At 67.4% G+C, this 459,051-nt stretch carries 381 protein-coding genes, 8 tRNA genes and 4 pseudogenes (1 of these 393 only partly in view); 182 read left to right on the top strand and 211 right to left on the bottom strand.

The window, feature by feature from the left end; translation table 11 throughout:
* The 6 genes from ACS5PK_RS01965 to ACS5PK_RS01940 form a co-directional block, all read right to left on the bottom strand.
* Positions 1-1,653: the 5' portion of an MFS transporter gene (locus tag ACS5PK_RS01965; protein ID WP_439438592.1), read on the bottom strand. Its footprint begins 30 nt before the window's first position; only the first 1,653 of its 1,683 coding nucleotides appear in the window; the start codon lies at positions 1,651-1,653; its stop codon lies off the left edge, out of view.
* 276 nt (positions 1,654-1,929) lie between these two features.
* Positions 1,930-2,577 (bottom strand): 2-hydroxychromene-2-carboxylate isomerase, encoded by a 648-nt coding sequence (locus ACS5PK_RS01960; protein WP_439438591.1) that lies wholly within the window; start codon positions 2,575-2,577, stop codon positions 1,930-1,932.
* 33 nt (positions 2,578-2,610) lie between these two features.
* Complete coding sequence (locus ACS5PK_RS01955) at positions 2,611-2,850, bottom strand: DUF1289 domain-containing protein (protein ID WP_439438590.1); 240 nt, start codon at positions 2,848-2,850, stop codon at positions 2,611-2,613.
* The gene (locus ACS5PK_RS01950) at positions 2,847-3,407 is read right to left on the bottom strand and encodes a YbaK/EbsC family protein (protein ID WP_439438589.1); all 561 of its coding nucleotides are present in this window, start codon (positions 3,405-3,407) and stop codon (positions 2,847-2,849) included. Before ACS5PK_RS01950 ends, ACS5PK_RS01955 begins: the two co-directional genes overlap by 4 nt.
* 67 nt (positions 3,408-3,474) lie before the next feature.
* Positions 3,475-3,960, bottom strand: coding sequence for a hypothetical protein (locus ACS5PK_RS01945; protein WP_439438588.1), 486 nt, complete (start codon positions 3,958-3,960; stop codon positions 3,475-3,477).
* 92 nt (positions 3,961-4,052) lie between these two features.
* Complete coding sequence (locus ACS5PK_RS01940; protein ID WP_439438587.1) at positions 4,053-4,577, bottom strand: META domain-containing protein; 525 nt, start codon at positions 4,575-4,577, stop codon at positions 4,053-4,055.
* 250 nt (positions 4,578-4,827) lie between these two features.
* On the opposite strand from ACS5PK_RS01940, the gene ACS5PK_RS01935 reads away from it, so the two are divergent.
* The 21 genes from ACS5PK_RS01935 (at position 4,828) to ACS5PK_RS01835 (ending at position 32,214) form a co-directional block, all read left to right on the top strand.
* Entirely contained in the window at positions 4,828-5,529 is a 702-nt protein-coding gene (locus ACS5PK_RS01935) for a hypothetical protein (RefSeq protein ID WP_439438586.1), read from the top strand.
* On the top strand, positions 5,526-6,194 hold the full coding sequence (locus ACS5PK_RS01930; RefSeq protein ID WP_439438585.1) for a response regulator: 669 nt from the start codon (positions 5,526-5,528) through the stop codon (positions 6,192-6,194). Before ACS5PK_RS01935 ends, ACS5PK_RS01930 begins: the two co-directional genes overlap by 4 nt.
* Positions 6,195-6,431: 237 nt before the next feature.
* Positions 6,432-7,013: a DUF4255 domain-containing protein gene (locus ACS5PK_RS01925; protein WP_439438584.1), complete on the top strand. Its 582-nt coding sequence runs from the start codon at positions 6,432-6,434 to the stop codon at positions 7,011-7,013.
* Positions 7,010-7,729: a hypothetical protein gene (locus ACS5PK_RS01920; RefSeq protein ID WP_439438583.1), complete on the top strand. Its 720-nt coding sequence runs from the start codon at positions 7,010-7,012 to the stop codon at positions 7,727-7,729. The genes ACS5PK_RS01925 and ACS5PK_RS01920 overlap by 4 nt, the downstream gene beginning before the upstream one ends.
* 9 nt (positions 7,730-7,738) lie before the next feature.
* Positions 7,739-9,352 carry a phage tail sheath family protein gene (locus ACS5PK_RS01915; RefSeq protein ID WP_439438582.1) on the top strand — a complete coding sequence of 538 codons (1,614 nt, stop codon included), beginning with the start codon at positions 7,739-7,741 and terminating at the stop codon, positions 9,350-9,352.
* 76 nt (positions 9,353-9,428) lie between these two features.
* Positions 9,429-9,887: a phage tail protein gene (locus tag ACS5PK_RS01910; RefSeq protein ID WP_439438581.1), complete on the top strand. Its 459-nt coding sequence runs from the start codon at positions 9,429-9,431 to the stop codon at positions 9,885-9,887.
* Positions 9,888-9,894: 7 nt separating this feature from the next.
* Positions 9,895-10,410 carry a phage tail protein gene (locus tag ACS5PK_RS01905; RefSeq protein ID WP_439438580.1) on the top strand — a complete coding sequence of 172 codons (516 nt, stop codon included), beginning with the start codon at positions 9,895-9,897 and terminating at the stop codon, positions 10,408-10,410.
* Complete coding sequence (locus ACS5PK_RS01900; protein WP_439438579.1) at positions 10,407-10,601, top strand: DUF5908 family protein; 195 nt, start codon at positions 10,407-10,409, stop codon at positions 10,599-10,601. The genes ACS5PK_RS01905 and ACS5PK_RS01900 overlap by 4 nt, the downstream gene beginning before the upstream one ends.
* Before the next feature lie 2 nt (positions 10,602-10,603).
* On the top strand, positions 10,604-11,272 hold the full coding sequence (locus ACS5PK_RS01895; protein ID WP_439438578.1) for a CIS tube protein: 669 nt from the start codon (positions 10,604-10,606) through the stop codon (positions 11,270-11,272).
* 3 nt (positions 11,273-11,275) lie between these two features.
* Positions 11,276-13,063: a type VI secretion system tip protein VgrG gene (gene vgrG, locus ACS5PK_RS01890; RefSeq protein ID WP_439438577.1), complete on the top strand. Its 1,788-nt coding sequence runs from the start codon at positions 11,276-11,278 to the stop codon at positions 13,061-13,063.
* Positions 13,064-13,073: 10 nt separating this feature from the next.
* Positions 13,074-13,373, top strand: a complete 300-nt coding sequence (locus ACS5PK_RS01885) for a PAAR domain-containing protein (RefSeq protein WP_439438576.1) — start codon at positions 13,074-13,076, stop codon at positions 13,371-13,373.
* Positions 13,374-13,502: 129 nt separating this feature from the next.
* Positions 13,503-13,910 carry a GPW/gp25 family protein gene (locus ACS5PK_RS01880; protein ID WP_439438575.1) on the top strand — a complete coding sequence of 136 codons (408 nt, stop codon included), beginning with the start codon at positions 13,503-13,505 and terminating at the stop codon, positions 13,908-13,910.
* 15 nt (positions 13,911-13,925) lie between these two features.
* Entirely contained in the window at positions 13,926-17,858 is a 3,933-nt protein-coding gene (locus ACS5PK_RS01875) for a baseplate J/gp47 family protein (RefSeq protein WP_439438574.1), read from the top strand.
* Positions 17,855-18,646 (top strand): hypothetical protein, encoded by a 792-nt coding sequence (locus tag ACS5PK_RS01870; RefSeq protein ID WP_439438573.1) that lies wholly within the window; start codon positions 17,855-17,857, stop codon positions 18,644-18,646. The genes ACS5PK_RS01875 and ACS5PK_RS01870 overlap by 4 nt, the downstream gene beginning before the upstream one ends.
* Entirely contained in the window at positions 18,643-21,153 is a 2,511-nt protein-coding gene (locus tag ACS5PK_RS01865; RefSeq protein ID WP_439438572.1) for a hypothetical protein, read from the top strand. The genes ACS5PK_RS01870 and ACS5PK_RS01865 overlap by 4 nt, the downstream gene beginning before the upstream one ends.
* The gene (locus tag ACS5PK_RS01860; protein ID WP_439438571.1) at positions 21,150-23,585 is read left to right on the top strand and encodes a contractile injection system tape measure protein; all 2,436 of its coding nucleotides are present in this window, start codon (positions 21,150-21,152) and stop codon (positions 23,583-23,585) included. Before ACS5PK_RS01865 ends, ACS5PK_RS01860 begins: the two co-directional genes overlap by 4 nt.
* Positions 23,569-24,912, top strand: a complete 1,344-nt coding sequence (locus ACS5PK_RS01855) for an ATP-binding protein (RefSeq protein WP_439438570.1) — start codon at positions 23,569-23,571, stop codon at positions 24,910-24,912. Before ACS5PK_RS01860 ends, ACS5PK_RS01855 begins: the two co-directional genes overlap by 17 nt.
* A complete protein-coding gene (locus tag ACS5PK_RS01850; protein WP_439438569.1) occupies positions 24,909-27,605 on the top strand; it encodes a hypothetical protein in 2,697 nt (898 codons plus the stop codon). The genes ACS5PK_RS01855 and ACS5PK_RS01850 overlap by 4 nt, the downstream gene beginning before the upstream one ends.
* Positions 27,602-27,931, top strand: coding sequence for a hypothetical protein (locus tag ACS5PK_RS01845; RefSeq protein ID WP_439438568.1), 330 nt, complete (start codon positions 27,602-27,604; stop codon positions 27,929-27,931). The genes ACS5PK_RS01850 and ACS5PK_RS01845 overlap by 4 nt, the downstream gene beginning before the upstream one ends.
* A 63-nt stretch (positions 27,932-27,994) precedes the next feature.
* Entirely contained in the window at positions 27,995-31,300 is a 3,306-nt protein-coding gene (locus ACS5PK_RS01840) for an eCIS core domain-containing protein (RefSeq protein ID WP_439438567.1), read from the top strand.
* Positions 31,297-32,214 carry a hypothetical protein gene (locus ACS5PK_RS01835; protein ID WP_439438566.1) on the top strand — a complete coding sequence of 306 codons (918 nt, stop codon included), beginning with the start codon at positions 31,297-31,299 and terminating at the stop codon, positions 32,212-32,214. Before ACS5PK_RS01840 ends, ACS5PK_RS01835 begins: the two co-directional genes overlap by 4 nt.
* On the opposite strand, the gene ACS5PK_RS01830 is transcribed toward ACS5PK_RS01835, so the two are convergent.
* Positions 32,204-33,586, bottom strand: coding sequence for a methyl-accepting chemotaxis protein (locus ACS5PK_RS01830; protein ID WP_439438565.1), 1,383 nt, complete (start codon positions 33,584-33,586; stop codon positions 32,204-32,206). The genes ACS5PK_RS01835 and ACS5PK_RS01830 overlap by 11 nt on opposite strands.
* 251 nt (positions 33,587-33,837) lie before the next feature.
* Between ACS5PK_RS01830 and ACS5PK_RS01825 the strand changes: the two genes are divergently transcribed.
* From ACS5PK_RS01825 to ACS5PK_RS01805, 5 genes are all read left to right on the top strand, one after another.
* Positions 33,838-34,725, top strand: a complete 888-nt coding sequence (locus ACS5PK_RS01825; RefSeq protein WP_439438564.1) for a DUF2272 domain-containing protein — start codon at positions 33,838-33,840, stop codon at positions 34,723-34,725.
* Between the two features lie 9 nt (positions 34,726-34,734).
* Positions 34,735-35,346, top strand: coding sequence for a hypothetical protein (locus ACS5PK_RS01820; RefSeq protein WP_439438563.1), 612 nt, complete (start codon positions 34,735-34,737; stop codon positions 35,344-35,346).
* Positions 35,347-35,420: 74 nt separating this feature from the next.
* Complete coding sequence (locus ACS5PK_RS01815) at positions 35,421-36,905, top strand: eCIS core domain-containing protein (protein WP_439438562.1); 1,485 nt, start codon at positions 35,421-35,423, stop codon at positions 36,903-36,905.
* Positions 36,906-37,092: 187 nt separating this feature from the next.
* Positions 37,093-37,680: a LysE family translocator gene (locus ACS5PK_RS01810; protein ID WP_439438561.1), complete on the top strand. Its 588-nt coding sequence runs from the start codon at positions 37,093-37,095 to the stop codon at positions 37,678-37,680.
* A gap of 9 nt (positions 37,681-37,689) precedes the next feature.
* Entirely contained in the window at positions 37,690-39,129 is a 1,440-nt protein-coding gene (locus tag ACS5PK_RS01805) for a PLP-dependent aminotransferase family protein (RefSeq protein ID WP_439438560.1), read from the top strand.
* 13 nt (positions 39,130-39,142) lie between these two features.
* Here ACS5PK_RS01805 and ACS5PK_RS01800 read toward each other — a convergent pair whose 3' ends face one another.
* The 3 genes from ACS5PK_RS01800 to ACS5PK_RS01790 all read right to left on the bottom strand — a co-directional run bounded on the left by ACS5PK_RS01800 (position 39,143) and on the right by ACS5PK_RS01790 (position 41,684).
* Positions 39,143-39,841: a riboflavin synthase subunit alpha gene (locus tag ACS5PK_RS01800; RefSeq protein ID WP_439438559.1), complete on the bottom strand. Its 699-nt coding sequence runs from the start codon at positions 39,839-39,841 to the stop codon at positions 39,143-39,145.
* Between the two features lie 73 nt (positions 39,842-39,914).
* Positions 39,915-41,117, bottom strand: coding sequence for an ammonium transporter (locus ACS5PK_RS01795; protein ID WP_439438558.1), 1,203 nt, complete (start codon positions 41,115-41,117; stop codon positions 39,915-39,917).
* A gap of 213 nt (positions 41,118-41,330) precedes the next feature.
* Positions 41,331-41,684 carry an ArsC family reductase gene (locus ACS5PK_RS01790; RefSeq protein WP_439438557.1) on the bottom strand — a complete coding sequence of 118 codons (354 nt, stop codon included), beginning with the start codon at positions 41,682-41,684 and terminating at the stop codon, positions 41,331-41,333.
* A gap of 64 nt (positions 41,685-41,748) precedes the next feature.
* Between ACS5PK_RS01790 and aat the strand changes: the two genes are divergently transcribed.
* From aat to ACS5PK_RS01775, 3 genes are read left to right on the top strand one after another with little or no spacing between them, the layout of a single operon-like run.
* Positions 41,749-42,534: a leucyl/phenylalanyl-tRNA--protein transferase gene (aat, locus tag ACS5PK_RS01785; RefSeq protein ID WP_439438556.1), complete on the top strand. Its 786-nt coding sequence runs from the start codon at positions 41,749-41,751 to the stop codon at positions 42,532-42,534.
* Positions 42,535-42,548: 14 nt separating this feature from the next.
* Positions 42,549-43,286, top strand: a complete 738-nt coding sequence (locus ACS5PK_RS01780; RefSeq protein ID WP_439438555.1) for an arginyltransferase — start codon at positions 42,549-42,551, stop codon at positions 43,284-43,286.
* A gap of 52 nt (positions 43,287-43,338) precedes the next feature.
* Positions 43,339-43,860, top strand: a complete 522-nt coding sequence (locus tag ACS5PK_RS01775) for a nuclear transport factor 2 family protein (protein ID WP_439438554.1) — start codon at positions 43,339-43,341, stop codon at positions 43,858-43,860.
* A 207-nt stretch (positions 43,861-44,067) separates the two neighbouring features.
* On the opposite strand, the gene ACS5PK_RS01770 is transcribed toward ACS5PK_RS01775, so the two are convergent.
* A complete protein-coding gene (locus ACS5PK_RS01770) occupies positions 44,068-45,207 on the bottom strand; it encodes a hypothetical protein (protein ID WP_439438553.1) in 1,140 nt (379 codons plus the stop codon).
* Between the two features lie 25 nt (positions 45,208-45,232).
* Positions 45,233-47,716, bottom strand: a complete 2,484-nt coding sequence (locus ACS5PK_RS01765; RefSeq protein WP_439438552.1) for a BamA/TamA family outer membrane protein — start codon at positions 47,714-47,716, stop codon at positions 45,233-45,235.
* Positions 47,717-47,978: 262 nt separating this feature from the next.
* Here ACS5PK_RS01765 and ACS5PK_RS01760 point away from each other — a divergent pair, with 262 nt between their 5' ends.
* Both ACS5PK_RS01760 and ACS5PK_RS01755 read left to right on the top strand, forming a co-directional pair.
* Positions 47,979-48,881: a peptidoglycan-binding domain-containing protein gene (locus tag ACS5PK_RS01760; RefSeq protein ID WP_439438551.1), complete on the top strand. Its 903-nt coding sequence runs from the start codon at positions 47,979-47,981 to the stop codon at positions 48,879-48,881.
* 41 nt (positions 48,882-48,922) lie between these two features.
* A complete protein-coding gene (locus ACS5PK_RS01755; protein WP_439438550.1) occupies positions 48,923-50,029 on the top strand; it encodes a lipase family protein in 1,107 nt (368 codons plus the stop codon).
* Positions 50,030-50,472: 443 nt separating this feature from the next.
* Here the strand turns inward: ACS5PK_RS01755 and ACS5PK_RS01750 are convergent, their stop codons facing one another.
* Complete coding sequence (locus ACS5PK_RS01750) at positions 50,473-50,790, bottom strand: hypothetical protein (RefSeq protein ID WP_439438549.1); 318 nt, start codon at positions 50,788-50,790, stop codon at positions 50,473-50,475.
* Positions 50,791-51,065: 275 nt separating this feature from the next.
* On the opposite strand from ACS5PK_RS01750, the gene ACS5PK_RS01745 reads away from it, so the two are divergent.
* The 3 genes from ACS5PK_RS01745 to ACS5PK_RS01735 all read left to right on the top strand — a co-directional run bounded on the left by ACS5PK_RS01745 (position 51,066) and on the right by ACS5PK_RS01735 (position 58,175).
* A complete protein-coding gene (locus tag ACS5PK_RS01745; RefSeq protein WP_439438548.1) occupies positions 51,066-52,796 on the top strand; it encodes a glycoside hydrolase family 19 protein in 1,731 nt (576 codons plus the stop codon).
* Between the two features lie 126 nt (positions 52,797-52,922).
* On the top strand, positions 52,923-56,060 hold the full coding sequence (locus ACS5PK_RS01740; RefSeq protein WP_439438547.1) for a chitinase C-terminal domain-containing protein: 3,138 nt from the start codon (positions 52,923-52,925) through the stop codon (positions 56,058-56,060).
* A gap of 90 nt (positions 56,061-56,150) precedes the next feature.
* On the top strand, positions 56,151-58,175 hold the full coding sequence (locus ACS5PK_RS01735; protein ID WP_439438546.1) for a glycosyl hydrolase family 18 protein: 2,025 nt from the start codon (positions 56,151-56,153) through the stop codon (positions 58,173-58,175).
* A gap of 285 nt (positions 58,176-58,460) precedes the next feature.
* On the opposite strand, the gene ACS5PK_RS01730 is transcribed toward ACS5PK_RS01735, so the two are convergent.
* Positions 58,461-59,612 carry an NAD(P)/FAD-dependent oxidoreductase gene (locus ACS5PK_RS01730; protein ID WP_439438545.1) on the bottom strand — a complete coding sequence of 384 codons (1,152 nt, stop codon included), beginning with the start codon at positions 59,610-59,612 and terminating at the stop codon, positions 58,461-58,463.
* Between the two features lie 382 nt (positions 59,613-59,994).
* On the opposite strand from ACS5PK_RS01730, the gene ACS5PK_RS01725 reads away from it, so the two are divergent.
* Positions 59,995-60,942 carry a response regulator gene (locus ACS5PK_RS01725; protein WP_439438544.1) on the top strand — a complete coding sequence of 316 codons (948 nt, stop codon included), beginning with the start codon at positions 59,995-59,997 and terminating at the stop codon, positions 60,940-60,942.
* A 12-nt stretch (positions 60,943-60,954) separates the two neighbouring features.
* On the opposite strand, the gene ACS5PK_RS01720 is transcribed toward ACS5PK_RS01725, so the two are convergent.
* From ACS5PK_RS01720 to ACS5PK_RS01680, 9 genes are all read right to left on the bottom strand, one after another.
* Positions 60,955-61,767 (bottom strand): DUF4743 domain-containing protein, encoded by an 813-nt coding sequence (locus ACS5PK_RS01720; protein WP_439438543.1) that lies wholly within the window; start codon positions 61,765-61,767, stop codon positions 60,955-60,957.
* 355 nt (positions 61,768-62,122) lie between these two features.
* Positions 62,123-62,338, bottom strand: a complete 216-nt coding sequence (locus tag ACS5PK_RS01715; protein WP_439438542.1) for a hypothetical protein — start codon at positions 62,336-62,338, stop codon at positions 62,123-62,125.
* A 65-nt stretch (positions 62,339-62,403) separates the two neighbouring features.
* Positions 62,404-62,478 (bottom strand) — tRNA-Val (locus tag ACS5PK_RS01710).
* 126 nt (positions 62,479-62,604) lie between these two features.
* A tRNA-Val gene (locus ACS5PK_RS01705) sits at positions 62,605-62,679 on the bottom strand.
* Between the two features lie 199 nt (positions 62,680-62,878).
* A complete protein-coding gene (gene dnaQ / locus ACS5PK_RS01700) occupies positions 62,879-63,607 on the bottom strand; it encodes a DNA polymerase III subunit epsilon (protein WP_439438541.1) in 729 nt (242 codons plus the stop codon).
* Positions 63,608-63,625: 18 nt separating this feature from the next.
* Positions 63,626-64,429 (bottom strand): prolipoprotein diacylglyceryl transferase, encoded by an 804-nt coding sequence (lgt, locus tag ACS5PK_RS01695; protein WP_439438540.1) that lies wholly within the window; start codon positions 64,427-64,429, stop codon positions 63,626-63,628.
* A gap of 107 nt (positions 64,430-64,536) precedes the next feature.
* A complete protein-coding gene (locus ACS5PK_RS01690; protein WP_439438539.1) occupies positions 64,537-65,601 on the bottom strand; it encodes a tetratricopeptide repeat protein in 1,065 nt (354 codons plus the stop codon).
* 71 nt (positions 65,602-65,672) lie between these two features.
* The gene (locus ACS5PK_RS01685) at positions 65,673-66,671 is read right to left on the bottom strand and encodes a tetratricopeptide repeat protein (protein ID WP_439438538.1); all 999 of its coding nucleotides are present in this window, start codon (positions 66,669-66,671) and stop codon (positions 65,673-65,675) included.
* Between the two features lie 149 nt (positions 66,672-66,820).
* Complete coding sequence (locus ACS5PK_RS01680; protein ID WP_439438537.1) at positions 66,821-67,714, bottom strand: LysR family transcriptional regulator; 894 nt, start codon at positions 67,712-67,714, stop codon at positions 66,821-66,823.
* Between the two features lie 117 nt (positions 67,715-67,831).
* Here ACS5PK_RS01680 and ilvD point away from each other — a divergent pair, with 117 nt between their 5' ends.
* Complete coding sequence (gene ilvD, locus ACS5PK_RS01675; protein ID WP_439438536.1) at positions 67,832-69,511, top strand: dihydroxy-acid dehydratase; 1,680 nt, start codon at positions 67,832-67,834, stop codon at positions 69,509-69,511.
* Between the two features lie 220 nt (positions 69,512-69,731).
* On the opposite strand, the gene ACS5PK_RS01670 is transcribed toward ilvD, so the two are convergent.
* Complete coding sequence (locus tag ACS5PK_RS01670; RefSeq protein WP_439438535.1) at positions 69,732-69,977, bottom strand: TIGR04438 family Trp-rich protein; 246 nt, start codon at positions 69,975-69,977, stop codon at positions 69,732-69,734.
* Between the two features lie 163 nt (positions 69,978-70,140).
* On the opposite strand from ACS5PK_RS01670, the gene ACS5PK_RS01665 reads away from it, so the two are divergent.
* Complete coding sequence (locus ACS5PK_RS01665) at positions 70,141-70,446, top strand: c-type cytochrome (protein WP_439438534.1); 306 nt, start codon at positions 70,141-70,143, stop codon at positions 70,444-70,446.
* A gap of 687 nt (positions 70,447-71,133) precedes the next feature.
* On the opposite strand, the gene acs is transcribed toward ACS5PK_RS01665, so the two are convergent.
* A complete protein-coding gene (gene acs / locus ACS5PK_RS01660; protein WP_439438533.1) occupies positions 71,134-73,101 on the bottom strand; it encodes an acetate--CoA ligase in 1,968 nt (655 codons plus the stop codon).
* Between the two features lie 240 nt (positions 73,102-73,341).
* On the opposite strand from acs, the gene ACS5PK_RS01655 reads away from it, so the two are divergent.
* The 4 genes from ACS5PK_RS01655 (at position 73,342) to ACS5PK_RS01640 (ending at position 78,851) form a co-directional block, all read left to right on the top strand.
* On the top strand, positions 73,342-73,971 hold the full coding sequence (locus ACS5PK_RS01655; protein ID WP_439438532.1) for a TIGR00645 family protein: 630 nt from the start codon (positions 73,342-73,344) through the stop codon (positions 73,969-73,971).
* Between the two features lie 300 nt (positions 73,972-74,271).
* The gene (locus ACS5PK_RS01650; RefSeq protein ID WP_439438531.1) at positions 74,272-75,825 is read left to right on the top strand and encodes a M4 family metallopeptidase; all 1,554 of its coding nucleotides are present in this window, start codon (positions 74,272-74,274) and stop codon (positions 75,823-75,825) included.
* A 131-nt stretch (positions 75,826-75,956) separates the two neighbouring features.
* Positions 75,957-77,498 carry a fumarate hydratase gene (locus ACS5PK_RS01645; protein ID WP_439438530.1) on the top strand — a complete coding sequence of 514 codons (1,542 nt, stop codon included), beginning with the start codon at positions 75,957-75,959 and terminating at the stop codon, positions 77,496-77,498.
* 213 nt (positions 77,499-77,711) lie between these two features.
* Positions 77,712-78,851 (top strand): branched-chain amino acid ABC transporter substrate-binding protein, encoded by a 1,140-nt coding sequence (locus ACS5PK_RS01640; protein WP_439438529.1) that lies wholly within the window; start codon positions 77,712-77,714, stop codon positions 78,849-78,851.
* A gap of 79 nt (positions 78,852-78,930) precedes the next feature.
* Here the strand turns inward: ACS5PK_RS01640 and ACS5PK_RS01635 are convergent, their stop codons facing one another.
* Complete coding sequence (locus tag ACS5PK_RS01635) at positions 78,931-80,199, bottom strand: mechanosensitive ion channel family protein (RefSeq protein ID WP_439438528.1); 1,269 nt, start codon at positions 80,197-80,199, stop codon at positions 78,931-78,933.
* Positions 80,200-80,368: 169 nt separating this feature from the next.
* On the bottom strand, positions 80,369-81,304 hold the full coding sequence (locus tag ACS5PK_RS01630) for a histone deacetylase family protein (RefSeq protein ID WP_439438527.1): 936 nt from the start codon (positions 81,302-81,304) through the stop codon (positions 80,369-80,371).
* Positions 81,305-81,377: 73 nt separating this feature from the next.
* Here ACS5PK_RS01630 and ACS5PK_RS01625 point away from each other — a divergent pair, with 73 nt between their 5' ends.
* The 9 genes from ACS5PK_RS01625 (at position 81,378) to ACS5PK_RS01585 (ending at position 91,906) form a co-directional block, all read left to right on the top strand.
* Complete coding sequence (locus ACS5PK_RS01625) at positions 81,378-82,316, top strand: AAA family ATPase (protein ID WP_439438526.1); 939 nt, start codon at positions 81,378-81,380, stop codon at positions 82,314-82,316.
* A 6-nt stretch (positions 82,317-82,322) separates the two neighbouring features.
* A complete protein-coding gene (locus ACS5PK_RS01620; protein ID WP_439438525.1) occupies positions 82,323-83,348 on the top strand; it encodes a DUF58 domain-containing protein in 1,026 nt (341 codons plus the stop codon).
* Positions 83,345-85,426: a transglutaminaseTgpA domain-containing protein gene (locus ACS5PK_RS01615; RefSeq protein WP_439438524.1), complete on the top strand. Its 2,082-nt coding sequence runs from the start codon at positions 83,345-83,347 to the stop codon at positions 85,424-85,426. The genes ACS5PK_RS01620 and ACS5PK_RS01615 overlap by 4 nt, the downstream gene beginning before the upstream one ends.
* A gap of 180 nt (positions 85,427-85,606) precedes the next feature.
* The gene (locus ACS5PK_RS01610; RefSeq protein WP_439438523.1) at positions 85,607-86,002 is read left to right on the top strand and encodes a hypothetical protein; all 396 of its coding nucleotides are present in this window, start codon (positions 85,607-85,609) and stop codon (positions 86,000-86,002) included.
* Positions 86,003-86,142: 140 nt separating this feature from the next.
* Entirely contained in the window at positions 86,143-87,498 is a 1,356-nt protein-coding gene (locus ACS5PK_RS01605; RefSeq protein ID WP_439438522.1) for a Gfo/Idh/MocA family protein, read from the top strand.
* 105 nt (positions 87,499-87,603) lie between these two features.
* Positions 87,604-88,413, top strand: a complete 810-nt coding sequence (locus ACS5PK_RS01600) for a hypothetical protein (RefSeq protein ID WP_439438521.1) — start codon at positions 87,604-87,606, stop codon at positions 88,411-88,413.
* 135 nt (positions 88,414-88,548) lie between these two features.
* On the top strand, positions 88,549-89,208 hold the full coding sequence (locus tag ACS5PK_RS01595) for a hypothetical protein (protein ID WP_439438520.1): 660 nt from the start codon (positions 88,549-88,551) through the stop codon (positions 89,206-89,208).
* Between the two features lie 233 nt (positions 89,209-89,441).
* Positions 89,442-90,644 carry a lytic murein transglycosylase B gene (gene mltB, locus ACS5PK_RS01590; protein ID WP_439438694.1) on the top strand — a complete coding sequence of 401 codons (1,203 nt, stop codon included), beginning with the start codon at positions 89,442-89,444 and terminating at the stop codon, positions 90,642-90,644.
* Positions 90,645-90,736: 92 nt separating this feature from the next.
* Entirely contained in the window at positions 90,737-91,906 is a 1,170-nt protein-coding gene (locus tag ACS5PK_RS01585; RefSeq protein WP_439438519.1) for a diguanylate cyclase, read from the top strand.
* A gap of 24 nt (positions 91,907-91,930) precedes the next feature.
* Here ACS5PK_RS01585 and ACS5PK_RS01580 read toward each other — a convergent pair whose 3' ends face one another.
* Positions 91,931-94,336, bottom strand: coding sequence for a DNA internalization-related competence protein ComEC/Rec2 (locus ACS5PK_RS01580; protein ID WP_439438518.1), 2,406 nt, complete (start codon positions 94,334-94,336; stop codon positions 91,931-91,933).
* Between the two features lie 67 nt (positions 94,337-94,403).
* Here ACS5PK_RS01580 and ACS5PK_RS01575 point away from each other — a divergent pair, with 67 nt between their 5' ends.
* The 3 genes from ACS5PK_RS01575 to ubiM all read left to right on the top strand — a co-directional run bounded on the left by ACS5PK_RS01575 (position 94,404) and on the right by ubiM (position 96,822).
* Positions 94,404-94,871 carry a RidA family protein gene (locus ACS5PK_RS01575; RefSeq protein WP_439438517.1) on the top strand — a complete coding sequence of 156 codons (468 nt, stop codon included), beginning with the start codon at positions 94,404-94,406 and terminating at the stop codon, positions 94,869-94,871.
* Positions 94,871-95,386 carry a disulfide bond formation protein B gene (locus tag ACS5PK_RS01570; protein WP_439438516.1) on the top strand — a complete coding sequence of 172 codons (516 nt, stop codon included), beginning with the start codon at positions 94,871-94,873 and terminating at the stop codon, positions 95,384-95,386. The genes ACS5PK_RS01575 and ACS5PK_RS01570 overlap by 1 nt, the downstream gene beginning before the upstream one ends.
* Positions 95,387-95,580: 194 nt before the next feature.
* Complete coding sequence (gene ubiM / locus ACS5PK_RS01565) at positions 95,581-96,822, top strand: 5-demethoxyubiquinol-8 5-hydroxylase UbiM (protein ID WP_439438515.1); 1,242 nt, start codon at positions 95,581-95,583, stop codon at positions 96,820-96,822.
* Positions 96,823-97,059: 237 nt separating this feature from the next.
* On the opposite strand, the gene ACS5PK_RS01560 is transcribed toward ubiM, so the two are convergent.
* From ACS5PK_RS01560 to ACS5PK_RS01535, 6 genes are all read right to left on the bottom strand, one after another.
* Entirely contained in the window at positions 97,060-97,299 is a 240-nt protein-coding gene (locus tag ACS5PK_RS01560) for a hypothetical protein (RefSeq protein ID WP_439438514.1), read from the bottom strand.
* A 58-nt stretch (positions 97,300-97,357) separates the two neighbouring features.
* Positions 97,358-99,256 (bottom strand): gamma-glutamyltransferase family protein, encoded by a 1,899-nt coding sequence (locus tag ACS5PK_RS01555; protein WP_439438513.1) that lies wholly within the window; start codon positions 99,254-99,256, stop codon positions 97,358-97,360.
* 60 nt (positions 99,257-99,316) lie between these two features.
* On the bottom strand, positions 99,317-100,705 hold the full coding sequence (locus ACS5PK_RS01550; RefSeq protein WP_439438512.1) for a DUF1501 domain-containing protein: 1,389 nt from the start codon (positions 100,703-100,705) through the stop codon (positions 99,317-99,319).
* 11 nt (positions 100,706-100,716) lie between these two features.
* Complete coding sequence (locus tag ACS5PK_RS01545; RefSeq protein ID WP_439438511.1) at positions 100,717-102,480, bottom strand: DUF1800 domain-containing protein; 1,764 nt, start codon at positions 102,478-102,480, stop codon at positions 100,717-100,719.
* 287 nt (positions 102,481-102,767) lie between these two features.
* Positions 102,768-103,406: a CoA transferase subunit B gene (locus ACS5PK_RS01540; RefSeq protein ID WP_439438510.1), complete on the bottom strand. Its 639-nt coding sequence runs from the start codon at positions 103,404-103,406 to the stop codon at positions 102,768-102,770.
* A gap of 10 nt (positions 103,407-103,416) precedes the next feature.
* Positions 103,417-104,115: a CoA transferase subunit A gene (locus ACS5PK_RS01535; protein ID WP_439438509.1), complete on the bottom strand. Its 699-nt coding sequence runs from the start codon at positions 104,113-104,115 to the stop codon at positions 103,417-103,419.
* Between the two features lie 116 nt (positions 104,116-104,231).
* On the opposite strand from ACS5PK_RS01535, the gene ACS5PK_RS01530 reads away from it, so the two are divergent.
* Entirely contained in the window at positions 104,232-104,633 is a 402-nt protein-coding gene (locus ACS5PK_RS01530; RefSeq protein WP_439438508.1) for a PaaI family thioesterase, read from the top strand.
* A 10-nt stretch (positions 104,634-104,643) separates the two neighbouring features.
* Complete coding sequence (locus tag ACS5PK_RS01525) at positions 104,644-105,198, top strand: LuxR C-terminal-related transcriptional regulator (protein WP_439438507.1); 555 nt, start codon at positions 104,644-104,646, stop codon at positions 105,196-105,198.
* Between the two features lie 21 nt (positions 105,199-105,219).
* Here ACS5PK_RS01525 and ACS5PK_RS01520 read toward each other — a convergent pair whose 3' ends face one another.
* Positions 105,220-105,468, bottom strand: a complete 249-nt coding sequence (locus ACS5PK_RS01520) for a DUF2789 family protein (RefSeq protein WP_439438693.1) — start codon at positions 105,466-105,468, stop codon at positions 105,220-105,222.
* 93 nt (positions 105,469-105,561) lie between these two features.
* On the bottom strand, positions 105,562-105,900 hold the full coding sequence (locus tag ACS5PK_RS01515) for a hypothetical protein (protein WP_439438506.1): 339 nt from the start codon (positions 105,898-105,900) through the stop codon (positions 105,562-105,564).
* A gap of 85 nt (positions 105,901-105,985) precedes the next feature.
* Here ACS5PK_RS01515 and ACS5PK_RS01510 point away from each other — a divergent pair, with 85 nt between their 5' ends.
* Both ACS5PK_RS01510 and ACS5PK_RS01505 read left to right on the top strand, forming a co-directional pair.
* On the top strand, positions 105,986-106,924 hold the full coding sequence (locus tag ACS5PK_RS01510; protein ID WP_439438505.1) for a CBS domain-containing protein: 939 nt from the start codon (positions 105,986-105,988) through the stop codon (positions 106,922-106,924).
* The gene (locus tag ACS5PK_RS01505) at positions 106,851-107,558 is read left to right on the top strand and encodes a hemerythrin domain-containing protein (protein WP_439438692.1); all 708 of its coding nucleotides are present in this window, start codon (positions 106,851-106,853) and stop codon (positions 107,556-107,558) included. The genes ACS5PK_RS01510 and ACS5PK_RS01505 overlap by 74 nt, the downstream gene beginning before the upstream one ends.
* A 52-nt stretch (positions 107,559-107,610) precedes the next feature.
* Here the strand turns inward: ACS5PK_RS01505 and ACS5PK_RS01500 are convergent, their stop codons facing one another.
* A complete protein-coding gene (locus ACS5PK_RS01500) occupies positions 107,611-108,078 on the bottom strand; it encodes a hypothetical protein (protein ID WP_439438504.1) in 468 nt (155 codons plus the stop codon).
* Positions 108,079-108,274: 196 nt separating this feature from the next.
* Here ACS5PK_RS01500 and glf point away from each other — a divergent pair, with 196 nt between their 5' ends.
* On the top strand, positions 108,275-109,435 hold the full coding sequence (gene glf, locus ACS5PK_RS01495) for a UDP-galactopyranose mutase (RefSeq protein WP_439438503.1): 1,161 nt from the start codon (positions 108,275-108,277) through the stop codon (positions 109,433-109,435).
* Positions 109,436-109,594: 159 nt separating this feature from the next.
* Here glf and ACS5PK_RS01490 read toward each other — a convergent pair whose 3' ends face one another.
* Positions 109,595-110,482 (bottom strand): YihY/virulence factor BrkB family protein, encoded by an 888-nt coding sequence (locus ACS5PK_RS01490; protein WP_439438502.1) that lies wholly within the window; start codon positions 110,480-110,482, stop codon positions 109,595-109,597.
* Between the two features lie 95 nt (positions 110,483-110,577).
* Here ACS5PK_RS01490 and ACS5PK_RS01485 point away from each other — a divergent pair, with 95 nt between their 5' ends.
* On the top strand, positions 110,578-110,850 hold the full coding sequence (locus tag ACS5PK_RS01485; protein ID WP_439438691.1) for a GlsB/YeaQ/YmgE family stress response membrane protein: 273 nt from the start codon (positions 110,578-110,580) through the stop codon (positions 110,848-110,850).
* Positions 110,851-110,919: 69 nt separating this feature from the next.
* Here ACS5PK_RS01485 and ACS5PK_RS01480 read toward each other — a convergent pair.
* Positions 110,920-111,711, bottom strand: a pseudogene (locus ACS5PK_RS01480) (hypothetical protein); the annotation flags it as partial.
* A 217-nt stretch (positions 111,712-111,928) separates the two neighbouring features.
* Between ACS5PK_RS01480 and ACS5PK_RS01475 the strand changes: the two are divergent.
* From ACS5PK_RS01475 to ACS5PK_RS01465, 3 genes are all read left to right on the top strand, one after another.
* Positions 111,929-112,270 (top strand): carbamoyltransferase C-terminal domain-containing protein, encoded by a 342-nt coding sequence (locus ACS5PK_RS01475; RefSeq protein ID WP_439438501.1) that lies wholly within the window; start codon positions 111,929-111,931, stop codon positions 112,268-112,270.
* A 69-nt stretch (positions 112,271-112,339) separates the two neighbouring features.
* Complete coding sequence (locus ACS5PK_RS01470) at positions 112,340-112,504, top strand: hypothetical protein (protein WP_439438500.1); 165 nt, start codon at positions 112,340-112,342, stop codon at positions 112,502-112,504.
* A gap of 234 nt (positions 112,505-112,738) precedes the next feature.
* Positions 112,739-113,314: an OmpA family protein gene (locus ACS5PK_RS01465; protein ID WP_439438499.1), complete on the top strand. Its 576-nt coding sequence runs from the start codon at positions 112,739-112,741 to the stop codon at positions 113,312-113,314.
* 13 nt (positions 113,315-113,327) lie between these two features.
* Here ACS5PK_RS01465 and ACS5PK_RS01460 read toward each other — a convergent pair whose 3' ends face one another.
* Positions 113,328-113,513, bottom strand: a complete 186-nt coding sequence (locus tag ACS5PK_RS01460; protein ID WP_439438498.1) for a DUF6496 domain-containing protein — start codon at positions 113,511-113,513, stop codon at positions 113,328-113,330.
* A 334-nt stretch (positions 113,514-113,847) separates the two neighbouring features.
* Between ACS5PK_RS01460 and ACS5PK_RS01455 the strand changes: the two genes are divergently transcribed.
* Both ACS5PK_RS01455 and ACS5PK_RS01450 read left to right on the top strand, forming a co-directional pair.
* Positions 113,848-116,253 carry a catalase gene (locus tag ACS5PK_RS01455; RefSeq protein ID WP_439438497.1) on the top strand — a complete coding sequence of 802 codons (2,406 nt, stop codon included), beginning with the start codon at positions 113,848-113,850 and terminating at the stop codon, positions 116,251-116,253.
* Positions 116,246-117,082, top strand: coding sequence for a DUF2334 domain-containing protein (locus ACS5PK_RS01450; protein ID WP_439438496.1), 837 nt, complete (start codon positions 116,246-116,248; stop codon positions 117,080-117,082). The genes ACS5PK_RS01455 and ACS5PK_RS01450 overlap by 8 nt, the downstream gene beginning before the upstream one ends.
* Before the next feature lie 3 nt (positions 117,083-117,085).
* Here the strand turns inward: ACS5PK_RS01450 and ACS5PK_RS01445 are convergent, their stop codons facing one another.
* From ACS5PK_RS01445 to ACS5PK_RS01435, 3 genes are all read right to left on the bottom strand, one after another.
* Positions 117,086-117,682, bottom strand: coding sequence for a phosphatase PAP2 family protein (locus ACS5PK_RS01445; RefSeq protein WP_439438495.1), 597 nt, complete (start codon positions 117,680-117,682; stop codon positions 117,086-117,088).
* Positions 117,683-117,684: 2 nt separating this feature from the next.
* Positions 117,685-118,842, bottom strand: coding sequence for a glycosyltransferase family 4 protein (locus tag ACS5PK_RS01440; RefSeq protein WP_439438494.1), 1,158 nt, complete (start codon positions 118,840-118,842; stop codon positions 117,685-117,687).
* Between the two features lie 76 nt (positions 118,843-118,918).
* Positions 118,919-119,953 (bottom strand): SDR family oxidoreductase, encoded by a 1,035-nt coding sequence (locus ACS5PK_RS01435; RefSeq protein WP_439438493.1) that lies wholly within the window; start codon positions 119,951-119,953, stop codon positions 118,919-118,921.
* Positions 119,954-120,567: 614 nt separating this feature from the next.
* Between ACS5PK_RS01435 and ACS5PK_RS01430 the strand changes: the two genes are divergently transcribed.
* The 4 genes from ACS5PK_RS01430 to ACS5PK_RS01415 all read left to right on the top strand — a co-directional run bounded on the left by ACS5PK_RS01430 (position 120,568) and on the right by ACS5PK_RS01415 (position 124,004).
* Positions 120,568-121,431: a DUF4142 domain-containing protein gene (locus tag ACS5PK_RS01430; RefSeq protein WP_439438492.1), complete on the top strand. Its 864-nt coding sequence runs from the start codon at positions 120,568-120,570 to the stop codon at positions 121,429-121,431.
* A 20-nt stretch (positions 121,432-121,451) separates the two neighbouring features.
* Positions 121,452-121,964 carry a CBS domain-containing protein gene (locus tag ACS5PK_RS01425; RefSeq protein WP_439438491.1) on the top strand — a complete coding sequence of 171 codons (513 nt, stop codon included), beginning with the start codon at positions 121,452-121,454 and terminating at the stop codon, positions 121,962-121,964.
* Positions 121,965-122,056: 92 nt separating this feature from the next.
* Positions 122,057-122,911 (top strand): PRC-barrel domain-containing protein, encoded by an 855-nt coding sequence (locus ACS5PK_RS01420; RefSeq protein WP_439438490.1) that lies wholly within the window; start codon positions 122,057-122,059, stop codon positions 122,909-122,911.
* Positions 122,912-123,629: 718 nt separating this feature from the next.
* Complete coding sequence (locus ACS5PK_RS01415) at positions 123,630-124,004, top strand: hypothetical protein (RefSeq protein WP_439438489.1); 375 nt, start codon at positions 123,630-123,632, stop codon at positions 124,002-124,004.
* Positions 124,005-124,095: 91 nt separating this feature from the next.
* On the opposite strand, the gene rpoN is transcribed toward ACS5PK_RS01415, so the two are convergent.
* Complete coding sequence (gene rpoN, locus ACS5PK_RS01410; RefSeq protein ID WP_439438488.1) at positions 124,096-125,544, bottom strand: RNA polymerase factor sigma-54; 1,449 nt, start codon at positions 125,542-125,544, stop codon at positions 124,096-124,098.
* Positions 125,545-125,991: 447 nt separating this feature from the next.
* Here rpoN and ACS5PK_RS01405 point away from each other — a divergent pair, with 447 nt between their 5' ends.
* From ACS5PK_RS01405 to ACS5PK_RS01390, 4 genes are all read left to right on the top strand, one after another.
* Positions 125,992-126,309, top strand: a complete 318-nt coding sequence (locus ACS5PK_RS01405) for a BON domain-containing protein (protein ID WP_439438487.1) — start codon at positions 125,992-125,994, stop codon at positions 126,307-126,309.
* Positions 126,310-126,372: 63 nt separating this feature from the next.
* Positions 126,373-127,482: an AI-2E family transporter gene (locus ACS5PK_RS01400; RefSeq protein ID WP_439438486.1), complete on the top strand. Its 1,110-nt coding sequence runs from the start codon at positions 126,373-126,375 to the stop codon at positions 127,480-127,482.
* A gap of 35 nt (positions 127,483-127,517) precedes the next feature.
* Positions 127,518-129,851, top strand: coding sequence for an ATP-binding protein (locus ACS5PK_RS01395; RefSeq protein WP_439438485.1), 2,334 nt, complete (start codon positions 127,518-127,520; stop codon positions 129,849-129,851).
* A gap of 108 nt (positions 129,852-129,959) precedes the next feature.
* The gene (locus tag ACS5PK_RS01390) at positions 129,960-130,421 is read left to right on the top strand and encodes a ferritin-like domain-containing protein (protein ID WP_439438484.1); all 462 of its coding nucleotides are present in this window, start codon (positions 129,960-129,962) and stop codon (positions 130,419-130,421) included.
* Positions 130,422-130,508: 87 nt separating this feature from the next.
* Here the strand turns inward: ACS5PK_RS01390 and ACS5PK_RS01385 are convergent, their stop codons facing one another.
* The 4 genes from ACS5PK_RS01385 to ACS5PK_RS01370 form a co-directional block, all read right to left on the bottom strand.
* Positions 130,509-131,009, bottom strand: a complete 501-nt coding sequence (locus ACS5PK_RS01385) for a DUF421 domain-containing protein (protein ID WP_439438483.1) — start codon at positions 131,007-131,009, stop codon at positions 130,509-130,511.
* Positions 131,010-131,110: 101 nt separating this feature from the next.
* Complete coding sequence (locus ACS5PK_RS01380; protein WP_439438482.1) at positions 131,111-131,653, bottom strand: hypothetical protein; 543 nt, start codon at positions 131,651-131,653, stop codon at positions 131,111-131,113.
* A complete protein-coding gene (locus ACS5PK_RS01375; RefSeq protein WP_439438481.1) occupies positions 131,650-132,156 on the bottom strand; it encodes a hypothetical protein in 507 nt (168 codons plus the stop codon). Before ACS5PK_RS01375 ends, ACS5PK_RS01380 begins: the two co-directional genes overlap by 4 nt.
* Complete coding sequence (locus ACS5PK_RS01370) at positions 132,153-132,494, bottom strand: DUF883 family protein (RefSeq protein WP_439438480.1); 342 nt, start codon at positions 132,492-132,494, stop codon at positions 132,153-132,155. Before ACS5PK_RS01370 ends, ACS5PK_RS01375 begins: the two co-directional genes overlap by 4 nt.
* A 696-nt stretch (positions 132,495-133,190) precedes the next feature.
* Between ACS5PK_RS01370 and ACS5PK_RS01365 the strand changes: the two genes are divergently transcribed.
* From ACS5PK_RS01365 to ACS5PK_RS01355, 3 genes are all read left to right on the top strand, one after another.
* Positions 133,191-133,823, top strand: a complete 633-nt coding sequence (locus ACS5PK_RS01365) for an SDR family oxidoreductase (protein ID WP_439438479.1) — start codon at positions 133,191-133,193, stop codon at positions 133,821-133,823.
* On the top strand, positions 133,814-134,461 hold the full coding sequence (locus tag ACS5PK_RS01360) for a D-glycero-alpha-D-manno-heptose-1,7-bisphosphate 7-phosphatase (RefSeq protein WP_439438478.1): 648 nt from the start codon (positions 133,814-133,816) through the stop codon (positions 134,459-134,461). The genes ACS5PK_RS01365 and ACS5PK_RS01360 overlap by 10 nt, the downstream gene beginning before the upstream one ends.
* A gap of 488 nt (positions 134,462-134,949) precedes the next feature.
* Positions 134,950-136,167 carry a glycosyltransferase gene (locus tag ACS5PK_RS01355; RefSeq protein WP_439438477.1) on the top strand — a complete coding sequence of 406 codons (1,218 nt, stop codon included), beginning with the start codon at positions 134,950-134,952 and terminating at the stop codon, positions 136,165-136,167.
* Here the strand turns inward: ACS5PK_RS01355 and ACS5PK_RS01350 are convergent.
* Positions 136,107-137,738: a sigma-54-dependent transcriptional regulator gene (locus ACS5PK_RS01350; protein ID WP_439438476.1), complete on the bottom strand. Its 1,632-nt coding sequence runs from the start codon at positions 137,736-137,738 to the stop codon at positions 136,107-136,109. The genes ACS5PK_RS01355 and ACS5PK_RS01350 overlap by 61 nt on opposite strands.
* 727 nt (positions 137,739-138,465) lie before the next feature.
* Between ACS5PK_RS01350 and ACS5PK_RS01345 the strand changes: the two genes are divergently transcribed.
* The 5 genes from ACS5PK_RS01345 to ACS5PK_RS01325 all read left to right on the top strand — a co-directional run bounded on the left by ACS5PK_RS01345 (position 138,466) and on the right by ACS5PK_RS01325 (position 145,953).
* Positions 138,466-141,255 (top strand): ATP-binding protein, encoded by a 2,790-nt coding sequence (locus ACS5PK_RS01345; RefSeq protein ID WP_439438475.1) that lies wholly within the window; start codon positions 138,466-138,468, stop codon positions 141,253-141,255.
* A gap of 232 nt (positions 141,256-141,487) precedes the next feature.
* Positions 141,488-141,946, top strand: a complete 459-nt coding sequence (locus tag ACS5PK_RS01340) for an adenylyltransferase/cytidyltransferase family protein (RefSeq protein WP_439438474.1) — start codon at positions 141,488-141,490, stop codon at positions 141,944-141,946.
* Positions 141,943-142,872 carry a bifunctional heptose 7-phosphate kinase/heptose 1-phosphate adenyltransferase gene (locus ACS5PK_RS01335; RefSeq protein ID WP_439438473.1) on the top strand — a complete coding sequence of 310 codons (930 nt, stop codon included), beginning with the start codon at positions 141,943-141,945 and terminating at the stop codon, positions 142,870-142,872. The genes ACS5PK_RS01340 and ACS5PK_RS01335 overlap by 4 nt, the downstream gene beginning before the upstream one ends.
* On the top strand, positions 142,869-143,510 hold the full coding sequence (locus ACS5PK_RS01330) for a D-sedoheptulose-7-phosphate isomerase (RefSeq protein ID WP_439438472.1): 642 nt from the start codon (positions 142,869-142,871) through the stop codon (positions 143,508-143,510). Before ACS5PK_RS01335 ends, ACS5PK_RS01330 begins: the two co-directional genes overlap by 4 nt.
* A gap of 28 nt (positions 143,511-143,538) precedes the next feature.
* Positions 143,539-145,953: a hypothetical protein gene (locus ACS5PK_RS01325; protein ID WP_439438471.1), complete on the top strand. Its 2,415-nt coding sequence runs from the start codon at positions 143,539-143,541 to the stop codon at positions 145,951-145,953.
* On the opposite strand, the pseudogene ACS5PK_RS01320 reads toward ACS5PK_RS01325, so the two are convergent.
* The 7 genes and pseudogenes from ACS5PK_RS01320 to ACS5PK_RS01290 form a co-directional block, all read right to left on the bottom strand.
* A pseudogene (locus tag ACS5PK_RS01320) lies at positions 145,887-146,919 on the bottom strand (UDP-glucuronic acid decarboxylase family protein). The gene ACS5PK_RS01325 and the pseudogene ACS5PK_RS01320 sit on opposite strands and share 67 nt — an antisense overlap.
* Before the next feature lie 14 nt (positions 146,920-146,933).
* Positions 146,934-147,885: pseudogene (locus tag ACS5PK_RS01315) on the bottom strand (glycosyltransferase).
* Between the two features lie 124 nt (positions 147,886-148,009).
* Positions 148,010-148,714: pseudogene (locus ACS5PK_RS01310) on the bottom strand (glycosyltransferase family 9 protein); the annotation flags it as partial.
* Between the two features lie 266 nt (positions 148,715-148,980).
* Positions 148,981-149,985 carry a glycosyltransferase family 2 protein gene (locus ACS5PK_RS01305; RefSeq protein ID WP_439438690.1) on the bottom strand — a complete coding sequence of 335 codons (1,005 nt, stop codon included), beginning with the start codon at positions 149,983-149,985 and terminating at the stop codon, positions 148,981-148,983.
* A complete protein-coding gene (locus tag ACS5PK_RS01300; protein WP_439438470.1) occupies positions 149,985-151,106 on the bottom strand; it encodes a glycosyltransferase family 9 protein in 1,122 nt (373 codons plus the stop codon). Before ACS5PK_RS01300 ends, ACS5PK_RS01305 begins: the two co-directional genes overlap by 1 nt.
* Positions 151,103-151,762, bottom strand: a complete 660-nt coding sequence (locus ACS5PK_RS01295) for a hypothetical protein (RefSeq protein WP_439438469.1) — start codon at positions 151,760-151,762, stop codon at positions 151,103-151,105. Before ACS5PK_RS01295 ends, ACS5PK_RS01300 begins: the two co-directional genes overlap by 4 nt.
* Positions 151,759-153,123 carry a glycosyltransferase gene (locus ACS5PK_RS01290; RefSeq protein ID WP_439438468.1) on the bottom strand — a complete coding sequence of 455 codons (1,365 nt, stop codon included), beginning with the start codon at positions 153,121-153,123 and terminating at the stop codon, positions 151,759-151,761. Before ACS5PK_RS01290 ends, ACS5PK_RS01295 begins: the two co-directional genes overlap by 4 nt.
* A 418-nt stretch (positions 153,124-153,541) precedes the next feature.
* Here ACS5PK_RS01290 and ACS5PK_RS01285 point away from each other — a divergent pair, with 418 nt between their 5' ends.
* Positions 153,542-154,300 carry a hypothetical protein gene (locus ACS5PK_RS01285; RefSeq protein WP_439438467.1) on the top strand — a complete coding sequence of 253 codons (759 nt, stop codon included), beginning with the start codon at positions 153,542-153,544 and terminating at the stop codon, positions 154,298-154,300.
* A 157-nt stretch (positions 154,301-154,457) separates the two neighbouring features.
* Here the strand turns inward: ACS5PK_RS01285 and ACS5PK_RS01280 are convergent, their stop codons facing one another.
* From ACS5PK_RS01280 to ACS5PK_RS01255, 6 genes are all read right to left on the bottom strand, one after another.
* Positions 154,458-155,312, bottom strand: coding sequence for an OmpA family protein (locus tag ACS5PK_RS01280; protein ID WP_439438466.1), 855 nt, complete (start codon positions 155,310-155,312; stop codon positions 154,458-154,460).
* A 44-nt stretch (positions 155,313-155,356) separates the two neighbouring features.
* Positions 155,357-155,758, bottom strand: a complete 402-nt coding sequence (locus ACS5PK_RS01275) for a DUF4398 domain-containing protein (protein WP_439438465.1) — start codon at positions 155,756-155,758, stop codon at positions 155,357-155,359.
* A gap of 99 nt (positions 155,759-155,857) precedes the next feature.
* Positions 155,858-157,054, bottom strand: coding sequence for a glycosyltransferase (locus ACS5PK_RS01270; protein ID WP_439438464.1), 1,197 nt, complete (start codon positions 157,052-157,054; stop codon positions 155,858-155,860).
* A gap of 12 nt (positions 157,055-157,066) precedes the next feature.
* A complete protein-coding gene (locus ACS5PK_RS01265; RefSeq protein ID WP_439438463.1) occupies positions 157,067-158,074 on the bottom strand; it encodes an amidohydrolase family protein in 1,008 nt (335 codons plus the stop codon).
* A gap of 11 nt (positions 158,075-158,085) precedes the next feature.
* Positions 158,086-159,318 carry a glycosyltransferase gene (locus tag ACS5PK_RS01260; protein ID WP_439438462.1) on the bottom strand — a complete coding sequence of 411 codons (1,233 nt, stop codon included), beginning with the start codon at positions 159,316-159,318 and terminating at the stop codon, positions 158,086-158,088.
* A 167-nt stretch (positions 159,319-159,485) separates the two neighbouring features.
* Positions 159,486-160,367: a hypothetical protein gene (locus tag ACS5PK_RS01255; protein ID WP_439438461.1), complete on the bottom strand. Its 882-nt coding sequence runs from the start codon at positions 160,365-160,367 to the stop codon at positions 159,486-159,488.
* Positions 160,368-160,827: 460 nt separating this feature from the next.
* On the opposite strand from ACS5PK_RS01255, the gene ACS5PK_RS01250 reads away from it, so the two are divergent.
* From ACS5PK_RS01250 to ACS5PK_RS01235, 4 genes are all read left to right on the top strand, one after another.
* Positions 160,828-161,193: an HU family DNA-binding protein gene (locus tag ACS5PK_RS01250; RefSeq protein WP_183104100.1), complete on the top strand. Its 366-nt coding sequence runs from the start codon at positions 160,828-160,830 to the stop codon at positions 161,191-161,193.
* Positions 161,194-161,404: 211 nt separating this feature from the next.
* The gene (locus tag ACS5PK_RS01245; RefSeq protein ID WP_439438689.1) at positions 161,405-163,270 is read left to right on the top strand and encodes a B12-binding domain-containing radical SAM protein; all 1,866 of its coding nucleotides are present in this window, start codon (positions 161,405-161,407) and stop codon (positions 163,268-163,270) included.
* Between the two features lie 9 nt (positions 163,271-163,279).
* The gene (locus ACS5PK_RS01240) at positions 163,280-163,696 is read left to right on the top strand and encodes a hypothetical protein (protein WP_439438460.1); all 417 of its coding nucleotides are present in this window, start codon (positions 163,280-163,282) and stop codon (positions 163,694-163,696) included.
* A gap of 119 nt (positions 163,697-163,815) precedes the next feature.
* On the top strand, positions 163,816-164,841 hold the full coding sequence (locus tag ACS5PK_RS01235) for a thioredoxin family protein (protein ID WP_439438459.1): 1,026 nt from the start codon (positions 163,816-163,818) through the stop codon (positions 164,839-164,841).
* A 75-nt stretch (positions 164,842-164,916) separates the two neighbouring features.
* On the opposite strand, the gene ACS5PK_RS01230 is transcribed toward ACS5PK_RS01235, so the two are convergent.
* A complete protein-coding gene (locus ACS5PK_RS01230; protein ID WP_439438458.1) occupies positions 164,917-167,067 on the bottom strand; it encodes an alpha-amylase family glycosyl hydrolase in 2,151 nt (716 codons plus the stop codon).
* Positions 167,068-167,424: 357 nt separating this feature from the next.
* Here ACS5PK_RS01230 and ACS5PK_RS01225 point away from each other — a divergent pair, with 357 nt between their 5' ends.
* Entirely contained in the window at positions 167,425-168,687 is a 1,263-nt protein-coding gene (locus ACS5PK_RS01225; protein ID WP_439438457.1) for a prolyl oligopeptidase family serine peptidase, read from the top strand.
* 71 nt (positions 168,688-168,758) lie between these two features.
* On the opposite strand, the gene ACS5PK_RS01220 is transcribed toward ACS5PK_RS01225, so the two are convergent.
* From ACS5PK_RS01220 to ACS5PK_RS01160, 13 genes are all read right to left on the bottom strand, one after another.
* On the bottom strand, positions 168,759-169,892 hold the full coding sequence (locus ACS5PK_RS01220) for a PLP-dependent cysteine synthase family protein (RefSeq protein WP_439438456.1): 1,134 nt from the start codon (positions 169,890-169,892) through the stop codon (positions 168,759-168,761).
* Positions 169,893-169,964: 72 nt separating this feature from the next.
* Positions 169,965-171,221 (bottom strand): EAL domain-containing response regulator, encoded by a 1,257-nt coding sequence (locus ACS5PK_RS01215; RefSeq protein WP_439438455.1) that lies wholly within the window; start codon positions 171,219-171,221, stop codon positions 169,965-169,967.
* Positions 171,222-171,258: 37 nt separating this feature from the next.
* The gene (locus ACS5PK_RS01210) at positions 171,259-172,338 is read right to left on the bottom strand and encodes a protein-glutamate methylesterase/protein-glutamine glutaminase (protein WP_439438454.1); all 1,080 of its coding nucleotides are present in this window, start codon (positions 172,336-172,338) and stop codon (positions 171,259-171,261) included.
* A gap of 15 nt (positions 172,339-172,353) precedes the next feature.
* Positions 172,354-172,875, bottom strand: a complete 522-nt coding sequence (locus ACS5PK_RS01205) for a chemotaxis protein CheD (RefSeq protein ID WP_439438453.1) — start codon at positions 172,873-172,875, stop codon at positions 172,354-172,356.
* Positions 172,876-172,885: 10 nt separating this feature from the next.
* Positions 172,886-173,686 (bottom strand): CheR family methyltransferase, encoded by an 801-nt coding sequence (locus tag ACS5PK_RS01200; protein WP_439438452.1) that lies wholly within the window; start codon positions 173,684-173,686, stop codon positions 172,886-172,888.
* A 17-nt stretch (positions 173,687-173,703) separates the two neighbouring features.
* Positions 173,704-174,246, bottom strand: coding sequence for a chemotaxis protein CheW (locus tag ACS5PK_RS01195; protein WP_439438451.1), 543 nt, complete (start codon positions 174,244-174,246; stop codon positions 173,704-173,706).
* A 16-nt stretch (positions 174,247-174,262) separates the two neighbouring features.
* Positions 174,263-175,963, bottom strand: coding sequence for a methyl-accepting chemotaxis protein (locus ACS5PK_RS01190; protein ID WP_439438450.1), 1,701 nt, complete (start codon positions 175,961-175,963; stop codon positions 174,263-174,265).
* Between the two features lie 30 nt (positions 175,964-175,993).
* The gene (locus tag ACS5PK_RS01185) at positions 175,994-178,171 is read right to left on the bottom strand and encodes a chemotaxis protein CheA (protein WP_439438449.1); all 2,178 of its coding nucleotides are present in this window, start codon (positions 178,169-178,171) and stop codon (positions 175,994-175,996) included.
* Between the two features lie 4 nt (positions 178,172-178,175).
* A complete protein-coding gene (locus tag ACS5PK_RS01180) occupies positions 178,176-178,490 on the bottom strand; it encodes an STAS domain-containing protein (protein WP_439438448.1) in 315 nt (104 codons plus the stop codon).
* Positions 178,487-178,855: a response regulator gene (locus ACS5PK_RS01175; protein WP_439438447.1), complete on the bottom strand. Its 369-nt coding sequence runs from the start codon at positions 178,853-178,855 to the stop codon at positions 178,487-178,489. Before ACS5PK_RS01175 ends, ACS5PK_RS01180 begins: the two co-directional genes overlap by 4 nt.
* Before the next feature lie 11 nt (positions 178,856-178,866).
* Positions 178,867-180,027, bottom strand: a complete 1,161-nt coding sequence (locus ACS5PK_RS01170; RefSeq protein ID WP_439438446.1) for a methyl-accepting chemotaxis protein — start codon at positions 180,025-180,027, stop codon at positions 178,867-178,869.
* A gap of 321 nt (positions 180,028-180,348) precedes the next feature.
* Entirely contained in the window at positions 180,349-180,978 is a 630-nt protein-coding gene (locus ACS5PK_RS01165; protein ID WP_439438445.1) for a YceH family protein, read from the bottom strand.
* Between the two features lie 3 nt (positions 180,979-180,981).
* Entirely contained in the window at positions 180,982-181,764 is a 783-nt protein-coding gene (locus ACS5PK_RS01160; RefSeq protein WP_439438444.1) for an SDR family oxidoreductase, read from the bottom strand.
* 271 nt (positions 181,765-182,035) lie between these two features.
* Here ACS5PK_RS01160 and ACS5PK_RS01155 point away from each other — a divergent pair, with 271 nt between their 5' ends.
* On the top strand, positions 182,036-183,721 hold the full coding sequence (locus ACS5PK_RS01155) for an electron transfer flavoprotein-ubiquinone oxidoreductase (RefSeq protein WP_439438443.1): 1,686 nt from the start codon (positions 182,036-182,038) through the stop codon (positions 183,719-183,721).
* 213 nt (positions 183,722-183,934) lie between these two features.
* Here the strand turns inward: ACS5PK_RS01155 and ACS5PK_RS01150 are convergent, their stop codons facing one another.
* Together ACS5PK_RS01150 and ACS5PK_RS01145 are read right to left on the bottom strand one after the other, a co-directional pair.
* A complete protein-coding gene (locus ACS5PK_RS01150; RefSeq protein WP_439438442.1) occupies positions 183,935-184,531 on the bottom strand; it encodes a GNAT family N-acetyltransferase in 597 nt (198 codons plus the stop codon).
* 38 nt (positions 184,532-184,569) lie between these two features.
* Entirely contained in the window at positions 184,570-185,187 is a 618-nt protein-coding gene (locus tag ACS5PK_RS01145; protein ID WP_439438441.1) for an FMN-binding negative transcriptional regulator, read from the bottom strand.
* A gap of 99 nt (positions 185,188-185,286) precedes the next feature.
* Here ACS5PK_RS01145 and ACS5PK_RS01140 point away from each other — a divergent pair, with 99 nt between their 5' ends.
* Positions 185,287-186,792 (top strand): PLP-dependent aminotransferase family protein, encoded by a 1,506-nt coding sequence (locus ACS5PK_RS01140; RefSeq protein WP_439438440.1) that lies wholly within the window; start codon positions 185,287-185,289, stop codon positions 186,790-186,792.
* A gap of 320 nt (positions 186,793-187,112) precedes the next feature.
* The gene (locus ACS5PK_RS01135) at positions 187,113-188,312 is read left to right on the top strand and encodes a sensor domain-containing phosphodiesterase (protein WP_439438439.1); all 1,200 of its coding nucleotides are present in this window, start codon (positions 187,113-187,115) and stop codon (positions 188,310-188,312) included.
* Positions 188,313-188,375: 63 nt separating this feature from the next.
* Here ACS5PK_RS01135 and map read toward each other — a convergent pair whose 3' ends face one another.
* From map to cysS, 7 genes are all read right to left on the bottom strand, one after another.
* Positions 188,376-189,170 (bottom strand): type I methionyl aminopeptidase, encoded by a 795-nt coding sequence (gene map, locus ACS5PK_RS01130; protein ID WP_439438438.1) that lies wholly within the window; start codon positions 189,168-189,170, stop codon positions 188,376-188,378.
* A 229-nt stretch (positions 189,171-189,399) separates the two neighbouring features.
* A tRNA-Ser gene (locus ACS5PK_RS01125) sits at positions 189,400-189,492 on the bottom strand.
* A 72-nt stretch (positions 189,493-189,564) separates the two neighbouring features.
* Positions 189,565-190,833 carry an aspartate kinase gene (locus tag ACS5PK_RS01120; protein WP_439438437.1) on the bottom strand — a complete coding sequence of 423 codons (1,269 nt, stop codon included), beginning with the start codon at positions 190,831-190,833 and terminating at the stop codon, positions 189,565-189,567.
* A 124-nt stretch (positions 190,834-190,957) separates the two neighbouring features.
* Positions 190,958-192,292, bottom strand: coding sequence for a tRNA lysidine(34) synthetase TilS (gene tilS, locus ACS5PK_RS01115; protein WP_439438436.1), 1,335 nt, complete (start codon positions 192,290-192,292; stop codon positions 190,958-190,960).
* Between the two features lie 28 nt (positions 192,293-192,320).
* Positions 192,321-193,292 carry an acetyl-CoA carboxylase carboxyltransferase subunit alpha gene (locus tag ACS5PK_RS01110; RefSeq protein ID WP_439438435.1) on the bottom strand — a complete coding sequence of 324 codons (972 nt, stop codon included), beginning with the start codon at positions 193,290-193,292 and terminating at the stop codon, positions 192,321-192,323.
* Between the two features lie 120 nt (positions 193,293-193,412).
* Positions 193,413-194,066, bottom strand: coding sequence for a DNA-3-methyladenine glycosylase family protein (locus ACS5PK_RS01105; RefSeq protein ID WP_439438434.1), 654 nt, complete (start codon positions 194,064-194,066; stop codon positions 193,413-193,415).
* On the bottom strand, positions 194,066-195,439 hold the full coding sequence (gene cysS, locus ACS5PK_RS01100; RefSeq protein WP_439438433.1) for a cysteine--tRNA ligase: 1,374 nt from the start codon (positions 195,437-195,439) through the stop codon (positions 194,066-194,068). The genes ACS5PK_RS01105 and cysS overlap by 1 nt, the downstream gene beginning before the upstream one ends.
* A gap of 126 nt (positions 195,440-195,565) precedes the next feature.
* On the opposite strand from cysS, the gene ACS5PK_RS01095 reads away from it, so the two are divergent.
* The 5 genes from ACS5PK_RS01095 (at position 195,566) to ACS5PK_RS01075 (ending at position 198,899) form a co-directional block, all read left to right on the top strand.
* Positions 195,566-196,111: a tetratricopeptide repeat protein gene (locus tag ACS5PK_RS01095; protein ID WP_439438432.1), complete on the top strand. Its 546-nt coding sequence runs from the start codon at positions 195,566-195,568 to the stop codon at positions 196,109-196,111.
* An 80-nt stretch (positions 196,112-196,191) separates the two neighbouring features.
* Positions 196,192-196,779, top strand: coding sequence for a peptidylprolyl isomerase (locus ACS5PK_RS01090; RefSeq protein ID WP_439438431.1), 588 nt, complete (start codon positions 196,192-196,194; stop codon positions 196,777-196,779).
* Entirely contained in the window at positions 196,776-197,282 is a 507-nt protein-coding gene (locus ACS5PK_RS01085) for a peptidylprolyl isomerase (RefSeq protein WP_439438430.1), read from the top strand. The genes ACS5PK_RS01090 and ACS5PK_RS01085 overlap by 4 nt, the downstream gene beginning before the upstream one ends.
* Positions 197,263-198,078, top strand: coding sequence for a UDP-2,3-diacylglucosamine diphosphatase (locus ACS5PK_RS01080; RefSeq protein ID WP_439438688.1), 816 nt, complete (start codon positions 197,263-197,265; stop codon positions 198,076-198,078). Before ACS5PK_RS01085 ends, ACS5PK_RS01080 begins: the two co-directional genes overlap by 20 nt.
* A 2-nt stretch (positions 198,079-198,080) precedes the next feature.
* Positions 198,081-198,899: a zinc-dependent peptidase gene (locus ACS5PK_RS01075; protein ID WP_439438429.1), complete on the top strand. Its 819-nt coding sequence runs from the start codon at positions 198,081-198,083 to the stop codon at positions 198,897-198,899.
* Between the two features lie 186 nt (positions 198,900-199,085).
* Here ACS5PK_RS01075 and ACS5PK_RS01070 read toward each other — a convergent pair whose 3' ends face one another.
* Positions 199,086-199,331, bottom strand: coding sequence for a hypothetical protein (locus ACS5PK_RS01070; RefSeq protein ID WP_439438428.1), 246 nt, complete (start codon positions 199,329-199,331; stop codon positions 199,086-199,088).
* A 2-nt stretch (positions 199,332-199,333) separates the two neighbouring features.
* Complete coding sequence (locus tag ACS5PK_RS01065; RefSeq protein WP_439438427.1) at positions 199,334-199,654, bottom strand: hypothetical protein; 321 nt, start codon at positions 199,652-199,654, stop codon at positions 199,334-199,336.
* A gap of 118 nt (positions 199,655-199,772) precedes the next feature.
* Between ACS5PK_RS01065 and ACS5PK_RS01060 the strand changes: the two genes are divergently transcribed.
* Positions 199,773-200,441, top strand: a complete 669-nt coding sequence (locus tag ACS5PK_RS01060; RefSeq protein ID WP_439438426.1) for an XRE family transcriptional regulator — start codon at positions 199,773-199,775, stop codon at positions 200,439-200,441.
* Between the two features lie 99 nt (positions 200,442-200,540).
* Here the strand turns inward: ACS5PK_RS01060 and clpA are convergent, their stop codons facing one another.
* Complete coding sequence (gene clpA, locus ACS5PK_RS01055) at positions 200,541-202,874, bottom strand: ATP-dependent Clp protease ATP-binding subunit ClpA (protein WP_439438425.1); 2,334 nt, start codon at positions 202,872-202,874, stop codon at positions 200,541-200,543.
* Positions 202,871-203,239, bottom strand: coding sequence for an ATP-dependent Clp protease adapter ClpS (gene clpS, locus ACS5PK_RS01050; RefSeq protein ID WP_269633306.1), 369 nt, complete (start codon positions 203,237-203,239; stop codon positions 202,871-202,873). The genes clpA and clpS overlap by 4 nt, the downstream gene beginning before the upstream one ends.
* 235 nt (positions 203,240-203,474) lie before the next feature.
* Here clpS and ACS5PK_RS01045 point away from each other — a divergent pair, with 235 nt between their 5' ends.
* The gene (locus ACS5PK_RS01045; RefSeq protein WP_183104138.1) at positions 203,475-203,699 is read left to right on the top strand and encodes a cold-shock protein; all 225 of its coding nucleotides are present in this window, start codon (positions 203,475-203,477) and stop codon (positions 203,697-203,699) included.
* A 348-nt stretch (positions 203,700-204,047) separates the two neighbouring features.
* On the opposite strand, the gene icd is transcribed toward ACS5PK_RS01045, so the two are convergent.
* The 3 genes from icd to hemN all read right to left on the bottom strand — a co-directional run bounded on the left by icd (position 204,048) and on the right by hemN (position 207,765).
* Positions 204,048-205,301 carry an NADP-dependent isocitrate dehydrogenase gene (gene icd / locus ACS5PK_RS01040; RefSeq protein WP_439438424.1) on the bottom strand — a complete coding sequence of 418 codons (1,254 nt, stop codon included), beginning with the start codon at positions 205,299-205,301 and terminating at the stop codon, positions 204,048-204,050.
* A 240-nt stretch (positions 205,302-205,541) separates the two neighbouring features.
* Positions 205,542-206,261, bottom strand: coding sequence for an urease accessory protein UreH domain-containing protein (locus ACS5PK_RS01035; RefSeq protein WP_439438423.1), 720 nt, complete (start codon positions 206,259-206,261; stop codon positions 205,542-205,544).
* Between the two features lie 94 nt (positions 206,262-206,355).
* A complete protein-coding gene (gene hemN, locus ACS5PK_RS01030) occupies positions 206,356-207,765 on the bottom strand; it encodes an oxygen-independent coproporphyrinogen III oxidase (RefSeq protein WP_439438422.1) in 1,410 nt (469 codons plus the stop codon).
* Positions 207,766-207,943: 178 nt separating this feature from the next.
* Between hemN and fnr the strand changes: the two genes are divergently transcribed.
* Entirely contained in the window at positions 207,944-208,681 is a 738-nt protein-coding gene (fnr, locus tag ACS5PK_RS01025; protein WP_439438421.1) for a fumarate/nitrate reduction transcriptional regulator Fnr, read from the top strand.
* A 137-nt stretch (positions 208,682-208,818) separates the two neighbouring features.
* On the opposite strand, the gene ACS5PK_RS01020 is transcribed toward fnr, so the two are convergent.
* The 13 genes from ACS5PK_RS01020 to xseA form a co-directional block, all read right to left on the bottom strand.
* Positions 208,819-209,106 (bottom strand): hypothetical protein, encoded by a 288-nt coding sequence (locus ACS5PK_RS01020; protein WP_439438420.1) that lies wholly within the window; start codon positions 209,104-209,106, stop codon positions 208,819-208,821.
* Between the two features lie 31 nt (positions 209,107-209,137).
* On the bottom strand, positions 209,138-209,404 hold the full coding sequence (locus tag ACS5PK_RS01015; RefSeq protein WP_439438419.1) for a hypothetical protein: 267 nt from the start codon (positions 209,402-209,404) through the stop codon (positions 209,138-209,140).
* Positions 209,405-209,413: 9 nt separating this feature from the next.
* Entirely contained in the window at positions 209,414-210,877 is a 1,464-nt protein-coding gene (ccoG, locus tag ACS5PK_RS01010; protein WP_439438418.1) for a cytochrome c oxidase accessory protein CcoG, read from the bottom strand.
* 27 nt (positions 210,878-210,904) lie between these two features.
* The gene (gene ccoP / locus ACS5PK_RS01005) at positions 210,905-211,819 is read right to left on the bottom strand and encodes a cytochrome-c oxidase, cbb3-type subunit III (RefSeq protein WP_439438417.1); all 915 of its coding nucleotides are present in this window, start codon (positions 211,817-211,819) and stop codon (positions 210,905-210,907) included.
* Positions 211,812-211,991 carry a cbb3-type cytochrome oxidase subunit 3 gene (locus tag ACS5PK_RS01000; RefSeq protein WP_439438416.1) on the bottom strand — a complete coding sequence of 60 codons (180 nt, stop codon included), beginning with the start codon at positions 211,989-211,991 and terminating at the stop codon, positions 211,812-211,814. The genes ccoP and ACS5PK_RS01000 overlap by 8 nt, the downstream gene beginning before the upstream one ends.
* Positions 211,992-212,002: 11 nt before the next feature.
* Positions 212,003-212,629, bottom strand: coding sequence for a cytochrome-c oxidase, cbb3-type subunit II (gene ccoO / locus ACS5PK_RS00995; RefSeq protein WP_439438415.1), 627 nt, complete (start codon positions 212,627-212,629; stop codon positions 212,003-212,005).
* An 18-nt stretch (positions 212,630-212,647) separates the two neighbouring features.
* A complete protein-coding gene (ccoN, locus tag ACS5PK_RS00990) occupies positions 212,648-214,087 on the bottom strand; it encodes a cytochrome-c oxidase, cbb3-type subunit I (protein WP_439438414.1) in 1,440 nt (479 codons plus the stop codon).
* 37 nt (positions 214,088-214,124) lie between these two features.
* Positions 214,125-214,307 (bottom strand): cbb3-type cytochrome oxidase assembly protein CcoS, encoded by a 183-nt coding sequence (gene ccoS / locus ACS5PK_RS00985; protein WP_285983825.1) that lies wholly within the window; start codon positions 214,305-214,307, stop codon positions 214,125-214,127.
* Positions 214,308-214,331: 24 nt separating this feature from the next.
* A complete protein-coding gene (locus ACS5PK_RS00980; RefSeq protein WP_439438413.1) occupies positions 214,332-216,626 on the bottom strand; it encodes a heavy metal translocating P-type ATPase in 2,295 nt (764 codons plus the stop codon).
* Between the two features lie 189 nt (positions 216,627-216,815).
* A complete protein-coding gene (locus ACS5PK_RS00975) occupies positions 216,816-218,267 on the bottom strand; it encodes a sensor histidine kinase (protein ID WP_439438412.1) in 1,452 nt (483 codons plus the stop codon).
* Positions 218,254-218,949, bottom strand: a complete 696-nt coding sequence (locus tag ACS5PK_RS00970) for a response regulator (RefSeq protein WP_439438411.1) — start codon at positions 218,947-218,949, stop codon at positions 218,254-218,256. The genes ACS5PK_RS00975 and ACS5PK_RS00970 overlap by 14 nt, the downstream gene beginning before the upstream one ends.
* A gap of 111 nt (positions 218,950-219,060) precedes the next feature.
* Entirely contained in the window at positions 219,061-219,642 is a 582-nt protein-coding gene (locus ACS5PK_RS00965; protein ID WP_439438410.1) for a superoxide dismutase, read from the bottom strand.
* Positions 219,643-219,808: 166 nt separating this feature from the next.
* The gene (gene xseA / locus ACS5PK_RS00960) at positions 219,809-221,158 is read right to left on the bottom strand and encodes an exodeoxyribonuclease VII large subunit (RefSeq protein ID WP_439438409.1); all 1,350 of its coding nucleotides are present in this window, start codon (positions 221,156-221,158) and stop codon (positions 219,809-219,811) included.
* 388 nt (positions 221,159-221,546) lie between these two features.
* Here xseA and ACS5PK_RS00955 point away from each other — a divergent pair, with 388 nt between their 5' ends.
* From ACS5PK_RS00955 to ACS5PK_RS00925, 7 genes are all read left to right on the top strand, one after another.
* Entirely contained in the window at positions 221,547-222,176 is a 630-nt protein-coding gene (locus tag ACS5PK_RS00955; RefSeq protein ID WP_439438408.1) for a MotA/TolQ/ExbB proton channel family protein, read from the top strand.
* Positions 222,173-222,604: an ExbD/TolR family protein gene (locus tag ACS5PK_RS00950; protein WP_439438407.1), complete on the top strand. Its 432-nt coding sequence runs from the start codon at positions 222,173-222,175 to the stop codon at positions 222,602-222,604. The genes ACS5PK_RS00955 and ACS5PK_RS00950 overlap by 4 nt, the downstream gene beginning before the upstream one ends.
* A 36-nt stretch (positions 222,605-222,640) precedes the next feature.
* Complete coding sequence (gene lpxK, locus ACS5PK_RS00945; RefSeq protein ID WP_439438406.1) at positions 222,641-223,672, top strand: tetraacyldisaccharide 4'-kinase; 1,032 nt, start codon at positions 222,641-222,643, stop codon at positions 223,670-223,672.
* Positions 223,673-223,674: 2 nt separating this feature from the next.
* Positions 223,675-223,884 (top strand): Trm112 family protein, encoded by a 210-nt coding sequence (locus tag ACS5PK_RS00940; RefSeq protein WP_439438405.1) that lies wholly within the window; start codon positions 223,675-223,677, stop codon positions 223,882-223,884.
* Positions 223,881-224,645: a 3-deoxy-manno-octulosonate cytidylyltransferase gene (gene kdsB, locus ACS5PK_RS00935; RefSeq protein ID WP_439438404.1), complete on the top strand. Its 765-nt coding sequence runs from the start codon at positions 223,881-223,883 to the stop codon at positions 224,643-224,645. The genes ACS5PK_RS00940 and kdsB overlap by 4 nt, the downstream gene beginning before the upstream one ends.
* 214 nt (positions 224,646-224,859) lie before the next feature.
* The gene (gene adk, locus ACS5PK_RS00930) at positions 224,860-225,516 is read left to right on the top strand and encodes an adenylate kinase (RefSeq protein WP_439438403.1); all 657 of its coding nucleotides are present in this window, start codon (positions 224,860-224,862) and stop codon (positions 225,514-225,516) included.
* 100 nt (positions 225,517-225,616) lie between these two features.
* Positions 225,617-226,375, top strand: a complete 759-nt coding sequence (locus ACS5PK_RS00925; RefSeq protein ID WP_269633279.1) for a 3-hydroxyacyl-CoA dehydrogenase — start codon at positions 225,617-225,619, stop codon at positions 226,373-226,375.
* Between the two features lie 137 nt (positions 226,376-226,512).
* Here ACS5PK_RS00925 and ACS5PK_RS00920 read toward each other — a convergent pair whose 3' ends face one another.
* The 5 genes from ACS5PK_RS00920 to ACS5PK_RS00900 form a co-directional block, all read right to left on the bottom strand.
* The gene (locus tag ACS5PK_RS00920) at positions 226,513-227,766 is read right to left on the bottom strand and encodes a hypothetical protein (RefSeq protein ID WP_439438402.1); all 1,254 of its coding nucleotides are present in this window, start codon (positions 227,764-227,766) and stop codon (positions 226,513-226,515) included.
* 70 nt (positions 227,767-227,836) lie between these two features.
* A complete protein-coding gene (locus tag ACS5PK_RS00915) occupies positions 227,837-228,271 on the bottom strand; it encodes an ExbD/TolR family protein (RefSeq protein WP_439438401.1) in 435 nt (144 codons plus the stop codon).
* Positions 228,272-228,285: 14 nt separating this feature from the next.
* Complete coding sequence (locus ACS5PK_RS00910; RefSeq protein ID WP_183104210.1) at positions 228,286-228,714, bottom strand: ExbD/TolR family protein; 429 nt, start codon at positions 228,712-228,714, stop codon at positions 228,286-228,288.
* 24 nt (positions 228,715-228,738) lie between these two features.
* Positions 228,739-229,419: a MotA/TolQ/ExbB proton channel family protein gene (locus ACS5PK_RS00905; protein ID WP_439438400.1), complete on the bottom strand. Its 681-nt coding sequence runs from the start codon at positions 229,417-229,419 to the stop codon at positions 228,739-228,741.
* Positions 229,420-229,673: 254 nt separating this feature from the next.
* Positions 229,674-230,315: an ABC transporter substrate-binding protein gene (locus ACS5PK_RS00900; protein ID WP_269633273.1), complete on the bottom strand. Its 642-nt coding sequence runs from the start codon at positions 230,313-230,315 to the stop codon at positions 229,674-229,676.
* Between the two features lie 757 nt (positions 230,316-231,072).
* Between ACS5PK_RS00900 and ACS5PK_RS00895 the strand changes: the two genes are divergently transcribed.
* Positions 231,073-234,123 carry a TonB-dependent receptor gene (locus tag ACS5PK_RS00895; protein ID WP_439438399.1) on the top strand — a complete coding sequence of 1,017 codons (3,051 nt, stop codon included), beginning with the start codon at positions 231,073-231,075 and terminating at the stop codon, positions 234,121-234,123.
* Between the two features lie 381 nt (positions 234,124-234,504).
* On the opposite strand, the gene ACS5PK_RS00890 is transcribed toward ACS5PK_RS00895, so the two are convergent.
* Both ACS5PK_RS00890 and tadA read right to left on the bottom strand, forming a co-directional pair.
* On the bottom strand, positions 234,505-235,413 hold the full coding sequence (locus tag ACS5PK_RS00890; protein ID WP_439438398.1) for an LD-carboxypeptidase: 909 nt from the start codon (positions 235,411-235,413) through the stop codon (positions 234,505-234,507).
* Positions 235,410-235,958 (bottom strand): tRNA adenosine(34) deaminase TadA, encoded by a 549-nt coding sequence (tadA, locus tag ACS5PK_RS00885; RefSeq protein ID WP_439438397.1) that lies wholly within the window; start codon positions 235,956-235,958, stop codon positions 235,410-235,412. Before tadA ends, ACS5PK_RS00890 begins: the two co-directional genes overlap by 4 nt.
* Before the next feature lie 431 nt (positions 235,959-236,389).
* Here tadA and ACS5PK_RS00880 point away from each other — a divergent pair, with 431 nt between their 5' ends.
* Positions 236,390-237,292: a DUF72 domain-containing protein gene (locus ACS5PK_RS00880; RefSeq protein WP_439438396.1), complete on the top strand. Its 903-nt coding sequence runs from the start codon at positions 236,390-236,392 to the stop codon at positions 237,290-237,292.
* Between the two features lie 5 nt (positions 237,293-237,297).
* On the opposite strand, the gene ACS5PK_RS00875 is transcribed toward ACS5PK_RS00880, so the two are convergent.
* From ACS5PK_RS00875 to guaB, 12 genes are all read right to left on the bottom strand, one after another.
* Entirely contained in the window at positions 237,298-237,546 is a 249-nt protein-coding gene (locus ACS5PK_RS00875) for a hypothetical protein (RefSeq protein WP_439438395.1), read from the bottom strand.
* 104 nt (positions 237,547-237,650) lie between these two features.
* Positions 237,651-238,457, bottom strand: a complete 807-nt coding sequence (locus tag ACS5PK_RS00870; protein WP_439438394.1) for a FadR/GntR family transcriptional regulator — start codon at positions 238,455-238,457, stop codon at positions 237,651-237,653.
* Positions 238,458-238,531: 74 nt separating this feature from the next.
* The gene (locus ACS5PK_RS00865) at positions 238,532-239,581 is read right to left on the bottom strand and encodes an NAD(P)-dependent alcohol dehydrogenase (RefSeq protein ID WP_439438393.1); all 1,050 of its coding nucleotides are present in this window, start codon (positions 239,579-239,581) and stop codon (positions 238,532-238,534) included.
* Positions 239,582-239,711: 130 nt separating this feature from the next.
* Positions 239,712-240,959, bottom strand: coding sequence for an ABC transporter substrate-binding protein (locus ACS5PK_RS00860; RefSeq protein ID WP_439438392.1), 1,248 nt, complete (start codon positions 240,957-240,959; stop codon positions 239,712-239,714).
* A gap of 64 nt (positions 240,960-241,023) precedes the next feature.
* Positions 241,024-241,419: a RidA family protein gene (locus tag ACS5PK_RS00855; RefSeq protein WP_439438391.1), complete on the bottom strand. Its 396-nt coding sequence runs from the start codon at positions 241,417-241,419 to the stop codon at positions 241,024-241,026.
* A gap of 28 nt (positions 241,420-241,447) precedes the next feature.
* Positions 241,448-242,245: an ABC transporter ATP-binding protein gene (locus ACS5PK_RS00850; protein ID WP_439438390.1), complete on the bottom strand. Its 798-nt coding sequence runs from the start codon at positions 242,243-242,245 to the stop codon at positions 241,448-241,450.
* On the bottom strand, positions 242,242-242,973 hold the full coding sequence (locus tag ACS5PK_RS00845) for an ABC transporter ATP-binding protein (protein WP_439438389.1): 732 nt from the start codon (positions 242,971-242,973) through the stop codon (positions 242,242-242,244). Before ACS5PK_RS00845 ends, ACS5PK_RS00850 begins: the two co-directional genes overlap by 4 nt.
* Complete coding sequence (locus ACS5PK_RS00840; RefSeq protein ID WP_439438388.1) at positions 242,970-243,917, bottom strand: branched-chain amino acid ABC transporter permease; 948 nt, start codon at positions 243,915-243,917, stop codon at positions 242,970-242,972. Before ACS5PK_RS00840 ends, ACS5PK_RS00845 begins: the two co-directional genes overlap by 4 nt.
* Before the next feature lie 23 nt (positions 243,918-243,940).
* Positions 243,941-244,798, bottom strand: coding sequence for a branched-chain amino acid ABC transporter permease (locus ACS5PK_RS00835; RefSeq protein ID WP_439438387.1), 858 nt, complete (start codon positions 244,796-244,798; stop codon positions 243,941-243,943).
* Positions 244,799-245,655: 857 nt separating this feature from the next.
* Positions 245,656-247,260, bottom strand: a complete 1,605-nt coding sequence (guaA, locus tag ACS5PK_RS00830; protein ID WP_439438386.1) for a glutamine-hydrolyzing GMP synthase — start codon at positions 247,258-247,260, stop codon at positions 245,656-245,658.
* 12 nt (positions 247,261-247,272) lie between these two features.
* The gene (locus ACS5PK_RS00825; RefSeq protein WP_439438385.1) at positions 247,273-248,541 is read right to left on the bottom strand and encodes an MFS transporter; all 1,269 of its coding nucleotides are present in this window, start codon (positions 248,539-248,541) and stop codon (positions 247,273-247,275) included.
* A gap of 83 nt (positions 248,542-248,624) precedes the next feature.
* Complete coding sequence (gene guaB, locus ACS5PK_RS00820) at positions 248,625-250,097, bottom strand: IMP dehydrogenase (RefSeq protein ID WP_439438384.1); 1,473 nt, start codon at positions 250,095-250,097, stop codon at positions 248,625-248,627.
* Between the two features lie 257 nt (positions 250,098-250,354).
* On the opposite strand from guaB, the gene ACS5PK_RS00815 reads away from it, so the two are divergent.
* Positions 250,355-250,885 (top strand): DUF4124 domain-containing protein, encoded by a 531-nt coding sequence (locus ACS5PK_RS00815; RefSeq protein WP_439438383.1) that lies wholly within the window; start codon positions 250,355-250,357, stop codon positions 250,883-250,885.
* An 18-nt stretch (positions 250,886-250,903) separates the two neighbouring features.
* Here ACS5PK_RS00815 and ACS5PK_RS00810 read toward each other — a convergent pair whose 3' ends face one another.
* A complete protein-coding gene (locus ACS5PK_RS00810; RefSeq protein WP_439438382.1) occupies positions 250,904-251,257 on the bottom strand; it encodes an RnfH family protein in 354 nt (117 codons plus the stop codon).
* The gene (locus tag ACS5PK_RS00805) at positions 251,244-251,699 is read right to left on the bottom strand and encodes a type II toxin-antitoxin system RatA family toxin (RefSeq protein WP_439438381.1); all 456 of its coding nucleotides are present in this window, start codon (positions 251,697-251,699) and stop codon (positions 251,244-251,246) included. Before ACS5PK_RS00805 ends, ACS5PK_RS00810 begins: the two co-directional genes overlap by 14 nt.
* Before the next feature lie 46 nt (positions 251,700-251,745).
* Between ACS5PK_RS00805 and smpB the strand changes: the two genes are divergently transcribed.
* Together smpB and ACS5PK_RS00795 are read left to right on the top strand one after the other, a co-directional pair.
* Entirely contained in the window at positions 251,746-252,210 is a 465-nt protein-coding gene (gene smpB / locus ACS5PK_RS00800) for an SsrA-binding protein SmpB (protein WP_439438380.1), read from the top strand.
* Positions 252,211-252,277: 67 nt separating this feature from the next.
* Positions 252,278-253,369: an adenosine deaminase gene (locus ACS5PK_RS00795; RefSeq protein WP_439438379.1), complete on the top strand. Its 1,092-nt coding sequence runs from the start codon at positions 252,278-252,280 to the stop codon at positions 253,367-253,369.
* On the opposite strand, the gene ACS5PK_RS00790 is transcribed toward ACS5PK_RS00795, so the two are convergent.
* From ACS5PK_RS00790 to ACS5PK_RS00775, 4 genes are all read right to left on the bottom strand, one after another.
* Positions 253,353-254,555 carry a PLP-dependent transferase gene (locus tag ACS5PK_RS00790; protein WP_439438378.1) on the bottom strand — a complete coding sequence of 401 codons (1,203 nt, stop codon included), beginning with the start codon at positions 254,553-254,555 and terminating at the stop codon, positions 253,353-253,355. The genes ACS5PK_RS00795 and ACS5PK_RS00790 overlap by 17 nt on opposite strands.
* 100 nt (positions 254,556-254,655) lie before the next feature.
* Positions 254,656-256,056, bottom strand: a complete 1,401-nt coding sequence (gene rimO / locus ACS5PK_RS00785; RefSeq protein WP_439438377.1) for a 30S ribosomal protein S12 methylthiotransferase RimO — start codon at positions 256,054-256,056, stop codon at positions 254,656-254,658.
* A 118-nt stretch (positions 256,057-256,174) separates the two neighbouring features.
* Positions 256,175-256,753: a polyhydroxyalkanoate synthesis repressor PhaR gene (gene phaR, locus ACS5PK_RS00780; protein WP_439438376.1), complete on the bottom strand. Its 579-nt coding sequence runs from the start codon at positions 256,751-256,753 to the stop codon at positions 256,175-256,177.
* A gap of 144 nt (positions 256,754-256,897) precedes the next feature.
* Positions 256,898-257,701, bottom strand: coding sequence for a S1C family serine protease (locus ACS5PK_RS00775; protein ID WP_439438375.1), 804 nt, complete (start codon positions 257,699-257,701; stop codon positions 256,898-256,900).
* A 254-nt stretch (positions 257,702-257,955) separates the two neighbouring features.
* On the opposite strand from ACS5PK_RS00775, the gene ACS5PK_RS00770 reads away from it, so the two are divergent.
* Genes ACS5PK_RS00770 through ACS5PK_RS00760 form a run of 3 tightly spaced genes read left to right on the top strand, consistent with a single transcriptional unit; the run spans position 257,956 to position 260,457 of the window.
* Positions 257,956-258,687, top strand: coding sequence for a hypothetical protein (locus tag ACS5PK_RS00770; RefSeq protein ID WP_439438374.1), 732 nt, complete (start codon positions 257,956-257,958; stop codon positions 258,685-258,687).
* Positions 258,684-259,856, top strand: coding sequence for a M48 family metalloprotease (locus tag ACS5PK_RS00765; protein WP_439438373.1), 1,173 nt, complete (start codon positions 258,684-258,686; stop codon positions 259,854-259,856). The genes ACS5PK_RS00770 and ACS5PK_RS00765 overlap by 4 nt, the downstream gene beginning before the upstream one ends.
* A gap of 1 nt (position 259,857) precedes the next feature.
* Entirely contained in the window at positions 259,858-260,457 is a 600-nt protein-coding gene (locus tag ACS5PK_RS00760; RefSeq protein ID WP_439438372.1) for a hypothetical protein, read from the top strand.
* A 318-nt stretch (positions 260,458-260,775) separates the two neighbouring features.
* Here the strand turns inward: ACS5PK_RS00760 and ACS5PK_RS00755 are convergent.
* From ACS5PK_RS00755 to ACS5PK_RS00745, 3 genes are all read right to left on the bottom strand, one after another.
* Positions 260,776-260,852, bottom strand: a tRNA-Val gene (locus ACS5PK_RS00755).
* A 123-nt stretch (positions 260,853-260,975) separates the two neighbouring features.
* Positions 260,976-263,246 (bottom strand): RelA/SpoT family protein, encoded by a 2,271-nt coding sequence (locus ACS5PK_RS00750; protein WP_439438371.1) that lies wholly within the window; start codon positions 263,244-263,246, stop codon positions 260,976-260,978.
* Entirely contained in the window at positions 263,243-264,121 is an 879-nt protein-coding gene (locus tag ACS5PK_RS00745) for an alpha/beta fold hydrolase (protein WP_439438370.1), read from the bottom strand. Before ACS5PK_RS00745 ends, ACS5PK_RS00750 begins: the two co-directional genes overlap by 4 nt.
* A 133-nt stretch (positions 264,122-264,254) precedes the next feature.
* Here ACS5PK_RS00745 and ACS5PK_RS00740 point away from each other — a divergent pair, with 133 nt between their 5' ends.
* Complete coding sequence (locus ACS5PK_RS00740; RefSeq protein WP_439438369.1) at positions 264,255-265,025, top strand: 3-hydroxybutyrate dehydrogenase; 771 nt, start codon at positions 264,255-264,257, stop codon at positions 265,023-265,025.
* A 44-nt stretch (positions 265,026-265,069) separates the two neighbouring features.
* Here ACS5PK_RS00740 and ACS5PK_RS00735 read toward each other — a convergent pair whose 3' ends face one another.
* Positions 265,070-265,801 (bottom strand): SIMPL domain-containing protein, encoded by a 732-nt coding sequence (locus ACS5PK_RS00735; protein ID WP_439438368.1) that lies wholly within the window; start codon positions 265,799-265,801, stop codon positions 265,070-265,072.
* Between the two features lie 205 nt (positions 265,802-266,006).
* On the opposite strand from ACS5PK_RS00735, the gene ompR reads away from it, so the two are divergent.
* Both ompR and ACS5PK_RS00725 read left to right on the top strand, forming a co-directional pair.
* Positions 266,007-266,735, top strand: coding sequence for an osmolarity response regulator transcription factor OmpR (gene ompR / locus ACS5PK_RS00730; protein ID WP_183104246.1), 729 nt, complete (start codon positions 266,007-266,009; stop codon positions 266,733-266,735).
* A 74-nt stretch (positions 266,736-266,809) separates the two neighbouring features.
* Positions 266,810-268,138: an ATP-binding protein gene (locus ACS5PK_RS00725; RefSeq protein WP_439438367.1), complete on the top strand. Its 1,329-nt coding sequence runs from the start codon at positions 266,810-266,812 to the stop codon at positions 268,136-268,138.
* Positions 268,139-268,150: 12 nt separating this feature from the next.
* Here the strand turns inward: ACS5PK_RS00725 and ispF are convergent, their stop codons facing one another.
* Genes ispF through ispD form a run of 3 tightly spaced genes read right to left on the bottom strand, consistent with a single transcriptional unit; the run spans position 268,151 to position 269,749 of the window.
* Positions 268,151-268,645, bottom strand: coding sequence for a 2-C-methyl-D-erythritol 2,4-cyclodiphosphate synthase (ispF, locus tag ACS5PK_RS00720; protein ID WP_439438366.1), 495 nt, complete (start codon positions 268,643-268,645; stop codon positions 268,151-268,153).
* A 10-nt stretch (positions 268,646-268,655) separates the two neighbouring features.
* Positions 268,656-269,036: a hypothetical protein gene (locus ACS5PK_RS00715; RefSeq protein ID WP_439438365.1), complete on the bottom strand. Its 381-nt coding sequence runs from the start codon at positions 269,034-269,036 to the stop codon at positions 268,656-268,658.
* Positions 269,033-269,749 carry a 2-C-methyl-D-erythritol 4-phosphate cytidylyltransferase gene (gene ispD, locus ACS5PK_RS00710; RefSeq protein WP_439438364.1) on the bottom strand — a complete coding sequence of 239 codons (717 nt, stop codon included), beginning with the start codon at positions 269,747-269,749 and terminating at the stop codon, positions 269,033-269,035. Before ispD ends, ACS5PK_RS00715 begins: the two co-directional genes overlap by 4 nt.
* Positions 269,750-269,947: 198 nt before the next feature.
* On the opposite strand from ispD, the gene ACS5PK_RS00705 reads away from it, so the two are divergent.
* Both ACS5PK_RS00705 and ACS5PK_RS00700 read left to right on the top strand, forming a co-directional pair.
* Positions 269,948-271,270 carry an NTP/NDP exchange transporter gene (locus ACS5PK_RS00705; RefSeq protein ID WP_439438363.1) on the top strand — a complete coding sequence of 441 codons (1,323 nt, stop codon included), beginning with the start codon at positions 269,948-269,950 and terminating at the stop codon, positions 271,268-271,270.
* 35 nt (positions 271,271-271,305) lie between these two features.
* A complete protein-coding gene (locus ACS5PK_RS00700; protein WP_439438362.1) occupies positions 271,306-272,427 on the top strand; it encodes a hypothetical protein in 1,122 nt (373 codons plus the stop codon).
* A 71-nt stretch (positions 272,428-272,498) separates the two neighbouring features.
* Here the strand turns inward: ACS5PK_RS00700 and clpB are convergent, their stop codons facing one another.
* Positions 272,499-275,102 (bottom strand): ATP-dependent chaperone ClpB, encoded by a 2,604-nt coding sequence (gene clpB, locus ACS5PK_RS00695; RefSeq protein WP_439438361.1) that lies wholly within the window; start codon positions 275,100-275,102, stop codon positions 272,499-272,501.
* Positions 275,103-275,199: 97 nt separating this feature from the next.
* Here clpB and ACS5PK_RS00690 point away from each other — a divergent pair, with 97 nt between their 5' ends.
* Entirely contained in the window at positions 275,200-275,742 is a 543-nt protein-coding gene (locus ACS5PK_RS00690; protein ID WP_439438360.1) for a DUF1993 family protein, read from the top strand.
* Positions 275,743-275,748: 6 nt separating this feature from the next.
* Here the strand turns inward: ACS5PK_RS00690 and crcB are convergent, their stop codons facing one another.
* From crcB to ACS5PK_RS00675, 3 genes are read right to left on the bottom strand one after another with little or no spacing between them, the layout of a single operon-like run.
* The gene (gene crcB / locus ACS5PK_RS00685) at positions 275,749-276,129 is read right to left on the bottom strand and encodes a fluoride efflux transporter CrcB (RefSeq protein ID WP_439438359.1); all 381 of its coding nucleotides are present in this window, start codon (positions 276,127-276,129) and stop codon (positions 275,749-275,751) included.
* On the bottom strand, positions 276,126-276,626 hold the full coding sequence (locus tag ACS5PK_RS00680) for a molybdenum cofactor biosynthesis protein MoaE (protein ID WP_439438358.1): 501 nt from the start codon (positions 276,624-276,626) through the stop codon (positions 276,126-276,128). Before ACS5PK_RS00680 ends, crcB begins: the two co-directional genes overlap by 4 nt.
* On the bottom strand, positions 276,583-277,338 hold the full coding sequence (locus ACS5PK_RS00675) for a Crp/Fnr family transcriptional regulator (RefSeq protein ID WP_439438357.1): 756 nt from the start codon (positions 277,336-277,338) through the stop codon (positions 276,583-276,585). Before ACS5PK_RS00675 ends, ACS5PK_RS00680 begins: the two co-directional genes overlap by 44 nt.
* Positions 277,339-277,433: 95 nt before the next feature.
* Here ACS5PK_RS00675 and ACS5PK_RS00670 point away from each other — a divergent pair, with 95 nt between their 5' ends.
* Positions 277,434-277,979: a DUF962 domain-containing protein gene (locus tag ACS5PK_RS00670; RefSeq protein WP_439438356.1), complete on the top strand. Its 546-nt coding sequence runs from the start codon at positions 277,434-277,436 to the stop codon at positions 277,977-277,979.
* A 3-nt stretch (positions 277,980-277,982) separates the two neighbouring features.
* Here ACS5PK_RS00670 and ACS5PK_RS00665 read toward each other — a convergent pair whose 3' ends face one another.
* The 30 genes from ACS5PK_RS00665 to ACS5PK_RS00520 form a co-directional block, all read right to left on the bottom strand.
* Positions 277,983-278,564, bottom strand: a complete 582-nt coding sequence (locus ACS5PK_RS00665; protein ID WP_439438355.1) for a nitroreductase family protein — start codon at positions 278,562-278,564, stop codon at positions 277,983-277,985.
* 4 nt (positions 278,565-278,568) lie between these two features.
* Positions 278,569-279,663 (bottom strand): iron-sulfur cluster carrier protein ApbC, encoded by a 1,095-nt coding sequence (gene apbC / locus ACS5PK_RS00660; protein WP_439438354.1) that lies wholly within the window; start codon positions 279,661-279,663, stop codon positions 278,569-278,571.
* A gap of 94 nt (positions 279,664-279,757) precedes the next feature.
* The gene (locus ACS5PK_RS00655) at positions 279,758-280,372 is read right to left on the bottom strand and encodes a LysE family translocator (RefSeq protein ID WP_439438353.1); all 615 of its coding nucleotides are present in this window, start codon (positions 280,370-280,372) and stop codon (positions 279,758-279,760) included.
* 42 nt (positions 280,373-280,414) lie between these two features.
* On the bottom strand, positions 280,415-282,004 hold the full coding sequence (locus ACS5PK_RS00650; RefSeq protein WP_439438352.1) for a glycosyltransferase family 39 protein: 1,590 nt from the start codon (positions 282,002-282,004) through the stop codon (positions 280,415-280,417).
* A gap of 168 nt (positions 282,005-282,172) precedes the next feature.
* On the bottom strand, positions 282,173-283,342 hold the full coding sequence (locus ACS5PK_RS00645) for an HlyD family efflux transporter periplasmic adaptor subunit (RefSeq protein ID WP_439438351.1): 1,170 nt from the start codon (positions 283,340-283,342) through the stop codon (positions 282,173-282,175).
* Positions 283,339-285,561, bottom strand: coding sequence for an ATP-binding cassette domain-containing protein (locus tag ACS5PK_RS00640; protein ID WP_439438350.1), 2,223 nt, complete (start codon positions 285,559-285,561; stop codon positions 283,339-283,341). Before ACS5PK_RS00640 ends, ACS5PK_RS00645 begins: the two co-directional genes overlap by 4 nt.
* A gap of 32 nt (positions 285,562-285,593) precedes the next feature.
* Positions 285,594-286,958 (bottom strand): TolC family protein, encoded by a 1,365-nt coding sequence (locus ACS5PK_RS00635; RefSeq protein ID WP_439438349.1) that lies wholly within the window; start codon positions 286,956-286,958, stop codon positions 285,594-285,596.
* A gap of 49 nt (positions 286,959-287,007) precedes the next feature.
* Positions 287,008-290,292, bottom strand: a complete 3,285-nt coding sequence (locus tag ACS5PK_RS00630) for a hypothetical protein (protein ID WP_439438348.1) — start codon at positions 290,290-290,292, stop codon at positions 287,008-287,010.
* 112 nt (positions 290,293-290,404) lie between these two features.
* Positions 290,405-291,259 (bottom strand): efflux RND transporter periplasmic adaptor subunit, encoded by an 855-nt coding sequence (locus ACS5PK_RS00625; RefSeq protein WP_439438347.1) that lies wholly within the window; start codon positions 291,257-291,259, stop codon positions 290,405-290,407.
* The gene (locus tag ACS5PK_RS00620; protein WP_439438346.1) at positions 291,256-293,286 is read right to left on the bottom strand and encodes a DEAD/DEAH box helicase; all 2,031 of its coding nucleotides are present in this window, start codon (positions 293,284-293,286) and stop codon (positions 291,256-291,258) included. The genes ACS5PK_RS00625 and ACS5PK_RS00620 overlap by 4 nt, the downstream gene beginning before the upstream one ends.
* Positions 293,286-295,481, bottom strand: a complete 2,196-nt coding sequence (locus ACS5PK_RS00615) for a site-2 protease family protein (RefSeq protein WP_439438345.1) — start codon at positions 295,479-295,481, stop codon at positions 293,286-293,288. The genes ACS5PK_RS00620 and ACS5PK_RS00615 overlap by 1 nt, the downstream gene beginning before the upstream one ends.
* Positions 295,482-295,484: 3 nt before the next feature.
* A complete protein-coding gene (locus ACS5PK_RS00610) occupies positions 295,485-297,326 on the bottom strand; it encodes an efflux RND transporter periplasmic adaptor subunit (protein WP_439438344.1) in 1,842 nt (613 codons plus the stop codon).
* Positions 297,323-298,810 (bottom strand): TolC family protein, encoded by a 1,488-nt coding sequence (locus ACS5PK_RS00605; protein WP_439438343.1) that lies wholly within the window; start codon positions 298,808-298,810, stop codon positions 297,323-297,325. Before ACS5PK_RS00605 ends, ACS5PK_RS00610 begins: the two co-directional genes overlap by 4 nt.
* 257 nt (positions 298,811-299,067) lie before the next feature.
* Positions 299,068-332,046 carry a VCBS domain-containing protein gene (locus ACS5PK_RS00600; protein WP_439438342.1) on the bottom strand — a complete coding sequence of 10,993 codons (32,979 nt, stop codon included), beginning with the start codon at positions 332,044-332,046 and terminating at the stop codon, positions 299,068-299,070.
* Positions 332,047-332,711: 665 nt separating this feature from the next.
* Positions 332,712-332,787: transfer RNA gene (locus ACS5PK_RS00595), tRNA-Lys, on the bottom strand.
* A 39-nt stretch (positions 332,788-332,826) separates the two neighbouring features.
* A tRNA-Lys gene (locus tag ACS5PK_RS00590) sits at positions 332,827-332,902 on the bottom strand.
* Between the two features lie 21 nt (positions 332,903-332,923).
* Positions 332,924-332,999: transfer RNA gene (locus tag ACS5PK_RS00585), tRNA-Lys, on the bottom strand.
* A gap of 81 nt (positions 333,000-333,080) precedes the next feature.
* Entirely contained in the window at positions 333,081-333,896 is an 816-nt protein-coding gene (locus tag ACS5PK_RS00580) for a tRNA threonylcarbamoyladenosine dehydratase (RefSeq protein ID WP_439438687.1), read from the bottom strand.
* An 87-nt stretch (positions 333,897-333,983) separates the two neighbouring features.
* Entirely contained in the window at positions 333,984-334,772 is a 789-nt protein-coding gene (gene ybgF / locus ACS5PK_RS00575) for a tol-pal system protein YbgF (protein ID WP_439438341.1), read from the bottom strand.
* 1 nt (position 334,773) lies between these two features.
* The gene (gene pal / locus ACS5PK_RS00570) at positions 334,774-335,301 is read right to left on the bottom strand and encodes a peptidoglycan-associated lipoprotein Pal (protein WP_439438340.1); all 528 of its coding nucleotides are present in this window, start codon (positions 335,299-335,301) and stop codon (positions 334,774-334,776) included.
* A 201-nt stretch (positions 335,302-335,502) separates the two neighbouring features.
* A complete protein-coding gene (gene tolB / locus ACS5PK_RS00565; RefSeq protein ID WP_439438339.1) occupies positions 335,503-336,819 on the bottom strand; it encodes a Tol-Pal system beta propeller repeat protein TolB in 1,317 nt (438 codons plus the stop codon).
* Between the two features lie 108 nt (positions 336,820-336,927).
* Positions 336,928-338,409, bottom strand: a complete 1,482-nt coding sequence (gene rng, locus ACS5PK_RS00560; RefSeq protein ID WP_439438338.1) for a ribonuclease G — start codon at positions 338,407-338,409, stop codon at positions 336,928-336,930.
* A 128-nt stretch (positions 338,410-338,537) separates the two neighbouring features.
* Complete coding sequence (locus tag ACS5PK_RS00555) at positions 338,538-339,140, bottom strand: Maf family protein (RefSeq protein ID WP_439438337.1); 603 nt, start codon at positions 339,138-339,140, stop codon at positions 338,538-338,540.
* Positions 339,141-339,147: 7 nt separating this feature from the next.
* Entirely contained in the window at positions 339,148-339,615 is a 468-nt protein-coding gene (gene rlmH, locus ACS5PK_RS00550) for a 23S rRNA (pseudouridine(1915)-N(3))-methyltransferase RlmH (protein ID WP_439438336.1), read from the bottom strand.
* Positions 339,616-339,618: 3 nt separating this feature from the next.
* Positions 339,619-340,419, bottom strand: coding sequence for a ribosome silencing factor (rsfS, locus tag ACS5PK_RS00545; RefSeq protein ID WP_439438335.1), 801 nt, complete (start codon positions 340,417-340,419; stop codon positions 339,619-339,621).
* Positions 340,420-341,049, bottom strand: coding sequence for a nicotinate (nicotinamide) nucleotide adenylyltransferase (nadD, locus tag ACS5PK_RS00540; protein ID WP_439438334.1), 630 nt, complete (start codon positions 341,047-341,049; stop codon positions 340,420-340,422).
* Positions 341,046-341,981, bottom strand: a complete 936-nt coding sequence (gene hemF / locus ACS5PK_RS00535; RefSeq protein WP_439438333.1) for an oxygen-dependent coproporphyrinogen oxidase — start codon at positions 341,979-341,981, stop codon at positions 341,046-341,048. Before hemF ends, nadD begins: the two co-directional genes overlap by 4 nt.
* On the bottom strand, positions 341,978-342,658 hold the full coding sequence (locus ACS5PK_RS00530; RefSeq protein WP_439438332.1) for a 1-acyl-sn-glycerol-3-phosphate acyltransferase: 681 nt from the start codon (positions 342,656-342,658) through the stop codon (positions 341,978-341,980). The genes hemF and ACS5PK_RS00530 overlap by 4 nt, the downstream gene beginning before the upstream one ends.
* A gap of 10 nt (positions 342,659-342,668) precedes the next feature.
* Positions 342,669-343,949 carry a phosphoribosylamine--glycine ligase gene (purD, locus tag ACS5PK_RS00525; RefSeq protein WP_439438331.1) on the bottom strand — a complete coding sequence of 427 codons (1,281 nt, stop codon included), beginning with the start codon at positions 343,947-343,949 and terminating at the stop codon, positions 342,669-342,671.
* A complete protein-coding gene (locus ACS5PK_RS00520; RefSeq protein WP_439438330.1) occupies positions 343,946-344,671 on the bottom strand; it encodes a YebC/PmpR family DNA-binding transcriptional regulator in 726 nt (241 codons plus the stop codon). The genes purD and ACS5PK_RS00520 overlap by 4 nt, the downstream gene beginning before the upstream one ends.
* Positions 344,672-344,804: 133 nt before the next feature.
* Here ACS5PK_RS00520 and ACS5PK_RS00515 point away from each other — a divergent pair, with 133 nt between their 5' ends.
* From ACS5PK_RS00515 to ACS5PK_RS00495, 5 genes are all read left to right on the top strand, one after another.
* On the top strand, positions 344,805-346,391 hold the full coding sequence (locus ACS5PK_RS00515) for a helicase HerA-like domain-containing protein (RefSeq protein ID WP_439438329.1): 1,587 nt from the start codon (positions 344,805-344,807) through the stop codon (positions 346,389-346,391).
* 150 nt (positions 346,392-346,541) lie between these two features.
* The gene (locus ACS5PK_RS00510) at positions 346,542-347,048 is read left to right on the top strand and encodes a DUF6622 family protein (RefSeq protein ID WP_439438328.1); all 507 of its coding nucleotides are present in this window, start codon (positions 346,542-346,544) and stop codon (positions 347,046-347,048) included.
* Positions 347,049-347,072: 24 nt separating this feature from the next.
* Positions 347,073-348,209, top strand: a complete 1,137-nt coding sequence (locus tag ACS5PK_RS00505; RefSeq protein WP_439438327.1) for a sensor histidine kinase — start codon at positions 347,073-347,075, stop codon at positions 348,207-348,209.
* The gene (locus tag ACS5PK_RS00500; protein WP_439438326.1) at positions 348,206-349,009 is read left to right on the top strand and encodes a LytR/AlgR family response regulator transcription factor; all 804 of its coding nucleotides are present in this window, start codon (positions 348,206-348,208) and stop codon (positions 349,007-349,009) included. The genes ACS5PK_RS00505 and ACS5PK_RS00500 overlap by 4 nt, the downstream gene beginning before the upstream one ends.
* Positions 349,010-349,099: 90 nt before the next feature.
* Positions 349,100-350,905, top strand: coding sequence for a glutamine--tRNA ligase/YqeY domain fusion protein (locus ACS5PK_RS00495; protein WP_439438325.1), 1,806 nt, complete (start codon positions 349,100-349,102; stop codon positions 350,903-350,905).
* A 145-nt stretch (positions 350,906-351,050) separates the two neighbouring features.
* Here ACS5PK_RS00495 and ACS5PK_RS00490 read toward each other — a convergent pair whose 3' ends face one another.
* The 7 genes from ACS5PK_RS00490 to ACS5PK_RS00460 form a co-directional block, all read right to left on the bottom strand.
* The gene (locus tag ACS5PK_RS00490; protein WP_439438324.1) at positions 351,051-351,281 is read right to left on the bottom strand and encodes a hypothetical protein; all 231 of its coding nucleotides are present in this window, start codon (positions 351,279-351,281) and stop codon (positions 351,051-351,053) included.
* Positions 351,282-351,469: 188 nt separating this feature from the next.
* Entirely contained in the window at positions 351,470-353,737 is a 2,268-nt protein-coding gene (locus tag ACS5PK_RS00485; RefSeq protein ID WP_439438323.1) for an alpha/beta fold hydrolase, read from the bottom strand.
* A 93-nt stretch (positions 353,738-353,830) separates the two neighbouring features.
* On the bottom strand, positions 353,831-354,757 hold the full coding sequence (locus ACS5PK_RS00480; protein WP_439438686.1) for a tRNA dihydrouridine synthase: 927 nt from the start codon (positions 354,755-354,757) through the stop codon (positions 353,831-353,833).
* A gap of 14 nt (positions 354,758-354,771) precedes the next feature.
* The gene (locus tag ACS5PK_RS00475) at positions 354,772-355,296 is read right to left on the bottom strand and encodes a YgjP-like metallopeptidase domain-containing protein (protein ID WP_439438322.1); all 525 of its coding nucleotides are present in this window, start codon (positions 355,294-355,296) and stop codon (positions 354,772-354,774) included.
* Positions 355,297-355,429: 133 nt separating this feature from the next.
* Positions 355,430-356,524 carry a hypothetical protein gene (locus ACS5PK_RS00470; protein WP_439438321.1) on the bottom strand — a complete coding sequence of 365 codons (1,095 nt, stop codon included), beginning with the start codon at positions 356,522-356,524 and terminating at the stop codon, positions 355,430-355,432.
* Positions 356,525-356,585: 61 nt separating this feature from the next.
* Positions 356,586-357,515, bottom strand: a complete 930-nt coding sequence (locus tag ACS5PK_RS00465; protein WP_439438320.1) for a response regulator — start codon at positions 357,513-357,515, stop codon at positions 356,586-356,588.
* Positions 357,508-358,026: a hypothetical protein gene (locus ACS5PK_RS00460; protein ID WP_439438319.1), complete on the bottom strand. Its 519-nt coding sequence runs from the start codon at positions 358,024-358,026 to the stop codon at positions 357,508-357,510. Before ACS5PK_RS00460 ends, ACS5PK_RS00465 begins: the two co-directional genes overlap by 8 nt.
* A gap of 103 nt (positions 358,027-358,129) precedes the next feature.
* Between ACS5PK_RS00460 and ACS5PK_RS00455 the strand changes: the two genes are divergently transcribed.
* Positions 358,130-358,435: a 2Fe-2S iron-sulfur cluster-binding protein gene (locus tag ACS5PK_RS00455; RefSeq protein WP_439438318.1), complete on the top strand. Its 306-nt coding sequence runs from the start codon at positions 358,130-358,132 to the stop codon at positions 358,433-358,435.
* Positions 358,436-358,597: 162 nt separating this feature from the next.
* Positions 358,598-359,188: a 1-acyl-sn-glycerol-3-phosphate acyltransferase gene (locus ACS5PK_RS00450; RefSeq protein WP_439438317.1), complete on the top strand. Its 591-nt coding sequence runs from the start codon at positions 358,598-358,600 to the stop codon at positions 359,186-359,188.
* A gap of 67 nt (positions 359,189-359,255) precedes the next feature.
* Here the strand turns inward: ACS5PK_RS00450 and minE are convergent, their stop codons facing one another.
* Genes minE through minC form a run of 3 tightly spaced genes read right to left on the bottom strand, consistent with a single transcriptional unit; the run spans position 359,256 to position 361,264 of the window.
* Complete coding sequence (gene minE / locus ACS5PK_RS00445; RefSeq protein WP_183105219.1) at positions 359,256-359,516, bottom strand: cell division topological specificity factor MinE; 261 nt, start codon at positions 359,514-359,516, stop codon at positions 359,256-359,258.
* A 13-nt stretch (positions 359,517-359,529) separates the two neighbouring features.
* Positions 359,530-360,345 carry a septum site-determining protein MinD gene (gene minD, locus ACS5PK_RS00440; RefSeq protein WP_439438316.1) on the bottom strand — a complete coding sequence of 272 codons (816 nt, stop codon included), beginning with the start codon at positions 360,343-360,345 and terminating at the stop codon, positions 359,530-359,532.
* Between the two features lie 55 nt (positions 360,346-360,400).
* Complete coding sequence (gene minC / locus ACS5PK_RS00435; protein WP_439438315.1) at positions 360,401-361,264, bottom strand: septum site-determining protein MinC; 864 nt, start codon at positions 361,262-361,264, stop codon at positions 360,401-360,403.
* A gap of 1,093 nt (positions 361,265-362,357) precedes the next feature.
* Between minC and ACS5PK_RS00430 the strand changes: the two genes are divergently transcribed.
* The 5 genes from ACS5PK_RS00430 to ACS5PK_RS00410 all read left to right on the top strand — a co-directional run bounded on the left by ACS5PK_RS00430 (position 362,358) and on the right by ACS5PK_RS00410 (position 367,783).
* Positions 362,358-362,546: a hypothetical protein gene (locus ACS5PK_RS00430; protein ID WP_439438314.1), complete on the top strand. Its 189-nt coding sequence runs from the start codon at positions 362,358-362,360 to the stop codon at positions 362,544-362,546.
* An 86-nt stretch (positions 362,547-362,632) separates the two neighbouring features.
* A complete protein-coding gene (metG, locus tag ACS5PK_RS00425) occupies positions 362,633-364,678 on the top strand; it encodes a methionine--tRNA ligase (RefSeq protein ID WP_439438313.1) in 2,046 nt (681 codons plus the stop codon).
* Between the two features lie 209 nt (positions 364,679-364,887).
* On the top strand, positions 364,888-366,597 hold the full coding sequence (locus ACS5PK_RS00420) for a SulP family inorganic anion transporter (RefSeq protein ID WP_439438312.1): 1,710 nt from the start codon (positions 364,888-364,890) through the stop codon (positions 366,595-366,597).
* Between the two features lie 66 nt (positions 366,598-366,663).
* The gene (locus tag ACS5PK_RS00415) at positions 366,664-366,867 is read left to right on the top strand and encodes a DUF3460 family protein (protein ID WP_439438311.1); all 204 of its coding nucleotides are present in this window, start codon (positions 366,664-366,666) and stop codon (positions 366,865-366,867) included.
* 46 nt (positions 366,868-366,913) lie between these two features.
* The gene (locus tag ACS5PK_RS00410; RefSeq protein ID WP_439438310.1) at positions 366,914-367,783 is read left to right on the top strand and encodes a segregation and condensation protein A; all 870 of its coding nucleotides are present in this window, start codon (positions 366,914-366,916) and stop codon (positions 367,781-367,783) included.
* A 62-nt stretch (positions 367,784-367,845) separates the two neighbouring features.
* Here the strand turns inward: ACS5PK_RS00410 and ACS5PK_RS00405 are convergent, their stop codons facing one another.
* Both ACS5PK_RS00405 and ACS5PK_RS00400 read right to left on the bottom strand, forming a co-directional pair.
* Positions 367,846-368,586, bottom strand: a complete 741-nt coding sequence (locus tag ACS5PK_RS00405; RefSeq protein ID WP_439438309.1) for a response regulator — start codon at positions 368,584-368,586, stop codon at positions 367,846-367,848.
* A 148-nt stretch (positions 368,587-368,734) separates the two neighbouring features.
* Positions 368,735-369,376, bottom strand: a complete 642-nt coding sequence (locus ACS5PK_RS00400; protein ID WP_439438308.1) for a nucleotide-binding protein — start codon at positions 369,374-369,376, stop codon at positions 368,735-368,737.
* A 106-nt stretch (positions 369,377-369,482) separates the two neighbouring features.
* Between ACS5PK_RS00400 and ACS5PK_RS00395 the strand changes: the two genes are divergently transcribed.
* From ACS5PK_RS00395 to ACS5PK_RS00385, 3 genes are read left to right on the top strand one after another with little or no spacing between them, the layout of a single operon-like run.
* Positions 369,483-370,094, top strand: coding sequence for an NAD(P)H-dependent oxidoreductase (locus ACS5PK_RS00395; RefSeq protein WP_439438307.1), 612 nt, complete (start codon positions 369,483-369,485; stop codon positions 370,092-370,094).
* Complete coding sequence (gene kefC / locus ACS5PK_RS00390) at positions 370,091-371,935, top strand: glutathione-regulated potassium-efflux system protein KefC (RefSeq protein WP_439438306.1); 1,845 nt, start codon at positions 370,091-370,093, stop codon at positions 371,933-371,935. Before ACS5PK_RS00395 ends, kefC begins: the two co-directional genes overlap by 4 nt.
* 43 nt (positions 371,936-371,978) lie before the next feature.
* Positions 371,979-372,410, top strand: coding sequence for a DUF1841 family protein (locus ACS5PK_RS00385; RefSeq protein ID WP_439438305.1), 432 nt, complete (start codon positions 371,979-371,981; stop codon positions 372,408-372,410).
* 65 nt (positions 372,411-372,475) lie between these two features.
* Here ACS5PK_RS00385 and ACS5PK_RS00380 read toward each other — a convergent pair whose 3' ends face one another.
* The 3 genes from ACS5PK_RS00380 to flgA all read right to left on the bottom strand — a co-directional run bounded on the left by ACS5PK_RS00380 (position 372,476) and on the right by flgA (position 374,143).
* On the bottom strand, positions 372,476-372,877 hold the full coding sequence (locus ACS5PK_RS00380; RefSeq protein WP_439438304.1) for a hypothetical protein: 402 nt from the start codon (positions 372,875-372,877) through the stop codon (positions 372,476-372,478).
* Between the two features lie 50 nt (positions 372,878-372,927).
* Positions 372,928-373,260, bottom strand: coding sequence for a flagellar biosynthesis anti-sigma factor FlgM (flgM, locus tag ACS5PK_RS00375; protein ID WP_439438303.1), 333 nt, complete (start codon positions 373,258-373,260; stop codon positions 372,928-372,930).
* A gap of 145 nt (positions 373,261-373,405) precedes the next feature.
* Positions 373,406-374,143 (bottom strand): flagellar basal body P-ring formation chaperone FlgA, encoded by a 738-nt coding sequence (gene flgA / locus ACS5PK_RS00370; RefSeq protein ID WP_439438302.1) that lies wholly within the window; start codon positions 374,141-374,143, stop codon positions 373,406-373,408.
* Between the two features lie 191 nt (positions 374,144-374,334).
* Here flgA and flgB point away from each other — a divergent pair, with 191 nt between their 5' ends.
* The 14 genes from flgB to ACS5PK_RS00300 all read left to right on the top strand — a co-directional run bounded on the left by flgB (position 374,335) and on the right by ACS5PK_RS00300 (position 391,057).
* Positions 374,335-374,748, top strand: coding sequence for a flagellar basal body rod protein FlgB (flgB, locus tag ACS5PK_RS00365; protein ID WP_439438301.1), 414 nt, complete (start codon positions 374,335-374,337; stop codon positions 374,746-374,748).
* A 35-nt stretch (positions 374,749-374,783) separates the two neighbouring features.
* On the top strand, positions 374,784-375,200 hold the full coding sequence (flgC, locus tag ACS5PK_RS00360) for a flagellar basal body rod protein FlgC (protein WP_439438300.1): 417 nt from the start codon (positions 374,784-374,786) through the stop codon (positions 375,198-375,200).
* Positions 375,201-375,217: 17 nt separating this feature from the next.
* A complete protein-coding gene (locus ACS5PK_RS00355; protein ID WP_439438299.1) occupies positions 375,218-375,880 on the top strand; it encodes a flagellar hook assembly protein FlgD in 663 nt (220 codons plus the stop codon).
* 33 nt (positions 375,881-375,913) lie between these two features.
* Positions 375,914-377,245, top strand: a complete 1,332-nt coding sequence (gene flgE / locus ACS5PK_RS00350; RefSeq protein ID WP_439438298.1) for a flagellar hook protein FlgE — start codon at positions 375,914-375,916, stop codon at positions 377,243-377,245.
* A 127-nt stretch (positions 377,246-377,372) separates the two neighbouring features.
* On the top strand, positions 377,373-378,107 hold the full coding sequence (gene flgF, locus ACS5PK_RS00345; RefSeq protein ID WP_439438297.1) for a flagellar basal-body rod protein FlgF: 735 nt from the start codon (positions 377,373-377,375) through the stop codon (positions 378,105-378,107).
* A gap of 33 nt (positions 378,108-378,140) precedes the next feature.
* Positions 378,141-378,923 (top strand): flagellar basal-body rod protein FlgG, encoded by a 783-nt coding sequence (gene flgG, locus ACS5PK_RS00340; RefSeq protein WP_439438296.1) that lies wholly within the window; start codon positions 378,141-378,143, stop codon positions 378,921-378,923.
* Positions 378,924-379,007: 84 nt separating this feature from the next.
* On the top strand, positions 379,008-379,688 hold the full coding sequence (locus ACS5PK_RS00335; RefSeq protein WP_439438295.1) for a flagellar basal body L-ring protein FlgH: 681 nt from the start codon (positions 379,008-379,010) through the stop codon (positions 379,686-379,688).
* Positions 379,689-379,730: 42 nt separating this feature from the next.
* Positions 379,731-380,837: a flagellar basal body P-ring protein FlgI gene (locus tag ACS5PK_RS00330; protein ID WP_439438294.1), complete on the top strand. Its 1,107-nt coding sequence runs from the start codon at positions 379,731-379,733 to the stop codon at positions 380,835-380,837.
* A gap of 168 nt (positions 380,838-381,005) precedes the next feature.
* Complete coding sequence (gene flgJ / locus ACS5PK_RS00325; protein ID WP_439438293.1) at positions 381,006-381,866, top strand: flagellar assembly peptidoglycan hydrolase FlgJ; 861 nt, start codon at positions 381,006-381,008, stop codon at positions 381,864-381,866.
* Between the two features lie 42 nt (positions 381,867-381,908).
* Positions 381,909-383,909 carry a flagellar hook-associated protein FlgK gene (gene flgK / locus ACS5PK_RS00320; protein WP_439438292.1) on the top strand — a complete coding sequence of 667 codons (2,001 nt, stop codon included), beginning with the start codon at positions 381,909-381,911 and terminating at the stop codon, positions 383,907-383,909.
* Between the two features lie 35 nt (positions 383,910-383,944).
* Positions 383,945-385,156: a flagellar hook-associated protein FlgL gene (gene flgL / locus ACS5PK_RS00315; protein ID WP_439438291.1), complete on the top strand. Its 1,212-nt coding sequence runs from the start codon at positions 383,945-383,947 to the stop codon at positions 385,154-385,156.
* A 19-nt stretch (positions 385,157-385,175) separates the two neighbouring features.
* Positions 385,176-386,363 carry an EAL and HDOD domain-containing protein gene (locus ACS5PK_RS00310; RefSeq protein WP_439438290.1) on the top strand — a complete coding sequence of 396 codons (1,188 nt, stop codon included), beginning with the start codon at positions 385,176-385,178 and terminating at the stop codon, positions 386,361-386,363.
* Positions 386,364-386,474: 111 nt separating this feature from the next.
* Positions 386,475-390,188, top strand: coding sequence for a PAS domain S-box protein (locus tag ACS5PK_RS00305; protein WP_439438289.1), 3,714 nt, complete (start codon positions 386,475-386,477; stop codon positions 390,186-390,188).
* Between the two features lie 257 nt (positions 390,189-390,445).
* Positions 390,446-391,057, top strand: coding sequence for a response regulator (locus tag ACS5PK_RS00300; protein WP_439438288.1), 612 nt, complete (start codon positions 390,446-390,448; stop codon positions 391,055-391,057).
* Between the two features lie 27 nt (positions 391,058-391,084).
* Here ACS5PK_RS00300 and ACS5PK_RS00295 read toward each other — a convergent pair whose 3' ends face one another.
* Positions 391,085-392,440: a sensor histidine kinase gene (locus tag ACS5PK_RS00295; RefSeq protein WP_439438287.1), complete on the bottom strand. Its 1,356-nt coding sequence runs from the start codon at positions 392,438-392,440 to the stop codon at positions 391,085-391,087.
* A gap of 249 nt (positions 392,441-392,689) precedes the next feature.
* Between ACS5PK_RS00295 and ACS5PK_RS00290 the strand changes: the two genes are divergently transcribed.
* From ACS5PK_RS00290 to ACS5PK_RS00280, 3 genes are read left to right on the top strand one after another with little or no spacing between them, the layout of a single operon-like run.
* Positions 392,690-395,128, top strand: coding sequence for an ATP-binding protein (locus tag ACS5PK_RS00290; RefSeq protein WP_439438286.1), 2,439 nt, complete (start codon positions 392,690-392,692; stop codon positions 395,126-395,128).
* Positions 395,125-397,374 (top strand): putative bifunctional diguanylate cyclase/phosphodiesterase, encoded by a 2,250-nt coding sequence (locus tag ACS5PK_RS00285; RefSeq protein ID WP_439438285.1) that lies wholly within the window; start codon positions 395,125-395,127, stop codon positions 397,372-397,374. The genes ACS5PK_RS00290 and ACS5PK_RS00285 overlap by 4 nt, the downstream gene beginning before the upstream one ends.
* Positions 397,375-397,389: 15 nt before the next feature.
* Complete coding sequence (locus tag ACS5PK_RS00280; protein WP_439438284.1) at positions 397,390-399,264, top strand: diguanylate cyclase domain-containing protein; 1,875 nt, start codon at positions 397,390-397,392, stop codon at positions 399,262-399,264.
* Between the two features lie 21 nt (positions 399,265-399,285).
* On the opposite strand, the gene ACS5PK_RS00275 is transcribed toward ACS5PK_RS00280, so the two are convergent.
* The 14 genes from ACS5PK_RS00275 to ACS5PK_RS00210 all read right to left on the bottom strand — a co-directional run bounded on the left by ACS5PK_RS00275 (position 399,286) and on the right by ACS5PK_RS00210 (position 413,231).
* Positions 399,286-400,644: a methyl-accepting chemotaxis protein gene (locus ACS5PK_RS00275; protein WP_439438283.1), complete on the bottom strand. Its 1,359-nt coding sequence runs from the start codon at positions 400,642-400,644 to the stop codon at positions 399,286-399,288.
* A 44-nt stretch (positions 400,645-400,688) separates the two neighbouring features.
* Positions 400,689-401,402, bottom strand: coding sequence for an RNA polymerase sigma factor FliA (locus ACS5PK_RS00270; RefSeq protein WP_439438282.1), 714 nt, complete (start codon positions 401,400-401,402; stop codon positions 400,689-400,691).
* Positions 401,403-401,419: 17 nt separating this feature from the next.
* Positions 401,420-402,229 carry a MinD/ParA family ATP-binding protein gene (locus tag ACS5PK_RS00265; RefSeq protein WP_439438281.1) on the bottom strand — a complete coding sequence of 270 codons (810 nt, stop codon included), beginning with the start codon at positions 402,227-402,229 and terminating at the stop codon, positions 401,420-401,422.
* 37 nt (positions 402,230-402,266) lie between these two features.
* Positions 402,267-403,895, bottom strand: a complete 1,629-nt coding sequence (gene flhF / locus ACS5PK_RS00260) for a flagellar biosynthesis protein FlhF (protein ID WP_439438280.1) — start codon at positions 403,893-403,895, stop codon at positions 402,267-402,269.
* A 46-nt stretch (positions 403,896-403,941) separates the two neighbouring features.
* Positions 403,942-406,032, bottom strand: coding sequence for a flagellar biosynthesis protein FlhA (gene flhA, locus ACS5PK_RS00255; RefSeq protein WP_439438279.1), 2,091 nt, complete (start codon positions 406,030-406,032; stop codon positions 403,942-403,944).
* Complete coding sequence (gene flhB / locus ACS5PK_RS00250) at positions 406,029-407,207, bottom strand: flagellar biosynthesis protein FlhB (RefSeq protein WP_439438278.1); 1,179 nt, start codon at positions 407,205-407,207, stop codon at positions 406,029-406,031. Before flhB ends, flhA begins: the two co-directional genes overlap by 4 nt.
* A gap of 322 nt (positions 407,208-407,529) precedes the next feature.
* On the bottom strand, positions 407,530-408,165 hold the full coding sequence (locus ACS5PK_RS00245) for a protein phosphatase CheZ (RefSeq protein ID WP_439438277.1): 636 nt from the start codon (positions 408,163-408,165) through the stop codon (positions 407,530-407,532).
* A gap of 11 nt (positions 408,166-408,176) precedes the next feature.
* Complete coding sequence (gene cheY, locus ACS5PK_RS00240) at positions 408,177-408,569, bottom strand: chemotaxis response regulator CheY (protein WP_439438276.1); 393 nt, start codon at positions 408,567-408,569, stop codon at positions 408,177-408,179.
* Between the two features lie 104 nt (positions 408,570-408,673).
* A complete protein-coding gene (gene motB / locus ACS5PK_RS00235) occupies positions 408,674-409,600 on the bottom strand; it encodes a flagellar motor protein MotB (protein WP_269633794.1) in 927 nt (308 codons plus the stop codon).
* Positions 409,601-409,645: 45 nt separating this feature from the next.
* On the bottom strand, positions 409,646-410,506 hold the full coding sequence (gene motA / locus ACS5PK_RS00230; protein ID WP_269633793.1) for a flagellar motor stator protein MotA: 861 nt from the start codon (positions 410,504-410,506) through the stop codon (positions 409,646-409,648).
* 121 nt (positions 410,507-410,627) lie between these two features.
* On the bottom strand, positions 410,628-411,422 hold the full coding sequence (locus tag ACS5PK_RS00225; RefSeq protein WP_439438275.1) for a class I SAM-dependent methyltransferase: 795 nt from the start codon (positions 411,420-411,422) through the stop codon (positions 410,628-410,630).
* A 17-nt stretch (positions 411,423-411,439) separates the two neighbouring features.
* A complete protein-coding gene (gene flhC, locus ACS5PK_RS00220) occupies positions 411,440-411,976 on the bottom strand; it encodes a flagellar transcriptional regulator FlhC (protein ID WP_439438274.1) in 537 nt (178 codons plus the stop codon).
* A gap of 208 nt (positions 411,977-412,184) precedes the next feature.
* A complete protein-coding gene (gene flhD / locus ACS5PK_RS00215; RefSeq protein WP_439438273.1) occupies positions 412,185-412,508 on the bottom strand; it encodes a flagellar transcriptional regulator FlhD in 324 nt (107 codons plus the stop codon).
* 231 nt (positions 412,509-412,739) lie between these two features.
* Positions 412,740-413,231: a hypothetical protein gene (locus tag ACS5PK_RS00210; RefSeq protein WP_439438272.1), complete on the bottom strand. Its 492-nt coding sequence runs from the start codon at positions 413,229-413,231 to the stop codon at positions 412,740-412,742.
* Between the two features lie 715 nt (positions 413,232-413,946).
* Here ACS5PK_RS00210 and ACS5PK_RS00205 point away from each other — a divergent pair.
* The 7 genes from ACS5PK_RS00205 (at position 413,947) to ACS5PK_RS00175 (ending at position 420,690) form a co-directional block, all read left to right on the top strand.
* A complete protein-coding gene (locus tag ACS5PK_RS00205) occupies positions 413,947-414,855 on the top strand; it encodes a flagellin N-terminal helical domain-containing protein (protein ID WP_439438271.1) in 909 nt (302 codons plus the stop codon).
* A gap of 349 nt (positions 414,856-415,204) precedes the next feature.
* The gene (locus ACS5PK_RS00200; RefSeq protein WP_439438270.1) at positions 415,205-416,119 is read left to right on the top strand and encodes a flagellin N-terminal helical domain-containing protein; all 915 of its coding nucleotides are present in this window, start codon (positions 415,205-415,207) and stop codon (positions 416,117-416,119) included.
* A gap of 307 nt (positions 416,120-416,426) precedes the next feature.
* Complete coding sequence (locus ACS5PK_RS00195; RefSeq protein WP_439438269.1) at positions 416,427-417,341, top strand: flagellin N-terminal helical domain-containing protein; 915 nt, start codon at positions 416,427-416,429, stop codon at positions 417,339-417,341.
* Between the two features lie 152 nt (positions 417,342-417,493).
* Positions 417,494-418,897 (top strand): flagellar filament capping protein FliD, encoded by a 1,404-nt coding sequence (fliD, locus tag ACS5PK_RS00190; protein ID WP_439438268.1) that lies wholly within the window; start codon positions 417,494-417,496, stop codon positions 418,895-418,897.
* A gap of 174 nt (positions 418,898-419,071) precedes the next feature.
* Entirely contained in the window at positions 419,072-419,503 is a 432-nt protein-coding gene (gene fliS, locus ACS5PK_RS00185) for a flagellar export chaperone FliS (protein WP_439438267.1), read from the top strand.
* Positions 419,504-419,557: 54 nt separating this feature from the next.
* Entirely contained in the window at positions 419,558-419,857 is a 300-nt protein-coding gene (locus tag ACS5PK_RS00180; protein WP_183105270.1) for a flagellar protein FliT, read from the top strand.
* 20 nt (positions 419,858-419,877) lie between these two features.
* On the top strand, positions 419,878-420,690 hold the full coding sequence (locus ACS5PK_RS00175; protein WP_439438266.1) for a flagellar brake protein: 813 nt from the start codon (positions 419,878-419,880) through the stop codon (positions 420,688-420,690).
* Positions 420,691-420,724: 34 nt separating this feature from the next.
* On the opposite strand, the gene fliE is transcribed toward ACS5PK_RS00175, so the two are convergent.
* Positions 420,725-421,048: a flagellar hook-basal body complex protein FliE gene (fliE, locus tag ACS5PK_RS00170; protein WP_439438265.1), complete on the bottom strand. Its 324-nt coding sequence runs from the start codon at positions 421,046-421,048 to the stop codon at positions 420,725-420,727.
* A gap of 224 nt (positions 421,049-421,272) precedes the next feature.
* On the opposite strand from fliE, the gene fliF reads away from it, so the two are divergent.
* The 13 genes from fliF to fliR all read left to right on the top strand — a co-directional run bounded on the left by fliF (position 421,273) and on the right by fliR (position 432,863).
* Complete coding sequence (gene fliF / locus ACS5PK_RS00165) at positions 421,273-422,973, top strand: flagellar basal-body MS-ring/collar protein FliF (protein ID WP_439438264.1); 1,701 nt, start codon at positions 421,273-421,275, stop codon at positions 422,971-422,973.
* 180 nt (positions 422,974-423,153) lie between these two features.
* Positions 423,154-424,149, top strand: coding sequence for a flagellar motor switch protein FliG (fliG, locus tag ACS5PK_RS00160; protein ID WP_439438263.1), 996 nt, complete (start codon positions 423,154-423,156; stop codon positions 424,147-424,149).
* Between the two features lie 41 nt (positions 424,150-424,190).
* Positions 424,191-424,973, top strand: a complete 783-nt coding sequence (locus ACS5PK_RS00155; RefSeq protein WP_439438262.1) for a FliH/SctL family protein — start codon at positions 424,191-424,193, stop codon at positions 424,971-424,973.
* The gene (fliI, locus tag ACS5PK_RS00150; protein ID WP_439438261.1) at positions 424,970-426,406 is read left to right on the top strand and encodes a flagellar protein export ATPase FliI; all 1,437 of its coding nucleotides are present in this window, start codon (positions 424,970-424,972) and stop codon (positions 426,404-426,406) included. The genes ACS5PK_RS00155 and fliI overlap by 4 nt, the downstream gene beginning before the upstream one ends.
* 34 nt (positions 426,407-426,440) lie before the next feature.
* Positions 426,441-426,914: a flagellar export protein FliJ gene (gene fliJ, locus ACS5PK_RS00145; protein WP_439438260.1), complete on the top strand. Its 474-nt coding sequence runs from the start codon at positions 426,441-426,443 to the stop codon at positions 426,912-426,914.
* Positions 426,915-426,960: 46 nt separating this feature from the next.
* Complete coding sequence (locus tag ACS5PK_RS00140; protein ID WP_439438259.1) at positions 426,961-428,361, top strand: flagellar hook-length control protein FliK; 1,401 nt, start codon at positions 426,961-426,963, stop codon at positions 428,359-428,361.
* A gap of 142 nt (positions 428,362-428,503) precedes the next feature.
* On the top strand, positions 428,504-429,103 hold the full coding sequence (locus tag ACS5PK_RS00135; RefSeq protein ID WP_439438258.1) for a flagellar basal body-associated FliL family protein: 600 nt from the start codon (positions 428,504-428,506) through the stop codon (positions 429,101-429,103).
* A 24-nt stretch (positions 429,104-429,127) separates the two neighbouring features.
* Positions 429,128-430,132, top strand: coding sequence for a flagellar motor switch protein FliM (gene fliM, locus ACS5PK_RS00130; RefSeq protein ID WP_269633776.1), 1,005 nt, complete (start codon positions 429,128-429,130; stop codon positions 430,130-430,132).
* Positions 430,133-430,142: 10 nt separating this feature from the next.
* Positions 430,143-430,562, top strand: coding sequence for a flagellar motor switch protein FliN (fliN, locus tag ACS5PK_RS00125; RefSeq protein ID WP_439438257.1), 420 nt, complete (start codon positions 430,143-430,145; stop codon positions 430,560-430,562).
* Positions 430,563-430,683: 121 nt separating this feature from the next.
* Positions 430,684-431,031, top strand: a complete 348-nt coding sequence (locus ACS5PK_RS00120) for a FliO/MopB family protein (RefSeq protein ID WP_439438256.1) — start codon at positions 430,684-430,686, stop codon at positions 431,029-431,031.
* The gene (fliP, locus tag ACS5PK_RS00115) at positions 431,021-431,800 is read left to right on the top strand and encodes a flagellar type III secretion system pore protein FliP (protein WP_439438255.1); all 780 of its coding nucleotides are present in this window, start codon (positions 431,021-431,023) and stop codon (positions 431,798-431,800) included. Before ACS5PK_RS00120 ends, fliP begins: the two co-directional genes overlap by 11 nt.
* 13 nt (positions 431,801-431,813) lie before the next feature.
* Complete coding sequence (fliQ, locus tag ACS5PK_RS00110) at positions 431,814-432,083, top strand: flagellar biosynthesis protein FliQ (protein ID WP_183105284.1); 270 nt, start codon at positions 431,814-431,816, stop codon at positions 432,081-432,083.
* A gap of 15 nt (positions 432,084-432,098) precedes the next feature.
* Positions 432,099-432,863, top strand: a complete 765-nt coding sequence (gene fliR / locus ACS5PK_RS00105; RefSeq protein ID WP_439438254.1) for a flagellar biosynthetic protein FliR — start codon at positions 432,099-432,101, stop codon at positions 432,861-432,863.
* A 42-nt stretch (positions 432,864-432,905) separates the two neighbouring features.
* On the opposite strand, the gene ACS5PK_RS00100 is transcribed toward fliR, so the two are convergent.
* The 5 genes from ACS5PK_RS00100 to ACS5PK_RS00080 are packed head-to-tail and all read right to left on the bottom strand — an operon-like array spanning position 432,906 to position 438,649.
* Entirely contained in the window at positions 432,906-433,433 is a 528-nt protein-coding gene (locus ACS5PK_RS00100; protein WP_439438253.1) for a YfiR family protein, read from the bottom strand.
* Positions 433,433-435,472: a TonB-dependent receptor plug domain-containing protein gene (locus ACS5PK_RS00095; protein ID WP_439438252.1), complete on the bottom strand. Its 2,040-nt coding sequence runs from the start codon at positions 435,470-435,472 to the stop codon at positions 433,433-433,435. The genes ACS5PK_RS00100 and ACS5PK_RS00095 overlap by 1 nt, the downstream gene beginning before the upstream one ends.
* Positions 435,462-436,802: a diguanylate cyclase domain-containing protein gene (locus ACS5PK_RS00090; RefSeq protein ID WP_439438251.1), complete on the bottom strand. Its 1,341-nt coding sequence runs from the start codon at positions 436,800-436,802 to the stop codon at positions 435,462-435,464. The genes ACS5PK_RS00095 and ACS5PK_RS00090 overlap by 11 nt, the downstream gene beginning before the upstream one ends.
* 48 nt (positions 436,803-436,850) lie before the next feature.
* The gene (locus ACS5PK_RS00085; RefSeq protein WP_439438250.1) at positions 436,851-437,498 is read right to left on the bottom strand and encodes a response regulator; all 648 of its coding nucleotides are present in this window, start codon (positions 437,496-437,498) and stop codon (positions 436,851-436,853) included.
* Positions 437,495-438,649, bottom strand: coding sequence for a response regulator (locus ACS5PK_RS00080; protein WP_439438249.1), 1,155 nt, complete (start codon positions 438,647-438,649; stop codon positions 437,495-437,497). Before ACS5PK_RS00080 ends, ACS5PK_RS00085 begins: the two co-directional genes overlap by 4 nt.
* Before the next feature lie 366 nt (positions 438,650-439,015).
* Between ACS5PK_RS00080 and ACS5PK_RS00075 the strand changes: the two genes are divergently transcribed.
* The 7 genes from ACS5PK_RS00075 to ACS5PK_RS00045 all read left to right on the top strand — a co-directional run bounded on the left by ACS5PK_RS00075 (position 439,016) and on the right by ACS5PK_RS00045 (position 448,820).
* The gene (locus ACS5PK_RS00075) at positions 439,016-439,399 is read left to right on the top strand and encodes a hypothetical protein (protein ID WP_439438248.1); all 384 of its coding nucleotides are present in this window, start codon (positions 439,016-439,018) and stop codon (positions 439,397-439,399) included.
* A 49-nt stretch (positions 439,400-439,448) separates the two neighbouring features.
* On the top strand, positions 439,449-439,811 hold the full coding sequence (locus ACS5PK_RS00070) for a response regulator (protein WP_183105291.1): 363 nt from the start codon (positions 439,449-439,451) through the stop codon (positions 439,809-439,811).
* A 27-nt stretch (positions 439,812-439,838) separates the two neighbouring features.
* Complete coding sequence (locus ACS5PK_RS00065) at positions 439,839-441,977, top strand: chemotaxis protein CheA (RefSeq protein ID WP_439438247.1); 2,139 nt, start codon at positions 439,839-439,841, stop codon at positions 441,975-441,977.
* A 42-nt stretch (positions 441,978-442,019) separates the two neighbouring features.
* Positions 442,020-443,801 (top strand): methyl-accepting chemotaxis protein, encoded by a 1,782-nt coding sequence (locus ACS5PK_RS00060; protein WP_439438246.1) that lies wholly within the window; start codon positions 442,020-442,022, stop codon positions 443,799-443,801.
* A gap of 48 nt (positions 443,802-443,849) precedes the next feature.
* Positions 443,850-444,380 carry a chemotaxis protein CheW gene (locus ACS5PK_RS00055; protein ID WP_183105294.1) on the top strand — a complete coding sequence of 177 codons (531 nt, stop codon included), beginning with the start codon at positions 443,850-443,852 and terminating at the stop codon, positions 444,378-444,380.
* Between the two features lie 94 nt (positions 444,381-444,474).
* A complete protein-coding gene (locus tag ACS5PK_RS00050) occupies positions 444,475-446,625 on the top strand; it encodes a methyl-accepting chemotaxis protein (RefSeq protein ID WP_439438245.1) in 2,151 nt (716 codons plus the stop codon).
* Between the two features lie 173 nt (positions 446,626-446,798).
* Positions 446,799-448,820 (top strand): methyl-accepting chemotaxis protein, encoded by a 2,022-nt coding sequence (locus ACS5PK_RS00045; RefSeq protein WP_439438244.1) that lies wholly within the window; start codon positions 446,799-446,801, stop codon positions 448,818-448,820.
* An 85-nt stretch (positions 448,821-448,905) separates the two neighbouring features.
* On the opposite strand, the gene ACS5PK_RS00040 is transcribed toward ACS5PK_RS00045, so the two are convergent.
* A complete protein-coding gene (locus ACS5PK_RS00040) occupies positions 448,906-451,470 on the bottom strand; it encodes an ABC transporter permease (protein WP_439438243.1) in 2,565 nt (854 codons plus the stop codon).
* 92 nt (positions 451,471-451,562) lie between these two features.
* Between ACS5PK_RS00040 and ACS5PK_RS00035 the strand changes: the two genes are divergently transcribed.
* Positions 451,563-452,417, top strand: a complete 855-nt coding sequence (locus tag ACS5PK_RS00035; RefSeq protein WP_439438242.1) for a dioxygenase family protein — start codon at positions 451,563-451,565, stop codon at positions 452,415-452,417.
* 65 nt (positions 452,418-452,482) lie between these two features.
* Positions 452,483-452,556, top strand: a tRNA-Gly gene (locus tag ACS5PK_RS00030).
* Positions 452,557-452,621: 65 nt separating this feature from the next.
* Here the strand turns inward: ACS5PK_RS00030 and ACS5PK_RS00025 are convergent.
* Complete coding sequence (locus tag ACS5PK_RS00025; protein ID WP_439438241.1) at positions 452,622-454,112, bottom strand: NAD-dependent succinate-semialdehyde dehydrogenase; 1,491 nt, start codon at positions 454,110-454,112, stop codon at positions 452,622-452,624.
* A 164-nt stretch (positions 454,113-454,276) separates the two neighbouring features.
* Between ACS5PK_RS00025 and alaS the strand changes: the two genes are divergently transcribed.
* Entirely contained in the window at positions 454,277-456,904 is a 2,628-nt protein-coding gene (alaS, locus tag ACS5PK_RS00020; protein WP_439438240.1) for an alanine--tRNA ligase, read from the top strand.
* 142 nt (positions 456,905-457,046) lie between these two features.
* On the top strand, positions 457,047-457,610 hold the full coding sequence (locus tag ACS5PK_RS00015; RefSeq protein ID WP_439438239.1) for a UPF0149 family protein: 564 nt from the start codon (positions 457,047-457,049) through the stop codon (positions 457,608-457,610).
* 44 nt (positions 457,611-457,654) lie between these two features.
* Here the strand turns inward: ACS5PK_RS00015 and ACS5PK_RS00010 are convergent, their stop codons facing one another.
* Both ACS5PK_RS00010 and ACS5PK_RS00005 read right to left on the bottom strand, forming a co-directional pair.
* Positions 457,655-458,140, bottom strand: a complete 486-nt coding sequence (locus tag ACS5PK_RS00010) for an SET domain-containing protein (protein ID WP_439438238.1) — start codon at positions 458,138-458,140, stop codon at positions 457,655-457,657.
* 107 nt (positions 458,141-458,247) lie between these two features.
* Entirely contained in the window at positions 458,248-458,511 is a 264-nt protein-coding gene (locus ACS5PK_RS00005) for a hypothetical protein (RefSeq protein ID WP_439438237.1), read from the bottom strand.
* Between the last annotated feature and the right edge of the window lie 540 nt (positions 458,512-459,051).

The following is a 459,051-nucleotide window of genomic DNA, read 5'->3' as shown; positions in this document are numbered from 1 at the left end:
GGTCTCGCGGACGAAGAGCATGCCAATCACGAAGCTCATCGCGGCCACACCGATGGGATACCAGAGGCCGTGATAGATGTTGCCGTTCTGCGCCACCATCGCGAAGGTGATGGAGGGCAGCAGGCCGCCGAACCAGCCGTTGCCGATGTGGTAGGGCAGGCTCATGGAGGTGTAGCGAATGCGGGTCGGGAACATCTCCACCAGCATGGCGGCGATCGGGCCGTAGACCATGGTCACGTAGATCACCAGGACGGACAGGATGGCCACGACCAGCGGCTTGTTGACCTTGGCCGGATCCGCCTTGGCCGGGTAGCCGGCGGCCTTCAGCGCTTCCGCCAATTCCTTCTTGAAGGCGGCAATGCCCTTGGTGCTGGCCTCGTCGAACTTGTGCTCGGTGGCCTTGGTGGCGTTCAGGGAATTGACCACCGTCTCGCCCACCTTGACCTGAGCCACGGTGCCGGCCGGACCGGGGATGGTCTCGTAGCTGGCGGCCGACTGCGCCAGGGCGCGCTTGGCGATGTCGCAGGAGCTGGTGAAGTCCACCTCGCGGGCCACCGGACTGCCCTGGAAGGAGCAGCTGGCAGGGTCAACGGTCAGCGTGATCTTGGCCGAGGCCTGAGCCTTGGCCAGATCCGGGTTGGCGGCATCGGTCAGGGCCTTGAACAGCGGGAAGTAGGTCACGATGGCCAGCAGCAGGCCCGCCATGATGATGGGCTTGCGGCCGATCTTGTCGGACAGCGTGCCAAAAACCACGAAGAAGGGCGTGCCGATGATCAAGGACACGGCGACCAGGATGTTGGCAGTGGCCGAGTCCACTTTCAGCACGCTGGTCAGGAAGAACAGGGCGTAGAACTGGCCCGAGTACCACACCACGCCCTGCCCGGCCACGAGGCCGAACAGCGCCAGCAGCACGATCTTCAGGTTCTTCCACTGGCCGAAGGACTCGGACAGCGGGGCCTTGGAGGTCTTGCCCTCGGCCTTCATCTTCTGGAAGGCCGGCGATTCATTCATCGACAGACGAATCCAGACGCTGATGGCCAGCAGCAGGATGGACACGATGAAAGGCACGCGCCAGCCCCACTCGGCAAAGGCCGCTTCGCCGATGGCGGTGCGGGTGCCCAGGATCACCATCAGCGACAGGAACAGGCCCAGGGTCGCCGTGGTCTGGATCCAAGAGGTGTAGGCGCCTCGGCGGCCTTGCGGCGCATGTTCAGCCACGTAGGTGGCCGCCCCACCGTACTCGCCACCCAGGGCCAGGCCCTGCAGCATGCGCAGGCCGATCAGGATGACCGGCGCAGCCGCGCCGATGGACGCGTAGCTGGGCAGCACGCCGACGATGAAGGTCGACAGGCCCATGATCAGGATGGTGACCAGGAAGGTGTACTTGCGGCCGATCATGTCACCCAGGCGACCGAACACCAGCGCGCCGAAGGGACGCACGATGAAGCCTGCCGCAAAGGCCAGCAAGGAGGCGATGAAGGCCGCGGACGGGTCCAGGCCCGAGAAGAACTGCTTGGCAATGATGGCTGCCAGCGAACCGTAGAGGTAGAAGTCGTACCACTCGAACACCGTGCCGAGCGAAGAGGCGAAGATGACCTTCTTCTCTTCAGCCGTCATCGGCGTACTGGTCGACACTGCGGAAGCAGTCGCCATGTTTTGTCTCCTGGATCTTGCGTCTGAGGTTCACCACCCCGGTGAGCCTTGGGGCGACTGTGAGCCCTTCCTCTGACCTCGATCTGACGCGAGCCTGAACGGTGGCTGACGAAACCCGTTGCAACCCGGAGGCGGAATTTCACATGGAGAAATTGACGCAGCCCGCTCGGGTAAGCCCGAGGGTGCCGTGCAAGATGGGGTCAGGTCTTGCCCACCCGGACCGAGCGGCGGCAGGCCCGCTGAACGCCTGGCGCGGCGGCAGCCGCTTCCAGGCCGTCAGCTGCCCGGACGCGCCTGGCCAACCGGCAGGCGCGCCGCCTGCTCCCACGCCCCGCCCTGGAACCAGGGATCACCGCGCAGCCAGGCGGACAGCAGCGGCAGCCCATCCAGGCCCCAGAACATCTCCCCCTCCACACAGACGGTGGGCACACCGAACATTCCGGCGGCCACGGCCTTGTCGGTGGCCTGACGCAGGCGCGCCTTGACTTCGTCGGAGTCCGGTGCGACAGGCGGCGCCAGCAAAGCGTGCAGGACTTGCAGGCGCTGCGGATCCAAGGGGTCGCCGCCGCCCTCCCAGACATGGCGAAACACCTGCTCCACCACCCAGCGCGAGGGGGTCTGTCCGGGCGCCGCCGCGGCCCAGCACAGACGCAGCAAGGCCAGGGGATTGAAGGGATGATGCAGCGGCAGCTGCAGAGGCAGGCCCAGGCGGTGCGCCTCCCAGAGCACCTGGCGATAGGTCCAGCTGCGCTTGGCCGGGATCTCGGCCGGCCCCTTGTGGCCATGGGCCTTGAGGAGGCCGGCGAAGAGCACGGGCACGTAGTCCACGACCACGTTGAGCCCCTCCAGGGCCTCGGGCAGGCGGGCGAAGGCCAGAGCCGCATACGGCGAGATGGGATCGAAATAGAAGCGCAGATGGCGCATGCCGGACTCCTGGATCAGTCCCCCGCCGGGGTCTCAGACACTGGGTTCCGCCGCGGTGAAGATGCCCTGCTCCACCAGTTGCTGGCGGCGGTCAGGCAGGCGGGCGAGGATCTCCAGCCGCGTGGCGTCGTCCGCCTTGGACCAGATGGTGATCTCGGGGATGGTGCGGGCGCAGCCCTCGCACCAGCCGGTGGGCTGGTGGATGCGGCAGACATTGCTGCAGGGCGAGGCCACGCGGGGCGCGGGTGGCGGCGTCAGGGGCAGCGCGCTCATTGCACCACCTCGATCACGGCGGCATCCGTCAGCTGCTGCAGTTGCTGGGGCGTCATGGGGAAGACGCCATTGGGGTGACCTGCCGCCGCCCAGATGCAGTCGAAACGGAACAGCGAGGCATCCATGAAGAGCTGCGGCATCGGCAGGCCGGACGCCGGGGCGAAGCCCAGGGGGGAGACACCACCAATGGAAAAACCGGTGCGCGACTTGACAAACTCGGCATCGGCGCGGCCCAGCGGCCCTGTGTGGGCCTGGAGCTTCTTCTCGTCCACCCGGCCATCGCCGGCGGCGATCACCAGCACGGCGGACTCGTCCGCGCGAAGCCGGAAGACCACGCTCTTGGCGATCTGGCCCAGGCTGACGCCCAGGGCGTCGGCCGCTTCCTGGGAGGTTCGGGCCGCCACATCCAGCCAGCGCGGCGGATGCTCATGGCCCCGCTGCAGGAGCAGCTGGCGCACACGCTCGAAGCCTTCATGCGAAGGCGCTGCGTCAGGGGACGGCACTTCTGGCTGGGCGGCCGGCTGTGCCGGGGGCTGGGTCGACAGGATCTCGCTCATCCTGCCATTGTGTCAGCACTCGTCCGATGTCGCGGCCAGCCGGGCCGCGCCCCTGGGGGCAGGTCCGTCAATCGCGGCGGCCGCGCTGGGGTGCGTAGTGGTCGTCGTCACGGTCCCAGTTGCGGTCTCGACCATGACCATGGCCATGGCCGTGTCCCCTGTCATGCCCGTGGCCACGGCCGTGGGCGTGTTCCCAGCCGCGATGATCGTGCCAGTTCCGCACCCAGCGATCCTCGATGAACAGCACCGGCTGGCCGCAGGCGCCGTAGCCGCCGCAGTAGCGGCCCCAGTCGCGCACATGGTGAGGCGGTGCGTAGAGGTAAATGGGCGTCGGCGCACGGTAGACGCGACGCGGGCGCTGAATCCATACGGGCTCGGCATAGACCACGTCCGGGCGGTACTGCGGGCCGATGTCGATGCGGCCATAGACGCCGGGCTGCATCAGGCTCAGAGAGATACCCACCTCAGCGGCCTGGGCCGACGGGGCCAGCGCCAAAGAGGCCGGCAGGATCGCGAGAGCGCAAAGGCGGGCAAAGAGTCGTGCGAGCAGCATGGGAACCTCCAATCTGCTCCCCCAACGCCCAGGCCACCCACCCGGTAGACAGCCCTTCACAAGCGCTTACAAGGCTTGCAGCTTCTTTGAACTCAGTCGCGCACCAGCGTCACCAGCACCTGCTGCTGCCAGTTCAGCAGCATCAGGGTGCGGTCGTCGATGTGCCAGCGCTGCACCTGGCCCAGGGTCTCTATCAGGGATCGCTCCTGAGCCACGCCCTGGGGGCAGCTCATCATGGTCGTGACCACACGTTTGAACGCGATGCGCTGCCCCTCCAGCGTGAAGCTGCCCATCAGCCGGTTGCATCCGCCGCTGCCGGACAGGCGCAAGTGCGCTGGATCCAGTTCCAGATGAGGCGCCCGCGCCCCACCCGCCGCCGGACCCAGCGGCGCTCCCAGCAACTCCTTCACGCGCCAGCGCACGCCCAGCAGTCCCTGCTGAAGGGCCAGTTGGGCACCGGACGCCGCTGAGGCCGGCGAGCGCGCCGCAAGCGGGGCTTCGGGCTCCAGGCGTTCGGCCGCGCGCACTGGGCAGGCGCCCAGGACCAGCCCCACACCAAGAAGGGCTGACAAGGAGGCCGCCAGGCCTCGGCGACCGGAGGATTGATTGGAGGACATGGGGCCATGTTAGCGGCCCTTCAGGATCGCCTGCGGCGCACACACAGGTGCAATCTGGTGGCCCACGAACCCAGCCACCATACTGATGCCGGAACTCCCCTAACTTGCGAGCTTTTACAGCTTGACCCTCGTTGAAACCAGCACCTAATCTGCTGCGGCAAATGGCATGCCTGGGCGCCGAGTTGCCCAGACGCCCTCCAGGCCGGCCAGTCCTTCTTCCCGCAACTCCACGGCAATGAGGTCCTCCCCCATGAACAGCCCCCGCAAGGGTCACGCCGGTCACTCCATTCACGAGGCCGACCTGGTGCCCTGGCGCCCGGCCTCGGCCACCCCGCCCTTGCAACTGGTGCGTGTCCTGCATGATGAGCTGTGCCAGTTGCTGTCGCTGGGTCTGGTGCACCTGGCGCAGGCGCGCCGCGAAGTCCCCGAGACGGAAACCCTGCACAAGGCCGAGGCTCGCATGCTGGACGCACTGCAGTCCTGCCGCCGCCTCATCGAGCAGTTGCGAAAGCCGGCGGCCACGCCTGCGGTCGCCGATTTCGCCGACCTGGCCGCCGGCCTGCATCGCAGCGTGCAGGCCCTGGCTGACCAGCATCAGCAGCAGCTGGGCTTCAGCGCCTTGGGGCATACCGAGCAGTTGCCGCCCGGTACGGTGCAAACCTTGCTGACGGCCAGCCAGGGCCTGCTGATCAACGCCTGCCAGCATGGCCGGCCCTCATCAGCCCGGTTGTGCCTGGTGGGAGGCCATCGCCAGCTGCGCATCAGCGTTACGAATACCGCCGCGCGCAGTGCAGTGATCAGCGATCAGCTGGAGGCGGTCGGCAGCGGTGGTCAAGGCCTGAGCCTGGTCCGCGAGCAGCTCGCCACCATCGACGCCCAGTTGCTCTGGCAGCGCCACAAGGACCGTGTCCATGCCGCCATCCTCTGGCCGGCCCGCAGGAGTGCCGCATGAACGCCATACGCCTCGTCATCGCCGATGATCACAAGCTCGTCCGCGAGGGCCTGGTGGCCCTGCTGGAACGCGAGCCCGACATCTGCGTGCTGGCCCAGGCCCGCGACGGCATGGAGCTGATGCGCCACTGCCGCGACCTGCAGCCCGACGTCGCCCTGGTCGACCTGTGCATGCCAGGCCTGAACGGCCTGGAGGCCATCCAGCACATGCGAAAGGAGGCCTGGAGTCCCCGTTGCATCGCACTGTCGGTGCAGGCGGACGTCCTGCAGGTGCGGCAGGTGCTGGATGCGGGCGCCCGCGGCTATCTGCTCAAGCACAACTCCTACGAGGAGTTGGCCCGTGGCGTGCGCAATGTGATGCTCGGCCAGGTCTTCGTCAGCGGCGAGCTGATGGGCGCCCTGCTGCAGCCGCAGGCCACGCCCGCACGCGACAGCCATCGCCTCACCCCACGCGAGCGCCAGATGGTGCAACTGCTGTCCGAGGGCTACAGCGCTCAGGAAATCGCCTGCAAGCTGCATCTGAGTGCCAAGACCGTGGCCACCCACCGCGAGAACGTCTTCGCCAAGCTGCAGATCCACGGCATCGCCGAGCTCACCCGCTTCGCGCTGCGCGAGGGCATCAGCAGCCTGGACGTGCACCGCAGCCGCCAGAGCCCGGGCCACTGAGCGCCCCCGCTACCTGACCGGGCGGCCGAGCCCTGATGGCCGCCCTCCCTCAAGCGTCGTCATCGACCCTCTCGCCCGCTTCAAGGCGGTCGGCGGGCGGGCGCCCGCGCGTGCGCTGGCTCGATCTCGGCAGCGGCCCTAGCTGTCTCAGCAATTGACCTAGACAGATTCCGCGCCCTGCCGATGGTCTGTGAACCCTGCGACACCTAGGCTAGCGATCAGTCCCTGTGACACGCCATGATCGACGCCGCACTGATCCAGATCGCCAGCCAGCTCAACGTCCACCTGCGCCATCGCTTTCAGGTGAACGAGGATCTGGCCGTGCTCTCCAACCTGCTGGAGCAGAACGGCAGCCTGGTGCCGCTGATCGCCAACAAGCTGGTGCTCTTCCTTGTCGGTGTCGAGCAGGACGCCTACGCCCACCGGGCCATAGGCATGGGCCTCAACGCCCAGGGCCAGTTGCGCGGCGCCGAGCCCGTCTACCTCAACCTGCTGATGATGTGCGCTGCCAATTTCAGCGGCAGCAACTATCCGGAAGCATTGAAGTTCCTGTCCGGGGCCATCCATTTTTTCCACGAGCGCCCGGTGCTGGACCACCAGAACACGCCAGGGCTGGACCCGCGCCTGGACAAGCTGGTGCTCAACATCGAGAACCTCAGCAGCGCCGAGATGCACAGCCTCTGGGGCATCCACAGCGGCCGCTACCTCCCCTCGGTGCTCTATCGCATCCGCATGGTGAGCATCGCTGGCCAGCAAGTCCAGGGCCGCGAGGCGCCCATTGCGCAGCTCGACCCGCGAGCCATCCGAGGTCTGTCATGACAGCGCGCCTGTTGAGCTGGCAGCCCATCCTCGTGCTGCGCCTGCACCACGGCTATTTCGCCGATGGCCGTCCGCGCCGCCTGCGCCTGCAGGCCAGCCGCGAGACGGCTGCCTTCATCGCGCGGCACCAGCTGATCGAGCGCAGCGATGGTTGTGAGCTGTGGCTGCATGCACCGGCAGACAGGCTGGACACGCTCTGGTCCGAACGCCTGCAGGCCGACGGCAGCCCACGCCAGCTGCAGTGGCAGCTGGAGGCGACCGACCCCGACTACCTGCTCTACACCGACCGCCGCGCCCCGCGCCAGGTGTGCGCGTCCTTCCTCGATACGCACGCTGCCGACGCCCAGGCCTGGCTGGGGTGTGCGCCGCCCGACCTTGCGGTCGAGCTGAAGCCACGGCTGTGCATCTGGAAGTACCTGCTGATGGGCCATTGGGACGCCGAAAAGCCCGCCCTGGAGATTCCCGGGCATCCCGATGCTTTCCGCCGCGACGAGGACGAGCTGCTCCCCGATGGCCGTGTGGCCTGGGTCTTCCGCTCGCGCCGCCGCTGGCCCCTGGGAGCCCAAGGCCCCCAGCAACTGGTGTTGAAGGACCTGGCCGGACGCCGAGAACGCGTCCTGCAGGCCCGACTGCCCCTGGCCGCCCCACGCGGCCTGATCCTCGAGAAGCGCCATGGTCGCACGCGGCCAGTGAGCGAGATCTTTGTTCACCCCTAGGAGAGCCCTATGGCCGTTATGAAGACGCCAGGCGTTTACATCGTCGAGAAGAACGCCTTTCCCAACTCTGTGGTCGAAGTCGCGACTGCGGTTCCGGCCTTTGTGGGCCACACGGAGTTTGCGGACAACCGCAACAAGCCCCTGGCCCTCACGCCGTGGCGCATCAGCTCCATGGCCGAGTACCACCAGTTCTTCGGCGGCCCGCCCAAGCCCGTCTTCAAGCTCGAGGAAGCAGCCGACCAACCCGACTTCGTGGCCCAGACCGTCGCTGACGACCCGTCCAGCAAGAAGGGCTATCGCATGACCCAGCTCGACGGCCCGGACGGCGGCGGCTACAGCCTCTACCAGTCCCTGCGCCACTTCTACCAGAACGGTGGCGGCCCCTGCTACATCGTCTCGGTGGGCAACTACAAGCAGGATCTGGACCCGGACCGCTTCAAGCTGGGCATCGACGAGCTGCTCAAGGAGCAGGAGCCCACCATGCTGCTGGTGCCTGAGGCCGTCAAGCTCAAGGAAGAGCAGTGCACGGACTTGCAGCAGGCCATGCTGCAGCACTGCGGCAACCGCATGCGCAACCGCATCGCCATCCTGGACGTCTACAACGGCCACAAGGCGCTGAACGACGACAACCCGGTGGGCAAGTTCCGCGACAACCTGGGCATCAACTTCCTGGACTTCGCGGCGGCCTACTATCCCTGGCTCAACACCACCGTGGTGGGCGAGAAGGACCTGAGCTTCGAGAACCTCTCGGACGACAGCATCGACCTGCTCAAGAACCTGATTCGCGCCGAGCTGCGCATCCCGACCCCCTTGCCCGATGGCGTGAGCGCACAGACCCGAGCGCTCAGCGACGCCATCGACGAGATCAATGGCGACTTCGCCAAGATGGTCAGCGATGAAGCCGCCAAGCGTCCCAACGCCAAGCCCCTGACCCCCGACGAGCTGGCCGCCGGCATCCTGGCCCGCAAGGCCCTGCTGAACAAGACCCTGAGTCGCCACAGCTCGGTCTTCAACACGGTGCTGACCGAGTCCCGCCGCCACCTCAACGTCATGCCGCCCAGCAGTGCCATGGCCGGCGTCTACACCATGGTGGACAACACCCGCGGCGTGTGGAAGGCCCCTGCCAACGTGAGCCTGGCCGGCGTCATCTCGCCCACGGTGAGCATCTCCGCCGAGCAGCAGGAGGACCTCAACGTCACCGCACAGGGCAAGTCCATCAACGCCATCCGCAGCTTCATCGGCGAGGGCGTGCTGGTCTGGGGTGCCCGCACCCTGGACGGCAACAGCCTGGACTGGCGCTACATCAACGTGCGCCGCACCATGATCATGCTGGAAGAGTCCTGCCGCCTGGCGGCCAAGGCCCTCGTGTTCGAGCCCAACACGGCCAATACCTGGGTGACCATCAAGAGCATGATCAGCAACTTCCTCACGAGCGTGTGGAAGCGCGGCGGCCTGATGGGCGCCGTACCCGAGGACGCCTTCAGCGTCCACGTGGGCCTGGGCGAGACCATGACGCCCGACGACGTGCTGGAAGGCATCCTGCGCGTCACCGTGCTGGTGGCCATGGTGCGCCCCGCCGAGTTCATCGAGATCACCTTCCAACAGCAGATGCCCAAGTCCTGAGCGGGACGGCACTGAACTGGCTGCAGGGTGGCGCTAGCCCCCTGCCCCCAAAGGCAACAAGCAATGGAGCAAAGAAATGGCTGATGACGGTTCCAAGCAATCCACCAATGTGTGGCCCTTGCCCAAGTTCTATTTCCAGGTGAAGTGGGATTCTGCCGTGCTGTCCTTCGAGGAAGTCTCGGGGCTGGACGTGGAGGCCCAGCCCATCGAGTACAGGCATGGCGACAGCCCCGTGTTCTCGGCGATCAAGATGCCGGGCATCAAGAAGTACGGCAACGTGACCATGAAGAAGGGCGTGTTCAAGTCGGACAACAAGTTCTGGGAGTGGTTCAACCAGATCAAGATGAACACCATCAAGCGCGTGCCCGTCACGATCAGCCTGCTGGATGAGGAAGGCAAGCCAACCATGGTGTGGACCCTCACCAATGCCTGGCCCAGCAAGATCACGGGCACGGACCTCAAGTCAGAGGGCAACGAGGTGGCGGTCGAGACCATCGAGATCGTCCACGAAGGTCTCACCATCGCCAACGCCTGAGCACGACATGGCAGCGGACCTCCCCGCCTGGATGCAAGGCTCGCCGTCCTTCATGGCGGACACCCCGCCGGCCGAAATGCCGGTGGCCTTTGCCTTCCGGGTGGGCTTCTCCCGCTCCGGCAGCAGCGCCAGCCCGGTCATGACCTCCTTCCAGGAAGTCTCCGGGCTGGAGCACAGCCTGGAGACCGAGGACGTGGTCGACGGCGGCGAGAACCGCTTCGTGCTGCAACTGCCCAAGCAGGCCAAAGCGCGGCGCCTGCAGCTCAAGCGCGGCCTGGTCGACCGAGGGTCGCCCTTCGTGCGCTGGTGCAAGGACTGCCTTGAGCCCGGACTGTCCGTCCCGCTGGTCCTGCAGGACGTGCAGATACAGCTGATGGACGCTGATCTCAACCCGCTGATGGTCTGGACTTGCAACCGCGCCTATCCCTTGCGCTGGACCATCAACGCCTTCGAATCGCAGCGCAATGAGGTGGCCATCGAGGAAATCGAGCTGGCCTACCAGAGCCTGGTGACACCCGCATGAGCCTGGAAGTCCGTCAACTGGTGCTGAAAGCCACGGTGGCCGAGGACGGCGAGGACGCCGACGACAACCCGTCTGGCACGCGCCCGGGCGCCGACGCCTCCGCGCTGGATGCCGAGCAGCTCAAGCAGGAAATCCTGGCAGCCTGCCGCCAGTGGTTCCAGGAAGCCTTGCGCCAGCAACGGGAGCGCTGATCATGAGCAAGCAGCCCCTGACCATCACACAGCTGGTGCCCAACAGCGATCCACCCACGCCGGACACCGGCAAGCGCTTCAAGGTGCAGATCAATCCGGCCGACTTCACCCACTCGCGCGAGATCCGCTACAACAAGCGCCGCACGCAGGGGCAGAACCGCAACCGCATGCGCTTCAGCGCCGTAGAGCCCGATACCATCAGCTTCAGCCTGGTGCTGGACGGCACCGGCGCCGTGGGCGGCGACGGGCCGACGGTAGAGGTGGTCACCCAGCTGGAGCAGCTCTGCCGCATCGTCTACAACTACGACAGCAGCGCACACGAGCCCAACCATGTGCAGGTGGCCTGGGGCACCCTGATCTTCAACGGCCGGCTGCAGTCCCTCAGCACCCAGTTCACCCTGTTCAAGCCCAGCGGCGCCCCCTTGCGCGCCCACTGCGAGCTGAGCTTCATGGGTTTCGCGAGCAACTCTCAGGCCAATCTGGAGGCCAACCGTTCCTCGCCCGATCTCAGCCACAGCGTGCTGGTCGTGGAGGGCGACACCCTGCCGCTGCTGTGCCTGCGCATCTACGGCGACGCCCGCTACTACCCCGAGGTGGCTGCCTTCAATGGCTTGCGTGAATTCCGCAGGCTGCCGGCCGGCCTGCGCCTGCACTTCCCCCCGCTGAGCTGAGCCATGCCGCAGTCCCCCGCCCTCAACAGCGACGGCCCTGTCAGGGTCACCGTGTCCTGCGACGGCCAGCCTCAGACCGTCCTCCCACTCATTTCGCTCACCGTGCGTCATGCGCTCAACAGCGTGTCCTGGGCCCGACTGGTGCTCCAGGACGGCGACATGCCGCAGGGCACCGCACCGCTCAGCGAGGGCGAGCTCTTCAAGCCCGGGGCACTGATCAGCATCAGCGTGGGCTACGGCGACGAGGAACAAGTTCTCTTCAGCGGCCTGCTGGTGCGCCACGGCTTCCGCATCTTTGGCGAGAACGACAGCCGCCTGGAGCTGGAATGCCGGCACCCCGCCTGCAAGATGACGCTGGGCCGGCGCAGCGCGCACTACGTTGACCAGACCGACAGCGCCATCATCCAGCACCTCGTCGAAGCCCACGGCCTCAGCGCCGAGGTGGACAGCACCACGGCCCAGCACAAAATGCTGGCCCAGCACTACTGCAGCGACTGGGACTTCATGCTGGCCCGCGCCGAGCTGATGGGACTGGTGCTGCAATGCGAGGACGGCAAGCTGGTCATCAAGGCCCCCGCGCTGAGCGCCGCCCCGGTGCTGCACGTGACCTGGGGCGCCGACCTGATCGACTTCAGCGCCGACATCGACGCGCGCAGCCAGTGGACCGCCGTGCAGGCCTCCAGCTGGAGCCTGGAGAGCCAAGCCCTGCTGCAGGGCAGCAGCGCAAGCCCGGGCAGCGACGCCGGCCAGGGCAATCTGGACGGAGCCACCCTTGCGGGCGTGGCCTCACCCGCCACCTACGCCATGCAGAGCTGCGCGCCGCAGACCAAGGACGTGTTGGATGCCTGGGCCAAGTCCACCCAGCTCAAGGCCACGCTGGCACGCCACCGCGGCCAGCTGAGCTTCCAGGGCAGTGCGCTGGCAAGACCTGGCACAGTGCTGCAGCTGCAGGGCGTGGGCGCCCGCTTCAACGGCAAGTGCTATCTCAGCGCCGTACAGCATGAAATCAGCGACGGCAACTGGGTCAGCCACGCCGAGTTCGGCATGCCGCCGGACTGGCAGATGCAGCGCCAGGACATCAAGGCCCCCGCCAACGCCGGCCTGCTGCCAGGGGTGCGAGGCCTGCATGTCGGCAAGGTCGTCAAGCTCGACGCCGACCCCGAGGGCCAGCAACGCATCCAGATCTCCCTGCCCGCGCTGATGGCCGACACGCCCACCATCTGGGCCCGACTGGCCCAGTTCCATGCGTCCAACGGCTTCGGCAGCTTCTTCCTGCCCGAGGTGGACGACGAGGTCATCGTGGGCTTCTTCAACGACGACCCCTCGCACCCCGTGGTGCTGGGCAGCCTCTACTCCAGCAGCCGCATGCCACCTTACGAGCTGGCCGCCGAGAACAACACCAAGGCCGTGGTCACCCGCTACAAGCACCGCCTGATCTTCGACGAGGAGAAGAAGTCCATCACCGTCGAAACCCCCGAGAACAACACCCTCATCCTCGACGACGAAGGCAAGAAGTGCGTGCTGAAGGACCAGAACGGCAACAGCATCACCCTGGACCAGAACGGCATCACCCTGGACAGCATCAAGGACATCAAGATGACGGCCCAGGCCAATATCCAGGGCGATGCGACCGCCAAGATCAGCTGGAGCGCCACGGCAGACTACAGCGCCAAGGGCCTGAACGTCAGCGCCGAGGCCCAGGTGGGCTTCAGCGCCAAGGGCGCCGCCAGCGCCGAACTCTCTGCCTCCGGCCAGACCACCGTCAAGGGTGCGCTGGTCATGATCAATTGAGAGACCCGCCATGCCGCCCGCCGCCCGCCTCACCGACCTCCACACCTGCCCCATGCAGACCCCCGGCCTGCCGCCCATCCCGCATGTCGGCGGCCCCGTCATCGGGCCGGGCGTGCCCACAGTGCTGATCGGCAGCCTTCCGGCCGCTGTGGTCGGCGACAACGCCGTCTGCGTAGGCCCGCCGGACACCATCGTGATGGGCTCCACGACCGTGCTGATCAGCTCCAAGCCCGCGGCCCGCCTCGGTGATCCCACGGCCCATGGCGGCAGCATCGTGCTGGGACTCCCTACCGTCCTGATCGGAGGCTGAGATGGACCACCCCGTACCGGCTTCGCCCGCACCTTCCAGGGCGCGTTCCCGTACGACCGGCAGTACCGGGGTGCCGGCTGCTGCTTGCTTGCGTGAGTGCCCTGCGAAGGTTGGTGCAGGGAGTACCCCATGAGCATCCTCGGACGAGGCTGGAGCTTCCCGCCACGCTTCGACGCCGACCAGCGCCTCGTGCTGTGCGAGGACGTGCCGGACATCGAGGAAAGCCTGCGCATTCTCTTTGGCACGCGGCGTGGCGAGCGGGTCATGCAGCACGCCTACGGCACCCTGCTGCACCAGTTCGTCTTCGAGCAAGCGACCGAGCAGACCTTGAACGAGCTGTGCAGCATGCTGCGCTTGGCCATCATGTATTTCGAGCCCCGCATCGAAGTCGAGACCCTGCAGGCCCGTGTCTCGCAAGAGGACTGGGCGCGCATCGAGGTCGACCTGGCCTATCGCGTTCGCAGCACCAACACCCGGCACAACATGGTCTATCCGCTTTACCTGGACCAGGCTAGCCATCCGGTGCAGGCCGGCTGAGCAAGGAATCCCTGCATGTACACCGGCTCGCAACAGGACACCCGCCTCAGCCCCGCGCTGCTGCCCGGCCACTTCCGCCCGGACGAACTGAGCCTGGCTCAACGCCTGCGCCAGCTGTTGCAATGGGCCAGGCAGCTGGACTTCGTCACCCTGCGCGGCATGCCGCAGGGCCGCTGGTCGGACCTGCTGGAGCAGGACCTCAGCCTGCTGCTGGCCGAGCTCTCAGCCCTGCCTGTGGCGCAGTGGCAGGCCCAAGCCCAGCAGCTCGACACCCTGCCCCTCGCCCAGCAGCGCCGCCAGTGCCTGGCCCTGGCCCAGGCGCTCAATCGCTGGCACAGCCGCCTGCTGGCCTGCCTGGACGAACCCGGCGTCCCGGCGGACGATCCCCTGCACGCCGTGGCCCGACTGCTGCAGGATCGCCTGTCCGGCGTACTGGCCCCGCAGCTGCGCGGCCTGCTGATGCCCGAGGAGACCAGCCGCTCCTGGCATCCGCACTGGGGGCTGCAGCTGTCACAGGGCGATACGCCCCCACGCCCCGCCGGCCTGCGCGAACACCGGCTGCTGTGGCTGTCGATGTGCCGTGTGCTGGCCGGCCTGCAGTCTGCGGCGCAGAAGTCCTTGCCAGGCAGCCTGCGCAGTCAGCGGCACGAGCCCTCCATCGGCCTGCTGCTGGCCCAGACCCAGCTGCTGCAGCGCAGCCGCGAGCCCCTGGACTGCTTCAACGAGCGCCTGACGCAGCACTATTACGCCCAGCGCCTTGGCCTGGGCCGCGAAGCCGAGGTCCCAGCCCTGGTGCACCTGCTGCTGGAACGCCAGCCCCACGCCAGACGCCCCGTACAGTTGCCCGCCGGCAGCCGTTTCGTCGCCAGCCAGGACGGTGTCAGCCGCAGCGTGGAGTCCCTGCACGAGTTGTGGCTGAGCCCGCTGAAGGTGAGCCATCTGCTGAGCCTGTACCAGCCCCGCGACCCCGACATCTCGCCGGAACGGGACTATGGCTATGCCACCAACACCCTGTCCTGGCAGGGTGAATCGCCTGCCGCGGACAGTCTCGCGGACGTCGACCCCAAGGCGCGCCCCCCCCTGGGCGGCGGAGGCGACAGCACCCCTGCCCGCCAGGGCCTGGCCCTGGCCAGCCCGCTGCTGCAGCTGTGCGAGGGCCAGCGCCGTGTGCAACTGCACGTCCACCTGCGGGTGCCCGACGGCTTTGCCGATGGCGGACCGCTGCCCAGCGCCGCGGCCTGCCGGCTGCTGGCCCAGCGCGAACGCCAGGAAGGCTGGCATCCACCCGGCGACGCGCCGGAAGCCGGCCAGTGGCAGCAATTGCTGCAGCGCCTCGAACAGGAATGCCCCTCCCTGCAGGGCGCGCCCTGGTTGCAGTACCTGCTGGTCCGCTGTCTGCATGCGCAGCACCCGGAGACGCTCACCCCCTGGCTGGGCCGGCTCTTCGCGGTGTGGCTCTGCGCAACGACGGCCGAGCTGTCGATGGACGCGCTGACCCTGCTGCGACGTCATGCCGAACAGGTGCTGGTCGACTACGTGCCAGAACCGGGCCAGCGGGTGGACGTGGACGATCCGCTGTCCCTGCTCTACTCGGATGCCCCGCTGGAGCGCTCCCTGGTCTTTGATCGGGTGTTCCGAGGGGCCTGGTCCGCCTCGTTGAGCTGCGCCGAGGGCTGGCTGACGGTGGAGGAAGTCTTCGCCATCCACGGTTCCCTGTCCCACTGCGCACCGGGCGCACGAGCACCCCGGACGCCTCGCCAGGGCGATCAGCAGGGGCAGGGCCGTGCGCCCAGTTCGGCGGGCTTCCTGCTGTGCCTCCAACTGGGTTCGGACCAGGCGGCCATCTGTGCCGCGCGACCCGCCGTGCACGGCAGTGACTGGCCCGCCCTGCCAGTGCTGCAGCTGCGGCTGCAGAGCCGCTCACGCCTCTTTGCCAGCAGCCTACTGCAGCAACTGTCCATGGACACCCTGCAGCTCGAGGTGCAGGTACAGGGACTGCGTGCCCTCGAGCTGCACAACCAGCTGGGCCGCCTGGACCCCAGCAAGCCCTTCCTGCCCTTCGGCCCCCTGCCCGAACCCGGTTCCTATCTGATGTTCAGCCATCCAGAGCTGGCCCAGAAGCCCCTGCAGTCCCTCCAGTTGCATCTGCATTGGCAGGGTCTGCCCCGGCGTTCCTGGGACGAGCACTACGCCGGCTACCCGGACTCGCCCTGGAGCAGCCAGGCCCTGCGCCTGCAGGCCTCAGTGCTGGCCGATGGCCAGTGGCGCGAGACACCCGACGAGGGCCTGCCGCTGTTCGGCGAGGCACCACGCAACAGGCCGCTCGCCGACCAGACCCTCGACTTCGACGGCACGCCGCTGCTGCGGCTGCACCGCCCCGCAGCCAGCCATGCGCGCGAGTACAGCCTGCTGACGCGCTGCGGCTACTTCCGCCTCAGTCTCTCGGGTTCGCCGCATGCCTTCGGCCACGCCGACTACCCCCCATTGCTCACCGCCACGCTGACGCTCAACAGCAAGCTCAAGCAGGCCGCCCCCCTGCCCCAGGTGCCCTACACGCCCACACTGGCCGCGGTGGAAGCGGACTACGTCGCAAGGCAGCGCATCCCGGCCCGCAGCGGCGAGCCCATGGCCGATGGCACCGAGCTGCGCTACCTCTGCCCCTTCGGCACCCAGGTCCTGCATGCGCTGCCGCAGTCCGATCCGCGGACGGTGCTGCAGCGCTGGCCGGCCACGGGCCAGCTGATGATAGGTCTGCAGGGCGAGCCGCCGCAGGGCACCCTGAGCCTGCTGTTCAAGCTGCGCTCCGAGTCGGCGCGCGAGCCGCTGGGGCGCCCCTTGCCACGCCTGCGCTGGCAGGCCTGGTGCGGCGACGGCTGGCTGGACCTGGAAGCCCACCGCGTGCTGCTGGATGGCACCGAGGGCCTCCTGCGCACCGGCGTGATACTGCTGGACCTCCCGTCCGGCATGAGCGCCGACTGCCCCAGCCTGCCGCCCGGCCCCTTCTGGCTGCGCCTGCTGGGAGATGAACGTCTGCCACTGCTGGCGGGCCTGCAGGGCGTCTGGACCAATGGCGTGCTGGCCCGGCTTCAGGGCCCGGCCCTGCCGCGCCCCCTGGCCCCGCTGTCCGTGCGAGCAGCCCAGGAGGCCGTGCCAGGTCTTGCCGCCGTTCGCCAGCCCTGGCCCTCCTTTGCCGAGCGTGCGGCCGAGACACAGCAGGCCTGGATCACCCGCATCGCCGAACGCCTGCGCCACAGGGGTCGCGCAGCCATGCCCTGGGACTACGAGCGCCTCGTGCTGCAGCACTACCCCGAAGTGCAACGCGTCAAGTGCATCCCGCGCAGCGACCCGCGCGGCGATGGCCGGCTGACCGTGGTGGTCGTGCCGGCCCTGCCCGCCGGCGTCGCGCCCGATGGGGCCGAAGCCCCCAAGCTCGACGCCGCGACCCTGGCACGGATCCAGCGCTGGCTGCAGTCACGCATGCCGCCCGGGCAGCCTCTGCTCGTGCGCAATGCCACCTACGAACGCCTGCAGGTGCGTTGCAGCCTGCGGCTCAAGCCCGGCGAGCCGGCAGGCGAGCGCCTGCGTCAGATCAATGATGCCCTGCGCGCCTACCTCTCGCCCTGGCGCGAAGGCGGGCCCACCATGCATTTCGACTGGCAGTTGCAGGTTGACGAGGTCGAGGCCCTGCTGCGTGCCCAGCCCGGCGTCGCGCAGATCGGGCAGGCCTCGCTGCTGCACATCATCCGCGACGACCAGGGTCACTACACCCTGCGCGACACCGCCGTCGGAAGCCGGCTCATCAGGCCCTCCAGGCCCTGGAGCTTGGCACTGCCCACGCGGGGCCATCTCCTTGAACTCAGCGATCACCCCAGCCCCCACGCGCCCGCCAGCGGGATCGCCAAGCTCACCCTGGGTGGCAGCTTCATCATCGGGCAGGACTCAGCATGACGTGCAGAAACCGTGAGACGCTGAAGAACTACTTCCGCGAAGGGCAGCTGCCCACGCAGGAGCATTTCGCCGACCTCATCGACTCCATGCTGAACATGGCGGATGAGGGCTTTCGCAAGACCGTTGCCAACGGCGAGGAAATCTATGCCCCCGTCGGCCACGATGCGCTGATCAGCTTCTACCGCGACCAGATGCCCGAGCAAGCCCTGTGGCGGGCCGCGCTGCACACGCAGCGCAACCAGCTGCTGATCCAGAGCCCCGGGGTGGCGAAGGACCCGCTGCTGAGCCTGGACCTCCAGCAGCGCGTGGGCATAGGCACGGCCGACCCCTCAGACAGGCTGGACGTGCAGGGCCATGTGGCAGCCCACGGCCGGCGCGGCAACCTGCCCCTGCCCGGACCCGTGCTCGCCAATGGCCGCTGGCAAGACCTGACCCCCGAACTGCAGGGCTGCCAGGGCTTCGAGCTGATGGCAGGCGCCGGGCAGCCAGGCAGCGGCCACTTCAGTCTCATGCACGCCATCGCGCTGAGCACCTACAACCCCGGTCGAGGCCTGCTGGGATGGCTGCAGCGCCAGCGCGGCATTCGCACCACCCAGGCCTGGTGGGGGCGCCGCTGCGACCGATTGCAGCTGCGCTGGCATGGCAGCGAGGGCCGCAAGGCGAGCTACAAGCTGCAGATCCGCACCGCCTGCAACTTCGGTGACGAGCTGCGCATCCAGGTCCATCTGAGCCAGCTCTGGTTCGACCCCCACATGCAGGGAAGCCAAGCCCCGGGAGGCCAACCATGAAGGGCGCGGGCCCACGGCTCGGCAGCATCGCGCGCCATCGTGGCGAGAGCCCCGACCCGCTGGGCTTCGACGCCCTGCGCGCGCTGGGCGTGGACTGGGCACAGCAGGCCTCGGGCGAGCTCTGGACGGACTACAACCTTCACGACCCCGGCGTGAGCCTGCTGGAGGCCCTGTGCTACGCCATCACCGAGGACGTCTTCGCCGCACGCCAGAGCGTGCCCACGCTGCTGGGACTCCGGCCCCAGGACGACGATGCGGCGTGGGAACGCTTCGGTCTGTCCCGGCGCGATCGCCAGGAGCCCTGCCGCCCGCTGAGTGAGCGCGACTGGCAGCTGTGGCTGCGCCAGCAACTGCCCCAGGCCCGCCAGCTGCAGATCCGCGCACAGCAGGACCAGGCGGGTCGATTCCAGGGCCTGTGGACCCTGAGGCTGCAGGAGCGCGGCGAGGCGGACCAGGAGCAGTCGGGCCTGCTCCAGCAAGCCCTGAAAGCCTTCTGGGGCCGGCGCAATCTGGCCGAGGACCTCGCCCATCCGCCACAGGCCCTGCAGGCCCGCTGGGTCTCGCTGCGCGGGCTGCGCATCGCCATCACGGGCGAGCGTGAACTGCCGGAACTGCTGGGCGAAGTGCTGCAGCGCTGCGACGATGGGATCTCCAGCCGCATCCCGGACAGTCCCGAGCAGGACCTGCTGCCGCTGGGTGGCGAGTTCAGCGACGGTCCGCTGGGCCGCACCGCCCACGCTGAGGAGCTGCAATGGCTGGAGTCCCGCCATCCCGTGCTGCATCCCGCCGACCTGGCCCGCCAGCTCGGCGGCGTGCCGGGGCTGGCAAGCGTGGAGGACCTGCGGCTGGACCTCTCCGAGCAAGACCAGGCGCTGGCTGATGCCACTTTGCTGCCTCACGGTGGGCTGCAGCGCTGGGGCATGGACTGGGCCCTGCGCCTGCGCTGGCCCGAGCAGCCCTCGGACCTGCAAGGCTGGACGGTACTGAAGGACGGTGCGCCCATGCGTCTGGAGCTGGGCCCGCTGCTGGCCGACCTGCAGGAATGGCGGCGGGTGATGTACATGCGCCGCGCTGGCAGCGGTGGCTCGGCGGTGACGCAGGCTCATCTGAAGCCCTGGCAGGGATTCCCCGCCCAGGAAGAGCTGCCGCCCCTGCCCATCCGGCGCGAGGACCACCTGCCCGCCACCGCGGTGTTGCCTGCACTCTACGAGCAGGCCTTGCAGGCCGGCGCGAGCCAGGAGCCCGGCCTGCGTGCGCAATGGACGGGCTACCGCGCCTTGCTGGAACAGGGCCTGCTGCAGGTGCAGGTGCAAAGGGAGCAGATGCCTCGCCTCTATGCCCTGGACCAGACGGACTCGCGCAGCTACTGGCCGGGCCTGCCCGGCGAGGCCCAACTGCCCGGCGTCGAGTCCCTGCTGCAGACGCCGCCCAGCCAGTTGCCCCCGGGCGCCTGGATCGACGACGACCCTCTGGAGCGGCGCCACCGCCTGCTGGACTACCAGCTGGCCCTGCATGGCGAAGTGCTGGACCACAGCATGCTGCAGGGTCTGCCCTGCTATTTCTCGCCAGCGGCCTGGGGCCAGCACCTGCTGAAGCTCAAGCGCAGCTTCGCCCAGCGTCTGCCGCGTCTGACGCAGGAGCGCCATGCCGCCGCCGACTACAGCCGTCCCCTCCTGGACGAAGCCGACAACACCCCGCCTCTGCAGGAGCGCCTGGCCTTGCAGCTGGGCATGATGGCGGGTCACAGCCGCCTGCTGGGCAGCACACTCGCCGCCCTGGAGGCGCAGCAGTCCGGCAGCAGCACCCGGCTCGCGCTCTCCGACGAACAGCTGCGCTCCCTGCAAGCCGTGCTGGAATCGCAGTCGCGCGCGCGGCCGCTGGAGGGGCCGCCCCTGGAGCAGCGCTTGCATCAGCTGGCCCCCCTGCTGCGCCGCCTCGGCGCAGACACCGCCTGCCTGCTCGCGGCGCTGGCGCCCCAGCGCTTCGTCCAGGCTGGAGAGCACGGCCCTTTGCTGTTGCTGGACGACAGCGGCCGTGCCGCCTGGCGCCTGGCCGCCGCCCTCAGCCGGGAGCAGGCGCGCGGCCTGGCCCACGCCCTGCACGAGTTGTCCTGCCTGGTCCAGCTGCATGGCGAGGGCCTGCACTTGGTTGAGCCGCTGCTGCTGCGCCCCTGCGCCGAAGGCCGGACCCCGGCCTGCCCGCTGCCTGACGACGGCGTGCAGCTCTACCTGGTCTGCAGCGGCTGGACGGCCCGTGCCCGCGACGAGCGCTTCCGCGAACTGACGCTGGCCCTGCTGCGACGCGAGGCGCCAGCCCATCTGCGCTGCGGCCTTCTGTGGCTGGACGCCGACGCCTTGCGCGAGTTCGAGGAACGCTGGCAGCACTGGCTGGGCCTGCGCCGTCGCTACTGCCTGGCCTTGCTGAGTGGTCAGGCGGCGCCCAGCCTGTGCCAGTCCCTGGACCAGGCGGCCGAGCAGCTGCGGCAGTTTCTGGAGGGGCAGTCATGAGCGCCCACGTGATCGAAACCCTCAGCCTTGAGCTGCGACATCCGCATGGCCGTTTCGCAACGCAGAGCCACGGGCTGCATGAGCGCCTGATGCGCTTTCTGCGCAGCGAGGGTCTGCGGCAAATTGAGCGGCTGTTCGACGAGCTGGCACCACGGCTGCCCGAACCGTCGCTGGACCGCCTGGTGCTGGACCTGGGCCGGCTGCATTCAGATCAGGACGAGCGGGAGTGGAGCGAGCGCCTGCGTCTGGCCTTGGAAGCGGCCCTGCTGCCCGGGGCTCGCCAAGCAGCCGGGCAGCCGCCCGCAGCCGCCACACAACCGCTGCAGCACTTCCTGGCCTACCTGGAGCGCGGTCACCTGCCGTGGCAGCTGACGAGCACGCCCCAGGGCTCCTTGTCACGCTGGCTGGCCTGGCTGGTCCAGCAGCAGGGGCCGCAGCTCTGGCGGTCGCTGGAGCGACACCCTGCCGGCCCTGTCCTGCTGCAGCGCTTGCGCCAGATCAGTCCGCACGAAGGTCTGCAGGCCCTGCTGGCCCAGCGCGATCCCGGCCTGGGGCGGCAGATGGCGGCGCTGGACGAGCACGCCCTGCTGCCGCTGCAGGCCAGCGGCCGGCTCAGCGCCTACGAGCGCCAGCGCCTGCAGCAGGTGCTGCGCGCCCAGGCCCTGGACCTGCTCTGGGAGGCGCGCGGCCGCCCCCTGGGCGATGCCAGGCGCCGCCGCCTGCTGCAGGCCCTGCAGGCCGAGCTGGGCCGTGCGCTGGGATCAGCTTGGCAAGCACGGCTTCAGCCCTTGGCCCCGCCGTCCGACGAGCCTGGGCTGCTGCAGGACCTGCTGCGCGGACATGCCCCGCCACCGGATGGGCAAGACCTGACCCCGGACGACACGCCTGGCACGTCACCGGGCCGGGTCTGGGAAGCCAGTCTGCTGCGGTTGCGCCCCCTGCTCGATGGTGGGCGGCCGCTGAGCCAGGCGCAGCGATCGCGCCTGCTGCAGCAACTGCGGGTGCTGGCCAGCCACCACGCGCAGGCCCTGGGCCAGCGACTGAAACTGTGGATGCAGGATGCTCCGGCGCGACGGCGCTGGGCCCTGGCCCTGGATCCCGCCAGCTTCGGCGGCCTGCTGGGCTGCCTGGGACCCGCGTCCGTGAGAGCCCCCGAAACCCTGCCACTGCCCCAGGCATCGCCGGCCGTGCACTGGGCCGAGTCCCTGCGCCAGGCCGCCCTGCGCCTGCAGCGCCGCGCCTTGCCGGGCCTGCAGCCGGGCCTGTCACGGCTGCAGAGCCTGCTGATGGAAGCCTGCCTCGACGCCCTGGCCCGCGGCGAGCGCCTGCCCGACACCCATGCCGGCTGGCAGCGTTTCTGGGAGGCTGCCTGGCGGCGCTGGGAGCGGCCGGATCGACTCCCTCAGCGCCGCGCCCCCCGGCCCGACAGTTCCACGGCGGCCATGGTCCAGGATCCGTGGCTACCGCCAGCCCCGCCCAGGACCGAAGCCCGCGCCGGCCCTGAGACCCCGCCCAGCGCCACCCTGGACCGCGCCCTTCAGGGCCTGGCACGGCAGTGCGAGCAGGGCCGCTGGCAATGGCCCCAGCGCCTGCGTCTGGCACGCCTGCTCAGCAGCGAACAGGCCTGCGCCCGTTGGGTTCGTCTGTTCGACGAATCACGGCGCTGGCAGATGCTTCGCGCCCAGTTCGGCGCTGCCACCCAGGGCCTGCAACAGCGCGCCGGACGCCTGCTGCGCTGGCTGGGCCAGGCCATGCAGGAGCCCGCAGCCGCGCTGGCGGAACACTGGCGGCGCCTGTGCCGCGTGCTCTTCCTGGAAGCCAGGGCACCCGAGGCAGAGACGCTGCGGCAGGCCTATCAGCAGCTCAGGCCGCCCACGCCGACGGCAGCTGCGCGGCCGGCGGTCTCCGAGCGCGAGCCCATCTGGGTGGACGACGCCGGTCAGGTCCTGCTCGCGGCCTACGCGGAACGGCTTTTCAAGCATCTGGAACTGCTGGACCAGGGCCGCTTCCGCGACGAGAGCGCGCGTGCCGTGGCCGTGCAGTGCCTGCAGCGCCTGTGCCATGGCGAGCAGCCGCGCGAAGAATGCGACAGCGTGCTCTCCCGCCTGCTCTGCGGCGCCAGCCCATCGACCGTCCTGCCCGCCACGCCCCCACTGCCGCCGCAGACGCTCGCCCTGCTGGAGCAGATGCTGCAGGCCGTGATCTCGCACTGGAAGGCTCTGGGCAATACCTCGGTGGCCGGTCTGCGGGAGGCCTTTCTGCAGCGGCAGGGCCGCCTGATGAGGGAGAAGCCGCGGGCCGATGCCCCGCCCGCATGGCGGCTGCGCGTGGAGAAGCGCGGCCTGGACGTGCTGCTGGACCGACTGCCCTGGAGCTTCTCGACGATCCGTCTTCCCTGGATGGAAGGAGTGCTGCATGTGGAATGGCGTTGAGACCCCGCACAGCCTGGCGCTGATGCAGGAGCTGGACTGGCTGGGGCGCGTGCTGAACCTGCGCCTCGAACAGCATTTCCAACAGCGCCAGGAGGGACTGGAAGCGGCCGAGCCGCCGCCCGCACCGCCAGCGGGCAGCGAGCTGGGTCGCTGGGTGGACGAGATGCGGCTGGGGATGGAGGAGCGCCTGCTGCTGGCCCTGGCGCTGGTGCCGCATCTGCGCCCCGCGGCCCTGGATCTGCTCTTCATGCGCAACGAGAACCTGGAACGCGGCTTCACCGAGTTCGGTGGCATCAAGGCGCAGGCGCACGGCGGCTTCCTGCCCACAGGCGAGACGGCCGCCTTTCTGATCGCCGGCGAGTCGCTACCCAGGCGCGTGGCGCTGCAGGAGCTCTTTGACCCGCGCCATCCGCTGGTCCAGCGCGGCTTCGTGCAGCTTGATCTGCCGCCGGCCGGTGAACCGCGCCTCAGCGGCACGCTGCAGCTCAGCAACGAAGCCTTGCAACTGCTCAGCAGCGGGCATGCCGACCGGCCCGACTACAGCATCCAGTTCCCCGCCAAGCGCATCGAGTCGCCGCTGGACTGGAACGATCTGGTGCTGCCCCCCGAGGTCATGGACGAGGTGGATCAGCTCTGCGCCTGGATGCAGCAGGGCCAGGTCCTGATGCAGGACTGGGGCCTGGCACGGGCCCTCAAGCCCGGCTACCGCGCCCTCTTCCACGGCCCGCCAGGTACGGGCAAGACGCTGACCGCCACGCTGATCGGCCAGCGCACGGGTGCGGATGTCTATCGCATCGACCTCTCCATGGTGGTCTCCAAGTACATCGGCGAGACCGAGAAGAACCTGGCCCGCGTCTTCGACCAGGCCGCGACGCGGCGCTGGATTCTCTTCTTCGACGAGGCCGACGCGCTGTTCGGCAAGCGCGGCGCCGTCAGCAATGCCAACGACCACCACGCCAACCAGGAGATCGCCTACCTCCTGCAGCGCGTGGAGGACTTCCCGGGCGTGGTCATCCTCGCCAGCAACTTGCGCAGCAACCTGGACGAGGCCTTCTCGCGCCGCTTTCAATCGATGATCTATTTCCCCATGCCCGATGCCGATGCCCGACTGCGCCTGTGGCAGGGCATGCTGGCCGCGCAACACCTGGCCCCCGAGGTGGACCTGATCGCGCTGGCGCAGCGCTATGAGCTCGCCGGAGGCGCCATTGCCAACGTCATCCGCCACGCAGCGCTCAGCGCGCTGCGCGACGGTCGCCAGCAGATCCGCCTGCTGGAGCTGCGCACCGGCCTGGCCAAGGAGCTGCGCAAGGAAGGGAGGACCCTATGAGCCGCCACGTGCCCCATGCCCCTGCGCACGCATCGCGCCCGCTTGCCTGGCGGCGCCAGGGGGCGGGCCGGGCTCTGCTGCTGGCGCTGGCGCTGCTGCCGGCTGGGCTGACGGTCTGGAGTGCAGGCGCCGGAGCGGGCACCGCGTCCTCAGCGGCCTCAGCGTCCTCAGCGGCCAGCAGTACCCAGCCCACAGCGGCAAAGCCTGGCGCCGCGAACGTGGCGATACCGGCCGGTCCTGCGCCCTCCACCGCCGTGTCAGGCCCGGCCACCACCACGGCCCCCGCGGCGGAGAGCCGGCCGGTGGCGGCTCAGCCCTCGGTCTCCAGCATCCAACTGCCGGCCCTCGCTCAATGCAGCGCAGCACCGCGCCCGGCCTGTGTCGATCCGGACCCGCTGAGCCTGGAGCGCCGTCCCGAGTCCCTGCCCAATGGCGTGGTCGGCGTTCGCTACCAGCGCGGGATCCGCGCCGAGGGAGGCCAGCCGCCCTATGTCTTCAAGCTTGCCGAAGGCAGCCTGCCGGATGGCCTCCGGCTGGACCCGGGCGGGCTGCTGGATGAGGTTCCCACCAAGGCCGGGCTCTACCGCTTCCGGCTGAGTGTGGCGGATGGCGCAGGCCGGGTGGCCAGCCAGTCCTACCTGCTGCGCATCCTTCCCGTGCGCAAGCCCGAAGCACCAGCCTCAGGCGCCAGCAGCCCCAGCCCCAGCCCCGCGCCGCGCCTCAGCAAGCTGGACCTGCGCGAGTTAGGCAAGAACGGCGGCCGTACGCCCACGGCCATCGTCTACCAGTTGCAGCCTGCGCAGCTGGACGCACTGGCTCCCCTGACCAAGCCGCCGGAACCGGCCGATCCCGCAGCCAGCGCGGCCGGCAGCGAGCCATCGGCCACGGAGCCTGCCTTGCCCACGCCGCCGCCCCCCCTTGGCATGCCCTGGAGCGAAGACCAGCAAAAGCAGCTGCAGCAATGGCTGGAACCGCTGATGGGCGTCGAGTACCCCAGCCGCCATCTCTTCCTGGCCGCTGTCGATGCCCTCGCCTGCGCGCAGACGCGCCAGTTGGTGACGGCAGAAGCCCAGCGCCTGAAGCAGCAGGCCCCGAGCAGTCAGGAGTTGGCCGCCGCCTGTCCTCCCCAGCAGGCCGCGGCCGGTGCCAGCGCGCCACCCGGTACGAAGGCGGCCAAGGCCGCGGCCGGGGCGGCATCGGCCGCCAGCGCCGCCAGCACGGCCGGCGGCGGCCTTCCTGCTTCAGCCAGCCATCTGGGCTGGCGCGAGCTTCCCGCCTGGCTGCTGCCGCAGGCCCTGCGCCCCTGGCTGGCGGACGCGGCTGCCCGCGAGCGCGACCTCACCCCCGCCCAAGCCCTGCAATGGACGGCCACCCCCGATTGCCATTGCGCGAATGCGCGCGCGCGGCAGATGATCTATGCGATCGCGCCGAACTGGCTGGCCCCCAACCCGCCCCAGGGCATGGACTTCAGCCTGATCCACCGCATCACGCCTTTCGCGCTGCCCTTCAGCCAGGACCTGGGCGTGGATCGCCCCGAGTCCTGGACCCCGGCCCAGATTGCCTTCATCGAGACAGCCCGCCGCTTCGACACCCGCGTTGACTTCGGCATCTATCGACGCGACTGGCGCTTCCTGGCCACTGAGCCGGCGCTGGCCCGGGAGTCGCTGCTGGAGCGATTCAGCACCCAGATTCCCCGCCATGCGCGCGAGCTGCTGGACATGCCCCTGCCTGGCTGGCAGGCGCGGGCCAAGGCTGCGCTGCCGGGCTTCGGTGAGGTGCAGCGCATGGGCGACGGACTGACCGTCTATTTCGACCAATTGCCGGATCCGGCCAAGGACAAGGTGCTGGCCGAGCGCTTCGCCGAGTTCTATCCGCGCTTCATCCGCGGGCTGGGCGCTGCGCTGGCTGAGAACCGCAGCCGCCGCTATGCCATCAACCTGATGCTCAACGACGTCCAGCTGAAGCAGGCGGGGCCCTTCGAGGTCGCGCGGCTCTTCGAGCTGCTCAAGGCGGTCGAAGACCCTGAGATGGCGGACGGCCGCATCGTCGAAACCAACGCCGACTACAAGCGCAACAGCAATGTGCAGCTGCGCTTCCTCGTCCTGCTCTCGGAGCCCAGCAGCGACAGCAAGAAGCAGCTGCGAAGCACCATCGAGGCCAGCCCCGCGCTCAAGGGCGGTGACCGGCGCATCTTCCTGCGCAGCGTCGTGCCCGTGCTCGTGCTGCCCCAACTCGACACGCAGCAGTACCAGGACGACCTGGTCTATGTGCAGGACAACTTCGACGGCATCGGCTTCTGGCCCTCTCCTCTGGCCGACAGCCTGATCAAGCCCCAACAGCGCGAGACGCTGCGCCGGGTCTTCGTCGGCGACCCCGGGCTGGGCATCAGCGATGCCATCTGCGGCTTCGTCTGCCCCAACCGCTGGCTGCTGCGGCTGGTCTTTGACCTGCTGATCCTGGCCGGGATCCTGACCTGGGTGGCCTTCCAGTGGAATTGCGAATGGCGCGCGAAGTACGGTCGCCTCGCCCTGCTGGCCGGCATTCCGCCGGTGGTGCTGGGCGCCGGCCTGCTCGAGTGCGACCCGGTGCTGGCCGGCATACGCAACAGCAATGCGCAGTTGCTGACCCTCATTGCGATTCCCGTCATCGCGGCGCTGGTGGCGCTGCTCAAGAGAAAGGTGGAGAAGCCATGAAATCGAACGAGCGAACCCTGGCGCCGGTGGCGCCGCTGCAGCGCCAGGCGGCAGCCCATGCGGGAGCCGGCGCAGCGGCGGACACTCCACGCCAGCTGGCGCAAGGCGCGCAGATTGCACAGCTCATGGACGGCGAGCGCAAGGCCAGCGGGCATGCCCTCGGCCCCTCGCACTCGAAGACGGGGCCCACGGGCAAGACACGATCTCACAAGCCCGGCAAGGGCCGCACGGAGAAGCCGAGCATCAGCGCTGCGAAGAACAACAAACGCCGACGTCAGATGCAGAACAACGTGTCCAACTCCATCGCCAAAGACAAGCAAAAGTGACGAGCTGGCCTGACACGGCCCTTGACGCAGACCGGGACAAGGCAACTTGAAGGGGACCCGTTGATGTCATCCGCACCCATTCATGTCCAGCGGACGGTGACAGCCGAAGCCGAGCGCAGCGCCGCCTCCTCGTGCGACGGCGGACCGGCCCGTGGTGACGCAGGCAGCCCGCCGTCCTGGCAGCAGAGCCCTCGCCAGTTGCAGCAGGGTGCCCTGCTGGCGCAACTGCGATCAGCGTCGACGCCCGCAGCCGAGACCCAGGCGGTGCACTCGGCAAGCGGTGACTCGACACGCGGGGGGCTGCCGGAGGGGCTGCGCCGCGGCATCGAGTCGCTGTCGGGCATCGACATGTCCGGTGTGCGCGTCCATCGCAACTCCAGCAAGCCCGCGGCGCTGCAGGCCCATGCCTTTGCACAGGGCCAGGACATCCACCTCGGTCCGGGCCAGGAAACGCATCTGCCGCACGAGGCCTGGCATGTGGTGCAGCAGGCACAGGGGCGGGTGCGGCCAACGGTGCAGATGAAGGGCGGCGTTCCGGTCAACGACGACAGCGGCCTGGAGCGAGAGGCCGACGTGATGGGCGCGAGGGCCCTGCAGATGAAGGTCATGCCTGATGGCGGCCCGCATGCTGCCGGATCGACCGAAGGCTGGTCCGGAGGGCCTGTCAGGCAGCTTCGCACCTACAAGGCATTGAGCGACACCCAGCAGACGCAGATTGACGCGGTGGCCGACGACATCAGCCGGATGAAGGGCGAATCCTTCGAGGACAGGCTGGGCCAGGTCGCCAGCGCGCACGGGACGGCAAATGCCGTTGGCAACGCCATACTGGGCCACCTGGCCGTCGCCAACCCGGCTCACGCGCTCGCGATCAACGCCCAACTGGGACAAGCTGCGCCTGCCAAGGCGGCCTTCATCGCGGCCGGAGTCAACACGCCAGACGGTGCCAACGTCGCGGCCGCGCGGACCGAGCAATGGGCCCAGAGCAATGCCCCCGGCGGCCATGCGACCGAGCCCGTCGTCCAGGGGGGCACCGTTCGCGAGGACACCCACTACGCCACCCAGGCCCGAGCCGCCAAGGTGAATGTCCGTGGCGGAGGATCCTCGCCCGCCTCCCACATCTTCTCGGCAGCGGCCGCGGCAGCTGCCAATGTGGCCGATGCCAAGGTGCTGGCCTTCTGCCTGCTGGCGCCGCCGCGTGCCCACTCTTTCCACGAGGTCATGCTGGCCGCCCAGGACGCCGGCCTGCCCTACGTACCGGGGCCCAACGGCTACCGCCAGATTGCCCCGCTGACCCAGGCGGACCTCGGCCTGCACTTTCCGGACTTCTTCCGGAGCCCCAAGATGCTGATCCAGCTGGCGCACTGGTTCTTCAACGACAACGCCGCAGAGCGCCTGGCCGCGCAGCCGCACTTTCCTGCCGATGTCCTGGCACACATGCAGGCGATCGAGCCGAACTTCAGACGGGCGCACAGCGATGGGGCGCTGGCACCGGGCCTCGCCGCAGGCCTGGCTCGCAACCTGCTCGACGGCATTCCCGGACCAGAGCTCACGACGCTGAGCAACTTCATCACCGCCAACACCGTCAATGGCATCGCCAGCTGGGCCCTGATGCAGCTGGACCCGGCCTATCTGGCGGTCCGCAACGCAGCGGGCGCACGGATTGCCGAACTGGTGTTCGGCCACCTGTTCCACGCTGCCCACCCCTTGGCAGTCGGCACACCGTCATTCCTCTCCCGTGCGCAGGACTCGGTCAGCGAGCGCCCAGCTGGCCCGCACGTCAATGTCTTCACTGCGGGGGAGCAGCAGGCTACTGTGCTGACGACGCAGCACAATGTGGCGACCTACGGGAACCATGACCGGGGCGTCGACATGGATGCGACGCGGATGGGCATACTGAACTCAGGGATCACCCACGACGAGGCCACCGCGATCCACGAATACACCGGCAACGGCTTTGGCGGGTGGCACGCGCTGATGGGCGCTTCCAACACCACGCCGCAGCAGCAGCTGGCCCTTCTGGTCACCGACATGGCACGCACCCGATCCGTGGACGCAGCGCACGCTGCCAAGGGCGGCCTGCAGCGCCTCCCCGTCTATGGCGGCCCTGCGTTTCGAGGCACCAACGGCCACCCATTCCAGACGGTGGCGAATCGCGACGCGGCCCTGCAGATCTTCTCCGTCGGGAATGTCGTCAATTCGGAAGTTCAACTGGGCGGCGGCTTCCTGAGTGCGGCCAAGAAGGTCGGCGACTCCTTCATCCAAGCCCAGGACTACGCCTTCGTGATCGACGGCATCAAGACCGGCCACGACATCCAGCTTCTGTCCCAGCACGGGAATGAGCGCGAGATCCTGTTCGAGCCAGCGGCCCGCTTCGTGGTCACCCGCGTCGAGGACAGGCTGACGCCGACCCCCGTCGGCCCGCCCAACCCCGCACACGCCTACAACGGCGGCAATCTCTGGATCTACCTGCACGAGATCGGCAGCCAGAAAAGCGCACCGGAACGCGCCGCGCGGGACCATGACTTCACGACGGCCTACGAGCGCGAGCGGGAGGGTCGTCGCCTTGTCGACAAGCCGATGTACGACGCCGCAGAAATGGCGTTCGACAACGAGACAGCGCCCCTCAAGGATCCTGCGAACCGCTTTGCCAACAACTGGGCGACGGCTGGGCAAGTCGCCCAGTCGGAAATATTCGATGACTGGAGCCAGGCCGACCAGCACATGCGGGGGCGTCTGGGTCACGCCTTGACGCTGGCCGACTTCACGACCATGCATGGCTTCGCGGGCGCACACCTGACCGTCCACGCCGGCCTGCTGCGCGGTGCCGGGCAGGACGTGCTGGCCTCAGGCGGTCTCGATCAGCATGGTGCGATCGCCCCTGGCCAGCACTTCTCGGCGCTGAGCGATGCAGAGTTCGATGAGTACAGCCGCAATCCCGCGGTCCGGTTGCTCCATGCCCACGACATTGGACTTCCGATTCCGCCGCACCTGGCAGGCAAGACCATGCTCGCGCAAATCCATTACACGCCTGGCGCTGAGGTTGCCGCCGGCATGCAGAGCTTTCTGACGTGGTACACACCCAAGTTCACCTCGATCGCTGCCATCGGTGATGCCAACCGGCGCCGCGACCAGGCCATCAAGTTCGCTGCCAACGCACAGAAGAAATTCGTCTCCCTGCATCCGTTTCATGACGGGAACGGCCGGATGAGCCGGCTGGTCATGGACCACGCCTTGGGTTCCTTCCAGATCGCGCCGGCCCTGCTCGCCGACACCAATGCCGACACCACCACGCCAGACGCCCAATGGGAGACTGCGGTCGACCAGGGCGTCCAGGCCACTGAAACCCTCCATCGGGATTACATGGGATGAGCCAGACACCGACCGAAGCACCGTCCCTCGACGAGCTGCGCGAGCTGATGCGGCGGGACTGGCGCTCGCTCTTCCCTTGGCGACACACGCTGGGCGTCCACATCCACACCGTGCTGAGGGAGTGGCCGGAGGCTGTCTTCATCGAAGCCTATGCGGCCTTCGGCCTCGCCCGGGAGGTGCCGCCCTCGGTGGCCGGGCGGCTGTTCCGGGACTTCTACCTCGAGGCGCCGCCGTCACCGGCGCAGCCTGCGGTCGCCATGGACATCGCCATCGGCTGGCTCCGGCGCGCAGACCCAGCGCCATTGCGAGCACTGCTCCAGGTCCGGAACGCGGCCATGGACCGGGATGAGCTGCTCCAGGCCTGGTATGACGTCAGCACCCTGTGCGGCAGGGTGGCGACGGTGCCCGCGCTCAGCGACGGCACGCACGCCTGGCATGCGGGGCTTGAGCCGAATCCGATCCTGGTCGCCGGGGGGGCTCCCATTCACTGCATCAACGCGGCCGAGGTAGGCGCAGCCCTGCTGGCCCAGCTCGAGGGTCCACTCGACCTGGCCAGCCACGGCGTCGCTGTGAAGCAGTCATGGCAGGCCCTGGCCGCCGGCCGACTCCCCGATGCGGCCGTGGACCCGACCGCCGCCCTGCTGGGCCACCACACCGACCAGGCGGTGGCGACAGCGCAGGGACGGCTGCGCCTGGCTCCCGGCGAGGCGCCGACGGCCGCGGCAGCCCTGGCCGCCGCCTGTCAGATCATGGATGAAGCGGACAAGCGCCAGCAGCACCTCCTCGCCGGACTTCGCTCGCCTTCACGGCCCCGTCGGCGCCTGTCTTTCCAGCTGCTGCGCACTGCAGGGCTGATGGACCCTGCTGGCCAGAGCCATTACGACGACCAGATGCCCTGGCCTCTCACACCCTGAAGACCCCCACCTGCCGCACCAGCTCGTCCGCCTGAGACTGCAGGCTGCTGGCCGCCGCGGCCATCTGCTCGACCAGGGCCGCATTCTGCTGCGTGGCCTGGTCCATGTGATGCACGGCCTCACCCACCTGCGTGACGCCGTTGGCCTGCTCGGCGCTGGCGGCGGAGATCTCGGCCACGATGTCACTGACGCGCTGGATGGCCCCCACGACCTCGCCCATGGTGCCGCCGGCCTGGTCGACCAGGGCCGTGCCCTTCTCCACCCGCTCCATGCTGGCGCCGATCAGCGCCTTGATCTCGCGGGCCGCTTCGGCGCTGCGCTGGGCCAGGTTGCGCACTTCCCCCGCCACCACCGCGAAGCCGCGCCCCTGCTCGCCGGCACGGGCAGCTTCGACCGCCGCATTCAGGGCGAGGATATTGGTCTGGAAGGCAATGCCGTCAATGACGCCGATGATGTCCCCGATCTTGCGCGAGGCCTCGTGGATGCCGCGCATGGTGTCCACCACCTCGCCCACCACGACGCCACCGTCGCGAGCCACCTCGGAGGCCTGCTGCGCCAGCTGCTTGGCCTGGTGGGCGTTGTCGGCGTTGTGCCGCACGGTGGAGCCCAATTCCTCCATGCTGGAGGCGGTTTCCTCCAGGGAGGCGGCCTGCTGCTCGGTGCGGGCCGAGAGGTCATGGTTGCCCGAGGCGATTTCCTTGGAGGCATTGGCCACCGACTCCGCTCCGCCGCGCACCTGCCCGACCAGGGTGGCGAGCTTGGCCTGCATGCGCTCCAGGGACTCCAGCAGGGCACCCAGCTCATCCTGCGCATGTGCGCCCACGGCGCCTGTCAGGTCGCCATCGGCAATGCTCTCGGCCAGGGCCGAGGCCCTGCGAAGCGGCGTGATGATGGCCGCCAGCAGCCGCAGGGCCACGATCAGGCCCACCACGATGCCCAGCGCCAACACGCTCCAGTTCAAGGTCACCGCACGGTTCAGGGCGGCCTGGAGTTGACCGCTGTCCGCGATCTGCAACTGCACGAGGCCGCCTGCCAGCTGCCCCACTGCCGCCTGATGGGTCTCAGGACTGCCACCTTGCGACGACATGGCAGCGTCCAACAACTGCCGTTCCTCGCGGGCATCGACCAGGCTCTTGAGCTTGCTCACCGGCTCCGCGTCCAGCGCAGGCGGGCTTGACTTCGTCGCCACAGCCAGCCTCACCTGCGTCTCCCAGGCCTGCGCCAAAGAGAGGCGGAAGGCGCGGGCGTCCAGCCGGCTGTTGTAGAACTGGATCTGGCTCAGCTGATACTGCCCGACCAGGGCCACCAAGGCCAGCAGGCCCAGCATCACGCCAAAGCCTGATGTCAGCCTTTTCTTGAGCGTCCACTGCATCACGAACTCCCGCCCGGTCCCAGTCCGGGGTCTGCACCAAGGCTATCAAGTCCGGCTGCCCGTGCAAGCCGCCACGGGTGCCGCGTTGCCAAACCGCCTCAGCCAGGTCGGCGGCCGTGAATGTTTCGCGCCTTTTCGGTAGGTCATTTCGGCATTCCTCGCAGCCGAAATCCGCTTTTGACCGATAGGCGTCCTGGGCTGACGCGCGCCACACTGCGGATCTCGCTGCCGTCGCCTCAAGCGGAGCCCCCATGCGTGCCCATGTCCCGCGATCTGCCCTTCGTGCATCCCTTGCCACGCCCCTGCTGGCGCTGCTGGCCTTCTTGCAGGGCTGTGCAAGCGTGGTGCCGGCGCCGGCAAGCCCGCCTCGGCCCGCAGCGCCGTCCCTGCCGGCCATGGAGTCCATCGACCGCAGCGAGGGCGGCGGGCTGGGTGGCCGTGCGGCTTCCGTGCCGGACTGGACCGAGCGCATCACCCAGATCGCGAGACAGGAATGGACGCTGTGGGGCCAGGTGCGCTGGAAGCTGCAGAGCGACGAGCTGGAGCGCCCGCGCGGGCAGACCAGCCCCACCGAGGCCGAGCCTGCCTTCACCAGCCGGGTGATGCACTACTGGTTCGCCATCGGGCAGGCGGAGGGCCAGCAAGGGCTGCTCTACCCGGACGGTTCCCTGCTGCCCTGGTCCGCCGCCTTCATCTCCTACCTCGCCAAGACCACTGGCCTGAGCGCGCAGCAGTTCCCGCCCAGCGCCGCGCACTGGAGCTACATACGCGCAAGCCTCGAACAGCCCCGGCGCAGCAGCTTCGAGATGCTGGACGCCAGCTCGGAACGCCCGCGCCTCGGAGACCTGATCTGCGCGCCTCGCGACGCCGCCGTCCAGCGCTTCGCCAGCTTTGCGCAGCTGCAGCGCCTGACACGCCAGGAACGCGAACGCCTGTGGCCCTTCCACTGCGACCTGGTGGTCGAGGTGCAGGCCGACCGCGTCGGCGCCATTGGCGGCAATGTGCACGAGCGGGTGGTCTGGACCGATGCCGCCCTCGATGCCCAGGGCCATCTCCTGGCGCAGCCGCAACGCCCCTGGCTGCTGCTGCTGAGGCGATCCGACCCTGCGGGCGCCGGCATGGCGCGCGCGCGACCCTGAGGTGGACGCATGGACGAAGACTTGCAGGCGGCCCCCTCTGGGGCTCATCTGGGCGCCCTGCTCATGCGCTGGCGCAGCCTGGTGGGCATCGCCTCTGGCATCAGTGTGATTGTGGGTGCGGTGATTTCGGTGGGCCAGTTCCGCGAGTTCGTGGACAACTCGGTCAAGGGCGATATGTCGCGCCGGCTGGCTGCACTGAGCCACGTGAAAGAGTTCTTCGCCGAGGATGCCCGCATGGCACGCAGGGCCCACCGCTTCCTGGCCACCCACTGGCTGCAGATCAAGCCGCACCTGCAGGAGAAGATCCGCGAGGCCGGCAGCGGCGAGGCCTTCTACCTCTCGGAGGAGATGGCCGACTATGCTGCCGTTCACTACCACTATGAGCAGCTCGGCGCTCTGGTGAAGCTGGGCTACATCGAGTTCCCCCTGGTCTACGAGATCATCGCCTTCCCGGACGACTACATGGACCGCATCGACCCGCTGCGTCAGGCCCTGGCCGCCCACTGGAAGGGTCCGGAAAAGCCGCTGAACGACCTGGGGGCCAACATCCAGTGGCTGCGTGCCTGCTATGAGTACAGCCGGCGGCTGCCGCCAGGCAAGGAGCCGACCTGCCCGGGGTGACGGCCCTGCGAGGCTCACCAGCCGTCGACCCAGGCTCCCGCCAGCCCCTCTTCAACCCAAGTGCAAGGTGTCCCATGTCCCGTGATGTTTCGCGCCAAAGCCCCGCCGCCGGGTCCCGTCAGACACGGCAGACGCCCGCTGCCCACGGCACGGCCTCGTCGCACGCCCTGGCGGCCCGCAAGCCGCCCCTGGGCTCCGGCAGCCCTCGACAGCTGGAGCAGAGCCGGCAAATGACCCAGCTGCGGGAGGCAGCGCCCACCCCGCCGTCCCCGTCGTCCCCGCCGGGTGCGCAAGGGCTGCCGCCGGGCTTGCGAACAGGCATCGAGGCGCTGTCCGGGCTCGACATGTCCGGCGTTCGCGTCCATCGCAATTCGAGCCGTCCGGCGGCGCTGCAGGCCCATGCCTTCGCGCAGGGGCAGGACATCCACCTGGCCCCCTCGCAAGACCAGCACCTGCCCCACGAAGCCTGGCACGTGGTGCAGCAGGCGCAGGGACGGGTGCAGCAGACCCTGCAGCATCAGGGTGTCTCCATCAATGACGAGGCCCCGCTGGAGCGCGAGGCCGATGTGATGGGCGCCCGGGCCGCCGCCATGGCAGCAGGGGTCACAACCCAGGCAGGCCCCCCTTTGCAGGCGCAGTCTGCCCTCACGCCAGCCAGACGCGATGCACCGGTTCAACGACTGCGCATAGGCCAGTTTGACAGCGAGAGGCCCGAACATCGCGAGTACATCCTCGAGTATCTGGACTCCCTCGGCATCGACGGCCTGCTGAGAATCGCCAATGCCCTGCACGTGGAGCAAGGCGTCACGGCAAACTACTACATCCAGTTCATCCAGGGCCGCCTTTCACAGCTGAAGCTGAAGGAGGCCACCGACTACGACAGCATCAATGTCTCCATCCTGATCTCCATTGATGGCGTTCCCTTCTACAGCACGCGGACCTACAAGGCAGGAGACGGCGGGAGCGCTGTCTTTTCCATGCCGCCGCAAAGCCATCAAAACCGTGAAGAGAAGGAATACATCATCTCAGCGAAGGATGCCGAGGCCCAGGCGGCCGATGAAGCCTGGCGCGAGATCAATCGCAAGTTTCCCGCGCGTCGCCACTACGGGGGCGGCGTCAACATCGTGACCTTCACCGTCATCGGCAACTACGGCCCCTGCGATGGCTGCAAGGACCGGATAGAGTTGCTTCGCTCGATGACGGCCAAGCGCATCGAGTCCGTCGTCGGCGCGCAGGGCATCCCGGTGACCGTCGAGCGTGTGTACCAGGAGGATGTGAAGCACAAGCATCGCGGCAATCGGGACCACATCCCCACCACCTACGGTCATCTCAGCGACGCCAGGGTGCCCATCTTCGGCTTCACCCACACCGGCCCCTTGCCTGAGCCGACGCTGGACATGTCCAAGCCCCTGGACGAGGCCTTCAGCTACGGTGGCAACACGCAGTCCTACCCCATGAGCAGCTACACCTTGCCCAAGGCGCCCGAATGGCCTCCCAGCCAGGCCCCGAGGCACGACAGGTTCCACAGGGGGAGCTCCGACGACCTGGACATGTGGTGAGCCCTGACCACAGCTGCGTTGGACGCCTGTCGCCGGAGTGCCCTTGAGGACGGCGGGGCGCGGGAAGCGGGCAGCAGCCTGTACCGCTGCCGGGCCTGATACAGCGCCGACGCAGCCGCACTCGCTTGTGCCTTGGCCTGACCACGTCCCGGTCCTAGTCTTGAGGCCCGCTTTGTGCATCGCCACCATGACCGACCTGCTTCCCCTGATGAGCTACTGCCTGCTGATGTCCGGCACGCCCGGCCCCAACAACGTCATGCTCACCACCTCCGGCGCCAACTTTGGCTACCGGGCCACGCTGCCTCAGATCCTGGGCATCCTGCTGGGCGGCTTTGTGCTGACCCTGGCCTGCTGCCTCGGCCTGGGACAGCTGTTCCTCGCCTGGCCGGTGGCACAGCAGGTGCTGCGCATCGGCGGAGCCCTGTATCTGCTGTTTCTGGCCTGGCGGCTCAGCGGCGCCACCATGGCGCAGGCGCGGGCGCTGCCCCGGCCGCTGGGCTTCACGCACGGAGCGCTATTCCAGTTCATCAATCCCAAGAACTGGCTCAAGGCTGTGACTCTGGCCTCGGTCTTCATGCCCTCTGGACTGCCGCCGCTGCAGGCGGCGCTGCTGGTAGCATTGCTCAGCAGCCTGATGGGCTTCCCCGCCATCTCGATGTGGGCATTGTTTGGCGTGGCCATCCGCCGTCTGCTGGAGAAGCCCGCGGTGCATCGCGGCTTCAATCTGTGCATGGCGGCCGCATTGGCTGCGCTTGCCCTGAACTTTCTCCGCTAAGCTCGCCGCGTGATCCCGCTTGACCGCCACGCCACCCAGCCCCTGGCCGACCAGATCGAGACCGGCCTGGCCGGCCTGATCGAACGCCGCCAATTGCCGCCCGGCGCCCGCCTGCCGTCCATCCGCGCCCTGGCCACCCAGCTGGCCGTGAGCCCCAACACCGTGGTGCTGGCCTACGACCGCCTGGCCTCGGCAGGGCGCATCGAGTCGCGCGGCACGGCCGGCTACTTCGTCTGCGAGCCACCGGCCATGGAACGCGACGAGGCCTGGCTGGAAGCCGGCGAAGCGCAGGAAGGCGTCTGGCTCGCCCAGCAGGCCAATGACCAGCGCCCTGGCGTGCTGCTGGCCAGCAGCGGCGCCCTGCCGCCGGCCTGGCTGGAAGACGCAGTCCCCGCGGCCGCCGTGCAGCGCGGCTTGGCACGAAGCAGCGCCGGCATGGCCTCGCGCTGCCCGCCGCAGGGACTGCCCGAGCTGCGCGAGCGCATCGCCCTGCTTCTGCGTGGCCAAGGGCTGGCGGTGGACGCCGGCCGGCTCATGACCTGCTACGGCGGCACCCATGCCATCGACCTGATCTGCCGCAGCTTTCTGCGCGCCGGGGACACCGTGCTGGTCGAGGATCCGGGCTACTTCCTCATGTTTGACCGGCTGCGCCAGGAGGGCGTTCAGGCCATCGCCATCCGCCGCCGGCCTGATGGCCTGGACCTGGACCAGATGGAAGCTGCCTGCCGTGAACACCGCCCACGCCTGCTCTTCCTGCAGCCGGCCCTGCACAGTCCCACGGGATGGAGCAGCAGCCCCGCCAATCTCTACCGCCTGCTGGTGCTGGCGCGCCAGCATGGCCTGCTGATCGCCGAGGACGATGTCCACGGGCATTTCCACCCCGGCCACCCCAGCCGTCTTGCCGCGCTGGCTGGGCTGGAGGGCGTGATCTACTACTCCAGCTTCTGCAAGGTGCTGAGTCCGGCCCTGCGCATGGGCTATGTCGCCGCGGAGCCCGCCCTGCTCAAACCCCTGCTGCGGGCCAAGATCTGCTCCGTGCTCAGCAGCGCCGCGCTGAACGAGTACGTGCTGCTGGAAGTACTGATGGCCGGACGCCTGCGCAAGCACCTGGACCGCCTGCAGCGCCGCCTCCAGCAGGCCCGCCTTCAGTGCAGCCGGCAGTTGGAGCAGGCCGGCATGCAGCTGGACCATCCAGCCGAGGGAGGCCTCTTCCTGTGGGCCTCCGTGCCCGAGGGGGTGGATGTGGACGAGCTGGTGCAGGACGCCTGGCGCAACAAGATCCTGCTGGTGCCAGGCGCCACCTTCTCGGCGCTGAGAACGCCGGACCCGCACATCCGCTTCAACGTGGCCTTCAGCCAGCAGACACGGCTGGGCGATTACCTGCGCAGCCGCCTCGGAGCCCTCAGCGGTGTGCAGGCGCTGCTGCAGCGCGCGGCGCAGCGCCCTTGAACTGCGACGGGCATCAGCCCTTCAGGACGTCAGGCAAGACCTGACCATTTTCCGCCAGCCACTGCTCCAGATGCGGCAGCAGCGGGCCCAGGCGTTCGTCCACCGCCGCACGGACCGTGTCCACCAGGACCTGGGTCTGGCGCTCGATCTCGATGTGCAGGGCCGCGCCCACGCCCTTCTCGCCGAAAGTGGTCATGCGCAGGGTCTCGGGGATGAGCCAGACCTCGAACCAGCCCGAGCCATCGCGCTCGCGCCCGGCCTCGGCCACGGTGAGGCTGGCACCGTTCACCGCGATATAGCCCTTGGCGAAGATGTAGCGCATCCAGGGCGCAGGCACGCCGATGCGGAGCACATGGTTGTTCTCGGGTTGCCGGATGGATTGCACCGTGGCCATGAAGTCCACATGGCCGGAGAGCGGATGGCCGCCGATCTCGGCGCCGTCCCTGGCCGCCCTCTCCACATTGATGCGGCTGCCGACCTGCAAGGCGCCCAGCGTGGTGAGATTCAGGCTCTGCTGCATGACGTCGAAGTCCGCACGGTCACCCGCATGCAATGCAACGACGGTGAGACAGACGCCATCCGAGGCCACGCTGGCCCCAATCTCCAGGCCCTGGCAGAAGCCGGGCGGGAACTGCAGGGTGAAGCTGCGCAGACCGGGACGGTCGCTGAGGGCGGCCACCTGGGCCACGCCTTGAACAATGCCTGTGAACATGGCGGACGCTCGAAATGCCACCACCGCCCGCAGGCGGTGGTGAGGTGTCATGACGGATCAAGAGGCGCTGAGCTTACCAGCTGACCTCGCGGTCCGGCGTGGCGCCGATCTTGTGGATGGAGAGATCGGCGCCCTCGAATTCCTCTTCCTGGCTCAGGCGCAGGCCGACGAAGCGCTTGAGCAGGCCATACACCACGAAGCCCCCGGCCAGGGCCCAGGCCACGCCCAGCAGCGTGCCCAGCAGTTGAGACCAGAAGCTCACGCCGCCGATACCGCCCCCCGCCTGGGTGCCGAAGATGCCGCAGGCAATGCCGCCCCAGGCACCGCACAGGCCATGCAGAGGCCAGACGCCCAGCACGTCATCGATCTTCCAGCGGTTCTGGGTCAGGGTGAACATCTTCACGAAGATGAAGCCGGCCACGCCGCCGGTGACCAGGGCGCCATGCGGGTGCATGACGTCCGAGCCCGCGCACACGGCCACCAGGCCGGCCAGGGGTCCGTTGTAGGCGAAGCCGGGGTCGTTGCGGCCCATCAGCACGGCCACCAGGGTGCCGCCCACCATGGCCATCAGGGAGTTGACGGCAACCAGCCCGGAGATCTTGTCCAGGGTCTGGGCACTCATCACGTTGAAGCCGAACCAGCCCACCGCCAGCACCCAGGCGCCCAGCGCCAGGAAGGGAATGCTGGAGGGCGGGTGCGCGCTGATGGCGCCGTCCTTGCGGTAGCGGTTCATACGCGGACCCAGCAGCAGCACGGCCGCCAAGCCAATCCAGCCGCCTACGGCGTGCACGACCACGGAACCGGCGAAGTCATGGAACTCTGCGCCGAAGTGCGCCTTCAGCCAGGCCTGCACGCCCAGGCCCTGGTTCCACGCCACGCCCTCAAAGGCCGGGTAGACCAGGCCCACGATGACGGCCGTGGCCATCAGTTGAGGACCGAAGCGCGCACGCTCGGCGATGCCGCCGGAGACGATGGCGGGAATCGCCGCCGCGAAGGTCAGCAGGAAGAAGAACTTGACCAGCTCATAGCCGTTCTTTGCAGCCAGGGCCTCCGCGCCGGTAAAGAAATGCACCCCATAGGCCACCGTGTAGCCCAGCAGGAAGTAGGCGACGGTGGACACGGCGAAGTCCACCAGGATCTTGACCAGGGCATTGACCTGGTTCTTCTTTCGCACTGTGCCCAGTTCCAGGAAGGCAAAGCCTGCGTGCATGGCCAGCACCATGATGGCGCCGAGCAGGATGAAAAGCGCGTCAGCGCTTTGCTTGATGGACTCCATGGGCCTCCTTGGGGCGAAACGAATGCATTCAGAGGAGCAGGACCGCACCAGCGCGGCCCGTCGCGCACCAGCATCGCAAGAACAGTGCCCAGCTTGGGGCATGGTTTGCGGGCCACGCGAGCACCATTCGAGTGCAACACCTCCCTTGCAGTGCCCCAGCTTGGCGCACGTTCGTGCGGCGCGCACCAAGTCCGGCCATGGTTCAGCCTTGCTTCAGCCGTGCTGCAAGGCCTCGAACTGCTCCGGCTTGAAGCCCAGGCTCAGGCGGCCGTCACCCCAGTCCACCAACGGGCGCTTGATCACGCTGGGCTGGGCCCGCATCAATGCGGCGGCGGCGGCGGCGTCCACCACAGCCGCCCGCACGGCCTCGTCCAGCTTGCGCCAGGTGGTGCCGCTGCGGTTGAGCAGGAGCTCCCAGCCCAGGGCGGCCTGCCACTGCGGCAGCAGGGCCTCAGGCACACCAGCCTTCTTGTAGTCGTGGAATTCGTAGGACAGCCCCTGCGCGTCCAGCCAGTTGCGGGCCTTCTTGACGGTGTCGCAGTTGGCAATGCCGTAAACCTTGATCATCTGATCCTCTCTTGAACGTATGGCGAGTCCGGGCCGTCTGCAGGGCTGCGGCTACCATGCGCCCATGATCCCTTGGCTGGCCCCCGATTCCCTGGATTTTCCCCCGGTCTCGCAGGCCCTGGGCCCGAGTTCCGAAGCACCGGGCCTGCTCGCCGCTGGCGGCGACCTCTCCTGCGAGCGCCTCAAGGCTGCCTACGCCCAGGGCATCTTCCCCTGGTACGGCCGCGGCCAGCCCATCCTGTGGTGGAGTCCGGACCCACGCATGGTGCTGCAGACCCGGCACTTCAAGCTTTCCCGTTCCCTGCGCAAGACCCTGCAGCGCTTCCGCCAGACACCCGGCTGCGAGATCCGGGTGGACAGCGCCACGGCCGAGGTCCTGCGCGCCTGCGCCAGCAGCCCGCGCGAGGGCCAGAGCGGCACCTGGATACTCCCCGAGATGCAGGCCGCCTACCTGACCCTGGCTCGCGAGGGTGTGGTGCACAGCATCGAGACCTGGATGGACGGCGAGTTGGCGGGCGGGCTCTATGGCGTGAACATCGGCCGCATGTTCTTCGGCGAGTCCATGTTCATGCGCCGGACCGATGCCTCCAAGATCGCCCTGGCCGCCCTGGTCTGCCTATGCCGGCGGCATGACATCCCCTGGATCGACTGCCAGCAGAACACCCGCCACCTGGCCTCCCTGGGCGCCTTCGAGGTGCCCCGTGAGGCCTTCGAGGCCCATCTCCGGGCCAAGGTCGTTGAAGAGCCGCCTCTCGATTGGACCTATCATGCAGGCCTCTGGGACCTGCTGGATCTGCCGGCTCTGCCAGCTGCTCAGGACTCCCCCTCACCCCAACCGACTGACCCTTAGCCCCTGCCGCCACCGTGACGCATCCCAAGGAACTTCCGCTGGCCGAGCTGCAGTTCTATGCGACGGCGCCTTACCCCTGCAGCTACCTACCGCAGCGCCTGGCGCGCTCGCAGGTGGCCACACCCAGCCATCTCATCCACGCGGACGCCTACTCCGGCCTCGTGGAAGCCGGTTTCCGCCGCAGCGGCATGTTCACCTACCGGCCCTTTTGCGAGGGCTGCCAGGCCTGCGTACCCATGCGCATCCCGGTGGCGGACTTCAAGCCCTCGCGCAGCCAGCGCCGCGCCTGGCAGCAGCACCAGGGCCTGCAGGCCCGCGTGATGCGCCTGGGCTTCTCCGAAGAGCATTACCAGCTCTACCTGCGCTACCAGGCCGGCCGCCACAGCGGCGGCGGCATGGATCACGACAGCGTGGACCAGTACACCCAGTTCCTGCTTCAATCCCGCATCAACTCCCGCCTGGTGGAGTTCCGCGAGCCCCGGCCGGATGGCAGCGCGGTGCTCAAGATGGTGTCCATCCTGGACATCCTCACCGACGGCCTTTCCGCGGTCTACACCTTCTACGAGCCCGAGCCCGGGACCAGCTACGGCAGCTACAACGTGCTGTGGCAGATCGAGCAGGCGCGGCAGTTGCAGCTGTCCCACCTCTACCTCGGCTACTGGATCGCCGAAAGCCCCAAGATGGCCTACAAGGCGAGGTTCCTGCCGCATGAGTTGCTGGAGCAGGGGAAGTGGAAGCGGGTGGAGCGATAGCCTCCCGCAGCATGCGCAGCCCCCACCGGGCCACACGACAGGAGCCACACCCATGACAGCCTGGGCTCAGATGTGCCACCTCGCGCTCATTGCCTTGGTTTGGACTGCAGGCGCGTCGGCGGCATGGGCCCAAGCCATGCCCGAGGGCAGCGACGGCCTGCGCGCCGGCCCGCTCTTCGACGAACTGGCGCGCCTGGACAGTCTCTTGTTCGAGGCCTCCTTCGTGAGCTGTGATGCCGCCAAGGCCAACGCCCTCTTCGCCGAGGACGTCGAGTTCTATCACGACAAGGACGGCCTCTCCACGGGCGAACAGGTGCGCGAGAACACCCGCCGGCTCACTACCGCCTGCCCGGCCAGGCAAGGTGTGGTCCGGACCCTGATACCTGGCACGCTGCGGGTGTACCCGATCCAGGGCTATGGCGCCATGCAGGTCGGCGCCCACCGTTTCGATGAGCGGGGCGCGCCCACGAGCACCGTGGCGCAGTTCGTCAGCCTCTGGCGCCAGCAGGATGGACAGTGGCGCCTGGCGCGGGTGGTGAGCTTTGATCATCGGACCGTGCCCGCCCGGCCCTAGGCGGGCGACGGCCCTGCGAGCTCCGGAAGCAGAGGGGCGGGTCGTTTTGACCAGCGCCTGCCCGGACCACGTGATGCCGGACCGTGCTGATCGTCATGCGCAGACGCTTTCCCGAGGATGCCGATAGGCGCGACGTTGCGCGTCTCACCAGGCGAGCCGTCGCGAGTCGACGGCCCCCCTGACGGCGCAGACCGTGATCGGCGCTCGTCACCAAGAGATGCCAATGAAGGCCGACACCACCTTGCCGGCATCGCCGCCGCTTTCCACCTTCACCCCGACGATGCCGTCGAGTTTGGCCGTCGAGTACTGGGCGGTCACATCCAGGGCGTAGGACTTGCCATCACGGGTGTACTTGACCATGAACTTCGTCTTGTCGCCTTCAAAGGCCAGCACCGTGGCCAGCTTGACAACGCTTTCCCCCGTACCACTTGTCGACTTTCGATAGGAAAAATCCCAATCGACCCGGCCGCTCTTGAACTTGGCGCTGACCTTGCCGCCAATTTCGAGCACCTGGGACCTTTCCGCCGCATTGGTGATCTTGCCGACGGCCAGCTTCAAGGTGCCCTCCACCTTGTCGAACAGGAAAGTGGTCGCGATCTCGATCTGGGTGGAGCGCAGCCCGGCTTCCTTGACGTCGGCGATCCTGAATCGCAGTGTGAGGTCCCGGCCGACTTCCAGTGTTCCCGCAAACTGCAGCGAACGTTGCTTGCCGTTCTTGAAGTACACCATCGCCAGATGGTTCTTCTTCGGGTCGACCTGGACCTCGGAAGGCAACACCAGGGCCTTGCCGTCGATCTGCAGGCCGGGGTCGGCCAGCGCGAAGCTCAGGATGACCTTCTTGTCCTCGCCATCCTGGCGCTTCCAGCCGCCCGAGAAGATCAGGCTGCTGGGGTACAGCTTCATGTCTCCGTCCACGAACTGGAAGTTGAAGCGCGACTGCGTGTCCGAGATGTACCCGTCGATCACGGAGCGCTGGTCGTTGATCAAGACAACCAGGTTGCCCTGCCCATCCAGCCCATACTGGCAGCTCAGCTTGAAGCTGAACATCATGTCGCCGTCTGGATCGACGCACAGTACGTTGTTGTCCAGGCTGAAGGTAGGAATGCCCTCCTGGCTGGCCTTCAGCGTGGCGATCACCTGGCCGGCCTGGGAGATCTCGAGCTGATTCTTGGTGTTGAAGGACCAGCCTACCTCGACTGTGTCCGTGCCTGCATCGGTATAGGAGATCAGGATTTTGTTCCCCGTGCCAGTGGCCCATCCGCCGATCAGGTTCTCTCCCTCGTAAACGTGCCCATCGGTGTCCAGCTTCAGCGTCTTGGCTCCCACCTTCAGGTCAAAACTGCCCATCGTCATCTCCTGGTGTCAAGTTGGATCAAAGCTTTTGCAGGTACACGAGGCCGAACTGCAGCCTCAGGCCCTGTTCGCCGGCAGGCACGCTGCCCACGGGCCGGGCTGCGTCGAGCCGCAGCGTGATGCCTTCGTCATAGCGAAATCGCAAGCCCAGGCCCGCGGCATAGCGACGGCCATCGGACTGGGTCGGCGACCCCTGGACCTCGCCCAGGTCGGCAAAGACCGCGAGCGCCAGCTTGCGACGAATGAGCCGGGCCAGTTCCTGGTCCGACGGCATCCAGGGTGCAGGGCGCGAATACTCCAGCTGCGCGCTGTACACACGCCGCCCCGTGATGGAGTCTTCCCGGTAGCCGCGGACGCTGTCCGGCCCGCCGAACGGCAGGTATTCGGCCAAGGGGGGCTCCCCGGCGATCCGCCCCCACTTCAAGCGGATCGTGGCCCTGTCGAGCGCGCCCAGCATCGTCTGGGCCACCGCTTCGGCCGTGTAGCGCTGATAGCGCCTGCCATCGGCTCGCCCGTGAGCAAGCCCTGCCACGATCTCGCCCCGCCAGCCGGCCGGCGTCCAGGGCCGTGACTGCGCAAGGACGAGGTTCAGGTCCAGCAGCGACGCGGTGGTGGTCAGGTCGCTGGCCGCCTTGAGGGTGATGCGGCTGCGCGATGCGCCGAAGTCGGCCTGCGCAAAGCCACCATGGTCTCGGAACAGATCCAGGCGTCCGCGCAGCTCGACGCCCTGTCTGCGCTCATCCGGCGCGCCAGTCTGCACCGCCCGCTCGGGCGCGAACTGGCTGAAGACCTTGCCACTCAGCTGCAAGCGGCGGGACAGCCAGGGGAACCCCACGAAGTCGCGGGTGTAGGAGGCCTGTCCCGAGGTCTTGCTCTGCTCGCCCAATTCGACCTGGAAGCTGTCACCCGGCAGCAAGCCGTCATGGGCGTATTGCGCCGTGAGCTTGGGCGGCCTACCCGAGGGCCAGGCAGCGCCGAACCGCAGATGGTTCTTCAGCACCCGGAGTTCGCGAGCCACCGGCTCCGGTTCCAGATCCCCCGCCCTGAGATTGCGTGCCTCCGCATGCGGGGCACAGCCTGACCGCCCCTCGTCAGCCGCGCAATCGGTAATGGGCGGGTCCCGGGGCGTCTGGCAGGAGCGAAGGCCAGGCAGCACTTCGCCAGGCGCCTGCGCCTGGCTGGATTCCAGCCGCAACACTGCCCGGTGCAGCATCGGGGAGGGCCTGCGCCCGCGCCTTTCGCCCAGCTCGGGCCCGCGAACGCCATTGAACTCTGCCAGGCTGGCATTCAGTCCATAGGCCTGCAGCCGCTGCACACGATCGGCCAGTTGGTCGCGACCGAAGGACTGATGAGCAACGCTCAAGGAACTGCCGTCAAGGCCTGGCATGGAATCGTCCAGTGGCAACTGCACGGCAGGCTCCTCCCCAGGGGGCCTCCAGTAGGCCTGGGTCGCACACAGGTACCTTTCCTTGGCCTGCAGAACGCGATCGTAGTCAGCGCTTGGCAACAGCAGATAGAGGCCCTTCATGATCTCCAAGGGGCTCCCCTGCAGGTAAATGGTCTGAAGGTAGGGGGCCGGCTCCAGCAGGATGCGGCCGCCGCCAACGAAGCCCGATGCCGCGGCCTCTTGCGGGTTCGCCGCCGGCGTCCACACAGGACGTTCCACGCGCAGATTGCTCTGCTCCGGATTGGCGACCGACCAGGCGCCCAGTGCCGCCGCGTTCCGATGATCACGCTCCGTCAACACCGACGAAACAGCCATGCCCCGGGCGTCCAGGTAGTCCGCCATGGGCTCGGCCACCGCGTCGCGGTACCAGAGCTTGCATTGCCGTCGGTCGGCGATGTCCTGCAATTCGTCGAGCAAGGGCAGCCACTGGGCGACGTTGGCCGTGGCGGTCACGCGGGGACGCAGGTGAGGGGGAGCCAGCACGTACTTGAGCCGTCCCATTGACCTTGGCAGAGGCAGCAGCGGCCCCTCCGCCAGCGTCTTGTTGTCTTCGTGAAGGTCGGCCATCAGGCCGTCCATATCCATGCTGTTCAGCATCATGGTCGGGTGTTTCGCCGCCATCCGGGTTCGCCATGCCTCCAGCAGCATCGCGGCGGCGTCGATGGGCCAGGTCTCTCCGGCCCACAACTTCCTGGTTTCCTCGTCCGTGCTCGCGAGCTGCTCCAGCTGGCGAGCGCGCTCCGGGCTCTTTGTGGAGCGCGTGATCTCTTCGAGGACCTTGCCGCGACGTGCAAACTGGGCCTGCACATAAGCCAACAGCTCTTGGACAAGCGAGGCTTCGGTCCGCCCGCAGAATTCGCCCGAGAAGGCCACTCTCGTCCGTGGGTCCGGCCATTCAAGGGCGGCAGAACCGGCGACGGGGCCGATGCGTCCATCGCGCAGTTCCAGCTGGACACTGAACACCGGTGCCTTCACCGGACCGCTGAGGGCCGTGGCAGGGCTTGCAGCAGCACTCGGCGGCAGGGGATCGGCCTGGCCAGGAGGCGGGGTCATCATCAACCCGGACATGACCAGAAGCCAGGGCAGGCCACGACCCCATGGCCGTTTCACATGCGCCCCAGGGCTGGCATCCAGAGGTGAGTGGCAGCCCTGCATGCTCATGCACAACTCTGTCGTTATTGAAACGCGCCTTTATAGCGGAGCCTTGGGCGCACTGCATCCACAAAATTCACTAGGCGAGTCACTCCCCGCACTTGCCGGCCGCCAGGCCGCTCAGCATCATGCGCGGAGTTCAGACAGCCGCAGGATGGGATGTTGCATGGGCCTGCAAGCAATCGCCAACGGAACCACAGCCGCCATCGCCACCTCCGCCATCGGTGGCGACCACCCGCTGGCCACGGAAGTCCAGCAAAGGCTGATCGCAGCCGGCTTGATCGAGCCGCCGGCAGATGGCGACTTCGGCCCGGTGTCCCAATGGGCCCTGGACGAGTTCCTGCGCAAGATCGGTTCGCCTGGCAAGGGGCAGCTCGATGCGGCGATGGCCCAGGCCCTGCTGGATCCATCGGTCGGCGCGCTGTTTCCGATCAAGCCAACGACCACCTTGGCGGGTCGCATCGCCGGGGCCCTGCTGTCGAAGCGCTGGTGGATCACGCGCCATCCGGATTGCGTCAACATTGTCTACATCGAAGGATTGAACCCAGACGGCACGCCCAATGCCGATGAGGCCAACGTCTTCAATGATCTCCGCGTCGTGCTGCGCATCAACACTTCGGGCGAACCGGAGATCGCTGGTGCCTGGGAGGGCACCACCGGACCCGGCTATTACTACGTCAAGCTCCAGAAGCTGGACCCACAGGGCGCGGCCCGGATCGCCCTGGGCCAGTTCAAGAGCTGGTCGGTCGGCATGCACCCCAGAGGCACCCCGGCCATCGCCCATGAAGCCCTGGTGCAGGTCAAGGAGATCACCGTCTATCGTGACCTGAATGAAGATTTCAGGCGCGAGGACGACCGCCAGTTCACCGGCCTGTTCGGCATCAATCAGCATTCGGGCTACAACCGGCCGGTCGATGACATCGGCAACGCGAGCGCCGGTTGCCTGGTCGGCCGGACAAAGAGCGGGCATCAGGCCTTCATGGCACTGGTGAAAGCAGACCCCCGCTATCTCGCCAATCGAGGCTTCAGGTTCATGACCACGGTGATCACTGCCGCCGATCTCGGCTGAGCGCTCGCCTGGTTGCCGCCCCACCCCACCCATCGCACGCCATGCCGCCCCTGCCCTACGACGACACGCCACAGGCCCTGTTCCATCCGGAGCAGGCCCATCCCCCTCTGTTCAGTGCGGATCACCAACCCAAGGACGAGCTGACGCTGGCCCTGGAAGCCGCTCGCCTGGCCTACTTCCGATTCGAGAGCTTGACGACCGACAAGGAGCTGCTGGAAGCGTCTCTGAGAAGCGTCGGCTTTGACGAGTTCGCGTATTTCAACGACGCCCTGCCCTCCTGGACGACCCTGCTGCAAGCCGGCGGCCCCCTGCAGCTGCCCGACCTCAATCGGTCGGCGTTGAGGCAGCTGCTGCCCAAGTCGTTCAAGCTCCCGGACCTGGGTCTCAGCGCCCTGATAGACGGCCAGCCGGGCGCGCTCACTGACTTGATCCAAGAGCCGCTGATCAACTCGGCGGCGCTGTGCCTGTCCCAGATGGCCTCCTTATCGCGCCATACCCACACGCAGGGCTTCGCCGCCTACCGAAGGAAGGACAAGCTGGCGCTGCTTGCATTTCGCGGCACGCAGGCTGATGCGCCCTCAGATCTGCTGCTTGACGCCATGTTCCTGCCATTGAAGGCTGAGGGGTGGACGGGGCATATCCACCATGGCTTCGCGCAAGGGGCCACGGCCGTTTTCCCGGCGGTGGAGCGCTGGCTGGCCACACATGCCGACCGTTCCCGGCTGCTGCTGTGCGGCCACAGCCTGGGTGCAGCCATCGCGACCCTCGTGGCGGTCCGTTTTCCCGGTCCGGCCACACGGCTGATCACCATGGGTTCGCCCCGGGTGGGCGACAGCGCCTTCGCAAGCGCCTTCGCAAGCGCCTTCGCAACCTCCGGCGTGTCCGCCACCCGCGTTGTCAACGCACTGGACGTGATCACCCGGATTCCGCCCTCCGACTTCATTCTTGCCTACCGGCATGTGGGCGATGTCGTTTGCATCGATTCTGACGGCCAGCGGGTCGACCACCCGACCCCAGCCCAGGCCGACGGCAACTGTGATCTGGCGCACCTTGAAGACTACAGGGCCGCTGTAGGCCCCAGGCTCCCGCGCCCACTGAGCGACCACGCGCCGATCAACTACCTGCGAGCCTTCTGGCCCACGGCCTGATGACATCGGCGATGCGCCTGCGCTCCTTGGAGGGGCGTGGGGACGTCACGCTGCCGGCCGCGATCAGCGTCCGCTGGACGCCTGCCTGAACCGGCGATCCGGATTTCGCTGTAACGGCTGCTGGCGCAAGTAAGGATGCACCCCGGCCCATGGCAATCATGGAGAGCCGTCTGCGCATCGACCGTTTCTCATGGTCGGCTGGATGGGCCTCAAGCCACCGTCTGCGCGGACGGCAAGCAAGGCACAGGAAGGGGGAGCGGATCACGCACCAGCACGTGCGCAGGGGAAGGGCGAGGCCCGACCCTGCGCTCGGGCTCAGGTGCTGAGCCCTTCCCCATCAGCATGTCGCACACCGGCTCCCGGCGCGCTCCGGGAAGCCGCAGACCTGGACATGCCCGCGCGGATTGCACCAAGCGCCGAATGGGGCTGTGGTGCAGCAGGCATCAGGTCCGCCAGAGCCAATCACTCATGTGCATGGACCGGTGCCGCCGATAGACGATGACGCTCGCGATGAGAAATACCAGCGCACTGCGCGCGGCTGGATGCAGCGATGCAGACAGCTGCAGCAGCGAATGCCCGAAGCACCAGGGATCGAACGCCAGGCCGATGGCGACATAGAGACCGGACGCATCGCTGGTGGAGGAGATGGGCATACGAGCTTCAATGGTCGCGTCAGCGCCGGAATGCCGGGTCCGCCAGAGGCGCGCAAGCGCGAGGCGCATGCACTCCGCGTAAACACTGAGAACCTTCTCTCGCAGCATGGCTGGTCGCAGACCACCGGCATCCGCCCCTGGGCGATCCGCGCATCTGGTCTCGTATTGGTCATCAACCTTACACGGGGTTACCGTGGTACTAGGTGTTTGTATCAATGTTTTTGCATAAAGTGGTATCTAAAGTGCATACCACTACAAGACTACTGGTGGTACTGGTCTGGTAGCTGCGGACGGGGCGTGTTGTTGAGCGCCACGTCTTCCTCGGGCGCAAGAGACGCCCAGCGCAAGATCAGCAGCGCACGTTGAACGCAGGAGACCCGTTCATGTTTGCAAGCGCAGTACCTCATGGCTTCAAGGCCATGGCATCCCCATCCCGCGGCCCGGTCCGCGCCACGTCCTTCCTGAGGACAACGCTCGCGGCACTGCCCCTCATCGTGGCGGCCGGCCATGCCCAGGCCCTCAGCTGCACGGGCATCGCCGTGTGGAACAGCGCCACGGCCTACACCTCGGGCCAGCAGGTGCAGGAGTCAGGCAAGGCCTACAGCGCCAACTGGTGGACCCAGGGCCAGTCCCCCGCCGCCAATTCCGGCGCCTGGGCGGTCTGGAAGTTGCTGGGCAGTTGTGACGGCGGTGGCGGCGGGACCGATCCTGGCAACAAGCCCCCCATCGCAGCCTTCAGCAGCAGCGTGGACCGCCTGAACCTCTCGCTGGACGCCAGCACGTCCACCGACCCAGACGGGCAGATCAGCAGCTACCAATGGAGCTTCGGCGACGGCAGCAGCGCCAGTGGCGCCAAGGTCACGCATGCCTACGCGGCCTCGGGCACCTATGCCGTCAGCCTCACGGTGACTGACAACAAGGGCGCGACCGGCGCCAAGTCGCAATCCTTCACCCTGGCCGTGGTGGTCAAGGATCCGGCCACGGGCAAGTACATCCTGAAGCAGTCCGACGTGCGGGCTACCGAAGCCCGACTGACAGACACCGCCCTCTTCCGCGCCGTCAAGGCCTCCATCGCCACGCGGGACAACAGCACGGTGGCCGCGGTGGCCCCGGGGCTGGCCAGCAACCCCGAGAACGTCAAGCGGGTCGAGCGGCTCCTGCCGGCCAGCCGCTGGGAGTTTCTCTTTCCCCTGCGCGACAAGTCCTACACCTATACCGGGCTGCTGCAGGCCATCGCCAAGTTCTCGGGCGTGTGCATGTCCTACACGGACGGTCGCGACTCGGACGCCATCTGCCGCAAGACCCTGGCCACCATGTTCGCCCACTTCACGCAGGAGACGGGCGCGCATGACCCCAACAGCCCGACGCCGCAGTGGCGCCAGGCCCTGTACTTCGTGCGCGAAGCGGGCTGCAGCGAATCGACCTACGGCTGCCCCTACAACAACGAGTGCACCCCAAGCACCTGGCAAGGCCAGACCTGGCCCTGCGGCAAGGACGCCCAGGGGCGCTACAAACAGTACTTCGGCCGCGGCGCCAAGCAGCTCTCGTACAACTACAACTACGGCCCCTTCTCCGACGCCATGTTCGGTGACGTGAAGGTCCTGCTCAACAACCCCGAGCAGGTGGCCGACACCTGGCTGAACCTGGCCTCGGCCGTGTTCTTCTACGTCTACCCCGCGTCGCCCAAGCCCAGCATGCTGCATGTGGTGGACGGCACCTGGAAGCCCAATGCGGTCGACACGGCCGCCGGCATCAAGCCCGGCTTCGGCGCCACCACCAACATCATCAACGGCGGCATCGAATGCGGCCAGGGCTACGAGAAGCCGCAATCCGTCAACCGCATCGCCTACTACCGTGAGCATGCGGCGGCCCTGGGCGTGCCCATCCCCTCCACCGAGGAGTTGGGTTGCGCCAACCAGAAGTCCTTTGCCGTCGGCGGTGCCGGCGCCCTGGACATCTACTGGGACCAGGACTGGTCCTATCACGCGGAAATGCCCGAGGGCAAGGCCTTCGCCTGCAAGCTGGTGGGCTACCAGACCGCGTACTTCTCCCTGAAGGCCGGGGACTACCAGCGCTGCGTCGAGAAGTACTTCGACGTCATCGTGAAGCCCTGAGCACCCAAGAAAAAACAGTCCCCGGGATCCTCTCTCCCTGACCTTTCCTCCCGACTGCCGGACCCTGGCCTCGCGCCTGTGGTCCTGGCTTCGTGCATCCCTTTCACGAACCCTCAAGGAACCGCCATGCATCAACGCACGGTACTGGCGCTGCTGATCGGCAGCAGCGTCCTCCCCGCCTTCGCCTACAACTGCACCGGTGTGCAGACCTGGAGCTCCAGCGCCGTCTACACAGGCGGCGCCGTGGTCCAGCAGAGCAACCAGGCCTACCAGGCCAAGTGGTGGACCCAGAACGAAAGCCCCGCGCTCAAGTCCGGCCAATGGGACGTCTGGAAGCAGCTCGGCGCCTGCGACGGCTCCGTCAACCAGCCACCAGTGGCCAGCTTCAGCGCAAGCAGCAGCGGCCTGGTGCTAAGCGTCAACGGCAGCGGCTCGACCGACCCTGACGGCAGCATCGCCAGTTACGCCTGGACCTTCGGCGACGGCAGCAGCGCCAGCGGCGCCACCGCCAGCCGGACCTATGCCGCCGCCGGCACCTACACCGTCACCCTCACCGTGACGGACAACAAGGGCGCCACCAGCAGCAAGAGCCAGTCCGTCACCGTCACCAGCGGCACCGTCAACCAGCCGCCCGTGGCCAGCTTCACCAGCAGCGCCAGCGGCCTCGTGCTGAGCGTCAACGGCAGCGGCTCGACCGACCCCGACGGCAGCATCGCCAGCTACGCCTGGACCTTTGGCGACGGCGGCAGCGCCACCGGCGCCACTGCCAGCCGGACCTACGCCGCGGCCGGCACCTACACCGTCACCCTCACCGTGACCGACAACAAGGGCGCCACCAGCAGCAAGAGCCAGTCCGTCACCGTCACCAGCGGCACCGTCAACAAGCCGCCTGTCGTGTCCCTGAGCGCGCCCACGGACGGCAGCAGCGCCACGGACGGCGCGGTGCTGACCGTCTCCGCCACCGCCTCCGACCCGGACGGCAGCGTGGCCAAGGTGGCCTTCTACGACAACGGCGTGCTGATCGCCGAGGACACGACGGCGCCCTTCAGCATCAGCTGGACGGCTCGCACCGGCGTGCATGACCTCAGCGCCCGCGCCACCGACGACAAGGGCGCCACCGCCAACAGCAGCGCCGCCCGCGTCACGGTCAGCGGCACGTCCACCGGGGACGAGAAGTGCCGCCCGGAAGGCCTCTACACCACGCCCGGCACCGCGCCGGCCTACTGCAAGGTCTATGACGACCAGGGTCGCGAGCTGATGGGCGCCGACAAGCCGCGCCGCATCATCGGCTACTTCACCAGCTGGCGCACCGGCAAGGACGGCACGCCCGCCTACCTGGCCAGCAACATCCCCTGGGGCCAGCTGACCCACATCAACTACGCCTTCGCCCACGTCGACGGCGCCAACAAGCTCTCGGTGGGCAACACCGCCGACCCCAACAACGCGGCCACCGGCATGACCTGGCCCGGCGTGGCGGGCGCCGAGATGGACAGCACGCTGTCCTACAAGGGCCACTTCAACCTGCTCAGCAAGTTCAAGAAGCAGTACCCCAAGGTCAAGACCCTGGTTTCCGTGGGCGGCTGGGCCGAGACCGGCGGCTACTTCGACGACACCGGCAAGCGCGTGGCCAGCGGTGGCTTCTACACCATGACCACCAATGCCGACGGCAGTGCCAACACAGCGGGCATCAATACCTTCGCCGATTCCGCCGTGGCCTTCCTGCGCCAGTACGGCTTCGATGGCGTGGACATCGACTACGAATACGCCACCAGCATGAAGGACGCCGGCAATCCGGATGACTTCACCATCAGCAACGCCCGGCGAGCCTCGCTGATGAAGAACTACGTGACGCTGATGCAGACCCTGCGCGCCAAGCTCGACGCCGCCGGCCAGCAGGACGCCCGCCACTACATGCTCACCGTCGCGGCACCGGCCTCGGGCTATCTGCTGCGCGGCATGGAAACGTACCAGGTCACCAAGTACCTGGACTACGTCAACATCATGAGCTACGACCTGCACGGCGCCTGGAACCAGTTCGTGGGCCCCAATGCGGCGCTGTACGACGACGGCAAGGACTCGGAACTGGTGGCCTGGAGCTACTACACCGCCTCTCAGTACGGCCGCATCGGCTACCTGAACACAGACTGGGCCTACCACTACTTCCGCGGCGCCATGCCGGCGGGCCGCATCAACATCGGCGTGCCTTACTACACGCGCGGCTGGAAGGACGTGACGGGCGGCACCAACGGCCTGTGGGGCACGGCAGCCCAGGCCGACCAGACCAAGTGCCCCCCCGGCACGGGCGGCGGCACGGTGCAGAAGTGCGGTGCGGGCGCCATCGGCCTGGACAACCTCTGGCATGACCTGGACGTGGCCAGCAAGGAAGTGCCGGCCGGCTCCAACCCGCTGTGGCACACCATGAACCTGGCGGCCGGCAAGAGCGGCAGCTACATCGGCGCCTATGGCCTGAACCCGGCCACCAACCCGCAGGACCAGTTCGTGGGCACCTACACCCGCTACTACGACGGCACGCTCGTCGCACCCTGGCTGTGGAACCCCACCAAGAAGGTCTTCCTGTCCATCGAGGACGAGCAGTCCCTGGGCGTCAAAGCCCAGTACGTGGCGGACCGCGGCATTGGCGGCGTGATGTTCTGGGAGCTGGCCGGCGACTATGCCTACGACAACGCCAAGGCCGAGTACGGCATGGGCAGCACGCTCACGAACCTGCTCTACAACAAGTTCAAGACCGCCGCCCCCTATGGCAACCGCCTGACCAGCGCGACCATGCCCGCCGAGGCCATCGATGTGCAGTTCAGCATCGGCGGCTTCGCCCTGGGTGATGCCAACTACCCCATCAACCCCACGCTCACCATCACCAACAAGAGCAGCCAGACCCTGCCCGGCGGCACGGACTTCAGCTTCGACATCCCCACGGCCATTCCGGCCTCGCTGACGGACCAGAGCGGCTTTGGCCTCAAGGTCGTCAGCAACGGCTCCAATGCCGCGGGCAACAACGTCGGCGGCCTGAAGAACGACTTCCATCGCGCGGCCTTCAAGCTGCCCAGTTGGCAGACCCTGGCTCCCGGCGCCAGCGTGGCCATCAAGCTGAACTACTACCTGCCCATGCCCACGCCCAGCAACTGGATCGTGAGCTTCGGCGGCAAGAGCTATGTCCTGCAGCAGGAAGCACGGCGCGGCGCCACCAATGTCACGCTCAATGCCCTGAAGGCCGCCGTCAGCCGCGGCCGGGCCCAACAGCCCTGACCGGGGCACCCCAGGGATCCTGAAGTCCGGGCCCGCCACCCCTCCTTTCGGCGGCGGGCCCTCCCCTCGACCTCTCTCTCTTCAATGCTCATGAAACACTCGCTCAAACTCATCGCCCTGGCAGCCGGCCTCGCCACCGGCAGCGCCCAGGCCTATAACTGCACCGGCGTTCAGACCTGGAGCTCCAGCGCCGTCTACACGGGCGGCGCCGTGGTCCAGCAAAACAGCCAGGCCTACCAGGCCAAGTGGTGGACTCAGAACGAGAGCCCCGCGCTCAAGTCCGGCCAGTGGGACGTCTGGAAGCAGCTCGGTGCCTGCGACGGCGGCAACACCGACACCACGGCGCCCACCGTGCCCTCCAGCCTGGCCGCCAGCGGCATCACCGCCAGCAGCATCACGCTGAGCTGGGCCGCCTCCACCGACGCCGGCAGCGGCGTCGCAGGCTATGACGTCTACCGCAACGGCACGCTGGTGAGCTCGCCCACCGGCACCAGCTATGTGGACAGCGGCCTGGCCGCCAACACCAGCTACAGCTACACCGTCCGCGCCCGTGACAAGGCCGGCAACGCCTCCGCCCAGAGCGGCGCCCTGAGCGCCAAGACCAGCAGCGCCGGCACCTGCACGACCACGCCGGCCACGCCCACGGGCCTCACCGCGCCATCCAAGTCCAGCACCGGCGTGAACCTGAGCTGGAACTCGGTGCCTGCCGGCGCCAACTGCACGGTGCAGTACCGCGTGCTGCAGGGCTCGGCACAGGCTGCCCAGGGCCCCGCCACCACCGCCAGCGTCAATGGCCTGACCCCTGACACCGACTACAGCTTCAGCGTGCAGGCCGTCAGCGAAGCCGGCGCCTCGCCCGCCTCGCCCGCCCTCAACGTGCGCACCGACAAGGCCACCGTCGGCGGCAAGAACGTGCTGGGCTACTTCGCGCAGTGGGGCATCTACGACCGCAAGTACTTCGTCAAGAACATCGAGACCAGCGGCTCCGCGCCCCTGCTCACGCACATCAACTACGCCTTCGGCAATGTGCGCAACAACAAGTGCGAGGTCGGCGTCACCGTCCCCGTGAACGAGCAGACCGGCGTGGGTGGCGATGCCTTCGCGGACTACACCAAGTCCTTCGACGCCGCGACCAGCATCGACGGCAAGGCCGACGCCTGGGACGCCCCGCTGCGCGGCAACTGGGGCCAGCTCAAGAAGCTCAAGGCCAAGTACCCGAAGCTGAAGGTGCTGATCTCGCTGGGCGGCTGGACCTACTCGCGTGGCTTCTCCGAGGCTGCCAAGCCCGAGAACCGCGCCGCCTTCGTCAAGAGCTGCGTGGACGCCTACATCAAGGGCAACCTGCCCTCGGTGGAGTACGCCGGTGGCCAGGGGGCAGCAGCCGGCCTGTTCGACGGTATCGACATCGACTGGGAGTACCCGGCCGCCTGTGGCCTGGCCTGTGGCAAGCCCGAGGACACGGCGAACTTCACCGGCCTGCTGGCCGAGTTCCGCAAGCAGCTCGATGCCATCCGCCCGGGCCTGCTGCTGTCCATTGCCGCACCTGCCGGGGTGGACAAGATCCGCGTGATCGAGCCGGACAAGTTCCACCCCTACGTGGACTTCATCAACGTCATGACGTATGACTTCCACGGCGGCTGGGAAGACACCACCGGCTTCCACTCGCCCCTCTATGCCAACAGCAGCGATCCGGCCACGGGTGACGTGAAGTCCTACAACACCGACGCCGCCCTGCAGGCCTTCCTGAACAAGGGCGTACCGGCCAGCAAGCTGCAGATCGGCATCGGCTTCTATGGCCGGGGCTGGACGGGTGTCGCCAACGTCAACAATGGCCTCTACCAGAAAGGCACCGCTGCCCCGGGCAAGTACGAGAAGGGCATCGAGGACTACAAGATCCTCAAGGCCCTCGGCTACCCGAGCTTCGTCGACCCGCAAAGCCGCGCCCAGTGGATCTACAACGGCACGACCTTCTGGAGCTTCGACACCCCGGCGCAGATCACCGAGAAGATGAGCTACGCCAAGAACAAGGGACTGGGCGGTGCCTTCTTCTGGGAGTTCAACGGTGACGACAGCCAGGCGACGCTGTTGAAGGCGATCAGCAACGGATTGAAGTGAGCCCCTCGCCCAGACTCGCCCCGCTGAACGCGGGCGAGTCTGGGCGGTCCCCCGAGGGGACAGCACAGCGGGCGGCCTTGAGCCGCCCACTGTGCTTTTGGGGCCGGCTTGGGAGCGGCCCAGCGCTCGGCCCCGAAGTCAGAAGACCCCTCGCACAGGATCGCCCAGCTGAACGCGGGCGATCCTGTGCTGTCCCCCGGGGGGACCGCACAGCAGATGAGCTTGAGCCGCCCACTGTGCTTTTGGGGCCGGCTTGAGAGCGGCCCAGCGCTCGGCCCAGACGCCCTAAATTGGGACCGTTGAATCAAGCGCCAGGCATTGCACGACCTCCTCGGCCAGGGCCAGGCAACTGGTCAGGCCGGGGGATTCGATGCCCAGAAGATGCACGAGGCCCGCCCGGCCATGTCGGGCGGGCCCTTCTATTTGGAAGTCCGCCTCGGCGCTGCCTGGGCGATGCAGCTTGGGCCGCACGCCGCTGTAGGCCGGCTGCAGCGCACCGTCCGGCAGGCCGGGCCAGTAGCGGCGGATATCAGCCTCGAAGCCCTGCATGCGCGAGGGCTCAACGGCGTAGTCCAGGGACTCGGGCCTGGCGTCCTCGGGCAGCCACTGCACATCCGGTCCGAAGCGTGCCTGCCCGCCCAGGTCCAGGGTCAGGTGAACACCCAGGCCGCCCTCCTCGGGCATGGGATAGATCAGCCGAGAGAACGGAGCGCGCCCCTGCAGGCTGAAATAGCTGCCCTTGCAGAAGGCCGTACCGAGTCCCGGAGGCAGGCCCGTGCTGGCCTCGGCCAGAGCCGTGGCCCACAGGCCTGCCGCGTTGACCAGCACACGGCAGCCCAGCTCGGACACTTCACCGTCCGCCGAGCGCACTCGAAGCACATGCAACCCCTGTGGCGTCGCATGCCAGCCCAGTACGCGGGTGCAGAGCGAGACCTGACCCCCTCCTGCCTCCAGATCGGCTTGCAGCGCCAGCATCAGGGTGTGGCTGTCCACGATGCCGGTCGAGGGTGACAGCAAGGCGGCATCCGCCATCAGGGCCGGCTCCAAGGCCTGCGCCTCGGGCCCGCTGAGCCAGCGCAGATCGTCAACACCGTTGACGCGAGCCTGTACCGCCAGGGCCTCCAGCGCCGCGCGCTGGGCGGGCGCCGTGGCTACCAACAGCTTGCCGCAGCGGTGGTGTGGCACCTGGCGGGCCTCGCAGAAGTCGTAGAGCAACTGCCGGCCTCGCAAGCAGCAGCGGGCCTTGAGCGATCCTGTCGGGTAGTAGAGGCCCGCATGGATCACCTCGGAATTGCGGGAGCTGATGCCCTGCCCGATGGCCGTGTCCTGCTCCAGGACCAGGGTCTCCAGCCCTTCGCGGACCAAGCTGCGGGCAACGGCCAAGCCCACCACGCCGGCACCGATCACCAGGGCTTCCACGGTTTCCACGGTTTCCATCCCGCCATTGTGCCCGGCCAGGGCCGCCGACTATTTCACGCAGAGCCTCAAATGCTGGGACGGCCGGGTGTTTTTCCCCTCATGCGGCGCTTGTCACCTGCAAGACACTTTGCCCCATGGCAGCGACCCGTCTGATCTTGACAGGCCGCCGCCCAGCCAGCCGGACCAGCCAAGGTCATCCAGGCCGCCCCCGAGGGCGCCCCGCCGACACGGCCCTCTCGAGCCGTGCAGCCAAGGGCGAAAGGAGGCCTGGATCGCAGAGCGGACACCAGTCCCGCCGCTGGCGCCAGGGAGACCGTCGGACGCGTCCATGCCTGCATGGGCCCGGACCACCTGAGGGTGCCCTGTTGCCGGAGCCAGGAATCAGATGAATGAAAAGAACATGAGTGAGGAATCCCGCCGCGTGCTGATCGTTGACGACAGCCGTGCCATCCAGGCCATCATCCGGCGCATTCTGCAGGAGGGTCGCGAACTGGGCCGCCTGCAGATCCAGACCGCCAGCGACGGCGCCGAGGCCCTTGAGCGCATGCAGGATTTCAAGCCGGACCTCGTGGTCTCGGACTGGCACATGCCGGGCGTCTCGGGCATCGAGATGCTGCAGACCCTGCGCCAGATCGGCCAGGGCCATGTGCCCGTTGGCTTCGTCACGACCGAGACCAATGCCCAGTGCCTCAACCAGGCCCGCAGCAACGGGGCCGCCTTCGTGGTGCACAAGCCTTTCGACGAGACCACGCTACGCCGCGTGGTGCATGACTCCCTCTATGGCCAGTCTGCCCTGCGCGAGCAGACCCCGTCGCGCAAGACTGCAGAGGTGGTCGAGCCTGAGGCCGTGCTGCCCGGCGCCCTGCAGTCCCTGGGCCTGGCCCAGCAGCAGCTGCACGCCCTGCTGTGCACCCGCAGCTTCGATCTGCTCAAGTCCGGCGGCCTCCATGACTTCGAACAGTACCCGCTGCTGGTGGGTCTCTACGGCTGCACCGGCCGCAAGACGGCTTATGCCGTCGGCCTGCTGGACGCCACCGCCGTGGCCATGGTGGGCGGCATGGCCCTGGCCTTGAGCAAGCAGGACATCGTCAAGGCCATACAGACCCGCCAGCCCAGCCCCCGCATGGTGGAGGAAGCCGGCCGCTACCTGCGCAGCATGGCCGCCGTGCTGCACAAGCCGGGCGCCGGCAGCGAGGCCCAGTTGGGCAGCGCCCGGCTGGCGCCCCAGCCCTTCGAGAAGCTGCTGCAGGTGTTGCAGCAGCCCAGTGCACGCACGGACCTGAGCCTCACCCTGCCCTTGCTGGGCAAGGAGGCAGGTACCGGACACCTGTGCTTCCTGCTGGTCTGAGGACCGCTGCGTTCAGCCCGGGATCGTCGAGGCCAGCCAGAACGCTGTCACCGCCGCCGCATCAGGGCTGAAATCCTGTGTGGCAAGACGGCGGGCCAGGGCCTCGGGCGCCAGTCGTTCGAAGGCCGTGACCTCGCCGTCCTGGTTGCTGGGAATGAAGCCTGCCGGCAGTTGCAGCTCGAACACATGCAGCCACTCGTCGTGCCACCCCTCGGGTTCGACACGGGCCGTGCGCAGCCGCCCCATCAGGCGCAGCGGCGCGCACAAGGAGGCCGGCACCCCGGCCTCCTCCCACAGCTCGCGGCGGGCGCATTCGAGCAGGTCCTCGCCAGCCGGCAGCCCGCCGGCGGCGAGATTGTCCAGACGCCCGGGATCGGTGGCCTTGCGCAGGGAACGGCGGCCGCACCAGAGCGAGCCGGCCTCGTCCACGCCATTGACGTGGACCGCCTGGCTGGTGAGGCCGAAGAAGCGGTAGGCAGCACGTTCCAGCTCGAAGAAGACCGGGCCGTCTGCGGGCCCCTGAGCACTCTCGGGGCCAGGCAACTGGCAGCGGTAGCGCTCCCCGCGCCATCCCCGTATCCAGCCGGCCTCGTGCAGGCGCTGAGCCAACTCGGCGAGCCAGTGGCTTCGCGCCTGGGCATGAGGGGCGCCACTGCGAATGGTCCAGGTACGCGCACCCGCAAGCGCTTCGCCCAGACCCCAATCCGACAGCAGTTGCTGATGGCGCGGGGCCAGCCAGCCCAGGGCCTGGCCATCAAGCGCAAAACGCCACCAGTCGGCGGGCGGCAGTGTGGGGTCCACTGTCGAAGCGGGGACTGATTCCACGGCGGGGCTCCTGATCTGAGGTCCATCAAAGGGTCGCAGCATGCCATAGCGCAGGCAGGCCAGTCCGGAGTGCGCAAGGACTGCGCCACAGCCCACAGCCCGAGCGCCAGTCCGCCACCCTCAACCCTCAACCCTCAACCCTCAACCCTCACCCCTTAACAACCCTCAAGCCAAGCCGCCCCTACCTCGCTCCACCCGATCCCGGCGCCGACACGGTCCCCAAGCACAGGTCTTCCGGGCAGTGGGTTCCTGCACGTGCCCATCGCGTGCCACGGTGCTGCAAAAGGCCGGGTAGCGGGCGATCCCGATGGCGCAGATGAAAGGGGGGCCTCGCAGCGGGACGAAGGATGCGGAGTCATTGGACCCGCCCACCCGCTGCGTAGCAGCAGTAGCAGTAGCAGTAGCAGTAGCAGTAGCAGTAGCAGTAGCAGTAGCAGTAGCAGTAGCAGTAGCAGTAGCAGTAGCAGTAGCAGTAGCAGTAGCAGTAGCAGTAGCAGTAGCAGTAGCAGCAGTAGCAGTAGCAGCAGTAGCGGCGGCGGCGGCGGCTCGGTCGAACCAGCAACGCTAGCAAGAGCCGCCCCTCCCCGAAGCGACCAAAGAAAAACCCCGCAAGCCTTGCGACTTGCGGGGTGATCTTGGTGGGCGGTGCAGGGTTCGAACCTGCGACCCCTGCCGTGTGAAGGCAGTGCTCTACCGCTGAGCTAACCGCCCGGTATGCGTGCGACCGCAGCGAGCTGTACAGATTGACCAGGGCGCTCCGATGCGATCGCCGGAGCTGTTGCGACCTGAGCCTGCAGCATAGACGCTGACGTCAACTGCCGGCCTGGGCGCTTGTTCTGGTGGGCGGTGCAGGGTTCGAACCTGCGACCCCTGCCGTGTGAAGGCAGTGCTCTACCGCTGAGCTAACCGCCCGATCAATCTGTTCAATGCCACGTCTCTTGAATCAAGTCTCCTGACTCACTCGACGTGCCGCTGTCAGTCAAATCCTGTTGCCGCCCCGGTGATTTCTTCATCACCCTGCGTCAACAAAATTTGTTAACCGGGAAGCCCACGATTATGCCACGAGTTTTTCAGCTCACACAAGAAAATACTGAAAAACTTCTGCTGGACCTCAGGCGGCAGGCGCAGCCTCGGCTGACTGCCAGATGCGCTTGCCGCCGCTTGCCTTGTCCAGCTCCGCGAGGACGGCCTCATGGGCTGCCAGTTCCTCGGCCGTCGCTTGCAGGACGGGCAGCACGAAACGGCTGTAATCCACGGGCGCCACGCGCGCGTCGCCGCCCTCCTGGCCCGAACTGCTGCCAGCGTCGTCCATCAACAAGGCATCCTGGCCACGGGTCAGCCGGATGTAGACCTCGGCCAGCAGCTCCGAGTCCAGCAAGGCGCCGTGGAAGGTCCGGTTGGAGTTGTCCACCTCCAGGCGCTTGCACAGCGCATCCAGGGAGTTGGCCTTGCCGGGGAACATGTCCCGAGCCATCAGCAAAGTGTCCCGGACGCCGCCGACGAAGTCCGTCACCAGGGGCTTTCCCAGGCGCTTGAGCTCGGCGTTCATGAAGCCAATGTCGAAGGCCGCGTTGTGGATGACCAGCTCGGCGCCGTGGAGGAACTCGATGATCTGGTCCACCACCTGCGCAAACTTGGGCTTGTCGGCCAGAAACTCGACGGTCAGGCCGTGCACGCGCACCGCCTCCTCGTCGATGTCGCGCTCGGGGTTGAGGTAGAGGTGCAGGTTGTTGCCGGTCAGTTGCCGGTTCACCATCTCCACGCAGCCGATCTCGATGATGCGGTCGCCGGCTTCGGCGCGCAGGCCGGTGGTTTCGGTGTCGAAGAAGATTTGTCGCATGGCGGCCAGTTCGTGATCTCAGGTCTTGCTGCCGCGCCGCCCCGCCCAGGCCCAGAGCCCCAGGCCGGCCAGGATCATTGGCACGCACAGCCATTGTCCGCGACTGAGGCCCAGCGCCTGCAGGCCCAGATAGGCATCCGGTTCGCGGAAGAACTCGATCACGAAACGCTGCAGGCCATACAGAAAGAGGAAGGCGCCCGAGACCTGGCCCGTCAGGCGCGGCTTGCGGGCATAGAGCCACAACAGGACGAAGAGCACCACGCCCTCGCCAAAGGCCTGGTAGAGCTGCGAGGGGTGGCGCGGCTCCGCAGTGGGCGCCTGCGGGAACACCATGGCCCAGGGGAGACTGGGATCGGCCGGCCGGCCCCACAGCTCGCCGTTGATGAAGTTGGCAATGCGCACCAGGCCGAAGCTGAAGCCCACGCAGGGCGCCACCAGATCCGTCACCTCAAAGAAGCGCCAGCCGCGGCGCCAGGCGAACACCGCCAGCGCCAGCGCCACGCCCAGCAGCCCGCCGTGAAAGGCCATGCCGCCCGTCCAGACCTTGAAGATCTCGACCGGATGGGCCAGGTAGTACTCGGGCTTGTAGAAGAACACAAAGCCCAGCCGCCCCCCCAGCACCACGCCGAGCACGCCGTAGAACAAGAGGTCATCGAGATGCAGCGTCGTCCAGGGCTGGGTGACCAGGCCCGGCTGGCGGATGCGCCAACGTGCCAGCAGCATGAAGACGACAAAGCCGGCCAGGTAGGCCAGGCCATACCAATGCACGGCCAAGGGGCCGAGCCGGATGGCAATGGGATCGAACTGGGGATGCACCCACATGGCGAGGTCCTCGGGGTCCTGGATTGGTCAGGCGCGCATCATAGTGGCCCCCAACGGCCCGGCTCGCCATCGCTTGCGCCCTGCCCTCGCCGGTGCCACTCAAGAACTCAGCCCGGCGAAGCCTCCAGAGCGGCCAGCGAGCGCCGGACTTCCTGCTCGTTGCGCAGGTGAAGATGGCTGCCGCCCAGGTATCGTTCGTAGGCAGCGCGGGCCTGCGCCTTGTCGCCCAGGCTTTCATAGGCATTGCCCAGGCGCTGATCCAGGGGCAGCAACTCTGCGCCCTCCAGCTTGCGGGCGCGCTGGACCCAGTCGATGGCCTCCTCGAAACGCCCCTGGTCCTGCGCCAGGCGGGCCATCAGGTAGGGCCCGGTCGCCTGGCGGGGCTGCTCCCGCATCAACTGCTCGTAAAGCCTGCGAGCGCGGTCCCATTGGTGGTCCTTGACGAAATGCCGGCCCAGTTGGCCGTAGGCCGCGCGAGCGTCGAAGGCCAGGCGAGGATCCGTGCCGGTACGCAAGGCCCTGAGTTCGCGTTCGGCGTCGCCCCAGTCTTCGTCGCCCAGGGCAATGAAGATGCGCAGCATGCGCGCCTGCTCCGGATTGACCTTGCGCCAGTCCCGCTCCAGGCTGCGGGCCTTGCCCTGGCTGCCGCCGGCAAGCAGGGGCACGGCGAGGTAGTACTGCGCCAGGGCGCTGCGGATCTCGTAGCTGCGCGGGTCCAGCTCGAAGGCCCGCTGCAGATGCTGGCGGATGCGGGCGCTGAGGCTCAGCGCCTTCAGCGCCCCGCCGCGCACGGCCTGCACGCTGAGCACGGAACCCAGCACGTAGTGGCAGGGCGCGAAGTCCGGCTGACGCTCGACACAGGCCTGCATCTGGCGCAGCGAAGGCTCCAGCGCCTCCGGCCGGCCCCACTCGAGACCAGCCAGCGCCAGCGCCATCTGCCCCTGGAGGTCCTGGGCGTCGGCACTGAGGCGCGCCTGCGCGGCGCGCTCCAGCTCCAGGGCCTGCCCCGCGGCGAAGAGAGTCTGCAGGACGGAATCAGACAGGACGGCAGCCTGACTGGGGCCTGGCAGGCCCAGCCCCAGGGACAGTAGCAGCCCCAGCGCCGTCAACAGGCGACGCGGTACCGGCCCTGACGAGGGCTTGCTGGGCGTGGAGAGGGCAGAACGCAACATGGCCGACATGCTAAGGCCAGCAGCGCCATCCCTGTGGCAGGCCGGACCTTCACCTGCTCCTTGCCGGGTCATCAACCCAACTCGGCGATGCGCTTGCGCGCGTCCTCGGCCAGACGTTTGCTGGGAGTCCTGCCGCCCAGGTAGCGTTCCAGGGCGGCCTTGGCCTGGGCCTTGTCGCCCTTGGCCTGCAGCATCAGGCCCAGGCGGTAGTCGATGGGCAGGTCCCGGGCCCCCTCCAGCGTGCGGGCCAGCTCGAAGGCACGGGCCGATTCCTCCCAGCGTTGTTCCGCTGCAGCCACGCGCGCCAGGCCGAAGGGTCCCAGTGCGGCCTGCGGCTGCTCCTTGATCAACTGCTCGAACCAGATGCGCGCCTTGGGCAACTGCTTGTCCTGCAAATAGCTCAGGCCCAGGCCGGCCCAGCCCTGCACCCAGGCCTTGTTGAGCGCGGCCTCCTTGCCGGGCCGGTAGGCCTTGAGTTCGCGCTCGGCACCCGCCGTGTCGCCGTCGCTTTGCAGCAGCCGGGCACGCAGCAGGTGGGCCATGGCCGGCTGGCTGTCTCGGACCTCGTCGACCAGGGCGCGGGCCTTGGCGGTCGAACCGCCCGCGATGCCTGGGGCCATCAGGTAAAACTGCTGCAGCGCCTCGCGCGCTTCGAAAGACTGAGGCTCGAGTTCCAGCGCCTTCTGGAAGGACTCCTTGATGCGGCCGGTCAGCGTCATGGCCTTCATCATGCCGCCCGCCATGGCCTGGGTGCCCAGGACCTGGCCGAGAACGAAGTGGCAGACAAACTCACGTGGCTGCCGCTCGACGCATTGCTGCAAGGCCTTGGCATGGCCTTCGAGCCGCGCACTGTCCGCGTCCTGCAGGCTCAGCAGGACCGTGGCCGCCAGCCCCTGGGCATCGTGGGCGTCCGCCTTGAGCCGCGCACGGGCCAAGGATTGCAGCTCCTCGTCATGGTCTGCATCCAGGGCCTGCTGGAGGGCAGGATCCTTGAAGACAGCGGCATGGGTCAGGCCAGCGCTCAGCAGCGCCGCCAGAAGAATCATCGGGCGCAGGGCATTGCGGTGCATGGAGCATCTCCTCTCGTGGTTCGTCGGCGTTCAACGGCGGCGCAGGCTCACCGTTGACCGAAGGGGCTGCCCACGACGGCAGGCGCACGCCTGCGGGGCGCTGCTCGCCCGAACGCGCATTCTGCGGTGTCGGCCGGCATGACTTCCGGTCATTTCGACTCGGGATTTGCCCGCAAGGCCTGCCGCACATGGGCCACGAAACCGGCCACCACCGGCGCAGCCGGCGCCTGCCAGATCAAGCGTGTCTCGCAGCGCGGCAGCCCAGACATGCGCAGCGCCCGGTAGCTCACGCCCGCGCGCTGCAGGGCCATCACGGAGCGCGGCACCCAGGCCACGCCCATGCCCGAGGACACCAGGTTGACGATGGTCTGCATCTGGATGGCCTCCTGCGCTACCTCCACTCGCCGGCCCTGGGCCGCATAGAAGGCCAGCACCGCGTCATGCAGCGAAGGCGCGATCTCGCGCGGAAAGATGATCAGCGGAGCCTCCAGCAGGACCTTGGCCGCCAGAGCGCCAACCCCCTCGGCATGCGCCAGCACCATGGGTTCCTCGGACAGGCGCAGGGTCTCGAAACCCGCGGGGGCGGCGCCCGGCGCATGGATCACGAAGCCGGCATCCAGTTCATCCCGCTCGAAGGCCTCCAGCTGCACGTCCAGCGTGGCCTCTCGCAATTGCAGCGCCACCTCGGGAAAGCGCTCACGGAACTGCCGCAGCCACTGCGGCATCTCCCCATAGCCTACGGTGGAGACAAAGCCCAGCCGCAGACGGCCGCTGATGCCTGCCGCAGCCGAACGCGCCGTGGCGGGCAGCGCCTCTGCCTGGGCGAGCAGCGCCTCGGCCTGCGGCAGCAGCGCAGCACCGGCGGCGCTGAGCCGAACGCTGCGACGGCTGCGCTCGAACAGCGTCACGCCCAGGGCCTGCTCCAGCTTCTGCATGGCCAGACTCAGCGGCGGCTGGGTCATGTGAAGGCGCTGGGCAGCGCGGCCGAAGTGCAGCTCACGGGCCAGGACGCAGAACTGGCGCCAGGTACGGAGTTCGATCATTGATACATCCCACAAATCAATTCATGGCTGGATATATATTGGACACGATATCCCTCCATGCTGATACTGGCGCCAGCCTCGGCCGCCCTGCGGCCTCCCCACACCGGAGACTTCCCAATGAGCTACAACCGCCGTTCCAAGAACATCACTGAAGGCGTGGCCCGCGCGCCCAACCGCTCCATGTACTACGGCCTGGGCTACAAGGAGGAGGACTTCGGCAAGCCCATGATCGGCGTGGCCAACGGTCATTCCACCATCACCCCCTGCAACAGCGGCTTGCAGCGTCTGGCCGATGCCGCCGTCGAGGGACTGAAAGCCGCGGGCGCCAATCCTCAGATCTTCGGCACGCCCACCATCAGCGACGGCATGGCCATGGGCACCGAAGGCATGAAGTACAGCCTGGTCTCGCGCGAGGTCATCTCCGACTGCGTCGAGACCTGCGTGGGCGGCCAGTGGATGGACGGCGTGATCGTCATCGGCGGCTGCGACAAGAACATGCCCGGCGGCATGATGGGCATGCTGCGCGCCAACGTGCCTTCGCTGTACGTCTACGGCGGCACCATCCTGCCCGGCAAGTACAAGGGCCAGGACCTCAACATCGTCAGCGTCTTCGAAGCCGTGGGCCAGTTCTCGGCCGGCAAGATGGACGAGCGCGACTTCTGCGAGATCGAGAAACGCGCCATCCCCGGCAGCGGTTCCTGCGGCGGCATGTACACCGCCAACACCATGAGTTCCTCCTTCGAGGCGCTGGGCATGAGCCTGCCCTACTCCTCCACCATGGCCAATGTCGAGGACGAGGTCGTGGAGAACGTCAAGAAGGCGGCAGCCCTCCTGGTGGAGGCGGTCAAGAAGGACCTGAAGCCGCGCGACATCGTCACCAAGAAGGCCATCGAGAACGCCGTGGCCGTCATCCTGGCCACAGGCGGCTCGACCAATGCAGTGCTGCACTACCTGGCCATCGCCCACGCCGCCGAGGTGGACTGGACCATCGACGACTTCGAACGCATGCGCAAGAAGGTGCCCGTGCTGTGCAATCTCAAGCCCAGCGGCCAGTATCTGGCCATCGACCTGCACCGCGCGGGGGGCATTCCCGCCGTGATGAAGGAGCTGCTCAAGCACGGCATGATCCATGGCGGCGCCATGACCATCACCGGCAAGACCGTCGCCGAGAATCTGGCGGATGTGCCGGACCTCTCCCCTGCGCAGGACGTGATCCGCCCTGTCAGCAATCCGCTCTATGCCGAAGGCCATCTGGCCATCCTGAAGGGCAATCTCTCGCCCGAGGGCGCCGTGGCCAAGATCACCGGCCTCAAGAACCCGGTCATCACCGGCCCGGCCCGCGTCTTCGACGATGAGCAGTCCGCGCTGGCTGCCATCATGGCCGGCCAGATCCGGGCTGGCGACGTGATGGTGCTGCGCTACCTGGGCCCCAAGGGCGGCCCAGGCATGCCCGAGATGCTCGCCCCCACAGGTGCCCTCATCGGCCAAGGCCTGGGAGAAAGCGTGGGCCTGATCACCGACGGTCGCTTTTCCGGGGGCACCTGGGGCATGGTGGTCGGCCACGTGGCGCCCGAGGCCTATGAAGGCGGCACCATCGCCCTGGTTCAGGAGGGCGACAGCATCACCATTGACGCCCATCAGTTGCTGCTACAGCTGCATGTGAGTGACGAGGAGCTGGCTCGCCGACGTGCAGGCTGGACCCAGCCAGCGCCGCGCTACACCCGAGGCGTGCTGGCCAAATTCGCCCGCAGTGCGGCTAGCGCCAGTGCCGGCGCGGTGCTGGACAAATTCGACTGACCGCTACAGCGCCCTGGTCCCCGCAAGGGGCCCGCATGGTCAGAGGCCCTGCCGGACGCGAAGCCGGCAGGGCCTCTGAGCTTGATGACGGAGAAAGCCTCTGCCCGCGCCAAAGGCCAAGGCATGGCGCTGCATTCACGACGGCGCCGCGCGCCGGAAGCTGCCGAGGTGCAGTCCAAGGCGCATGCCAGGGGCGACGGCCCACCGGCCCCGGGAATGTTCAGTGCCGTTGCCCGGGCTTGTCGCGGCCCAGTGCTTCCATGGCGCGTTGGCGGCGCTTGCGCTGGCGCTCTTCCAACCGGTCCATGGCCTTGCGCTGCGTGTAGCCGCTGCCATCTGCCCAGACCCACCAGACCACCGCCAGCGCAAAGGGGCTCAGCACGGCGATCCAGCTCCAGCCGGCCACGAAGCCGACATCGCCGATCTTCAGCAAGATCAGCAGCACGCCCAGACCAACAAACCACATGGACGGATTCCTTTCTTTGTCTTTGACCCCACACAAGACGGACACACCTGCTGCGTGGGACGGCGCCCCGTAGAATGAGTTGCGCCGGTTCTGGTCTCACTGTAGAGCAGTTTGAGGCCAGGGCCATGCCCCCAATCCCTGCCGCTTGTTTCGAGAGGAACCCATGAAGTCCAAGCTGATCGCTGTCGCTGCCCTGGCCGCCGTCTTCACCGCCCCCGCCTTTGCCAATCAGGAGCTGGCCCAGAAGAAGAACTGCATGACCTGCCATGCCATTGACAAGAAGGTCGTGGGGCCGGCCTACAAGGAAGTGGCCGCCAAGTACGCCAAGGACAAGGACGCCGTGAAGAAGCTGTCCGAGAAGATCATCAAGGGCGGCTCCGGCGCATGGGGCCCCGTGCCCATGCCCGCCAATGCCGTCACCCCCGCTGAGGCCGAGACGCTGGCCAAGTGGGTCCTCACGGTGAAGTGATCCCCCCCTACGCGCTTCGCGCGCCCCCCCAGGGGGGCACTCACGACGGACCGGCGGAGCCGGATCCGCGTGAGTCGCTCTTGGCGAAAAGGCCCGGCTGCTGCGCAGCGGGCCTTTTCTTTTTTCGGGGGCGGGTGGCTTGTTGGGTGGTGTATGCCGCTCCTGTACAGGGACCACGTCCACGTCCACGTCCAAGTCCACGTCCACACACCAGGGCGGCTGGGTCTCGCGAGCGCAGCGTGGTGCGCACTTTCGTGTGACGGCATCGGCAAAGTACCTTGTTGTCTCGCTCGGTCTCAGCCCCGCCCGTGGCCGGGCGCCTTGTGGGGTGCCGAGGAGCGCAGGGGTCTGGAGCTGCGCGCGTGAGCGCGCTTCCATGTCTGACTGGGCGCGTTTGTCTGAGCGCAATGAGCGCAGCGAATGGAGCGAGTTACGCGCCCGCTCCGGACGCCGAGCACCACAGGGGAGCCGGCCTGCAGGGCCGGCCGCCCCACACGAAGCCCGGCCGCGGGCGGGGCTGAGGCCGGGCCGCTCCGCCCTTGGCATGCCGTACGCCCCAAGCGGCAAGCGGCAAGCGGCAAGCGGCAAGCGGCAAGCGGCAGGCAGCAGCCAAGCAACCAGCCACAACAGCACAGCACCAAAGACAAAGGGCCCGCGACTGCGGGCCCTTGCGCAAAGCGACCATGCTCAGTTGGTCTGGGCCAGCTGATCCAGGATGGCTGGGTTCTCCAGCGTGCTGGTGTCCTGCGTGACGGCCTCGCCCTTGGCGACCGAGCGCAGCAGGCGGCGCATGATCTTGCCGGAGCGGGTCTTGGGCAGGTTGTCACCGAAGCGAATGTCCTTGGGCTTGGCGATAGGGCCGATCTCCTTGGCCACCCAGTTACGCAGCTCGTTGGCGATCTTCTTGGCTTCCTCGCCTGTGGGACGCGGACGCTTCAGCACCACGAAGGCGCAGATGGCCTCGCCCGTGGTCTCGTCGGGGCGGCCCACGACCGCAGCCTCGGCCACCAGCTCGGTGCAGCTCACGAGCGCCGACTCAATCTCCATCGTGCCCATGCGGTGGCCCGAGACGTTCAGCACGTCGTCGATGCGGCCGGTGATGGTGAAGTAGCCGGTCTTGGCGTCACGAATGGCGCCGTCACCCGCCAGGTAGTAGCCCTTGAGCTCGGACGGGTAGTAGCTCTTCACGAAGCGGTCCGCGTCGCCCCAGATGGTGCGGATCATGGAGGGCCAGGGCTTCTTGACCACCAGGATGCCGCCCTGGCCGTTGGGCACGTCATTGCCCAGCTCGTCCACGATGGCGGCCTGGATGCCCGGGAAGGGCAAGGTGCAGGAGCCCGGCACCAGGGGCGTGACGCCCGGCAGCGGCGTGATCATGTGGCCGCCGGTCTCGGTCTGCCAGAAGGTGTCCACGATGGGGCAGCGGCCGCCGCCCACATGCTGGTGGTACCACTCCCAGGCTGCCGGGTTGATGGGCTCGCCCACCGAGCCCAGCAGGCGCAGGCTGCTCAGGTCGTACTGCTTGGGGTGCACGGCCTCGTTGGTCTCGGCGGCCTTGATCAGAGAACGGATGGCGGTCGGCGCCGTGTAGAAGATGCTGACCTTGTGCTTCTGGATCATCTGCCAGAAGCGGCCGGCGTCCGGGAAGGTGGGAACGCCCTCGAAGACGATCTCGGTGCCGCCCAGAGCCAGCGGGCCGTAGGTGATGTAGGTGTGGCCGGTGACCCAGCCGATGTCGGCCGTGCACCAGAAGATGTCGTCCGGCTTGAGGTCGAAGGTCCACTTGGTGGTCAGGGCCGCATGCAGCAGATAGCCGCCGCTGCTGTGCTGCACGCCCTTGGGCTTGCCGGTGGAGCCGGAGGTGTAGAGCAGGAACAGCGGATGCTCGGCGCCCACCCACTCGGGCTCGCACTGGGTGGGCTGGCCATCCAGGGCCTCGTGCAGCCACTGGTCGCGGCCAGCCGTCCAGCCGATGGCGCCACCAGTGCGCTGGTAGACGATCACGTCCTTCAGCGTGGGGCAGGCATTGTCGGCCAGGGCCTCGTCGACGATGGACTTCAGGGGCAGGTGCTTGCCGCCGCGCACCTGCTCGTCCGCGGTGATCAGCAGCACGGCGCCGGCATCCTGGATGCGGTCACGCAGGGACTGGGCCGAGAAGCCACCGAACACCACCGAGTGCGTGGCGCCGATGCGCGCGCAGGCCTGCATGGCCGCCACACCCTCGACCGACATGGGCATGTAGATGACCACGCGATCGCCCTTCTTCACGCCGCGCGCCTTCAGCGCATTGGCCAGTTGCGAGACCCGGGCCAGCAGCTCGCTATAGCTCACGCGGGTCACGGCGCCGTCGTCGGCTTCGAAGATCAGGGCGGTCTTGTCACCCAGGCCACGCTCGATATTGCGGTCCAGGCAGTTGTAGGAGACGTTCAGCGTGCCGTCCTCGAACCACTTGAAGAACGGCGCCTGGCTGTCGTCCAGGGTCTTGGTGAAAGGCGTCTTCCAGGTGATCAGCTCGCGGGCCAGGCGGGCCCAGTAGCCGGCGTAGTCGGTCTCGGCCTCCTTGCACAGGGCCTCGTAGGCGGCCATGCCGGACACATGCGCGGCTCGGGCAGCGGCCTCGTTGGGGTGGTAAAGCGTCGTCTCCGTAGTGCTCATGGCTTTGATCTCCTTGGCGGATGCGGGCGCATCCCATCATTTTTTGCGCTGCACCAACTGTGCTTTTCGTCACTGACGACGCGCTGACTCTTATAGAAGTGTTCTCGGGCATTGTGCCGCCCGGCCGGATCCCCGCCTGGCAGCAAGGCGCTTGGGCGCTTGGGCGCTTCACAATGCGCCCGACATCGTCTCACTAGAATCGGCGCCAGTCCCACCTGGAAGTTACCAATGAGTTCCCAAATGAATCGCAAGCTGGGCCCCCTGCCCGCCCTGATGTTCGGCAGCCGCTGGCTGCAACTGCCCCTGTACCTGGGCCTGATCCTGGCGCAGGCGGTCTATGTGTTCCAGTTCTGGACCGAGCTGGTCCATCTGATCGAGGCCGCCTTCGGCCACCAGGAAGCCCTGGTGACGCTGGTGAAGAGCATCGGCTACAAGGCCGCGGCCATCAAGGACACCAGCGGTGCCGTCATTGGCTACGAGCCCATCGCCAAGCTCAACGAAACCATCATCATGCTGGTCGTGCTCGGCCTGATTGACGTGGTGATGATCTCCAACCTGCTGATCATGGTGATCGTGGGCGGCTATGAAACCTTCGTGTCCCGCATGAACCTGGAAGGCCACCCGGACCAGCCCGAGTGGCTCAGCCATGTGAACGCCTCGGTGCTGAAGGTGAAGCTGGCGACGGCCATCATCGGGATCTCGTCCATCCACCTGCTCAAGACCTTCATCAACGCTGACAACTACAGCGAGAAGACCTTGATGTGGCAGACGCTGATCCACATCGCCTTCCTGCTCTCCGCCATGGCCATCGCCTACACGGACAAGCTGCTGGCCAGCGCCCATGGCAGCGGCGAGGCCCAGGGGCACTGAGCCGGTACGCCACTTCCGCCGCATTGCCAGGGGCCCCTCGACGGGCCCCTTTTTCATGCGACAGAGGAACCCTCATCGGCGGCGCCGTGCTGCCTCCCTCTCCTCTGGGAAGCCCCTGGGCACGGGCATCGTGAGCCCGCAGCCGTCACGTCCGGTGACCGGGACACGGGATGGCGAATCGCCCCCACCAGGCGTACAAGCACAGGGCTGCGGCGCGGTCCAGAAGGCCGCGCCAGCAGGCCCTGCGCCGTGCGCTGCTGGCGGCGGCCGCATTCATTGCACTCAACCGGGACGCAAGACATGAAGCACCTCCACCTCCATGCCCTCACCCTGGCCCTGGCCGCACTGGGCATGGCCCAGACGGCCGTCGCCGCCCCTGCGGACGCAGCGGCCCAGGCCCGCTCGCACATCGCTGCCTATCCGGGCCTGTCCCTGCACGGCGAGGGCCAAGCCTACGGGATACGCGACCTGCTCATGGACGCCGACGGCAGCACCCACACCCGCTTCGACCGCAGCTACCGCGGCCTGCGCGTGATCGGCGGCGACCTGGTGGTGCATGCGGACCGCCAGGGCCAGCTCAAGTCCATGTCCCGCACCCTGCAGCATGCGATCCAGCTGCCCGCCACTGCCAGCCTCAAGGCACCGGATGCCACCGCAAGCGCCCTCGCCCAGCATCCCGGCCTCGCCGCCGAGGGTCGTCCTGAACTGGTGGTCTATGCGCGCGGCCAGGCGCCCGCGCTGGCTTACGAGGTACGGCTGAGCGGTCAGCGCGCGGACGGCACGCCCAGCGAGATGCATGTGATCGTCGACGCCATCTCCGGCGTCAGGCTCGACGCCTGGGACGACATCCACACCGGCGCCGCCAACGGCAGCGGCCGTGGCTTCTTCAACGGCACCGTGGCCCTGGTGACCAACACGACATCCAGCGGCTACGAGCTCAAGGACCCCTCGCGCGGCGGCCAGTACACCGTCGACATGGGGAACAAGCAGGGCGGCAGGGGCAGCATCTTCACCGACGCCGACAACAGCTGGGGCGACGGCAGCCTGGCCAACCGCCAGACCGTGGGCGTTGATGCCCAGTACGGCACAGCCGTGACCTGGGACTACTTCAAGAACGTGCATGGCCGCAGCGGCATCGCCAATGACGGCAAGGGCGCCTACAACCGCGTCCACTATGGCCGCAACTACAACAATGCCTTCTGGTCCGACTCCTGCTTCTGCATGACCTACGGCGATGGCGACGGCAGCACCTTCAACCCCTTCGACTCGCTCGACGTGGCGGGCCATGAGATGACCCACGGCGTCACCAGCCGCACCGCCAACCTCACCTACTCCGGCGAGTCCGGCGGCCTCAACGAGGGCACCAGCGACATCTTCGGCACCGCCGTCGAGTTCTACGCCGCCAACGCCAACGACCCGGGCGACTACCTGATCGGCGAAAAGCTCTACAAGAGCGGTGGCAAATCCCTGCGCTCCATGATCCAGCCCAGCAGCGACGGCGCTTCAGCGGATTGCTGGTACAGCACCGTGGGCAGCCTGGACGTGCACTACTCCTCCGGCGTGGCCAACCACTTCTTCTACCTCCTGGCCGAGGGTACGAATGCAGGCAGCCCCAGCAAGACCTGCAAGGCGGGCGACACCCGCGTCGCCACCGGCACGGGCAGCCTCACCGGCATTGGCCGCGCCAAGGCCGAGAAGATCTGGTACCGCGCGCTGACGGTCTACATGACCTCCAGCACCAACTACGCCGGGGCCCGCAGCGCCACGCTCAGCGCCGCGGCCGACCTCTACGGCGCCGGCTCCGCCGAGGCGAACGCCGTGGCCTCGGCCTGGACGGCCGTCGGGCGGCCCTGAGTCTGGCCCGCCGGGCCGAGGGGTGCCGCGGCATCTCCCGGCCCGGGCTGCGGACGGCTGCCAGGCGTCAAAGGCCCGTCAGCCGCCTGCGGGATAATCCCGCCCAGGTTCACGATCCCGCCTCGAAAGCCATGACGACCACCATCCGCTACGCCGACCTCGTCGACAGCGTCGCCGCCGCCCTGCAGTACATCAGCTACTACCACCCGGCCGACTACATCCAGCACCTGGCCCGCGCCTACGAGCGCGAGCAGAGCCCGGCCGCCAAGGATGCCATCGCCCAGATCCTGACCAACTCGCGCATGTGCGCCGAAGGCAAGCGCCCGATCTGCCAGGACACCGGCATCGTCAACGTCTTCCTGAAGATCGGCATGGACGTGCGCTGGGCCGACTTCCCCGGCTCCATCCAGGACGCCGTCGACGAAGGCGTGCGCCGCGCCTACAACCACCCGGACAACAAGCTGCGCGCCTCCGTGCTGTCCGACCCCATCTTCGACCGCAAGAACACCCGGGACAACACGCCGGCCGTGGTCTTCATGGAAGTCGTGCCCGGCAACACCGTCGACGTGACGGTGGCAGCCAAGGGCGGCGGCTCGGAGAACAAGAGCAAGGTCTACATGCTCAACCCCTCCGACAACATCGTCGACTGGGTGCTCAAGACCGTCCCGACCATGGGCGCCGGCTGGTGCCCGCCGGGCATGCTGGGCATTGGCGTCGGCGGCACGGCCGAGAAGGCCGCGCTGCTGGCCAAGGAAGCCCTGATGGACGACATCGACATGTACGAGCTGCTGCAGCGCGGCCCCCAGAACAAGCTGGAGGAGCTGCGCATCGAGCTGTACGAAAAGGTCAATGCCCTGGGCATAGGTGCGCAGGGCCTGGGCGGCCTGACCACCGTGCTGGACGTCAAGATCAAGACCTACCCCACGCACGCGGCCTCCAAGCCCATCGCGATGATCCCCAACTGCGCGGCCACCCGCCACGCCCACTTCGTGCTGGACGGCTCCGGCCCCAGCTACATCGAGCCGCCCAGCCTGGACCTGTGGCCCGACGTGCACTGGGCCCCGGACTACAACAAGAGCAAGCGCGTGGACCTCAACGCGCTGACGCCCGAGGAAGTGGCCAGCTGGAAGCCCGGCCAGACCTTGCTGCTCAACGGCAAGATGCTCACCGGCCGCGACGCCGCGCACAAGCGCATCCAGGACATGCTGGCCAAGGGCGAGAAGCTGCCCGTGGACTTCACCAACCGCGTCATCTACTACGTGGGCCCGGTCGACCCTGTGCGTGATGAGGTCGTGGGCCCCGCCGGCCCCACCACCGCCACCCGCATGGACAAGTTCACCGAGATGATGCTGGCCCAGACCGGCCTGATCGCCATGATCGGCAAGGCCGAGCGCGGCCCCGTCGCCATCGAGGCCATCAAGAAGCACAAGTCAGCCTACCTGATGGCCGTGGGCGGCTCGGCCTACCTGGTCTCCAAGGCCATCAAGGCGGCCAAGGTCGTGGGCTTCGAGGACCTGGGCATGGAAGCCATCTACGAGTTCGACGTCACCGACATGCCGGTAACGGTGGCCGTGGATGCAGGCGGCACGAGCGCCCACCAGACGGGCCCGGCTGAATGGTCGGAAAAGATCGGGCAAGCCAAGATCGGCAAGATCCCGGTCACGGTGGCCTGATCGGGCTGCCCAGGGAAAACCCCGAAGCCCCGGGGTCCCCAGCAAGGCCGTCGCCCCGCGACGGCCTTTTTCATTGGGTTTTCACTGAGCATTCACCGTGTTCAGGGCTGGGAAATCTCAAGCAATTGCTACAGGAAGTCTCATTCGCGCCACCCACAGGCTTGGCGCACGCGCCAGGCTTTCTAGAATGGCGCAGCTTTCTGAAAGGCCCCCATGATTCAACGCAGAAACCTCCTCATCGCCGGCGGCCTCGCCCCCTTCCTGGGTGCCTGCTCGCGCCTGCCGGACACGGTCAAGATCGGTGTGGCTCAGCCGCTGAGCGGCCCCCTGGCTGCCCTGGGCAAGGACATGCTGGCCGGCGTGCAGCTGGCGGTGAAGGAGCTCAACGAGGCCCACTTCTCCGTGAAGAACCAGGCCATCACCCTGGAGGTGGTTTCGCGCGATGACAAGTCCGATGCAGCCACCGGCAAGAAGGTGGCCCAGGAGCTGGTGGACGCCGGCGTCGTGGCTGTGATCGGCAACCTGAACTCGGGCGTCAGCATCGAGTCGGCCCCGGTGTATGCCGCCGCCGGAGTTCCGCAGCTGGCCATCTCCACCAATCCCAAGTACACGCAGCTGGGCCTGGCCACCACCCTGCGCCTGGTCGCCAATGATGACCTCCAGGCCAAGGCCATGGCCAGCTATGCGCTGTCCAACCTGAAGGCCGAGCGCTTCGCCCTGGTCGACGACGGCACGCCCTACGGCAAGGCCCTGATCGCCGGTGTCCAGGCCCTGTTCAAGAAGAAGGGCAAGGACGCCGCCCTGGCAGCCTCGCTGGACGCCAAGACCACCGCCTTTGACGACCTGATCGCCAAGATGGTGGCCGCCAAGGTCGACGGCGTGATCACCACCCTGGCCGACTTCCAGGTCGAGGCCCTGATCAAGGGCATGGCCAAAGCCGGCCTGCGCGATGCCGTGCTGCTGGGCGGGGACACCATCAAGACCAATCTGCTGCCCAAGATGGACATGCCGATCCGCGCTGTCTACTCCACCTCGCCCGTGATCGAGCCCTACGAGTTCAGCGCTGGCCGCAGCTTCGAAACACGCTTCGCCGCGGCCACCAAGCAGGAAGTCGTCTACGGCGCCCACTACGCCTACGACGCCGTCCACTCCATCACCCTGGCCATGATCCGCGCCGGCAGCGCCGCACCTGCCAAGGTGCTGGCCGCCATGAAGGAGCTGGACCTCCACGGCCCCGTGACCGCCAGCCTGCGCTATGACGCGGCGGGCGAGCAGGCCTTCGGCACCATCAGCGTCTACGCCATCGAGAAGGGCCGCTGGGCCTCGGTGATGCGCACGCGTGACTGGGACTGACGCCTCCACGGCTCCACGGCTCCACGGCTCCAATGCAAACGCGACCCGAGGGTCGCGTTTTTCATGGCTGTCTGCAGGGTCAGGTCTTGCCCTGGTGCACCACCCGCTGCGGATAGGGAATTTCCACGCCCAGGCCGCGCAGCGTGCGCAGGATGCTGAGATTGACCTCCGAGCGCACGCCGCCCTGGCCGTTCTCGGGGTCGCCGATCCAGAAGACCAGGGTCAGCTCCAGGCCGTCCGCCGCAAAGTTGCTCAGTTGCACCGTGGGCTCCGGGTCCTTCAGCACGCGCGGCACCTGGGACACGGCTGTCACCAGGGCGGGCATCACCACGTCCAGATCGGCCGCGTAGTCCACCTGCACGACCGTCGTGATCAGGACCTTGGGATCAGCGAGTGAGGAGTTCTCCACCCGCGTGGTGATCAGGGTCTCGTTGGGAACGATGGCCTCGCGGCCGTTGAGGGCGCGAATGACGGTGTAGCGGGTCTTGATGTCAGAGATGCGGCCCTCGAAGTTATCGACCTTGACCATGTCCCCGATGCGCAGCGAGCGTTCAGCCAGGATCACGAAGCCCGACACATAGTTGGCCGCCAGCTTTTGCAGACCGAAGCCCAGGCCCACGCCGATGGCACCGCCCAGCACGCCCAGGGCGGTGAGGTCGATGCCCGCGGCACTCAGAGCCAGCAGCAGGCCGATGAAGAGCAGCACCGCTCGCGTCAGGTTGACGGCGATCTTGCGCAGCGAGAGGTCCGTCGTGGCATTGCGCAGCAGGCGCCCCTCGATCACGGCGGACAGCCACAGGGCCAGCACCATCACGAAGATGGCGGTCAGGCCGCCCTCGATCATGGCCCGCAGCGTGACCTGGCTGTTGCCCATCTTCCAGGAGATGTTCTCCAGCTCCTCCATCACCGCAGGCAGCAGACCGGTGATCCACAGGATGGAGCCGCCCCAGGCCAGCCAGGACACGCTGCGCTCCAGCAGGCCCACCCAGCGCGACTCCGGCATGGCCGCGCGCAGCACGCGGGCCGTCAGGCGGATCACCACCAGGGACACCAGCACCGGGATGATGAGCTTGAACACCGCCGACTTGATCCCCAGCATGGGCAGGGTCCGCCGCGCGGCAAAGGCCGCCACCAGGGCCAGCACCGGGAAGAGCACGCCATCCACCACATGGTTGCCGAACAGCACCGAGGCCGGGCGGTCCTGCACGAAACGCTGCAGCCGCGAGACGACCAGCCAGGACAGCCCCAGGCAGCCCAGCAGCAAGCCCAACTCCATCAGGGCGGAAGTGGTGGCGAAGGAAGCCAGCAGGCGCTGCACCTCCTCGAAATCAAGGGATTGGGTACTCATGCACTTTCTTCGAAAACAACAAGGGCGGCCCGCAGCCGCCCCATATTCTCAAGCACGAGCCATCACCGCAGATCAAGACAAGGATCAAGCGACACCCCGGGGATCCGGCTTGCCGGCACCACGGATGTACCCCCTCGAGGGACTGACGAAGCCGGTAGGGGGTGGGCCCTCAAACTCCGGTGAGCACGCGAAGGTGCGTGCCCACGCTGCGCGCCAGGGCCCCCAGATGGTAGCCGCCCTCCAGCACCGAGACGATGCGCCCCTGGGCATGCCGCGCAGCGATGTCCTTGATGCGCATCGTGATCCATTCATAGTCGGCCTCGACCAGGCCCAGCTGGCCCAGGTCGTCTTCGCGATGGGCATCGAAGCCGGCCGAGATGAAGATCATCTGCGGACGGAAACGCTCCAGCGCCGGCATCCACATGGCCTCGATCATCTCGCGGATCTCGCCGCCCCGCGTGTAGGCAGGGATGGGCACGTTGACCATGTTCTCGCCCTTGGGCACGGCGCCGCTGTAGGGATAGAGCGGATGCTGGAAGATGCCCACCATCAGCACGCGCTCGTCACCGGCGAGGATGTCCTCCGTGCCGTTGCCGTGGTGCACGTCGAAGTCCACCACGGCCACGCGCTGCAAGCCCCGCACGTCCAGGGCATGCCGCGCGGCGATGGCAATGTTGTTGAAGAAGCAGAAGCCCATGCTCTGGTCCCGCGTGGCATGGTGGCCCGGCGGGCGCACGGCGCAGAAGGCGTTCTCGGCCTGGCGGTCCAGCACGAGGTCGGTGGCCCGCACGGCGGCGCCCGCGGCGCGCAGGGCAGCGCTCCAGGTGTAGGGATTGGCGATGGTGTCCGGGTCTATGGCCTTGCACTCGCCGCTGGCGGCCACGGCCTCCAGCACGTCGCGGATCTCGGTCACATAGCCGTGGGTGTGGGCCAGCTCCACGTCCTTCAGCTCGGCCAGGGGGGCATCGTGGCGGGACAGGGCGATGTCCAGGCCGTTGGCAATGAGCCAGTCATCGATGGCATCCAGGCGTTGCGGGCATTCGGGGTGGCCGGCGCCCATGTCGTGGCGGCGGCAGTCGGGGTGACTGAGGAAGGCGGTGGACATCGCAGGCACTGTCTCCAGGAACTCTTTTGTGGCGCAAGCGACATGCGCGCATTTGCGTTATGGTGCATGGCCTATGCAAGACCTATCCCCCGCCAGCATTGCCCGCCGGTTCGAGGCCCTGTCGCTCCAGATTAGCACGATCATCCGCGGCAAGGCCTTACAGATCGAGGATTGCCTGACCTGCCTCATGGCAGGTGGCCATCTGCTCATCGAGGACCTGCCGGGGGTGGGCAAGACCACCCTGGCGCACACCCTGGCCGTCTCGCTGGGCCTGCGCTATTCGCGGGTTCAGTTCACCGCCGACCTGCTGCCCTCCGACCTCCTCGGCGTGAGCCTCTACGAGCGCGAGCGCGGCGGCTGGCAGTTCCATCCCGGCCCGGTCTTCGCGCAGGTGCTGCTGGCCGACGAGATCAACCGCGCCGGCCCCAAGACCCAGAGCGCCTTGCTGGAGGCCATGGAGGAGCACCAGGTCACAGCCGATGGCCAGACTCATGCCCTGCCCCGGCCCTTCTTCGTGATCGCGACCCAGAATCCCAGCGAGCAGCTGGGCACGCATCCGCTGCCGGAGTCGCAGCTGGACCGCTTCCTCATGCGCATCAGCCTGGGCCTGCCGGACCGCGCCGCCGAGCGCGAGATGCTGCTGGGCCAGGACAGCCGCGAGGCTATCCGCCACCTGCAAGCCCTGATGCAACCCGAGGAGCTGCTGGCCATCCAGGCCCGCATTGCGCAGGTCCATGCCTCGCCGGCCCTGCTGGACTATCTGCAGGCCCTGCTGGGCGCCACGCGGTCCGGCCAGTGGTTCAGCGACGGGCTCTCGCCCCGCGCCGGCCTGGCCCTGCTGCGGGCCGCGCGTGCCCGCGCCCTGCTGCGCGGGCGGGACCACGTCACGCCCGACGACCTGCAGGGCATCCTGGCCCAGACCATCGCCCATCGCCTGCGCCCCAGGCCCGGCAGCGGCCGCGGGGCCGTGGAACAGGTGCGGGCGATGCTGGAAGCCGTGCCCCTGCCCTGAACGGCCATGGCCACGCTCGCAAGCCGCTGGCAGCGATGGTGGAGTGCCCGCCATCCACGCGCCGACACCCATCACCTCACCCAGCGCAATCTCTACATCGTGCCCACGCGGCCGGGCCTGTTCTTCTGCGCCACGCTGGCGGTGCTGCTGCTGGCCTCCATCAACGAGCAGCTGAGCCTGGGCTTCGCCCTGAGCTTCCTGCTGGCCGGCGCCGGCCTGGCCTCCATGCTGGCCACGCATGCCAACCTGCGCGGCCTGGACCTGGACCTGCGCCCGCCCGAGGCCGTGGAGGCCGGCAGCGAGGCCCCGCTGCTGCTGCGCCTGCACAATCCGGGCGCGGCGCGCTACGGCATCGCCCTGACCGCAGACCGCCGCGAGTGGCGCCACTTCCTGAAGTCCGACCCCCTGCGGGGCAGTGCCTGGGCCGACGTCCCGGCCCAGGGGCATGCCCAGGTGCAGGTGGCCCTGCCGGCCCTGCCCCGGGGCCTGCATGCCCTGCCCACCCTGCGCCTGGAAACACGCTTTCCACTGGGCCTGTTCCGCGCCTGGAGCTACTGGCGGCCCGCCAGCGCCCTGCTGGTCTATCCCAAGGCGGAAGCGCTGCCCCCCCCGCTGCCGGCCGGTGCAGGGGAAGGCCAGCGCCTGCCGGCCTCGGCCTCGGGCGCGCGCGGCGGTGACGAAGTCCAGGGCCTGCGCCCCTACCAGCGTGGGGACCGCCCGCGGGACATCCACTGGAAGAAGGCTCTGCCCCAAGGGGACGCCCCGCCGCAGTGGTGGGTACGCGAGCGGCAGCCGCCCCAGGGCCAGGCGCTCTGGCTGCGCTGGGAAGACACGGCGGGGATGGATGAGGAAGCCCGCCTGGCCCGCCTCTGCGCCTGGGTGCGTCTGGCCGACGGCCAGGGCCTGCGCTACGGCCTGCAGCTGCCGAGACTGCACCTGGACCTGGACTGCGGCGACGGCCATCTGCAGGCCTGCCTGCGTGCCCTGGCCCTGCATGGCCTGTCCGAGACCCCGCAGGAGCCGCAGCCATGAGCCCGCAGGAAGGCAAGACCTGGCCCTGGCAGCTCCTGCATTGGCGACCTCCGGGTCGAGAAGCGCGGGACACTTTCTTCCTGCTGGGCCTGATCACCGCCACCCTGCTGCCGCATGCGGACCACCTGCCTGCCTGGTGCCTGGCGCTGGCTGGCCTGGTGCTGGGTTGGCGCGCCTGGCTGGCCGCAAGCAACCGCCCCCTGCCGGGTCGCTGGACTGTGGCCGCCATGCTGGGCGTGGCCGTGCTGTCGAGCTGGCTGCAGTTCCGCACCCTGCTGGGCCGCGAGGCGGGCATCGCCCTGCTGGTCCTGCTGATGGGGCTCAAGACCCTGGAGCTGCGGGCCCGGCGCGACGCCTTCGTGGTGTTCTTCCTGGGTTTTTTCCTGGTTCTCACGCATTTCCTCTATTCCCAGTCACTGCTGACGGCACTGTGGACCCTGGCCTGCACCTGGGGGCTGCTGACCGCCCTGGTGTTGGCCCAGATGCCGCTGGGCCAGCCGCACCTGGCGCTGGCGGCTCGGCAGGCGGCGCGCGTGACACTGCTGGGCCTGCCGGTGATGGTGGCCCTCTTCCTGCTTTTTCCTCGCATCGGGCCGCTGTGGGGCATTCCTGCGGACGGCGTCGGCCGCACCGGCTTGTCCGATCGTCTGCAGTTCGGCGCCATGAGCGAGATCGCCAACGACCAGAGCATCGCGATGCGCCTGCGCGTGCTGGAAGGCCAGGCCGACCCCCGCCAGTGGTATTTCCGTGGCCCCGTCCTGAGCGAGTTCGACGGCCAACTCTGGACCGCGACCGACGAACTGCCCGCAGGCGAGCCGGCCCCGGAGAGTGCGCTGCGCCAGGGCGCCCTGACCGCCCCCCGGCTGCGCTACGAGCTGACCCTGGAACCCCTGCGCATCCGCATCCTGCCCATGCTGGAACTGGATCCGGCCCTGGCGGGCGAGACCCTGCAGCTGGACGAGCTGCGGCTGCTGCTGGACCGTGAGCATGTCTGGCGCTCACGGCGTCCCATCAGCGAGCGCCTGCGCTTCCAGCATGCCGCCCACCCGGCCGCCACGACCCTGCCGCAGCAACTGGGCAGCACCGAGCTGGCCGACTACCTCGCCCTGCCTCCCGGACTGAATCCCCGCAGCCAGGCCTTCGCGCGCGCCCTGTCCCAGCGCCCGGCGCTCGCGGCCCTGGCGGCGCACCAGCGGCCCGCAGCCCTGGCGGAGGCCTTGCTGCAGCACTTGCATGAGCAGCCCTTCAGCTACACGCTGTCTCCCGGGCGCTATGGCGAGCAGAGCCCGCACCTGATCGATGAATTCTGGTTCGACCGCCGCCTGGGCTTTTGCGAGCACTTCGCCAGCGCCTTCGTGGTGATGATGCGAGCCATGGGCGTGCCGGCGCGCATCGTCACGGGCTATCAGGGCGCCGACCCCGAGCCACAGGACGGCTTCTGGGTGATCCGCCAGTCCCAGGCCCACGCCTGGGCCGAGTACTGGGAGGCAGGCAAGGGCTGGGTGCGCGTCGACCCCACGGCGGCGGTGGCGCCCAATCGCATCCAGCGTGGCCTGACCCTGGAGCCGCCGCCCGGCCTGGTGGGCAGCATGCTGGGCACGGTCAGCCCCGACCTCTGGCGCCGCCTGCGCAATACCTGGGAGACGCTGGACAACCGCTGGCAGCAATGGGTGCTGGGCTACACGCGCCAGGACCAGTTCCAACTGCTGAGCAAGCTGGGCTTCAACAGCCCGGACTGGACCGCCCTGGGCCAGCTCGCTGCCGGTCTCATCGCCACGGTGCTGGGTCTGGCCCTGGCCTGGAATGCCTGGCAGAGCCGCCCGCATGACGCCTGGACCCGGCAGCGCCTCCAGGTGCAGCGGGACCTGGCCCGGCTGGGCGTGCGGGTGCCGCTGCACCTGAGCTATGCGCACTGGGCAGCAGCCCTGGAGACAGGCCTGGGGCCGGATGCCCAGGCGGCCGCCGCGCTGCTGCGAGGCTGGGATCTCGACCGTTATGGTGCCCGGCCGAACGGTCCGTCGGCCCCCTGGCGCAGCGCCTGGCGACAGGCCCTGCGTCGCATCGGCCGGCGGCGCTGACGGCGCCCCTGCCCTGCCCCACCCTTTCGGGGGAGGGGCAGGGCAAATCCTGGACGGCATCGCCATGACCGCCTGTTACACTGCCGCCCCATTTCAACAACGATCCGGGAGGAATCCTTGAAATTCGCAACAATTAGCGCCGTGATAGGCGCTCTTGTCCTGAGCGGCTGCGCCTCTGTGATGAACGACAGCACGCACCCGATGAAGGTGGAGACCAAGAGCGAAGCCGGCGAGCTGATCACCGGCGCCGACTGCAAGCTGACCAACGACTACGGCAGCCTCAGCGTCAAGTCGGGTGACACCACCCAGATCCGCCGCTCCGGCAAGGACCTGGACATTCTCTGCAAGCACCCCAGCAATCCTGACGCCACGGCGCGCGCCGTCTCGCGTGCGAATTCGGGCATGTACGGCAACATCATCCTGGGTGGCGGCATCGGCGCCCTGATCGACCACAACAAGGGCACGGCGTACACCTACCCGACCTGGGTGCAGCTGCAGTTCGGCAAGAGCCTGGTCTTCGACCGCTCGACCGAGCAGACAGGCCAGCCGGCCCCGCCGGCCGAAGCCAGCAAGTAAGCAGGCCTCAGGCCCGCGCCAGGGCTCCCTTCGGGAGTCTTTTTCATGCCCGGTCTCCGGGATCGACTCGGTGCCCTCGCGGGCCGGCCGCTGTCATCATGCCTGCCGTCCGCCCTCTCTCCGCCGCCGCGCCTCACATCATGCAAAGACGCCAGTTCCTCCAGTCCACCGCAGCCCTGGGTCTTGCCGCAGGCCTGCCCCGCCACGCCCAGGCAGGCCGGGAGCGGCTGCGCCTGGCCATGATTGGCACGGGATTGCGGGGTCAGGTCTTGCTCAAGGAACTGCTGCGCCGCGAGGACGTGGAGCTGGCAGCGCTGTGCGACATCGAGCCCCTGATGCTGCGCAAGGCCCTGGACCAGTGCCAGAAGGCCGGCCGCCCTCAGCCCCAGGTCTTCGGCCAGGACGGTGACACCCAGGCCTATCAGCGCCTGCTGGCCATGAAGGCGCTGGACGGCGTCATCATCGCCACGCCCTGGGAGTGGCACGCGCCCATGGCCATCGCCGCCATGGAGGCCGGCGTGCCGGTGGGCTGCGAGGTCGTGGCCGGCATCAGCCTGCAGGACCACTGGGACGTGCTCGAGACCCAGCTGCGCACCGGCACGCCCTATATGCTGCTGGAAAACGTCTGCTACCGCCGTGACGTGATGGCCGTGCTGCAGATGGTGCGAGCCGGCCTCTTCGGCGAACTGGTGCACCTGCAGGGCGGCTACCAGCACGACCTGCGCGCCGTGAAGTTCAACAGTGGCGACCCGGCCAAACCCTACGGCGGCGGCGTGGAGTTCGGCGCCAAGGGCTGGTCCGAGGCGCGCTGGCGCACCCAGCACTCGGTGCAGCGCAACGGCGAGCTCTACCCCAGTCACGGCATCGGCCCCTGCGCCATGTACGCCAACATCCATCGCGGCAACCGCTTCACCCGCATCAACAGCTTCGCCAGCAAGGCCCGCGGACTGCAGGACTACGTGAACCGCAAGATGAAGGCCCCGGCCGATCACCCCAGCGCCAGCACCCGCTTCCAGCTTGGCGACGTGGTCACCACCACCCTGGCCTGCGAGAACGGCGAGACCATCCTGCTGCAGCACGACACCTCGCTGCCCCGGCCCTACTCGCTGGGTTTCCGCGTGCAGGGCACGGACGGGCTGTGGATGGACGTCAACCATGCCATCCACATCGAAGGCCGCAGCCCGGCGCACCAGTGGGAGGACTTCCAGGCCTACCAGGACCGCTACGAGCACCCCCTGTGGAAGAAGCATGCGTCGCAGGCCGAAGGTGCGGGGCATGGCGGCATGGACTTCTTCGTGGTCCGGGCCTTCGTCGAGGCACTGAAGGCCCAGGCCCCCATGCCCATCGACATCTACGACGCCGTGGCCTGGAGCGCCATCACGCCGCTGTCGGCGCAGTCCATTGCCGAGGGCTTCAAGACCCTGGACTTCCCCGATTTCACCCGGGGCCTGTGGAAATCGCGCAAGCCGATCTTCGCCTTCAACGACGCCTACTGAGGAGGCCGGGCCCGCGTGAACGCCCGCACATAGCGGCGGCAATGGCCGGCGCGGGCTGACCATGACCGATGGCGCACCGGCGGCGCACCGCCACAATCGCCGCGCATGAAGCCCATCGCCCGCACCCAGCTGATCCAGACCCTGCAGGCGGCCCTGGCCGCCCACCCCGACGTCGATGCCGCGTGGGAAGGCGGCAGCGCGGCCTTCAGCTACCGCGACGAGCTCTCGGACATCGACGCCGTGCTGGTCGTTGCCGACGAGGCGGTCGATCCCGTGTTCGCCGCGGTCGAGGCCGCGCTGGGCGCGCTGTCACCCATTGCCCTGCAGCACGAGATGGCTGGCACCAGCGGCTACCGCCAGCGCTTCTACCGCCTGCGCGACTGCAGCGAATTCCTGGTGCTGGACCTGGTGCTGATCCGGCGCAGCGATCCCCTGCTCTTCCGCGAGGTGGAGCTGCACGGTCACGGCCGGCTCTGGCATGACAGGACCGGCGTGCTGCAAGAAGCGCACCTCGACCCCGAACAGGACCAGGCCGCGGCCCGCGCCCGCATTCCGGTCCTGGCGAGCGCCTTCGAGATGTTCCAGCACATCCCCACCAAGGAGCGCCTGCGCGGCCGCGCCGTCGAGGCCCTGCACTTCTACCAGGCCATGACGGTGCGCCCGCTGATGGAGGCCCTGCGCCTGCTGCACTGCCCCGCCCGCCGCGGCTTCGGCCCGCGCTATCTGGCCCGCGACCTGCCGGCCGAGGTCTGCCGGCGCCTGGAACGCCTGAGCTTCGTGCGCGACCTCGAAGACCTGGCCGAGCAGCACGCCCAGGCCCAGGCCTGGTTCCATGAATGCCTGGCCGTGCTGCGCAGCGAGGGGCCGGGGGCCTGGCAGGCGCTGGCAGCAGACGGGCAGGGCCTGCGCGCTTGAAGTCCAGCGAACCCTGATTAGCACCGCCCTCAGTACGGTCCGGCCATCGCCTGCCGCCGGCAGGGACCCACGCACCATTGCCACTAAAATCGCACGCCCCTATTTCAAGACCAAGCTTTCAGAGGAGGACCCATCATGAAGCTCAAGCCCCTGCTGCCCATCGTCGCCTTGTTGGCGCTCGGCGGCTGCGCCACTGTCAACAAGCAGGCCCTGGACCCCGGCGCGGTGGCCAGGCTCAAGGGCCAGACCCTCGTCCAGACCAAGCGCCCGGCCCCTGACTTCGTTGCGATGACGCCCAGCAAGGCGGCCATCGCTCTCGTCGGCCTGGCCCTGGCTGTCTCCGAAGGCAATGCCATGGTGAGCGGCCATGCGATCCAGGACCCGGCGCAGTCCATCGCCGAGGGCCTTGCCAGCGCCCTCAGCAGCGCGCATGGCACCAAGACCGCAGCCGCGCCCCTGACCGTCTCCGCCCAGGACGCCGCCACGCTCGCCAAGGCCGCCGACGGCAGCGCCCAGTACGTGCTGGACGTCCAGACCACGGGCTGGCAGTTCACCTACTTCCCCACGGATTGGACGCACTACCGCGTGCTGTATTGGGCCAAGGCTCGCTTGATCGATACCACCACCAAGACGACGGTGGCGGAAGGCTTCTGCGAGCGCTTCCCCGAGTCGAACACGGGTGCGCCGAGCTACGACGAGCTGACCGGCAACGGCGCTGCACTGCTCAAGAAGGAGCTGGCCATTGCCGCCGAGGACTGCGTCAAGTCCCTCAAGGCTGAAATGCTGGTGCTCTGAGCACCGCCCGCCGCGCACCCGAGCCGCAAGAGGCCGGTCATTCCCCTTGTCAGGGCTGACCGGCCTTCTTTCTCGGAAGATGCTCTGCAGGCGCCTGTTGAGCATGGCCAGAGCACCCCGGCCGGGCTGCCGGCGCCAGGCCCTTGGGGAACGGAGGGCAGACTATCCCGTATGCTCTGTCCCCCTCCGCCGTCAACGCGCCGCCTGCCGCGGCATCGCCCATCTTGCTGACTCTGCCCGCCCTGCCCCAATCGCTCGTCGCCCTGAGCCTCCTGGCCGCCAGCCTGCTGCTGGCAACACCCGTCTGCCGCGCGCAGGCAGCTGAGCGCCCCTCGGCCACGGCCTCCGCAAGTCCGGCGGCTCCCGCGGTCAGCCGAAAGACGCTCGCCGCGGGCCAGCGCGCCAAGCAGACAGCCAAGGCCAAACCCGCCCGCCACACTAAGGGCGGCACCGCCCCCGGCAGTGCCGACGCCAAGGCCCCGGCCCTGGGCCAGACCGCCGCCGTGCTGGAGTTCGCCGCCGAGCACGCGGCCTCGCTGAACAAGACGCCCGAGCAGATCGCCGCCGTGCTGGCCCAGGCCCGCATCCTGCCCAGCGTGCAGCGGCTGATCATGCCCACGCCCGCCGGCACGGCCAAGGACTGGATGGCCTATCGCGACCGCTTCGTCGAACCCCGGCGCCTGCAGGCCGGCCTGGCCTTCTGGGAGGCCAACGCCGAGGCGCTGGCCCGGGCGGAAGAGAGCTACGGCGTGCCCGCCGAGATCGTGTTGGGCATCATCGGCGTGGAGACCTTCTACGGCCGCATCATGGGCGGCTTCCGTATCCTCGACGCCCTGGCCACGCTGAGCTTCGACTTCCCCACCGGCCGCAGCGACCGCAGTCCCTTCTTCCGCAAGGAACTGCACCAGTTCCTGCTGCTGTGCCAGCGCGACGGCCTGGATCCGCTGGCCCTCAAGGGCTCCTACGCCGGTGCCATGGGCCTGGGCCAGTTCATGCCCGGCAGCTGGATGCGTCATGCCGTGGACTTCGACGGTGACGGCCATGCCGACCTCATCAACAGCCCGGCCGATGCCATCGGTTCCGTGGCCAACTTCCTGGCCCAGCACGGCTGGCAGCGCGCCTTGCCCACCGATTACACGGTGACCGCGCCCACCGGCACGGCCGAGCGCGCCCAGCTGCTGGCGCCTGACGTGCGTCCCAGCTTCACCCCTGCCCAGATGCAGGCCCTGGGCGCCCGGCTCTCCGAAGCCGGGCAGGAGCACACCGGCAAGCTGGCCCTGATCGAGCTGCAGATGGGCGACGCCGCCCCGGTCTACGTGGCCGGCACCGACAACTTCTACGTGCTGACCCGCTACAACCAGTCCGCCTACTACGCCATGGCCGTGATCAGCCTGGGGCGCAAGCTGGGGCAGCTGCGGCGCGCAGGCGCCGACTGAGCGGCGCTGGCGGCCTGCCCGCGCGCCGCCGAGGGACCCCGCGCAGACAGCGCGGCTCAAGGCCCTGCTGGCGGAGAAGGCCGGCACGGTCCATGGCCTTGCCGACCTGGCCTTGCCGACCTGGCGCTGCTCGACGAGGACTGCGTCTTCGTGACGGTACCCATCGAGACGTCGAGGGCCGCAAGAGCATCCAGTCCTTCTGCGAGGCCCGCCGGGTGGCCCCTGGCGCGGCTTTGCATTTCGAATACATGCCGGCCGAACGTTCACACTCGCGCCGCCCGGTGCTGCTGATGACCCGGACACTCGGTCATGCCGACGGCCGACTCCAGGGAGCCGCCACGGCCGTCATCGACCTGGACATCGCGCAGCGCTGGCTGGAGGGGGTCCCCACCGACAGCAACGCCGCGATGGCCTTGCTGGATCGCGAGGGCACGTTGCTGGCGCGCAATCCGCCGCTGCCGGCCTCGCGTGCCAGCGACCCCGCGCTCGCAGCAAATCGCGCAGAGCTGGCGCTGCGAGGACATGGCGTCCTCCAGACGGCCGCCACCGAAGATGGCCGGCTGCGAGTGGCAGGCGTGTCACCCGTCGGCCGGCTGCCTTTTGTCGCAGCGGTGGGCTACGACGTAGAGACCGCCTTGCGAGGCTGGCATTACCGGCGCCTGCAGTTCATGGCCGGCTTCCTTGTGCTCAGCGGCCTGTCCTTTCTTGCCCTGCGCATCTACCTGATCACCCTGGCCCAGCGCGAGAAGCTGCGGCTGCAGGCCAGCACGGACCCGCTGACCGGCGCTGCCAACCGACGGGCATTCCAGCGCAGTGGACAGGCGGAGATCTCCCGTGCGCTGCGCCATGGCCATGCGCTGTCGCTCCTGATGGTGGACATCGACAAGTTCAAGCTCGTCAATGACAGCTGGGGGCATCCCACCGGCGATCGGGTGATCCAGGCCTTGGCCAACACGATCCAGTCCCTCTGTCGCAGCCACGACCTTTGCGGCCGGCTGGGCGGCGAGGAATTCGCGATCCTGCTGCCGCAATCGGACCTGGCAGGCGCCGCGGCCCTGGCGGAGCGCCTGCGGGTGGCGGTGGAAGGCATGGCAGACGTCCGTTCCGACAACGGCCAGGAGGTCCGCTTCACCATCAGCCTGGGGGCAAGCACCCTGCATGGGCAGGACGACAGCCTGGATGCGCTGCTGCAGCGCGCCGACCGGGCGCTGTACCAGGCCAAGGAGGCCGGACGCAATCGCGTGGTGCTGGAGCAGGCCTGATCAGGTGCGTCGCCCGCCCAGCGCTCACGGATCTGGCAAATCCGGCTCCTCGCCAGGCGCCGGCTGCGCCACCAGATCGCGCACCTGCCAGTAGCGCGGATCACGCTGGCGCTCGCACGAGGGCCAGACCTCGCCGCTGCGCCAGCGCCAGGCTCCGCAGCCTGCGGTCTGCCAGACGGGGATGCCGGCGGCGCGGTAGCGGGCCAGCACGTCGGGATGCGGATGGCCGAAGCGATTGCGGTAACCCGCCTGCGCCAGGGCCAGACGCGGGGCCACGGCATCCAGGAATGCCTGCGTCGAGGAGGTCCGGCTGCCATGGTGCGGCAGCAGCAGCACCTCGCTGGGCAAAACCTGACCCTGCGCCAGCATCTGCACTTCGTCCGGCGCCTCCACGTCGCCGGTCAGGAGCGCGCTGTGCCCCTGGGCATCGGTGATGCGAAGCACGCAGGAGCGATGGTTGGGGCGGGCGGCGGCCAGGCTTCGAGGCGGCACCAAAGCCGCCGGCCCTGGGTGCAGGACCTCAAAGCGCACACCGTCCCAGACCCATCGCTGGCCGCGCTCGCAAGGCGTGTGCAACAGCCCCTGGAGCAGGGCATGCCCAGGGGGCAGGCTGCTGCGCACGAGCGCAGGCCGCAGCTGGCGCAGCACGGCGGCTGCACCGCCAACATGGTCGAGGTCCGGGTGGCTGAGCATCAGTTGGTCCAGCGGGAGCCAGCCCAGGGCGCGCATCAAGGGCAGCAGCACCCGCTGGCCAGCATCGGCGCCGCTGCCCCAGCGCGGGCCGGCGTCGTAGAGCAGCAGATGGCGCTCGGTGCGCACCAGCACTGCCGCGCCCTGCCCCACATCGGCCGCCAGCAGCTCAAAGCGCCCCGCCGACGGGTGCGGCACCAGCGGCCACAGCAGGCCAGGCAGCAGCGGCAAACCAGCCAGCCGCAGGGACCGCGGCAGGGGCGCCACCAGCAGCGCAGCCCCCACCAAGGCTGCGGCCTGGGCCCAGGCCGGCGCCACCGGGAGGCTGAGCACCGCCATGGGCCAGTTGGCCATCGTCCCCATCATGGACAGCCAGTGGCTCCCCAGCCAGGCCCCGGCCTCCCACAGCAGGGGCAGCACCCCGCCAGCCAGGGCCAGGGGCGTGATCACGAAGCTCACCAGGGGGATGGCTAGCAGATTGGACAGCAGGCCCACCAGGGACAGTTGCTGGAACAGAATGAGCGTCAGCGGCGCCAGCCCCAGGGTCACGATGCCCTGCTCACGCAGGAGGGCGCCCAGGCGTGCACGCCAGCCTTGGCGCGGCACCGCATCGCCTTGGCTCATAAGCAGCGCCACCGCCCCGAAACTGAGCCAGAAGCCCGCCTGGCAGAGTGCCCAGGGGTCCAGCAGGCACACCACCCAGGCAGCGGTCAGCAGGCGCAGCGGCCAGGGCCAGCGCCAGGCTCCCTGCTGCATCCAGACCAGGCCCAGCAGCATCCAGACCGTGCGCTGGGCGGGCACGCCCCAGCCGGCGAAGGCCGCGTAGGCCGTCGCGGCCAGCACGCCCAGCCAGGCGCCAGCCCGGGGAGCGGGGCAGGCCAGGCAAAGGACTTCGCTGCGTCGCCAGAGGGCTGTCGCCAGGGCGGACACGCCCCAGGCGAACATGGTGATGTGCAGTCCGCTGATGGCGACGAGGTGAGCGACGCCGGCATCCCGGCAGACCTGCCAGTCCGGCGCGGGGATGGCGGACTGGTCTCCCACGCTCAGGGCGGTCAGCAGACCCGAGGCCCCCCCATGCCCCAGCCGTGCCTGCAGGCGCTCGCGCCAGGCCTCCCGCCAGTGCGACAGGCAATGCCAGGTCGCGCCAGCCAGGCGCTGCTGAGGCCCTGGGCGGATCTGGGCCCGGGCCTGCAGGCCCTGTTCCAGCATCCACAAGGCCTGGTCAAAGCCATGGGGGTTGGCCAGGCCGGGCGAGCGCTGCAAACGCAGCCGCAGCCGCCAGCGCTCACAGGCGCGCCAGGGCGGCTGGCCGGCCACCGGATAGCCCAGGGCCAGGACCTGCTCAGGCACCCCCGCGGGCAAGACCTGACCCGGGAGCGCCTCCAGGCCGAGCACCAGGCGCCAGCCTGCATTGCCGGCGAAGCCCTGCACGGCCTGCGGCAGGCCCATCACCTCGGCCTGGACCTCAAGCTCCTGCCCTTCCAGCGCCGGCCCCATGCGGGCCTGCAGGCGCTGTTCGGCCCGCAGACAGCCGCTGCCCAGTCCGGCCAGCGTGCCCAGCGCCAGCAGCAGGGCTACCCGGCCGCCGACAGGCAGGCGCCGCAGCAGCAGGGCCGGCGCCAGCAGGCCACACCCAGCCAGCATCAGCCAGGGCCAGGGCGAAGGCGGCAGCTGCGCCAGCTGGTGCAGGCTTGCCAGCCCCAGCAGCCAGCCCAGCATGAAGGCGGTGGGCATGAGCATGGTCAGCGTTTGTGTCGCGGGTGTAGGATGCCGGCCAGTTTTTCACCAATCCCCTCCGAGAGCCGACATGAGCACCCCCAACTCTGTGTATGACCGCCTGAACGCCCTGGGCATCACCCTGCCACCGCTGGCCGTGCCCGTGGCAGCCTATGTGCCCTTCGTGCGTTCCGGCAATCTGCTGTTCCTCTCGGGCCATCTGGCCAAGAAGGACGGCGCCGTGTGGGTGGGCCAGTTGGGCAAGGACGTGGACACCGCCGCCGGCAAGCAGGCCGCGCGCAATGTCGCCATCGACCTGATGGGTACCCTGCACGCGGCTGTGGGCGACCTCCACAAGGTCCGCATCGTCAAGCTCACGAGCCTGGTCAACAGCGCGCCGGACTTCACCGAGCAGCACCTGGTCACCAACGGCTGCTCCGAGTTGCTGGCCGAGGTTTTCGGTGACAACGGCAAGCATGCCCGCAGCGCCTTCGGCGTTGCCCAGAACCCCATGGGCGCCTGCGTGGAGATCGATCTCGTCGCCGAAGTGCTGGCCTGATGTTCCAGCGCCCCTCTCCCTGGCCAGGCCGGGTGCTGGCCCTGATCAGCCTCAGCAGCCTGGCATCCCTGGCCCTGGCCCTGGTGGCCCAGCACTACTTTGACGTGCGGCCCTGCCCCTGGTGCGTGCTGCAACGCGGCGTATTCCTGCTGCTGGGCCTCGCGGCCGGCCTGGGATGGCTGCAGGGCCAGCTCCTGAGCCGCGCCCGGGCGCTGACCGCGTGCAGCCTGCTGCTGGTGGCCGGCCTGGCCCTGGCCGGACTGGCGGCGGCGGTCTGGCAGCACGAGGTGGCAGCGCAGTCGGCCAGTTGCAACATGACCTTCGCCGACCAACTTGTGATGGCCCTGCACTTGGACGAGATCCTGCCCTCGGTCTTCATGGCCACGGCCGGCTGCAACGAGGCCGCGGCCTACAAGCTGCTGGGGCTTCCCTATGAAGTCTGGAGCGGCCTGCTGTACCTGACCCATGCCCTGGCCGCCGCCTGGAGCCTGCGCACCTTGCTGCGACAGCGCTGAAGCTGGCCTCGATGGAGGCATGGGCACTGGCTGTGGTGCCCGCAGGCCTGGCCCCTCGATCAAGCCCCGCCCGCATTCATCCGCGGCCGGGGCTTTTTGTTTGCACCCCTCGCTGATCAGGATCAAGCCGCACACCGGCCCAGCCGGCTACCCTGCTCGCGCCTTCAATGCCGGCCCTCGCGCCCATCCGAATCGTGCAGACCTCGCCTCATACTGATTCCGTCCTGATCATCGGTGCCGGTCCGGCCGGCCTGTCCATGGCCGCGGCGCTGGCTGACATCGGCATCGCCTCCACGGTGCTGGAGCAAGCGCCGCTGGAGACCATCGCTCAGCCCCAGGAGGATGGCCGGGAGATCGCGCTGACCCATCGTGGCGTGGGCGTGCTGCAGCAGCTGGGCGCCTGGCAAGACCTGCCCCCCGAGGCCATCTCGCCGCTCAAGGCCGCCCAGGTCTTCAATGGCCAGGACGCCCGCTTCCTGGGCTTCACGCCCGAGGGCCAGGGGACGGACCGCCTGGGCCATCTGGTGCCCAACCACTGGCTGCGCCAGATCGCCTGGCAGGGCGTGCAAAAGCGCCAGGACCGCATCACCCTGCGCTGCGGCGCCCGCGTGCACAAGCTCAATCTGCTGGCCCAGGGTGGGCGTGCCGCCGAGGTGGTGCTGGCAGACGGCGAGCGCCTCGGCGCCGCGCTGCTGATCGCGGCGGACAGCCGCTTCTCTGCCAGCCGCCGCCTCGCAGGAATCGGCGCCGACATGCTGGACTTCGGCCGCAGCGTCATCCTGTGCCGCATGCATCACGAGCTGCCGCACCAGCACACCGCGCTGGAATGCTTCCACCACGGCCACACCATGGCTTGGCTGCCGCTGCAGGAGCACCTGGCCTCCCTGGTGCTGACCGTCAATGCCGACGAGGCCCAGGGGCTGCTGGACCTGGATGACGGCGCCTTCCTGGACTGGGTGCAGGCCCACAGCCAGCACCGCCTGGGCACCCTGCGCCTGGCCGGGCCGCGTCATTTCTATCCGCTGGTGGCCACCTATGCGCGGCGCTTCGTGGCACGGCGCTTCGCCCTCATCGGCGACGCCGCCGTCGGCATGCACCCGGTCACCGCCCATGGCTACAACTTCGGCCTCTACGGCGTGCAGACCCTGGCCCAGGAGCTGCAAATGGCCCGACGCCACCGCGCCGGCTGCGACCTGGGTGATGCCGTGGCCCTGGAGCGTTTCGAGCGCGAGCACCGCCGCGCCACCCGGCCCATCTACCTGGGCACCAATGCCGTGGTGAAGCTCTTCACCGACGAACGCCCCCTGGCCCGCGCCCTGCGCCAGGGCGTGCTGCAGGGCGCCGCCCATCTGCCTCCGCTCAGGGCCCTGATCAGCCAGCAGCTGACGGGCAAGGGGCCCTCGCTGCTGCGGCAGATCCGGGCGCTGGCGGGTTGAGGGCATCGCAGGACGCAGGACGCAGGCACCAGGCACCAGGCACCAGGCACCAGGCACCAGGCATCAGGCATCAGGCATCAGGCATCAGGCGCTGGACGCAGTCGCAGCTGCCCCGGCGGTTCTGGCAGGCCCAGCAGGCCCAGCGACCCTGACAGTCTCGGGGATCCCGGGATCCCGCCAATAGCAGCAGACTTGGCAGTGCAGGCGGCCCTGGCGCCCCTGGAAGCACTGGAAGCCCTAGTGGTCCGCACCGGCCTGAGGGGCACTGCAGTCCTTGCTGGCCAGCGCCAGTGCCGGCCACAGCCACAGCCACAGCCACAGCCACAGCCACAGCCACAGCCACAGCCACAGCCACAGCCACAGCCACAGCCGCAGCCGCAGCCACACGGAGAGGCCACCGAACAGCGCGCTCGCGCCCAGCGCCGCTACCGTCCATGCGCGCGTCACCGCCTGCAGGACCAGCAACTCGGCCGTCACGCAGCAAACGGCTTGCCGCCACCACAGCCACTGACCCATCGACTCGCGCCGCGAGGTGTCACTCCCCGCGGGCCACCCCTTCACGACGTGGATCTGCCGCGCCGAGCCAGCCCGAGCCCTGCCGCTGCAGGCCATGCAGGCCGCTGGTCATGTCGCGCTGCTGCACGGTGTGGCCGCGGGCCTTCAGTGCCTCCACAGTCTCAGGTGGGAACTGGCCGGCCTCCAGCACGGTGGGACCGTTGAAGCTGGCGAAGTTGGGCAGGGCAAAGGCCTGCTGCAGGTTCAACTGCCAGTCCTGCATGCCGATCAGGCTCTTGGCCACGTAATGGATGATGCCCTGCCCACCCGGGCTGCCCAGGCTCATCATGAGCCGGCCGTCCTGGGGATCAAAGACCAGGCTGGGACTCATGCTGGAGCGCGGACGCTTGCCGGGCTCCACACGGTTGGCCACCGGCCGGCCTTGGGCGTCACGGGGAGCGAGGGAGAAGTCGGTCAGCTCGTTGTTGAGCAGGAAGCCACCGGGTAGTCCCGTGCCGCCGTCGCTCATCAGCCGCGAGCCGAAGACGGCCTCGATGGTGGTGGTCATGGCCACGGCGCGGCCCTCGCGGTCCACCACGCTGATGTGGCTGGTGCCGTACTCGGGCTGGGCGGCCATGGGCGCATAGGCGCTGCGCTGAGGCCCAGGCTGGCCTGCCTGGGCCTGGCCCATGCTGCGCTCACCCACCAGGCTGGCCCGCTGGCGCAGGTACTCGGCCGCCAGGAGGGTCTCCCAGCGGCCGCCAGGGGCCTGGACGAAGTCGGGGTCGGCGATGTACTGGTTGCGATCGGCGAAGGCCAGGCGAGCGATCTCGGTGTAGCGATGCAGCCAGTCGGCGCCTGGCCTGCCCGACTGCAGGGCCTGGGCGGCGGGCACGGGCGGCAGCATGCCCAGCATCTGCATGATGGTCAGGTGGCCGGAGGACGGTGGCGGGAAGCCGCAGATACGCCAGGGCTGGCGGCCCTGCCCGCGCCATTCGGAGCACATGGGTTCGCGCTCCCGGGGACGGTAAGCCTGCAGGTCAGAGAGGCTCAGGCGGCCAGGATTGGCCGGATGGGTGCTGACGCGCCGGACCATGTCCTCGGCAATGCCGCCGCGATAGAAGGCCTCCGCTCCTTCGCGGGCCATGCGGCGGAACACCTCGGCCAAAGCCGGGTTGCGCAGGACATGGCCGCGGGGCCAGGGCCTGCCCTGTGCGTCGTAGAAGTAGCGTGCTGCGACCGGATCCTTGGGCAGGAACTCATCCTCGGCCAGCAGCTTGTGGAAGCGGGCGCTGACGGGAAATCCCTGCTCGCTCAGGCGTATGGCCGGCTCAAAGAGTGTCGCCCACGGCAAGCGCCCCTCGGCCGTATGGGCCTGGGCCAGCATGCGCACCAGACCTGGCGTGCCCACGCTGCGCCCGCCTACCACGGCCTGCATGAAACTCAAGGGCTTGCCGTCAGCTTGCAGGAAGAGGTTCTCGTCGGCCGCCGCAGGGGCGGTCTCGCGCCCGTCAAAGGCGCGCAGGCGCCGGCCATCCCAGTGCATCAGGAAAGCACCGCCGCCAATGCCGCTGCTTTGCGGCTCCACCAGGGTCAGGACCATCTGCACCGCGATGGCGGCGTCCAGGGCATTCCCCCCCCTGCGCAGCATGGCCACGCCAGCGTCCACCGCCAGGGGGTGAGCGGCCGCAACGCCCTCGCGCTGCAACAGCCAGCCGGGCTTGTCTTCCCAGCCGCTTTCGCTTTCGGGCTGGGCCTGCTGGACCGGCTCATTTGGACGGAGCGCCGGCCCTGGCTGGACGGACTGGGCCCCCGGGGCGGTCAGTTGGGCCGGTGCGTGCACGCAGGCGGTCAGGCCTGCCGCAAGACCTGACCCCAGGGCCAGCAGCAGCGCCACGTGGATACGCGTTCGGGCGAGGAGGTGGCGGATTGGGATCATGGCAGGCTCGGGTGTCGGCGATGGCGGCCAGTGTAGGACCGCCACGCCGAGCCGCCATCCTCAAATGAAATAGCCCAGGTCCCTGAGCGTGTAGTTGCCGATCTGGGGCAGCACGGTGGGCAGGTCGGTAGCGCTGACGCCCATCCAGGTGGCCAGCGTGGCGCCCAACTGGTCGACCGAGGTGGTGGGCAGCAGGCGTCCCTGGCCGACGTCGTCCGGGCCATTGACCGAGACCGAGGGCAGTTGCCCCCAGAAGCGGCCGCCCTTGACGGCGCCGCCCATGACGAAGTGGTGGCTGCCCCAGCCATGGTCGGAGCCATCGCCGTTGCTGCTGAGGGTGCGGCCGAAGTCAGAGGCAGTGAAGGTGGTGACCGCGTCGGCGACGCCCAGTTCCACGGTGGCGTCGTGGAAGGCACCCAGGGCGTCGTTCACCGCGGTCAGCAAACCCGGGTGCTGGTTGGGCAGGAAGTCGTGCAGGTCGAAGCCGCCCATGGAAACGAAGAAGACCTGGCGCTTCACGCCCAGGCTGGTGCGCGAGCCGATGAGCTTGGCCACGATCTGCAGCTGCTGGGCCAGGTTGTTGCCGTTGTCAAAGACCGTGTTCAGCGGCGGCAGGGTGTTCAGGGCGCTGGACACAATGGTCTGGGCAGAGATGGAACGCGACACCACGCGGTTGAGCTCCTGCTCCATCCAGTGTGTGCGCGGCGCGGTGATGAGGCTGCGCAGTGCATCGGCACATTGCTGGGAACCGTACAGCGGCTTGGTCACGGCATTGACCGCCACGGCGCCGTTGGTGGCCACCTGGTACTGCACGGCCTGCTGGCCGGCCATGAAGACGGCATTACCCGAGGCGTTGATGCAAGTGAAGGTGGTGTTGCCGTTGCTGCCCAGGAAGCGGTCGCCCATGCGCCCGCCCCAGCCGGTCACAGCGCCCTCGGGGCTGGAGGCCTGCCAGACGCTCTGCTGGTCGTTGTGGGAGAAGAGCTTGGGCGGCAGCGGCACGCTCTGGGCCTTGTACTGGGCCAGGGTGGTGGGCTGGATCAGGGTACCCACGTTGAGCTGGACACCCAGCCGGCCGACGTCGAACAGGCTCTTGAGCCGCCCCAGTTGGGGCGCCAGCGCCATCTGGCGGCCGTCGGGCAAGGCCACGCGCGGCGTCAGCGCGGTGGCGGCCAACTGCTCGCGCGGGGTGGCGATGCTGCCACGGATGGTGGCGTAGGCGTTGTAGCTGGCGCTGTCATAAGGCACCAGGGTGTTGCCGTAGTCGTTGCCGCCGTAGAGGAAGACACAGACCAGAGCCTTGTAGTCATTGCCAGCGGTCTGAGCGGCAGCCTCGCCCAGGGCGGCCAGGTTGAGGGCGAAGGGGGCGGCCGTGCCGGCCAGGCCCAGGGCAGAGGCCCGGCGCAGGAACTCGCGGCGTTGCAGCTGGGGCAGCTTGTTGATGTGCATGGCGTCGCTCCTCACTTCTGGATCAGATACTCGGGACAGGCCATCAGCATGAGGATGGCGGCTCGCACGCGATTGAGGCGCCCGGCGTCGTTGGCCACATTGCTGGCGGCGATGGCACCGACGGCGTTGGCGATGACGGCCTGGGTGTTGGCGCTCACCGTGTCGCCGGCCAGCAGCAGGGCCAGCTGGGCAACGAGCTTGGGCGGGTCCAGGGCCAGGGCGTCAAAGGCCGTGTAGACCGGCCTGAGCTCGCCGATGCCGTTGGCGATCACGCCCTGCATGAAGTTGAGATAGCCCGCCACCGTGCTCTCGTTGAGCAGCTGGAACTCGGGTGCGGTGACCTTGTTGTCGCCCAGCACCGAGTTGGGCGGCACGTAGCCCGGGCGAAAGAAGTTGAAGACCGAGGGACTGCGCAGCGGGCTCTGGCCCAGGCGAGTGGCCGGGTTGCTGAGGTCCCCCACGTTCCAGAGCTCGGTCGGCGAGGTCAGGCCGGCCAGCCGGGCCCACTGCACGAAGCGCTGCACGGGCTCGCGCAGCTTGCCGGTGTCCAGGCCGCTGCCGGGCGACCGCGCTTCGCTGTCCAGCAGGATGGCCTTGAGGACCGACTTCATGTCCCCGCGTTGCCCCTGGCCGTTGTTGTTGAAGACGGTGGCTACGCGTTGCACATAGGCGGGGCTGGGATTGGAGCAGACCAGGCGCTGGATCAGCTGGCGCGAGATGAAGGGCGCGGTGTTGGCATGATTGGCCAGGGTGTCCAGCACCGTCTTCAGCGCGGTCGGGCCGTCGGCGGTCTCGGGGATGCTGACGTTGAGCACCCTCTTGGGACCAGTCGAGAAACGCGCCGGGTTGTTGACCATGGGCTTGCGCATGAAGCTGGGGGTGTCGGCATTGGCGCCGTCGAAGTCCCAGCCGGTCAGCACCTTGGCCAACTCTGTGATCTCGGCCTGTCCGTAGGTCTCCAGGGGCTTGCCACCGTTGAGCTTGAGGCTGCCGTCCAGGTTCAGTTGGTAAAGGCCGATGCTGAAGAGCTGCATGACCTCGCGCGCGTAGTTCTCGTCGGGCACGCGGCCGGTCTTGGTGTTCTCCTTCTGGTTGCCCCGCATATTGAGGTAGACGCCCATGGCGTTGGACAGCGTCACGCCTTCCAGCAGCTCGCGATAGCTGGTGAAGGCCTTGGCCTCCAGCATGTCAAGGTAGGCGGCCATGGCCATGCCGCGCCAAGCCACGGGCACGCCGGCCATGGAAACCACGAAGATCTCGCTGAGCGCCAGCACCACGCGCTGGCGCAAGGCGTCGGGTGAGCTGATCAGCTTGCGCCAGACGGTGTTGTCAACGCCGCGGAAGTCGTTGCGGTAGTCCACGGCGCCATAGCCCTTGGCCATCATCCAGTCGTAGTGGCTCTGGCTGAGAGGCTTGGCAAACTCGGCATCCAGCCAGGCGGCATAGCCCTGAGCCTTGACGCTGGCAATGGCCTCTGGCGTGGCGCAGAAGCCGGCCTGGTTCAGGAAGCGGGCGGCGCTGGCGTCGGTAGGCGGCGCTGGCGGAGGGGGTGGTGCAGGAACGGGGGCTGGCGCTGGCGAAGGTGCAGGTGCAGGTGCAGGTGCAGGTGCAGGACTGGGCGAGGCACTGTCCCCACCCCCACCGCCGCAGGCCGCCAGCGGCAGCAGGGCAGCCAGGGCGCTCATCCCGGGCGCAAGGCTGGGCAGGGCGTCGTCGGCAGCGGGTGATTCAGGGCAGCGGGCAGGCGCGACGTCGGTGAGGTCTGAAACGGTCATGTCGTGCTCCAGGCGGCGTGACGGTAGGTGGAATCCGCGCAGCCTAGGGCATCAGCTTGTCCGGCTTGCGAATTGCTGAACGCAAGACGCAAGCATTCGTTAACGACGCCGCGGCGCAAGACCCATTCCGTTGCCAACGCTGACATAGGCTTGCCCGGCCGACCGCCTTCTTGCGTCTTGACGCAACTTTACGTTTGGGGGGGTACTCGCCAAAGCAGAAGACAGAAAAGCCGACGCAGGGTCGGCTCTTCGCGGGGGACGGGTTCAGGCCCGTGAACGGTGGGGGCTCAGAGCAGCGGCACGCCCGTCTTGCTCTGCACGAACTCGCGCGTGACGCCTTCCGCCAGCTCGACCAGCTTCAGGCCCTCGGGCGTCACGTCCATCACGGCCAGGTCGGTGATGATGCGGTTGACCACCCCCTTGCCGGTCAGCGGCAGGGTGCATTGGGGCAGGATCTTCATGTCCTCGCTGCCGTCCTTCTTGCGGGCCACATGCTCCATCAGCACGATCACGCGCTTCACACCGGCCACCAGGTCCATGGCGCCGCCCATGCCCTTGACCATCTTGCCGGGGATCATCCAGTTGGCCAGGTCGCCCTGCGCCGTCACCTGCATGGCGCCCAGGATGGACAGGTTGATCTTGCCGCCACGGATCATGGCGAAGGAGTCATGACTACCGAAGATGGACGAGCCGGGGATGGTGGTGACGGTCTGCTTGCCTGCGTTGATCAGGTCGGCGTCGACCTCGTCTTCCGTCGGGAAGGGGCCGATGCCCAGCATGCCGTTCTCGCTCTGCAGCCAGACGTCCATGTGGGCCGGCACATGATTGGCCACCAGGGTCGGGATGCCGATGCCGAGGTTCACGTAGAAACCGTCTTGCAGTTCCTGGGCAGCGCGCGCTGCCATCTGGTCTTGGGTCCAGGCCATGGTCGTCTCCTCAGGCTGTACGGGTGGTGCGCTTCTCGATGCGCTTCTCGGGATTCGGGTTGTGCACGATGCGGTGCACATAGATGCCCGGCAGGTGGATGGCGTCCGGGTCCAGCTCGCCGATCTCCACGACCTGCTCGACCTCCACCACCGTGATCTTGCCCGCCATGGCAGCGGCCGGGTTGAAGTTGCGTGCGGTGCGGCGGAAGACCAGGTTGCCGCTCTTGTCCGCGATGTGGGCCTTGACCAACGAGACCTCGGGCGTCAAGGCCCGCTCCATCACATAGGTCTGGCCATCGAATTCGCGCAGCTCCTTGCCCTCGGCCACGATGGTGCCCACGCCGGTGCGGGTAAAGAAGGCCGGGATGCCCGCGCCACCGGCGCGCAGCTTCTCGGCCAGGGTGCCCTGGGGCGTGAACTCCAGCTCCAGCTCGCCGGCCAGGTACTGGCGTTCGAACTCCTTGTTCTCGCCCACATAGCTGGAGATCATCTTCTTGATCTGCCGCGTCTCCAGCAGCTGACCCAGGCCGAAGCCGTCCACGCCGGCGTTGTTGGAGATGACGGTGAGGTTCTTGACGGCGCTGTCACGCAGTGCAGCGATCAGGGCTTCGGGAATGCCGCACAGACCGAAACCGCCCACGGCCAGCAACTGGCCGTCCTTGACGATGCCGTCCAGGGCCGCGGCGGCGCTGGGATAAAGCTTGTTCATCGGGATCTCCTGGTGGAAAGGCGTGCCGCAGCCCGCGGCAACAGCGTCGAAGCGTACTACGTATGCCTTTACGTAGTCGTTACGTAGAATTGACTATCACCCTCCAAGGAAACCCCATGAACCCTGACGCGCTGCAAGCCGCCATTCCCCGGATCTTCGCGCCCTGGATCGTGCAGCTGGGCCTGGAGGTGCAGTCCAGCGAACCCGGTCTGGTGCGCCTGCGCCTGCTCATCAAGCCGGACTTCGTGCACGTGGGTGGCGTCATGTGCGGGCAAACCGCCATGGCGGCTGCAGACACCGCCATGGTGCTGGCCATGATGAGCCAACTGGGCGAGTTCAAGCCCATGACCACGGTGCAGCTGCAGACCAGCTTTCTTCGCCCCTTGAGCGGCGACCATGCCACGGTGCGGGCCCAGGTGCTGCGCAGCGGCAAGAGCCTGGCTTTCGGCAGCATCGACATCCTGGACGAACAGGGCCGCCTTGCCGTGCAGGCCACCACGACTTACGCCCTGCTCTGAGCGGCCAGCCATGACGCTGGACTACCGCATCGCCTTCCATCACGCCCCAGTCGGTCTGGTGTTGTCGGAACGACGGCTCATCCGCGACTGCAACGAGCAGGCCCTGGCCATTTTTGGCGCCACGCGCGAGCAGCTCATCGGCCAGAGCTTTGCCCTGCTCTATCCGAGCCCCGATGAATTCGAGCGCATGGGCGAGCGCATCGCCGCCAGCCTGGATGCCCGCGGCTACTACGCCGACGACCGGGTGATGAAGCGCGTAGGGGGGCCTGGTGTGGGCGAGCTGTTCTGGTGCCATGTGGCTGGACGTGCCCTGCGGCCCGAGGAGCCCCATGCCCAGGGCATCTGGAGCTTCGAGGATCTCTCCGCGCGGCGGCGCATCACAGGCGACCTGACGCCACGTGAACGCGAGATCGCCGCGCTGCTGATCGAGGGTCTGACCAGCAAGCTGATCGGCAAGCGCCTGGAAATCAGCCCACGCACAGTGGACGTCTACCGCGCCCGACTGATGAAGAAGTACCAGGCCGCGACCACGCCAGAGCTGGTGCACAAGCTGCTGCAGGGCTGAGCAGCTGCATCCGGGGAGGCGTCACTCGGTATCGCCGGGTACGTATTCCTGGCGCAGTGCATTGCTGAGCTGGTCCACCAGCTGTGCCCAGTCGGCATTGGCTGACAGCTCCTCGCGCAGCAGGCGGGCCTGGGACGGTGTCCAGAAGGGAGCTTCGTCGATGCGCAGCGTGGGATCCAGGGGTGAGTGCTGCCAGATGAAGTGCCGGATTTCCTCCGGGTGATCGGGCAGTCCCAGCTGGGCGAACAGATCCGAGAAGCGATGGTTCATCAGGTTCACGGGCATTTCCTTCCATGTGCGCCACGGCGCCTTTCCTGCAGCAAGAAGTGCCGACAGAGCCTGCCTCCCGCGCAGTTCCCATCTTCAAGGCATGCCGCATGCCCTGAGCGGGACTGCGCGCTGCTGGGCCCGGACCCCTGGTATCCCCGGCTGCCGCATCACCTGCACCGGCACCGGCACCTGCACCTGCACCGGCACCAGCGCCAGCGCCCCGTGCCGTGCCATGCCGGTCAGCGCCACGGCAGGCAGGCGCCGGGCCAGCGGTGTGTCACCTTGGGCCTCCAGGCAAGGGATGCGGCGCGTCAGCGCAGGGCCGCCCTCTTCGCACAGCGCGATGTCGCAGATCAGGGCGTCGGGCCATGTGCACTGCCCCAGGCGCAGCGTGTACTGGTGCCGCTGGCTAAGCAGGGTGGCATCCGGCATCGCGCCGCAGCAGGGCACCCGTGCCGAAGCGGCCGGCCCGGGAACAAGGCTTGCTGCCCGCGGGCTTCCAGCTTCAGGAGGACCCATGCCCCAAGCCGCCGACATCATGACGACGGATCCCATCACCATCGCGCCCTCCGAGACCCTGCAGCGCGCCGCGCAGCTGATGGACGAGCTCAATGTCGGAGCACTCCCCGTCTGCGAGAACGAGCAGCTGCTGGGCATCATCACCGACAGAGACATCGCCGTGCGCGCCGTGGCCGAGGGGCAGGACCCCAGCACGACCCGCGTCAGCGAGGTGATGAGCAACAAGGTGCGCTCCTGCACCAGCGACGTCGACCTGGGCGAAGTGCTCTCGGAAATGGCGCGCGTGCAGATCCGCCGCCTGATGGTGCTTGACGAGGCGCGGCGTCTGGTGGGCATCATCTCCGTGGGCGACTTCGCCGTGCGGGATCCTGCGGTCCTGGCGTCCACGCTGCGATCGATCTCGCTGCCGGGGCGCCCGGATCGCGGGAGCGCCCTGGCGGCGCCCGAGCGAGAAGGGCCTGACCGTCCCATGAAGGCACCGCCGTCCGGACAGAGGCGGTATGGCCAAGCGGGTACCTGCAGCGGCGACTGCAGCGGCGACTGCAGCGGCGAACGCGGCGGCGATACCCCCGCACAGCACCCACGCGCTGCCGCCGCCGGCTTCAGCGTCGTCAGCAGGGTCTCCGGCCAGGCGCCTTGGGCTTCGAAGCCCACGGCATCGCACTCCGCTATGCACGGCAGGCCTCCATGCCAGCGCTGCGGCGAGAAGCCCCCGCCAGCGTTCGCCCTCCCAGCCGCTCCGGCATGGCGATTGCCCAGGCTGCGCCACCTTGTGTCCAGGAGGCCCTATGCCCACGTCCCCAACCGCATCGACATCCACTGCCCGCAAATCCAGCCGTACCGCCGCCCAGGCGCGCAAGGAGCTGCTTGCCCAGCTCAAGGACGACCACCAGCGCGTCAAGAGGGCCTACAACAAGTACCGGCGGCTGGACGCTGAAGAAGACGCCGAAATCCGGCAGGGGCTCGTCCAGCAGGTCCTGGACGAGCTGTCCGTCCACGCCCGGCTCGAAGAAGAACTGCTCTATCCCGCCGCGAAGAAGCAGCTGGAGGACTGCCGTCAGATCGACGAGGCGGAGGTGGAGCATGAAATGCTGCACCTCCTGATCGACCAGTTGCGCGATCTGGACCCCGAAGCCCCCTCCCACGAGCAGGAACAGCACGCGCGCTTCACCGTGCTGTGCGAATACACCCTTCACCACGTGAAGGAGGAGGAGCGCGAGATGTTTCCGCAATTGATGAAGGCCCGCCTGGACTGGCTGGCCCTCGCCCGTGAAACCGAGGAGCGCCGCACTGAACTGAAGGGCCAGTGGGAGGGCGAGGAGGTCGGCGAGGAGGTCGGCGAGCGCGTGCATGCCTCATCACCGGACGAGAACGACCGCGAAGGTGGCGACGGCACGATGGCGCCTGCCGAGAGCGAGAGCGAGAGCGGGAGCGGGAAAGGCGGGACAAGCAGGGGCGAGGGTGACAGCAGCGAGGACTGCGACGGGCCGGCTGAAGCCGCCGCATCCAGGGCGGGCGGCGGCGCTCGGCGCTCAGGGCCCCGTGCGGCCAGGGGTTCGACGGCCCGCTGAAGCCAGCGCGGCAGCCCGCCTGCATGGCCGGGCTGCCGGACGGTGCGGTGGCTCAGCGGCTGAGCCGCGCCAGCAACATGCCGAAGGCTGCGGCCACCGCCACAGCCGTCACCGGATGTTCGCGCACTGTGCAGCGCAGGCTCTCGGCCCATTCCTCCCCATCCTCACGTACCAGGTCGGCCTGACGACGCAGCGTGCCGCGGGTGGCATTCATGCCACTTTGCAGTCGCTGCAAGCGCGGCACCGCCGCCTCAGCCAGCCGGTCGATGCCCGCATGCAGGCGCTCCACCCAACGATCCAGCGCCTCCGGCCGGTCGCGCCCCTGAGCTTGCGCCTGCGCCGCCGAGCCGTCCCCGGCTTGGGACTGCCGGGGCTCATGCCCGGAACTCAGCAGGTCCTCTCCGACCGAGACACTGGCAGGCGGTGCGCCGGCCACGCCGGAATTGGACGATGGAGACGAAGGGGATGAGAAGGATGAGGATGTCCCCGAAGTCGGGAAATTCGATGCGGTCGATGCCATGGATCACCTCCTGGAGAGGATGGGATGAAAGAAGACTGCAGGCGCCCTGCGCGCTTCGCGCTGCCCGGGGCGGGCCGGCATCGGCAGGCAGCGGCAAGCGCCGTGCCCTCCCTGCCTGGAGGCCCCCGGACAGTTCCACGCCGTGAGCAGCACCTTGCTGGCGCGCGCGCAGGCATCCGCCTTGCCGAAGCGGCCCATGCACAGCTACCGACAGCGCTTTCCCAAGCCCCCCGCCGGCGCAGCGGGTTTTGATTACCTCATCGTGGGGGCCGGCTTCGCGGGCAGCGTGATGGCAGAGCGCCTCGCCAGCCAGGCGGGACAAGGGGTGCTGGTGGTGGACAAGCGGCCGCATGCAGGTGGCAATGCCTGGGATCACTACAACGCCGACGGTCTGCTCGTCCATCCGTATGGGCCGCACATCTTCCACACCAACGCGGCAGACGTCTTCAACTACCTCTCACAGTTCACGCGCTGGCGCCCCTACCAGCATCGGGTGCTGGCCAGCGTCGATGGGCAGTTGCTGCCCATGCCCATCAACCTGGACACCGTGAACCGGCTCTACGGCCTGCAGCTCAGCAGCGAGGAGGTCGAGGCCTTCTTCCAGCAACGAGCCGAGCAGGTGCCCACCGTACGGACCTCCGAGGACGTGGTGGTGTCGCGCATCGGCCGTGAGCTCTACAACAAGTTCTTCCGCGGCTACACCCGCAAGCAGTGGGACCTGGACCCCTCGGAACTGGATGCCAGCGTCACCGCTCGAGTGCCCGTTCGCTGCGGGCGTGACGACCGCTACTTCACCGACACCTACCAGGCCATGCCCCTGCACGGCTACGCCCGTCTCTTCGATGCCCTGCTGAGCCATCCCAACATCCGCCTGATGCTCAACACCGACTACCGCGACATCGTGCACTGCGTGCCCTGGCGCCACATGATCTACACCGGGCCCATCGACAGCTTCTTCGAGCAGTGCTTCGGCGCCCTGCCCTACCGCAGCCTGCGCTTCGAGCACCAAACCCTGCACCTGCCCGCAGGCCGCGAGCACCTGCAGCCTTGCGCCACGGTGAACTACCCCAACGACCACGCCTACACGCGGGTGACCGAGTTCAAGCACCTGACGGGGCAGCTGCATCCGGCCACAGCCGTGGTCTACGAGTATCCGCAGGCCCAGGGCGATCCCTACTATCCGGTGCCTCGTGCCGAGAACACGACCCTGTACCGCCGCTACGAGGCGGAAGCCGCTCAGCTGACGGACGTCACCTTCATCGGCCGCCTGGCCAACTACAAGTACTACAACATGGACCAGGTAGTGGCTCAGGCCCTGAGCCAGTTCAAGCAGCTGAAGCTGCCCGGCTCCTCATGAAGCGCCGCCGGCATCGACAGCAGACCTCAGGCCAGCGCGCGAAGGCCAGGCAGGCGTACGCGCCGCAGCAGGGGCCTCACGGACCCGCCCGGGCAGCGCTGGTGCCGTCGCTGTCAGTGGCTGGCGAGGAAGACCCAGGCGCCGCAATGGACGGCCTGGTCAGCCCTGCGAGCCCGATGTCGGGTGCGGCGCAAACGGCGTCCCCGCCGCCCGACGGCAAATGCCGGCCCGCGTGAACTCGGCCCCGTACAGAAAGATCAGCGCGGCGTAATGGACCCACAACAGCAGCACGACCAACGAGCCCGCCGCGCCGAAGGGAGAAGTCAGGCCGCTGTGGGCGATGTACAGCGCAACCAGGGACTTGCCCAAGGTGAACAGCAGGGCAGCCAGGCCCGCGCCGCCCAGCACATCGCGCCAGCGCAGCGGCACCTGCGGCACCCATCGATAGATCATGCCGAACATGGCGGCGACCAGGGCCCAGCCCAGCGCGAAGTCCAGGCCCTGAGCCAGCAGCAGCCATTCCCCCAGCCAGGGGCCCCAACGCTCGCGCAAGGCTGCCAGCGCCGCGCTGGCCAGCAGCGAAACAATCAGCAGGAAGCCCAGACTCAGCACCAGGCCCAGGGCGCGCAGCCGCGAGCGCAGGATCTGCCACAGTCCACCCCTGGCGCCAGGGTCGATGCGCCAGATCCGGTCCATCGCGTTCTGCAGCTCGCCAAAGACCGAGGTCGCTCCCACCAGCAGGCTCAGCACGCCCAGCACGACACCCAGCAGTCCGGCCCCAGGGCGATCCAGGCTGCGCAGCATGGCGTCCAGCAGCATGGCAATGTCGGGCCCGGCCACGGCACCCAACCGAGCCAGGATGGCCGCACGCGCTGCCGGCGTACCCAGGACCAGTCCGGCCAGCGAGGTCACGATCAGCAGCAGTGGCGTGATCGAGAACAGCGTGTAGAAGGCCAGGGCCGCGCCCATGCTGGGCGCATAGTCTTCCAGCCAGGCGTCCGCGGCACCGGTCAGGTCCTGCCAGAGCGATCGGGCGGCTCGCCACATCAGGGCCTGCCTCCTGGGCCGCTACCGCAACCGATGGCACGGGGATTGCCGGACGGGCTGGCCTGGCCCCTTCGGGCCGTATAGGAGGTTTCTTCATGGTCAATCTCATCGTGCTGCTCGTCATGGGTGGTCTGATCGGCTGGGTGGCCAGCCTGCTGATGCGTACGGATGGACAGCAGGGCATCCTGCTCAACATCGTCGTAGGCATCGTTGGGGCTGCCATTGCCGGCATCTTCATCTCGCCCTTCCTGGGCATACCGACAATCAACCAGGGCGTCTTCAGCGTGGGGGCGCTGCTGGTGTCGCTCCTGGGCGCCGTCATCCTGCTTGCCATCGTCAACCTGCTGCGTCGAGGGCGTGCGCGCTGAAGGCCCCTGAGAGGGAACAGCATGCCGCGGCCCGCGGCCGCGGCGATGTCGGTAGGCCGTCATCATGGGTGTCAGCGACACCCCATGCAGCACGATGGACAAGGCAACGCTGGTCAGCGTTGCCGCCACCAAGGTCTCCGCTGCCGCTCCCCTCAGCCCCAGCTCCAGGGCGAGGCACAGATAGAACAGGGACCCCAGTCCACGAATGCCGAACCAGGCCAGCAGTCCTCGCTGCCCCTGCATCAGCTCCTTCTCCCTCAGCAGGGGCAACACCGACAGGGGCCGCACGAGCAGGACCAGCACCAGCGCGAAGGCCATCGTCCAGGCCGTGAGGTGGATGCTGTGCAAGGCAAGGCCCAGGGCCAGCACCGACACCGCCTCCACCAGCCGTTCAATGCGCGAGCCAAAGGCGTGTAAGCGCTCAGGCAGGGAAAATCCCGCCTGGCCGGACGTCTCCCCGCGCAAGGCTTGCAGCAAGACCAGGCCCGTGCAGAAGACCAGAAGGAAGGTTGACGTCAAGGTCATGCGGGCCAGCCTGCAGGCCATGGCCACGGTGCCTGCGTAGACCAGTTCGTCCCTCACCAGCAGCTCACCCTGCAGCCAGCGCCAGCGCATCAGCCGCCCCACCCCCAACGCATGCAGGCCCAACAGGCCCAAAGCCAGCATGACGGCGGGCGACACGCTGCTATCGTTGAGCGCCCCTTCAGCGGTGAGCGCCAGACGCAGCGCGTCGCGTTCGGTCTCTGAGCGCACCTGCACTTCCGAGGCCAGCAACAGGGCGGCCGGCCATGGCAGGGCCAGCTTCCAGCTGTGCAGATTGGGAGCAACGCGCAGCCTCAGGTCCGCGGCGAACAGCGACATCAGCAAGGCCAGTTCTGCCCCCAGGGCCATGAGGAGCGCATGGCGTGTCCACATGTCCATGGGCGGTGCGCCCAGCAGCAGGCCCGCAAGCCAGCCTGCCCCCAGATCAACCACCGCCGCCGTCAGCGGCAGCCGCCGCAGCAGGCGGTGGAACAACGCCCGTGCCAGCAGCACCGCGCCAAAGAGCAGGGCGCAGGGCAGGCAGGGGTCTCCCTTCATGCTCTTCGTCCACCGCCTGCGGCCCGGGCGGCGCGCGCTCATCCCCTCGGCCTGTCACACCGACCAGACCGCGCGGGTGCAAACGGTGAGCGCCGAGAGCAACTTCCTCTTTCATGCCCTTCTCAAAGCCTTCGGCAGCCGTAGCGGTGTGCCGGTGCTCATCAACACCTCCTTCAACGTGCGCAGCCAGCCCATCGTCTGCAGCCCGCACCCTGCCCTGGAGGCCTTCACCAGCACGCCGCTGGATGCGCTGGTGCTGGGCCGCTTCCTGCTCGTCAAGCCGCCACTGCGGCATTTGCCCCCGCTGGCCGAGGCACCCGGCCGGGACTTGCCGCGCTGAGGGCCCGGCACGGTCCTTGCCCATCGATGACCAGGGGCGCCCGAGCCGGCGCCTGGAGACGAGAACCCCATGAACACGCCAAAGCAACCACGCCGCAGCGCGCAGACCGAAGAGACCTCCCCTGCCGCCGACGCGTCAGAGGACCCTCGCGAGCAGGCCGTCAAGCCTGACCCCCACGCCGACCCTGCGGCCGAAGGTCCTCCGCAAGAGCTGTCGGACGAGGAGAACGCCTAGCCCCCTGCAACGACCTCCCCAAGGGCGCCGCCCGGCGCCCATTTGGCCCGGGCCGCCATGGCCCGGGCCCTTTCTCTCCACAGCTGCCTGTGGCGTCCATCCATGTCATGCGGCCCCGCGAAGGGGCCTGGGAGACCTGCCATGCCTTTTGTTCACCTATCCATGCCCTTGAGCGGCTTCAGAGGCCGCCTGCTCCTGCTTGCAGCGGTCTGTGTCGGCACAGGCTGCGCGTCCATGGACGACAGAGGGCGGCGCACCGCCACTGGCGCCGCTGTCGGAGCGACTGCCGGCGCCGTACTGAGCTCCGTCACGGGCGGCAAGGTCGGCACGGGAGCGATCATCGGTGGTGCGCTGGGCGCGGTAGCCGGCCATGCATGGTCCCGCCGCATGGAAGAGAAGCAGCGCGCGCTGGAACAGGCGAGCGCCGGCACGGGCGTCGAGGTCACTCGCACCGAGGACAACCAACTGCGCCTGCATGTGCCCGGTGATCTTTCCTTCGACACCGGCCGAGCGGATCTTCGCCCGCCCCTGCGCCCGGTACTGGACCAATTCGCCCGCGAGTTCACCAGCGGCATGCACGTCACCATCATCGGCCACAGCGACAACAGCGGCAGCGATGCCCTCAACCAGCCGCTCTCTCTGCAGCGCGCGGAGACCGTGCGCGACTACCTCGCCGCGCGCGGCGTGCCGGCCGCGCAGATGACGGTGGCCGGTCGCGGTTCGCGTGAGCCGCTGGCCAGCAACAGCACGGAGCAGGGTCGCGAGCGCAACCGCCGCGTCGAGATCCTGCTGAGCGAGCGCGCCAGCTGAATCCGCCCGGGATTCAGTCCCGATCCGGGGGATCCGGCACCTTGGCGCCTGCCTTGCGAGCCCGTGACAGGCCAATGGCAATGGCCTGCTTGGGATCCGTGACCGGCTTGCCGCTGCGCCCGCTCTTGAGCTGGCCGCGTTTTTCCTCGTGCAGGGCCTTGGCCACTTCCTGCTGGGCCTTCTTGCCGTACTTCGCCATGGCTCTCTCCGCAGGCGCCCCACGGCGCCTGACCGCCGCGAAGCGGCAAGCGCCATGCCGCAGCACGGGATGCCCTGCACACCGCCGACCGGCGCGGGACCGGTCAACCGAACCTCTTTGAATTGAAGGACCGCCGATGGCCAGCCGAAAATTCCCTCCTCCTGCCGACGATGGCAGCTCCGATCGCCCAGCCGACAGGCCCTCCGCCCGCTCGGCCACCCGATCCCCTTCGCCTGCCGCCGTCACAGGAAATTCAGCGCCCCGGCGCAGCGGCACGGCCAAGGCGTCCCGGTCAGCCGGACCGGCGAGCGCATGGCCGCCAGTTGGCTCCGCAATGAGCACCTTGTCGGGCCCAGCCCGCCTGGACACCAGCCCCGAGGCCGACAGCAGCCTGCAGACCGAGTCCCAGGCCCGGCTGCTGCGCCGTGCGGCGGGGGTCCAGGCCCTTGCCAAGGCCATGCCCGCCAATCGGCTCAAGGCCGCCGAGCATGGCCGCGCCCAAGCCTTCGAACCTGCGGCGGGCGAACAGCTCGCCACGGCAGACGAGGTGGTCACCGCCAGCACCATCACTGAGACCTACGCCTCCCACAAAGTCGGCGATGGTCTGCAGGAGACGGGCTACAACGCCTGCAACGAATCCCTGGATCGCGTGCGCGCCGACGCCACCGGGCAGGCGCTGTCCACCAACCAGGGCGTGCGCATTGCCGACAACCAGAACTCGCTGAAAGCCGGCCTGCGCGGTCCCTCGCTGCTGGAGGACTTCATCCTTCGCGAGAAGCTCACGCACTTCGACCACGAGCGCATTCCCGAACGCGTGGTCCACGCGCGCGGCTCGGGTGCCCACGGCTACTTCGAGTGCTACGACCCGCTGCTGGCGCTGACGCAGGCTGCCCCCTTTGCCGCGGCCGGCAAGCGCACGCCGGTCTTCGTGCGCTTCTCCACCGTGGCTGGGGAGCGTGGCTCGGCGGATACCGTGCGGGACGTGCGCGGCTTTGCCGTCAAGTTCTACACCGAGGACGGCAATTGGGACCTGGTGGGCAACAACATCCCCGTGTTCTTCATCCAGGACGCCATGAAGTTCCCTGACCTGGTCCATGCACTGAAGCCTGAGCCGCACCATGCCATGCCCCAGGCCTCCAGCGCGCACGACACCTTCTGGGACTTCGTCTCGCTGATGCCCGAGTCCACGCACATGCTGATGTGGGTGATGTCGGACCGCGCCATCCCTCGCAGTTACCGCATGATGCAGGGCTTCGGCGTGCACACCTTCCGGCTGGTCAACGCCCAGGGCGAAGCGCGCCTGTGCAAGTTCCACTGGACACCGGTGGCCGGCACCCACTCCCTGCTATGGGACGAGGCCGTGAAGATCGCGGGGGCGGATCCCGACTTCCATCGACGCGACCTCTGGGAAGCCATCGAGGCCGGTCTCCATCCCGAGTGGGAGCTGGGCCTGCAGGTCTTCACCGAGGAAGAAGCGGAGTCCTTCAGCTTCGACGTGCTGGACCCCACCAAGCTCATCCCCGAGGAACTCGTGCCCCTGCAGCCGGTGGGCCGCCTGGTGCTGACGCGCAACCCGGACAACTTCTTCGCCGAGACCGAGCAGGTGGCCTTCTGCACGGCCCACATCATCCCTGGCATCGACTTCACCAGCGACCCGCTGCTGCAGGGTCGTATCCACTCCTACGTCGATACCCAGCTCACCCGTCTGGGCGGTCCGAACTTCCACGAGATCCCCATCAACACGCCGACGACGCAGGTGCACAACAACCAGCGCGACGGCATGCACAGGCAGGTCATCGCACGCGGGCGCGTCGCCTACGAGCCCAACTCACTCGGCGGCGGCTGCCCCTTCCAGGCGGGGCGGGCAGGCTTTGTCAGCTTTCCCGAGCCTGTGCAGGGTGAGAAGCTGCGCGCCAAGCCCGAGCGATTTGCCGAACACCACGCCCAGGCCCGGCTGTTCTGGCGCAGCCAGACTGTGGTGGAGCAGGCGCATCTGGTGGCCGCCTTCCGCTTCGAACTGTCAAGGGTGCAAGTGGGCGCCATACGCTCACGCGTGCTGGCGCAACTGGCCTGTGTGGACGCGCGGCTGGCCGCTGCCGTAGCGGCCGGGCTGGGCATGCCGGTGCCGACACCAGCGCCCTTGCTGCTGCCTGCAGACGGCCCCGCTGGCGCCGACACCGCCGCCTCGGCCGGCCTGTCGCTGATGGCACGCCCGGGAGACGGCAAGCTCGCCGGTCGCCGCGTGGCCCTGCTGAGCCACGAGGGCATGGACATCGCCGGCATGCGCAGCGTCCACGCAGCCTTGTTGGCGGCGGGCGCCGTGCCGCGCTTCATCGGCCGTCGCCTGGGTGCGCTGGAGGCGCGGCTGGACGGCGAAGCCCTGCAGGTCGAGGTGACGCTGGAGGCCGCGCCCTCCGTGCTGTGGGACGCGCTGGTGCTGCCCGACGGTCATCGGGCCGATGGCCGCGGGCTGCCCCTCGAGTGCCAGCCTGAGCTCGTGGACTTCGTACGGGACCAGTTCCGCCACTGCAAGCCCCTGCTGATGCTGGGCGATGCGGCCGAGCTGTTGCGGGCGGCCGGCGTGCCCGAGGCCCTGCTGGACGGCGAGCCGCAGCAGGGCCTCTTCCGCTGCGAGCCCCCCAGCGATCCGGCGCTGCAGATCGACGCTGACTCCGTGGCCAGCTTCATCAACAGCCTGGCACGCCATCGTCACTTCGAACGGGAGAAGCTGGGTGACTGAGACAGCGATCCTGGCTGCCGGTGCCGGCTTGTCAACGCCTGCCCCCGCCTTCATGCCCACCGCCTGCTCGCTGGAGCTGGACCGCGTTGCGCCTCGCCTGCTTGCTGCGGTGATCCATGACGTCGCTCCCTCGACCCTGGCAGACTGCCGAGGCCTGGTGGAGGCGCTGGACGACATAGGCATACACCCCCTCAGCCTGCTGGCGGTGCCTCGCTACCACGGGAGCGCGCGCGATCCCGCCTTTGAGCGCTGGCTGCTCGGCCGCGCCGAGGCGGGCGACGAGTTGGTCCTGCATGGCTACGAGCACCGCGATCCCATGCCCCGTCCGGGTCCGCGACAGCACCTGATGCGGCAGGTCTACACGCAGGGCGAAGGTGAATTCGCGGCCCTGCCCTACCCCGAGGCCCGCCGCCGCCTGACGGCGGGGCGACGTTGGCTGGAGTCCTTGGGCGTGCGGCCCGCCGGCTTCGTGCCTCCGGCCTGGCTGCTGAGCCCCGGCAGCTGGGAGGCCCTGCGCGAGCAGCCTCTGCGCTACACCTGCACCTTGCGCCATGTGGTGTTGCTGCCTCAGGGGCCGACGCTGAGCGCGTTGCCACAGGTCTGGAGCTCCCGCAGCCCATGGCGGCGCATGGCGTCCGCCTGGTGGAACGCCAGCCTGCTGCGGTTTCAGGCCGAACGCCCCCTGCTGCGCCTGGAACTCCATCCGCTGGACAGCTGCCATGCCTCGGCCCGCCGCTCCTGGCAGCGGGTGGCCACGGCAGCGATGAGTCAGCGCCGCCAGCCGGTCAGCCTGCTGCAAGTGGCGCAGCTGCTAGAGAGCACGGCCTGACCCTCAGCCTCCGAACTGCCTCAGCACAAGCAGGCAAAGGCTGCCCCCCATCAGGCCCAGCAAGGCCGCAGCCAGCACGTCACTGGGGTAGTGCAGGCCCAGGACCACGCGGGACAGGCCAATGGCCACGCTCAGAGGCCACATCAACCAGCCCCACCACGGGTTCTGCGCGGACAGCACCAGGCTGAAGGCGACCGCGTGCAGCGTATGGCCGCTGGGAAAGCTGTGCTGGTCGAGCCGCGCCTCCAGGGCTCGCACATCGTCGCAGCACTCGAAAGGCCGCGCGCGAGCAAAGACGGTCTTGAGCACCGCCACCAGTGCAATGTGCAGACCGCCCATGGCCGTGAGCGCCGCCACCAGCAGGAGGCTGGCCGGCGGCCACAGCTGCCAGACGATGAGCCCGCCCCACAGCGGACCGTTGCCGGCCCGGCTGGCCAGCACCATCAAGCGCAGCATCCAGGCATTGCGTGCCGTGGCATGCAGACCGCGCAGACAGGCTTCGTCGCATCGCCTGGGTAGCTCCAGGGCCGTGGCGCCGGTCGCCCAGGCGACCAGGCCCGCGCGTACGCGCTTGCGCGGCGGCAGTGCCTGCGATTCCATGCTCAGACCGCCGGCACCTGCAGCGCCGCAGCAAGGGGCCGCTGCTCGCACAGCTGCATCAGCGCCGACTCGAAGGCTGACAGCACCTCTGGAAAGTGGTGCTGCAGCGCCGTCTGCCGCGCCTGCGTTCGCAGGGTGCTGAAGGCCGCCGGGGGACTGGCAAAGCGCAGCGCGCCGTCAAGAAAGGCGGTGTCGTCACCCGCGGTGGCCAGAAATCCGTTGACGCGCGGCACGATCAGGTCAGCAGCCGCAGCGGTATTGAAGGCCAGCACCGGCAGGCCCGAGGCCATGGCCTCCAGGGTCACGTTGCCGAAGGTGTCAGAAAGACTGGGGAACAGGAAGGCATCGGCACTGGCATAGCAGCGCGAGAGCGCCTCGCCCCGCAGCACGCCCAGGAAGCGTGCCGCCGGGTAGCGCTTCTCCAGCCGTGCCCGCAGCGGACCGTCGCCCACCACGATCATGCGGCTGTCGGGGCGCGCACGGCTCAGCAGGACATGGGCACGCAGGGCCAGCTCTACATTCTTCTCGGCCGCCAGGCGCCCCACATGCAGCAGGACAGGCGCCTTGCCTGCCTGCCATTCGGCGCGCAGGGCCTCGCAACGCCAGGCCGGCGAGAAGCGCTCGGTGTCGACGCCCCGCCCCAGCAACTGCAGGTTTTCGAAGCCTCGTGCCGCCAGATGCCGGTAGGCCGAGCGCGAAGGCACGAAGGTGCGCTGCGTGCGCTTGTGCAGCTGGCGCAAACCGGCCTCGACCAGGGGAGCCAGCAGGCCCAGGCCGTAGTAGCGGCTGTAGAGATGGAAATGGGTCCGGAAGTCGGAGCTGAGGGCCAGGTCCAGCTGCCGTGCCGCACGCACGGCAGCCCAGGCCAGCGGCCCTGGCGTGGCGATGTGCACCAGTTCGATCTGCTGCGCCTGCAGGCGTCGGACCAGGGCGGGCACGGAGGCCAGGCCGAAGCGCAGGTCTGGATAGACGGGGATGGGGCAGCCTGCGCTGAGCCACTCCTGAGCCCCTGCCGGCCCGGGTCGCTCGTGGCGCTGTGCCGGGCGCAGCAGATCAACCAGATGGCCGCGGCCCCGCAGATAGGTGACCACCCGCTCCACCCCGAGGGCAACCCCATTGAGCTCGGGGGGATAGGTTTCAGTGACGTAGGCGATGCGCACAGGACCTCCTCAGGACGGAACGGTCAGGAAACGCTCTGCCCCGGGCAATCGACGCGCCAGCTCACCCTGCATCGAATCAGATGGCCCCGACGCTGCCGGTGACTGGCAGCACCACGCCGGTGATGTAGGAGGAACAAGCGGCCGAGGCCAGGAAGACGTAGGCCGGCGACAGCTCCTCCGGCTGGGCAGGACGCTTCATGTCGCTCTTCTTTCCGAAATCGGGCACCCGATCGGCCGGCATGTCGGATGGATTCAGCGGCGTCCAGACCGGCCCAGGAGCGACGGCATTCACCCGTATGCCCTCGGTCAGCAGGCCCTGCGCCAGAGCCTTGGTGAAGGCGTGCACCGCGCCCTTGCTGGCTGAGTAGTCGATCAGCCGGGGATTTCCGCGCAGGCCGGTGGAGGAGCCGGTGTTGATGATGCAGGCTCCGCGTTTCAGATGCGGCAGCGCGGCCCGTGCCATCTGCAGATAGCCAAAGACATTGGTGCGGAAGGTCCGCTCCAGGTGCGCCTGGTCAATGTCCAGCAGCGAGTCCGAATGCTGCTGGTAGGCGGCGTTGTTGACGAGCACGTCGAGCCGGCCCATCTGGGCGATGCAGACACGCACGGCAGACTCACAGAAGTCGGGGTCCTGGACATCGCCCGCCACCACCAGCGCACGCCGCCCCTCGGCCTCCACCAGTTCAGCGGTGTCGCGGGCATCGTCATGCGAGCTGAGGTGCACGATGCAGACATCGGCCCCCTCCCGCGCAAACAGCACCGCCACGGCACGGCCGATGCCCGAGTCTCCGCCCGTGATCAGGGCGACCTGCCCTTGAAGCTTGCCGCTGCCCCGGTAGTGCTCAGCCATGAAACGAGGCGGCGGGTCCAGCTGCGACTCACGGCCGGACCCGGGCAGGTGCTGGGGCGGCAGCTCGGTGGGCTGCTCGGTGGGGCCAGCCGGCAGGGCCTGGCTGTCGCCCTCGCCGCTACCGACAAGCGACGACTTGGCCGGACGCCGGCCCTGTACCTGCCGGGAACGAGGCTGCTGCGCGGTCAATCGACCGGTCTCCTCATGCGCGTCTGCGGTGGTCAGATGCCCTTGCGGCTGGCTCCCTTGCGCTTGGCTCATGGCTGTGCTCCTCCATGGACTCCTGACGATGCCGGCAGGGCGCCCGCCGGCTGCAAGCCGCGGGGCAAATGGCGATCCGGCCTGAGCGGGACCGCCAATTGCAGGCCCCGCCCAAGGACCGCCTCCGCGGCCCCTGGAGAACGCCATGCCCACCCAGCACGCCCACACCACGCCACCCATCCCGCCGGAGCGGCCGCCCGTCCAGCCGCCGCCTCATGGACCGCAGCGCTCGCCGGACCCACTGCCACCAGGCATTCAGGAGCCCGAGCCCATCGAGATGCCGCCGCCCCTGCGCGAGCCTCCCACCATGCCGACACCAGTAGGCCTGCCCTCGCATGCCCTGCGGCGCCGAGTGCCCAGGCAGCCCCCTGCGCCCTGCTGCAGCAGGATTTACCGAGAGACACCCGGCAAACCGCCAACAGGAGCCGGGCCACATGCCGCGGCGACTCCTGCAGAGAGCAGCCCTGGGAAGCCCTGCTCTCGGGCCTTCTGCCTTCTGCTGGTGCTGCGCGGCCGCCGCGGCCCCCATTGCGCAGGCCTGCACCTCCACGCACGTCGATTGCCCGGCAGCCGCAACCAGCTTCGTATTGAAAGCTGATGGAAGGAGTGAACCCATGAAGCGATCCATTCGAACCCCTGCGATGAGCCAACTGGTGGCCAGCTTCATGGCCGCCATCGGCACTGCGGCCTGGGCACTGGCAGGAAGCGCAGACACACCCAAGGAGCCCGGCACCCGGCCGCACGCCGCCTCAGGCCCTCATTCGGATGGCGCGGACGCCGTCATGCAATCACGGCAGCGCGCCGGCTCAGGCAGCAAGGCCTCCAGGAGCGACCAGCAGTTCCTCACCAAGGCCGCCGCCTCATGCCGCGCCGAAGTCGAGATGGGGCGGCTGGGCCAGATGCGCGCACAGAACCGCGAGGTGAAAGGCTATGCCGAGCGCATGGTCCAGGACCACGCACGTGTCAACGGCGAACTGCAAGCCCTGGGCAGCGCGCGCGGCCTCTCCTGGCCTGACGACAACAGCCAGACGCGGGCCTCTGCACCTGCCTCTGGCACCCGCACGGATGCACGCTCGGGCAGCAAGGGTACGGCTGCAGGCCCGAACACAGGCACCGGCAGTGGCACCAACGCAGGCACGGGCATGGGCACGGGCATGGGCACGGGCACGGGCATGGGAACGGGCATGGACATGGGCACAGCAGGCGGCATGGACAGCTCGCACATGAAGCTGTCGGTTTCGGCCAGGCGCACCATGGAGCGGCTGCAGGGGCTCGGCGGCGCCGAATTCGACCGCGAGTTCATGAAGCAGATGGTGACAGACCACAAGGCTGCGGTGTCCGAGTTCCAGCGCGCCGCATCCGCCGCCAGTGATCCGGAAGTGAGGAGCTTCGCTCAGAAGACGCTCCCCGGGCTGCAAGAGCACCTGCAAATGGCCCGCAGCCTCAACGAGCGCCTGGCCGGCGCCAGCCGTCCCTGAGTCCGGCAGGAGCCTTCATCATGGGCAAGGTATCCGATGTCATGACACGCGGCGTTCGCACCCTCACGCCGGACGACACCCTGTTGCAGGCCGCTCAGGCCATGGAGTCCCTGGACGTGGGGGTCATTCCGGTCTGCGACGGTGAGCGCCTGGTGGGCCTGGTGACCGACCGCGATCTGGTGCTGCGCGGACTCGCGCAAGGCTATCCCGCTGACACCACCCGGCTCGACGGGTTGATCACCCGCCAGGTGCAGTGCTGCCATGAAGACGACGCCCTGGAGGACGTGCTGCAAAAGATGGGCACCTCCACCATCCGGCGCATGCCGGTGCTGGACCATGAACACCGCCTCGTCGGCATGGTCACCTTGGGCGATGTGGCCGCCAAGGCCGACAGCGCGGACAGTGGCAAAGCCGGGCAAGCCCTCTCCGAAATCTCCCAGCCCACTGGCCCGGAACACGCCGGCCAGCCCCGTGCCACGGGAACTACCAGGGGCGGCATCGCCGAGGATCCCTCGCAGCAGGCGAGTTCCTGAGCGGCGGCCGGCCCCTGCGGGCATGAGGCTTGCCTGAAGCCGGTGACCGGCAGCGCTGCTGCCGATCAAACCCCACAACTTCGGAGCACTCCATGCACGACAAATTCCAACGAGCCCATGGCCGTCCGAGCTATCGTCCCCTGTGGGCGACGACCCTGCTCTGTCTGGCCACCCTGACGACCCAGGCCCAGACCACCACCCCTCCCAGCGGCCCCGCTGCCACTCGGCAGGCCACGCAGGCGACGTCGCGGGATGCGCGAGTCAGCCAACTGATAGGCAAGGACGTGCGCAATCCGCAGGGAGAGAAGCTCGGGGAAATCAATGACCTCATCATCGACGTCAACAACGAAGTCATCCACTACGCCATCCTGTCCTTCGGCGGCATGATGGGGCTGGGCGACAAGCTCTTCGCCTACCCGCTCACCGTCTTCCGCCATGCGCTGGACCGCGACGAGCTGGTGCTGGATGTGGACAAGGAACGCCTGCGCAAGGCGCCTGGCTTCGAGCGCAACCGATGGCCGGATTGGGGCTCCACCGACTACAACAGCTCGGTGGAGCGTCACTTCGGTCAAGGCAATCGCATGATGCCCAAGCCCAATGCTCATCTGTTACGTGCCAGCCAGCTGATGGGAAAGAACGTGGACGACAGCAATGGCAAGAACGCCGGGGAGCTCAAGGACCTGGTGGTCTCCATGTCCACCGGCCGTGTGCGGTATGCCGTACTGGACTTCGACCGTTCCTGGAACATGAACGACCGCCTGCTGACCTTGCCCATGAAGTCCTTGCGCTTCCCGGCTGATGCCAAGGCTGACCTCGTGCTGCTGGCAGCGCGCGAACAGCTGGACGTGAAGCAGGGCTTCGAGAAGAAGCAGTGGCCCGACGTGAACGATCCCAACTACCGTCGTCAGGTGGATACCACGCTGGAGCGTCTGGGCGCCGCACGCTGACACGGCACGCTGGACAGGGGGCCTGCGCCCGACCTCAGGCAGGGGCCGCCGGATGCAGCAGTCAGATGCAGCAGTCAGATGCAGCAGTCAGATGCAGCAGTCAGATGCAGCAGCCAGATGCAACAGCCATAAACGCAGCCAGAAGAAGCCGCCAGCGGCAGTCAATGCGAAGGGGCGACCAAGGTCGCCCCTTTTGCCACCCGGCCCCCACTCAAGGCACGGAACTCGCTGAAGATGCTGGCGGCAGCGGGGCCGAGGCCGGGGTGTCGGGCTCCGTCGTGCGAGTCTCCGGGGTCGGTACATCGTTGCGTCGCTCGCAGGCGGACAGGCACAGCAGTGCCGCCGCGCACAGGAGCGCGGCCTTGGTTCTACGTGGCAGAGGGGACAGGTTCATTGCTTACGCTCCTTGCTTGGGTGATGCCGACGTGCGTCAGCGGGGAATGGAGGAGGAACGTCCAGCAAGCGCTGCTCGTCCCGGCGAGACGGGGGTCGCCGGCCTTCCCCCCTTGCACGGTGATCTTCCTCGTCGCCATCGCAGGAAGCGCGTGGGCCGGGCGGCTCGCGCGGCTGGAGCAATTTGGGAACTTGCATGTCGATCTCCTCACTGCACGGCGCCATCGCCGCGCCCCTCTTGAGCAAACCGTGTGCCCTGGGCGCAGGGCTTGCTGCAGGCCAGGGCGGCATGCCCGCCACCACATCCCACCACCGAGGAGCCCTCATGAAGCCAAGCCACTCCCATCCCGACCGGGGCCCCATCGGGTCTGGCCCAGCGCACAAGTCCGGCAAGGCCAGCGGCAAAGCCATCGATATGCGGCACCACGGTCCCGTGGCGCCGGGCTCCTCGCTGCCGCACAAGGACAAAGACCTCACCTTGCCGCATGAGCGCGACGAATCCACCGGCGCCGCCTCCACCGGCCAGTCGGGCAGCGGCACGGCCGGCGAGCGGCAGCGGGAACTCATGGGTCAGGCGGCTGCCGATCTCGCGCAGGGTCTGGTCGATACCGACCTGCGCAGCAGCCCGGGGATCGATGCGCAGAAACGCAGGGAGTTGGTGGACACCCCCCAGCCTGCCTACGGACGGCGCAAGCCCTGAGCGCCGCCCGCCCCATAAGACCCATAAGACCCATAAGACCCATAAGACCCATATGACCCATGAGCCTCATGGCCTCGCCAGGAGCCGCCCCTCAGGCATGCTGCCGCCGCCGCTCCACCGCATCGATCTTCAGCATCTGCCGGTACTTGGTCACCGTGCGCCGCGCCACGACCAGGCCCTGGCGGGCCAGAAGCCGGGTGATGTCCGCATCGGACAGCGGGGACGCCGGGTTCTCCGCATCGATGATGTCCTTGATCAGGCCCCGAATGGCGGTGCCTGAGCAGGCGCTACCGTTGCTGCTGACGATGGCACGAGAAAAAAAGTACTTCAGCTCGTAGACGCCACTGGGCGTGGCGATGAACTTGTTGTTCGTGACCCGCGAAACGGTGGACTCATGGATGCCCACCTCGTCAGCGATCTCCTTGAGTCCCAAGGGCTTCATGGCCATGGCGCCGAATTCCAGGAAATGACGCTGGCGCCGCACGATGGCCGCCGCCACGTCGAGGATGGTGGCAAAGCGCTGGTCGATGTTGCGCAAGGTCCAGCGAGCCTCCTGGAGATGGCTGGCCATCTCGCCGTCGCCCTGCCGGCGGTGGCGCTGGAACAGTTCGGCATAGATCTGGTTCATGCGCACCTTGGGGATCACGGCCGGATTGAGCTGCACGCGCCACTGGCCGCCCACCTTGCTCGTCAGCACATCGGGGACGATGTAGGCCGCCTGGGAGCTGCTGAAGCGCCATCCCGGTCGCGGATCCAGCCGCCGCAGGCGCAAACAGACAGCCTCCGCCTCGGCCGGTGTGACGCCCAACCGTTCGGCCAGCGTCTGCATGTCGCGCGCAGCCAGCAGCTCGATGTGGTCCCGCACAATGCACTCGGCCAGTTGGCGGGTCTGCTCGCAGCTGATGGCGGGCAGCTGCAGCCACAGGCTTTCAGCCACGCTGCGCGCGCCCACACCCAGTGGATCCAAGGCCTGCACGCGCTTCAACGCGATCTGCATCTCGTCCATGTCCGCAGGAGGCTCCAGGCCGCTCAAGGGTGCCAGCTCCTCGAGTGGCGTGCGCAGATAGCCATCCTCGTCGACCGACTCGGCCACGATGCAGGCCAGCACATGATCCCGCTCGGGCAGCTTGAGCACGTTCAGCTGGCTGCGCAGATGCTGATGGAGGCTGCAGGGCACTGGCGTCAGTTCCAGGGCGCTGAATTCGCCGTCCTCCGCGCGCCCGGCGCTGGCACCACCCTCGGCATTCCAGATCTCCCGGTCATCCGGCATCGTTGCCTCGGATGACAGCGGCGTGTCGGCAGCATCCACCACGTCTTGCGCCCTGCCATCCATCTCCGGCTGCGGGCCTGCGGGCGGGTCGCCTTCCTCCAGGCCATCGGCGGCCTCCGCCTGCTCGAGGAAAGGGTTGCGCCCCAGCATGTCGTGCACCATGGCGCTGAAGTCCAGCGACGACATCTGCAGGAGCCGCACCGCGTGCTGCAGACGCGGCGACAGGGCCTGGGTCTGGCGCTGCGTGGTTCGAAGTTCGGTAAAGATCAATTGCCTGCTCCCGTCGAATGAATGAATGAAGCGGCGCCGTGGCCCAGCGGGCGCGCCGCCGCGCCCTTGCTGATGTCCCTGCGTCCTGCCTTTCTCAGGGACTCGCAACTTGCGTGCCGACACAGGGGGAGCATCGCCCCCCCATGACCGCCGGGAGGCCGCATTGCTGGCCATCACTTTCGCCAAGTCACTGACAAATCACGGGGAGCAGCGCGACAGCGCGGCCCGGAAGCACCTTGTAAGCAACCGTACAAAACACCAAACCGGACGCCGGGCGCGCGCATACCGCCCGGCGTCCGCGTGGCCGGCTCAGTCTCGGCAAGTCTTGCTGCAATTTGTCCGGAACTCCGCGTTGGCCCGCTCGCCCGGCCTGCGAGGGCCGGAGCGCCGATTGCCCTGCTTGGCAGCGGGCACCGCCCGCATACCCCGTCACTTCGGAGCAAGCACATGAAGCCTGTCCTCTTTGCCGCGGCTGTGGCCCTTTCCTTTGCAGGGTTGCAGGGTTGCGCTGTCACCAGCGGCCAAAGCTCCGTCGGCCAGTATGTGGACGACGCCACCATCACCACCCGTGTCAAGGCACGCATGGCGGAAGACCCCACGGTCGCTGCCATGCGTATCAATGTCGAGACGCTCAAGGGCACCGTCCAGCTCGCTGGCTTTGCCACCAGTCAGGCGGAGAAGGACCGCGCCGGCTCCATCGCCGCTGGTGTGCCGGACGTGAAGAGCGTGCGCAACAACATCGTCATCAGCCAACCCCAGAAGTAAGCCCGCGCCGGCCCGCAGCAGGATCCACGGGTGCCCCGCGAACGACTGAGGTCCTGGATCGTCATGCGCAACGCATGGGCGATGCAGGGCCTGTTCTTGATCGTTCTGCTCTTCCTGCTGCGGGAAGCCCGGCCCTTGCTGGTGCCGGTCGTGATCGCACTGATGCTGGCCTTTGTGCTGACGCCTTCAGTGCGCTTCCTGCGTCGGCGCGGCATCCCCGAGACCCTGGGTGCGGCCTTGCTGGTGCTTGCTCTGCTGGGTACAGGTGGCACGCTCGCCGCTTTGCTGGCCGAGCCCGCGGCCCAGTGGTGGGATCGCGCCCCCCGGACGCTGGGCACCGTCTTGTCACGCATCGACCGCTGGCGCGCAGAGCTGCCCGGCCTGCGTATCGGCAACGCGCACAGCCGGTCTGCCGGCGCGCAGGAAGCGGCCGAGTCCGTCAAGGCCAAGCTGGCCAGCGAAGGCGTCGCCCTGACCGGATCGCTCCTCACGGAAGGCGCACGCTTCGCCTTGTCAGCGGCGTCGACCGTGCTCCTGCTCTATTTCATCCTCGCTTCCGAGCATTGGCTGCTCTCGCGCTGCCTTGAGGCCTTGCCTCCACGCCCCCTCCTTCGGGCGCTTGTGCTGGGCGGATTGCGTTCGCTGCAACGCGACCTCTCACGCTATGTGCTGACCCTCAGCCTGATCAATCTGGGCGTCGGTGCGGCCACGGCAGTGGCTATGAGCACCCTGAGCCTGCCCAATCCAGGCTTGTGGGGCGTGGCGGCAGCACTGCTCAATTTCATTCCCTACATCGGCCCCTGGGTCACTGCCGGAGCCCTGGTCCTGGCGAGCGCCATGACCGATGCGCAGGGGGCCCGGCTGCTGCTCCCCGCGCTGGCCTTCCTGTCCATCCATGCCGTCGAGAGCAACCTGATCAGTCCCTGGCTGATAGGCAGCCGCCTGGCCATCAATCCGCTGTCGGTATTCCTGTCTGTCCTGCTTTGGGCCTGGCTGTGGGGATTGGCAGGCGCCCTGATTGCCGTGCCCCTGTTGATCAGCCTACGCTGCATTTGTCGCCGCAACCGTAAACTGCGCGTCATTGCCCTGTATCTGTCAGCCAGCAGCCGGCCTTGTGCAAACCTTCGCAGCTTGCTTGCAAACGCTCGACCAGCGCCCAAAGTCCCGGGCTGAATTGGGGCTGCGCCTGCCGTGTTGGATGTCGACCCATGCTGGAACGCAATGAAGTGGAGCACTCGGTAGGTACTCCTGCGCCCACGGGCTGGCAGCGCGTGCGTCACTGGGCGGGCAAGGTGCGTAGGCATGCGCCCCTGGTGTCCATGTCGGTACGCACACGGCTGGTTCTACTGGTGTTGGCCGTGGTGCTGCCAGGTGCCCTGGCAGCCCTGTGGGCGGCCTGGCGGGCCGATGAAGACCGTCTGCTGCGTCATCTACGGGACGATGCCCGCGCCTTGTCCATGGTGGTGGATCGCGAGCTGGCCCAGCGTGCCGCCATCGCGCGGGTACTGGCCCTGGCCCGGACCCTGGACCAGTTGCCGGACATCGAGCCCGTGCAGCTGCAGCTGCTGGAGACCCAGGCGCGACGGGCCATGCAGGGCCTGAATGGCTGGGTGATGCTGAGCACGTCCGACGAAGTACTGTTCAGCACCCGCCTTCCTCCGGCGCTCGGCGAGGATGCGGTGTCCACCAGGCGCCCTCGCTCCCCGTCGGTGCCCCCTCTTGCCAACCGCCCCATGGTGGGCTCGCTGGAGTCCGGGCAGGACGGGACCCCGCCGCATGCATCGCTGGTGCAGCCGGTGGAGCGCCGCGGGCAGGTGCTGGCGAATCTCGAGGTCACCATCCTGCCGCAGGAGCTGCAGCGCATGATCAACCGGCAAGACCTGCCGCAAGACTGGACCGCAGCCGTGCTGGATGGCCGGGGCCGCGTGGTGGCCCGCTCGGCCGGTGGCCCGGCCCTCATCGAGCCCGCAGCCTGGCCTGAGTTGAACGCCCTGATGCAGGCGCACGACGAGGCGCTTTTCCAGGGCCTGAACCCCAGCGGGCAGTCGGTGCTGGCCTACTTCAGCACCTCCTCCCAAGGCTGGAGCTTTCTCATCGCCGCCCCGCGCGAGCGACTGGCCGGCGGCCATCTGCAGACGCTGCTGCCCGTGCTGCTGGGCGCGCTGGTGCTGCTGGCCATGGGCCTGGCGGGCGCACTGTGGCTGAGTCGGCGCATTTCCCGGCCGCTGGACGACCTGACCTCCATGGCGCAGTCCCTGCAGACGGGGAGTCCCCTTCGGCAGCAGCCCACAGGCATCGAGGAGTGGGACTATGTCTCGCGCGCCCTGGTCAATGCCAGTGAGGCCATGCGCCGCTCCCGCGTTGAGCTGGAGCAGCGGGTCAACGAAGCCGTGGAACGCACGCGCGAGACCGAGCAGATCAGCTCACGCAGCCAGCGCATTGCCGCCCTCGGGCGCCTGACCGGCGGCGTGGCCCATGACTTCAACAACCTGCTGGGCGTGATCAGCAACAGCGCCCACCTGATCCAGCGCCATGTGCATACAGAGGCCCTGCAGGTACCGCTGGGCGCCATCCGCCGCTCGGTCGAGGTGGGTAGCCGCCTGACCCAGCATCTGCTGCGCTTTGCCGGGCAGCAGGCCGTCCATCCGCAGTCGCTGGACCTCGCCAGCTCGCTCGACGACCTGCGCGGCCTGCTCGGCACCGTGCTGGGCAAGCGCGTCGAGCTGTCCATGGACCTCCAAAGCGGTGTGCGAATGGTGACGGCGGATCCGGCCGAGCTGGAGCTGGCCCTCATCAATATCGCGCTGAATGCGCGTGACGCCCTGAACGGCAGCGGGCGCGTTCAGTTCAATCTGCGCAATGCGCGCAAGGACGAGCTGGCTGGGCTGGCACCCGGCGACTATGTGGTGATTGAAGTGGCCGACAACGGACCGGGCATCCCGCCCGACATCCTGCCTCGTGTCTTCGAACCCTTTTTCACCAGCAAGCCGGTAGGCCGCGCCACTGGGCTGGGCCTGAGCCAGGTACTTGGCTTCTGTGTGCAGGCCGGGGGCACGGCACGGATCCATTGCCCACCCGGCAGCGGCACGCTGGTCAGCCTGCTGCTGCCGGCGAGCCAGACGCGCGCGTCAGCGGACGCAGGGGCGGAGTCCGGTGCCGCCAGCAGCCTGGCGGGCGTGCGGGTGATGCTGGTCGAGGACAACGAGGAACTCAGCCGCGTCACGGCCACTCTGCTGCGCTCATTCTCCTGCCAGGTGCTGTGCGTCTATGACGCAGACGAGGCTCTGCGACGCTTCGGCACCGGTGCAGGCATCGACGTGGTGCTGTCCGACGTGATGATGCCCGGCCGCATGGACGGCCTCACGCTGGTCAAGGCCTTGCGCGCACTGCGGCCGGAACTGCCAGCTGTGCTGATCAGCGGCTACAGCGAATCCGTCGCCGATGATCCCACGCTGGTCGTGCTGCGCAAGCCTTGCTCCCCTGCCCAGCTCCTGGACGCCCTGCGCCGTGCCATCGCGGCTCAGGCGACCGCCCAGGATTGAGACGCCCCTGGAGTGGCCGCCGGCAGAGGCGGGAACAAGGCTTGCTGCTGCCCTGCTGCGAGCGCCGGCATCCGTCGGCGCCGTGATCCAACTATCGGAGGCGCAGCCATGGACAAGGACGATGTCGTCGACACGCTCAATACCCTGATCGAAACCTGCAAGGACGGTGAACATGGTTTCACCGCCAGCGCCGAGCACGTGCGCAGTGCCAACGTGCGGCAGATCCTTGCGACACGAGCCCTGGAGTGCCGCGAGGCCGCACTGGAGCTCCAGCAGCTGGTGCGCCAGTACGGCGGCAAGGCGGAGGATGAGGGCAGCGTCACCGGCGCAATGCATCGCGGCTGGGTAAGCGTCAAGGGCACGCTGGCCGGCTACAGCGACGTGGCCATGCTGGAGGAGTGCGAGCGCGGCGAGGACGCCGCCTTGGCACGCTATCGCAAGGCCTTGCAGCAAGACCTGCCGGCAGACACGCTGCTGGTGGTGCAAAGGCAGATGAACGGCGTGCAACGCAACCACGAGCAGATTCGGCGCCTGCGTGACGAGGCCCGCGCCAGCGAACACAAGGCTTGAGTGCGTGGGTGCTGCTCCGGGTGGCGCGGCTGGGTGGCGCGGCTGGGTGGTGCGGCCGGGTGGTGCGGCCGTGTCTGCGAACGCGCCTCAGTCGCGAGGGACGACGGTGATGGAGCCGTCGCTCTCCATCCATGCTCGCGCCACCTGTTCCAGCTGGGTGAGTCCCTCACGGTGCAAGGCACTCATCAGCTCGTCCCGCGTGATCAGTTCGCGCCGCAGATTGACCTGCAACACTCTGCCGTCGCGCACCAGCAGCGTGGACGGTGCCTGCAGAAAGCGCTGTAGCCATGCGTTGCGGTAGCCGGCCCAGTCGATGACCCAGTTCCAGACCGCAATGGTGGCCACCAGCACCACCCCGTCCCCCAGCGACCGGTACTCGCCGGCCATGGCGTTCTGCGAGGCATCGGCAATCAGCACCAGCAGCAACACATCCGCCAGACCTATGGAACCGGCATCGCGCCTCAGCACGAAGCGGAACATCAGGAACAGCAGCCAGTACATGACGCTGCCACGCAGCATCAGCTCCAAGGGATGCAGGGAAAAATCGAAGACCGACCTCCAGTCGGGCAAGGGAGGCAGTGAGTTCATGCTGTGTTCATGGCTTGGCAAGACTTGACCCTCTGCCCCTCCGCCCCTCTGATTCGGCGCCCCATGGCAAGGCAGCGGCAGGCCCTGGCCTGCCGCTGCACTCAGTCAGGCGCCTGAGCGCGCGTGGGCTGGGCAGGGACAGGCGGCGCCTGCTCGGCGGTGGCCGCTGAGGGCGGCTTTCGGGCAGCCTGTTTCTTGAGCCGGCCAGCCAGCAAGGCCAGGAGCACGGCCTCACCTGCTTCCAGAACGGCCGGCCGCACCCATTGGTGCATCAGCGGTGTCAGGAGGCTGCGCAACCAGGGCCCCAGCAAAGCCTGTGCGCCTGCCCATGCCTTGCCGGTCAGGGGGCGGGCATGGCCCTGCGGGCCTTGAGACGCGCACGGATCGCCACCGCCAGCATGCCTCTGCTCGCCTCGCCGCAACAGCAGACCCAGCAAGCAGCCGCCTACTGCGCCCAGCCCCAGGGGCCACAGCCAGACACGCGGCGCAAGCACCTGACCGACTTTCTGTTCGACCTCGCTCCAGGACGCCTGCAGCGCACCTCGCCTCTGCTGCATGCGCAGTTCGACCGCGCGGATCTGCTGCTCCAATGCGGGCACTGGCGATGGCGTACCCGGGGAAGTCGACGCCGGATGTGTGCTCATGGCAGGTCCTCGCCCGGGCCCGTCGGCCCCGTCCGTCCTGGCGAAGCAGGCCCGGCCTCCCCCGCTTGCCGGCCCTCATCGCCCGAGGCCGTCATCCCCATCTGCCGCCTCAGGGCCGGCAGGGAGAACAAAGGACGCAGCAGACGTGCCTGCGACAGGCACATGGCCAGCACGCCCGCATTGCCCAGGACCACGACGGCACAGGCCAAGGGCCACATCATGCCGGCGTCTGTCAGAACCACGGCAAGGCCAATCCAGAAGAACAGCCAGGCGGTGAAAAGAGCAGCGACGCCCAGCAGCAGCAGCCACAAGAAGCGCTCCAACAAGCGAAGGCCGCGCTGGAGTTCCAGGGAAAGCAACTCCAGACCGTCGCCCAGCAGTCCTACGAAGCTCAGCACCAGGGTCTGAACGCCGCCCAGCCAGCCCGAAGGCGGACCTTCATCGTGGGCGCTGTCTCGCGAGGGCCCAGGATCGCTGGCCGGCGGCACAGGAGGCTCCCTCACCGCGACAGCCGTGCAATCAGCGCGCCAAGGGCCAGGGCCGCGACGATGGTGGTCAACGGATGCTCCCGCACGCTGCTGCGCAGGCCCTCACGCCATTGGCGGCCCAGCGCCCCCACCTGGTCCGCCCGCTCATGCAAGCGCTCCCCAGCCTCGTCCAGCTGTTCCTGAAGCTTCTGAACCACAGGCGCTGCCTGATGGGCCAGGCGATCGATCGTCACATGGGCGCCGTCCGCAGCGCGGTTGATCATGTCGGGGGCGCCGGAAGCCGTGGCCGCGTGTGCCCCTCCCGTGCTGCCCTCAGCCCTGGCGCCGCCCGCGCCATCGTGCGTTTGATTCATGCCCATCGTGCGTTCCTTTCAGTTGTCAGCAGAAGATGGAGACGGCAGGCCTGCCGGAAATCCGGAAGACGATGCCCTGCCCCCGCGCAACATCCACATGCCTCCCCGCCAGTCTCCGCTTGTCAGGCAGGACGGCGCTGCGGTGCCAGGCAGTTCCCCTCGGCAAGGGCCGCGCCACAGGTCCTCGCCCATGTCCGAGCGGCCTTCAGACCTTCGTGCAGCGGCTTTGACCGGATCGCTTGATCGAAGGTTGCTGCCGCCTTCTTGGCAAGCGGCATTCCCTGCGCCGCGCGGGATGGGGTCTGGCGCGAGTGCGTGCGTGGGGGGCGGCAGGTGTGGCGGCAGACGCGGTAGCAGGTCTGTTGGCAGGTGTGGCGGTATCCAGGGATGCCAGCCACGCGCCAGCCCTCGGGAAATCCTGCCGCAAGCCTTGCCAAGAGGGGAAGCGAGCGGGTGGCACGCAGCGTGCTCGTGGGCCGGTAGGAGCGCTCATGGATACGCAGGAGCTCTTGCGCAGTTCCCTCCCCTCCGCCCCCCAGCACCGCCCCCAGGATCTCAAGCCATGAACCAGGCCGTCTCACAGCACCAGGACCTCTTCCCCGCTGCCAGCACCGACAACGCAAGCGCACTGCCGCCCCTGTCACTGAAAGGCCGTGTCGTGCTGGTCACCGGCGGAGGACGCGGCCTGGGCGCCGCATGGTCCTCGCAGATCTGGACCCGCGCCAGGCCGATGAGCAGGCGGCCTCCCTGGCTGCCGCCGACATTGAGGCGACATCCATGCCTCTGGACGTGAGCGACCCTGAGCGATGTCGGCTGGCGATCGGCCGCATCGAACAGCGCTTCGGCCGCCTGGATGCGCTGGTCAACAATGCGGCCACCGACGTCACCGCGCCGCTGGCCGAGCTCGCGGTGAACGACTGGCTGCGCATCCTGCATACCAATCTGTCTGGCCCCTTCGTGCTCAGCAAGTACGCTGCGGACTGCATGGCAAGGCAGGCGGGCGGAGGGCACATCGTCAACATCGCCTCCACGGCCTCCAAGCGAGCCTGGCCCAATGCCAGCGCTTACCACGCCAGCAAATGGGGGCTGCTCGGTCTGTCCCATGCCCTGCATGCGGAATTGCGGGGGCGGGGCATCCGCGTCTGCGCCATCGTTGCCGGCGGCATGCGCACGCCCTTTCTGCTGGAGCGCTTCCCCGATCTTGACGTCGAGCGTCTGCAGGACCCGGCGCATGTGGCGCGAGCCATCCGCTATGTACTCGAACAGCCCCGAGGCATCAGCATCGCCGAGCTCACCGTGCTGCCCGAACGCGAGACATCGTGGCCCTGAACTCGCACCAGCCGGCCTTGGGGGCACGACAGTGCAGACGCCCCTGGTCGCCCGCCCTGTTCCTCGACAAGGATGGAACGCTGATCGAGAACGTGCACTACAACGTCGACCCCACCCTGCTGCGCTTCATGCCCGGGGCCGGGGCGACGCTGGCCAGGCTCTCGGCCGCGGGGTTCGCGCTGGTGGTGGTCACCAACCAGAGCGGCGTCGGCCGCGGCCTGTTCACGCGGGAGTCCTTCGACAGGCTGGAGCAGGCGCTGTGTCAGCACCTGCGCGAGTCCCACGGCGTAGAGCTCGACGGCGTGCTGATGTGCCCGCACCTGCCCGATGTCATCGGCAACCCCGCCTGCCATTGCCGCAAACCCGCCGCGGGCCTGCTGCTGCAGGCCGCCACGATGCTGAAGCTGGACCTGACGCGGTCCTGGATGGTTGGCGACACCCTGGATGATGTGGAGGCGGGCCACCGCGCGGGCTGCCGCAGCCTGCTCTTCGACAGCGGCGGCGAAACGGTGTGGCGCATGAGCCCGCTGCGGGCGCCCGAGCACCGCGTGAGGCAGTGGTCCGAGCTGGAAGCCCTGCTGCTGCGTCGGAAGGACCCGCCTGCAGCAGAGCTGGCAAGCGCGTTTCAACCTGACTGAGTCCCTGTCGGCGCGGCGCCTGCAGCGAGAACGCAGGCACGGCAGGCCCCATTCGAAGTCCAGCAGTGGGCCGGGCTTGTGCTCGCTGCGCTGCTGACACCAGACCCGTGTGATGGAGGTCTGCTTGCAGCCCCGCCGATCCCGGCCGGTGGCCTGCAGCCCCCCCTGGGGATGGGCGCACATCCAGACATGGACTGGCAGGCCGGTGGAATGGCCAGCGCAAGGATCCTGGCCAGTACTGGCAGCGACCTCGGCACGCGGCCATCCGGCGGGCGATAGCGACAGCGCCCGGGCGAGCCGTCGGGACATAGGCCCGGGCTGTTGCTGAGGGCCCAGCGCAGCGTCATCAGGCCCACCGCGAGCGGAACAGCAGCGGAGCGCGCCATGAAGGCCTCAGGCCGTTGGCGTGCCGGGCACAGGGCTTGCTGACGCGCTGCCATGCAGCAGCCGAGCGCATCTTCGTCTTCGGCTCTTCAAAAAGGATAGACATGGAACCCGACGCACCTCGAGCACCTCATGTGCTGGACGCCGCGATGTTCTGGAGCACGCACCCGACGGGCGGGGTGCGCCGCGTACTCAGCGCCAAGCGCCAGCACCTGTTGGCAGCCGGCTGGCAGCACAGCCTGCTGGTGCCCGAGGGCGAAGGGCTCGGCCTCATTCCCTGCGGCGGCATCAGCCTGCCGCGCTCGGGCGGCTACCGCTTCGTCGTGGATCGCGCCCGTGCCGTTTCGCTGATCACCCAGGCCCGCCCGGATCTGATCGAGGCGGCCGACCCCTATGTGCTGGGCTGGGCCAGCCTGGAAGCCTCACAGCGCCTGGGCGTGCCGGCCGTGGCCTTCTGCCACAGCCACCTCCCTGCCCTGCTGGAGCGCTGGGCGAGTCAGCTGGGCGGGCGCTGGGCCGGGCAGTGGGCACGGGAGCGTGCCCAGCGCTACCTCGTCCGTCTGTACGGGGGGTTTGACCTGGTGCTGGCGCCCAGCCGTTCGCTGGAGCACCAGCTGCGCCACTACGGCCTGGACCAGGTGCAGTACCAGCCGCTGGGCGTGGACTGCGGCATCTTCAGGCCCGCGGCTCGCAAGGGCGGATGGGCGCGCTGGCTGAAGCAGGCGCTGGGATTGCCGCCCGCCACCCGACTGCTGCTGTACTGCGGGCGCTTCGCCCCGGAAAAGCGGCTGCCGCTGCTGGCCCGCGCGGTGCGCGCTCTGGGGCCGGGCCACGTGTTGCTATGCGTGGGCGCAGGCCCCTGCACTCCGCGCGGCTCGCAGCTGCGGGTGCTGCCGCCGGTGTCAGACCCGGCCAGCCTGGCGCGGATGATGGCCAGTTGCGACGCCTTCGTGCATGCCGGCGACCAGGAAACCTTCGGCCTGGCCGCGCTGGAGGCCATGGCCTGCCGGACGCCCGTGGTGCTGAGCAGCCGGGCCGGCCTGGGCGAGCTGGGGGCAGACGTAGCCCTGGCGGTGGACAGCGCCTGCCCAGCCGACTGGGCAGACGCCATGCGCCAAGCCCTGAACGAGCACGAAGCGCCGCGCCTGGATCGCGCGCTGGCCCGAGCCCGCACGCTGGACTGGAGCCGGGTGACCGACATGATGATGCGCCGCTACGCCACACTGCTGAACCCTGCCGAAGCGGCGCAGCGCTGCGTGCCTCAGGAGCGGCCTTCGGGGCAATCCGCCTCGGTGGCAGCGTATTCCTTCAAACGGTTGTAGAGCGTCTTCAGGCTGATGCCCAGCACGGCCGCCGTGCGCTCCTTGTGCTGCTTGTAGTGGGCCAGGGTGGCCAGGATGAAGCGCCGTTCGATCTCGGCCATGGAACAGCCGATCGGCACCAGCAGCACATCCGGCGCGGCGGCAGGTGCTCCCGGCAAAGAGGGGATCGGCGCCAGCAGGCCTGTGGCGCCTGAGCTGCCCAGCGTGCCCGGGCCGCCCTGCCCCCCTGCGCCGCCAGCCTTGCCCGGATTGCCCAAGCTTCCATAAGCAGCCTGCACGCTGGACACTCCGGCCACCGCACCGTCGCCAGCCCGAGAAGCCGAGAACGCGGCCAGGGCACCCTGCAGCGGTGGCGGGGGCTCCTGCACCGTCAGGCAGGCCAGCATGTCCTGGGACTTGTCGGGCGCTGGCGGCAAGTCCGGCGCCGGCAGCCACTGCTCGGTGATGAGCTCGCCGCTGGCCATCACGTAGGCGCGCTGCACGGCGTTGCGCAGCTCGCGGACATTGCCGGGCCAGCGGTAGCGGCACAGGCGGTCCATGGCCGCAGTGCTGAACTGCTTGAACTGCCCCTCCTTGGCAGCAATGGCACGCAGAAAGTGGCTGGCCAGAAGGGGAACGTCGCTGAGCCGGTCCCGCAGCGGCGGCAGTTCGATGGGGAAGACGTTGAGCCGGTACAGCAGATCCTCGCGCAGCTTGCCGGCCTCGACGGCCTGAATCAGCGGCCTGTTGGAGGCCGCGATCACACGCACGTCGGCTTCCAGCGTCTGTGTGGATCCCACGCGCATGTAGCGACCGGTCTCCAGCACGCGCAGCAGCTTGACCTGCAACTCCAGCGGCATTTCCGTCAGTTCATCCAGGAAGAGCGTGCCGCCACTGGCGCGCTCGAAGAAACCCTGGTGCTGATGGTCAGCCCCAGTGAACGCGCCCTTCTCATGGCCAAAAATCTCGCTCTCGATGAGATTGGGCGAGATGGCGCCGCAATTGACAGCAAGAAAGGGCTTCTTGCGGCGGCGGCTGAGGTCATGGACCGTCTGGGCGACCAATTCCTTGCCCGTGCCACTCTCGCCGAGGATGAAGACCGACACGCCCGTGCCCGCCACCCGCGAGATCTGTTCATAGACCGGCAGCATGGCGGGCGCGCGCCCCCACAGGTGCCCGAAATTGCCGTCCTCGGCCAGGTGTGCGTTGAGATCGGCCACCTCGGCCTGCAACACGGCTGGCCGCGTCACGCGAGACAGCACGCCTTGCAGATGCCGCAGATTGATGGGCTTGACCAGATAGTCCGCCGCCCCAAGGCGCAGCGCCTGGATGGAGGTTTCCAGAGAGGCATGGCCGGTAATCAGCACCACTTCGGAGTTGGCCACCAGCTGCGGATCGGTGAAAAGCTCCATGCCATTGCCGTCCGGCAGTTCCAGATCCAGCAGGATGAGGTCGGGCTGCTGGAGGGCGATGTGCCGCCGTGCGTCCCTGAGGCTGCTGGCGACGGATACCGTGAACTGTTCAGCCGCGATCAGTGCCTGCAGCGATTCGACCGAATCGCCATCGTCATCAACGATCAGCGCATGTGCCACGCCATCTCCCTTCTAAGTCCCGTTCATGGGGTCCCTGCCCTGTGCGAGGCGACGCAGGAGGACTGCATGCATCTTGCAACGCCACTGCATGAAATGTCCACAGCCACAATGACCAGTTGCATCAGCTTGTGACATGACCCTTGGCCTGTCGCAGGAACGCCCATTGCCCGCCATGCGCACCGCACGCTAATGGAGAGATCCATGTATTCATCGCGCTTCTCGGGCCTTGGGCCCCGTCAGCTCCGGGGATCCTGCAGTCGCACGAGTCGCTGCATGGATTGGCTCGGTCTGCTCACCATCGGTCTTGTGAGCGTGTGCTGCGTCCAGCGCACGCACCGTCGACGCCGGACTATCCTGCCCTGAGCGCTCTCTGCCGCGGCCAGAGCCGCTGAAGCCGTCTGATCAGCGTGCTCAAGGCCCGCCCCCACCTTCAGATGCACGATTCCCACTGCCCACTGCCCACTTCGCTGCGCGGCCGTGAGCTGGAGCCTGCCGCGCGGATGGCAGCTCGGCCAGGCGATATTCCGCGGAGATCGTCAGCAAGCCTGACGACGCGCGCATCGGCGGTCGAGGCAAGGCCAGGCAGCATGGGGTGCTGAGGCGTTGAATGCGTACACACAGATTCTTCGATGTGCTTCAATAACGCGCCAGGCGCAGGTCCACCGGCGAATCTGCAGGCGGCACCAGGCCTGGACAGCCGATCGAGTACCCATAGGGGCAGATACCCATGCCAACAGCAGGGAGCCCGAGGCGCTGGCAGGCGCACGCCATCGCGCTGGTGATGGCCCTACTTGCCGCCCTCTGCCAGCAGGCCTTCGTCCAGCAGTCCATCTCCTCTCCATCAGCCATCTGGGCTCTCCTGCCCTTGGCCATGCTCTTTTGCGTCCAGTACGGCACGCTGCCGAGCTTCACCTTCCTCTTCAGCGGTCTGGCGCTGTCCTGGCTGGCCACGCCTGCCGGCCCCGAACTGCTGGCCGTTGCTGTGCTGGGCTTGGCGCTGGTGCTGCTGGTGTCGCGCCAGCTGCGGCGCTTGCGGCAATCCCTGCTCAGGGCAGAGACCGCCGAGCATCGGCAGCGCCAGATCGTGGACAAGGCCGGCCTGGGCCTTTTCGAGCTGGATCTGCAGCAGCGCAGCGTCGTGACATCACCGCGCTTCGCGGAGATCCTGCAGCTGCCCTGGTCGCCGACGCCCCAGGGGCTGGACAGCTGGCTGGGCCTGCTGCCCGCGGCCTCCATGGGTCGGCTGGGGGCGTTGTTGGAGAGCCTGGCCAGCGGCCCGCAACGATTCTTCCAGCACGAGATCGGGCTCACGGATGCCGATGGCCTGCCTTACTGGATCCTGCTGTGTGGCCAGGTGAGCATCGATGTCGAGACCCGGCATGCCCGCATCCAGGGCGCAGGCATCGACATCAGTGCCCGCAAGCGCGCCGAGGTCGACCTGCAGGATGCCAAGGCAGCACTGGACGAGCAGCTGCATGACCTGCGCCGCCTGCACGAACTCAGCAGCCAGCTGCTGGCGCCCGGCACCCTGGAAGAGCAGCTGCAGCAGGTGCTGGCCACGGCACTGGAGATCCATCGCAGCGGCAGCGGCCTCATCAGCGTGCTGGACGAGGGCCAGCCTCGCACCGCAGCCCAGATCGGCTTTTGCGACATCCCCGCTGCGGAACTGGACCGCCTCGTCGGCGCGGGCGGCATCTGCAGCATGGCCATGAAGGATCGCACCCGCGTCATGGTGCAGGACATGCAGCACGACCCTCGCTGTCAGTCCATCCAGGACCTGATGGCCGGCCGGCAGCTCCAGGCCGCCCATGCCTTGCCTCTGGTTAACGACCGCGGCGAGCTGATGGGCGCCATGAGCGTCTTTCTGCAGGAGAGCCGGCTGCCCAGCGCCCGCGAGCGTGCCGCCATGGACATGTGCGCCAACAAGGCCGTGCTCTTCATGGAACGCTCGCGCAGCCGTGCCGCACTACAGGCTTCGGAGCTGCGCTTCGAGGCCGTGCTGGATGCCTCGGCCGTCCCCTTCGGCGTGCTGAGCCCGGTGCGTGGCACAGGCGGGCAGTTGGCGGACTTCCGCCTGGACTACCTCAACACGGCAGCCACCCGCGTGCTGCAGGGCAGCCGCGACCAGCTGCTGGGCCAGCCGGTGCAGGCCATCCTGCCTGACGTCTGGCAGCGCAGGCCGGATCTGTTCGCGCATTGCAAGCATGCCCTGCTGCGCCAGGAGACCTGCCAGTTCGACTTCGCGATACCGGCCCCTCCGGGCAGCCGCGATGCGGAGCTTTCCTTTCATTGCATCGCCTCCCCCATCGGGCCCTCCCTGGCTGTCTGGGCGGCCAACGTCAGCGACCGCATGCGCCACGAGCGCCAGCTGCGCGACGCGGACCGTCGCAAGGACGAGTTCATCGCCACCCTGGCCCACGAACTGCGCAACCTGCTCGCGCCCATCCGCCAGGCGGCCCATCTGTCCAGCGCCACGGAAGCCACCGAGGACCAGAAGCGCTGGGGCAATGAGCTGATCGACCGGCAAGTGCGTCACATGGCCCTGCTGCTGGACGACCTGCTGGACATCTCGCGCATCTCTCGCGGAGCCCTGCTCCTGCGCCTGGATCGCGCAGAGCTGAGCAGCATCGTCAACAACGCCGTCGAGGCGGTGCGCCCCCTCGTCGACGCCAAGCGGCACCACCTGGTGGTGGAGCTGCCACGGCAGCCCTTGCGCTTTGATGCCGACGCGCTGCGCCTCTCCCAGGTGGTCGCCAACCTGCTCGGCAATGCAGCCAAGTACACCGAGCCCGGAGGCGAGATCCGGTTGCGCGCGCAAGCGGGCAAGGGCGAGCTGTGCATCGAGGTCAGTGACAACGGCATGGGCATGCCGCCAGAGTCGCTGGGCGATGTCTTCCACATGTACACCCGGCTGAGCAGCGGCGACGAGGGCAAGCCCGGCGGCGGCCTGGGCATAGGCCTGGCGCTGGCGCGTGGCCTCGTCGCCCTGCATGGAGGCAGCATCAGCGCCGACAGCGCGGGTCCGGGCCTCGGCAGCTGCTTCACGGTGCGCATCCCGCTGCTGCACGTGAGCCAGCCGGCCCCACGTGAGCCGGCCGCCGCCCCGACCTCGCCCCTGCCCACCCTGCCCGTGCATGTGTTGATTGCCGACGACAACCAGGAGGCCGCGCAGAGCCTCTCCGCCCTTCTGCAGATGCATGGCCATCGCGTCAGCTGCGCCTATGACGGCGAGCAGGCCGTAGCTGCCTTTCGCGCGGATCCAGCCGACGTCTGCCTGCTGGACATCGGCATGCCGCTGCAGGACGGCAAGGAGGTGGCGCGCGCCATCCGCGCCCTGCCCGCCGGAGAGCGGCCAGTCTTGATCGCCATCACTGGCTGGGGGCAGGAGGCCGACCGCCGCGAGGCCATCGCCGCCGGCTTCGACCACCACCTGACCAAGCCGGTCGATCCGGCGCATGTGCTGCGCCTGATCTCGTCCGTGCCGTTGCAGCAAGGCGCAGAGACCTCCATGTCTTGAGGCCGGTGAGCCCAGGGCAGCCGGCGCGCTGCCGCAGAAATCCTTGCCGCAAGTCCGCGGGGCAGGCTGACCTGCATGGCCGCGCGGCGGTCTACAGGGCGATGCTGCGGCCCTCCTGTGGCGGGCACGCCTTGTGCCCGGGCCCATCATTCGTCCAACTCGGAGACCTTGCATCGTGCAGCACGTCTGGGACAGCTCGAGCAAATGCCTGGCGCCGGCCGCCTTGATAGCCATGGCCCACTGCCTGCCGCGACCGCTGGTATTCACCAACGGTGTCTTCGATCTCCTGCATGTCGGGCATGTGGGCTGCCTGGAACGCGCCCGCCGGCATGGTGCCGGGCTGCTGGTGGCGCTCAATACCGACTCATCGACGCGCCGGCTGGGCAAGCCGGGCCAGCGGCCCGTGCTGCCGCTGGCGCAGCGAGTGCGGCTGATGGCGGCCCTGGGCTGTGTGGACTGGGTCAGCTGGTTCGACGAGACCGGGCCTGCAGCACTGCTGGAGGCCTTGCGGCCCGAGGTCTACGTCAAGGGCGGAGACTACCGGCGAGACCGCCTGCCCGAAGCCCGGCAGGTGGCGCGCTGGGGAGGGCGGGTCGAGATCGAGTCCTATGCAGCGGGCCATTCCACCACCGCCCTGCTGCGGCGCATCCGTGGCGGCGAAGCCGCGCGCCCGCCGGAGAGTGCCCGATGAGCCGGCCCGAGGTGCTGGTTGTGGGCGATTGCATGCGGGACGTCTATCTCGAAGGCGCCGTGCAGCGCATCTCGCCCGAGGCACCGGTACCCGTGCTGCGCATGCAGCGGCGTTCACCGCGTGCGGGGGGTGTCTCCAACGTCGCCCTGAACCTGGCCAGCCTGGGCTGCCCCTGCAGCCTGGCCGGCTCCGTGGGCGAGGATGCCGCAGGCCTGTGTCTGGAGCGGCTGCTGGACCATCCCAACATCGAGAGACACTGGGTGCGCAGCCATCTGTTCCCAGCGACGCAGAAGATACGCATGGTGAGCCAGCGCCAGCAGCTGCTGCGCATGGACATCGAGCAGCCCTTGCCAGCCGAGGTGGCGGAGGCACTGATGTCCCTGGTGAGCCCCCTGCTGCCTCAGTACCGCTACCTGCTGCTGTCGGACTACGGCAAGGGCACGCTCAGTGAAAGCGCGCAGTTGCTGGCGGACGCGCGTCAGGCCGGCTGCCGCACCCTGGTCGACCCCAAGAACCCCGAGCTCGAGGCCTACCGCGGGGCCTGGCTGCTCAAGCCCAATCTGGCCGAACTGCAGGCGGCGCTTGGAGACTGGGCCGATGAGGAGGAGCTTCTCCGCAAGCTGCAAAGCCTCATGGCCCGGCTGGAGCTGGAGCACCTGCTGGTCACGCGCGGTGCCGAGGGCATGACGCTGTATTCCCGTGGCTGGCACAGCCTGCATGTGCCCGCCGAGGCGCGCGAGGTCTACGACGTCAGCGGCGCTGGTGACACCGCCCTGGCCGCCCTCACCTGCTTCCTGGTGCGAGGCAGGACGCTGGAACAGGCCGTGCGCGCGGCCCACCGCGCCGCAGGCATTGTGGTCGGCAAGTTCGGCACCGCCCGCCTGAGCCTCGCGGAGATGGGACTGTTCGAGGAAGGCTGGACATGAATGACGCGCCCTGCCTGCCCGGCCAAGGGCAACTGGACAACCTGGGCGAGCTTTTCACCCGCCTGCTGCAGGCCCACCAGGACCTCTTCCTGAACCTGCACAGGCAGCAGGTTCTGGTGAGCCAGGTCGGCCAACAGCTCAGTGCCGTGCTGAGATCAGGCCACAAGCTGCTGTTCTTCGGCAACGGCGGCTCGGCCGCTGACTGCCAACACCTTGCAGCCGAGCTCAGCGGCCGCTTTCAGCGCGAGCGACGGCCACTGGCGGCACTGGCCCTGACCACCGACAGCTCGGTGCTGACCTGCGTGGCCAACGACTATGGCTACGACGAAGTCTTCGCCCGACAGGTCGCCGCCATGGGCTGCCCAGGAGACTGCGCCATCGGCATCTCGACCTCCGGCAAGTCGCGCAGTGTGCTGCGCGCGCTGGCAGTGGCGCGGGCCGGCGGCCTGCTCACCGTCGGGCTGAGCGGACGGGACGGTGGCTACATGCCCAGCTTCTGCGACCAGTGCATCACCGTGCCACACGAGGACACGGGTCGCATTCAGGAGGCCCACATCTTCATCGGCCACGCCCTATGCGCCCAGATCGAGCACTGCCTGGGCCTCGCTGGCCCCGGGCACGCCTGCGCGACGGGCTGAGCCTGGCCATCATGCAGAAAGACCCGTCTTGAACCCCTGCCCAGGTAGCCCACTGCTGCGTTCGTTCTGGATGGGTGGCTATGAAGGCGCCGACCACGTCAATGCGGACGGCCAGGCCCTGGACATGGTGCGGGCCACAGGCCATCTGGCCCGTATCGACGAGGACTACCGCCGCGCCGCCCGCCTGGGCCTGCTCACGCTGCGCGAGAGCATAGGCTGGCGCCTCAGCGAACGTAGCCGGGGTGTACTGGACCTCAGCCGCGCCGTGCATATCGCTCAGGCGGCTAGGCGGGCCGGCATCCAGCCCTTGTGGACCTTGATGCACTACGGTCTGCCGCCGGACCTCTCCCTGTTCGACGACGCCCTGGTCGAACGTTTTGCACGCTTCGCGGGTGCGGTGGCGCGCACTCTGCGCCCCTTGTGCCCAGGTCCGCGTTTCTACACACCCATCAACGAGATCAGCTTTCTGGCCTGGGCCGCCAGCACGGACGGACTGCTTTGGCGCCCAGGGGGGGCGGCAAACCATGACCCCGAGGGGCAGGGCGAAGCCAGCAGCGAGCGCAGCGGATACCTGATCAAGCGTCGGCTGGTGCGCGCCGCCCTCGCCGGCATGACGGCCATCCGAGCGGAGGACCCGCAGGCGCGCTTTCTGCATGTCGAGCCCCTGGTGCATGTGGCAGCCCCCATCGATCAGGCTGAGCTGGCGCCGCTGGCACAGCAGATCCGTGACTATCAGTGGCAGGCCCTGGACCTGCTGAGCGGCCGCCTGGAACCCGAGCTGGGCGGTCACCCCGAGGCCCTGGACTGGCTGGGCTTCAATCACTATCACAACAGCCAGTGGGAGGCACAGACCGAGCGCCGCCTGCCCTGGCATCTGCGGGACCCGCGCTGCCAGCCACTCTCCTCGCTGCTGCAACAGGCCTGGCAGCGCTACGGCCGCCCCCTGCTCATCGCAGAGACCGGCCATGTGGGCATGGGGCGTGCGGCCTGGCTGCATGAGATGGCCGGCGAGGCCCTGCAGGCCCGAGCCCTGGGCTTGCCGCTGCAGGGCATCTGCCTCTATCCCCTGCTGGACCGCCCGGACTGGCAGGAGCCGGGGCGATGGCATCGCTGCGGGATGTGGCAGCTCAATGGCGACCAGGCCCTGCCACCGGGCCGCACACCGGATTCGCGCATGCCCGTGCAGGCCTATGCCCGCGCCCTGCAGCTCTGGCGGCCCCTGCCCTTGCCACCGACCTCCTGCCGTCGGCGCCTGCTGGTGCTGCTGCCTGTGCGCTGGGAGTCCTTGGATGTCAGCCTGCAGCATCTCCTGCGCCGACTCTCCGGCGAAGCCTCGGGCAGCGGACCGTCCCTGCGGCCCGGCGAGTGCTTCTCTGTGCTGCTGGTCGAGCCCTCCCGCCGGCACGAAGGGCCGCCACGGCTGCACCGTCACCGGCTTGGCCCCGCGGTGGAACTGGTCGTGCGTCACGGCCCGGAGGCTGACGAGGGCTGGGCCAGCGTCTGGCAAGACCTGACCCTGCTGCTGGCGACACTGGAGCCCGCACCGCAGGGCGGCACACTGACCTGGCTGATGCGCTGGCCTCTGGACCGGCCCCTGGAGCCTGCGACCCTGCCGGGCGATGCCCTGGCGCTTCAGCCAGATGAGCAGGCCTTGACACCAGGATGCCCAGGCCTGCCGATGCGTCCGGATCTGCTGCTTTGCGAAGCCCCTCAGCAGGCGGCGCGATGGGCCGAGACGCACACGCGCGTGCTGCGCCTGCCCCTGGGCCTGCCGGCGCCCTGCCTGCGCCCCCCGCCAGCCGCCAGCTACGAGGACCGAGAGGTGAGCGCCCTGCTCGGCCCGTCGCAGGCACCGCGGCTGCTGGTGTTTGCCCGACCCCATCAGCCGCCGGACCCGCCCTGGCTGGAGGCACTCGCGCAACTGCGCCCGCACTGGCAGTTCTTCATGATGGGCAGCCATGCGCCACCCCAAGGCCGCTGGCCTGAGAACTGCCGAGGACTGGGCGAACTGGCGCCGGAGTTGCTGCCCGCGCTGCTGCAGGCCTGCGACGCAGGCCTGGTGCTGGCGCCCACAGGCGAGGCCACGGCCCACCTGTGGCCCGAGCTGCTGTGCCTGGGCGCTGGTGCCCGACTGCCCGTGGTGAGCACACCGCTGGCCGAGCTGGTCCACTTGCCGGCGCAAGCGGGCTTGCGCATCGCGCGGGACGCCGCCTCCATGGCAAGCGAGGTGGACACACTGCTGAGGCAGCCCCGGACCCGCAGTGGGCGCGGGACCATGGCGCGCGAGGCTCGCCGCCAGCGGCAGCTGGAGCAGGATCTGATCCAGGCCTTCATCGAACTGCTGGCCGCCCGCCGGGCGGCACATCGGCCCGCAGCTCAGCAAGCCTCCGGCCCCGCCGACGCACGGGCCGCCCCGGTTGCAAGCCCGGCATGTGATCGCTGAGCCGGCGGCCACAGGACCAGGTGCTGGCGGAAATAGTCAACGGTGCGCTGCAAGCCTTCGTCGAGACCGACCTCTGGCCGCCATCCCAGCCATTGCCGGGCGAGGCTGATGTCGGGTCGGCGCCGGCGCGGGTCATCCTGCGGCAGCGGGTGGTGCACCAGCGACGCGCTGCTGCCCGTCAGCGTCAGCACCCGCTGGGCCAGATCAACCATGCGGCACTCGCAGGGATTGCCCAGGTTCACCGGCCCCCGCCAGCCGGACGCCATGAGGGCACAAAGGCCGCGCACGGTGTCGTCCACGTAGCAGAAGCTGCGCGTTTGCTGGCCGTCGCCATAGATGGTGATGGGCTCGCCGCGCAGCGCCTGCACGATGAAGTTGCAGACCACCCGACCGTCACCGGGCCGCAGGCGCGGGCCGTAGGTGTTGAACAGGCGGGCGATGCTGACGTCGGTGCCGTACTGCTGGGCATAGGCCATGAGCATGGCCTCGGCGCAGCGCTTGCCTTCGTCGTAGCAGGCACGCGGACCGATGGGGTTGACATGGCCCCAGTGATGCTCCTGCTGCGGGTGCTCCAGCGCATCGCCATAGACCTCGCTGGTGGAGGCCTGCAGCAAGCGCGCGCCGCAGCGGCGCGCAAGCTCCAGCAGATGCCAGACGCCCAGCACACTGGACAGTACCGTCTGCACCGGTACGCGCTGGTAATGCGCCGGGCTGGCCGGACAAGCGAGGTTGAAGATGCGGCTCACGCCCTCGGCCTCGAGGTGGCGGGGGATTGCAGACGTCGTGCCGCAGGAAGCGAAAGCGTGGCGCGTCCAGCAGCGGCGCCAGGTGCTGCATGTCGCCGCTGATGAGGTTGTCCAGGGCGAACACTTCGCAGCCTTCTTGCAGCAGGCGCTCACACAGATGACTGCCCACAAAGCCGGCCGCTCCGCAGACCAGCACGCGTTCGCCCCTGCGCAAAGGCATCGGTGGCACGGCGCTCATTCGCACACCGCCTTGAACACCTGCATCCAGTCCGCAACGAAGCGTTCGATGCCGAAGCGCTCGCGCGCCAGCTTCCGGCCAGCGCTGCCCCAGCGTTCTGCCAGGGAGCGATCCGCCAGCAGGGCCTGCATCGCCTCGACCAGACGCTCGGGACGGGTGTCGATGAAGCCGCTCTCGCCACTGCGGATGACGGTGGCCAGCTCCGTCGTCGCCAGCCCCACCACCGGCATGCCCATCAGCAGGGCCTCCACCAGGGCCAGGCCCAGGCTGGTGTAGCGGACGGGATGGAAGAAGAAGCGATGCGCCGCCATCAGACGCGGCAGCTGCAGCTGGCTGATCTCGCCCAGGCCCCCAGGCAGCGCCTCGCTGCCCCTGCCGGCCAGGCTCAGCGGCAGGCGCTGCTGCAGCTGGACATAGAGGTCCGCACCCAGGCGGCGGCCGCGCCGCGCGAGGTGATTGACCACCACGAGGCCGCGCTCCCAGGCGCCGTGCCAGAGCTGATCGTCCAGGGGCTTGACGCCATGCTCGACCACCTGCACGGGGCAGCGCCCGGGATCCCACATCAGCGCGTTGAAAGGCGTGACATGCACCAGCAGGGTATGCGGATCGTCCGCCCAATGCACGGTGTCGGTGGGATGCCGCTGCGGTGGGTCATGTTCCAGCACGATGCGCGGCAATGCCTGCTGGGCCGTGCTCAGCCAGCGCGGACGGGCTTCGTCCCAGGACTGCCGGGATTGGTACAGCACCGCATCGAAGCGCATGCCCGGCAGCGCCTCCACCGGCGCGTTGTGCACATTGTCGCCCCAGGGGAGGAGTCCACAGCGGCCGGTGCACTGCGGGCTGCCGACGGCATCCTTCAGCAGGAAGAAGTCATGCGGGACCTGGGACAGGTTGTAGAGGTAGTTGCACGTGCACGTGCCAGGTGAGGATGCGCAGACGACGCCTCAGGTTCGGTTCCTTCAGCAATGGGCAGCGGGCTGCAGGCCAGTGGCGGCAGCTCGAGCAGGTGCTGCAGGGCCGCAAGCACCTCGTAGACGGTCAGCGCATGCGCACAGCCATGGCCAGTGGGGCAGTCCTGGTGTGCGCAGGGGCGGCAGGGAGCCGGCTTGCTGAGCACGCGGTGCAGGCGCGCGTCCGGCGGCGCCCAGCGCAGCACGTCACCGCCGCTGGATACGATGAGGCTGGGCACGCGCAGCGCTGCGGCGATGTGTGAAACGCCGGTGTCGTTGGCGATGAGGCAGCTCGCCGAGGCGACCAGGGCACCGAGGGTCCAGAGCTTGGTCAGCCCCACCAGATTGAGGCAGGGCGCGTTCATCATCGAAGCCAGTTGCAGGCCCAGGGGCAGCTCCTGGATCGAGCCACTCAGCACAATGCGGTAGCCGGCGTCATGCAGCGCATCCGCCACGGCGGCGAAACGCTGGGCGGGCCAACGCCGCGAAGCAAGCTGGGCGCCGGCATGCAGGCACACGTAGGGCACGCCGTCCGCCAGCGCCGGGCACAGCTGAAGCAGCGCCGCCCTGTCCGTCGGGCGCAGCGGGAATTCCAGGCGCTCGTCGATCACGGGCAACTCCAGATGTCGGCACAGCGACAGCAGCCGCAGGCTCTCGTGCCCCTGCTCGGGCCAGCTGCAAAAGCGCTCCTCCTGCCCGGGCGGGATCCAGCCTCCGGGCGAATGGAAGCCGGCACACAGGCGGGCCCCCACCAGACTGATCAGGCCATTGCTGGCCTCGCCGCTGCCATGCAGCTGAACGGCCAGGTCAAAGTGCTGGCGCTGCATGGCGGCCAGGAAGGCCGGCACCTGCTCCGGCTGCAGGGGCTGCTCGCCCAGACCCGGCCAGCCGGGGAAGCCTATCCATCGATCCAGCGCCTCGATGCGAGGCACGTAGGCCTGTGCCCAGGGCTGCCCCAGCAGGGCAATGTCCGCCTCGGGAAAGCCGGTGCGCAGCGCCCGCAGGGCCGGCCCTGCACAGATGAGATCACCCAGGCCCAGCGCGCGCAGCACCAGGATGCGATGCACGGGCCCCGGCAGCTTCAAGGATTGATTCATAGGAAGAAGACCCGGAAATGCAGAGCGCCCCGCAAGCGCCAGTAGACGGACAGGAAGGGAATCAGCGCCGAGGTCAGCAGCACCTCGCAAACATGGGCCGGATGACGCGCCGTGGGCCGCAGCCGTCGCCAGGCCAGGGCCAACACCAGCGCCAGTGCGGCCGCACCGCACAGCAGGGCCTGCGCCGGCCATCCGCCCAGGAACAGGACCAGGACCAGCAGGCTCAGCAGCACGATCAGGTAGTAGTCCCAGGGCGGCCTGCGGCGCAAGCGCACGCGATACAGCCGTGGGTGCTTGCGGTACAGCAGCGCATCAAAGAACACATTGCGCTGCTGGCGCAGGGCCACGCCCCATCGCTCGGGCCGCACCGGGTGCCAGACCAGAGCCGCATCGCAGCGCCCCACCGGGCCCAGGGCTTCCAGGCGGAACTGAAGGTCGGTGTCCTCTCTCCAGGGCCGCTGGAAACGCTCATCGAAGCCCCCCACCAGGATCAGCGCCGCCCGCCACACAAAGGCGTTGGCAGTGACGAACTCCGCGTGCTCCAGGCCCTGCGTCATCAGTTCGTGGTCGGTCGGGCGCCGCCCGGGCTCGTAAAGGGCGGGTACTCTCACCTGCCCCGCCAGAGCCAGCCAGGGGGCGCGCATGCCCTGCAGGCCCTGGCGCAACCATTGCGGATCGGCCACGGTGTCGTCGTCGGTGAAGGCCACCAGCGGCGCGCGTGCGGCGCGCCATCCGCAGTTGCGGGCCGCGGCAGGCCCACGACCCTGCTCAGGCCGCAGGTAACGCAACGCTGGCGCCCCCGGCAGGACGGCCAGCTGCTGGACGAGCAGCTGCGCGGCCTCCTCCTGCCCATCGTCCACCACCAGGACCTCGTAGCACGCCGACGGCAGGTCCTGGCGCATCAGCGCGTGCAGACAGCGCCCCAGCAAGGCCACGCGCCGGTAGGTCGGCAGGACCACCGACACCAGCAGCGGCAGCTGGCGCATTTCGGGCACCCCCATCATGGCGCAGCCTCGACGAGCAGCTCGCGGGCGGCCTGCACCACCTCCTCCGGCAGCACCCCGGCAAGGCAGCGCTGGTGCCCCTCAGGACAAGTGCTTTGCAGGCAGTCGCGGCAAGGCACCTCGCGGTTGAGCACCCGCGCCGACACCTGCCCGGGCGTGTGCTGGGGGTTGGTCAGGGCATAGAGCGTGACAACGGGCGTGCCCAGGGCGGCAGCCAGGTGCATGGGGCCGCTGTTGTTGGCCACCAGCACGCGGGCACCGGCGATCAGGGCCCCCAGCTCGCCCAGGCTTGGGGGGCCGTCCAGCAGCACGGGGGGCCGGGGCATGGCAGCGCCAAGCTGCTGCAGCAAGCCGCCCTCGCCGGGACCGGCGCAGGCCACCACGGCGGGCCCGCCACCGGCCTCATCAGCGCGCAAGCGCGCAGCCGCGGCAGCAAAGGCCCGTGGGGGATACCGGCGCGACGGTGCGCTGGCCCCCGGGTGCAGCAGCACATAGGGCCGCCCCGTCGGCAGCCCCGCGTCGGCGAGCCGGCCCGCCATGCGCACCGCATCCGCCGCCAGCACCTCGAAGCGCAAGCGCACCTGCGACGTATGCAGCCCCACGCTGGCCACAAGATCGAGCTGGCGCTGCACCTCGTGGCGCATGGCCGGCCCCAGGACATCGGACTCCGGCCTGCGGTCGCTCAGCAGTCCATAGACCTGCTCGCGAGCATGGGCCAGGCACAGGGGAATGCCCGCCAGACGGCACAGGAGGGCTGCCGGCAGGGCGCTCTGGGTGCAGGCGCTGAAGATGATGGCGGCGTCGAAGCGCTCGCGGCGCAGCACCTGCAGCATGGCCTGATCCGCCTCGTCCTGGACGGTGCCTCGCGCGGCCTGCGCATCGGCGCCGGACTTCACCCAGGGTGCGTCGTAGGCCAGCACCCGGTCCAGCCAGGGCAGATGCGGAGCGAGGGCCGCACCGGCTGGCGAGGTGAGCAGGGTCAGCGAGGCCAGCGGCAGGCTCTCACGCACGGCAGCCATCGCGGGCGTGCTCATGAGCACGTCACCCAGGCCATCCAGGCGCAGGAGCAGCACACGGCGTGCTTGGGCCCAGGCGAGGTGCGCGTCCGCTGCGCTCATGCGCCCACCGCACCTGTGTCGCCTTCGCCGACGCGCCGCATCCGCGACGGCAGGGACTGCCCCTCTGCCAGATGACCGTCGCAGCGCAGGACGTAGACCACCGCATCCATCAGCTTCATGGGTACATGCCCGCGCAGCAGCGGCCAGCGGCGCCGCGCCTGCCGGCCGGGCTCCAGTAGGCGAACGCTGCGACAGCCGACACGCCGGCTGGCCGTTCCGAGCGCCTCGTCCCAGCTGAGAAACCAGGCCCGGCGCAGATCCAGGCCATGCGCGGCGGCGGCCTCGCGCAGCACGGCCGGCAATGCGTCGGCATCGGCAATGGCCAGGATGCCGACAGGATGGACATCGGCCTCCAGAGCCAGGCGCTGCAGCAGGCTGCGATTGAAGCCGACCGAGCGGCTGTCCGGCCCGTCCGGTCCACCGGGCATGGCATTGAGCAACACGCCATAGCCGTGCGCCTCCAAGGCGTGGAGCGCCGCCAAGGCGCTGGCTCGCCACTGCACCCGCTCAGGCTCGGCGGCCAGGGCCAGGTTCGGGTCCACCAGCACCGCCTCCGGCATGAAGACGGTCGCCTGCACGGACGCAGGACAGCTTCGGCGCGAGCGCTTGCCGAGCGGGTCGATGCGCTGTTCGAAGGCGGAGGCTGCGTCGTTCACGCCTTGTACCCCCAGGCAGCGACAGGCGCAAAGCCGCCCACGGGGCCCACGGTGCCCACCTCGGGTTTCAGCAACTCCAGGCCCAGAGGACGCCCTTCCTCGGGCTGGCGGCGCTCCACCATCACCCGCCGGTACACGGCCTCCAGCCGCGCCGCCACTTGATCCCAGGTGAACATGCGCCGCACGCGGCCCAGCCCGGCCCGGCCCATGGCGCTGGCCTGCTGCGGATGAGAACGCAGCCAAGCCAGATGCTCCGCCAAGGTGACAGGGTCCTTGGGCGGGACCAGATAGCCGGTGACCCCGTCAACCACGGTGTGCTGAATGCCACCCACAGCGCTACCGATCACCGGCGTCGCGCAGGCCATGCTCTCCAGCGGTGTGATGCCGAAAGGCTCGTACCAAGGCGTGCTCACAAAAACATCCGCCGCCTGGTAGTAGCGCGCCAGTTGCGCTCGGTTGCGTCGGCCGACGAAATGCACACGTTGCTCGACGCCCAGCTCACGCGCCAGGCGGCGCAGGCGGCCGATCTCCGGCGTCAGTCTGTCGTCGGGCAAGCCAGACTCTCCACCCACGACGAGCAGCCGGGCCTGCCGGTGCAGCGCCTGCGCAGGCAGCAGGGCCAGGGCACGGATGACGTTGTCCACGCCCTTGCGCGGCACCAGGCACCCCAGCTGCAGCACGATGAAGTCCTCCGCAGCCAGGCCCAGTTGCTCGCGGGCAGCGTGCATGTCATCGGGCCTGAATTCCTGCAGGTCCACGCCGCAGGGCACCTCGGTGATGCGGCGCGCCGGCACCTCGCAGTGCTCCAGCAGATCCAGTTTGTCCTGAGGGCATTCGGCAATGACGCGGTCCGCCGCATGCGCCACCCGGCGCTCCATGGCCAGGCGCTCGGCGGGAAAGCCATCGGTTGCGGCCTGATGCAGCCGACGCACCGCCCCCAGGGCGTGGAAGGTAACGACCAGCGGCAGGTCCAGGCGTCGCTGCAGCCCCAGGCCCACCAGACCGGACATGAAGAAGTTGGCGTGCACCACGTCACACGGCACCAGGCCGCGCAGGAGTTCCAGGGCCTGGGCCTGGGCCTCGAAGGCCGGCATCCAGGGCAGCAGTTGCTCCTTGGGAACGAAGCACGGCGGGCCCGCGTCCAGATGAAAGACCTGCACCCCGGGGCCCATGGACTGCATGCGAGGCAGCTCCACGCTGTCCCGGCGGGTCAGCACTGCCACGTCATGACCACGACGTGCCAGCGCGCCCGCCACATGGGCAACGTAGACGTTCTGCCCGCCTGAGTCGACGCCGCCAGCCAGGGCCAGGGGCGAAGCGTGTTCGCTGATCAGGACGATGCGTAGGGACCGAGCTGCCATGGCGTCTCCGAGAGGTGGGATGGCCAGCCGAGGCAATCGGAATGCCCGACAGCCTTCGGGAACGCAGGGCCGCGACCAGCCTGCGGCGCCAGCATTTCCAGGCCGCCGCACTTGCCTGCGGGCTCGCGGCGAGGGGACAGCGGGCCCGGCCTCGCTGCCGCAAAACTTGCCGTCACCGTCTCTTGGCGAGCCTTGGGGCATGGCACGACGCTTGCCGACAACAGGCACGCGGCGCGCGGATCGGCCCCCATGGGTCGTCCCTGGCGACAGCTTCCCTCCCGGGGAGCAGTTGTCAGGTGCGCCTCATTGATGGGCATCACTGACGCGCTTCACTGATGCGCTTCACTGATGCGCCTGCCTTCTCCGCCATTCCGGCGTCCGTCTTTCACCCACCATGACCATCAAGAAGGATCTCACGATGCATGTACGACACGGCCTCCAATCCGCTGCCCCCGCGCCGACCAGGAAGTCCTGGCGCGTCGGCCTCTGCCTGGCCTTGAGCAGCAGCTTCCTCGGCACGTCGGCCTTGGCCCAGACGGGCACGGGCTCAGGGGGCGGCAACACCGCCGGCACCGGCACCCTGCGCACCTACAGCCCCCCTGAGCCCGGCCTGGCCCAGCAGGACCAGCACGGCGGCAGCGGCGGCTATGGCAGCAGCTACGCCGGCAGCGACTACTCCTGGATCCCCTACACCCGCCGCGGCTATGTTGGCATCAGCCTGGGCAACTCGGACTATGAAACGCCTTGCGGCCCGGCCCCCCTGAGCTGCGACAACCGAGGCCGCTCCTTCGCCCTCTATACCGGCGGCATGTTCAATGATTTCCTGGGGCTGGAACTCGGCTTCCGGCACTATGGCAAGGTCGATCGCGCCGGGGGCAAGGCCCGGGCCTATGGGGGCAACCTCAGTCTGGTCGGGATGCTGGACCTGGAGAATGTCAGCTTCTACGGCAAGGCCGGCGCCATCTACGGCCACACCAGCATCACGGCCGATCCCCTGTCTGGCGTCATCGTGGGCACGAAGAACGGCTGGGGGCCTTCTGCCACCCTCGGGGTAGGCTTCAACTTCAACCGCAACTTCACCATTTCCCTGGAACGCAGCCGTGACCGATTCAAGCTACCCGGCGGTGGCAGCAGCTATGTGCAGAGCACCAGCCTGGCCTTGAAGTACCGCTTCTGACACGCACTGGCCGCTCTTGCGGTGCTGGCAAGGCGCATCAAGAGCCTCATGCGAAGAGGCCCACGTGAACTGACCCCCAGAAGTTGGACATCCCGTCCAGCCACTGGGGGTCAGTTCACGTGGGCCTCTTTCTCATGGCATGTGCAGAGCGGCGGCGTTAGCGGTAGTTCAGCCGCCCTTTGTCGTCGGAGAACAGGATCTCGACCCGGCGGTTCTGCTGGCGGCCGGCGGCAGTGGCGTTGTCGGCCACCGGGTATTCCTCGCCAAAGGCACGCAGTTCCAGGCGCTGCGGCGCCACGCCGGCCCGGATCAGCGCCTGGCGCACTGATTCAGCGCGACGCTGGGAGAGCCCCTGGTTCATGGCGCTGCTGCCCGTGCTATCGGTGAAGCCTTCGATCAGCAGGCGTCGCTCGGGGTACTGGCGCAGTACCTCGGCCAGACGCTCGATCGAACGGCGCACACCCGGCTGCAGATCTGCACGAGCTGTGGCGAACAGCATGTCCTTGAGCGTGACCATCAGGCCCCGCTGCGTGTTCTGGGCGCTCAGCTCGGTCAAGTCGCGCTGCAACGCCGCGGCACGGTCCTGCGCCTGCGCAGCGGCGCGGCGCGCCTCGTCTTCGCCACTGCGCGCTCTTTGCAGCTCCGCGTCCCGCGACTGCAGGCGCAGGCGATCGCGCTCGGCACCGGACTGCTGTACCTGCAGGTCCGCGTCCCGGCGCGCCGACTGCGCCCGCAAGGTGGAGAGCTGAGTGCTGGCCAGATAGGCCAGGTGCCGGGTCTGCTCCAGATTGCGTTCATCGGTGTAGTAACGCTGTGCCCGCGACAGCATGCCGCGGACCTGGGTCAGCTCGGTAGCGCCGTGGCGCTGCACCATGGGGTCAGCGGACGCTTCGCGGTACTCGCGCTCCGCGGCTTCCAGGGCCGGGTCCTTGTCAGGCAAGGTCTGGCACCCGGTCAGCACTGCCAGGGCGGCCAGCGCGGTCGCGGTAAGAAGGGTCTTGAGTTCGTGCATGGGGAGGACTCCTGCAATCGGGAAAAGGGCTGGGGGCTTGCGCATCAGCGCGAGGCGGCGGGGCTGGCAGGCTGCGCGGTACGGAGCTGCAGTTCCTCGCGCAGCGTCTGCAGGGACTGGTTGACCTCGTCCACCGCGCGCTTTGAGCGCTGCTGTGCGGCACGTGCCCGGGCCAGGTCGGCATCGGCCGCGGCCTCCTCCGCCAGGCGGTGCGCGCGCAGTCGGTCCGTTGGTGCAATCTGCCTGGCGCGCTCCAGCTTGCCCTGTGAGCGCGCCAGCTCGGGCGCCGACAGATCAGACGCTCCCTCGCTGCTGGCAGCGTCAATGGCGCCCTGGGCTGCGGCCAGCGAAGCCGGTGGTCCCTCGGGCGTTGCGCATGCTGCAAGAATCATCAGGCCGGGGATCAGCGATGCGGCACGCAGCCGCCGTGCGTAAGAAGGTGTCATGGCAGTCCTTTGTGTTCTGAGTCCTGGCGCAGGGGCAGTTTTCATGCCCGCCCCTCTTGCCAGGGACCGCGGGTGAAACCGCTTCAAGGACGCAGGGGGTCAGGACGCCCGGCCGACAGCACTGACCTCTTCCAGGCGGTGAGGTCCGTGGACAGGCCGGGCCAGGGTCTGCATCAGCGCTGCGACACGGTCCAGGCTGGGCCTGAGGTCCAGGCGGTCCACCATGTCCTGCCGAGCGGCGGTACCCATGCGCTGGCGCAGATCGGGCTGACCCAGCATCTGGCGCATGCGCTCGGCGATGTCCTCGATGTCTCGCGCAGCGACCAACCAGCCGCTGATGCCGTGCTGCACGATTTCCGGAATGCCGCCCACCCGCGTCGCGATGACGGGCAGGCCACTGGCCATCGCCTCCATCAGTGCCAGCGGCATGGCCTCGGAATGCGAGGCCGACACGAGCAGGTCGAGCTCTCGGTACAGCGCGGGCATGTCGTCCCAGTGCCCAGCCAGCAGCACGCGATGCCCGAGGCCCAGGCGCGCCAGTTCGGCCTCGAGCGGCGCCTTCATCGGGCCTTCGCCCACCATGACGAAGCGCGTGGCGTCGGGCAGACCTTCCTGCATCAGGGAGACGGCGCGCAGAAACTGCTCCGGCCCCTTTTCCGGCGACAGTCTCCCTACAAAGCCGACCAAGAGCGCGTCTTGCGCCAGGTCCAGCCGTGCGCGCAGGCCGCTGCAGGGACGCGGACCGGGGTGGAAGCAGCGGGTGTCGACGCCATTGGGCTCGCAGCTCAGTCGGCGCATGTCGACGCCAATGCCCAGCGCGTGATAGTAGCTGTGGCGGCACACCACGCTCAGATGGCTGCGTACGGCACGATGCACCTCCAGATCCAGCAGCGTGATCTGCCGCCCGTGGATGGTGCTCAGCAGCGGCACGTCACTGAGCCTGGACACCAGGCCCGCCAGCGCGTGCGCATTGGGCAGGTGGGCATGCAGCAGGTCCACGCCCGAGCTTCGCACCAGGGCCTGCACCATCTGGACCACGCTCCAACAAGGGTCCTCTGGCATCGGCACGCAAAACACCTCGGCGCCCAATGCCCGCATGGCGGTGCTGAAGCGGCCCTCGTAGGGGCACAGAAGGCTGACGCGGAAGCGGTCCCGCGGCAGGTGCTCCAGCAGACGCTCGACCCAGCGCTCCATGCCGCCCACGATGGCGTTGCCTACGAACTCCAGCACATGGAGGCGCCGCCCGGCTGCCGCTGCAGCGCCTGGTTTGGCGACGGCGACAGTCTTTCTTTCCATAGGTTTCCTGCTTCAGCAACAACGGGGCATCCAGCCCCAGCCGGAGCGGCCCTGGCGCAGACGCTGGCCGAGCCCCGGTGCTTCCGGTTCAGGCGCTTCCAAGGCAGGCGCCCCAGACTCCCAGGCGGCCTGCCGTGGCGTATCACACGGCGGGCCGTCTTCCTCCATTCCGAGCGGGCCGCCCCTGCGCGCGGGCTCGGCAGCAGGAGCGGCCTCGATCCCGAGCCAGGCCGCTGCGGTGCCCCACCAGATCTGCTCGCGAGCCGGCGCGCTCAGGCCCAGTTCGTCCATCAAGGCCTGCACCCAGTCGCGGCGTTCGCGCAGGTGCGCGCCGCTGCAGGGCAGAAAGCAGTCGCTGCCGAACTGCAGGGCCCCGGGGCCCAGCACCTCCAGCATGCGGGCCAGCACCTCGCGGCGGTAGGGCGGCGGGGGGCCGAAGGAGATGTCCAGCCGGAACTGCGCGCGCTCTGGCGGCACCTCATGGATGCGGTCGATGAGGGCCACCGCCAGGGCCTCGTCCGTCCAGGGCCAGCCCATATGGGCCAGCGCCACCCGCGTGCCGGGGTGGTCGCGCAAGGCCTCGCAATAGACCGGCCTGCAGAAGCGACCGGAGCGACCGTCGATGAAGATGCCGCTGTGAAAGAGCACGGGCAGGCTTAGCGAGGAGGCCACCTCATACACCCCGCGGGCCCGTTCCTCGAAGGGATACCAGCCGGTGGGCACCATCTTGACGCCGCGCAGGCCCAGGCCTTCGACGGCGTGGCGCAGGTCCTGCGCAGCATGGTCGTCGCGAGGGTCCACCACGGCGAAGCCGGTCAGCCGGTCCTCATACCCTCGCACCAGGCGCGCGAGATGGGCATTGGCACGCCGCAGCGAGGCCGCATCGCCCAAGGCATGGCCAGGGCTCAGAAAGGGTGCGAGGAGCACGCCTCGCTCGATGCCGGCCTCGTCCAGGGCGCGCAGCACGCTGGCGCTGTCCTCTCGACCACTGCAGTGCAGGTGGGCGTCGATGATCCTCATGGCGGGGCGCCTCAGCTGCGGCCCGCCCGTGCCGCCAGGGCCCCTGTCTGGGGCAAGGCGGCGGCGTGGTCTTGCGGGGCCGGCCGCAAGCCGCCCTGGAACGCAGACCGCGAGGCCTGGCCTGAAAGCCGCCGCGCCAGCGCCTCTTGCAGCAATTCATGCACCACCTGCGCGCTGCCATCCCAGGAGTAGGAAGCCACCACGTCCATCGCGTGGGTAAGGCGCTGGCGCCGCTGGGCAGGGGTCTCATGCAAGGCCTGCTCGCAGGCGCTGACGAAGGCTTCCGGCGTGCCTGCGATGCGGACCACCGCGCCATAGAGCCGCTCCACGTCCGGGACCCGCGTGCTCACCACGGGCTTCTCGCCGGCCAGGTACTCCAGGGTCTTTGTCGGGCTGATGAAGCGGGTGGACTCGTTCAATGCAAATGGCATCAGGCAGACATCCCAGCCGGCCATCAGGGCAGGGAGCGTCTCGTAGCGCTGGATGCCCAGCCAGTGGATATTGGGCCGCCGGGGCAAGGCATCCGGATCGATCTTGACCACGGGGCCGACCATCACGAACTGCCAGCCGGGGCGCGCATCGGCCAGATGGGCGAGCAGCTGCAGGTCCATGCGCTCGTCAATCACGCCGAAGAAGCCCAACCGAGGTTGGGTGAGGGTCCCTTGCAATTGATCGGCTCGTCGGACAGCAGCCGGGTCCTGCACCGCAGGCTGGAAATGCGCCACATCCACAGCGCTGGGCATGCAATGCACGCGTGGGTGCAGTGCGCGCTTGGCCTCATACAGGGCCGGGCCGCCGGTGAGCACCACCCCTGCCAATGCCATCAGCTCACGCTCACGCGCTGGCAGCTCCGCCGGGGCGCCCTTGAAGGCTGACAGCTCGTCCATGCAGTCATAGACCCACAGCACCGGATCCAGGGCACGGGCCAGAGGCAGGGCCATAGGCGTGTACAGCCAGGCGATGGGCGAACGCAAACCGCGGTCCTGAAGCGCACGGCGCAGCAGCGGGCTCAGCAGCTTGGCCTGCTCGGCATCAAAGCCCCGGGCGGGAAGGCTGGTGCGAGGGGTGAGCACTTCAAGCGAGCGCCCCTGCCAGCCGCTGTCCAGCCGGGCGGGTCCCGCATCATGGATTGGCTCCTCAACAAACAAGACCTGATGGTGCTTGGCCAGACGGGCCATCAGGTGCTGGGGTCGCTGGTAGACGAAGGACCAGCGCAGATGGCTGAAGACAACAAGAGGTGACATGGAGGTCCTGATGCCTGCGCCACGGGACTGGGACGCATGCCGATGACATCCCGCCGAACAGCGCAAGCCTGGGCACTAGGCGGGCGGGCCTTGCTGTGCCGGCCCCGGCCACAAGGGCGGAGCCGACGGGCATTGCAAGGCTTCGCCCGGGCGAGGCTTGATGGGGCTTACTTGGTGCGGCTGCTTGCAACGCCCGTGCTGGACGTGCCGCTGCTGGAGCTACCGGCGCCAGAATGGCTGCCTTCGCTGTTTTCGTCCCCGCTGCCGCTGGCTTGGCTGCTGCCAGCACTGTGGCCGGGGCTGCCGCTGTTGCCGGCTTGCTGCGGCCGTTGGCTGCGCCACTGGCTGAACTCGTCGGAGAACTTCTTGTAGCGGTCCTGGCGCCAGGAGTGGTAGTCGTTGTCCAGGTTGCGCATCTGCTCTTCGCGCCATTGGTGGTAGTCCGGATCGAAGTTCGCGTGCTGGCCGCCTTGCTGCCCGTAGCTGCCTCCCATACCGCCCTGGCCGCCGTAGCTGCCACTCATGCCGCCTTGGTTGCCATAGCCGCTGGGACCAGCGCCCATGCTGCCCTGGGCGCCGAAGCCGCTGTAGCCGCTGCCATAGCCCGTGCCCCCAGAGCCAATGCCACCCAGGTGCTGCCCCTGCATGGACTGCCCATATTGCGGCCCGCCCTGGCCGCCGTAGCCGTTGCCTGCGCCGGGAAGGTTGTGGCCATAGCTGCCGCTGTAGCCACTGCCGTAGGACTGGCCGCCGTGCTCACCGCCATACATGCCCTGGGCCCCGCCCTGATAGCCCCCTTGAGGGCCATACCCGCCCTGGTATCCGCCGTTGTCATGGCCAGCGCCAAACTGCTGCTGGCCCATGCCTCCCTGGCAAGCGCCTTGATAGCCTGCCTGACGGGAGCCTTGGCCGCCGCCCTGGAACTGCTCCTGATTGCGGCCCTCTTGACCCTGGGGTCGGTTGCCCGACCAATCGCCGTAGTTGCTGCCCGTGCGGCTGCGCTGGCCCTGGTCCTCGTGGCGGCCCTGGTTTCGACCCTGCTGGTTCATAGTGCATCCTTTCGCGAATGTTCAGAATTCATCGACCGACCGGGGCCGCGCAAGCAGGCCGGGCCAGGGCAGACATCGCCTGCCGGAACGGCCCTGGACCGCGCTGGGCCCCAGGTCTGCTGCAGCGTGGCAATCCCCATACCCGACAAACGCCGCTCGCAGCAGGCAGTTTTTGCCGCCAGCCGATGCAGCTGACGGGTTGCCGCGCCTCCGTCCCACAGCGGCCGACGGCATGACCGACACCACGACCGACACCACCACCGCCCGCCAGCGCAAGGGCCTTGCACTGGCCACGGACCGTCGGCCGCAAGCCCCGTGGGCATGGGACTTTCCCGCGCCTGGGCCCCCAGAGCCCCCTGCCCTTGGGACTTTTGCGCAATTCCCGGCTTGCAGGCCCCTGTTTATGGGGCACAATCCGCGCCGCCCGAGCCTGTTCGGGCTCAACCAAACAGTCACACGAATGAACAAGACCGAACTGATCGAACACCTGGCTTCCAAGCACGAGCTGACCAAGGCCGAAGCCGGCCGCATCGTCGAAACCCTGCTGGACGCCGTGGTCACCACGGTGAAGAAGGGTGGCACCGTGTCCATCCCCGGCTTTGGCTCCTTCAAGCAACATGCGCGCGCTGCCCGTACCGGCGTGAACCCCAGCACCGGCGAAAAGATCAAGATCGCCGCCGCCAAGCTGCCCAAGTTCACCCCGGGCGCAGGTTTCAAGGCCGCCGTGGATCCCAAGGCTGCCGCCCGCAAGGCTGCCAAGGCTGAAGCCAAGCCGGCTGCCAAGGCTGCCAAGGCCGCCAAGCCTGTTGCCAAGAAGAAGAAGTAATCGCCACGCAGGCCTCCGGCCTGTCTCGTGATTGCCAAGCCCGCTGTGGCGCACCCTGTGCCTAGCGGGCTTTCTCTTTGGGACGCCGCCGGCCCCGCAGCCGCGTACAGTTCACGCACAGGCTTCCCGCCGCCCCTGCCACTCCATCGCATCCTGCCCCGCCATCGTGCCCGCCGTGACCGACCTGCGTGTGCTCGCGCTCATCCCGCCGATGACGCAGCTGAACACGCCCTACCCTTCCACTGCCTACCTGACCGGCTTTCTGCGCTCGCGCGGCCTGCATTGCGAGCAGCGCGACCTGGCACTGGCACTGGTGCTGCAGCTCTTCTCGCAGGGCGGCGTGCAGCAGATGCTCGAGGCCGTGGAGGCGCTGGACCGCCGGCAGCAGACCGCGCAGACGCGCAGCTTCGCCGAGCAGTTCCCCGCCTACAAGGCCACCGTCGAGCGCGCCATCAGCTTCCTGCAGGGCCGCGATCCCACCCTGGCCCACCGCATCAACACCCGCCAGTTCCTGCCCGAGGGCGAGCGCTTCGCAGCCATCGACCACTACCTTGCTGACGAAGGCGAGGACCCGCTGGCCTGGGCCTTCGGCGCCCTGGGCCTGCAGGACCGCGCCCGCCACCTGGCCACGCTGTATCTCAACGACCTGGCCGATGTGCTGCGCGACGCCGTCGACCCCCGCTTCGAGTTCGTGCGCTATGCCGAGAGCCTGGCCACCGCCCAGCCCCATTTCGACCCACTGGCCGAGGCGCTCGCGGCGCCTCCCAACCTGATCGATCGCACCCTGCAAGACCTGACCCTCGCCGCGCTGGACGAGACGCGGCCGGATGTGGTGCTGCTGTCCGTGCCCTTCCCCGGCGCGGTGTATGCGGCCCTGCGCATGGGGCAGGCCATCAAGGCACACAGACCTGGCGTGAAGCTGGTCCTGGGTGGCGGCTTCGTCAACACCGAACTGCGCGAGCTGTCCGAGCCCCGCGTCTTCGACTACGTCGACTTCGTCACGCTGGATGGCGGCGAGCGCCCGTTGCTGGCGCTGCTGGAGCACCTGGCCGGGCAGCGCTCAGCGCAGCGCCTGGTACGCACCTTCGTGCGCGAGGACGGCGAGGTGCGCTGGCACCATCTCGCCGAGCCCGACATCCCCTTCGAGGACGTGGGCACGCCCACCTGGGACGGCCTGCCCATAGACCGCTACCTCTCGCTGCTGGACATGCTCAACCCCATGAACCGGCTGTGGAGCGACGGGCGCTGGAACAAGCTCACCGTGGCCCACGGCTGCTACTGGAAGAAGTGCAGCTTCTGCGATGTCTCGCTGGACTACATCTCCCGCTACGAGAGCGCCACGGCAGCCACTCTGGTCGACCGCATCGAGACCATCGTGAGGGAGACGGGCCAGACAGGCTTCCATTTCGTCGACGAGGCGGCGCCTCCGAAGTCGCTGAAGGCACTTGCGGCCGAGCTGCAGGCCCGCGGCACCGCCATCAGCTGGTGGGGCAATGTGCGCTTCGAGAAGACCTTCACGCCCGAGCTCTGCCAGCAACTGGCGGACAGCGGCTGCATTGCCATCTCCGGCGGCCTGGAGGTGGCTTCGGACCGCCTGCTCAAGCTCATGAACAAGGGCGTGAGCGTGGAGCAGGTGGCGCGCGTCACCAAGGCCTTCGCCGATGCCGGCGTGCTGGTCCATGCCTACCTGATGTACGGCTTTCCCACCCAGACGGTGCAGGACACGGTGGACGCGCTGGAATACGTGCGCCAGCTCTTCGAGAACGGCTGCATCCACAGCGGCTTCTTCCATCGCTTCGCCTGCACGGTGCACTCGCCGGTGGGCCTGAATCCCGAGCAGTTCGGCGTGAAGCTCCTGCCCCTGCCCGAAGGCCGTTTTGCGAAGAACGATGTCGGCTTCATCGATCCCACCGGCACCGACCACGACGCCATGGGCCGCGCGCTGAAGAAGGGCCTCTACAACTTCATGCACGGCATCGGTGTGGACGAGGACGTGCGCCGCTGGTTCGACGTGCGCGTGCCCAAGCCCACCGTCAAGCGCGGCCATCTCGCACGGGCGCTGGCGCAACAGGACTAAGGGCAGCACATGTGGCATCTGAGCCTGGCCTGGCTGTGGGTCATGGCGGGCCTGATCATCGGCCTCTGTCCCTTGCGCAGCGTCCTGTACTCCTGGTGGACGGTCGCCGTCCTGATCCTGGCCCTGCTGCTGTGGCGGCGAGGCCCCTGGCGCGGGCTGCTGCGGCCCAGACGCGGCGTGCGCGTCCTGTGCTGGGCCGGGCACGCCCTGATGCTGGCGGCCACGCTGCTGCTGCTCAGTGCAGGCAGCTCGCTGATGGAAGGTGCGCATGGCTTGGGCTTGGGCCTGCTGGTGGGGCTGCTGCTGCTGCCCCTGCCCTTCATCGGCGCCGCGGCATGGCTGTGCCAGCTCGCCCAGCTGTGGCGCCAGGCGCCCCTGAGCCCCTGTCCTGCACCGCCAGGGGCCGACAGCATTCACAAACGCTGACAAGTCCCTTCGCTGGACAGGCAGGCACTCTCACAGGCCTGTGAAATACTTCGCGCGCGATGGCAGCTGGTGCTCCGGCTGCTCCACAAGTCCATAAGAAGCGCCTCCGGGGAGCTCCCATGTCTTCGACCTCCAGATCCGGCCGGCTGGCCGGCATGTTCTTGGCTGCGCTGATGGCCGGTGCGGGCCAGAGCGCCCACGCTCAGGCGGCCGCCACGCTCACGCCCTTTCCTCGCGCCAGCGAGTACGCTCGGCACATCAATCCGCTGGAGCAGGGCACGCTGCCCATCTCCCCACCCGAGCGCAAGTCCGGTGGCGGCAAGCAGAGCCGCTGGCGCATGAGCTACGAAGGCGCGGTCAGCGTGCTGCAGTACGACCACAAGAACGACGACAGCCCCCTGCTGGTCGCCCGCCACTACGCCGGGCAGCTGAAGGCCCAGGGCTACGAGCTGGTAACAATCTGCGACATGCCCTGCCAGGCACCGGACGGCAGCACCGACAGCTCCATGAGCTGGCGTGACGAGCTGGACATGACCCGCCAGAAGCTGGACCTCTACCGCTTCGGCAATCGTGGCCTCTACTTCATGGCCTACAAGCCCGACGCCATCGCCGCCGTGCGCGTGGGCCAGTTCGGCGAGCGCCCCGTGTCCACGGTCAAGCTGGTGCAGTCCCCGAACCTGGACCTCGGCCCGCTGAAGGCCTGGATCGCCCAGCAGCAGGCGCCAACACCTGCCGCCGCCCTGCCGCCACCGCCCCAGCGCAGCGCGTCCGCAGCGCCCGTGGCAGAGCCGCCGGCCGGCCCGCCGAAGATCGTCGACATCGCCCCCAAGGACCTGGCCAAGTGGCTGGCTGAGCACCCCAAGCAACGCGCGGTGCTGCAAGTCACCAGCTTCGACCCCAACTGCGGCCACTGCGCCCGCGCCAATCCTGTCTATGCCGCGCTGTCCAGCCGACCGGTGCCCGAAGGCACGGTTTTCCTGCGCATGAGCTTCCAGCCCTGGCAGAGCGTGGGCCAGAGCCCGGTGGCCCAGCAGCTGGGCGTGAACGGCCTGCCGACCTATCTCGTGATCGAAGGCGGCCAGCAGACCCGCCGCCGCAATGGCGACTGGGACGAAGCCACGCTGCGCCGTGAGTTGATCGACTGAGACCCGGGCCTGACAGGGAAGGGCCGCCCTCGCGCTTGATGAGGCCAGGGCGGCCGGTTCAGGCACGGTCTCCGCTCAGGGCTGCCAGGGCACCGTTACCGTGGCTGTGCCGGTCGCTGGCGTGGTGAAGCTGTGGTTGGCGCCCCCTTCCCAGGTCACCGCGCTGCCGTTCTTCTTGATGAACTTGAACTGCAGGGTGGTGCTGGCCGGTACGCTGACGTCGTAGTACCAGTTCGGATAGCTGGTGACGACCTGGTTGAAGGCCGGGCCGACGGGTGTGCTGGTGCTCCAGTTGCTCAGCTCGAACTTGTCACCGGTCAGGTAGACGTTCTCGCCCAGGGCCGTCGTCGCGTTGGTGACGATGAAGCGCACCGTGACCTGCGGGCCGCTGAGCAGTTGGTAGCCGGCGTAGGCATTGCTGTCGACGGCGCTGGCGTTGCGCACCTTGACTGCGTAACGGCCGGCCGCGATGGACGGCACCGTGACCTTGATCTGCGTGTCTTCCCAGCTGAGGATGCTGGCCCCCGTCACCGCCGTCGATCCGAAGAACACCGAGCCCTTGGTGGCGCCGAAGCCGCGACCATCGAGGGTCAGCACGTTGCCTGGCTTGCCCATCATGGGGCCGACATGGCCCAGCGTGGGCGAGGTGATGGGCGGAGCGGCCTGCCACACCGCCACGGCACCTGCGCCCAGCACGAAGTTGGGCACGGCGCCGCTGCTGCCCACGCTCATGGCGCCGCCGCCCAGAAGGCCGCCCAGCACGTCGCTGTAGCTGCCCGCCGGCAAGGCCGTCATGAGCCCGCTGATGGTGGTGGCCGTCGAGGCACTGCGGTTGACCGCCACCAGCACCACCTGCGTGCCGAACTTGCGCTCGTAGATGTAGACGTCCGGGCTCAGCCAGCGCTCCTGCTGCGTGCCATAGGCCAGAGCCGCATTGCTCTTGCGCAGGGCGGCCAGCTTCTTGATGGCCTGGTAGGCCGTGGTGCCGGTGCCGAAGCCGCTCATCATGGCGCGGTTGTTCGGGTCGCCATTGCCCGTCATGTACTGCTCGCTGCCGTAGTAGATGGCCGGCACGCCGCGCGAGGTCAAGGTGATGGCCAGGGCCTGCTCCAGCTTGCGCTGCGGGGCGCCGGCCTGGTGGAAGCGGTCCATGTCGTGGTTGTCCACGAAGGTGACCTGGTCGATCACCTGGCCATACTGGCCGGCGGTGTCCACGACAGTCTGATGCAGGTCCTGCATGGTCTTGCTGCCATCGCGAAGCACCTGGCGCACACGCTGGGCGTACTGGAAGTCCAGCAGACTCATGCCGCTGCCGTTGGCAAAGGCGTGGTTGGCCGGGTCGACCTCGTTGACACCCAGGAACCACTCGCCGAAGGTGAACACCGGCTTGTAGCCATGGATGTGAGCCATCCAGCTCTTCTGCCAGCCGAAGGGCATGTGCTTGACAGCATCGACCCGCAGGCCGTCCACGCCCAGGTCCAGCCACCCCTGGATGGCGGACCTGAAGTAGGCATCGACGCTGGCGTTGTTGTGGTTGAGGTCGGCCAGATCGAAGAGGTTGCGGTAGATGCCGTCTTCCAGCGAGGAGAAGGTGGTGCCGCCGTTGTGGTGAAAGAGGCCAGAAGGGTCGCTGCTGTAGCTGGCCATCAGCGTGCCGTTGTTGTAGAGCCGGCCGTTCTCGGCGAAGGCGCTGTTGGCAGGGTCGGCAGGCGAGCTGTGATTGGGCGCAAAGTCGATGATGACCTTGATGCCCGCATTGTGCGCGGCCGTGACCAGCGCCTGGAAATCAGCAATGGAGCCGAAGGCCGCGTTGGGCTTCTTGAAGTCGCGCGCCCAGTAGCCGTGATACGAGGTGCTGTTCGTGCCCGAGTAGTTGATGACGGCGCTGATGTTCTCCACCGGCTGCGAGATCCACAGCGCAGTGACGCCCATGCCGGTGAGGTAGCCGTCGCTGATCTTCTGGGTGATGCCCTTCCAGTCACCGCCGCAGTAGAGCTTGAGCTGGGTGCAGCCGGCGCTGAAGGCCGCGCCGCTGGGGTTGTTGCTGGCGTCACCATCCTTGAAGCGGTCGGTGACGATCTGGTAGACCACGTCGGTGGCGAAGCTCTGCTTGTTGGACACATGCGTGTCCGGACTGGCAGAGGACGCGACGGCCGTCAGCGCAGCCGCGGTGAACAGGCTCAGGCGGAGCCAGGGCCGCAGGCGGCCGGCTTGAGGGGTAGGCATGTCTCTTGTCTCCTGTGTCAGGCCTGTGCCGGCCCGTCCTTGCTCTTGATGGGGGATCCCTCACGCGTCCGGCGCCGCATCGGCCACCGAAACCGTACAAGTAGTATTACTACACAAACAGCAAGGCAAATAGGGATGAACACCAGAAGCCGCCGATGAAACCGGATGGAAACGTGTACACAACCGAGACACACCTGGTTTTTCCAGGAAAATTTGTCAGGGTGGAAATGTATTTTCAGTACACCAAGACGCATCAACACAGGCGGCACGGGCGAGCAGCGCCCCACGCCCTTCAGAGCCTGCGATCCATCAGGCCGCAGCACGGGACAATCGCCCCAAAAACGCAGGGAGCGACCCATGAACCAAGCACAAGACCTGACCCCACCGGCCCACAGGCCGCCCGGGTGCCAGCCCGTGGCCAGACCGGCCCTGGCCACCCTTGCCCTTGTCATGGGCCTGCTGCTGTCGGCCTGCGGCGGCAGTGGCGGCAGTGGTGGCGGCACCGTGCCGGAAAAGCCCCCTGAGCCGCCTGAGCCGCCGGTACTACCCGTCAGCGGCCCAGGCGAGCTGAAATCCGCCACCTCGCTCAAGCTGATCAGCAGTGCGGACATCCAGGCCGCCATCACGGCAGCAGGCCCCAAGGCGCCGGCAGTCACGCCTCGCTATGCGGTGCAGACCTGGCGACTCAACTACCTGACCGTCGACGGCAACGGCACCGCCGTCGAGGCCTCCGCCCTGGTCTGCGTGCCCGTCAAGCCGGCCGGCAGCCGCAGTCCGGTGCTGAGCTACCAGCACGGCACGACCACCAAGGACGCCGAGGCGCCCAGCAACCACGCCACAGCCGACGAGGCCGCCGTGGTCATGGCCTCTGCCGGCTACGTCGTGCTGGCCGCCGACTATGTGGGTTACGGGGCCAGCAAGGGCCGCCCGCACCCCTACCTGCTCTCCACCCCCACCGCTGCCGCGGTGAACGACCTGCTGACCGCCGCGCGCTACTGGCGCTACACCCAGGGCATCAAGGACAACCAGCAGCTCTTCCTGGGCGGCTATTCCGAAGGCGGCTATGCCAGCGTGGCGGCCTTCCGGGCCCTGCAGTCCGGGGCCAGCGTGCACAAGGCCCAGCTGCAGATGACCGTGGCCGGCGCCGGCCCCTATGAGGTGGACCGCGTGCTCGACGAGCTGCTGGCCAAGGTCAAGGCCGAGAACAAGGTATTGGGCCTGCTGCTCAACCCGGGCTTCCTGAAGCTGCTGGGCGATGGCGACCGCCGCAAGGTGCGCGAACTGCTGTTGAGCAAGGCCATCGGCGACGACGCTGATGTGGTCTTTGATCCGACCTTCCTGGACTTGTACCTGGTGGACGACGTCGCCGGTATCGAGGCCCGCAGCAATGTCCATGACTGGAAGCCCGAGCTGCCGCTGTGGCTGTACCACGGTCGAGACGACGCCACCGTGACCTACCGCGCCTCCGCCAACGCCCTGACCGCCATGCAGCAACGCGGCGCCGGCAACCGGGTCAGCCTCAGCGACTGCCCCGCCCAGCCCTCGGGCCACCTGGACTGCGTGCAGCCCTTCTGGAACTTCATGCTGCAGAAGTTCGGCACCGTGGCACGCGATCTGTAGGCGGCATGGGAGCCGGCGCGCCGGCAGCGGTGCCGCGCGAACTGGCGCGCTCGCGACCTCGGACCGCCGCCTCAGCCGGCCTGCAGCTCACCCGCCAACTGCCAGCCTGACAGCAGCGGCGCCGGCCAGGCGCCGGACTCCAGCAGGTCCTGGATCTGCGCGGTCTCACGCTCGCAGTCCAGGCCCTGACCAAGCCGCCAGGCGGGATCGAAGTAGGTGTGGCGGTAGCGTTCGCCGCTGTCGCACAGCAGGGTCACGACCGAGCCCTGCTCGCCCTCTCGGCACATCTGCCGCGCGCAGGCCAGGGCCGCCAGGAGGTTGGTGCCGGTGGAGGGGCCGACCGGCCGGCCCAGGCGCTCGCTGAGCGCCAGCATCGCCGCCACGGACCAGACGTCGGGCAGCTTGACCATGGCATCGATCACGTCAGGCAGGAAGCTGGCCTCCACACGCGGTCGGCCGATGCCCTCGATGCGCGAGCCCTGCTCGATGCGCAGCGCCGGGTCGCGGCTGAGGTAGTGATCGAAGAACACCGAGCGCTCGGCGTCCGCGCCGCAGACCTGAGTCAGGTGCCGCGAGTAGCGCACATAACGCCCCATGGTGGCCAGGGTGCCGCCGGTGCCGGCCGAGCAGACGATCCAGCGCGGCACCGGGTGGCTTTCCTTGCGCATCTGGTCGAAGATGGACTCGGCGATATTGTTGTTGCTGCGCCAGTCGGTGGCCCGTTCTGCGTAGGTGAACTGGTCCATGTAGTGGCCACCCAGTTCGCGGGCCAGGCGCTGGGATTCCACGTAGATCTGCGTGGGGTCCTGCACCAGGTGGCAGCGCCCACCCTGGAACTCGATGGCGCGTATCTTCTCCGTCGACACCGTCGCAGGCATCACCGCGACGAAGGGCAGGCCCAGCAGACGGGCGAAATAGGCCTCGGACACCGCGGTGGAGCCGCTGGAGGACTCCACCACCGTGCTGCCCTCGCGCAGCCAGCCATTGCACAGGGCATACAGAAACAGCGAGCGCGCCAGGCGGTGCTTGAGGCTGCCCGTCGGGTGGCTGGACTCGTCCTTGAGGTAGAGGGCGATGCCCGCAAAGCCCGGCAGGGGCAGAGGGATCAGGTGGGTGTCTGCCGAACGTTGGAAATCGGCTTCGATGCGGGCGATGGCCTGGCGGACCCAGGCATTCGCGGAGGGGGGCGTGGCGGCGGCTTGCATGCGGACACTGTAGCAGCGGCACCTGCGGGTCACGGCGCTTGCGGGTCCGGCCAGGTCAAGGGCCGGTGAGATTCAGGCAGGCGGGCGCGCCAGGGTCCGCAGGCGGGCCCGGCTGCTGCGCACCCAGGCCAGCAGCTCCCCGCCGGGCATGGGCTTGGCGATCAGGTAGCCCTGGGCGGTGTCACAGCCCAGTTCCTGCAGCAGACGCCAGTCGGCCTCCGTCTCAACGCCCTCGCCCACCGTCGTCACGCCCAGCCGGCGCCCCATGTCCAGGGAGCTGATCAGGATGGCGCGGCGGTTGGCCCGCTCGCTGGCCCCATCCACGAAAACGCGGTCGATCTTCAGCTCGGTGAAGGGGCTGCGCGACAGCGTCTGCATGCTGGAGTAGCCGATGCCGTAGTCGTCCATGGAGAGTCCGTAGCCCTTGAGGCCCAGGCGCGCCAGGCCGACCATGGCGGCGCTGCGCATCACCATGGTCTCGGTGACTTCCCAGGTCAGCGAGGACGGCGCCACGTCATGGCCATTCACCAGCTCGGTCAGGCGCCCGATGAAGCCCTGGTCGGCCAGGTCATCCGCAGAGAGGTTCACCGACAGGGTGAGGGCCGGCATGGCGCGCAGCCACTGCACCAGCTGCTTCAGCGACTGCTCCACCATGGCCAGGGTGAAGCGGGCCATCAGCGGGCTGCCTTCGATGCGGCCGATGAAATGCTGCGGCCCCAGCAGACCGCGTTCGGGATGCTGCCAGCGTGCCAGGGCTTCCACGCCCTTGAGCTGGCCGGTGGCCAGGCTCACCTTGGGTTGGAAGTAGGGCACGAACTGCCCACCATCGAGGGCGGCGCGGATGTCCTCCAGGCAGGCCGCGGGTGTGGGACCGGCCGCGGCGGCGGCCACAGGCCGGCCTTTCGCACGCTCCAGCAGGCGCTGAAGGCCCGCGAGGGTGACGGGCTTGGGCAGGGTGCCCAGCAGGCGCGGCACGAAGTCGGCGGCGTCCATGCTCTCGACCGTCTCCAGCAGGCGTGGGTCTCTCGCGCTCATCACGATCAGGTTGTCCACGCGGTAGCGGTCACCCAGCTGGCTGATCAGTTCGATGCCGTCCATGCCGGGCATGTCAATGTCGGTGATCAGCAGCGAGACCGCCTGGCCCGCGGGCAGGCCGTCCAGCAGGTGCAGGGCCTCGAGGCCGTTGGACGCTTCCAGCACGCATGCACAGTGCAGGGACTGGACCAGCTCCACCACATGCTGACGCTGCACCACGCTGTCCTCGACCACGAGGGCACTGTGCAGCAGCCCTCCCGGCGGGGAGGCGCCTGGCCGAAGCTCCGATGACATCTCTAACACCCCTGACCTTGTTATCAAGGCTCCACCTTTATCGGCCGAGCCTGGTTTGTTGTGCAAGTATCTCTCTATCGACCTGGTCCAGCGGCACGATGCGATCGACAGCGCCACGCTTGACGGCTTCCTTGGGCATGCCGTAGACCACGCAGCTCTGCTCGTCCTGCGCCACGGTGTGCGCGCCGGCCTTGTGCATCTCGAGCAGTCCGGCCGCACCGTCGTCCCCCATGCCGGTCATGATGATGCCCAAGGCATTGTTGCCGGCCGCCCGGGCCACGGACCTGAAAAGCACGTCCACCGAGGGCCGGTGCCGATTCACCAGGGGGCCGTCCACGACCTCCACGAAGTACTGCGCTCCCTGCCGCCGCAGCAGCATGTGGCGCCCGCCGGGTGCGATCAGGGCTCGGCCTGGCACCACGCGGTCGTTGTTCTCGGCCTCCTTGACGGCGATCTCGCACAGTTGGTCCAGACGGGCCGCGAAGGCCGCGGTGAACTTCTCCGGCATGTGCTGCACGATCACGATGCCCGGGCACACGCGCGGCAGCCGGGTCAGCACCTCCTCGAGCGCCTGCGTGCCTCCGGTGGAGGTGCCGATGGCCACGACCTGCTCCGTGGTCTGCACCATCGCCGGCGCCTCGCTGGACGGCAGCACGGCGTCGGCGCTCAGCTTGGGCGTGGCCACCAGCGGCGCCCCCCGGCTCGCCAGCCGGGACACATTGGCGCGGGCGGCCGCCTTGACCACGGAGACCAGTTCTGCCGCACTGCTCTTGAGAAAGTTCTTGAGGTCCAGCCTGGGCTTGGTGACGATGCTCACCGCCCCTGCCGCCAGCGCCTCGACGGAGGTCTTGGTGCCCTTCTCCGTCAGGGTCGAGCAGATGACGACGGGCGTGGGCCGCTCGGCCATGATCTTGCGCAGGAAGGTGATGCCGTCCATGCGGGGCATTTCCACGTCCAGCACGATGACATCGGGCCACTCGGTCTTCATGCGCTCCATCGCCAGGATGGGGTCGGAAACGGCATGTGTGACCTGGATGCCGGCCCCCTGCTGCAGCAGGCCGCTGAGCACCTGCCGCACCACCGCGGAGTCGTCGACGATCATCACCTTGATGGCCATGCTGCTCCTCCCTGCCTAGGTGGACGACGAACGCCCGGGCCGCGCGGGACCCACCGTGTCCGCCGCCGGCAGGCGGGCGTGGCGGACCCAGACCTCGCCGCTGCCCACCTTGAAGATGATCTCCCGGTGGCCGGCCTCGTACAGGCTTTCCGACACCACCCGGATGCCCTGATGCGCCAGCATGCGGCGTGCCGCCTCGCCGTTGCGCCATCCCACGGCCCCCAAGGGCCCCTCGCAGGGGAACATCGCACCGCCGCCGAAGAGCTTGGCCTCGCAGTCCTGGGCGGGGGCGCCCAGCATCTTGAGGTCCATCAGCATGAGGGCCAGCGCGTCCTCACCATAGCGCCCGTTGAGTTCCAGGCCGCAGCGCTTGCCTTCGCCGGGCAGCAGGAAATGGGACATGGCCCCCACCCGCAGGCCCGGATGCCACAGCGTGATGGACACGCAGGAGCCCAGCAGGGTGCGGATGCGGCAGCGCGCCCGCCCGGCCGCATGCTCGCCCGGCAGCAGGTAGATCTCGGTGCGGGCGCTGTCCACGGCCTGACTCTCAGGGCTTGCGGTAGACCGAGGGCCGCACGGCCACCAGCGCATCGCTGACGTCGTTGAGCGTTTCGGAATGGCCCACCAGCAGCAGGCCGCCACAACGCAGCTGCCCCGCGAGCCGGGCCACCACCTGCCGCTTGGTCTGCACGTTGAAGTAGATCAACACATTGCGCAGGAAGATGAGGTCGAAGCTGCCCAGGGGCGGCAGGGGCCGGCAGAGATTGAGCTGCTCGAACCGCACCTGCTGGCGCAAGCCCTTCTCCACCAGCATGGTCCCTGCATGCGGTCCCAGGCCCTTGAGGCAATAGCGGCGGCGCAAGGCATCCGGCAGGTGGCTGGCCCGGCTTTCCGGATAGTGGCCCCTGCGGGCCCTGCCCAGCATGCGGGTGCAGATGTCGGTGCCCACCACCTCCCAGCGGCCGGCGCCGAGCTCGTCGTCCAGGACCATGGCGATGCTGTAGGGCTCTTCGCCGCTGGAGCAGGCCGCACTCCACACGCGCAGGGGGCGCCCTTGCTGGCGCGCCTGCTGCGCGCACTCCCGCAACAGCTGAAAATGGGCGGGCTCGCGGAAGAAGTAGGTCTCGTTGGTCGTCAGCAGGTCGATCGCATGCTGGCGCTCCAGCGGTTCCCTGCCGCTGTCCAGCAGCCGCAGGTATTCGCTGAAGCTGCCGAGCTTGTAGTGGCGAAGGCGCTTGTCGAGCCGCCCGGACACCAGAGCCCGCTTGTTGTCACCCAGGGTGATGCCCGCCTCCCGGAAGATGAACTCCTGGAAGCAGGCGAACTCCTGTGTGCTGATCTCCTGCATGCGCCCCGCCCAGGCTCTCAGCTGGCCGGAAGCTGCTTCGTGGCGGCCTCGGCCCCGGCACCCAGGGCGGACAGGTCCACTACGGAAAGCACGGCATCCATGGCCAGCACGATGACGAAGCGGCCCTCCACCTTGCCCATGCCCGCGACGAAATCCGGTGCGATGCGCAGGCCGAAGCTGGGCGCGGGCTCGATGTCCGCGCCGGGAATGTCCTGCACGGCATGCACCGAATCCACCACCACGCCGATCACATGCTGCTCGCCTTCGCTTTCCTGTTCGACGATGACGATGCAGGTCTTCTTGGTGACCGGGCTGGAGGGCCGTCCGAAGCGCTGCGCAAGGTCCATCACCGGCACCACGGCGCCGCGCAGATTGATCACACCGCGGATGGCGGGCGGCATCATGGGCACGTTGGTGATGCCACCGAACTCGATGATCTCCTTGATCGAGAGAATGCCTATGGCGTAGATCTCGTCGCCCAGGGCGAAGGTCAGGTACTGCGCCGTCTCCTGCCGGGGCGGTTCGTGCCGCACGGCGCTGCTGGGAACAATGGCGTTCATCCCGGCCTCCCCTGCTTCAGTACTTTGCGAACTGCGACTCGTCCAGCTCGCCATCGGCAAAGGCAGCCCTGCCCTCGCCTGCGGCCCGCGCCGAGCGCTGTGCCGGCCTGCGCGCCACGGCCGCTGCCGTGCGATGACGCTGCGGCGCGGCGGCCATGCCGCCGTCATGCCGGGTGCGGAAGAAGGCGATGATGCTCTGCAGCTCTTCGGCCTGGCTGCTCATCTCCTCGGCAGTGGCCGCCAGTTCCTCGGAGCTGGCGGCGTTCTGCTGGGTCGTCTGGCTCAGCTGGCCGATGGCGGCATTGATCTGCGACACGCCGGAAGACTGCTCCTCCGAGGCCGCGGTGATCTCCTGCACGAGGTCCGAGGTCTTCTTGATGCTGGGCACGATCTCGTCCAGCAGCTGGCCGGCGCGCTCGGCCAGGTCCACGCTGTTGGAGGCCACCTCGCCGATCTCCTGGGCAGCGACCTGGCTGCGCTCGGCCAGCTTGCGCACCTCGGCCGCCACGACCGCGAAGCCCTTGCCGTGCTCGCCGGCCCGGGCCGCCTCGATGGCCGCGTTCAAAGCCAGCAGGTTGGTCTGGTAGGCGATGTCGTCGATGATGACGATCTTCTTGGCGATCTGCTTCATGGCCGCCACGGTGGCCTTGACCGCATCGCCACCCTCCGCCGCTTCGGTGGCGGCCTTGCTGGCCATGGCGTCCGTGACCTTGGCGTTCTCGGTGTTCTGCGAGATCGAGGCCGTCATCTGCTCCACCGAGGCACTGGTTTCCTCGACCCCGGCCGCCTGCTCGTTGGTGGCCTGAGACAGGGTCTGGGCCGTGGCGCTGACCTGCTCGGCCGCGCCGGTGATGCCGGCCGCGCCGCTGGACACCTCAGAGACCACGTGGCTGAGCTTGTCCACCATGGTCTTCATGGCGGCCAGCAGGCTGGTGGTGTCGCCGGTCTTCAACGCGATGTCCGTGGTCAGGTCGCCGTTGGCCACCTTCTGCACGACTTCCGCCGCATACGCCGGGTCGCCGCCGAGCTGGCGCATGACGGCATTGATGATGAAGAAGCCCAGCACGACGAGGATGATCAGCGACACGGCGGAAGCCGTGTACATCAGCGTCTGCGCCCGGGCCGAGGACTCGGCGGCCTGCTTGGCGGCTGCATCGGCGTAGCCTGCATTCAGGTCGGTCAGCTTGTTGATGCCGGCCTCAGCCGTGCGGAAGTTCTCGCGGTTGGCGTTCAGAGCCTGGTGCAAGGCCGGGAAGAGCTGGGCGCGCTGCTTGGCATCGCCTGCACGCAGGATCTGCTTGGCGATGTCCGAGATCTTGGCATCGCCGGCGCGCCAGGCCTCCCAGTCCTTGACGAACTGCTTCCAGACCTGCGCTTCTTCGGGCTCCTGCGGCAGCGGCTCGTAGATCTTCCAGGCCTTGTCGACGCGCGCCCAGCTGTCCACCTTGCGCTGCAGGTGGCGCTCGAGTTCCTTGAACTCCTCCGGGTAGGCCGCGATGGCATCGATGGCGCGGCTGGCAGAGCGAATCGCAGTCTGAGCCTCGCTGATCACCAGCAGAGCCTGCACCGAGGGCAGGCGGTTGCCGCTGATCTCGGTCAGCATCTCCGAGTCCTTCTTCAGGCCCAGGAAGGCGATCAGGATGACGCTCAGCAAGGCCAGCAGGGCCACCACCAGCAACGTGACGATCTTGGCTTTCAAGGAGACTTTGGCAAACATGGTGTCCCTTTCGTTGGGCACTTCGGCCCCTCAGCCCAGCCGGGCCAAACCTTGTGAAGAGGAAGCGCTGCCCAGCAAGGCCACGACATCCAGGATCAGCGCCACCTCACCGCTGCCCAGGATGGTGGAGCCGCTGATGCAGCGCACCTGGGAAAAGACCCGGCTCAGCGGCTTGATGACGGTCTGGAACTCGCCCAGCAGGGCGTCGACCACGAGGCCGGCCTGCTGACCATTGCTGCGCACGACGACAACGCTCTCGCGGCGTGGCGGGTCGGCGTCGATCTCCAGCGCGTCACGCAGGCGGATCAGCGGGAGCACCTCGCCGCGCAGGTTGCAGAAGTCCTGCCCGGTCTCGGCGCGCAGCTCGATGCATTCCTCGATCATGTCCAGGGGCACGACGAAGACGGCGCCGCCCACATTGATCAGGAAGCCGTCGATGATGGCCAGCGTCAGGGGCAGGCGCACACTAACCGTGGTGCCCACACCTTCCTGGCTGTTGATGCCCACGGTGCCGCGCAGGGCGGTGATGTTGCGCTTGACCACGTCCATGCCCACGCCGCGGCCGGATAGATTGGTGATCTGCTCTGCCGTGGAGAAGCCGGGCTCGAAGATCAGCTGGAAGACTTCCTGATCGCTGAGACGCGCCTCGGGTTCCACCAAGCCACGTTCCACGGCCTTGGCCAGGATGCGGTCCCGGCGCAGGCCGCCGCCGTCGTCGCTGACCTCGATCACGATGCTGCCGGAGTCATGGAAGGCATTGAGCCGCACCAGGCCCTTGGCCGGCTTGCCCCGGGCCAGCCGCATCTCGGCGCTCTCGATGCCGTGGTCCATGGCATTGCGCACCAGGTGCATCAGGGGGTCGCCGATCTTCTCGATCACGGTCTTGTCGAGCTCCGCGTCCTCACCGCTGATCTGCAGTCCTATGTCCTTGTCCAGCTCGCGCGCCACGTCATGCACCACGCGCTGGAAGCGGTTGAAGGTGGCACCGATCTTGACCATGCGCAGCTGCAGGGCCGTGTCCCGGACATCCTGCACCAGGCTCGCCATGCGCGAGGTCGCTTCGCGCAGCTCGGAATGGTCCAGCTGGCGAGCCAGCAAATCGGCGCTGGCGCCCGCGATGATCAACTCGCCGACCAGGTCGATCAGCTGGTCCAGGCGTTCGGCGTCGATGCGGATGGAGCGGCTCTCCGCGCCGCGTGCATCGCCGCCGCCCTTCTGGCGCTCCACCATCTGCTTCTGGCGTGCGAGGGCGGCCTCCACCACGGCGGGCTGCACGACCTCGTTGTCCACCAGGATGTTGCCCAGCAGGGGCGCGGCCTCCACACCGCCCGGCGCCTGGGACTGCAGGGCCAGGGCCCGCTCCAGCTCGCGGGCCGTGACGCTGCCGCAGGCCACCAGGATCTCGCCCAGGCGCAGGTTCGCTTCAGGCAGGTCCTCGATCAGGGCCAGGAAGTCCCCGATGCGGCTGTGGGGCGGCAGGATGCGCAGCTGGCAGTCATCGCGGACGAACTCGAACACGTTCTCGATGGCCGCCTTGTCTGCCACGCTGGAGAAGGCGATCTCGAAGCCCAGGTAGCAGGTCTCGGGATCCATGGCCGGTGCCGCGGGCAGCGCATCCGGCAGCGTGGCGATGCCAACGATGCGCCCCAGCTTGCCCAGGTAGCGCAGGAAAGACAGCGGATCCAGCCCCATTCGAAGAACGTCCGGGCCGAAGCGCAGCGAGATGTGCCAGTGTTCATCGGTGTCGTCGCTCTGCCGGGCGATGCGCTCCACCTGCGCCTCTGGCATGGCGACGGCATGCGGCGGCGGCTGCAGATAGCGCTTGAGCTGCGCCAGCAGCGGGGCGCCCGAGGCTTCGCTGGCCTCGGTGGACGTGAGCTGCCCACCCGCCAGCAGCTCGATCAGGGCGCTGATGTGGTCGCAGCAGGACAGCAGCAGCACCACCAGCTCTTCGTCGATGGCGACGCGCCCATCACGCACCTCGTCCAGCACGCTTTCGGTCACGTGGGTGAAGGCCACGATGTGGTCCAGACCGAAGAGGCCGGACGATCCCTTGATGGTGTGCGCCGCTCGGAAGATGGCATTGACCGCCTCGCCCAGTTGGCCCGGTTCGCTGCCCTGGTCCAGCCCCAGCAGGGCGGACTCCATCTCAGTCAACAGCTCACGGCTCTCGGCAATGAAGGTCTGCAGGGCTGCGTCCAGGTCCATCAGCTCACCTCGCTCCGTCTTGCAGGGGCATGATCAGGGGATCACCGAAGAAGGCAGCCACGTTCAGCAGCTCGAACACCTCCAGCACGGCAGGGCTGTGGCCATGGAGGCGAAGGGGGCGGCCCTGGGCCGTGGCCTCGCGCTTGAGCATCATCAGCAGCTGCAGGCCGGCGGTGTCGAGTTCGGTGACGCCGGCCAGGTCCAGCTCCAGCGTGCCGTCAGCGTCATGCAGGGCCTGTAGCCACTCGGATTTCAGCTCAGCCGCGCGGAAGATGGTCAGCTCGCCTTGCGGATGCAGGCAACGGGCGGTCGCGCTCAAGGCAGCACCAGCTTCTGGACGGCGTTGAGCATCACCTCGGGCCGGAAGGGCTTGACCACCCAGGCCTTGGCGCCGGCGGCCTGGCCCTCGGCCTTCTTGGCCTCGGCGGATTCGGTGGTCAACATGATCACCGGCGTGAAGCGATAGGCGGGCATGGCCTTGACCGCCTTCACGAAGCTGATGCCGTCCATGTTCGGCATGTTCACGTCGCTGATGATGAGGTGGACCTTCTGGCCCTGCAGCTTGCCCAGGGCGTCCTTGCCGTCGCAACCCTCCAGCACCTCGTAGCCTGCGCCACGCAGCGCGATGCCCACCACCTGCCTCAAAGAGGCAGAGTCATCAACCACCATGATGGTCTTGGCCATGTTGTCAGTCCTCAGAAGAAAGTGATCTCGTCAGCCGCGGCAGGCGCCGGCTTGGCCGACTTGCCGGCCTTGTGCAGTTCGCGCTCGTCGGCCATGGCATAGCTGCGCTCCAGCTCGGCCAGGAGACCGGCGGCATCCAGTGGCTGCAGGCCGTCGCCGCGCTCGAAACGCTCCAGCTTCTGCGCCAGCAGCGGCGGCAGGCCTTCCATGTTCTGGCGCACATGCGTCATGACCTGGCTGATGCGGTCCTGGAACTGCAGGTGCACCAGGGCCTCGGCAATCTCGCCCTGCACATAGTCGCGCCCGCTCTTGAGCTCGTTGGAGGACTGGACCAGGGCATCGGTGGCTTCGCGGAACTGGGACAGCACCTGCTCGATCACGGCCTCGGACTGGCGCAGCGAGCGCTCGTCCTCGCCAGCCGACTGCTCGGCAGCCAGGCAGGTCGCCTGGATGGCCTCGCTGACCGCTGCCACGGTGGCCGTCATCAGGCGTCCCGTGTCGCCTGAGCGGCCCGACAAGGTGCGCACTTCCTGGGCCACTACCGCGAAGCTGCGGCCCTGCTCACCGGCCCGCGCAGCCTCAATGGCGGCATTGAGCGCCAGCAGATTGGTCTGCTGCGCGATGCGGGCGACGTCGGCGGCCATGTCCTGGAGCCGCTGGATGTGCTGCTGCAGTTCCCGCACCTTGCCCAGCATGACGGCCTTGCCGCCCATCGCCGACTTCATGGACCCCAGCAAGCCGCCCAGCTCGCGCTCGCCAGCAGCGAACACAGCCACCAGGCCGCGCTCCCCGCAGGTCATGGACTGCGCGCTCATCTCGGTCAGCTGCGTGCTGCGCTGAAGCTCCTGCACGATGGCGCCGAAGCGCTGTGCAAGCCCGGACACGGCGGTCTCCATCTGCGAGCGCGAGGACTCGATGTGCCCGCTCCACACCGGCAGCAGGCGCTCGCCAAGGGCGCGCTCACCGTCGAGGTAGTCCAGGAGCTCCTGCCGGTGCCTGCCGCGCCATTGCCGGTCAAGCTGCCAGGCCCAGCCGGCCAGCCCAAGCGCCACGGCCGCCAGCATCCATGACCACCAGGCTGCGCCCGCGGCGGCAAGCAGGCCGATGAGGGCCAGGGCCATGGCGAGGGCCATCACGCCGGTACGGAGTCTTCCGTCGGTGTTGCTGCTCAATGTTCACCCCCTGATCGTGGCGCACGCCCAGAAGGTCTGCCCCAAAACACTTGCGGGGCAGATCACTATGCCGGAGGAGCCATGTTGTTCAGAACAATGTGCCGGAACGAGTAGAGCACTTTTCGTCTGGCCCCCACAAGCATTTGAGGACACCACCGCGCATTGATGTCAACGTCTTCACAACAATCGCGGCGAGCACCGGAGCCGGTCACGATGCCGACTTGGCCCATGGCCTTGCTGCGACGCAGCAAGGCAGGCCGGCCCCACGGGAAACGATGAGGTCAGCGCTCCGGTTCCGATCAGGTCAAGGCCTGACCCCCGTCAGCCCAGGCCCAGCTCCGCCATGAGGCGCGCCACCTGGGCCTTGAGCAGATCCACCTCGGCGCGCAGGGCCTGCAGCTCCTCGTCGCGCCGCGGCACCTCAGCACTGGCGCTGGAAGCCTGAGCGTCCACCGGCACAGGCCCGGCCAGCAGATGCGCCCAGCGCTGCTCGCGCGCACCGGGCGCCCGCGGCAGCTTCAAGGCCAGTGGCGGCTGGCGCTCGGCCAGTTCGTCAAGAAAGCCTTCCACGGAGGAGATGTCGGCGAAGCGGTGCAGGCGCTCGCTGTTGAGCCGCAGCTCGGCGGCCGTCTGCGGGCCACGCAGCATCAATACGGTCAGCAGGGCCTCGGCCTGCCCCGGCACGCCGTAGACGCGGCGCAGGTTGTGCTCGAAACGCACCACACGGCTGCCGCTGACTTCCTGCACCAGGCTCATGCCCTTGAGCTCGTTGAGGGCCTCCAGCACCTCGGCCTCGCTGAGGTTCATCACCGGCTCGCGCGCGGTCTTCTGGTTGCAACCCTGGGTCAGGGCGTTGAGGGACAGGGGATAGCTGTCCGGCACGGTGTGCTGTTTCTCCACCAGCACAGCCAGCACGCGCGCCTCGGCGGCGCTCAGGTCACGCAAACTCATCGATCACACCCCGAATCCGTCGTCCGCCTGGATCACGGCGCCGTTGATGAAATGGCTCTCATTGGCGCACAGCATCAGCAGGGTGGTGTCGAGGTCCTGGGGATGGCCCACGCGCTTGCGCGGCAGCAGCTCGATGAGCTTTCTGCCCTGCTCGGTACTCCAGTGGTGATGGTTGATCTCGGTGTCGATGTAGCCGGGGCAGATGGCATTGACATTGATACCGAACTTGCCCCATTCCAAGGCCATGGCGCGGGTCATGTGGATGACCGCGGCCTTACTCATGGAGTAGACGCCGATCTGGCTGAGCACGCGCAGGCCGGCCATGGAGGCGATGTTGACGATGCGCCCGCCGGTGAAGGTGCCTGGCGCCGCGCCGCGGGCGCGCGCCAGCATGCGCTTGCCCACCTCCTGCGCGACGAAGAAGGCCCCGCGCACATTGGTGTCCATGACGAAGTCGTAGTCGTTGACGGTGACATCGGTGAGCTTCTGCGTGGTGCTCACGCCGGAGTTGTTGACCAGGATGTCTATGGTGCCCATCTCGGTCTCGGCATGGGCGACGGCAGCCTTGATGGAGTCAAGGTCAGTGACATCCAGGGCCACCACATGGGCATCGCCTCCGGCCCCCTCGATCTCGGCGCGCAGGTCCTTGAGGCGCTCGATGCGCCGCCCGGCCAGCACAACGCCGGCCCCGGCCTTGGCCAGCGTGCGCGCAAACTGCGCCCCCAGGCCGCTGCTGGCCCCCGTCACCAGGGCCACCCGCCCTTCCAGATCAATGCTGTAGCTCATGGCTCATGTCCTTCATGCAATGCCGAGGGATGTTAAGCCCTGCAGGCCCCCCCTGGCGCCTGCCTTGCCAGGAAGGCTGGCGGGCGCACCGCTGCGCCTGACACCATCGGGGACAACACCCGGCTAGAGCATCGTCTCTAGGGGATGGCACCACAAAAATAGCACGATCGTTCTATTTTCAAACCGCCCCAGTAGAATGCGCCGCAATTGTGCCGAAACGGGGCGAGCCCCGTGGACGGCAAAGCCCATTACAAATCCTGAAGGACACCCGATGACCAGCGAAGAACTTCTGGCCCAGTTCGGCCCACGCGAGAACATGGAATACGACGTGGTCGTGGTGGGCGGCGGCCCGGCCGGCCTGTCCACTGCGATCCGCCTGAAGCAGCTGGCCAGCGAGAAGGGTCAGGAGCTCTCGGTGGTCGTGCTGGAAAAAGGCTCGGAGCCGGGTGCGCACATCCTGTCGGGCGCAGTGATGGACCCGCGCGCCATCACCGAGCTCTTCCCGAACTGGAAGGAGCTGGGCGCGCCGCTGAACCAGCCAGTGTCGGGCGACGAGGTGCTGTTTCTGTCGGAAGACGGCGCACGCGGCACACCGCAGTGGCTCATCCCCGACTGCTTCCACAACCACGGCAACTATGTGGTCTCGCTGGGCGCGGTCACCAAGTGGCTGGGCGAGCAGGCCGAGGCCCTCGGCGTGGAGATCTTCCCCGGCTTCGCGGCCGCCGAGATCGTCTACGGTGACGACGGCAGCGTGCGCGGCGTGGCCACCGGCAATGTGGGCGTGGGCCGCAATGGCGAGCCGCACGATGGCTTCCAGCTGGGCATGGAACTGCTGGGCAAGTACACCATCTTCGCCGAGGGCGCCCGCGGCCATCTGGGCAAGCAGCTGATCGCCAAGTACCAGCTGGACGCCGGCAAGGATCCGCAGTCCTACGCCATCGGCATCAAGGAGCTGTGGGAAGTGCCGGCCGCCCAGGCCAAGCCCGGCCTGGTGGTGCACACCGCCGGCTGGCCCGCGGACCACGAGACCTATGGCGGCGGCTTCCTCTACCACCTGGAGGGCAACAAGGTCACGCTGGGCTATGTGGTCGGCCTGGACTACAAGAACCCCTGGCTCTCGCCCTTCGAGGAAATGCAGCGCTGGAAGACCCACCCCAGCATCCGCCCGCACATCGAGGGTGGCAAGCGCATCGGCTACGGCGCCCGCGCCATCACGGCCGGCGGCCTGCTGTCCCTGCCCAAGCAGGTCTTCCCGGGCGGCGCCCTGGTCGGCTGCGATGCCGGCTACCTGAACGCCGCCCGCATCAAGGGCAGCCATGCCGCCATCAAGACCGGCATGCTGGCCGCCGAGGCCGCCTTCGAGGCCGTCAGCGCCGGCCGCCAGCATGACGAGCTGAGCGCCTACCCCGCCGCCTTCGAGAAGAGCTGGCTGCACGAGGAGCTGGACCGCTCGCGCAACTTCAAGCAGTGGTTCAAGAAGGGCAATACCGTCGGCACGCTGATGACGGGCATCGAGCAGTGGCTGCTGCCCAAGCTGGGTTTCAAGAGCCCGCCCTGGACCATCCACCGCGAGCTGCCGGACCACGTCTACCTGCGCCCCGCCGCCGAGTGCGCCAAGATCGACTACCCCAAGCCCGACGGCAAGCTGACCTTCGACCGCCTGTCCTCGGTGTTCATCTCCAACACCAACCACGCGGAAGACCAGCCGGTGCACCTGACGCTCAAGGACGACGCGGTGCCAGTGAAGGTCAACCTCGCCCGCTTCGCCGGCCCCGAAAGCCGCTACTGCCCGGCCGGCGTCTACGAGTTCGTGAAGAACGAGGACAACAGCGAGCGTCTGCAGATCAACGCCCAGAACTGCGTGCACTGCAAGACCTGCGACATCAAAGACCCGACGCAGAACATCGTCTGGATCACGCCGGAAGGTGGTGGCGGGCCGAACTACGCGGGCATGTGATCAAGCCCTGATCCTCAAGCGAAAGCCCGCGACATGCGGGCTTTTCATTGGGCGCGAAGTTGCGGCGAACGGCACTGGATCGCGCGTCGCAGGCAGGCGGGGCATGCGATTGCATCGTGTCCTCCGTCCCGCTTCGCGGGCCTCCCCATTTACCGCCGCAATCGCGCGCCCCAGCCTCCCTGCTCAGGCAGCACCGAGCGCTGCCGAGCCCTTTCAGCTCATGGCGGCGAGCCGCGCCTTCACGGCGGGCCATTCGCTGTCGATGATGGAGAAGTAGACGGTGTCCCGCACCCGGCCAGAGGCGCAGATCATGTGCCGGCGAAAGATGCCCTCCTGCACCGCGCCGATGCGGGCGATCGCGCTGCGCGACTTCTCATTGAGCGCATCCGTCTTGAGCTCGACGCGATGTGCGCCCAGGGTCTCGAAGGCATGGGTGAGCAGCAGGGTCTTGGCCTCGGTGTTGACACCCGTACGCTGGTGGCTGGCGGCCACCCAGGTCCAGCCGATCTCCAGACGCCGGTCCGCTGCCGAGATGTTGCCGAAGCGGGTATTGCCCACGATGCGGCCACTGCAGCGCTCGCGGATCACGAAAGGCAAGGCCTGACCCCGCGCCTGGTCGGCCAGAGCGGCCTCCACATAGGCCCGCATCTCGGCGGGCGTGCTCACGCAGGTGGGGATCCAGCGCCACAGCGCCGGATCCAGGCCCTGCTCGCACAGGCCCTCCACATGGTCCAGGCTCAGGGGTTCGAGCTGCACGAGGCGGCCGGTGAGGGTGACGGGGCGGATGGCCAGGGGGTCAGGTCTTGTCATGGTTTGGGTCGAGGACGTTGGCAAAGGGAGGCGGGACATCACAGGCCCAGCTGGCGCATCCAGCGCGCCATGGCGGGCGACGCGCCCGCCTCGAAATGCCCGATCAGGCGCTGGCGCTCGGCATCCGCGCGGTTCTGGCTGAGCTTGGCCTTGGCCTGGACGGCCTGCACACGCACGCGCAGGCCCACGATGGCGCCAAGCAAGCGCTGCTGGAAATCCTCCGGCAGGCCCAGCCATTGCTGCACATAGGCCGGATCGCGCGGCTGGATCAGGCGCTTGAGCAGCCGGTCCTTGGCCATGGCTTCGTCCACGAACTGCAGCGTGCCCGCAAGCTCCAGGGCCATGTAGTTCCAGGTCGGGACGTTGAGCGGGCTGGCGTAGAGGGACGGCGAGACATAGGCGTCCGGGCCTGTGAAGACCAGGCGCACGGCCTGCCCTTCGACCAGGCTGCCAAGGTGCGGGTTGCCACGGGCCAGATGCCCTTCCAGCCAGGAGTGCCCGCCCTCCTCCACCCAAACCATGGGCAGATGCAGGGCCAGCGGCGGGGCGGCGGGGTCCTGAGCGTCGGCAGCGACCAGCAGGGCCAGAGGATGCTCCTCGACCAGTTGGCGCTGCAGCGCGGCGTCGTCGAGCAGGAAATGCTTGGGGGTGTACATGCGGTGATGGGCAGCGGTCTAAGGCAGGAAAGCTCAGCATAGGATCTGAATTGGTACGATGAAAGATCCAATTCCATGCACATCAATGGGACCAATGTCATGAGCGACACCAGCCGCCCTGCCCTGCCCTTCGACATCGCCGGCATCCGCCTGGACGGCCCGGGGCCCCTGACCCGCCAGTTGGTGGAGCAACTGCGCCAGCGCATGCTGCAGGGGCGTCTGCCCGCTGGTGCGCGCATGCCCACCACGCGCGAGCTGGCGGGCGCGCTGGGCCTGTCCCGAAACACGGTGGTCCGGGCCTACGAGCACTTGCTGGACGAGGGGCTCATCAAGAGCCGCGTCGGGGATGGCAGCTATGTGACACCACCGCTGGCGCAGATGCGGCCCCCAGCGGGCACGACCGACACCTGGCCCGCGCCTGGCGTGCCAGCCAGTACGCCGCAAACCCCACGCTGGGAGGCCCTGCAGCATTTCACCCCATCGCGCACGCCCGCCGGGCCGGTACGGGCCTTCCGGTGGGGAAGCCCGGCCATGGACCTGTTCCCGGCCACGCTGTGGTCTCGGCTGCAGGCCCAGGCCTGGCGCCGACACAACACACGCGAGCTGGCCTACGGCGACCCTGCTGGTCTGCCCGTATTGCGCGAATGGCTGGCCGATTACCTCCGCAGCTCGCGCGGCCTGGCCTGCAACGCCGAGCAGATCCTGATCACCGGCGGTGCTCAGCAGGGCATTGCCCTAGCCGCCATGGCCTTGCTGGGCCCAGGTGACGAGGCCGCCGTGGAATCCCCCGGCTATCGCTCCGCTGCCGCAGCCCTGGCGCTGCAGGCCGCCCGGATCCACCACGTGCCGGTGGACCGCGAGGGCCTGCGGCCCGCTGCGCTGCAGGCCCTGGGAGCGCGCTGCCGGCTGGTCTACGTGACGCCCTCGCACCAGTTCCCCACGGGCGTCGCGATGAGCCTGCAGCGCCGCATGGACCTGCTAGACTGGGCCCACCGGCAGCAGGCCTGGATCGTGGAAGATGACTACGACAGCGAATACCGCCACCAGGGTCAGCCACTGGCACCGCTGGCCAGCCTGGACAATGCCGGCCGCACGCTCTATGTGGGTAGCCTGTCCAAGCTCATGTTCCCCGGGCTGCGCCTGGGCTATCTGGTCGCCCCGCACGGCTGGCTGCCAACCCTGGCCCGGCTGCGCGCCGTGCTGGACCGCCACAGCGCCTGCATGGACCAACAGGTGATGGCCGATTTCATCGCTCAGGGCCATTTCCTGCGCCATGTACGCCGCATGCGCCGGGCCGCACGCGAGCGCCGTGATGCGCTGCTCGGGGCCTGGGCCCGGCATGTTGAGCCCCTGGGCCTGCCGCTTCCCGCGCCCGAAGCCGGCCTGCATGCCTACCTGCCATTGCCGGACGCAGCACTTGAGCGCCGACTGGCCGAAGCCGCCACCGCCGCGCATCTGGAAGTGGGCGCCATGCGGCAGGTGGGCGGCCTGCCTGAGGCTTCAGCGCGGGCGGGCTTGGTCCTGGGCTTTGCTGCCCTGCCGCCAGCCGCCACCAGCCGCGCTGTGCAGGCACTGGCCCAAGCCTGGCGGCGGGCGTTGGACTGAGGGCTCCGGCGGCGCCGACGACCTTCGCCCAACGCGGCCAGCTGGGCGCTCACCATTACAGTTATCACACGGACCAGAAGACACCTACCCTGAAAGCTACGCGCACGATCTGTGCGGATGCCTGTGCGGAAACTTGGGCGGACACCTGCGCGGCCTTCAAGGACTTGCTGGCCAAGGCGCAAGCGTTGTGAGAGCATGAGCCCCAGCACCGCAAAGCGGGCACACCGTACGTCTCCGGCTCGCCGGAGCAACTGCAGTTCTCGGAGGATGCAGTGAAAGATGTACTCACCAGGGCCGCTACGGCCCTTGCGCAGCAATCCTTGTCCTCATCGGGCCTCGCTGCCAGGCCCTCCCTCGAACGCGGGCTCAACGCCATCCGAACGCACCTGGGCATGGAGGTCGCCTTCATCTCGGAGTTCGTCAACGGGAGCCGCGTCTTCAGGCATGTAGACGCTCAGGCAGCGAATGCACCGATCAGGGTCGGCGCATCGGACCCGCTCGAGGACAGCTATTGCCAGCGCGTCGTGGATGGCAGGCTCCCGGAACTGATCACCGATGCCTGCCTGAATGCCGAGGCACTGACGCTCGCTGCCACGCAGGCCTTGCCTGTTGGAGCCCATCTCAGCGTCCCCATCCGGCTGGCGGACGGGCAGCTCTACGGTACCTTCTGCTGCTTCAGCCGCAGTGCAGACCACTCGCTGACCCGCCGGGACCTGGACATGATGCGGGCCTTTGCACAGATGGCCGCCGAGGAGATCCAGGAGGAGCTGACCGCCCGCGAGGCCCGCCGCTTTATCGAAGAACGTATAGACGCCGTCTGCAATGCCCAAGGCCTGACCATGGTCTACCAACCCATCGTGGACGTGTCCAATGCGCGTGTCGGCGGATTTGAATCGCTTGCACGCTTCTCACCACAGCCCGTGCGGCCGCCCGACGTCTGGTTTGCCGAGGCGGCTCACGTGGGGCGGGCTGTCGAGATGGAGACCAAGGCCATCCGCCTGGCCTTGGCCGCGCTTCAGCACTTGCCGCCCGACATCTACGTGACCGTGAACACCTCGCCCGAGACCATCGTCCATGGGCAGTTTGCCTCAATGCTCGAAGGCTATGCGCTGGAGCGCGTCGTCGTGGAGGTCACGGAGCATCAGGTGGTCGAGTGCTACGAGGACCTCGCCGCCGTAATGCTGCCCCTGCAGTCAAAGGGCCTGCGCGTGGCGATTGACGATGCGGGCGCAGGCTACGCAAGCTTCAGGCACATCCTGAACCTGCATCCCAACATCGTGAAGATGGACAGCAGCATCACGCACTGCATCGATGCCGACCGCTCGCGCCGCGCCTTGGCCGCAGCCATGCACGGCTTTGCCGCGGAGACAGGTTGCCACCTCGTGGCGGAAGGGGTCGAGACGATGGCCGAGCTGGAAACCATCCGGCGCCTAGGCATCGGCAAGGCGCAGGGCTATCACCTCGGCCGCCCCATGCCCCTGGAGCAGGCAAAGGGCCTGGTGGGGCGCACAGCCCACTGATGCCGCAGGCATGCGCACGGCGTCCCGGGGACTTTGCCGGGCGCCTTGGCAGGGGCCCGTGCCTCAGGCGATGGGCGGGTAGTGGCCCAGACCGTCCGGCCAGGTGGTCAGGACCTCGAAGCCCGCCTCCGTGACCAGCACCATGTGCTCCCACTGTGCCGAGAGCGAGCGATCCTTGGTGACCACGGTCCAACCGTCACGCATTTCCTTCACATCGCGCCGGCCCGCATTGATCATGGGCTCGATGGTGAAGATCATGCCCGGCTGCAGTTTCAGGCCCTCGCCTGGGCGACCGAAGTGGTTGACGTGCGGAGCGTCATGGTAGACATCACCAATGCCATGGCCGCCGTACTCACGCACCACGCTGTAGCCGTCGCGAAAGGCGATGCTCTGGATGGCGTGGCCGATGTCGCCCAGCGTGGCGCCAGGCTTGACCTGACGGATGCCGGCACAGAGCGCTTCGTAGCAGGTGTTGACCAAGCGGCGAGCCGCCAGCTTGGGCTCGCCGACGAAGAACATGCGGCTGCTGTCCCCGAACCAGCCGTCCTTGATGATGGCCACATCGATGTTGACGATGTCGCCGTTCTTGAGGATCTTGGCCGGCGAGGGAATGCCATGGCAGACCACCTCGTTGACCGAGCTGCAGATGGTCTTGGGGAAGCCGTGGTAGCCGACGTTGGCCGGGATGACCTTGAGCTCGTCGACGATGAAGTCATGACAGATGCGGTCCAGTTCCTCCGTGCTGACGCCGGGCTTCACATGCTCGCCGATCATGGCCAGCACCTGCGCCACCAGGCCGGCGGCCTCGCGGGCCTTGGCGATCTCATCGGCATTGCGGATCTTCACGACCGGATTCATGACGGCAAGCTCCTCACGTGCAGGTCCACCTGCATTTCATGTGCAATTGGAAGGCCCTGGGACGCGGGGCACTCACAGCTGAAGGGCCCCAAAACGAGGCCAACTGGCAAGCCAGACAGACGGGCCCCTGCGATTGGGCAGAAAACCGCAGCCAATCTCAGCACCCCCAGGCAGCAACCCATGAAAAAACCCGCCACAAGCACGCTTGGGCGGGTTTCTCAATACTGTCTGGCGGAGACGGAGGGATTCGAACCCTCGATGCAGGTTTTGCCCACATACTCCCTTAGCAGGGGAGCACCTTCGGCCACTCGGTCACGTCTCCAGCAGAGCCTCGCAGTATAGCAGTGCTTTTTCAGGCTCCGCCACAAATTCCTGAATTTTTATCAGGCGAGCTTCACGCCGACGGCTGGTCCAGATCGAAGGCACGGTGCAGGGCGCGCACGGCCAGCTCCATGTACTTCTCGTCGATGACGACGCTGGTCTTGATCTCGCTGGTGGAGATCATCTGGATATTGATGCCTTCCTCGCTCAGTGAGCGGAACATCTTGGAAGCCACGCCCACGTGTGAGCGCATGCCGATACCCACGATGGACACCTTGCAGATGCGCGGATCACCCAGCACCTTGGCGGCGCCGGTAGCCGGGGCCACGGTCTTCTCCAGCAGCTCCAGCGTGCGCTGGTAGTCATTGCGGTGGACGGTGAAGCTGAAGTCAGTCTTGCCGTCGTGGGAGACGTTCTGGATGATGACGTCGATGTCGATATTGGCTTCCGCCACGGGGCCGAGGATCTGGAAGGCGATGCCGGGCTTGTCCGGCACGCCCAGCAGCGTCACCTTGGCCTCGTCGCGGTTGAAGGCGATGCCCGACACGACGGCTTGTTCCATGTTTTCGTCCTCTTCAAAAGTGATCAGGGTGCCGGACTTGGCTTCCTCGTTGATGTCGATATCCCAGGGCGTGAAGCTGGACAGCACGCGCAGCGGCACCCGGTACTTGCCGGCGAACTCCACCGAGCGGATCTGCAGCACCTTGGAGCCCAGCGAGGCCATCTCCAGCATTTCCTCGAAGCTGATGCTCTTGAGGCGCCGCGCCTCGGGCACCACGCGCGGGTCGGTGGTGTAGACGCCGTCGACGTCGGTATAGATCAGGCACTCGTCGGCCTTCATCGCTGCGGCGATGGCCACGGCCGAGGTGTCCGAACCACCGCGCCCCAGCGTGGTGATGTTGTTGCGCTCGTCAATGCCCTGGAAGCCGGTGATGACCACCACCTTGCCGGCGGCCAAGTCGGCACGCACGCGCTTGTCGTCGATGCTCTCGATGCGGGCCTTGGTGTAGGACGAGTCGGTGGCCACGGGCACCTGCCAGCCGGTGTAGCTGACGGCCTCCAGCCCCTCGGCCTGCAGCGCAATGGCCAACAGACCCACCGAGACCTGCTCGCCTGTCGCGGCAATCATGTCCAGTTCGCGCATCAGTGCCGGGCTGCTGCTGGCGGGCGAGAGCTCCTTGGCCAGACCCAGCAGGCGATTGGTCTCGCCGCTCATGGCCGAAGGCACCACCACCATCTGATGACCGGCACGCGCCCACTTGGCGACGCGCTTGGCCACGTTGCGAATACGGTCGGTCGAGCCCATCGAGGTGCCGCCGTACTTGTGAACGATCAATGCCATGGTTGTGAAATTGCGCGGAGTTGGAGGGGGTTTCTTGCGCCGCGGTCGCAGTGGCCGATTCTACGGTTGGCCTTGGCGAAGCACGAAGCCCCGTCAGGCCGCCAGGCCAGCCTTCAGGCATCCGTCAAGCAGCATCCGGCAGCCATGTCAGGCGCATCAGAGGCCCCTCTCCCTGCCCCCGACACCGCGCGTCCAGGCCCAGTGCTGGCACCCACAGCAAACGCGCCGGCAGGCCGCTTTCCCCAGGAGAATCCACGAAAACCAGCGGCCCGCTGCGCCCCTGGGCAGGTACGCCAGCGGCCTGCCAGGACTTTTTCAAGGACCGCGGCGGCGTGCCTGGTGCGCGCTGGAATTGCTCACTGCCTTCGCGTGGACGCAAGATCACATTGCGCAATAGCGATGATCCTACAAGTTCTGACGAAGGCTCCTGCACCACATCAACCCTGAACCGCCCGCACCACTGCGGGCAGTCATGCAGGCCAGGCTGGCTGAGGTCCATGCGGCAAGCCACCGGCGGGGTCGGCGCTGGCAGAGGCACCGGCAAGGCCAGCAGGGACCCCTTGTGCTTTTGAATGACCAGGCCGCCCGCAGGCCAGGCAGCGCCCGGGACGGCAGCGCCGACTTCATCCAGCAAACGGCTCACCAGACTCGCCGGCGCCGGCCGCCCCAGGCGCGCGCGCAGCCAGTGACGCAGCAGATTGCTCAGGCGCGGTCGAGACAGCAACGTCCAGGCCTTCAGGTCCAAGCCGGACGGCGCCGTCATCCAGGCCCTCAGGTCCTGCCGGGCAATCTCGTCCAGCAGCTCACCGGCCTCCTGAGCCCAGCGCGCCGATTGCGCCAGCGCCGCTTCGCCCTCTGGAAAGCCTGCTTCCAGCACGGGCCACAGCTTCAGACGCAGGCGGTTGCGGGAAAAGCGCGGGTCAGCATTACTCTCGTCCTCGACATGATCGAGGCCCAGCGCCTGCACATAGCGCTCGATGCGCCCGCGCGGCTGGTCCAGCCAAGGGCGCGCCCACACAAGGCCTCCACGGGCCTGCTGCTGCGGCATGGCGGACAGACCGGCCAGCCCCGCCCCGCGCAGGGCCTGCAGCAGCCAGGTCTCGGCCTGGTCCCGCCGGTGGTGAGCCAGCAGCAACAGCGACGCGCCCGCCTCTTCCGCCATGGCCTGCAGGGCCACATGGCGGCCCTCGCGTGCCCAGGCTTCCACGCTATCGCCCGGCCCCGGTGAGCCACTCAGGTGCTGCCAGCGCAGCGCAACCGGCAGTCCCTGGGCCAGCCAAACCTGCGTCTGGTGCTGCAACTGCGCCAGCCAGTCGTCGGCCCGCGGGCTGAGCCCGTGATGCACGTGCAGCCCCAGCACCCGTAAAGCAAAACCCTCATGCGCCAAGGACTGCGCGCAGCGCGCCGTGGCATGCATGAGGGCGGTGGAGTCGCGGCCTCCGCTCCAGGCGACGGCCACACAGGCGCCAAGGGCGCTCGGGTCGGGCTCAGCGGTTCTTGGTGTCGCTGAATCGGCCATAGGCCTGCAAGCGCTCGTAGCGGCGGTCCAGCAACTCCTTGGGCTTGAGGTCGGAGACCTGGCGCAAGGCGTCGGACAGGGCGCGCTTCAGGTTGGAGCACATCTGCTTCGGGTCACGATGGGCGCCCCCCACCGGCTCGTTGACGATCTTGTCGATCAGCCCCAGGGCCTTCAGGCGATGGGCGGTGATGCCCAGCGCCTCGGCAGCATCGGAGGCACGCTCGGATGTTTTCCAGAGAATGGAAGCACAGCCTTCCGGCGAGATCACCGAGTAGGCCGAGAACTGCAGCATCAGCACCTGGTCAGCCACGCCGATGGCCAGCGCACCGCCGGAGCCGCCCTCGCCGATCACTGTGGCGATCACGGGGACTTCCAACTGCGCCATCTCGAAGATGTTGCGGCCGATGGCCTCCGACTGGCCGCGTTCCTCGGCACCGATGCCGGGATAGGCACCCATGGTGTCGATGAAGGTGAAGACCGGCAGACCGAACTTCTCGGCCAGCTTCATCAGGCGCAAGGCCTTGCGGTAGCCCTCGGGGCGCGGCATGCCGAAGTTGCGCAGGGTGCGCTCCTTGGCGTCGGCGCCGCGCTGGTGGCCCACGACCACGCAGGGCTGACCATTGAAGCGGGCAATGCCGCCCACAATGGCGGCGTCATCGGCGAAATGGCGATCGCCGTGGAGTTCCTGGAACTCCGTGAAGACGTCCTTGCAATAGTCCAGGGTCTGAGGGCGCTGGGGATGGCGGGCCACCTGGTAGGTCTGCCAGGGCGCGACGCTGGAGTAGATGTCCTTGGTGAGCTGCTGGCTCTTCTTGGAGAGTCGGTCGATCTCCTCGGAGATGTCGACGGCGGACTCGCTCTGCACGTAGCGCAGCTCTTCGATCTTGGTTTCGAGCTCGGCAATGGGCTGCTCGAATTCGAGGAAATGTTTCTTGCTCATCAGTCGTCCTGATTACAAAAAGCCCGCAGCACCAGCCTGGGCTTGAAACCTGGGCGGCACCTGGGCCGGGACTGCAGGCCTACCCATTTGTGGGGGCTGGCGCAGCCGGTACGGGATGGGCTAGTACTCCACCGGTAACGGATCGAGACTTCGCCAAATGTACCATGTGGCTACCGAGCGGTAGGGTGCCCAGGCCTCGCCGACTTCCCGGGCCTCAGCCCGCGACACCGGCTCCCCGGAGAAGTAGTTCTCGCTGATGCCCTTGAGCAGGCCCAGGTCGTCCAGCGGCATCACATTGGGGCGCATCAGATGGAAGATGAGGAACATCTCGGCCGTCCAGCGGCCGATGCCGCGGATGGCAACCAGCTCCTCGATGATCGCTTCATCGTCCATCTGCGTCCATTGGCGGACATGAACACGGCCAGCCTCAAAGTGCTCGGCAAGGTCGCGCAGGTATTCGACCTTGCGGGCAGACAGGCCGGCGCCGCGCAAGGCGGTCACGTCCAGGGCCAGCACGGCGGCGGGCTGGATGCGATGCACCGGACCGCCCACCAGGGTGGCGAACTTGTCCCAGACCGACTGCGCAGCCTTCACGGAAATCTGCTGACCCACGATGGAGCGGGCCAGTGTCGTGAAGGCGTCGGCCTTGCTCTGCAGGCGTGCTTCGCCGAACTGCGGGATGAGTTTCTTCATCACCCGATCGCGCTTGACCAGGTGCTTGCAAGCCTCGTCCCAATAGTCCGGGGTGACCCCGGCGGCAGCCGAGCGCGCCATCAGGCCTTCATCCAGCTCGTGCCGGTGGGCGAGTCCTGGAGCACGATGCCGGCCTCCAGCAGCGCCTTGCGGATGCGATCGGCCTCGGCAAAGTTCTTCGCGGCCTTGGCGGCGGCTCGCGCCTCGATCTGGGCCTGAATGGCAGCCTCGTCCAGGGTGCTACCGGCCTGGAGGTAGCTGCGCGGGGACTGCTGCAGCAATCCCAGGGTGGCTCCCAAGGCCTTGAGCAGGCCCGCCTCCGCAGGCGAGCGGCTGCGGTTGACGCTGGAAGCCAGGTCGAAGAGCACGGCCAGCGCGGCAGGAGCGTTGAAGTCCTCGTCCATGGCGGCCTTGAAGGCTGCGGCAACGGGCTGCGTCCAGTCGATGACGCAGGGCGCCGCCTCCAGGCCGTCCAGCGCGGTGTACAGGCGACGCAAGGCCTGGCGGGCATCTTCCAAGGCGGCATCACTGTAGTTGATGGGGCTGCGGTAGTGCGTGCGCAGCATGAAGAAGCGCACCGTCTCGCCGTCGTAGCTCTTCAGCACGTCCTGGATGGTGAAGAAGTTGCCCAGGGACTTGGACATCTTCTCGTTGTCGACATTCAGGAAACCGTTGTGCATCCAGTAGCGCACAAAGGGCTTGCCCAGGGCGCCCTCGCTCTGGGCGATCTCATTTTCATGGTGCGGGAATTGCAGGTCCAGGCCGCCACCGTGGATATCGAAGGTCTCGCCCAGCACGGCGCAGCTCATGGCCGAGCACTCGATGTGCCAACCCGGTCGGCCCGGGCCGTAGCGGCCGTCGTACTTGGCGTCTGCAGGCTCGTCAGCCTTGGCTGCCTTCCAGAGCACGAAGTCCAGCGGATCGTGCTTGCCTTCATCGACGGCCACGCGCTCGCCGGCTCGCAGCTCATCCAGGTTGCGGCGGGACAGCTTGCCGTAGCCCTGGAACTTGCGCACCGCGTAGTTCACGTCGCCGTTGGCAGCCTTGTAGGCAAGCCCCTTCTCTTCCAGGAGGCCGATCATGTCCAGCATCTGGCCCACGTATTCGGTGGCGCGGGGCTCGTGCGTCGGACGCTCGACGCCCAGGGCGCCAATGTCGCGGTGCATGGCATCGATCATCTCGTCCGTCAGCTGGCGGATGCTGATGCCGCGCTCCAGTGCCCGCTTGATGATCTTGTCCTCGATATCCGTGATGTTGCGGACGTAGGTCACCCGGTAGCCCGAGGCTTTGAGCCAGCGCTGGACCACATCAAAGGCCATCATCATGCGGGCATGGCCCACATGGCAGAGGTCGTAGATGGTCATGCCGCAAACGTACATGCGCACATGACCAGGCTCGATGGGGGCGAAGGGTTCGACCGCTCGGGTCAGGGTGTTGTAGATGCGCAGGGACATGGACTCGCAGGGCGAAAGAGTTGACGCCGGACAGGGCCTTCGCCGCCGAGGGGCGGGGCTGTGCAGGGCCAGCTTATAGAATCCTTCAGTATACCGATTGGGCTCCCGCCACCTCCGCCCCGACACATGAATCCTCGCCACCCCGCCCTGCCTCGACTTCTCGCCCTCGTGCTGGCCGCCGGCCTGTGCTGGAGCGCCCCGGCCCGGGCTGCGGGCGAACTGGAGAAGGCCCAGCAGCAATGGCTGCAGGGACATCAGGCCGACGCCAAGAAGACGCTGGAGACGGCGCTGGCCGAGGATCCCAACAACGCTCGCCTACGCTTCGCCCTGGCGCTGATGCGGATGGAGTCCGGAGAGACGGCCCAGGCCGAGACCCTGCTGAGGCGCCTCACTGAAGACTTCCCGGACCTGGCTGACCCCTTCAACAACCTGGCCGTGATCCTGGCAGCACGCGGCGACATGGATGCTGCCTTTGAAGCCCTGCAGCGTGCCGTGAACCTGCAACCCGAGCATGTGCAGGCTCAGGAGAACCTGGGCGATGTACTGCTGCAGTTGGCAGCTCGCGCCTATGCCGTCGCGGCCCGCCCAGGCCCGCAAAGCTCCGTCAACGCCGGCCTGAAGCTACGCCGCACCCAGGAGTTGCTGCGCGGCATGAACACCCCCGTCCGCTGAGCGAGAATGCGGCCGTCGGTCGCCCTGCAGCGACCTTGCGCCCACCTGTCCAGGACCTTCGTCAAGGGAGTCCCGCCATCATGGCCTTTGCCACCCCGTTCCGTTCACAAGCGAGCCGGCTGCTCACCGCTTGCACGCTGCTGCTGGCCGCCGCAAGCGCCCAGGCCCAGATCGTCAAGCTGGCCACCAGCCAGGGCGATATCCGTGTCGAGCTGGACGCCGCCAAGGCGCCCAAGACTGTTGCCAACTTCCTGCAATACGTGAAGGCTGGCCACTACAACGGCGTGATCTTCCATCGCGTGATCGACGGTTTCATGATCCAGACCGGCGGCTTCACAGACAAGCTGGTGCAGAAGCCCACCCGCCCGGCAATCCCGCTGGAAGACCAGTCCGGCCTGAAGAACGAGCGCGGCACCATTTCCATGGCCCGCGCCGCCTTCCCGGATTCGGCCACGGCGCAGTTCTTCATCAACGTGGCGGACAACACGGGCCTGGATGCCGAAAACACCCGTGACGGCCGCGGCTACGCCGTGTTCGGCCGCGTCATCGAGGGCATGGAGGTCGTGGACAAGATCCGCGCCACGCCAGTCACCGCCCAAGGCATGTTCCAGCACCTGCCGTCCACCCCCATCTTCATCAACAAGGCCACAGTGGAGTCCAAGCCATGAGCAAGTTTGTCGAAATGACCACCAACAAGGGCGTGATCCGCCTGGAACTGGATGAGGTCAAGGCCCCCATCACCGTCGCGAACTTCCTGAACTACGTCAACAAGGGCCACTACGACGGCACCATCTTCCACCGCGTGATCAAGCGCTTCATGATCCAGGGCGGAGGCTTCACCGCCGACATGGACCAGAAGCCCACCGACGCGCCCATTCAGAACGAGGCCAACAACGGCCTGAAGAACGCCCAGTACACCATTGCGATGGCCCGGACCAACGCGCCGCATTCGGCGTCCGCCCAGTTCTTCATCAACACCGTGAACAACGACTTCCTCGACTTCAAGTCCGAGTCGCCTTCCGGCTGGGGCTATGCCGTCTTCGGCAAGGTGATCGCCGGTGCCGAGGTCGTGGCGGAGATCGAGAAGGTCGCCACCGGCAACAAGAATGGCCACGGCGACGTGCCCAAAGAGGCCGTGCTCATCGAGAAGGCTGTTGAAGTCCAGGGCTGACACCCTGCCCTGCCTGGATGTACTGCCAGGCGAGTGGATCGCACCGCCCCAGTGGCGGGCGATCGACCTCATCTCGGACCTGCACCTGGCCGAGACCACCCCAGGCACGCGCGCGGCGCTGGCTCACTACCTGAGCCACACGCCGGCCGATGCCATCTTTCTGCTGGGCGACATCTTCGAGGTCTGGATCGGTGACGACGCCCGCCACCAGGCCTTCGAATCCGGCCTGCTCGCGATGTTCGCGCAGGCCGCTGCTCGCATCCCCCTCTTCTTCATCGCGGGCAATCGCGACTTCCTGCTGGGCGATGCCATGGCCCATGAAGCCGGACTCACGCGCCTGTCCGACCCCTGCGCACTTCAGGCCTTTGGCCAGCGCTACCTGCTCAGCCACGGCGACGCCTGGTGCCTGGAAGACCGGGACTACCAAGCCTTCCGCGCCCTGGTCCGCAGTGCCGCCTGGCAGCAGGCCTTCCTGGACAAGCCACTGAAGGAGCGGCGGAACATCGCGCGGGGCCTGCGCGAGCGGAGCATGGCGCAGAAGGCAGGCCAGGCACATCGACCCGAACTCTGGGCAGACCTTGACGCCGGCACTGTCCGCGACGCCCTGCGAGCACAGGCCTGCACCACCTTGATCCACGGCCATACCCACCGCCCAGCCTGCCATGCGCTTGGAGACGACCTGAGCCGTGAAGTCCTGAGCGACTGGGACTTGGAGGCGCATTCGCCTCGCGCCGAAGTGCTGCGGCTGGGCCCGCAAGGTCTGCTGCGGCTGAGCCTACCCTCAGCGACGGCCTGAGCATGCTGCGCCGATTGCTGCATGCCTGGCAGGGCCGACGCGAGCGCAGCCAGCTGACGCGGCATGCCGTTCCCGATGCCCTGTGGGAACTCACACTGGCACGCTACCCCTTCATCGCCCGACGCAGCGCTGCCGACCGGGCCACCTTGCGGCGATTGTGCTCACTGTTCCTGGCCCGCAAGGAGTTCCATGGCGCAGGCGGCTTCCAGGTGACGGACGAGGTGGCGGTGGCCGTCGCCGCCCAGGCATGCCTGCCCGTGCTGACACTGGGCCTGGAAGCCTATGACGGCTTCGTGGGCATCGTGATGCACGAGTCCCAAGTCGTAGCGCCGCGCGAGTTCATGGACGAGGATGGCGTTGTCCACGAGTACGAGGAAGAGCTGGCCGGCGAAGCCATGGAAGGCGGCCCCTTGATGCTGGCTTGGAGCGAGCTCCAGGCCGATCCCGCGCTGGGCGCTGGGCCGGTCTACAACGTGGTGATCCATGAGTTTGCCCATGTGCTGGACATGTCCAACGGCGCCTCCGACGGCATCCCTGCCCTGCCATCAGCCCAAGCGGTGCAGGCATGGATCGACATCATCGACCCAGCCTGGGCGCAGTTCTGCGAATGCGTGGATGCAGGCGAGGACACATTGATCGACCCATATGGCGCCGAGTCCGTGGAGGAGTTCTTTGCCGTGGCCACCGAGGCCTTCTTCGTGGAGCCCGCACAGATGCTCCGCCTGCACCCGGCCCTGTACAAGCTGTTTGCTGAGTTCTACCAACAGGATCCCGCAGCCGGCGACACGCAGCACCCTGACACCGATCGTGCACAAGCGTGACGCCCGCGCACCTCAGCGCCCTCGCTCGGGGCCCCGCCCTGAACCAGGATGGGGGTACGCGCACTGGCCCTGAGCCCCCCGCCCCATTGAGCGCCCCCTCTTCGACAGGCACAGGCGCGCACCCCCATCCCGGCCAAGTCCAGGGAAGCCCATGGCCCACGGGGCGCACCGCCCCCAGGCCCGTGACTAGTCAATGGCATCCGACGTACAGACCAGCAGGCGTGCCAACACAAAAGCCAGTTCGTCGGCTGACAACGCCTTCACGACTTCCTGCGCCGTCTCCAGGGCCTGTGCGATGTTGTGATCCCCCGCCAAGGCCAGCCGCAGCCGCTGGAACACATCGACAGGCAGCGCGTCATAAGCAAAGGCCACGCGCAGAATCTGGCGATCAATGCGCGGCGGGGCGTCAGCAGGCATAGGGCCGGGTGCCATGGTCAGGATTCCTGCTTCAGGCCCAGCGCCAGGGCCACGCGATGGCCCTCGCCGTACAGACCCTTGTTCACACCACGGATGACCTCCGACACCGTGCGGTATTTAAAGCCGTGCATGCGGGCAAACTCCCTTAAGGTGAGCCCCTGCATCTGAAGCGTGCGCTTGGCGGCTGCAGGCGATGCCTGGGCGGGCAGATACCGCTTTCCACCTTCCAAACCCAGGCCATCCATTTGTGGGTCGTTCATGATGGCCAATGAAAGCTTATTGAATTGGTACCCATGATATTTCAACAAAGAAAAATCATAGAGCAAAAGCCGCGGCATTTGTTTCCATCTGTGAGATTTATCTAAAGCTCATCCCCTCGATTGAGGAAACCATGAAGGCTAGCAATCCTCGTTTGTTGATGAGACACTAGCGAAAAATATTCACGGTCAATTCACAGTGCAAAACAAAGACGAGGCACCGAATTCCACGGATGTTGGCATTGGCGAACGGCTACGGGCCGAACGCCAACGGCTAGGCTATGCGCAGGCCGACTTCGGCGCGGCGGTAGGCGTCAGCAAGACCACGCAGTTCAATTACGAGGCAGGCGACCGCACGCCGGACGCCCGCTATCTGCGCAAGGCGGCCACCCTTGGACTCGATCTGCTTCATGTGGTGACAGGCAGCAAGGAGGGCAGCGGCATCGACCGTCATGTCCGGATCCCACCCCTGCAGAGCCATGACAGTGCCGGCAACCCCTTGCTCAACGAGGATGCCGCGGCCTATGACACCGGCGGCCTGTGCTTCCCCAAGGAATGGCTTGCAGCGCGCAACCTCTGCCCCGCCAAGCTGACGGTGGTCAGGGTGCGCGGCTCCTCGATGGAGCGCGTACTCTTTGACGGCGACCAGGTACTGGTCGACCAGCAGGACCTCAAGCCGCGCAGTGGCTTCGTCTATGTGCTGCGCCAAGGCGAGGAACTGCTGGTGAAGTACTGCCAGATGCTGCCCGGCGGCATCCTGCGCGTGACCAGCGCCAACCCGTCCTTTTCAGCCTACGACATCGACCTGGCCAACACACCGGACGTAGAGATCATCGGGCGTGTGGTCGTCTCCTTGCACGAATGGTGAGTGCACCATGGCAGCCTGCTGACGCCCTCTCACCACGAGGCCCCAAAGAAAACGCGCCCTCAAGGGCGCGTTTTTCATGCAGATATGTCCCAGGAGGCATCAACCCGCTGTGGCCGCCTCAGCCTTGGGGGGCTTGCTGTCCGACTTCTTGCCGCTGGCCTGGATGTCCAGCTGCACCTCCCCGGCGGCGTCCACATCCACCGTCAGACGCCCCCCGTCGACCAGGCGGCCGAAGAGCAGTTCGTCGGCCAGCGCGCGCCGGATGGTGTCCTGGATCAGGCGCTGCATGGGTCGCGCGCCCATCAGCGGGTCGAAGCCCTTCTTGGCCAGTTGCTTGCGCAGCGCGTCGGTGAACGCCACCTCCACCTTCTTCTCGGCCAGCTGGCTTTCCAACTGAAGCAGGAACTTGTCCACCACACGCAGGATGATTTCCTCGTCCAGCGCCCGGAAGGACACGATGGCATCCAGGCGGTTGCGGAACTCGGGCGTAAACAGGCGCTTGATGTCGGCCATCTCATCGCCCTGCTGGCGCTGGGTGGTGAAGCCGATGGTGGACTTGTTCATGATCTCGGCCCCCGCATTCGTCGTCATGATGATGATGACGTTGCGGAAATCGGCCTTACGCCCGTTGTTGTCCGTCAGCGAGCCATGGTCCATGACCTGCAACAGCACGTTGAAGACATCCGGATGGGCCTTCTCGATCTCGTCCAGCAGCAGCACGCTATGCGGTTTCTTGGTGATGGCCTCGGTCAGCAGCCCCCCCTGGTCAAAGCCGACATAGCCCGGGGGCGCGCCGATCAGACGACTCACGGCATGGCGCTCCATGTACTCGGACATGTCGAAGCGGATCAGCTCGATGCCCAGGATATAGGCCAATTGCTTAGCCACCTCAGTCTTGCCCACGCCGGTAGGGCCAGAGAACAGGAAGCTGCCGATGGGCTTGTCAGGCTTGCCAAGGCCCGAGCGCGCCATCTTGATGGCAGCTGCCAGGGCATCGATGGCCGGGTCCTGGCCGAAGACCACGCTCTTGAGGTCGCGATCCAGACTCTTGAGCTTGCCACGGTCGTCGCTGGATACGCTGGCCGGCGGAATGCGCGCGATCTTTGCAACGATGTCCTCGACCTCAGCTCGCGTGATGGTCTTCTTCTGCTTGCTCTTGGGCAGGATGCGTTGCGCAGCGCCAGCCTCGTCGATCACGTCGATGGCCTTGTCCGGCAGGTGTCGGTCATTGATGTACTTGGCCGACAACTCCGCTGCCGCCTGCAGAGCCCCCAGGGCGTACTTCACGCTGTGGTGCTCCTCAAAACGCGACTTCAAGCCCTTGAGGATCTCGATGGTCTGCTCCACCGAAGGTTCGGCCACGTCCACTTTTTGGAAGCGGCGGGACAATGCAGCGTCCTTCTCGAAGATGCCCCGGTACTCGCTGAAGGTGGTGGCGCCGATGCACTTCATGGCGCCGGAACTCAGGGCCGGCTTGAGCAGATTGCTGGCGTCCAGCGTGCCGCCGGAGGCAGCACCGGCACCAATCAAGGTGTGGATCTCGTCGATGAAGAGGATGGCGTTAGGCTGGTCCTTGAGCTGCTTGAGCACGGCCTTCAGCCGCTGCTCGAAGTCGCCACGGTATTTGGTGCCAGCCAGCAGCGCGCCCATGTCCAGGGCATAGACCTGGGCCTCAGCCAGCACGTCAGGCACGTCGCCCTCGGTGATGCGCCAGGCCAGGCCCTCGGCGATGGCCGTCTTGCCCACACCAGCCTCGCCCACGAGCAGCGGGTTGTTCTTGCGGCGGCGGCACAGCACCTGCACCACACGCTCCACCTCGGCTTCGCGACCGATCAGCGGGTCGATCTTGCCGTCCTTGGCCTGCTGGTTGAGGTTCTGGGTGAACTGTTCCAGCGGCGAGCCCTTGCCACCTGCGCCAGCCCCCTCGCCCTCCTCGCGCTCGGCCTCGCTACCGCCGCCCTGGCCATCCTGACCCTTCGGGGGCTCGGGCGGCTCGCTCTTCTTGATGCCATGGGCGATGTAGTTGACCACGTCCAGGCGCGTCACCCCCTGCTGATGCAGGTAGTAGACAGCGTGCGAGTCCTTCTCGCCGAAGATAGCGACCAGCACATTGGCTCCTGTCACTTCCTTCTTGCCGCTGCCGGTGGACTGCACGTGCATGATGGCGCGCTGGATCACGCGCTGAAAGCCCAGCGTGGGCTGGGTGTCCACTTCTTCGGTGCCGCCCACAGTGGGCGTGTTGTCCTTGATGAACTGCGAAAGGCTCTTGCGCAGATCATCGATATTGGCTGAGCAGGCACGCAGCACTTCTGCAGCAGACGGGTTGTCCAGCAGCGCCTGCAGCAAATGCTCGACAGTGATGAATTCGTGACGCTGCTGACGCGCCTCGACGAAGGCCATGTGCAGGCTGACTTCAAGTTCTTGGGCAATCATGCGGCCTCCATAATGCACTGCAAGGGATGGCCGGCACGCCGGGAGGCGGCCAGCACGAGCTCGACCTTGGTCGCTGCCACGTCCTTGGTGAATACACCGCAGACGCCGCGGCCTTCGTGATGGATCTTGAGCATGATCTGGGTGGCCGTATCCAGGTCATGGCGGAAGAATTCCTGCAACACCATCACGACAAACTCCATCGGGGTGAAATCGTCGTTGAGCAGCAGCACCTGGTAGAGGCGCGGCGGCTCCGTCTTCTGGGGAACACGTTCGAGAATGACGGTCCCGTCCGCATCGTCACGGCCCGGCACCGCACCGGGTGGCTGACCCGGCGGAACAGGGGGCTGGTTGGGAAGATCTGGCATGGGCCGATTCTATAGAGAGCCATATGGCCTCACATGGCACTGGCCTGATCATGATTCAAGGACCCTGGCTTGAAAAAGTGATGTGCAGGAGCAGCCCAGCCATATTCGCGCCATATGCCACGCCCGGCTGTGTTTCAGACCCTCAGCACCTCGGGGGAGGCCCCGAATTGACACGCGGGCGACAGAGCTTTGAGAATCCGCCTCGGTGCGATAGACACCGGGATGGAGAAGGAATATGCAACAAGGAACCGTAAAGTGGTTCAACGATGCCAAGGGCTTTGGCTTCATTGAACCTGAACAAGGTGGCGAAGACGTCTTCGCTCATTTCTCGGCGATTCAGATGGAGGGTTTCCGCACCCTCAAGCAGGGCAGCAAGGTCAGCTTCGAGCTTGTTGCTGGCCCCAAGGGCCAACTGGCCCAGAACATCACGCCGATTGGCGGCGAAGCCGCAGCCGGCTGAGTACTTCGCCCGGCTCCTCTGCACAGTCAATGGCCTGACCACCGGCCAGGCCTAAGCCCGGCTTGGGCCCGGCTTGGGCCAGGCAGTTGGCTAGGCAGAGTTGGCTAGGCAGACACCAGGCATTCAGCACCGCAGCAGCGCCGGCCCCTCAGCCGGCAGCTCAGCCGCCCCAAGGACGCCCATGGCGCGCCCCTCATGCAGGGAGCGCGCCATGGGCGTTTGCTCATGCGCAAAAGCCCTCGCGCCCTTCCGCGAGTTTTGTCGCCACCAAGCGTGATCGGTGTACAGGCAGAAAAAAAGGCACCCGAAGGTGCCTTGCTGTGAGAGGCGGCTCAAGCGCCGCCGTCATCACATATTGTCAATCATGACTTGACCAAATCCAGAGCAGGACACCTGCGTGGCGCCATCCAGCAGGCGGGCGAAGTCGTAGGTGACCTTCTTGGACAGGATGGACTTCTCCATCGAGGCAATGATCAGGTCCGCCGCTTCCAGCCAGCCCATGTGGCGCAGCATCATTTCGGCAGACAGGATCTCGGAACCGGGGTTCACATAGTCCTTGCCGGCGTACTTCGGTGCCGTGCCGTGGGTGGCTTCGAACATGGCGACAGAGTCGCTCAGGTTCGCGCCCGGGGCAATGCCGATGCCACCAACCTGCGCAGCCAGGGCGTCAGACACGTAATCGCCGTTCAGGTTCAGGGTGGCAATCACCGAATACTCGGCCGGGCGCAGCAGGATCTGCTGCAGGAAGGCGTCAGCGATGGAGTCCTTGACCACGATGTCCTTGCCGGTCTTCGGGTTCTTGAACTTGCACCACGGGCCACCATCGATCAGCTCGGCGCCGAATTCCTTCTGGGCCAGGGCGTAGGCCCAGTCACGGAAGCCGCCTTCGGTGAACTTCATGATGTTGCCCTTGTGCACGATGGTCACGCTGGGCTTGTCATTGTCGATGGCGTACTGGATGGCCTTGCGCACCAGACGCTCGGTACCCTCCTGAGACACGGGCTTGATGCCGATGCCCGAGGTTTCCGGGAAGCGGATCTTCTTGACGCCGAACTCGTTCTGCAGGAAGGCGATCAGCTTCTTGGCCTTGTCGCTCTGGGCTTCGAACTCGATGCCGGCGTAGATGTCTTCCGAGTTCTCGCGGAAGATGACCATGTCCGTCTTGTGCGGTTCCTTCACGGGGGAAGGCACGCCCTTGAAGTAGCGCACCGGGCGCAGGCAGACGTAGAGATCCAGCTCCTGCCGCAGCGCCACGTTCAGCGAGCGGATGCCGCCACCGACCGGGGTGGTCAGCGGACCCTTGATGGAGACCACGTAGTCCTTCAGGACCTGCAGGGTTTCCTCGGGCAGCCAGACGTCGGGACCGTAGACCTTGGTCGACTTCTCGCCGGCATAGATCTCCATCCAGTGGATCTTCTTCTTGCCACCGTAGGCCTTGGCAACGGCTGCGTCGACGACCTTGATCATCACCGGCGTGATGTCAAACCCCGTGCCGTCGCCCTCGATATAGGGAATGATCGGCTGGTCGGGCACATTCAGGGAGAAGTCGGCGTTGACCGTGATCTTCTGCCCGCCTTCGGGCACCTTGATGTGTTGGTACATGTGTAGTCGTCTCCGCTAGTCGCGAGGTTGGATGCGGCGGGGTGCCGCCATAAAGAAATCGATTCTATGCCAGCAGAGCTTTCACGGGCCTGATACGCCTTGCAGTCTGGCGTTTCAATGCGGTTTCACCCGCAGTCCGGCATGGAGCGTTCCGGGGCGTTCCCATGGGGGTCGGCAGCCCGGCGCCAGATCGGCGCAATACCTGCAGATGAAGCCCGCTGAAGGCATGTTCATGGGTGATCAGGCGCAATAGGCTTGAACCTGCGCCCAGACACCATGCCCCAGCGCCCAGCCCGCACTCAGCACCAGGCCCAGCCCACCCAGGCGGGTGGCCCAGCGCATGCCGCGCCCCTCCTCCACCTGGCCCAGGCCCAGCAGCTTCCACAGAATGGCCGGCCCCAGTGCCAGCCCGAGGCCGGAGCTGATCGCGAAGGCACCCATCACGGCCGCGCCGCCAAGGGCGCCATTGGCCAGGGCGGCCAGCAACAGGGCCGATTGCAGCAGGCCGCAAGGCCATGCCACCCAGCCCAGGCCCGCCAGCAGGGCGCGCCAGCGCGGGCGCTGCGGCGTGCTCAGCGCAGGGCCGCCCGCGGCCAGCGCGGCGAGTGGGATGGCGCCATCGCGACTGCCTTCGCGCCCGAGTGCAGACAGCCAGGCCGGCTGCCGCGCCTTCCAGAGCAGATAGATGCCCAACGCCAGGGCCGCGAGATGCAGCAGCAGCCACAAGGGTCGCAGCAAGGCCACCGTCTGCCCCCAGTGCGCCATCAGCGAGACGCTGGACGCCGCGACCGCACCGGCCACACCATAGCTGAGCAGGCGCCCGAACTGGAAGCCAAAGTGGGCAGCACTGCGCGGCGAGCCTTGGCTCAGCGCAGCGCACGGGGCGCCGCACATTACGGCACAGTGCGGGGTGCCAGCCAGACCCATGAGCAGGGCCGAGCCGACGAGAGCTGCTTCCATAGGCGGCGATGATGCGAAGTGTGGGTGGTGAGCCTCGGTGCCCGAACGCCTTCTGAGCCAGGGCGGCTGGTCACGAATGAGGGGAACGCTCCCCTCAGATGATGCGCGAGAACTGCGCGCGCGTGCGGTCAGCCTGAAGATAGCGGTCAAAAACCATGGCCACCGCCCGCACGAAGTACCAGCCCAGCGGCGTAACCTGGATGGCCTCGGGCTCAAGCACGACCAGCCCCGTCTCCTGCATGGAAGACAGTTGCTCCAGCTCTGCGCGGAAGTACTCACGCACCTTGATCAGGTGGGCCAGCTCGATGGACTCGAACTCCACGCGGCCCTGGCACATCAGCGCCATGATCATGGCCCGGCGCACCAGGTCATCGCGGGTCAGCGCAAGGCCGCGCTGGATGGGCAGTTGCCCCTGGCGGATGGCGTCGTAGTACTCGGGCAGCGTCTTGGCGTTCTGGCTGTACGTGGCACCCACGCGGCCGATGGCTGAGACGCCCAGGCCGATCAGGTCACAGTCCGGCTGCGTGCTGTAGCCCTGGAAGTTGCGATGCAGCCGCCCCTGACGCTTGGCGACTGCCAGCGAGTCGTTGGGCAGCGCGAAGTGGTCCATGCCGATGTAGGAATACCCATGCCCCACGAAGCCGCTGAGGGCAGTGGACAGCATGGTCAGCTTGGAGGCGGCAACCGGCAACTGGCTGGCATCGATGCGTCGCTGCGGCTTGAAGCGCGTGGGCAGGTGGGCATAGCCGTACAGCGCGATGCGATCGGGCCTGAGCGTCGCCACCTGCTGGATGGTGCGTCGGAAGCTCTCCGGCGTCTGCTGGGGCAGGCCATAGATCAGGTCGACATTGGTGGACTCGAAGCCCAGGGCGCGCGCCTGCTGCATCAGGCTCTCGACCATCTCATAGCTCTGCACCCGATGGACGGCCTTCTGCACTTCCGGGTCGAAATCCTGGACGCCAAAGCTCAGGCGATTGAAGCCCAGCTGGCGCAGGTGCTTCAGGCGGGCCTCGGTGACGGTGCGGGGGTCGACCTCGATCGACACCTCGGCGCCAGGCGCCAGCTTGAAGCGCTGCTTGATCGCCTCCATCAGCCCCGTCAGTTCCTCGTCGCTGAGGAAGGTCGGAGAGCCTCCACCGAAATGCAATTGCGATATCGCCTGCGCTCGCCGCAGCTCCGTCACCGTCAGGTCCATTTCCTGGACCAGAACCTCCAGATACTCTGCGGCCCGGTCATGGTGCTTGGTGATGACCTTGTTGCAGGCACAGTAGTAGCAGACGGACTCGCAGAAGGGAATGTGGATGTAGAGGGACAGGGGCGCCCCGCCTCCCACCACCCCGCCGTCAGCCCGTTGGTTCAGGGCCTGCTTGTACTGCTCGACAGAGAAGGCTTCAACGAATCGGTCGGCCGTCGGGTAGGACGTGTAGCGCGGACCGGACACATCGAAGCGGCGCAGCACATCCTCGGTGATGCCCGGCAGGGCGGCAGTGTTGATGGTTTCCATGTCGCCACTGTGCCAAGCCTGCACAAGCACTGATTGACCTGTATCAAGATTGATCAAGGAGCCCGGGTAAACAATGGCTGCAGCCTTGAGGAGCGTCATGTCCTAGCTTTGCCCTGAAGCAGTCGCGGCCATTGACAATCCCTCGCCGCCCCGGCAGTCCCAGCCCATAATGAGCCCTATGAATACCCAGACCCCGATCAAGATCGAGCCCTTCAAGGTCGCCTGCTCCAGCTGCAATCTGCGCGAGTTGTGCCTGCCCGTCGGGCTGTCCGAGTCGGACCTGAACCAGCTAGACAGCCTGGTGGCCACGCGCCGCAATGTATCCCGCGGGGACACCCTGTTCCGCACGGGCGATGCCTTCCAGTCGCTCTACGCCGTCCGTACCGGCTTCTTCAAGACCTGCGTCTCCTCTGAAGATGGCCGAGACCAAGTCACCGGCTTCCAGATGGCCGGCGAGTTGCTGGGTTTGGACGGCATCAGCAATGACCGCCATTCCTGCGATGCAGTGGCCCTGGAAGACAGTCAGGTCTGCGTGATCCCCTATGGCCAGCTCGAGGAGCTCTCCCGTGAGTTCACCGACCTGCAGCACCAGTTCCACAAGATCATGAGCCGCGAGATCGTCCGTGATCATGGCGTGATGCTGCTGCTGGGCTCCATGCGTGCCGAAGAACGCCTGGCCGCCTTCCTGCTGAACCTCACCCAGCGCCTGCAGGCCCGTGGCTTCTCCGCCTCGGCCCTGGTACTGCGCATGACGCGTGAAGAGATCGGCAGCTATCTGGGCCTCAAGCTGGAGACAGTCAGCCGCACCTTCTCCAAGTTCCAGGACGAAGGCCTGCTGGAAGTGAAGCAGCGCCAGATCCGCATCCTGAACCAGGACGGCCTGCAGAAGCTGGTGAACACCGCGCACTGCAGCTAAAGGCGCCCTCCTCCCTGCAAGCATAAAGCCCGCTGCAAGGCGGGCTTTGTGCTTTCTGAGCTACCGCCTCCTGTCAAGTGAGGCAAGCAGCGGCAGATCGGTGGACCTGCGCCTCGGGCAGCGGTCCGGCCGACCGCTCATTGCGGCCAGCGCCTCGGATGCCCCTGCCCAGATTCAGGCGGCAGCGTGGCCAGCAGCATCGTCACCGCCGAGGCCAGGCTGATCAGCAGCCAGAAGGCCAGGAAGCTCAAGGTGTAGACCGCCTCACGGCTCAGTTGCACCGGTGACATGCCAAACCAGCTCAGGTCCATGGGGTCGACCAGGGCGAAGACCAGCGCCTCGGTCACGCCTGCCATCACGAAGGCCGGCCAGAGTATGTGCATGGCCCAGCGCGCGGGGCCCGGTTTCTCACCAATCAGTCCCATCCCGGTCTCCTCCACGATGGACTGCGAGGGCTTACTTGCCGCTCGCTGGGCCGCCGGTGGCGGCATGGTTACGGGCTGCGATGGCCGGAGCAAGGGCGGCGGCTTGCGGGCCGTCCGCGGCGCTGTCCGCAGAGACACGCTGCTGCGTCTCGATCACAGGGTCCGGATGCTTGATTGCCATGCCCAGGGTCACGAAGCTGGCCAGGACCACCGCCGCAGGGCCGCCGACCACCAGCCACATCATGCGTTCGTGCCACCAGGCGCGCGGCGCGGGTGAGGAAGATTGGATGTCAGCCATGTTTCGCTCCTAGCGGGGAACCACAAAGGTGGATTTTTCGACCAGTTGGCTCGGCATTTCGCCAGCCACGGCATCGCGGACGATGCGGAAATGGATCTCGTGGGCACCACCGCCCGCCGATTGTGCCGTCTGCGGCGGCAGACGCAGTGCCACGGACACCCAGCGCGCCTCGGCAGGCCCGACGCTCAGACGCAGGGGCGGCGTCAGCACAAGGCCTTGCAGCCCGTCCGCGGTGATGGTGTAGGACTGCGTCTGCTCCGTGGCATTCATGACCTGCAAGCGGTAGACGTTCTCGATGTAGCCGTCATCCACCAGACGCGCAAGCGAGGCGCGGTCGCGCACGACGTCGACCTTGAAAGGCGTGCGGGTCAGCATGTGCCAGAACAGGGCTACGCAGATCAGGACCAGGATGCCGGAGTAGATGAGCACGCGCGGCCGGAACATGCGGCGGATCAGCTGCGTACGGCTGAGGTGCTCACTGAGGCCGTTCTGTGTGTCATAGCGGACGAGGCCGCGCGGATAGCCCATCTTGTCCATCACGCCATTGCAGACGTCGATGCACGCCGCGCAGCCGATGCATTCGTACTGCAGGCCGTTGCGGATGTCGATGCCCGTCGGGCACACCTGCACGCACAGATTGCAGTCGATGCAGGAGCCCAGGCCAGCGGCCTTGATGTCAATCTTGCGGCCACGCGAGCCGCGTGGCTCGCCGCGCTCGACGTCGTAGCTGATGATCAGCGTGTCCTTGTCGAACATGGCGCTCTGGAAGCGCGCATATGGGCACATGTACTTGCAGACCTGCTCGCGCATGTGGCCGGCAAAGAGGTAGGTCGCGAAGCCGTAGAACAGCACCCAGAACAGTTCCCAGGGCCCCAGGCCCAGGGCTGCCACCTCAGCCCCAAGGACCTTGATGGGGGTGAAGTAGCCGACGAAAGTAAAGCCGGTCCAGACGGCCAGCAGAATCCAGGCCAGTTGCTTGCCGCCCTTGCGGCCAAGCTTGGCCAGGGACCAGGGCGCGGCATCCAGCTTCATGCGGGCTGCGCGGTCACCTTCGAACTTGCGCTCGATCCACATGAAGATCTCGGTGTAGACCGTCTGCGGGCAGGCATAGCCACACCACAGTCGACCGGCGACTGCGGTGAAGAGAAAGAGCGCATATGCCGAGATCAGCAGCAGCGCCGTGAGGTAGATGAAGTCCTGCGGATACAGGACCAGGCCGAAGACGTAGAAGCGACGGGCGCCCAGATCGAACAGGACGGCCTGACGTGCGTTCCACTCCAGCCAGGGCAGCCCATAGAACAGGAGCTGCGTGAACCAGACCAAGGCCCAGCGCCAGCGGATGAACCATCCGCTGACGGCCTTGGGGTAGATCTTCTTCTGAGCCTGGTAGAGCGACACCATCTCACGGGCGGCATCGTCGCCCGCAAGGGCATTGGACGCTGCTGCGGAGGGGGTATCGCTGCTACTGCTCATGGGGATCAATCCTTGTTGCGAAGGAACTTACTTTGCGGCGACGGCGGTGCCCTGCGACAGGCCCCACACATAGGCGCCCAGCACATGGACCTGCTCAGCGCTCAGGCGCGAGGCGTGGGCCGGCATGACGTTGTTCTTGCCGTTGTTGATCATGGCAATGACAGCGTCCTCACCCCAGCCATGCAGCCAGACCTTGTCTGTCAGGTTGGGCGCACCGATGGCCTGGTTGCCCTTGCCATCAGGACCGTGGCAAGCGGCGCAGGCGCCGAACTTGGCCTTGCCCAGTTGGGCAGCGATCGAGTTGTGCGGGCTGCCGGAGAGGCTCAGCACATAGTTCGCCACGTTCTTGACGTCCTCGGGGCCACCGACTGCCGCGGCCATCGGGGGCATCACGCCGTTGCGACCGCCGCTGATGGTCTGCACGATGGTCTCGTGCGCGCCGCCGTACAGCCAATCGTTGTCGGTGAGGTTGGGAAAGCCCTTGGAGCCCTTGGCATCGGAACCATGACAACCGGCGCAGTTGTTGGCGAACAGACGCTCACCAATGGCCATGGCCGACGGATCCTTGGACAGCGCGGCGGCGTCCATGGACTTGTACTTGGCGTACACGCCTTCCAGGGCCGCGCGGGCCTTGGCCTGCTCCGCCTCGTACTGACCAGCACTGGACCACTTGAGGCTGCCCTCGTTGCTGCCCAGGCCCGGGTACATGGCCAGATAGATGCCCGAGAACACCACGGTGATCACGAACAGGCCCATCCACCAGCGCGGCAGCGGGTTGTTCATCTCACGCAGGTCCACGTCCCAGACGTGGCCCGTCGTGTTGTCATCGGCCATCACGCGGCGGCGGCTGGCGATGATCAGCAGGACCAGACACAGCACCAGGCCGAGGATGGTGGCAGCTGCGACGAAGGTCGACCAGCCGCTGGAGAAAAAGTCACTCATTGCGGCCTCCTTGGGAGGAGATTGCGCCGGCGGCCTGATCGTCCATCAGGGGCAGACCGCCCAGCTCGTCAAAGGATTGCTTGTTCCGCTTGGAGAAGGCCCAGGACACGATGCCCAGGAAGATCACCATGGAGAACAGCGTGAAGGCAATGCGGAGGTCATTGACGTCCATGGGGTGCCTCCTTACTTCTTCAGGGCGGTGCCCATCACCTGCAGATAGGCGACGACGGCATCCATCTCGGTCTTGCCCTTGACGTCCTCGCCAGCCTTGGCGATTTCGTCATCGGTGTAGGGCACGCCCACCGTGCGCAGGGCCTTCATCCTGGGCGCCATGTCGGCCGGGTCCACCAGAGCCTTGGTGAGCCAGGGGTAGGCCGGCATATTGGACTCGGGCACCAGGTCGCGCGGGTTGTTCAGGTGGATGCGATGCCATTCATCGCTGTACTTCCCGCCCACGCGGTGCAGATCGGGACCGGTCCGCTTGGAGCCCCACTGGAAGGGGTGGTCGTAGACGAACTCACCCGCCACCGAGTAGTGGCCGTAGCGCAGGGTCTCGGCACGGAAGGGGCGGATCATCTGCGAGTGGCAGTTGTAGCAGCCCTCGCGGATGTAGACGTCCCGGCCGGCCAGCTGCAGCGCGGTATAGGGCTTCAGGCCTTCGACCGGCTGGGTGGTCGAGCGCTGGAAGAACAGCGGCACGATCTCCACGATGCCGCCGACGACCACCGTCAGCAGCACCAGCACGATCATCAGGAAGTTGCTGGTCTCGATCTTCTCGTGACCGGAAACGGCGTGGTTGTTGTTAGCCATGTTGAGTTCTCCCTTGCCTCAGGCGTGAGCCGCGACAGCGGGGACAGGTTGTGCCTGCACCTTGCCGACGCCGACCGTCTTCACGACGTTCCAGGCCATGATCAGCATGCCGCCGAGGTACAGCAGGCCGCCGCACAGACGGATGACGTAGAAGGGATAGGTGGCCTTGACGCTCTCGACGAAGGTGTAGACCAGGGTGCCGTCAGGATTGACCGCACGCCACATCAGGCCCTGCATCACGCCGGCAATCCACATCGCGGCGATGTACAGCACGATGCCCAGAGTCGCAACCCAGAAGTGCAGCTCGATGGCGCGCTTGGAGTACATCTCGGTGCGGCCGAACATGCGCGGGATCAGGTGGTACAGCGAACCCATGGAGATCAGGCCCACCCAGCCCAGGGCACCGGAGTGCACGTGGCCGACGGTCCAGTCCGTGTAATGGCTCAGGGCGTTCACCGTCTTGATGGACATCATCGGACCTTCGAAGGTCGACATGCCGTAGAAGGACAGGGACACGATCAGGAACTTCAGGATCGGATCGTCACGCAGCTTGTGCCAGGCACCCGACAGGGTCATGATGCCGTTGATCATGCCGCCCCAGGAGGGAGCCAGCAGCACCAGCGAGAACAGCATGCCCACCGACTGCGCCCAGTCGGGCAGCGCGGTGTAGTGCAGGTGGTGGGGGCCCGCCCACATATAGGTGAAGATCAGGGCCCAGAAGTGCACGATGGACAGGCGGTAGCTGTACACCGGACGGCCGGCCTGCTTGGGGATGTAGTAGTACATCATCCCCAGGAAGCCTGCGGTCAGGAAGAAGCCCACGGCGTTATGGCCGTACCACCACTGCACCATGGCGTCCTGCACGCCGGCATAGGCCGAGTAGCTCTTGAACAGGCTCACCGGGATGGCGGCGCTGTTCACGAGGTGCAGCAGGGCGACGGCGATGATGAAGGCACCGAAGAACCAGTTCGCCACGTAGATGTGGCGGATCTTGCGGATGCCGACGGAGCCGAAGAACACGATGGCGAAGGACACCCACACCAGCGTGATCAGGATGTCGACGGGCCATTCCAGTTCAGCGTATTCCTTGCCGGAGGTGATGCCCAGCGGCAGCGTGACCGCCGCGGCCAGGATGACCAGCTGCCAGCCCACGAAGGTGAACCAGGCCAGGCCCGGCGCGAACAGGCGCGTCTGGCCGGTGCGTTGCACCACGTGATAGGCCGTTGCGAACAGCGTGCAGCCGCCGAAGGCAAAGATCACCGCGTTGGTATGCAGGGGCCGCAATCGGCCATAGCTGAGCCAGGGAATTCCGAGATTGAGCTCGGGCCATGCCAGCTGGGCGGCGATGACCACCCCCACCAGCATGCCCACGATGCCCCACAGGACGGCTGCGAGCGCAAACGCGCGTACGACGCCGTCCTCATAAACCGGCCCGGCCGGCTGAGCGACACTTGCCATTGACGTGCTCCTTCACACTTGATTGACCCCGGGATTCTTAGGGGATTACTTTGTTCATGGCTTGATCGCCATCAACCCCCTGAGATTCATCATCCAGAATGCGTTCACCTTCACGCTCCAGATCGTCCAATTGGCCACTGTTGATGGCCCAGCCGAATACGCCGACGATCAGCAGCACCAGCACCACCGACATCGGAATCAGCAGATAGAGAATGTCCATGTCATGCGCCCCGCCCCGACGGGGTCAGGTCTTGCTATCCCGCGCCAGGCGCAGGGCGTTGAGGATCACCAGCAGCGAGCTGCTGGCCATGCCGATGCCCGCGGCCCAGGGCGGCAGCCAGCCTGCCAGGGCCAGCGGAATGCAGGCGGCGTTGTAGATCGCGGACCAAGCCAGGTTCTGGCGGATCACGCGGCGTGTCTTGAGGGCCAGCGCGCGCATGCGGGCCAGCTCGGACAGACGACCGGAGAGCAGCACGGCATCCGCCTGTGTGCGGGCGATCAGGGCGCCCTGCCCCATCGCCACGCTGGCATCGGCCCGTGCCAGCACGGGCGCGTCATTGATGCCGTCACCCAGCATGAGGACCGTGCGCCCCTGGGCCTGCAAGGCCTCGACCCGCGCCAGCTTGCCCTCGGGGCTGGCCGCGCCCGTCGCCTGCGAGATCCCTGCCGCCTGCGCCACGGCTGCTACGCGCTCCGCCCTGTCGCCTGACAGCAGCTCCACCTGAAGGCCCAGGCCCTGCAAGGCTTGCACAGCAGGGATGGCGTCAGGCCGCAGGCTCTCCTCGAACTGCAGGGCCAGACGGGCCACGCCATCGCAGCTCAGCAGCAGCTGCGCAGAAGGCAGCTCCGCACGGGCCTGCGCAGCCCAGCCAGCAGCACCCAGGCGCCAGCGTCGGCCTTGGGCATCCATCGCCTCCATGCCCTGGCCGCGATGCTCGCGGACCTCGTTTAGGGATGCTGCAGGCATCGACGACGGCGGCGACTGCTCCAGCGCCTCCAGCGCAGCCTTGGCGTAGGGATGCAGGGACTGGCGCGCCAGGGCCTGCATCACCTGCAGCGCTTCGGCATCCGGCGCCTGGGGCCAGGTCTTGCCCAGGCGCATGCGGTCCTCGGTGAGCGTGCCGGTCTTGTCCATCACCACGGTGTCGACCTGGGCCAGTGTCTCGAGCAGGTCCAGGCGCGACAGCAGCACACCACGCCGCGCCAGCAGGCCCGTCGCCGCCAGCCAGGCCGAGGGCGCGGCCAGGGACAAGGCACAGGGGCAGGTGACAATCAGCACCGAGACCGCCACCCACACGGCGCGCGAGGGGTCGATCCAGCTCCAGGCCACGGCCGCGCCAGCCGCCAGGACCAGCACACCCCACAGGAAGGGCCCGGCCGCACGGTCGGCCAGGCGCAGCTGGGCCGGCCGCTGGGTCAGCGCGCTGCGCATGAGCCGCACGATGGACTCGTAGCGCGTGTCCGCTCCGAGCCCGTGGATCTCCATCAGGACAGGCGCCTGCAGGTTCAGGCTGCCCGCCACCACCGCGTCGCCAGCCCCCTTGCTCACAGGCAGGGACTCGCCGCTCAGGAGGGACTCGTCTGCAGCCGTCGCGCCTTCGAGCACCCGCCCATCACCGGGGAAGGCCTGGCCCACGAGCACGCGCACGCGATCGCCCACCCGCAGCTCGGACAGCCCCACGGTCTGGAACTGCCCGTCCGGCTGCTGGCGCTGCACCAGCTCGGGCAGACGCTCGCCGGCCAGCTCCAGTGAGCGGGCCACCTTGTGCCGCGCGCGTAGCTCCAGGTAGCGCCCACCCAGCAGGAAGCTGATGAACATGGTCAGGGAATCGAAATAGACCTCGTGGCCGAAGATGCCGGTCGGGTCGAACACCGCACCGCTGCTGGCCACGAAGGTCACCAGCAGGCCCAGGGCCACCGGCACATCCATGCCCAGGCTGCGGCTGCGCAACTGACGCCAGGCGGCGCTGAAGAAGGGGCCGGCCGAGAACAGCATCACCGGCAGGCTCAACACCCACTCGCCCCACTGCAGCAGATTGCGCTGGTCAGGCTCCATGTCGCCCGGCCCGGCCACGTAGACGGGCGTGGCCAGCATCATCACCTGCATCATCAGGAAGCTGGCCACGAAAAGCCGCCACAGGGCCTGGCGGTGCTCCTTCTCGCGCAACTGGCGGGCAGGCGCAGCGAGGTCCGGCACGGCACCGTAGCCGGCTCGCTCGATGGCGGTGATGAGGCGCGAGACCTGCGTGCGGGCCGGGTCCCAGGTCAGCTGCAGGCGCTCGGCTGCGCTGTTCACCCGGGCTTCCTGCACGCCAGGCTCGGCCATCAAGGCGCGTTCGATGATGCCAGCGCAGGCCGCGCAGTGCATGCCGGCCAACTGCAATTGGGAGCGGCCCAGACGTCGCCCGCCCTGGTCCAGCCACTCGGTATAGCGGTCCAGCTGCGCAGCATCGTCACAGGCGGCCGCAGGAGCAAGGGGCGCAGAAGCTGCGGCGCGATCGGGGGACGGCATGGCGGCGGCGCTCAGCGTGGCACTCATGGGCTGTGGCGGTCCTGCTCGTGGGGCTTGAGGGGCACGGACTCCGGCGGAATCCGTCAGGCCCTCAATCTAGCCAAACCGGCCCGGAAGGACATGACTTATATCAAGCCAGGCGGAGGATTCCTCACGAACGCCACAGTTCCTGCCGCCAGGGCCGCGCGCCCTGCGTACACCGGACCAGGGACGGACTCAGACCAGAGGCAGACGCCAGGCCAGCTCGAAGCCAGGGAAGTCCGGCCGGCTGCGCGCCTCCCAGCGGCCACCCAGGCGCCGGATGATGTCGTGCGCAATGGCCAGGCCCAGGCCGGTGCCGTCCTGGGTGCGCATGTCTGCCCGCTCGCCGCGCCAGAAAGCCTGGCCGAGGCGAGGCAGATCGGCCGCGGGCACGCCCGGCCCGTCGTCGCTGATGCGGATGCAGGCCCAGCCGTCCTCGGCCCGCAAATGCACGCGGATGTGGCGCCCGCCGTAGCGCAGGGCATTGTCCAGCGCATTGCTGATCGCCTCGCTGAGCCACAGCGCATGGGCTCTCGCCTCGATGGGCCGCTCTGGGGACTCGTCCAGCTGCAACTGGATCTCGCTACCGCGCCGCACAGCCTCCAAGGCCAGGGGCTCCACCGCCTCGTGGATCAGCGGGCCCAGTGCCATGGGCTCAACGTCCTGAAGCTGCATCAGCGCTGCCTCCGCACGGGCCAGCCTTAGCAGTTGGGCGATCAGCTTGCCCATGCGCTCGCTGGACTGCTGCAGCCCCTCCAGCAGGGGGCCGGTCCGGCCGGCAAGCGCGCCGCCCTGGCTGGCCAGCTCAGCTGCCAGCTCCTGGCTCAGCACCCGCAGGCCAGCCACCGGCGTGCGCAGTTGGTGCGCCGCATCGGCCACGAAGCGGCGCTGCAGGGCCACGGACTCCTCCACATTGGCCAGCAGGCTGTTGATGCGTTCGATCAGGGGCAGCACCTCAGCCGGCACGCCCTGCACGGACAGGGGGCGCCAGTCGCTGGACTCGCGGCTCGCGACTTCCGCCGCCACCGCTCGCAGCGGCGCCACGCCGCGGCGGATGCCCCAGGCCAACAGAGACAGCGTCAGCAGGCCCAAGCCCAGGGTGGGTACGGCCATCACCGTGAGCACGTCCAGCACCAGGCGCTGGCGCTTGTGCAGGGTCTCGACCACGATGATGCTGACGTGCCGATCCAGCATGGGCGAGGCGATGGAGAACAGCGCCCCGCGCACGGCCTCCTCACCCATACGAGCGTTGTAGAGCATGGGGCGCTCGAAGGCCCGCCGAGGGACGCGCTGCCGCGGCGTCGGCACGGCGGCATCACCCGCCAGCACCCTGCCTTGCTCGTCCAGCATGGCGTAGTTGCTCAGCTCGGTCTGGTCCCAGGTCAACAGCTCGAAGTACTGGCGGCTGACGTCCAGCAGCGGACCACGGTCGGTCCAGACCACCTTGCCGGCGAGCGCCGTCGCGGAGTCCTGCAGGCCGCGGTCGAAGGCCGCATCGCCGGCCACGACGGCCAGCTCGTAGGCCCCAAAGGCGGCCACCGCCAGGCCCAGGGACCAGATCCAGGCCAGCGGCCTCAGCAGCTGGGCCCGCAGGCTGCGGGCGCGGCGGGGGCCGGCAGGCGGCGCAGCGCTGTCAGGCGTCGACACCGATCGCCTCGCCTGGCTGCACCTGGTCCATGGCATAGCCGAAGCCTCGCACGGTTCGGATCACCACGCCCAGCTCCGCGAAGCGCTTGCGCAGCCGGCAGACATAGACCTCCACCGAGTTCTCACTGAAATCGGCTTCCCAGCTGGACAGGCGGGCCACGATGGCGTCCTTGCTGACCACACGGCCGGGGCGCTGCATGAGCATCTCGGTCAGGGCGTACTCGCGCGGACTCAGGCGCACGATCTCGCCGCGGTGGCTCAGCTCCTTGTGCGCCAGGTCCAGGCTGAGGGCGCCCAGCACCAGGCAGTCGCTGGTGCGGCCCTCGGCGCGTCGTTTGAGCGCACGCAGGCGCGCAACCAGCTCGCTGAGGTCGAAGGGCTTGACGAGGTAGTCGTCCGCGCCGGCATTGAGCCCGCTCACGCGGTCTGCCAGCTCATCACGCGCCGTCAGCAGCAGCACGGGCAACTTCAGCCCCTGGGCGCGCCATTCGCGCAGCACGTTCATGCCGTCGACGCCGGGCAGGCCCAGGTCCAGCACGGCCAGGTCGAACTGGGTCATCAGACCCGGCGCCAGTGCCGAACGGCCGTCCTGCAAAAGGTCCACCTGCCAACCCTCGCGCTCCAGGGCGCGGGCCACGCCCAGGCCCAGGGCGGCATCATCTTCGACCAGGAGCACTCGCATCGCACACCACTTACTGCAGGAGGGAGGCCTGGATTGTGCCGCTTGCAGGCGCAAAAAAAGACCGGCACCAGGGCCGGTCTTTCACTGAGGCGGCCATCGCGCCGCCTGCGCTCAGCCGAAGTTGGCCTGAGCAAATTCCCAGTTGACCAGGTTGGACAGGAAGGTCTCGACGAACTTCTGGCGCAGGTTGCGGTAGTCGATGTAGTAGGCATGCTCCCACACATCAACGGTCAGCAAGGCCTTGTCAGCGGTGGTCAGGGGCGTGCCGGCGGCACCCGTGTTGACGATGTCCACGCTACCGTCGGCCTTCTTGACCAGCCAGGTCCAGCCAGAGCCGAAGTTGCCCACGGCGCTCTTGACGAAGGCTTCCTTGAAGGCATCGTAGCTGCCCCACTTGGCGTTGATGGCGTCAGCCAGGGCACCGGTGGGCGTGCCGCCACCATTGGGCTTCATGCAGTTCCAGAAGAAGGTGTGGTTCCAGATCTGGGCGGCGTTGTTGTAGATGCCGCCACTGGAGGTCTTGACGATCTCTTCCAGCGTCTTGTTCTCGAACTCGGTGCCCTTCTGCAGGTTGTTCAGGTTCACCACGTAGGCGTTGTGGTGCTTGCCATGGTGGAACTCCAGCGTCTCGGCGCTGTAGTGGGGCGCCAGGGCGTCCTTGGCATAGGGCAAGGCGGGCAGGGTGTGTTCCATGGTGGTTCCTCTCGTTGTCGATGATGAAAGGGGCCGTGGCCTACCGGGGCCAGGGCCCGCTGAGCTGGGGCCATTGCGCACGGGCAGTGGCACAGCAAAGTGCGGTGCCGGCGCATTGTAGGCAGAGCCTGCAAGACCCTGGGCGATCCAGGCGCATTGACCTGGCTCAGTCCTTGGCGGCTTTGCGACGGCGCTTGGCAGACGGGGGCGATCCGCCCGCATCGCCCACCGCATTCAAGGCCAACACTTCGAGCGCCGCCTCGCCGTCCGCCAGCACGGCCCGCAGTTGCTGACCGGTCTGCAGCTGGCCGATGGACGTCAGCGCGCGGCCCTGGCCGTCGTCCAGCCAGGCATAGCCGCGGGCCAGCACCTGCTTGGGATCCAACGCGGCCAGGCGCGCCGCCAGGCCGTCCAGACGCTGCCGACCAGTGCGCAGCAACAGCGGCGCTGCCGCCTGATGGCGCTGCGCCAGATGCGACAGCCGCTGCGACTGCAGGGCTTCCCAGCGAGGCAAGACCTGACCCCAGCGCTGCGCCAGCAGGGCCACGTGGCGGCGCTGGCGGGCCAGCCCTTCCGCAGGCCGCGCCAGGCGCAGGGCAACGCGGTCCAGACGCTGGGCAGCCATGTCCAGCTCACGCCTTACCCGACGCTGCAGCACCTGCTCCAGGTGCGCCAACTGCCCCAGGCATTCCTGGCGCGACGGCGCCGCCAGCTCGGCGGCGGCCGTCGGGGTGGGCGCTCGCAGGTCGGCGGCCAGGTCGGCCAGGGTGATGTCGGTCTCATGGCCGATGCCCGCGATGACCAGCAGCTCGCTGGCCACGACGGCACGCACCAGGCGCTCGTCATTGAAGGCCCAGAGGTCCTCCAGCGAGCCCCCGCCCCGGCACAAGATCAGCAGTTCGGCGTCCTGCCGGGCATTGGCCTGGGCCAGTGCCGCCATCACGCTGGCCGGTGCATCCGCCCCCTGGACCAGACTGGGATAGACGAAGACCTCCACCTGCGGCGCGCGGCGCGCCAGGGCCGTCAGCACGTCGTGCAGGGCGGCGCCCGCAGTCGAGGTGATCACGCCGATGCGTCGCGGATAGGCCGGCAGCGGGCGCTTGCGTTCGGCATCGAACAGCCCCTCGGCCTCCAGCCGGGCCTTGAGCCGCAGGAACTGCTCGTACAGAGCGCCCGCCCCCGCCCGGCGCATGGCCTCGGCCACGAACTGAAGATCGCCACGGGGCTCATAGAGCGCCACTCGGCCCCGGATCTGCACCCGTTGGCCGTCGGCGGGCTGGAAGTCCAGCATGGCCGCCGTGCGCCGGAACAGGGCGCAACGCAGCAGTGCATTGCCGCCGTCGGCGTCCTTGAGGCTGAAATAGCAGTGCCCGCTCGCAGCTCGGGTGAATCCGGAGAGCTCGCCCTCGACGGTGACGCTGGCGAAGCGGTTGGAGAGGCTGTCAGCAATGGCCCGCACCAGGCCGCCTACCGACCACGTCAGCCGTGCCGATGCGGGTTTGAAGCCCTCATCCATGCGCCAGCCCAGTATCCATGCGGGTCCAGAACTCCACAGCCGCGCCAATCAAGGCTTTGCGGACCATTCGACCCGTCATGCTCGCGTCACAGACACATAAACGCTTGTTTTTCAAGACCTTTTTCCTGCCCAAAAATGCGGCAATCTGAGCCAAACCTCGATTCGACGGGCCCTTCGGCCGTCGGATGACAGCTTGCCCACAAAGTTATCCACAGGCTCGGTGGATGACTTGGCACCCCCGCGCTGGCGGCACAAGCCCTCGTGCCGCAGTCTCGTGCGAAGGACTCACGTCTACTTGCAAACCTGGGTCCGGGCCGGGTGGCTTCGCGCCATAATCCCGCGCGCAGCCTCTGCGCTGCAGACCTGCGAAACCGTCGAGGGGTAGCCTTTGTTTTCGATCATACAAGCCGCTGGCTGGCCGATCTGGCCCTTGCTTCTGTGTTCCATCATCGCCATGGCCTTGATCATCGAGCGCCTGGCCAGCCTGCGCCCGCAGCGCATCGCACCGCCCAAGCTGGTCGAGGAAGTGATCGCCGTCACGCAGCAGCAGATTCCGCCAGCAGACGTCGTCAACAAACTGGCGGACAGCTCCCTGCTGGGTCAAGTGCTGGCCACCGGCCTGCGCGCCAATGTGCTGGAGCCTCGCATTCCTGAGTCCAAGCTGCGCCTGACCTTCGAACTGGCCGGCCGTGGCGCCATCCACCAGCTGGAGCGCTACCTCAACACCCTGGGCACCATCGCAACGGCCGCGCCGCTGCTGGGCCTGCTGGGCACCGTGGTGGGCATGATCGAGATCTTCGGCAGCCAGGGGCCCAGTGGCAACAATCCCGCTCAGCTGGCGCATGGCATCTCCATTGCGCTCTACAACACGGCCTTCGGCCTGATCATCGCCATCCCCTCTTTGATGTTCTACCGCTACTTCCGCGGTCGCATCGAAGCCTATGTGCTGGAGATGGAGGAATCCTGCGACGCGCTGCTGGGCCATCTGATGCGCATCTCCCAGGGCGCCTCGCGATGAAGTTCCGTCAGCGTCAGGGCGAGGAGCCTGAGATCAACCTGATCCCCTTCATCGACGTGCTGCTGGTGATCCTGATCTTCCTGATGCTGTCCACCAGCTACTCGAAGTTCACGGAGTTGCAGATCACCCTGCCCACGGCCAGCGCCGACCAGCTAAAGGACAGGCCCAAGGAGATCATCGTGGCGGTCTCCGCGGATGGCCACTACGCCATCAACCGCCAGGTGGTCGAAGGCCGTTCGGTCGAGATGCTTGCGGCGGCCCTTGCGCAAGCCGCGCAGGGCAGCAATGGTGTGGACCCCGAGACCACCATCACCGTGTCCGCCGACGCCGCCGCGGCCCACCAGTCGGTCATGAACGTGATGGATGCCGCCCGGCGCGTGGGCCTGGCCCGCCTGACCTTTGCCGCCCAGGGCCCGACGAGCCCCTGAGCCCTCGATGACTGCCGTGATCGCGCCAGGCCCGACATGAGCTGGCAGGAGCGCCTGCAGCGCGCATGGGCAAGCGATGATGCGCTGGCGCAGGCCCTGCGTCCCCTGGGCGTCCTGCATGCGGCCCTCTTGCGCCTGCGTGTCTGGGCCTATCGCACAGGGCTGAAGAAGAGCACGCCGCTGCCCCGCCCTGTCATCGTCGTCGGCAACTGGATCGTCGGCGGCGCGGGCAAGACACCGGCCACGCTCGCCGTGCTGGAAATCCTGGGCAGACATGGCTGGCGTGCGGGCGTGGTGTCGCGCGGCTACGGACGTCGTGACGACGGCCAGACGCTGCTCGTCCAAGCCAGCAGCACGGCCAGCGAGGTGGGAGACGAACCCCTGCTGATCCACCTGCGCAGCCGGTGCCCGGTGGCCGTGGGACGCGACCGGATCGCGGCCGCGCGGGCCCTGCTGTCCGCTCACCCGGCCCTGGACCTCATCGTGGCCGATGACGGCCTGCAGCACTGGCGGCTGCCCCGGCAGCTGAGCATTGTGGTGGTCGACGATCGCGGCCTTGCCAATGGCCGCCTGCTGCCCGCCGGACCGCTGCGCCAGACCGGGCCCTTGCCCGCACCGCCCGGCAGCCGCGAGGACACGCTGCTGCTCTACAGCGCCGGCAAGCCCAGCACGCCTCTGCCGGGATTCGTGGGCCTGCGCCAACTGGCAGGCGCCGTACGTCTGGAGGACTGGTGGCAGGGCCAGCCGGCCAGCTCCGAGGCCCTGCAGTCCCTGCGCGGCCGCCCAGTACTGGCTGCGGCCGGCCTCGCCCGCCCCCAGGCCTTCTTCGACATGTTGGTCGCGCAGGGCCTGGACATCCGCCCCCTGCCGCTGCGCGACCACCACGACTTCTCAGCCCTGCCCTGGCCTGCGGACTGCACAGAAGTGCTGCTGACGGAAAAGGACGCCGTCAAATTGCCCCCCGCGCGCGTGGGCCGCACCCAGGTCTGGGTGGTGGCGCTAGACTTCAGGCCCGAGATTGCTTTCGAGCAGGCCCTGTGCGAACGCGTGCAGGCACTGCTCCGCTGAACATGGACACGCGACTGCTGGAAATGCTGGTCTGCCCGATCTGCAAGGGCCCCTTGGAACACGTGCGGGAGGACAGCCGCCGCGAGCTGGTCTGTCACGCCGACCGGCTGGCATTCCCCATCCGGGACGGCATTCCAGTGATGCTGGAGAACGAGGCCCGCTCCCTGGACACCCCTCCGGCAGCCGGCAGCGCCTCCTCCGAGCCGGCATGAGCTTCCACATCGTCATCCCGGCACGCCTGGCCTCCACGCGCTTGCCGAACAAGCCGCTGGCGGACATCGCTGGCCTGCCCATGATCGTGCGCGTGGCCCGGCAGGCTGCGCTGGCGGGCGCTGCCCAGGTGGTGGTGGCGACCGATGCGCCCGAGGTGATCTCGGCCTGCGAAGCCCATGGCGTCCGCGCCCTGCTCACGCGGGCCGACCACCCCAGCGGCAGCGATCGACTGGCCGAGGCCGTCGAGCAGTTGGGCCTGGGCGATGACGCCGTGGTGCTGAACGTGCAGGGTGACGAGCCCCTCATCGCGCCCGACATGATCCGCGCCTGCGCAGAGCTGCTGCTGAGCCGCCCGCACTGCGCCATGAGCACCGTGGCACATACCATCGACAGCGCCGAGGAGTTCGCCAACCCCAATGTGGTGAAGCTGGTCTGCGACGCCGCGGGGCACGCCCTCTATTTCTCCCGCGCTCCCATTCCCTGGTGGCGCGACGCGCCTTCAGGCACGGCAACGCCGCACCCTGGCGCCGTGCTGCGCCATGTGGGCCTCTATGGCTACCGGGCCGGCTTCCTGCGCCGCTTTCCGAAGCTGCCGCAAAGCCCTCTGGAACAGATCGAGGCCCTGGAGCAGCTGCGCGTGCTGTGGCACGGCGAGCGGATCGCCGTCCATGTCAGCGACTCCCGCCCCGGCCCCGGCGTGGACACCCCTGAGGACCTGGCGCGCGTACGGCAGCTGGTGGCGAACGGCGCTGCAGCCTGAGCCGATCTCGGCGGGCGGACGCCGAAAACGGGCCCGCATGGCAGGACGGGGCAGTACACCGTCAATTCGCAACAGAGACTTGCCTGAAACCTCGGGTTACACCGCATGAACAGCTGGGAACACGTCAGCCAGGCGAAGGCTGGCGCGTGATATTCTCCCCGGCAGTTTGTCGGAGCACCGGGCAGGTGCGCCCCCTTGAGTATTGAGGACCCCCATGCGACTGATTCTTCTCGGCGCCCCTGGCGCTGGCAAAGGCACCCAAGCCGCCTTCATCTGTCAGAAATTCGGCATCCCGCAAATCTCCACCGGGGACATGCTGCGCGCCGCCATCAAGGCAGGCACCGAGATGGGCCTGGCTGCCAAGAAGGTCATGGATGCCGGCGGCCTGGTCAGCGATGACATCATCATTGGCCTCGTGAAGGAGCGCATTGCCCAGCCCGACTGCGCCAAGGGCTTCCTCTTCGACGGTTTCCCCCGCACCATCCCCCAGGCCGACGCCATGAAGGCGGCTGGCGTGAAGCTGGACTACGTGCTGGAAATCGATGTGCCCTTCGAGGCCATCATCGAGCGCATGAGCGGTCGTCGCGTGCATGTGGCCTCCGGCCGCACCTACCACGTCAAGTTCAATCCTCCCAAGACCGAGGGCAAGGATGACGTGACCGGCGAAGAGCTGATCCAGCGCGACGATGACCAGGAAGAGACCGTCAAGAAGCGCCTGGAGGTTTACGCCTCCCAGACCCGCCCCCTGGTGGACTACTACTCGAGCTGGGCCGCCCAAGGCGATGCCCAGGCCCCCAAGTACCGCCGCATCGAAGGCATGGGCTCTGTGGACGAGATCACCACCCGTGCCATGGCCGCCCTGTCGGCCTGAGCGAGCTCACAAAAATCCCACCAAGCCGCTGTTCAGCGGCTTTTCTTTTGCGGGAGAATTGACGTTTACGTTAACGTCAGTTGTTCAGGAGACAACAAGCATGGACATCGCAAACAAGGTTTTTATCGTCACCGGCGGCGCGTCTGGCCTCGGTGAAGGCACGGCCCGCATGCTGGCCCGTGAAGGCGGCAAGGTCGTGATCGCTGACCTGAACGTCGAAAAGGGCGAAGCCCTGGCGGCCGAGTTGGGCGGCGCCTTTGTGAAGGCTGACGTCAGCCAGGAAGCCGATGCGCAGGCCATCGTGGCCAAGGCCCTGAGCCTGGGCAAGCTGATGGGCCTGGTGAACTGCGCCGGCATCGCCCCCGCAGCCAAGACGGTCGGCAAGGACGGCGCCCATGCACTGTCGCTGTTCCAGAAGGTCATCAACGTGAACCTGGTGGGCAGCTTCAACATGATCCGCCTGGCCTCGGAAGCCATGTGCAAGAACGAGCCGGAAGCGACCGGCGAGCGCGGTGTGATGATCTCCACCGCCTCCGTGGCGGCCTACGACGGCCAGATCGGCCAGGCGGCCTATGCCGCGTCCAAGGGTGGCGTTGTGGGCATGACCCTGCCCATCGCCCGCGACCTGGCTCGCAACGGCATCCGCAACATGACCATCGCCCCTGGCATCTTCGGCACGCCGATGCTCTTTGGCATGCCTCAGGAGGTGCAGGACGCGCTGGCAGCCAGCGTGCCCTTCCCTTCGCGCCTTGGCCGTCCGGAAGACTATGCCAAGCTTGTGCACCAGATCATCACCAACGACATGCTCAATGGCGAGGTGATCCGCCTGGACGGCGCCATCCGCCTGGCTCCTCGCTGAGCCTCAGCGTTGCCGGCTGCGCCCATCCCGCAGGCCGGCAGCCCCGCTCTCAGGCCTGCACGGGCCACTGATCGGGGCAGGCATGAAAAAAGCGGCCTCTCGGGGCCGCTTTCCGCTTGGGGCATGACCCCCAGGAATCAGCGCTTGGCGCTGCGAGCGTAGACGCTCCACAGGCGGGCCATATCCTGCACGCCATCCGTGCCCTTGACAGAGCGCCAGGCGGCCTGCGCCTTGGGCAGTTCGCCGCCCTGGAAGTAGGCCATGCCTTGGTACAGCTTGGCGTCTTCGGGACGCTTCAGGCCACCCTTGGCAATGCCCTGCTCGATCAGCTTGACACCCTTGGCGGCCTCACCACGGAAGGCATAGGCCAGACCCAGGGTCACCAGGGCGTTGCCGTCCTTGGCGTCCTGAGCGTCCTTCTCGGCGGCCGGTGCTGCAGCCTTGGCTTCTGCCACCTTCTTGACGATCAGGTCCTGCAGACGCTTGTGGCGAGCACCGTCATTGCCCTGACCCAAAGCGCCAGCCGCGAAGCCCTTGTCGACGATCTGCTTGCCTTCATCAGGGAAGCCTGCCTGCACAGCCAGCTGGGCGGACTCCATGTAGTCGTTGGCATCCTTGAAATTGCCGGTAGCAAGCTTCAGGCGATAGATGTCCAGAGAGAAGCGGTCCGAGAAGCTGGGTTTCTGCTGCACACGACTCAGAACGTCTGCCCACAGTTCCTTGCGAGGGTAGTAGGTCAGCAGCTTCTCCAGGGCCGAAGCCTCGGTAGCGCTGTCCTTGGCCTTCATGGCAGCGTTCAGCAGCAGGTTCAGCTTGTTCTGGGAGGGCGTGCGGCCAGCCTTCTCGTCGGCCGCGACTTCCTCGCTGGTCTCCTTGATGATGGAGACCATGTCACCAGACAGGTACTGCGCCTGCGACAGCACTTCCTTCATGGTGGCACTATTGCCGCCTTCCTTGAAGTAGCGCTGCGCCCAGGTCAGCGCCTTGGCGTGGTCGCGGTTGCGCAGATAGGTGCCGGCGATCGATTCGATCATGCGCAGTTGGTCCTGGGCGCCGAGTTTGCCGCTGGCCTTCAGGGCCTCGAAGCCCTTGACCATGGAGTCGGTGTCCGAGGCGCCCGAGGCAGCGGCCACGCGCATGTATTCCAGCTGGTAGTTCTCGTTGGCGGTACGGCCCGAGACACCTTCGGCATCCTTCACCTTGGCCAGCGCTTCCTTGTACTTGCCGGCCTTGATCAGCGCACCAGCGTCCTTCAGGTGCTTGCCAATCTCGGGACGAACACCTTCGGACTGCGCGCTCGCTTGCGAGAAACCGATCTCTCCCTGGGGGCCGGCACCCAGAACCAGTGCCATGGCGCCGACGGCGGCCGTGGCCAGTGCCTTGATTTTCATTGTTTCATCTCCTGACGTGAAAAGACGCGCGGCCCTTGCGGACAGCGCGTCCATGAAGTCTACGCAAGTTTTACTTGACGAACTGCTCGTTGCCGACGATGCCCATCTTGGTCACACCGAGGCGTTGAGCGGCTGCCAGCACCATGGCCACACGACCATAGTCCACCAGCTTGTTCGGCTTGATATGAACTTCAGGCTGGTTCGGCCCCGGCTTGGCGGCCTCGATCAAACGAGCCTCCAGCTGGTTCTTGTCGACCTGCTCGCCGTTCCACAACACCGTACCGTCGAAGTCCACGAAGATCTCGACAACCACCGGTTCCACCGGATTCACCGGCGGGCTGGAGTTGTTCGGCATGTTCATGTTCACCGAGTGCAACTGGATGGGGATGGTGATGATCAGCATCACCAGCAGCACCAACATCACGTCAATCAGCGGCGTGGTGTTGACATCCATCATCACATCGGCTTCGTCCCCACTGGACGAACTACCAACATTCATTCCCATGCTGTGCTCCTGCCTCAACCACCGCGCGCAGGCGGCTCGGTGATGAAGCTGATCTTCAGGATGCCGGCACGCTGGCAGGTGTAGATCACCTTACCGACGGACTCGTAGCGCGCTTTTTCATCGCCACGAATGTGCACCTCAGGCTGAGGATTCAGCACGGCCACCTTCTTCAGGCGTTCGAACAGCGCGTCCGTGTCGGGCACGTTGGCGGTGGCCCAATAGATGTCGCCATCTTTGGTGACCGCGATTTCGATATTCTCCGGCTTGGTAACGCGAACCAGGTTCGTTTCCTTGGGCAAGGAAAGGTTGACCGACTGCGTCACCACCGGAACGGTGATCAGAAAGATGATCAAGAGCACCAACATCACGTCCACGAGGGGCGTGGTGTTGATGGTCGAGACCACTTCATCATCGCCGGAGGAGGATCCGACGTTCATTCCCATGATGGAACTCCGGGATGAATTGGATTAGCGCTTGACTTGACGGCTGCCCATCAGGACGCCATGCAGGTCGGCGGCGAAGGCGCGCACTTGGGCCATCACAGCCTTGTTGCGGTTCACCAGCCAGTTGTAGCCCAGCACGGCCGGCACAGCGACAGCCAGACCGATGGCGGTCATGATCAGAGCGGCGCCCACAGGGCCGGCCACCTTGTCGATCGAAGCCTGGCCAGCCACGCCGATCTGGGTCAGCGCTTGCAGAATGCCCCACACGGTACCGAACAGACCGATGAAGGGAGAGGTCGAGCCCACGGTAGCCAGGAAGCCCAGGCCGCCTTGCAGACGGGTATTGACTTCACCAACGGCGCGTTCGACGTTCAGGGTCACCCAGGTGTTGTGATCGATGTTCTCGGTCAGGGCACCTTCGTGGTGGTCAGAGGCTTCCACGGCGCTCTGGGCGATGTAGCGCATGGCGCCGGTCTCGCTCAGGGTCTTGATGCCGTCTTGCAGGCTGGCCTTCTTGAAGAAGGTGGCACGAGCTTCCTTGGCTTCCTTGGCCAGCTTGGCGGTGTCCCACAGCTTGGTGAACAGGATGTACCAGGAACCCATGGACATCACGGCCAGGATGGCCAGAACCATCTGGTCGACCACATTGCCGTGTGCAACGATATTGCCCAGGCTGTAGGGGTTTTCAGTGGACTTTTCAGTCACGGGAGCAGCGGCAGGAGCGGGAGCGGCGGCTTCAGCAGGAGCTGCGGTTTGCTCGGCAGGCTTTTGGTCCTGGGCGCGGGCAACCATCGGCGACACGGCCAGGGTCGCAGCAACTGCGATTGCCGCGATCAAGGCGGAGATACGAGAGATCATGGAGTCAACTCCTACGCAAAGAAAACTGATGTTCAGTTGAGAAATCGGGGCCGGGTGCCAGCCCCTCATGTGTCGAGAACCGGGCGCACGGCCCGGATTCATCATTCGATGTTGAACACGAAGTCCTGTTCGAACACGTGATCGCCAGGGCATTCGTAGGTGTCTGCCAGTGCCTGCGAGATGGCATTCTGCATGGCGCGTTGCGCCTTGCGATCGCTGGCACCGCGGATCACGGCGAGTTCCACGCTGACCACACGGCCAGCCTTCACGGTTGCCGTTGCCTTGAATTCAGCACGACCGGACCAGTTCACCGACGGCACTTCCGGCTTGCCCATCTTGGTGCAGACCATGGCAGCCGTCTTCGGACCCACGCGCGGCGCGGGAGCCGGAGCAGCGACCGGTGCAGGCGGCGGGGCCGGGTGCACATCCGTCTTGGGCGGCGGCGTTTGCGACTGTGTCGAAATCGTCGGGGCCGGGGCCGGAGCCGTCACCTGGACTTCAGGAGGCGGAATGAACGGGGGCGGCGGGGCCTTCATGTCAGGAGGCGGCGGGACCACCTTCTCGACCGGAGGCGGCGGCTTCTTCACCTCTTCAATGACCTTGGTCTCGATCGGCGCGATGGCCTGGACCACCTTCTTCGCCAACCCGCTCGCCAAGGCATAGGCCATCAGGACGTGGATCAGAACCACGACGCCGAAGCCCGTCAGCCGAGACGAACTGTTGTTCTCCTGCGCAAAGTTCATGCGCGCTCCTTCAAAAGACTTCGTAACACTCTGCAACACGCGCCGCGCAGCGACGCCACACCAGAAAGCTCTTTCGAGCTCCCCACTCCAACGGCAGGCACCCAGTCTCCAAAACACCTGCCGCCACACTCAACGCAGGACCGGCAATGTACCAGCAAGCAGCCTAGACCTTGTCTCATGCTGGTTACCGCAACTCCCGGCACACGCGCGCAAAGTGCGCCGCGGACATGCGAAAGAGGCGAAATGATACGCGAGAGGCCTCTCTAGACTGGTTCGGGCTTACCCCGAGCTCTCAGATGACTGATTGGCACTAGTGCCAGCCCTGGCGGAAACACAAAGCGGTATCTTACTGGTCATATCGCCATTCACCAGACCGAAGCAGGGTTGCGCATCCAGGAATTTCACGGACGCATCGGAACGTGTCTCTTTGTTGCTGGACCAACACAAGGGTTTACGCGCGCCCGCCCGGGGGCTGCACCGCCCCTCGCGACTGCGGCAAAAGTCGCGCCGACTCGCATTTCTCCTGGGCTGACACGGGCTTGGCGCCGCACGCGCCAGTGCGGATTCACACCATGCGCTTCAGCACGGTGCCGACAGTCATGGGCTTAACCCTTACGGCCGAACTATGCAAAGTTCTGAAAATCGGCCTCGCAGTTTCTGCTGACCGCGCTTGCTTCTCGGCTCACAAGGTCGCAACAGCTGGTCAAGACTGAATGCAGTCTTCCTAACATACGAGGGTTTTCCTATGGCAAATCGAATGAATGAGAGCTCCCTGGGCTTCGCGCGCCGCTCCGCGGTCGCGATGGCCGTGGGCCTGATGGTCGCGTCTGGTGCGGTCTATGCACAGTCGAACGCAACCGGCAGTCTGTTCGGCAACGTGCAGGTGAGCGGCGCAACCACCGTCACCATTGAAAACACCGCTACCGGCCTGAAGCGTACGCTGACCCCCGACGCATCCGGCCGCGTGCAGGCGACCTCGCTGCCGACGGGCGTCTACCGCGTCAGCCTGGTCAAGGACGGCAAGGTTGTCCAGACCCTGGACGCCGTTGAAGTCCGCATCGGCCAAGGCGCCGAGATCGTCTTCAACAACACGCTGGACACCGTCACCGTGACCGGCGCACGCAAGACCATCGACGTCAGCAATACCAACAACAGCGGTGCCACCTTCACCGCCAAGCAACTGGACAACCTGCCCGTCGGCCGCACGGTGGAAGCCGTGGTCCAGTTGGCTCCCAACACCACCCGTGGCGACACCCGCTTCGGCAATGGCAACACCGCCAGCTTCGGTGGTGGTGCCGTCTCGGAAAACTCCTACTACATCAACGGCTTCCCGGTCGTGAATCCGCTGACCGGCCTGGGCGCCTCCCAGCTGCCCTTCGGCGCCATTGACCAGGCACAGGTGCTGGTCGGCGGTTTCGGCGCCGAGTTCGGCCGCTCCGTGGGTGGCGTGGTGAACATCACCACCAAGTCCGGTACCAACCAGTGGGAAGCGGGCATCTCGGTCAGCAACAGCCCGGCCTCCTTCCGCAACGCACCGCGGAACTACTACTACGCCAACACGAAGTACAACCCCGCCACTGACGGCAAGCTGCGGAACTACCGCCAGCAGAACACTGTCAGCGCCAATACCTACGGCGGTTACGTCGGTGGCCCGCTGATCAAGGACAAGCTGTTCCTGTTCGCCGCCGCCGAGCAGCTCAACACCAAGAACACCTTCGTGAGCACCGTCGACGGCTTCGTCGGCGCCAGCGCCACGGCGCTGAAGCGCGCCTTTGTCGAAAACGACTACAAGATCAGCCGCTCCATGCTGAAGCTGGACTGGCTGGTCACCGACGAGCACCGCCTGGAGTTCACCTCCATCGGCGACTCGCCGGTCAGCGAGAGCCGCTACTACGGCTGGAACCCGGCGACCACCTCGCGCGACTACGTGCTGAACACCTCGAACAAGCTCTCCAACGTTGATGACAACGGTGGCCAGCTGAACATGTTCAAGTACACGGGCAACCTGACCAGCGATCTGACCCTGACGGCGATCTACGGCCAGAACACCTCGAAGCACGAGAACGAGTACGCCGGCTTCGACCCGAGCAAGGAACTGTTCACCGTCAACGCCCCGGCTTCGGCCCAGATGCCTGGCGTGGCCTACAACAACCCGCAGCCCATCAGCGGCAACGTCCTGGCCCCCGGCTCGAAGGACATCGTCAAGTCCTTCCGCTTTGACCTGGAATACATCCTGGGCAAGCACACCATCCGTGGCGGCCTGGACAAGAACAAGATCCAGTCGATCGCTGCTGGTGAGTTCAAGGCTGGTGGCGGCACCTGGTTCTACTACAAGACCGACACGCCCGACGAGCCCATCGAAGTCTCTGGCGGCGTCGTCCCCGCCCCCGGTGGCCAGGGCTACTACGTTGGCAAGGGCCTGTTCACCGACGTGACCGACTCCTACGGCGAGCAGTCTGCCTTCTACATCGAAGACAAGTTCCAGATCACCAAGGACCTGCTGGTGGTCGGCGGTCTGCGCAACGAGTCCTTCAAGAACCAGAACGGCGACAAGCAGACCTTCCTGGAAATGAAGGGCCAGGTCAACCCGCGTCTGGCTTTCAGCTATGACGCCCGCGGTGACGGCTCGCTGAAGCTGTTCGGTACCGCCGGTCGCTACTCGGTGCCCATCCCCACCCACATCACCGTGCGTGGTGCTGGCCGTTCGACCTTTACTGAGCAGTTCTACACCTACACGGGCGTGGATCCTGTCACGGGCGCTCCCACGGGTCTGAAGCAGCTGACGGCTCCGCTGTCGGGCAACAACGAGTTCGGCCAGGAAAAGGACATCAAGTCCCTGGCTGCCCTCAATATGAAGCCCTCGTTCCAGGATGAATTCAGCGCTGGCTTCGAGCACGCCCTGAGCTCCACCTACAACGTCGGTGGCCGCTTCACCTACCGTTCGCTGAAGTCGACCATCGATGACTTCTGCGATGTGCGTCCGTTCGAGCGCTGGGCTGCTGCCAACAAGGTCACGATCACCAACCCGCTGTGGGGCAACACCTGCCAGACCTTCAACCCGGGTCAGGACAACACCTTCCTGGTGGACTTCAAGGGCACGGGCAAGGACCACTCGGTGGTGTCTCTGACGGCTGCCGAACAGGGCTTCGAGAAGGTCAAGCGCACCTACAAGGCCATCGACGTCTTCGTGGAGCACCCGCTGAAGAACGGCTGGTACGGCAAGGTGGCTTACACCTGGTCGAAGAACATGGGCAACACGGAAGGTCAGGTCCGTTCCGACAACGGCCAGGCTGACGTGGCCGTGACCTCGGTGTGGGACTACCCCGAACTGATGCTCGGCGCCTACGGTCCCCTGCCCAACGACCGCAAGCACCAGATCAAGGCCTTCGGCTTCGTGGACGTGGGCTACGGCTGGAACCTGGGTGCCAACCTGCTGATGGCTTCCGGCCGTCCCCGCAGCTGCCTGGGCAGCCAGCCCAGCAACCCGACCGGTTCGCCCAACTACTCCAACCAGCACTTCTACTGCCTGGGCGACAAGCGTAGCAACAACGTCCTGGTGCCCCGCGGCACTCTGGGTCGACTGGGTTGGGACAACCGTCTGGACCTGAACGTGGTCTACAAGCCGACCTTCGTGAAGGGCCTGGCCCTGCGCATGGACGTCTTCAACGTGTTCAACAAGCAGACCGTGACCAGCGTGGAAGAGCGTTACAACAACGGCACCCAAGTGCGTAGCACGTACGAACTGCCGCTGAGCATGACCGCTCCGCGCTCCTTCAAGTTCACCGCCAGCTACGACCACAAGTTCTGATCGTGCTGTTGGAAGCCAGGTCTGCGAAAGCAGGCCTGGTGAAGGAATCCCTTGCGGGACCAAGCCATCCAGTGAAAGCTGGGTGGCTTTTTTATTGACTTGTCGCGATTCGGTACGCCCACTGCAGGACAGCTGCGCAGGCAGCCCGGCGCGTCAAGAACGCCGGCCTGCATGCCGCCAGGGTCATGAGACGCAGGCGGGTGCGATGACTGGACAAGGCGCGCGCACTCACCCGCACTCACCCGCGCGAAGGCGCGGCGGGATGGCGTCAACGACGGGTGGCCAAGCGCCAAGGGCGCCTGTTTGCTGGTTGTCTGCTGGTTGCCGGCCAGACGACGCACAGTCGGCCGCCCAGCCGTCAAGGCCGAAAGCAGCGTGGCCTCAGTGCCCCCAGGCGGCAATCACGTCGCGCCCTTGCACGACCAGATCCACCCGATGGCCCACTGGCAGGCAGACCTTGGTCCGGACATGCCCAAAGGGCAGTCCCGTCAGGATGGGCGTACGGGTGCGCGCCCGCAGGGCCTCCACCACGGACTTGAGTGTGTAGCCCCGATCCAGCGGCGACTTCTTCCAGCCACCGAAGTCGCCCAGGACGATGGCTTTCTGCTCGTCCAGCACGCCCGCCTGCAGCAGTTGCAGCAGGTTGCGTTCCACGCGATAGGGATGCTCGTTGATGTCTTCCAGGAAGAGGATCCCCCCCTTGACCTTGGGAAAGTGCGGCGTTCCCAGCAGGGAATTGACGATGCTCAAATTACCGCCCCACAGCGTGCCCCGCGCCTCCAGGCCATCGAAGCCGGCCTCGGTGCGAAAGCCGATGGCCTCCAGCTCGCCATGCATGGCCTCCAGGAAGCAGTCCTGGGTGACATCATCGACCCCGCCCTCCGCTTCCGTGCGACCAAAGTCGTCGCAGGCCATGGGCCCGGCCCAGCTCTGCGCCTTGGCATGCTTGAGCATGCCCAGGTGCAGGCTGGTGAGGTCACTCAGACCCACCCAGCGCGTCCCCTGCGCCACGCTGCGGCCCAGCAGCTGCCAGTCAATTCGATCCAGCAGGCGCGTCATGCCATAGCCGCCACGGGTGGCCAGCGCCACGGACGGCGCGGCCTGTGCAACCCGGTGCAAAGCCGCCAGACGCGTGTCGTCGTCACCTGCAAAGCGCTGCTGCCGGGCCAGGGCCGCTTCGTCGATGCTGACCTCAAAGCCCATCGCGCCCAGACGCTTGGCAGCGCGCCGCAAAGGCTGGGCCTGGGGCAAGACGCCGGCAGGGGTGTACAGGATCAGGCTGCTGCTCATAGGCTGGGAAAGTCCTTGGGTGAAAAGTCCAGCGGGCTGGCGTCGCCCACCGGGATGCTCGATTCCTCTTGGGCCGCTACGGCGGCCCGACGCTGCTCACGCCGCAGACGGGCTGCCTCTCGCCGCTCGGCAAAGAACTGGCGCAGCAGCTGGGCCGCCGGATCAGCCAGCACGCCGCCCTGGATGCAGGTGTGATGGTTCAGCTGCCGCGCAGCAAACAAGTTCAGCACGGAGCCTGCAACACCCGTCTTTGGGTCCGTGGCGGCGAACACCACGCGCTTGAGCCGCGCGTGCATCATCGCCATCGCGCACATCGCACAGGGCTCCAGGGTCACGAAGAGTTCGCACTCTGGCAAGCGGTAGTTGCCCAGCAACTGGGCGGCGTGGCGCAGCGCCACGATCTCGGCATGGGCAGTGGGGTCATGCGTGGTGATGGGCCGGTTGTAGCCGGTGGCAATCACCTGGCCCTGGCGCATCAGCACCGCCCCCACAGGCACCTCCCCCACCAGCCAGGCGTTGTGCGCCTGATCCAGCGCCAGACGCATGGCGTATTCGTCCGCTGGCGTGCTTGGTGCAGGCGCCAAGCCGGCTGAAGGCGGTGCAAGAGACGGCGGGACGGGCGTTGTGTCGGTCATGGAGCACGCCAGTGTAGCAAGCGGCCCCTTGGCAGCGGGGTCGGCCACAGGGACAAGGCCAGGCGTCGGTGACTGGGCGGAATCGCACCGCGTATGCTTGACGCATGCAGGAGCGTCTTTTTCCCGAAGATTGGCTGGGGCAGCCCACACATCCGACCCAGCATGCGCCCAAGCGTCAGCCCGACTCAAGCAGGGCGACTGCGACGGCCACACCGGGCTCGGCTCAGCCCGCCTCGATCGACCCAGCCGGCCCGCCCCACACAGCGCAAGCTCGCTCGTCGCGCCGCCTAGGCGTGCAGCCGGCTCCTCATGACCCGGCGCTGCTTGAACTGGCCCGATCCTTGCCGCAGCGGATCCGCCTCGGCGGTTCGACCTGGAGCTATCCGGGCTGGGCAGGCCTGGTCTGGGACCAGCCCTATTCCGAAGCCCAGCTCGCTCGACGGGGCCTGCAGGCTTACAGCCGACATCCCTTGCTGCGCTGCGTCTGTGTCGATCGCAGCTTCTACCGGTCTTTGAGTGCCAGCCAGTACGAACAACTCGCCCAGCAGGTCAGCGAGGACTTCCGCTTCATCGTGAAAGGCCCAGCCCTGGTCTGCGACGCCCAGGTCCGTGACGAACAGGGACGAGGCCGGCAGGTCAATCCAGCCTTCCTCGACCCGCGGCTGGCGCTCCAGGAGTTCGTGCAACCCGCCATGGAGGGCCTGGGCGGCAAGCTGGGCGCCCTGGTCTTCCAGCTGAGCCCCCTGCCGCCCCATTGGCTGTCCCGCATGGACGGGTGTCTCGACAAGCTGGACACCCTGTTGGCCGCCCTGCCCTCGCTGCGTACGCACAGTCCTGATGGCCAGATCGCCGTGGAAGTGCGCGACGCCCAATGGCTCAGCCCGGACTTCGTCCAGGTGCTCAAGCGCCACGGTGCCAGCTACTGCCTGGGCCTGCATCCGAAGCTGCCGCCGATCGAGGAACAGCTGTGGATCCTGCGCAGCCTGTGGCCTTCGCCCCTGGTCTGCCGCTGGAACCTGCATCGCAACCACGGCCCCTTCGGTTACGAGGATGCGGAGAAGCGCTACGGTGACTATGCCCAGTTGGTGGACCCGGATCCGGCGACGCGGGCAGTGCTTGCCAAGGTCGCGAGGGCCACGGCTGCGGCCGATCTGCCGGTCTACATCGGCATCAGCAACCATGCAGAGGGCTGCGCACCTCGCTCTGCAAGAGCCCTTGCAGAGGCCATCGCCAGCGGGTGCTGAGGAACTCAGGGCGCGCCGGCCTCGGAGGCACGCTGCGCAGCCTGGTCCGCCAGGCCCTGGACCTGTTCCCGCACGGCTTCGGTACGCGCCCTGGGGCCAGGTGTATCGCCTGCACCGGCCTGGCCTTGGGTACCCGGTGCGCTGACGGCCCCCGGCTGGGGCACGGCCGCCAGCTGCCGGGCCGAATTCCGGGCGTTGAGCATGACAATGGCAAGCACCAGAAGCAGGCCGACAAGACCGAATGCAAGACGCATGGTGAACTCCCGACAGGTGGCAACAATGCCCCTCGCAGGCATCTTCGCATGCCCAGCCCTGGCGGCGGATGCCCTCGACTACAGCACGGACGGCCCCGCCGGATTCACAGACCAGGCGGTTCTGGCAAGCTCATGGACGGCCGCAGCTTCATCTCGGAATCCAGCAGCAACTTGCTGCGCAAGGCGGCCTGCACGACTTCCAGGTGCTGTTCGGTATCCACGATATGGGCCAGCATCAGGCGAGCGACCCGCGGGGCGTCCTGCTTGCGGGCGGCGGTCAGTATCTTGCGGTGGTGCATCACAGCGGCGCTGCCCAGCGCCTGATATGCCGCCTCTGACACATGAACCGAGCCGACCACCAGTGTCTGCAGCAAGGCGTTGATCAGCTTGCAGTGGAAGCGCAGGAAGGCATTGGGGCAGGCGTCGGCCAGGATGTCGTGGAAGTGCAGGTCCTCCGTGCGCTGACGCAGGGCCTCCGAGGGGCCCGCCATCGGCTCGCAGCAGGCGATGCTTCGCTCCAGGGCCGCGAAGTGCTCCTCGCCAAGATGGGGCACTGCTGCAGCGGCCAGCGCAGGCTCCAGCAGACGCCGGACGGCGTAGATGTCGTGGACATCGATGTCCTGGAAGAAAAGATAGTTCTGCAGGAACTGGAAGGTACGGTCCAGCGATACGGCCTCGATGGTGGCGCCACCACCCGGCCCCGTGGACAGGCTGATCAGGCCCTGGACCTCCAGGGCTTTGAGCGCCTCGCGCATGGTGCCGCGGCTGACCCCGAAGTGCGTCTGCAGTTCGAGTTCCTTCGGCAGGCGGGCGCCGGGTCGCAGGTTGCGCTCGGTGATCCAGCGCTTGATCTGCTCGACCACCAGGTCGCCGCGCTTGAGCACCCGTTGCGTCGGATGAGGTGGCTGCATCTTCACGAGACTTCCCCCGGCAAAGCTGACACCTGCCCGCCTGCGTAGGGCGGCGGGCTGGAGCAAAGGAGCGCTCAGACGCGAAGCGACGCCATGTCTATCACGAAGCGGTACCGGACATCCCCGCGCAGCATGCGTTCATAGGCCTCGTTGATGTCCTGCATGGAGATGCGTTCGATGTCACAGGCGATCCCGTGGCTGGCGCAGAAGTCCAGCATGTCCTGTGTCTCCGCGATCCCGCCAATGGTGGAGCCCGCCAGGCTGCGCCGCTGGCCAATCAGGCTGAAGCCGCGGATGCTGTGCGGTTCCGGTGAGATGCCCAGCATGACCAGCGTGCCATTGCAGCGCAGAAGTCCAGCCAGCGCATCCAGGTCCACGCCAGCGGAGACGGTGTTGAGGACCAGGTCGAAGGCGCCGCGCAGATGCAACTCGGAGGCGAAGTCGGTCGAGCTGTGAAAGGCGTGGGCGCCCAGCCGAATGGCATCCTGCTCCTTGCGCGGGGAATGGCTCAGGACGGTGACCTCAGCCCCCAAGGCGCGCGCGATCTTCACGCCCACATGGCCCAGCCCCCCGAGGCCCAGGATTGCCACCCGCATGCCTGGGCCGGCTCCCCAGTGCCTCAGCGGCGAGTACATCGTGATGCCCGCGCACAGCAGCGGTGCCGCAGCATCCGGCGCCAGTGCCTCCGGGATGGCCAGGGTGTAGGCCTCATCGACGACGATGGCCGTCGCGTAGCCTCCATGGGTGCGGGTGACCCCATCGCGCTCCACGCTGTTGTAGGTCGCCGTCATGCCTTGCGAGCAGTACTGCTCCAGGCCGCCACGACAGGACGGGCAGCAACGACAGGAGTCCACGAAGCAGCCCACGCCGACGCGGTCGCCACTGTGCCGCCGACTGACGGCCTCCCCTGTGCGCACCACCCTGCCGACGATCTCATGCCCCGGCACCATGGGAAAGAGCTGCCGCCCCCATTCGCCGCGGGCCTGGTGCAGGTCGGAATGACAGACACCGCAGTAGTCGATTTCGATCAGGACGTCATGAGGCCGCAAATCACGGCGCTCGACCTGCCAAGCCGTCAGAGGCTCACCGCGGCGCTGTGCTGCAAAGGCTTTGGCAAGGTACATGGGGGCTCCATTCTTCAGTCTGCGGGCATGTGGGCCCTGAATGCCGCCCTGGCGCGTGGGCATGTGGCTGCGGCGGCCAAGCCCCAGGCGGTCTGCAGGGCGAGACCTGCAGACCGCCTGCGGACAGGCTTCACTGCTTCCAGGGCGGCAGCGCCAGCGGCTCGGTGCGGACCTCGGGCGGCCAGACAACACTGCGCTCGCCATCAGGACGCCATTGGTTGACACCGATGGCACGAAAGCCTGGACCAAACCTGGCGTTGTGGTTCTTCTCGAAGGCCCAGCGTGCGACCACGCCGACGTGGTCGGAGGCCTCCATGGCGGCCACGAGCTTGTCGGGCTCGCTGCCGCCTTTCTCGATGGCCTGCTTGAGCAGGAACAGCGCGTCATAGGTGTAGCCGCTGGTGTAGTCGGGGGAGACCTTGTAGCGGGTGACGTAGCGGTCGTACCAGGGAATGGTCTTGGGCGTCAGGGCCACGCGCTGGCTGCCGGTCATCAGGTTCATGTGGCTCACCGCACGCCCCTCGGTGTCCTTCCAGAAGCGTGTGGATGCACCCGAAGCGTTGACGCCAAACATGGGCGGCCCCTGCAGCTCGCCCCACTGCTTGACGTAGATCGCACCGTCCACATGGGAGGACAGGTCGATGATGTACTGCGGATCAGTACGCATGATCTTGCTCAGCAGCGGCTTGAAGTCCTTGGTGTCGACGTCAAAGCCCTCGTCGGCCACGATCTGGACGCCCGCCTGCTCGAGGTTCTGCTTCAGCGCAGGCAGCAGTCCCTTGGCCCAGACCGCGTTCTCGGCCAGGATGGCTGCGCGGCGGTAGCCCTTCTCCTTGAGCAGGCAGCGCACGGCGAAGTCGCTCAGGGCGCCGGCCATCTCCTGGGTGGTGTGCATCACCCGGAACCAGTACTTGTGCCGGCCGTAGTCCTGCGACACACGTTCGGACAGCTGCAGCGTGGCCGCGCCGGTCGAGACAAAGGGCACCCGGTAGCGCAGCATCTGGTCGATGACGGCCAGGGCCGCGCCGCTGGAGGCAGTGCCCACCACCGCCACGACCTTGTCCGACAGGGCAAGCTTCTTGTAGGCATTGGCCGCGCCATCGGGCTTGTACTCGTCGTTGGCGATCATGAGTTCGAGCTTGCGCCCGCCAATCCCACCCGCCGCGTTGATGTCCTCGGCGGCCATGCGCGCCGCGTTCAGCAGCCCGTCGCCCGGCGGCGTGTTGAAGGGTGCGATCACACCGATCTTCACGCTGTTCTGGGCGAAGACCGGCAGCAGGCCACCGCCCGCCAGTGCGGCCACGGTCCAGGCGCGCAGCCAGCGCCGTCGTGCGTCCAGCGGCGGGGCCTGGATCACAAGTGTCTTCGTCGTGCTCATGTGCTTTCCTCCTTCCATGCATGCAGGCTTGCTGGGTATGTGCGCGGGCGCGGCCACCCCTTGTTCAATGCGCGGCCCTGGCCGCCACGATCTCCACCTCGAGCATCCAGCGAGCATCCACCAGCCCGGCTACCCAGGCCAGCGTCATGGCTGGCTTGACGCTGCCGAAGTAGCGGTGGCGGATTTCAGCAAAGGTCGCCATATCGCACTGGGGCTTCAGATAGCCGGTGAACTTGACGACGTCGTCCCAGTCCATCTCCGCAGCGCGCAGGATCTCGGTCAGGTTCATCATGACCAGCTCGACCTGTCGCCCGAAATCCGTAGGCACCTCTCCAGCAGGATCGACGCCCACCGTCCCCGAACTGAACAACAGGCGTGAGTTGGGTGGCACGACAAAAGCATGCGAGTAGCGGTGGCGGTACGGCGGCGCAATGGTCTGGGGGTCCAACATGGTGTTCATGGCATGTCTCCTGAATGGGCAAAGGGATTCAAAGGCCCAGGTAGGCCTGGCGCACACCGGGGTGGCGGGCGAGTTCGGCGCTGGCGCCCTGCATGACGATGCGGCCATCCTCCAACACATAGGCTCGATGCGAGTTGGCGAGCGCGAGCTGCGCGTTCTGCTCGACCACCAGCGCGGTCAAGCCCTGGGCATTGAGCAGTCGCAGCACCTCGAACAGGCGCTCAACAATCAAGGGAGCGACGCCAAAGGACGGCTCATCCAGCATCAGCACGGCAGGCCGGCCCATCAGCGCACGAGCGATGGCCAGCATCTGCTGCTCTCCACCGCTGAGCGAGGCGGCACGCTGGCGCAAGCGGGCTCGCAACACCGGGAACAGTTCGCAGACCTGGTCAACGTCTGCCTCCACGCCTTCGCGATCGCGGCGCAGGTGGGCGCCCAGCCGCATGTTGTCCTCCACGCTGAGGTCGGGGAAGAGCTGCCTGCCTTCTGGCGCGTGGATCACCCCCGCCTGCACCACCTGGCGCGGCGAACAGCCTTGCAAGGACCTGCCACCCAGCTCAATGCCACCCGTCGACGCCAGCAGACCCGACACTGCGCGCAGCAACGTGGTCTTGCCCGCTCCATTGGGACCTATCAGGACCACCAGCTCGCCGGGATGCACGCACAGGGAGACTCCATGAAGCACGGCCATGCCGCCATAGGAGGCGCAGAGCCTCTCTATGGACAGACCACCACGCCCCGTCGTCGCTCCAGAGGTGCATTCGCTGTCCGTGGCTGCGCCCATGCCCATGCCCACGCTCTTAACCGCGCTCTTAACCGCGCTCATACCTCCGCCCCCTGCCGCCCCAGATAGGCCTCAATGACCTGCTCATCGCTGGCAATGGCCTGTGGCGTGCCCTCAGCCAGTCGGGCGCCGAAGTTCAGCACGAGGGCTCGGTCGATCAGCGGCATCAGTTCGCGCAGGCGGTGCTCGATGATGAGCGTCGTGCCTCCCGTCTGGCGACGCTCGCGCAGGCACTGGACCACTCGCCGCACCGCCGGCGTCCCCAAGCCGGAGAAAGGCTCGTCCAGCAGGAGCAGTCGCGGCTGCGCAGCCAGAGCCCGGGCGATGTCCAGCAGGCGCAATTCGCCCTGATTGAGCGCCTCGCTGAGCGTGTCGGCCTTGTGGGACAGTCCGAGCACGTCAAGAAGCTCCCTGGCCTGCGCGCTCCGCTCTGCGAAGCCGGCCCTGCGGGCAGGCAGGCTCAACGGCAGCATCAACGTTTCCAATGCGGTCAGGCCAGCAAAGGGACGTGCCAGCTGGAAGCTCCGCGCCAAGCCCAGGCGGGCGATCACATGTGGGCGGCGCCCCAGCAGCTCGGTGCCCTCCAGCCGGACGGAGCCCCGGTCTGCGGGCAGAAAGCCTGTCAGCAGGTTGAACAGGCTGGTCTTGCCGGCACCGTTCGGCCCGATGACCCCTTGAATGCTGCCGGCGTCGATCTCGAAGCCGAGGTCCTTGACTGCGCACAGGCCACCGAAACGCTTGGTCAGCCCTGTCACGACGAGCAGGCTCATGGCGCGCCCTCCCCCTGTCCGCGCGGGAGGACCAGGCGCTGCAGCCAGGTTCGGCGCTTCAGCCAGGTGCTATTGGCAAGGCCGTCCGGATTCAGGTAGACCAGCAAGATCAACAGCCCGGTAAAAATCACGGCGCGGTACTGCTCGAAGGCTCGCAAGCCTTCGCTGAGCAAAATGAGCAGCGCAGCACCCGTGGCCGGTCCGATCAATGTGCCGCGCCCGCCCACGGTGGCCAGCAGCACGATCATCACGGACAAGTTGCCCGACAGCAGGTCAGGGTTCGCCTGCATCTGGGTGTGGCCGTACATCGCCCCGCCAATGCCCGCCAGAAAGCCGCTGAGCGTGAACGCCAGGACCTTGTAGGCGGCTGTGTTGAAGCCACAGGCGATGACTGCATCCTCGTGGTGGCGCGTTGCGCGCAGGACCAGCCCCCAGCGCGAGCGCATGAAGACATGCATGCCGAGAAAAGACACCGAGAAGAGCAGCAGACACAGCAGGAGGTCCGTCCCCACGTCATGGCTGAAGGGACGCAGACCGGACAAGCCCTCCTCACCGCCCGTGTAGCGTGAAAGGATGAAGGTCAGCTTGTAGGCCAATGCCGCGACGGCGATGGTCGCCAGCGAGAAATAGGGGCCACGCAACCTCAGGGTCAGACCGCCGATGGCGGTGCCGATAATCGCGGCCATCGCCGCGGCGACAGGCACCGACAGCCAGGGTTCCAGCCCCAACTGCCGGCCCAATATCGCCGAGCCGTAGGCGGCACCGCCGATGAACACGGCGTGGCCGAAGTTGTCGAGTTCGGTCGGCCCGCACAACAGATCCCAGCTGGCGGCGAATTGCGCATAGACGACGCCCAGGATCAGCAGCTCATGCACATAGGGCGATTGGCCAAACAGGCCCGTTGCCGCGGCCGCAGCCACCAGCGCAACGCCCAGCGGCGGCACGCTGGACAGAACACGAGGCCTGCTCATAGGCTTCTCACCGCGACGAGGCCGGACGGACGCAGGATGAGCACCAGCACGATGACCAGCAGGGCCACCAGGTCGGCGAACTGATCCGACAGGGCAAAGGTGGTCACCACCTCGGCGAAGCTCAGCACAAAGGCTGCCATCACAGCCCCTGGCAGGCTGCCCAGGCCACCCAGGATGGCGATCGCGAAGGCCTTCACCAGCCAGTAGGACCAGATGGTCGGGACCAGGATGATTGCGGGAGCGACTACCGCGCCGGCGAAGGCGGCCAGCGCCGCGGACAGCACCACCGTGGCGCCCACCACGGCCGATGCGTCCATGCCCACCAACAAGGCACCCTGGCGGTTCTGAGCCACCGCGATGATGGACTTGCCCAGCGCCGTGTGATGCAGAAAGACCCACAGCGCAGCCAGCAGCGCTGCGGCCAAGGGGAACAGCAGCATCTCGAGCTTGAGCAGGCGCACGCCCAGCAGGACCTGACTCCCGGGCAACAGCGCCGGCACGCCGGTGCTCGTGGCGCCCAGGCATGCCCTGAGGCATTGTTCGATGAACAAGGCCACGGACAAAGACATAACCATGACGTAGGAGCCCGACTGCAAGCGGCGGTGCAGCAGCACGGCATAGAGCAAGGCAGCCACCGTGCAGGTCGCTGCCACGGCCAGTGCGATGGCCAGCAGCAGCCAGCGTCCACCGAAGACATGCTCATGGAAGAGGTACGTGAAATAGCCTCCGAGCATGAACAGCGAGCCGTGTGCCAGATTGAGCACCCCGCCCACGGAGAACACGAGCACGAAGCCCACGGCCACCAAGGCATAGACCGATCCGCGGCTGATCGTGAACAGGGCGATCTCAAGCATGGCGTTGGCCCTCGCGAAGGGCCCACGGACAGGGTCGGAACCTGCTGCGGGGGACGATGGACATGGAGCATCTCCGGTCATCAATTTATGATGATAAATATAATGAATTCGGAAATTCCATGTCCACTGTAGAAGACTAGGTAGTTACCCCAGCGTGGCCGCTCGTGGGGATTGTGGTCATCCCGGCCGCGTAGAGGTGATGGGCTGTGCTGTGCGTGTTGACAGCTGACAGCTCGGGAGGGTTCATGCGAAGCGGGCTGGCGCTCCGCAGGAGCAAAAAAAAGGAAAGCCGAAGCTCTCCTGGATGTCTTGCTGCTTTCGAATCGCCGCCGAGTCATGAGGCCCCGTTGTCGTCTTGCCGCGCTCCCCAGGCCGACACCTGTGACCGCCCCCTTTCAGCCACCCCGTGCGCCGGCAGCGTGCTTCGTCCCGAAGCGCGCTTGGAGCTGGGCGCTCGCCGTCTCACTGGGTGGCGTCCTGCACTGGCACATCGCCAGCGGCGAACACCACACCCCTCGCTGCGCGTGGGCCTTGGTTATAGCGCCAACGTGGGCGTGTACCGGCCCCTGCACAGGGTCGCGATGGAGCTGGCTCCTCCGGTGCTGCGGCAACCCGCTGAGGCAGATGCGACCTTCTATCGCCGGAAGAAGCAGCGCGGCAGCCTGAGGGCCCGACCAGGTCCGTGAGCTCAAGCAGTTGCGGGAAAAGGTCGCGCGGCTGAAGACGCTCGTGGCAGGCCTGAGCCTGAACCAGGCGATCTTGCAGGACATCGCCACGCCAAAAAAATGAAAGCCCGCAACGATGCGGGCTTAGGTTCATTTACTGCCAGCAGATGCCGGCACACGCCAGACGCGTGATCATTCCCACTCGATCGTCGCAGGCGGCTTGCTGGACACGTCGTAGGTCACGCGGTTGATGCCCCGCACCTCGTTGATGATGCGCCCCGACACTTTCTTCAACAGGCCATACGGTAGCTCTGCCCAGTCAGCGGTCATGAAGTCGCTGGTCTGTACTGCGCGCAAGGCCACGACGTAGTCATATGTGCGGCCGTCGCCCATCACACCCACACTCTTCACGGGCAGGAAGACGGTGAAGGCCTGGCTGGTGAGGTCGTACCAAGTCTTGCCCGAGGCTTCATCCTTCCAGTTGCGCAACTCCTCGATGAAGATGGCGTCGGCACGGCGCAGCAGGTCAGCATAGTCCCTCTTCACCTCACCCAGGATGCGCACGCCCAGGCCCGGGCCCGGGAACGGGTGACGGTAGACCATCTCGTGCGGCAGCCCCAGGGCCACGCCCAGCTCGCGGACCTCGTCCTTGAAGAGTTCGCGCAGCGGCTCCAGCAGCTTCAGGCCCAGTTGCTCTGGCAGGCCGCCCACGTTGTGGTGGCTCTTGATGGTGGTGGCCTTCTTGGTCTTGGTGCCGCCACTTTCCACCACGTCGGGGTAGATCGTGCCTTGAGCCAGGAAGGTCGCCCCCTTGTGCCCCTGCCCGCTGGCCTTGAGCTTCTCCGCTTCCGCCTTGAAGACGTCCACGAACAGGCCGCCGATGATCTTGCGCTTTTTCTCCGGGTCAGTGACGCCGGCCAGTTGACCCAGGAAGAGTTCGCTGGCATCGACGCGGATCACACGCGCATGCAGCTTGCCCTCGAACATCTCCATGACCATGTCACCTTCGTTGAGGCGTAGCAGGCCGTGGTCGACGAAGACGCAGGTGAGCTGGTCGCCGATGGCGCGGTGGATCAGGGCCGCGGCCACGCTGGAGTCCACGCCGCCCGACAGGCCGAGGATGACTTCCTCGTCACCCACCTGCTCGCGGATCTTCTGGACGGCTTCCTCGATGTAGCCACGCATGACCCAGTCGCCCTTGCAGCCGGCGATATCCCGCACGAAGCGGGTCAGCAGCGCATGGCCCTGCACGGTGTGGGTCACTTCCGGGTGGAACTGCACGGCATAGTAGCGCTTGGCCTCGTTGGCCATGCCGGCGATCGGGCAGCTGGGCGTGGAGGCCATCAGCGTGAAGCCCGGGGGCAGCGCGGTGACCTTGTCGCCGTGGCTCATCCAGACCTTGAGCATGCCGTGGCCTTCCGGCGTGGCGAAGTCCTGCAGGCCGTCCAGCAGCTTCGTGTGGCCGTGGGCCCGGACCTCGGCGTAGCCGAACTCGCGGTGCTCGCTGGCCTCCACCTGGCCGCCCAGCTGCACGGTCATCGTGAACATGCCGTAGCAGATGCCCAGCACGGGCACTCCCAGGTCCCACACGGCCTGCGGCGCGCGCAGCTCGTGGTCCTCGTAGGTCGATGCATGGCTGCCGGACAGGATGATGGCCTTGGGTGCATAGCTGCGGATGAAGTCGTCCGACACATCGTTCGGATGGATCTCGCAGTAGACATGGGCCTCACGGACGCGGCGGGCGATCAGCTGGGTGACCTGGGAGCCGAAGTCGAGGATCAGGACTTTGTCATGCATGGTGGTGCTCACTCAGTGGCCGGCCGGCGCCGATGCAGCGCTGGCCGAAGGTGTGGCCCGCGCAAAATGGCGCCAGGCGAAGAACAGGGACAGTGCCTGCAGCAGGGCACAGAAATAGAAGGGCGCGCCGGCCAGCCAGTCGGTCGGCGGCACGTCCGACACGAGGTACATCAGCCCGGGGCCGATCACCGGCGCCAGCACGGCCATCACGCTGTTGAGCGAGGAGACCGCGCCCATGGTCTCGCCCTGGGTGCGGGCGTCGGCCGCGTTGGAGATGAGGCTCTGCAGCGCCGTACCGGCGGCAAAGCCCAGCACGTTGACGACGATGGGCACGTACATCATCCAGCCCTCGGTGGCCCAGCCCCAGAAGGCATTGGTCAGCACGGCGGAAACCAGACCCCACAGCACCAGCTTGTGCGGCGCGATGGCCTTCAGCAGGCGCGGCATCAGGAAGCCCTGCACGATGACCGACATCACGCCCACCGCGAACAGCGACAGGCCGTTGGCCTTGGGCCCCCAGCCGAACTTGTGCGTGGTGTAGAGCACCCAGCTGCTGTGCAGGATGAGCTGCGCCAGGCCGCTGAGGCCCAGCACGAAGACCAGGCCGCCCACGCCCTTGAGCTTGCCCAGGCGGCTCAGCGCGCTGACCGGGTTGGCCTTGCGCCATTCGAAGGGGCGACGGTTCTCGGGCTTGAGGGACTCCGGCAGCACGAAGAAGCCATACAGCCAGTTCACCAGGGCCAGCGAGCCGGCCACGAAGAAAGGCAGGTGCAGGTTGATGTCACCCAGGATGCCACCCATGGCCGGCCCGAGGATGAAGCCCATGCCGAAGGCCGCGCCCAGCATGCCGAAGCGCTTGGCGCGCTCCTCCGGGGCGCTGATGTCGGCCACATAGGCATTGGCGACGGCTGCGTTGGCCTGCATGGCACCGCTGACCAGACGCACGGCCACCAGCATCCACAGCGCGGTGGCGACGGCGGTGACGAAGAAGCTCAGGGCCAGGCCGCAGAAGCCGATGAGCATCACCGGGCGGCGGCCGTAACGGTCGGACAGGGAACCCAGGATGGGCGAGCCGAAGAAGTTGGCGATGCCGAAGGCAAAGGCCACGGCCAGGTAGGCCAGGCTGTGCTCGGCCGGCGTGCGGGCGAAGGTGCCCACCAGCGGCGGCAGCACCGGGATGATGAGGCCGATGCTGATCATGTCGATCAGCACGGCGATCATGATGAACAGCATCCCGGCCTGGCGCCCGGACTTGGGAACGGGTGCGGGAGTTTCAGACACGGTCATTGCTTGTGCTCATGGCAGCTGCGGGCCGGAATGAAAGCAGGGGCGACCTGCGTCGCCCCTGCTTAGCACTTGCCGGCTTATTCCGATCGGTAGTTCGGCGCCTCTTTGGTGATCTGCACGTCGTGGACATGGCTTTCGCGAATACCCGCGGCGGTGATCTCGACGAACTCGGCGCGATCATGCATCTCGGCGATGGTGGCGCAGCCGCAGTAGCCCATGGAGGCACGCACGCCGCCAGCCATCTGGAAGACGATGGCGACCATGGAGCCCTTGTAGGGCACGCGGCCTTCGATGCCCTCGGGCACCAGCTTGTCCGCGTTGGGGTTGGTGGTCTCGTCGTTTTCCTGGAAATAGCGGTCCGCCGAGCCGGCCTTCATCGCGCCGATGGAGCCCATGCCGCGGTAGCTCTTGTAGGAGCGGCCCTGGTAGAGGATGACCTCGCCCGGCGCTTCCTCTGTACCGGCGAACATGCCGCCCATCATGACGGCGCTGGCGCCGGCAGCGATGGCCTTGGCGATGTCGCCCGAGTAGCGGATGCCGCCGTCAGCGATCAGGGGCACGCCCGTGCCCTTGAGCGCGGTGGCGACGTAGTCGATGGCGGTGATCTGAGGCACGCCCACGCCGGCCACGATGCGGGTGGTGCAGATGGAGCCTGGGCCGATGCCGACCTTGACGCCGTCAGCGCCCGCCTCGACCAAAGCCAGGGCGGCCGCGCCGGTGGCGATGTTGCCACCGATGACGTCGACCTGCGGGAAGTTTTTCTTGACCCAGCGCACGCGCTCGATCACGCCTGCGCTGTGACCATGGGCGGTATCGACCACGATGGCATCGACGCCCGCCTTGACCAGCAGCTCGACGCGCTCCTCCGTGCCATCACCCACGCCCACTGCAGCCCCCACGCGCAGCTTGCCTTGCGCGTCCCGGGCGGCATTGGGGAAGTTGGTCTGCTTGGTGATGTCTTTCACCGTCATCAGGCCGCGCAGCTCGAAGGCATCGTTGATGACCAGCACGCGCTCCAGCTTATGCGTGTGCATCAGGGCCTTGGCCTCGGCCAGCGAGGCCCCTTCCTTGACCGTGATCAGGCGCTCGGCCGGGGTCATGATCTCGCGTACGGAAGCGTCCATGCGCGTCTCGAAGCGCAGGTCGCGGCCAGTCACGATGCCGACCACCTTGCTGCCTTCCAGCACCGGGAAGCCCGAAATGCCGTGCTGCTCCGACAGGGCTTTGACCTGGCGGACCGTGGCGTCGGGGGTGATGGTGATGGGATCACGCAGCACGCCCGACTCATAGCGCTTGACGCGGGCCACCTCGGCGGCCTGCTGCTGCGGCGTGAGGTTCTTGTGGACGATGCCCATGCCGCCTTCCTGGGCCATGGCAATGGCAAGGCGGGATTCCGTGACCGTGTCCATGGCGGCTGACACCAGGGGCAGGTTGATCCGGATGTTGCGGGTCAGTTGGGTGGCGAGACTGGTGTCGCGGGGCAACACCTGGGAGAACGCAGGCACCAACAACACATCGTCGAAGGTGAGCGCTTTTCCAAGAAGGCGCATGAGGGTGGCTCCAGACGCAAAGCGGCATTATAGGGAAGTCGCGCCAGGACTGCCTCACCGACCGTGAAAACCGGGCGCAGTGACCACCAGCCTTGAGCGAAGCGGGGGCAGTCGTGAACTATGGCCTTGGCTTCACCACAGCCCGCCACTAGCGTCAAGGCAGTTTCACATTCGCTGACAACTGCATAAGCTGGCTGGGAGGCCAAGCCTTCGGGCCCGCCATACACTTTGTGGGATTGACTTGGAAAAGAACTGACATGTCGTTGCGCCTCTCCCCCTGCCTTCAACTGCTGTCATTGAGCGCACTGCTGCTGCTCGGCCCTGCCGCCGAGGCACAGTGGAAATGGAAGGACGCCAGCGGCAAGATCCAGTACAGCGACCTTCCGCCGCCCTCCAGCGTGCCAGACAAGGACGTGCTGCTGCGCCCACCTGGCGCCCGAGCTACCGTGGTCCCCTACGGCTCGGCCCAGGCCGCGGCGGCCAGCGCCGCAGCCGCAGCCTCGGCCAATGCCGCGACCGAGGCCGCCGCCAAAAAGGAGGCCGAGCAGCAGAGCAAGGCCAAGAAGGAGGCAGAACAGGCCCAGGCCAAGAAGGCCGCCGAAGAGCAGAAGCTGGCTGCAGCACGCGCCGGGAACTGCGCCCGCGCCCGCCAGAGCCTGGCACTCATGGACTCAGGCATGCGCGTAGCCACCATGAACGAAGCGGGCGAGCGCAGCTTCATGGACGACAAGCAACGCGCCGCCGAACGCGAGCGCGTACAGGGCATCGTCAAGAGCGAATGCCGCTGAGGCTGCCGTCGGTGCTGTTCAGGCGCTGGTCTTGCCTGCCAGGGGGCGGTGCCGCGAGACGATACGCCGTCCAGTAGCCCGGTAACGCAGCCGCCGCGCCTCCTTGGGATCCACCGTCAGGGCACGGTAGACCTCCACGCGATCACCCGTCCTGAGGGTGGCATCCAGAGGCTGGACACGCCCCCATACACCAACAGACAGCGGCCCCGCCGCCTCCAGCCCCGCGCGATCGGCGACGAAGCGGGGCGATGCGTCCAGCGCCTGTGCCAGCGTGCTGCCCTCAGCCAGTAGCAGCCGCTCTGTCAGCACGCAGCCCGGCCGAGGGCTCCAGACGAGTTCGATGTGAAGCGCGGCCGGCTCAGCGGGGGCCATAGACCACCTCGGCACGCTTGACGAAGGAATCCACGAAGGTCGCGGCGATGCGGTCGAAGACCGGGCTCACCACCGCCTCGAGGGCGGCGCTGGAGAAGGCGTAGTGCAGCTCGAACTCGACCTTGCAGGCCTGCGGCGGCTGCCCTGGCGCGGCGCTCAGCGGAAGGAAGGTCCAGTCGCCCTCCAGCACGGAGAAGGGCCCGTCGACCAGGCGCATGGCCACGCGCTCATGCCCCTCGTGCGTGTTGCGCGTCGAGAAGGACTGCCGCACCCCGGCAATGGACAGGCCCACGCGCGCCGTGACGCCATCCTCGTGCGTCTCCAGCACCTCGGCGCGATCGCACCAGGGCAGGAACTCGGGATAGCGGGAAATGGCCGTCACCAGGTCGTGCATTTCCTGGGGCGTGTACCAGAGCAGAACGGACTTCTTCACATGCTTCATACAATGCCGGGATTGTATTGGCCGCCCGCGGCCCGAATGAGTCTCCATGTCCATCGCTGAAAACCGCCGCGCCCGATTTGAGTACCACATCGAAGAGCAGTACGAAGCCGGCATCGTGCTGGAGGGCTGGGAGGTCAAGGCCATCCGCGAAGGCCAGGTCCAGCTGCCCGACGGCTATGTGCTGATCAAGGACGGCGAGCTCTTCCTGATCGGCTGCCGCATCAACCCGTTGCGCACCGCCTCGACCCACGTCAACCCCCTGGCCGACCGCACGCGCAAGCTGCTGATGAAGAAGGAGCAGATCCGCCGCCTCATCGGCAAGGTGGAGCAGCGCGGCTACACCATCGTGCCGCTGAACCTGCACTACAAGGACGGGCGGGTGAAGGTCGAGATCGCCCTGGCCAAGGGCAAGGCCCAGCATGACAAGCGCGAGACCGAGAAGAAGCGCGACTGGGAGCGCGAGAAGGGGCGGCTGATGCGCCACAAGGTCGGCGGCCCCGCCAAGGACTGACGCCAACGGACACACCCGCGGCGCCGCATCCGGCCCATACTGTCCCCATCCCTCCTGGAGGACAGCCATGCCCCATCCCAGCCTCCCCACGGACACCCTGCTAGCCCTGCTGCGCCATGCGCCCAAGGCCGAGCTGCACCTTCACATCGAAGGCTCACTGGAGCCCGAGATGATGTTCGCCCTGGCGCAGCGCAACGGCATCGCCCTGCCCTACCCCGACGTCGCCACGCTGCGCCGGGCCTACGACTTCCAGAACCTCCAGAGCTTCCTGGACCTCTACTACGCCGGGGCCAGCGTGCTGCTGCAGGCGCGCGATTTCGAGGACCTGGCCTGGGCCTACTTCCAGCGCGCCAGGGCCGACGGCTGCGTGCGCTGCGAGATCTTCTTCGACCCCCAGACGCACACCGACCGCGGCGTGCCGCTGCCCCTCGTGATGCAGGGTCTGCAGGCTGCCATCGCACGGGCGCGGGGGGAGCTGGGGCTCAGCGTGGGTCTCATTCCCTGCTTCCTGCGCCACCTCAGCGAGGAGGCCGCCCTGGACACGCTGGAGGCCCTGAAGCCCTACCGCGAGGACCTGCTGGGCGTCGGCCTGGACAGCAGCGAGCTGGGCCATCCGCCCGAGCAGTTCGCCATGGTGTTCGCCGCCGCGGGCGCCCTGGGCCTGCACCGGGTGGCCCATGCCGGCGAGGAAGGTCCGCCGGCCTATATCTGGGATGCGCTGCGGAGCCTGCACGCCGAGCGCATCGACCACGGCGTGCGCTGCCTGGAAGACGCGGCCCTCGTCGCCCACCTGCGCCAGGCGGGCACGCCGCTGACGGTCTGCCCGCTGTCCAACGTCAAGCTGCGCGTGGTGCAGCGCCTTGAGGAGCACTGCCTGCCGCAACTGCTGGCCGAGGGCCTGTGCGCCCTGGTCAATGCCGACGACCCGGCCTACTTCGGCGGCTACCTCATGGACAACATCGAGGCCTGCGTCCGCGCGCTGCCGCAGTTGGGGCTGGCCGAGTGGCATCGCCTGCTGGACAACAGCCTGGCAGCGAGCTTCGCACCCGACACCGACAAGATCGCCTGGCGCGCCCGGCTGGCGCGGGACTTCGCCGCGGCCGGCTTCGACCCCGGCGCGGCCCCTGAAGCCACAGAAGCGCTCAGCCCAGGCGCCTGAGCGCCTGAGCCAGGTCCGCCTGCAGGTCGTCCGCCGCCTCCAGGCCGATGGCGAAGCGCACGATGTGCCCCGCCTCGTAGGGCAGCCCCAGGGAACGGCTGCGGCTCATGTTGTAGGGCACAGCCAGACTCATGGGTCCAGCCCAGGAGTAGCCGATGCCGAAGAGCTCCAGCGCATCCACGAAGGCATCGACCTGCGCCGCGCTGTACTGCGGCTGGAACACGGCCGAGAACAGGCAGGCCGCGCCGCCCGCGCTCAGCTCGCACCAGTGGGCATGGCCCGGCGAGCCCGGCAGCGCCGGGTGCAATACCTGAGCCACCTGCGACTGGGTCTGCATCCAGCGGGCCAACTGGCGGGAGCTGGCGTCCTGGGCGCGGTAGCGCAACTCCAGCGTGGGCAGGCCGCGCAGCACCAGCTCCACATCGTTCTGACCCAGGCCATAGCCCAGGTGCTCGTGGCAGTCATTGAGGCGGTCGTGCAGGGCCTGGTCGCGGGTGTAGACCGCGCCCATCAGCACGTCGGCACCGCCCGAGGGGTATTTGGTGAGGGCCTGCATCGAGATGTCCACGCCTAAGCCCGGCTCGCGGTCCGGCAGCAGGTCAAAGGGCTTGAAGGCCACGCCGGCACCCCAGGTGTTGTCCAGCGCGGTGGTGATGCCACGGGCTTTGCAGGCGCGGATCAGGCCGATGAGATCCGGAAACTCCAGCGTGATGGAGCCCGCTGCCTCCAACCAGACCAGGCGCGTGTTCTCGCCCAGCAGGGCCTCGAAGGCGGGGACATCCAGCGGGTCATAGACCTTGTGCGTGATGCCCAGCCGCGGCAGGAAGCTGGCGCAGAGATGGCGATTCTGGCCGTAGACGTTGTCGGGGATCAGCACCTCATCGCCCGGCTGCAGCAGAGCCAGGCTGACCACTGTGATGGCGGAAAGGCCGCTGGGCGTCAGCAGGCAGTGCTCCGCGCCCTCCAGCGTGGCCAGGCGCGCGGCCAGCGTGTAGGAAGTGGGCGTGCCGTGCAGGCCATAGCGATAGCTCTTGCCGTCGCGGGGGCGGTAGGTGTGCAGGTCCGCCGTGTCCTTGAACAGCACGGTGGAGGCCTTGAAGACGCCCACCGGCATGGCGGCCCAGCCCTCGGGCGGCTGGTAGGGGTGGTGGATCTGCTCGGTGGCAATGGCGCGCTTGGGCTTCATGGGCGGGAGGCAGTGTTGCGGACCCGACCAGGCTGGCCGGACACGGGCCCTGGAGAAGGGCGCCGCCCGGGGCAGCCCGGCGCGGCGCAAGAAGCAGCCCTCAGATGGGCATGCCGATCAGGTCATGGCCTTCGGCTGCCACGATGCGGGCGCGGGTGAACTCGCCCACCTTGAGCGTCTTGCTGGCCTTCTCGGGCGGCAGCAGGCGCACGGTGCCGTCGATCTCCGGCGCATCGGCATAGCTGCGGCCCACGCCGCCCTTGCGGCCCAGGGCCGGGGCAGAGTCGACCAGCACCTGCATGGTGGCGCCGATGCGGCTGCGCAGCTTGTCAATGGAGACCGCCTCGGCCACTTCCATGAAGCGGGCCTGACGCTCCTGGCGCACTTCGTCGGGCAGCGCGCCGGGCAGCTCGTTGGCGGAAGCGCCGGACACGGGCGAGTAGGCGAAGCAGCCGGCGCGGTCGATGCGGGCTTCCTTCATGAAATCCAGCAGGTACTGGAACTCGGCCTCGGTCTCGCCGGGGAAGCCCGCGATGAAGGTGGAGCGGATGACGATGTCCGGGCACACGGCACGCCAGGCCTGGATGCGCTCCAGGTTCTTCTCGCCATTGGCCGGGCGCTTCATGCGCTTGAGCACGTCAGGGTGCGCATGCTGCATGGGGACGTCCAGGTAGGGCAGGATCAGGCCTTCGGCCATCAGCGGCAGCACCTCGTCCACGTGCGGATAGGGGTAGACGTAGTGCAGGCGCACCCAGGCGCCGTGCTGCTTGGCCAGCTCGCCCAGTTGGGCGACCAGGTCGAACATGCGGGTCTTGACGGGCTTGCCGTCCCAGAAGCCAGTGCGGTACTTCACGTCCACGCCATAGGCACTGGTGTCCTGGCTGATGACCAGCAGTTCCTTCACACCGGCCTCGAACAGCGCGCGGGCCTCGTTCAGCACATCACCGATGGGGCGCGAAACCAGGTCCCCACGCATGCTGGGGATGATGCAGAAGGAGCAGCGGTGGTTGCAGCCCTCACTGATCTTCAGATAGGCGTAGTGCTTGGGCGTGAGCTTGATGCCCTGGGCCGGCACCAAGTCGATGAAGGGGTCATGGGGCTTGGGCACATGCAGATGCACGGCGTCCATCACCTCCTGCGTGGCATGAGGGCCGGTGACGGCCAGCACGCTGGGGTGGACCTCGCGCACGAGGTTGTCGGTGTTCGCGCCGCTCTTGGCTCCCAGGCAGCCGGTGACGATGACCTTGCCGTTTTCGGCCAGGGCCTCACCGATGGTGTCCAGGCTTTCCTTGACGGCATCGTCGATGAAGCCGCAGGTGTTGACGATCACCAGATCCGCGCCGGCAAAGGTCTTGGAGGTGTCATAGCCCTCGGCCCGCAGCTGGGTGAGGATGAGTTCGGAGTCGGTCAGGGCCTTGGGGCAGCCGAGGCTGACGAAGCCGATCTTGGGGGCGGCCGTGGCCGCGACGGCCTCTTGGCCCGTGGAGGTGGATGCGCTCATCCCGCGATTTTAGGCGGTGGCGCGTGTGGCACTCACGCCGCCCGCTCACTGCGCCATCAAATGGCCACGACTTGATGACTTCTTGGTGCCAGCATCTGCGCTGCGGCGCCTGGGAGGCCTACTTCTTGCCGCCAAACCCCGGCATGCCCGGCATGCCGGGGAACATCGCCCCCGCCTGCTGCATTTGCTCCTGCATCTGGGTCAGCAGGTTCTTGCTCTGCTCCATGTAGCTACCCATCAGGCCCTGCATGGCGGGCGTCTGGCCGCTGAGGAACTGCGTCCAGAGCTCGGGGCTGAAGGGCAGGCCCTTGCTCTGCTCGACGAAGCTGTGCTGCAGATCAGTAAAGGTCTGCAGGTTCTTTTCCAGGTAGGCACCCATCACGCCCTGCATGGCGTGGCCGTAGAAGCGGATGATCTGCTCCAGGATCTGGGTGGAGAACATGGGCACGCCGCCGGTCTCCTCCTCCAGGATGATTTGCAGCAGGATGGAGCGTGTCAGGTCATCGCCGGTCTTGGCGTCGCGCACCTCGAAGATCTGCCCCTGCAACACCATGGCCTTGACATCGGCCAGGGTGATGTAGCTGCTGGTCTGGGTGTCGTAGAGACGCCTGTTGGGGTACTTCTTGAGCACGCGCGGGCCTGCCTTGCCGGCCGGATCCTGCGTGGATGACGCCTTGCCGCGACGGGCAGTGACCATGGAAACTCCTTGAACGAGAGCGAAGATTCTAGGAGCGCCCCCGCCGCGCCCCCGGACGGGTTTTCCCCGTCGTTCGGGGGGGAGGCAATGGCCTTGCGGGCTCCGAGCGCATTCAGCAGGCACCCGCCGGGCGCCCACGCCAATTCAGGGCTTGCTGCTCCGAACGAACTCCGCCGCCACATCGGCCGGAATGGCATAGGTGATGCCAGTCGGCGAGCTGAGCGCGGACTCCCGCGTGCCCTTGATCAGCACCATGCTCACCACACCCAGGACCAGGCCGCTCTCCGGCTCAAAGACCGGCCCGCCGCTGTTGCCCGGATAGGCCGTCACGTCCAGCTGCATCACCTGGAAGCCGCCGTCGCGCAACTGCCGGATGGCACGCGGCGACAAGGCCTGTGCCACCGGCGGCGGCAGCACGACATCGGTCATGGCCGCCAGCACACCCCGGTGCGTCACGGCCGTGTAGCCCACGGCGCCAGCCAAGGGGAAGCCCATCAGAGCGATGTCCATGCCCTCGCGCAACTGCTCTGCCGAGGCCAGGCGCAGCGGCTTCACCGGCGCGCCCTCGATGCTGATCAGCGCCAGGTCCCGGCTCACGTCCTGAGCCACCACCATGGCCGTGCGCTGGCTCCACTTGCCCTTGCCCTCGGGCACTTGCACCACGAGGCGCCGCCCATCGACCAGCGCCGCAGCTTCCGGGATCACATGCGCATTGGTGAGCACATGGCGCCCCTCAAGCACCGCGAAGCCAGTGCCGCGGAAGTTGAAGCGCGGGGTGTCGGTCTCCGAATAGGTGCCCACCATCAGCACGGAAGGCTTGAGCTGCACGACGGTATCCGGCAGCGCGGCCCGCGCCGGCGCAGCCATGCCTGCCAGGAGGGCCGGCAGCAAAGCCAGCAGCGGCCGCCGACGCAGCCATGCGCGCGAATTGCCAGGGGATTGATTCATCGGGTCATGCAAAGCCGAACAGGACGCAGGAGCTCACGGAGCGGCCCATCTTCGCATCAATGCCCGCCAGCGCCGCAGACCACAGCGGGGCCTGCCCCGCCGTGCCGATGCGAGTGCGCCTCCTCAGGGTCTGTCTCGACACCAAACGACCCATACGTTTGCTAACATCCGCCGCCAGTTTCAGCCGACAGATCAACAACAACGGCTCTAAGCCCCCCCCAAGCGCCGGGGCCGCCTTTGAAGAGGGAGTCACCATGCAATTTCACTGGCGCCGCCTGCGCGCGGCCACATCCAGCGCCATTCTCGCCTTTGCCGCGCTCGCGGCATTGGCGCCATCAGCCCAGGCAGCCGATGCCAAGTTCCTGGCCCCTGGCTTCGTGAGCCTGCAGAAGGACAGCTCGGTGGTGCTCATGCCCATCGACGTGGAGCTGTTCGAACTGTCGGCAGGTGGTGTGGCCGAGCCCAAGGCAGACTGGACCGCCTCGGCTCACGAGCACATGAAGACCGCCCTGTCGGGCAGCACGAGCCGGCTGGGGCTCAAGACGCAGGCCATGGCTGAGGCCGACGCCGATGAATTCGCCGAGCTCATCGGCCTGCAGGCAGCCGTCGCTCGCTCCATCAACCTGCACCACGCCACGGGCGGCGCCTGGGCGCTCCCCAGCAAGGAAGGCAAGCTGGACTGGACCTTCGGCGACGCCATGCAGGCGCTGCAGACCAAGACGGGCGCCCGCTACGGCCTGTTCATCTGGGTCCGCGACAGCTATGCCAGCGCCGCACGCAAGGCTGCCATGGTGGGCATGGCACTGCTGGGCGTCGGCCTCAGCGGCGGCATCCAGATCGGCCACGCCTCCCTGGTTGACCTCCAGACCGGCACGGTGCTGTGGTTCAACAAGCTCGCACGGGGCTCGGGTGACCTGCGCGAGCCGAAAGCGGCCTCCGAGACCATCTCCCAGCTGCTGACCGGATTCCCCAGCACAGCGCCATGATGCAGCGACGAACCTGGCTGCGTGCCGCCTGCGGGCTGTGCGCAGCGGCGCCCGCTTGGGCGCATGCCTCGAGCGAGCTCGGGCCCGCGCCACTGGCGGAGTGGTCCCGGCCCGAGCGCTTTCCCAAACCCGAGCTGAGCTCGGACGAAGGGGGGCTGTGGGCCCTGATGGACCGCGAAGAGACCAAGGTGCGCCGCAGCCCCTTCCTGATGAAGGATCCGGAGTTGCTGGCCTATCTGCGCAGCGTGGCCAACAAGCTGGCAGGAAGCCATGCGCCCGACCTGCGCGTCTACCCCGTCCGCACGCCCTTCTTCAACGCCAGCATGGCGCCCAACGGCATGCTGCAGATCTGGAGCGGCCTGCTGCTGCGCGTGGACAACGAAGCCCAGCTTGCAGCCGTGCTGGGCCATGAGATCGGACACTACCTGCAGCGCCACACCCTGCAACGGGTGCGCGACCTCAAGGACAAGGCGGCAACGAGCGCCTTCATCGGCCTCTTCGGTCTGGCCGGCGCGCTTGGGCAGTTGGCCCTGGCCGCCAGCATCCAGTCCTTCAGTCGCGATCACGAACGCGAAGCCGACATCATCGGCCTGCAGCTGATGCACGAGGCCGGCTACGACCTGCGGGAAGCCTGGAAGATCTGGGACTACGTAGGCCAGGAAATGGCCGCCGCGCATGGCGGTGGCAGTTCGGAGCGAAGCCTGTTCGCCAGCCACCCGCCCTCCGTCGAGCGCAGTGACAAGCTGCGCCAACTCGCGGCAGCCTGCGGCGGCGGCGTCATCGGGCAGGAGGCCTTTGAACAGCGCCTGGCGCCGCATCGCTTCTCTCTCATGGAAGATGAGCTGAAGCGTGGGCAGTACGGCATGTCCCTGGTGTTGCTGGACAAGATGCTGGCCCGCGACCCCAGGTCAGCGGACCTCTATTTTTTCCGCGCCGAAGCCCGGCGCTTGCGTGCAGCGGAGCAGGACCGGGAGCTGGCCCTGCAGGACCTGCAGCAGGCCATCCAACTGGGCAGCGAACCAGCGCAGGCGCATCGCAGCCTGGGCTATCTGCTGCAGCAGCAGGACAGCAGCAAGGCCGGCACGGCCTTTGCCACGTATCTCCAGCGCGCACCCGATGCACCGGACGCTGCGCTCATCAAGACCTATATCCAAGAAGGAGGGAACTGACATGAACAAGCCACAACAAGGCGCCGTCCGACGCGCATGGCTGCTGTGCGCCGCCCTGGCGCTGGCCGGATGTGCCGCCGTGCAGAAGGTCGAGGTGGGTGACGTCACCATTAAGGAGCGCCTGGCCGTCACCATTGACAGCCCTTGGAACCAGTTCGGCACAGGCATGGGCGACAACACCCCGACCTGGACCAAGGAAGGCATCACCATCGACGCCCTGCAGTTCTACGTCGGCATCCGCGACGGCGCCCTGCTGGCGCCGCAACTGAGCGGCCAGAAGGACGCGGCGCCGCTGGTTTTCAAGTCCGGCATGCAGCCCGAGCAGGTCGTGGCCCTGTTCCAGAGCCTCATGACCCGCGATGGCTCCGCCTTCACCCTTGAGAAGATCGCGCCCACGGAATTCGTCGGCACCAAGGGTTTCCGCTTCGAGTACACGCTGACCCGCAAGATCGACGATGTGCGCCTGCAGGGCGTGGGTTGGGGCGCCATCAAGAATGGCGACCTCTTCCTGGTGAACTACGCCGCGCCGCGCCTGCGCTTCTTCGGCGCCTACCTGCCGCAAGCAGAGGCCATCGCCCGCAGCGCGCGCGTGAAGGGCTGAACACACCCAAGAGCGAGCCCGTACCACGACGGGCTACGCCACCGCACACAGCAAAAGGCCCGACGGCGCATTCAAGCACGTCGGGCTTTTTCATGACCGGACTGCACCGCAGCCCAGGCAGACCCGCCGTTACGGGACAAACCGGCAGCCAGGCGGCCTCCAGTGAGGCTGTGCAGGGCTTGCCGAGGCTCGGGAGTGGGTCATGGGCCCGGAGCAGCGCAAGTCAACGTAAAGCAGAGCAAAGCAAAAAGCCCGGCAACCTATGCAGTTACCGGGCTTCTTTTGGATTCCTCGCCGAAGACGAGGCCTACCAGAATCTGGTAGGCGCGATTGGATTCGAACCAACGACCCCCACCATGTCAAGGTGGTGCTCTAACCAACTGAGCTACGCGCCTGAAGAGCTTCGCACTATAGCATGGAATTTTCGGGTTTGTCTAGATTCTCGAAATTTTCTTCATGCAGGCTCCTGAGACGGTCTCTCGGTGGCGTTGCTCGCCTGAGCTGCAGGGCCTACGCACTCAACGCCGCCGCGCACTGCGCACGCCGCTGACCTGCGTCACCGCCTGCAGCACCTTGGACAGGCGGCTGGAGTCGCTGACTTCCACCGTCAGGCTGATCCAGCTGTTGGAGCCCTTGCTCTGCTTGCTGGGCTGCAGGTTCATGGCAGTGACGTTGAGCTTCTCCTTGGCGAAGACTTCCAGCACGTCGCGCAGCAGGTGCTGGCGCTCCATGGCGTCGATGATGACGTCCACCGGATAGGCCAGGCCCTGCCCGCCCTTGCCGGACTGTTCGCCCCAGGTGACGGCGATCACGCGCTCGGGCGCGCGCTGAGCCATCTCGCGGAAGTTGCTGCAGTCGCAGCGGTGGATGGCCACGCCCTTGCCGCGGGTCACGTAGCCACTGATCTCGTCCGGCGGAGCCGGGCGGCAGCAGCGCGCCAGATTGGTCAGCAGCGAGTCCACCCCCACCACCAGCACGCCGCCCTGCCCTGCACCCTTGCTGCCGGCCTTGGTACGGCGCAGGGCCAGTTGCTCGTCGGTCTCTGGCTGCTGCTCCTGCGGGCGCAGCAGCAGCTCGATATTGCGCAGCGAGTATTCGTCCTTGCCCACGACCTCGAACAGGGCATCGGCATTCTTGAAGCCCAGGCGCGAGGCCAGGTCCTCCAGCTTGACAGCCGTGCGGCCCTCGCGCTGCAGCAGCTTCTCGACCAGCTCGCGGCCCTTGGCCACGGTCTGCGCCTGGGCCTGGGCATTGAACCAGGCCCGGACCTTGGCGCGGCTGCGCTGGCTCTGCAGATAACCCAGCTCTGGATTGAGCCAGTCCAGCGAAGGCCCGCCGCCTTCCTTGAGTGCGCTGATCTCGATGGTCTGCCCGCTTTGCAGCGGCGTATTCAAGGGCACCATCTGGCCGTCCACCTTGGCGCCGCGGCAGCGGTGGCCGAGGTCGGTGTGCACGGCGTAGGCGAAGTCCACGGGCGTCGAACCCGCCGTCAGCTCCACCACGGCAGACTGCGGCGTGAAGACGTAGATGCGGTCGTCAAAGACACCCTGCGCCTCGTTGCTGACATAGTCGCGCTCCCAGGCCAGCAACTGGCGCAGCACGGCCTTGCGGGCCTGCGCGACCTGCTCCTCGAAGTCTCCCGCGGCGGCCACGCCGGCATAGCCCTTGGTGCCAGCCTCCTTGTAGGCCCAGTGAGCCGCCACGCCGTGCTCGGCATGCTCGTGCATGGCACGGGTGCGGATCTGCACCTCCATGGCCTTGTCGTCCGCGCCACGCACCACGGTGTGCAGGGACTGGTAGCCGTTGGGCTTGGGCTTGGCGATGTAGTCGTCGAACTCGCCGGCCACGGGCTGGTACTTCTCATGCAGATGGCTCAGCACGGCGTAGCAGTCCGCCACGTCCTTGACGATGACGCGCAGGGCACGGAGGTCGAAGACGCGCTCCAGGCTCAGACTCTTGCCCTGCATCTTTTTCCAGATGCTGTAGAGATGCTTGGGCCGGCCCTGCACCTCGGCCTCGATGCCGAGCTGCCGCAGCTCCTGCACCAGTGCCACGCGGGCGAACTCGACATTGACCTCGCGCTCCAGGCGCTTCTCGTCCAGGCTCTTGGCGATGGCCTTGTAGGTCTCGGGCTCCAGGAAGCGGAAGGACAGGTCCTCCAGCTCCCACTTGATCTGCCAGATGCCCAGGCGGTTGGCCAGGGGCGCGAACACGTGCAGGGACTCTGTCGCCAGCGCCTGCGGGCAGGGCTTCTTGCTGGCGGCGTAGTAGCGCAGGGTCTGCAGGCGCGAGGCCAGGCGCAGCAGCACCACGCGCAGATCGCGCGAGAAGGCCAGCAGCATCTTGCGCACGCGCTCGGTCTGCTGCTGGCGCTGCTCCTCCTCGACCAGGGCCTCCCGGGCCGCCCGCTGGATCTGCACCAGCTTGCGGGTGTGCGTCACAAGGCTGGCGTAGCTCTCTCCGAAGGCCTTGGTGACGATCTCCTCGGGCTTGTTGAGGAAATCGCCCGCATAGACGAGGTAGGCCGCGGCCTGCATGGCAGGTGCAGCGCCGACGCCAGCGAGCAAGGCCGCCACGCCGTCGGCATGGGCCAGCGCATCCTCACCCGTGTCCAGGGGCTGACCGCGCAACAGAGGCTCGGCGAAGGCACGCGCCCGGGCCACGGGCAGCAGGGGAGCCCCCTCGGCCTGCGGATCGGCGCCCGGCAGGGCGGCCGGCAGGTCGGCATCGGCCAGCGCCACGATGGGCGCCGCATGCTCGGCGGGGTGAACGGAAACTCCGGTCTTCATGCGCGCTTCAGGAACTCCTCGACGACGGCGATCTGGGCCTCGTCGCTGAACATGGGGGCATGACCTGCCCCCGCAATCTCCACCAGCTCGGCTCGCGGGCCGCGCTGAGTCATGGCCTCGGCGGTGGCGCGGGAGAGCAGGTCCGACTCTGCCCCGCGGATCAGCAGCGTGGGCATGCGCAGGCTGTCATAGCCGGCCCAGAGCATCTGCTCCGCCATCTTGGCGATCTCGGGCGTGACGGCGGCCACGGCCTGCGCAATGGCGGGGTCGTAGTGCAGCTTGAGCTGATCGCCTTCGGGTCCGGACTCTGGCCGGAACATGGGGCGGGACAGCGCCAGCCAGTCCTCGTCATTGATGGGGCCGAAGCCCGCGGAGATGGTGCGCAGATAGGCCGCGCCCTCCTCCACCGTCCGGAAGCGCAGGGGCTGGCCGAGGTAGCTGCCGATGCGCATCAGGGCCGCGGGCTCGATGCTGGGGCCTACGTCATTGAGCACCAGGCGGCGGACGGGCGTGTCCGGCAGCGAGGCCAGGGCCAGACCGATCAGGCCGCCCATGGAGGTACCCACCCAGTCCACCTGCTCCACGTCCAGCCGGGCGACGAGAGTGACCATGTCGGCCACATAGGTCGGGACCTGATAGGCAGCGGGGTTCTTGAGCCAGTCGCTGCGACCACGGCCGACCACATCGGGGCAGATCACGCGGTAGTCGCGGCTGAGATGGCGGGCCAGGCGGTCGAAGTCCCGGCCCTGGCGGGCCAGGCCGTGCACGCAGACCAGCACCCGGGGATTGTCACGGGCGCCCCACTCCCAGTAGGCCATGCGGTGCAGGCCGGTGGCGCTGATGCAGCGCAGGGTATTCAGCAGCGGTTCAGACATTGTTTGTATCCTCACGCGAAAGCGCCGGGGCCGTCCCCGGGATTCCGAAAGCCCGCGAGGGCGTTGACGGCATTCTGCCCTGGCGTGCGAGCCCGCACCCTGAAGTGCACGCAGACCCACGAAAGGAATTCACATGTTGAAAGGCAAGACCGCCCTGGTCACAGGTTCCACCAGCGGCATCGGGCTGGGCATCGCCCTGGCGCTGGCCCGCGAGGGCGTGAACATCGTGCTCAATGGCTTCGGTGATGCCGAGGGACCCAAGGCCGAAGTAGCCGCGCTGGGCGTGAAGGTGGGCTACCACGGTGCCGACATGAGCAAGGCCGCCGAGATCAACGAGCTCATGGCCTACGCCGAGCGCGAGTTCGGCGGTGTGGACATCCTCGTGAACAACGCCGGCATCCAGCACGTGGCGCCGGTCCAGGACTTCCCGCCCGAGCGCTGGGACGCCATCATCGCCATCAACCTCAGCTCGGCCTTCCACACCACCCGCCTGGCCCTGCCGACCATGCTCAGGAAAGGCTGGGGCCGCGTCATCAACGTGGCCTCGGTGCACGGCCTGGTGGCCTCCGCGCAGAAGTCGGCCTATGTGGCGGCCAAGCATGGCCTGGTGGGTTTCACCAAGTCCGTGGCCCTGGAGACGGCTACCAGCCCGGTGACGGTCAACGCCATCTGCCCCGGCTGGGTGCTGACGCCCCTGGTGCAGAAGCAGGTGGACGCGCGCGCCGCGGCCGATGGCGTGGACAACGAGGAGGCCAAGCGCCGCCTGCTGGCCGACAAGCAGCCCTCGCTGCAGTTCACCACGCCCGAGCAGTTGGGCGCGCTGACGGTCTTCCTGTGCTCCGAGGCCGCGGCCAATGTGCGCGGCCAGGCCTGGAGCCTGGACGGTGGCTGGACCGCCCAGTAAGCGGGGCAAGGCCGCAGCATGTCGCTGCTGGCGGCCCGGCACCCTCAGCGCTTCATCACGACGGAGCCATTGACACTGACGCTCACCGTCGCCTTGCCGGCCTCCACCGGCAGGGCTTCGTCCATGGACGCACCGGCGGCCTTCATGCGCAACGAGGGCGCGGCCATGGGCATGGGCGCGGCGTCCTGCGTGTTCACGCTGACCTCGCCGATGTCATAGGCGCTGAAGCCGAACTGCTTCGCGTACTCCGCCGCCCGCGCCTTGAACTGGGCGATGGCCTGGGCCACGACCGTGCTCTCCTGCTGCTCCCGGGCTTCCTTGGAGAGGCTGTAGCCCACTCGCGCAATGCTCATGGTGCTGATGCGGCCGGTGAGCTCGGAGATGGCGCTGATGTTCTTGCCCTCCACCATCAGCTCGGCCGAGCCCTGCCAGCCATTGATGTAGGTCTGGCCGTTCTTGCTGCCGTAGCGCGGGTACATGGAGAAATTGCCCGTCTGAACCTCGACCTGGCCGGGCTTGGCAATCTTCCTCGCCTCAGCCAGCGCGGCATCCAGGGCCTGCTTGAGCGCCAGCTGCACCGCGGCGGCATTGCTGCCGTCCTTGCTAGTGGAGAAGACCACGCCCAGCGTGTCCCGCGCCACCTCCACACTGGCCGTGGCCGAGAGATTGAGACGGTCCCGGGGCAGCGGGCTGGATGTCTGCTGGGCCAGCGCCGGCAGTGTGGCCGCGCCCAGGATGAGACCGGCCAGGCCGGCACGGTGCAGTCGCTTGTTCATGCAATCCTCCTTGGAAACCTTGAAATCAGGGCAGCTCCGACCATAGCAGCACGGCCCCTGCCCCGCCCTCAACGCCAGGCGCCGTCCCCTCGTTGGCAGGGCCAGGCCTGAGTTGTTACCAAACCGTAACGACTGTTGATTCGGTTGCGATTCATGCGGTGAACAGGCCCACAATGGCGCTGTTACATATTTCTCGGAGTCTCCCATGAGCAGCAGTACCCGCGCCAACCGCATCCTCGTCGTCGATGACGATGCCCGCATCCGCGACCTGCTGCGCCGCTATCTGACGCAGGAAGGCTTCGAGGTCCTGCTGGCGGAGGACAGCAAGGCGCTGAACAAGCAGCTGACTCGCGAGACCGTGGACCTCATCGTCCTGGATCTGATGATGCCCGGCGAGGACGGCCTGTCCATCTGCCGCCGCCTGCGTGCCGCCAATGACAGCACGCCCATCATCATGCTGACGGCCAAGGTCGAGGAAGTGGACCGCATCGTGGGCCTGGAAGTGGGCGCCGACGACTACCTCGCCAAGCCCTTCAACCCGCGCGAGCTGCTGGCCCGCATCAACGCTGTGCTGCGCCGCCGGCCGGCCATGGAGGCGCCAGGCGCGCCGTCCAAGGAGCCGATGACGGTGAGCTTCGGCCCCTTCGAGTTCGACCTGGCGCTGCGCCGCCTGTCCAAGAACGGCGAGCCCCTGCCCCTGACCACCGGCGAGTTCTCCATGCTCAAGGCCCTGGTGCGCCACCCGCGACAGCCGCTCTCGCGCGACAAGCTGGCCCAGCTGGCTCGCGGCCGCGAGTTCGAACCCTTCGACCGCAGCCTGGACGTGCAGATCTCGCGCCTGCGCAAGCTGCTGGAGTCCGACCCGGCCCAGCCCCGCTATATTCAGACGGTCTGGGGCGTGGGCTACGTCTTCGTGCCCGACGAGAACAGCTGATCCCTCCCCTGCCGACGCAGGCCTCTGGAGGCCTGCGCTCGCACGACGCCGCCCGCCGGGCGGGCTGAGCGCCCATGCCGCAACCGCCCAAGATCCTCGCCTTCAACCTGTTCTGGCGCACCTTCGCGCTGCTGGCTGCACTCCTGGCAGGCGCCGTGTTCGCCTGGCAGCTGACTTTCCGCGCCCTGGATGCCGAGCCCCGCGCGCTGGAGTCAGCCCATCAGTTGGCGGGTCTGGTCAACCTGTGCCGCGCCGCCATGGCCACCACCGACGGCGTCAACCGGGTGGCCATGATCAAGTCCCTGACCCACAGCCGTGACATCCAGGTCGAGATCTCCGAGCCCACCGACCAATGGGTGGACTACGGCAGCAGCGGCTTCACCCGCAAGCTCGCGCAAGCCCTGCAGCAGCGCCTGGGCGGCGACACCGTCGTGGCCGGCAGCCTGAACGGCGAAGCAGGCCTGTGGGTGCGCTTCAGCATCGACACCGAGCACTACTGGCTTCGCACCAACCCCGAGCCCATGTCAGCTCAGCTCGCGGCCAACTGGTGGTGGCTGCTGATCGCGCTGCTGGTGACCATCCTCGGCTCGGCCCTGATCGCACGGCTGATCAACCACCCGCTGCGCGAGCTGGCCACCGCGGCAGGCCGCATCCGCGAGGGCGAGTACGACTCGCGCCTGGACGAGAGCACCCTGACCAGCGAGATCCGCGAGGTCAACATGGGCTTCAATCGCATGGCCCGGGACCTGGCCAAGATGGAAGAGGACCGCAGCGTGATGCTGGCCGGTATCTCCCATGACCTGCGCACGCCCCTGGCCCGCCTGCGCCTGGAGGCCGAGATGAGCGTCACCGACGAACTGGCCCGCCAGTACATGGCGCAGGACATTGACCAGCTCGACGCCATCATCAACAAGTTCATGGACTACGCCCGCCCCAGCGAGCTGGCCCTGCACCCCATCAAGCTGCGCGACGTGGCCGAGCGCGAGGCCCAGGGCTTCCGCGACCCGTCCCAGATCCGCATCCAGAACAATGTGCCGGCCGACATCAAGGTCTGGGCGGACGAAGTCGAGCTGGGCCGCATCTTCCTGAACATCATGGAGAACGCGCGGCGCTACGGCCATCTGCCGGACCTGCCCACCCTCATGCTGGTGACGGCCAAGGTCCAGGGCGCCGAGGTGCTGATCACCCTGCGCGACCATGGCCCCGGCGTGCCCCAGGACAAGCTGGACAAGCTCACCACACCCTTCTTCCGCGGCGACGCCGCCCGTACGGCGGCCACGGGCGCGGGCCTGGGCCTGGCCATCGTGGAGAAGTCCGTGCAGCGCCAGGGCGGCAAGCTCTCCATGCGCAATGCGGACGACGGCGGCCTGGTCACCCAGATCCGCCTGCGCCGCGCGCAGTAGGCCGATCCGGCCTCAGCCAGGCGCGCGCATCAGCAGGCACACCGCCCGCGTCTCGATGGCACGGCCCTCGCCCACCGGGCCCATTTTTTCGGCCGTCTTGGCCTTCACGTTGATGCGTTCGACCGGCAGGCTCAGCACCTGAGCCAGGCGCTCGCGCATGGGCTGAATGTGCGGCGCCATCTTGGGCGCCTGGGCGACGATGGTCGTGTCGATGTTGACGATGGCCCAGCCCGCCTCGCGCACCTTGCGATGGGCCTCGGCCAGCAGCGCCATGGAGTCGGCGTTCTTGAACTCGGCCGCCGTGTCGGGGAAGAGCTTGCCGATGTCGCCCAGGGCCGCAGCGCCCAGCAGGGCGTCGGTGATGGCATGGGCCAGCGCGTCGGCATCGGAATGGCCCAGCAGGCCGTGGGTATGCGGGATGGTGACGCCGCCGAGGATCAGCGGGCGGCCGGTGACGAGCTGGTGGGTGTCCCAGCCTTCACCGATGCGCAGGTCCAGAGGATTCATGGTTCGAAGCTCACTTTCCACGCGGGCGAGGTGCCCGGATGACGGGGTTTTGAAGATGCCAGCTCAGCGCCGCCAGCAGCACAGGCACGCCCAGCGACCAGCGACCCTCGAACTCGCGCAGGGCGATCTCGAGGCGATAGTCCAGCAAGGGGCTGCCCGCAAGCAGCGCCCACAGCGGCGCGAGCATGAGAGTCAGGCCGAGGGCGCGCGCCCGCCGCGGCCGCGGCACGAAGAAGGCCGCACGCACCAGCACGAGGGCATACAGGCCCAGCAGCAGCGGCAGCCCGACCATCATCAGCAGCAGGCCGGCGCCGTGCGCATGGGCCGGCAGGCTCAGGCCGCTGGCCAGCAGCAGCAGCGCCGCGCGACGCCAGGGCAGAGGTCGGCTCATCCCGCACGGCTCCGCAGCAGGCGCTCGGCCAACTCGAAGTCCGCCGGGTACGTCACCTTGAAGTTCTCCATCGACGCCGCCACCAGCCGGGGTCGATGCCCCAGGGCCTCGACGGCACTGGCTTCATCGGTGGCCGCGTCTCCTACCTGGCGCAGAGCGGGCTGCAGCAGGCCCAGGCGGAACATCTGCGGCGTCTGCGCGGCCCACTTGCCGCGGCGGTCCACGGTGGCCAGCACGCGGCCGTCCTGTTCGTCCTTGAGTGTGTCGGCCACGGGCAGGGCCAGCAGGCCGCCGACCTCGTCGTCCGCACAGGCGGCCATCAGGGCCTGCACCCATTGGGGCTGCAGCAGGCAGCGTGCGGCATCGTGCACCAGCACCCAGTCGTGAGGCTGAGCGCCGCGGGCCTGCAGTTCCAGCAGGCCGTTGGCGACGCTCTCGGCGCGGCTGGCGCCCCCGCAGCGCGCCACCCAGGCGCGCTCGCCGGCGAAGCCGGGCACGGCCTGCTCGAACTGATCGTCCTCGGGGGACAGTACCACCAGGGTCGCGTCCAGGCCCGGCACGGCCTGCAGCGCGTCCAGGGTGTGGGCCATCAGCGCGCGGCCCGCGAGCGGCACGTACTGCTTGGGTTGCGAGGCGCCTGAGCGGCTGCCCACGCCGGCCGCGGGCACCAGGGCGAAGCAACGGGGCTGCACGCCCACGGAATAGGAAGTCATGGCGCAGATTGTAGAAAGCTCCGCTGCAAGCCAGGCGCAACCGCCGCCCTCGGCCGGCCGCCGCCAACCGTGAAAACACTGAGAACAAATGACATCACCAGGCCGGCATGACTTCAGGACAAGTCCACGCCAGCGGCCTTCAATGCCGGACAGGGCCTGGCACCGCAGCTCAGCCGCCCTGCCTCCAAGGTCTCCCGCATGAATCCCTCACGATCCCTTCTGCAACGTCTGGTGCTGGTCCGCCCCGGTGAAGGCCGCGCCCTGCTGTGGGCCGCCGCCTACTTCTTCTTCCTGTTGCTGAGCTACTACCTGCTGCGCCCGGTGCGCGAGGCCATGGGCATCGCCAAGGGCGCGGACAAGCTGCCCTGGCTCATGAGCGTCACCCTGCTGGTGATGCTGGTGGCCAACCCGCTCTATGCCAAGCTGGTATCGCGCTGGCCGCGCCGACGCTTCATTCCGGCGGTCTCGCATTTCTTCGCGGCCAATCTGCTGGTCTTCGTCGGCCTGATGACGGTCTGGCCCGGGGCCGTGTGGCTGGGCTATGCCTTCTACGTGTGGCTGAGCGTCTTCAACCTCTTCGTGGTCTCGGTGTTCTGGAGCCTCATGAGTGATGTGTTCCGCGAAGAACAGGGCCGGCGCCTCTTCGGCCTGATCTCCATGGGCGGCACCTTGGGCGCCATGGGCGGTGCCGCGCTGACCGATGCGCTGAGCCGCGGCAGCTGGGGCCTGCAGCTGGGGCCGGCCGCCTTGATGGGGCTGTCCGTCCTGGCGCTGGAGATCGCCGTGGTCTGCATGGGCGTGTTGGAGCGGCACTTTGGCGTCTCCGAACAGGCCCAGCCCGAACGCGAACCCGGGCCCTCGGCCCTGGAAGGCTGGCGGGCCATCGCGGGCTCGCGCTATCTGCAGGCCCTGTGCCTCTACATGCTGCTCTATGCGCTGACCTCGACCTTTCTCTACCTGACCCAGGGCGAGATCGTGGCCAGCAGCTTTGCCAGCAGCGCCGAGCGCACCGCGGCCTTCGCGCGGCTGGACCTGTGGGTCAATGCCCTGACGCTGCTGACCCAGCTCTTCCTGACCGGCCGCCTGCTGCGCTGGATAGGCGTGAGCGGCGTGCTGCTGGTGCTGCCCACCCTGACCCTTGCCGGCTTCGGTGCCCTGGCCCTGTGGCCCGGTTTCGCGGTGCTGGCCGCCGTGCAGGTGCTGCGCCGCGGCCTGCACTATGCGGTGGACCGCCCGGCGCGCGAGCTGCTGTACATCCCGCTGGGGCCTGAGGAGCGCTACAAGTCCAAGCCCTTCATCGACACCTTCGTCTACCGCGTGGGCGATGTGCTGGGCGTCTGGGCGCCCACGCTGATGAGCCTGCTGGCCCTGCCCGTGAGCATGGCCGCCCTGGGCTGCGCCGGCCTGTGGATCTGGACTGGCCGCTCGCTGGGGCAACTGGTACGCCGCCACGCTTCGCAAAGCCCCGATGTGCCCCCCGGCAATGCCCCCGCTCAGGCTCCCGGGGCCCTGCGCTCCTGAGTCCTGCCCCCCTCCTCTGCTGAAAAGGAAACCTCATGAACCCCTCCCGCCGACACCTCATGCAATGGACCGCCGGCCTCGGCGCCCTCGGCCTGCTGCCCCTGTCCCACGCTGCCGGCGAAGCGCCGGCACGCACGGCGCCCAAGCGCATCCTGATCCTGGGCGGCACGGGCTTCCTGGGCCCAGCCATCGTCGAGGTGGCCAAGGCACGGGGTCATGTCTTGACCCTGTTCAACCGCGGCCGCACGCGGCCCGGCCTCTTCCCGGATGTCGAGAAGCGCCAGGGCGACCGCGACCCGCTCAAGGGCGAGGGCCTGAAGTCCCTGGAGACGGGCGAATGGGATGCCGTCATCGACGACTCCGGCTACTACCCCCGCATGGTGGGCGCCTCCGCCCAGCTACTGGCGCCGCGGGTGAAGCAGTACATCTACATCTCCAGCATCAGCGCCTACAAGGAACCCGTGCCCGTGGGCGGTGACGAGGACACGCCCCTGGCCGTGCTGGCCGACCCCACGGTCGAGACCATGGGCAAGAACTTCGAGAACTACGGCGGGCTCAAGGCCGCCTGCGAGGCCGCCGCGGCCAAGGCCCTGCCCGGCCGCAGCACCATCGTGCGCCCCGGCTACATCGTGGGCCCGGACGACCCCACCGGCCGCTTCACCTACTGGCCGGTGCGATTCGACAAAGGTGGCGAGATCGCCGTGCCCGGCGCGCCCACGGATCCGCTGCAGCTGATCGACGTGCGCGACCTGGCCGCCTGGCTGGTGCATCTGGTGGAAACCGGCACCATGGGCCAGTTCAATGCCGTCGGCCCGGCCGAGCCCATGAGCTGGGGCCGCGTGATCGCCGCCTGCCAGAAGTCTGCCGGCACACCGGGCAGCGTGACCTGGGTGCCCGGCGAGTTCATGGCCAAGCAGGAGGACCTGGAGATGCCCATCTGGGCGCCCTACCTCGGCGACACCAAGGGCTTCCACACCTGGCGCACTGCCCGCGCCGTCAAGGCCGGTCTGAAGTTCCGCCCGGTGGAGCAGACCGTGGCCGACACCCTGGCCTGGTACAAGACCCAGCTCAAGGAGGAGAAGGGCCGCGTGAAGCTGGCCTACAGCGCCGAGCAGGAAGCCACGCTGCTGCAGCGCTGGAAGCAGGCCAAGGGCTGATCGAAGCCGCTCATTGAAAAAGGGCGCGACCCTCGCGGGTTCGCGCCCTTTGCCTTGTGGGGCGACGGGGTTCAGTGCACCACGCGCCCGAAGCTGAACTCGCCGCCCTGGACCTGCACGGGGATGACGTCCTTGGGACCGAAGCGGCCCTGCAGGATCAGCTTGGACAACGGGTTTTCGATGCGCTGCTGGATCGCACGCTTGAGCGGCCGCGCACCGAAGACCGGATCGAAGCCGACCTTGGCCAGCTCGGCCAGCGCCTCCTCGCTGACGTCCAGCTTCATCTCCAGCTTCGCGAGACGCTCTTCCAGCTGGCGCAGCTGGATCTTCGCGATGGACTGGATGTGCTGGGCGTCCAGCGCGTGGAAGATCACCGTCTCGTCAATGCGGTTCAGGAACTCCGGACGGAAGTGCTGCTTGACCTCACCCCACACGGCCTCGCGGATCACTTCCTCGTCCTGCCCCGCCAGCGCCATGATGTGCTGCGAGCCGAGGTTGGAGGTCATCACGATGACGCAGTTCTTGAAGTCCACGGTGCGGCCCTGGCCATCGGTCAGGCGGCCGTCGTCCAGCACCTGCAGCAGCACATTGAACACATCGGGGTGGGCCTTCTCCACCTCGTCCAGCAGCAGCACGCTGTAGGGCTTGCGGCGCACGGCCTCGGTCAGGTAGCCGCCCTCGTCATAGCCCACGTAGCCGGGGGGCGCGCCGATCAGGCGGCTCACGGAGTGCTTCTCCATGAACTCGCTCATGTCGATGCGCACCATGTGGTCCTCGCTGTCGAAGAGGAAGCCCGCCAGCGCCTTGCACAGCTCGGTCTTGCCCACGCCCGTGGGGCCCAGGAAGAGGAAGGAGCCCAGCGGCCGGTTCGGGTCGGACAGGCCGGCACGCGAACGGCGGATGGCGTCGGCCACCGCGGTGATGGCCTCGTCCTGGCCCACCACGCGCCGGTGCAGCTTGTCTTCCATCTGCAGCAGCTTGTCGCGCTCGCCCTGCATCAGCTTGGACACCGGAATGCCGGTGGCGCGGGACACCACCTCGGCGATCTCCTCGGCGCCGACCATGGTGCGCAACAGCTGCGGCGCGGCGCCCTGCTTGGCCTTGCCGGCCTTGTCGCTCTCCTTGGCCTGCGCCTCCTTCAGGCGCTTCTCCAGCTCGGGCAGCTTGCCGTACTGCAGCTCGGCGACCTTGTTGAAGTCGCCCTTGCGCTTGAGCTCCTCGATCTGGAACTTGATGCGGTCGATCTCTTCCTTGACCTGGGCCGAGCCCTGGGCCGTGGCCTTCTCGGACTTCCAGATCTCCTCCAGGTCCGCGTACTCGCGCTGCAGCTTCTCGATCTCTTCCTCGATCAGCTCGAAGCGCTTCTGCGAGGCCTCGTCCTTTTCCTTGCGCACGGCCTCGCGCTCGATCTTCAGCTGGATCAGGCGGCGGTCGAGCTTGTCCATGGCCTCGGGCTTGGAGTCGATCTCGATCTTGATCTTGGCCGCGGCCTCGTCGATGAGGTCGATGGCCTTGTCGGGCAGGAAGCGGTCGGTGATGTAGCGGTGCGAGAGCTCGGCCGCGGCCACGATGGCCGGGTCGGTGATCTCCACGCCATGGTGGACCTCGTACTTCTCCTGCAGGCCGCGCAGGATGGCGATGGTGGCCTCCACCGTCGGCTCGTCGACCATCACCTTCTGGAAGCGGCGCTCCAGGGCGGCGTCCTTCTCGACGTACTTGCGGTATTCGTCCAGCGTGGTCGCGCCGATGCAGTGCAACTCGCCGCGGGCCAGGGCCGGCTTGAGCATATTGCCGGCGTCGATGGCGCCCTCGGCCTTGCCGGCGCCGACCATGGTGTGGATCTCGTCGATGAAGAGAATGATGCGGCCCTCATCGGCCGCCACTTCCTTCAGCACGGACTTCAGGCGTTCCTCGAACTCGCCGCGGTACTTGGCACCGGCCAGCAGGCCGGCCATGTCCAGCACCAGCACGCGCTTGTCCTTCAGCGACTCCGGCACCTCGCCGTTGACGATGCGCTGGGCCAGGCCTTCCACGATGGCGGTCTTGCCCACGCCCGGTTCACCGATCAGCACGGGGTTGTTCTTGGACCGGCGCTGCAGCACCTGGATGGCGCGGCGGATCTCGTCGTCACGGCCGATCACCGGATCCAGCTTGCCCTGGCGGGCGCGCTCGGTGAGGTCCAGGGTGTACTTCTTGAGCGCCTCGCGGTTGCCCTCGGACTCCTGGGAATCCACCTTCTGGCCGCCACGCACCGCCTCGATGGCCGTCTCCAGGCCCTTGCGGGTGAGGCCGTGGCCGCGGGCGATGCCGGCCAGATCGCTCTTGGCATCGGCCAGGGCCAGCAGGAACATCTCGCTGGCGATGAAGTGGTCCCCGCGCTTGGCGGCTTCCTTCTCGGCAGCCTGCAGCAGGCTGACGAGGTCGCGGCTGGGCTGGACCTGCTGGCCCTCGCCCTGCACCTGCGGCAGGCCGTTGACGATGCTGTCCAGCGCCGTCTTCATCGCAGGCACCCGCACGCCGGCACGCTCCAGCAGGGCGCGGGGGCCGTCCTCCTGGGCCAGCATGGCCTGCAGCAGGTGGGCGGGTTCGATGTAGGGGTTGTCGCGCGTGACGGCGCCGCTCTGGGCTTCGGCCAGGGCTTCCTGGAAGCGCGTGGTGAACTTGTCGACTCGCATGGATGAAATCCTCCGTTGTCGTTCAAGTGGGCGCAGCTCGCCGCATTTCAAGAGGCGGGGGGAAGGCAGCCCAGCGTCCGCGGCCAGAATGTCGACCATGCCGCAGACCACCACCCCCACCGCCCCGAGCAGCGCCGGCTCAGAACTCCAGCTCGGCACCGTGCCCACCCTTCTACGCTATCTCGGGCAGTTGGATGGGCTTCTTGACCTGGCTCAATCGCAGGTCCGAAGCCAGGGGCTGGCGGAGGACGCGCTGCTGGAAGCTCGCCTCGCGCCGGACATGCTGCCCCTGCGCAGCCAGGTCTGGATCTGCGGCAATTTCGTGCCCCGCCTCGAAGCGGTGCTGCACGGCCACGCGCCGCGCTACCCGGACTGGCCCCAGGGCCTGGCCGGCATGCGCCAGCAGGTGCAGGCCCTGCAGGTCCAGGTGCAGGGCTGGCGCCCCGAGGACTTCGAGCCCGCCGATCGCCGGGTGGAGAGCGACGCCGGCCGGGCCTGGCTGCAGATGCCGCTGCGCGCCTGGATCCACGAGTTCGCCCTGCCCAACTTCTGCTTCCACCTGACCGCCGTCTACCTGCTGCTGCGCCAGCAGGGCCTACCCCTGGGCAAGGCGCAGTACGACGGCCTGCACCGCTACTGAGCGCGCTCAGCTGAGGGCGGCACGCATCAGGGCCAGACCCGCGGCCGCAGCGAGCAGCGAGCCCAGCACATGGACCAGGGTGTGCGCCAGCGCCAGGCCGAAGTCCCCGCGCTGCAGCAGGCTCAGGGACTCGCCCGAGAAGCTGGAGAAGGTGGTCAGCCCGCCCAGGAAGCCGGTGACCAGCAGCAGCCGGGCCAGTTCATGGGGCATTCGGCCGAACCATTCCAGGGCCAGGCCGATCAGGAAGCCGCCCAGCACATTGACCAGCAGCGTACCCAGCGGGAAGCCGGTCCAGCGCGCATTGAGCCACAGGCCGGCGCCCCAGCGCGCCAGGGCGCCCACGCTGGCGCCCACGGCCACGGCGGCGATCTGCAGCGGCAGGCTCATGCCGGGCCGCCGGCGTTGCTGGAGGCAATGCCCCAGCGCGCCAGGGCAGCGTCGTCCACCTCGCGGGCATCGACCCAGCGGGCACCGTCCGGCCCGTGCTCCTTCTTCCAGAACGGGGCCTGGGTCTTGAGGTAGTCCATCAGGAACTCGCAGGCCTGGAAGGCCTGGCCGCGGTGGCGCGAGCTGACGAACACGCCCACGATCTGCGCCAGCGGCGCCAGCGGGCCCACGCGGTGGATGACGCGGGCGGCGCGAATGTCGAAGCGGCGCTGGGCCTCGTCGATCATGGCCTCGATGGCGGCCTCAGTCATGCCGGGGTAGTGCTCCAGCTCCATCAGCGTGATGGCGTCGGCGCCCGGCTGGCCGGACCCGCCGCGCACAGTGCCCACGAAGCTGACCACGGCGCCCACACCGCCATCGTCGGCGCGCAAGGCGGCGCACTCGGTGCTGAGGTCAAAGTCCCCGGTCTGGATGCGGACGCGCGCTGATGTGCTCATGCCCCGAATTCTGCCCCAGCGCCGCCAGGGCCTGCGGCTCCAGCAACTCAATGCCGCCGTAGCGCAGCGCGATGTGGCCCTGGGTCTCCAGGGACTTCAGCGCCTTGTTCACCGTCTGCCGGCTCACGCCCATCATCAGGGCCAGCTGATCCTGCGGCAGGCGCAGGCGGCGGGGCTGCGTGGCGCCGGGCGGGGTCAGGTCTTGCTCCCCATAGCCCTGGGCCACCTGCAGCAGGCGCTTGGCCAGCCGCGCCTCCAGGGGCAGCCGGGCGATGTCCTCCAGCACCTCGAAGCTCTGGCGCAGCTTGGCGCAGGCCAGGCGGGCGATGCTGCGCCAGTGCCGCGGGTGCTCGTCCAGCCAGCCCACCAGGGCCACTTCGGGCACCAGCCAGAGCCGGGTCATGCCGTCGCTGCGCACATCGTGTGTGCGGGGCTGGCCGTCCAGCAGGGAGATCTCGCCGAACCAGTGGCCGGCTTCCAGCCAGGCCAGCAGGCTCTGCGTGCCGTCCGGCTGCAGCCGCCCGACGTGCAGGGCGCCCGAGAGCACGCAGCACAGGCCGGCCGAGCGCTGGCCCTGATGGAAGAGCAGCTCGCCGTCCACCAGGCTCAGGCCGTGACCCAGCGCGCGCAGGGCAGCCTGCAGCTCGGGCTCGCAGCCGGCGAACCAGCGGCTGCGGGCCAGGGCCGGGTGGTCGTCGTCAGGAAGGGCCATGGGTTTGGGAGGGGCTCAACTGTCGAATCTTTGACAGTGCAAATGCTCGCCGCTGCCTAAGCTGATGGATATCAAGACAAACGTGGAGACCCGCCATGGCCAGCCCCTTGCGCCCTGCCCTGGACCTGATGGCCCAGTACGCCGCCTACCACCGCGACCGCCGCAACATCGCCACGCACTTCGTGGGCATCCCGCTGATCGTGTTCGCCATCGGTGTGCTGCTGGCGCGGATCCCGCTGGAGGTGGCGGGCCTGCAGGCCAATGCCGCCTGGCTGCTGTGCTTCGTGAGCGCCCTGTGGTACCTGAGCCGCGGGGCGCTGGTGCTGGGCCTGTCCACCGTAGCGGTCAACGCCCTGCTGATGGCCCTGGCCACGCCCTTTGCGCAGGGGTCGACGGCCGCCTGGCTGACGGTGGGCGTGGGCAGCTTCGTGGTGGGCTGGATCATCCAGTTCATCGGCCATTACTACGAGGGCCGCAAGCCGGCCTTCGTGGACGATCTGGTCGGCTTGCTGGTCGGGCCCATGTTCGTGGTCGGCGAACTGCTGTTCGCGCTGGGCTGGGGCAAGGAGATGCTGGCTGCCATCGAGGCCCGCGTAGGCCCGACCCATGTGCGGGACCTCAAGGCCACGCAGCGAGGCTGAGGATCAGCCCGCCTCCGGCCAGCGCTGCAGCACCGCGCCGGCCTCGGGCTTGCGAGGGGCGCGACCGGCCTTGAGCGGCGTACCCAGGGCGATCCAGCCCAGCAGGGTCTCGCCGGGCTCGCAGAAGGCGGCCACGATGTCGGCGTCCCGCACCTTGGCGCCGGACAGCATCTTGGCGCCATACCCCAGCAGATGGGCCGCGTTGAGGAAGTTGGCCAAGGCGCCGCCCACACAGGCCCATTGCTCGTGCGCGGGGACCAGGGGATGGCCCATGTCGATGCGGGCCACCAGGGCCACCGTCACCGGCGGGCGCAGGGCGCGCTCGGCATCGAGGGCTGCGCCGGCCTCGTCCTTGCCGGCCTTTCGCGCGGCCGCGGCAAAGAGCGCCGCCATGCGCTGCCGGGCCTCGCCCCCCACCCACTTGAAGCGAAAGGGCACCAGCTCGCCGTGGTCCGGCCCGCGCAGGGCGGCGGCCACCATCAGCTGAAGCTGCGGCTCGTCCGGCCCTGGTTCCACCAGGTGCTTGGGGCCGACGGAATGCCGGCTCAGCAGCGCCTGCAGGACTTCCGGACCTGGCGTGGCCATGGCGTCAGCTGTTCTTCGAGATGGTGATGGTGGGGAACTTCGAGGAATAGTCCTTCGCCTGCCCCGCGATGCGCGCTGCCACCTGGCGGGCGATGTCGCGGTAGCGCTGCGCGATCTCGCCCTCGGGCTCGGCCACCACGCTGGGCCGGCCGGCATCGGCCTGCTCACGGATGGACAGGGCCAGGGGCAGGCCGCCCAGGTAGGGCAGGCCGTACTGCGCGGCCATCTTCTGGCCGCCCTCGGCGCCGAAGATGTGCTCGGCATGGCCGCAGTTCGTGCAGATGTGCACCGCCATGTTCTCGACCAGGCCCAGGATGGGCACGCCCACCTTCTCGAACATCTTGAGGCCCTTCTTGGCATCAATCAGGGCGATGTCCTGGGGCGTGGTCACGATGACGGCGCCCGTCACCGGCACGCGCTGGGCCAGGGTCAGCTGGATGTCGCCGGTGCCGGGCGGCATGTCGATGATGAGGTAGTCCAGGTCCTGCCAATTCGTCTGGCGCAGCAGCTGGTCCAGGGCCTGGGTGGCCATGGGGCCGCGCCAGACCATGGCCTGGTCCTCGGCCACCAGGAAGCCGATGGACATCAGCTGCACGCCATGGGCCATCATCGGTTCCATGGTCTTGCCATCCTTCGAGTCCGGCTGGCCGCTGGCGCCCATCATGAGGGGCTGGCTGGGGCCGTAGATGTCGGCGTCCAGCAGGCCCACGCGGGCGCCCTCGGCCGCCAGGGCCAGGGCCAGGTTGGCCGCCGTGGTGCTCTTGCCCACGCCGCCCTTGCCCGAGGCCACAGCCACGATGTTCTTCACGCCCGGCAGCAGCTGCACGCCGCGCTGCACGGCATGGGCCTGCACGCGGGTGCTGACGTGAATGTCCACGCGCGCGATGCCCGGCACGGTGCGGGCCGCGGCGGCCAGGGACTCGCGCAAGGCCCCATGCAGGCCGGCGGCCGGGTAGCCCATCTCCAGCTCGAAGCTCAGGCCATCACCCTCGATGCGCATCTGCTTGATCTGCTTGCTGCTGACGAAATCCTGCCGGGTCACAGGATCGACGACGCGCTGCAGGGCCTGCAGCACCAGGGCTTCTTGATTCATGCTCATGGGGATCTCTCGCAAGCCGCGCAGTCTAGCCCAGGCCCCTCTCGAGCACAGGCATAGGCCCGCGCGAAGCAGGGTCGGGCACCGTCAGGCCGGATCAACGACTGGCGCGCGCCAGCGCCAGCCCGAAGCCGATGAAGACCAGGCCGCTGCCGCGCTGGAACCAGCGCCGACCCCGCGCCGAGCCCAGGAACTGCCGGACCGCCTGCGCGCCCCAGGCGTAGACACTGTGGATGATCAGCACCAGGGTCGCGTAGCTCAACACCAGCAGCAGCAGCTGCGGTCCCGCCTCGTGGGCCGGGTCCACGAACTGGGGCAGGATGGAAAGGAAGAAGACGATGGCCTTGGGATTGGTGAACTGCAGCATCAGTCCTTCGAGGAAGCGGCGGCGCGGGCTCAGCACCGGCGTCTGCACCTCATCCGCCCAGTCTTGGGCCGGAGCCCGCCAGAGCTTGATGCCCAGCCACACCAGGTAGGCGGCGCCCAGCAGCTGGATCACGGTGAAGGCCAGGGCCGACTGCGCCAGCAGCAGGCCCAGGCTGGTGGCCGACAGGCCAGCCACCACGGCCGCCCCAGCCGCCACGCCGGCGATGCCCGGCAGGCTGCCGCGCCATCGGAGGCGCAGGGCATTGTTGAGCGAGAGCATCACGCCGGGGCCAGGGCTGGCCACCGTCGCGGCGGCCACCAGCAGGAAAAGAAAGTACAGCTTCATGCCACCATGCTAGCCGCGGCCCTCATGCAGGCTCAGCCAGGCTCACTGGACGGGACACAGGCCCGGCTTCTCCGGCGCCACGATGGACCACTCCACCTGCAGATGCGGCCCGGTGCCGCGCCGCGTCCAGGGCAGGTCGATACGTCCCTGCGCATAGGCCTGCTCGCGGAGGTCGTCCACTGCGGCGGGAAGCTGGCCCAGGTCGCGCACATCGATGACCAGCATGGCGCCGCACTGGCGGATCATCTCCGGCTTGACCCAGGGCGACTTCTGCGGATCGGCATCCAGGAAGACCAGCGGATGGGTGGGCGCGTGCACCGAGACATTGCCCGCCAGCCAGGTCTCGCCGACCAGGATGTGCAGGGGCCCCGGCTGGTGTCGACGCCAGACGGCATCCACCTGCGCGGCGAGGTTCTGCGCCGGGAAGTTGGCGCGAGCCGGGCGGTCCTTGAGGTCCACCAGCCAGCCGTTGGTCAGGGCCTGGCTCAGGGCCATCAACAGCTCGAAGACAAGGGCGATGAGCAGCGCCATGCGCACCATGCGGTTGGGCTCATGGGCCGGCACGAAGCGCATCAGCCACAGCCCCAGCACCACGAAGAAGGTGGCGGCCCAGGCCGAGCCCAGCTTGACGCCAGCCACACCCAGCAGGGATGTCAGCAGCACCGGCCCGAGAGCCATGAAGCTGATGAAGTGCGCTTCCGGTCGTTCCAGCGTTGTGGCCCCGGGCCAGCGCGCCTGCTTGCGCAGCAGCCAGACCATCAGCCCGGTCGCCAGCAGCAGGGGCAAGGCCCGGCCGAACTGGATCACGACGAAGTTCAGCAAGCGGCCCCAATGGCCGAGTTGGGAGGCATCGTTCTCGCCGTTGACCGCCTTGCTGACGTAGCCCAGGCTGGGCGCCCCCTCGCGCAGCAGCCATTGCACGTGCGGCGCGAACAGCACAGCGGCCACCAGCAGGGCAAGACCTGCCCCCAGCCACGGGCGCAGGCGGCGCATGCGGACATCCTGGATCATCCACAGGCCCAGCACGGCCAGCCAGATCAGGGCGCTGTACTTGGTGAGCATACAGAGGGCTGCGGCCAGGCCTGCCAGCAGCCAGCGCCACCAACCGCCTTCGCGCACCGCCAGCAGGCCTGTCCACAGCAGCAGGGCCACGGGCATCAGTTGCACCGTGTTGTGGTTGGCCATGATGCCGTGGATGCCGTGGTAGATCAGCAGGCTGCTCAGCAGCACGGCGCTCAGCGCTCGCGCCGGCGACATCACCAGCAGGCCGATGCGCCAGACCATGTAGAGCATGAGCACCACGCTCAGCTGCGCGGCGAAGAAGGTCACCCAGATCTGCTTGCCCAGCAGATGCGTCCAGAAACTCAGCCACCAGGTGGGGAACGGCGGATGCTTGTAGTAGCCCCACTGCAGAGACTGCTGCCAGACCAGTTGCTCGATGTTGTCCCAGGGTGGCGCGCGATGGGTCAGCGCGGAGCTGAGGACCCACAGCAGGGCATGGAAGGCGAGAAATGCGACAAGCAGGCGGCCAGCGTCGCGGCGGCTGTGCATGTCCAGCGTCCAGGGGCCCAGGCGCAGGCCGGCACCATGCGGCTGCGCGTCCAGGCTGATCGTGTCCTTGCTGCTCTCCATGGCCCTGCCGCTCTCGCTGCGCTCGATATCGCCGCTGCGACCGGGACGGGCGCAGGCAAAGTCCCGGATGATACTGAAACAATTCTTCACACTCCCGATTGCTGGACCGAGAGGGCGCATGCCGCAGGTCAAACCGTGCAATGGCGCACAGCGCCAGGGGCACGCCGCTCACCGTTCGTGCAGGGATTCGTGGAGTACCTTGGTGATGGGCTTGGTCAGGTAGGACAGGACGGTGCGATGGCCGGTCACGATGTCCACGACACAGGTCATGCCCGGCTGGATGTCGATACGCCTATCGGGATGCGCCTGGTTGTAGGCCTCCAGCTTCGCCGAGTCAATCGCGATCTGGATGCGGTAGTAGATGCTCTCCCCCTGGCTCATGCGCTCGGTCAGTACATCCGGGCTGATGTACTTCACCCGGCCGTGCAGAGAGCCAAAGACGCTGTAGTCATAGGCATCCAGCTTGATGGAGGTCGGCAGTCCCACGCGCATCTGCGCGATGTCGGCAGGCCTCAGCTTGGCTTCGACAATCAACTCGCTGGCGGTCGGCACCAGCTCCAGGATCACATCGCCAGGCCGCACCTTGGCTCCCGGCGTGGTGGTCTGGATGTTCTTGACCAGGCCATCGGCGGGTGCTCGGACCTCCGTCCGGTCCAGGCCGGCCGCGCGCTCGGCCAGCACCTGTTCCTGCGTGGCCAGATCCTCCTCGGCCTTGGTCATCTCGGCTTGCGCATCCTGGAAGTAGCGGCTGCGCCGCGCCGTGATCTGGCCGGACAGGTCCGCCACCACCCGCTCCAGCCGGATCACCTCGGCCTGGCCGATGTCGCCGCTGGCCAGCAGGGGGCGACTCAAGGCCAGCTCCTGCTCCGCCAGGGCCAGACTGCGTTGCATGGCGGCGATGTCGCCATTCACCGCGCCTTGCCTGCGCCGGAACAGCTCCGTCTGGTTGGCAGCGAAATTGGGGTAGGCCAGCACCTCCCGGGGCAGGACCAGAGGCTGGCCCAGCACCTCGGCATGCAGGCGGGCCAGGGCGGCCTTGAGGGCGGCCACCTTGGCCTGGCTGTCACGGAAGGCGGCCTCGGCCTGGCCACGGTCCAGGCGCGCCAGTACCTCTCCCTGGCGGACCTTCTGGCCCTCCTGCACGAGCACGGCCTGGACCACACCATCCATGGCCACCTGTACCACCTGGGTGCGCGCACTGGCGATCACCAGACCGGCAGCATGGGAGCTCTGCACGATTTCGGCGACTGCCGCCCACCAGCCCAGCAGCACCGTCAGCGTCATGAGCACCAGGAGGCCGAGGAGGTTGTTCCGCAGCACGGAAGCGTTCTTTTTCATGCCGAAGCCCCGATCTCGGATGAACCGACAGCCGTGCTGCTGCCCAGCGGCAGGGCCTCGGCCACCGCCTGCTGCAGCCGCTTGGCCAGCTCGGCCCTGCCACCATCCAGCACGATGCCCCGCTCACCCAGGATGAGCACACGATCGACCAGGCTCAGCAGGGCCGGTTTGTGCGTGACCAGCACCAGCGTCTGGTCCTGGCGCATGCGCTCCCTGAGGACGGCCAGGCAGCGGGCCTCGCTGTGTTCGTCCATCCAGGCGGTCGGTTCGTCGAGCAGCCAGACATCAGGGCTGGACAGCACGGCCCTGGTGAAGGCCACCAGCTGTTTCTGCCCGCCCGAAAGCCCCTCGCCGCCTTCGACGATGGGCAGGTCCAGGCCCTGGGGATGGCGGGAAATGATCTCGCCCACGCCTGTGCGGTGGCACACGTCCAGCAGCTCTGCCTCGCTGGGCAGGGTCGCGACGCCCAGCAGCAGGTTCTCGCGCAGGGTGCCAGTGAACAGCCGCGCCTGCTGCGGCAGAAAGGCCAGCCGCTCGCTCAGCAGTTCCCGATCGATCTGCTGCAGATCAAGTCCGTCCAGCAAGGCCCTGCCGGACTGGGCCCGGTAGAGCCCGGCCAGCACCTTGAGCAGCGTGGTCTTGCCGGCACCCGTGGGGCCAATGACGGCCAGCTTCTCGCCGGGCCGGATGCTCAGCTGCCGGACATGCAGGGTCTCCGGCCGACCGGGATAGGTGAAGCGCAGGTCCGCCAGTTCGTAGGCGCCGCGAATGCGTTCGGGTTGCAGGGGCCGGTCCACGCCCTCGTTGTCCTGCTCCAGGGCGAACACCTTCTCGAGATTGTCCAGGGAGGTCCTGGCCTGGGCCCACTGCACGATCAAGCCGGGCAAGGCGGCCACCGGCGCCAGCACGCGGCCGGCCAGGATGGAACAGGCGATCAGGGCCCCCACCGTGAGGCGGCCGGAGGAGCTCGCGATGTAGGCGCCCAGCCCGACGACGGCCACATAGCTCGCCTGCTGGATGAAGGCCGCGATATAGCCTGCATGCTCGCTGTGATGGCGCACGGCGGCATCTTCCTCTACGGTGGCCGCATTGAGGGCCCGCCAGTTAGCGGTCTGCCGCGCCCGCCCGCCATAGGCCTTGAGGCTCTCAGCGTTCTCGATGGTTTCCACCAGCAGCCCGAACTTGCGATTGGCCACCGAAATGCCGCGCTCGGCATGCGCGGCGATGCGGCGCCTGTAGATCAGGCCAACCACCAGCGCCACCGCGGCGAAGGCCAGCGGCACCGCGGCCATTTCCGCGCCGCCCACCGCAAAGATGGCGAGCAGGAACAGCAGCGCGAAAGGCGCGTCGGCGGCCACATACATCGTGGCTGCGGCCAGGAAGGCCCGGATGGATTCATAGCTGCGGATCTGCGCCGACAGACTGCCCACGCTGCGCGGGAACTGGTCCATGCGAATGCGCGTGAGCCGCTCGAAGATGGCCTGGGAAACGGTCAGGTCGATGCGTTTCATGGCCTCCTCGATGAGGCGGGAGCGCATGAGCTTGATGGCCAGCTCCATCAAGGCCGCCACCAGCACCCCGACAGTCAGCACCAGCAGCGTGGACAGGCCCTGAGTGGGTATCACGCGGTCGTAGACCTGCATGCTGTAGAGCGAGCCGCCCAGCGCAAGCAGATTGGCACACAGGGCCGCCGCCGCCGCGACGCCAAACAGCGGCCACCCCTGTCCAAAGGCCATGCGGAACAGGGCCGCAGCCGTGGGGCTGTGCGGGCGTCTCGGCGCAGCCGCTGGCAGGATGGCGGCAAAACAGGCCGGCTCCCCGCTTGTGAGCTGGGCCGGCTCGAGCAACTGCAGGCCCTGGGCCGACTCGAAACGCCAGGCGCCGCCGACAGCCTGGCCGGCGATGACGCCCCAGCCCAGCCCTGGCACGTGGCCCACCATCGGCAGGGCGTCCAGCAAGGGCAGTGGCCGCCAGACGGGCGCGCCGAGCGACATGTCGGCAAACAGGGCGGTCACGGCGGCCACGGGCACCGACGGCGCAGACGGCCCAGACGGCGCAGACGGCGCAGACGCCGCGGCAGCGCCCTGCGCCTGGGCGGCCGCGGCCTCCAGCAAGGAGGCCAGCAGCGCAGGCCTGGGACTGGGCAAGGCGGGATACAGGCCTTTGCATCGCTGTGCGATCCAGTGCAGTTCAGCGATTTTGTCGGGGGAGGGCATCATGCAATTTTTTCAACAGGGCAGGCAGGGGCCGGTCATGGCTTGGCGCGCATCCAGGCAGCCTCGGCAGCAAAGAGCTCCAGGCGGTAGCGGCTGGCCGTCATCTGGGCGTCTAGGTCGGCAAGGGACAGCTGGGCATCGAGCAGTTCACGGGCGGCGTTCATCACATCGAGCCAACTGCGCTTGCCCGCGACGAACAGGCGTTCATAGGAGGCCAGCACGAGACCCGTCGCCCGGATGCCCTGCAGGACATCGTCCCGCCGGGCCAAGGCAGAGCGCAGCTCCTCGTATTCAGTCCTGACCCGCGAGCTGAGTTCCAGCCGTGCGGCCTCGCGCGCGGCCCGGGCAGCTTCGACCTGCGCAGCGGCCGCACGGCGCGCGGCCATCGCGGACAAGCCGGCTCCCGGCGCGAACTGCAGCTGCAGCCCCACCGTGTTGGCAGGCGACGAGAAGGGAATGCCATGAGGCACCGAGCGCTGCACGGTCAGGGACAGCGACGGCCATTGCGCGGCCGCCCTGGCCTCGGCTTCGCGGCGGGCCGCCTCCTCGTCGTGCGCCAGCCGATACAGGGTCGGGCTGTGTTCCCGCGTCTGCTCCAGCAATGCCTGCAGCGCGGGCAGCTCGGGCAGGTCCAGGGGAACCGAGGTGCGCCCCAGCCCGGCACCCGTCAGATCCAGCCCCACCAGGGAGGACAGTTGCTGGCGCACCGCCCCCAGGGAATGGCAGGCCGCCTTGAACTGGCCCGCGGCCTGCGCCTGGCGGGCCTGCAGCAGCTCGCTCTCGCTGGGCGCCGAGACGCCCCCGGCGATGCGGCGCTGCAGGGTCTCGCGATAGTCCATCATCCGATCAAGCAGCTCGCGCCAGACCGCTGCACGCCCCTGGGCCTGCAGCAGCGCCTGATAGGCATTGGCCACGGCAAAGCCCAGGTTCTGCCGGGACTCCAGCACCCCCTGCTCAGCCGACTGGCTGCGTGCGGACGCCGCCTCCACATCGGCCGTCAGACGGCCCGCCGTCCACAGCGGCTGCTGCAGGGCGTACACCGTGGTGTAGCCGCCGCCGGCATTGGGTGAACTCTGCAGCGACGGTGTCGGCAAGTACTGGGCCCTGGCGGCCTCCCAGTCGGCCTTGGCGGCCTCAGCGACGGCCCTCTTGGCTGCAACGCTGGGGTGGCGCTCCGCGGCCAGGCGGGCCAGCTCATCCAGGCTGTAGTCGGCTGCCTCCGCCGAGGTTTGCGCAGAGGCCTCGGGGCCGCAAGCCTGCCTGCCCTCCCCCCGGGCCATGGCGGGAGCAAGCAGGGCGAGGGCGAGGCCGAGCACCAGCAGGCTCCAGGCACCTGCGCCCCCCCCGGCCGGTCGAGCGGCGGCGCGGGCCGAACCCAGGCCCTGCAGACCGCTCAGCACGACGGCCCCGCACCGGGCAGCCCTTGCACGCTGCACAGGACGCCCATGCTCAGGCCACGATGAGAGACGTCGCATTGATCATGGCCTGCAACTGGCTGAGGTACTCGACCCCCGTGCCGAAGTTGTCGCTGTAGATGATGTGGTCGCGCACGTCAGCGAGCCGGTGGGCACGGACGGCATCCGAAAGACCGGCTTGCGTGAGCAGCGACACGTCCAGGCCCAGGCGGGCCAGATCACTGACCGAGAAGCCGCCCACCGAGGCAGCGTCGGCATCGGAGCCTCCACTGGACTTGCTGATCGCGGCAAGCGCCATCACCTTCACGGCCGAGGTGCGGATCGCATTCAGTTCCGCGATGGTGTCCACCTCCGAGCCGAGCTTGCTGCCCACCGCCTCGTTCATCAGCACCAGCAGGTTGGACACAGGCACCGTGCCCACCGAGCTGAGGTTCACCCCGACGGAAGCGTAGTCCGTGAGGGTGGGCGTGCCCGAGACCGGGTCCGGCATGGATCCATTGGCCTGAGTCAGGATGGCGTTGTAGCCTCGGATCAGGGGCAGCAGTTCGGTGGAGGCGTTGTCGACCTGGCTGCCGACGCGGGCCTCCACCGCGCTGTTGTAGGCGCTCACGTTGCCGGCCTCCACCAGCGACTGCACGGCAGCGATGGCTCGGTAGTCTGCCAGCGTGGGCAGGCCCCCTTCGTTGCTCTGGCCCGGCTCCACCTTCGCATCGTCCGCATACCGGACCACGCGGGCAAGGCTGGTCACCGACTGCAGTTCGGCGAGCGTATCCACGCCGGAGCCATCGCGCGCCGTGGCCTGGATTAGGCTGCCTATGGTTGCGACATTGCTGCCCGTGACGCCCACCAGGCCGGTGGCCGTCAGGTCCTGTACGTTGAGCGCCGAGGGCGAAGCAGCCCCCTGCGCGACGGCCAGCACGGTGTTGTAGCCGCGGATGAGGGGCAGCAGCTCGGTCAGCGGATCGTCGACCTGGGAGCCCACATGTGCGTCAACGGCGCTGTTGTAGGCGTTCACATTGCTGGCCACCACCAGGGACTGCACTGCGCTGATGGCTTTGTAGTCGGCGAAGGTAGGCAGGCCGCCTTCATTGGCGCCACCCGTGCTCACGCCGGGTTCGTCGGCGTAGCGCACCACGCGGGCCAGGCTGACCACCGACTGCAGCTCGGCCACGGAATCCACGCCGCTGCCGTCATGTGCGGACCCCTGCAGCAGCGTGCCCACCATGGCCAGGTTGTTGCTGCTGACGCCCGTGACACCGAGGGTGCTGAAGTCGGCCAGGCTCAGTGAGGAAGGGGCCGAGGCCCCCGCGGCCACGTCCAGCACATGGTCCACCACGCCGGCCAGGGCGCTGAGCTCCTTGGGCGTGTCGACCTGGTCACTGGTGCGCGTTGCGACGGCGTCGGCAAGCAGGCGGGCAGCCGCCGGCTGCAGCACGTCGCTGGCATCGCCTGCGTGACCTGCGACGCCCAGCGTCGCGAAGTCGCCCGCCGTCGGGTTGACGGCGGCATTGCCATCGGCGTTGGTGCCATTGGCCTCGTTGAGCAGACGGAACAGGGCCGCCGCCAGTTGCTGGATCTCGACCAGAGAGTCCAGCCGTGCGTCAGGCAGGTTGTCGGCGAAGCTGTTGAGTGCCGTGGCATCACTGGCTGCGAGCGCAACGGGCGTGCCGCTGGCATCGTTGTGCACCACGCCCATGTGCTCGTAGTCATCGGCGGTGGGCACGCCGGCGGACTTGCTGGGACTGCTGTCCCGGGCCCATACGCGCAGCAGCTCCATGCTGGCCAGGGACTGCAGCTTGGCCAGGGTGTCGACCTCGCCGGGCTCCATGTCCCGCACCGTGACGCTGAGCAACTCGGCCACAGCCTGGTTGTTGGCCCCGGACGAGGCAAAGCTGCTCAAGCCCAGCCTGGCAAAATCGGCGGCACTCAGCAAGGGCGCACTCGCGTCACCGCTGGGCTTGGCAACCAGGACCGCGAGCTTGTCCAGCGTGCTGGCGATGCCGTTGATCTTTTCCACCGTGTCCACGCTGGAGCGCTGCAGTTCGCCGATCACGTCATCCAGCATGGTCAGGGCCGTGGCGGAGCCTTGGGCACGGCCGATGTCTGCGCCAATGGCCGCAAAGTCGGCCGCGGTCGGGTCGTTGCTCACATCCGTGTCCGCGGTGTTGCCGTTGGCTTCGGAAAGAATCCTGTCGTAGGCGCTCATCAGGGCCACCAGCTTGGAGACGCTGGACACGCCGGAGCCGTCGGGGCTGGTCGCACTGATCGCGGAAACGATGGCGCCGAGGTTGTCCTTGGCATGCAGGGCCTCCAGCTGCTGCGAGCGTATGCCCAGCAAGGCGAGGTCATCGGTACTCAAGGCGGAGGCCGGCGCGACACCCGCAGCGATGTTCATCACCTTCTGCACGACTGCGACGATGGCCTTCAGCTCGGCAATGGTGTCGACACTGTCGATGGTGATGCCCTTGATCGCATCGTTCAACAGGGCCAGCGCTGCCGGCTTGCCCTGCAGGGCGCCCAGCAGGACGCCGATGTTCTGGTAGTCCGCTGTCGTCGGGTCGGCGTCCGGTGTCAGGTCGGGGCTGCTGCCATTGGCTTCGGCGAGGATCTTGACGTAGGCGTCGACCACGGTCTGCACGTTGCTGCTGGTGCCCATGTCCAGCTGCGAGGCCTGCAGTGCCAGGTTCACGGCCCCCACATTGTTGGCGTCGACATTGTGGATGCCCGCATTGGCGTAGTCGGTCACCGTGGGCGTGACGGCGTTCGCCGCGTGCTGGGCGAAGGCCTTGATCTTGTCGAAGGCACTCGCATCGTCTTTCTTGCTCAGCGATGCACCGCCGGCCACCAGCCCCAGCGTGCCAACGCCGGCAAGCACCCAGCCCTTCTCGCCCTCGAACCAGCCGGTGCCCGGCGGCGAGGCCAGGGCCGCTGCCGTCACCTGCCCTTCCGGCAGCGCTGCGGGGCTGATGCCATTGGCCTGGGTCAGGGAGAAGGCGCCTGTGTTGTCATAGACCCGCCAGTCACCCGAGGCGCTGCGCCCCATCACGGCCACGTCCTGCGCTTCGAAATAGCCGCGGATGACCAGGTCCGGCGCCCCGACGTCGCCATCGGGCAGCGTCAGCAGCAGATCCTTGCCTTGACGCGAGATGTTGAGCTTGGCCGGCGCCTCCTGGGTCAGCGCATCCAGCAGCTGGAAGCGCATCCCGGTCTGGGCCTGCAACACCAGGGCCTTGCCCTCACGGCCAGCACCGGCACGCAGGGTGTAGGGCTGCTGCGCCTGTCCGAATTGAACGATGCGTAGGTAGTACTTGGGGCTCATGGCTGGCAAGCAATCAGGTTGGAAGTTGAAAAGGCCGTTGGGAGATGCAGCGTCATCGCTGCTCCGTTCGAAGTGAGATGGGCATGCACCGGTCGCAATCGCATGGCAGACATCACTCGATGCCGCTGATGCGGAGCTTGCAGCGGATGCCTCCAGGCAGGGACTGGCGCTCGTTCGGCAGCTCCAGGAAGACGCCGAAGGTGCCGGCAGCAGAGTCGATGACCCGGTCGACGGTCTTGATGGTGGCGCTGATCCGGGCCTGGGCTCCGGTGTTGAAAGGGGCTTCGGGCATCACCTGGGCGGCCGTCCCGACGCGCGCCGCGGGAAAGTGCCGATAGGGCAGGATGGCGCGCACCAGCAAGGGCCGCGTCTGCGCCAGCTTCAGGATGGGCTTCTTGCCATCACTGCTGTCCACCAGGGCCCCCGGGAACAGGAACTGGTCCATCACGACACCGTCGAAGGGGCTCCTGAGGGTGCGGCGCTGCAGTTGGTCCACCGCCTGGCGGGCATCCAGCCGGGCCAGTTCACCGTTCTCCTGCGCCACCTGCAGCTCAGTCTGCGCCTGCTTGAACTCCGCCACCGCGTCATCCCTTGCCTGCGCGGAGACGAACTCCTCGGCGAACAGTTCCTCCATCCGCTGCGCCTTGGCCCGGGTCGCGTTCACCTTGGCCTGGGCCTGAGCCAGTGCGCCTGTGGCCTGCGCCTTGTACTGGGCTGCCGTGGCAGCGCTGGCCTCGACGCTGGATTCGATGGTCACCAGCAGCTCGCCCCGGCGCACGCTCTGCCCACGCCTGACATGCACGGACTCCAGCAGGCCGACCACGGGGCTGCGCACCTCGACCACCTGCACGGGCTCGATCATGCAATCGAAGTCCCCGGCAGATGCACACGCCATGGTGCCGCCCCACAGCAGCGCCACATGGCCCACACGGATGGCCCAGGCCATCCCAGCATGACTCGCGTTCATGTCACCTTTCCTGCAAATCCCAGTGTCCGGGACAGTTCCCGGTCCTGCTTGAGCGTCTGCATGCGCGCACGCAAGGCCTGACCCTCGGCGCGCGACTGCGCGCTCGAGACCATCCATCGCAGCAGCAGGCGCCTGGGCCCGCCCCGCATCGTGCGCAACAGCCGCATGCGCCAGCCCACCAGCGGCGCGAACAGCCCGTCACTGCAGCACACGATGGCGCGCGCGGTGCCAGGATCGCCCTGGCGCCCGGCGCGCCCGAACAGCTGTCTGTCCACGCGTGGCGACTCGTGAAACTCGGTCAGGATGACGTGCAAGCCTCCCGCCTCCCTGGCCTCTGCCGCCAGCTTGATGTCCGTGCCACGACCCGCCATATTGGTGGCGATGGTCACGCGGCCGGCCTGACCGGCCCGGGCCACGATGGCGGCTTCCTCGGCATCCTGGCGCGCGTTGAGCACGGTGTGCGCCAGGCCCATGGCCTCGAACTCGCGGGCCACGCGCTCCGAGGCCTCCACGCTGCGCGTCCCCACCAGCACCGGCTGCCCGCGCTGCGAGGCCCGCTGCGCGTCTCGGGCGACGGCCTGCCATCTCGCGTCGGCCTGCGCATGGACCTGGTCCGCCAGGCGGCGCCGTTGCGAGGGCCGGTGAGGCGGCACGCGGGCGACCTTGAGGCCATAGACACGGTACATCTCTCGCGCAGCTTCCGCCGCCGTGCCCGTAAGGCCCGAGAGCAGGAAGTAGCGCCGGAAGAAGCGCTGGAAGGTCATGCGGGCCAGGGTGTCTCGGCCCTGCGTGGTGGCCAGCCCCTCCTTGACCTCGATGAGCTGGTGCAGGCCTTGCTCCCAGGAGCGGTCAGCCATCACGCGGCCCGAGGACTCGTCGACGATCTGGACCTTGCCCTCGGCGACGATGTAGTGCTGGTCCAGTTGGTAGAGATGGACCGCGCTCAGCGCCTGGCGCAGGATCAGGCTGCGCCAGGCCTGCGACTGCCAGGCCCGCGTCACGCCCGCGGGCAGGGGTTCGCAGGCATCCAGGGCCGTGGGCATCAGCTCCACCTGGCGCTGGTCCGTGAGGCGGAAGTGGCGGCCGGCCACCAGGCCCCGGGCCTGGCGGATCGCCCATTGCAGCAGGGCTTCCTCGTGCAGGCCCGGCGTCTCGCGCGAGAGGATCATGGGGGTGCGGGCCTCGTCGATCAGCACGCTGTCCGCCTCATCGACGATGGCGAAGTGCAGGGCCGGCAGCAGCGGCTGCTGGCCCTGGGACTCGGTGGCCTCCTGGCCGAGCTGGCGCAACTGGCTCACCCGGGTGGGCATCTGGCCGTGCCCCGCCAGGCGGTCCTTGAGGTAGTCGAAGACCAGTTCCTTCCCGGCCACGTAGCAGATGGGATGGCGGTAGGCGGGCCGGCGCTCCACGTCCTCCATGCCGCCGACGACCACGCCCGCCGAGAGACCAAAGAAACGGAACAGCGGCTGCATTTCCTCGCAGTCGCGCCGAGCCAGGTAATCGTTGGTGCTGACCACGTGGACCGCCGCGCCACTCGCTGCCATCGCCGTGGCTGCGATGGCAGCGACCAGAGTCTTGCCTTCGCCCGTGTTCATTTCTGCCAGACGCCCTGACAGCAGCACCTCGGCGCCAGCCACCTGCACCGGGTGTGGTCTGAAGCCAAAGTGGCGCTGGCAGGCCTCACCGATGCAAGCCATGAGCCGCGCCAGGGTTGGCTCGCTGAGGACGCAAAGACGGTCCATGCCGCGCAGGGCCTGTGCCGCCTCGGCGAATTGCAGGCGCAGGCTCGCATCGTCCAGCGCCTGCAGGGGCTCGCGGGCCGCCTGCATGACCTCGGCGATGCGCCGCAGCCGCGCACGGCTCAGTCGCCTCACCGCGAAATACGCCCCGGCGCCGGCCACCAGGCGCTCGACCCAGCCGTCGTCTGCCTGCGAGCGTTCGTCGCGAGCGGTGTCGGCGCGGCGGAAGCCGCCCCCTGCCAGCCGGCGAGGCAGGCTGCCCTCGAAGCGCATGGTCTGGCCCTTCATCACACGCTCATCTGGGAAAGAAACAACTGGCGCAGGCGCAGCAGCCACTGCCAGCCCAGGGGTGCCAGGCCAAGGTCGAAACGCACCTGGCAGCGATTGCCGAACACGAGGCCCTGCTGCTGTGGCGCTCGTTCCAGCTTCAGCTCCAGGTCGAAGACCCGGTGCAGGGGCTTGGTCCCCTGCGTGTCCTGGGGATCCACCGCGATGTCACCGCCGCCGTAGGTGCCCAGGGCCGGCGAGACCAGCAATTGCTCGCCTCCGCTGGGGGGGCGCTGCAACCGGGCGGCGACAGGCGAGCCAAAGGGCAGGCGGACTTCCGCCTGCAGTCCTGCCGCCAGGCCACGGCGAGCGATGAGGTCCATGTCCTCCTGGGTCACCGCCACGCGGACGCGCTCGGCCGGCCGGTCCAGCACATAGCCCAGCACCTCACCCCGCTTGACGTAGCTGCCCACGGCCAGCGTGGGCTCATGAGGCAGCCAGTACCCCGCTGCAGGCGCGAGCACGCGCAGCTCGCCCCAGCGCCGCCACAGCTCCTGCCACTTGGCGCGACGGCCTTCCAGCTCGGCGCGCAGATTCTGGGCCTTGGCCTGGTCTTCCACCTCGGCCTGCCGGAGCTGGGCCTCGGTCTGAGCCAGGTCGGCGGCAGCCACCGCCAGCTCGGATCCCAGGGCCAGGCTGTCCAGCTGCAGCAGCAGCGCACCCTGCCGCACCTGCTGGCCCGGGAGCGCCGGCCTGGCCGCCTGCCCCTGCGGGTCCAGGGCTGGCGCGACATGGGCATTGGCCGGTGCACGCACCAGGGCTTCATCGGGCAGCCACAGCACGCCTTGGTGAACGGCATGGAAAGGCACCGGCACGGCAAACAGCAGCACGCCCACCAGGGCGATCAGCAGCAGCAGGCGCTGACGCACCCATTCCCGCCGGGGCGCCAGGCTGGCGCTGTCGCGAACATGCTTCCAGGCCTTCCACAACGGGAGCAGCACGCTGCCCCAGGCACCGAAGAGCGCCATGGCCACGCCGACCCAGAAGTACTGCCCCGCGATGAACCACAGCATGCCCACCGCCACGCTGAAGCGGTAGATGGGCGACACGGCGCCATAGGCCAGCAGCCATCCACGCTCGGCCTGGGCACCGGGCGGCTCATGCGCCTCGGGCGAGCCCAGCATGTAGCGGTCGACCAGATAGGTCCAGTACTGCGTGCAGCGCTGGGCCAGATTGGGAATCTCGATGAGGTCGCTGAGCGCGTAGTAGGCGTCATAACGCATCAGCGGATTGCCGTTGACCACCAGCGTCGAGAAGCCGGCGATCAACACGACGTTGTACGCCAGGGCCGTCACCACGCCCGACTGTGCGGACAGCCAGACATAAAGGGCCACCGCGCCCAGCGCCAGCTCGGCCATGATGCCCGCGAGCGCCACGGCCGCGCGTTGCCACTTGGAATCGAAGCGGTAGGAGGAGGTCGCGTCCACATAGGGCACCGGCGTGAACATGATGAACATCACGCCGATCTCGCGCACCGTCCCGCCCCAGACCTTGACCGCCAGCCCGTGCGCGCATTCATGCACGGCCTTGGCCAAGGGGTAGACCAGCCACAGCAAGGCCAGATTGCCCGCAGACAGCACGCGGTCAGAGAGGTTCTCGGTCAGCGCGGACCAGTGCTGCCAGGCCAGGACCACGGCAGGCGCGACCAGGGCCAGCCAGGCCATCAAGGCGGGCCAGGAAAACAGCCGGCGGGCCAGGCCGGCGCGGCGCTCGAACCAGGCATCGGGGAACAGCAGCGGCAGCTTGATGCTCATGGGGTTGAGCCAGCTCTGCCGCAGCTCGGCCCGGCGTTGCCGACGGTGGCGCTCAAAGACCTCCTGCGCGTCCGGCGACACCTGGGACTGCAGCAGGTCATTGCTGTAGAGCGAGCCCATCAACTGCACCAACTCCTGCTGGGTGATGGCGGCCTGCCCCTCGTCCGAGCCGTGGCGCGCCACGGCCTCGGTCCAGACCTCGTCCAGAGTGCGCCGGCCGTCCAGCAGCGACACCACCTCCCACACCGGCGTGGAGAGCCGGTGGAACTTGCCAGTCAGGGGATCCTGCAGCAGCACCCAGGTGTGGCCACGCAGCCGGCGGAACAGCGGCTTGACGCCCTCCCGCAGGCGCGGCCGCAGAAAGCGCACCACATGCCAGTGTTCAGAGAAGAGTGCTGCCATGGCTCACCACCACCAGGTCCACCACTTCATGCGCAGCCAGTCCAGCGAACTGCGCGTCCAGATGGTGAGCAGATTGGCCTGCCCCACGCTGACCTTGCCGACGCCCTGCATGCCGGGGCTCAGCACCGGCGCCGCCCCCTGCCAGCGCGCCTCGACGCGGAAACCGTTGCTGCCCTCCTGAACGCTGGCGGTCGCCGTCACCAGGCTCACGACAAAGGGGAAGCTCTGCTGCGGCAGGCCCGCCAGGCGCAGCTCGCCCGGCTGGCCTGACTTGACCCGGGCGATGTCATGATCCGCCACGTGCAGTACCACCCGGTACTGGTCCACCGCGGCGATCTCGAAGAGCTGCTTGCCCGTTTCCAGGGGTGCGCCGATCTGCTGGGTCCAGTCGCCGCTCACCACCAGGCCGTCCAGCGGCGCCAGCACCTGCGCGCGGGCCAGCTTGTTCTCCACGAGGCTCAGTTGGGCCTGGGCCTGCTGCACCAGGGCCGAGGCCTGGGCCACCGCAGGGGCGTCATGCTCGGCCATTGCCTGGCGCAGCTTGCCCGCAGCCTGCTCGCGATCACTGGAGTACTTGGCCTGTTCGACCTTCAGCTCCCGCGTCTCCATGTCCAGCAAGACCTGACCCTGCCTGACGCGTTCACCCGGGCGCGCGCGCGCCTGGGCCACAAAGCCTTCAAAGGGCGCGGTCACGAGCTGACGCGTCTGGCCCTCGATGGCCAGCGGCGCCGTCACCCGCTCGTCGAAGGGAACGGCCAGCAGCAGCACCGCGGCCGCGCACAGGGCAACAGCCCCCAGCTTCCAGCGCAGATGGCCATGCTGGCCCTTGGGTCCGAGCTGCCGCGCCGCATGGGCCAGCGAATCCCAGGCGTGCTGCCACAAGGGGCGTTCGGCCTTGCGCCACTCGCGCAGCAGAGGCTCGGCCAGCATCAGGCTGCTGTGCAGCACCTGACGCAGCGGATCGCTCAAGGCCCGGGCCTCCCCGTGAACCACCAGGACCGCCGTAGCCTGGCCCTGCGCCAGCACGGGCAGAGCCCACCAGCCCGCCCCCTGCACCTCGGCCAGCGAAGCCACGGCGCGGCTGGCCTGCTCAGTCGCCTCCAGCACCAGGGGCGCAGCCTTCTGCGCCCAGGCCGTATCGGATCCCACCCACCAGCGCGGCCGGCCCTGACGAACGTCGAACAAGGCCAGGCTGAGCGCTGCCGTGCCGCCCGTCTCTGCCTCCGCCAGCTCCCGGCCCCAGACCGCGCTGCGATTCACCCATTCCTGGGCCGCGGCATGCGCGCCCTCCTGCGAGGACACATGGCCCAGCACATCCATCAGGCGCGCGATCCTCAGCAGGCCGGCCTGGTGGTGCTCGGCCAGGGACCACTGCAGGCTGGCCAGGGCCAGGAGCATGGCCTGCACGGTGCGCTCGGTGTGCGGCGGCGGCAGGCACAGCCCCACCACGGCAGTCTGCGCCTGCCCATAGCTGATGCGGGCCGCCATCACCAGGTGGGCCGCGCCCGCGCGGACGTCGACCGGCAGTTGGCAGCGCTCCAGCGCCACCGGCTGATCCGGGCTGACCCGTGCCAGCAGTTGCGACCACACCCGGGCCAGGCCCTCGCCCAGCTCCGGCGCAAAGGGCAGGCCTGCCTGGCCGGACTCGCCGTGCAGGGCCACGGCCGAGCAGGCCAGCCCGGCGGCGTCCAGGCGCTGGCGCCAGGCCAGCAGCCTCAGGCGCACGGATTCGTCCACCACCGCGTCAGCCGGCGGCGCCTCGGCTGGCGCCACCCTGCCCGGCTCGCCCTCTGCCACCGCCGAGCCCGCGGCGGCAAGGGCATCGTCGCCGACCGGCTCGGTCATCGGTCACCCCAGATGGAGCCACTGCTGCCGCGCTCGGACGGCCGGGTGGCGCCCACAGGCCGCAGGCGAAGCTGGGGCAGCTCGGTGGGATGCAGGATGTCCTTGGACAGCTCCAGGGGCTGGTCCAGCGGCACCAGCAGCAGGTCCAGGTTGTCCAGGTCGTTGTCGTCCAGTTGGCCGGAGATGCCCTTGAGCTTGATGAAGGCCAGCCAGGCGTCGTAGCGCGCCTTGGACAGGTCACGCTGCGCCTCGAACAGCTTGGACTGCGCGGCCAGCACCTCCGAGTTCACCTTCATGCCCACCTGGTAGCCACGCAGATTGGCACGCAGAGCGACCTCCTGCGACTTCACGGCGGTGGCCAGGCCACGCGCCTGGCTGATGGCGCCCAGAGCCGCAGAGAAGCTCTGGCGAATGCTCACGGCCAGGCTGCGCCGCGCGATGTCCACATCGGCCTGCGCCTTGTCCTGCAGGGCCAGGGCTTCGCGCTGCTTGCTGTGCATGGCACCCGAGGAGTACAGCGGGAAGGTCAGCGTCAGCCCCATCTGGATCTGGTTGGCCACACGGCGCTGTGTGCTGGTCACCGAGCCGGACTCGATGGTGCGATTGATGCCATAGCTGGCCTCCACGGTGGGGGCGTGCGCACGGTCGGCCTTGCGCGTCTCCTGGCGCGCTGCCTCGAGGGCCCATTGGGCCTGCCCGAGCGCCGGGCTGCTGCGGTGGGCTTCGTACACCCACTCAGCCAGGCTGTCCGCCTCCAGGCGGGGCAGCGCCTCGGCCTCCAGCCCGCGCGACAGCAGGCCTGGGGCCTCATGGCCGACCAGGTCCAGCAGCAACTGGTGCTTCAGCGAGAGGTCGAACTCCGCGGCCGAGACCTGCGCCGCCACCGCATCCGCCTTGGCCTGGGCATCGCGCACATCGGTGATGGCCACCGTGCCCACGGCGAAGCTGCGCTTGGTCTGGGCCAGTTGCGCCGCCGTCGCCTCCTGCTCGGCCCGCAGATAGCGCAGGGCATCGCGAGCCTTGAGCATGTCAAAGGCCGTCTCCACGAAACGCAGCATGGCCTCGATACGGCTCTGCTCGCCCTGCAGCCGCGCCTGCTCACTCTGGGCCTTGGTCTGCTCCAGCTGCACGATCAGCGTGGGCTTGAAAAGAGCTTGAGTGAACTGCACCCCGCCCTGGCTGGACTGGAACTTGCGCGGGTCCGGAGTCTGGAGATTGGTGGGCTCCAGGTACTGCGAGTGATTGCTGCTGAGCGTGAGGTTGCCGGAGACCCCGAAAGCCGCACGGGCCTGGTTCTCCCGTTCCAGACTGGCCCGGTGCTGGGCGCGTGCGCTGGCCACGGTGGGGTCCGCGGCGTCTGCGGCGCGGTACAGCTCCAGCAGCGATTGACCATGCGCAGCGCCCGCCAGGCACAGCAAGGCCCAGGCGAGACTGCGGCGGCCAGTACAAAGGCGGCCGCCCCCAAATTGGAAAAGCGCGTTCACGGCAAACTTCTTATTCGTATGGGCCATGCCGGCCCGTGTTGTCGCGGGCGACGCAAGGCCCGGCTTTGCCCCAGCGCGCCTTGCCGAAAGCCCTCGAAGCCGGCACGCAGGACGATTCCCTCGGGCGCGGAGTTTACAACCATCGCCCAAAATGCCGTCCCGCGGCCGGCGCCCGCCCCTGCCGGGTGGCCCGGCGGGGGGGGACCCTGGGGAGCAGCCCAGGGCCGGGTCCTGGGCGCTTGCTCAGCGCCCGGGAATCAGGCCATCTCCTTCAGCGCGCGCCCAGCCGAGCGCTCCAGCGAACGCAGCCACTGGCCGTCGTCCCTGTCCTGCACGGCCTGCGCCTTGCTGGAGGCCGGCGGGCCTGCGGGGACCACCTCGAAGCTGTGCTGGGAGGCCTGCGCCTGCCTCAGCAGGCGAGCCACCAGGCGGCGGGCCCCCCAGTCAGGCTTGCTCGGCTTGCGAGGCTGGTCGAGCCGCTTGACCAGACCGTTCAGGCCAAGCACTTCCTCGTCCTCGTCAAAGCCGGAGAGGCCGGCAGTCGGCGTGCGCAGCAGCAGCGTCGTCGTGGAACCCGAGGCGCCCGCGCTGACCACCGGAGCGCTGTAGGCCAGGCTGGCGCTGGCGCTGGCGGCGAAGCCGCGTCCCGATGGCGAGGGCGCAGGGCCAGAGGTCTTGCCCTTCATCGTGACCGTGACCACCTGACTGGTGCCATCGACGGACTTGACGGTGAACAGCTCTGTCAGCGTGCCACCGAGGTTCAGCGCCCTCGATACCGCCGCGACGTTGGTCAGGTTGTAGGCCCAGCGGCCGTCCGCGCTCACATCGAAGGTGCCGTAGGTACCCGGCGTGCCCGACTGCGGCAGGAAGGCCGCCTGGCCACCGTCCACATCGCTCACCGTCAACTGGCCGGTGGCCGCGCTGGTGCTCAGGAACAGGTTCGGCGAGCCTGCGCTGACGCCACCGATCACCGCGGGATCATTGCTGCCGTTGACCAGCACCGTGACGACCTTGGTACTGCCGTCCAGGGACTTGACCGTGAAGCTGTCGGTGACGGACTGCCCTTCGGCCAGGATCTGGAGGTTGCCAGAGTTGTTGTCCAGCACATAGGTCCAAAGGCCCGATGCCGTGAGGCTCAGCGTGCCGTAGATGCCTGGCGAGTTGCTGAGCACCTGGAAGCTGGCCTGGCCGCCATCGACATCCGTCACCTGCAGCTGGCCGGTGGCGGTGAGCGTCACGTCCTCCTTCACGCTGCCGGTGCTGACACCGCTGATAACCGCCGCATCGTTGCTGCCGTTGACCGTCACGGACACCGTCTTGCTCGTGCCATCCAGGGCCTTCACCGTGAAGCTGTCGACCACCGACTGGCCGGCGCCCAGCGCCTGCACGGCGGCAGCGCCGTTGTTCAGCGTGTAGGTCCAGGCACCCGCCGCGGTCAGGCTCAGCGAGCCGTAGCTACCGGCCTTGGCGCTGAGCGTCTGGAAGCTGGCCTGGCCGCTGTCGACATCCGTCACCTGAAGCTGGCCGGTGGTCGTGAGCTTCACATCCTCGGTCACGCGGCCGGTGTTGGTGCCTGTGATCACCGCGGCGTCATTGCTGCCGTTGACGGTGATGGTGATGGCGCTTGCGGTGCCATCCAGCGTCTTGATGGTGAAGACCTCCGTTACCTTCTGCCCAGCCTTCAGAGCCTGCACATTGGCGGCGCTGTTGTTCAGGGTGTAGGTCCAGGCGCCGTCTGCAGAGAGTGACAGCTTGCCGTAGGTGCCCAAGGTACCGTTCTGGGCCTGGAAGCCGGCTTCGCCGCTGTCGATGTCGACCATCTGCAGCTGGCTGCCATCGACAAGGAACATGTCTTCGGTCACCGTACCGGTGGTGCTGCCGCCCAGATTGGGCGCGTCATTGCTGCCACTGATGCTGAGCGTCAGCACCTGCGCCGTGCCGTCCTGCGACTTCACCGTGAAGCTGTCCGTCACCACCTGATCAGCGCGCAGGGACTGCACATTGGTGGCGGTGTTGTTGAGCGTGTAGGTCCAGAGGCCGTTGGCGTCCATCTTGAGCGTGCCATAGGTACCCACGGTGCCAGCGAGCGCCTGGAAGCCCGACTGGCCGGCATCGGCGTCCGCCACCAGCAGTTGGCCGGTGGTGACAAGCTTCAGGTCCTCGGTCACGGCGCCGCTGCTGACGCCGCTGATCACGGCCGCGTCGTCGGCGCCCACGATGCTCAGCGTCAAGGTGCTGTGCGCGCTGCCGCCCTGGCCATCGCTGATGACGTAGGTGAACTGGTCAAGCACCGTCTCGCCGGCCTTCAGTGCCTGCGCGGCGGCATTGGGCACATAGCGATAGCTGCCATCGGCCCGCAGCGTCAGGGTGCCATAGGCCCCTTCCACCGCTGCGGCCACACCTGCTTGCGGCAGGCTGGACGGCAGACCTGCGGCCACGCCGATCACGAAGAGCGTGTCGCTATCGACATCCGAGTCCTGGCCCGCCTGGGCAGCGCCCTGCCCTTGCAGCACGCCCTGGCTGGCGGGCACGTCCAGTGCGCCGTCGTCCTCGCCCAGGGTGTTGCTGTCAGCAGCGGCCACCGGCACGTCATTGACGGCCGCCAGTTGCAGGCTGACCGTGGCGACGTTGGACTGCGCCCCGGTCGCGCTGTTCACCAGTTGGTAGGTGAAGGTGTCGGCGCCGAAGAAGTTGGCCGCCGGCACATAGACCAGCTGGCCATCGAGGTTGACGCCGACCGTGCCATGCAGCGGCGCCTGCACCAGCTGGACGCGGGTGTTGGCGCGGTCTGCGACCTGGTCGTTGGACAGCAGGTCCAGCACGCGTGGCGTGTCTTCCAGGCCGTCGGCGATCACATCGTCCACCGCCTTGAGCGTCACGCCCTGGCCCACGCGGATGTCACTCAGCGTGACCGCGCTGGCTTCGGCCTCCGCCCCCTGGCCGAAGCCCAGCAGGTCGAAGCTCAGCACCAGGTCCTGGCCCGCCAGGCCGTCCGGCAGGTCCAGGGTGTAGGTGCTGCTGCCATCGGCATTGACCGTGCGGCGCACGCCCTCGGCCAGACGCAGCGTGCCGTTGCTCTGCAGATTGAGCAGGGCGTCCGAGCGGCTGAGGTTGATGGTGCCGGTGTGCGTGCCGTCCTTCAGCGCCGGCAGGCCGGTGCTGGCGTTGAGCAGCGCGACCTCGAAGGCGTCCTGCGGCCCCGCGGCATTGGCCATCAGGCCGGACTGCACGGTGAAGCTCAGGAAGCGGTCCGTGGCGCCGACGTGGAAGGTTTGGCTCAGCTGGGTCTGGGTGGTGGCGGATTCGCCGAGGGTGGCGCGGCCCAGGGCGGTGGTGATGCGGCCGGTGGTGAGCCAGCCCGCGGTGCTGCCGGTGGACGCGGTGCTGCCGCCGAAGTCCGGATTGGTGAACTGAGCGTTGGAGGCCAGCTCGAACTGCGGACGCAGGGATGCCGCTGCGCGGCTGCCAGCGGCAGCGACCGATGCACCCGTATTACGACGCAGCCCCGCCAGCAAGGGCAGGCCCAGCAAGGCTTCCACCGGCTTCCAGGGCGTGGGCGACTCGTCAGCGGCCTTGTTGCGGGCTGCAGCCAACTCGGCCATGCGCTTGAGTTCCTCGTCCGTGGGCAGGCGACGCATGCCGGGCGGCAGCGTCGGACCCATGAAGTCACGCACGTCCTCGCTGTGCTCCAGGCCCAGGACGTGGCCGTACTCGTGCAGCAGCACGGACAGCAGGTCCATGTGGCCATCGGCAGCGCCGCCGGCCCTGGCCTTCCACACATTGGGGTCGGCGGTGGGCAGGAAGTCGTCGGAGCTTTCCAGCGGGGTGGGGTCGAGGTACCAGCCGTGGCCGGCGGCGTCGCGACTAATCAGCACGGCCCCGTCATCTGCGGTGACCTCGCCAAGGCGCCCTCCGTCAAGGGCAGCAAATACTACGCCTCCTCGAACCAGAGTATAGGATGAATTTATCTGCTCAATCGCGTTTCGAGCAAACGATTCCTCTAACCCCTCACCATTGTTACTCAAAGTCGACTTAATCGCACCCCTCCACACCAAATCTGGACACACCGCCCCTTCCAAATCCGGGGTAAAACCATGCGTCAAGACTATTTGCAACTCAACCGTATAAGCACGACCAGCAACAGTAAGCTTTACTAGCCCCCTGTCATTCAACTTTCCGTCCTTATCAAGGAAACCCTCCCAGCCAGCATTTGCCTTGTACTGAACTCGAGAATCAAGTGAAGAAATTGGCACCAGCGCACCAAACTTTGGTTGCCGCAGAACTTCCACTGAAGCCGTCTTCCATTGTGCGTTCGATGGTGCGCCCCTCTCTGCTTTGATGAGCTTCTCAATCGACCGAACATCAATAGTTCGCCCTTCAGTGGTCTCGGCCGTGCCGTCCAGCATTGCACACATTCCAAAGTTTGCCGCCGTATCCACCGGCTGAGTTAGAGAATCCCGAACGCGTCGCGAACCATCATCAACCTGCAAACTTTTACCGCCCACGGCTCTACCAGTGGCGATATCCCTAATGCTTGGCGGCTTAAAGTAGACATGTATGTGATTTTGATGGAACGGCAATTTCTTACTAGAGACGCCAACAGCTGTCAGCACCTGCCGCATTCCATCATATCCGTTGTACTCCTGAACCTTAGTCACCGGTTTATGATTTTCATCATAAACAACTTTACCATTAACCTTCTTTTCCACAGTCTCATCATCTCGCCCGACGTATGCCCCCCCAATAATTGATCCCGACTTATCGCCGGATCCAAATAAAGCCGCCCGAACGATGTCACCTCCGTCATCATTCACAAGGACTATGTTTGACCAATCACCAGAGGTTTTTTGAGTAAGCGAATACAAGGCCAAAAATTGACTCAAAGCCGCCTTTTGGTTGTATACATTTTTGGAACCGTCTGCCGCGACATTCGATAACTGACCAACCAACTGCACAGCATTTACCGTGCTCCAAGAATTCAGACGCTCCGACTCCGGCAACGCCTTCGCATTAATTTCAATTGTGCGAGTGTCATGCTTGGTTTGCAGATCTCGCGCAATGTACGTATCAGAGAAGCCAATATCCATAGCCATACCTAAGTCATGAGAACTGTGCACGGAAGGCGTTTGAAGCAAGGCCCCATCCGTCGCGCCATTAAACATCATCCCGCTACCAACATTAGCACGAAGCGATGCGTTGGCATATTGATAGGCACGCATTAGATCGCGAACCCAGCTGCTAGCAAAAACCTCTGACTGCTGCGAGTAAGACAGACCTCGCTGCGTACTAACCCATGATGGCAAGCCCTCTCGATTAGCTGCAAGTCCAAATCCATCCTTATCCGATTCAAACAGTCGCATCCAGTGAGGCGCATTAAATGCATTGAGCCAATCAACAATGTCCGACGTCGAGCCAGGGTCATCGGCGACTGTCAATTTATTCTCAGCTTCCTTAATATTCTTATCAAAGGCTTGTGAATCAAACTTTTCACCATGACTAACAAACTGAGATGTCGCCTTGCTCGAAGCGTTGTAATTGATTACCCTACTAAACAGTAGCGCAGCGCGAGACTCGTCGCTCCCCCATTGACCATCAACAACAAAGTTTTGCGGCACATTGGATTCACCCTCCCTCATAACAACATACCCGAGGTAAGCCAGACGCTGCTCCACTCTAAATACGTCAAGCCTGTTATTTTCCTGCCCCACACCGACTTTCGAAATCAGCCTAAATTGGGAATATCCAGGATTATCTAACGGTCGATCACCAAATAGCACCGGAGAACCAGTGAAATCATAGTCCCTGGCAAGTATATTGATCACACCTTTCTTTTCAACCCAATTTCCCAACTCATCTTGAGATTCATAGCTAAACCCAAACAAAGCACTCTTGGGCACATCGATTCGTTTACCAAGTCTTAGTCGAGCACGATCGGCACCACTCAATGTTGGAGTAACAAAGAATACACCCCGCCGATTAAAGTCGGCCTCATCGTTGCTAGTGCCCCCCTCTTCGTTCAGCGTAACAAGCTTGGGGATCGGTCTTTCGCCATCTCCTGTTTCGACACCATCCGTCACAAGCTGCATGCCATTCGGGTACTTGCGCAACTCTTCCGGATCCGTAAAGGTATCCCATTCAGTATTAGGGCTCAAATAAAACCCACGCAACTTAGCTTCCTGCTCCCGAATCCTTGTTTCTGCCGCCAGCAAATCCCTGGCGTCCATATTTCTCCAATCGGCGCTGTTCTTTTCCGGCAGGCCCAGAATTTTTCGAGCAATAGAATCCATCAGGTCAACCTGGATGACATCCCCAATATTGCCCGTCATGCTGACGGACTCAACCTCGTCATCATCAAAATAGGTTCCAGCGGGAATTTGACCGTCCATCTGCGGAATCAGCTGCTCCGTGCCCGAAGGCAGCACGATGTGCTTTTTCAAACGATCAGCTGCTGGATGATCAATCGCCGCTTGAATCAACTTCTCTACATTCCAGGCACCGCTCTTGTGTTCCAGCTGCTGCGCCCACATATCGCGAGCACTGAAGCCGCCCGCGAGTTGCCCCAAAAGCACCTTTTGGTCCGGTGAGAGACTGAGGTTCTGAATGCCGTAGCCATCCAGAGGCAAGGTGGCTCCCATGTAGAGGGGCTCGCCATGCTTACCGAATGGGTCTCTCACGATGCCCAGCTTGCCACCCACCGCCACCTTCTTGGCGCTTGCACTGCCACCCACCGCCACAGGCATGCCGGAAGGTGTGTAGATGAAATAAGGTGACTCGAACTGCGCCTTGTAGTACGGGTCGTTGAAGTTGAAGTTGTCGTCCGCAACGATGGCGTACTCGATGCCCTTGTAGTTCACCAGCACGGAACTCTGGGCGCGTTGGATGTCCAGGCGGTCGACCAGCACATTGCTGTCCTGTTCCTGGCTCATGCGGATGGCATTGAGCGATGCGCTCTTGAGCTTGTCCGTTTTTTCATCGCGCGTGATGGTCAGCGTAGAGAGGCCACGGCTGTAGTCCATCACGTTGGAAACCAGGAAGCGGTCGGGTGACATGGTCGCGGTGACGATCTGCGGGCTCTTGCCCGAAATCCCGTCGCTGGGCAAGGTCGCCAACACGGGTTCGTCAATCTCACCGCTGTCCATGTCCAGGGTTTCGAGATCAAACACCAGTACATTGCCGCGGCGCTTGTTGTCTCCGACCGCACCGAGCGAATTGCTCTGTAGCGGCGCAGCGACCACCAAGGTGCGGCCGTCCGGACCGATCGCCATGCCGGAGACGCCCAGCGGCATAGATTCGATGCCCGTCCCCTTCAGGTCGACAAACTTGCCATAGTGGCTGCTGCCAGGATCCGTCTGGACCGCCAGCAAGCGATAGCCGCCAGCGCCCGTGCCGCCCCATCTCGTCCCTTCGCCGACCAGGAGGAGGTCCCCTTCAATCGCCAAGCTGGTGATATTGGCGGCACTACCCGGGAGCTTAAAGGTCTGGATGATCTTGTAGGTCTGGGTGTCAATTTCCCAGATCACGCCCTTGCCTCCAACAAAGACAGCGGTGTTGTCACTGCTATAGACAATCGGCTGAACCTTGGTCCCCGCCAGATAGGACTCGAGCGGGAGGGTGTGGAGGTCATCCAGCAAGGTCGTCCCGACCCTTGTCCTGATGCCCTCGCTTTCCCGAACGAATTCGATACCCGTGCGCGTGAGCACCGCTGCCATGCGCGGTAGAGGTTGCAACGAAGCCTCCGCACCGTAGACCTCAACCGGCTCGGTCTTGAGCAAGCGGCCATGCGAGTCCATCTCGTAGCAGACGATCTGCCGGATCACGCTCCAGCGAATCTTGCCCAGGGGCACATGCTGCAAGCTGAAGCCGAACGAGACGTCCGTCAGGTAGTTGATCGATACAGCGCCCGTACCGGGATCGACCTGAGGCGCGGAATCAAAGTACTGCCCATTCGACAGCGTTGCTCGAACAATCAACTGAGTTGGGTATTCGAACTTGCCCCTTGGCTGCACCGTCATCGCAAGATTGCCCTCGCCGTCATTGCGGATGATCCAGATATTGGGAGCAGCCACCTTGCCATACGGCGTTTCCGCAGGCGGGAACACCACGTCGGCCACCAGCTTCGAGCGCCCTTCGACCGTGACTTTCATGAAGTCAACCTCCTTGAACTGAGGCACGCCAAAGCTGTACTGGGAGGCGGTCGCATGCGTCACGCCGGACGCAATGGTCGCGATCATGCTGGACGTGATTGCGTCCTGGAACAGGCTCAGGCCGAAGGTGACGCCGGCAAGCGTCATCTGCCCCTGAAGCGGTGCCGAGCATTCGAAGCTTCCGGCTACCACGCCCGGCAACTTCTTGCACACCAGATACTCGCCGGCCTCAATGAGGGTGGGATACGGCTTGCTGGCGGTGCGGGCGATGCCGTCAGCGCCGATGAAGCCGTTGTCCAGCAGCCACCAGGTGTCAGCCATGCTGCCGTCCGGCATGGGCACCTTGCCCTTGCGGAAGAAGACCACCTCCTCGCCCTCTGCGAAAGCCACCCCGCCTTGCAGCGGCAATGCGAACTGCAGGGCCGACCTGGCTACTTGATCACCCATCTCCAGACGGAACGCCGCAACAGCCGTCAGCACGGCTGGCGCGGGCATGGGCAGACCCAGCGTCGCATCGATGTTCGCGACGTCAATGCGCTCGATCTTCACCGTGGTGTCCTGCTGGAGCGCCCCCGGGCCGATGAGCACGGTCTCGCCCGAGGAGGCCGCAATCACAGCACCTTGCGCGGCGCTCACGGCAATGCCGCTGGACGAGCCCGCCGCCTCGACCTGCACGGCTTGCACACGCACCAGCATGTCCTGCTGGCCGATGACTTGCTCTCGCACGTTGCCGAGCGCGTCTCGGCTCGTGCCCAGGTAGATCACGCTGATCGTCACCTGACCGGACTTGAGCGCCGTGATCAGGCCCGTACCGCTCACAGTGGCAATGCTGTCGTCGCTGGAGACATAGCGGATGGCAGTTGTGGCATGAACGTCTGTAGATACACCGGTATCGAGGTCACTGACCTTGACCTTCAGCTGGCGGAGGCCGCCCGGCGGGAGGCTGACAGTGCCCGGATAGACGTCGGGCTCAACCACCAGGTAGTCATCGCCCTCGCCTTCTTCGTCTCCGCCCGCGCTTCCAGCAACGCCATCTGCGCTAGGTGTCACATTGAGGGCCGTCACCGCCCGCACGGTGTGACCTTCGGAATCCGTGCGGCTGACCACGATCCCGGACGCGCCACCGTTGAGGCCGCGGACCAGGTCGCGCGCGTCGTCAACGCTGATCGCATTCAAACCCACATACCCCAAGCCCGCCAGATCCATCGCCGCCAGCGTCAGGTAGTTCCCCGCCGCGGACAGGTCAACACCCGTCGCATCCTCAAAGTCACCGGTCGCCTGGACCTTGACGCTCTGGCCCGCGCGCAGCTGGCGCAGTTGCTCCAGGTTGTTGATATGGATGGCCAGCAGCTTGGCGGCGCTCACGTCCATCTGCAGCACGATGGGCGCTGAAGAGGCAAAGCCATCGTCCGCCTGGACCATGATCTGGGCGCGGCCCGCAAAGCCCATTTCGGGCGTGAAGACCAGGGTGCGGCCATCGGCGTCGAAGACGGCCGTGCCGTGCAGGGCGCCGACGACGCGCCAGTAGAGGCGGTCGCCCTCAGGGTCCTGCGCGACATCACCCAGCTGGCCGCGCACGGCGAGGTCGGTGTGGGTGCGGTAGCTCGGGGTGGCGACGCTGGCCGCCGCCACCGGCGCCTGATTCCCCCTCCACCCATAGTTCGCATACATCACCTGCCGATCCGCGGCATTGACCTGGCCGTCGCCGTCCAGGTCCCCTGCTGCCAGATCGCCGGCAGCCAGTGCCGCATCAAATGCAGCACCGTCCAGCCCGTCGATGCGGCCGTCGCGGTTGATGTCGCCGGCCACGCTCAACGTGGCGGTCACTTCGCCGGAGCCACCATCGCTGCGGCCCAGGCTCAGCATCTGCATGCCGGCCAGGGTGGTGCGCAGCAGGAAGACGGTGCGCGCGCTGGTGCCCGAACCCGTCGTGTGGGTGCCCAGCAGCGCGGCCCCGGTGTTCTGCAGCAGTTGGAAGGTGCCGGCGCCCTGGACCGTCAAGGCCAGGGTAATGGCGCCTTGCGCGCCCGCCACCTTCACCGCACTGGCCAGTTCGCTCTCACGGACCACATAGGCCAGGTTCACCGGGCTGGCGCCCAGGGTGCCGGTCCAGTGGTTGGTGGCGGAGGCCACGCTGCCTTGCCAGCCCACGGCGGCGCCAAAGTTGGCGGTGATGGCGTCGGTGATGACGCTGCCATCGGCGTGATAGCCGATCAGGGTGCCAGTGCCGGCCGCGAAGAGCTCGCGGCTGAGCATCAGGCGGCCCTGGCCGTCATAGCGGTAGACCACGGTGCGCTGGGCACCGGCGGCATCCACGCCGCTGACCTGCTCGATCTGGCCGCGGTCATTGCGGACGAAGTCCACGCGCTGGGCGGTGTTGCCACCGGCCAGCACCAGGCCTGCGTCGCTGACCAGCCAGGCCTGGCCATCAGCAAAGCGGACGCCGGTGACGCGGCCCTGGGCGTCCAGGCTGTAGCGCGTGCCGTCGGGGCCGGTGAGCCAGTAGCTCTGCGGCACCCAGGGCAGTCCGCTGATGGCGTCATAGAGGCGCTGGCCCTGCTGCTGCAGGACATCCGCGCTCACCTGGCTGCCATCGGACAGGGCTTGCGTGCCGTCGCTGGCGGTGTGGTCGCCAAAGGCCTGCAGGCTCCATCCGGCCAGCGCGGCCGAGGCGCCGGGCGCCAGTTGGAAGACAGGACGAAGGCTGCGCGGCGTGCCCACTGCACTGCTGCCGGCATGCACCAGTTCCTGCGACTGCAGGCCCAGGGTGAAGGCCAGGGTCTGGCCCAGGGCCGGGCTGCCGGCATCGGCCAGCAACGCGGGCACCTGCAGCCAGACGCGGGCACCCTGGTTCCAGGGCGCCGTGGCACCCAGCGGGGTGCGGAAGGCCTGGTCGTGGCTCAGCTGGAGATCCAGTGCCGGCAGTGTCCAGTTGCCCAGGTCACCGGCATGGTCTGCCCGGGTGGGCAGGCTGCGGGCGAGGTCGAAGCGGTGGCTGCCGAGCTGGAAGCTGGCATCCACGGCGCTGGCCTGGCTCAGCTGCTTGACCGCACTGTCGACCACGACGCGGCCCTGCAGTTCAGCCACGCGGCCGGCGAGGTCCCAGGCACTCAGGCGCAGGGCATAAACGCCGTTGGCATAGCGGGCGGGGTCCAGCTGGACCAGGGGCAGGAGGCCATGAACGCTGAGGTCCTGCGGCCTGTCCTGGGCCAGGTCGGCCTGGCCGAGCACTCGCCAGTCACCCTCGTTCACCTGCCCGCCAGCGGCAGGGGCGATCTCCAGGCGCCAGCCCATCAGCTGGGCTTCGTCCACGCGGGCCTGCAGGGTGGCGAGGCTGCGCAGGGTCACGGGGGCGCTGTCTGCGCCCTGCCCTGCCAGTTCGCCGCCCCAGACGAGCTGGGGCGCCACAGCGTCCAGGGGATCCCGCACGCGCACGGTCTGCGTCTGCACAGCGGTGAAGCCGTCGGCATCGCGGGCGGTCACACGCAGCTCGACCAAGCCTGGCAGCGTCGGCGTGATGCGCAGTCGGCCCGTGTTGTCCAGGGGCACGGTCTGCCAGGCGTCGGCGTCCGAGCCACCCAGGGCCGCGCCGCGCATCTGCACGGTGAGGCTGGCGATCTCGCTGAAGCTGGTGGCGCGCACGGTAGCCACCACGGCCTGGCCCGGCAGGGTCGGTGTGCTGGGCGTGAGGTTGATCAGGATCTTGGGCGAGTGAGCCTTCACGGCGGCCTCGTCGTTGGCCACGACGCGCAGGGTGAAGCTCTGCATGCGGCTGCCGTGGCCATCGCTCACGCGAGCCAGGACGACGAAGTCACCGGTCTGGCCCGGGCCGGGCGTCCAGCGCAGGCGGCCGTTGGCGGCGTCATAGACGGCGCCTTCGGGCAGGCGCTCGAAGGACACGGTCAGGCCCTGCGTCTGCACGGCACCATCCGGATCGCTGAGCTGCAGCGCCCCGGCCAGGCCGGCTTCGCCCGGCAGGCGCTTCTGCACGGCCAGGTCGAAGCTCTGGCCCACGACCAGGGCATGGCTGCTGGCCGAGATCTCAGGCGTGCGGTTGCTGTCCAGCACCCGCACCTGCACGGCGCGGGTGAGGCCGCTCGTGCTGCCGTCGGAGACGGCAAAGTTGAAGGTGAAGGTCTTGCTGCTGCCCTCGGCGTTGTTCACCACACCGGCATCGGGCGTCCACTCGAAGTAGCCGCTGCCGGCATCGAAGTGGATGCCTGCCGGCAGTGTGCCGTCATGCAGCAGGGAAAGGCGGGCGGCGTCGGCGTCGGCGTCATAGGCGGTGACCCGGAAACTGAGGGTCTGGCCTTCCTGCACCAGTTGCAGGGGCAGCGGCAGGATCACGGGCGCCTGGTTGACATTGCGCACCGTCAGCTTGAGCGTGCGTGACACGCTGGCGCTGCCATCACTGGCGGTGAGCGTCAGGGTGTAGACGCCGGGCGTGGCGCTGTCCTGGCCGGACTGCGCGGCAAACAGGCCGGGCGTCCAGCGCAGGCGCACGCGCCCCTGGCCATCGCTGCTGGGCAGGGTCTCCAGGGTCATGCCCGAGGGCTGGCCGGTGACGGTCCAGTTCAGGAAGTCCAGGTCGGCGTCGGTGGCGAGCAGGTCCAGGGTCAGGGGCACACCTTCGTCGGCAAGGACGTTGGTGATGCTGCCGCCCAGCGGGTCGGCGTCCAGCGCGGCGCCGGTAGCACTGATGCTCAGCAGGCTGGCCGCCACATTGGCCGATCGCACCACGATGCGCAGGTCGACCGCGGTGGTGTTGGGTACCGGCACGAAGCTGGGGTCCAGGGCCGTACCGTTGTCCGCAGGCGGGAGGCCGCTGTCGGTCACGGCCACGCTGACGTTGTGGGTCCCGATCTGGGAGGCCGTGGGCGTCCAGGTGATGGTGGCGGAACCGTACTGGGCATTGCGCACCAGTTGGGCTCCTGCAGGCAGGCCACTGGCCATGAAGTTGAGGGCGTCCTGGTCGGCGTCGCTGACCTGGATGGGGATGCTCAGGGCCTGGCCCGCCACTGCCACCACGGTGCTGGGCAGCGTGAAGCGCGGCGGCATGGTGAGGCTGCGCACGGTCAGCACGAAGCTGATGGACTGGGCCTGGGTCTGGTTGACGTCGCCGTCGCCGTTGTCATTGGCGATGACGGTGACGGTGTAGTCGCCGCGCAGGCCAGTCGGCGGTGCGAAGTGGATCAAACCCTGGCCATTGCTGCCCTGGACGAAGCTGGCGAAGGCCGGCAGGCCGTTGAGCGTCAGCGTGATGGGATTGCCGTCGGCATCCGTCGCGGACACGGGGATGTCCAGCGTGGTGCCGGCATCGATCACCGCATTGGCGATGGCGCCGATGCTGGGTGCGCGGTTGGCGTTGAGCACCGTGATGGGCAGCGTCACCTGGCTGGACAGCGGCACGCCGGTGCCGTTGCCGTCGTCCTTGGCGGTGACGGTGACGTGGTAGGTGCCCGCCTGGGCGTAGCCCGGCGTCCAGATCAGCTCCAGGGTGTCCTCGTCAAACACCGCACCGGCCGGCAGGCCTGCCACGGTGTACTTGACGCTGGACACGGCGCTGCCGCCGTCGTTGACGGCCGGGCCGGTGGGCGACAGACGGACCTTGGGCGCGAAGGCCGGATTGTCCGGATCGAAGGCGAAGAGGCTCACGCGCAGGGACTGGCCTTCCATCACCGCCCAGGTCTCGACCGGGTCGAAGACTGGCGCGGCATTGGCATTGACCACGTCCAGGCGCAGCACGCCGTCGACGCGGGTGTAAACCGGCGCCGAGCCGTCCTTGGCGTCAAAGCGTGCCGTCACCGTGACAGGCACCTCGAAGTGGCCTGCCTGGGCAAAGCCAGGCGTCCATTCGAACCAGCCGGTCTCGGTGTTGAGCGTGGCCCCGCCGGGCAGCCAGGCGGCGTTGTAGCTCAGGGTGACCGTGCTGCCATCGGCATGGCGCAGGCCTCCCGGCACCTGGGCGCTGAGCTGCAGGCCGAAGCGCTCGCCCTCGCGCAGGTTCTGGGCCGGCACGGCGGCCAGCTGCGGCTTGGCATAGCCCTGCCGCACGCTGATGTTGAAGCGGCGCAGGGCGACGGTCTTGCCGTCGCTGACCAGCACGGTGATGTCCTTGTACTCCCCTGCCTGGTCGTAGCTGGGCGTCCAGCTCAGCACGCCGGTCGCCGCATTGAAGCGGGCACCGGCCGGCAGGTTGCGCACCGTGAAGGACAGCGCATCGCCATTGGCATCGCCGGCCGTCAGCGGCAGCTTGAGGCTCTGGCCTTCGGTCAGCGTGATGTTGCTGATGGCATCGACCATGGGCGCGGCATTGCCGCCCACAACGGGCAGGCTGAAGCGCTTCAGGTCGCTACCGCCACGGCTGTCGACCACGCGGACCAGCACCTCCGTATTCGCGAGGGCCGAGGCACCGGGCGTCCAGCTGAGGGTGGCGTTCTGGGTGTAGGCGCCATCCTCGCGACGGACCACCTCGCCCGGCGTCAGCGTGAGGCCCGCAGGCCCGTCGACGATCTGCCAGAAGAAGGCGGTGCCGTCGGCATCGACGGCCTGCAGCTGGGCGGCGTAGGCCTGGCCGACGGTGGCGGCAGCCAGAGACACACCCGTTGCATCGTTAGCATCTGCATTGGCGAGGGTGGGCGGCGTGTTCTGGTAGGGCACGGCATAGACGCCATGGCCCAGGTTGAACTTGGCCAGGCCGCTGACGCCGGTACCGAAGTAGCTCGCGGGACGCACGCTGACGGTCTGATCCGCCAGGGTGGCGCCCACGACCAGCTTGCCGCCCTGGGTGGCGAGCGCAGCGGTGAGGTCGATGACCCACAGGGCGGACTGATCCCCCGCGAGGCTGCCGGCCCCGCTGATCTGGCCGCTGAAGTAGCGGCCGGGATCCAGCAGCAGGGTCATCGGGCCGCGCACGTCATCGGCACCGATATTGGTGATGCTGACGTCGTAGCTCACCGCGCCAGTGGCGCGGTCGGCCCGGGTGTTGCTGAAGTCGATGCGCAGCATCGTGCTCATGTCCAGCACGGCCGTGAAGGTCGACACATAGACCGCACTCAGGGGCACGCCGGCCGCGTTCAGGATGCGCTGCCCCACGTCCAGCTCCCAGCCGCCTGCTGACAGGCCCGGCAAGGTCAGGATGGCCGTGTGGCTGGCAGCATCCCAGCGCACGGCACTGGGGTTGAGCGTCAGGCCGCTGCTGCTGCCGGTAGCCTTGAGCACGTAGTTGGCGACATTGAGCACGGAGCCGGGCTCGGAGCCGTCACCGCCCTCGCCCAGCCACATGTCCTGGTCGAAGACGATGGAGACCTGGTTCAGTGGCAGGGGCAGCACGCTGCCATCCGGCACGCTGCTGGCCAGCACGGCCGGCGCCTTGAGCGGCGCAATCTCGTCGATGCGCGTGGTCTGACCCACGAGCACGCGGCCATCGGCCGTGGTCAGCAGGGCCTGCTCGCGCGTGCCGCCGCTGGCCAGTTGCAGCTGGCGACGGCTTTGCAGCTCGATGGCCCAGAGGCTGCTGCTGTGCGGCGCCTCGCTGGTACCCAGCACTGGCCGCTGCGCCGTCGAGGTCGAGGCCAGCAGCAGGCCGGCCAGCGGCGAGCCAGCGCGACCGAAGGCGATGCTCTGCACCGCGCCCGCCACGGTGAACTCCAGCTCGGCCCGGCCCTTGGTCTTGCCGGACATGGGGAAGCTGATGATGTCCGTGTGGCTGCCCTCAGCACCGCTGTTGACCAGGGTGCCATTGGACTTCACGCCCCACAGACGGCCGTCCGGACCGAAGGCCAGATCGGTGACACGGGTGTTGGAGAAGTGGGTCCAGGCGCCCGTGGCCGGGTTGTAGGTTTCCACACCATTGCCGGAGCTCAGGTAGAAGAGCCCGCTGGCCGGATCAAGGGTCAGGGCCTGGGTCAGCGGATCGCCGCTGGCGCCGCGGGTGCGCGAAAGCACGGCACCGGTCCCTGCATCGAGTTGCAGCAGCTCGGAGCCCGTCATGACCCAGAGCTGGCCGTGCAGGTCCAGCGTCATGTCCAGCACAGGGCTGTCGAGCTCGAACTGCGGCGTGACGCTGCGGCCGCCCTTCTTGTCGAAGCGGAAGACCTGGTTGCGCTGGCTGCCGGCGCTGGCCAGGATGCTGCCGTCCGGCAGTTCCACCAGGGCCTGGACGCCAATGTCCGCGCTGCTGCTCTGGAAGCCGCTGGCAAAGCCACGCAGTGCCAGCGGCGCCAGCACCGACTGGAAGTCGGCAGGCTGCGCCGTCGCGACGAAGCCGGGCAAGGCCAGACTCGCCTGCTGGAACAGCGTGTTGCTGGCATAGCTGCGGTCGGGTGTCGCGGCCGGCAGCGTGGCCGAGCCCTGAACCTGCTCGATCTGGCCGAGCGCGTTCTGGGCCGCCTGCTGGCTGCCGTCATCAGGCAGCACGGCATTGGCCACATTGGCCGCCTCGCGATTGCCGGCGATGTCCGTGGCCACGGCCATGAATTCGTAATGCCGGCCAGCCACGCCGGTGAACAGGGCCGCGCCGCTGGCGCCGACCACCTGCTTCTTCCAGATGCGGAAGTCCCCGCCGTCCTCGGCCACGTAGACCGTCACATGCTTGACGCCGCTGGCATCGTCCACGGCCTCCCAGCGCACGTCGTAGGTCGGTGCACCCTGGCCGTCATTGCCGGCGAATCCGGCGCGCACGGTGGTGACCGGCGCGCTGGCGTCCAGCGACCAGGCCTGCTGGGCGCTCTCCTGTGGTGGCAGCGCGTCAAAGACCGCGCGCGCCTGGGCCGTGATGGCCGCACCGCTGACAGCGCGATCCAGGGCCTGGACGGTGTAGCTGACGCTGGCCTTCTGCGCATTGGGGTTCTTGGCGTCCGGCGCCAGCAGGCCGCGCAGCGCGTCGTGCAGCACCTCACCGGTGTCCGCGTCGATGGCCTGGATCAGCCAGGTCGCGATGCGGGTCTCGGCATCGATGCCGGCGCTCACGCGCAGCACATAGCCCTTGCTGCCCGTGAAATCGAAGTCACCCTGGAAGACGGCCTTGCTGGTGGGCAGATGGACGTTGATGTCGCCGACCTTCATGTCGCCCAGGCGCAGGCTGCGGATGTCCAGGTCTTCGTCGATCTGGGTCACGATGCGCAGCTGGCCCACCGGTCCCTGTGACGGATTGCTGGCATTGATGGTGTAGGGCAACGCGTAGTTCGCGGGCACATAGCCCTTGCCGTCCACGCCAGGCAGGGCTTGCGGGCCCTTGACCGTGACCGCCGCGTCGCTGTTGGCGACGGCGGCTTGCTGCAGGTACTGCGTCAGATTGAGGGCCTGGGGGCCCACGGGCTGGAAGTCGGCATCCAGCAGGCCGATGTGGCGCAGGTACTCCAGCTCGGCACGGTTGCCCACGAAGGTCCGGAAGTTGATGAAATGCGTGCTCGCGGCAGCATCGACGCGGTAGTCGCCGGCCTGCGGGGACTTGTAGACCGGCACCTTGACGATGTCGCCATGCGCGTTCTCGCGCTCCTCCATGTAGTCGAGTTCGGGCGTCGCGGCCTTCTCGTCACCGGCGTAGCGTGCCGTGTCGCCGTACCACTGCTGGACCTTGGCGAAGAAGCCCAGGATGTCCGCCTGGGTACGGTAGCTGTCGCCGGCCTTGGACATCAGGATGCCCGTGGCCAGGGTGGCGTTGAGGCTCAGCACAGGCGTGCTCTGGCTGATGGGCGGCGCCTGGTCGACCGGGCGCAGCAGGCCGGAGGCCTCCAGCGCGGCCAGCCAGCCGCGGACCCACTGGGCCTCGTCAGCCGCCAGCGTCTGCAGGGCGTTCGGGGCGCTGGCGTCGGCCAGGATGGCTGTGCGCAACTGCCGCGCGTAGCGGGACTGGTCGGCAATGAATTCGTCGCGCGTCAGTGGCGTGGCCGCGCCCACCGTGTCGAAGCGGAAGGGCATGGCCAGTTGCTCGATCGAGGACAGGTGCGTATCCGGATCGGGCGAGAGGAACTTGGCGGTCAGGCCCGGCGCGATCTTGTCCAGGCTGGCGATGCCACCGTCCAGCAGGCCCTGCTCCTTCCATTCCGGACGGATGGCGTAGAGCTTGGCCCGCAGGCCCTCGAAGTCGTAGGCCATCCATTCGGCCAGGCCGGGATAGGTGGCGACCGCAAAGCTCATGTCGACGCTGCCGCCGCCGCTGAGGTCGAAGGCATAGCCCGGCGCGAGGTTGATGCCATGGCTGTTGACCGTGCCATCCAGCGAGGCCCAGGGCACGTCACGGCGGTTCAGCGCCTGCGTGGGCGTGCCGCCGTACTGCTGAGTGTTGGCCGGTGCGGAGCCTGCCACCGCGCCGCGCGGCGTGCCGCCCACATTGGAGGCGAAGACGAGATAGGGCAGGTTCAGGCCACCCAGCACGTCCTTGCTATAGCCGTTGTTGGAGGCGCCGACGCTGAACTTCACATAAGGGGTGTCGACATTGGTCAGGCTCTGCAGCGTGAAGCTGTAGATCGAGCTCTCGCCGGGGTTCAGGGTGTTGGCGCCGCCAATGCCTATGGTCACGTCGTCCTGGATGGCGCGTTCGATCAGGTAGTGCTGGGCGTCGACCACCTTCTGACCGTCGGGATTGGTGACCACCACGTCGTAGAGGCCCAAGGGCGCATGGCGCAGGTCAAACACGGCACGGATGTGCGTGGCGTCAAGCACTTGCCAGCGCTCGGGCTCGATCTCGGCCACGCCGGGCCGTGCGAGTTTGACCAGGGCGCCCGCCGCGAAGCGGGCACCGTAGATATCGAAGCTGACCCAGCGGTGCGCATCGTCGCCCACGCCGCCACGATCAGGCGTGACCTTGGTGATGGCCAGGGGCATGAGCTCAGCGCGCAGGGTGACGGGCGTGCCTGCTGCGGACTGGCGCGAACGCACCAGCACGTAGTAGCTGCCGGCCTGGGTGCTGGGAATCAGCACCTCCTGGTCCGGCGAGACCGGGTTGGTGTAGGCCGCATCAAAGCTGGTGCCCGTGGGGATGTCGCCCCAGCGCAGGTACAGCTCGTTGGCGCCGACATCGGCCCGCGAATCGAGCTTCACGCGGAGCGTCTCGCCCGCCGCGACATCGATGCGGTAGACCTTCACCTCATCCGTGCTCAGCGAGGTGGACAGCGGGGCGCCCACACGCAGCACCGGCACCTCCACATGGATGGATGCAGCGCTCGCCGTGCGGTTGTTGGCCTCGCCCGGGGCGATGTTCAGCCCGGTAGCCGTGTAGGTGATGGGCCCTTCGTAAACCTCGTTGTAGAGGTCGGGCCTGACGATGACGCGCCAGGTCCCGTCCTTCATCGCCGGCAGCCTGACCTTGAGGCTCCCCGTGTAGCTGCCATTGCCCGCCAGGTCGCCCACATGGTCGACCTTGCCGAGCAGCGTGTCACCCAGGTCCCAGCCGTTGTCGGAGGACAGGTACAGGGCATCCGTCCAGCGGCCATAGGCCGTGTTGTCGGAGACATTGCGGACGGTGAACTGGAGGGTCACCTCATCACCGACCTGCGCGCTGGGCGGCACGATCACCTCGCCGACCTGCAGGTCGGCCGGGGGCGGCGTCTCGATCAGCAGGGGCTGCAGGGCGGCGCTCGCATTGTTCCCATCCTTGCCGAATTCAAGGACGGCTCCCGAGGCGCGCGTGCCCCAGGTGTTGGCGGGGTCCGTCACCACAAAGACGTAGTACGCCCCGGACAGGTCGCGCGGCGCGGTGAAGTCGAGTTTGCCGCTGTAGCCCGCGTCGGCGGCCAAGCCCCCGGTATGGGTCACATAGCCGAGGTAGCGGTCCTTGCTGGTGTCGAGGAAGCGGTCCTTCGACAGGAAGACCATGTCATTCCACGTGCCTTGGTCGGCCGGCGTGCGGCCGCCCAGGTTGTCCACGCGGTACTCGACCGAGAAGGTCTGCCCGCCCAGCACTCGCTCGGGGATGCTGACGCGGGTGACTTGCAGGTCTGGCGCGTCGGCCCGCGTGACGGGCAAGGCCAGCCACCCGGTGTTGTTGCCTTCGTCCTGGAACTCACCGACGCGCCCTGCCGCCGAATACTGCTTGACGGTGGCCAGGCCTTCGCGAATGGAGCTGACGACGTAGCTGTCGTCCACGTTCTTGTAGGTCCCGGTGTCGGCCTTGACGATGAGCTTGAAGTCACCGCCGAAGGAAGAGGGCAAGGTGACGGTCGCGCTGCGCGTATAGGACTCGCCTGGCTCCAGGAACTTGGGCTTGCCGTCCATGCCCTTTATGGTGGTGAGCACCACGCGCAGGTTGGGATCCACACCGTCGCCGCGTTCCGGCAGCGGCAGGTCCGTGCCATCCAGGCTGGAATCCCGGGACAGGTACAGGCCGTCGAACCAGCTCATCTGGCGCGTGGCACGGGTGCCCATGTTGGTCACCGTCCAGGTGACCGTGAGGGTGTCACCGGATTGCGGATGAGGGTTGGAGACGCTGATCTCGCCCACCTGCAGGTCCGGCTCGCGGTAGGCCACGTCCAGGCTGCCACGGCCGATGTTGTTGTCGTTGCGGCTCTCGAAGGCGGTACCGGGGTAGTAGCGGTCGCGCGCGTTATCGTTGTCCAGCAGGCCGAGATCGACCTCAGGCATGAGGACAGGGCGCGGCGTTTCGTCGTAGTTGCGGGCTGTCGGGCTCGCGTCGGTCAGCACGAAGACGTAGTACTTGCCGCTGATGCCCGGAGGCAGGCTGAAGGTACCTGACGCCGAGTAGCGGCCGCCGGTGGCCAAGCCTTCCGCATTGCTGTGCAGCACGTCGCCGAGCCAGCGCGCACGGTTGGGGTCCAGCACGGGATCGGTGCTGACGAAGACGCGGTCCATCCAGGTCTTGGTGCCAGCCCAGACCGGCGCCCCTTCGTTGGTGACGGTCCAGCGCACGGTGATGGGCTCACCGGAATCGCTGGTGGGCGGCACCTCTACGGCCGTCACGCGCAGGTCGGCCGGCGCATTGCTCACGACGGAGGCCGCCGAGAGCGAATTGTTGCCCTCGGCGAGTTCCTGGACGGAGCCCCAGCTGTCCGTCTGCACGACAAGCACCAGCCCGGCGGCGGCCGGGTTGAGCATCAGCGTCTGGCTCAGCGTGTAGCTCTCGTACTGACCCAAGGTGCGTTTCTGGGCATAGCTGCCCAGGCGCCACTTGACCGTGGCCCTGGAGAGGTCTGCGTTGTCGGCCAGCCAGACGGTGTCTGTCCAGTTGCCGGTGAAGGCGTCGCCGCGGTTCTGCACCGTGTAGCTGAAGCTGTAGTCGGTGGAGGCGTCGTCCACGGGCGGCGCCACAACCTCCGTCACGGTCAGGTCGGGCGGGGTGACGCCCAGCACGCCGATGGGACGCGCCTTGTAGTTGTTATTGTCAATTCGACCAGGATCGTCAGGGTTGACGTTCGAAGCCAGGGTGTCCTCCAGGATGACGTCGTAGGTGTCGCTCCAGACGGTCAGGTAGTACTGGCCCGTCCGGATATCGTCGGGAATGGTGACCTGCTGGCTGCCCAGATAGTCCGCTTCCGGCGCCAGATGCCCGCTGTGGACGATGTCGATGAGCTTGATGTCGCCCTTGCTCAAGGACGGACGGGTGCGGTCACGCGCGAGCCAGATGGAATCCGTCCACTTGTCGACGGAGCTTCTGTCGCCACGGGTGGTGGCGTTGCCGCGGTTGCTGACCTTGTAGTCGACCTGGATGGTGCCACCGCGCACGGCCTGGTCGGGCGCCACCACGTTGGAGGTGACCAAGTCGGCAAAGGGCACAGGCGTCACCGTGAAGCGTGCCTTGTTGACGTTATTGCCCTCGCTGGGGTATTCGTCGACATTGGCATAGCCATCGGCGGCCACGATGAAGTAGGCATCGCCACGCAGGCGGATGGGGATGTCCACCGAGGCGATATTGGTCGTGTAGCTCTCCCCCGGGTTCAGCGCAGCGCCGCTGGGCACGCGGGCAAGCAGGATGTCGTCACCGGAGATCGTGCCATCCACCGACAGGTAGACGTAGTCGGTCCAGCGCCCCGTCGTGGGCACCGAGCCGGCATTCTTCACGGTGAAGCTCAGGCCGGCGGTGCCGCCGGCCACCGCCGAATCGGGCGGCGTCACGAGGGTGACCTGCAGATCTGGCCTGGCCAGCAGGCTCACCACCAGGTCGGTGTCCGAGGTCTTGACGTTGTTGCCTGCCGCGGCGCCGTGCTCGTACAGGCTGGCTGCCGCGTTGGTCGTGACCCGCAGGCGGTAGCCGCCCTCGATCCTGGCCGGCAGGCGCAGTTGCTCGGTGCGGGTGTACTGGATACCGGATTCCAGGCCGCGGTCAAAGGCGAAGCTGCCCAGGACGATGGCGCTGCCGCCATTGACAGGCACCAGTTCGACCTTGTCGATCCAGCTGCCGGAGGCCGAAGCCGAGCCCTGGTTCCGCACCGTCCAGCTGACCTCGATCAGGCTGCCTTCCTGGGCGGTGGCCGGCACCACGACCGACTCCACCAGCAGGTCAGGAGACGGCGACAGCTGCACGGCCATGGAAGCCGAGCTGCCCGCGTTGTTGTTGGCGTAGACGAACTCGAAGGGACCGCCCGTGCTGACGTTGACGTAGTAGGTGCCCGACAGACCCTGCGGCAGCATGAACTGCAGCTCGCGCGTGTAGGAGCCGTTGACGCCCAGCGCACCGAGGATGCTGGCGCTGCCGAGGTTCACGCGCGATCCCGTGCCGTCCGGGTTCGTGGACAACCAGACGCTGTCATTCCAGCTGCTCACATTGGTGATGCCGATGCCGCGGTTGGCCACGGTCCAGCTGACGCTGAAGGGTGTGCCGCTGAAGGCCGTGGGCGGTGCGGAGACGGACTCCACCCGCAGGTCGGCATAGGCAATGGGCATGACGTCGACGGTGTCACTTGCACCGACGTTGTTGGTTTCCTGCCCGCGTTCCCAGACGGCGTCACCTGCATCGGTGCGGACCAGCACCTTGCCGCGGCGGGTGAGGCCGGCGGCCAGTTGCACGGTGAGCTCGGCATCGTAGTGATCGCCGTCCAGCAGGGGGCCGTCGTGGACCACGGAGCCCAGCAGGATGTCGTCGCCGTTGCCGTAGACGTCGTCGGTGGAATAGACCACGCGGTCAGTCCAGGACGTGGTGCGGCCTTGGCCGTTGCCCATATTGGTCACGGTCCAGGTGACCTTGAGGGAGGCCGGGTCGCCGACGGTGCGCGAAGGCGCGTTGACGCTCGATACGAACAGATCAGCGGCAGGGTCCGCCGCGATGGGCAGCGACAGGGCCTGCTGGTTGTTGGCCTCGCCGAGCTCAGACTCGTTGTTGGCGCCACTGCTGTCGGTGACGACGATGAGGCGGAAACTACCGGAGGCGGAGATCGGCAGTGTGAAGCCGATCTCCGAGCGCAGCTCAGCACTCGCCAACACTTCGGCGTGCACGACTTCGGCCAACTTGGTGCCCAGCGTACCGTCTGAGGACAGGTAGACCACGTCCCGCACCATGCGGGCGTCAGCCGTGCCTTGGTTGCGCGTCAGCCAGCTCACCTTCAAGGTCTCGCCGCCGCGCAGAACACCCGTCGTCTGGATCGAGTCGACCACCAGATCCGGGAAGGCCACCTGGACCAGTGCGCTGCTGGTGTTGTCGGACTCATCGGTCTCGCTCACCACATTGGAGGGATCGGCCAACACCTCCAGACGCCAGTTGCCAGATGGCAGCGAAGGGACCAGGACGTCCACTGACCGGGTGTAGCGCTCACCAACGGCGAGCGTACCCGCCCAGCTCTGGCGGCCAACTTCCAGGAAGTAGTCCGGCCGGGCCACATTCACCAGCCGCACCTGCTCCGTGAAGTAGCTGCTCGCCACATCGTTGCCGACGTTGACGACATCAAAACTCAAGCGCTGGGACTCACCCACCCGCCACACGGCCGGGGTGCTGAGATTCTGGATCACCAGGTTCGAGCGGGGCTCCGGCAGCACCTCGAAGGACGAGGCCGTCGAGGCCGTGTTGTTCCCCAGATGACCCGGCTCCGAAAGCACGCCGTACACGTCTGTCTTGACGATGAAGTACACAGCGCCAGTCAGGCCAGCCGGGAGACGCACGCTCATGCTGGCGTCGTAGCCGGTCGAGGTCTCCAGGCCGCCGACATGGGTCACCGATCCCAGTTCAACAGCGCTGGCGTCCAGACTGGGCGTCCGGGACAGGTAGATCTTGTCCGTCCAGTTGCTGCGGTCCGTCGCCGCGGTACCCTGGTTGTCGACCCTCCAGGCGATCGTGACATTGCGGTTGGCCAGGAAGGGACCGGCCGGCGGGGAGACCGTAGGCACCAGATCTACATAGGTCTGGCGGATGGCAAGCGCATCGGAGATGAGGATGTTGTCCGCACGCGTGTCAGGCTCCCTCACCGCAGCGCCCGCGTCGCAGATCACGGCGATGCGGTAGTTGCCTTGCAGACGTGTCGGGATCCGCACATTGGCAAAGGCTGTGTAGTCCCCGCCCGCTGCAAGCGATTGGGTTCGCACCACGTTGGCAAGGATCACGTCGTCCCGGTTGCCAACGGTGCCGTCCGCGGTCAGCACGATGCGATCCACCCACAGGCCACCCGTGGCCTGGGCAGCCACCGGCCCTTGGTTCTGGACGGTCCATTCGACACGGGTCAAGGCGCCGGAATCGACGGCGGCCGGCACCTGCAGCGAGATGGGCTTCAGATCGGCATACGGGCGCAGCGCCACGTTGAAGTTGCTGTCGGCACTGTTGTTGGTCTCTGCCGTGCCGCCTGCATTGACCTCGAACAGAATGCCGGTCGTGCTGACCGAGCTGTCCGCGGTGATGGTGACGTCATAAGTGCCGCTGCCCTGCACGCCGTCTGGCAGCGTGAACTTCAACAGCCGTCGGCGAGCTTCACCTGCCATCAACGGTGCCGCCGCATCCCCGGCGAAGGAAACCAGCGTGTCCACCAGCACGGGGCCGGCGGATCCATCACCGTTGCGACGGCGCACCACCACGCGGTCCTGGTACGCCGATGGCGTCGCCACGCTGCCCTCATTGACGTCGTCCCAGAGCAGGGTGACCTCATCGCCAGACTGCAGGTCCGAGCGGACCAGGCCGACATTGCGAACCACCAGATCGGGGCCTACGCTGAGCGTGCGGGTTTGCGTGTTGTCCGCCTCCAGGGCGCCGCCAGCGCCGAACTCGCTCACTTCGGACAAGGTGTCCACCGTCACGCTGAGACGGAAGACGCCGATGGCATTGAGGCCATTCGGCCAGTTGAAGCTGATGCTGCGGGCGGCGGAGATCCCGGCGTCAATATGCTGGTCGACGACGGCCTGGGTCAGGCTGGCCACCACGATGCCGGTGGTCTGGTTGACCAGTTCGATGCGTTCGCTCCAGCTGCCGGTGGCCGCCTTGTTGCCGGTGTTTCGCGTAGCCCATTCGACCCGCACGGCCTGACCGGCAGACCAGCTGTCGCCAGGTGTGATGCCCAGCGACTCGGCCACCAGATTGGCGTAGTTGGCAAGCTCACTTGAAAAGTTAGCCTTTGCGCGATTGTTGAACTCGGCACTGCCACTCTCGATTTGCGAGTTCATGGCATCGGTCTCCACCGTCACCACGAATTCACCAACGCCGTCGGGACCGTCCGGCAGGCGGAGGTCCGCCTGGCGCGGCAGCTGCTGCAGCGGCAGCAGGGCGCCATTGCCAGGCGCGGACTCCACATAGGGCACCGTCACCTGTGCAATCAGTTCACCCGTGCCCGCACGGCGGATGCTCACCCGGTCGACGAAGTCGCCCTTGGTCGCCTGGCTGCCCTTGTTGAACGTGGTCCAGGATACCGTGACCAGGCCGCCCGAGCGGACGGACTCGCCCGCCCCGGCCGCCCTCACGGCCACGTCCCGCACCTGCAGGTCCATGGAGCTCACGCCGCCGACGTCAATGACCTTGGGGGTGTCCGGCTTGTTGACGTAGACCGCCAGCTCGTAGTCCACGGCCACGTTGTAGGCCAGGTAGTTGTCCAGCAGGATGGTGTAGCGCCCACCCACCGTGGCCACCAGCTCCGTGTCGGCAATGTCCTTGCTGCTCACGTCACGCCCATAGGGGTCGACGATGCGGATGCCGGCCGTGTAGTTCGGCCGGTTCTTCTTCAGCGTGCTGTCGTAGATGGATTGCTGCGAGGTCAGGGTGCGGAAATCCACGAACAGCCGGTCCCCGGCGGCGACGTCGATGCTGTAGGCCTGCATCTCGCCACTGGGCAGCAGCTGGCCCGGGACCACCTGCCCATTGCTCAGCAGCGTGCTGGCGGCTTGGTCCAGCAGGCGGAAGGCGTAGCTGGCGCTGAGCCCCGCGCGGTTCTTCACCGACAGGGTGTAGGCGCCTGCAGCCAGGTTGAGGGTGGACATGGCCGGCGTATTGCTGCCGGACGTCAGCGGACTGTCCGTGACGATCTCGCCGCCGGGCCCCGAGAGGGACCAGATCAGCCCGTCACCCACGCCGGTATTGAGGCGGTCGAACTGAACGGTGCTGGCATCGCTGAGCGTGAAGGTGTAGTTGCGCTCCTTCGTGCTCGCGTCAAGGCTGCCGCTGACGGTCTGCCCCAGCACCAGGGCGCTGGAGGGGGGCGGCGTGCGCTTGCTGACGGTGACGGAGTGGTCGTTGAAGGCGGTTTCGCTGCCATTGGAGGCCCAGTCAACCACCAGGTAGAGCGGTCCGTCGTCCCTGGCCAGCCAGCCTGAACTCGGTGACTCGAACTCGCCCCCCCAACGCTTCAGTTGCTGACCGTAGCCGTTGTACAGCGACATCAACATGGTGCGGGGGTCGACGCCTGTCAGGTTGAACACCAAGTCATCACCGGCCTTGGCGTCGACGCGGTAGAAGTAGCCCAAGCGGCTCGCTCCTGGGGCCTGCTTTACCGTCTGGCCAAGGGTCATGGGTGCGATGTTGTCCAGACGTCGCCAGACGAAATCGAAATCCCCGTTAACGATGCTCACTGTGTATTTGCCAGCCTTCAGGAGCATAGGCTGCTGCCAGTCATCCGACAGGACCACACCACGTTCATCGCGCACGGTAACGTTCGACCCGAAGGCGCGCCAGCCGCCGGTTTCCTCGCCGTACTTCGAATCCAGATACCAGAGCCCAGGCTCGGTCACCGTGAATCCATAGCGACGCTCGTCGTCGCCATAGACGGTTCCGCGAGCTGAGGTGGTGCTCGCCAGTGGTGCAGCCACCATGCCGCCGGCCACGGTGGCTTGCAGCGCAAAACTGTTGTCTGCGACGTCCGCCTGTGCGGGACGCAGCACGCGGATCAGGAAAAGCCCGCCGAAATACAGACCGTCCGAGGAAAAGGTAGGTTCAGACGTCGGCGTCCAGCTCACCCACCTTGTAGGCTTCCAGATGCTGCCCGGTACCAGAATCTGGACCTCCCCTGCCCCCGGCCAATGGGAGGCCGATAGCGTCAGGGTGTCGCCTGGTGCGGCCTCCATGCTCCAGACCTGCTCTGTGGCCATGCCGGCAGGTGCGGCGAGAGTACGCGCCAGACCCGCCTGCCTGCCCAACTGTCGGTCGGCGGGCACCTTGCTGACGGAAAAGCTCAGCTCGGCGGGAACGCCAGAAGCGTTGCCTGACAGGCTGACCTTGTACCGGCCCGCTTTGAGCAAATGGGGGCCGAAGCTGCTGTCGGCGAGTTCATTGACGACAGCTTTGCCCGCCTCCGTCAGAACATAGAAACCTGCACCACCATCGGTCACGGAAATACGCGAGAAGTCGACCAGGCTAGGCGCATCGAGAGTGAAGGTGTACTCGACAAGGTCGACACTGCTGTTCAGCGTCTCCGTCAAGGGGGTGTCCCAGACCAGGGCCTTGGTTGTGACCACGGCCTGCCGAACCTTGACCTGGGCGTGGCTGGACTCGGCCGAAGGCACCCGCGTGTTCAGCAGCAGGTAGACACGGCCGCTGCGGTTGGCCCGCCAGGTGGACGCCGCGCCAGGCGAGCTTCCGGACGCCAGCGAGTAGCCGTCTGTCGACACCACGCGATAGTCCACGGCGCCAATGCCTGCCCCGATGCCGGCCAGGCTCAGGCTGTAGCGCTCTGAGCCGATCACATCGAGTGCGTGCACGGCGTATTGTTTGCCGGGTGGCAGCTCGACATCAAAGTCCGTCGCAGCCCCGTGGGGTACAGCGTCCTTCTCCAGGTCCTGCCACTGGAAGGCAAAACTGGCCGTCACGCTGACCTCGGCCTTGGCCTTGAGCACATAGGCCCCGGCGCGCAGGCGCATCACGGTAAGGCCCTCGGGTGACCAGCCCAGGTTGATGCCGCCGGCGTATCCCGAATCGCCCCAGACCTCCAGGCCGATCGCACCGCCGGTGGCGCTCAGCGCCAGGGTGGTGTCCCGGTCCAGCGTGAAGCTGTACTGGGGCATGTCCCCCGGCTGCGCAATCGTGCCGTTGACTTTCTTGCCGATCTCCATGGGGATGACAGGCTCGGCGTACCGGCGCACCAGGAAGGACGACTGCCGCGCGTTGGCGTCGTTGACATCGCCGTACATGAAGAGCACATAGCGACCCGTCTCAGGCAGCACCAGGCGCTGCATCGCGTCCGTCATCCCGGTCTGTGTGCCGGAAACCACCGTCGAACCATTGGGCCCGATCAGCTGCCAGTAGCCCTTGCCACCGCTGGGCACACGAGGATCCAGGGTCAGTCGCTCGCCTTGCGTGCCTTCATAAGCCCAGGCATTGGCCCAATGCGAGCGAGGCACCGAGGCAACAGCCGGCGTCGAGAGGCTCAGCTGCTGCAGCGCACTGACGTCGTCCATGCGAAGGCGATAGGCCGCAGCGCCATCCTTCAGGCTCTGGAATCGCCACTCATAGGTGCCAGGCAACAGCTCCTGCAGTTGCATCAGGCGGGTCGTGGATAGATTGGCAGAGGTCAGCACCGTCGCGCCGGTGTCCACACGCACCAGGCGCGCCTGCACACCCTCCCCTGATACGGAAAGCGCAAAGCGCGTGGCGTCGGCAACGGTGAAGCGGTAGCGCGACTCGTCCAGGGTGCGGCTGAGCGAGTCGACGATGTCGGAGCCCATGGCCAGGGGGGGCGTCGTGAGGGCGCCCTTGACCAGCTTGAGCCCATAGGTCCCAGTCAAGCCAGCACCGCCATTGCTGCCGCCAATCATGAAGCGGTAGCCACCGGATATCGTGGGGGTGAAGCGCTGTCCTTCGGCCACGGTGGACACCAGGTCACCATTGGGATCGAACACCCGAATCCGCAGGCTGGCGCCGGACACCAGAGGTGCCGCAGGCATCATCAGATAGCTCAGTCCTGCTTCCAGGTCGGCCTGCAGCACGGCGTCTGCCGTGCCGCCGCTGAGGGTCAATGGGGTCGGGTCGGTGAAGCCCAGCACACGCGAATCGTTGCGTACGCTGACCTGGGTGCGGAAGCTGTAGACGCTGCTTGGATCGGCGAAATAGGGCGGGCCGTTGACGATCAGCTTGTAGCGCCCCGCCTCCAGCCCCCATGAGGGAATACCAGACTGCGACAAGGGCTGGACCTCTACACCCGCCGCATTCTGCAGCTTGTAGACCCCGCTGTTACCCGCCTTCTGGTCCAGCACCAGATGGGAGCTCTCCTGCAGGGAAAAGGTGTATGCGATCGAGTCGTAGGCCCGGATGAAAGAACCGCTGATCAGGCCTCCGGCGGGCAGTGGCATCGGTGCAGCTGGTGTCGTGGCCACATCGAACCGCACCGACGGACCGCTCATCGAACCCTGCGCATTGCGAGCGAGCGCCAGCAGGTAGTGGCCATCCCGGGGGACCGACAGGAGAATCGGCGTGAAGCTGGACAGCGTGCCCTGGTTCTTCAAGGCGCCGCCCGCGTCATACAGCCGGTAATAGAAGCCGCTGTCTGTCAAGGTGGCGCGGCGCAGGTAGTTGTTGTTCGCGGCGCTCAGTTCGATGTCGAACAACTCGTAGGCATCGAGGCTGTCCAGGTTCCGGGTCACCAGGGAATTGGTGGTGATGGACGCGGCCGTCGCCCCCGTACGCACCGTGAAGCGGGCCTTCCCGGTACCTCCGCTGAGCTGCAGCGTATACGTGCCTGGAGGCACCCAGCGGACCGGTACGTTCCAGCTGCCGCCACTGATGGACTCGCGGATCGCTTCGTTGGCTACGACACCGCGCGGCCCGGTCAAGCGCCAGGTGGTCCAGCTGCCTTCCTGCCACTCGAGCGCGACCCAACCCTCAGTCCCCATCGTGAATGAATAGGTCGGCGTGCTGACACCGGCATTGCTGTCATTGACTTCGGTGCCCAGCGTGATGCTCATGGCGGGCGCCACCACAGGCGGCACGGCCGGCGTGCGCGTCAGGGTGTAGGTCAGGGCGGCGTCGGTGCTGCGGGCGATGCGCACCAGACGCACATAGACCGGCCCCGTCGCCCCGCGCTGCGCAAAGCCGCCGCTGCCATCGAGCGGCAGATTCTGGCCATAGGCATCGTAGGCGCGGACAAGAAAATCGGCTGTCGCGGCCGAGAAAGCGCCAGCGAAAGCATCCTTGGGGGCCGATGCCAGCTTGTACAGCGCGGTCCCGCCCACTGCCAGATCGGGCAGCGCACACGGCTCGGCGCTGTTCAGCTCGAGGGCCGACTCCAGCCCGACAGCACGGAAGGCGACCGTTCCCAGCGCCGTGCTCTGCGTGCGGATTTCCAGGCGATACGTCGCAGCTCCGAAGAAGAGGGGGCTGGTGCTGGCGGGATTCGTCGTGGCATCCGTCCAGGGGCCCGTACCGTAAGGGCCGACCAACCGCCACTGCGTGCCTGCCGGGACCTGCGTGGGCTCAAGCATCCAGGCCCCGGCACTCGGGAAGGTCAGCGCAAAGGTCAGGGGCTGGCCGCTTTGCTCCAGGTTGCCAGAAAACTCCGTGGAAGCGCTCGGGTTCAAGGCCACGGGAACTACGCTGGTCGTCGACCACAGCCCCACGCGCAAGTCGCCTCGGCGGCTGCCATTGCCCAGGGCGGGATTCGTCCAAAGGTAGTAGCTGCCGGCGCTGTTCAGATCGACGCTGGCCACGCTGCCCTGGTCCAGGCTTCCGGAACCGACCAGAATTCCTTGCCTGTCCGTGACCACCCATTGCTCCGCGGGCGGCGTGCTGGTGCCGGGCTCGCGCGTGAACGTGACCTGCATGACCCCTGTTGCCCCTGCCGAGCCGCTTCCGCCCGTGTTGGCGGAGTAGCCCGTGTTGGGATTGCCACTGAATCCCACGTAGTAGACACCCGTCGTCGCCACCATATAGGCCAAGGGAGTGTCGTTGGCCGCGCTCAGGGCAGTTCCGTTGGCATCGAAGATGCGCGCAAAGCCGTCGAAGCTGCCGTTGGGCGTGGTCAGCCGGAAGGTCTCGCCGGCCTCCAGCACCACCCGGTACATGTCGACATCGCGCGTGCCGGTGGCGCCGTCACCAATGGTGATGTTCACCGGGCGGGAGGCCCCCTTGGCGATCAGGACGTCCTGGGCATCAGCAATGACATCAGCAATGTCACCCGCTGCCGCCGGCTTGGCCAGGGTGCGGGTCTGGCTCAGCCGCAGGTGACCCGGCGCGGGGCTGCCATCAGTCGGCACCAGGGTCGGGTTGTAGCTGCCATTGGCGGCATGGCTCACGCCGAGGTACAGCAGCCCGGTCGAGGCTGCCGTCCAATCCAGCGTGCTGCCAGTCGTGCTGGCCAGCTCCAGGCCAGCGGCGTTGAACAGGCGCAGACGTTGGGCAATATCCGAGGATTCGACCGCGAAGCGCAACTGGTCACCGGCCGCGGCGAACACCCGCAGCATCTGCACATCGTTGACGCCGGTAAGGCCACCGCCCAGGGTGACGTCCGTGAGTTCCGGCGTGCCATCGCTGGCCAGCCAGTCCCGCGAATTGGCAATCGTGTTCTTCACCGCTCCGGCATCCGCAGACGCCAGATGAGCGAGCGACAGGGTGCTGGCCTGCCCGACGTCGATGCGACGCACCGAGCCCCCCAGGGCCCGGCCGGCATCGGTCGGCAGCAGATCTCCTGCAGCCAGCGGACTGGCCTGGCCTGCGTCCAGAAGCCGGAAACGCACCGGATTCGGCGTGCGTCCGGACGAGGCCAGCACCAGTTGGTAGTGACCAGGCGTCAGACGCAGGGGCGCGCCGGCTCCATCCTGCGCAGACAGCGCTGCCGTGGACACGGTGATGCCGGTGTCCATGTTGACAATGCTCCACTGGATGCTGCTGTTTGGGCCACTGAGCTGGTCCCATGCCAGTTGCGTGGTCCGGTTCAGGTCAAAGGAATAGGCCAGGCGGCTTCCCGGCACGCTCAGGTCGGCGACATAGTCCTGGCCCAGGCTCAGGAGTTGGGCGTTTCCCGAGCTCTTGAACATCCTGAAGCCATAGTTGACCGTGGTGCTCGCACCTGCCTGCCCTTCCACGGACAGCCAGTAGGTGCCTGCGCGCTGCGCCACATAGACCGAGGCCCCATCCGCATTCAAGGCACTCGGTCCGATGACCAGGCTTGCAGTGGGATCGAAAAGGCTCCAGCTTCCGGTGGCGCTGGCGTTGTCCGACTGGAAATACAGCCGCTCGCCCGCCTCGACATTGATGCTGTAGAGCGCCGCCTGCGAGCCCGGCTGCAAAGTCCCGGTGACGGGCACGCCCGAGGTGATGGGCTGGGCAGCCTCGACGCCCAGCAGCCTGAACTTGTAGGCCCCCACGCCGTGTCCGACGGCATCCACGGTCAGCGTGTAGGTGCCCGGATCCAGATCCAGGAAACGATCACCGTTGGCCGTCAGATTGCGGAAGTCGAACTTGTCAGTCAGATTCGGGCCGCTGAGCTGCCACAGCATCTGATCCCCCTGGACACCATCAAACAGGAAGCGGGACCGCTCGTTCACCACGAACTCATAGCGGTCCTGCTCGCCCGGCTGCCCCACCGTGCCTTCGATGACGTGCACGCCCGGAATGGCATCACCGGAGAGCAGCACCCGCGGCTCCAGCGGCTCAACGCTCCAGGCGGTCTTCTGGCGAGACTGAGGCGCGGCCAGCGAGCGCACAGCTTGCGCCACCCGACGCACAGGCAGTGCCACCGAGTTCTTGAATTGACGGCTGCTGCCGCGCAGGGCAGCCGTGGCAGCGGAACGCTTGGATTTCGTACGCATCAGGATCTCTCCTCAAAGACTTTTATTCGGTGATTCAGTTCGGATCGCACAAGCGCAAACGCCCACACATGAGGTGCGGGCGAGGACGGTTCAGGCCATGCGCTTGTGCGCGCCCCAGCCCGGAATTGCGGCGGGGCCATGCGTTGGGCAATGCGCTGGGAGTGGCGTCAGGCCGACGCTAGCTGCTTCTTGCTGAATGCAGCCTGGCGGCTCTTGCCTTGGTTTGATGCTGGCACCCCGTCCCCGCGCCAGCCATCGTTTTGGATGGTCTTGTTCGTAGCATGCGTTCATCCTACCGCCGTTTCGACAGGCCTTGCCCCGCCACCACGAGGGGGGGGGTTGACAGCTGGATTGAGCAGACGCAAGGAAGGCAGGCCGACTGCCCCGGAACAGTCAGGCTGAACATCCCGTAGAACAGACCGGATGACCAAGGAACGGCGTGCTCACCGCAGGGGATGGCGGCTCGCACGCACATCGCCCAGCCGTGCACACCGACCTCGATTCCATTCACCAGGAATCATGAGACATCCAGGCAACGCGGCTGTCGCAGCAAGGCCGCGAGCGCAGCTCAAACTGCGCAAAAGGTCAGCAAGAGGTCCGCATGAAGCGATGGCCGAGCCCAAACGCAAACAGGGACTCGTCTTGCGACGAGTCCCTGTCTGTTTTGGTGGGCCCTGTAGGATTCGAACCTACGACCAACGGATTAAGAGTCCGCTGCTCTACCAACTGAGCTAAGAGCCCAATCCCTTATCGCCTTCGATCACGCCTACCAAGAAAACTTGGTGGGCCCTGTAGGATTCGAACCTACGACCAACGGATTAAGAGTCCGCTGCTCTACCAACTGAGCTAAGAGCCCGTGATCGAAAACGACCGAAACTGGTGGGTTGTGCAGGATTCGAACCTGCGACCAACGGATTAAAAGTCCGCTGCTCTACCGACTGAGCTAACAACCCGAGCCTTCTTGAGCTACGGCTGTCTTGGCAGTCAGCTGCTTTGAGCTTTTTGCTTTGACTGCTGTACTCATCAGCAGAGCCTCAGATTATAGAAGCAGGTTTCCCTTCTTCGCAAGAGGTTTGCAAAAATTCTTTCACCAACTCTGCTGCAGCCGCCATGCCAAAGGCAGCCGTGACCATGACGCTGGAGCCGTAGCCCGCGCAATTGAGGCTGCCATCGACCTGCCCGTCTACCGCGCAGGCAGCCTCCGGCCGCTGCACGGCCTCGCGCGAGAACACGCAGCGCACGCCCATCTTGCCCTGGCGCGCCAGGCCATGCTCCTTACGCAGGCGCTGGCGCAGGCTGGCCAGCAGCGGGTCGTGCGTGGTGAGGGCCAGGTCTTGCACCTCCAGCAGGTGCGAGGCCCGCTTGCCACCGGCAGCACCCACGGTGACGAAGCAATGCTCCGTCTGCCGCGCCCAGGCAGCCAGCGCGGCCTTGGCACGGACCTGGTCGCAGGCGTCGATCAGGCCATCGATGGTCCGCCCCTGCAGCAGTGCCGGCCAGTTGCCAGGCTCCACGAACTCCTCGACGCCATGGACTTGGCAGTCGGGATGAATGTCCTGGATGCGCTCGCGCAGCGCGTCGATCTTGGCCATGCCTAGCGTGCTGCCCAGGGCTTGGATCTGGCGATTGATATTGGACTCGGCCACCTGGTCCAGGTCGATCAGCACCAGCTCGGCCACGCCGCTGCGCGCCAGGGCCTCGACCGCCCAGGAGCCCACGCCGCCCACGCCCACCACGGCGAAGCGGGCACCGCGCAGGCGCTGGTAGTCGCGCTCGCCGTAGAGGCGGCGCAGGCCGCCGAAGCGGCGTTCGCTGTCATGGTCAAAGGCGCTAGGGACAGGCGGGGTCATGTCGCTCATGGTGGCACATCGGAAAGGCAAAACCCCGCCGGCTGAGGACCCGGGCGGGGTTTGGCGTGGCGAGGGGCAGGTCTTGCCTTACTTGAGGGCCTTCAGCCGCTCCTTGGCGGCCTGCGCGGCTTCGGTGCCAGGATAGGCCTTGACCAGGTCTTCCAGGCTGCGCTTGGCGGACTTCAGGTCCTTGAGCTCGATCTGGCAGTTGGCCAGGGCCAACAGGGCCTCAGCCGCACGCGGGTGCTCAGGATTGGCCACGATCAGCGCCTTGAAGCTGGCGATGGCGTCCTTGTAGTCGCGCTTGCCGTACTGGGCATTGCCCAGCCAGAAGCGGGCGGAGTCGGCATAGCCGCTGGCGGGATAGCGCTTCAGGAAGGCGTTGAAGCCGGCGACGGCCTCGGCGAAATCGCCCTTGCGCACGGCGCCGATGGCGGCCTCGTACTGGCGGCGCTCCTCGGGCTCGACGTTGAATTCCTTGCCGTCCAGGCTGACCTTCTGGGGTTCCAGGGGTTTGAGACGGGAGTCCAGGCTCTGGGCCTGATCGCTGACGCGACGCTGGGTCTCGGCCAGGTCTCGTGCCAGCTGCTCGTTCTGCCCGCGCAGCTTCGCAATCTCGGCGCGCAGGGCTTCAATCTGGGCGCTGAGGTCCAGCAGGCTGCGGCTCTGCGCCGACTGCTGGTCCTGCGCCTGTGTGGCCAGTTGCTCCAGGCGGGCACGCTGGGCGTCCTCCACCTGCTGCAGCTTGGCCCGCAGATCCAGGATGGCCTTGCGGGCCTCGTCATCCTCGAACAGGCCGGCACGGGCCGGTTGGCTCAGGGCCAGGGTCATGCAGACCAGGGCCAGGGCACTCAGACGGGGTCGCAAGGCCGGCATCTCACTTGTCCTTCAGTTCGACGCGACGGTTCTTGGCCCAGGCCTCTTCGTTGTGGCCTTCGGCAGCGGGACGCTCCTTGCCGAAGCTCACCGGTTCGACCTGTGCGCCGCCTGCGCCCAGCAGGCTCATGGACTGGGCCACGGCCTCGGCACGCTTCTGGCCCAGGGCCAGGTTGTATTCGCGACCGCCGCGCTCGTCAGCGTGGCCTTCCAGGCTCAGGCGGACCTTGGCGTTGTTCTTCAGGCGCTTGGCGTGGGCTTCGATCAGGGGGGTGTAGTCGCTCTTGACGACGAAGCTGTCGAAGTCGAAGTAGACGGTGCGGCCCTTCTGGTTGGCTGCTGCCAGCAGCTCGGCGTCCAGGTCAACGGTCTTGACCGGGGTGACGGGCGGCGGCGTGTCCTGCTTGGCGACCACGGGCGGTGCCGGCTTGTCTTCCACCTTGGCCGGCTCTTCCAGCTTGGTCGACGAGCAGGCGGCCAGACCGGCAGCCACGAGCACCAGCAGTGCCAACTTTTGCATTTGCATCATTTCTCTCCTTGGATCCTCAATTGTCCGTACGTTGGGTCCGAATGCAGTTGGGCCCAGGTTTGGTCCGACAGCATGCGGCAGGCCGACTCACCCGGCTCGGCCGATATTCTGACTCAAGTTCACCATGACTTCGGGCACCGCCCCTTTTCAGATGGGACCAAATGCTGCTGGCGGGGCATGAATGGCGGTTTTTCAGACGCCTCAGCGGCCGAAGGGCCCCCAGGTGGGCTCACGCACATCGGCGGTGGTCGCCACCAGCTTGGCCTTGATGCGGCCATCCAGCGTGGTGGTCATGAGCACGTCCCGGCCGCCATCGCGGGTGGCGTAGACGATCAGCTTGCCGTTGGGCGCAAAGCTGGGGCTTTCGTCATTGCTGGACTCGGTGATCTTCTGCGACTGCCCCGTCACCAGGTCCATCACGCACAGACGGAAGGTGGAGCCGCCCTCGCGGGTGATGAAGGCCATGGTCTTGCCATCCGGGCTGATGGCGGGGCTGATGTTGTAGCTGCCACTGAATGTGACGCGCTCGGCCTCGCCGCCGTTGGCGGGCATGCGGTAGATCTGCGGCGCACCACCGCGGTCGCTGACGAAGTAGATCTGCGCGCCGTCGGGGCTGTAGACCGGCTCGGTATCGATGGCGCGGGTCTGGCTGAGGCGCCTGGGATCGCCGCCATTGCGGCTGATGGTGAAGAGCTGCGAGCCCCCGGCCAGGGACAGGGTGAGGGCCAGTCGTTGCCCATCGGGCGAGAAGGCCGGAGCACTGTTGGAGCCGCGGAAGTCCGCCAGCACGCGGCGGCGGCCGGTGGAGAGGTCCTGCAGCCAGACCACGGCCTTGCGGGTCTCGAAGGACACGTAGGCGATCTCCCGACCTTCCGGCGACCAGCTGGGCGAAATGATGGGCTCAGGACTGTTAAGCGCGATCTGCCCGCCCTCGCCGTCCGCGTCGGTGATGCGCAGTTGGTAGCGCGGGCCTGTCTTGGTGACGTAGGCCATGCGGGTGGCGAAGACGCCGCGCTCGCCGGTGAGCTTCTGGTAGATGCTGTCTGCTATGCGGTGGGCGGCCAGGCGCACGTCATCGGGATGCACGGCCTGGGCCTCACCGCCCTGGTCCTGGCCACGGACCACGTCCCAGAGCTTGTAGCGCACGTCCAGTCGGCCATCGGCCAGGCGGGCCACGGAGCCGGCGGCCAGGGCATCGGCCTGCTTGCCGCGCCATTCGTTGAAACTGGGGCTGATGGTCTCGGACAGGCCGCCCGGCGCGGCGATCATGCGGAACTGGCCGCTGCGCTCCAGGTCGGCGCGCACGATGCCGGCCACGGACTGGCCGGCCATGGCCTCGTCACGGAAGTCGGCAATGGCGATGGGCAGCTGGGTGCCACCCACGCCCGAGATCTCGACGCGGAACTGCGCCAGGGCCGGGAGGCTGAAGGTGCCGGCGGCAGCGGCCGCGGAAGACACCAGCAAGCTGCGGCGCAGGGGATTGCTCAGGGGCTGGGCAGGCGAGGGAGTGCGGTTCATCGGCAGGTCGTCAGTCAGGATCAGGACATGCCGCCCACGCGGGGCGCCACGAAGTGGCCCGCCAGGCGGCCCGCTGATTGTGCCGCAGGCCGCCGCCCCTGCCGGTGATCACAGCAACACGATGTCGTAGTGCTCGGTCTGGTTGGTGGGCTCGGCCGTCAGGGAGATGGGCTTGCCGATGAAATCGGAGAGGCCGGCCAGGTGCTGGCTTTCTTCGTCCAACAGCATCTCCACCACATTGGCCGCAGCCACCACGCGGAACTCTTTGGGCGAGAACTGCCGCGCCTCGCGCAGGATCTCGCGCATGATGTCGTAGCAGACCGAGCGCGCCGTCTTCACCTGGCCCCGGCCCTCGCAGGTCGGGCAAGGTTCGCAGAGCATGCGGGCCAGGGACTCGCGGGTGCGCTTGCGGGTCATCTCCACCAGGCCCAGCTGCGTGAATCCGCCCACCGTGACCTTGGTGCGGTCCTTGGCCAGCTGCTTGCGGAACTCCGACAGCACCGAAGTACGGTGCTCCTCTCGGGTCATGTCGATGAAGTCCACGATGATGATGCCACCCAGGTTGCGCAGCCGCAGCTGGCGCGCGATGGCGCCGGCCGCTTCAAGATTGGTCTTGAAGATGGTGTCGTCAAAATTGCGTGCCCCGACGAAGCCGCCGGTATTGACGTCGATGGTGGTCATCGCCTCGGTCTGGTCGATGATCAGGTAGCCACCGGACTTCAGGTCCACGCGACGCGCCAGCGCGCGGTCGATCTCGCCGTCAATGTTGTAGAGGTCGAAGATGGGCCGCTCGCCGCGGTAGTGCTCAAGCTTGGCCACGGCGGCAGGCATGTAGGTCTCGCCGAAGCCGTGCAGCACTTCGTACTGCATGCGGGAGTCGATGCGGATGGAGCCGGTGCGTTCGCTCACCAGGTCTCGCAGCACGCGCTCGACCAGACTCAGGTCCTGGTGCAGCAGAGTGCCGGGCGGCGAGCGGAAGCTGCGCTCGCGGATGGTCGCCCAGGTCTTGCGCAGGTAGGCGATGTCGGATGCCAGCTCCTCGTCGCTGGCATCCTCGGCATTGGTGCGCAGAATGAAGCCGCCGCCGCCGCCCTCCTCCGCCTTGCCCACCAGGGTCTGCATGCGCTGGCGCAACTGCTCGCGGGCCTCGGGGGAACCGATCTTCTGCGAGATGCCGATGTGCTCGTCCTGCGGCAGATGCACCAGCATGCGGCCGGCGATGGAGATCTGCGTGGACAGCCGCGCCCCCTTGGTGCCGATGGGGTCCTTGATTACCTGCACCGTCAGGGCCTGCCCCTCGAAGACCAGGCGCTCAATGGGCGTGGGCGTGCCATTTTCGGCATGGTGGCCCCGACCGGTATGCCCGGCGATATGGAGGTCAGCCACATGCAGAAAGGCGGCGCGCTCCAGGCCAATGTCGATGAAGGCGGACTGCATGCCCGGCAGCACACGCGCCACGCGGCCCGAGTAGACGTTGCCGACCAGGCCGCGCTCCAGAGTGCGCTCGACGTGCAACTCCTGCACCGCCCCGTTCTCGACCACGGCGACCCGGGTCTCCTGGGGGGACCAGTTGATGAGGATGTCTTCCATTTCTTGTGCTCCAGCGCTCGCGCCAACGGTGAAACCCACCGTTGGCGCCAGCGTTCGAGGTGGCGGCCCATCGCCCCGGGCGCAAGACCTGACCCTCATCATGCCAGGCCTCAGAGGCCCCGGCCGCGTCAGACCTTGAAACCGAAGTCCGCGAGGAGCTGGGCCGTCTCGTACAGAGGCAGTCCCATGATGCCTGAATAGCTGCCGCTGATGTGGGAAATCCAGGCGGCGGCCTGGCTCTGGATGGCATAGGCGCCTGCCTTGCCCATGGGCTCGCCGCTGTCGGCATAGCGGCGCAATGCTTCGTCGTCGACCACGGCGAAGCGCACCGTCGACACATTCAGGCGCAGCAGGCGTCGCACGCCCTCGCCCAGCGCCACGGCCGTCAGCACCCGGTGCTCCTGGCCGCTGAGCAGGCGCAGGGTGGCCAGGGCATCGGCCGCGTCGGCAGGTTTGCCCAAGATGCGTGAGCCCAGGGCCACCGTGGTGTCCGAGCACAGCACCGGCGCCATGGGCAGGCCGCGGCGCTGCAGGCGCTCCAGGGCGGCGTCCAGCTTGGCCAGGGTCACACGCTGGACGTAGGCGTCCGGGCTCTCACCCTCGCGTTCGGCTTCGAGTGCCTCGGCGTCCTCGTCGGCGCCGGGCAGCAGCAGCTCGTGCCGCACGCCGATCTGCTCCAGCAACTGCCGGCGGCGAGGGCTCTGCGAGGCCAGGTAGATGAATCCAGCCATGCCGGCCTTACTCGCGGTGATAAGGATGGCCCTCCATCACGGACCAGGCCCGGTACAGGGCCTCGGCCAGCAGCACGCGCACGAAGGCATGCGGCAGCGTGAGATCGGAGAGGCGCAGCATCTCATCGGCTTTCGCCTTGAGATCGGGATGCAGGCCGTCCGGCCCGCCAATGAAGATGGCCACGTCGCGGCCATCGCCCTTCCAGCGCTCCAGGCGTTCGGCCAGCTGCTTGGTGGTGATGCGGTCACCGCGCTCATCAAGCACCACGCGCCGCACGCTCTTGGGCAGGGCCGCCTCCAGACGCTGCCCTTCGGCGGCCATCAGCTGCTCGGTGCTCTTGCCACCCCGGGGCTCAGCCTTGACGGCCTTGAGCTCCAGGCGCAGCTCCGGCGGGAAACGCTTGGCGAAATCCTCGTAGGCTGCGTCCGCCCAGCCGGGCTGGCGCTGGCCCACGGCCATCAGCAGGAGGCGCATGCCTTACTTGGCAGCCTTCTTGGCAGCCGGCCTCTTGGCCGCTGGCTTGGCCGCTGGCTTGGCAGCGGACTTGGCTGCTGTCTTGGCCGGGGCACGCTTGGCGGCCGGCTTGGCAGCGGTCTTCACCGCGGCCTTCTTGGCGGCCGGCTTCTTGACGCCGACCTTGACCGTCACCGCCTCCTTGGTGCGCGGGCTCACCTCAGTGCTGCTACCGCGCTTGGCCGGGGCCTTGCCTGCAGCGGACTTGGTGGCAGCGGACTTGGTGCCGGTGGTCTTGGTGGCGGCCTTCTTTGTGGCCGTCGACTTGGTGGCAGCCTTCTTGGCGGCCGGCTTCTTCACCGCGGCCTTCATGCCGGCGGTCTCTTCGCTGACGGCCTTGGCGGCGGGCTTCCTGGCGGGCTTCTTCGCAGGCTTTTCCTCGCTGGCGTCTTCCGAGGCCTTCACCAGCTTGGTCTCGCCGCTGGCCACCTTGAGCTTGACGGGCTTGTCGCCCCAGATCTCCTCGAGGTGGTAGTACTCGCGGATGGCGGGCTGCATCACGTGCACGACGGCGGCGCCGCAGTCCACGATGATCCACTCGCCGTTGTCCTCACCCTCGGTGCGCATCACCTGCATGCCGCGCCCCTTGACGGTCTCACGAACGCTGGACGCCAGGGCCTTGGTCTGACGGTTGCTGGTGCCAGAGGCGATGATCACGCGCTCGAACAGGGGCGAGAGGTGCTCCGTGTTGAACACGACGATGTCTTGCGCCTTGACGTCTTCCAAACCATCGACGATGGCTCGCTGCAGTTTACGAATGTCCATTCAGTGCTCGCTGTAAAGACGGTGCTGGGCAATATAGCGCGCAACCCCGTCGCCCACCATGGGCGTGATGTCCTCGCCACGCAAGCAGCGCTCGCGCAGGAGGGTGGAGGAAATCTCCAGGGCCGGCATGTCCAGCCGGACCACACGGTGAGCCACCGCCGCCACCTCGGGCGCCGCGCTCACCGCCTGACCCGCCCGGGCCGCGACGGCCAGGGTGAGTCGTTCCAACAACTCCTGCCAGCGATGCCAGCTGGCGAGGCCCGCGTACTGGTCCTGGCCGATGACCAGGAACCACTCGCGCCGCTCCGGAAAGCGCGACTGCAGCGCCTCCACGGTATCGATCATGTAGCTGGGCCCGGGGCGGTCCAGCTCGGTGGGGTCGACCACACAACGCGGCTCCCCCGCCACCAGGGCCTGCACCATGGCCAGACGGTGCCCAGGCGCCGCCAGTTGCCGCCCTGCCTTCTGCCAGGGCTGGCCCGCGGGCAGCCAGCGCAGTTCGGCCAGGCCCAACTGCCGCAGGGCGGTGCGCGCCAGGCTCAGGTGTGCCAGATGCGGCGGGTCGAAGGAGCCTCCGAACAGCCCCACGGGGCCGGCCAGGCCGGTGCCCGTGGCGACTTCTGGGCTCACAGCCATAGATGCGTGGCTTTCTCGCCGGCCCAGTCGCGGGGCCGCAGGAAGTCGGTGTAAAGGCGCGCCTCGGGCGTGCCCTCTTCCGGATGCCAGTCATAGCGCCACTTCACCAGGGGCGGCATGGACATCAGGATGGACTCGGTACGTCCACCCGACTGCAGGCCGAAAAGCGTGCCCCGGTCGAAGACCAGGTTGAACTCCACGTAACGGCCGCGGCGGTAGGCCTGGAAGTCGCGCTCGCGTTCGCCATAGGCCAGGCCCTGACGGCGCTCGACGATGGGCGCGTAGGCCGGCAGGAAGGCATCACCCACAGACTGCATGAGGCCGAAGGCCGCATCGAAGCCGCCTTCGGCGTAGTCGTCGAAGAAGATGCCGCCAATGCCGCGCGGCTCGTTGCGATGCTTCAGGAAGAAATAGTCGTCGCACCACTGCTTGAAGCGTGGGTAGTGCTGCAGGCCATGCGGCTCCAGCGCGGCCTGGCAGGTGCGGTGGAAGTGCTGGGCGTCGCGCTCGAAGCCGTAGTAGGGCGTCAGGTCCATGCCCCCGCCGAACCAGACCACCGGCTCGGCGCCCGCCGGCAGGGCCGCGAACATGCGCACGTTCATGTGCACGGTGGGCACGAAAGGATTGTGCGGATGCAGGACCAGGGACACGCCCATGGCCTCGAAGGGGGCGCCGGCCAGCTCTGGGCGGTGCTGGGTGGCGGACGGGGGCAAGACCCGACCCCGCACATGCGAGAAGTTGCAGCCACCGCGCTCGAAGAGGCCGCCGTTCTCGATCAGACGGGTCAGACCATCGCCCTCCAGCCGGCCGCCGGGCTCGCGCTGCCAGCCGTCGCTGATGAAGGGCTGGCCGTCGAGTTGCTCCAGCCCGCTGACGATGCGCTGCTGCAGACCCAGCAGGTAGTCGCGCACCAGCTGTGTGTTCATCGCTTGGAACCTTTCAGGGTCACCGGGCTGGCCAGTTCCGGCCGCCTGCCCTTCACGGGGGCCAGGTATTGCGCGAAGTGGGCGAAGTCCCGCTCGGGCTGGCCGCACAACTGCACGAAATGACTGAGATTGACCACCTTGCGTTCGAAGTCGAAGTAGGCCAGCCCCACCGGAATACCAGCCTGCACCGCCACATGGTAGGCGCCAGAGCGCCAGCCGTCGGTCCGTGAGCGCGTACCCTCGGGCGCCAGGGCAAGCCAGAAGGACTGCTGGCGCTGCCTGGCCGCGCTGACCTGCGCGACAGTGTCCGCCACCACGCCATGGGCACTGGAGCGCTCGACGGCAATGCCACCGATCCAGCGCACCCAGGTGCCGAACAGGGGCAGCTTGAACAGCGAATCCTTGCCCCAGAACTTCAGCTCCAGGCCCAGCCCCCACTTGGCCAGGACGCCGATGACGAAGTCCCAGTTGGAGGTGTGGGGGTAGACCATGATCACTCCCTGCAGGGCGGGCAGGCCGCTGAACTCCAGTCGCCAGCCGAAGAGGCGCAAGAGCCCGCGCGCCAGGCGGCTGCCCGGGGGACGCAGGCGCTTGCCGCCCTCGATGACACGGGGCATGCCGGGCTGACCGTCGACGGCGCTGGGCACGCAGGCGGACACGGGTATGGAACTGCTCATGAAAGGGAGCTCAGCGCTTGATGGCGCGATAGCCGATGTCCTGGCGGAACTGCTTGCCCGCAAACTGGATGCCATGCAGGGCCTGGTAGGCACGCTGCTGCGCGGTACGCACCGATTCACCCAGGGCCGTCACGCACAGCACCCGCCCGCCATTGGTGAGCAGTTGCCCGTCCTTCTCGACCGTGCCGGCCTGGAAGACGATGGCGTCCTCGGATTCAGCCGGCAAGCCGCTGATCACGTCGCCCTTTCGCGGGTTCAGCGGATAGCCCTCGGCGGCCATCACCACGCCCAGCGCCACACGGCGGTCCCATTGCAGCTCGACCTGGTCCAGGGTGCCATCGGTGGCGTGCATCAGCACCTCGAAGAGGTCGCTCTTGAGCCGCATCATGATGGGCTGGGTCTCCGGGTCGCCCATGCGCGTGTTGAACTCGACGGTGCGGGGCTGGCCCTGCGCGTCGATCATCAGCCCGGCATAGAGGAAGCCGGTAAAGGGGATGCCGTCGCGCGCCATGCCCTGGATGGTGGGCATGATGATCTCGTGCATGGCCTTGGCGTGGACGTTGGGCGTCACCACCGGCGCGGGCGAGTAGGCGCCCATGCCGCCGGTGTTGGGGCCTTCGTCCTTGTCGAGCAGGCGCTTGTGGTCCTGGCTGGTGGCCAGGGGCACGACGTTGCGGCCGTCGCACAGCACGATGAAGCTGGCTTCCTCGCCCTGCAGGAACTGCTCGATGACGACGCGCGCGCCGCCTTCGTTGTGCACCACGCCCAGCTTGTTGTCCTCAAGGATCCAGTCGATGGCCTCGTGCGCCTCGGGCAGGCTCATGGCCACGACCACGCCCTTGCCGGCGGCCAGGCCGTCCGCCTTGATCACGATGGGCGCGCCCTGCGCGTCGACGTAAGCATGGGCCGCGGCGGGGTCGCTGAAGGTCTCGTAGGCGGCCGTGGGGATACCGTGGCGCTTCATGAAGTCCTTGGCGAAGGCCTTGCTGGACTCCAACTGCGCGGCGGCCTTGGTGGCGCCGAAGATGCGCAGGCCGCGTGAGCGGAATTCATCGACCACGCCGGCCGCCAGGTAGGCCTCAGGGCCCACCACGGTCAGGGCGATCTTCTCGGCCTGGGCGAAGTCGGCCAGGGCCTTCACATCGCTCAAGGCCACGTTCTTGAAACGCGGATCCTGCGCCGTGCCGCCATTGCCAGGCGCCACATAGACCTGGCTCACGCGCTCGCTCTGCGAGAGCTTCCAGGCCAGGGCGTGCTCGCGGCCGCCATTGCCGAGGACGAGGACTTTCATTGCTCGATGCTCGCGTTGTGATAGACCTCCTGGACGTCGTCCAGGTCCTCGATCACGTCCAGCAGCTTCTGCATGCGGGCGGCGTCGTCGCCGGCGAGCTCGATGGTGTTCTCGGCTCGCATGGTCACCTCGGCGATCTCGGGCTTCAGGCCAGCGGCTTCCAGCGCGTTCTTGACGGCTTCGAAGTCGCCGGGGGGGGTCAGCACCTCGATGGAGCCGTCGTCGCCGCTGATCACGTCCTCGGCGCCGGCCTCGAGAGCCACTTCCATGACCTTGTCCTCCGAGGTGCCGGGCGCGAAGACCAGCTGGCCGCAGTGCTTGAACTGGAAGGCCACCGAGCCTTCGGTGCCCAGGTTGCCGCCATGCTTGCTGAAGGCGTGGCGGACCTCGGCCACGGTACGCACGCGGTTGTCGGTCATGCAGTCCACGATGATGGCCGCGCCGCCAATGCCGTAGCCCTCGTAGCGGATTTCCTCGTAGGTCACGCCGTCGAGGTTGCCCGTGGCCTTGTCGACATTTCGCTTGATGTTGTCGGCCGGCATGTTGGCCGCCTTGGCCTTCTCGATGGCCAAGCGCAGGCGGGGGTTCATCGCGATGTCGCCGCCACCGGAGCGGGCGGCCACGATGATTTCACGGGTCAGACGGGTCCAGACCTTGCCGCGCTTCTCGTCCTGACGGCCCTTGCGGTGCTGAATATTGGCCCATTTGCTATGACCAGCCATATGTCTTGTTCTCCGGGTCGGCCGCTTGGCGCCTGTCGTGATTCCCCTGTGGAATTCCGTGCGCTCCAGCCGTGATGGTGTTGGATAGACTGCGATTTTAGCTTTCGCCACCACCTCTTCCCCGGAGCCCCGCATGGCCGACCCCATCCTGCTCGCCCGCCACGGCGAGATCGAGTGCCACCTCCTGCCCGCCCTGGCCAACCGCCACGGCCTGATCACGGGCGCCACCGGCACCGGCAAGACCATCAGCCTGCAGAAGCTGGCCGAGTGCTTCAGCCGGCAAGGCGTGCCTGTCTTCATGGCCGACATCAAGGGCGACCTCACCGGCATCTCCCAGCCCGGGCAGGCCTCGGAGAAGCTGCTGGCCGTGCTCAAGGAGCGCGCGCTGGAGGCGCCCGAGCCCGTGGCCTGCCCCACCACGCTGTGGGACGTCTTCGGCGAGCAGGGCCACCCGGTGCGCGCCACCATCTCGGACATGGGCCCGCTGCTCATCGCCCGCATGCTGGCCCTCAACGAGACGCAGGCCGGCGTGCTGCAGCTGGTCTTCAAGATCGCCGACGACCAGGGCCTGCTGCTGCTGGACCTCAAGGACCTGCGCGCCATGCTGCAGTACGTGGGTGAGCACGCCAGCGAGTTCACCACGCAGTACGGCAATGTCTCGGCCGCCTCCATCGGCGCCATCCAGCGCGGGCTGCTGCAGATCGAGGCCCAGGGCGGCGACAAGTTCTTCGGCGAGCCCATGCTCAACATCGCCGACTTCATGCAGACGGACGCTGGCAAGGGCGTGATCAACATCCTCGCGGCCGACAAGCTCATGGCCGCGCCCCGGCTCTACGCCACCTTCCTGCTGTGGCTGCTGTCCGAACTCTTCGAGACGCTCCCCGAGGTCGGCGACCTGGACAAGCCCAAGCTCGTCTTCTTCTTCGACGAGGCCCACCTGCTCTTCAAGGACGCGCCGGATGCGCTGGTGGAGCGCATCGAGCTGGTGGTGCGCCTGGTGCGCTCCAAGGGCGTGGGCGTCTACTTCGTGACGCAGAACCCGCTGGACATCCCGGACACGGTCCTGGGCCAGTTGGGCAACCGCGTGCAGCACGCCCTGCGCGCCTTCACCCCGCGCGACCAGAAGGCCGTCAAGGCCGCGGCCGAGACCATGCGCGCCAAGCCCGGGCTGGACATCGCCAGCGCCATCAGCGAGCTGGGCGTGGGCGAGGCCCTGGTGAGCCTGCTGGACGAGAAGGGCCGGCCCAGCATCACCGAACGCGTCTTCATCCTGCCGCCGGGCAGCCGCATCGGCCCCATCACGCCAGAGCAGCGCCAGGCCCTGCTGCAGAACTCGCTGGTGGCGGGGGTCTACGAGAAGCTGCTGGACCGCGAATCCGCCTATGAGCGGCTCAAGGGCACGCCCGCGGCGGCCGCAGCACCAGCCGGCACGCCGCCGCCCAACGGCGGTGGCTCGCTGGAAGCCGAGGCTCGCCAGGCCCTGCAGCGTGGGCCCGCCACGCCAGCCCCTGCACCGGCACCGGACGAGGGCAATGGCCTGATGGACGGCCTCAAGGACGTGCTCTTCGGCTCCACCGGCCCCCGCGGCGGCCGCCGCGAAGGGCTGGCCGAGGCTGCCGCCAAGTCCGCCTTGCGCAGCATGGGCAGTTCCCTGGGCCGCGAGATCATGCGCGGCGTGCTGGGCAGCATCCTGGGCGGCGGCGGTAGCCGGCGGCGCTGAGCGCCCTCGCCCTTCCCGATACGTCTGGGCGCTTCACGCCGCCTGCCCGCGTTTCACGACGCGGCCAGGCGTCCCATCGCAGAGCCGCAGACGGCAGCCCGCCCGCCCCGGCACAGTGAGGCCATCGCCACTTCACACCGGAAGCCCGCCATGAACAGCACCGCCCTCGCCCAGATCCTCGCCCATGTCCCGACCTGGGTCTGGTTCCTGCTGGCAGCCCTGCTGGCCCTGGGCCTGAGCCAGACCCGCGACCGCTGGGTCAGCGCCGCGCGCCTGCGCCGCATGCCCCTGGCTTTTCTCGCCTTCTCCGCCTGGAGCACGGTGGGCACCTTCGGCTGGCAAGCCCTGACCCTGCTGGGCTTCCTGGGCGGGCTGTGGGCCACGCGACAGCTGGTCCTCGCCAGCGGCTGGCCCGGCCCCGCCCGCCACGATGCTGCGCGTGACGCCTACTTCGTGCCCGGCAGCTGGCTGCCCCTGGCAGTGATGATGGGCATCTTCGCAACAAAGTTCCTGCTGGGCATGACCCTGGCCATGAGCCCGGCGCTGACGCAGCAGGCCAGCGTAGTGCTGGGCGTGAGCGCGCTCAACGGCGCCCTGGGCTCGCTCTTCCTGGCCCGCGCCCGCAATCTGATGGCCCATACCGTCCGGGCCGCCTGACGCACTGCTGCACAATCGCCCGCCATGACCCAGGCCTCCCGCCCCTTCCGCACCCTCTGGCCCCGCGGGCAAGGGCTGCGCCAATGGTTCCACGGTGCCACCGCAGCTTTTCTGTGGTGCATCCTGATCGGCCTGGTGCTGGCCGGGGTAAGCGGCTGGCGGGACTTCCGGCACAACATCCTCTACTCCCTGTGCATCGGCATGAGCAGTTGGGCCCTCATCGATGCGAGTTTCCGCGGCATTGCCTACGCGATGCGCAAGGGCCGTCCTTGCCCGGAAGGCGCCGAGCAGGAATGGCCTGGTCTGCCCTGGGTGGCCGTGGCCGTCATTTTTGGGTCGGTGGGCGGTTTCTCGATCGGACAGCAGCTGGGCGACCTGATCTCCGGCATGCGCACTCGCAGCCTGTGGTCCGCCCAGTGGAGCCAGGCTGCCGCCATGCTGACGGTGACGGGTGTGGCCTCCCTGGTCGCAACGGCCTTCTTCTACACCCGCAGCCGCATGGCCGCCGCCCAGGTCGAAGCCGAGCATGCCCGCCGCGTGGCCGCCGAAACCCAGCTCTTGCTGCTGCAGGCCCAGCTGGAGCCGCACATGCTGTTCAACACCCTGGCCAATCTGCGCGTGCTGATCGGCCTGGATGCCGCCCGCGCCCAGGCCATGCTGGACCAGTTGATTGCCTTCCTGCGCGCCACGCTGGAGGCATCCAGGGTGGGCAGCCATGCGCTGCAGAGCGAGTTCGCGCGGCTGCAGGACTACCTCAGCCTCATGCAGGTGCGCATGGGCGATCGCCTGCAGGCGCGCTTCGAGCTGCCCGCGGAGCTGGCCTCCCTTCAGCTGCCCGCCCTGCTGCTGCAGCCCCTCGTGGAGAACGCCATCAAGCACGGCCTGGAGCCCAAGATCGAGGGCGGCGCGCTGAGCGTCCAGGCCCGGATGCAGGGAGAGGACTGCCTGCTGATCGTCAGCGACAGCGGCCGCGGCGAGTTCGCGTCTGCCGATACCGCGGGCACCGGCTTCGGCCTGCAGCAGGTCCGCGACCGCCTGCAGGCCCGCTACGGCGATGCCGCCGGCCTGAGCATGAGCTACCCGCTGGAAGGCGGCTGCCGCATCGAGATCCACATCCCCCGCCGCCTGATGACGGCTCCAGCCACCTCCGCCGCCCCATGAGCCTCACCGCCCTGATCGCCGAAGACGAAGCCCTGCTCGCCGAGCACCTGAAGGCCGAGCTGCAGCAGCTGTGGCCCGAGCTGGAGCTGCTGCCCATCGCGCCTCACGGCCAGGCCGCGGTGGACCTGGCGCTGGCGCGGCGCCCCAGCCTGTGCTTCCTGGACATCCGCATGCCCGGCCTCAGCGGTCTGGAGGCCGCCGCGGCCCTGGCTGAAGACTGGCCGGAGGGCACGCCCTTCCCCCTGCTGGTCTTCGTGACCGCCTACGACCAGTACGCGCTGCAGGCTTTCGAGCATGCCGCGGTGGACTATGTGCTCAAGCCCGTGCAGCGGGAGCGCCTGGCACAGACGGTCGCCCGTCTGAAGCAGACCCTCTCGCAGCGCCAGGCCCCGCCCACGCTGGACGCCACGCTGGACCAGCTGCGCCAGCTGCTCGGGCCCGCCGCCGCCCAGGCCACCCCCCAGGCTGCCCCCCAGCGCCTGCGCCTGCTGCAGGTGAGCCAGGGCTCCAGCATCCAGATGGTGCCCATCGAGGAGGTGCTCTTCTTCGAGGCGGCCGACAAGTACGTGCGCGTGGTCACGGCCCGCAAGGAGCACCTGATGCGCCTCTCGCTGCGGGAACTGGTGCCGCAGCTGGACACCGAGCTGTTCTGGCAGGTGCACCGTGGCACCGTGGTGCGAGCCACGGCCATCGAGCGCGCGGTGCGCGATGAACAGGGCAAGCTGACCCTGCATCTGCGCGAGCACCCCGAGAAACTGGGGGTCAGCCGGCTCTATGCGCACCTCTTCCGTGGCCTGTGAGCGCGTGAGCGGCCCGCGGCACCGATAAAATCCGCCCCTTCCCATTCCAACGAGGGAGCCGCGGTCCATCCGCAGGCTTCTGAAACGCCGATGTCCGAGCCCAAGAACGCCCCTGACGCCGAGGCCCTCAAGCCCAACAACTTCCTGCGAGCCATCATCGAGCGCGACCTGGAGCAGGGCTACGGCGGCGAGCGCCGCTTCGGCAGCGGCCCCGGTGACGCTCCGCACCATGCCGCCGGCCCCCTGGACCCGGCCCGGGTCCGCACACGCTTTCCGCCCGAGCCCAACGGCTACCTGCACATCGGGCACGCCAAGAGCATCTGCCTGAACTTCGGCCTCGCCCGCGACTACGGCGGCGAATGCCACCTGCGCTTTGACGACACCAACCCGGAGAAGGAAGAGCAGGAGTACGTCGACGCCATCAAGGAGATGGTGGCCTGGCTGGGCTGGTCCTGGCAGGCGCCGGCCCCGCACGGCGAGCGCAGCAACCTCTACTACGCCAGCAACTACTTCGACTTCATGTACCGCGCCGCCGAGCATCTGGTCGAGCAAGGCCTGGCCTATGTGGACGAGCAGACGCCCGAGGAGATGCGCGCCAGGCGCGGCGACTTCGGCACGCCCGGCACCAACAGCCCCTTCCGCGACCGCACGCCGGCCGAGAACCTGGCCCGCCTGCGCGAGATGCGCGATGGCGTCCATCCGGATGGCGCCATGGTGCTGCGCGCCAAGATCGACATGGCCTCGCCCAACATCAATATGCGCGACCCGGCCCTGTACCGCATCCGCCGCGCCACCCACCACAACACGGGCGACAAGTGGTGCATCTACCCGATGTACACCTTCGCGCACCCCATCGAGGACGCGCTGGAGCGCATCACGCACTCCATCTGCACCCTGGAGTTCGAGGACCAGCGCCCCTTCTACGACTGGCTGCTGGAGCACCTGGCGCAAGGCGGCCTGCTGGCCCGCCCCCTGCCGCACCAGTACGAGTTCGGCCGGCTGAACCTGAGCTATGTGGTCACCAGCAAGCGCAAGCTGCGCCAGCTGGTCGAGGAAGGCCATGTCTCCGGCTGGGACGACCCCCGCATGCCGACGCTCGTGGGCATGCGCCGCCGCGGCTACACGCCCGAGAGCATCCGCGCGATGGTGGAGTCCACCGGTGTGACCAAGCAGAACGCCTGGATCGACTACAGCGTGCTGGACGGCTGCCTGCGCGCCGACCTCGAAGGCAAGGCCGCCCGCGCCATGGCCGTGATCGACCCGGTCAAGCTCAAGCTCACCAACTTCGCCGAGATCTTCGGCAGCCTCGAGCATCGCGAGCCCTGCAGCGCTCCGGCCCACCCGCACCTGCCCGAACTGGGCCAACGCGCCTTCAGCCTGGGTCCTGAGCTGTGGATCGAACGCGAGGACTTCATGGAGGTGCCGAGCAAGGGCTACCACCGCCTCTATCCGGGCAACAAGGCCCGCCTGAAGGCAGGCTATGTCATCGAGTGCACGGGCTGCGAGAAGAACGAGGCCGGTGAGATCACCGCCGTGCTCGCCACCCTGGTGCCCGACACCAAGAGTGGCACGCCCGGCGCCGACGCCGTCAAGGTCAAGGGCGTGATCACCTGGGTGGCCGTGCACGAGGCCGTGCAGGCCGAGCTGCGCCTCTACGACCGCCTCTTCACCGAGGCCCAGCCCGATGCCGGCGGCCGCGACTTCCTGGAAGTCATCAACCCCGGCAGCAAGCGCGTGGTGACGGGCTACCTGGAACCCTCGCTGGCCGCGGCCCTGGCCGACACCAAGGTGCAGTTCGAACGCCACGGCTACTTCGTGGCCGACCGCGTCGACCACCGTGTCGACAAGCCGGTGTTCAACAAGATCACCGGCCTGCGCGACGGCTGGGGGAAGTGAGGCACGAGGCACGGGCCTCGTCCTGCAAGAACGAAGACCGCCCGAGGGCGGTCTTTTTCATGGTGCCCACGCGCGCGCGGGGAGCCGCTGCGGGCCGGGCCTCAGAAGCCAGCGGCCTCAAGGCCGTGCACGCCAGCCTTGGGAATCAGCCGCGGCTGGTGACCACCGGAGCGGCATACTCATGCCCCACCACGGCCCGGGCAAAGAGGTAGTTCTCCCGCGCCCGCTCGCTCAGGGCATCGAGGCTTACCTCGCCCCGTGCGTCGCAAGGAAAGGCCAGGGCCTTGCCTGCGTGGAACAGGGACTGGAACCTCAGCTCGAAGGTCCTCTCGAACGGCCCCGCGGCCAGCGGGGCGGTGCTATCCAAGATGTTCATGATCTTCTCCAACGACGCCCTCATCTTTGCTGCGGGCTTGATCCAAGACTAGGCCTCAAACGCGGGGGCCACCATGTGCAAAGGTCTCGATTCAACGTCGGATCCTCGCGATGGGTGGACTAGGAAACGCACTGACATGATTAATTCACGGCCGGCAATCCATGTGCCCATCCATCACGGGCTCCGGCTCAGGGCCGCAGATGCCGCTGGAAGAAGTCCAGCTGGGTGCGCGCCAAGTGATACCGCGCCTTGCGGCCGGCCACGCCATGCGCATGGCCCGGGTAGATGACGGTCTCGAACAGCTTCCCTTCGTTCTGCAGGGCCTGGATCATGCGCAGGGAGTTGTCGAAGAGCACGTTGTCGTCCGCGGTGCCGTGGATGATCATCAGCGGTTTGCTCAGCAGCCCGGCGCGCGGGATCAGCAGGGCCTGCTGGTAGGCAGGCGCCTGACCGCCATCGGGCAGGCCGAGGTAGCGCTCGGTGTAGGCGGTGTCGTAGAGCGTCCAGTCGGTGGGAGAGGCTCCGGCAATGGCTGCGGCAAAGGGCGTGTCAGCGTCCAGCAGGGCACGCAGGGCCAGAAAGCCGCCATAGGACCAGCCCATGAAGCCGACGCGGCTGGCATCCACGGCGGGGTACTGCTGCACCAGCTGGCGAACGGCGCCGAAGAGGTCGGCCACTTCCATCTTGCCGAAAGCGTGCGCATGGGCGCGGGTGAAGTCGCGGTCGCGGAAGGCCATGCCGCGGGTGTCCAGCATCAGCACGCCGAAGCCCTGCTGCTGGTAGAGCGCGAGAGTGGGCAGATCGCCCTGCCAGCGCCAGCTCACCGTGGCCGTGCCCGGGCCGCCGTAGGCCCGCACCACGACGGGGTAGTTGCCGCTGAGGCTGGGCCGAGTGGGCGGCAGGAAGACGGCGTTGAGCGGGGTCTTGCCATCGGCCGCCAGCAGCACGGGGACCTGGGGCTGCAGCTTGGCGGCGAGGTCCAGCACCAGCGGGTCCGGCCGGGCCTGCTCGATCAGGCGCGGTGCTGACTTGCCATCGAGCTTGAGCAACTCGGTGCGCGGAGCCTGTTGCCAGGAGGATTGGGTGATCAGAAGCTGGGTGCAGGCCGCGTCGCCGCGTGCATCGCGCCAGCGGCGGGGCTCGCCGGGCTGGAGCTGGCGGACATGGCCCTTGAAGTCGGACTGGAACAGCTCGCGGCCGCGGCCACGCTCGGAGGCACCGGTAAAGACCAGGTGTTGCTCGCCCAGGCACACCAGTTGCGCCACCGGCTCGGGCTGCTGCGTGAGGGCCTGCGCGGCGCCACTGACACGGTCGATGAGCCACAACTGGCGGCGCCCGCTGCGCTCGCTGCTCCATAGCAGGGCGGGTTTGCCCGAGCGTTTGAGCCCGGGCACCTCGCGCAGGTCATCGTGGACCTCCACCCAGGCGGGATCACGCTCATCCAGCACCACATGCGGCTGAGCCTGCGCATTGAATTCGACCAGCTGCAGCTGCTTCTGGTCGCGCGTCATCCACTGCAGCCAGGGGCTGCCATCAGCGAACCAGCCGGCGCGGGCGATGTACTCGGCCTCAGCGGGCAGCTTCAGGCGCTGGGGTTCGGTCTTGCCTGAGAGGTCCAGCACCAGGGCCTGCACCTTGGCATTGGGGCTGCCGGCGGCCGGGTAGCGCTGCTCCACCAGGCGCGTGCCATCGCCGCCGATCTGCGCGCGGCGGCGCAGGGGCACGCCGGATTCGTCCACCTCGATAGCCAGCAGTCGCGTGCCATCCGGCGACCACCAGAAGCCCCGGTGGCGGTGCAGTTCCTCTGCAGCGATGAACTCGGCCAGGCCGGTCGAGCGCGTTTCGCTGCCCGTGCGGGTGAGGCGGCGTGCCAGGCTGCCGTCCAGGCCCTGGATCCAGAGGTCGTTCTGCTTCACATAGGCGATCTGCCGGCCGGCGGTGTCACATTGCGGATCGCGCTCGGGTTCCTGTTCATCGTGGGTCAGGCGACGCACCCTGGGGCCGCCCTCCCCCAGCTCCACGCTGTAGAGATCACCGGCCAGCGGCAGGATCAGCTGGCGATCGTCCTTGCCGCACCACTGGTAGCCGGTAATGCCCGCGCCGCGCTGGCGGCGACGCTCCAGGGCCATGCGCTCGGCCTCCGTCAACACGGCCTCGCGCTGGCCGATCAGATCGCTGGCGGCCACCAGCCGGCGCGCATCGCCACCAGCCACGGGCGTGCCCCACAGCTCGTTGACATCGGGATTCGCCTCGGAAGGCCGCAGATAAGTCAGCCACTGCCCACCCGGCGACAGCGCCCCGCCCAGGCCGGCGCGGCCCATCATCGGAGGATCGCCATGGATACGTTCCAGGGTCAGCGCAGGACCCGGGGCCTGCTGTGCGACCGCAGACGAGGCCGACCAGCAAGCGGCCAGCACGGGCAGCAGGGAAAGGAGCAGACGGGGTTTTTGAAGCATGCGGGATGCTACGCGGAGCCTCCCTGCCCGGGGCCCCGGACTTGCACTGGGGCCGCGGCATTCCGGGCGGCAGGCGTGCGCGCCGCGCCCGAGTCAGGCCGTCATCGCGAAGTAGGCACGCTCCAGCTCGGCCGGCGCGTTGAGGGTGCGCACTCGCTGGTAGGCCTCGCCTGCTTCCGGGTACTGGCGGCGCAGGTAGTGCAACCACTGCTTGAGCCGGCCGGCCTGGTGCTTGGGCTGCACATGCGCCTGGACCTGGCGCCAGAACTGCAGCATCAGCGGCTGCAGGGCCTGCCAGTCCAGGCCCTGGCCGCCGGCTGCATCGCGCACGGCCAGCGCCAGCCCCGGGTTGGCCACCATGCCGCGGCCCAGCATCAGCGCATCGCAGCCAGATTCCTTCAGGCAGCGTCGCGCATCCTCGACGGTCCAGATCTCGCCATTGGCCACCACGCCCACCGAAGGCGCCAGGGCCTCGCGCACCGGGGCGATGCGATCCCAGAAGGCGGGCGGTTTGTAGCCATCGGCCTTGGTGCGGGCGTGGATCACCAGCTCCTGCGCGCCCGATTCGGCCATGGCCAGCGCGCATTCCAGGGTGCGCGACTGGTCCATGAAGCCCAGGCGCATCTTGGCTGACAGGGGCATGTCCGCAGGGATGGCACGCCGCACGGCGCCGACGATCTCGGCGATCAGCTCGGGCTCGTCCAGCAGCACTGCGCCGCCGCGGTGGCGGTTGACACATTTGGCGGGGCAGCCGAAGTTGAGGTCGATGCCGGCGGGATTCAGCTCCGCCAGCCGCGCGGCGTTCTCGGCCATGCAGACCGGGTCGGAGCCCAACAGCTGCGCGCGCACCGGCACACCGGCCGGCGTGCGCCCGCCTTCCAGCAGCTCGGGCACGATGCGGGTGAACACGCGCCGGGGCAGCAGCATGTCGGTGATGCGGATGAACTCGCTGACGCAGCGGTCGATGCCGCCCACGCGGGTCAGCACATCGCGCAGCATGTGGTCGAGCAGGCCTTCCATGGGCGCGAGCAGGATCACGAGGCGGCCTCCGCCGGTGCTGCCGGCGCGGCAGCGGCCGGCAGCTCGCGCCAGGTCAGGTACAGGCGCAAATCCAGCTCCAACTGCCCGTAGCGCGGCTCCATGTGCTGGCACAGCTGGTAGAAGGCCTTGTTGTGCTCCAGCTCCCTGAGATGGGCCAGCTCATGGACCACGATCATCTTCAGGAAGTCGGCTGGCGCTTCGCGGAAGAGGCTGGCAATGCGGATCTCACGCCGGCTCTTGAGTTGGCTGCCCTGCACCCGCGTGCTGCGGGTGTGGGTGCCCAGCGCGTGCTGGATCACCTTGAGTTTGCTGTCATAGCAGACCTTGTCCAGCGGTGCAGCATTGCGCAGGTGGCGCTGCTTGAGCGCCTGCGTGTAGTCGAACAGAGCACGGTCGCTCTGCACCGTGTGCGTCTGGGTGTAGTGCGCCGTCAGGTAGTCGCCCAGGCGACCGGCATCGATCATCTGCCGCACTTGGGCCTGCAGGGCTGCCGGATAGCCGGCCAGGTACTTGAGCATGGTCAGGGACAGCGCCGGGTGCGTTCGCCGGGCCGGAAGAAGCCGGGCTGGGCCCGGAAGCAGGGAAACCGGTGATTGTCCCTCAGCAGGCGGGGCAAGACCTGGCCCCAGCGGCAGGCTTGGCTGCGAGGGCTCAACGCCCGCCGGGTGTCTTGCCCACGAACTCCATGGCGGCAGCGGCGGCCTCGGCCTCCAGGCGTGCCTCGTCGTTCTTCTGCGCTTCCTTGAGGTAGTGCTCCTCGATGAAGTCCTTCTCGACCTGGTTGCGCTTGAGCGCGTCCTGCAGGTCGTCGATCTTGCCGCGCAGCTGCTCGACCTCGCGCTCCAGGCGCTCGCGGATCTCGTCCACGGCCTGCGGGTCGGCATGCTCGGGCGGATTGGCCGCCAACGCGGCCAGCTCCGCGCGCAGCTTCTGGATGGTGCGCTCGGCCTCGGCCAGTTGCTCGCGCAGCATCAGGGCCTCGCGCTCCAGCAGCTTCATCATCTCGGACCCGTGGTTGTTCTGGGCCGCCCCCTTTGGCGCCAGCGCCATCTCCTCCAGCTCCTTCTGCAGCTTGGCGGTCATGCGCTCGGCCTTCTCGGCCCGGGTCTCGGCCAGGTACTGGCGGTCCTGGGCCTGCTGCAGCTGGGAGCGCACGGAGTCCAGCTGCTGGCGCAGGACCTGCAGCTCCGGGCCGCCGCCTGCGCCGCCACCGCCGCCGCCCCGGTGCCTGGTCGCGCTCAGCTGCTTGAGCGCGTCGTCCAGACGTTCGCGGGTCAGTCCCAGCTCCACCTGCATGCGGCGGCGCTGCGCCACCAGGCGGTCCACCTCGTTGCGATGGCTGCGGCGCAGTTGCTCCATCAGCTCGCTGCTCATCTCGTGGGCGCTGTCGGGCCAGCGGACCTCGGGCTCGTCGCCCTCCTCGGCGGCGTCCTCTCCGCCATAGGCATCGAGCAGGCCGCGGACCAGCTTCATCAGCTCGTCGAGCTGGCTCAGCTCGGCTGCGCCCAGGCCGCCACCACCACCCACGCCGCCGCGCTCGGCAATGCGTATCAGCTCATGCGCAGCGATCTTCATCTCGCGCCCGGCGTCGCGCGTCTCGCGCAGGGCGTTGACGATGTGGATGTGGTTGCTCTGCTCGTAGCGCGTCATGCGCCAGTAGGTGCCGATGGTGATGACCATCACCGCGGCATTGGCCACGAAGACGGCCACCACCGCGAGGCTGTCGAGCGAAAACTCCAGCGCCATGATCAGAGCGACCTGTTCCTGTTGCGGCGCAAAGAGGCGCCCAAGGCTCTTATCGGCAGCATCAGCAGCGAATGAATGCCAATCTTCCCTCGCCGTAGCCTGGGACAGCGATGCGGTAGTCACTGCGCCCGCGGTTGCGCTCCAGCAGGCCCTGCAGCTTGTCGAAGGGCTTGGGCACGAGGTTGACGATGCGCAGCGCGGGCGCGCCCCCCCCGCCCTCCGCGCGCGCCAGGATGCCCGCCGCCGAGCGCAGGAAGTGGTCTGCGAAGTGCATCATCTCCGGCGTAGGCTTGCCGGCCTGCATGGCCAGGCGCACAGGCGGAGGTTGCAGGCGTGCACCACCTCCGCCGAGGATGCAGCAAGCGTTGACATCCAGAATGCCCAGCGCGAAGGGCGCTTTCTGCCCGTCCAGCGCGTACATGGCAAGGTCGTGCGGTAGTTTCAGCTCATCCAGCAACTGGCCCGGCGCGGGGACCAGGCGGAAGGGAATCTGGCCCAGCTGCAACTTGACCAGCGCATTCAGCGCGCCTTCAGATTCCAGCGCGGCCGGCGCAGCGGGCGGAGGTGGGGGGGGCGGAGGCGCACGCAGTTGCTCAACCCGCGCGGCCAAGGCCTTCTGCACCTCATGCAGCAGGTCCTCATCCTTGAAGGGCTTGTTGATCACGAAGACCGCGCCATTGCTGCGCGCCTGGTCAAGGTGACGCTCTGCCGTCTCCGTGGTCACGAAGCCCACCTTGACCGTGCCACCGCCCAGTTGGCGCAAGGTCTGCAGCATCTCGATGCCGCTGACCACGGGCATGTGCCAGTCTGAGATCACCAGGTCAGGCGGCTGTGCGGCGACCATGCGCAGGGCCTGCTCGCCATTGCCAGCCGTCTCGACCACCATGGGGCCCAGCCCGGCATCCTGCAGCACGCGGGCGATGATGGCCTGGATGGCGCGGCTGTCGTCCACGACCAGCACACGCAGGGGAGGTGGGCTAGGGTCAACCATGGCGCACATCCTTGGTAGACGGGGGTGCAGGCGAAGCGCCGTCTGCATCGTCGAAATAGGCCACGACGATGTGCCGAGGCCCGAGCGTCGCCGCCAGCGTCAGTCGCGGCATGCTGCGGCGGCACAGCGCCTCGAAGGCCCCTTGCCGGGCCCGCCTGGGCAGGCCCAGCTCCAGGTGATGGCTGTCGTCCAGGGCCTTCACCAGGCAGCTGCCGAAGATATTGCAGAGCTCCGCATTGGCGTCATCCAGTTCCTCCTGGCCCAGTTCGTCCAGGGGCAGGCCGAACATGGAGACGCCGAGTTGCTGGGCGTCCTTGTCGCTCAGCGCCAGCAGTACCCGGCCGGCCTCGCCCCCGTCGGCGTGCAGCACCGGAAGAAGGAAGCAGGCCGCACCGGGCAGCAGCGCGGGCATACCGTCAAGGCTGGAGAAAACACAGCGCTCCCCCGCCAGCGAGAACCAGGCGCTGGCCAGGGTCGATTCCAGTTCGGGATGAGGCCGCGCAGCGTCCATGTGAGCGCCAGTGTCTGCCGCCCGTCAGGCCGACGCCAGCATTTGGCGCCGGCCCCTGTCTCGCATTTCACGAAAGCCGGGCGCTCGCTGGCATCATGTGCCGATGCCGCCACAGTCCTACCGCATCCAGTTCCTGCCCGGTCTGCCCGAGGACGGCTTCACCTGCCCCGCCGACCTCACTGTGCTGCGCGCCAGCCTGCGGGAGGGCGGCGGCCTGCTGAGTTCCTGTCGCGCCGGCACCTGCCGCGCCTGCATGCGCCGCCTGCTGTCCGGTCGGATCGAATACCTGATCGAATGGCCTGGTCTCAGCGCCGAGGAGAAGGCCGAGGGCTGGTTCCTGCCCTGTGTGGCCCGCCCTTGCTCCGATCTGGTGATCGAGGCCCGGACAGCGCCCGAGGGCAGCGACTGAACCGTCCACAGCGCCTGTGGACAAGTCCGTGCACCGCCTCTGCAGCGATGTGGCAAGTGCTTGTTTCTTCACGGACTTTGTTGATCTGCTCTAAAAACAAGCAGGGTAACCCTGGAGACCTCGCGGGATAATCGCCGGTTTGTCAGCCCAGGTCCCTTTCGCATGCACCGCACGATCTTCACCACGCCCGTCGTCAACACCGTGCTGCGGGCCTTCTCGGTGGGCTTCCTGCGCCTGACGGGTTGGAAGCTGGACGGCGCCCTGCCCGCCGGCCATGACAAGTGCGTACTGATCGCCGCCCCGCACACCAGCAACTGGGACCTGCCCTACACGCTGATGGTGGCCTTCGCGCTGCGCCTGAACATCTACTGGATGGGCAAGGCCCAGATCTTCCGCTTCCCCTTCGGGCCGGTGATGCGCTGGCTGGGCGGCATTGCGGTGCAGCGCGAGAAGAGCAACAACCTGGTCGCGGCGTCCGCCGAGGCCATCAAGGCCGCCGACGGGCCGCTGCAACTGGTGGTGCCGCCCGAGGGCACGCGCAGCAAGACCCGCTACTGGAAGACCGGCTTCTACTGGATCGCCGTCACCGCCGAGGTGCCCATCGTGATGGCCTACATGGACTACCCCCGCAAGCTCAGCGGGCTGGGCCCGGTCTTCGTGCCCACGGGCGACATCGAGGCCGACATGGTCAAGATCAAGGCCTTCTACGCTCCCTTCAAGGGCAAGAACGCCGCGCAGTTCGACCACGCCTGAGCGTCCAGGGCTGCAGCAAAAAGGGCCAGTCCGCGAGGACTGGCCCTTTGCATTTGCGAGGCGCGGCTCAGCGGCCCGGCTCGGGCAGCTCGATCTTGACCTCCAGCACCTCCAGATTGTCCTGGCGCTCCATGTGGACCTTGATGTCGTCCGGGTTGATGGAGACGTACTTGGAGATCACCGCCACCAGCTCCTTCTGCAGCTGGGGCAGGTAGTCGGGGCTGGCGCTGCGCCCGTTGCGTTCATGCGCGAGGATGAGCTGCAGGCGCTCCTTGGCGACGCTGGCCGTGCTCTTCTTCTCACCAATGAAAAACGAGAGGAATCCCATTGTGGCCGCTCCTTCACTTGCCGCCGAAGAGGCGCTTGAAGAAGCCCGGCTTGACCGCCTCGATGAAGCGCATGGGCTTGTCTTCGCCCAGGAAGCGGGCCACCACGTCGGCATAGGCCTCGGCAACATCCGTGCCCTTCATGTGGATGGCGGGCAGGCCCTGGTTGGAGGCCTGCAGCACGATCTCGCTCTCGGGGATCACGCCGATCAGCGGGGTGCGCAGGATCTCGTGGATGTCTTCCAGCGAGAGCATCTGGCCACCCTCGACGCGGTTGGGGTTGTAGCGCGTGATCAGCAGATGCTCCTTCACGGGATCCTTGCCCTCGATGGCACGCTTGGTCTTGCTGTTGAGCATGCCCAGGATGCGGTCGGAGTCGCGCACCGAAGAGACCTCGGGGTTGGTCACCACCAGGGCCTCGTCGGCATAGTGCATGGCCATCAGTGCGCCCGTCTCGATGCCGGCCGGCGAGTCGCAGACGATGTAGTCGAACTCCATGGCCTTGAGCTCCTCCAGCACGCGCTCCACGCCCTCCTGGCTGAGGGCGTCCTTGTCGCGGGTCTGGGAGGCGGCCAGGATGTAGAGCTTGTCCAGCTGCTTGTCCTTGATGAGGGCCTGGGTCAGCTTGATCTCGTCATTGATGACGTTGATCAGGTCATAGACCACGCGGCGCTCGCAACCCATGATCAGGTCCAGGTTGCGCAGGCCCACGTCGAAGTCGATCACCGCGGTCTTGTAGCCGCGCATGGCGAGGCCTGTTGCAAAGCTGGCACTGGTCGTGGTCTTTCCCACGCCCCCTTTGCCCGAGGTCACCACGACGATCTTGGTCATCGATTGCCTTCCTTCTTCAAAAATGCGTTGTTCGGCCGTCCGGACTTCGGGCGGCTCAGAGTTTCAGGGCTTCCATCACCAGCTTCTCACCCTCCAGCCGCACCTGGGCCGGCTTGCCCAGCACTTCGGCGGGCAGGGGGTTCTCGGTGGTGCGGTAGATGCCGGCGATGGCGATCAACTCAGCCTCCAGGCTGGCTGCAAAGATGCGCGCTTCCGTGTTGCCCCGCGCTCCGGCAATCGCCTTGCCACGCAGGGGTGCGTAGACGTGGATATTGCCGTCGGCGATGACCTCGGCGCCATGGTTGACCAGGGCCATCACCACCAGATCCGCGCCCTTGGCGTAGACCTGCTGGCCGGAACGCAGGGGCTTGTCGATGATGACGGTGCGGCTGGGTTCGGCCGGCGCAGCGGGCACGGGCACCTCACGCTCGACGATCACCTCGCGCACGACCTCCTTGACCACGGTCTCCACGCGCGGCGCTTCGGCGCGCTGGACCGGGACATCCGCCTCGGCCAGACCGGCAGCCTGGGCAGCGGCCAGCTGCTCGGCCGTGGCGCCGCTGACGGCCACCGCCTGCATGCGGAAGCGGCGCAGCAGCGCCATCAGGGCGGGAAAGTCCAGCCGGGCCGTAGCCGACTCCAAGCTCAGCTGCCCATCCTCGGCCGCCTGAGGCGCGGCCGGCAGCTGGCTGAGGTCCAGCACCACGGGGTCCTGGTTGAAGACCTCGGGCGTGTCGCCCAAGCGCTGCTGCAAGGCCTGGGCCAGTTGCTGCAGGTCGCTGCTGCGCAGCACCAGGCTGAAGGCGGCAATGGAGGCGCTGCGAAGTTCGAACACCTCGGCCGCGGCCGAATCCCTGCCTTGCGCGGACCTGTCCGCCGACTGATCCGGCGACTGCTTCGAAACGGTTCCCTGCCCCATGTATACGGCCATTGGCTGCAAATCGGGCGATTTTAGCTGCCAGAACAAGGGCGCCCCCTGGCGTTCCCCCGCATGCGCCGACGCGATGCAGCCGCGCCCTCGGCGCCGGGCAGGGCCAAACCTCTGCTCAATTCTTGGGCACCACAAGATAGATCATTAAAAATCAATGACTTAACATTGCTTTCTTCAGCAGACTCACAAATTTATCCACAGCCGCTGGGGATGCATTGGCCAGCACAGGCGGCCGCGGCAGCGTCGTGCAAGAGGTCCTGATGGGTCGTCAGGCCTGCGCATGTCCCCCATTTGATGCACAGCCCCCTGCCTGATCCGCGCACCGGGGGCCATGGCAGGGCTTGACTTATCCCCACGGACGCACTCCGTCGTCTCACAAAGAAACAGGGGAGGACACGGCGACCGTGCGGCACAGGGCCTCCACCAAATCAATGCCAAGTTGTTGATTTATATAGCCGTCACGAAAGTGCAAGAATTTGAGGCAACCCAGGGCCGGCGCCGATGAATCAAGCATTTAGGGCCGGCAGACCCAGCTTCTCCACAAACTTATCCACAGCATCGGTGGACAGCTGTCATTAGGCTCGCTGAATCAAGGACTTGGACACCATCCCTCCAAGATACTTGAGCTCAATGCGCCAAGTTTGGTGACAAGGGTCTGGCGAATCCGGTTCCAAAGACCCCCGCCAAAAGAACCCCAGGGCTGCAGCCATTTGACACATGCCCCGCTCCGAGCCCCGGCTTATCCCCAATGGCGAGCCCCGCGCCTGACGCGAAGGCCCGCGGCAAGCGTCAGCCTCCGACTTACGCAAGTCATTGATATGCAATGATTTTTTCGTCGACACCGCCCATGCCCGCGTCGCTGGGCAAGTCTGCACCCTGCTTCAGTGCCGGTTTTTCAGCCCGTTTCCCACAAACTTATCCACAGCCCACGTGAGCATTTTTCCTTGTGGTGGCAAGCGTTTGCATGCGCAAGCTGAAGCGTCTTGGCAGCTCGACAGGCGGCACCACCCGACCCTCGGCGGCAGCGAGGCGCTACAGTCGCGTCTGACGGTGTCTTGCCGTCGCGACCAAAGGACGGACCTTGGCCACTCCAAATTACTCATACGAAAAACGCCAACGCGAGTTGGCCAAGAAGCGCAAGGCCGAAGAAAAAGCCGCGGAAAAGCGGGCCCGCAAGCAGCAGGGCCGTGGTGACGAAGGCGCGCCTTCCGATGACGCCGCCCCGGCCGGGCCCGAAGCGGCGGACCAGGCGCCGTCCCCCGGGGCCTGAGCCTGGCGCCGGCACTCCGGCGTCCAGCCCGTAAAATCCCGCCTCTTGCGTGGCCCCGTTGCGCCGCGCATGCACCTTTGCACGCCATGACTCGCAAGCTCTTCGTCACCACTGCCCTGCCCTACGCCAATGCGAACTTCCACATTGGCCACATCATGGAGTACACCCAGGCTGACATCTGGGTCCGCTTCCAGCGCATGATGGGTCAGGAGGTGCATTTCGTCTGTGCTGACGACGCCCATGGTGCGCCCATCATGATTGCCGCCGAGAAGGCCGGCAAAACGCCGCAGGACTTCGTGGCCGGCATCGCGGCCGGTCGCAAGCAGTACCTGGACGGTTTCCACATCAGCTTCGACAACTGGCATTCGACCGACGGCGCAGAGAACCACGAGCTGTCCCAGGCCATCTACAAGGCCCTGCGCAGCAAGGACCTGATCGCGGTGAAGACCATCGAGCAGTTCTTCGATCCGCAGAAGGCCATGTTCCTGCCCGACCGTTTCATCAAGGGTGAGTGCCCCAAGTGTGGCGCCAAGGACCAGTACGGCGATTCCTGCGAGGTCTGCGGCGCCGTCTACACGCCCACCGAGCTCAAGAACCCCTTCTCCGTGCTGACCGGCGCCACGCCGGTGATGAAGAGCTCGGACCACTATTTCTTCAAGCTCTCCGACCCGCGCTGCGTGGAGTTCCTGGAGCAATGGACCCAGACCCCCGGCCGCCTGCAGACCGAGGTGCTCAACAAGATCCGCGAATGGTTCGCCAAGGACGAGAACGGCAACGGCGGCCTGGGCGACTGGGACATCAGCCGCGACGCCCCCTACTTCGGCATCGAGATCCCCGATGCGCCAGGCAAGTACTTCTACGTCTGGCTGGACGCCCCCATCGGCTACCTGGCCTCGCTGAAGAACTACTTCGGCAAACTGGGCCGCGACTTCGACGCCTTCATGGCCGACGACTCGGTGGAGCAGATCCACTTCATCGGCAAGGACATCACCTACTTCCACACGCTGTTCTGGCCCGCGATGCTGCACTTCAGCGGCCGCAAGACGCCCAACCACGTGCATGTGCACGGCTTCCTGACCGTCAACGGCGGTGAGAAGATGAGCAAGAGCCGGGGCACCGGCCTCGATCCGCTCAAGTACCTGAGCCTCGGGATGAACGCCGAGTGGCTGCGCTACTACCTGGCAGCCAAGCTCAACAGCAAGGTCGAGGACCTGGACTTCAATCCCGAGGACTTCGTGGCCCGCGTCAATTCGGACCTCGTCGGCAAGTACATCAACATCGCCTCGCGCGCCGCCGGCTTCCTGTCCAAGCGCTTCGACGGTCGCCTCTCGGCCGATGTGGGCGTCGAGGGACGCGCCCTGCTGGATGGCCTGCGTGCCCATGCCGGCACCATCGGCGAGCTCTACGAGACCCGCGAGTTCGGCAAGGCCCTGCGCGAGATCATGATGCTGGCCGACCGCGTCAACGAGTACGTGGACCAGAACAAGCCCTGGGAGCTGGCCAGGCAGGAGGGCCAGGACCAGGTGCTGCAGGACGTCTGCAGCGTCTGCATCGAGGCCTTCCGCCTGCTGTCCATCTACCTCAAGCCGGTGCTGCCTGCCCTGGTGGCCAAGGTTGAGACCTTCCTCAAGGTCGAGCCCATGCAGTTCGCCGACGCGCAGCGCGCCCTGGGCGACCACCAGATCGGCAGCTATGAGCACCTGATGCAGCGCGTCGACCCCAAGCTGCTGGAGGCCCTGTTCGAGCCTCCTGCTGCACCCAAGATCGTGCCCGGCGGTGAAGACCTGGCCCCTGAGATCAAGATCGACGACTTCAGCAAGGTCGACCTGCGCATCGCCAGGATCGTGAAGGCCGAGCTGGTCGAAGGCTCGGACAAGCTCCTGCGCCTGACCCTGGATGCCGGCGAGGGCCGCCTGCGCAATGTCTTCAGCGGCATCCGCAGCGCCTACAAGCCCGAGGACCTGGAAGGCAAGCTCACCGTCATGGTAGCCAACCTGGCCCCGCGCAAGATGAAGTTCGGCGTCAGCGAGGGCATGGTGCTGGCCGCCAGCCACGCCGACGAGAAGGCGAACCCCGGCATCTTCGTGCTGGAGCCCTTCCCGGGTGCGCAGCCAGGCATGCGCGTGCGCTGAGCGGGCCGGCAACACCAGGCATGCAAAGGGCTGCTTCGGCAGCCCTTTTTGCTGCTCACGGGCCACAATGCAGGCGTGGACCCGCAACGCATCCGCCTGCTGCAATTGGCCGCGCCCAGCCGGCGCCGCCGTTTCATCGCGCGGCTGCACCATTGCGGGCCGCCCCGGGGCCATGAACGAGAACCCCTCCCGCCACCACCGGAGCGTTCATGCCCCTGCCTCGACTCCATCCCTTTCGCCCGCGCCTGCTCGACAGCCTGCGCGGCTATGAGCGCCAACGCCTGATCCGCGACGTCGGGGCCGGGCTCACCGTGGGCATCGTGGCCCTGCCGCTGGCCCTGGCCTTCGCCATCGCCTCGGGCGTCAAGCCGGAGCAAGGCCTGGTCACCGCCATCGTCGCCGGTTTCCTGATCTCCCTGCTGGGCGGCTCCAGCGTGCAGATCGGCGGGCCGGCCGGTGCCTTCATCGTCATCGTCTACGGCATCGTGCAGCGCTACGGCCTGCACAACCTGCTGATCGCCACCATGCTGGGCGGGCTGATGATGCTGGCCCTGGGGGCCTTGCGCCTGGGGGTGCTGGTGCGCTACATCCCCGTGTCCATCGTGATCGGCTTCACCAACGGCATCGCGGTGCTGGTGGCCCTGTCACAGCTGAAGGACTTCCTGGGACTGCAGATCCCGCGCATGCCGGCGGACTTCTTCGCCCAGGTCCAGGCGCTGTGGCAGCACCGCGCCAGCTTCAATCCCTACGCGCTGCTGGTGGGCGCCAGCTGCAGCCTGCTGGTCCTGGCCTGGCCCAAGAGCTACGCCATGGCCGCGCATGCGCGCAGCCTGCGCGAGCGCCTGCATCGTCTGGCCGCCCATCTGCCGGGCACTTTGGTGGCCCTGGTGGTGGCCACCCTGGCCACCAGCCTGCTGCAGCTGCCGCTGGATACCATAGGCAGCCGATTCGGTGGCATCCCGCAGTCCCTGCCCAGCCCGGAGTGGCCGGGCTTCAGCTTTGAGGAGGCCAAGCAGCTGCTGATCCCGGCCCTGACCATTGCCCTGCTGGGGTCCATCGAATCGCTGCTCTGCGCGCGCGTGGCGGACAACATGAACGAAGGGCGGCGCCACGACCCCAATCAGGAGCTGATGGCCCAGGGCATCGCCAATATGGTGGCGCCGCTGTTCGGCGGCATCCCCGCCACCGGCACCATCGCGCGCACCGTCACCAATGTGAAGGCCGGCGCCAGCAGCCCGGTCGCAGGCATGGTGCATGCGCTGAGCTTGCTGGTCGTGGTGCTGGCCGCGGCCCCCCTGGCGGCCCAGGTGCCGCTGGCCGCACTGGCCGGCATCCTGCTGGTGGTGGCCTGGAACATGGGCGAGTGGCACGAGTTCGCACGGCTGCGCCACTTCAAGCTGCCCTATCGCGCCACGCTGCTGGGCACCTTCCTGCTGACGGTGATCTTCGATCTGACGGTGGCGGTAGAGGCGGGCTTGATGCTGGCCTGCGGCTTCTTCGTCTACCGCATGAGCGAGCTGTTCAGCGTCTCCGAAGCGCCGCCCGACACGGCCCTGCCTCCGGGCGTGCACCTGCTGCGGGTCTATGGCTCGCTGTTCTTTGGCGCCGTGGCCAAGGTCGAGGCCCTGGCCGAGCGCCTGCCCCCGGACGCCCGGGTGCTGGCCCTGGACATGCACCTGCTGGTCTCGATGGACAGCACGGGCCTCGACGCGCTGATACAGCTGCACAAGGGGCTGCAGCGCCAGGGGCGGCGCCTGGTCCTGCTCGGCCTCAATGCCCAGCCTGCCTCCCTGGTCGAGCGCGGTGGGCTGGCTGCCTTGCTGGGTGAGCACGGTCTGTTGACCGAGGTGAGCGATCTGGCGTCGACTTGCATCAAGCCGGTGCCTCACGCGGCGCCCCAGCCCCCCCAAGGCGGCTAAAATGCCAGATTCCTGCGAGACCGGCGACAGCCGCTGTCATGCTTCAACCCTCACCGCCCGCGCGCCATGCCTTTGTTCTGGAAGCCCTACAAGTCCGAAGTCACCCAGTTCATCGACGAGCTGAAGGCCAAGAAGCCAACGCTGGAGCAGGAACAGCGCGACGGCCGCGCCCTGCTGTGGGACAAGCCCGTGGACCGCGCCGCCCAGGCTGACTTCCGCGCAGCCCGCGTGGCCCAGCAGGCTTACGTCTACCAGACCAAGTCCCATTGACCACCGGGACAGCACGGCTCAGCCCCCCTGCCCCGCGAGCCGGCCCTTGAGCGGCAACGCCACCCCGCCCGATCCCGTCGAGCTGCCTGCGCCGCTCACGGAGGCCGAGGCCAGCCCCGTGCTGCAGACCGTGGACGGCGTCGCCGTGGCCAGGCTCTACGGTGAACCGCTCTTTGCCCTGCCCCAGGACCTCTACATCCCGCCAGATGCGCTGGAAGTCTTCCTGGAGGCCTTCGAAGGCCCGCTGGACCTGCTGCTGTACCTGATCCGGCGCCAGAACTTCAACATCCTGGACATCCCGCTGGCAGATGTCACCCGGCAGTACCTCAGCTACGTCGACCAGATCCGCAAGCACAACCTGGAGCTGGCCAGCGAGTACCTGCTGATGGCGGCCATGCTCATCGAGATCAAGTCCCGCATGCTGCTGCCGCCCAAGAAGACGGACGACGGCGGCGAGCCCGAGGATCCGCGGGCCGAGCTCGTGCGGCACCTGCTGGAATACGAGCAGATGAAGCTCGCCGCCGCGCGGCTGGACGCCCTGCCCGTGATCGGCCGCGACTTCCTGCGCGCCCAGGTCCACATCGAGCAGTCCCTCACGCCGCGCTTCCCCGACGTGGAGCTGGTCGACCTGCGCGAGGCCTGGCTGGGCCTGATCAAGAAGGCCCAGCTCAAGCAGCACCACAAGATCAGCCGCGAAGAACTCTCCGTACGCGAGCACATGAGCATGGTGCTGCGCCGCCTGCAGGGCCAGCGCTTCGTCGAGTTCGAGCACCTGTTCGACACCAGCCGCGGCCCGCAGGTGCTGGTGGTGACCTTCATCGCCATGCTGGAGCTGGCCCGCGAACGCCTGCTGGAGATCACCCAGGCCGAAGCCTTCGCCCCCATCTACGTGCGCCTGGCCTACGAGCCCAGCTGAGCGGCGGCACCAAAGACAAAGCCCGCCTGTCGGCGGGCTTTCTTCATGGCGGAGGGCGCGGCTCAGTGCGCCGGCTGCCGGAAGGTGCTGAAGCTCTGCTCCGGCGTGCGCTGCACCATCTGGCTGACGGCCAGCACGGCCTGGGTCCGGGAATTGACGCCCAAGGCCTTGAGCACAGCGGCCACATGGTCCTTGACCGTCTCCACCGAGACGCCCAGCTCGCGGGCGATGATCTTGTTGGGCTTGCCTTGCAGCAGCAGGGCCAGGACATCGGTCTGGCGCGGGGTCAGGGAAAGGTTCTCCAGCCCCGTCTGCATCTGGTACTCAGAGGCCGTGGCCAGCTGCGAGATCTGCTGCAGGCGGGCGGCCTGGCTGTTGACCTCGGGCGCGGCCGGGGCCGGGGCCTCCGTGCCCAGGCTCATGGGCGGCACGTAGATGCCACCCGACATCACCAGCCGCAGCGCCTGGGACAGCACCTCGGTACTGCTGCGCTTGGGCACGAAGCCCATGGCACCCATGTCGATGGAGCGGATCACGTCGCTGGCGCGGTCCGAAGCCGAGATCACCACCACCGGCAGGGCTGGGTAGACGGAGCGAAACTCCTCCAGCACGTCGAAGCCGCTGGCATCGCCCAGCTGGAGGTCCAGCAGGACCAAATCGAAATCATCCTCGTCCTTGAGACGCTGACGGGCGGCTGCGGCGGTCTCCACACCGACCATCTCCACGCCCTCGTCCAGGCCCGAGATCACGGTCTGCAGGGCGGAGAGGATCAGGGGATGGTCGTCAATGAGCAGCACCTTCATGCCGGTCTCCTCGCTAGTTCTGTGTCTATGTGCCCCACGCATCGGGGGCGTCGAATGATAGTGGCGGACAAGGGCCGAGGGCATACCCCTTCCGGGTGAGCGAAGGGCGAACCGGGTTCGCCATTCGTATCATCAGTCTGAATGAAGATCATGGCTTCAGCCACTGGGTGAGGGCTTGCCACTGCTGCAGGTCTTTCTCTACCTGGCCGGGAGAGATGTCCCAGAGGCTCAGGCCGCGGGCGGCCAACTGCACATAGTGCTGGGTATCACGCAACTCGCCCAGCCAGTCCAGGCCACCGCCCACGCTCCCATCCAGGCGCTGCCGGAACTGCTGCAGCTGCTGCTGGGACAGCGTCCCCTGCCGCACCCGCATGCCCAGCAGGCCCAGCCGCGGCCTATGGCCCTGGGCCTCACCCAACTCCGTCAGTCGCAGCACGAAGGCATGGCAGGCCTGCATGTCAAAGAGGCTGGGCTGCAAGGGCACGAGGATGTGATCGGCCAGCCGATGGAGCCGCTCAAGCCGCTTGCCGTGCAGGCCCGCCGGCGTGTCCAGCACCACATGGCTGACGCCCTTGGGCACACGGGCCACCTGCTTGTCATCGATGTCCAGCGGGCGTATGGGCGGCAGTTGCGTCGGCCGCTGCGCCAGCCACTGCCGGCTGGACTGCTGCACGTCGGCATCGCCCAGGGCCACCGCATGGCCTTGCCAGACCAGATAGCCGGCGATGTTGGTGGCGAGGGTGCTCTTGCCGACCCCTCCCTTGGGATTGGCGACCAGGATCACGGGCATGGCATCTCCCTTGGCGACGCTGCGGGCATGTTAGCGGCGACTTTCCTGCGGCGGCAATGCTGGCAAGGCCGGAAGTCGCGCCCCGCAGACGCTGCTACCCTTGGCTATGGCTGAAATCCTCTGTCTGTGCGCGCATCCGGACCGCGCCCATTCCCGGGTCAGTGCCCGCCTGATGGACGCGCTGGCCGCCACGCCCGTCCCACCCGGCAAGCTGGAGCTTCGTGACCTCTATCGGCTCTACCCTGACTACGCCATCGACATCGAGGCCGAGCAGCAGGTGCTGGCGCAGGCACGCCTCGTCATCTGGCTGCATCCCATTCACTGGTATGGCATGCCGGCGCTGATGAAGCTGTGGCTGGATGAAGTCTTCAGCTACGGCTGGGCCTATGGTCCGGGCGGCCATGCCCTGCAAGGCAAGGACCTCTGGCTGCTGCTTTCTACGGGCGGTGCCGAGGCCGCCTACAGCCCCCAGGGCCATCACAGGCATGCCTTCCAGGACTTCCTGCTGCCCTACGCGCAGACTGCGCGCCTGTGCGGCCTGCGCCTGCTGCCGCCGCAGGTGCTGCACGGCGCACATCGCGCCGACGACGAGACCATCGCCCAGCATGTGCGCGAGGCAATCCAGCAGCTGCTGAACTATCCGCACTGGTGCGGCTCGCAGCGCGCCGAGCAGGAAGAGTTGCCTGCCGGCGAGCGCCCCGTGGAGGCGCAGGCATGAGCGCGCCCTCGCATGAGCTGCTGCACCTGCCCTTGGTCTTCCTGGGCGCTGCCGTGCTGGCTGTGCCTCTGGCTCGCTGGGCACGCCTGGGCTCCATCCTGGGCTATCTGGTCGCCGGAGTCTTGATCGGGCCGCAGGTGCTGGGCCTGGTGTCGGCGCCCGAGACCATCCTGGAGGTGGCCGAGATCGGCGTGGTGCTGATGATGTTTCTGGTCGGCCTGGAGCTGGAGCCGCGCCGGCTGTGGCAGCTGCGCCGGCCCATCTTCGGCTGGGGATCCCTGCAGCTGCTGGGGTCGACCGCCCTGCTGATGGGTCTGGCCCTGCTGTGCGGCCTGCCCTGGCGGCTGGCCCTGGTGGGCAGCCTTGGCCTGGCCATGTCCTCCACCGCCGTGGCCATGGCCGTACTGGGCGAGCGCAACCTGGGTGGCACGGCCGCGGGCCAGAGCATCCTCAGCGTCGCCCTGCTGCAGGACATCGCCGCCATTCCCATCCTGGCCCTGGTGCCCGCCTTGGCCGGGGCAGACGGCAGTGGCACCGACGGGCATTGGCAGGCGGCCAAGGCCGTGGGCGCCATCGCCGTGCTCATCCTGGGCGGGCGCCTGGCGCTGCGGCCTGCGCTGCGCTGGATTGCCGGCAGTGCCACGCCCGAGATCTTCACCGCCGCCGCCTTGCTGCTGGTGCTGGCCACAGCGGCCCTGATGCAGGCCGTAGGGCTTTCCATGGCCCTGGGCGCCTTCCTGGCCGGTGTGCTGCTGGCTGAAAGTGAGTACCGGCATGAACTGGAGACAGACCTGGAGCCCTTCAAGGGCTTGCTGCTGGGTCTCTTCTTCATCGCGGTGGGCATGGGGCTGGATCTGCAGGTGCTGCTGCAGCAGCCGCTGCTGGTGGCCGGACTGCTGGCGGCGCTGCTGTTGCTCAAGAGCGCCCTGCTGCTGTTCATGGGCCGGGCCATGGGCCTGCCGCTGCTGGAGCGGCCGGTCTTCGTGATCCTGCTGGCCCAGGGCGGCGAGTTCGGCTTCGTGGTCTTCCAGCTGGGCCAGCAGGCCGGGCTGCTGAGCGATGAGCAGGCCTCGGCCCTGGTGGCCGCGGTGGCCCTCTCCCTGGCCTGCACGCCCGCCCTGCTGGCCGCCGCCGACCGCTGGCTGCAGCCGCGCCTGGCCCGCCGCCGCGGCCCGGACCTGGAGGAATTGAATGAACCACAGCAGGCGCCGGTGATCATCGCGGGCTTCGGCCGCTACGGCCAGATCGTCGGCCGCCTGCTCTACGCCAATGGGCACGAGGCCACCGTGCTGGAGCACGATGCCCATACCGTCGAGGGTCTGCGACGCTTCGACTGGCGCGTGTTCTACGGCGACGCCAGCCGCCTGGACCTGTTGCGAACGGCCGGCGCCGAGACCGCCGCCATCCTGGTGATCGCGGTGGACGACGTGGCGCAGAGCCTTGCCATCGCCGAACTGGCGCGCCAGCATTTTCCGCAGCTGCAGATCGTCGCCCGTGCCCGCAATGTCCAGCATTTCTACCGTCTGCAGGAGCTGGGGGTCCAGCATATCGAGCGCGAGACTTTCGAATCTGCCCTGCTCAGCGGTCGCAGCGTGCTGGAGCTGCTGGGCGTGGAGCCGGCCATGGCGCGCCGCCAGGCCTGGCGCTTCCGGCAGCACAACGCCGCGCAATTGCGCCTGATGGCCCAGCACCGCAATGACGAGGACAAGGTCATCGCCATGGTGAAGCAGGGGCGCCAGCAGTTGGAGACCCTGATGGCCCAGGAGCGCGAGGCCCGGGCCCAGGTGCGGCACCGCCAGGGCTGGAACGCGGGGGAGCCCGAGGAATCGCGCGGGGATTGAGCCTGGCAGCGCGGGGCAGGCACCTTGCGGCGACAATGACGGCATGTTTGCCCCGTCCCAGATCGAAGTCCGCCGGTTCTTCTGCAGCACCTACGCCAAGTGGCGGAACCGCCTGCCCCTGACGCCCATGGAGACGCTGGCCGCCCAGTGGATCGAGCAGCACCCCGAATACCACGCAGAGCTGGCCGACGAAGAGCAGGCCGTGCAGGCGGTCTACACCGTCGAGGAGGGGCGCACCAACCCCTTCCTGCACCTGTCCATGCACCTGAGCATCAGCGAGCAGCATTCCATTGACCAGCCGCGCGGCGTGCGACAGGCCCTGGACCTGCTGACGGCGCGCCGCCAGTCCCTGCACGAGGCCCAGCATGTGGCCATGGACTGCCTGGGCACCATGATCTGGGAATCGCAGCGCAGCGGCAGGCCACCTGACGGCCATGCCTACCTTGAAGCCCTGCGGCACAAGGCCACGCAGTAGCGGCCTCAGGCGCTAGAAAAGCAAAAAGCCACGCTCAGCGTGGCTCTCGTGCGTGAGGGAACAGGTCAGGCCTGGATGGATCCGCCCAGGCTGCTCTTGCGCTCGTTCTTGCCACTGGCGCCATAGACCCCACCTGGTTCGGGCGGGATCAGCACGTCAATGGCGCGATCCAGGGCGGCATTGGCGCGGTTCAGCGACTCACGCTGCGCGGCCACGCGGCCGCCAGCCTGCACGAGGCGGTTGCGCAGCTGCGGCGGCACCTTGCCGTTGCGGGCGGCCTCCATGAAGCTGTTCATGGCCTGGGCCAAGGCCTGGTGCAGGGCTGCAGCGTGGGTCTCGATGGCCTGGCTGTCACGACGCACCAAGGCCTCGCCCAGCAGGTTCAGGCAGTTCTCGACTTCGATCAGCGGCCGCTCCAGATCCTGGCTCAGCGCTTCGGTGTTCTCGGTGGGCGGCAAGGTTTGCATGAGAGGACCCGCCTGTGGGCAAGGTTGAGGATGAGGGGACGCGGTGCCGTTCAGTGTGCCCCGACGCGGCCGACCATTTCCCGGGCATTGGCAATCAGCTTGTCGGCAATGGCGTCGGCATTGACGCTGAACTTGCCTTCGCTGATGGCCTGGGAAATGCGCTGAACCTTCTCGGCGTCGAAGCTGCCATCATCCGGCACACCCTGCAACATAGTGCTGGCCGTGCTGGACAAGGCCAACTTAGCGCTGGCTTCCGGGGCATTTTTCACGCTGCCGGCCTCGGAAGCACCTTTGTTGCGGCCGGCTTCCGCCGTCGCCGGACGCTCGACACCCTGGCCGAGGCCAGTGGCGGCGAGCTTGTCAGCGTTTTGACCGATTTTCATGATGTTCTCCAAGGACTGAGCTTGAAACCGCCCAGCCTGTTGGACGGTGTATCGGCCGTGTCCAGCCGGACTTGAGGGATTTCCTCGACGATAACAGGTGGGCGCGCCGATCGCCTGGCATCCGAAGGCCGGCATGGTGCATCGTTCACAGCAGCACCTCCACTTCGCGCTCCCCCACGGCCCGACCTGTCACGGTGCGACCGTTCTCGAAGCGAACACGAACCTCTTGCCCGTCCAAGCCCTGGCCCAGGGCCTGGCCTTCCCCGGCAATGGCAAATCCTGCCCCACGGGCGGTCACTTTGACCTGGGTCCCGGCGGCAAACCACTGGCGCTGCTTGAGGCTGCCCGAGCGGAGGGCTTCGCCCGCTTGCACCGGCCGGCCAAGACTGCGCCCCAGCAAGGCGGCCACGTCGGTGAACACGGCGCCCTGCTCGGCGGCCAGGTCCACCTCTGCCAGGCGCAGATGCTCGGCAGACAGGATGGTGCCGGCGTCCAGCGGGCCTACCGCCACCAGGGCGGGCGCGAAGACATGCACGGTCAGGGGCAGGGAGACATTCCAGCGGCTGGCTCCCTCGACACAGCGCAGGCCGATACGAGAGCGCCCCCAGAGCTTCATGCCAGGCAGCAGATGGGGTTCGGCGCGCAGGCAAGGTGCCAGGCGCAGGCGTGGATCGGCCTGACCCAGCTCCACCATCACGCGGGCGGAGGCACCGAGGTCCTTGTTCAGCTGGCCGACAGCGCTGAGGGCGGTCTGCTGCAGGGCCTGGCGCCAAGGCTCCAGCCCCTGGGCCTGGGCCTGCACCCAGGGCGCACCGCAGAGGGTCAGCAGAAGCGCCACCAGCCAGCTGGCGGTGCCCTGCAGGGATTGAGGCCGATTGAACATGATGGGAAGGACTGTAGGCCCCAGCCGGCCGCGCTCTAGCTTCGAAATGAGCAGCAAAGCGCGCTCTTTTCCCGCTCATGTTTGGCGGACTGCCGCCCAACAATGCCCACATCCCGTGCCATGGCGTCGAAAAGGGTCTGCAAGACAGCCGCCCAGCCCCTCGATACCCGGCCCCGGCAAGGAGCGCCCTCATGATCAACCGCCTCACCGACTCGCTGAACTTCCAGACCCAGGCCCTGATGCTGCGGGCGGAGCGTCAGCAGCAGTTGGCCAGCAATATCGCCAACGCGGACACGCCGGGCTACCAGGCGCGCGACTTCGACTTCAGCCGCGCCTTGAAAGAGGCAACCGGCGAGATCGGCACCCCCGGCGCCCTGCAAACGACGCAGGCCCGGCACCTCGCCCCGCTGGCCGGCGCACTGAGCCCCGCCGGACGCGATTTCGCCATGGCGGCCCAGACCAATCTGGACAGCAACACGGTGGACATGGACCGCGAGCGGGCCAGCTTCGCCGACAACTCGGTGAAGTACGAGGCCACCCTGCGCTTCATCAACAGCAGCGTGCGGACCCAGCTGGATGCGATGAAGTCGCACAACGCGGCCTGAGCCGGCTGAGCTGAGACCCCAGGCAGGAGAGCACCATGTCCATGTTCCAGATCTTCAATGTGTCCGGCAGCGCCGTCAGTGCGCAGAGCCAGCGCCTGAACGTGGTGGCCAGCAATCTGGCCAATGCCGACACCGTGGCCGGCCCCGATGGCCAGGCCTACAAGGCGCGCCAGGTGCTGTTCCAGACCCAACTCGTGGGCGCCGGCCAGGACCCTGGCGCCGCTGGCGTGCGGGTGGCACAGATCACCGAGGACCCCACCCAGGGCCGGCGCGTACACGATCCCAAGCATCCCCAGGCCGACGCTGAGGGCTATGTGACCTACAGCAACGTCAACAGCGTGGAGGAGATGGTCAACATGATCTCCGCCTCGCGCTCCTACCAGAACAACATCGAGGTCATGACCACGGCCAAGAGCCTGCTGCTCAAGACCCTGCAGCTGGGTCAATCCTGAGTCGGAAGAGGTAAGCCATGGACTACAGCACCGTGATCAGCAACAGCAAGGTGACCGGCAGCAGCGCCAACACCGCGCCCAGCGCCGCTCAGCAGGCCCAGGACACGCAGGACCGCTTCCTCAAGATGCTGGTCGCGCAGATGAAGAACCAGGACCCCATGAATCCCATGGACAACGCCCAGGTCACGTCCCAGATGGCGCAGATCCAGACCGTCACAGGCATCAGCAATCTCAACGACAACATCAAGGCCCTGGGCTCCCAGTTTGGCCAGATGCAGGCGCTGCAAAGCGTGAGCCTCGTTGGCCGAGAGGTGCTGGTGCCCGGCAACAAGCTCAGTTGGAACCCCGAGACAGCCAAGGCCCAGGGTTCCTTCGAGATCAGCAGCCCCGCCGATGCGGTCAAGCTGGAGGTGCTGGCCCCCTCGGGCGCGGTGGTCGACACCGTGCAGCTGGGCGCGCAAGGCGCCGGCGTGCATGACTTCGACTGGAACTCGGACAAGTTCGATGCCAAGTCTGGCTACAGCTTCCGCATCACCGCCAGCAAGGGCGCCAGCGTCCTGAGCAGCACCAGCTATGCCCACGACCGGGTCATGGCCGTCAACACCGATGGCAGCAAGCTGCGGCTGCAGCTGCAGAACGTCGGTCTGGTCGACTACAGCAGCGTCAAACGGGTCGACTGACCCCTCGAGCCACTTTCTTTCGAAGGACACATCATGGGCTTCCAGCAAGGTCTCTCCGGTCTCAATGCCGCCAGCAAGAATCTCGAGGTCATCGGCAACAACATCGCCAACGCCAACACCTACGGCGGCAAGTCCTCCCGCGCCGAGTTCGCCGATGTCTATGCCAGCGCACTCAACGGCGCGGGCCAGAATCCTGTGGGCATCGGTACCAGCCTGGCCTCGGTGTCGCAGCAGTTCACCCAGGGCAATATCAGCACCACCGAGAACCCGATGGACATGGCCATCAACGGCTCAGGCTTCTTCCAGCTCAGTGACGAGAAGAACCCGGTCATGTACTCGCGCAACGGCCAGTTCAAGGTCAGCCGCGAGGGCTACATCGTCAACAACGCCGGACTCAAGCTGCTGGGCTACCCCGCTGACGGCACGGGCGTGATCCAGCCCGGCCTGGCCCAGGCCCTGCAGCTCCCGACGGCCGGCATCACGCCGCAGGTCACCAAGGAGGTGTCCATGGAGTTCAACCTGGACTCGCGCGCCAAGGCCACGGCGCCCGGCGGCACCGGCGTGGGCATGAAGCTCAATGACCCGGCCACCTACAACAACGCCACCTCCATGACGGTCTATGACGCCAAGGGGCAGAGCGTGGCGCTGACCTTCTACTTCCAGAAGAGCGACCCCACGCCGGCCCCGCCGGATCCCAGCTCCACCACGACCTGGAACATCTACGCCACGGCCAACGGCAAGCCGCTGGAGGTGGACAACGCCGGCACGGCCACGCCGGTCGACGCCGATGGCAACCCCACCGCGCCCTACGCCACCCTGGTGTTTTCGGCCTACGACGGCTCCAAGCCGGTGAGCCCGACCGCCGTCATCAACATGGACGTCCCGGTGTCCACGAACTCGGCCGGCGCCACCACCCTGCCCATCAACGGCATCAAGCTGGACATCCTGAAGTCGACGGAAGGCGGCTCCAGCTTCGCCGTCACGGACGTCAAGCAGGACGGCTATGCGCCCGGCCAGTTGGCGGGCATCCAGATCGACAAGTCCGGCATCATCATGGCCCGCTACTCCAACGGCCAGTCCAAGCCGGCCGGCCAGGTCGAGCTGGCCACCTTCCGCAACACGCAAGGCCTGCAACCCCTGGGTGGCAACGTCTGGGCCCGCACCTACGCCTCCGGCGACGCGGTGGTGGGGGTGCCCGGTGACGGCAATATGGGCGTGCTGCAATCCGGCGCACTGGAAGAGTCCAACGTCGACATGACGGCCGAGCTGGTCAATATGGTCACGGCCCAGCGCGTCTACCAGGCCAATGCCCAGAGCATCAAGACGCTGGACCAGGTGCTGCAGACCCTGGTCAATCTGCGTTGATGTACCACCCCCTACGCGCTTCGCGCGCCCCGTCAGGGGAGCGGCGCTGGTCGCCCGGCAAAGCCGGATCGGCAGCACCCGCGCAAGCAGGCACCGGGAGCACTTGTCCTGACACGGGAGGATTGCCATGGACCGCATGATTTACCTGTCGATGGCCGGCGCAAAAGCTGCCATGCAGCGCCAGGACGTGCTGGCCAACAACCTCGCCAACGTCTCCACGAACGGCTTCCGCGCCGAGTTGGCCGCATTCCGCGCCGTGCCCGTGCGGGGCGACGGCGCCAGCACACGAGCCTATGCCCTGGAGACCACCCTCGGCTACAACCCCGACCCCGGCGTGATCAGCGCCACTGGCCGCAATCTGGACGTGGCCATGCGTGGCGACGCCTGGCTGGCCGTGCAGGGCCTGGACGGCACCGAGGCCTACACCCGCGCAGGCTCGATGGATGTCAGCAGCGAAGGCCTGCTGGTGCTACGCAACGGCCTGCCGGTGCTGGGCGACGGCGGCCCCATCAACGTGCCGCCCAACAGCGAGCTGAGCATCGGCAATGACGGCACCATCACCGCCAAGGGAGCGACCGGCCGCCCCACGGCGATCGGTCGGCTCAAGCTGGTGACGCCCACCGCCGAAACGCCGCTGACCCGGGGTGCCGACGGTCTCTTCCGCGCCGCCAACGGCGACCTGCCCGTCGACCAGGCCGCGCGGCTGCAGGACGGCGCGCTGGAAGGCTCCAACGTGAGCGCCGTCGAGACCATGGTCAGCATGATCGCGGCCGCCCGCCAGTTCGAGCAGCAGATGAAGCTGCTGCAGATTGCCCAGACCCAGGGACAGACCAGCGCCAAGCTGCTGTCCAGCAACAGCTGAGCCTGACGGCAAGGCTTAGAGAAGGACCTCGCCATGATTCGCTCGCTCTGGATCGCCAAGACCGGCATGGAAGCCCAGCAGACGCAGCTGGACAACATCTCGCACAACCTGGCCAATGTGGGCACCAACGGCTTCAAGCGCAGCCATGCGGTGTTCGAGGACCTGATCTACCAGAACCTGCGCCAGAGCGGTGCCAATACCACCGAGCAGACGCAACTGCCCACCGGTCTGCAGTTGGGCCTCGGGGTGCGCACCGTGGCCACCTCGCGCAACTTCAGCCAGGGCAGCCTGCAGCAGACCACGGGCAACTTCGACCTGGCGATCAAGGGCAGCGGCTTCTTCCAGATCCAGATGCCCGACGGCACCACCGCCTACACCCGCGACGGCGGCTTCCAACTGGACGCCAATGGCCAGATCGTGACCAACAACGGCTACACCGTGATGCCCGGCATCACGGTGCCGGCCAATGCCTTGAGCGTCACCATCGGCCAGGACGGCACGGTGAGCGTGGTGGTACCTGGGCAGACCCAGCCCCAGACCCTGGGGCAGATCCAGCTGGCCAACTTCGTCAACCCGGCCGGCCTGGAGCCCAAGGGCCAGAACCTCTTCACCGAGACCGCAGCCTCCGGCACGCCCAACGCCGGCGCCCCCAATGCCAATGGGATGGGCGCTATCCAGCAGGGCTTCGTGGAAACGTCCAACGTCAACGTGGTCGAGGAGCTGGTGCAGATGATCCAGACCCAGCGAGCCTACGAGCTCAACTCCAAGGCCGTGCAGACCTCGGACCAGATGCTGCAGAAGCTGTCGCAGATCTGAGACCGGCGCTGACCGTTGCCGTGGACCATTACCGTTGACCATCGCCGCCGAGCCCGGCGCCGCCCCGTGATCGAGAGGTTCCCCATGCATTGCCGCCACACCACCCTGCCCCTGCTGACCACGCTCGCCATGCTCGGCGGCTGCGCCAGCACGATGAAGATGCCCCAGGTGGAGATGCAGAACACGCCGGTGGTGCAGATGCCCGCCGTGCCGCCTCAGACTGCCCTGAACGGCGCCATCTACCAGGCCGCCAGCTACCGCCCGCTGTTCGAGGACCATCGCGCCCGCCTGGTGGGCGACACGCTGACGGTACAGATCGCCGAGAAGGTCAGTGCCAGCCAGTCCTCCACCAGCGAGCTGGCCAAGAGCGGCGACCTCAGCGGCAGCCTCACCGCCCTGCCCGGCGTCGCCAGCAACAGCTTTGGCCGGGCCTCCGTGGCCGGCACCTCGTCCAACAAGGCGGCTGGCAAGGGCGCCAACCAGAACACCAACGAGTTCACCGGCACCGTCACTGCCATCGTGACCGCTGTGCTGCCCAACGGGCATCTGCTGATCATTGCGGAGAAGCAGATCGGCGTGAACCAGAACGTGGACGTGCTGCGCTTCTCGGGCCAGGTGGACCCGCGTGCCATCCAGCAGGGCAATTCCATTCCCTCCACAGCCATCGCCAACGTACGCATCGAGCAGCGCGGCCGCGGCGCGCCGGCCGAGGCCCACGGAATAGGCTGGCTGTCGCGTTTCTTTTTGAGTCTTTCGCCGGTCTAAAGTTTTCGCAAAATTGGTCGCAAGGCTACCCCTGCGACCATCATGTCCACCTCCACCGTTTTCCGTCTCCTGCTCGCCGCCCTGCTGTTCGCGGCAGGCACTGCCGAAGCGGTGCGCCTCAAGGAAGTCGCCGCCGTCCAGGGCGTGCGCTCCAATGCCCTCACCGGCTACGGCCTGATCGTGGGCCTGGACGGCACCGGCGACCAGACCACCCAAGCCCCCTTCACCGGCCAGAGCCTGCAGGCGATGCTGCAGCAGTTCGGCGTCATCCTGCCCCAAGGCGTGACCATGCAGCCGCGCAATATCGCCGCGGTGATGGTGACCGCCCAACTGCCCCCCTTTGCCCAGCCCGGCCAGACGCTGGACATCGCTGTGTCCTCCATCGGCAATGCCAAGAGCCTGCGCGGCGGCACCCTGATCGCCACGCCCCTGCGCGGCGCGGACGGCCAGGTCTACGCCATGGCCCAGGGCAACCTGGTCGTGGGCGGTGCCGGCGCCTCGGCCGGCGGCGCCAAGGTGCAGATCAACCATCTCAGCGCCGGCCGCATTCCCGGCGGCGCGACGGTGGAGCGCTCGGTCCCCACGCCGCTGGCGCTGGGAGAGTCCATTCAGCTGGACCTGAACGCTGCCGACTTCGCCACCGCCCGTGCCGTGGCGCGCGCCATCAACAAGGCCAAGGGCACTGGCGTGGCCCAGGCCGTGGACGGCCGCGTGGTGCGCGTCAAGGCCCCGACCGACAGCGACGAGCGCGTGGCCTTCCTGGCCGATCTGGAGGAGCTGCCCATCGAGATGGCCGCCCCGGCCGCCCGCGTGGTGATCAACGCACGCACCGGCTCCGTGGTGATGAACCAGGCCGTGAGCATCGGCAACTGCGCGGTGGCCCACGGCAACCTCTCGGTCACCATCACCAGCACCCCGCAGGTCAGCCAGCCCGGCGCGCTCAGCGGCGGGCAGACCGTGGTGACAGAAAAGACCGATATCGCGATCCGCCAGGAGCCCGGCCCCTTGATCCAGCTGCCTGCGAGCGCCAAGCTCTCGGACGTGGTCAAGGCGCTCAGCGCCCTTGGCGCGACGCCGCAGGACCTGCTGGCCATCCTGCAAGCGATGAAGACCGCTGGCGCCCTCAATGCGGAGTTGGAGGTGATTTGATGGCTTCCCCCCTACTGGCTTTGCCAGCCTTGCAGGCCGCGCCAGGCCGGAGGTCTGGCCCCTCAAGGGGCACGCCCGAAGGCCCGGCAAAGCCGGATCCTCGGGCGTCGTTTGGCTTGGATGATGTCCTGCGTCGACTGGCGCGGAGCATCGTCGAGGAGATCTGACATGCGATTCAACCCGCCCACGCTCAGCGGCAACAGCCTGAGCACCGACACCCGCTCGCTGGACGCCCTGCGCGCCTCGGCCGCACGCGATCCCAAGAGCCAGATCCGCGAGACCGCGAAGCAGTTCGAGTCCCTCTTCATGCAGGAGGTGATGAAGAGCATGCGCGCCGCCACGCTGTCCTCGGGCATGCTGGACAACGCCGGCTCCCAGATGGGCACCGAGATGCTGGACCAGCAGTTCGCCACCAAGATGACGGGCCTGCCCGGCGGGCTCTCCGAGGCCATCACCCGCCAGCTCCAGAGACAGATGGGCATCGCCGGCGACAGCGACAAGACGGCCGCCACCCCGGCCCTGCCGCAGCTGGCCAGGAAGAACGTGGCCCCGCATGTGCAGGACTTCATCCTCAAGCACGACGGCGCCGCCAAGGAAGCGCAGGCCAGCACGGGCATCCCCGCCTCGTTCATGATCGCCCAGGCCGCGCACGAGTCGGGCTGGGGCAAGCGCGAAATCATGAACAAGGACGGCAGCAGCGCCCACAACATCTTCGGCATCAAGGCCACGCCGGGCTGGACCGGCAAGACCACCGAGGTGCAGACCACCGAGTACATCGACGGCCGCTTGCAGAAGGTGACCGCCAAGTTCCGCGCCTACGACAGCTACGCCGACGCCTTCAAGGACTATGCGAAGCTGCTGAGCAGCAACGACCGCTACAAGGACGTGGTGGCCAAGGCCGGCAACGGCAATGCCGAGACCTTTGCGCAAGGCCTGCAGAAGGCCGGCTACGCCACGGATCCCGACTACGCCGTCAAGCTCGCCAAGACCATCAACACCACGGTGCGCGTGCAGCGCGCCATGGCCTGAGCGCCCGGCGCCTGAGCACCGGACCGAACCGAGGACAGAACCATGGGCAACTCCGCACTGATGTCACTGGGCATGCGGGCCATGTTCGCCAACCAGGCGGCGCTGCAGGTGATAGGCCAGAACATCTCCAATGCCAACACGCCGGGCTATTCGCGCCAAAGCCTGCAGCTGACGACACCCGACGGCCAGTACACCGGCGCGGGCTACTTCGGCAAGGGCGTGGTCATCGAGACCGTCACCCGCTCCTACAACGCTTTCCTGACCACCAACGCGGCCACGACCAAGTCCACGGCCTACATGGACCAGACCAGCCTGGAGCAGCTGTCGCAGCTGGAGAAGCTCTTCCCGCCCGGCACCCAGGGCCTGGGCTACGCGGCCAGCCAGTTCCTCAATGCCATGGTCGACGTGACCAGCCGCCCCAACGACCCCTCGGCCCGGCAGGTCGTGCTGGGCCGCGCCCAGGAGCTGGCGGCCCGGTTCTCCAATGCCGGAGAGCAACTGCAGCAGTTGCAGGCCGGGGTGGTGAGCGACCTCAAGGCCAATGTGGACGTCATCAACCAGCTCGCCAAGCAGATTGCCGCCGCCAATGACCAGGTCGCCCGCTCCAACGGCAACGGGCACACGCCCAATGACCTGCTGGACAAGCGCGACCAACTGATCTCGCAGCTGAGCCAGTACGTGCAGCTGACCACGCTCGCGCAGGACGACGGCACCCTGGGCGTCTTCATTGGCGGAGGCCAGCGCCTGGTGCTGGGCGCCGACGCGCAGCAGCTGCAGGTCACTGCCGATGCCTACGACCCGGCCAAGGCCTCGATCAGCATCATCGACGTCAGCGGTGCCCGCAAGCTGGACGAGTCCATCCTCACCGGCGGCTCGCTCAGCGCGCTGCTGAAGTACCAGAACAAGGACATCCAGGATGCCCGCAACCTGATCGGCCAGATCGCCACCGCGCTGGCCACCCGTGTCAATGACCAGCAGGCCCTGGGCTGGACGCTGACCAACCCGCCCGGCCCTGGCAACCCCATCTTCTCGCTGGCCCCGCCCCGGGCCCTGCCGGCCGAGACCAATGCGCGCAACCCCGACGGCACCTTCGCCAGCAAGGTCAACCTGAGCATCGCCGACGCCAAGCTGCTGCAAGCCAGCTCCTACCGCCTGGAGCCCGATGCCGCCTCGCCTGGCCAATACAAGCTGACGCGTTTGTCCGACGGGCTGGCCCGCACCATCTCGGATGGCGACACCGTTGACGGCTTCACCGTCAAACTCGTCGGCGCCCCGATGTCCAGCACAGACAGCATGCTTCTTGAACCCGTCGCACAGGCCTCGGTGGACATGCGCCGCGTGCTGGACCAGACCACCGGCATCGCCGCCGCCTCGCCCGTCAGCGCCACCACTGACGTCAACAACAAGGGCACGGTCAGCGTCGACGCCATGTACGCGGTCAACAACAAGCTCAATCTCAGCCTGACCCCAGCCCGCCTGGTCTTTGGAGACCCCAACCCCGCCGTTCCCAATGGCGTGGACTACACCATCACGCTGGCAGACGGCAGCACGCTGACCGGCACCTGGACGCCGGGGTCACCCATTGGCAACGAGCCTACGGCCGCACCGCCCATCGACCTGGGCTTCGAGCTGCGCCTGGTGGGCGTGCCCAAGAAGAACGACGCGGTCGATATCACCACGACCAAGTTCCCGGCCAGCAACAACGGCAACGCCAAGGCCTTCCTCAACATCCAGAAGGAAGCCTTCGTGGGCCAGCGGCTGCTGCCTGACGGCAGCCTGGCCGCAGGCTCCACCATCAATGACGCCTATGCCGCCGCCATGTCCGAGATCGGCGCAAGGGTGCAGGGAGCCCAGTACCTCAGCAAAGTGTCTTCGGCCGTGGCCGCCGACGCTGAATCCAGCCGAGCCAGCCAGGCCGGTGTCAACCTGGACGAGGAAGCCGCCCGCCTGATGCAGTACCAACAGGGCTACCAGGCCGCCGCCAAGGTACTGCAGACGGCTCAGACCATCTTCGCCGAACTGCTCACGCTGGCTCAGCGCTGATTGCGACCCTGACAGGCCGCTGAAGGACCCTCACCATGAGACTCGCCACCATCACCGTCTTTGACGCGGGCATCACCGAACTGCAGGCCCGTCAGCAGCGCATGCAGGACGCCCAGCAACGGTTGACCTCGGGCAAACGCGTCGAGAAGGCCAGCGACGACCCGACAGGCGCCGCCCGTGCCGAGCGCGCGCTGTCTGCCATCGGACGCGTCGACGCCAACCAGCGCGCGCTGGAGGCCAGCCGCAATGGCATGACGCTGGCCGAAGGCGCCCTGGGCGACGCCAACGAGATCCTGCAGCAGATCCGCGAAACCCTGGTCGCAGCCGGCAACGGCACCTACAGCGATTCCGAACGCAACGGCCTGGCCAACAAGATCGAAGGCCTGCGTGCCCAGTTGCTGTCCATCGCCAACCGGGCCGACGGCAGCGGCGGCTACCTCTTCTCCGGCCAGGGCGCCGGCAACCCGCCCTTCCTGGACACAGCCACCGGCGTGGTCTACAGCGGCTCCTCCGGCCAGATCCAGACTGGCAACATCGACAACTTCCCCCTGACGGTCGACGGCCGTCAGACTTGGGAGCAGGCCCGCAGCGGCAATGGCAGCTTCGTCACCTCGGCCCTGCCCAACAGCATCACCGGGGGCCCTGCCAAGTCCTGGATTGACTCCGGCCGCGTGATCGACCCGGCTGCCCTCACCGGAGACAGTTACAAAATTTCCATCAGTGGCACAGGACCTACAGCCACTTACACCGTCACCGACACGACAAGCGGCGGGGTCGTGAAATCCGGCACCTATGTGCCGGGCAAGTCGCTGGAGTTCGATGGGATGTCCATGACACTCCAGGGCACGGCCGCCGACGGCGACGAGTTCCAGATCCAGCCGGCAACCAACACACTCAGGGTCTTCGATGTACTCGACCAGGCGGTGGCCGACCTGCGCAAGACCAACCGCAGCGGCACGGAGATCGTGCAGAGCAACGTGCTGGCGCTGCGGGATCTGGACGCCTCCATGGCCAACCTGCAGAATGTGCGAAGCCAGGTGGGGGAACGCCTGAACAATCTGGACGGCACCGAAACGCGCCTGGCCGCGCTGAAGCAGTACAACGAAGCCGAGAAATCGGCCGCTGAAGACCTTGACATGACCCGGGCGATCTCCGATTTCCAGAACCAGCAGACAGGCTATGAAGCCGCCCTCAAGGCCTACGCAACGGTGCAGCGCATGTCCCTCTTCAACTACCTGAACAACTGAACCCAATCGAAGCGCCTGCATGAGTGAACATCCCATCCTGGGCCAACTGGCCCTCGGCTATGCGCCCGTCGTCGATGCCCAGCGCATGGTCACGGCCACGCGCCTGAGCATCCTGCCCCTGCGCCCCGATGCTCCGCTGGATGGAGCCGCCCTGCTGGCCGCGCTGCAACCGGCCTTTGGCGAACCACCCAAGCCCCTGCAGCTCAACCTCATGAGCGAAGCGGGCCTGCAGGGGCTGGCGGCCCTTGCCCTGCCGCCCCAGGCACAGCTGGAGTGGCCGGCCTTCATGAGCACCAGCCCCGAAGCGACGCAGGCCATTCTGGCTGCCCGCAAGAACGGCACCGGCCTGCTGCTCAAGGGCCTCAGCGCCAACCCGATCGCGCCCGAGCTGCGTGCTGCCTTCGGCCGCGTGCAACTGGACCTGGACGATGCCCGCCGCCTGGGCCTGTCCGCGCTTCAGGGCAAGAACGTGCTGGTGGGCAATGCCCGTGGCAACGCCGAATTCGACGAAGCCTTCAAGCTGGGGGCCGCCCTCGTGGCCGGCAGCCCCGCCGTGGAGGCCTACGAGCCCCCACCGGGAGCAGTCAAGCAGGACATCCAGGCAGACCTGCAGGTCATCGTGGAACTGATGTCGCGCCTGGACCAGGGTGATGACGTCGAGCGCCTGGAACAGACCCTCAAGCGCGATCCCAGTCTGGCCTTCAAGCTGCTGCGCTACATGAATTCGGCCGCCTTCGGGCTGCCGGTGGAGGTCAGCTCCTTCCGCCATGCCATCATGCTGCTGGGCTATGCCCGCTTGAAGCGCTGGCTGGCCCTGCTGCTGGCCACCGCAAGCAAGGACCACGCCATGCGCCCTGTCATGTACGCCGCGCTGCGCCGCGGCCTGCTGATGGAGGAGTTGGCCAAGGGCATGAGCGAGTCCGAGATGCGGGATGAGATGTTCATCTGCGGCCTGTTCTCCTTGCTGGACCACATGCTCAAGCAGCCCTTCGACAAGCTGCTGCAGTCCATTCCCGTGCCGGAGCGGGTCCGCCAGGCCTTGGTCGAGCAGACAGGCCCTTACAAGCCTTATCTGGACCTGGTGCACGCCGTCGAGAACGAGTCGGCCTTCGATTTCCGAGCCAGCACGGATGCGCTGATGCTGGGCGTCGAGGAAGTCAATCTGGCGGTGGTCCGGGCCCTCGGCAAGGCTGCGCAGCTGGAATAGGGCGGCGTCAAGGCCACCTCGGGGTCAGGGCATGGCGCTTGTCCTACACTGCGCTCCGTGCCTTCACAGCTCTCTCTGCTCGCCCAGGACCAGACCGCATTGCGCGGGCTCATGCATGAGCTCAGCGACCCGGTGCTGCTGCTGGGCCGACAGCTGGACATCCTCGAAGCGAATCCCGCGGCCCAGGCCCTGGACTTGCAGGCCGGCGGCAGCCTGCAGAGCCTGCGCACTGCGGCCGGCACCAAGGTCTGGGACTGGCTCAAACTGGCCACCCAGGCGCTCGCAGAAGGCAAGCGCGCGCCCGCTGCGCCCACCTGGGCCCTCAGCAATGGCCAGCGTGCCCAGCTCAAGCTCATCGGGCTGAGCCCGGCGCCCCAGGACTCGGCGTACTGGATGCTGCACGCCCGAGTCGACACCCCTGTCGACGCGCCGCGGCCCGTACGGCCCGCCCATTCGGTGCTGGGCAGACGCACCGCGGGCGAGCCTGCGGCAGCGACGGGCGTCGCTCCGCTCGCCACCCAAGGTTCGGCAGCTCATGCCGGCCCCGCTGCGGCGCAGGACCTGATGCAAGTGTTCTGGCACGCAGCCATCCCCGCCTTTGTCGAGGACGGCCAGCACCGGCTGCAGGCGGCCAACGAGGCCCTGCTGGCACTGCTGGGCAGACCGCAGGAGGCCCTGCTGGGCCAGGACTTCGCCCAGTGGCTGGCGCCGGAGGACCGCGCCCAGTGGCGTGAGCGCCCCCACAGCCGGGCCCTGGCACGCAGCCTGGTCCGGGCCGATGCTGCAGCACGTCCGCTGCGGCTGCGCGAACCGGGCGGCCAGGAGCGCTGGATTCGCCTGAGCAGCCACAGGCTCCCGGCCCCGCAGTCTCCCTCGATGACCCTGGTGCTGCTGCAGGACTGCAGCAGCGAAATGCAGGCCCGCGAGCAGGTGGATCGCATGCATCTGGAAACGGCCCAATGGCTGGACCTCAGCCCGCTGCCCATGGTGCTGTTTGACGCCCAGGGCCTGCTGCTGCGCCACAACAGCGCCTTTGCCGCCCTGTGCCTGCAGCTCCCCGCCACCCTGCACGAGGCCGAGCCCGCCTTGCAGTCCTTGCTCGGCTGGACGCCGCAAGGCCTGCACCCCGCCCTGCTGGATGGGCACGGCACCTTGCTGACCCAGGCCAGCCTGCCGGACCCGCAAGGCCGCACCCGCTGGTGGCAGGCCAAGGCCCGCGCCCTGCCCGAGCAGGGCACCGGCCAGCGCCGGGTGATGGCCCTGCTGGAGGACCGCAGTCTGGAGCAGGAACGGGATCTGGCCCACCAGCAGCTGGATGCCCTCATGGACACCGCAGGCGTCGGCCTGGCCACCTTCCAGCAGGACGCAGGCTGGCTGCGCCCGCGCGCCGGCAAGACGGGCACTGCACCTGCCGGCCCGCTGGCTGGCCTGCAGGGTGTGGGACGGGACATCGTGGAGCCCGAGTCATTGCCCGAGTTCGAGCGCCTGCAGCGCGCGCTCAAGACAGGCGAGAAGGCCGAGGTCCGCTATGCCGTGCGCCATCCCGAACTGGGCCGGCGCTGGCTGCTGACCCGGGTTGAGCCCGGCCAGTTGGGCTCCGGCCAGCGCACCACCTCGGTCGTGACGCTGGACATGACCGCCCAGCAGCAGGCACAGGCGCGCAGCGAACAGCTCCTGCATGAGCTGACCACCACCATGGATGGCGCCGGCCTGGGCTTGGCCTATCTGCGCGGGCAGCGCCTGGTGCGCTGCAATCCCGGCTTCGCCCGGATGCTGGGCCACGCCACCCAGCCCGAAGCCGGTACAGGCATCGCCCGCTTGTTCGAGGCCCTGCCCGCGCTGGCCCGCCAGGTGCAGGATGCGCTGCAGGCCCTGGACCCGCAACAGCCCTTCGAGGCCGAGTTCCAGCAGGTCGGACCCGCGCAGGGTCAGGCCCGCTGGCTGTCGCTGAGCCTCAAGGCGGTGCCGGCAGGGCAGTCGGTGGAGCCCGAGGCGATTGCGGTGATCAGCGACATCAGCCGGCTCAAAAGCCAGCAAGCCCAGCTGGAGACCCTGGTGCAGGACCGCGAGCTGATGTTCAGCCTCTCCGACGTGGGCATCGCCATCCTGCGCAATGGCCGCATCGAGCGCGCCAACGAGGCCCTGGCCCAGTTGACGGGCTACCGCATCGAGGAACTGGTGGGCTTGCCCATGCAGGCGCTCTACGAATCGCAGCACGAGTACGAGCACATCGGCCGCCTGACCCAGATGGCCCTGCAGGACAGCGGCCTGTGGCGCGGCGAACGCCGGGTGCGGCGGCGTGACGGCAGCCTGCTGTGGATGCAGGTCAGCAAGCGCCTGATGCGCCAGGGCCTGGCCGACGAGGCCCTGATCGCCACCTATGTCAATGTGGACGACCGCTGGCGTGCCCAGCAGTCCCTGCTGCTACAGGCCGAGCGCGAACGGGCGGTGCTGGACTCGGTGCTGGTGGGCATCGTCACCGTGGGCCGCGGCGGGATCGAGTGGATGAACCGCTCGGCACGGCGCATGTTCGGGGGGGACCTGGTCGAGTTCCTGGGCCAGCCCATGAGCATCGTCGCCACCCCCGAGCCCGAGCACCCCTTCCGCCAGACGCACTACCTCGACGAGCTGACCGAAGGCCAGGCCGAGACCTTCGAGTGCCGGCTCATGGCGCGGGATGGACGCGAGTTCTGGGTGGTGGGCAACGCCGTGGTGACAGGTCTTGCCGAGCACGGCCGCCAGCTCACCTATGCCCTGCTGGACATCGAACGCCGCCGCCAGGCCGAGGCCCAGACCCAGCAGGCCCAGGCCTCCCTGCGCCGCATCATTGAGGCCGCCCCCCTGGCCATCAGCCTGCTGGACGCCCGCAGCCTGCGCCTGGAGAAGATCAACCAGGTGGCGGCCCGCCTGGCCGGCCGCCCCGAGCAGGCCCTGCTGGGCGCGACGCCCGAGGAGCTCTTTGGCCCCGAGCAAGGCGGCGCCATCCGCCAGGACATGGAAGCCGCGCTGCAGACCGACGCCGTCACCCAACGCGAGTACCCACTGCGCATGGGCGGCGAGACCCGCATCTGGGACACCCGCTACCTGCACCTCAGCGACGTCAGCCGCCCCGACGGCGCCAGCGAGCCCGAGCAACTGCTGATGGTGGCCAGCGACGTCACCGAGCAGCGTGCCGCCGAGGCCGCGCGCCTGGAGGCGGCCATCGCGCAGCGCGAGCTGCTGGTCAAGGAAGTGCACCACCGCATCAAGAACAACCTCCAGGGCGTGGCCGGACTGCTGCAGCAGATCGCTGCACGCCGTCCGGAAATCAAGGGCGTCATCTCGGAAGCCGTGGGCCAGGTGCAGGCCATCGCCCAGGTCTACGGCCTGCAGGTGGGCGGGGCCGGCCCCCTGCGGGTGCCCAAGGTGGTGGAGGCCATCACCGGTTCGGTGCAGCGCATGTTCGGGCGCCCCATCCATTGCCACATCGAGGGCAGCATGGCAGCCGAAGCCGACCGCTGGGCCCTGCCCGAGGCGGAGTCCATTCCGATCGCCCTGACGCTCAACGAGCTGCTCACCAACGCGATCAAGCACAGTGTGGACGCACCCATCCACTGCCATCTGCGCTGCGACGCCGACAGGGTCTCCATCCAGATCCTGAATCCCGGCCAACTGCCGCCCGGCTTCAGTCTGGCCGGCGTGCCCGGCAGCGTGTCGGGCCTGGGCCTGGTGCGCGCACTGCTGCCTCGGCGCAGTGCCAAGCTGAGCCTGGAACAGCAGGGGCTGCTGGTGTGCTGCACCATGGAGCTGCAGCCACCGGGCATCACCTGGCTGGCGGCGAGCTGAGCGGCGGACTGAACGACGGACTGAGCGGCGCCAGGCGGGCGGGCACCGAGCCCCCCGCTGTGAGAGTCGCCCAGCGCCCGCCCGTGCCCCTGACTAGGGCAAGCGTGAAGGCAGGCAAGGCGACTATTCGGCGACAATGACTGCTTTTGGCCGCCTGGAGGGACCAGGAGCGGCACAGATCACGCAGTCCCGCCCCGGGACCGAAAGCGTGGCCAGGCCGGGCGAATCCGGCCACCTAGGGTGGGAGAACGCAGGCAGTGACGAGCAAAGGCAAGATTCTGGTGGTCGACGACGACAGGCTGGTCCTGGCGACGCTGACTCACGGCCTGGTCCAGGCCGGCTACGAGGTCATCGACGCCGACAACGGTGACGATGCCATCCTGCTTGCGCGCGAGCACCGCCCCGAGCTGGCCCTGCTGGACATCCGCATGGAAGGCATGAGCGGCTTCGACGTCGCAGCCTACCTGCGCGAGGCCCTGCAGACTCCCTTCATGTTTCTCTCGGCCTTCGCAGACGAAGACACGGTGGCCAAGGTCAAGGAACTGGGGGCCGTGGCCTATCTGGTCAAGCCGCTGGACATCCACCAGATCGTGCCGGCAGTGGAAGCCGCCTTTGCCAATCTGCGCGCCCGCAGCCGCGCACCCGCCGCCGAGCCTGTGCCCCGTACCGAAGGAGGGCAGGACGTACTCGGCCAGGTCATGGCGATGGCAGTCGGCGTGCTGATGCACCGCTACTCGCTGTCGCGCCGGGATGCCTGGGCGCGCCTGCGCCGCATGGCCGAACTCGAAGGACGTTCTCCCCAGGAGCAGGCGGCCCGCCTGCTGGAAGCGGTGGAGCTGCTGGCCTTGCCCGCGACGGACCAGGCCTGAAGCGCCCGCCTGCGCTCGCCGCGGCCCTCAGCCCGGCAGCGTGAAGTGGAAACGGGCGCCCTGCCCCACGGCCGACTCGGCCCAGATGTCCCCCCCATGGCGCCGGATGATGCGGCGCACCGAGGCCAGGCCGACGCCCGTGCCGGGGAAATCACTGGCACTGTGCAGGCGCTGGAAGGCCGCGAACAGGCGGTCGGCGAAGCGCATGTCGAAGCCCGCGCCGTCATCGCTCACCACGAAGACCCGGCCCTGAGGCCCGTCCTTGCATTCAAAGGCGATGTGGGCCAGCTCGCACTTGCTGCTGTACTTCCAGGCATTGCCCAGCAGGTTTTCCAGCACCACCCGCAACAGGGTGGGATCGCCCTGGGCCACCATGCCGGGCTGGATGTGCACCTCCACCTGGCGCTGCGGCGAATCCCGCCGCAGTTCCTCGACGACGAGCCCGGCCAGCAGGCTCAGGTCCACCGGTCGGCATTCCAGTGCCTGGACCGAGAGCCGGCTCAGGGCCAGCAGGGCGTCAATCATCTGGTTCATTCGCTGGGCCGCACCCGAGATACGGTCCAGATGATCGTTGCCCACGCGATCCAGCAGGCGCCCGTAGTCCTCCCGCAGGATGCGGGCAAAGCCCTCGACCACCCGCAAGGGCGCACGCAGATCATGCGAGACGGTGTAGGCGAAGGCGGCTTGCTCGGCGCGCAGGGCCTCGCCGTCGATCGGCTGCCCTGCGCCACGGCTGTCCCCAGACGGTGCAATGGGCGCCGGTATGGGCGCCTGTACCAGGGACTCCGCCGCGAAGCGGGCGCTGCCCATGAAACCGCAGAAGCGTCCCCCGCCATCCAGCAGCGGCACGGCCTGCAAGACCCAGTCACCGGCATGCGGCCTGGTACAGGCAGAGGCACCGCTCAGTGTGAGCTGCTGGATGGGGCGCTGGGCCGACAGCGCGTCCTGCAACAGCAAGGCCGGCGCCGTGTCCAGGTGCAGGCGCTCGGCCAGGGACTGCGTCGCGGCCAGGCCCACCCAGCTCGATCCGGGCTGACCCCAAGGAGCCTGCCAACGCACCAGATGGTGCTGAGCATCGGTCTGCCAGAGCCAGTCGGATTGCACCTGGGCCTGCACGTGCAACTGCTGGCGCAGCTCACGCAGCGACTCGCCCAGCTGCTGTCGCGTCAGGCGCACGCCGAGATGCCAGCCCAAGGCCAGGGCCACACACAGCAGCAGCATGGCCAGCACGGCCAGCAGTCCGCTCCACAAGGCCCCTTGAGGCTCCAGGCTGCCCAGCAGCCACAGGCTGAATCCAAGCAACGCGAGCCCCAGTCCCAAGAGGGCGCCGCCCCACCAGGGTCGGCGTCGACCACGCTGCGGGACTTGGCTAAGGCTGCTCATGCAACTCATTGTAAAGATCCCTCTACCCAGTTCTGCGGCGTTTCACCGAGAATGCGGCGACGAGGGTCCAGGGCCCGCCTGTGAGGCGGCGCCCGCCGCAGAGAGAAGATCCATGCAGGAAAGACAAAGGCCATGTCCGATGGGACATGCCAGCACAGGCGCCGACAGGCAATGCCCGCCACCGGGACAAGGGTCAGGTCTTGAGGGCCCTGGTCGGCGCCATCCGCCCCACGCTCGTGCAGGGCAGCCATGACGCCAGACTCCACGCTCGCGGGCGAGGCGGCGCGCCAGCTCCTGCAGGCCCTGAGTCCTGGCGATTCCCTGGCCCTGCTGGACCTCCTCCCGCTGGGTTTGGTGCTGATGGACAGCCAGGATGGCCGGCTCATGCATCTCAACCGCGAGGCCGAGCGCCTGCTCTCGCTGCGTGGCGCCACCGTGCTGGGACAGCCCCTGGGCCAGGGCGTAGACCCGGCACTGGCCGAGCTGTGCGCGCCGGCGCGCTGGCAGACCTTGCGCGAGGGCCGGCGCGGCGCCCGCGAGGATCTGCGGGTGCAGACGCCTTTCGGACCGCGCTGGCTGCAGGTCCAGCGCCTGTTGATGCCCCTGGCCGGTCAGCGGCGCACGCTCGCCGTGCTCATGCTCCAGGATGCCAACGCCCGCCGCCAGCTTGAACGCGCACTGCAGGAAAGCGACACCCGCTTCCGCGAGGTGACCGACGCCGTCAGCGAGTGCCTCTTCGTCACCAATGCGGAATGGGACCGCCTGCATTTCAGCTCGCCCCTGCTCCTGGACACCCTGGGCCTGAGCCCCATGGACTTGCGCCATGGTCCCCGACTGTTCGAGGAGCGCATCCACCCCGAGGACCGCGCGCTCTACCAACGCCGCCTGCTGGCCCAGGCTGCGGGCGAGTCCTCGGACATGGTGCTCCGCATCCAGCACCCCAGCCGCGGCCTGCGCTGGGTGCGACTGCGTACCCGCGTGCAGGTCCATGCTGGCGGAGCCCCTCTGGTCTACGGCATCCTGGCTGACGTGACGGAAGAGCAGCAGCGCCACCGAGAGCTGCAGGCGGCGCGCGACAAGGCCGAGTCCGCCAGCCAGGCCAAGAGCCTGCTGATGGCCAATATGAGCCATGAGTTCCGTACGCCCATGAACGGCATCCTTGGCATGACCCAGCTCCTGCTGAACACCTCGCTGGACCAGCGCCAGCAGCATTACGCGCGGCAGGTCCAGGCCAGCGCCGAGGACCTCCAGCACCTGCTGGACGACATGCTGGACCTGGCCCACCTGGAAGGCGAGGCGGCCGAGCGGCGCGGCGACGACTGTCCTCTGCGCCCCCTGCTGGAAACCCTGGCGGCCCAGTACCGGCCGCAGGCCGAGTCGCGCGGCCTTCGCCTGACCCTGGAGCTGCCGGAGGACCTGCCCGCGTCGGTGCCGGTGTCTGCTGGCGCGCTGCGGCGCCTGCTGGGCAAGCTGCTGGACAACGCGCTCAAGTTCACCGAGCAGGGCGAAGTCCGGCTGCTGGCCCTGCACCAGCCCATGGATTCGGCACGCTCCGCGCTCGTGCTTCAGGTAGTGGACACCGGCATCGGCATCCCTGCCGAGAAGCTGCAGCGCCTGTTCATGCCCTTCACCCAGGGCAATGCCAGCCTGGCTCGACGCTACGGAGGCGCAGGCCTGGGCCTGGCCGTCGCGCAGCAGCTGGCGCAGCAGATGGGCGCACAGCTGGAAGCCGCAGCGCGGCCAGAAGGCGGCAGCATCTTCAGCCTGACGCTGCCCCTGCAGAACGGCGCGGCCCTGGACAGTCCTGCACAGGGCGAAGCCCCCACGGCCGCTCCGGCCTGGCACATCCTGGTGGTGGAGGACAACCCCGTGAACCAGGAAGTCATCCAGCAGATGCTTCTGCAGTTGGGCTGCACGGTGTACCTCACCAACGGTGGTGAAGAGGGGCTGCGAGCCCTGGGCGAATCCGCCTTCGACCTGGTCATGATGGACATCCACATGCCTGGCATGGATGGCATCCAGGCCTTGCAGATTTTCCGGCGCGGCGGCGATGGGCGCTTCCGTTTCCTCAATCCTGGCCGTCTGCCGGTGATCGCGGTGACCGCAAACGCCCTGTCAGGCGATCGCGGCAAGCTGCTGGCCTATGGCTTCGATGACTACCTGCCCAAGCCCATCCGCAGCAAGGAATTGCAGGCCGTGCTGCAGCGCCAACTGGGCCAGCCCGTGATGACAGGCCCCCAGAACGCCCCTGCGCCCGCCGAATCGGCCCACCTTCCCGATGGAGAGACCATGCCGTCTGCCACACCGCCCACCACGCCGGAGCGCAGCGCCGGCTGCCTGGATGAGGCCTCGCTGCAACGCCTGCGGGACCTGGACCCAAGCGGCAGCAACCAGTTGCTGCCCCGGGTGATCAATGCCTTCATCAAGTCCCTGGACAAGCTCCTGCCTGACCTGCAGCGCGCCCGGGAGGCTGGCATGGACCTGGCGGCCATCCGCCATGTGGCGCACACCCTGAAATCGTCCTCCGCCAGCCTGGGCGCTCTGCAGCTGTCGCGACACTGTGCCGATATCGAGACCATGGCCCGCAACGGTCAGACTGAAGGCTTGGACAAGCTCATCGATGCCATGCATGATGAGGCGGGGCTGGTGCGCCATGCCCTTGAAGCCTTGTTGACGGGGCCCCAATGAACTCAGCCAACCCGACTGTGGACCAGGACCTGCCCGAGCAGCCCCGCGTGCTGCTCGTGGACGACGACGAAGTCAATCTGCTGCTCACCGCCATCGCCCTGCGCGAGCGGGGCTTTGACATCACCGAGGCCAGCAGTGGCGAGGAGGCGCTGCGCACGGTGTCGGCCTGGACGCCGGACATCATCGTGCTGGATGCCATGATGCCGGAGCTGGACGGCTTTGAGACCTGCAGCCGCCTGCGCGAGATGCCGGGCTTCGAGTCCACCCCCGTGCTCATGCTCACGGGCCTGGATGACGAGGCCTCCATCAACCGCGCCTACCAGGTCGGCGCCACTGACTTCTTCGTCAAATCCACCCAGTGGAGCCTGCTGGCGGGGCGCCTGCGCTACCTGCTGCGCAGCTCCCGCACCCGCATCGAGCTGGAGCGCAGCAAGGCCCGCCTGGCCCGCGCGCAAGACCTGGCACGCATGGGCAGCTTCGAATGGCACCGCGGCGCCGGCGGCTTCGTGCTGGCCACGGAAGCCCTGCGCGTGTTCGGCTACGGCCCCAACGAGCCGCTGGACTTCATCGGCGTGATGCGCATGGTGCCCAAGGACGAGCGCCAGCTCTTCATGCGCCTGCTGCGCGAGGTCATGGCCCACAACTCGGTGCTGGTGACCGACGTGCCGGTCACTCTGGTCGACGGCCGCCAGCGCGTGCTGCACATCGAGGCCGAGCCCGAATTCAACGAGCACGGCAATGCCAGCGGCTACACCGGCGTCATCCAGGACGTCACCGACCGCCGCCTGGCCGAGGACAAGATCCGCCAGCTGGCCAACTTCGACGCCCTCACCGGCCTGCCCAACCGCCGCCAGCTGATCTGGCGGGCCGAGCGGGCCATCGAGGCCGCGCGCCGCAGCGGCCATGAGGTGGGCCTGCTGCTGATCGACCTGGACCGCTTCAAGGTCATCAACGACACCCTGGGCCATGCCGCGGGCGACGAACTGCTGATGGAAGTCGGCCGCCGCCTGCGCGCCTGCGTGCGCCACTCCGACCAGGTCATGGAAGGCCTGCTGGAGTCCGTGGGCGGCCGCTCGCACCGCACCCTGGAGGCCGTGGGCCGCCTGGGCGGCGACGAGTTCGTGGCCCTGCTGCCCGAGGTGGCCGACGAGCGCGATGCCGAGCGCGTGGCGCAACGCGTGCTGGAGGCCTTGCGCGAGCCCATCTTCATTGCCGGCCAGGAGTGCTTCGTCACCGCCAGCGTGGGCATCGCCATCTACCCGCGTGACGGCACCACCACCGCCGACCTGCTGCGCAATTCCGATGTCGCCATGTACGCGGTCAAGAGCCAGGGCCGCAATGCCTCGGCGCTCTACACGCCACAGCTGGCCGGCCGCGGCCGAGAGAAGCTGGAGCTGGAATCCGCTCTGCACAAGGCCATCGAACGCAACGAGATCGTGCTGCACTACCAGCCCAAGATCGACGTGCGCGCCGCCCGCATGGTGGGCGCCGAGGCCCTCATGCGCTGGCAGCGCGGCGACAAGCTCGTGCCGCCGGGCGACTTCATCCCGCTGGCCGAGGAGACCGGTCTGATCGTGCCGCTGTCCGAATGGGCCCTGCGCGAGGCCGCCCGCCAGGCCAAGGTCTGGCAGCTGAACTTCGGCTTCTCCGACGCCATCGCCGTCAACCTGCCCAACCGGCTCTTCGAGCGCTCTGACCTGGTCGAGCACATCCACCAGTGCGTCAGCGCCTACGGGGTGCCGCACCGGGCCATCCAGCTGGAGATCACCGAGACGGGCCTGATGAAGGACCTGCAGAACGTGATCCCGGCCCTGCACCGGCTCAACGAGGTGGGCGTGGAGATCTCCATCGACGACTTCGGCACCGGCTACTCCTCCCTGGCCTACCTGACCACCCTGCCCATCTCCGAGGTCAAGATCGACCGCAGCTTCGTGCGTGATCTGGGCATCACCCCGCAGAGTTCGGCCGTGGTCACCGCCATCATCGCCCTGGCGCGCTCGCTGGGCCTGCGCGTGATCGCCGAGGGCGTGGAGACCCTGCGCCAGATGGAGGTGCTGCACCGCCTGGGCTGCAGCGTGATGCAGGGCTTCCTCTTCAGTCGCCCCCTGGCCGCCGACGACCTGGAGCGCTGGCTCGCGCAAACCGTGCTGCCGCGCAAGGCGCCCTGGATCGTGCAGGCCAATGGCCTGGACGGCGACCCGGCCCTGAGCAGACCCGTCAGCAGCCCGGCCGGCGGCCAGCGCTGAGCCTTCTGGAGCACCATGGACGAACGTTCGCCCTCCTCTCCCTCTTCAGCGGCCCGCCCGGCCGGTAGCGCCGCAGCCCAGGCCCCCGCCCTGATCGCCAAGGCCGCCCTGCGCCGCCTGGCCATGGCCAAGCTGGAACCCACGCCCGAAAACTATGCGCGGGCCTATCTGGTCGAGTCAGGTGGCGGCGAGGCCGCCGCCGCACCGACGCCTGCGCCTGCGGCAGACACGCTCCCGGAACGGGCCCAGCCAGTGATGCAGCGCCTGCTGAGCCTGGGTCTCAGCGAGCTGCAGGCCCGCCAGGACGTCATGGCCATGCTGCGCGAGGCTCGCTGGGACGAGGCGCAGCGCGTGCTGGAGCGCTTCCAGCAGAGTGCCGGCCCGGCCGTGCTGGCCGACGGCATGGCCGGCGTCACCGAGCGCCTGGTGCGCAGTCTGGAACGCGGGGGGCGCCAGTGGACCCTGGCCCGCAAGAAGGACGGCCTGCAGCGCGTGCTGGAGTCCAACCGCAGCGACCCGCACCGCCTGCTCAATCGGCTGCGCCAGCTGCTGACCAGCTGGGACAGCGACACCAGCGATGTCGGCGTGGACGTGCAGGAGCCCGGCACCGAGGACCCCGGCGGCACACCCAGCCAGTTCTTCAGCGACGATGAACTGCTGCTGGACACCAGCGCCCTGGATCGCGAGGCCGGGCCCCAGGCCTGGCCCCTGGTTGGCGAAAGCCTGCACGAGACCGTGCAGCACGCCCTGCCCGCGACGGACGAACGAGCCGACGCCCTGAAGCGCGAGCTCGAGACCGCCCTGGCCAGCCTTCGCGAACAGGGGGCAAGCCCGCAGCGCGCCGAATCCATGGAGGCCCTGTGCGTACGGGCCCGGCGCATGCTGGACCACCGCCACCACCTCTTCGGCCAGATGGGCGAGCTCTGCCGCGCGCTCAGCGCCAGCCTGGTCGAACTGGCCGAGGACGATTCCTGGGCCCGTGGCCAGTGCGAGCTGATGACCCAGGCCCTGGACACCGGCCTGAGTTCACGCGGCGTGCGCATGGTCAGCGAGCTGCTGGAAGGCACGCGGGAGCGGCAGAAGAGCCTGCAGGCCGAGCGCGCCCGGGCCCGCGATTCACTCAAGCTGCTGATCCACCGCATGTTGGAGGAGCTGGGCCAGCTGGGCCAGCACACCGACCGCTTCCAGAGCAATGTCAGCCGTTACGCCGACGTGATCGAGAAGGCCGACACCCTGGAGAGCCTGGCCGGTGTGGTGCGCGAGATGGTCGAGGAAAGCCGCACGGTGCAGACCCTGGTCCACAGCACGCAGCAGCGCCTGAGTACCGAGCACGAGCGGGCCTCCGAGCTGTCCAGGCGGGTCGATGAGCTGGAGGTGGAGCTGCGGCGACTCTCCAGCGAGGTCCAGACCGACCAGCTCACCAAGATCGCCAACCGGCGCGGCCTGGAGGCTGCCTTCAACACCGAGCAGGCCAAGCTGGAGCGCGAGGGCACGGTGCTGGCCCTGGCCCTGTTGGACGTGGACAACTTCAAGAAGCTCAACGACAGCCTGGGCCATGCCGCGGGCGATGAGGCCCTGAAGTCCCTGGCCGCACGGGTGACGCAGATGCTGCGCCCCGGTGACCTGGTCGCCCGCTATGGCGGCGAGGAGTTCGTGCTGATGCTGCCCCGCACGCCCCTGGACGAGGCCCAGCAGGTGCTGACCCGGCTGCAGCGCTCGCTGTCCGCCGCGCTCTTCATGCACGAGGGCAAGGACGTCTTCGTGACCTTCTCGGCCGGCATCACCCTCTACCGGGCCGGCGAAACTCTGGAAGTGGCCCTGGACCGCGCCGACGAAGGCCTTTACGAGGCCAAGCGCACCGGCAAGAACCGCGCTTGCATCGTGGAATAGGCTGGGGCGGTACCCACCGCCTCAGAAGCTGAAGGCCAGGCGCAGGCCTCCCCAGTGACGGCCCTGCACCCAGATGGGCGCAGAGGCCTCCTTGAGCAGCACGAAGCGACCGCCGCCCATGTCGCGGCGGTAGGTCTGCAGCAGGAAGGGGCGTTCGTTGCGGGCCGAGGCCAGACCCGTGCGGTCATTGAAGATACGGCGGTAGCGGCTGTTGGCCGTGTTCCAGACCACATCGCCCGGCCTTTGGGGCTGGCAGTACTTGCGGTTGTGGGTGGAGACATAACCGTTCCGATCCACGGCGATGCAGTAGACGACCTTGTCCGAGAGCTGCAGCTGGCGCTCCTGCACCTGCGGGAAGAGCTGGTCGGCCAGTGTGCAGAATCGCGCCAGATGCTGCTGCGGGTTGCTGCCTGCCACGGGCTGGTAGTGTTCGTCGAAGAGGTCCTGCAGGCTGAGGCGCCCCTGCTTCACGGCCTGCTCCAGCAGCTGGCCAATCTCCTGCGCGGCCTGCTGGGCGCCCTCGATGTAGAGCGCATCGTCCACACGCACGCCGGAGGAGGCGATGCGCTCGATCAGGTCTTCGGACAGGCGCAGGAAGCGGTCGCTGCAGGCAAAGGCCGATTCCAGGTGCCGCAGGGCCAGGGCCACATCGCCGCCCAGCTCGGCGGCGCGATCGGCAAGGGCGGCCGTGGTCTGCTGGCTCTGGTCGGCAGCCTGCGCGATGCGCAGCACATCAGCATGCACGGTGCCGAAGGCGGCATGGATGCTGCTCTGTTCATGCCCCTGGCGCGCTTCGCTGCTGAGTTCGCGGCTGAAGGTGTCGATGCGGGCATCGAGGGCACCGACCGTGCCCATGATGGATTTGGAACTCTGCTCGACCTGGGCGGCCAGGTCCTTCACGGCATCGGCCACCACGCCGAATCCGCGCCCTGCCTCGCCAGCTCGCTTGGCTTCCACCGAAGCATTGAAGGCCACCAGGCGGGTCTGCAGCGCGATACGGGTGATCTCGGACGCGGCATCGGACACCTGGCGCAGGGTCTGCACGATGCCCCCCACTTCGGTCCCGATGTTCTGCAGGGCCAGACGGGCCTGCGCCACGGCCTCAATGGACTCCGCGGTGGCCCGGGCGATGCCCTGCTGGGCCTGCTGGACCAGTTGCAGCTCGTGCCCCAGGGCCTGCATGGCCTCGCGCTGGGCGACGACCACCTTCTGCGTGTCTTCGAGGGCACCGCGCACTTCGGCGGCATCGCGACCCAGGCTGGAGACAGGCTGGGCCAGAGAGCGGACCAGGGCCTGGGCATCCGCGCCCTTGCCCCCCAGCCCCTCAGCGGGCGGGGATTGAGCCGGTTCTCTTGAACCGGACTGCCACCAGGACTTCATGCGCACTCCTCTCCAGGCCAGACACCAAGGTCTGGGGAGAAGTTTTACCAGTCGCGCAGCTTCACGCGCAAGCGGGCGATCGCCTGACTGTGCAGTTGGCAGACCCGTGATTCGGTCACTTTCAGCACAGCCGCGATTTCCTTGAGGTTCATGTCGTGCTCGTAGTACATGCTCATGACGAACTGCTCGCGCTCAGGCAGGTTCTTGATGGCGGCGACCAGGGCCTCGCGCATGCGATGGTCCTGCAGCTGCGCCATGGGGTTGTTGCTCTCGTCGACCACATGGCGGTCGAGGTAGTCGTCACTGCCTTCATCGCCGCTCATGTCCTCCAGGTAGACCAGCTGCGTGCCGCGCACCTTCGACAGCATTTCCTGGTAGTCGGCCAGGCTGAGGCCCATCTCGGCGGCAATCTCGGACTCATGCGGCGCTCGCCCCAGGCGCTGCTCCAGCTTGTGTACGGCGGCTTCGATGGAGCGCTGCTGGCGACGCGTGCCGCGGCTCATCCAGTCGCCGCCGCGCAGCTCGTCCAGCATGGCGCCGCGGATACGCTGGGTGGCAAAGGTCTCGAACTGCACGCCCTGCGCCACGTCGAAGCGCGAGAGCGCATCAGTGAGCCCGATCAGGCCCACCTGGATCAGATCGTCCAGTTCCACATTGGCCGGCAGCTTGGCGATCATCTGGTGAGCCAGGCGTCGGACCAGACCGCTGTACTGCTGGATCAGCGCAGAGTTGTCGAGGCGGCCTTTGGCGGTATACATCTTCAGCTCCTGCAACATCAGTTGGCTGCCACCACCGGCCGTGCCGGACGGAGATTCACCAGGGGCCGCAGCGGGCGGGCCTGCTGCGCCGCATCTGGCGCCAGGCCCTGGGGCACGACCGCCAGGAGCTCGCGGGCCAGGTGTCGCACCTCGGGCGACAAGGGGGCCGTGGGCGGCGTGCGGGGATCCATGCAGGCCCAGTCGCGCAGGACGGCGCCCAGGAAGCCATCGCCGCAGCTGCTGATCTGCTGGGCGATGCGCTCCGCCAGGCGCAGCTGCGGGTGGCAGGCCATCAAGAGGCTGTAGACCATGATGCCGGCACGCTGGCTGAGCCATTTCATGCCGGCATAGGCCTGGGTGACACTGCGGGTATCGGTATCGGCCAGCAGCACCGGACGCAGTTCACGCGAATTGAGCACGCGTGCCAGTTCGGCGGCCGGCGCATGCAGGATCATGACGTCGGCCTGGGGTGCGGCCTCGCTCAAGGCCTGCAGGAACTCGGCGGCCGAGCCATTCGCATTGATGTAGCGCAGCGGCAGGCCGCGGGCGGCCAGGTAGCTCACCTGGCGAGACAGCCGCTCCACGCATGCCGAGAGATCAACGGCCGCCATCTCGCTGGCCGCGGGAGACAGCTCGCCCGCATCGACCACCAGTGTCTGCAGGCCCATCTCCGAGAAGGCGGCGCAGAGGCCTTCCAGCAGCACGCCGGAGTCCATCACTTCGGGGTTGCTCACCACGGGGATGAAGCGCACGCGGGAGGCGGCAAAGAGCTTGCGCAGGCCATCGGCCTGGTCTTGCGGGGTCTTGCTGAAGGGTGGCTCGCGCATGGGGAGGTCTCGATGGGGTCGATGACTCGGGGGCGGCTCAGTGCACGCCCGGGGCCGTGGACTGCACGGCGGCCAGCGCGGGGCCTCCGGCAAAGATCAGGTTCACATCGGCGCTGTCCATGCGCCAAGCAGCGTGGGCCTGGCTGCGCAGCGCGCGCTGCACCAGGGCCTGGGCCGACAGGCGATGCCAATCTTCCGGCACTCGCTGCCCGTTGGCAACGCCAATAATGCGCAAACGATGGCGAATCATGGTGTCCAGTGCAGGCGCCAGCTTCACGGCCTCGTCGATCTTGGACAGGACCACGCCCTGGCAGGTCTGGGCGCGCCAGGCGCCGGCCACGTCCTCGATGGTTTCGCCCTGCTGGGCGGCATTGACCACCAGGATGCGGCGGATGCTGGGGTGGGCCAGCATCTCCAGCAGCTCGTGGGTGCGGCTGTCGCGCTGGGCCATGCCTGCGGTGTCGATGAGCACCATCTTCTTGCCAGAGAGCAGCTCCAGCAGGTCCTCCAGCGACGCGCGGTCATGTGCGGTGTGCACAGGCACGCCGAGGATGCGGCCGTAGGCACGCAGTTGCTCGTGGGCGCCGACGCGGTAGGCGTCCAGCGTGATCAGGCCCAGCTGCGAAGCGCCATGGCGGGTTGCGAAGGCCGCAGCGATCTTGGCCGTGGTGGTGGTCTTGCCCACGCCGGTCGAGCCGATCAAGGCGAAGACACCGCCCTGCTCTTCCAGAGGCGGGTTCATCTCGTCGGTGAGCAGGTTGCGGGTCAGCACCTGAGCGGCCCACTGGGTCTCGTCGGCCCCCTCCTTGCCCTCCAGATGCACCGAGCAGCCCTCGACCAGCTTGCGCACCAGGGCAGGAGAGAAGCCCACGTCCAGCAGGCGTTGCGTGAGGCGGGCCTGCACAGGCTGGCGCTGCAGCTTTTCCATGAAGGCCAGGGCGCCGAAGCGCTCCTCGATCAGGCCCTTCATGGAGCGCAGCTCGTTCATCATGTCTTGCTGATCGCGGCGACCGGTGCCAGGCATGTCGGACAGCTGAGGCACGGGGCGCTGTTCAGCGGAGATGCGGATTTCGTCCCGCAGCACGGGCGGGTTGCGGCGGGGCGGCTCGGCCACGGGCGCCGCGGGGGTGTCCAGCCGACGCGCCCCCAGGGTCTGCATCGCGGACTGCGCGCGCTGCTGACGTGCAGCGGCCATGGTGGCCAGGCTTTGCGCAGCGGGCAACTCGGGCGGGGCTGCGGCCATGTCCATGGGATCAGGCTGGCCGTTGAGCTCGGCCTGGCGGCGCTTGAGCATGCGCTCGCGCACATAGTCCTGGAAGCTCAGGGTGCTCATGGCCAGGGTCTGCACGTCCTCGTCCACGGCCTGACCGAAGCTGGGTTCATTGCGCTCGGCCACACGCTGGGCCAGGCGGGCGCTGCCGGCCATGGTGGGCACGGGTGCGGCAGCCGGCCGGGCCTGCACACGGGCCGGGCCGCGGGCCTCGACGCGCGGCGCGGTGGCGGCCACTCGCTCGATCTGGCTCATGCCCTCGGGCGCCATGGCCAGCACCTCCACGCCTTCGGCGCAGGGCTTGTTGGACAGCACGACGGCGTCGTCGCCAAAGGCCTGGCGCACCAGCGCGAGGGCCTCGCGGGACGTACGGGCGGTGAAGCGTTTGACGTTCATGCGGCCTCCAGACAAGGCAGGGCATCAGTCATCACGGCGCGGGGGCTCATGCAGCCGCTCCGATGATGGATCCGATGCGGATCGAGTGGGTCTCGGGAATCTCGCTGTGGCCCAGCACCTTGAGGCGCGGGGCAGCACGGCGCAGCAGTCGGGCCAGCGGCGCGCGGATCAGGTCCGGCACCAGCAGGCATGCGGGCACGCCGCGGTCCTCCTGGGCCTGGGTCTGCTCGGCCGCGCTGCGGGCCAGGGTGTCCGCCACGCCGGGGTCCAGCGCGGCGCCGTGGGGGGAATTCAGGGCCTGGGTCACCAGACGCTCCAGCTCGGGCTCCAGGGCGATCACGTCCAGCTCCTTCACCGGGCCGTAGATCTGCTGGACGATGGCCGGGGCGATGTGCACGCGCACGCGGCGGCCCAGCTCGATGGGATCGATGGTGGCGGCGGCATTCTCGGAGATGGACTCGACGATGGAGCGCATGTCACGGATGTGCACGCCCTCCTCCAGCAGGAACTGGAGAACCTTTTGCAGTGTGGCGATGCCGACCATCTTGGGGATCACGTCTTCGATCAACTGGGGTTGCTGCTTGGTGAGGTGATCCACCAGCTGCTGCGTCTCCACCCGGCCCAGGAGACGGGCCGCGTGAACTTGCATCAAGTGTGAAAGATGGGTGGCAATGACAGTCGAACAATCAACGACCGTAAATCCAGCCATTTGGGCCATTTCCCGCTGGCGCTCCTCGATCCATGTCGCGGGCAGGCCGAAGGCGGGGTCGGTGGTGGCGGTGCCGATGAGCTTCTGCGTGGCATGGCCGGGGTTGATCGCCAGCCACATGCCGGGATAGGCCTCGGCCTCGCCGATGACGGCGCCGCGCAGGGTCAGGCGGTACTGGCTGGGGCGCAGTTCGAGGTTGTCGCGGATGTGCACGGCTGGCGGCAGGAAGCCCACCTCCTGCGCGAACTTGCGGCGCACGCCCTTGATGCGGGAGAGCAGGTCGCCCTCCTTGGTCTTGTCCACCAGGGTGATCAGGCGGTAGCCAACCTCCAGGCCCAGGACGTCAACGGGCTGCAGGTCGTCCCAGCTGGCCTCGGCGTTGGCTTCGGGGGGTGGCGGCGGCATCTGCTCTGCCTTGGCTGCCTGGGCGATCTGCTCCTTGCGCTTGAGCCACCAGGCCAGATAGCCCAGGCCCGAGGCGATCAGCAGGAAGACCACATGCGGCATGCCCGGGATCAGGCCCAGCATGCCGATCACGCCCGAGGTGATGGCCAGGCTCTTGGCCGAGCCGAAGACCTGGCGGCCGATCATGGAGCCGATGTCCTTGTCCTTGCCGACGCGCGACACCACCATGGCTGCAGCCACGGAGATCAGCAGGGCCGGGATCTGGGCCACCAGGGCATCACCGACGGCCAGCAGGATGTAGGAGTCGGCCGCCTGGCCGGCCGTCAGGCCGTGCTGGGCCACGCCGATGATGAAGCCGCCGATGATGTTGATGAAGAGGATCAGGATGCCCGCCACGGCGTCGCCGCGCACGAACTTGCTGGCACCGTCCATGGAACCGAAGAAGTCGGCTTCGTCGCTCAGCTCGGCGCGGCGGCGCTTGGCTTCCTTCTCGTCGATCAGGCCGGCGTTGAGGTCGGCATCGACCGCCATCTGCTTGCCGGGCATGGCATCCAGGGTGAAGCGCGCGCCGACCTCGGCGATGCGCTCGGCACCCTTGGTCACCACGATGAAGTTGATCACCACGAGGATGGCGAACACGATCAGGCCGACGGCGAAGTTGCCGCCGATCAGGAAGTGCCCGAAGGACTCGATCACGCGGCCCGCCGCGCCCGTGCCGGTATGGCCCTGCAGCAGCACCACGCGGGTGGAGGCCACGTTCAGCGAAAGGCGCATCAGCGTGGTCAGCAGCAGCACCGTGGGGAAGGCGGCGAAGTCCAGCGGCTTGAGCATGTGGGCCGCCACCATCATCACCATGACGGCCATGGCGATGTTGAAGGTGAACAGCAGGTCCAGCATGAAGGGCGGCAGCGGCAGCACCATCATGGACAGGATCATGATGATGGCGATGGGCGCACCCAGGGCGCCGACGATCTGCGCGCGCGGGCCCAGCATGGCCTGCAGTTGAGCCATCACGGCATTCATGCCTCATCCTCCAGAAGATCGGCATCGGCGGGGCGATGCGGCTTGTTGTGCGGGTCCAGCTCGGGCGGCACCTGCGGATCCGGCATCTGCGCGGGCGCCTGGCCCTGGCCGGCCATGGCAGCCTTGAGCTGGTACACATAGGCCAGCACCTGGGCCACGGCGGCGAACAGGGCGGCGGGGATCTCGCGGTCCACCTCGGCGTGCGCATAGAGGGCGCGCGCCAGCATGGGGGACTGCAGCACCGGCACTTTGGATTCCTTGGCCAGGTCGCGGATGCGAAAGGCCAGCAGGTCGGTGCCCTTGGCCACGACCTTGGGCGCGGCCATGCTGCCCTCTTCGTACTTGAGGGCCACGGCGTAGTGGGTGGGGTTCATCACCACCAGGTCGGCCGTGGGCACGGCGGCCATCATGCGGCGCCTGGCCATCTCGCGCATGCGGGCCCGCATCTTGCCTTTCATCTCGAGGTTGCCCTCGATCTCCTTCATCTCCTGCTTGGCCTCTTCGCGGCTCATGCGCAGGCGCTTGAGGTAGAGATGGCGCTGCAGCGGGACATCGATGACGGCGAAGAGGGCCAAGGCCAGGCCCAGCAGGGCCAGGCCCTGCATGAGCTGCTGGCCGGCATAGGCAATGGCGCTGGGCAGGGGCACCGACATGATGCCCACGTAGGCCGAGATGCGGTCGCGCAGCACCATGGCGCCCACGCCGCCGAGCAAGAGGGCCAGCAGTACGGCCTTGAGTGCCTGCCCCAGTTGCTGCCACTGGAACAGCCGGGCAATGCCTTGCAGTGGATTCAGGTGTTCGAAGCGCGGTGTGAGCGGCTTGAAGGTCCAGTTCCAGCCTCCGGCAGCCACATTGGCGGCCACGGCCACCAGCATCAGCAAGCCGCAGATGGGCAGCAGGAACATCAATGCCTGCAGCGTCAGCTCACCCAGGCGCTCACCCATGAAGCCGGGACGCTGCAGCAGCTGTGCATCGAAATGCAGGCCGTGCCGGATCAGCTTCTGCAGCCAGTCAAGGGCATTCGGCGCACCGGCGGACAGCAGGGCGCCAGCGCTGACCAGCATTGCGAAGTGCGGCAGGTCTCGCGAGCGCGGCAGCTGACCCTCGGCCCGAGATCTTTGGATCTTCTTGGCCGATGCGGGTAAGTTGCGGTCTTGTGCGTCTTGGTCTGCCATGGCGTGATGCCGCCGGACGGGACGGTCCGGGGGATGGCGACATTCTTTGCCGCAGGCCGGGGAAACTTAAGCCGGATAAGCGGGGGGAAAGGGGTGGTCATTCCCGCCCGCGCAGGACCACTGGCCCTGAGCACATGTCGGCGAGCAGTGCTGTGGGGACCACAGCAGCGGCTGGGGTGCCGCCGGTGCCACCAGGGACTCGACGTCCAGGGCAGCAACAAAAAGCCCGCCGGTGCATCGCACCCAGCGGGCTGTGGAAGACCCGGCAAACGTGGCCGGGCCGGAGGACAACAAAGGGTCAGAACAAGGGTCGGAACAAGGGTCAGAAGCCCAGGCTGGCGAGCAGGTCGTCGACCTCGCTCTGGTTGGCCACGACATCGGTGCGGCCTTCCGGATTGACCACCGGGCCTTGCAGGATGTTGGGGTCGACCTTCTCACGCTGCTCGGGCGGCACCACCTGCACCAGCAGCTTGACCAGGCTGTCTTCCAGGTCGTTGGCCAGGGTCACCACCTTGGCCACCACCTGACCAGTCAGGTCGTGGAAGTCCTGGGACAGCATGATGTCCGTCAGGTGCTGGTCGATGTGGGCCGTCGAGTCCTCGACCTGCTTGACGAAGTTGAAGACCGCGCCGGACGCCACCGCCTTGACCGGGTCCGCCGTGATGGCCTTGGCCATCTCCGCGGTCGCAGCCGAGATCTTGGCGTGCTCGGTCTTGGCCTGGTCCACCGAGTTCAGCACCTTGTTGGCGGCCTCGGCGGTCTTGTTGGCGATGTAGGTGAGGCGGCTGCGCGCGTCCGGCAGGCCGTCGGTCGCGGTCTGCAGCTTGGGCATCACACCCAGCTGCTGCATGGTGTCATGCAGAACCCGCGTAATGGTACCCAGCTGCTGGAACACCTCCGGCGAGACCATCAGAGGATCGGTACCGGCGCCCAGCTTGGTGAAATCTTCGGCTTTCATGGCCTTCTCCCTCAAGCGGCCGCAGCCAGCTTCTGCATGATCTTCTGCACCTTCTCTTCCAGCGTCGCCTTGGTGAAAGGCTTGACGATGTAGCCGGCGGCCCCGCTCTGCGCGGCCAGCACGATGTCTTCCTTGCGCGCTTCGGCCGTCACCATCAGCACCGGCAGGTGCTTCAGCGTGGCGTCTTCCTTGATGGCCTTGAGCAGCTCGAAGCCCGTCATATTGGGCATGTTGATGTCGCTCACCACAAAGTCGAACTTGCCGTTCTTCAGCATGTTCAGGGCCTCGACGCCATCCTCCGCCTCTTCGGCATTGTTGTAGCCGATCTCCTTCAGCAGACCGCGCACGATGCGGCGCATGGTCGAGAAGTCATCGACGATCAGAAATTTCATGTCAGTGCTCATGGCGTTCCTCGCAAGGGGCTTGAGGGCTGGTCGAACCTGGTTCCTGCAACAGGCCTGGCCTGCGGTGGCGCGGGCCTGCTGCGACGGGACGTTTCAACGCTTCTTTACGGTTTCTCGGCCGCTGATGCTGCATTGTCAGCCGGTTCGTCCTCGTTGTCCGGCAGATTTTTCAGCACCGCGTCTTCCGCATCACGGTTCATCACGATGATGCTGATCCGGCGGTTGATCGGGCTTCGGGGATCGTCGGGTTCCAGCAGCTTGCTCGCCGCCAGGCCCTGCACGCGCAGCACCCGCGACTCCGGCAAGCCACCGGACAGCAACTCCCGCCTGGAAGCATTGGCACGGTCCGCCGACAGCTCCCAGTTGCTGTATCCCCGCTCACCCCCCGAGAAGGGCTGTGCATCAGTATGCCCCTCCAGCGTCAGGCGGTTGGGGACCTCGGCAAGGACGGCGCCAAGTTCGCGAAGTAGTTCTCGCATATAGGGTTTGACCACGGCGCTGCCGCTGTCGAACATGGGCCGGTTGTTCTCGTCGACGATCTGGATGCGCAGGCCCTCGCGTGTCATTTCGAGACGGATCTGCCCCCCCAGTGATGCCAGCGAGGGATTGTTGGCCAGCACTTCCTTGATCTTGTCCTTGAGTTCCTGCAGACGGGTGCGCTCGGCGCGGCGCTGCTCCTCCTTGAGGGCACGCAGGTTGATGGTGTGGCGCGGGGCGTCGACGTCGCCGGCCTTGACCTGGCCGGTCTGGCGGGTCAGGTCTTGCCCCCCGCCCTTGATCACATGCGAGGAGTCGCCCGAGCCCGAGCCGCCGCTCAGGGCCACCTTCAACGGCGAGGAGAAGTAGTCGGCAATGCCCTTCTTGTCACCCTCGGTGGTGGAGCCCAGCAGCCACATCAGCAGGAAGAAGGCCATCATGGCCGTCACGAAGTCGGCGTAGGCGATCTTCCAGGCGCCGCCATGTGCGCCATGGCCGCCCTTCTTGATCTTCTTGATGATGATGGGCTGGAGCTTCTTGGCGTCACCGGCCATGGCGCATCACTCCCCGGTCATCAGAAGGCAAGGCGGCGCCGGGCCTCATTTCTTGCCCTTCACATGGCTCTCCAGCTCGGTGAAGCTGGGGCGGTCACCCGAATACAGCACCTTGCGGCCGAACTCGATCGCCACCTGGGGCGCATAGCCCTGCATGCTGGCCAGAAGGGTGGTCTTGATGCACTGCAACTCCTTGCCGGCGTCCTCGACCTTCTGCTCCAGCAGGCCGGCCAGCGGCTCCGCGAAACCGTAGGCCAGCAGAATGCCAAGAAAGGTACCGACCAGGGCTGAGCCGATCATGCCGCCCAGCACGGCCGGGGGCTGGCCCACCGAACCCATGGTGTTCACCACGCCCAGCACGGCCGCCACGATGCCGAAGGCCGGCAGGCCGCCAGCCAGGCGGTTGAGGGCCGCAACGGCGGCGTGCTCCTCCTGGTGGTGAGTCTCGATCTCGGCGTCCATCAGCGACTCGATCTCATGGGCGTTGAGATTGCCCGAGACCATCATGCGCAGGTAGTCGGTGATGAACTCGGTCACGTGGTGGTCGTTGCCCACGGTGGGGTACTTCTGGAACAGGGGCGAGCTGTGCGGGTCCTCGACGTCCTTCTCGATGGACATCAGGCCCTCCTTGCGGGCCTTCTGGAGGATGTCGTACATGAGGGCCAGCAGCTCCATGTAGCGGGCCTTGCTGAACTTGCTGCCCTTGAAGCACATGCCCAGGCCCTTCATGGCGCCCTTGACCACCTTCATCTGGTTGTTGGCCAGGAAGGCGCCGAAGGCGGCCCCGAAGATGGTGATGAACTCGAAGGGCAGTGCATGCAGCACGACGCCGATATTGCCTCCGTGCGCGATGAACACGCCGAAGATGCAACCCATGGCAATGAGCCAGCCGACGATGACGAACATGGTGTGTGAATGCTGCTGTGTCTGAAGCCCTTATCGGCCACGCGCACTGGCTCTTGAGCACGGCCGGGAGGCAGCCCCGCCGGACCGCCAAGAATGACCGGCCGCGGCCGATGACAAGGGTTCAGAAACGATAGACATGAACGCTGTGGCGCCCCCCGAGGGGCCGGATCAGTATGGCAGGCGTGCCCGGCAGCGGAAAGTCCAGGCTGATCAGCCAAGCACCGGACTCAAGTTCTGCGCGCGCCTTGGCTTCGGCCTGCGCCATGCTTTCCGGGCGCTGGAAGATATAGACCAGTTGATAGCCCGCCCAGGTCTGCGCCCACATATCGCCCCTGCGGACCTGCGCCCAGGGATGGCGCAGCCGGCAGAAGAAGGCCAGCAAGGCACTCCATTCCACGCCATGGATCTCTGCGGCGGGGAAACAACGGTGCAGCTCCCGCAGGCCGGCGCCCAGGCCGCAGCCGGCGTCCAGGATGCGGGCATCCGCCGGCAGCTGAAGCTGCGCCTGCAGCCCTGCCAGCGCACCGGCAGGCGTCGGGAACAGTGGCGCATCACGCCAGGTGCTGCGTGGATACATCAGGACCAGCAGGGCCAGGGGCAGCAACCAGCACCAGGCCGGCAGGCCTGCCAGCCCCTTGTGCAGCAGCAGCGAAACGGCAAAGCCACCCAGCACCATGAAGCGACGCCAGCGGCGCTCATGCAGCCAGGCCAGGCCAGCGACCGGCAGCAGTGAGCCCAGCAAGGACACCAGCGCCCCCAGGGGCTGCAGCACCGTCAGCAGCAGCCAGCCCAGCAGCCAGCTCAGAAGCGCCGACGCCGGCCACAGCCGGCGATTCCAGGGGCGCGCCGCCTCGGGCGCCTCCTCGGCGTCCGGCGGCGTGGTGAGGGCGGACTTCCCGGCAGACGGTTCCTGCATGACCACCCTGCACCGCCTCAATGCATCTGGATCGCGCCCTGAGCGCGGCCCTTGCCGGCACGGGCCGGGGGGTTGCACAGGCCACAGACATAGTGGCGGGAGATTTCATGCGGATGGGTGACGAAATGACCGCCGCACTTGCAGCACTTGGTCATGGTCAGCATGCCGTTGTCCACGAACTTCACCAGACGCCAGGCGCGGGTCACCGACAGCAGCGGCTCCAGGCCCTGGGCCTGCACCTGTTCCAGATAGAGCTGGTAGGCCTTGATCACGGTGTCGATCTCCTCGATTTCGGCCACCTTGTTCAGGTACTCGTGCATGTTCAGGAACAGCGAGGCATGGATATTGGGCTGCCAGGTCATGAACCAGTCCGTCGAGAAGGGCAGCTGGCCCTTGGACGGCGACTTGCCGGAGACTTCCTTGTACAGGCGCAGCAGGCGCTCGTAGGACAGGTCCGTTTCCGATTCCAGCACCTGCAGGCGGGCACCCAACTGGATCAGGGTCACAGCGCGCTCGATCTGGCGGGCTTCGGTCAGGATGGACTTGCTGCGCATGGTAGGTCTCCAGTCTATTCAAACTACTCGGTTCATCTGGCCTGCAGTTCAAGCCCGCCCGCGGCGGGCTCGAACTGCGTATTGAATGGGCCGGCGCCGGGCCGCCCCAAGCCGGCCCCCTTGCAGTGCCCACCCACCCCATGGCGGGTGGGCACTGCACCCCCTCGGGGGGTGGTCGCCCGTACCCGGGCGACCGGGGGCTCACATGTCAGGCGGCTTCCTGGTGACGCCCCGCCAGCAGGATGGAGGCATGCAGTCGCGACACGGCGTCGTTGGCCGCCGGCTTGCCGTGGCTGGTCAGCAGGCCCCACACCAGGTCGTCGTCCATGCGGAAGCGGCACAGCAGGGTGTTGCCCGAAGAGATCTTCATGATCTGGGCCGGGGTCAGGGTGGCGATCAGCGTCGCCGTCTCTTCCGAGATGCCCAGGCGGAACAGGGCCTGCTCACGGTCCGTACGGATCAGGCTCTGAGCCAGCATCAGGTACGACAGATTGGCTTCACGGATCTCGGTGAGGATTTGTTCGGCATTCATGTCGGGCTCCTGTTCTTCGCTTCGTTTGCGTGTCAACGTGAGACGAATTGTGAAGAGCACAACAGGTGCGAAACATCAGCCCATTTCGGTCGATGAAGTCCCGGTATTTCGCAGCCGCTTGTCAGGCAAATTCCTACACGGCTGTCGGCCCGGCAAAGAGAAAAGGCCTGCTGCGCAGGGGCAGCAGGCCTTCTTCAGAGGGATCGGCGCCGGAGGCCGACAGGGACGCTGTCAGCCAGCGGCTGACGCACCGGACGCCTCGTTCGCGCGGGACTGTAGCCGCGCCAGTTCCACGCGCACCAGGCCAAGCAGCTCCGGCGCCTCGCGCTCCAGGCTGATCAGGCCCTGCCCGGTCAGCAGCTGAGTGAGCACACGCAGGGCCTCGGCCTCCTCGCCCAGGCCGGCCAGGGCGAAGCCCAGAGTGTAGAGGCTGGCACCGTGGTGAGGGGTAATGACCAGGGCCTCACGGGCGTAGCGCACCGCATGAGCCAGCTCGCCAGCGCTCAGCAGCAGAGCGGCCATGTCGCTGAGCAGCTCGTGGCTCAGCGGTTCCTGCTCCAGCGCGCCAGCCAGCAGGGCCATGCCCTGCCCCAGGCGCCCGTGGGAGGCTTCGGCGAAGGCCGCGTTGCGGGCCTGGGCCAGCAGCCACTGGGCTTCCGGATTGGGATTGATCATGGCGGCGGGCATGGCCTCGCGCGCGCCTTCAGTGTGGGTCGAACGCATGTGCATCTCCTGCAGATAGGCCAACTGGGGCCGTTGAAAGGGACGCAAACAATGCATGGCCTGCCATCGCTGACCGGCAGGGGCAGGCTTATCGTCCGCGTTGGCGCCCACTTTAGGGATCCGTCCCCCGCCCAATGGCTTGAAAAGCGGGGTCTGGCGCCTTCATCTCGGCGCCTGTCCCGCCCGGCCCGCGCCGAAATTGCAGACAGGGCCCCGCCTCCAGTGGCATGAGGGCGAGGCCCGTAGCAGCGTGCTCCTGACGCTCACTTCTTGCCTTCTTCCACCTTTGCCGCGGCGATGACGCGGCGCTCCCTTCAGCAAAGGACCTCCGCCCCGCTCCAGCCCCCCACCGACGCCAGACCGGCATTCCTTCACAGTCCAGGCCTGCTCCCGCCTGAACTTGAAACGAAGAAAAGCACGGCAAGTCTCCCGGCTATTCAAAAGATCACAGGTCTTGACAAAAAGCCCTCAAGTTCCGACCAGGGGGCTCCGATAGCCATTCCAACGGGTCTGGAAACAGGTTCGTGGTCCGGTTAGGAGGCCGAGAACGGGCACCTCGATGGCAAGACGAGGTACCGGCTTCAACGGTTGACTAGCGCCGGGCGGTGCAAGCACACAGGTTCGCCTGTGGATTTGCAAGCACGGGTGTCAGTACCCGGGCACCCGAGTCACGTCGGCGCTAAGCCGGGGTTCTTCAAGCTGAAAGGAGCACATCATGCCCGCCGTCATCAATACCAATTTGCTGTCGCTGAACGCACAGCGCAACGCCAACACCGCGCAGTCCGCACTGGCTGCGTCCATGCAGCGCCTGTCCTCGGGCCTGCGAGTCAACTCCGCCCGTGACGATGCCGCCGGTCTGGCCATCGCGGAACGCATGAATTCCCAGGTCAAGGGGATGAATGTGGCCATCCGCAATGCCAACGACGGCATCTCCCTGGCACAGACGGCTGAAGGCGCGCTGGGCAAGGTCAATGACATGCTGCAGCGCATGCGTGAACTGGCCGTGCAGTCCGCCAACGGCACCAACAACACGGATGACCGCACCGCACTGAACAACGAGTTCTCGCAACTGCAGAGCGAAATCACCCGCCTGACCAACAACACCACGTTCAACGGCCAGGCCACCCTGACCACCACGACCTCGTTCGACTTCCAGGTGGGCGCCAATGCCACCAGCAATGACATCATCTCGATCACCGGCTTGAACATGCTGGGCACGGCCACTGCCGCCGGCAAGAACGACGGCGCGCTGGCCGAGGTGACCAACACCACCAACACGGACATCCTGGCCGTGGGTGCTGCAGGCACTGGCACCACCTTCGACGTCTATGCCAGCGGCACCAAGGGCGCGCTGGACTCGGTGGCCAAGATCGACCTGGCCATCGCCCAGGTGAACGTGGCACGTTCGACCTTCGGTGCAGCGCAAAACCGCATCGATGCTGCGATCTCCAGCCTGCAGGTCTCGGTGGAGAACCAGTCGGCCGCACGCAGCCGCATCATGGACGCTGACTACGCCATGGAAACCGCCAACCTGAGCCGCGCGCAGATCCTGCAGCAGGCCGGCACGGCGATGATCGCCCAGGCGAATCAGACGCCCCAGCAAGTGCTGTCGCTTCTTCGATGACCCTGGGCCAGCCCCGCTGGCCCTGAGCTCCAACGCTGCGACGACCGTCGAGGTCAAAGGGCAAAGCCCGCCAGCGCAAACACCCTAATTGGCCGCCAATCACCCCGCTTTTCAGGTGATTGAGCGGCCCCTCTTTTCAAGGTCTGACCTCAAGCGCATCCCCCTCAGTCCGATAACCCTCTCAACGGGTCCCAGCTCGTTGGCGACAAGCGACAGCGGCCACCGCCTCTCCCCCGAGAGCGCACCAGGCCGGCAGCGCAGGCATACCGCCCGCACTGCCACTGAAGCGGCCGCAACGCTGGTCTGCTTGGGCTCGGTTTCCATTCATCGGTACTGAAAGGATCGCGTCATGCCTCAAATCATCAACACCAATCTGCAATCGCTCAACGCACAGCGCAATCTGTCGATGTCGCAGAACTCGCTGTCTGTCAGCATGCAGCGCCTGTCGTCGGGCCTGCGGGTCAATTCGGCCAAGGACGACGCCGCCGGCCTGGCCATCGCCGAACGCATGAACACCCAGGTGCGCGGCATGACCGTGGCCATCCGCAATGCCAATGACGGCATCTCGATGGCGCAGACGGCAGAAGGCGCACTCGGCAAGATCGGCGACATGCTGCAGCGCATGCGGGAGCTGGCCGTGCAATCCGCCAACGGCACCAACAACCAGACTGACCGCGAAGCGCTGAACAACGAGTTCACCCAGCTGCAGAGCGAGATCACCCGGCTGGCCGCGAACACCTCCTTCAACGGGCAGCCCGTGCTGACAGGCACCACCGGCTTCACCTTCCAGGTGGGCGCCAACGCCACCACCAACGACCAGATCACCATTGTGGGCGTCGACATCACCGGCACCACCACCAGCGCCGGCACCAATGCCGCCGCCCTGGCCGAGGTGATCAACACGACCAACACCGACATCCTCAACGTTGGTGCGGCCGGCACGGGCGCCACCTTTGACGCCTACACCGGCGCCACCATCGGCGCGCTGGACGCCATGGCCAAGATCGACCTGGCGCTCTCGCAGGTCAACACGGCCCGCTCGACCTTCGGTGCGGCCCAGAACCGCTTCGATGCGGTGATCTCCAGCCTGAACGTCTCAGTGGAAAGCCAGACGGCGGCACGCAGCCGCATCATGGATGCCGACTACGCTTCGGAGACCGCCAACCTCAGCCGCGCCCAGATCCTGCAGCAGGCCGGCAACGCCATGGTCTCCCAGGCCAACCAGCTTCCTCAGCAAGTGCTGTCGCTGCTGCGCGGCGGCTGAAGCCCGCGCAGGCAGGCGCACGGCAAAAGGGGGCAGCGCCTCGCCAGCGGCGGGGTGCTGCCTTTTGTTTTGGGCGTGGTTTCGCCCCTTTATCGAGTCTTTGGAGACACACGAGCACTTTCAGAATTCGTCCAACACGTCAGGAATTCCCGGCGTGGATTCCGGAGCCCTCCGGATCGCAGTCAGGTTCAGTTCCGGCCTGATGCTTTTCGCGGGGCGACTCCGAAGGCATCGTCCTTGAGCGCAGACAGCGCATGGATGGCGCCCTCGAGGTCCGAACCCTCCGGCAATTTGCAGGAGTGCTCAAATGCCCCAGACCATCAATACCAACATCGCCTCGTTGAATGCGCAGCGCAACCTGAACATGTCTCAGGGGATGCTGAGCGTCGCGATGCAACGACTGTCCTCCGGCCTGCGAGTGAACTCGGCCAAGGACGACGCCGCCGGCCTCGCGATTGCGGAACGCATGAACACGCAGGTCCGGGGCATGACGGTGGCCGTGCGCAATGCCAATGACGGCATTTCGCTGGCGCAGACGGCGGAAGGCTCGCTTGGCAAGATCGGCGACATGCTGCAGCGCATGCGGGAGCTGGCCGTGCAGGGCGCCAACGGCACCAACAATGTGGATGACCGCTCCGCGCTGAACAATGAGTTCCTGCAGCTGCAGACCGAAATCGGACGGCTGGTGCGCAACACCACCTTCAACGGCTCGCAGATCCTGACCGGTGCGGCGACGACCTACACCTTCCAGGTGGGCGCCAATGCGACCACGGACGACCAGATCCAGGTCGCCGTCGCCGACATGCTGACCACCACCACGGCCGCCGGCAAGAACGACGGTGCGCTGGCGGCTGTGATCGACGCCACCACGACCGACATCCTGAACCTGGGCGCAGCGGGCACGGGCGCGACCTTCGATGTCTATGCTGGTGGCACGCAGGGCGCCCTGGACTCGCTGGCCAAGATCGATCTGGCGCTGGCACAGGTCAACCTGGCCCGGTCCACCTTCGGCGCCACGCAGAACCGCTTCGACGCCGTGATTGCCAATCTGCAGGTCGCGGTGGAGAACCAGGCTGCTGCCCGTAGTCGCATCATGGATGCCGACTATGCCCAGGAAACCTCCAGCCTCTCCCGGGCGCAGATCCTGCAGCAGGCCGGCAACGCCATGGTGGCGCAGGCCAACCAGCTCCCGCAGCAGGTGCTGCAACTGCTGAAGGGTTGAACGACCAGACGGCAGCCTGCAGGCCGAGGCGGTTTCCCGATGCGTTCGGGAGACGGTCTCGGCCTGCGGGCGCTGAAAAACGCAAAAAGCCCTAAAGTTCAGCCCGGCCCTGCCGAAGAGGGCTTGGGGCAGTGTCTTTTTGAGAGGATGCCATGGCGAGCATTACTTCAGTGGGTATCGGCAGCGGCTTGAATGTCGAGGACATGATCTCGAAGCTGATGTCCGTCGAACAGACACCGATCACCAACATCAAGAAGGCCTCGGCCGGCTTGCAGACCAAGATCTCGGCCTATGGGCAGTTGCAGGCCGCGATGTCCGCGATGCAGACCGCCGCCCAGAAGCTGAGCGATCCGGCCACCTGGACAGCCTCCGGCACCACCAGCTCGGACAACAGCGTGGTCTCCGTCTCCGGCCTCAACGCCGGCACGCAAAGCCATGTGATCACCGTCAGCCAGCTCGCCACAGCCCAGAGCGTGGCCAGCGGCGTGTTCACCAGCGGCACCAGCACCGTGGGCGAAGGCACACTGACCATCGCGCTGGGCAGTTGGGAAGGCGACCCACCGGTGTTCACCGGCAAGTCGGGCAGCAGCTCGATCAGCGTCAACATCACGGCCACGGACACGCTCAACAGCATTCGCGACAAGCTCAACGCTGCCAATGCCGGCGTCGTGGCCAGCGTGGTCAGCGACGCGGCGGGCACCCGCCTGGTCATCCGATCGCGCGACAGCGGGCAGACCAACGGCTTCCGCATCAGCGCCTCGGACCCCAGTCTGGCCGCCCTCAGCTACGAAGGCCCTGACACGGGCGGCATGAGCCTCAAGCAGACGGCCGGCAATGCCACGTTCAACATGGATGGACTGGACCTCAGCTCTGAATCCAACACGCTCAGCACGGTGGCCGACGGCCTCACGCTGACGCTGCTGAAGACCAGCACCACGGCCGTCAACGTCGGCAGCAACACGGACACCGCCGCCATCAAGAAGTCCATCCAGGACTTCGTCAGCGCCTACAACGGCCTGATGAACCTGATGCGCGACCAGACCAAGTACGACTCCGCCACCAAGACCGCGGGCTCCCTGCAGGGCGACGCCAAGGCCATCTCTCTGCAGCAGATGCTGCGCAACGTCAGCGGCGGCTCGACCACGCTGGGCGGCGCCTTTGCGCGGCTGGCCGACATCGGGCTGGACCCCGGCCAGAACGGCACGCTCACCGTCAATAGCGCCAAGCTGGACAAGGCCCTGGGCAACCTGGGTGACCTCAAGCGCTTCTTCGGCGCGGTGGACGTGGCCGACGCCAGCCACAACGGCTTTGCGAAGAAGTGGAACGACTTCGCCAGCAAGACCCTCGGCTCGGACGGTGCCATCTCCGTGGGCCAGACCGGCCTGCAAAAGCGCATCAAGGACAACGACAAGCAGATCGCCTCCTTGCAGGACCATCTGGCGCTGATGGAGAAGCGCCTGCGTGCCCAGTACACCGCCCTGGACACCAAGATGGGTCAGCTCAATGGCCTCTCGGCCTACGTCACGCAGCAGTTCTCGAACAAGTCCTCCGGCTGACCCTACACCTGCCTCATCCACCAAGGCGCCCCTGCACGGGGCGCTTTTTTCATTCAAACTGTCCACTCGCACAAGCGCTAGTTTTCCCGTGCAATTCGTCGCGTCGCGGAGGCTCAAGTTTCCCGGCGGCAGGTCGAAAAATGTCTCAACACGGCCCAACAGAGAACTGAGCATATGTACGGCAACTCTTCCCCCTTCGCATCGCGCACGCACCGGGCCAGCGCCATGTACAGCAAGGTCGGTCTGGAAACCGATGTGCTGAATGCCAGCCCGCACCGTCTGGTGAGCCTGCTGTTCGACGGCGTGCATGACGGCATGACCCAGGCCATCGGCCACATCCAGGCCGGGAACCACGAGATGAAGAACCGCAGCCTCGGCCGCTGCGTGCGCATCCTGGACGAAGGGCTGAAGGCGGCCCTGAACCTGGAGTCTGGCGCCCTGGCCCGCGACCTGCGCGACCTCTACGCCTACCTGTGCATGCGCCTGACGCATGCCAATCTGCACAGCGACATCGCCACCATCCAGGAATGCCAGCGGCTGCTCCAGCCCATCCGTGAAGCCTGGCACACCATCGGCGATCGCAGCGAGACCAAACGAGTGGCCTGAACCATGCGCGTCAAAACCACGACAGCCCGCCCACCCAGCATTCCGGACAGCCCCATGAACACCCACCTCATCAGCTACTACGAAGCGATCGAACAGGCCAGCGCCGACATGCTCTCCGCAGCCCGCTCGGGCAACTGGGATGAAGTCGTCAAGCTGGAAGGGGCCTGCGTACTGCTGATCTCGCAGCTCAAGCATGCCGCCCAGCGCGAGCAGCTGGCGCCCGAGGAAAGCCAGCTCAAGACCCGCATCATGCAGCGCATCCTGCTCAACGACGCGGAGATCCGCCATCTGGCCGAGCCCTGGCTGGATGACCTGGATCAAGTGCTCAGCGGCAAGTTCAAGACCGTACACTGAAGACTTCGAAGCGCACCACGGTGCGCTTCTTCACATCGCCGTCCGCGCCTGCGGGCTGCCTGCTGCAACTGTTCCTCCCGCCGATGAGCCTGCCCGACACCGCCGCCCCCAAAGACCTCGACGAACAGCTGCGGGAGAACTACCGGATCAGTACCCCCGTCGAGATCGCCGCCTACCTGCGCGAGCTGATGAGCGAGCAGGCGCGCGTCTACCTGCGCAATCCCGACGGCGTGGACCTGCACACCACGCTGTGCGTGCTGGATGCCGGGAGCGGCCTTGTGGGCTTCGACCTGCCCAGCAGCAGCAGCCAGGCGGAGTCCCTGCTGGAGAGCGACGAGATCACAGCCACGGCCTACCTGGCTTCGATACGGCTGGAGTTCGAGCTGGAGCAGGCAGTGATCGTGCGCGATGGCGGCAGCAGCGTGCTGCGCGCCGCCCTGCCCCGGCGCCTGTACCGCTTCCAGCGGCGCCAGACCTTTCGGGTCCAGCCGACCGGGGTCACCTACCCCCTGCTGCAGCTGCGCCACCCGGAGTTGGGCGAACTGCTGCGCCTGCGCGTGCTGGACGTGAGCATGGGGGGCCTGGGCCTGCTGCTGCCGGGCGACCAGCCCGAGCTGCCGCCCAATCTGGACCTGGGCGGTTGCGTACTCGAACTGGACCGCGACACGCGCCTGGAAGTGGGCCTGCGCCTGCTGCACGTGACCCAGCATGCCGAAGTCCAGAGCGGGCGCCACCTGGGCTGCTCGTTCCAGGCCCTGGCACCGGACACCGCGCGGGCCCTGCAGCTCTACATCGACCAGACCCAGAAGCGGCGCCGCCAGATGCGGCTGTGAGTGCCGGCCCGGTGCGCCCGCGGGATGCGGGCGGCTAGACCTGCATGTTCATGATTTCCGAGTAGGCCGAGACCAGGCGGTTGCGCACCTGCAGCGTGGCCTGGAAGCCGATCTGGGCCTTCTGCATGGCCACCATGGTCTCTTCCAGGCTGACGGCGGGATTGTCCAGCTGCACCTCGCGCTGCAGGCGCTGGGCTTCGTTCTGCTGGGTGCTCACCGACTGCATGGCCTTCACCATGGCATCGCCGAAGCTGGCGCCACCCGCGGCGCGCGTCTGCGCCACCGGCTGGCCGTTGCTGCTCATGCCTGCACGGGCGACGGCAGCTGCGAAATCGAAGGGGCGAAGCTTGAGGTCCATGGCATCTCCCGGAGCTAACGGTGCCATCCGGGCCAGCAGAGGCCCGGATGCAGGACACGGTCCCGCTCTTCAGGTGGGGAAATGCTAAGGCGCACGCCAAAGGACAAAGGCGTGAACTGAGCGCGCTTTGTCGGCCTCATTTCGCCTTTCTTGAGGGGGAAATGACAAAAAAATCCTGGTCATTGGTGCGGGAACCCTGCACCCTTGCATAGCCCGCACCTGCCATGGACAACGCCCTCACCGCCCCTACCGCCGTCACCCTGGAGCCCATCCCGGCCCAGCCCGCAGGCCAGCAGGGCCTGGCCGAGCGCCTGGTGGCCATGCCCGCCCGCAGCAAGCTGGGCCTGGGTCTGGGCCTGGCCGCGCTCGTGGGCGTGGTGCTCGCCATGAGCCTGTGGTCTTCGCAGGGTGACTTCCGCCCCGTCTTCACCGGCCTGTCGGACAAGGACGGCGGCGCCGTCATCGCCCAACTGGCCCAGATGCAGGTGCCCTACAAGAACGAACCCGGCGGCACCATCCTCGTGCCGGCCAGCCAGGTCTACGACGTGCGCATGAAGCTGGCCTCAGCCGGCCTGCCCAAGGGCTCGGTGGTGGGATTCGAGCTGATGGACAAGCAGTCCATCGGCCAGACGCAATTCAACGAGCGTCTGAACTTCCAGCGTGCGCTGGAGGGTGAGTTGACCCGCACCATCACCGCCATGGCCGACGTCGCCGATGCACGCGTACACCTGGCCATGCCGCAGCAGAATGGCTTCTTCCGCGAGCAGCAAAAGCCCAGCGCCTCGGTGATGCTGACCTTGCGTGGCGGCCGCACCCTGGACCGCGCCCAGGTCGCCGGCATCGTGCACCTGGTCTCGGCCTCGGTGCCCGAGCTCAATCCCAAGGCCGTCAGCGTGCTGGACAGCACCGGCGCCCTGCTCTCCAACCCCGGTGACAACGGCTCCGGCCTGGACAGCCAGCAACTGCAGTACAAGCAGCAGATAGAGGCCAACCTCCACAAGCGCATCTACGAGCTGCTGGAGCCGGTGGTGGGCCGCGAGAACCTGCGCGCCACCGTCACCGCTGACGTGGACTTCTCGCAGGTCGAGTCCACCGCCGAGGAATACAAGCCCAACCAGGGTGCCAATGCCAGCAGCGCCATCCGCAGCCAACAGACCCAGGAGTCCACCAACGCAACAGCGGCTCAGCCCTCTGGCGTGCCCGGTGCTGCCACCAACCAGCCACCGGTGCCGGCCACCGCGCCCATCAACGGCGCCTCCGCGCCCCTGCAGACTGCAGGCGGAGCCGGCAGTGGCCAGCAGAGCAGCCGGCGCGAGGCCGTCACGAACTACGAGCTGGACAAGACGGTCCGCGTGACCCGCAACGCCACGGGTGTCGTGCGCCGGCTCAATGCAGCGGTCGTGGTCAATCACCGCAGCAGCACCGACCCCAAGGGCAAGGTCACGTCAGTGCCCGTGTCCCAGGAAGAACTCGACAAGCTGACCGCCCTCGTCAAGGAAACCATGGGCTTCAGCCAGGACCGCGGCGACTCCGTGCGCGTGGTGTCCGCGCCCTTCGTGGTCGAGAAGGTCGACAGCACCGAGCTGCCGCTGTGGAAGCAGCCCTGGGTGCTGGACATGGTGCGCGCTGGCGCCGTGCCCGCAGCCCTGGTGCTGGTGGCCCTGATCGCCGTCTTCGGCATGGTCAAGCCCGCCATTCGCGCGGCCTATCCGCCGCCGCCGGAGGAGAAGGCCGCCGAGACCGGTGGACAGCTCAACGCCGTGGCCGACGAGACCGAACTGCTGCCTGGCGGCGACGGCCTGCCGGCCCTGGAAGCTCCAGTCAACAACGACAAACTGGAACGCGCCCGCCATCTGGCCCGCGAGAACCCCGCAGCCGTGGCCAATATCGTTCGCGCCTGGGTGAACGGCGAGGAGCCGGCATGATGTGTTTGCCCCTCGCCCGGTCTCGCCACCCTGAACGGAGCCGCCCCTGGCCGGTCCCCCGGGGGGACGACGATGCCTGCGGCATTGGGCCGCACGCATCGCCTCGGCGGGCCGGCTCGGGAGCGGCCCGGCGCTCGGCCCGAAGCAGCTTGCCCCTCGAACTGACAGGAAAGCAGCACCATGGATGACGAAGGCGTAGAACAGGCAGCCATCCTGCTGATGTCCCTGGGCGAGGAAGAGGCCGCTGAGGTTTTCAAGCACCTCGCACCGAAGGAAGTGCAGAAGCTGGGCGAGACCATCGCCAAGCTGAAGGTGGTCAAGCGCGAGCAGGTCGAGAAGGTGCTGGACAAGTTTGACGCCGTGGCCGAGACCCAGAGCATGCTGGTGAACGACACCGACGAATACGTGCGCACCGTGCTGCGCCGCGCCCTGGGCGAGGACAAGGCCAACCTGCTGCTGGACCGCATTCTCCAGGGCAGCGATGTGTCCTCCATCGAGAGCCTCAAGTGGATGGATGCCAGCTCCGTGGCCGAGTTGCTGCGCAACGAGCACCCCCAGATCATCGCGGCCATCCTCGCGCACCTGGACTTCGACCAGACCAGCTCCGTGCTCAAGCTCTTCAGCGAGCGCCAGCGCAACGAGGTGCTGATCCGCATCGCCACGCTGGACGGCATCCAGCCCATGGCCCTGAAGGACCTCAACGAGGTGATGAGCCAGATCCTGGCCGGCGGCGACCGCATGAAGAAGAGCTCGCTGGGCGGCGTGAAGACCGCGGCCGAGATCATCAACATGATGGGCTCCAGCGTCGAAGCCTCGGTGCTGGACTACATCCGCGAGGCCGACAGCGACCTGGCCCAGAAGATCATGGACAACATGTTCACCTTCGACGATCTCGAGAAGATCGACGACAAGGGCATCCAGGCCACGCTCAAGGAAGTGCAGAGCGAATCCCTGGTCGTGGCGCTCAAGGGCGCCGGGCCCGAGCTGCGCGAGAAGATCTTCCGCAACATGTCCACGCGCGCGGCAGAAACCCTGCGCGAGGACCTGGAGTCCCGTGGCCCGGTGCGCCTCTCCGAAGTCGAGGGCGAGCAGAAGGAAATCCTCAAGATCGTGCGCCGCCTGGTGGACGAAGGCCAGATCGTGCTTGCCACTGGCGGCGACGACCAGTTCCTCTGAGCCGCCGCCACCGCCCTCACCGAATGCACTGAATGTTCACCATGCCGCCTCGCCCGCCTCGCCAAGTCCCCCCGCCGGTGCGCCCCGAGGGCAGCCCGGCGCGCACCAGCCACTACAGCCGTTTCATCCCGCGCGAGGAGCTGCAGGGCTTCTCCAGCTGGAACCCGGACGCATTCCAGGGCGTGCCGGAAAGCAAGCCCACCTACACGACAGCCGCCCCCGAGGCCGCCCCGGCCGAAGCGCCGGCCGAAGCGGCCGCACCCAACCTTGAGGAGCTGCTCGGCGCCGCGCGCCAGAGCGGCTACCAGGACGGCTATCGCGATGGCATGGAGGCGCTGGACGCCTTCAAGAAGAGCTTCGCCCAGCAGATGAGTGCCCAGATCGGCGAGCTGATGCGCAGCTTCAGCGCCGACTTCGAGGACATGGAAGTCCGCATGGCCGAGACCGTGGCACGCTGCGCCATCGAGCTGGCCCGCCAGGTGCTGCGCACCGAGCTGCAGCAGCAGCCCGAGGCCATCGCCCGTGTGGCGCATGACGCCATCGAGGCCCTGCTGATCTCGGCACGCCACATCCGCGTGCGCGTGCACCCCGACGACCTGCCCCTGGTCGAGCAGGGCGCCGGGGAGGAACTCAAGGCCCGCGAGGCTCAGCTGATCCCCGATCCCGGCATCGCCCGCGGCGGCTGCAAGGTGGACTCGGACATCTCCAGCGTCGACGCCACCCTGCCCACCCGGTGGCAGCAGGTGATGGCGGCCATGGGCCAGCATTCGCTGTGGGAAGACCGGCGCGGCGGCGCCGAGTCAGAAGAGGACGGTGCCGCATGAGGAACGACAGCATCGAGCGCCTCTCGCGCTGGACCCAGTACCTGGAGGACCTGCAGGCCTTCGCCGCGGCGCCGGTGGCCCTGGAGCCTCAGGGCAAGCTGGTGCGCGTGGCCGGCCTGGTGCTGGAGGCCACTGGCGTTCGCGTGCCTGTGGGCTCGGTCTGCCAGATCCACATGCCCAGCTCTGCAGCCAATCCGCGCCGCGGCCAGGCGCCGGTCAATGCCGAGGTCGTGGGCTTCTCCGGCGACCGGGCCTACCTGATGCCCACCGACGAAGTCCACGGGCTCTCCAGCGGCGCCATGGTCGTCCCGCGGCCTGCCGCCCTGCACGGCCCCGTGCTGGGCCAGCAACGCCACCCCTGGCGGCGCGACGAGGACCGGGGCTTGCACCTGCCCATGGGCGATGGCCTGCTTGGGCGCGTGGTCGATTCGCATGGACATCCCCTGGACCGGCGCGGCCCGCTGGAGGATGTGCACCCCGAGCCCATGGTGCGACGCCCCATCAACGCCATGGACCGTGACCCGGTGCGTACACCGCTGGATACGGGTGTGCGCTCCATCAACGCCATGCTCACGGTGGGGCGCGGCCAGCGCCTGGGCCTTTTCGCCGGCACCGGCGTGGGCAAGTCCGTGCTGCTGGGCATGATGGCCCGCTACACCCAGGCCGATGTGATCGTGGTGGGCCTGATCGGCGAACGCGGGCGCGAGGTCAAGGAATTCATCGAGGACATCCTGGGCGAGGACGGACTGGCCCGCTCGGTGGTCGTCGCAGCACCGGCCGATGCCCCGCCGCTGCTGCGCATGCAGGGCGCGACCTACGCCACCGCCATTGCCGAACACTTCCGCGACCGCGGCCTGCATGTGCTGCTGCTGATGGATTCGCTCACCCGCTACGCCATGGCGCAGCGCGAAATTGCCCTGGCCATTGGCGAACCGCCGGCCACCAAGGGCTATCCGCCCAGTTGCTTCGCCAAGCTGCCGCAGCTGGTGGAGCGCAGTGGCAATGGCATGGCCGGCGGCGGCTCCATCACGGCCTTCTACACCGTGCTGTCCGAGGGTGACGACCAGCAAGACCCCATTGCTGACGCCGCACGCGGCATCCTGGACGGCCACATCGTGCTCTCCCGCGAGCTGGCCGAGGCCGGGCACTACCCGGCCATCGACATCGAGCGCTCCATCTCGCGGGTCATGAGCAATGTGGCCAAGCCCGCCCATGTGGTCTGCGCCCGCCGCTTCCGACAACTCTGGGCCAAGCACAACAAGGCCCGCGACCTGCTGCAGCTGGGCGCCTACGTGCCTGGCCACGACCATGAACTGGACCTGGCCGTGCGCCTGCATCCGGACATGGCGCAGTTGCTGCAGCAGGACATGCATCAACCGGCAGGCCTGGTGGCCAGCGTCGACCAGCTTGAAAAACTGGTCAATGTTTCCTGAAACCTGCCGATAGTCCCAAGACGGAGAAACCTTCATGAGCGCTCCCACACTGCAATCCCTGGACGTGCTGCTGGAACGTGCCGAAGCCGAGCGCGACGAGGCCCTGCGCCTCTTGCGCGATGCGGAGGCACGCGCCAGTGCCATGCGCCAGCAGCACGAGCAGCTTGCGCTCTACCGCACGGAATACCAGACACGCTGGACCCAGAGCTTCGCCCGCAGCACCACGGTGGACATCCTCAGTTGCTACCAGAGCTTCGGAGGTCGCCTGGACCAGGCCATCAGCCAGCAAGACCTGCTGAGCAGCCAGGCCGAGCAGCGCCTGGCCCTGGTCCGTGAACAACTGCGCGAACGTGAGCTTCGCGTGGCCTCGGTGCGCAAGCTGCTGGAGCGCCGCCGCCTCGAGATGCGTCGCCATCAGGAGCGCCAGGAGCAAAAGGCCACGGATGAACAGGCTGCCCGCACCCTGCGGCACGCCGGCTTCGGCACGGCCCAGCGTCTCGGCCATTGAACGCGCGCAACCGGGCGCCATCGCGGCCCACCGGAAAGGATCTCCCATGAACAAGATGATGTTGCCAAGCGCCGCCAACACCGCGCGGCCCGGCACGACCGACCTGCTGAGCCAGCTCAACTCGACGCGCAGCCCCCAGGAGGGCGATGCCTCGGCCAGCTTCGCAAAGCTGCTGCAGGCCAAGGAGGGTGCACTGGCGACGCCACCGGCGCCCTCGCCGGCCCCCCGTCAGGCCACGGCCTCTCACGCCCCCAGCCGGCCGTCGGCGTCTGCCGCCGGCCCGTCGGGCGCTGCCGATCAGGCGCGAGCGTCGTCCAACGAACTCGCACGGCGCCAGGAAGCCGCCAAGGCCACAGGGCGGCGCCCGGCAGAGACGCAGGGCAAGGCCGGCCAGGCCCAGGCTTCAGCCCAAGGGCAGGCCGCAGAGGGCGAGGTCCAGGACCCCGTACTGGCCCAGGTGCTGCGGCATCTGCGCCGCGAGGATGAGCACGCTGGGCTCGGCCTCCAGACGGAGTCCACCGACGGTGAAACCGACGAAGCCGAAACCGCCGACGAAACAGCCGGGGAGGCTGCGCTGAATGCCCAGGCCTGGTCTGCGCAGCCTGCGCAGGACACCCGAGCCCCTTTGCCGGAGGCCGCGGCAGCAGGTGCCGCTGACGATGCCGCCCTGCCCGAGGAGGCGCTGGGGCGGCCCGCCCGTGGTGCCCGGGCGACCGCTTCGGGCGGCGACGACAGGGGCGCCGGAAGGGCGGACCTGCCCACGGTCGCAGGCGCCCCGGGCGCGCAGCCGGACGAGCTGAAGTCCAGTCGTGCCGAGGCCGGGGCAGGCCTGGCGCTCGAAGCACTGGGCCATGCCGGCCAAGGCGCCGAAGGACAGTCCAAACAACCCCTCACGGCAGCTGGTCAGTTCGCCGGCCTGCTGCAGCAGGCACAGGCTGGCGCCGTGCAGGACAAGGGCTCGCCCGGCGGCGTGACAGGGGCCCGCTATGACGTGCAGGCGCCGGTCCATGACAAGGGCTTCGCGCCTGAGATGGCGGCGCGCCTGAGTCTGGCCGCGGCGGAAGGGGTCCAGCAGGCCCAGTTGCACCTGAATCCCGCAGACATGGGTCCCGTGCAGGTGCAGATCGTGCTGGAGGGCCAGCAGGCCCAGATCAGCTTCGTGGCCGAGCAGGCTGAGACCCGCTCGGCACTGGAAAAGAGCCTGCCTGAACTCGCCGGCGCCCTGCGTGAGCAAGGCCTCACCCTCAGCGGCGGCGGCGTGTTCAGCCAGCAGCAACAGCAGGCGCATTCCGGCCAGCCGGGCCAAGCGGATCGGGACGGCAGCACGGCCGGCGGACGTTGGGCCGCCTTCGGGAGGGAGGCTTCAGCGGAGGAGCCGGCGTCCCTGCAACAACATGCAGCGGCAGCCAACAGCCGCAGCCGCGGCGTCCTGGACCTCTTCGCCTGAGCCGCGCGGGGTACGGGCGGGTCTTTTGCACGCTTTTCAGCCGCTTATTGCCATATGCCAAGCTGCCATTCATCCGAATAATTGATCCTGATGGCCCCATGGCGCGCTGCAGCGCCCGGGCCGCTAGATCCAAGGAGTCTTCATGGCCACACCAGCCGGTGCCGAGGCCGCTGCCGCAGGAGGTGGCGGTGGCGGCAAGAAAAAGCTGATCATCATCATTGCCGCGGTGCTGCTGCTGGTCATCATCGGCGGTGGCGCTGCACTGATGCTGATGAAGAAAAAGCAGCAGCACGCCGAGGATGAGGATGGCGCCGAGGCACCCGCAGCGGCCGAGACCAGCCATGCCAAGCCCAAGCCGGGCACGCCGCCCACCTTCGTCCCGCTCGACCCCTTCACCGTCAACCTGGCCGACAAGGAGGTGGATCGCTTCGCCCAGATCGGCGTGACGCTGGAAGTGAGCGATCCCAAGACCGCCGACACGCTCAAGGCCTACATGCCCGCCATCCGCAGCAATGTGCTGATGGTGCTGTCGCACAAGACCTCGGCGGAGCTGCTCACCCGCGAGGGCAAGGAAAAGCTGGCACGAGAGATCTTGCGCGAATCCGTGCGTCCCATGGGTATCGAGCTTGAGGACGAAGAAGAAGAGGACAGCGCAGCGGCCAGCAAGAAAAAGAAGAAAAAGAAGAAGGCCGTCGAGAGCCCTGTGACGCAGGTGCTTTTCTCCACCTTCATCGTGCAGTGATGCTGCGCGCGCAGTGAGTCCGCCATGAACCAGCAGATACTCTCCCAAGACGAAGTCGATGCACTGCTGCAGGGCATCACCGGCGAGAGCCAGAAGCTCGAGGCCGAGGAGGTCCAGCAGGGCGGCATCCGCGACTACAACCTGGCCAGCCAGGAACGCATCGTGCGTGGGCGCATGCCCACGATGGAGATCATCAACGAACGCTTCGCCCGCAACATCCGCATCGGCCTGTTCAACTTCATCCGCAAGAGCCCGGAAGTCGCCATCGGCGGCATCAAGGTGCAGAAGTACAGCGCCTTCCTGCGCGAGATCGTGGTGCCGACGAACTTCAACATCGTCTCGGTCAAGCCGCTGCGGGGCTCGGGCCTGATCGTCTGTGACCCGACCCTGGTATTCGCGGTGATCGACTCGCTCTTCGGCGGCATCGGCAAGTTCCATGCACGCATCGAAGGCCGTGATTTCTCGCCCACCGAGCAGCGGGTGATCTTCCGCCTGGTGGAGGTCATCACGGCCGAATATCACAAGGCCTGGAAGGGCATCTATCCGCTGGAGCTCGAGTACCAGCGCTCAGAGATGCAACCGCAGTTCGCCAACATCGCGACGCCCAGCGAGATCGTGGTCTCGACCTCCTTCACGCTGGAGATCGGCGAGACCAGCGGCACCGTCTATTTCTGCATCCCCTACTCCACGCTGGAGCCCATCCGCGACGTGCTGTACTCCAGCACGCAGGGCGACTCCACCGAGCCCGACCGCCGCTGGGTGAATCTGCTCAAGCACCAGCTGCAATCAGCCGAAGTGGAGCTGGTGGCCGAGCTGGCGCAGGCACCGGCCACGGTGGAGCAACTGCTGGCCTTCAAGCCCGGCGATTTCATCGAGCTGGACCTGGAGCCGGTGATCAAGACCAAGATCGATGGCGTGCCCGTCTTCGAGGCCCACTACGGGACCTCCAACGGCAAGTACGCCCTCAAGGTGGAAAACATGCTGACCGGCCATGACCAGGGCTGGCTGGGCACCCGCAACACAGGCTGAAGGCACTGCCATGGACGAACAAGACGCAATGGCGGCCGAATGGGCGGCCGCACTCGCAGAAGCCAAGGGCTCCGACGTCGCGGAGGAGGTGCAGCCCGCCGCCGAGCAGGTCGCGCCGGCCAGCTTCGCCAATTTCTCGCCCACGCCGGGCAATATGCCGGGCCAGGACATCAACATGATCCTGGACATCCCCGTGCAGCTCACGGTGGAACTGGGCCGCACCCGCATCCCCATCAAGAACATCCTGCAGCTGGCGCAGGGCTCGGTGGTGGAACTCGACGCCCTGGCCGGCGAGCCCATGGACGTGCTGGTCAACGGCTACCTGATCGCCCAGGGGGAGGTGGTGGTGGTGAACGACAAGTTCGGTATCCGCCTGACGGACATCGTCACGCCCTCCGAGCGCATGCGCCGCCTCTCCAAGGGCGGCTGAAGGCGCGCGGCCCAGACCGCCCCGCAAGCTCGCCGGGCGGTCCTGCGTCGGTCCCTGTCGAGGGATTTTTCCGGCGCTTTTCCAAGGACTCTCACCCTCAAGTCCTGCCCAGAATCGGCACATGAACTCTCAAGTGCTGCCGGTCCTGTGGTTCCTGGCCATCCTCGCGGTGATCCCGCTGGCGCTGTGGCTGCTCAAGCGCAGCCCTCTGGGGCCAGGTCTTGCCAATGCGCAGATGCGCCTGGTCTCCATCCTGCCCCTGTCTCCCAGCCAGAAGCTGCTGACGGTGGAGGTCGGCGAAGGCGAGGACAAGCGCTGGCTGGTGCTGGGCGTCACCGCGCAGCAGATCCAGACCCTGCATGTGATGGCCCCGCAGGCCTGCCTGTCCGCTGCACCGGAAGCCGGTGGCTTCGCGGCCCAGTTGCGACAGCGCCTCGCGCGCGGCCAGGGAGACGGCCATGCGCAGTGAGCCCCTCACCCATCTGCGTACGGCCGCCCGTGCCATCGCCATGCTGGCGCTGCTCGCGCTCGGCGGCACGGCCCTGGCCCAGCAGGGCAATCCGCCACCAGCCAGCCTGCCCCTGCTGATCGGCCAGGGTGCCGGCGGCAGCTACTCAGTACCCATCCAGACCCTGCTCTTCTTCACGGCCCTGGGCTTCCTGCCTGCCGTGCTGCTGATGATGACGGGCTTCACGCGTATCGTCATCGTGCTCTCCCTGATGCGCCAGGCCCTGGGCACCCAGGCCGCACCGCCCAACCAGGTCATCATCGGGCTCTCGCTATTCCTCACCTTCTTCGTGATGAGCCCGACCCTGGACAAGGTCTACAGCGAGGCCTGGCAGCCCTATTCAGCCGGCCAGATCGGCTTTGACGAGGCCCTCAAGCGGGCCGAGGTGCCCATGCGCGGCTTCATGCTCAAGCAGACCCGTCAGGCCGATGTGGCACTGTTCAGCCGCCTGGCCAAGCTGGAAGGGGACGTCAAGCCTGAGGCTGTTCCCTTTCGCGTGCTGGTGCCGGCTTTCGTGACCAGCGAGCTGAAGTCGGCCTTCCAGATCGCCTTCCTGATCTTCATCCCCTTTCTGGTCATCGACATGATCGTCAGCAGTGTGCTGATGAGCCTGGGCATGATGATGCTGTCGCCGGTGCTCGTGTCCCTGCCCTTCAAGCTGATGCTCTTCGTGCTGGCTGACGGCTGGAACCTGCTGCTCGGCTCGCTCGCCGCCTCCTTTGCAACATGAACTGAGTGCCCTCATGGACGCCCAACAAGTCTTCACCTTCGGCCAGCAGGGCCTCTACATGCTGATGCTGGTGGCCGCACCCGTGCTGCTGACCGTGCTGGCGGTGGGGGTGCTGGTGAGCGTGTTCCAGGCCGCCACGCAGATCAACGAGGCCACGCTGAGCTTCGTGCCCAAGGTCGTCGCCGCCGTGTTGGTGCTGGCCATCACCGGGCCGTGGATGATGACCACCCTGGTCGAGTACATCCAGCGCACCCTGCAGACCATTCCCCAGGTCGTCGGCTGAGCCCGCGGCGAGCCCATGATCAGCTTCACCGAAGAACAGCTGCTGGCCTGGCTCACGCCGCTGCTGTGGCCCTTCTTCCGAACGCTGGCCCTCTTCGCCGGGATGCCGGTGTTCAGCCAGCGCGCCATGCCCATGCGTCTGCGCATCGGGCTGGCGCTGGTGATCTCAGTGGCAGCCCAGCCCTCGCTGCCCCCCATGCCGGCGACGCCGCTGGACTCCCTGCCCCTGCTGCTGCTCTTGCTGGCCCAGCAGTTGCTCATTGGCCTTTCCATGGGTTTCGCTGTGCGCCTGGTGTTTGCGGCGCTGGAGTTTGCGGGCGAAGTCATCGGCCTTCAGATGGGGCTGAACTTTGCGGGCTTCTTCGACCCTGCCACCGGCAGCCAGGGCACCTCGACCTCCCGATTCTTCGGCTCCATGGTGGCCTTCCTCTTCATCGCGGTGAACGGCCATCTGCTGCTGATCCAGGCCCTGGCGCAGAGCTTCCAGGCCTTTCCGATAGGACAGTCGCCCTTCGAGTTTCTGCGCCTGGCGCAGCCTCAGGTCTGGGGGGGCGAGATCTTCCGCATGGGCTTCTGGATCGCGCTGCCCCTGATCACCATGCTGATGTTCGTCAACTTGGTGTTGGGCGTGATCTCGCGGGTGGCGCCGCAGATCGGCGTGTTCTCGGTGGGCTTTCCGCTGACGGTGAGCATCGGCCTCGTCGGCATGGTGGCCACGCTGCCGCTGATGCAGGGGCCGTTCCAGATCGTGCTGGAGCGCATGCTGGCGGCGTTCTCCTGAGCCGCTGGGCAAGACCTGACCCCACGCGCCTCAACCGGTGCCTCAGCGCACCTCGCGAGCCAGCTTCAGAACCTGGGAACTCAGGATCAGGCCCCGGCGCTTGGCTTCGGTGTTGTTGATGCGGAAGGTCAGCCCGTTGGGCTCCTGCGCCAGCGCAATGACAGCCCCGCTGCGCAAGGCCTCGGGCGAATCCCCGACGATCAGCACCGGTGCGTCAGACAGGGCCTGCTGCCAGCGCAGCATCTCCTGGCGATCCAGCAGGCTCAGCACCAGCAACTGGCAGCCGGCCGCCTGACTCGCCTGCGTCAGCATCATGAAGCGCACCTGAGGAAACTCATGCTGGCGCGCGGCCAGGCCGCGCAGGGCGTCCCCCATCTCGGGGGAACCGGCCAGGCAGTAGGTGAAGTCCTTCACGGGCGGGGGCGGCCACTGGGTGAACTGGGCAAAGCGATAGACAAAGGCGGCCTTGAGCGCAGCCTCTTCCGAGACCTGCGCAGCACCCGCTGCCCCTGCACCTGCGGGCAGGCAGCATGCAAGCGCAGGCAGCGCCAGGCGGAGTATGCGCCGCATCAGGACCCCCACGCCGAGGTCAGCTGCACGAACACGGTCCGTCCGGGCGCTCGAGCCAGGCCGCTGCCAGGCTCGGGAATGTCGCCGTAGTCCTTCTGCCCGAGGTTGCGAACACCCAGGCCCAGGGTCCAGCCCTCGGGCCAGCGTGCGGTCAGATGCAGGTGGTTCACCATCACGGGGGCCAGGCGCACCGAGGCCACATGGCGCGCGCCCATGGCCTGCGTCTGCCAGCCCAGGGTCCAGCGGGCATTCAGGGGGCGCTGGTACTGCAGCTTGAGCAGATAGCCCGGAGAGTTGTCAGGGACCCGCCCCTGGGCATCGCGCAGGTGTTGGGCTGTCACGGAGGCCTGCAGGCGGCTGCCATCGGACCAGCGTTGCTCCAGGCCGAGGTCCAGGCCCAGAGACTTCATCTGCCCTTCGTTCTCGTAAGCCAGGGCCTCGCTCAGCCCGATCAGGCCTCGAAAGGAAGAACGGAACAGCGACAGGCGCAGCTGCGTCTGTCGCGAGAAGCTGTGTTCGTACACCAGCTCCTGGGACCTGACCCGTTCCTCGGACGGCAGCCACTGGGGTGCCTCGACGAAATAGTTCTGCGCGAACTCCATCAGGTTGGCCACGCGGTAAGCACTGCCGTGCACCAGCCGGAGCCGGCGGTCGGCATCGATCTGCCAGGTCCAGGCCAGCCTGGGATTGAGCTGGACACCGTCGACACGGTCATCCCGATCTCGCCGCAGTCCCAGGGACAGATGGTGGCCCTGCCCCAGGTCCCAGTCATCCTGCACGAACAGGCCATTGCCGCGGCCGCTGGCGAGGAAGTGGAGATAGGGCACCTGCCCCCAGGGGCCCAGGTAGATCTGCTGAACGTAGTCCTGCTGCGTGTCCCAGCCAAGCATGAGGCGATGGCCCGGCCACTGGGAAAAGCCCAGCCGCACGCCGGCATTCACCCAGCGGCCGTCATTCACTGTCCGCCAGACCTGGCGCTGGCCGTCCTCGTCGAGGTAGGGCCGGCGGCCTTCGACCCGTGTCCTCTTGCCGGAGATGTCCAGTGTCAGGTCGGTGCTGGGGCCCAGGCTGAACTCCTGGCTCAGCGCGAGCATGCTGTTGCGATAGTAGGCCTCGCGCTTGACCAGGCCTCGGCCCTGGTCCCTACCGTCCAGCCAGACGGCACTGCCCAGCGTGCGCTCGGAATGGCCACCACGGATGGACAGGCCCCGGTGGCTGTAGGTGCCGAAGGCCCTCTGCACGCGCTCGGTGTGCAGCGACTGGATGGCGTCGAACAACGCTGGAGGAACCTCAAAAGCCAGGGGCACGCGCGCCTGCTCTGCCAGCGCCAACCCCAGCATGGCCTCCTGGCCTTCGCTGCCGCGGATGGCCCAGCTCAGCTGGAGTTCACGACGCTGGGTGCTGTCGACCATCAGGCCGGCACGCCAGCCCTGCAGCTTGTCGGCCCGCTTGGGGATCACGTTGATCACGCCCAGGAACGCGTTGTTGCCATACACCGCTGAGCCTGGCCCGGGCGTGAACTCCACGCGCTCTATCCATTGCACGTCAAGGTAGAACTCCGGGCCGATGAGGGCGGCATCCGTGGTGTTCTCGTTGACCCGCACGCCATCGATCATCAACAGCACGCGGGAGTTGAAGTCCCCAGGCCGCCCAAGGCCACGCGCACCAACAAAGCTGAAGTTGGAGTTGCTGGTGATGTAGAGGCCCGGCAATGCGTCCAGCACATCGCGCAGGCTGCGCAGGCCCAGGCCGCGAATGTCCTGCTCGGTCAGCACATAGGTCAGCGCCGAGGTCTCCGCGGTCTGTGCAAAGCGCGAGGCTGTCGACACCTGCACGGACTTGGGCAGCACCGTCAGGCCCTGCTTGAGCAGCTCTTCCAGGCTGGGCGGCTCCTGCGCCTGAGGGGGCTCGGCAGCGCCGACCTGCAGGGCGGTGCCAAGCCCGAGGGCCAGGTACAGCACGCCAAGCAGTCCTGCGCACCGCGGCAGCACGGCGGCGGCGGCCGCCGCCTTGCAGGATATGGAGAGCTCATGCGCCATGACGGTTCACCTTGCCGGCCTGTCGATATGTGTTCTTCCCTGCCCGCTTGGCCGCGTACATGGCGGCGTCAGCCTGGCCCAGCAGACCGGCATCGTCGACGGCATCATCGGGGAAGCTGGCCACACCGATGGTGGCCCCCACCTGCACGGGCTGCCCCTTGATCAGGATGGGGTCCCTCACCACGGCGATGACCCGCTGGGCCAAGGTCGTCACCACGCCCTGGGGCCCCAGGCCAGGCAGGATCAGGGCGAATTCGTCGCCGCCCAGGCGGCACAGGACGTCGCTGCTGCGCAGCACCGAGCTCATGCGACGTGACACCTCGGACAGCACCACGTCGCCGGCCTCGTGCCCATGGCCATCATTGACCAGCTTGAAGTTGTCCAGATCGATGAACATCAGGGACAGGCTCTCCCCATGCTCGCGGCTGTGCGCCAGCGCATGCTGAAGGGCGGACTGGAAGTAGAGCCGGTTGGGCAGCTTGGTCAGGGCGTCTTCATGCGCCAGGCGCTGGTACTGCTGCCCGGCGGCCTGTTCCTCGCGAAGCTGGCGGTTCAGCTCAGCCTGCCAGGCTTCGGCACGGCGCAGGAGCTGGTTGAAGCGTTCCGTGAGACGCCCGACCTCGTCGGGGTGATGCACACGCGCCCGCCGGCCGTAGTTCTGGTCGGCTGCGACCTGCTCTGCCAGCCTGGACAGCTCCACCAGTGGCCACAGCGCGCGGCGCTGCACGTAGCGCAAGGCGTGGAAGGCCACCAGGATGGCCACCGCCATCATGAGGGCCGCCACGATGATGGCCTGCTGCAGCTGCTGCCGCAGGGCCTGCAGGCTTTCACGGAGGTACAGCACCCCAACCCGCTCGCCACGCAGCTGCACCGGAATCCAGACGCGCAGTTGCTGGGCGTCGGCCTCATGCCTGGCCTCGCTCACCTGGATGGCCTGGCTGACCAGCAAATCCGAATGCTGTCCCGGCGCTTCCCAGGCGGCGAAGAGCTTGCCATTGGCCAGCAGCAGCTGCAGTTCCAGTACATCATCCCTGCGGATGAAGGACTGCAGCTCCGCAAGCGCCGAATCACGGTCCTCGAACACCAGCATGGGCGCCAGGCTGTTGGCCAACACCTGGGCGCTGGCATGCGACAGCCGCGCCTGCCGCTCCTGCGCAGAGAACCAGCCGGCGGTTGCGATCAGACCAAAGCACAGCAGCAGCGTGGACACCAGCACCGCCAGGTTCCATCGCGTCAGGCGTGCCACCAGGGATGCGGAATGCCGCGACGCCGGCGCATCGCGCGAGGCATCGCCGGCAGGCATCGAGGAAAGCTTGGACTTGGCTTGCATGCAGGTGGGCCAGCGCGGAAGCCGCAACGCCTGGCTGCTGCCCCTGCGTCAGTTGGCGACCAGGCCGTTGCGGATGGCGTAGACGGTCAGTTCCGAATTGTTGCTGAGCCCAAGCTTTTCCAGCACCCGGGCGCGATAAACGCTCACCGTCTTGGGGCTCAATGTCAATTCCTCCGCAATATCGGAGAGGCGTTTGCCTGACGCAATCATCACGAGCGTCTGCAACTCGCGATCGGACAGCTTCTGATGGGCCTGCTCGGTGACAGGCGCCGTGAGGCTTTCCACCAGCATCTGCGCGATCTCGGGCGTGACGTATTTCCGTCCCTGCGCCACGGTCCGTACCGCCTGCACCAGCTGCTGAGTATCGCCACCCTTGTTGACGTAGCCGAAGGCCCCTGCACGCAGGGCACGGATGGCGTACTGGTCTTCCGGGTACATGGAGACGATCAGCACCCGCAAGGTGCTGCCTTCGTCCTTCAGCACATGCAGCACATCCAGGCCGCTGCGACCCGGCATGTTGATGTCCAGCACCAGGACGTCGCAGGCGGGCGGATCCCCCAGGCCGCGCAGCAGGGTGCGCAGCTCGCCGTAATCCCCGGCTTCACCGACGACCTCGATGTCGGATGCATCCGCCAGCGTGTCCCGGATCCCGCGGCGGATCAGGGCGTGGTCGTCACAGAGAATCACTTTGATCATAGATTGCCCCACACCGAGGGGTCGTGCGCGGCGGCGTCCTCAGCATCCTCGTCGCTCTCCTGGGCCTCCACGATCGCGTCAGCCTCCAGCGGGATGGTCAGGATGAGGCTGGTGCCCCTGGCACTGCTGCTGAGATCCACCCAGCCGCCCACCGTGGCGGCCCGCTCGTGCAGGCCGCGGATGCCAAAACTGCGCGCCTTGGTCAGATCTTGCGGCGTCATCCCGCGCCCATTGTCACGCAGCTCCAGTGTGAGGGCGCCAGCGTCCAGGCTGAGCTCGATATCCACCCGCGTGGCCTGCGCATGCTTGGAGACGTTGGTCAGCGCCTCCTGGGCGCAGCGGTAGGCGACCAGCGGCACGCCGCTGGGCATCTGGGGCTGGTCCTGCGGTGTCCGCACGCTGACCTGGATGCCGGTGCGGCGTTCAAAGCGCGCCGCCATCCACTGAAGGGCAGCGACCAGTCCCTGCTCCAGGATGGCAGGCCGCAGGTTGTGCATGATGCGCTGACTGGCCTCGATGGCCTGGCTGACCGTCTCCAGCGCTGAAGCCACACGCTGCTGGACCGCCGGCTCGCTCACATGCCGGGCCAGCCAGGCCAGGTCGAACTTCAGCGCGGTCAGCGAGCCACCGACGTCGTCATGGATCTCCCGGGCGATGGCGGCGCGCTCCATCTCGATGCTGGTCTGCAGATGGCCTGCCAGCTCGTGCAGTCGCTGCTTGCTGCGCCGCAGGGCCCGATCCGCCTCCAGGCGTGCCCGCTCGGACTCGCTGGCCTCAATGGCATGCAGCAGGGCCGGCGCCAGACGGGTGAGGTTGTTCTTGAGCAGGTAGTCGGAGGCTCCGGTCTTCATCGCAGCCACCGCCGTGTCCTCGCCGATCTCGCCGGACACGAGGATGAAGGGCAGCAGCTGATGCCGCTCCTTGAGCAGGGCCAGCACCTGGAGGCCCGAGAAGCCCGGCAGGTTGAAGTCCGAGATGATGGCGTCCCAGCGCTCATCCAGCGCCGCATTGACGGCCGCCAGGCTGTCCAGACGGCACAACTCGACCTTCAACCCGGCGCGGGCCAGCTCGACGGCAATCAGGTGATGGTCCAGCTCGGAATCCTCGACATGGAGAACTCGCAGCTGACGCTCGGGACTGGGCTTGGACATGGGCGGGAGTATGCCAACGGCCGGTCGCTCTCCCACGGGAATGACCTGCTGGAAAACGACAGTCCCTCGCTGTCAGAACCCCAAATAAAGGGTTAACCCTAGGACCAATATGAGAACTATTGGCCGAAGGATGGAAATAGCCCAAGTTTGAACAACAAGTCCTGTCGACATCGCCACAAGAAATGCCGAAGATCGCGTCATGAACACATGGCTCGGAATGGTCGATCGGGGGATTCCTCGCTCGATGCGAACGGCAGCTGCTGCAGAGACAAAACCCGTGGAGCCAAGATGCTGATGAATGAAACCTCCGCCCCGGAATCGGGAATGCTTCCCCTCCTGGCCGCGGCAGAACTTCAGGATCACCTGATGACGGTGACCAACGATCTGGAGCGTCTGCAGCGCCTGCTGGATGATGCTGGCGAATCGCTCTCCACCCATTTCTTCAGTGCTTCCAGCATCCTGCATGGGCTGCTGCGCCGCGCGGCCGAGCAGGCCGACGAAAACGGCAGCAGCGAGTTGCATCGCGTCATGGAAGACATCGCCGGCGCCATCACCGCCCTGCAGTTCCAGGACATGGCCACCCAATTGATCGCCCATACGAGCCAGCGCTTGCGCAACTGCGCAGACCAGTTGGCCCGCGACACCTTTGGCGATGACGAGGACGGCACCACCGTCGTCGAGATCGCGCCCTTGCGTCCCAACCCCGTGACGCAGGACGAGATGGACGCGGGGTCCATTGAATTGTTCTAAGGATCGACTCGATCCAGTCGATATCAGCTAGTTATCCGGAGAGAAAGCGATGCACTCAATTCTTGCTGTAGACGATTCGGCCTCGATGCGCCAGATGGTCTCCTTCACGCTGAAGAACGCAGGATTCAACGTGGTGGAGGCCGTGGACGGGCAGGACGCCTGGGAGAAGTCCAGTACGCGCGATTTCGATCTGGTGCTCACCGATCAGAACATGCCGCGCATGGACGGCATCAGCCTCACCAAGAAGCTGCGCGACAACCCCAAGTTCAAGACCACGCCCATCCTGATCCTGACCACCGAGTCCAGCGACCAGATGAAGCAGGCCGGCCGAGCCGCCGGTGCCACCGGCTGGCTGGTCAAACCATTTGACCCGGCGAAGTTGATCGAAGTGATCGGCAAGGTGATCCGCTAAGGCCCCGAGCAACGCCAGGAGTAAAGCATGGGAGAAATGACCTCCGAAGGCGCCAGCCTCAGCGCGGGCATCGACCTGAGTCAGTTCTATCAAGTCTTCTTTGAAGAGGCGAGTGAGAACCTCGACAACATGGAACAGCTGCTGCTGAACCTGAACATCGAGACCGCTGACGACGAGGAACTGAACGCCATCTTCCGCTGCGCCCACTCCATCAAGGGTGGCGCAGCGACTTTCGGCTTCAGCGATGTCGCCGAACTGACGCACCAGATGGAGACGCTGCTGGACAAGCTGCGTCGCCATGAGTTGCAACCCACCTCGCAGATGGTGGACGTCCTGCTGCAGTCGGGCGATGCCCTGCGCGAGCAACTGGGCCGTCACCAGGGCTCAGGTGCTGCCCCGGTGGACACCAGCGATCTGCTGCTGAGCATCAAGACCCTGGTCGATGGCGGCACGCTGGATGGCGCCCCCGCCCCTGCGCCCAAGGCCGCCACGGCGTCGCCTGCACCAGCGGCCGCCGCTCCCGCCCCAGCCAAACCCGCAGGTCCGGTAGCCCGCCAGCTGGAATTGAAGGTCGGCCCCCTGAGCAACCCCGCGCAGGCGGACAACCTGGTCGAACTCTTCAAGGAAATCACCGACCTGGGCACGATAGAGCCCCTGGACGGCGGCATCGCCGCAGACGGCATCCGCCGCTTCAAGGTGCTGACGACCAGCACTGACAATGACCTGCTGGATCTCTTCACCTTCCACGTGGCCAGGGAGCAGGTGCAACTGTCGCCCTTGGGCGAAGGCTATGGCTTCCATGACGGTGCGCCCGGCGCTCCGCTGGCGGCAAAGAAGGACGAAGACCCCGGCTACGGATTCTTCGACGACGCCCCCGGCATGCCGCCTTCAGCAGCGAGCACCGGCACCGAGGTGAAGGCCGTTGCCGAGGCGCCCAAGCCTGTGGCCGCTGCGGCTCGGCCCGCGGCCAAGGTCGAGCCGCGCGCAGCCGGTGGTGGCATGGACCAGTCCACGCTGCGCGTCTCGGTCGAGAAGGTCGACCAACTGATCAATCTGGTCGGCGAACTGGTGATCACCCAGGCCATGCTGGCGCAGAACTCGCGCAATGTGGATCCGGGGCTGTACCAGCAACTGTCCTCCGGCCTGGCCGACCTGGAGCGCAACACGCGGGACCTGCAGGAATCGGTGATGTCCATTCGCATGATTCCCATGTCGGTGGTCTTCAACCGCTTTCCTCGCATGCTGCGCGACTTGGCCGCCAAGCTGGGCAAGCGCGTCGAGCTGGTCACGCAGGGTGAAGCCACTGAGCTCGACAAGGGTCTGGTGGAGAAGATCACCGATCCCCTCACCCACCTGGTGCGCAACAGCTGCGACCACGGCATCGAGTCGCCGGCCGAGCGTCTGGCCAAGGGCAAGCCGGAGCACGGCACCATCACCCTGGTGGCTTCCCATCAGGGCGGTTCCATCGTGATCGAGGTGCGTGACGACGGCCGCGGCCTGAATCGCGACAAGCTGATCAAGAAGGCGCGCGAAAAGGGCATTGACGCCCCGGACACGATGACCGACCAGGAAGTCTGGGGCCTGATCTTTGCGCCGGGCTTCTCGACCGCGGACCAGGTGACCGATGTGTCCGGCCGCGGTGTGGGCATGGACGTCGTCAAGAAGAACATCACCCAGCTGGGTGGCACCGTCGAGATCGACTCGGCCGAAGGCTACGGCATGAAGGTCTCGGTGCGCCTGCCTCTGACGCTGGCCATCATGGACGGCATGAGCGTTGGCGTCGGCGAAGAGGTTTACATCCTGCCTCTGTCGTCCGTGGTCGAGTCCTTCCAGGTCCAGCCTGACACCATCAAGACGGTGGGCGGCTCCGGACGGGTCGTCGAGGTGCGTGACGAATTCATGCCTGTGGTTGAGTTGGAGCAAGTCTTCAATGTGCCGCGATTCGACTTCGAGCATGTCAGCTCCATCATGGTCGTCGTCGAGGCAGAGGGCGGCCGCGTCGCCCTGCTGGTCGATGAGTTGCTGGGCCAGCAGCAGGTGGTCGTGAAGAACCTCGAAGCCAACTATCGCAAGGTCACCGACGTCTCCGGCGCCACCATCATGGGCGACGGACGGGTGGCCCTGATCCTGGACGTGGGCAGCCTCGTCCGTCGTTCTCGTCATTGATATTGAATGGGCCCCCTGGCGGGGCTCCTGGGAGCATTTCTAATGAGCATGAGCTCGCTGCTGCGTCAGTTCAGCATCCGCTTGCGCATGATCGGCGCCATCGTGATGGTGCTGACCCTGCTGCTGACCCTGGGCAGCGTGGGCCTGTTTGGCATGAATTCCATGCGCAAGCAGTCCGACGACATCCTTCAGCGTTCGGTCAACGACTCCACGGAGCTGACCAGTTTGGTCCATGCCCTGGGCGACATGCGCCGCCACGAGAAGGACATGATCGTCAACTATGAGAAGCCGGACAATGTGAAGGCTCTGCGGCAGCGCTGGGAACAGTCTCGCGACGAGGTGCTCAAGCTTGGCAAGGCGCTGCAGCGCGGCGCCGATACCGGGCCGCTGAGCCGCCTGCCCGCGGTGCTTGCAGACTACGACGCCAAGGCCAGGCCCGTGCTTCAGCAGCTGGAAGCTGGCGCCTATGACAACGCCGCCGTGGCAGACCGCATGCTGGCCAATGCCAAAGATCTGGCCGCCGAGGCGGACAAGCTGGTGATGGACTACCAGGCCATCCTGCTGAAAGACTCCCGCCAGTTGCAGGAAACAGCCGCAAAGACCCAGGGCAATGTGCTGATGGTCTTCGTGATCGTGCTGATCGCCAGCGCGGTGGTGGTCGTTCCGCTGACCCTGCTGAACATGTACAGCATCTGCAAGCCCCTGGCCGACGCCGAGGAGCTTGCCAGTGCCATTGCCAAGGGCGACCTCACCAACGATGACCGTCCGATCGAAGGCAAGGACGAGGCCTCCCACCTGCTGCACTCCCTTCAATTGATGCAGAAGGCCTTGCAGGATCTGGTGGGCCAGTTGCGAACCTCGGCGGATCACATCCGCACCGCCTCGGTGGAAATTGCCAGCGGCAACCAGGACCTCTCCGGCCGTACCGAGCAGACGGCCAGCAATCTGCAGCAGGCAGCCTCCTCCATGGTGCAGCTGACCGGCACGGTCAAGCAGACGGCGGATTCCGCACGCACGGCCAATCAGCTCGCCAGCTCAGCCTCCTCGGCCGCGGCCAAGGGCGGCGAGGTGGTGAGCCAGGTCGTGGCCACCATGGACGAGATCAACGCCAGCTCCAAGCGCATCGGCGACATCATCGGCGTCATCGACGGCATTGCCTTCCAGACCAATATCCTGGCGCTGAATGCTGCTGTCGAGGCAGCACGGGCGGGCGAGCAGGGTCGCGGCTTTGCGGTGGTGGCCGGCGAAGTGCGCTCATTGGCGCAGCGTAGCGCCGGGGCCGCCCGAGAAATCAAGACCCTCATCGGCGCCAGCGTCGAGCGGGTGGAGACCGGCGCGCGTCTGGTTCAAGAAGCGGGCGAGTCCATGACGGACATCGTCTCCAGCGTGCAGCGCGTGACCGACATCATCGGCGAAATCACCGCGGCTGCCAGCGAGCAGAGCGATGGCATCGGCCAGGTGAACCAGTCGGTGGTCGAGTTGGACCAGATGACTCAACAGAATGCCGCTCTGGTCGAGGAGTCCGCCGCAGCCGCCGAAAGCCTGCGCGACCAGGCGGAGCAACTGGCCCAGGCCGTGGGGCGCTTCAAGATCACCGGCGGCGTGGAGCTGTCCTCCAACGTCGGCAAGCCCCGCCGCAGCGCGAGCCCGCATGCTGGCAGCGCGGTCGCCAAGCCACGCGCTGGCGCGGCTTCTTCCGGCTCGGTGGCCAGCAAGCCGGTGCCGAGCAAACCATCCACCCGCCCCCTCGCCGCGCCGACGGCTCCCAAGCCTGCCACCAGCAAGGCTGCCGCTCCTGCCGATGGGGACTGGGAAACGTTCTGAGCCCTTGAGAACTGATCAACGATTCAATCAACCCTTGCTGAGGTCAACATGGAAATCGTCCAACAATCGAATCAGGTCGTTCGACATGAAGGCGGCGCCGTCGCGGTGAAGAACCATGGCCCGGCCAGCGGTGAGTACCTGACCTTCCGCCTGGGCGCTGAGGAGTACGGCATCGACATCCTCAAGGTCCAGGAAATCCGCTCCTACGAACCGCCCACGCGCATTGCCAACTCGCCCGACTTCATCAAGGGCGTGGTGAACCTGCGTGGCGTGATCGTCCCCATCGTGGACCTGCGCCTCAAATTGGGCTGCCCGACGGCCGAGTACAACAGCTTCACTGTCGTCATCGTGCTGAACGTCAAGAGCCGGGTCGTGGGCGCGGTGGTCGATTCGGTCTCAGACGTGCTGGAGCTGTCGCGCGATGCCATCCGCCCTGCGCCGGAGCTCAACGCCAGCGCCGTCGACACGAGCTTCATCACCGGCATCGGCGCCGTCAGCGATCGCATGCTGATCCTGATGGACATCGAGGGCCTCATGAGCAGTGCTGACATGGGCTTGATGGACAGCCTGACCAGCTGAGGCGGGCACGGTCCGGTAGCGGGAGAACACCCACCTCGCTGCAGATTTCAGAGGTGGGAGGTGCACCTCATTTTGAGAGTTGGGAGTTTCCGGAATGTCTAGCTCATCCACCTCCATCGCGCGCCGCGTGTCCATGGTGGGCGTCACGGCCATCGCGGCCATCCTGCTGGGCACAAGCGCCATCCTCAGCGTGCTGCTGACGCGCGTCGCGCACGAGCGCACCATCACCTGGGTCGGCGACAAAACCCAGACGCTCATCGATGCCCTCGATGCCATGGACGAAGTCGCCAAGACCATGGTGAAACAGTCCTACGGCGCCTTCAGGCAGGAATTCGGCCCTGTGTTCCAGCTGGACGAAGCGACAGGCGACCTGCGGGACTGGGGTCCCAAGTTGAACGGCAACACCACGCAGGTCGACAAGTTCGCCGGCACCACCGGCGGCGCCGCCAGCGTGTTCGCGGCCAAGGATGGCGATTTCGTCCGCATCACCAGTTCCCTCAAGACGGCCAGTGGCGAACGCTCGATCGGCCAGATGCTGGGCAAGGATCACCCCGCCTTCGCGTCCATGATGCAGGGCCAGCCCTTCGCGGGCCGTGCCGTGCTCAACGGCAAGGCCTACATGGCCTACTACGACCCCATCAAGAACGAAGCCGGCAAAGTCATCGGCATCCTGGCCATTGCGCTGGACATGGACGGCTTCCAGAAGGCCATGGAGAAGATGGCCAAGGATTCCCACTTCTTCGAAACTGGCGGCACCTATGTGGTGGCCGTCGGCAAGGACGGCAAGGGCGGACGATTCCTGGCTCACCCGACGGCCAAGGGCAAGGCCGTGAGCGAGCTGTCGCCCGATGTCGAGCCCTTCCTGGTCGAGCTGGGCAAGACCAGCGACGGCTACCTGTCCAGCACGCCCAATGTCCTGGGGGCCGGCGGCAGCTCCTATGTCGCGGTACTCAGGAAGAATGATGCTGCCGGCTATTGGGTCGTGTCGCAGGTCTCCAGCAGCGAAGCCCTGGCCAGCCACTGGCGCACCATGGTGCCCTTCTGGATCCTGCTGGGCGGCGCCACGGCGGCCCTGGGCTACGGCCTGTTCTGGATGATGCGCAACTGGGTCGCCCGACCGCTGAAGGACCTGCGCGATGCCGTGCAGGCCATCGCCAGCGGCGACCTGACCAAGAGTGTCAACAACACCCGCAATGACGAGATCGGTGACCTGATCCGAGATACCGAAGCCATGCGCCAACGGCTGGCCGACACCATAGGCACGGTGCGGCACTCCGTGGACTCCATCGGAACGGCCAGCACCGAGATCGCCACAGGCAACCAGGACCTGAGCCACCGCACCGAGCAGACCGCATCGAATCTCCAGATCGCGGCCTCTTCCATGGAAGAGCTGACCTCCACCGTGCGCCAGACCGCCGATTCGGCACGCACCGCAAACCAGCTGGTTGCGTCTGCCAACAGCGCAGCAGCGCGCGGAGGCCAGGTGGTGGGCCAGGTCGTGACCACCATGGACGAGATCAACAACAGCTCGCGCAAGATCAACGACATCATCGGTGTGATCGACGGTATCGCCTTCCAGACCAACATCCTGGCGCTGAACGCTGCGGTGGAAGCAGCCCGGGCCGGCGAGCAGGGGCGTGGGTTTGCCGTGGTCGCAGGCGAGGTGCGCAGCCTGGCCCAGCGCAGCGCAGAGGCGGCCAAGGAGATCAAGGCCCTGATCGGTGCTTCGGTGGACCGCGTGGAGGCCGGCTCCCGCCTGGTGCAGGACGCCGGGAACTCGATGGAGGACATCGTCAGCAGCGTCCAGCGGGTGTCGGACATCATTGCCGAGATCAGCGCGGCAGCCACCGAGCAGAGCGATGGCATCGGACAGGTCAACCAGTCCGTGGTGCAACTGGACCAGATGACGCAGCAGAACGCAGCACTTGTCGAGGAATCCGCGGCCGCGGCGGAAAGCCTCAAGGAGCAGGCCCAGCGGCTGGTGGAGGCCGTCAGTGTGTTCCGCGTCAGCGGCCACCAGGCGCCCTCCCCCAGCCCGTCCACCCGAAGCGCCTCGCGGTCGCCCACATCGCCAGCCCCCACGGTGCCCAGCGCGACGAAGTCCGTAGTCAGCACAACCCAGGCCCGCAAGCCCGCTGCGAGCGCGCCCCGCCGCACGGCGGCTGCAGGTCCCACCGAGAGCCCAGCCCCCCGTTCCGCGCCGGCTGCCAAGGCAGCAGACGACGGGGACTGGGAAACGTTTTGATCCCGCGGAAATCCATGCCCTGACCTTTGACAGCCGGTCCGCAAGGGCGGCGGTCTTTGTCTCACCCGGCAGGCCCCGCAGAAGGGCCGCCACGATTCGACCCCACAGTGGGGCGACGAGCAGAACGACGGAGCGGCTACCGCCCCGCGCCTAAGAGCCAAGAAGGAGTGACGATGTTTGACTCAATCAAGACCCGGCTCATTGCCCTGGGTATCGCCGTGGTCGTGCTGTCCCTGACAGCGGCCACTGTGGCCAACTACATGACTGTCAAGTCGCACACCAACGCGCAGCAGTTGGCCGGCCTGGACCAGTTGGCCGCGGCCCGCGCCTCTGTGATCGCCCAATGGGTCCGGAGCCAGCGCGACATCGTGACGGCACTCCAGCCCGTCGCCGACCAGGCCGAGCCTGTGCCATTCCTGGTGCAAGCCGCCAAGTCCGGGCGACTGGACGCCGCCTATGTCGGTTTTGCCGACAAGCGCATCTCCTTCAATTCGCCCCAGAACCTTCCTGCGGGCTATGACCCCACCGGACGCCCGTGGTACACGCAGGCTGCAGCGGCCAGCGGGCCCATCCTCACCGAACCGTACATGGACGCGGCGCGCCAGCAACTGGTGGTGACCTTCGCCAGTGCCGTCAAGGATGGCAGCGGCACCAAGGCCGTCGTCGCCTCCGACGTGTTCCTGGAGGACGTGGTCTCCACAGTGAAGGCCATCAAGCCGACGCCCAACGGCTTTGCCTTCCTGGTCGACAAGGACGGCAAGATCATCGCCCACCCCGATGGCAAGCTCGCGCTGAAGCCGGCCAGCACCTTGTCGCCCGCCCTGGACGCCAACGCCCTGAAAGCTGCGCAGACTGCCGGTGGCGGATGGGTGGAGGCCAGCGTCGGAGAAGGCAGCTACCTGCTGCGTGGCGTGCCCATTGCCGACACCAACTGGACGCTGATCCTCGCCGCTGACAAGTCCGAGGCCCTGGCCTCGCTGAGTTCCTTGCTGCGCGCGGCGGCGGTGATCCTGATCATCATGGTCGCGTTGTCCGGCGCCGTCATTGCCGCGACCATCACCCGCGCCATGGGCGGGCTGGATCGCGTGCGAGCTGCGCTGGACGAGATCAGCGCCGGTGGCGGCGACCTCACCCAGCGTCTGCCCGAGCACGGCAACGACGAGATCGCCCGCATCGCATCCTCGTTCAATCTGTTTGCCAAGAAGATTCAGGACATCCTCATCGACGTCCGCTCGGCCAGCAACTCGATCTCCACCGCGTCCAGCGAAATCGCCGTCGGCGCCCAGGACCTGTCGCAGCGGACAGAGCAGACCGCCTCCAATCTGCAGCAGGCCGCCTCCTCCATGGAAGAACTGACGGGCACCGTGCGTCAGACGGCCGACGCTGCCACCACCGCCAACCAACTGGCCTCATCGGCCAGCGACGCGGCAGCCAAGGGCGGTGACGTGGTGTCCCAGGTGGTCTCCACCATGGAGGAGATCAACACCAGCTCCAAGAAGATCAACGACATCATCGGCGTGATCGATGGCATCGCCTTCCAGACCAACATCCTGGCGCTGAACGCAGCGGTGGAAGCAGCCCGCGCCGGCGAGCAGGGTCGGGGCTTCGCCGTGGTGGCCTCGGAAGTGCGCAGCCTGGCCCAGCGCAGTGCCGAAGCGGCCAAGGAGATCAAGGCACTGATCGGTGCCTCCGTCGATCGAGTGGAAGCCGGCTCTCGCCTGGTGCAGGCCGCGGGCGCCTCGATGACCGACATTGTCTCCAGCGTGCAACGAGTCACCGACATCATCGGCGAGATCACCGCGGCTGCCGCGGAGCAGAGCCAGGGCATCGGCCAGGTCAATGGGGCGGTGGTCCAGCTTGACCAGATGACGCAGCAGAACGCAGCGCTCGTGGAGGAATCGGCCGCGGCCGCAGAGAGCCTCAAGGACCAGGCCCTGCGCCTCACCGAGGTCGTCTCCGTGTTCCGCCTGGGCGAAGAGGAACGGCAGCTCAAGGCGCACATCGCCAAGCCTCGCAAGACCCCGAGCCCGGCCCCCAGCACCTCGAGCATGGCGGCCACGGCTGCGCCCCGCGCAACGCCGCGACCTGCCATGGCAAGACCTGCCCCCGCCCCCATGGCCAGCCCCAGCCCGGCCCCCACGGCGGCCAGCTCCGGATCCAAGGCTGACGGCGACGACGACTGGCAGTCGTTCTGAGCGGGCTCCCGGGTCCCCATGATCAAAAGCCCCCGACGCCTCTCGGCGCGGGGGCTTTTTCACAGCCGGGCTGCAGCCTGGCGCCTCAGCTGATGTCCTGCAGGCGCAGGCTCTGCATGACCGGCTTCTGCAGGACTCCCCGCAAGCCCCACCAGCCAGCCAGCCAGGCCAGCAAGGCCCCTGCCAGGCCACTGGCAGGCACCAGCCAAGGGTTGAGCGTCCAGCTGAACTCAAACACCTTGGCGGCCAGCACCGCTCCGATCAGCAAGGCCGCACCACCCGCCAGCACACCGGCCAGCAGGCCCAGGCCCAGCAGTTCTGCGCTCTGGACACGGCCCAGCAAGCGTGAGCTGGCGCCCATGGCCCGCATCAGTGCGAACTCGCGCATGCGCGCTTCGCGGGTACTGCTCACGGCCGTCAGCAGCACGATGAGGCCCACAGCCAGCGTGAAGGCGAACAGCACCTGCACCGCCGAGGCGACCTGGTCCAGCACCTGCTGGACCTGATCGAGTTGAGCCCGCACATCGACAGCGGTGATGTTGGGGAAGTCGCGCGCCAGTTGCTTGTCCAGCGACGTGGCCTGAGCGGGCGCGCGGAAAGCAGTGATATAGCTGCGCGGCAGGTCCGCCATCTCGCGACGTGGGAAGAGCACGAAGAAATTGACGCGCATGGAGGACCAGTCCAGCTTGCGTATCGTGGTGATGCGAGCCTCGACCATTTGCCCTGCGACGTCAAAGCGCAGGCTGTCCCCCAGCTTCAGGCCCAGGTCGCGGGCAATGCCCTGCTCCACGCTGAGGCCCCCCTGCTCGTCGGCTACCCATTGGCCTTGCGCCAGCTGGTTGTGCGGAGGGAGGGTTTCGCTGTGGCTGAGATTGAACTCGCGTTCCACCAGTCTCTGGGTGCGCTCCACCTTGAACTGATCAGGCTTGACTTCGCTGCCGTTGATGGCCACCAGCCGGCCGCGGATCATCGGGTACCAGTCATAGCCTTGCACACCAGCGGCGTCCAGGCTCCGCCTGAAGGCATCGCCCTGTTCGGGTTGGATGTTGATGATGAAACGGTCGGGCGCTTGCCTGGGCGTGGCGGCGCGCCAGCTGTTGATCAGGTCCGTTCTCAGCAGCAACAGCAGGGCCAGCGCCAGCAAACCAATGCCCAGTGCCGACACCTGCACCACGGCAAAAACCGGGCGCGCGCTGAGCTGCCGCGTGGCCAGGGCCAGCCAGCGCGGCGCGCCGGCCTGGGGTACGGAACGCCGAAGCACAAGCAGGACCAGCCACGCGCCCAGGGCGAAGACGGCCAAGGCCATGGCGAAGCCGCCCGCCGTGCCCAGGCCCAGCCTCCAGTCGCCCGCCACCAGGGCCAGCAATCCGGCAAAGCCCAGCAGGCCAGCCAGCAGCACCAGGCCCGAGGCCATGCGCACAGCGCCCAGATCGCGACGGATCACACGAAGCGGCGGCACCGAGGCCAGTTGCAGCACCGGCCCCAGGCCAAATCCCAGCATCAGACTCAAGCCCAGCCCGAGCCCCCCTACAGCCGTCACCCAGCCCGGCGGCGGCAGGCTGACTGACATCAGCCCGGCCAGGAGCCGAACGAAGACCTCATGCAGCAGCAAGCCGCCGAGCACGCCCACGGTGCTGGCAAGCAGTCCCGCTATGGCGAACTCCAGCACATGGATGCGCGCAATCCTCGACTGTGACTGCCCAAGCACACGCAGCATGGCGCAGTCGTCCAGGTGCCGCAGCGCAAAATCACGGGCGGCCAGGCTGACGGCTACCGCAGCCAGCAGCGCCGCCAGCATGGCCACCAGCCGAAGAAAGAGGCTGGCTCGGTCCAGGGTCTGGCGCATCTCCGGCCGCCCAGTCTCCAGGTTCTCGAGGCGCAGGCCACGCCAGCCCTGGCGCTCGATCAGCGTGGAAGCCTCCTTCAGAAAGCGAGCCGCCGCCGCCGGGTCCGAAGAGGGACTCAGGACCGCCATCCGGTAGGTGACGCGGCTGCTGGGCTGGACCAGGCCAGTGGCGGCGAGATCAGCCTCGTTGAGCATCAAACGGGGGGCGAAGCTGAGGAAGCCAGCGCCGCGATCGGGCTCGTTCAGGATCACACCCGCCACTTTGAACTGGCTGTCCCCCAGCAGGAGACTGGCACCCACCGTCAAGTCCAGTGCATCGAGGACCGGGAGGTCCACCCAGACCTCCCCAGGCGGTGGAGCGCCCACGCGCCTGCCGTCCGTGAGCAAGACCTGACCCCGCAGCGGATAGCTGGCCGATACGGCCTTGACCGTCACCAGGCGCGTGCTGCCGCCCGCAGCGCGCGCCATGCTGGGGAAGGTCACGCTGTCCATGCGCCGCAGCTGCAGTTGCTGCGCCAGTGCCTGGAGTTCTGGCGGCATCGGGTGGTCGGACGCCACCAGTGCATCGCCGCCCAGCAACTGTGCTGCGTCGCGCCGCAGGCCGGCCTCCAGGCGTTCTGAGAGAAAGCCGACGGCCGTCACTGCGGCCACGGCCAACACCAGGGCCAGGCTCAGCATGCGCAACTCGCCCGCCCGCCAGTCACGCAGCAGCTGGCGCCATGCCAGCAGCAGGACCGAGGGCGGCGCTGGACGTTGGGCAGGCGCAGCAGACGGGCGGCGCTCCGAGGCAGTCGATGAATCCATGCCGCACTGTAAGGGCGGACGTCCAATGCTTTTGAACCCAGCGTGCAAGTCCCCTCAGCCCTGTGCGGCGATCGCTCTGCTGCAATGCATCCATGACCAGCGCCACTGCCACCACACCCCTCTTCCTGTCACACGGCTCGCCGATGACGGCCTTGGAACCGGGTGCCGCGGGCGTGTTCATGCAGACGCTGGGCCGAGTGCTCACGCACGCCCCTTATGCGCGTCCCAGCGCCATCCTGGCGGTGTCGGCGCACAGCCTGGCACGTCGCCCGACGCTGTTGGTGGCCGAGCAACAGCATGCCGTCCATGATTTCGGCGGCTTCGACCCGGCGTTGTATCAACTGCGATATGACGCACCGGGCGCCCCTGCCTTGGCCGCGGAGCTGCAGCGCGCGCTGCCAGGCTTGTTGCAGACGCAGGCCATGGCTGGACTCGATCACGGCATCTGGACGCCGCTGCGCTACATGGTCCCGCAGGCGGACATCCCCATCCTGCCGCTGTGCTTCTCGCCTCAGGCCAGCCCCGCGGAGCTGTGGACCCTTGGCCAAGCGCTGGCGCCCTGGACGACGCAGGGTGTGCTGATACTGACCAGCGGCAGCATCACCCACAATCTGCGCCGCGTCTTCCAGGGTGACGCCGCGATCGATGCCCGGGAGATTGCCGAATCGCTGGCGTTCCGCAGTTGGTGGGCCGAACAGGCCCAAGCCAGGGACTGGCCTGCCTTGCTGGACTATCGCCGACGGGCGCCTCATGCCGCCGACATGCACCCGACGGACGAGCACCTGCTGCCCTGGTTCATCGCGGCCGGCGCAGGCGGCGACGACGCTCCTGCCCTGCGCATCCACGACAGCGTGACCTACGGCTGCCTCGGCATGGATGCCTACGCCTTCGGCCCGCAGGCCCCTGCACTCGCAGCCGCCTTGGCGAGCAACGGGCAGTCCGGCTAAGCAGCACTGGAACCTGCCTATAATCCGCGTCAGCCTGTCGCGCTGCGCGCAGGCGCCACACCTCAGCGGGTGTAGTTCAATGGTAGAACGCTAGCTTCCCAAGCTCGATACGTGGGTTCGATTCCCATCACCCGCTCCAGCCCTCGCCATCGCGGCGAACGCCAGCCAGGCCTCTGTGACAGAGGCCCTCCGGTTTCGGCAGCTTCAGCGTTGGATGTCACCCAGGCAGAGGTACTTCACTTCCACGTAGTCGTCGATGCCTTGGTGCGCGCCTTCGCGGCCCAGGCCGGATTGCTTGACGCCGCCAAAAGGCACCTCGGCCGTCGAGATCAGGCCGGTGTTGACACCCACCATGCCGTACTCCAGCGCCTCGCCCACGCGGAAAATGCGGCCGATGTCGCGGCTGTAAAAATAGCTCGCCAAGCCGAACTCCGTGGCATTGGCCGCCTCGATGACCTCGGCCTCGGTATCGAAGCAGAAGACAGGCGCCACCGGGCCAAAGGTCTCCTCGCGGGCACAGAGCATGTCTGCACGCACGTCAGCCAGCAGGGTGGGGGCATAGAACTGCCCGGACCCCAGTCCTTCTGCACGGTAGCCGCCCGCCAGCAAGCGGGCGCCCTTGGCGAGGGCATCAGCGACATGGCTTTCCACCTTGGCGACGGCATCCTCATCGATCAGCGGGCCCAGGTTGACCCCGGCCTCGAAGCCATTGCCCACCTTCAGCTCGATCACCTTGGCCGCCAGCTTCTCCACGAAAGCGTCGTAGACACCACGCTGCACATAGAGCCGGTTGGCGCAGACGCAGGTCTGGCCGGCATTGCGGTACTTGCTGGCCATGGCGCCTTCCACGGCGGCGTCGAGATCGGCGTCGTCGAAGACGATGAAGGGCGCATTCCCACCCAACTCCAGCGACAGCTTCTTGACGGTAGGGGCGCACTGGCGCATCAGGATGCGGCCAACCTCGGTGGACCCGGTGAAGGACAGATGGCGCACCACATCGCTCTGGCACAGCACCTGGCCAATCTCGATGGAGCGCTGCGCATCGGCCGTCAGCACGTTGAGCACGCCGGCGGGAAGGCCGGCGCGCTGCGCCAGCTCGGCCACGGCCAGAGCCGACAGGGGAGTGGCCTCGGCGGGCTTGATCACGACGGTACAGCCGGCCGCCAGGGCGGGAGCGACCTTGCGCGTGATCATTGCGATCGGAAAGTTCCAGGGCGTGATGGCGGCGCACACACCCATGGCTTGCTTGATAACGAGATAGCGCTTGTTGTTGTCCGTGGTCGGTATGGTTTCGCCGTAGATGCGCTTGCCCTCCTCCGCGAACCATTCCAGAAAGCTGGCACCGTACACCACCTCGCCACGGGCCTCGGCCAGGGGCTTGCCCTGCTCGGCCGTCATGATGCGGGCCAGGTCATCGGCATGGCGCAGCATCAGCTGATACCAGCGCATCAGGATGGCCGCGCGCTCCTTCGCCGTCTTGCTGCGCCATGCCGGCCAAGCGGCGTTGGCCGCCGCGATGGCGGACTCGGCCTCGCCCGGGCCTAGATTGGCCACCTCGGCCAGAAGTGCGCCGGTGGCCGGATCGGTCACCGGAAAGCGCGCCTCACCGCCCACCCATTCGCCGTTGATCAGGCCGTGCTGGCGCAACAGGCTGGCGTCATCCAAGGCGGCCAGGGCGGGGGTCTTGCTGTCCATTGAAAACTCCGGGAATGGGGGGGTGTGGAGACAGCACTCTACCCCGGCCGCAAAGCCACCTCCGGCAATGCAGGCCCCTATAATCAAAAATCCCTAAAAATCAAGTATTTACCGCGTCGCCGACGCCCTTGCCCCGGGCCCACGCCCGCAATGAAAGTGGCCGCATGAAAGCAGCAGACATTCGCCAGACCTTTCTGAAGTTCTTCGAATCCAAGGGACACCAGATCGTCGCCTCCAGCCCCGTGGTGCCGGGGGACGACCCCACGCTGCTGTTCACCAACGCGGGCATGAACCAGTTCAAGGACGTGTTCCTGGGCTTTGACAAGCGCCACTACAGCCGCGCAACCTCGGCCCAGAAGTGCATCCGCGCCGGCGGCAAGCACAACGACCTGGACAACGTCGGCTACACAGCACGCCACCACACCTTCTTCGAGATGCTGGGCAACTTCAGCTTCGGTGACTACTTCAAGAAGGACGCCATCAGCTACGCCTGGGAGCTGCTGACCCAGCACTTCAAGCTGCCGGCCGAGAAGCTGTGGGTCACCGTCTACTCCGAGGACGACGAGGCCTACGAGATCTGGAACAAGGTGGTGGGCGTGCCCGCCGAGCGCATCGTGCGTATCGGCGACAACAAGGGCGGCCGCTACATGTCCGACAACTTCTGGATGATGGGCGACACCGGCCCCTGCGGCCCCTGCACCGAGATCTTCTTCGACCATGGCCCTGAGGTGGCCGGCGGCCCTCCCGGCAGCCCCGATGAAGATGGTGATCGCTACATCGAGATCTGGAACAACGTCTTCATGCAGTTCAACCGCACGGAAGACGGCGTGATGCACCCGTTGCCCAAGCCATCGGTGGACACCGGCATGGGCCTGGAGCGCATTGCCGCCGTGCTGCAACACGTGCACTCGAACTACGAGATCGACACCTTCGTGGCCTTGCTGGCCGTGGCCAAGGCTGCCGTGGATGGCGCTGGTGCGGGCGACTGCGACAAGGGCAGCGCCTCGCTGAAGGTGATCGCTGATCACATCCGCGCCTGCAGCTTCACCGTGGTCGATGGCGTAATCCCGGGCAATGAAGGCCGCGGCTACGTGCTGCGCCGCATTGCCCGCCGTGCCATCCGCCATGGCTACAAGCTGGGCGCACGCACGCCCTTCTTCCACAAGATCGTGGCCGAGCTGGTCCGCCAGATGGGCGAGGCCTATCCCGAGCTGCGTCAGGCGGAAGGCCGTGTAACCGAAGTGCTGCGCCAGGAAGAAGAGCGCTTCTTCCAGACCATCGCCAACGGCATGGAGATCCTGGAAAGTGCATTGGCCAAGGGCGACAAGCAACTGAATGGTGAGACTGCCTTCAAGCTGCATGACACCTATGGCTTCCCGGTGGACCTGACTGCTGACGTCTGCCGTGAGCGTGGTGTGACCGTGGACCAGGCTGGCTTCGACGCTGCCATGAACAAGCAGCGTGAGCAGGCCCGTGCCGCCGGCAAGTTCAAGATGGCCCAGGGCCTCGAGTACAGCGGTGTTGCCACCGCCTTCCATGGCTATGAGCACCTGGCCTGCGAGACCAGCAAGGTCACTGCCGTCTATGTGGACGGCGTGTCCGTGCAGGAAGCCAAGGCCGGCGACGATGCCGTGATCGTGCTGGATCACACCCCCTTCTACGCTGAAAGCGGCGGCCAGGTCGGTGACAGTGGTGAACTGCGCAACGCCAGCACCCGCGTGCTCGTGGAAGACACGATCAAGATCCAGGCCGATGTCTTCGGCCACCATGGCCGCGTCATGGAAGGCTCGGTCAAGGTGGGTGACGGCTTCAAGGCCCAGGTCAATGCCGAGGCCCGAGCCAAGACCGTGCGCAATCACAGCGCCACCCACCTGATGCACAAGGCCCTGCGCGAGGTGCTGGGCGCCCACGTGCAGCAGAAGGGTTCGCTGGTCAATGCCGAGCGCACCCGCTTCGACTTCGCGCACAACGCGCCCATGACGGCCGAAGAGATCCGCAAGGTCGAGGCCATTGTCAACGCCGAGATCCTGGCCAATGCCGGAGCCAAGGCCGAGGTGATGGCGCTAGACGATGCACAGAAGAGCGGTGCCATGATGCTGTTCGGTGAGAAGTACGGCGAAACCGTGCGCGTACTGAGCATCGGCAGTTCCAAGGAGCTGTGCGGCGGCACGCACGTAAAGGCCACGGGTGACATCGGTCTCTTCAAGATCGTGGCGGAAGGTGGCGTGGCGGCAGGCGTGCGCCGCGTGGAGGCCGTGACGGGCGACAACGCCCTGGCGTATCTGCAGTCGCTCGAGGACACGGTGAACGGCCTGGCAGGCAGCCTGAAGGCCGCCCCTGCGGAGCTCGAGCACCGCGTGGCGAGCGTGCTGGACCAAGTGCGCAGCCTGGAGAAGGAACTGGCGGCCGCCAAGAGCAAGCTGGCCTCCGCGCAAGGCGATGAGCTGCTGACTCAGGCCGTGGACGTGAAGGGGCTCAAGGTGCTGGCTGCGACGCTGCTCGGCGCCGACGCCAAGACCCTGCGCGAAACCATGGACAAGCTCAAGGACAAGCTCAGGACCGCCGCCATCGTGCTGGCCGCTGTCGATGGGGACAAGGTTCAGCTGGCTGCCGGCGTCACCGCAGACAGCGTCGGCAAGGTCAAGGCAGGCGAGCTGGTCAATTTCGTGGCCCAGCAGGTCGGCGGCAAGGGCGGCGGCAAGCCCGACATGGCGATGGCCGGCGGCACTGATGCCCGAGCCCTGCCTGCGGCCCTGGCCAGCGTACAGGCCTGGGTGGCTGAACGCCTCTAAGCTCGCGCCCTGCTCGTGGCAGCATGGGGCCTACGTCGAGGCCCCTTTTTTTGTCTCGCTGGCCGACGCACCGTCAGTCAGCCTGCAGGCGCCCCTTCTTCTGACAGGCCCTAGCCCCGTGCATGAACGACTGACACAGCTCTTGACGCTGCTGCCCGCCCGCGATCAGACGCTGGTCAACCCATCCCCTGATCTTCTGGATGGACAGCTGTGCGCAGCGCTTTGCCTGCAAATGACAGAAGATCCCGTCGCTGTGCTCGACGCCCATTGGGGTGAGGACTGGGCTGAAACGCTGGCAGAGCAAGAGCTGCTGGACGAGTTCATGACCTGGCTGGAAGAGCGCTGGCAGACGCTGGGGCACGCCCTGGACCAGGAACTTCTGCGGCATGATCCGGATGCCCTGCCATTGGCAGAGACCTTGCCATGGGCCACCGAACGCGCGCATGAGCCGCGAAGCCAGCTTGAAATACCGGTCGGCGCGCGTGAGTGGGCCTGCGGCTTCCTCGAACAATCCAGCATGCGAGGCAAGCCTTCTTCGGACGAGCAGGAACTGCTGGATGTGGTTGCAGCCCTGCTGCTGGATGACGGGGCAGCGCTTCGGGCCTATCTACAGAAGGCCTATGACAGGCCGCAGGACATCAGCGCTTCGACGCTGGTGGACGATGCCCTCTTTGCCGCGCAGGATCTGCGGCAGCTCAAGTCCTAAACGCTCAGCGCTGCCTCAGTGCTGCGCCGGCAACGCAGTGCCTCTTAGAGACGCCCCTTGCAATTGGGCGCCCCGCAGGCGCAACGCAAACGGCCTTCATGATGGCTTTCACCGTAGTCGGCGGTCAGCTCTTCGCCTGCCTCGATGTCACGCATGGCGTAAAACTCGGCGCGCCCCTGCCGGATGCGCAGCACTGCATTGGGCAGGCAGGAATGATTGATGTAGCGGAGCGGGCCGTTGGAGTCGGTGGCATCAATGGCACGTCGCTCGCTGATCTCCACCATGTGGATGCGCGCACGCCCCTTGATACGTCGCCTGGCCTCGGCCACAGAAATCAGTTCACCGCGCATCTCGCCGATCTTGCGGCGGGCAGGGATAGGCTCCGCTGCGAACACACCTTGACCGTCGATGTCTGAAGGTTGAACGCAGACCCGAAATTTTTCTGCAATTTGAGGGCCGGAGGATGTTGCGCCCTTCTTTCCTTCTGGCTCAGCAGACAACGGGGGGGCGATGGAAACAAGCTTGGGCATCAGCGCGCGGAAGGCAAGGAGAATGTCCGGACTGTAGCGCGCTCGGCACGGCGGACGACAGACAGCTACCCGTTCGGGCGGAACGGGCGCGCCTACATCTCGGAAGATCAGCTCGGTCGGCTGCCGCTTCGCAGCTGGCCGGCAACCTGCGTGGGCGTCTCATCCATGCGCAAGCCGTCGACGCTCACCTTGGGCAAGCGCTCGACAGGCCCCTGAGCGGCCCCTGGTTTGCTGTTGTCAACGGATCGCTTGCCAGTCAGCACGAGGCGAGTCAGCTTGACAACCTCGCTGGCATCAGCCGGCTGAGCAGGAATGAAGACGCTCGCTGCCAGCACACACGCAGCGGCCAACACCGCACTCTTGCGGTTCACGCGTTCTGCTCGCTGCACTTGCTTCATAGGATCCCACCCGCCCTGTCAGATTGTGTGCTCACAGTATCTGAAGTCATGGGCATGCCCGCCAGCCGAAAGCGACGAAGCGCTGTCCTTGAAGAGTGACCTGCGCCCCTGCCCGATGAAATGCTGGGAATGTGCACGCGTTGAGCTGCGCCGCCCCACATCTCAAGCCAGGAGGCTCGCGGCCCCCGAGGCCACGCACACAGGATCAAATGCAGGGTGTACCCCGTGGGCCGCGGATGCAGTTCGATTGCAGAAGCGGGGCTGAACGACTCAGTGCGGCCACGCTTCCCACGGTGTCCTGGCCACTGACGACGCAACGGGCGAGAGGCCACGCAAGGCAGCGCCGTGCTGCGGCCAGCAGTACCCGGAACTTCACAGAGGGCCGGCGCCCGAAATACGAAATACGAAGTGCGGCCGGCTGCCCGCGGATATTGGATCCTTAAGATGGGATCCTCAAAAGCAAAACCCCCGGTCCTTGCGGAACCGGGGGTTTGGCGGGATATTAGCCTGACG

The organism is Roseateles sp. DB2 (assembly GCF_051857535.1).
In the GTDB taxonomy this organism is placed as follows: domain Bacteria; phylum Pseudomonadota; class Gammaproteobacteria; order Burkholderiales; family Burkholderiaceae_C; genus Roseateles_B.
Note: the sequence above shows the minus strand (reverse complement) of the source record. Positions and strands in the feature narration are given on the sequence as shown.

Excerpts from the sequence above, each read along its gene's own strand:
- ACS5PK_RS00750 (WP_439438371.1), bottom strand. The coding sequence starts at position 263,246 with ATGAAGACCGGAGTTTCCGTTCACCCCGCCGAGCATGCGGCGCCCATC.
- ACS5PK_RS00700 (WP_439438362.1), top strand. The coding sequence starts at position 271,306 with ATGAACCCCTCCCGCCGACACCTCATGCAATGGACCGCCGGCCTCGGC.
- ACS5PK_RS01745 (WP_439438548.1), top strand. The coding sequence starts at position 51,066 with ATGTTTGCAAGCGCAGTACCTCATGGCTTCAAGGCCATGGCATCCCCA.
- ACS5PK_RS01885 (WP_439438576.1), top strand. The coding sequence starts at position 13,074 with ATGCCGCCCGCCGCCCGCCTCACCGACCTCCACACCTGCCCCATGCAG.
- tolB (WP_439438339.1), bottom strand. The coding sequence starts at position 336,819 with ATGAACCGCACTCCCTCGCCTGCCCAGCCCCTGAGCAATCCCCTGCGC.
- ACS5PK_RS00075 (WP_439438248.1), top strand. The coding sequence starts at position 439,016 with ATGACGGTGACCAACGATCTGGAGCGTCTGCAGCGCCTGCTGGATGAT.
- flgB (WP_439438301.1), top strand. The coding sequence starts at position 374,335 with ATGATCAACCGCCTCACCGACTCGCTGAACTTCCAGACCCAGGCCCTG.
- ACS5PK_RS01230 (WP_439438458.1), bottom strand. The coding sequence starts at position 167,067 with ATGCCTACCCCTCAAGCCGGCCGCCTGCGGCCCTGGCTCCGCCTGAGC.
- ACS5PK_RS00655 (WP_439438353.1), bottom strand. The coding sequence starts at position 280,372 with ATGAAGCTGTACTTTCTTTTCCTGCTGGTGGCCGCCGCGACGGTGGCC.
- ACS5PK_RS00515 (WP_439438329.1), top strand. The coding sequence starts at position 344,805 with ATGGCCGACCCCATCCTGCTCGCCCGCCACGGCGAGATCGAGTGCCAC.
- ompR (WP_183104246.1), top strand. The coding sequence starts at position 266,007 with ATGAGCAGCAGTACCCGCGCCAACCGCATCCTCGTCGTCGATGACGAT.
- ACS5PK_RS01070 (WP_439438428.1), bottom strand. The coding sequence starts at position 199,331 with ATGGCACCCGGCCCTATGCCTGCTGACGCCCCGCCGCGCATTGATCGC.
- ACS5PK_RS01470 (WP_439438500.1), top strand. The coding sequence starts at position 112,340 with ATGAACACGCCAAAGCAACCACGCCGCAGCGCGCAGACCGAAGAGACC.
- ACS5PK_RS00680 (WP_439438358.1), bottom strand. The coding sequence starts at position 276,626 with ATGAGCACATCAGCGCGCGTCCGCATCCAGACCGGGGACTTTGACCTC.
- acs (WP_439438533.1), bottom strand. The coding sequence starts at position 73,101 with ATGAGCACTACGGAGACGACGCTTTACCACCCCAACGAGGCCGCTGCC.
- ACS5PK_RS01365 (WP_439438479.1), top strand. The coding sequence starts at position 133,191 with ATGGTCCTCGCAGATCTGGACCCGCGCCAGGCCGATGAGCAGGCGGCC.
- ACS5PK_RS00665 (WP_439438355.1), bottom strand. The coding sequence starts at position 278,564 with ATGGCCACGCCAGGTCCGGAAGTCCTGCAGGCGCTGCTGAGCCGGCAT.
- ACS5PK_RS01305 (WP_439438690.1), bottom strand. The coding sequence starts at position 149,985 with ATGGGGGTGCCCGAAATGCGCCAGCTGCCGCTGCTGGTGTCGGTGGTC.
- ACS5PK_RS00735 (WP_439438368.1), bottom strand. The coding sequence starts at position 265,801 with ATGAACAAGCGACTGCACCGTGCCGGCCTGGCCGGTCTCATCCTGGGC.
- ACS5PK_RS00980 (WP_439438413.1), bottom strand. The coding sequence starts at position 216,626 with ATGAGTGCCACGCTGAGCGCCGCCGCCATGCCGTCCCCCGATCGCGCC.
- ACS5PK_RS00480 (WP_439438686.1), bottom strand. The coding sequence starts at position 354,757 with ATGGAAGGCCTGCTCGACCACATGCTGCGCGATGTGCTGACCCGCGTG.
- ACS5PK_RS01490 (WP_439438502.1), bottom strand. The coding sequence starts at position 110,482 with ATGTGGCGAGCCGCCCGATCGCTCTGGCAGGACCTGACCGGTGCCGCG.
- ACS5PK_RS01740 (WP_439438547.1), top strand. The coding sequence starts at position 52,923 with ATGCATCAACGCACGGTACTGGCGCTGCTGATCGGCAGCAGCGTCCTC.
- ACS5PK_RS00485 (WP_439438323.1), bottom strand. The coding sequence starts at position 353,737 with ATGCTTCAAAAACCCCGTCTGCTCCTTTCCCTGCTGCCCGTGCTGGCC.
- ACS5PK_RS01155 (WP_439438443.1), top strand. The coding sequence starts at position 182,036 with ATGACCAGCGAAGAACTTCTGGCCCAGTTCGGCCCACGCGAGAACATG.
- ACS5PK_RS01670 (WP_439438535.1), bottom strand. The coding sequence starts at position 69,977 with ATGTGGTTTGTTGGTCTGGGCGTGCTGCTGATCTTGCTGAAGATCGGC.
- ACS5PK_RS01120 (WP_439438437.1), bottom strand. The coding sequence starts at position 190,833 with ATGGCATTGATCGTTCACAAGTACGGCGGCACCTCGATGGGCTCGACC.
- ACS5PK_RS00310 (WP_439438290.1), top strand. The coding sequence starts at position 385,176 with ATGAGTGAACATCCCATCCTGGGCCAACTGGCCCTCGGCTATGCGCCC.
- ACS5PK_RS00865 (WP_439438393.1), bottom strand. The coding sequence starts at position 239,581 with ATGTACCTTGCCAAAGCCTTTGCAGCACAGCGCCGCGGTGAGCCTCTG.
- ACS5PK_RS01340 (WP_439438474.1), top strand. The coding sequence starts at position 141,488 with ATGGCCCACTGCCTGCCGCGACCGCTGGTATTCACCAACGGTGTCTTC.
- ACS5PK_RS01800 (WP_439438559.1), bottom strand. The coding sequence starts at position 39,841 with ATGTTCACAGGCATTGTTCAAGGCGTGGCCCAGGTGGCCGCCCTCAGC.
- ACS5PK_RS01650 (WP_439438531.1), top strand. The coding sequence starts at position 74,272 with ATGAAGCACCTCCACCTCCATGCCCTCACCCTGGCCCTGGCCGCACTG.
- ACS5PK_RS01910 (WP_439438581.1), top strand. The coding sequence starts at position 9,429 with ATGGCTGATGACGGTTCCAAGCAATCCACCAATGTGTGGCCCTTGCCC.
- aat (WP_439438556.1), top strand. The coding sequence starts at position 41,749 with ATGATCCCTTGGCTGGCCCCCGATTCCCTGGATTTTCCCCCGGTCTCG.
- hemN (WP_439438422.1), bottom strand. The coding sequence starts at position 207,765 with ATGGAAACCATCAACACTGCCGCCCTGCCGGGCATCACCGAGGATGTG.
- ACS5PK_RS00645 (WP_439438351.1), bottom strand. The coding sequence starts at position 283,342 with ATGAAAAAGAACGCTTCCGTGCTGCGGAACAACCTCCTCGGCCTCCTG.
- guaA (WP_439438386.1), bottom strand. The coding sequence starts at position 247,260 with ATGCATGACAAAGTCCTGATCCTCGACTTCGGCTCCCAGGTCACCCAG.
- ACS5PK_RS01755 (WP_439438550.1), top strand. The coding sequence starts at position 48,923 with ATGCCGCCCCTGCCCTACGACGACACGCCACAGGCCCTGTTCCATCCG.
- ACS5PK_RS00355 (WP_439438299.1), top strand. The coding sequence starts at position 375,218 with ATGGACTACAGCACCGTGATCAGCAACAGCAAGGTGACCGGCAGCAGC.
- ACS5PK_RS01725 (WP_439438544.1), top strand. The coding sequence starts at position 59,995 with ATGAGTGAGGAATCCCGCCGCGTGCTGATCGTTGACGACAGCCGTGCC.
- flgK (WP_439438292.1), top strand. The coding sequence starts at position 381,909 with ATGGGCAACTCCGCACTGATGTCACTGGGCATGCGGGCCATGTTCGCC.
- ACS5PK_RS01630 (WP_439438527.1), bottom strand. The coding sequence starts at position 81,304 with ATGTCCACCGCCTTCCTCAGTCACCCCGACTGCCGCCGCCACGACATG.
- crcB (WP_439438359.1), bottom strand. The coding sequence starts at position 276,129 with ATGAGCCTGCCGCTGCAGATCGCCGCCGTGGCCGTGGGCGCCAGCGTG.
- ACS5PK_RS01520 (WP_439438693.1), bottom strand. The coding sequence starts at position 105,468 with ATGAACCATCGCTTCTCGGATCTGTTCGCCCAGCTGGGACTGCCCGAT.
- ACS5PK_RS00060 (WP_439438246.1), top strand. The coding sequence starts at position 442,020 with ATGAGCATGAGCTCGCTGCTGCGTCAGTTCAGCATCCGCTTGCGCATG.
- ACS5PK_RS01600 (WP_439438521.1), top strand. The coding sequence starts at position 87,604 with ATGAAGCCCATCGCCCGCACCCAGCTGATCCAGACCCTGCAGGCGGCC.
- ACS5PK_RS01145 (WP_439438441.1), bottom strand. The coding sequence starts at position 185,187 with ATGTACACCCCCAAGCATTTCCTGCTCGACGACGCCGCGCTGCAGCGC.
- ACS5PK_RS00050 (WP_439438245.1), top strand. The coding sequence starts at position 444,475 with ATGTCTAGCTCATCCACCTCCATCGCGCGCCGCGTGTCCATGGTGGGC.
- ACS5PK_RS00795 (WP_439438379.1), top strand. The coding sequence starts at position 252,278 with ATGCCCCATCCCAGCCTCCCCACGGACACCCTGCTAGCCCTGCTGCGC.
- ACS5PK_RS00715 (WP_439438365.1), bottom strand. The coding sequence starts at position 269,036 with ATGAGCCGACCTCTGCCCTGGCGTCGCGCGGCGCTGCTGCTGCTGGCC.
- ACS5PK_RS01570 (WP_439438516.1), top strand. The coding sequence starts at position 94,871 with ATGTTCCAGCGCCCCTCTCCCTGGCCAGGCCGGGTGCTGGCCCTGATC.
- smpB (WP_439438380.1), top strand. The coding sequence starts at position 251,746 with ATGTCCATCGCTGAAAACCGCCGCGCCCGATTTGAGTACCACATCGAA.
- adk (WP_439438403.1), top strand. The coding sequence starts at position 224,860 with ATGCGACTGATTCTTCTCGGCGCCCCTGGCGCTGGCAAAGGCACCCAA.
- ACS5PK_RS01795 (WP_439438558.1), bottom strand. The coding sequence starts at position 41,117 with ATGGAGTCCATCAAGCAAAGCGCTGACGCGCTTTTCATCCTGCTCGGC.
- ACS5PK_RS00815 (WP_439438383.1), top strand. The coding sequence starts at position 250,355 with ATGTCGTTGCGCCTCTCCCCCTGCCTTCAACTGCTGTCATTGAGCGCA.
- ACS5PK_RS01285 (WP_439438467.1), top strand. The coding sequence starts at position 153,542 with ATGCATGTACGACACGGCCTCCAATCCGCTGCCCCCGCGCCGACCAGG.
- ybgF (WP_439438341.1), bottom strand. The coding sequence starts at position 334,772 with ATGCCGGCCTTGCGACCCCGTCTGAGTGCCCTGGCCCTGGTCTGCATG.
- phaR (WP_439438376.1), bottom strand. The coding sequence starts at position 256,753 with ATGGTCACTGCCCGTCGCGGCAAGGCGTCATCCACGCAGGATCCGGCC.
- ACS5PK_RS00505 (WP_439438327.1), top strand. The coding sequence starts at position 347,073 with ATGACCCAGGCCTCCCGCCCCTTCCGCACCCTCTGGCCCCGCGGGCAA.
- ACS5PK_RS01615 (WP_439438524.1), top strand. The coding sequence starts at position 83,345 with ATGAGCCCGCAGGAAGGCAAGACCTGGCCCTGGCAGCTCCTGCATTGG.
- ACS5PK_RS00195 (WP_439438269.1), top strand. The coding sequence starts at position 416,427 with ATGCCCCAGACCATCAATACCAACATCGCCTCGTTGAATGCGCAGCGC.
- ACS5PK_RS00140 (WP_439438259.1), top strand. The coding sequence starts at position 426,961 with ATGAACAAGATGATGTTGCCAAGCGCCGCCAACACCGCGCGGCCCGGC.
- ACS5PK_RS01445 (WP_439438495.1), bottom strand. The coding sequence starts at position 117,682 with ATGGAATCGCAGGCACTGCCGCCGCGCAAGCGCGTACGCGCGGGCCTG.
- ACS5PK_RS01190 (WP_439438450.1), bottom strand. The coding sequence starts at position 175,963 with ATGTTTGCCAAAGTCTCCTTGAAAGCCAAGATCGTCACGTTGCTGGTG.
- flgM (WP_439438303.1), bottom strand. The coding sequence starts at position 373,260 with ATGAAAATCGGTCAAAACGCTGACAAGCTCGCCGCCACTGGCCTCGGC.
- ACS5PK_RS01465 (WP_439438499.1), top strand. The coding sequence starts at position 112,739 with ATGGACGACAGAGGGCGGCGCACCGCCACTGGCGCCGCTGTCGGAGCG.
- ACS5PK_RS01195 (WP_439438451.1), bottom strand. The coding sequence starts at position 174,246 with ATGAACGCCATTGTTCCCAGCAGCGCCGTGCGGCACGAACCGCCCCGG.
- ACS5PK_RS01545 (WP_439438511.1), bottom strand. The coding sequence starts at position 102,480 with ATGACCGTTTCAGACCTCACCGACGTCGCGCCTGCCCGCTGCCCTGAA.
- ACS5PK_RS01825 (WP_439438564.1), top strand. The coding sequence starts at position 33,838 with ATGCGTGCCCATGTCCCGCGATCTGCCCTTCGTGCATCCCTTGCCACG.
- ACS5PK_RS00200 (WP_439438270.1), top strand. The coding sequence starts at position 415,205 with ATGCCTCAAATCATCAACACCAATCTGCAATCGCTCAACGCACAGCGC.
- ACS5PK_RS00910 (WP_183104210.1), bottom strand. The coding sequence starts at position 228,714 with ATGGGAATGAACGTCGGATCCTCCTCCGGCGATGATGAAGTGGTCTCG.
- ACS5PK_RS01945 (WP_439438588.1), bottom strand. The coding sequence starts at position 3,960 with ATGCTGCTCGCACGACTCTTTGCCCGCCTTTGCGCTCTCGCGATCCTG.
- ACS5PK_RS00915 (WP_439438401.1), bottom strand. The coding sequence starts at position 228,271 with ATGGGAATGAATGTTGGTAGTTCGTCCAGTGGGGACGAAGCCGATGTG.
- ccoP (WP_439438417.1), bottom strand. The coding sequence starts at position 211,819 with ATGAGTGACTTTTTCTCCAGCGGCTGGTCGACCTTCGTCGCAGCTGCC.
- ACS5PK_RS01210 (WP_439438454.1), bottom strand. The coding sequence starts at position 172,338 with ATGGCCATCAAGGTGATGATCGTCGACGACTCCGCGGTGGTGCGGCAG.
- ACS5PK_RS01915 (WP_439438582.1), top strand. The coding sequence starts at position 7,739 with ATGGCCGTTATGAAGACGCCAGGCGTTTACATCGTCGAGAAGAACGCC.
- ACS5PK_RS00850 (WP_439438390.1), bottom strand. The coding sequence starts at position 242,245 with ATGAGCGCGGTTAAGAGCGCGGTTAAGAGCGTGGGCATGGGCATGGGC.
- ACS5PK_RS00640 (WP_439438350.1), bottom strand. The coding sequence starts at position 285,561 with ATGATGCCCTCCCCCGACAAAATCGCTGAACTGCACTGGATCGCACAG.
- flgJ (WP_439438293.1), top strand. The coding sequence starts at position 381,006 with ATGCGATTCAACCCGCCCACGCTCAGCGGCAACAGCCTGAGCACCGAC.
- alaS (WP_439438240.1), top strand. The coding sequence starts at position 454,277 with ATGAAAGCAGCAGACATTCGCCAGACCTTTCTGAAGTTCTTCGAATCC.
- ACS5PK_RS01385 (WP_439438483.1), bottom strand. The coding sequence starts at position 131,009 with ATGAACTCACTGCCTCCCTTGCCCGACTGGAGGTCGGTCTTCGATTTT.
- ACS5PK_RS01500 (WP_439438504.1), bottom strand. The coding sequence starts at position 108,078 with ATGGCATCGACCGCATCGAATTTCCCGACTTCGGGGACATCCTCATCC.
- ACS5PK_RS00615 (WP_439438345.1), bottom strand. The coding sequence starts at position 295,481 with ATGGCAGCACTCTTCTCTGAACACTGGCATGTGGTGCGCTTTCTGCGG.
- pal (WP_439438340.1), bottom strand. The coding sequence starts at position 335,301 with ATGATGCAAATGCAAAAGTTGGCACTGCTGGTGCTCGTGGCTGCCGGT.
- ACS5PK_RS01015 (WP_439438419.1), bottom strand. The coding sequence starts at position 209,404 with ATGGCTGACATCCAATCTTCCTCACCCGCGCCGCGCGCCTGGTGGCAC.
- ACS5PK_RS00690 (WP_439438360.1), top strand. The coding sequence starts at position 275,200 with ATGCCGCAGACCACCACCCCCACCGCCCCGAGCAGCGCCGGCTCAGAA.
- fliG (WP_439438263.1), top strand. The coding sequence starts at position 423,154 with ATGGATGACGAAGGCGTAGAACAGGCAGCCATCCTGCTGATGTCCCTG.
- ACS5PK_RS01750 (WP_439438549.1), bottom strand. The coding sequence starts at position 50,790 with ATGCTGCGAGAGAAGGTTCTCAGTGTTTACGCGGAGTGCATGCGCCTC.
- ACS5PK_RS01760 (WP_439438551.1), top strand. The coding sequence starts at position 47,979 with ATGGGCCTGCAAGCAATCGCCAACGGAACCACAGCCGCCATCGCCACC.
- ACS5PK_RS01940 (WP_439438587.1), bottom strand. The coding sequence starts at position 4,577 with ATGTCCTCCAATCAATCCTCCGGTCGCCGAGGCCTGGCGGCCTCCTTG.
- ACS5PK_RS01595 (WP_439438520.1), top strand. The coding sequence starts at position 88,549 with ATGAAGCTCAAGCCCCTGCTGCCCATCGTCGCCTTGTTGGCGCTCGGC.
- fliI (WP_439438261.1), top strand. The coding sequence starts at position 424,970 with ATGAGGAACGACAGCATCGAGCGCCTCTCGCGCTGGACCCAGTACCTG.
- ACS5PK_RS00870 (WP_439438394.1), bottom strand. The coding sequence starts at position 238,457 with ATGCAGCCACCTCATCCGACGCAACGGGTGCTCAAGCGCGGCGACCTG.
- ACS5PK_RS00465 (WP_439438320.1), bottom strand. The coding sequence starts at position 357,515 with ATGGTTGACCCTAGCCCACCTCCCCTGCGTGTGCTGGTCGTGGACGAC.
- ACS5PK_RS00530 (WP_439438332.1), bottom strand. The coding sequence starts at position 342,658 with ATGAGCAGTTCCATACCCGTGTCCGCCTGCGTGCCCAGCGCCGTCGAC.
- ACS5PK_RS01625 (WP_439438526.1), top strand. The coding sequence starts at position 81,378 with ATGCAAGACCTATCCCCCGCCAGCATTGCCCGCCGGTTCGAGGCCCTG.
- ACS5PK_RS01550 (WP_439438512.1), bottom strand. The coding sequence starts at position 100,705 with ATGCACATCAACAAGCTGCCCCAGCTGCAACGCCGCGAGTTCCTGCGC.
- fliM (WP_269633776.1), top strand. The coding sequence starts at position 429,128 with ATGAACCAGCAGATACTCTCCCAAGACGAAGTCGATGCACTGCTGCAG.
- ACS5PK_RS01730 (WP_439438545.1), bottom strand. The coding sequence starts at position 59,612 with ATGGAAACCGTGGAAACCGTGGAAGCCCTGGTGATCGGTGCCGGCGTG.
- hemF (WP_439438333.1), bottom strand. The coding sequence starts at position 341,981 with ATGAACACACAGCTGGTGCGCGACTACCTGCTGGGTCTGCAGCAGCGC.
- ACS5PK_RS00270 (WP_439438282.1), bottom strand. The coding sequence starts at position 401,402 with ATGTATACCGCCAAAGGCCGCCTCGACAACTCTGCGCTGATCCAGCAG.
- ACS5PK_RS01515 (WP_439438506.1), bottom strand. The coding sequence starts at position 105,900 with ATGCCGGATGCCACCCTGCTTAGCCAGCGGCACCAGTACACGCTGCGC.
- ACS5PK_RS00450 (WP_439438317.1), top strand. The coding sequence starts at position 358,598 with ATGCACCGCACGATCTTCACCACGCCCGTCGTCAACACCGTGCTGCGG.
- ACS5PK_RS01380 (WP_439438482.1), bottom strand. The coding sequence starts at position 131,653 with ATGAGCACACATCCGGCGTCGACTTCCCCGGGTACGCCATCGCCAGTG.
- lgt (WP_439438540.1), bottom strand. The coding sequence starts at position 64,429 with ATGTGGGTGCATCCCCAGTTCGATCCCATTGCCATCCGGCTCGGCCCC.
- ACS5PK_RS01405 (WP_439438487.1), top strand. The coding sequence starts at position 125,992 with ATGAAGCCTGTCCTCTTTGCCGCGGCTGTGGCCCTTTCCTTTGCAGGG.
- ACS5PK_RS01790 (WP_439438557.1), bottom strand. The coding sequence starts at position 41,684 with ATGATCAAGGTTTACGGCATTGCCAACTGCGACACCGTCAAGAAGGCC.
- icd (WP_439438424.1), bottom strand. The coding sequence starts at position 205,301 with ATGTACCAACACATCAAGGTGCCCGAAGGCGGGCAGAAGATCACGGTC.
- ACS5PK_RS01390 (WP_439438484.1), top strand. The coding sequence starts at position 129,960 with ATGGACAAGGACGATGTCGTCGACACGCTCAATACCCTGATCGAAACC.
- fnr (WP_439438421.1), top strand. The coding sequence starts at position 207,944 with ATGAATACCCAGACCCCGATCAAGATCGAGCCCTTCAAGGTCGCCTGC.
- ACS5PK_RS01200 (WP_439438452.1), bottom strand. The coding sequence starts at position 173,686 with ATGCAGGAGATCAGCACACAGGAGTTCGCCTGCTTCCAGGAGTTCATC.
- ACS5PK_RS00650 (WP_439438352.1), bottom strand. The coding sequence starts at position 282,004 with ATGGAGAGCAGCAAGGACACGATCAGCCTGGACGCGCAGCCGCATGGT.
- ACS5PK_RS00610 (WP_439438344.1), bottom strand. The coding sequence starts at position 297,326 with ATGACCGAGCCGGTCGGCGACGATGCCCTTGCCGCCGCGGGCTCGGCG.
- ACS5PK_RS01460 (WP_439438498.1), bottom strand. The coding sequence starts at position 113,513 with ATGGCGAAGTACGGCAAGAAGGCCCAGCAGGAAGTGGCCAAGGCCCTG.
- ACS5PK_RS00940 (WP_439438405.1), top strand. The coding sequence starts at position 223,675 with ATGGACACGCGACTGCTGGAAATGCTGGTCTGCCCGATCTGCAAGGGC.
- ACS5PK_RS00305 (WP_439438289.1), top strand. The coding sequence starts at position 386,475 with ATGCATGAGCTCAGCGACCCGGTGCTGCTGCTGGGCCGACAGCTGGAC.
- ACS5PK_RS01105 (WP_439438434.1), bottom strand. The coding sequence starts at position 194,066 with ATGGCGCGCTCGGCTGCCGCCGGGGTCACCCCGGACTATTGGGACGAG.
- ACS5PK_RS01810 (WP_439438561.1), top strand. The coding sequence starts at position 37,093 with ATGACCGACCTGCTTCCCCTGATGAGCTACTGCCTGCTGATGTCCGGC.
- ACS5PK_RS01535 (WP_439438509.1), bottom strand. The coding sequence starts at position 104,115 with ATGAACAAGCTTTATCCCAGCGCCGCCGCGGCCCTGGACGGCATCGTC.
- ACS5PK_RS00010 (WP_439438238.1), bottom strand. The coding sequence starts at position 458,140 with ATGCCCAAGCTTGTTTCCATCGCCCCCCCGTTGTCTGCTGAGCCAGAA.
- ACS5PK_RS01260 (WP_439438462.1), bottom strand. The coding sequence starts at position 159,318 with ATGTCACCTCTTGTTGTCTTCAGCCATCTGCGCTGGTCCTTCGTCTAC.
- ACS5PK_RS00745 (WP_439438370.1), bottom strand. The coding sequence starts at position 264,121 with ATGTCTGAACCGCTGCTGAATACCCTGCGCTGCATCAGCGCCACCGGC.
- ACS5PK_RS01110 (WP_439438435.1), bottom strand. The coding sequence starts at position 193,292 with ATGAGCAAGAAACATTTCCTCGAATTCGAGCAGCCCATTGCCGAGCTC.
- ACS5PK_RS01845 (WP_439438568.1), top strand. The coding sequence starts at position 27,602 with ATGAAATCGAACGAGCGAACCCTGGCGCCGGTGGCGCCGCTGCAGCGC.
- ACS5PK_RS01435 (WP_439438493.1), bottom strand. The coding sequence starts at position 119,953 with ATGAGCCAAGCGCAAGGGAGCCAGCCGCAAGGGCATCTGACCACCGCA.
- fliD (WP_439438268.1), top strand. The coding sequence starts at position 417,494 with ATGGCGAGCATTACTTCAGTGGGTATCGGCAGCGGCTTGAATGTCGAG.
- ACS5PK_RS00725 (WP_439438367.1), top strand. The coding sequence starts at position 266,810 with ATGCCGCAACCGCCCAAGATCCTCGCCTTCAACCTGTTCTGGCGCACC.
- ACS5PK_RS01165 (WP_439438445.1), bottom strand. The coding sequence starts at position 180,978 with ATGAGTTTGCGTGACCTGAGCGCCGCCGAGGCGCGCGTGCTGGCTGTG.
- ACS5PK_RS00890 (WP_439438398.1), bottom strand. The coding sequence starts at position 235,413 with ATGAGCAGCAGCCTGATCCTGTACACCCCTGCCGGCGTCTTGCCCCAG.
- ACS5PK_RS00520 (WP_439438330.1), bottom strand. The coding sequence starts at position 344,671 with ATGGCTGGTCATAGCAAATGGGCCAATATTCAGCACCGCAAGGGCCGT.
- ACS5PK_RS00385 (WP_439438305.1), top strand. The coding sequence starts at position 371,979 with ATGTTTGCCCCGTCCCAGATCGAAGTCCGCCGGTTCTTCTGCAGCACC.
- ACS5PK_RS00950 (WP_439438407.1), top strand. The coding sequence starts at position 222,173 with ATGAAGTTCCGTCAGCGTCAGGGCGAGGAGCCTGAGATCAACCTGATC.
- ACS5PK_RS01425 (WP_439438491.1), top strand. The coding sequence starts at position 121,452 with ATGGGCAAGGTATCCGATGTCATGACACGCGGCGTTCGCACCCTCACG.
- metG (WP_439438313.1), top strand. The coding sequence starts at position 362,633 with ATGACTCGCAAGCTCTTCGTCACCACTGCCCTGCCCTACGCCAATGCG.
- ACS5PK_RS00180 (WP_183105270.1), top strand. The coding sequence starts at position 419,558 with ATGAACACCCACCTCATCAGCTACTACGAAGCGATCGAACAGGCCAGC.
- ACS5PK_RS01510 (WP_439438505.1), top strand. The coding sequence starts at position 105,986 with ATGCCCCAAGCCGCCGACATCATGACGACGGATCCCATCACCATCGCG.
- ACS5PK_RS01835 (WP_439438566.1), top strand. The coding sequence starts at position 31,297 with ATGAGCCAGACACCGACCGAAGCACCGTCCCTCGACGAGCTGCGCGAG.
- ACS5PK_RS00120 (WP_439438256.1), top strand. The coding sequence starts at position 430,684 with ATGAACTCTCAAGTGCTGCCGGTCCTGTGGTTCCTGGCCATCCTCGCG.
- ACS5PK_RS01690 (WP_439438539.1), bottom strand. The coding sequence starts at position 65,601 with ATGTTGCGTTCTGCCCTCTCCACGCCCAGCAAGCCCTCGTCAGGGCCG.
- flhA (WP_439438279.1), bottom strand. The coding sequence starts at position 406,032 with ATGAATGCCGTGATGGCTCAACTGCAGGCCATGCTGGGCCCGCGCGCG.
- ACS5PK_RS00205 (WP_439438271.1), top strand. The coding sequence starts at position 413,947 with ATGCCCGCCGTCATCAATACCAATTTGCTGTCGCTGAACGCACAGCGC.
- ACS5PK_RS01175 (WP_439438447.1), bottom strand. The coding sequence starts at position 178,855 with ATGGCCAAGACCATCATGGTGGTTGATGACTCTGCCTCTTTGAGGCAG.
- ACS5PK_RS00285 (WP_439438285.1), top strand. The coding sequence starts at position 395,125 with ATGAACTCAGCCAACCCGACTGTGGACCAGGACCTGCCCGAGCAGCCC.
- fliQ (WP_183105284.1), top strand. The coding sequence starts at position 431,814 with ATGGACGCCCAACAAGTCTTCACCTTCGGCCAGCAGGGCCTCTACATG.
- ACS5PK_RS00705 (WP_439438363.1), top strand. The coding sequence starts at position 269,948 with ATGAATCCCTCACGATCCCTTCTGCAACGTCTGGTGCTGGTCCGCCCC.
- flgE (WP_439438298.1), top strand. The coding sequence starts at position 375,914 with ATGGGCTTCCAGCAAGGTCTCTCCGGTCTCAATGCCGCCAGCAAGAAT.
- ACS5PK_RS01225 (WP_439438457.1), top strand. The coding sequence starts at position 167,425 with ATGAACCAAGCACAAGACCTGACCCCACCGGCCCACAGGCCGCCCGGG.
- ccoO (WP_439438415.1), bottom strand. The coding sequence starts at position 212,629 with ATGGCTAACAACAACCACGCCGTTTCCGGTCACGAGAAGATCGAGACC.
- minC (WP_439438315.1), bottom strand. The coding sequence starts at position 361,264 with ATGGGGCAGGGAACCGTTTCGAAGCAGTCGCCGGATCAGTCGGCGGAC.
- ACS5PK_RS01290 (WP_439438468.1), bottom strand. The coding sequence starts at position 153,123 with ATGGCAGCTCGGTCCCTACGCATCGTCCTGATCAGCGAACACGCTTCG.
- map (WP_439438438.1), bottom strand. The coding sequence starts at position 189,170 with ATGAATCCGGTCGTGAAGATCCGCAATGCCGATGAGATCGCCAAGGCC.
- ACS5PK_RS01250 (WP_183104100.1), top strand. The coding sequence starts at position 160,828 with ATGAACAAGACCGAACTGATCGAACACCTGGCTTCCAAGCACGAGCTG.
- rsfS (WP_439438335.1), bottom strand. The coding sequence starts at position 340,419 with ATGGACATTCGTAAACTGCAGCGAGCCATCGTCGATGGTTTGGAAGAC.
- ACS5PK_RS01640 (WP_439438529.1), top strand. The coding sequence starts at position 77,712 with ATGATTCAACGCAGAAACCTCCTCATCGCCGGCGGCCTCGCCCCCTTC.
- ACS5PK_RS01865 (WP_439438572.1), top strand. The coding sequence starts at position 18,643 with ATGAAGGGCGCGGGCCCACGGCTCGGCAGCATCGCGCGCCATCGTGGC.
- ccoN (WP_439438414.1), bottom strand. The coding sequence starts at position 214,087 with ATGGCAAGTGTCGCTCAGCCGGCCGGGCCGGTTTATGAGGACGGCGTC.
- flhF (WP_439438280.1), bottom strand. The coding sequence starts at position 403,895 with ATGAACGTCAAACGCTTCACCGCCCGTACGTCCCGCGAGGCCCTCGCG.
- ACS5PK_RS01215 (WP_439438455.1), bottom strand. The coding sequence starts at position 171,221 with ATGTCATCGGAGCTTCGGCCAGGCGCCTCCCCGCCGGGAGGGCTGCTG.
- ACS5PK_RS00925 (WP_269633279.1), top strand. The coding sequence starts at position 225,617 with ATGGACATCGCAAACAAGGTTTTTATCGTCACCGGCGGCGCGTCTGGC.
- ACS5PK_RS00920 (WP_439438402.1), bottom strand. The coding sequence starts at position 227,766 with ATGAAAATCAAGGCACTGGCCACGGCCGCCGTCGGCGCCATGGCACTG.
- ACS5PK_RS00090 (WP_439438251.1), bottom strand. The coding sequence starts at position 436,802 with ATGCAAGCCAAGTCCAAGCTTTCCTCGATGCCTGCCGGCGATGCCTCG.
- fliJ (WP_439438260.1), top strand. The coding sequence starts at position 426,441 with ATGAGCGCTCCCACACTGCAATCCCTGGACGTGCTGCTGGAACGTGCC.
- ispD (WP_439438364.1), bottom strand. The coding sequence starts at position 269,749 with ATGACTTCCTATTCCGTGGGCGTGCAGCCCCGTTGCTTCGCCCTGGTG.
- ACS5PK_RS00875 (WP_439438395.1), bottom strand. The coding sequence starts at position 237,546 with ATGCGTCTTGCATTCGGTCTTGTCGGCCTGCTTCTGGTGCTTGCCATT.
- ACS5PK_RS01620 (WP_439438525.1), top strand. The coding sequence starts at position 82,323 with ATGGCCACGCTCGCAAGCCGCTGGCAGCGATGGTGGAGTGCCCGCCAT.
- ACS5PK_RS01075 (WP_439438429.1), top strand. The coding sequence starts at position 198,081 with ATGCTGCGCCGATTGCTGCATGCCTGGCAGGGCCGACGCGAGCGCAGC.
- ACS5PK_RS01345 (WP_439438475.1), top strand. The coding sequence starts at position 138,466 with ATGCCAACAGCAGGGAGCCCGAGGCGCTGGCAGGCGCACGCCATCGCG.
- motB (WP_269633794.1), bottom strand. The coding sequence starts at position 409,600 with ATGGCCGGTGACGCCAAGAAGCTCCAGCCCATCATCATCAAGAAGATC.
- ACS5PK_RS00765 (WP_439438373.1), top strand. The coding sequence starts at position 258,684 with ATGATGCAGCGACGAACCTGGCTGCGTGCCGCCTGCGGGCTGTGCGCA.
- ACS5PK_RS01020 (WP_439438420.1), bottom strand. The coding sequence starts at position 209,106 with ATGGGACTGATTGGTGAGAAACCGGGCCCCGCGCGCTGGGCCATGCAC.
- minD (WP_439438316.1), bottom strand. The coding sequence starts at position 360,345 with ATGACCAAGATCGTCGTGGTGACCTCGGGCAAAGGGGGCGTGGGAAAG.
- ACS5PK_RS01850 (WP_439438569.1), top strand. The coding sequence starts at position 24,909 with ATGAGCCGCCACGTGCCCCATGCCCCTGCGCACGCATCGCGCCCGCTT.
- clpS (WP_269633306.1), bottom strand. The coding sequence starts at position 203,239 with ATGCCAGATCTTCCCAACCAGCCCCCTGTTCCGCCGGGTCAGCCACCC.
- ACS5PK_RS00760 (WP_439438372.1), top strand. The coding sequence starts at position 259,858 with ATGAACAAGCCACAACAAGGCGCCGTCCGACGCGCATGGCTGCTGTGC.
- ACS5PK_RS00895 (WP_439438399.1), top strand. The coding sequence starts at position 231,073 with ATGAATGAGAGCTCCCTGGGCTTCGCGCGCCGCTCCGCGGTCGCGATG.
- fliF (WP_439438264.1), top strand. The coding sequence starts at position 421,273 with ATGGACAACGCCCTCACCGCCCCTACCGCCGTCACCCTGGAGCCCATC.
- ccoG (WP_439438418.1), bottom strand. The coding sequence starts at position 210,877 with ATGAGCAGTAGCAGCGATACCCCCTCCGCAGCAGCGTCCAATGCCCTT.
- rlmH (WP_439438336.1), bottom strand. The coding sequence starts at position 339,615 with ATGCGCCTCCTGCTGATGGCCGTGGGCCAGCGCCAGCCCGGCTGGGCG.
- ACS5PK_RS01655 (WP_439438532.1), top strand. The coding sequence starts at position 73,342 with ATGAATCGCAAGCTGGGCCCCCTGCCCGCCCTGATGTTCGGCAGCCGC.
- ACS5PK_RS00675 (WP_439438357.1), bottom strand. The coding sequence starts at position 277,338 with ATGGCCCTTCCTGACGACGACCACCCGGCCCTGGCCCGCAGCCGCTGG.
- ACS5PK_RS00070 (WP_183105291.1), top strand. The coding sequence starts at position 439,449 with ATGCACTCAATTCTTGCTGTAGACGATTCGGCCTCGATGCGCCAGATG.
- ACS5PK_RS01765 (WP_439438552.1), bottom strand. The coding sequence starts at position 47,716 with ATGATGACCCCGCCTCCTGGCCAGGCCGATCCCCTGCCGCCGAGTGCT.
- ACS5PK_RS01665 (WP_439438534.1), top strand. The coding sequence starts at position 70,141 with ATGAAGTCCAAGCTGATCGCTGTCGCTGCCCTGGCCGCCGTCTTCACC.
- fliE (WP_439438265.1), bottom strand. The coding sequence starts at position 421,048 with ATGGACCTCAAGCTTCGCCCCTTCGATTTCGCAGCTGCCGTCGCCCGT.
- ACS5PK_RS01085 (WP_439438430.1), top strand. The coding sequence starts at position 196,776 with ATGAGCAAGTTTGTCGAAATGACCACCAACAAGGGCGTGATCCGCCTG.
- ACS5PK_RS01960 (WP_439438591.1), bottom strand. The coding sequence starts at position 2,577 with ATGCGCCATCTGCGCTTCTATTTCGATCCCATCTCGCCGTATGCGGCT.
- guaB (WP_439438384.1), bottom strand. The coding sequence starts at position 250,097 with ATGCGCCTTCTTGGAAAAGCGCTCACCTTCGACGATGTGTTGTTGGTG.
- ACS5PK_RS01555 (WP_439438513.1), bottom strand. The coding sequence starts at position 99,256 with ATGATCCCAATCCGCCACCTCCTCGCCCGAACGCGTATCCACGTGGCG.
- motA (WP_269633793.1), bottom strand. The coding sequence starts at position 410,506 with ATGTTCGTCATCGTCGGCTGGCTCATTGCCATGGGTTGCATCTTCGGC.
- ACS5PK_RS00155 (WP_439438262.1), top strand. The coding sequence starts at position 424,191 with ATGCCGCCTCGCCCGCCTCGCCAAGTCCCCCCGCCGGTGCGCCCCGAG.
- ACS5PK_RS00420 (WP_439438312.1), top strand. The coding sequence starts at position 364,888 with ATGCCCCTGCCTCGACTCCATCCCTTTCGCCCGCGCCTGCTCGACAGC.
- ACS5PK_RS01255 (WP_439438461.1), bottom strand. The coding sequence starts at position 160,367 with ATGAACCAGCAGGGTCGAAACCAGGGCCGCCACGAGGACCAGGGCCAG.
- ACS5PK_RS01065 (WP_439438427.1), bottom strand. The coding sequence starts at position 199,654 with ATGCCGCGGCTTTTGCTCTATGATTTTTCTTTGTTGAAATATCATGGG.
- ACS5PK_RS01925 (WP_439438584.1), top strand. The coding sequence starts at position 6,432 with ATGATCGACGCCGCACTGATCCAGATCGCCAGCCAGCTCAACGTCCAC.
- ACS5PK_RS01355 (WP_439438477.1), top strand. The coding sequence starts at position 134,950 with ATGGAACCCGACGCACCTCGAGCACCTCATGTGCTGGACGCCGCGATG.
- ACS5PK_RS01235 (WP_439438459.1), top strand. The coding sequence starts at position 163,816 with ATGTCTTCGACCTCCAGATCCGGCCGGCTGGCCGGCATGTTCTTGGCT.
- flgL (WP_439438291.1), top strand. The coding sequence starts at position 383,945 with ATGAGACTCGCCACCATCACCGTCTTTGACGCGGGCATCACCGAACTG.
- ACS5PK_RS01895 (WP_439438578.1), top strand. The coding sequence starts at position 10,604 with ATGAGCAAGCAGCCCCTGACCATCACACAGCTGGTGCCCAACAGCGAT.
- ACS5PK_RS01775 (WP_439438554.1), top strand. The coding sequence starts at position 43,339 with ATGACAGCCTGGGCTCAGATGTGCCACCTCGCGCTCATTGCCTTGGTT.
- ACS5PK_RS01645 (WP_439438530.1), top strand. The coding sequence starts at position 75,957 with ATGACGACCACCATCCGCTACGCCGACCTCGTCGACAGCGTCGCCGCC.
- ACS5PK_RS00740 (WP_439438369.1), top strand. The coding sequence starts at position 264,255 with ATGTTGAAAGGCAAGACCGCCCTGGTCACAGGTTCCACCAGCGGCATC.
- ACS5PK_RS00275 (WP_439438283.1), bottom strand. The coding sequence starts at position 400,644 with ATGAAGTCCTGGTGGCAGTCCGGTTCAAGAGAACCGGCTCAATCCCCG.
- ACS5PK_RS00770 (WP_439438374.1), top strand. The coding sequence starts at position 257,956 with ATGCAATTTCACTGGCGCCGCCTGCGCGCGGCCACATCCAGCGCCATT.
- ACS5PK_RS01455 (WP_439438497.1), top strand. The coding sequence starts at position 113,848 with ATGAGCACCTTGTCGGGCCCAGCCCGCCTGGACACCAGCCCCGAGGCC.
- ACS5PK_RS00135 (WP_439438258.1), top strand. The coding sequence starts at position 428,504 with ATGGCCACACCAGCCGGTGCCGAGGCCGCTGCCGCAGGAGGTGGCGGT.
- ACS5PK_RS01920 (WP_439438583.1), top strand. The coding sequence starts at position 7,010 with ATGACAGCGCGCCTGTTGAGCTGGCAGCCCATCCTCGTGCTGCGCCTG.
- ACS5PK_RS01770 (WP_439438553.1), bottom strand. The coding sequence starts at position 45,207 with ATGGGCAGTTTTGACCTGAAGGTGGGAGCCAAGACGCTGAAGCTGGAC.
- flgG (WP_439438296.1), top strand. The coding sequence starts at position 378,141 with ATGATTCGCTCGCTCTGGATCGCCAAGACCGGCATGGAAGCCCAGCAG.
- ACS5PK_RS01095 (WP_439438432.1), top strand. The coding sequence starts at position 195,566 with ATGAATCCTCGCCACCCCGCCCTGCCTCGACTTCTCGCCCTCGTGCTG.
- ACS5PK_RS00095 (WP_439438252.1), bottom strand. The coding sequence starts at position 435,472 with ATGGCGCATGAGCTCTCCATATCCTGCAAGGCGGCGGCCGCCGCCGCC.
- clpA (WP_439438425.1), bottom strand. The coding sequence starts at position 202,874 with ATGATTGCCCAAGAACTTGAAGTCAGCCTGCACATGGCCTTCGTCGAG.
- ACS5PK_RS01420 (WP_439438490.1), top strand. The coding sequence starts at position 122,057 with ATGCACGACAAATTCCAACGAGCCCATGGCCGTCCGAGCTATCGTCCC.
- ACS5PK_RS01900 (WP_439438579.1), top strand. The coding sequence starts at position 10,407 with ATGAGCCTGGAAGTCCGTCAACTGGTGCTGAAAGCCACGGTGGCCGAG.
- ACS5PK_RS01540 (WP_439438510.1), bottom strand. The coding sequence starts at position 103,406 with ATGGCCTGGACCCAAGACCAGATGGCAGCGCGCGCTGCCCAGGAACTG.
- ACS5PK_RS01140 (WP_439438440.1), top strand. The coding sequence starts at position 185,287 with ATGAGCGACACCAGCCGCCCTGCCCTGCCCTTCGACATCGCCGGCATC.
- glf (WP_439438503.1), top strand. The coding sequence starts at position 108,275 with ATGCACAGCTACCGACAGCGCTTTCCCAAGCCCCCCGCCGGCGCAGCG.
- ACS5PK_RS00805 (WP_439438381.1), bottom strand. The coding sequence starts at position 251,699 with ATGAAGCATGTGAAGAAGTCCGTTCTGCTCTGGTACACGCCCCAGGAA.
- ACS5PK_RS00455 (WP_439438318.1), top strand. The coding sequence starts at position 358,130 with ATGCCGCCACAGTCCTACCGCATCCAGTTCCTGCCCGGTCTGCCCGAG.
- ACS5PK_RS01525 (WP_439438507.1), top strand. The coding sequence starts at position 104,644 with ATGACGCTGGACTACCGCATCGCCTTCCATCACGCCCCAGTCGGTCTG.
- dnaQ (WP_439438541.1), bottom strand. The coding sequence starts at position 63,607 with ATGCGACAAATCTTCTTCGACACCGAAACCACCGGCCTGCGCGCCGAA.
- ACS5PK_RS00620 (WP_439438346.1), bottom strand. The coding sequence starts at position 293,286 with ATGAAGGGCCAGACCATGCGCTTCGAGGGCAGCCTGCCTCGCCGGCTG.
- ACS5PK_RS01370 (WP_439438480.1), bottom strand. The coding sequence starts at position 132,494 with ATGAATCAAACGCACGATGGCGCGGGCGGCGCCAGGGCTGAGGGCAGC.
- ACS5PK_RS00080 (WP_439438249.1), bottom strand. The coding sequence starts at position 438,649 with ATGTCCAAGCCCAGTCCCGAGCGTCAGCTGCGAGTTCTCCATGTCGAG.
- ACS5PK_RS01585 (WP_439438519.1), top strand. The coding sequence starts at position 90,737 with ATGGCCTTGCCGACCTGGCCTTGCCGACCTGGCGCTGCTCGACGAGGA.
- ACS5PK_RS01430 (WP_439438492.1), top strand. The coding sequence starts at position 120,568 with ATGAAGCGATCCATTCGAACCCCTGCGATGAGCCAACTGGTGGCCAGC.
- ACS5PK_RS00860 (WP_439438392.1), bottom strand. The coding sequence starts at position 240,959 with ATGAGCACGACGAAGACACTTGTGATCCAGGCCCCGCCGCTGGACGCA.
- vgrG (WP_439438577.1), top strand. The coding sequence starts at position 11,276 with ATGCCGCAGTCCCCCGCCCTCAACAGCGACGGCCCTGTCAGGGTCACC.
- ACS5PK_RS01270 (WP_439438464.1), bottom strand. The coding sequence starts at position 157,054 with ATGGAAAGAAAGACTGTCGCCGTCGCCAAACCAGGCGCTGCAGCGGCA.
- ACS5PK_RS01400 (WP_439438486.1), top strand. The coding sequence starts at position 126,373 with ATGCGCAACGCATGGGCGATGCAGGGCCTGTTCTTGATCGTTCTGCTC.
- ACS5PK_RS00510 (WP_439438328.1), top strand. The coding sequence starts at position 346,542 with ATGAACAGCACCGCCCTCGCCCAGATCCTCGCCCATGTCCCGACCTGG.
- minE (WP_183105219.1), bottom strand. The coding sequence starts at position 359,516 with ATGGGATTCCTCTCGTTTTTCATTGGTGAGAAGAAGAGCACGGCCAGC.
- ACS5PK_RS01635 (WP_439438528.1), bottom strand. The coding sequence starts at position 80,199 with ATGAGTACCCAATCCCTTGATTTCGAGGAGGTGCAGCGCCTGCTGGCT.
- ACS5PK_RS00395 (WP_439438307.1), top strand. The coding sequence starts at position 369,483 with ATGGCTGAAATCCTCTGTCTGTGCGCGCATCCGGACCGCGCCCATTCC.
- ACS5PK_RS00855 (WP_439438391.1), bottom strand. The coding sequence starts at position 241,419 with ATGAACACCATGTTGGACCCCCAGACCATTGCGCCGCCGTACCGCCAC.
- ACS5PK_RS01950 (WP_439438589.1), bottom strand. The coding sequence starts at position 3,407 with ATGAGCGAGATCCTGTCGACCCAGCCCCCGGCACAGCCGGCCGCCCAG.
- fliP (WP_439438255.1), top strand. The coding sequence starts at position 431,021 with ATGCGCAGTGAGCCCCTCACCCATCTGCGTACGGCCGCCCGTGCCATC.
- ACS5PK_RS01905 (WP_439438580.1), top strand. The coding sequence starts at position 9,895 with ATGGCAGCGGACCTCCCCGCCTGGATGCAAGGCTCGCCGTCCTTCATG.
- ACS5PK_RS01245 (WP_439438689.1), top strand. The coding sequence starts at position 161,405 with ATGACGCAGCTGAACACGCCCTACCCTTCCACTGCCTACCTGACCGGC.
- ACS5PK_RS01045 (WP_183104138.1), top strand. The coding sequence starts at position 203,475 with ATGCAACAAGGAACCGTAAAGTGGTTCAACGATGCCAAGGGCTTTGGC.
- kefC (WP_439438306.1), top strand. The coding sequence starts at position 370,091 with ATGAGCGCGCCCTCGCATGAGCTGCTGCACCTGCCCTTGGTCTTCCTG.
- ACS5PK_RS01395 (WP_439438485.1), top strand. The coding sequence starts at position 127,518 with ATGCTGGAACGCAATGAAGTGGAGCACTCGGTAGGTACTCCTGCGCCC.
- ACS5PK_RS00790 (WP_439438378.1), bottom strand. The coding sequence starts at position 254,555 with ATGAAGCCCAAGCGCGCCATTGCCACCGAGCAGATCCACCACCCCTAC.
- ACS5PK_RS01830 (WP_439438565.1), bottom strand. The coding sequence starts at position 33,586 with ATGCAGTGGACGCTCAAGAAAAGGCTGACATCAGGCTTTGGCGTGATG.
- ACS5PK_RS01150 (WP_439438442.1), bottom strand. The coding sequence starts at position 184,531 with ATGACAAGACCTGACCCCCTGGCCATCCGCCCCGTCACCCTCACCGGC.
- ACS5PK_RS01275 (WP_439438465.1), bottom strand. The coding sequence starts at position 155,758 with ATGACACCTTCTTACGCACGGCGGCTGCGTGCCGCATCGCTGATCCCC.
- fliS (WP_439438267.1), top strand. The coding sequence starts at position 419,072 with ATGTACGGCAACTCTTCCCCCTTCGCATCGCGCACGCACCGGGCCAGC.
- ACS5PK_RS00335 (WP_439438295.1), top strand. The coding sequence starts at position 379,008 with ATGCATTGCCGCCACACCACCCTGCCCCTGCTGACCACGCTCGCCATG.
- ACS5PK_RS00600 (WP_439438342.1), bottom strand. The coding sequence starts at position 332,046 with ATGCGTACGAAATCCAAGCGTTCCGCTGCCACGGCTGCCCTGCGCGGC.
- ACS5PK_RS00045 (WP_439438244.1), top strand. The coding sequence starts at position 446,799 with ATGTTTGACTCAATCAAGACCCGGCTCATTGCCCTGGGTATCGCCGTG.
- fliN (WP_439438257.1), top strand. The coding sequence starts at position 430,143 with ATGGACGAACAAGACGCAATGGCGGCCGAATGGGCGGCCGCACTCGCA.
- lpxK (WP_439438406.1), top strand. The coding sequence starts at position 222,641 with ATGAGCTGGCAGGAGCGCCTGCAGCGCGCATGGGCAAGCGATGATGCG.
- ACS5PK_RS00470 (WP_439438321.1), bottom strand. The coding sequence starts at position 356,524 with ATGGCGCTGGAGTTTTCGCTCGACAGCCTCGCGGTGGTGGCCGTCTTC.
- ACS5PK_RS00380 (WP_439438304.1), bottom strand. The coding sequence starts at position 372,877 with ATGCAAACCTTGCCGCCCACCGAGAACACCGAAGCGCTGAGCCAGGAT.
- ACS5PK_RS01240 (WP_439438460.1), top strand. The coding sequence starts at position 163,280 with ATGTGGCATCTGAGCCTGGCCTGGCTGTGGGTCATGGCGGGCCTGATC.
- ACS5PK_RS01580 (WP_439438518.1), bottom strand. The coding sequence starts at position 94,336 with ATGCTCATGCCCACCGCCTTCATGCTGGGCTGGCTGCTGGGGCTGGCA.
- flhD (WP_439438273.1), bottom strand. The coding sequence starts at position 412,508 with ATGAATGCCGAACAAATCCTCACCGAGATCCGTGAAGCCAATCTGTCG.
- rimO (WP_439438377.1), bottom strand. The coding sequence starts at position 256,056 with ATGAGCGCATCCACCTCCACGGGCCAAGAGGCCGTCGCGGCCACGGCC.
- ACS5PK_RS00415 (WP_439438311.1), top strand. The coding sequence starts at position 366,664 with ATGCCTTTGTTCTGGAAGCCCTACAAGTCCGAAGTCACCCAGTTCATC.
- ACS5PK_RS01265 (WP_439438463.1), bottom strand. The coding sequence starts at position 158,074 with ATGAGGATCATCGACGCCCACCTGCACTGCAGTGGTCGAGAGGACAGC.
- ACS5PK_RS01335 (WP_439438473.1), top strand. The coding sequence starts at position 141,943 with ATGAGCCGGCCCGAGGTGCTGGTTGTGGGCGATTGCATGCGGGACGTC.
- ACS5PK_RS00490 (WP_439438324.1), bottom strand. The coding sequence starts at position 351,281 with ATGAACATCTTGGATAGCACCGCCCCGCTGGCCGCGGGGCCGTTCGAG.
- ACS5PK_RS01475 (WP_439438501.1), top strand. The coding sequence starts at position 111,929 with ATGCTCTTCGTCCACCGCCTGCGGCCCGGGCGGCGCGCGCTCATCCCC.
- ACS5PK_RS01815 (WP_439438562.1), top strand. The coding sequence starts at position 35,421 with ATGTCCCGTGATGTTTCGCGCCAAAGCCCCGCCGCCGGGTCCCGTCAG.
- ACS5PK_RS01820 (WP_439438563.1), top strand. The coding sequence starts at position 34,735 with ATGGACGAAGACTTGCAGGCGGCCCCCTCTGGGGCTCATCTGGGCGCC.
- ACS5PK_RS00405 (WP_439438309.1), bottom strand. The coding sequence starts at position 368,586 with ATGAAGGTGCTGCTCATTGACGACCATCCCCTGATCCTCTCCGCCCTG.
- ACS5PK_RS01870 (WP_439438573.1), top strand. The coding sequence starts at position 17,855 with ATGACGTGCAGAAACCGTGAGACGCTGAAGAACTACTTCCGCGAAGGG.
- ACS5PK_RS00400 (WP_439438308.1), bottom strand. The coding sequence starts at position 369,376 with ATGCCCGTGATCCTGGTCGCCAATCCCAAGGGAGGGGTCGGCAAGAGC.
- ACS5PK_RS00580 (WP_439438687.1), bottom strand. The coding sequence starts at position 333,896 with ATGACCCCGCCTGTCCCTAGCGCCTTTGACCATGACAGCGAACGCCGC.
- ACS5PK_RS00330 (WP_439438294.1), top strand. The coding sequence starts at position 379,731 with ATGTCCACCTCCACCGTTTTCCGTCTCCTGCTCGCCGCCCTGCTGTTC.
- ACS5PK_RS01575 (WP_439438517.1), top strand. The coding sequence starts at position 94,404 with ATGAGCACCCCCAACTCTGTGTATGACCGCCTGAACGCCCTGGGCATC.
- flhB (WP_439438278.1), bottom strand. The coding sequence starts at position 407,207 with ATGGCAGACCAAGACGCACAAGACCGCAACTTACCCGCATCGGCCAAG.
- ACS5PK_RS01090 (WP_439438431.1), top strand. The coding sequence starts at position 196,192 with ATGGCCTTTGCCACCCCGTTCCGTTCACAAGCGAGCCGGCTGCTCACC.
- ACS5PK_RS00280 (WP_439438284.1), top strand. The coding sequence starts at position 397,390 with ATGGACGAACGTTCGCCCTCCTCTCCCTCTTCAGCGGCCCGCCCGGCC.
- ACS5PK_RS00100 (WP_439438253.1), bottom strand. The coding sequence starts at position 433,433 with ATGCGGCGCATACTCCGCCTGGCGCTGCCTGCGCTTGCATGCTGCCTG.
- ACS5PK_RS01610 (WP_439438523.1), top strand. The coding sequence starts at position 85,607 with ATGAACGACAGCACGCACCCGATGAAGGTGGAGACCAAGAGCGAAGCC.
- ACS5PK_RS00210 (WP_439438272.1), bottom strand. The coding sequence starts at position 413,231 with ATGCGTTCGACCCACACTGAAGGCGCGCGCGAGGCCATGCCCGCCGCC.
- kdsB (WP_439438404.1), top strand. The coding sequence starts at position 223,881 with ATGAGCTTCCACATCGTCATCCCGGCACGCCTGGCCTCCACGCGCTTG.
- flgF (WP_439438297.1), top strand. The coding sequence starts at position 377,373 with ATGGACCGCATGATTTACCTGTCGATGGCCGGCGCAAAAGCTGCCATG.
- ACS5PK_RS00965 (WP_439438410.1), bottom strand. The coding sequence starts at position 219,642 with ATGGAACACACCCTGCCCGCCTTGCCCTATGCCAAGGACGCCCTGGCG.
- ACS5PK_RS01280 (WP_439438466.1), bottom strand. The coding sequence starts at position 155,312 with ATGCACGAACTCAAGACCCTTCTTACCGCGACCGCGCTGGCCGCCCTG.
- flgC (WP_439438300.1), top strand. The coding sequence starts at position 374,784 with ATGTCCATGTTCCAGATCTTCAATGTGTCCGGCAGCGCCGTCAGTGCG.
- ACS5PK_RS01840 (WP_439438567.1), top strand. The coding sequence starts at position 27,995 with ATGTCATCCGCACCCATTCATGTCCAGCGGACGGTGACAGCCGAAGCC.
- ACS5PK_RS01330 (WP_439438472.1), top strand. The coding sequence starts at position 142,869 with ATGAATGACGCGCCCTGCCTGCCCGGCCAAGGGCAACTGGACAACCTG.
- ACS5PK_RS00055 (WP_183105294.1), top strand. The coding sequence starts at position 443,850 with ATGGAAATCGTCCAACAATCGAATCAGGTCGTTCGACATGAAGGCGGC.
- ACS5PK_RS01220 (WP_439438456.1), bottom strand. The coding sequence starts at position 169,892 with ATGCAAGCCGCCGCCACGCCCCCCTCCGCGAATGCCTGGGTCCGCCAG.
- ACS5PK_RS00775 (WP_439438375.1), bottom strand. The coding sequence starts at position 257,701 with ATGAATCAATCCCCTGGCAATTCGCGCGCATGGCTGCGTCGGCGGCCG.
- ACS5PK_RS00495 (WP_439438325.1), top strand. The coding sequence starts at position 349,100 with ATGTCCGAGCCCAAGAACGCCCCTGACGCCGAGGCCCTCAAGCCCAAC.
- rng (WP_439438338.1), bottom strand. The coding sequence starts at position 338,409 with ATGGAAGACATCCTCATCAACTGGTCCCCCCAGGAGACCCGGGTCGCC.
- cysS (WP_439438433.1), bottom strand. The coding sequence starts at position 195,439 with ATGTCCCTGCGCATCTACAACACCCTGACCCGAGCGGTCGAACCCTTC.
- ACS5PK_RS01735 (WP_439438546.1), top strand. The coding sequence starts at position 56,151 with ATGAAACACTCGCTCAAACTCATCGCCCTGGCAGCCGGCCTCGCCACC.
- ACS5PK_RS01530 (WP_439438508.1), top strand. The coding sequence starts at position 104,232 with ATGAACCCTGACGCGCTGCAAGCCGCCATTCCCCGGATCTTCGCGCCC.
- ACS5PK_RS00085 (WP_439438250.1), bottom strand. The coding sequence starts at position 437,498 with ATGATCAAAGTGATTCTCTGTGACGACCACGCCCTGATCCGCCGCGGG.
- ACS5PK_RS01860 (WP_439438571.1), top strand. The coding sequence starts at position 21,150 with ATGAGCGCCCACGTGATCGAAACCCTCAGCCTTGAGCTGCGACATCCG.
- ACS5PK_RS00625 (WP_439438347.1), bottom strand. The coding sequence starts at position 291,259 with ATGAACGCGAGTCATGCTGGGATGGCCTGGGCCATCCGTGTGGGCCAT.
- ACS5PK_RS00265 (WP_439438281.1), bottom strand. The coding sequence starts at position 402,229 with ATGCGCGAGCCACCCTTCAGCAAGACCCCGCAAGACCAGGCCGATGGC.
- ACS5PK_RS00970 (WP_439438411.1), bottom strand. The coding sequence starts at position 218,949 with ATGCGAGTGCTCCTGGTCGAAGATGATGCCGCCCTGGGCCTGGGCGTG.
- ACS5PK_RS01955 (WP_439438590.1), bottom strand. The coding sequence starts at position 2,850 with ATGAGCGCGCTGCCCCTGACGCCGCCACCCGCGCCCCGCGTGGCCTCG.
- fliR (WP_439438254.1), top strand. The coding sequence starts at position 432,099 with ATGATCAGCTTCACCGAAGAACAGCTGCTGGCCTGGCTCACGCCGCTG.
- ACS5PK_RS01685 (WP_439438538.1), bottom strand. The coding sequence starts at position 66,671 with ATGCACCGCAATGCCCTGCGCCCGATGATTCTTCTGGCGGCGCTGCTG.
- clpB (WP_439438361.1), bottom strand. The coding sequence starts at position 275,102 with ATGCGAGTCGACAAGTTCACCACGCGCTTCCAGGAAGCCCTGGCCGAA.
- ACS5PK_RS00460 (WP_439438319.1), bottom strand. The coding sequence starts at position 358,026 with ATGGACGCTGCGCGGCCTCATCCCGAACTGGAATCGACCCTGGCCAGC.
- ACS5PK_RS01855 (WP_439438570.1), top strand. The coding sequence starts at position 23,569 with ATGTGGAATGGCGTTGAGACCCCGCACAGCCTGGCGCTGATGCAGGAG.
- ACS5PK_RS00630 (WP_439438348.1), bottom strand. The coding sequence starts at position 290,292 with ATGAGCCCCAAGTACTACCTACGCATCGTTCAATTCGGACAGGCGCAG.
- xseA (WP_439438409.1), bottom strand. The coding sequence starts at position 221,158 with ATGGATGAGGGCTTCAAACCCGCATCGGCACGGCTGACGTGGTCGGTA.
- ACS5PK_RS00035 (WP_439438242.1), top strand. The coding sequence starts at position 451,563 with ATGACCAGCGCCACTGCCACCACACCCCTCTTCCTGTCACACGGCTCG.
- ACS5PK_RS00500 (WP_439438326.1), top strand. The coding sequence starts at position 348,206 with ATGAGCCTCACCGCCCTGATCGCCGAAGACGAAGCCCTGCTCGCCGAG.
- ACS5PK_RS01160 (WP_439438444.1), bottom strand. The coding sequence starts at position 181,764 with ATGAGCTACAGCATTGATCTGGAAGGGCGGGTGGCCCTGGTGACGGGG.
- flhC (WP_439438274.1), bottom strand. The coding sequence starts at position 411,976 with ATGCGCAGCAAGTCCATCCTGACCGAAGCCCGCCAGATCGAGCGCGCT.
- ACS5PK_RS01680 (WP_439438537.1), bottom strand. The coding sequence starts at position 67,714 with ATGATCGAACTCCGTACCTGGCGCCAGTTCTGCGTCCTGGCCCGTGAG.
- ACS5PK_RS00295 (WP_439438287.1), bottom strand. The coding sequence starts at position 392,440 with ATGAGCAGCCTTAGCCAAGTCCCGCAGCGTGGTCGACGCCGACCCTGG.
- ACS5PK_RS01875 (WP_439438574.1), top strand. The coding sequence starts at position 13,926 with ATGTACACCGGCTCGCAACAGGACACCCGCCTCAGCCCCGCGCTGCTG.
- ACS5PK_RS01300 (WP_439438470.1), bottom strand. The coding sequence starts at position 151,106 with ATGAGCGCAGCGGACGCGCACCTCGCCTGGGCCCAAGCACGCCGTGTG.
- ACS5PK_RS00670 (WP_439438356.1), top strand. The coding sequence starts at position 277,434 with ATGGCCAGCCCCTTGCGCCCTGCCCTGGACCTGATGGCCCAGTACGCC.
- ccoS (WP_285983825.1), bottom strand. The coding sequence starts at position 214,307 with ATGGACATTCTCTATCTGCTGATTCCGATGTCGGTGGTGCTGGTGCTG.
- ACS5PK_RS01930 (WP_439438585.1), top strand. The coding sequence starts at position 5,526 with ATGAACGCCATACGCCTCGTCATCGCCGATGATCACAAGCTCGTCCGC.
- ACS5PK_RS01935 (WP_439438586.1), top strand. The coding sequence starts at position 4,828 with ATGAACAGCCCCCGCAAGGGTCACGCCGGTCACTCCATTCACGAGGCC.
- ACS5PK_RS00835 (WP_439438387.1), bottom strand. The coding sequence starts at position 244,798 with ATGCTTGAGATCGCCCTGTTCACGATCAGCCGCGGATCGGTCTATGCC.
- ACS5PK_RS01880 (WP_439438575.1), top strand. The coding sequence starts at position 13,503 with ATGAGCATCCTCGGACGAGGCTGGAGCTTCCCGCCACGCTTCGACGCC.
- ilvD (WP_439438536.1), top strand. The coding sequence starts at position 67,832 with ATGAGCTACAACCGCCGTTCCAAGAACATCACTGAAGGCGTGGCCCGC.
- ACS5PK_RS01185 (WP_439438449.1), bottom strand. The coding sequence starts at position 178,171 with ATGGACCTGGACGCAGCCCTGCAGACCTTCATTGCCGAGAGCCGTGAG.
- ACS5PK_RS01415 (WP_439438489.1), top strand. The coding sequence starts at position 123,630 with ATGAAGCCAAGCCACTCCCATCCCGACCGGGGCCCCATCGGGTCTGGC.
- ispF (WP_439438366.1), bottom strand. The coding sequence starts at position 268,645 with ATGAATCCTCTGGACCTGCGCATCGGTGAAGGCTGGGACACCCACCAG.
- tadA (WP_439438397.1), bottom strand. The coding sequence starts at position 235,958 with ATGCGTCTGGCGCTGGATCAGGCGCACAACGCCTGGCTGGTGGGGGAG.
- ACS5PK_RS00245 (WP_439438277.1), bottom strand. The coding sequence starts at position 408,165 with ATGAAAGCCGAAGATTTCACCAAGCTGGGCGCCGGTACCGATCCTCTG.
- ACS5PK_RS00810 (WP_439438382.1), bottom strand. The coding sequence starts at position 251,257 with ATGGCCCCCGCTGAGCCGGCCGCGCTTCACATCGAACTCGTCTGGAGC.
- ACS5PK_RS01485 (WP_439438691.1), top strand. The coding sequence starts at position 110,578 with ATGGTCAATCTCATCGTGCTGCTCGTCATGGGTGGTCTGATCGGCTGG.
- ACS5PK_RS01605 (WP_439438522.1), top strand. The coding sequence starts at position 86,143 with ATGCAAAGACGCCAGTTCCTCCAGTCCACCGCAGCCCTGGGTCTTGCC.
- ACS5PK_RS00025 (WP_439438241.1), bottom strand. The coding sequence starts at position 454,112 with ATGGACAGCAAGACCCCCGCCCTGGCCGCCTTGGATGACGCCAGCCTG.
- ACS5PK_RS00900 (WP_269633273.1), bottom strand. The coding sequence starts at position 230,315 with ATGAACTTTGCGCAGGAGAACAACAGTTCGTCTCGGCTGACGGGCTTC.
- ACS5PK_RS01000 (WP_439438416.1), bottom strand. The coding sequence starts at position 211,991 with ATGGACGTCAATGACCTCCGCATTGCCTTCACGCTGTTCTCCATGGTG.
- ACS5PK_RS01035 (WP_439438423.1), bottom strand. The coding sequence starts at position 206,261 with ATGGAAGCAGCTCTCGTCGGCTCGGCCCTGCTCATGGGTCTGGCTGGC.
- ACS5PK_RS00040 (WP_439438243.1), bottom strand. The coding sequence starts at position 451,470 with ATGGATTCATCGACTGCCTCGGAGCGCCGCCCGTCTGCTGCGCCTGCC.
- apbC (WP_439438354.1), bottom strand. The coding sequence starts at position 279,663 with ATGAGCATGAATCAAGAAGCCCTGGTGCTGCAGGCCCTGCAGCGCGTC.
- ACS5PK_RS00225 (WP_439438275.1), bottom strand. The coding sequence starts at position 411,422 with ATGCAGGAACCGTCTGCCGGGAAGTCCGCCCTCACCACGCCGCCGGAC.
- cheY (WP_439438276.1), bottom strand. The coding sequence starts at position 408,569 with ATGAGCACTGACATGAAATTTCTGATCGTCGATGACTTCTCGACCATG.
- ACS5PK_RS00290 (WP_439438286.1), top strand. The coding sequence starts at position 392,690 with ATGACGCCAGACTCCACGCTCGCGGGCGAGGCGGCGCGCCAGCTCCTG.
- ACS5PK_RS00555 (WP_439438337.1), bottom strand. The coding sequence starts at position 339,140 with ATGGCTGGATTCATCTACCTGGCCTCGCAGAGCCCTCGCCGCCGGCAG.
- flgA (WP_439438302.1), bottom strand. The coding sequence starts at position 374,143 with ATGTTCAATCGGCCTCAATCCCTGCAGGGCACCGCCAGCTGGCTGGTG.
- ACS5PK_RS00845 (WP_439438389.1), bottom strand. The coding sequence starts at position 242,973 with ATGAGCCTGCTCGTCGTGACAGGGCTGACCAAGCGTTTCGGTGGCCTG.
- ACS5PK_RS00475 (WP_439438322.1), bottom strand. The coding sequence starts at position 355,296 with ATGCTCAAGTACCTGGCCGGCTATCCGGCAGCCCTGCAGGCCCAAGTG.
- purD (WP_439438331.1), bottom strand. The coding sequence starts at position 343,949 with ATGAAAGTCCTCGTCCTCGGCAATGGCGGCCGCGAGCACGCCCTGGCC.
- ACS5PK_RS00065 (WP_439438247.1), top strand. The coding sequence starts at position 439,839 with ATGGGAGAAATGACCTCCGAAGGCGCCAGCCTCAGCGCGGGCATCGAC.